335 protein-coding genes, 6 tRNA genes and 17 pseudogenes (1 of these 358 cut by a window edge) are annotated in these 461,373 nt (G+C 38.4%); 188 read left to right on the top strand and 170 right to left on the bottom strand.

Annotated features, from left to right (window positions below):
- The first annotated feature begins 923 nt into the window (after nucleotides 1-923).
- The 4 genes from TY21_RS09145 to TY21_RS09130 all read left to right on the top strand — a co-directional run bounded on the left by TY21_RS09145 (nucleotide 924) and on the right by TY21_RS09130 (nucleotide 5,751).
- Nucleotides 924-3,575, top strand: a complete 2,652-nt coding sequence (locus TY21_RS09145) for an ATP-binding protein (RefSeq protein ID WP_042238495.1) — start codon at nucleotides 924-926, stop codon at nucleotides 3,573-3,575.
- Between the two features lie 371 nt (nucleotides 3,576-3,946).
- Nucleotides 3,947-4,249, top strand: a complete 303-nt coding sequence (locus TY21_RS09140) for a metal-sensitive transcriptional regulator (RefSeq protein WP_042238494.1) — start codon at nucleotides 3,947-3,949, stop codon at nucleotides 4,247-4,249.
- A 187-nt stretch (nucleotides 4,250-4,436) separates the two neighbouring features.
- The gene (locus TY21_RS09135) at nucleotides 4,437-4,649 is read left to right on the top strand and encodes a hypothetical protein (RefSeq protein ID WP_042238491.1); all 213 of its coding nucleotides are present in this window, start codon (nucleotides 4,437-4,439) and stop codon (nucleotides 4,647-4,649) included.
- Between the two features lie 649 nt (nucleotides 4,650-5,298).
- Nucleotides 5,299-5,751: a hypothetical protein gene (locus TY21_RS09130; RefSeq protein ID WP_042238489.1), complete on the top strand. Its 453-nt coding sequence runs from the start codon at nucleotides 5,299-5,301 to the stop codon at nucleotides 5,749-5,751.
- 1,087 nt (nucleotides 5,752-6,838) lie between these two features.
- On the opposite strand, the gene TY21_RS09125 is transcribed toward TY21_RS09130, so the two are convergent.
- The 3 genes from TY21_RS09125 to TY21_RS09115 all read right to left on the bottom strand — a co-directional run bounded on the left by TY21_RS09125 (nucleotide 6,839) and on the right by TY21_RS09115 (nucleotide 8,540).
- Complete coding sequence (locus TY21_RS09125; RefSeq protein WP_042238487.1) at nucleotides 6,839-7,138, bottom strand: acylphosphatase; 300 nt, start codon at nucleotides 7,136-7,138, stop codon at nucleotides 6,839-6,841.
- A gap of 110 nt (nucleotides 7,139-7,248) precedes the next feature.
- Entirely contained in the window at nucleotides 7,249-8,292 is a 1,044-nt protein-coding gene (gene dusB, locus TY21_RS09120; RefSeq protein ID WP_042238485.1) for a tRNA dihydrouridine synthase DusB, read from the bottom strand.
- The gene (locus tag TY21_RS09115) at nucleotides 8,289-8,540 is read right to left on the bottom strand and encodes a YggT family protein (protein WP_039386519.1); all 252 of its coding nucleotides are present in this window, start codon (nucleotides 8,538-8,540) and stop codon (nucleotides 8,289-8,291) included. The genes dusB and TY21_RS09115 overlap by 4 nt, the downstream gene beginning before the upstream one ends.
- Before the next feature lie 122 nt (nucleotides 8,541-8,662).
- On the opposite strand from TY21_RS09115, the gene TY21_RS09110 reads away from it, so the two are divergent.
- From TY21_RS09110 to recA, 4 genes are all read left to right on the top strand, one after another.
- Nucleotides 8,663-10,351, top strand: coding sequence for a pilus assembly protein PilM (locus tag TY21_RS09110; RefSeq protein WP_042238483.1), 1,689 nt, complete (start codon nucleotides 8,663-8,665; stop codon nucleotides 10,349-10,351).
- Nucleotides 10,352-10,476: 125 nt separating this feature from the next.
- Nucleotides 10,477-10,992 (top strand): hypothetical protein, encoded by a 516-nt coding sequence (locus TY21_RS09105; protein ID WP_232044357.1) that lies wholly within the window; start codon nucleotides 10,477-10,479, stop codon nucleotides 10,990-10,992.
- A 5-nt stretch (nucleotides 10,993-10,997) separates the two neighbouring features.
- Nucleotides 10,998-12,281: a toxin-antitoxin system YwqK family antitoxin gene (locus TY21_RS09100; protein ID WP_052354271.1), complete on the top strand. Its 1,284-nt coding sequence runs from the start codon at nucleotides 10,998-11,000 to the stop codon at nucleotides 12,279-12,281.
- 224 nt (nucleotides 12,282-12,505) lie between these two features.
- Nucleotides 12,506-13,576, top strand: coding sequence for a recombinase RecA (gene recA, locus TY21_RS09095; RefSeq protein WP_039386525.1), 1,071 nt, complete (start codon nucleotides 12,506-12,508; stop codon nucleotides 13,574-13,576).
- Nucleotides 13,577-14,242: 666 nt separating this feature from the next.
- On the opposite strand, the gene TY21_RS09090 is transcribed toward recA, so the two are convergent.
- A protein-coding gene (locus TY21_RS09090; protein ID WP_130589511.1) for an IS3 family transposase occupies nucleotides 14,243-15,354 on the bottom strand; the annotation gives its coding sequence in 2 pieces (ribosomal slippage) (nucleotides 14,243-15,081 and nucleotides 15,081-15,354; 1,113 coding nt in all).
- Nucleotides 15,355-17,360: 2,006 nt separating this feature from the next.
- Between TY21_RS09090 and TY21_RS09085 the strand changes: the two genes are divergently transcribed.
- Complete coding sequence (locus TY21_RS09085; RefSeq protein WP_042241144.1) at nucleotides 17,361-18,233, top strand: hypothetical protein; 873 nt, start codon at nucleotides 17,361-17,363, stop codon at nucleotides 18,231-18,233.
- Between the two features lie 47 nt (nucleotides 18,234-18,280).
- Here TY21_RS09085 and TY21_RS09080 read toward each other — a convergent pair whose 3' ends face one another.
- Nucleotides 18,281-19,180 carry a polyprenyl synthetase family protein gene (locus TY21_RS09080; RefSeq protein WP_042241148.1) on the bottom strand — a complete coding sequence of 300 codons (900 nt, stop codon included), beginning with the start codon at nucleotides 19,178-19,180 and terminating at the stop codon, nucleotides 18,281-18,283.
- Nucleotides 19,181-19,229: 49 nt separating this feature from the next.
- Nucleotides 19,230-19,913 (bottom strand): UDP-N-acetylglucosamine diphosphorylase, encoded by a 684-nt coding sequence (locus TY21_RS09075; RefSeq protein WP_042241151.1) that lies wholly within the window; start codon nucleotides 19,911-19,913, stop codon nucleotides 19,230-19,232.
- A gap of 566 nt (nucleotides 19,914-20,479) precedes the next feature.
- On the opposite strand from TY21_RS09075, the gene TY21_RS09070 reads away from it, so the two are divergent.
- Nucleotides 20,480-21,604, top strand: a complete 1,125-nt coding sequence (locus TY21_RS09070) for a methyltransferase (RefSeq protein WP_042241153.1) — start codon at nucleotides 20,480-20,482, stop codon at nucleotides 21,602-21,604.
- Nucleotides 21,605-22,225: 621 nt separating this feature from the next.
- Here the strand turns inward: TY21_RS09070 and TY21_RS09065 are convergent.
- Nucleotides 22,226-22,300 (bottom strand) — tRNA-Pro (locus TY21_RS09065).
- A gap of 11 nt (nucleotides 22,301-22,311) precedes the next feature.
- On the bottom strand, nucleotides 22,312-22,566 hold the full coding sequence (locus TY21_RS09060) for a hypothetical protein (protein ID WP_042241155.1): 255 nt from the start codon (nucleotides 22,564-22,566) through the stop codon (nucleotides 22,312-22,314).
- 206 nt (nucleotides 22,567-22,772) lie between these two features.
- Between TY21_RS09060 and ung the strand changes: the two genes are divergently transcribed.
- From ung to TY21_RS11535, 4 genes are all read left to right on the top strand, one after another.
- Nucleotides 22,773-23,462 (top strand): uracil-DNA glycosylase, encoded by a 690-nt coding sequence (ung, locus tag TY21_RS09055; protein ID WP_042241157.1) that lies wholly within the window; start codon nucleotides 22,773-22,775, stop codon nucleotides 23,460-23,462.
- Nucleotides 23,463-23,803: 341 nt separating this feature from the next.
- Nucleotides 23,804-24,202: a hypothetical protein gene (locus TY21_RS09050; protein ID WP_052354523.1), complete on the top strand. Its 399-nt coding sequence runs from the start codon at nucleotides 23,804-23,806 to the stop codon at nucleotides 24,200-24,202.
- A gap of 64 nt (nucleotides 24,203-24,266) precedes the next feature.
- Complete coding sequence (locus tag TY21_RS09045; protein ID WP_042241160.1) at nucleotides 24,267-25,430, top strand: hypothetical protein; 1,164 nt, start codon at nucleotides 24,267-24,269, stop codon at nucleotides 25,428-25,430.
- Nucleotides 25,431-25,566: 136 nt separating this feature from the next.
- Nucleotides 25,567-25,725: a transposase gene (locus tag TY21_RS11535; protein ID WP_079979916.1), complete on the top strand. Its 159-nt coding sequence runs from the start codon at nucleotides 25,567-25,569 to the stop codon at nucleotides 25,723-25,725.
- A gap of 44 nt (nucleotides 25,726-25,769) precedes the next feature.
- Here the strand turns inward: TY21_RS11535 and TY21_RS11380 are convergent.
- Nucleotides 25,770-26,225: pseudogene (locus tag TY21_RS11380) on the bottom strand (transposase).
- A gap of 396 nt (nucleotides 26,226-26,621) precedes the next feature.
- On the opposite strand from TY21_RS11380, the gene TY21_RS11965 reads away from it, so the two are divergent.
- On the top strand, nucleotides 26,622-26,783 hold the full coding sequence (locus TY21_RS11965; RefSeq protein ID WP_368668656.1) for a transposase: 162 nt from the start codon (nucleotides 26,622-26,624) through the stop codon (nucleotides 26,781-26,783).
- A gap of 141 nt (nucleotides 26,784-26,924) precedes the next feature.
- Here the strand turns inward: TY21_RS11965 and TY21_RS09025 are convergent, their stop codons facing one another.
- Entirely contained in the window at nucleotides 26,925-27,545 is a 621-nt protein-coding gene (locus tag TY21_RS09025; RefSeq protein WP_042241166.1) for an F-box protein, read from the bottom strand.
- Here TY21_RS09025 and TY21_RS11125 point away from each other — a divergent pair.
- From TY21_RS11125 to TY21_RS11685, 4 genes and pseudogenes are all read left to right on the top strand, one after another.
- Nucleotides 27,540-27,683 carry a hypothetical protein gene (locus TY21_RS11125; protein ID WP_158623063.1) on the top strand — a complete coding sequence of 48 codons (144 nt, stop codon included), beginning with the start codon at nucleotides 27,540-27,542 and terminating at the stop codon, nucleotides 27,681-27,683. The two genes, TY21_RS09025 and TY21_RS11125, sit on opposite strands and share 6 nt — an antisense overlap.
- Nucleotides 27,684-28,599: 916 nt before the next feature.
- A complete protein-coding gene (locus TY21_RS11375) occupies nucleotides 28,600-28,941 on the top strand; it encodes a hypothetical protein (protein WP_197725056.1) in 342 nt (113 codons plus the stop codon).
- 31 nt (nucleotides 28,942-28,972) lie between these two features.
- Nucleotides 28,973-29,056, top strand: a pseudogene (locus TY21_RS11960) (group II intron maturase-specific domain-containing protein); the annotation flags it as partial.
- 24 nt (nucleotides 29,057-29,080) lie between these two features.
- Nucleotides 29,081-29,206, top strand: a complete 126-nt coding sequence (locus TY21_RS11685; RefSeq protein WP_255501495.1) for a hypothetical protein — start codon at nucleotides 29,081-29,083, stop codon at nucleotides 29,204-29,206.
- Nucleotides 29,207-29,519: 313 nt separating this feature from the next.
- Here the strand turns inward: TY21_RS11685 and TY21_RS09015 are convergent, their stop codons facing one another.
- Complete coding sequence (locus TY21_RS09015) at nucleotides 29,520-30,863, bottom strand: leucine-rich repeat domain-containing protein (RefSeq protein WP_052354670.1); 1,344 nt, start codon at nucleotides 30,861-30,863, stop codon at nucleotides 29,520-29,522.
- Between TY21_RS09015 and TY21_RS11530 the strand changes: the two genes are divergently transcribed.
- The gene (locus TY21_RS11530) at nucleotides 30,858-31,001 is read left to right on the top strand and encodes a hypothetical protein (RefSeq protein ID WP_232044356.1); all 144 of its coding nucleotides are present in this window, start codon (nucleotides 30,858-30,860) and stop codon (nucleotides 30,999-31,001) included. The genes TY21_RS09015 and TY21_RS11530 overlap by 6 nt on opposite strands.
- A gap of 406 nt (nucleotides 31,002-31,407) precedes the next feature.
- Here the strand turns inward: TY21_RS11530 and TY21_RS09010 are convergent, their stop codons facing one another.
- Complete coding sequence (locus TY21_RS09010) at nucleotides 31,408-32,820, bottom strand: leucine-rich repeat domain-containing protein (RefSeq protein ID WP_052354669.1); 1,413 nt, start codon at nucleotides 32,818-32,820, stop codon at nucleotides 31,408-31,410.
- The gene (locus TY21_RS09005; protein WP_042240342.1) at nucleotides 32,757-33,464 is read right to left on the bottom strand and encodes a hypothetical protein; all 708 of its coding nucleotides are present in this window, start codon (nucleotides 33,462-33,464) and stop codon (nucleotides 32,757-32,759) included. Before TY21_RS09005 ends, TY21_RS09010 begins: the two co-directional genes overlap by 64 nt.
- Before the next feature lie 268 nt (nucleotides 33,465-33,732).
- On the opposite strand from TY21_RS09005, the pseudogene TY21_RS11525 reads away from it, so the two are divergent.
- A pseudogene (locus TY21_RS11525) lies at nucleotides 33,733-33,855 on the top strand (transposase); the annotation flags it as partial.
- Between the two features lie 520 nt (nucleotides 33,856-34,375).
- Here TY21_RS11525 and TY21_RS08995 read toward each other — a convergent pair.
- The 3 genes from TY21_RS08995 to thrS all read right to left on the bottom strand — a co-directional run bounded on the left by TY21_RS08995 (nucleotide 34,376) and on the right by thrS (nucleotide 37,936).
- On the bottom strand, nucleotides 34,376-35,122 hold the full coding sequence (locus TY21_RS08995) for a CT583 family protein (protein ID WP_042240340.1): 747 nt from the start codon (nucleotides 35,120-35,122) through the stop codon (nucleotides 34,376-34,378).
- Between the two features lie 136 nt (nucleotides 35,123-35,258).
- On the bottom strand, nucleotides 35,259-36,011 hold the full coding sequence (locus tag TY21_RS08990; RefSeq protein ID WP_042240335.1) for a ParA family protein: 753 nt from the start codon (nucleotides 36,009-36,011) through the stop codon (nucleotides 35,259-35,261).
- Entirely contained in the window at nucleotides 35,999-37,936 is a 1,938-nt protein-coding gene (gene thrS, locus TY21_RS08985; RefSeq protein WP_042240332.1) for a threonine--tRNA ligase, read from the bottom strand. Before thrS ends, TY21_RS08990 begins: the two co-directional genes overlap by 13 nt.
- Before the next feature lie 502 nt (nucleotides 37,937-38,438).
- Between thrS and TY21_RS08980 the strand changes: the two genes are divergently transcribed.
- From TY21_RS08980 to TY21_RS11680, 7 genes are all read left to right on the top strand, one after another.
- Nucleotides 38,439-39,080 (top strand): hypothetical protein, encoded by a 642-nt coding sequence (locus TY21_RS08980; RefSeq protein WP_130589670.1) that lies wholly within the window; start codon nucleotides 38,439-38,441, stop codon nucleotides 39,078-39,080.
- A gap of 197 nt (nucleotides 39,081-39,277) precedes the next feature.
- Nucleotides 39,278-42,217 carry a hypothetical protein gene (locus TY21_RS08975; RefSeq protein ID WP_042240328.1) on the top strand — a complete coding sequence of 980 codons (2,940 nt, stop codon included), beginning with the start codon at nucleotides 39,278-39,280 and terminating at the stop codon, nucleotides 42,215-42,217.
- A gap of 889 nt (nucleotides 42,218-43,106) precedes the next feature.
- Nucleotides 43,107-44,549: a hypothetical protein gene (locus tag TY21_RS08970; RefSeq protein ID WP_042240327.1), complete on the top strand. Its 1,443-nt coding sequence runs from the start codon at nucleotides 43,107-43,109 to the stop codon at nucleotides 44,547-44,549.
- Between the two features lie 418 nt (nucleotides 44,550-44,967).
- Entirely contained in the window at nucleotides 44,968-45,927 is a 960-nt protein-coding gene (locus TY21_RS08965; RefSeq protein ID WP_052354489.1) for a hypothetical protein, read from the top strand.
- Nucleotides 45,928-46,327: 400 nt separating this feature from the next.
- Nucleotides 46,328-47,059, top strand: a complete 732-nt coding sequence (locus TY21_RS08960) for a hypothetical protein (protein ID WP_130589669.1) — start codon at nucleotides 46,328-46,330, stop codon at nucleotides 47,057-47,059.
- Nucleotides 47,060-47,121: 62 nt separating this feature from the next.
- Nucleotides 47,122-47,850 (top strand): DUF3419 family protein, encoded by a 729-nt coding sequence (locus TY21_RS08955; RefSeq protein WP_130589668.1) that lies wholly within the window; start codon nucleotides 47,122-47,124, stop codon nucleotides 47,848-47,850.
- Nucleotides 47,823-48,224, top strand: a complete 402-nt coding sequence (locus TY21_RS11680) for a DUF3419 family protein (RefSeq protein WP_079979884.1) — start codon at nucleotides 47,823-47,825, stop codon at nucleotides 48,222-48,224. The genes TY21_RS08955 and TY21_RS11680 overlap by 28 nt, the downstream gene beginning before the upstream one ends.
- A 470-nt stretch (nucleotides 48,225-48,694) precedes the next feature.
- On the opposite strand, the gene TY21_RS08945 is transcribed toward TY21_RS11680, so the two are convergent.
- The 5 genes from TY21_RS08945 to TY21_RS08925 form a co-directional block, all read right to left on the bottom strand.
- A tRNA-Ala gene (locus TY21_RS08945) sits at nucleotides 48,695-48,767 on the bottom strand.
- A gap of 144 nt (nucleotides 48,768-48,911) precedes the next feature.
- A complete protein-coding gene (locus TY21_RS08940; protein WP_042240318.1) occupies nucleotides 48,912-49,895 on the bottom strand; it encodes a hypothetical protein in 984 nt (327 codons plus the stop codon).
- Between the two features lie 209 nt (nucleotides 49,896-50,104).
- Nucleotides 50,105-50,800: an NYN domain-containing protein gene (locus tag TY21_RS08935; RefSeq protein WP_042240316.1), complete on the bottom strand. Its 696-nt coding sequence runs from the start codon at nucleotides 50,798-50,800 to the stop codon at nucleotides 50,105-50,107.
- Between the two features lie 8 nt (nucleotides 50,801-50,808).
- A complete protein-coding gene (rdgB, locus tag TY21_RS08930) occupies nucleotides 50,809-51,417 on the bottom strand; it encodes an RdgB/HAM1 family non-canonical purine NTP pyrophosphatase (RefSeq protein WP_039386561.1) in 609 nt (202 codons plus the stop codon).
- Nucleotides 51,418-53,583, bottom strand: a complete 2,166-nt coding sequence (locus TY21_RS08925) for a GreA/GreB family elongation factor (RefSeq protein ID WP_042240313.1) — start codon at nucleotides 53,581-53,583, stop codon at nucleotides 51,418-51,420. It abuts the gene before it with no gap.
- A gap of 311 nt (nucleotides 53,584-53,894) precedes the next feature.
- Between TY21_RS08925 and TY21_RS08920 the strand changes: the two genes are divergently transcribed.
- From TY21_RS08920 to TY21_RS08910, 3 genes are all read left to right on the top strand, one after another.
- Nucleotides 53,895-54,380 carry a hypothetical protein gene (locus TY21_RS08920; RefSeq protein WP_042240311.1) on the top strand — a complete coding sequence of 162 codons (486 nt, stop codon included), beginning with the start codon at nucleotides 53,895-53,897 and terminating at the stop codon, nucleotides 54,378-54,380.
- 861 nt (nucleotides 54,381-55,241) lie between these two features.
- A complete protein-coding gene (locus TY21_RS08915) occupies nucleotides 55,242-56,411 on the top strand; it encodes a glycosyltransferase (RefSeq protein ID WP_042240309.1) in 1,170 nt (389 codons plus the stop codon).
- Nucleotides 56,412-56,488: 77 nt separating this feature from the next.
- Nucleotides 56,489-56,878: a hypothetical protein gene (locus tag TY21_RS08910; protein ID WP_130589667.1), complete on the top strand. Its 390-nt coding sequence runs from the start codon at nucleotides 56,489-56,491 to the stop codon at nucleotides 56,876-56,878.
- Nucleotides 56,879-57,322: 444 nt separating this feature from the next.
- Here TY21_RS08910 and recD read toward each other — a convergent pair whose 3' ends face one another.
- From recD to TY21_RS08890, 4 genes are all read right to left on the bottom strand, one after another.
- Nucleotides 57,323-59,071 carry an exodeoxyribonuclease V subunit alpha gene (gene recD, locus TY21_RS08905; RefSeq protein WP_052354488.1) on the bottom strand — a complete coding sequence of 583 codons (1,749 nt, stop codon included), beginning with the start codon at nucleotides 59,069-59,071 and terminating at the stop codon, nucleotides 57,323-57,325.
- A gap of 56 nt (nucleotides 59,072-59,127) precedes the next feature.
- Nucleotides 59,128-62,634: a UvrD-helicase domain-containing protein gene (locus TY21_RS08900; RefSeq protein WP_042240303.1), complete on the bottom strand. Its 3,507-nt coding sequence runs from the start codon at nucleotides 62,632-62,634 to the stop codon at nucleotides 59,128-59,130.
- A gap of 1,138 nt (nucleotides 62,635-63,772) precedes the next feature.
- Nucleotides 63,773-64,594 carry a hypothetical protein gene (locus tag TY21_RS08895; protein ID WP_042240299.1) on the bottom strand — a complete coding sequence of 274 codons (822 nt, stop codon included), beginning with the start codon at nucleotides 64,592-64,594 and terminating at the stop codon, nucleotides 63,773-63,775.
- Nucleotides 64,595-64,753: 159 nt separating this feature from the next.
- Complete coding sequence (locus TY21_RS08890) at nucleotides 64,754-68,176, bottom strand: exodeoxyribonuclease V subunit gamma (RefSeq protein ID WP_042240297.1); 3,423 nt, start codon at nucleotides 68,174-68,176, stop codon at nucleotides 64,754-64,756.
- 783 nt (nucleotides 68,177-68,959) lie between these two features.
- Here TY21_RS08890 and TY21_RS08885 point away from each other — a divergent pair.
- Complete coding sequence (locus TY21_RS08885) at nucleotides 68,960-70,756, top strand: MFS transporter (protein WP_042240293.1); 1,797 nt, start codon at nucleotides 68,960-68,962, stop codon at nucleotides 70,754-70,756.
- A gap of 880 nt (nucleotides 70,757-71,636) precedes the next feature.
- On the opposite strand, the gene TY21_RS08880 is transcribed toward TY21_RS08885, so the two are convergent.
- Nucleotides 71,637-71,945, bottom strand: coding sequence for a transposase (locus tag TY21_RS08880; RefSeq protein ID WP_042240288.1), 309 nt, complete (start codon nucleotides 71,943-71,945; stop codon nucleotides 71,637-71,639).
- Nucleotides 71,946-72,925: 980 nt separating this feature from the next.
- Between TY21_RS08880 and TY21_RS08870 the strand changes: the two genes are divergently transcribed.
- The 7 genes and pseudogenes from TY21_RS08870 (at nucleotide 72,926) to TY21_RS08840 (ending at nucleotide 82,198) form a co-directional block, all read left to right on the top strand.
- Entirely contained in the window at nucleotides 72,926-74,266 is a 1,341-nt protein-coding gene (locus TY21_RS08870) for a leucine-rich repeat domain-containing protein (protein WP_052354487.1), read from the top strand.
- Nucleotides 74,267-74,762: 496 nt separating this feature from the next.
- Nucleotides 74,763-75,566 (top strand): leucine-rich repeat domain-containing protein, encoded by an 804-nt coding sequence (locus TY21_RS08865; protein WP_130589666.1) that lies wholly within the window; start codon nucleotides 74,763-74,765, stop codon nucleotides 75,564-75,566.
- A gap of 260 nt (nucleotides 75,567-75,826) precedes the next feature.
- Entirely contained in the window at nucleotides 75,827-76,195 is a 369-nt protein-coding gene (locus TY21_RS08860; RefSeq protein ID WP_130589665.1) for an IS630 transposase-related protein, read from the top strand.
- A pseudogene (locus TY21_RS11120) lies at nucleotides 76,186-76,674 on the top strand (IS630 family transposase); the annotation flags it as partial. The gene TY21_RS08860 and the pseudogene TY21_RS11120, both read left to right, overlap by 10 nt.
- Nucleotides 76,675-77,043: 369 nt before the next feature.
- Entirely contained in the window at nucleotides 77,044-78,939 is a 1,896-nt protein-coding gene (locus TY21_RS08850; RefSeq protein ID WP_130589663.1) for a leucine-rich repeat domain-containing protein, read from the top strand.
- A gap of 544 nt (nucleotides 78,940-79,483) precedes the next feature.
- Nucleotides 79,484-80,350 carry a leucine-rich repeat domain-containing protein gene (locus tag TY21_RS08845; RefSeq protein ID WP_130589662.1) on the top strand — a complete coding sequence of 289 codons (867 nt, stop codon included), beginning with the start codon at nucleotides 79,484-79,486 and terminating at the stop codon, nucleotides 80,348-80,350.
- Nucleotides 80,351-80,878: 528 nt separating this feature from the next.
- Nucleotides 80,879-82,198 (top strand): leucine-rich repeat domain-containing protein, encoded by a 1,320-nt coding sequence (locus tag TY21_RS08840; protein WP_197725055.1) that lies wholly within the window; start codon nucleotides 80,879-80,881, stop codon nucleotides 82,196-82,198.
- Nucleotides 82,199-82,957: 759 nt separating this feature from the next.
- Here the strand turns inward: TY21_RS08840 and TY21_RS08835 are convergent.
- Both TY21_RS08835 and TY21_RS08830 read right to left on the bottom strand, forming a co-directional pair.
- Nucleotides 82,958-83,068 (bottom strand): annotated as a pseudogene (locus TY21_RS08835) (transposase); the annotation flags it as partial.
- Between the two features lie 115 nt (nucleotides 83,069-83,183).
- Nucleotides 83,184-83,378 (bottom strand): hypothetical protein, encoded by a 195-nt coding sequence (locus TY21_RS08830; RefSeq protein WP_042239497.1) that lies wholly within the window; start codon nucleotides 83,376-83,378, stop codon nucleotides 83,184-83,186.
- A 694-nt stretch (nucleotides 83,379-84,072) separates the two neighbouring features.
- Here TY21_RS08830 and TY21_RS11115 point away from each other — a divergent pair.
- The 3 genes from TY21_RS11115 (at nucleotide 84,073) to TY21_RS08820 (ending at nucleotide 86,974) form a co-directional block, all read left to right on the top strand.
- Nucleotides 84,073-84,216 carry a hypothetical protein gene (locus tag TY21_RS11115; RefSeq protein WP_158623062.1) on the top strand — a complete coding sequence of 48 codons (144 nt, stop codon included), beginning with the start codon at nucleotides 84,073-84,075 and terminating at the stop codon, nucleotides 84,214-84,216.
- Nucleotides 84,213-85,223, top strand: a complete 1,011-nt coding sequence (locus TY21_RS08825; protein ID WP_052354383.1) for a rod shape-determining protein MreC — start codon at nucleotides 84,213-84,215, stop codon at nucleotides 85,221-85,223. The genes TY21_RS11115 and TY21_RS08825 overlap by 4 nt, the downstream gene beginning before the upstream one ends.
- A gap of 464 nt (nucleotides 85,224-85,687) precedes the next feature.
- Complete coding sequence (locus TY21_RS08820; protein WP_042239502.1) at nucleotides 85,688-86,974, top strand: DUF4116 domain-containing protein; 1,287 nt, start codon at nucleotides 85,688-85,690, stop codon at nucleotides 86,972-86,974.
- On the opposite strand, the pseudogene TY21_RS11955 reads toward TY21_RS08820, so the two are convergent.
- The 5 genes and pseudogenes from TY21_RS11955 to TY21_RS08790 form a co-directional block, all read right to left on the bottom strand.
- Nucleotides 86,940-87,320 (bottom strand): annotated as a pseudogene (locus TY21_RS11955) (transposase). The gene TY21_RS08820 and the pseudogene TY21_RS11955 overlap by 35 nt on opposite strands.
- A gap of 77 nt (nucleotides 87,321-87,397) precedes the next feature.
- A complete protein-coding gene (locus tag TY21_RS11950; protein WP_079979840.1) occupies nucleotides 87,398-87,496 on the bottom strand; it encodes a transposase in 99 nt (32 codons plus the stop codon).
- 75 nt (nucleotides 87,497-87,571) lie between these two features.
- Nucleotides 87,572-88,171, bottom strand: a complete 600-nt coding sequence (locus TY21_RS08800; RefSeq protein WP_130589661.1) for a hypothetical protein — start codon at nucleotides 88,169-88,171, stop codon at nucleotides 87,572-87,574.
- Nucleotides 88,172-88,215: 44 nt separating this feature from the next.
- The gene (locus tag TY21_RS08795) at nucleotides 88,216-88,548 is read right to left on the bottom strand and encodes a hypothetical protein (protein WP_042239506.1); all 333 of its coding nucleotides are present in this window, start codon (nucleotides 88,546-88,548) and stop codon (nucleotides 88,216-88,218) included.
- Between the two features lie 326 nt (nucleotides 88,549-88,874).
- The gene (locus TY21_RS08790; protein ID WP_042239508.1) at nucleotides 88,875-90,074 is read right to left on the bottom strand and encodes an amino acid permease; all 1,200 of its coding nucleotides are present in this window, start codon (nucleotides 90,072-90,074) and stop codon (nucleotides 88,875-88,877) included.
- Nucleotides 90,075-90,366: 292 nt separating this feature from the next.
- On the opposite strand from TY21_RS08790, the gene TY21_RS08785 reads away from it, so the two are divergent.
- The 3 genes from TY21_RS08785 to TY21_RS08775 all read left to right on the top strand — a co-directional run bounded on the left by TY21_RS08785 (nucleotide 90,367) and on the right by TY21_RS08775 (nucleotide 95,559).
- On the top strand, nucleotides 90,367-91,284 hold the full coding sequence (locus tag TY21_RS08785; protein ID WP_042239510.1) for a glycosyltransferase family 2 protein: 918 nt from the start codon (nucleotides 90,367-90,369) through the stop codon (nucleotides 91,282-91,284).
- 319 nt (nucleotides 91,285-91,603) lie between these two features.
- On the top strand, nucleotides 91,604-92,572 hold the full coding sequence (locus TY21_RS08780) for a polysaccharide biosynthesis/export family protein (protein WP_232044355.1): 969 nt from the start codon (nucleotides 91,604-91,606) through the stop codon (nucleotides 92,570-92,572).
- Between the two features lie 23 nt (nucleotides 92,573-92,595).
- On the top strand, nucleotides 92,596-95,559 hold the full coding sequence (locus TY21_RS08775; RefSeq protein WP_130589660.1) for a hypothetical protein: 2,964 nt from the start codon (nucleotides 92,596-92,598) through the stop codon (nucleotides 95,557-95,559).
- 221 nt (nucleotides 95,560-95,780) lie between these two features.
- On the opposite strand, the gene queF is transcribed toward TY21_RS08775, so the two are convergent.
- Nucleotides 95,781-96,608, bottom strand: a complete 828-nt coding sequence (queF, locus tag TY21_RS08770; RefSeq protein ID WP_042239513.1) for an NADPH-dependent 7-cyano-7-deazaguanine reductase QueF — start codon at nucleotides 96,606-96,608, stop codon at nucleotides 95,781-95,783.
- Nucleotides 96,609-97,288: 680 nt separating this feature from the next.
- The gene (locus TY21_RS08765) at nucleotides 97,289-100,681 is read right to left on the bottom strand and encodes a penicillin-binding transpeptidase domain-containing protein (protein WP_042239515.1); all 3,393 of its coding nucleotides are present in this window, start codon (nucleotides 100,679-100,681) and stop codon (nucleotides 97,289-97,291) included.
- 127 nt (nucleotides 100,682-100,808) lie between these two features.
- Here TY21_RS08765 and TY21_RS08760 point away from each other — a divergent pair.
- From TY21_RS08760 to TY21_RS08745, 4 genes are all read left to right on the top strand, one after another.
- Nucleotides 100,809-100,879, top strand: a tRNA-Gly gene (locus TY21_RS08760).
- An 80-nt stretch (nucleotides 100,880-100,959) separates the two neighbouring features.
- The gene (rpsB, locus tag TY21_RS08755; protein WP_039386639.1) at nucleotides 100,960-101,775 is read left to right on the top strand and encodes a 30S ribosomal protein S2; all 816 of its coding nucleotides are present in this window, start codon (nucleotides 100,960-100,962) and stop codon (nucleotides 101,773-101,775) included.
- A gap of 3 nt (nucleotides 101,776-101,778) precedes the next feature.
- Nucleotides 101,779-102,633, top strand: coding sequence for a translation elongation factor Ts (gene tsf, locus TY21_RS08750; protein ID WP_232044354.1), 855 nt, complete (start codon nucleotides 101,779-101,781; stop codon nucleotides 102,631-102,633).
- Nucleotides 102,634-102,750: 117 nt separating this feature from the next.
- Complete coding sequence (locus tag TY21_RS08745; RefSeq protein WP_042239517.1) at nucleotides 102,751-103,671, top strand: DMT family transporter; 921 nt, start codon at nucleotides 102,751-102,753, stop codon at nucleotides 103,669-103,671.
- A 178-nt stretch (nucleotides 103,672-103,849) separates the two neighbouring features.
- On the opposite strand, the gene TY21_RS08740 is transcribed toward TY21_RS08745, so the two are convergent.
- Together TY21_RS08740 and TY21_RS08735 are read right to left on the bottom strand one after the other, a co-directional pair.
- Nucleotides 103,850-104,593: a hypothetical protein gene (locus TY21_RS08740; RefSeq protein WP_042239519.1), complete on the bottom strand. Its 744-nt coding sequence runs from the start codon at nucleotides 104,591-104,593 to the stop codon at nucleotides 103,850-103,852.
- 63 nt (nucleotides 104,594-104,656) lie between these two features.
- Nucleotides 104,657-106,099 carry a trypsin-like peptidase domain-containing protein gene (locus tag TY21_RS08735; RefSeq protein ID WP_052244091.1) on the bottom strand — a complete coding sequence of 481 codons (1,443 nt, stop codon included), beginning with the start codon at nucleotides 106,097-106,099 and terminating at the stop codon, nucleotides 104,657-104,659.
- Between the two features lie 1,104 nt (nucleotides 106,100-107,203).
- Here TY21_RS08735 and TY21_RS11945 point away from each other — a divergent pair.
- The 6 genes and pseudogenes from TY21_RS11945 (at nucleotide 107,204) to secA (ending at nucleotide 115,210) form a co-directional block, all read left to right on the top strand.
- Nucleotides 107,204-107,979, top strand: a pseudogene (locus TY21_RS11945) (IS5 family transposase).
- 237 nt (nucleotides 107,980-108,216) lie between these two features.
- Complete coding sequence (locus TY21_RS08725; RefSeq protein ID WP_052354557.1) at nucleotides 108,217-109,011, top strand: TatD family hydrolase; 795 nt, start codon at nucleotides 108,217-108,219, stop codon at nucleotides 109,009-109,011.
- 67 nt (nucleotides 109,012-109,078) lie between these two features.
- Nucleotides 109,079-109,939 carry a hypothetical protein gene (locus TY21_RS08720; protein ID WP_042241672.1) on the top strand — a complete coding sequence of 287 codons (861 nt, stop codon included), beginning with the start codon at nucleotides 109,079-109,081 and terminating at the stop codon, nucleotides 109,937-109,939.
- A 281-nt stretch (nucleotides 109,940-110,220) separates the two neighbouring features.
- Nucleotides 110,221-110,610, top strand: a complete 390-nt coding sequence (locus tag TY21_RS08715) for a hypothetical protein (RefSeq protein ID WP_042241678.1) — start codon at nucleotides 110,221-110,223, stop codon at nucleotides 110,608-110,610.
- 5 nt (nucleotides 110,611-110,615) lie between these two features.
- Nucleotides 110,616-111,527: an archaetidylserine decarboxylase gene (gene asd / locus TY21_RS08710; RefSeq protein ID WP_042241681.1), complete on the top strand. Its 912-nt coding sequence runs from the start codon at nucleotides 110,616-110,618 to the stop codon at nucleotides 111,525-111,527.
- 587 nt (nucleotides 111,528-112,114) lie between these two features.
- Nucleotides 112,115-115,210: a preprotein translocase subunit SecA gene (gene secA, locus TY21_RS08705; RefSeq protein WP_042241686.1), complete on the top strand. Its 3,096-nt coding sequence runs from the start codon at nucleotides 112,115-112,117 to the stop codon at nucleotides 115,208-115,210.
- 398 nt (nucleotides 115,211-115,608) lie between these two features.
- Here the strand turns inward: secA and TY21_RS08700 are convergent, their stop codons facing one another.
- Nucleotides 115,609-116,061 (bottom strand): hypothetical protein, encoded by a 453-nt coding sequence (locus TY21_RS08700; RefSeq protein ID WP_039386662.1) that lies wholly within the window; start codon nucleotides 116,059-116,061, stop codon nucleotides 115,609-115,611.
- Nucleotides 116,062-116,154: 93 nt separating this feature from the next.
- Here TY21_RS08700 and TY21_RS08695 point away from each other — a divergent pair, with 93 nt between their 5' ends.
- The 13 genes and pseudogenes from TY21_RS08695 to TY21_RS11110 all read left to right on the top strand — a co-directional run bounded on the left by TY21_RS08695 (nucleotide 116,155) and on the right by TY21_RS11110 (nucleotide 130,243).
- Nucleotides 116,155-116,850 carry a hypothetical protein gene (locus TY21_RS08695; RefSeq protein WP_130589659.1) on the top strand — a complete coding sequence of 232 codons (696 nt, stop codon included), beginning with the start codon at nucleotides 116,155-116,157 and terminating at the stop codon, nucleotides 116,848-116,850.
- Between the two features lie 132 nt (nucleotides 116,851-116,982).
- Nucleotides 116,983-117,105 (top strand): hypothetical protein, encoded by a 123-nt coding sequence (locus TY21_RS11675; protein WP_255501493.1) that lies wholly within the window; start codon nucleotides 116,983-116,985, stop codon nucleotides 117,103-117,105.
- A gap of 410 nt (nucleotides 117,106-117,515) precedes the next feature.
- Entirely contained in the window at nucleotides 117,516-117,812 is a 297-nt protein-coding gene (locus tag TY21_RS08690) for an FAD-dependent oxidoreductase (RefSeq protein ID WP_079979940.1), read from the top strand.
- Between the two features lie 88 nt (nucleotides 117,813-117,900).
- Nucleotides 117,901-118,143 (top strand): annotated as a pseudogene (locus TY21_RS11940) (dihydrolipoyl dehydrogenase); the annotation flags it as partial.
- A gap of 73 nt (nucleotides 118,144-118,216) precedes the next feature.
- Nucleotides 118,217-119,197 carry a lipoyl synthase gene (gene lipA / locus TY21_RS08680; protein WP_042241691.1) on the top strand — a complete coding sequence of 327 codons (981 nt, stop codon included), beginning with the start codon at nucleotides 118,217-118,219 and terminating at the stop codon, nucleotides 119,195-119,197.
- Nucleotides 119,194-120,120, top strand: a complete 927-nt coding sequence (locus tag TY21_RS08675; protein ID WP_042241695.1) for a hypothetical protein — start codon at nucleotides 119,194-119,196, stop codon at nucleotides 120,118-120,120. Before lipA ends, TY21_RS08675 begins: the two co-directional genes overlap by 4 nt.
- 123 nt (nucleotides 120,121-120,243) lie before the next feature.
- Nucleotides 120,244-121,290 carry a leucine-rich repeat domain-containing protein gene (locus TY21_RS08670; RefSeq protein WP_052354558.1) on the top strand — a complete coding sequence of 349 codons (1,047 nt, stop codon included), beginning with the start codon at nucleotides 120,244-120,246 and terminating at the stop codon, nucleotides 121,288-121,290.
- A 282-nt stretch (nucleotides 121,291-121,572) separates the two neighbouring features.
- Nucleotides 121,573-122,988: a leucine-rich repeat domain-containing protein gene (locus tag TY21_RS08665; RefSeq protein WP_079979942.1), complete on the top strand. Its 1,416-nt coding sequence runs from the start codon at nucleotides 121,573-121,575 to the stop codon at nucleotides 122,986-122,988.
- A gap of 15 nt (nucleotides 122,989-123,003) precedes the next feature.
- A pseudogene (locus tag TY21_RS08660) lies at nucleotides 123,004-123,747 on the top strand (leucine-rich repeat domain-containing protein); the annotation flags it as partial.
- A gap of 294 nt (nucleotides 123,748-124,041) precedes the next feature.
- On the top strand, nucleotides 124,042-125,802 hold the full coding sequence (locus TY21_RS08655; protein ID WP_052354559.1) for a leucine-rich repeat domain-containing protein: 1,761 nt from the start codon (nucleotides 124,042-124,044) through the stop codon (nucleotides 125,800-125,802).
- A gap of 279 nt (nucleotides 125,803-126,081) precedes the next feature.
- The gene (locus TY21_RS08650; RefSeq protein WP_052354560.1) at nucleotides 126,082-127,980 is read left to right on the top strand and encodes a leucine-rich repeat domain-containing protein; all 1,899 of its coding nucleotides are present in this window, start codon (nucleotides 126,082-126,084) and stop codon (nucleotides 127,978-127,980) included.
- 295 nt (nucleotides 127,981-128,275) lie between these two features.
- A complete protein-coding gene (locus TY21_RS08645; protein ID WP_079979944.1) occupies nucleotides 128,276-130,060 on the top strand; it encodes a leucine-rich repeat domain-containing protein in 1,785 nt (594 codons plus the stop codon).
- A gap of 21 nt (nucleotides 130,061-130,081) precedes the next feature.
- Entirely contained in the window at nucleotides 130,082-130,243 is a 162-nt protein-coding gene (locus tag TY21_RS11110; protein WP_158623059.1) for a hypothetical protein, read from the top strand.
- Nucleotides 130,244-130,344: 101 nt separating this feature from the next.
- Here TY21_RS11110 and TY21_RS08640 read toward each other — a convergent pair whose 3' ends face one another.
- The gene (locus tag TY21_RS08640) at nucleotides 130,345-131,718 is read right to left on the bottom strand and encodes an MATE family efflux transporter (RefSeq protein ID WP_042241700.1); all 1,374 of its coding nucleotides are present in this window, start codon (nucleotides 131,716-131,718) and stop codon (nucleotides 130,345-130,347) included.
- Nucleotides 131,719-132,340: 622 nt separating this feature from the next.
- Between TY21_RS08640 and sctJ the strand changes: the two genes are divergently transcribed.
- The 6 genes from sctJ (at nucleotide 132,341) to TY21_RS08610 (ending at nucleotide 137,015) form a co-directional block, all read left to right on the top strand.
- Nucleotides 132,341-133,333 carry a type III secretion system inner membrane ring lipoprotein SctJ gene (gene sctJ / locus TY21_RS08635; protein WP_052244099.1) on the top strand — a complete coding sequence of 331 codons (993 nt, stop codon included), beginning with the start codon at nucleotides 132,341-132,343 and terminating at the stop codon, nucleotides 133,331-133,333.
- Nucleotides 133,334-133,344: 11 nt separating this feature from the next.
- On the top strand, nucleotides 133,345-134,208 hold the full coding sequence (locus TY21_RS08630) for a hypothetical protein (RefSeq protein ID WP_042241702.1): 864 nt from the start codon (nucleotides 133,345-133,347) through the stop codon (nucleotides 134,206-134,208).
- Nucleotides 134,205-134,861, top strand: coding sequence for an HrpE/YscL family type III secretion apparatus protein (locus tag TY21_RS08625; RefSeq protein ID WP_042241705.1), 657 nt, complete (start codon nucleotides 134,205-134,207; stop codon nucleotides 134,859-134,861). The genes TY21_RS08630 and TY21_RS08625 overlap by 4 nt, the downstream gene beginning before the upstream one ends.
- Complete coding sequence (gene sctR, locus TY21_RS08620) at nucleotides 134,854-135,741, top strand: type III secretion system export apparatus subunit SctR (protein ID WP_232044353.1); 888 nt, start codon at nucleotides 134,854-134,856, stop codon at nucleotides 135,739-135,741. Before TY21_RS08625 ends, sctR begins: the two co-directional genes overlap by 8 nt.
- Before the next feature lie 10 nt (nucleotides 135,742-135,751).
- Nucleotides 135,752-136,033, top strand: coding sequence for a type III secretion system export apparatus subunit SctS (gene sctS, locus TY21_RS08615; RefSeq protein WP_042241710.1), 282 nt, complete (start codon nucleotides 135,752-135,754; stop codon nucleotides 136,031-136,033).
- A gap of 97 nt (nucleotides 136,034-136,130) precedes the next feature.
- Nucleotides 136,131-137,015, top strand: coding sequence for an EscT/YscT/HrcT family type III secretion system export apparatus protein (locus TY21_RS08610; protein WP_042241713.1), 885 nt, complete (start codon nucleotides 136,131-136,133; stop codon nucleotides 137,013-137,015).
- A 602-nt stretch (nucleotides 137,016-137,617) separates the two neighbouring features.
- On the opposite strand, the gene TY21_RS08605 is transcribed toward TY21_RS08610, so the two are convergent.
- The 19 genes from TY21_RS08605 to TY21_RS08515 all read right to left on the bottom strand — a co-directional run bounded on the left by TY21_RS08605 (nucleotide 137,618) and on the right by TY21_RS08515 (nucleotide 159,845).
- On the bottom strand, nucleotides 137,618-137,776 hold the full coding sequence (locus TY21_RS08605) for a hypothetical protein (RefSeq protein WP_130589658.1): 159 nt from the start codon (nucleotides 137,774-137,776) through the stop codon (nucleotides 137,618-137,620).
- An 81-nt stretch (nucleotides 137,777-137,857) separates the two neighbouring features.
- The gene (locus tag TY21_RS08600; RefSeq protein WP_130589657.1) at nucleotides 137,858-138,784 is read right to left on the bottom strand and encodes a leucine-rich repeat domain-containing protein; all 927 of its coding nucleotides are present in this window, start codon (nucleotides 138,782-138,784) and stop codon (nucleotides 137,858-137,860) included.
- Between the two features lie 672 nt (nucleotides 138,785-139,456).
- Entirely contained in the window at nucleotides 139,457-139,765 is a 309-nt protein-coding gene (locus TY21_RS08595; RefSeq protein ID WP_052354543.1) for a leucine-rich repeat domain-containing protein, read from the bottom strand.
- Nucleotides 139,734-140,009, bottom strand: coding sequence for a hypothetical protein (locus TY21_RS08590; protein WP_130589656.1), 276 nt, complete (start codon nucleotides 140,007-140,009; stop codon nucleotides 139,734-139,736). Before TY21_RS08590 ends, TY21_RS08595 begins: the two co-directional genes overlap by 32 nt.
- 301 nt (nucleotides 140,010-140,310) lie before the next feature.
- Nucleotides 140,311-141,375, bottom strand: coding sequence for a leucine-rich repeat domain-containing protein (locus tag TY21_RS08585; protein WP_197725054.1), 1,065 nt, complete (start codon nucleotides 141,373-141,375; stop codon nucleotides 140,311-140,313).
- Between the two features lie 148 nt (nucleotides 141,376-141,523).
- Nucleotides 141,524-142,066 carry an IS630 family transposase gene (locus TY21_RS08580; protein WP_255501537.1) on the bottom strand — a complete coding sequence of 181 codons (543 nt, stop codon included), beginning with the start codon at nucleotides 142,064-142,066 and terminating at the stop codon, nucleotides 141,524-141,526.
- Nucleotides 142,054-142,227: a winged helix-turn-helix domain-containing protein gene (locus TY21_RS11935; protein WP_368668655.1), complete on the bottom strand. Its 174-nt coding sequence runs from the start codon at nucleotides 142,225-142,227 to the stop codon at nucleotides 142,054-142,056. The genes TY21_RS08580 and TY21_RS11935 overlap by 13 nt, the downstream gene beginning before the upstream one ends.
- 199 nt (nucleotides 142,228-142,426) lie before the next feature.
- Entirely contained in the window at nucleotides 142,427-144,061 is a 1,635-nt protein-coding gene (locus tag TY21_RS08570; RefSeq protein ID WP_130589515.1) for an IS1634 family transposase, read from the bottom strand.
- A gap of 50 nt (nucleotides 144,062-144,111) precedes the next feature.
- Nucleotides 144,112-144,393 carry a helix-turn-helix domain-containing protein gene (locus TY21_RS08565; protein ID WP_130589654.1) on the bottom strand — a complete coding sequence of 94 codons (282 nt, stop codon included), beginning with the start codon at nucleotides 144,391-144,393 and terminating at the stop codon, nucleotides 144,112-144,114.
- Nucleotides 144,394-144,925: 532 nt separating this feature from the next.
- On the bottom strand, nucleotides 144,926-146,131 hold the full coding sequence (locus TY21_RS08560; RefSeq protein ID WP_197725053.1) for a leucine-rich repeat domain-containing protein: 1,206 nt from the start codon (nucleotides 146,129-146,131) through the stop codon (nucleotides 144,926-144,928).
- A 536-nt stretch (nucleotides 146,132-146,667) separates the two neighbouring features.
- A complete protein-coding gene (locus TY21_RS08555) occupies nucleotides 146,668-147,528 on the bottom strand; it encodes a leucine-rich repeat domain-containing protein (protein WP_197725052.1) in 861 nt (286 codons plus the stop codon).
- Between the two features lie 530 nt (nucleotides 147,529-148,058).
- On the bottom strand, nucleotides 148,059-149,123 hold the full coding sequence (locus TY21_RS08550) for a leucine-rich repeat domain-containing protein (RefSeq protein ID WP_052354485.1): 1,065 nt from the start codon (nucleotides 149,121-149,123) through the stop codon (nucleotides 148,059-148,061).
- Nucleotides 149,124-149,876: 753 nt separating this feature from the next.
- The gene (locus TY21_RS08545; RefSeq protein ID WP_042240240.1) at nucleotides 149,877-150,812 is read right to left on the bottom strand and encodes an L-threonylcarbamoyladenylate synthase; all 936 of its coding nucleotides are present in this window, start codon (nucleotides 150,810-150,812) and stop codon (nucleotides 149,877-149,879) included.
- Complete coding sequence (locus TY21_RS08540) at nucleotides 150,797-152,035, bottom strand: cysteine desulfurase (protein WP_042240246.1); 1,239 nt, start codon at nucleotides 152,033-152,035, stop codon at nucleotides 150,797-150,799. The genes TY21_RS08545 and TY21_RS08540 overlap by 16 nt, the downstream gene beginning before the upstream one ends.
- A complete protein-coding gene (gene sufD / locus TY21_RS08535) occupies nucleotides 152,016-153,362 on the bottom strand; it encodes a Fe-S cluster assembly protein SufD (protein ID WP_042240249.1) in 1,347 nt (448 codons plus the stop codon). Before sufD ends, TY21_RS08540 begins: the two co-directional genes overlap by 20 nt.
- A complete protein-coding gene (gene sufC, locus TY21_RS08530) occupies nucleotides 153,359-154,144 on the bottom strand; it encodes a Fe-S cluster assembly ATPase SufC (RefSeq protein WP_042240252.1) in 786 nt (261 codons plus the stop codon). Before sufC ends, sufD begins: the two co-directional genes overlap by 4 nt.
- Nucleotides 154,145-154,150: 6 nt before the next feature.
- A complete protein-coding gene (gene sufB / locus TY21_RS08525; RefSeq protein WP_042240255.1) occupies nucleotides 154,151-155,590 on the bottom strand; it encodes a Fe-S cluster assembly protein SufB in 1,440 nt (479 codons plus the stop codon).
- Between the two features lie 492 nt (nucleotides 155,591-156,082).
- The gene (locus TY21_RS08520; RefSeq protein WP_042240258.1) at nucleotides 156,083-158,647 is read right to left on the bottom strand and encodes a toxin-antitoxin system YwqK family antitoxin; all 2,565 of its coding nucleotides are present in this window, start codon (nucleotides 158,645-158,647) and stop codon (nucleotides 156,083-156,085) included.
- A gap of 25 nt (nucleotides 158,648-158,672) precedes the next feature.
- A complete protein-coding gene (locus TY21_RS08515; protein ID WP_079979881.1) occupies nucleotides 158,673-159,845 on the bottom strand; it encodes an MFS transporter in 1,173 nt (390 codons plus the stop codon).
- 402 nt (nucleotides 159,846-160,247) lie between these two features.
- On the opposite strand from TY21_RS08515, the gene TY21_RS11100 reads away from it, so the two are divergent.
- The 4 genes from TY21_RS11100 to TY21_RS08500 all read left to right on the top strand — a co-directional run bounded on the left by TY21_RS11100 (nucleotide 160,248) and on the right by TY21_RS08500 (nucleotide 162,227).
- Entirely contained in the window at nucleotides 160,248-160,406 is a 159-nt protein-coding gene (locus TY21_RS11100) for a hypothetical protein (protein WP_158623057.1), read from the top strand.
- Nucleotides 160,407-160,521: 115 nt separating this feature from the next.
- Complete coding sequence (locus TY21_RS08510; protein ID WP_042239862.1) at nucleotides 160,522-160,782, top strand: hypothetical protein; 261 nt, start codon at nucleotides 160,522-160,524, stop codon at nucleotides 160,780-160,782.
- A gap of 29 nt (nucleotides 160,783-160,811) precedes the next feature.
- Entirely contained in the window at nucleotides 160,812-161,822 is a 1,011-nt protein-coding gene (locus TY21_RS08505) for a hypothetical protein (RefSeq protein WP_130589448.1), read from the top strand.
- 36 nt (nucleotides 161,823-161,858) lie between these two features.
- Nucleotides 161,859-162,227 carry a hypothetical protein gene (locus TY21_RS08500; protein ID WP_197725051.1) on the top strand — a complete coding sequence of 123 codons (369 nt, stop codon included), beginning with the start codon at nucleotides 161,859-161,861 and terminating at the stop codon, nucleotides 162,225-162,227.
- 915 nt (nucleotides 162,228-163,142) lie between these two features.
- Here the strand turns inward: TY21_RS08500 and TY21_RS08495 are convergent.
- From TY21_RS08495 to TY21_RS08470, 6 genes and pseudogenes are all read right to left on the bottom strand, one after another.
- A complete protein-coding gene (locus TY21_RS08495) occupies nucleotides 163,143-164,897 on the bottom strand; it encodes a leucine-rich repeat domain-containing protein (RefSeq protein WP_130589653.1) in 1,755 nt (584 codons plus the stop codon).
- 532 nt (nucleotides 164,898-165,429) lie between these two features.
- Nucleotides 165,430-167,604 carry a leucine-rich repeat domain-containing protein gene (locus TY21_RS08490; RefSeq protein WP_197725050.1) on the bottom strand — a complete coding sequence of 725 codons (2,175 nt, stop codon included), beginning with the start codon at nucleotides 167,602-167,604 and terminating at the stop codon, nucleotides 165,430-165,432.
- Between the two features lie 442 nt (nucleotides 167,605-168,046).
- Nucleotides 168,047-168,199: a leucine-rich repeat domain-containing protein gene (locus tag TY21_RS11520; RefSeq protein WP_232044352.1), complete on the bottom strand. Its 153-nt coding sequence runs from the start codon at nucleotides 168,197-168,199 to the stop codon at nucleotides 168,047-168,049.
- A gap of 46 nt (nucleotides 168,200-168,245) precedes the next feature.
- A complete protein-coding gene (locus TY21_RS08480) occupies nucleotides 168,246-169,667 on the bottom strand; it encodes a leucine-rich repeat domain-containing protein (RefSeq protein WP_197725049.1) in 1,422 nt (473 codons plus the stop codon).
- A gap of 1,282 nt (nucleotides 169,668-170,949) precedes the next feature.
- Nucleotides 170,950-171,438: pseudogene (locus TY21_RS11095) on the bottom strand (IS630 family transposase); the annotation flags it as partial.
- Complete coding sequence (locus TY21_RS08470; RefSeq protein WP_042243465.1) at nucleotides 171,429-171,797, bottom strand: IS630 transposase-related protein; 369 nt, start codon at nucleotides 171,795-171,797, stop codon at nucleotides 171,429-171,431. The pseudogene TY21_RS11095 and the gene TY21_RS08470, both read right to left, overlap by 10 nt.
- 50 nt (nucleotides 171,798-171,847) lie before the next feature.
- Between TY21_RS08470 and TY21_RS08465 the strand changes: the two are divergent.
- A pseudogene (locus TY21_RS08465) lies at nucleotides 171,848-172,462 on the top strand (group II intron reverse transcriptase/maturase); the annotation flags it as partial.
- Between the two features lie 690 nt (nucleotides 172,463-173,152).
- Here the strand turns inward: TY21_RS08465 and TY21_RS08460 are convergent.
- Entirely contained in the window at nucleotides 173,153-174,982 is a 1,830-nt protein-coding gene (locus TY21_RS08460) for a leucine-rich repeat domain-containing protein (protein ID WP_130589651.1), read from the bottom strand.
- 77 nt (nucleotides 174,983-175,059) lie between these two features.
- Nucleotides 175,060-176,448, bottom strand: a complete 1,389-nt coding sequence (locus TY21_RS08455) for a transposase (protein WP_130589456.1) — start codon at nucleotides 176,446-176,448, stop codon at nucleotides 175,060-175,062.
- A 329-nt stretch (nucleotides 176,449-176,777) separates the two neighbouring features.
- Here TY21_RS08455 and TY21_RS11930 point away from each other — a divergent pair, with 329 nt between their 5' ends.
- From TY21_RS11930 to TY21_RS08440, 3 genes are all read left to right on the top strand, one after another.
- Nucleotides 176,778-176,969 (top strand): transposase, encoded by a 192-nt coding sequence (locus TY21_RS11930; protein WP_079979937.1) that lies wholly within the window; start codon nucleotides 176,778-176,780, stop codon nucleotides 176,967-176,969.
- Nucleotides 176,970-176,991: 22 nt separating this feature from the next.
- A complete protein-coding gene (locus tag TY21_RS08445) occupies nucleotides 176,992-177,249 on the top strand; it encodes a transposase (protein WP_368668654.1) in 258 nt (85 codons plus the stop codon).
- A 184-nt stretch (nucleotides 177,250-177,433) separates the two neighbouring features.
- The gene (locus TY21_RS08440; RefSeq protein WP_042241604.1) at nucleotides 177,434-177,652 is read left to right on the top strand and encodes a hypothetical protein; all 219 of its coding nucleotides are present in this window, start codon (nucleotides 177,434-177,436) and stop codon (nucleotides 177,650-177,652) included.
- Nucleotides 177,653-177,948: 296 nt separating this feature from the next.
- On the opposite strand, the gene TY21_RS08435 is transcribed toward TY21_RS08440, so the two are convergent.
- The gene (locus tag TY21_RS08435) at nucleotides 177,949-178,527 is read right to left on the bottom strand and encodes a ferritin-like domain-containing protein (RefSeq protein WP_042241605.1); all 579 of its coding nucleotides are present in this window, start codon (nucleotides 178,525-178,527) and stop codon (nucleotides 177,949-177,951) included.
- Between the two features lie 697 nt (nucleotides 178,528-179,224).
- On the opposite strand from TY21_RS08435, the gene TY21_RS08430 reads away from it, so the two are divergent.
- The 6 genes from TY21_RS08430 (at nucleotide 179,225) to TY21_RS08405 (ending at nucleotide 184,579) form a co-directional block, all read left to right on the top strand.
- Nucleotides 179,225-179,656, top strand: coding sequence for a DUF2267 domain-containing protein (locus TY21_RS08430; protein WP_042241607.1), 432 nt, complete (start codon nucleotides 179,225-179,227; stop codon nucleotides 179,654-179,656).
- A 607-nt stretch (nucleotides 179,657-180,263) separates the two neighbouring features.
- Complete coding sequence (locus TY21_RS08425; protein WP_052354551.1) at nucleotides 180,264-180,800, top strand: hypothetical protein; 537 nt, start codon at nucleotides 180,264-180,266, stop codon at nucleotides 180,798-180,800.
- A 196-nt stretch (nucleotides 180,801-180,996) separates the two neighbouring features.
- Complete coding sequence (locus TY21_RS08420) at nucleotides 180,997-181,500, top strand: hypothetical protein (protein WP_042241610.1); 504 nt, start codon at nucleotides 180,997-180,999, stop codon at nucleotides 181,498-181,500.
- Nucleotides 181,501-181,579: 79 nt separating this feature from the next.
- Nucleotides 181,580-182,458 (top strand): DUF692 domain-containing protein, encoded by an 879-nt coding sequence (locus tag TY21_RS08415; RefSeq protein WP_042241637.1) that lies wholly within the window; start codon nucleotides 181,580-181,582, stop codon nucleotides 182,456-182,458.
- Nucleotides 182,455-183,354: a putative DNA-binding domain-containing protein gene (locus TY21_RS08410; protein ID WP_052354552.1), complete on the top strand. Its 900-nt coding sequence runs from the start codon at nucleotides 182,455-182,457 to the stop codon at nucleotides 183,352-183,354. Before TY21_RS08415 ends, TY21_RS08410 begins: the two co-directional genes overlap by 4 nt.
- Nucleotides 183,338-184,579 (top strand): RsmB/NOP family class I SAM-dependent RNA methyltransferase, encoded by a 1,242-nt coding sequence (locus tag TY21_RS08405; protein ID WP_042241613.1) that lies wholly within the window; start codon nucleotides 183,338-183,340, stop codon nucleotides 184,577-184,579. Before TY21_RS08410 ends, TY21_RS08405 begins: the two co-directional genes overlap by 17 nt.
- A 216-nt stretch (nucleotides 184,580-184,795) precedes the next feature.
- Here the strand turns inward: TY21_RS08405 and TY21_RS08400 are convergent, their stop codons facing one another.
- The 6 genes from TY21_RS08400 to TY21_RS08375 form a co-directional block, all read right to left on the bottom strand.
- Nucleotides 184,796-185,461: a hypothetical protein gene (locus tag TY21_RS08400; RefSeq protein WP_042241618.1), complete on the bottom strand. Its 666-nt coding sequence runs from the start codon at nucleotides 185,459-185,461 to the stop codon at nucleotides 184,796-184,798.
- Between the two features lie 8 nt (nucleotides 185,462-185,469).
- Nucleotides 185,470-185,913, bottom strand: a complete 444-nt coding sequence (locus TY21_RS08395; RefSeq protein WP_042241620.1) for a hypothetical protein — start codon at nucleotides 185,911-185,913, stop codon at nucleotides 185,470-185,472.
- Between the two features lie 259 nt (nucleotides 185,914-186,172).
- Nucleotides 186,173-191,182: an RHS repeat-associated core domain-containing protein gene (locus TY21_RS08390; protein WP_042241624.1), complete on the bottom strand. Its 5,010-nt coding sequence runs from the start codon at nucleotides 191,180-191,182 to the stop codon at nucleotides 186,173-186,175.
- Nucleotides 191,183-191,795: 613 nt separating this feature from the next.
- A complete protein-coding gene (locus TY21_RS08385; RefSeq protein WP_232044351.1) occupies nucleotides 191,796-192,368 on the bottom strand; it encodes an ATP-binding protein in 573 nt (190 codons plus the stop codon).
- A 91-nt stretch (nucleotides 192,369-192,459) separates the two neighbouring features.
- On the bottom strand, nucleotides 192,460-193,275 hold the full coding sequence (locus tag TY21_RS08380) for a helix-turn-helix domain-containing protein (protein ID WP_052354554.1): 816 nt from the start codon (nucleotides 193,273-193,275) through the stop codon (nucleotides 192,460-192,462).
- Nucleotides 193,275-193,478, bottom strand: coding sequence for a helix-turn-helix domain-containing protein (locus TY21_RS08375; protein ID WP_042241628.1), 204 nt, complete (start codon nucleotides 193,476-193,478; stop codon nucleotides 193,275-193,277). Before TY21_RS08375 ends, TY21_RS08380 begins: the two co-directional genes overlap by 1 nt.
- Nucleotides 193,479-193,832: 354 nt before the next feature.
- Here TY21_RS08375 and TY21_RS08370 point away from each other — a divergent pair, with 354 nt between their 5' ends.
- Both TY21_RS08370 and TY21_RS08365 read left to right on the top strand, forming a co-directional pair.
- On the top strand, nucleotides 193,833-194,027 hold the full coding sequence (locus tag TY21_RS08370) for a hypothetical protein (protein ID WP_042241631.1): 195 nt from the start codon (nucleotides 193,833-193,835) through the stop codon (nucleotides 194,025-194,027).
- A gap of 65 nt (nucleotides 194,028-194,092) precedes the next feature.
- Nucleotides 194,093-194,920: an IS701 family transposase gene (locus tag TY21_RS08365; RefSeq protein WP_052354555.1), complete on the top strand. Its 828-nt coding sequence runs from the start codon at nucleotides 194,093-194,095 to the stop codon at nucleotides 194,918-194,920.
- Nucleotides 194,921-195,403: 483 nt separating this feature from the next.
- Here the strand turns inward: TY21_RS08365 and TY21_RS08360 are convergent, their stop codons facing one another.
- From TY21_RS08360 to TY21_RS11925, 9 genes and pseudogenes are all read right to left on the bottom strand, one after another.
- The gene (locus TY21_RS08360) at nucleotides 195,404-196,882 is read right to left on the bottom strand and encodes a leucine-rich repeat domain-containing protein (protein ID WP_130589650.1); all 1,479 of its coding nucleotides are present in this window, start codon (nucleotides 196,880-196,882) and stop codon (nucleotides 195,404-195,406) included.
- A gap of 534 nt (nucleotides 196,883-197,416) precedes the next feature.
- Complete coding sequence (locus TY21_RS08355) at nucleotides 197,417-198,688, bottom strand: leucine-rich repeat domain-containing protein (RefSeq protein ID WP_052354661.1); 1,272 nt, start codon at nucleotides 198,686-198,688, stop codon at nucleotides 197,417-197,419.
- A 528-nt stretch (nucleotides 198,689-199,216) separates the two neighbouring features.
- Complete coding sequence (locus tag TY21_RS08350; protein WP_130589649.1) at nucleotides 199,217-201,454, bottom strand: leucine-rich repeat domain-containing protein; 2,238 nt, start codon at nucleotides 201,452-201,454, stop codon at nucleotides 199,217-199,219.
- Between the two features lie 588 nt (nucleotides 201,455-202,042).
- Nucleotides 202,043-205,792, bottom strand: a complete 3,750-nt coding sequence (locus TY21_RS08345) for a DEAD/DEAH box helicase (RefSeq protein ID WP_042243939.1) — start codon at nucleotides 205,790-205,792, stop codon at nucleotides 202,043-202,045.
- Nucleotide 205,793: 1 nt separating this feature from the next.
- Nucleotides 205,794-205,997 (bottom strand): hypothetical protein, encoded by a 204-nt coding sequence (locus TY21_RS08340; protein WP_042243941.1) that lies wholly within the window; start codon nucleotides 205,995-205,997, stop codon nucleotides 205,794-205,796.
- 96 nt (nucleotides 205,998-206,093) lie between these two features.
- Entirely contained in the window at nucleotides 206,094-206,495 is a 402-nt protein-coding gene (gene yidD / locus TY21_RS08335) for a membrane protein insertion efficiency factor YidD (RefSeq protein ID WP_042243943.1), read from the bottom strand.
- The gene (locus TY21_RS08330; RefSeq protein WP_130589648.1) at nucleotides 206,496-207,452 is read right to left on the bottom strand and encodes a tetratricopeptide repeat protein; all 957 of its coding nucleotides are present in this window, start codon (nucleotides 207,450-207,452) and stop codon (nucleotides 206,496-206,498) included.
- A complete protein-coding gene (locus TY21_RS08325) occupies nucleotides 207,430-210,351 on the bottom strand; it encodes a secretin N-terminal domain-containing protein (protein WP_158623056.1) in 2,922 nt (973 codons plus the stop codon). The genes TY21_RS08330 and TY21_RS08325 overlap by 23 nt, the downstream gene beginning before the upstream one ends.
- Before the next feature lie 753 nt (nucleotides 210,352-211,104).
- A pseudogene (locus TY21_RS11925) lies at nucleotides 211,105-211,414 on the bottom strand (transposase); the annotation flags it as partial.
- A gap of 294 nt (nucleotides 211,415-211,708) precedes the next feature.
- Between TY21_RS11925 and TY21_RS11090 the strand changes: the two are divergent.
- The 9 genes and pseudogenes from TY21_RS11090 to TY21_RS11920 all read left to right on the top strand — a co-directional run bounded on the left by TY21_RS11090 (nucleotide 211,709) and on the right by TY21_RS11920 (nucleotide 219,904).
- Complete coding sequence (locus TY21_RS11090; protein ID WP_158623051.1) at nucleotides 211,709-211,879, top strand: hypothetical protein; 171 nt, start codon at nucleotides 211,709-211,711, stop codon at nucleotides 211,877-211,879.
- A 54-nt stretch (nucleotides 211,880-211,933) separates the two neighbouring features.
- Nucleotides 211,934-212,158 (top strand): hypothetical protein, encoded by a 225-nt coding sequence (locus tag TY21_RS08315; protein ID WP_042240011.1) that lies wholly within the window; start codon nucleotides 211,934-211,936, stop codon nucleotides 212,156-212,158.
- 96 nt (nucleotides 212,159-212,254) lie between these two features.
- Nucleotides 212,255-213,802, top strand: a complete 1,548-nt coding sequence (locus TY21_RS08310) for a leucine-rich repeat domain-containing protein (RefSeq protein WP_130589647.1) — start codon at nucleotides 212,255-212,257, stop codon at nucleotides 213,800-213,802.
- 346 nt (nucleotides 213,803-214,148) lie between these two features.
- Complete coding sequence (locus TY21_RS08305) at nucleotides 214,149-214,325, top strand: leucine-rich repeat domain-containing protein (protein WP_130589646.1); 177 nt, start codon at nucleotides 214,149-214,151, stop codon at nucleotides 214,323-214,325.
- Nucleotides 214,326-214,864: 539 nt separating this feature from the next.
- Nucleotides 214,865-216,343, top strand: a complete 1,479-nt coding sequence (locus tag TY21_RS08300; RefSeq protein ID WP_197725048.1) for a leucine-rich repeat domain-containing protein — start codon at nucleotides 214,865-214,867, stop codon at nucleotides 216,341-216,343.
- 497 nt (nucleotides 216,344-216,840) lie between these two features.
- Nucleotides 216,841-218,352 carry an IS21 family transposase gene (istA, locus tag TY21_RS08295; RefSeq protein ID WP_130589645.1) on the top strand — a complete coding sequence of 504 codons (1,512 nt, stop codon included), beginning with the start codon at nucleotides 216,841-216,843 and terminating at the stop codon, nucleotides 218,350-218,352.
- Nucleotides 218,345-219,115, top strand: coding sequence for an IS21-like element helper ATPase IstB (gene istB, locus TY21_RS08290; protein ID WP_130589644.1), 771 nt, complete (start codon nucleotides 218,345-218,347; stop codon nucleotides 219,113-219,115). Before istA (TY21_RS08295) ends, istB (TY21_RS08290) begins: the two co-directional genes overlap by 8 nt.
- A 168-nt stretch (nucleotides 219,116-219,283) precedes the next feature.
- Nucleotides 219,284-219,409 carry a transposase gene (locus tag TY21_RS08285; protein WP_130589643.1) on the top strand — a complete coding sequence of 42 codons (126 nt, stop codon included), beginning with the start codon at nucleotides 219,284-219,286 and terminating at the stop codon, nucleotides 219,407-219,409.
- A 4-nt stretch (nucleotides 219,410-219,413) separates the two neighbouring features.
- Nucleotides 219,414-219,904: pseudogene (locus TY21_RS11920) on the top strand (IS982 family transposase).
- Between the two features lie 126 nt (nucleotides 219,905-220,030).
- On the opposite strand, the gene TY21_RS08270 reads toward TY21_RS11920, so the two are convergent.
- Both TY21_RS08270 and TY21_RS08265 read right to left on the bottom strand, forming a co-directional pair.
- Nucleotides 220,031-221,074: a hypothetical protein gene (locus TY21_RS08270; protein ID WP_042239331.1), complete on the bottom strand. Its 1,044-nt coding sequence runs from the start codon at nucleotides 221,072-221,074 to the stop codon at nucleotides 220,031-220,033.
- Between the two features lie 142 nt (nucleotides 221,075-221,216).
- On the bottom strand, nucleotides 221,217-222,395 hold the full coding sequence (locus tag TY21_RS08265; protein WP_042239333.1) for a hypothetical protein: 1,179 nt from the start codon (nucleotides 222,393-222,395) through the stop codon (nucleotides 221,217-221,219).
- A 651-nt stretch (nucleotides 222,396-223,046) separates the two neighbouring features.
- On the opposite strand from TY21_RS08265, the gene TY21_RS10870 reads away from it, so the two are divergent.
- The 4 genes from TY21_RS10870 to TY21_RS11085 all read left to right on the top strand — a co-directional run bounded on the left by TY21_RS10870 (nucleotide 223,047) and on the right by TY21_RS11085 (nucleotide 224,235).
- Nucleotides 223,047-223,190 (top strand): transposase, encoded by a 144-nt coding sequence (locus TY21_RS10870; RefSeq protein WP_145987374.1) that lies wholly within the window; start codon nucleotides 223,047-223,049, stop codon nucleotides 223,188-223,190.
- 2 nt (nucleotides 223,191-223,192) lie between these two features.
- On the top strand, nucleotides 223,193-223,372 hold the full coding sequence (locus TY21_RS08260) for a hypothetical protein (protein ID WP_052354350.1): 180 nt from the start codon (nucleotides 223,193-223,195) through the stop codon (nucleotides 223,370-223,372).
- A gap of 382 nt (nucleotides 223,373-223,754) precedes the next feature.
- Nucleotides 223,755-224,042: a hypothetical protein gene (locus tag TY21_RS08255; RefSeq protein WP_130589641.1), complete on the top strand. Its 288-nt coding sequence runs from the start codon at nucleotides 223,755-223,757 to the stop codon at nucleotides 224,040-224,042.
- A 40-nt stretch (nucleotides 224,043-224,082) separates the two neighbouring features.
- On the top strand, nucleotides 224,083-224,235 hold the full coding sequence (locus TY21_RS11085; protein ID WP_158623054.1) for a hypothetical protein: 153 nt from the start codon (nucleotides 224,083-224,085) through the stop codon (nucleotides 224,233-224,235).
- A gap of 717 nt (nucleotides 224,236-224,952) precedes the next feature.
- Here the strand turns inward: TY21_RS11085 and TY21_RS08250 are convergent.
- From TY21_RS08250 to TY21_RS08195, 12 genes are all read right to left on the bottom strand, one after another.
- Entirely contained in the window at nucleotides 224,953-226,518 is a 1,566-nt protein-coding gene (locus TY21_RS08250; RefSeq protein WP_052354354.1) for a serine/threonine-protein kinase, read from the bottom strand.
- Between the two features lie 84 nt (nucleotides 226,519-226,602).
- Nucleotides 226,603-227,925, bottom strand: a complete 1,323-nt coding sequence (sctQ, locus tag TY21_RS08245) for a type III secretion system cytoplasmic ring protein SctQ (RefSeq protein ID WP_052354356.1) — start codon at nucleotides 227,923-227,925, stop codon at nucleotides 226,603-226,605.
- A gap of 355 nt (nucleotides 227,926-228,280) precedes the next feature.
- Nucleotides 228,281-229,255, bottom strand: a complete 975-nt coding sequence (locus TY21_RS08240) for a hypothetical protein (protein WP_052354358.1) — start codon at nucleotides 229,253-229,255, stop codon at nucleotides 228,281-228,283.
- A gap of 55 nt (nucleotides 229,256-229,310) precedes the next feature.
- Entirely contained in the window at nucleotides 229,311-229,820 is a 510-nt protein-coding gene (locus tag TY21_RS08235; protein WP_042239336.1) for a type III secretion T3S chaperone, read from the bottom strand.
- A gap of 18 nt (nucleotides 229,821-229,838) precedes the next feature.
- The gene (fliI, locus tag TY21_RS08230) at nucleotides 229,839-231,155 is read right to left on the bottom strand and encodes a flagellar protein export ATPase FliI (protein WP_039386800.1); all 1,317 of its coding nucleotides are present in this window, start codon (nucleotides 231,153-231,155) and stop codon (nucleotides 229,839-229,841) included.
- 99 nt (nucleotides 231,156-231,254) lie between these two features.
- The gene (locus TY21_RS08225; protein ID WP_042239341.1) at nucleotides 231,255-231,935 is read right to left on the bottom strand and encodes a hypothetical protein; all 681 of its coding nucleotides are present in this window, start codon (nucleotides 231,933-231,935) and stop codon (nucleotides 231,255-231,257) included.
- Between the two features lie 68 nt (nucleotides 231,936-232,003).
- Nucleotides 232,004-232,453: a M48 family metallopeptidase gene (locus TY21_RS08220; protein ID WP_039386806.1), complete on the bottom strand. Its 450-nt coding sequence runs from the start codon at nucleotides 232,451-232,453 to the stop codon at nucleotides 232,004-232,006.
- A gap of 146 nt (nucleotides 232,454-232,599) precedes the next feature.
- The gene (locus TY21_RS08215; protein ID WP_039386809.1) at nucleotides 232,600-232,893 is read right to left on the bottom strand and encodes a DUF5407 family protein; all 294 of its coding nucleotides are present in this window, start codon (nucleotides 232,891-232,893) and stop codon (nucleotides 232,600-232,602) included.
- Nucleotides 232,894-233,103: 210 nt separating this feature from the next.
- On the bottom strand, nucleotides 233,104-233,343 hold the full coding sequence (locus tag TY21_RS08210) for a DUF5398 family protein (RefSeq protein WP_042239343.1): 240 nt from the start codon (nucleotides 233,341-233,343) through the stop codon (nucleotides 233,104-233,106).
- Between the two features lie 121 nt (nucleotides 233,344-233,464).
- A complete protein-coding gene (gene sctD, locus TY21_RS08205) occupies nucleotides 233,465-235,882 on the bottom strand; it encodes a type III secretion system inner membrane ring subunit SctD (RefSeq protein WP_042239345.1) in 2,418 nt (805 codons plus the stop codon).
- A gap of 44 nt (nucleotides 235,883-235,926) precedes the next feature.
- On the bottom strand, nucleotides 235,927-236,319 hold the full coding sequence (locus TY21_RS08200) for a type III secretion system chaperone (RefSeq protein WP_039386817.1): 393 nt from the start codon (nucleotides 236,317-236,319) through the stop codon (nucleotides 235,927-235,929).
- A 469-nt stretch (nucleotides 236,320-236,788) separates the two neighbouring features.
- Nucleotides 236,789-237,615 (bottom strand): IS5 family transposase gene (locus TY21_RS08195; RefSeq protein ID WP_232044343.1). Its coding sequence is split into 2 segments (ribosomal slippage): nucleotides 236,789-237,228 and nucleotides 237,228-237,615, totalling 828 coding nucleotides; the frame shifts between segments, so codons are not numbered across the junction.
- Nucleotides 237,616-238,025: 410 nt separating this feature from the next.
- Between TY21_RS08195 and TY21_RS08190 the strand changes: the two genes are divergently transcribed.
- A complete protein-coding gene (locus TY21_RS08190; RefSeq protein ID WP_042236611.1) occupies nucleotides 238,026-239,435 on the top strand; it encodes an RtcB family protein in 1,410 nt (469 codons plus the stop codon).
- 129 nt (nucleotides 239,436-239,564) lie between these two features.
- On the top strand, nucleotides 239,565-242,762 hold the full coding sequence (locus tag TY21_RS08185; RefSeq protein WP_042236607.1) for an ankyrin repeat domain-containing protein: 3,198 nt from the start codon (nucleotides 239,565-239,567) through the stop codon (nucleotides 242,760-242,762).
- Between the two features lie 528 nt (nucleotides 242,763-243,290).
- Here TY21_RS08185 and TY21_RS08180 read toward each other — a convergent pair.
- The 3 genes from TY21_RS08180 to TY21_RS08170 form a co-directional block, all read right to left on the bottom strand.
- Nucleotides 243,291-244,117, bottom strand: a protein-coding gene (locus TY21_RS08180) for an IS5 family transposase (RefSeq protein ID WP_232044343.1) whose coding sequence is annotated in 2 segments (ribosomal slippage) — nucleotides 243,291-243,730 and nucleotides 243,730-244,117 — 828 coding nt in all. Because the reading frame shifts where the segments join, the coding sequence is not laid out codon by codon here.
- Between the two features lie 464 nt (nucleotides 244,118-244,581).
- Complete coding sequence (locus TY21_RS08175; RefSeq protein WP_042238519.1) at nucleotides 244,582-245,175, bottom strand: hypothetical protein; 594 nt, start codon at nucleotides 245,173-245,175, stop codon at nucleotides 244,582-244,584.
- Nucleotides 245,176-245,822: 647 nt separating this feature from the next.
- A protein-coding gene (locus TY21_RS08170) for an IS3 family transposase (protein ID WP_130589511.1) occupies nucleotides 245,823-246,934 on the bottom strand; the annotation gives its coding sequence in 2 pieces (ribosomal slippage) (nucleotides 245,823-246,661 and nucleotides 246,661-246,934; 1,113 coding nt in all).
- Nucleotides 246,935-247,082: 148 nt separating this feature from the next.
- On the opposite strand from TY21_RS08170, the gene TY21_RS08165 reads away from it, so the two are divergent.
- From TY21_RS08165 to TY21_RS08125, 9 genes and pseudogenes are all read left to right on the top strand, one after another.
- Nucleotides 247,083-248,408 carry a DUF4116 domain-containing protein gene (locus TY21_RS08165; RefSeq protein WP_042241176.1) on the top strand — a complete coding sequence of 442 codons (1,326 nt, stop codon included), beginning with the start codon at nucleotides 247,083-247,085 and terminating at the stop codon, nucleotides 248,406-248,408.
- 165 nt (nucleotides 248,409-248,573) lie between these two features.
- Nucleotides 248,574-249,626: pseudogene (locus TY21_RS08160) on the top strand (IS481 family transposase).
- Between the two features lie 94 nt (nucleotides 249,627-249,720).
- A complete protein-coding gene (locus tag TY21_RS08155; RefSeq protein WP_130589639.1) occupies nucleotides 249,721-253,110 on the top strand; it encodes a tetratricopeptide repeat protein in 3,390 nt (1,129 codons plus the stop codon).
- 137 nt (nucleotides 253,111-253,247) lie between these two features.
- The gene (locus TY21_RS08150; protein WP_052354524.1) at nucleotides 253,248-255,632 is read left to right on the top strand and encodes a DUF4116 domain-containing protein; all 2,385 of its coding nucleotides are present in this window, start codon (nucleotides 253,248-253,250) and stop codon (nucleotides 255,630-255,632) included.
- A gap of 638 nt (nucleotides 255,633-256,270) precedes the next feature.
- Nucleotides 256,271-257,338: a hypothetical protein gene (locus tag TY21_RS08145; protein ID WP_042241184.1), complete on the top strand. Its 1,068-nt coding sequence runs from the start codon at nucleotides 256,271-256,273 to the stop codon at nucleotides 257,336-257,338.
- Complete coding sequence (locus TY21_RS08140) at nucleotides 257,302-257,922, top strand: hypothetical protein (RefSeq protein WP_042241187.1); 621 nt, start codon at nucleotides 257,302-257,304, stop codon at nucleotides 257,920-257,922. Before TY21_RS08145 ends, TY21_RS08140 begins: the two co-directional genes overlap by 37 nt.
- A gap of 137 nt (nucleotides 257,923-258,059) precedes the next feature.
- On the top strand, nucleotides 258,060-259,148 hold the full coding sequence (locus TY21_RS08135; RefSeq protein WP_042241189.1) for a tetratricopeptide repeat protein: 1,089 nt from the start codon (nucleotides 258,060-258,062) through the stop codon (nucleotides 259,146-259,148).
- Between the two features lie 470 nt (nucleotides 259,149-259,618).
- Nucleotides 259,619-260,830 (top strand): hypothetical protein, encoded by a 1,212-nt coding sequence (locus TY21_RS08130; protein ID WP_042241192.1) that lies wholly within the window; start codon nucleotides 259,619-259,621, stop codon nucleotides 260,828-260,830.
- A 142-nt stretch (nucleotides 260,831-260,972) separates the two neighbouring features.
- Nucleotides 260,973-264,011 carry a tetratricopeptide repeat protein gene (locus TY21_RS08125; protein WP_042241195.1) on the top strand — a complete coding sequence of 1,013 codons (3,039 nt, stop codon included), beginning with the start codon at nucleotides 260,973-260,975 and terminating at the stop codon, nucleotides 264,009-264,011.
- A gap of 286 nt (nucleotides 264,012-264,297) precedes the next feature.
- Here the strand turns inward: TY21_RS08125 and TY21_RS11515 are convergent.
- From TY21_RS11515 to TY21_RS08110, 4 genes and pseudogenes are all read right to left on the bottom strand, one after another.
- Nucleotides 264,298-264,502 (bottom strand): annotated as a pseudogene (locus tag TY21_RS11515) (ISKra4 family transposase); the annotation flags it as partial.
- Nucleotides 264,503-264,857: 355 nt separating this feature from the next.
- Nucleotides 264,858-266,732 (bottom strand): SWIM zinc finger domain-containing protein, encoded by a 1,875-nt coding sequence (locus TY21_RS08120; protein WP_042241197.1) that lies wholly within the window; start codon nucleotides 266,730-266,732, stop codon nucleotides 264,858-264,860.
- A gap of 119 nt (nucleotides 266,733-266,851) precedes the next feature.
- Nucleotides 266,852-267,307, bottom strand: a complete 456-nt coding sequence (locus TY21_RS08115) for a hypothetical protein (RefSeq protein ID WP_052354525.1) — start codon at nucleotides 267,305-267,307, stop codon at nucleotides 266,852-266,854.
- A 117-nt stretch (nucleotides 267,308-267,424) separates the two neighbouring features.
- Nucleotides 267,425-267,637 (bottom strand): hypothetical protein, encoded by a 213-nt coding sequence (locus tag TY21_RS08110; protein WP_145987373.1) that lies wholly within the window; start codon nucleotides 267,635-267,637, stop codon nucleotides 267,425-267,427.
- 80 nt (nucleotides 267,638-267,717) lie between these two features.
- Between TY21_RS08110 and TY21_RS08105 the strand changes: the two genes are divergently transcribed.
- Both TY21_RS08105 and TY21_RS08100 read left to right on the top strand, forming a co-directional pair.
- Complete coding sequence (locus tag TY21_RS08105) at nucleotides 267,718-268,458, top strand: tetratricopeptide repeat protein (RefSeq protein WP_042241209.1); 741 nt, start codon at nucleotides 267,718-267,720, stop codon at nucleotides 268,456-268,458.
- Between the two features lie 820 nt (nucleotides 268,459-269,278).
- A protein-coding gene (locus TY21_RS08100; RefSeq protein ID WP_232044350.1) for an IS5 family transposase occupies nucleotides 269,279-270,105 on the top strand; the annotation gives its coding sequence in 2 pieces (ribosomal slippage) (nucleotides 269,279-269,666 and nucleotides 269,666-270,105; 828 coding nt in all).
- Nucleotides 270,106-270,341: 236 nt separating this feature from the next.
- On the opposite strand, the gene TY21_RS08095 is transcribed toward TY21_RS08100, so the two are convergent.
- The 20 genes from TY21_RS08095 to TY21_RS08000 form a co-directional block, all read right to left on the bottom strand.
- On the bottom strand, nucleotides 270,342-270,668 hold the full coding sequence (locus TY21_RS08095) for a hypothetical protein (RefSeq protein ID WP_052354591.1): 327 nt from the start codon (nucleotides 270,666-270,668) through the stop codon (nucleotides 270,342-270,344).
- 51 nt (nucleotides 270,669-270,719) lie between these two features.
- Entirely contained in the window at nucleotides 270,720-270,974 is a 255-nt protein-coding gene (locus tag TY21_RS08090) for a hypothetical protein (RefSeq protein WP_052354590.1), read from the bottom strand.
- The gene (locus tag TY21_RS08085) at nucleotides 270,964-271,608 is read right to left on the bottom strand and encodes a transposase (RefSeq protein ID WP_052354589.1); all 645 of its coding nucleotides are present in this window, start codon (nucleotides 271,606-271,608) and stop codon (nucleotides 270,964-270,966) included. The genes TY21_RS08090 and TY21_RS08085 overlap by 11 nt, the downstream gene beginning before the upstream one ends.
- 301 nt (nucleotides 271,609-271,909) lie before the next feature.
- Nucleotides 271,910-272,326 (bottom strand): hypothetical protein, encoded by a 417-nt coding sequence (locus TY21_RS08080; protein WP_042242503.1) that lies wholly within the window; start codon nucleotides 272,324-272,326, stop codon nucleotides 271,910-271,912.
- A gap of 979 nt (nucleotides 272,327-273,305) precedes the next feature.
- Complete coding sequence (locus TY21_RS08075) at nucleotides 273,306-274,940, bottom strand: IS1634 family transposase (protein WP_158622980.1); 1,635 nt, start codon at nucleotides 274,938-274,940, stop codon at nucleotides 273,306-273,308.
- 412 nt (nucleotides 274,941-275,352) lie between these two features.
- Nucleotides 275,353-277,830: a hypothetical protein gene (locus TY21_RS08070; protein ID WP_042241029.1), complete on the bottom strand. Its 2,478-nt coding sequence runs from the start codon at nucleotides 277,828-277,830 to the stop codon at nucleotides 275,353-275,355.
- Nucleotides 277,831-278,123: 293 nt separating this feature from the next.
- Nucleotides 278,124-279,359, bottom strand: a complete 1,236-nt coding sequence (locus tag TY21_RS08065; RefSeq protein ID WP_042241027.1) for a hypothetical protein — start codon at nucleotides 279,357-279,359, stop codon at nucleotides 278,124-278,126.
- A 45-nt stretch (nucleotides 279,360-279,404) separates the two neighbouring features.
- Nucleotides 279,405-280,367 carry a hypothetical protein gene (locus TY21_RS08060; RefSeq protein WP_042241024.1) on the bottom strand — a complete coding sequence of 321 codons (963 nt, stop codon included), beginning with the start codon at nucleotides 280,365-280,367 and terminating at the stop codon, nucleotides 279,405-279,407.
- On the bottom strand, nucleotides 280,364-281,050 hold the full coding sequence (locus TY21_RS08055; protein WP_042241021.1) for a hypothetical protein: 687 nt from the start codon (nucleotides 281,048-281,050) through the stop codon (nucleotides 280,364-280,366). The genes TY21_RS08060 and TY21_RS08055 overlap by 4 nt, the downstream gene beginning before the upstream one ends.
- A 3-nt stretch (nucleotides 281,051-281,053) precedes the next feature.
- Entirely contained in the window at nucleotides 281,054-281,680 is a 627-nt protein-coding gene (locus TY21_RS08050) for a tetratricopeptide repeat protein (protein WP_042241019.1), read from the bottom strand.
- 158 nt (nucleotides 281,681-281,838) lie between these two features.
- The gene (locus tag TY21_RS08045) at nucleotides 281,839-282,393 is read right to left on the bottom strand and encodes a SycD/LcrH family type III secretion system chaperone (protein ID WP_039386890.1); all 555 of its coding nucleotides are present in this window, start codon (nucleotides 282,391-282,393) and stop codon (nucleotides 281,839-281,841) included.
- 31 nt (nucleotides 282,394-282,424) lie between these two features.
- On the bottom strand, nucleotides 282,425-283,753 hold the full coding sequence (locus TY21_RS08040; protein ID WP_042241016.1) for a hypothetical protein: 1,329 nt from the start codon (nucleotides 283,751-283,753) through the stop codon (nucleotides 282,425-282,427).
- A 143-nt stretch (nucleotides 283,754-283,896) separates the two neighbouring features.
- Nucleotides 283,897-285,231 carry a hypothetical protein gene (locus TY21_RS08035; RefSeq protein WP_042241013.1) on the bottom strand — a complete coding sequence of 445 codons (1,335 nt, stop codon included), beginning with the start codon at nucleotides 285,229-285,231 and terminating at the stop codon, nucleotides 283,897-283,899.
- A 179-nt stretch (nucleotides 285,232-285,410) separates the two neighbouring features.
- Entirely contained in the window at nucleotides 285,411-288,158 is a 2,748-nt protein-coding gene (locus tag TY21_RS08030) for a hypothetical protein (RefSeq protein WP_042241011.1), read from the bottom strand.
- A gap of 671 nt (nucleotides 288,159-288,829) precedes the next feature.
- On the bottom strand, nucleotides 288,830-289,750 hold the full coding sequence (locus tag TY21_RS08025) for a hypothetical protein (RefSeq protein WP_042241007.1): 921 nt from the start codon (nucleotides 289,748-289,750) through the stop codon (nucleotides 288,830-288,832).
- A 124-nt stretch (nucleotides 289,751-289,874) separates the two neighbouring features.
- Nucleotides 289,875-291,131 (bottom strand): ATP-dependent Clp protease ATP-binding subunit ClpX, encoded by a 1,257-nt coding sequence (clpX, locus tag TY21_RS08020; RefSeq protein ID WP_042241005.1) that lies wholly within the window; start codon nucleotides 291,129-291,131, stop codon nucleotides 289,875-289,877.
- A 17-nt stretch (nucleotides 291,132-291,148) separates the two neighbouring features.
- A complete protein-coding gene (locus tag TY21_RS08015) occupies nucleotides 291,149-291,754 on the bottom strand; it encodes an ATP-dependent Clp protease proteolytic subunit (protein WP_039386906.1) in 606 nt (201 codons plus the stop codon).
- A gap of 63 nt (nucleotides 291,755-291,817) precedes the next feature.
- A complete protein-coding gene (gene tig / locus TY21_RS08010) occupies nucleotides 291,818-293,152 on the bottom strand; it encodes a trigger factor (RefSeq protein WP_042241001.1) in 1,335 nt (444 codons plus the stop codon).
- A 112-nt stretch (nucleotides 293,153-293,264) separates the two neighbouring features.
- Nucleotides 293,265-293,336, bottom strand: a tRNA-Gly gene (locus TY21_RS08005).
- A 33-nt stretch (nucleotides 293,337-293,369) separates the two neighbouring features.
- A tRNA-Gly gene (locus TY21_RS08000) sits at nucleotides 293,370-293,441 on the bottom strand.
- Between the two features lie 787 nt (nucleotides 293,442-294,228).
- On the opposite strand from TY21_RS08000, the gene TY21_RS07995 reads away from it, so the two are divergent.
- The 6 genes from TY21_RS07995 (at nucleotide 294,229) to TY21_RS07970 (ending at nucleotide 308,471) form a co-directional block, all read left to right on the top strand.
- On the top strand, nucleotides 294,229-297,714 hold the full coding sequence (locus TY21_RS07995) for a DEAD/DEAH box helicase (protein ID WP_039386911.1): 3,486 nt from the start codon (nucleotides 294,229-294,231) through the stop codon (nucleotides 297,712-297,714).
- Nucleotides 297,715-297,778: 64 nt separating this feature from the next.
- Nucleotides 297,779-298,825, top strand: a complete 1,047-nt coding sequence (locus TY21_RS07990; protein WP_174232801.1) for a rod shape-determining protein — start codon at nucleotides 297,779-297,781, stop codon at nucleotides 298,823-298,825.
- Between the two features lie 297 nt (nucleotides 298,826-299,122).
- Entirely contained in the window at nucleotides 299,123-300,910 is a 1,788-nt protein-coding gene (locus TY21_RS07985) for a phosphoenolpyruvate carboxykinase (GTP) (RefSeq protein ID WP_042240997.1), read from the top strand.
- The gene (locus TY21_RS07980; RefSeq protein WP_042240995.1) at nucleotides 300,907-302,253 is read left to right on the top strand and encodes a LysM peptidoglycan-binding domain-containing protein; all 1,347 of its coding nucleotides are present in this window, start codon (nucleotides 300,907-300,909) and stop codon (nucleotides 302,251-302,253) included. The genes TY21_RS07985 and TY21_RS07980 overlap by 4 nt, the downstream gene beginning before the upstream one ends.
- Before the next feature lie 757 nt (nucleotides 302,254-303,010).
- Nucleotides 303,011-304,261 carry a group II intron reverse transcriptase/maturase gene (gene ltrA / locus TY21_RS07975; RefSeq protein WP_174232785.1) on the top strand — a complete coding sequence of 417 codons (1,251 nt, stop codon included), beginning with the start codon at nucleotides 303,011-303,013 and terminating at the stop codon, nucleotides 304,259-304,261.
- Nucleotides 304,262-304,580: 319 nt separating this feature from the next.
- Nucleotides 304,581-308,471, top strand: a complete 3,891-nt coding sequence (locus TY21_RS07970) for a tetratricopeptide repeat protein (protein ID WP_042242171.1) — start codon at nucleotides 304,581-304,583, stop codon at nucleotides 308,469-308,471.
- Nucleotides 308,472-308,568: 97 nt separating this feature from the next.
- Here the strand turns inward: TY21_RS07970 and TY21_RS07965 are convergent, their stop codons facing one another.
- The 3 genes from TY21_RS07965 to TY21_RS07955 all read right to left on the bottom strand — a co-directional run bounded on the left by TY21_RS07965 (nucleotide 308,569) and on the right by TY21_RS07955 (nucleotide 312,090).
- A complete protein-coding gene (locus TY21_RS07965; protein WP_130589638.1) occupies nucleotides 308,569-309,426 on the bottom strand; it encodes a DUF1670 domain-containing protein in 858 nt (285 codons plus the stop codon).
- Nucleotides 309,423-310,304 carry a DUF1670 domain-containing protein gene (locus TY21_RS07960; RefSeq protein WP_130589637.1) on the bottom strand — a complete coding sequence of 294 codons (882 nt, stop codon included), beginning with the start codon at nucleotides 310,302-310,304 and terminating at the stop codon, nucleotides 309,423-309,425. The genes TY21_RS07965 and TY21_RS07960 overlap by 4 nt, the downstream gene beginning before the upstream one ends.
- A gap of 457 nt (nucleotides 310,305-310,761) precedes the next feature.
- Nucleotides 310,762-312,090, bottom strand: coding sequence for a sodium:alanine symporter family protein (locus TY21_RS07955; RefSeq protein WP_042238453.1), 1,329 nt, complete (start codon nucleotides 312,088-312,090; stop codon nucleotides 310,762-310,764).
- Nucleotides 312,091-312,352: 262 nt separating this feature from the next.
- Here TY21_RS07955 and mnmE point away from each other — a divergent pair, with 262 nt between their 5' ends.
- The 3 genes from mnmE (at nucleotide 312,353) to TY21_RS07940 (ending at nucleotide 316,644) form a co-directional block, all read left to right on the top strand.
- A complete protein-coding gene (mnmE, locus tag TY21_RS07950) occupies nucleotides 312,353-313,732 on the top strand; it encodes a tRNA uridine-5-carboxymethylaminomethyl(34) synthesis GTPase MnmE (protein WP_042238461.1) in 1,380 nt (459 codons plus the stop codon).
- Between the two features lie 4 nt (nucleotides 313,733-313,736).
- A complete protein-coding gene (nth, locus tag TY21_RS07945; protein ID WP_042238455.1) occupies nucleotides 313,737-314,360 on the top strand; it encodes an endonuclease III in 624 nt (207 codons plus the stop codon).
- 166 nt (nucleotides 314,361-314,526) lie between these two features.
- Entirely contained in the window at nucleotides 314,527-316,644 is a 2,118-nt protein-coding gene (locus TY21_RS07940) for a hypothetical protein (protein ID WP_042238457.1), read from the top strand.
- Here TY21_RS07940 and TY21_RS07935 read toward each other — a convergent pair.
- Nucleotides 316,607-316,960: a hypothetical protein gene (locus tag TY21_RS07935; protein WP_042238458.1), complete on the bottom strand. Its 354-nt coding sequence runs from the start codon at nucleotides 316,958-316,960 to the stop codon at nucleotides 316,607-316,609. The genes TY21_RS07940 and TY21_RS07935 overlap by 38 nt on opposite strands.
- Before the next feature lie 139 nt (nucleotides 316,961-317,099).
- Between TY21_RS07935 and TY21_RS07930 the strand changes: the two genes are divergently transcribed.
- From TY21_RS07930 to TY21_RS07920, 3 genes and pseudogenes are all read left to right on the top strand, one after another.
- Nucleotides 317,100-317,468: an IS630 transposase-related protein gene (locus TY21_RS07930; protein WP_042243465.1), complete on the top strand. Its 369-nt coding sequence runs from the start codon at nucleotides 317,100-317,102 to the stop codon at nucleotides 317,466-317,468.
- Nucleotides 317,459-317,947 (top strand): annotated as a pseudogene (locus TY21_RS11080) (IS630 family transposase); the annotation flags it as partial. The gene TY21_RS07930 and the pseudogene TY21_RS11080, both read left to right, overlap by 10 nt.
- Before the next feature lie 100 nt (nucleotides 317,948-318,047).
- A complete protein-coding gene (locus tag TY21_RS07920; protein ID WP_042240794.1) occupies nucleotides 318,048-318,257 on the top strand; it encodes a hypothetical protein in 210 nt (69 codons plus the stop codon).
- Nucleotides 318,258-318,975: 718 nt separating this feature from the next.
- On the opposite strand, the gene rfbB is transcribed toward TY21_RS07920, so the two are convergent.
- Both rfbB and rfbA read right to left on the bottom strand, forming a co-directional pair.
- A complete protein-coding gene (gene rfbB / locus TY21_RS07915) occupies nucleotides 318,976-320,049 on the bottom strand; it encodes a dTDP-glucose 4,6-dehydratase (protein ID WP_042240798.1) in 1,074 nt (357 codons plus the stop codon).
- Nucleotides 320,046-320,939, bottom strand: coding sequence for a glucose-1-phosphate thymidylyltransferase RfbA (gene rfbA / locus TY21_RS07910; protein ID WP_042240801.1), 894 nt, complete (start codon nucleotides 320,937-320,939; stop codon nucleotides 320,046-320,048). The genes rfbB and rfbA overlap by 4 nt, the downstream gene beginning before the upstream one ends.
- A gap of 297 nt (nucleotides 320,940-321,236) precedes the next feature.
- Between rfbA and TY21_RS07905 the strand changes: the two genes are divergently transcribed.
- From TY21_RS07905 to TY21_RS07875, 7 genes are all read left to right on the top strand, one after another.
- Entirely contained in the window at nucleotides 321,237-322,883 is a 1,647-nt protein-coding gene (locus TY21_RS07905; protein WP_039386934.1) for an FAD-dependent thymidylate synthase, read from the top strand.
- A 475-nt stretch (nucleotides 322,884-323,358) separates the two neighbouring features.
- On the top strand, nucleotides 323,359-324,576 hold the full coding sequence (locus TY21_RS07900; RefSeq protein ID WP_042240804.1) for an amino acid permease: 1,218 nt from the start codon (nucleotides 323,359-323,361) through the stop codon (nucleotides 324,574-324,576).
- A gap of 15 nt (nucleotides 324,577-324,591) precedes the next feature.
- Entirely contained in the window at nucleotides 324,592-325,818 is a 1,227-nt protein-coding gene (locus TY21_RS07895; RefSeq protein WP_042240807.1) for an amino acid permease, read from the top strand.
- Nucleotides 325,819-325,830: 12 nt separating this feature from the next.
- On the top strand, nucleotides 325,831-326,913 hold the full coding sequence (gene trpS, locus TY21_RS07890) for a tryptophan--tRNA ligase (RefSeq protein WP_042240810.1): 1,083 nt from the start codon (nucleotides 325,831-325,833) through the stop codon (nucleotides 326,911-326,913).
- Nucleotides 326,914-327,535: 622 nt separating this feature from the next.
- Entirely contained in the window at nucleotides 327,536-329,530 is a 1,995-nt protein-coding gene (uvrB, locus tag TY21_RS07885; RefSeq protein ID WP_042240813.1) for an excinuclease ABC subunit UvrB, read from the top strand.
- 378 nt (nucleotides 329,531-329,908) lie between these two features.
- On the top strand, nucleotides 329,909-330,160 hold the full coding sequence (locus TY21_RS11915) for a type II toxin-antitoxin system RelE/ParE family toxin (RefSeq protein ID WP_042240816.1): 252 nt from the start codon (nucleotides 329,909-329,911) through the stop codon (nucleotides 330,158-330,160).
- Nucleotides 330,141-330,350: a hypothetical protein gene (locus TY21_RS07875; protein ID WP_079979900.1), complete on the top strand. Its 210-nt coding sequence runs from the start codon at nucleotides 330,141-330,143 to the stop codon at nucleotides 330,348-330,350. Before TY21_RS11915 ends, TY21_RS07875 begins: the two co-directional genes overlap by 20 nt.
- Before the next feature lie 322 nt (nucleotides 330,351-330,672).
- On the opposite strand, the gene TY21_RS11075 is transcribed toward TY21_RS07875, so the two are convergent.
- On the bottom strand, nucleotides 330,673-330,843 hold the full coding sequence (locus TY21_RS11075) for a hypothetical protein (RefSeq protein WP_158623053.1): 171 nt from the start codon (nucleotides 330,841-330,843) through the stop codon (nucleotides 330,673-330,675).
- A 98-nt stretch (nucleotides 330,844-330,941) separates the two neighbouring features.
- Here TY21_RS11075 and istA (TY21_RS07870) point away from each other — a divergent pair, with 98 nt between their 5' ends.
- Nucleotides 330,942-332,195: an IS21 family transposase gene (gene istA / locus TY21_RS07870; protein ID WP_197725038.1), complete on the top strand. Its 1,254-nt coding sequence runs from the start codon at nucleotides 330,942-330,944 to the stop codon at nucleotides 332,193-332,195.
- Nucleotides 332,192-332,974 (top strand): IS21-like element helper ATPase IstB, encoded by a 783-nt coding sequence (istB, locus tag TY21_RS07865; protein ID WP_174232795.1) that lies wholly within the window; start codon nucleotides 332,192-332,194, stop codon nucleotides 332,972-332,974. Before istA (TY21_RS07870) ends, istB (TY21_RS07865) begins: the two co-directional genes overlap by 4 nt.
- A 337-nt stretch (nucleotides 332,975-333,311) precedes the next feature.
- Here the strand turns inward: istB (TY21_RS07865) and TY21_RS11910 are convergent, their stop codons facing one another.
- From TY21_RS11910 to TY21_RS11070, 7 genes are all read right to left on the bottom strand, one after another.
- A complete protein-coding gene (locus tag TY21_RS11910) occupies nucleotides 333,312-333,479 on the bottom strand; it encodes a transposase (RefSeq protein WP_368668653.1) in 168 nt (55 codons plus the stop codon).
- A gap of 19 nt (nucleotides 333,480-333,498) precedes the next feature.
- Complete coding sequence (locus TY21_RS07855; protein WP_130589569.1) at nucleotides 333,499-334,887, bottom strand: transposase; 1,389 nt, start codon at nucleotides 334,885-334,887, stop codon at nucleotides 333,499-333,501.
- 413 nt (nucleotides 334,888-335,300) lie between these two features.
- A complete protein-coding gene (locus tag TY21_RS07845; RefSeq protein WP_130589636.1) occupies nucleotides 335,301-337,745 on the bottom strand; it encodes a leucine-rich repeat domain-containing protein in 2,445 nt (814 codons plus the stop codon).
- A gap of 540 nt (nucleotides 337,746-338,285) precedes the next feature.
- The gene (locus tag TY21_RS07840; protein ID WP_158623052.1) at nucleotides 338,286-340,109 is read right to left on the bottom strand and encodes a leucine-rich repeat domain-containing protein; all 1,824 of its coding nucleotides are present in this window, start codon (nucleotides 340,107-340,109) and stop codon (nucleotides 338,286-338,288) included.
- 539 nt (nucleotides 340,110-340,648) lie between these two features.
- Entirely contained in the window at nucleotides 340,649-342,268 is a 1,620-nt protein-coding gene (locus tag TY21_RS07835; protein WP_197725047.1) for a leucine-rich repeat domain-containing protein, read from the bottom strand.
- Between the two features lie 96 nt (nucleotides 342,269-342,364).
- On the bottom strand, nucleotides 342,365-342,589 hold the full coding sequence (locus TY21_RS07830) for a hypothetical protein (protein ID WP_042240011.1): 225 nt from the start codon (nucleotides 342,587-342,589) through the stop codon (nucleotides 342,365-342,367).
- A gap of 54 nt (nucleotides 342,590-342,643) precedes the next feature.
- A complete protein-coding gene (locus TY21_RS11070; protein ID WP_158623051.1) occupies nucleotides 342,644-342,814 on the bottom strand; it encodes a hypothetical protein in 171 nt (56 codons plus the stop codon).
- A 306-nt stretch (nucleotides 342,815-343,120) separates the two neighbouring features.
- Here TY21_RS11070 and TY21_RS11905 point away from each other — a divergent pair, with 306 nt between their 5' ends.
- The 8 genes from TY21_RS11905 to TY21_RS07790 all read left to right on the top strand — a co-directional run bounded on the left by TY21_RS11905 (nucleotide 343,121) and on the right by TY21_RS07790 (nucleotide 352,192).
- Nucleotides 343,121-343,237, top strand: a complete 117-nt coding sequence (locus TY21_RS11905) for a transposase (protein WP_079979870.1) — start codon at nucleotides 343,121-343,123, stop codon at nucleotides 343,235-343,237.
- 1,274 nt (nucleotides 343,238-344,511) lie between these two features.
- A complete protein-coding gene (locus TY21_RS07820) occupies nucleotides 344,512-344,889 on the top strand; it encodes a histone (RefSeq protein WP_039383022.1) in 378 nt (125 codons plus the stop codon).
- A gap of 229 nt (nucleotides 344,890-345,118) precedes the next feature.
- The gene (gene rlmD / locus TY21_RS07815) at nucleotides 345,119-346,576 is read left to right on the top strand and encodes a 23S rRNA (uracil(1939)-C(5))-methyltransferase RlmD (RefSeq protein ID WP_042240023.1); all 1,458 of its coding nucleotides are present in this window, start codon (nucleotides 345,119-345,121) and stop codon (nucleotides 346,574-346,576) included.
- A 7-nt stretch (nucleotides 346,577-346,583) separates the two neighbouring features.
- On the top strand, nucleotides 346,584-347,684 hold the full coding sequence (gene tgt / locus TY21_RS07810; protein WP_042240026.1) for a tRNA guanosine(34) transglycosylase Tgt: 1,101 nt from the start codon (nucleotides 346,584-346,586) through the stop codon (nucleotides 347,682-347,684).
- A gap of 23 nt (nucleotides 347,685-347,707) precedes the next feature.
- Nucleotides 347,708-348,118, top strand: coding sequence for a preprotein translocase subunit YajC (gene yajC / locus TY21_RS07805; protein ID WP_197725095.1), 411 nt, complete (start codon nucleotides 347,708-347,710; stop codon nucleotides 348,116-348,118).
- Between the two features lie 11 nt (nucleotides 348,119-348,129).
- Nucleotides 348,130-348,786 carry a protein-L-isoaspartate(D-aspartate) O-methyltransferase gene (locus TY21_RS07800; RefSeq protein WP_042240030.1) on the top strand — a complete coding sequence of 219 codons (657 nt, stop codon included), beginning with the start codon at nucleotides 348,130-348,132 and terminating at the stop codon, nucleotides 348,784-348,786.
- 30 nt (nucleotides 348,787-348,816) lie between these two features.
- Nucleotides 348,817-349,716 carry a DUF2608 domain-containing protein gene (locus TY21_RS07795; protein ID WP_042240034.1) on the top strand — a complete coding sequence of 300 codons (900 nt, stop codon included), beginning with the start codon at nucleotides 348,817-348,819 and terminating at the stop codon, nucleotides 349,714-349,716.
- 508 nt (nucleotides 349,717-350,224) lie between these two features.
- Nucleotides 350,225-352,192: a leucine-rich repeat domain-containing protein gene (locus TY21_RS07790; protein ID WP_052354465.1), complete on the top strand. Its 1,968-nt coding sequence runs from the start codon at nucleotides 350,225-350,227 to the stop codon at nucleotides 352,190-352,192.
- Nucleotides 352,193-352,652: 460 nt separating this feature from the next.
- On the opposite strand, the gene TY21_RS11900 is transcribed toward TY21_RS07790, so the two are convergent.
- Nucleotides 352,653-352,871, bottom strand: a complete 219-nt coding sequence (locus TY21_RS11900) for an IS5 family transposase (protein ID WP_042240038.1) — start codon at nucleotides 352,869-352,871, stop codon at nucleotides 352,653-352,655.
- Between the two features lie 188 nt (nucleotides 352,872-353,059).
- On the opposite strand from TY21_RS11900, the gene TY21_RS07780 reads away from it, so the two are divergent.
- The 5 genes from TY21_RS07780 to TY21_RS07760 all read left to right on the top strand — a co-directional run bounded on the left by TY21_RS07780 (nucleotide 353,060) and on the right by TY21_RS07760 (nucleotide 356,873).
- Nucleotides 353,060-353,133 (top strand) — tRNA-Arg (locus tag TY21_RS07780).
- Nucleotides 353,134-353,769, top strand: coding sequence for an MBL fold metallo-hydrolase (locus tag TY21_RS07775; RefSeq protein WP_042240043.1), 636 nt, complete (start codon nucleotides 353,134-353,136; stop codon nucleotides 353,767-353,769).
- Nucleotides 353,770-353,796: 27 nt separating this feature from the next.
- Nucleotides 353,797-354,384: a peroxiredoxin gene (locus tag TY21_RS07770; RefSeq protein ID WP_042240046.1), complete on the top strand. Its 588-nt coding sequence runs from the start codon at nucleotides 353,797-353,799 to the stop codon at nucleotides 354,382-354,384.
- 260 nt (nucleotides 354,385-354,644) lie between these two features.
- Entirely contained in the window at nucleotides 354,645-355,739 is a 1,095-nt protein-coding gene (locus TY21_RS07765; protein ID WP_130589634.1) for an IS4 family transposase, read from the top strand.
- A gap of 477 nt (nucleotides 355,740-356,216) precedes the next feature.
- Nucleotides 356,217-356,873, top strand: a complete 657-nt coding sequence (locus TY21_RS07760; protein ID WP_042242551.1) for a carbonic anhydrase — start codon at nucleotides 356,217-356,219, stop codon at nucleotides 356,871-356,873.
- A 387-nt stretch (nucleotides 356,874-357,260) separates the two neighbouring features.
- Here TY21_RS07760 and eno read toward each other — a convergent pair whose 3' ends face one another.
- The 7 genes from eno to TY21_RS07725 all read right to left on the bottom strand — a co-directional run bounded on the left by eno (nucleotide 357,261) and on the right by TY21_RS07725 (nucleotide 366,504).
- On the bottom strand, nucleotides 357,261-358,592 hold the full coding sequence (gene eno, locus TY21_RS07755; protein ID WP_042242554.1) for a phosphopyruvate hydratase: 1,332 nt from the start codon (nucleotides 358,590-358,592) through the stop codon (nucleotides 357,261-357,263).
- Between the two features lie 307 nt (nucleotides 358,593-358,899).
- On the bottom strand, nucleotides 358,900-360,054 hold the full coding sequence (gene rsgA / locus TY21_RS07750; RefSeq protein WP_232044349.1) for a ribosome small subunit-dependent GTPase A: 1,155 nt from the start codon (nucleotides 360,052-360,054) through the stop codon (nucleotides 358,900-358,902).
- Nucleotides 360,051-360,806 (bottom strand): RNA methyltransferase, encoded by a 756-nt coding sequence (locus TY21_RS07745; RefSeq protein ID WP_042242557.1) that lies wholly within the window; start codon nucleotides 360,804-360,806, stop codon nucleotides 360,051-360,053. The genes rsgA and TY21_RS07745 overlap by 4 nt, the downstream gene beginning before the upstream one ends.
- A gap of 299 nt (nucleotides 360,807-361,105) precedes the next feature.
- Nucleotides 361,106-362,173 (bottom strand): DUF4116 domain-containing protein, encoded by a 1,068-nt coding sequence (locus TY21_RS07740; protein WP_052354595.1) that lies wholly within the window; start codon nucleotides 362,171-362,173, stop codon nucleotides 361,106-361,108.
- Nucleotides 362,174-362,379: 206 nt separating this feature from the next.
- Nucleotides 362,380-363,489: a DUF4116 domain-containing protein gene (locus TY21_RS07735; protein ID WP_052354596.1), complete on the bottom strand. Its 1,110-nt coding sequence runs from the start codon at nucleotides 363,487-363,489 to the stop codon at nucleotides 362,380-362,382.
- 1,412 nt (nucleotides 363,490-364,901) lie between these two features.
- Nucleotides 364,902-365,102: a DUF3185 family protein gene (locus TY21_RS07730; protein ID WP_042242560.1), complete on the bottom strand. Its 201-nt coding sequence runs from the start codon at nucleotides 365,100-365,102 to the stop codon at nucleotides 364,902-364,904.
- A gap of 166 nt (nucleotides 365,103-365,268) precedes the next feature.
- Nucleotides 365,269-366,504 carry a CCA tRNA nucleotidyltransferase gene (locus tag TY21_RS07725; protein ID WP_042242563.1) on the bottom strand — a complete coding sequence of 412 codons (1,236 nt, stop codon included), beginning with the start codon at nucleotides 366,502-366,504 and terminating at the stop codon, nucleotides 365,269-365,271.
- 194 nt (nucleotides 366,505-366,698) lie between these two features.
- On the opposite strand from TY21_RS07725, the gene mutL reads away from it, so the two are divergent.
- Together mutL and TY21_RS07715 are read left to right on the top strand one after the other, a co-directional pair.
- Entirely contained in the window at nucleotides 366,699-368,528 is a 1,830-nt protein-coding gene (mutL, locus tag TY21_RS07720) for a DNA mismatch repair endonuclease MutL (protein ID WP_158623050.1), read from the top strand.
- A gap of 3 nt (nucleotides 368,529-368,531) precedes the next feature.
- On the top strand, nucleotides 368,532-369,575 hold the full coding sequence (locus TY21_RS07715; protein ID WP_042242568.1) for a Xaa-Pro peptidase family protein: 1,044 nt from the start codon (nucleotides 368,532-368,534) through the stop codon (nucleotides 369,573-369,575).
- On the opposite strand, the gene TY21_RS07710 is transcribed toward TY21_RS07715, so the two are convergent.
- Complete coding sequence (locus TY21_RS07710; RefSeq protein ID WP_042242571.1) at nucleotides 369,564-371,582, bottom strand: RasGEF domain-containing protein; 2,019 nt, start codon at nucleotides 371,580-371,582, stop codon at nucleotides 369,564-369,566. The genes TY21_RS07715 and TY21_RS07710 overlap by 12 nt on opposite strands.
- A gap of 586 nt (nucleotides 371,583-372,168) precedes the next feature.
- On the opposite strand from TY21_RS07710, the gene TY21_RS07705 reads away from it, so the two are divergent.
- The 5 genes from TY21_RS07705 to rpsD all read left to right on the top strand — a co-directional run bounded on the left by TY21_RS07705 (nucleotide 372,169) and on the right by rpsD (nucleotide 377,769).
- Nucleotides 372,169-373,899, top strand: coding sequence for an ATP-binding protein (locus tag TY21_RS07705; RefSeq protein ID WP_232044348.1), 1,731 nt, complete (start codon nucleotides 372,169-372,171; stop codon nucleotides 373,897-373,899).
- A gap of 183 nt (nucleotides 373,900-374,082) precedes the next feature.
- Nucleotides 374,083-375,015 carry a MoxR family ATPase gene (locus tag TY21_RS07700; protein WP_130589729.1) on the top strand — a complete coding sequence of 311 codons (933 nt, stop codon included), beginning with the start codon at nucleotides 374,083-374,085 and terminating at the stop codon, nucleotides 375,013-375,015.
- A 15-nt stretch (nucleotides 375,016-375,030) separates the two neighbouring features.
- A complete protein-coding gene (locus TY21_RS07695; protein ID WP_042242578.1) occupies nucleotides 375,031-375,918 on the top strand; it encodes a DUF58 domain-containing protein in 888 nt (295 codons plus the stop codon).
- The gene (locus TY21_RS07690) at nucleotides 375,915-376,955 is read left to right on the top strand and encodes a hypothetical protein (RefSeq protein WP_042242581.1); all 1,041 of its coding nucleotides are present in this window, start codon (nucleotides 375,915-375,917) and stop codon (nucleotides 376,953-376,955) included. The genes TY21_RS07695 and TY21_RS07690 overlap by 4 nt, the downstream gene beginning before the upstream one ends.
- A 193-nt stretch (nucleotides 376,956-377,148) precedes the next feature.
- Complete coding sequence (rpsD, locus tag TY21_RS07685) at nucleotides 377,149-377,769, top strand: 30S ribosomal protein S4 (protein ID WP_042242584.1); 621 nt, start codon at nucleotides 377,149-377,151, stop codon at nucleotides 377,767-377,769.
- Between the two features lie 625 nt (nucleotides 377,770-378,394).
- Here rpsD and murJ read toward each other — a convergent pair.
- Nucleotides 378,395-380,005 (bottom strand): murein biosynthesis integral membrane protein MurJ, encoded by a 1,611-nt coding sequence (murJ, locus tag TY21_RS07680; protein WP_079979969.1) that lies wholly within the window; start codon nucleotides 380,003-380,005, stop codon nucleotides 378,395-378,397.
- Between the two features lie 264 nt (nucleotides 380,006-380,269).
- On the opposite strand from murJ, the gene TY21_RS07675 reads away from it, so the two are divergent.
- The 5 genes from TY21_RS07675 (at nucleotide 380,270) to TY21_RS07655 (ending at nucleotide 385,322) form a co-directional block, all read left to right on the top strand.
- Nucleotides 380,270-381,133, top strand: a complete 864-nt coding sequence (locus tag TY21_RS07675) for a deoxyribonuclease IV (protein WP_042242628.1) — start codon at nucleotides 380,270-380,272, stop codon at nucleotides 381,131-381,133.
- 10 nt (nucleotides 381,134-381,143) lie between these two features.
- Entirely contained in the window at nucleotides 381,144-382,547 is a 1,404-nt protein-coding gene (asnS, locus tag TY21_RS07670) for an asparagine--tRNA ligase (protein ID WP_042242586.1), read from the top strand.
- A 1,063-nt stretch (nucleotides 382,548-383,610) separates the two neighbouring features.
- Entirely contained in the window at nucleotides 383,611-384,315 is a 705-nt protein-coding gene (locus tag TY21_RS07665; protein ID WP_042242589.1) for a DUF4116 domain-containing protein, read from the top strand.
- Nucleotides 384,279-384,629 carry a hypothetical protein gene (locus TY21_RS07660; protein ID WP_130589632.1) on the top strand — a complete coding sequence of 117 codons (351 nt, stop codon included), beginning with the start codon at nucleotides 384,279-384,281 and terminating at the stop codon, nucleotides 384,627-384,629. The genes TY21_RS07665 and TY21_RS07660 overlap by 37 nt, the downstream gene beginning before the upstream one ends.
- Before the next feature lie 327 nt (nucleotides 384,630-384,956).
- Nucleotides 384,957-385,322 (top strand): hypothetical protein, encoded by a 366-nt coding sequence (locus TY21_RS07655; protein WP_130589631.1) that lies wholly within the window; start codon nucleotides 384,957-384,959, stop codon nucleotides 385,320-385,322.
- A gap of 44 nt (nucleotides 385,323-385,366) precedes the next feature.
- On the opposite strand, the gene TY21_RS07650 is transcribed toward TY21_RS07655, so the two are convergent.
- Nucleotides 385,367-387,004, bottom strand: a complete 1,638-nt coding sequence (locus tag TY21_RS07650; RefSeq protein ID WP_042242595.1) for an NAD+ synthase — start codon at nucleotides 387,002-387,004, stop codon at nucleotides 385,367-385,369.
- Nucleotides 387,005-387,021: 17 nt separating this feature from the next.
- Nucleotides 387,022-388,353, bottom strand: a complete 1,332-nt coding sequence (gene nqrF / locus TY21_RS07645; RefSeq protein ID WP_042242598.1) for an NADH:ubiquinone reductase (Na(+)-transporting) subunit F — start codon at nucleotides 388,351-388,353, stop codon at nucleotides 387,022-387,024.
- A gap of 165 nt (nucleotides 388,354-388,518) precedes the next feature.
- Between nqrF and htpG the strand changes: the two genes are divergently transcribed.
- The 6 genes from htpG (at nucleotide 388,519) to TY21_RS07620 (ending at nucleotide 399,249) form a co-directional block, all read left to right on the top strand.
- Nucleotides 388,519-390,375, top strand: a complete 1,857-nt coding sequence (gene htpG / locus TY21_RS07640) for a molecular chaperone HtpG (protein ID WP_042242600.1) — start codon at nucleotides 388,519-388,521, stop codon at nucleotides 390,373-390,375.
- 82 nt (nucleotides 390,376-390,457) lie between these two features.
- The gene (locus tag TY21_RS07635) at nucleotides 390,458-391,594 is read left to right on the top strand and encodes a metallophosphoesterase (protein WP_052354598.1); all 1,137 of its coding nucleotides are present in this window, start codon (nucleotides 390,458-390,460) and stop codon (nucleotides 391,592-391,594) included.
- A gap of 105 nt (nucleotides 391,595-391,699) precedes the next feature.
- Nucleotides 391,700-391,849, top strand: a complete 150-nt coding sequence (locus TY21_RS11065) for a hypothetical protein (RefSeq protein ID WP_158623049.1) — start codon at nucleotides 391,700-391,702, stop codon at nucleotides 391,847-391,849.
- Between the two features lie 126 nt (nucleotides 391,850-391,975).
- Complete coding sequence (locus TY21_RS07630) at nucleotides 391,976-392,593, top strand: hypothetical protein (RefSeq protein WP_130589630.1); 618 nt, start codon at nucleotides 391,976-391,978, stop codon at nucleotides 392,591-392,593.
- Nucleotides 392,594-393,095: 502 nt separating this feature from the next.
- Complete coding sequence (locus TY21_RS07625; RefSeq protein ID WP_042242606.1) at nucleotides 393,096-397,613, top strand: tetratricopeptide repeat protein; 4,518 nt, start codon at nucleotides 393,096-393,098, stop codon at nucleotides 397,611-397,613.
- 214 nt (nucleotides 397,614-397,827) lie between these two features.
- A complete protein-coding gene (locus tag TY21_RS07620; RefSeq protein WP_042242611.1) occupies nucleotides 397,828-399,249 on the top strand; it encodes a hypothetical protein in 1,422 nt (473 codons plus the stop codon).
- Nucleotides 399,250-399,507: 258 nt separating this feature from the next.
- Here the strand turns inward: TY21_RS07620 and istB (TY21_RS07615) are convergent, their stop codons facing one another.
- Nucleotides 399,508-400,290, bottom strand: a complete 783-nt coding sequence (istB, locus tag TY21_RS07615; protein ID WP_174232793.1) for an IS21-like element helper ATPase IstB — start codon at nucleotides 400,288-400,290, stop codon at nucleotides 399,508-399,510.
- Nucleotides 400,287-401,540 carry an IS21 family transposase gene (gene istA / locus TY21_RS07610; RefSeq protein WP_197725046.1) on the bottom strand — a complete coding sequence of 418 codons (1,254 nt, stop codon included), beginning with the start codon at nucleotides 401,538-401,540 and terminating at the stop codon, nucleotides 400,287-400,289. The genes istB (TY21_RS07615) and istA (TY21_RS07610) overlap by 4 nt, the downstream gene beginning before the upstream one ends.
- A 330-nt stretch (nucleotides 401,541-401,870) precedes the next feature.
- Between istA (TY21_RS07610) and istA (TY21_RS07605) the strand changes: the two genes are divergently transcribed.
- Nucleotides 401,871-403,193: an IS21 family transposase gene (gene istA, locus TY21_RS07605; protein ID WP_158623048.1), complete on the top strand. Its 1,323-nt coding sequence runs from the start codon at nucleotides 401,871-401,873 to the stop codon at nucleotides 403,191-403,193.
- A 334-nt stretch (nucleotides 403,194-403,527) separates the two neighbouring features.
- Here istA (TY21_RS07605) and TY21_RS07600 read toward each other — a convergent pair whose 3' ends face one another.
- The 5 genes from TY21_RS07600 to TY21_RS07580 all read right to left on the bottom strand — a co-directional run bounded on the left by TY21_RS07600 (nucleotide 403,528) and on the right by TY21_RS07580 (nucleotide 411,560).
- On the bottom strand, nucleotides 403,528-403,722 hold the full coding sequence (locus TY21_RS07600; RefSeq protein WP_079979992.1) for a hypothetical protein: 195 nt from the start codon (nucleotides 403,720-403,722) through the stop codon (nucleotides 403,528-403,530).
- 148 nt (nucleotides 403,723-403,870) lie between these two features.
- Complete coding sequence (locus tag TY21_RS07595) at nucleotides 403,871-406,570, bottom strand: pentapeptide repeat-containing protein (RefSeq protein ID WP_042243291.1); 2,700 nt, start codon at nucleotides 406,568-406,570, stop codon at nucleotides 403,871-403,873.
- Entirely contained in the window at nucleotides 406,563-408,221 is a 1,659-nt protein-coding gene (locus TY21_RS07590; protein WP_042243289.1) for a hypothetical protein, read from the bottom strand. The genes TY21_RS07595 and TY21_RS07590 overlap by 8 nt, the downstream gene beginning before the upstream one ends.
- Nucleotides 408,222-408,289: 68 nt before the next feature.
- Nucleotides 408,290-409,423 carry a hypothetical protein gene (locus tag TY21_RS07585; protein WP_052354624.1) on the bottom strand — a complete coding sequence of 378 codons (1,134 nt, stop codon included), beginning with the start codon at nucleotides 409,421-409,423 and terminating at the stop codon, nucleotides 408,290-408,292.
- 76 nt (nucleotides 409,424-409,499) lie between these two features.
- Entirely contained in the window at nucleotides 409,500-411,560 is a 2,061-nt protein-coding gene (locus tag TY21_RS07580; RefSeq protein ID WP_042243286.1) for a serine protease, read from the bottom strand.
- 76 nt (nucleotides 411,561-411,636) lie between these two features.
- On the opposite strand from TY21_RS07580, the gene TY21_RS07575 reads away from it, so the two are divergent.
- Together TY21_RS07575 and TY21_RS07570 are read left to right on the top strand one after the other, a co-directional pair.
- The gene (locus TY21_RS07575; RefSeq protein ID WP_042243283.1) at nucleotides 411,637-411,930 is read left to right on the top strand and encodes a hypothetical protein; all 294 of its coding nucleotides are present in this window, start codon (nucleotides 411,637-411,639) and stop codon (nucleotides 411,928-411,930) included.
- Nucleotides 411,931-413,035: 1,105 nt separating this feature from the next.
- Nucleotides 413,036-416,011, top strand: coding sequence for a pentapeptide repeat-containing protein (locus tag TY21_RS07570; protein WP_052354623.1), 2,976 nt, complete (start codon nucleotides 413,036-413,038; stop codon nucleotides 416,009-416,011).
- Between the two features lie 57 nt (nucleotides 416,012-416,068).
- On the opposite strand, the gene TY21_RS07565 is transcribed toward TY21_RS07570, so the two are convergent.
- Nucleotides 416,069-419,242 (bottom strand): NACHT domain-containing NTPase, encoded by a 3,174-nt coding sequence (locus tag TY21_RS07565; RefSeq protein ID WP_042243281.1) that lies wholly within the window; start codon nucleotides 419,240-419,242, stop codon nucleotides 416,069-416,071.
- A gap of 314 nt (nucleotides 419,243-419,556) precedes the next feature.
- Between TY21_RS07565 and TY21_RS07560 the strand changes: the two genes are divergently transcribed.
- From TY21_RS07560 to TY21_RS07545, 4 genes are all read left to right on the top strand, one after another.
- Nucleotides 419,557-419,751, top strand: a complete 195-nt coding sequence (locus TY21_RS07560) for a hypothetical protein (protein WP_042243278.1) — start codon at nucleotides 419,557-419,559, stop codon at nucleotides 419,749-419,751.
- 236 nt (nucleotides 419,752-419,987) lie between these two features.
- Entirely contained in the window at nucleotides 419,988-420,458 is a 471-nt protein-coding gene (locus TY21_RS07555; protein ID WP_052354622.1) for a type III secretion system chaperone, read from the top strand.
- Between the two features lie 9 nt (nucleotides 420,459-420,467).
- A complete protein-coding gene (locus tag TY21_RS07550) occupies nucleotides 420,468-422,687 on the top strand; it encodes a hypothetical protein (protein WP_042243275.1) in 2,220 nt (739 codons plus the stop codon).
- Nucleotides 422,684-423,220 (top strand): hypothetical protein, encoded by a 537-nt coding sequence (locus TY21_RS07545; protein WP_042243272.1) that lies wholly within the window; start codon nucleotides 422,684-422,686, stop codon nucleotides 423,218-423,220. The genes TY21_RS07550 and TY21_RS07545 overlap by 4 nt, the downstream gene beginning before the upstream one ends.
- A gap of 593 nt (nucleotides 423,221-423,813) precedes the next feature.
- On the opposite strand, the pseudogene TY21_RS11510 reads toward TY21_RS07545, so the two are convergent.
- Nucleotides 423,814-424,257, bottom strand: a pseudogene (locus TY21_RS11510) (transposase); the annotation flags it as partial.
- A gap of 727 nt (nucleotides 424,258-424,984) precedes the next feature.
- Here TY21_RS11510 and TY21_RS07525 point away from each other — a divergent pair.
- Nucleotides 424,985-426,214 carry a leucine-rich repeat domain-containing protein gene (locus tag TY21_RS07525; RefSeq protein WP_052354621.1) on the top strand — a complete coding sequence of 410 codons (1,230 nt, stop codon included), beginning with the start codon at nucleotides 424,985-424,987 and terminating at the stop codon, nucleotides 426,212-426,214.
- A 392-nt stretch (nucleotides 426,215-426,606) separates the two neighbouring features.
- Here TY21_RS07525 and TY21_RS07520 read toward each other — a convergent pair whose 3' ends face one another.
- The 5 genes from TY21_RS07520 to waaF form a co-directional block, all read right to left on the bottom strand.
- A complete protein-coding gene (locus tag TY21_RS07520) occupies nucleotides 426,607-428,100 on the bottom strand; it encodes a bifunctional ADP-dependent NAD(P)H-hydrate dehydratase/NAD(P)H-hydrate epimerase (RefSeq protein ID WP_042243263.1) in 1,494 nt (497 codons plus the stop codon).
- A gap of 50 nt (nucleotides 428,101-428,150) precedes the next feature.
- Complete coding sequence (locus tag TY21_RS07515) at nucleotides 428,151-429,149, bottom strand: NAD(P)H-dependent glycerol-3-phosphate dehydrogenase (RefSeq protein WP_042243260.1); 999 nt, start codon at nucleotides 429,147-429,149, stop codon at nucleotides 428,151-428,153.
- Between the two features lie 82 nt (nucleotides 429,150-429,231).
- Complete coding sequence (locus TY21_RS11060; RefSeq protein ID WP_158623047.1) at nucleotides 429,232-429,378, bottom strand: hypothetical protein; 147 nt, start codon at nucleotides 429,376-429,378, stop codon at nucleotides 429,232-429,234.
- Nucleotides 429,363-430,718 carry a UTP--glucose-1-phosphate uridylyltransferase gene (locus tag TY21_RS07510; RefSeq protein ID WP_042243257.1) on the bottom strand — a complete coding sequence of 452 codons (1,356 nt, stop codon included), beginning with the start codon at nucleotides 430,716-430,718 and terminating at the stop codon, nucleotides 429,363-429,365. The genes TY21_RS11060 and TY21_RS07510 overlap by 16 nt, the downstream gene beginning before the upstream one ends.
- 660 nt (nucleotides 430,719-431,378) lie before the next feature.
- Nucleotides 431,379-432,443 carry a lipopolysaccharide heptosyltransferase II gene (gene waaF / locus TY21_RS07505; protein ID WP_042243254.1) on the bottom strand — a complete coding sequence of 355 codons (1,065 nt, stop codon included), beginning with the start codon at nucleotides 432,441-432,443 and terminating at the stop codon, nucleotides 431,379-431,381.
- Nucleotides 432,444-432,667: 224 nt separating this feature from the next.
- Between waaF and TY21_RS07500 the strand changes: the two genes are divergently transcribed.
- From TY21_RS07500 to ruvA, 3 genes are read left to right on the top strand one after another with little or no spacing between them, the layout of a single operon-like run.
- The gene (locus TY21_RS07500; RefSeq protein ID WP_130589627.1) at nucleotides 432,668-434,614 is read left to right on the top strand and encodes a hypothetical protein; all 1,947 of its coding nucleotides are present in this window, start codon (nucleotides 432,668-432,670) and stop codon (nucleotides 434,612-434,614) included.
- A 9-nt stretch (nucleotides 434,615-434,623) separates the two neighbouring features.
- The gene (gene ruvC / locus TY21_RS07495; protein ID WP_042243249.1) at nucleotides 434,624-435,121 is read left to right on the top strand and encodes a crossover junction endodeoxyribonuclease RuvC; all 498 of its coding nucleotides are present in this window, start codon (nucleotides 434,624-434,626) and stop codon (nucleotides 435,119-435,121) included.
- Nucleotides 435,122-435,141: 20 nt separating this feature from the next.
- Complete coding sequence (ruvA, locus tag TY21_RS07490; RefSeq protein ID WP_039383126.1) at nucleotides 435,142-435,747, top strand: Holliday junction branch migration protein RuvA; 606 nt, start codon at nucleotides 435,142-435,144, stop codon at nucleotides 435,745-435,747.
- 129 nt (nucleotides 435,748-435,876) lie between these two features.
- Here ruvA and mfd read toward each other — a convergent pair whose 3' ends face one another.
- The 5 genes from mfd to TY21_RS07465 all read right to left on the bottom strand — a co-directional run bounded on the left by mfd (nucleotide 435,877) and on the right by TY21_RS07465 (nucleotide 445,233).
- Nucleotides 435,877-439,173: a transcription-repair coupling factor gene (gene mfd, locus TY21_RS07485; RefSeq protein WP_130589626.1), complete on the bottom strand. Its 3,297-nt coding sequence runs from the start codon at nucleotides 439,171-439,173 to the stop codon at nucleotides 435,877-435,879.
- Nucleotides 439,174-439,707: 534 nt separating this feature from the next.
- Nucleotides 439,708-442,356 (bottom strand): alanine--tRNA ligase, encoded by a 2,649-nt coding sequence (gene alaS, locus TY21_RS07480; RefSeq protein WP_042243235.1) that lies wholly within the window; start codon nucleotides 442,354-442,356, stop codon nucleotides 439,708-439,710.
- Nucleotides 442,357-443,177: 821 nt separating this feature from the next.
- Nucleotides 443,178-443,438, bottom strand: a complete 261-nt coding sequence (locus TY21_RS07475) for a hypothetical protein (protein ID WP_130589625.1) — start codon at nucleotides 443,436-443,438, stop codon at nucleotides 443,178-443,180.
- Nucleotides 443,386-444,705, bottom strand: a complete 1,320-nt coding sequence (locus tag TY21_RS07470) for a hypothetical protein (RefSeq protein WP_042243230.1) — start codon at nucleotides 444,703-444,705, stop codon at nucleotides 443,386-443,388. Before TY21_RS07470 ends, TY21_RS07475 begins: the two co-directional genes overlap by 53 nt.
- Before the next feature lie 66 nt (nucleotides 444,706-444,771).
- Nucleotides 444,772-445,233, bottom strand: coding sequence for a hypothetical protein (locus tag TY21_RS07465; RefSeq protein WP_042243229.1), 462 nt, complete (start codon nucleotides 445,231-445,233; stop codon nucleotides 444,772-444,774).
- 353 nt (nucleotides 445,234-445,586) lie between these two features.
- Between TY21_RS07465 and TY21_RS07460 the strand changes: the two genes are divergently transcribed.
- The gene (locus TY21_RS07460; protein ID WP_130589624.1) at nucleotides 445,587-446,780 is read left to right on the top strand and encodes an ISL3 family transposase; all 1,194 of its coding nucleotides are present in this window, start codon (nucleotides 445,587-445,589) and stop codon (nucleotides 446,778-446,780) included.
- A 184-nt stretch (nucleotides 446,781-446,964) separates the two neighbouring features.
- Here TY21_RS07460 and TY21_RS07455 read toward each other — a convergent pair whose 3' ends face one another.
- The gene (locus TY21_RS07455) at nucleotides 446,965-447,924 is read right to left on the bottom strand and encodes a hypothetical protein (protein ID WP_042243175.1); all 960 of its coding nucleotides are present in this window, start codon (nucleotides 447,922-447,924) and stop codon (nucleotides 446,965-446,967) included.
- Between the two features lie 74 nt (nucleotides 447,925-447,998).
- On the opposite strand from TY21_RS07455, the gene tkt reads away from it, so the two are divergent.
- From tkt to TY21_RS07430, 5 genes are all read left to right on the top strand, one after another.
- Nucleotides 447,999-450,047 (top strand): transketolase, encoded by a 2,049-nt coding sequence (gene tkt / locus TY21_RS07450; RefSeq protein ID WP_042243172.1) that lies wholly within the window; start codon nucleotides 447,999-448,001, stop codon nucleotides 450,045-450,047.
- Nucleotides 450,044-451,084, top strand: a complete 1,041-nt coding sequence (gene hemE / locus TY21_RS07445) for a uroporphyrinogen decarboxylase (protein ID WP_232044347.1) — start codon at nucleotides 450,044-450,046, stop codon at nucleotides 451,082-451,084. The genes tkt and hemE overlap by 4 nt, the downstream gene beginning before the upstream one ends.
- Entirely contained in the window at nucleotides 451,081-452,445 is a 1,365-nt protein-coding gene (gene hemG, locus TY21_RS07440) for a protoporphyrinogen oxidase (RefSeq protein ID WP_052354615.1), read from the top strand. The genes hemE and hemG overlap by 4 nt, the downstream gene beginning before the upstream one ends.
- A gap of 806 nt (nucleotides 452,446-453,251) precedes the next feature.
- Complete coding sequence (locus TY21_RS07435; protein WP_042243166.1) at nucleotides 453,252-453,983, top strand: type IV toxin-antitoxin system AbiEi family antitoxin; 732 nt, start codon at nucleotides 453,252-453,254, stop codon at nucleotides 453,981-453,983.
- Nucleotides 453,984-453,985: 2 nt separating this feature from the next.
- Nucleotides 453,986-454,789 (top strand): GSU2403 family nucleotidyltransferase fold protein, encoded by an 804-nt coding sequence (locus TY21_RS07430; RefSeq protein WP_039383157.1) that lies wholly within the window; start codon nucleotides 453,986-453,988, stop codon nucleotides 454,787-454,789.
- Nucleotides 454,790-454,966: 177 nt separating this feature from the next.
- Here the strand turns inward: TY21_RS07430 and TY21_RS11505 are convergent.
- Nucleotides 454,967-455,742 (bottom strand): IS5 family transposase gene (locus TY21_RS11505; RefSeq protein WP_130589623.1). Its coding sequence is split into 2 segments (ribosomal slippage): nucleotides 454,967-455,403 and nucleotides 455,403-455,742, totalling 777 coding nucleotides; the frame shifts between segments, so codons are not numbered across the junction.
- 904 nt (nucleotides 455,743-456,646) lie between these two features.
- On the opposite strand from TY21_RS11505, the gene TY21_RS07420 reads away from it, so the two are divergent.
- The 3 genes from TY21_RS07420 to TY21_RS07410 form a co-directional block, all read left to right on the top strand.
- A complete protein-coding gene (locus TY21_RS07420) occupies nucleotides 456,647-459,214 on the top strand; it encodes an ATP-dependent Clp protease ATP-binding subunit (RefSeq protein WP_042238341.1) in 2,568 nt (855 codons plus the stop codon).
- Between the two features lie 132 nt (nucleotides 459,215-459,346).
- Nucleotides 459,347-461,095, top strand: a complete 1,749-nt coding sequence (locus TY21_RS07415; RefSeq protein WP_042238344.1) for a protease-like activity factor CPAF — start codon at nucleotides 459,347-459,349, stop codon at nucleotides 461,093-461,095.
- A gap of 8 nt (nucleotides 461,096-461,103) precedes the next feature.
- Nucleotides 461,104-461,373, top strand: the 5' portion of a protein-coding gene (locus TY21_RS07410) for a protease-like activity factor CPAF (RefSeq protein ID WP_042238348.1). Its footprint extends 1,500 nt past the window's final position; 270 of the gene's 1,770 nt are visible here — the first part of the coding sequence; the start codon lies at nucleotides 461,104-461,106; its stop codon lies off the right edge, out of view.

The following is a 461,373-nucleotide window of genomic DNA, read 5'->3' as shown; positions in this document are numbered from 1 at the left end:
CTCATCTGCTCGCTTCTTGCAAAAAAAGCTCAACATAGCTTCTTAAGGAGAAGCATTTCCATTTTTTGTACTATACATATCTACTCCAGTAGTCATAAACGTTTCATGTTAGCCCTATCCAATCATTTTTTATTGTAAAAAAGGAAAAGGTGCAAGAGGGAAAACTTGAGGATTCACCAGAAGCACAATAATTGATTCTAAAATCATTCCTTCCTAAAAAAACCTGAAAAGGATGTAAAGATTATCGGCATGCTGTTTTTAGAAAATTCTGCCCCTAGCATTTTTTGAATGCTTCGCTACAGGCTCACCTATGTAGGATGTTGCCTACACAACAATAATGCGACTCTAGTTCAAGGGTTTATCAAGATTAGTCAGAAGGTAAGAAGATGGCTGGCTAGATAATACAATGCAAGCCTTGCTTTAGCTTGCTGGAATGTTAAATCGACAACATTTACCAATGGTGATTTTTTTAGTAGGGAAAGATAGGGAACTAATGATTGATCATAGGTTAAAGGAAAATGAATAAGCAGAACCTATTGGTAGAGGCAAAGGGCTTGCTATGTTTTTCAAGCATCTAGCTGCCTTGGAGACCTAGCCTCGAATGGTTGAATTTTTAATTAACCAAGCTTACCATTCATCCATAAGTTAAAAATTTATTAAATTTATCCCTAATTTACGAACAATAGGATGGTAAGTTGGCCGAGCCATATTTTGGCTTCAAAGAAAAGTAAGGCAGGCCCTATTTCAAGGGAAAAGAAAAATAATAAAAAGCTTTTTCTTATATTAAGTTAATAAAATTGTGTATTGCCTCCCTTAATGAGACAGCATAGTAAGCCTAGAAATTAAAAAGAGGAAGGAAAGACAATTGGTTTGTGATAAACTCAAATTAAAGTTATAGAAGGTAAAAAAAAGGCAAGCATCTTATGGTTGAAGAAGATCGCCCAGATCCAGAAGCTTTACTTCAGTTGATTAACCGGGAAGAAGAAAAAAGTAAAGGAGGAAAACTTAAAATTTTTTTTGGGATGGCTGCTGGTGTAGGTAAAACTTATGCAATGCTAGAGGACGGTCAACAGCGTCGCTTAGAAGGAGTAGATATTGTCATAGGTGTCATTAACACCCATGGACGAAAAGAGACCGCTGCTCTTACGGATGGTTTGGAAAGTATCCCTGAAAAATCCATTAGCTATAGGGGAAACATTTTCACAGAGCTTGATATAGATACCATTATCAAACGCAAGCCTCATATCGTTCTTATAGATGAACTAGCGCATACCAATGTTCCTGGGTCGCGCCATACGAAACGATGGCAGGATGTAATAGAGATCCTTGAAGCAGGAATCGATGTTTACACCACCTTAAATGTTCAACATATTGAAAGCCGTAAGGATGTAGTGGAAGAAATTACAGGCATTGTAATCCGTGAAACTGTTCCTGATAGCCTTATAGAAAGGGCTTCTCAAATCGAGTTAGTGGATATCACTCCTACAGGGCTTTTAAGGCGCCTTAAAGAAGGGAAAGTTTATATAGGGCCTCAATCTGAAATTGCTGCAAAAAATTTTTTCCAAGTTGATCGATTAACGGCTTTAAGAGAAATAGCGCTGCGGCTAACAGCAGAAAAAGTGGATCATGATCTGCATGGATTACTGCCTAGTGCTGAAAGATCTAGCTTATGGAAACCTTCTGAACGCCTAATGGTAGCGATTAGCCCCAGCCCTCATTCTCAGCGCTTAATTCGCCTTGCACGCCGTTATGCCTTTACCCTAGACGCTCCTTGGATTGCTTTGCATGTCGATAATGGGAAGAAGCTAAGTGAAAAGGATCAGAAACAGCTAGCGAAAAATCTCTCTCTCGCTAGAGAACTCGGAGCAGAAGTTATCACGACTGCAGATACTTCTATAGGAATAGCCTTAAAAAGGATGGCCAAACAAAAAAACGTTACTCAAATTATTATTGGTCGTCCACAAAATACCTTGTTTAAAAAACTGATGGGAATGAGTAATCTTCTTGATATCCTCAATCAAGAGGCTAGCGGTATCGATGTACATGTAATCCATCATGATGCCTCTGTTCCCCTAAATGCATCTCCCTGGGCTAAAGTAGAATTTACAAGCACCTATAAAGATTATGGATGGGCCCTTTTTTTTACCCTACTTATAGCTATGCTAGGGGGAGTAGGCTCCTTATATCTAAGCTACCAAATGGTAGGATTTATTTTCTTTTTTTTCTTTTTAGGCTTTAGCCTATTCCTAGGAAAAGGTCCGCTTGTTTTATCGGCCACAATTTTTTCTTTGATTTGGTCCTTGCTTTTTTTACCTTCTTTTAATTCAGCTTATTTTGGAGAAATGGAAATAGGTTTGTTTTTATCTTTTGCAACAGCTACTTGCGTTTTAAGCATCCTTACTGACCGCATTAAAAAACGCGAGCAACTGCTTAGGCATCGAGAAGAAAAATCACAAGTACTTTATGAAATTGTAAAGGAACTAGCTACCACTTCTTTTAATAAAGAATTATTTTTATCTATCTGTGCTCGCCTAAATAATCTGCTAAACGGAAGAGCCGAAATTTTTCTGAAAAAAGTTGATGATGGTCTTATGATCCATGTCGAGACCGATTTGCTAAAAGATGAAAAAGAGAAAGCGGTGGCTACCTGGGTATTTGAAAACACAAAAATGGCAGGATGGTCTACAGATACATTATCATCCGTTAACAATCTTTACCTACCCTTAAAAGGATTTAAAGAAACAGTAGGCATTCTAGCTTTTCGACCTAACTTCCCTAAAGTGATACAACAAGAAGAAATAACTCTTCTTCAAACAATTTGCCAACAGGTAGCTCATTATGTGGAAAGAACCTTTAAAGAAGAAAAGTTACGAAAAAATGAATATCTTAAACAGATTGAAAAAATTCAACATAACATTCTAAGCTCTCTTTCTTTGGAGTTTAAGACACCCCTACATTCAATCAGGGGAGCAGCACGTGAACTAAAAAGTGCGGAACTTGCCAAGAATGCAGAGCTTCGTTCGCATAAGATTCAACAGATTGAAGAATCTTCTAATTATTTAAATCGCATGGTAGAGAATATAGTGACTATGTCTCAATTAAGCACAGGCTTTCTCAAAGTCTCCAAAAAATTACTAAGCCTCTCTGAAGTGATTGAAGCGAGCCTAGCAAGCTTACAAAAAAACCTTGAAAAACATATCATAAAAGTTGAAGTCGATAAAGATATCCCTCCTATTTATTATGATTTTTCTTTGATAGAACTTCTTCTTTGTAACTTATTAATTAATGCTGCTGCTTACTCTCTGCCAGGTAAAGAAATTTTAATTTCTTCTCATAAAATGGAAAAATTTGTTCTTCTTTCTGTCGCGGATGAAGGGCCAGGCATTCCTCTTAATTTTATTCCTCGGCTTTTTGAAAAATTTTATCGAATTCCTGGCACGCCATCTAATGGAATGGGTTTGGGGCTAGCCGTAGTAAAAACAATCGCGGATCTTCATCAAGCAAAAATTGAGGTTCATAATCGCCCTAAAAGAGGAACAGTGTTCACTCTCTATTTTCCTCTAGAGAACAAGTAAAAATTATGAAGAGATACAAATAAACATTTATACACATTACTTTTATATAAGAAATTTCTGCCAATCATCTTAGGTATCCCCCCACCCTATATGCTGTCCAAAAAACCTTGCCTATAACTCAATCTAGCAGTAGATATTTTCAGACATATTAATTAATAAGATGCACTAAGCTCATTAAGCTTTCGGTAGGCAAGCATAACTTTTTTTAGTTTAAGCTCTTTTAAATGGTAGAAATAGTTGGATTAAAAAACGTCTGGCTAAAAGAAAATTGAAGAGAGAGTTGATGAAAAAATTCATTCTTGTTGACATGGATTTGATTACTTTGATACCTTAGGGGGGTAGGGTATATCTTTATAACACAAAAAGTATTTATGAAAAATTTAAAGGGTGAACATACACAAGCCAAGCCCCCCTCTTATCATGATCAACTCTCGCATTTAAATAGAATAAGCGGGCAGTTAGAAGGGATAAAAAAGATGATTAAAGAGGAAAGGTATTGCCCGGAAATTTTAACTCAGCTTAGAGCTATCCGTTCAGCTATAAAAAGCATTGAAAGGCGGATCTTGGATAACCATCTATCCTCCTGCGTGACCGAAGCCTGCCTTTCTCAAAATCAAGAAGAGCAAAAAAAGAAAATTGAAGAGATTAGAATATTGATTAAACGATTTGATTGAATTTTAAGCATAAAGTAATTCGAGATAGCATAAGAAGGGAGGAAACATCTTCATTATCACGCGAGCCTTTCCGCAATCAAAATGAATGGGGAGCAGGGCAGTGATTGATCTGGGGGAAAATTAGAGTCTTTAGAGTCGTTAAAAATAATAATTAGAATTAATTAATAATTTAAAAAAGGAAAAAAACATGAAAATTTTACTAAGTTTCTTAGGTGCTTCTTTTTTAGCAGCTAGTTTTCTTACTGCTGCTCCAGCTATAAATAACTGCGAGTGCTCACAGTGTACTTGCACTCAAGATAAGCATTGTGGATGTTATGCTAAATCGGGATGCCACGGTTTATCCCCGACCGCTACAGGGGAAGAATCTTCTCAAGAAAAAAATTCTAGTATTGCTAATTAAAATCCTTGAGAATCTCCTTATTCCCTTTCTATATGCATTTTAGAAATGTTTAAAGAAAAAAAGACATTTCTAAAATGCTCTCTTAAAATCGTTAATGGATACAATGCTTATCCACTTAAGCCAAGCTTTCTATAATTAATAAAAGGCATCCCTTTTCTATATATCATAGAAAGTTAAGGAAATAGGAATTAAAAGGATGAGCTTCAAAAAAAGGTTTATTTGAAGAGCGGGGTTTAATGCACGTTGAGGATCCTTACGCTTGTTAGCTTTTCTAGCTCCATACAACACTTTTAGAAGGTTGATAATTTCTTAAGATGCGGTGCAGCTACCAGAAAAAGACCTGAAAAGTTTCAGAATGAGTTGCTTATAAAGAACAAAGCTAAAGAATTTTCCCTTGCAATAAATAAAAAAACAAATAAAACTGGAGTAAGTATCTAAATTTAAAGGGGCCTTAACAATCATTCGATTAAGTGGTAAGATTCTAAGATAGCTTTGCTTGAGGAAACGAGTTATTAGCCCTGTATGCCAAAAAGCGTAAGTGCATGGCTCAAAGGCTTAAATTACCTAGGTAGTTATTTTAAGGAAAATTTAAATCTAATTAATTACAAGACATCTAATTTTAAATAAACAAAATGCGAAGGGCTTATTAATGGACTTAGAGAATGAATTTTTATTAAGCTACCAGGTCTTAAAGCCTTTTAGAGAGGATTTTGGACAAAATGTACCCAGCGTTTACAAGCAGGCTAACTGGAAAGGGAGAGTTTACTGCTTTATTCAATTAATCAGTTCCCCAATCACAGCTTTATTTAAAGTAGGGAGAAAAGTTGGAGCTGTTGCAAGCTTAGTTGCCACTGTGGCTAGCTTAAGTCTCTATCTTATTACAAAATGTTTAGGGAAGATTTGGAAAAGAAAGCCTATAAAGCGACAGGATGTGTTGAATGAAGCTGCAAATATTAAAAAACTTACCTTATATGCGTTAGATCTATCATTAGCGTTAGCCTTGTCTCCTATTGGCATATTGGCCTCTAGAGTACGCTATCTTATAGGAATAATTTACCCACCTTTAGCTTTCTCTCCAAGCTTTTTGGTAATAAAAATTTGATAATTTTTTATATAAATATTAAATTTTTTGCTGGAGAAAAGCCTAAACAAAGCCACCCCTATAGAAAAAACTCTTAATAATTTTGTTTAAAAAACTTCGTTTATTCCCTCCTTTAAAAAAATTAGCCTTTGAAGGCTTCTCTTTCCTTGAAAACAGCTTTTAAGTATATGCCCGCAAGAGAGAGCTGATCAAGACGCCTATAAGAAAGCGCCCGCCCCTTTTTTTGATAAAATAAAAGCAAATTTAACTGCAGAAGAAGCATAATGCTTAGCTATCCTGAAGATTTGAACGACCAAGAATGGGAAGGAATCAAGCATATTTTTTTCTGTTTTCTATGGAAGAAGACTTTATGCCCCTTCCAAACAAGGCATATTAGTTGCTATTCTTTAGGTAAATCATCCAGGATGCTAATAAAGATAGCTTCCTCATGACTTTCCTCCCGGGAAAGGTATGTTTAATGATTTCCCTAGACGGAAGCTTACCGGGAAATTTGAAAAGATGGATACATACCCATGCAAGAAGAAAAGAATGTCAATGGAAAAAAAGAAGGGCCGCCAGCAGACTTAAGGGATAGTCAGAGCATGAAAAATGCAAGCCATGGCAGTCTAAAAGGCTAAGATGGAGGGAGGGAAAAAATTAGAGGAAGAGAAAGACAATTTTCAGTAAATATTTAAAGGTTTTTTAATAGGTTGCCATCTAACAGCAGCCAGCCTCTCTGATAAAGAAGACTTAAGAAGACTTTTTAATAGCAATCAATGCAAATGCTTAGAAAAAGTATGGGTAGATCAAGGCTATCAAGAAGAGATAAAAGCCACGGGCTAAAATTAGGGTAAGGAAGCTGAAGAAAAAAAACGCTAGGTAGGAGACAGGCTTCTCTATGAAAGCTGGAATGCCGTGTGTATTTCTTAACAGAAGGAATCTAATGTTTTTCCTCAAAGCTGGAGAATAGAGAGAACTTTAGCATGAATAAACAAAAACTAGAGGTTATCAACGGATTAAGAATAGTTACCTACACCTTCGCAAGCTGCAATTTATAACTCAATATTTAGGACTAGGTTAAGGAGAGAATAAGCCTCAGGGCAACTTCTCAGGAGATAATTTGAAATTGCGAATAAGAGGTAGAAGGCTGGCTATAATTAACTTCTAAGCATGCTATATAGCTACTTCCAAAGTATGCTTGAAGGAGAGAAAGCAATTTTTCTAATTTTTCCTTAGGACCTTGTGCTATAATTTCTACTCTTCCATCTTTAAGATTACGCACGGTGCCTGTAAGTCCCAGTTGAGAGGCATAATGAAGGGTAGTTGATCGAAAACCGACACCTTGCACGTGTCCCGAGACTAAAACATGTAATTCTAATAGCTCGTGGAAAGGATTCAATATGTTCATTTTTTATAATTTAAGAGGTTATCATAGAGGACGCTGCTGACAACCCGCCCCTTTCTGTGGGCTGAATGTCTTTAAGTTTAAATAATATCTTCATAAGATTGCCAATTTTTTTAACAAGATATCTCACCTTCTGATTGATCATTAATTTCATTTTCATTCATTTCCCCTAGAGGGAAGTTTAAAATCAAATCTTGTACCTGCTCTATTGATTCGGCTCTACTTATTTGTTCCCTAAAAGCTCGTGTTCCAGCAGATTTTTTTAGATACCAACACCCTACTCGACGCATGTCTACCACAGCACGGCGTGTCTGTTGATAATTAATCGTATAATTGAAATGCTCAAGCAAGGCCTGTCGGCAGTCTTCTAAAGTACGACTCCTAGGCTCTTCCCCTTGAAGCTTTCTAATGATATCTTCTACGATCCAAGGTTGGCCTAAAGTTCCACGGGAGACAAGGATGGCGTCGCAGCCGGTATGCTCAAACATTTTCTCTGCAGCCAAGGCATCAAATAGATCTCCATTGCCAATAATTTTGATCGATTTTGCAACCTCTTTGCATGCCTTAATCCAATCCCAATTGGCCGCTCCTCGATAACCCTGTTGGCGTGTACGGCCATGAATACATATAGCTTTTGCACCGGCTTGCTCTGCTATTTGTGTGATCAAAGGAGCATTGATAAGATTTTCATCCCATCCAGCTCGTATCTTGACAGTCACCGGAATCTTAACAGCCGCCACCATTTTTTCTAAAACCTCTCCAATCAAGGCAGGATTTTTCATCATTCCAGATCCACTTCCATCCTTAGTCACCTTATCGACAGGACAGCCACAATTTAAGTCGACAACATCAAAACCTAAATCTTCAATAATTTTTGCAGCCTGGCCGGCAATTTCTGGTTTACTTCCACAGATTTGCCCTCCAATAGGATGCATTCGGCGAGCATAATCCAAAATATGAAAGGTTCCTTGGTCAAAGCGCACCAGGGCATCCATTTTGACCATTTCACAATATATCAATCCCGGATGATAATTAGCTGACATTTGACGAAAAGGATAATCAGAGCATCCCGCCAAAGGTGCATAGAAGATATTATTAGGAAGCTGAATAGCCCCTAGCTGAAAAGGCACCTGGAGAAATGATGTTCTATTTTTCATCGAATTAAAAAAATAATTAAATCTTTAAGAAGATTTAGGCTAAAAAAAGCAAGAATGGGGCTAATATCCACCATTCCGAAAGGAGGAATAATTTTTCGAAAAAGATTAAGATAAGGATCTGTATAGAAAGCTATAAATTGCATAAATCTATATTGCATGAGTTGCGGTGCCCAAGAAGAAATAATTCTGCCAAAAAGCATCAGCATATAGATTTGAAAAAGCAGATCAACGATAGGAATAAGCCACATAAAAAATAAGGGGTAGTAAATTATTAGGACTCTAATATATAAAAAAAAGTCTTTTCTGTCTAAGAACTTTAACCTATAATAGGACCTTTATTTGGGAATATTTTAAGCTTAGGAAAAAGCGCATGTTGGATAAGCCAGAGGCTTCTATCACATTAGGCCTGGAGCTAGAAAAAACCGTTTTGAGGGGCATTCAACTAACCTACAATAAAGGAAAGCCCACTTTTAGCAAGCTTTTTGAAATAACAGGAGAGTTTGATAATGTAAATCCGCTTTACATTTATGAAGAGCACCCTGATTTGCAAAAAAGCCTTCAGAAAGATTTAGTAATCACAGCGTTAGATACCCCCGAAGTGCTTATACGCCACCTCGAAATAAAATTAAAAAAAGAAAAAGATATAGAACAAGTATTAGCTTTTCAAGCCGAACCTCTGCTACCCTATCCTTCAGATCATGCTGTCTTAGATTATCTTAAGATTGGCCATTCAGAAGAGGGGTCTTTATTAACTGTTTTAGCAGCCCGTAAAGACTACATCCAAAAACATCTACAACGCTGTTCCCCGCTTCGAATAGAACCCGAGGTTATTACCGCTTTACCCGCTGCTTTATACAATTTTGCTATAACCTGCGTGCCTTCGCCTAACCCTTATTGTATCATACATCTTGGTACTCAGCAATCTACAGCCGTACTTATACAAGATTCCAAGCTTATAGCTGCTCAGTCCATTTTAGGAGGCGTACAAACATTTAAAGAAGCCTTGATAGAAGAAGAAGATGGTTCGATTAATTTTGCTGACCCTCACGGTAACTTACTGGGCGCCAATCAAGCCGTTCCTGCTTACCAAGCTTGGGAAAGTTTGCGTCTAGAAATTAAACGTGTAGTTTTTTCTCTCTCCAAACAAGCCAGGGGACAGGAAGTTAAAGAATTATTAATTACCGGTTCCACTTCTTTAATTCCCAACTTAAGAGCCTCTTTAGCTTCAGATTTAAGAATGCAACAAATTTTTCCCCAACCCGAGATTTTCCCTCAATTAACTGTGGATAAAATGCAAGAATTTGCAGCGCCCTTAGGCATAGCTTTAGCGGGTCTTCCTCTTCTAAAAGACAAAATTAATTTTCGTAAACAGGAATTTTCCTATCCTCATCCTTGGAAAAGATTGACTAAATCTTTATATGCCTATGCAGGCTTATGTATCGCTTTAGCTTTAGCTTTATATATATTTACTCAATCTTATCTTGCTTATCATCTCGATAAGGTTAGGCAAGATTATATTGAACTCTTACAGGTTATGAATAAGCCCTACGCTAATTTTGAGAGCTCTTACGAAGGAAATAACTCTTTATTTAATGCTTCTGATAGCCAAGCTAAAGACATTCTAGAGCTCTCTGAAAAAGATCTTTTAGAACGAGTCCATTACCTTGAAAAAAACTTACAGAGTAACCCTGATATTTTTCCCCTTTTACCGATCGTTCCTAAAGTAAGCGATGTTTTAGCCTGGTTAAGCACACAAGATGTCCTTATAGGAAAATGTAAAGGGGAAAAACTTCCTTTACCACCGATTCAAATAGAGAGCTTTCATTACGCTTTAGTTAAAAGACCAGAACAACATAAGAAGCAGGAAAAATATCAGGTAAAAGTTGAAATTGAGTTTACAAGTTCGATACCCAAGCAAGCACGCGAATTCCATGATGTATTGATTGAGCCCAATTCCTTCGTAGATCCTAAAGGAGAAGTAAAATGGAATAGCAGCCATGGTCGCTATAGAACATCGTTTTACTTAAAAGATAAAACTCTTTATTCCTCTTCTTCATAAGGATAACAAAAATAATTAAAATGTTAGAAAATATTCCTCGTAAGCGACTTCTCTTTTATGGTTTGTTCATCGGATTGCTGCCCTTAATTTTTGTGGCTCTGCATTTTTATTCACAATTAGAAAAGTTGAATCACCTGAAAGAGACTATTCATTGCACCCATGACACAGCTATCATGCGTGAAAAGAAGCAAGCCACCAATATGGCTGTTATCCAGCACTTTCGTGAAGCTGATCATCATTATATTGATAAATATTTGGAAAGCTTGGTTTTCCTTGAAGCGGAAATTGAAAGTCTCCAAAAACTTGAAAACAACAAAAATTTTGCTTTCGATGATGCCTTAAAAAAAAGATTAGAATATTTAACTAATAATAATAGCTTAGCCTTTACTGAAGGGATCGTACAGTCCTATCCTCTTTTTCAAGAAACTACCGAAACACTTGTCCATCCTGTGGAAGTGGATGTGGAAGATATCCAAAAAATTTTATCTCGCATTGAAGCTATCCCTATTGGACCCTACGCTCCTCCTTCTCATCCCCCTCAACTTCTTATTTTAGATTTCAAAATTAATAGAAAAAATATTTCCGAAAATAATGAAGCTTTCAGCCTAGATTTAAAACTATTAAAAAGAGAATTTCTTTAGACTTTATGAAACAACTTAAATTCCTACCACTTCTTATCTTTCTTGTCTGTATAGCTCATGGATGTATACCTACCAGCCTCAGGGATGAACAGCCAGCTTTAATTAGCATCAACTTAATTGATCGCAATGGGCTTAATGAGACTATTACCAATAAAGAGCGCTTGAATCAATACGAAAATGTAAATTTTCTAGGAGCTCAACCTTATCAAAAAGTTTTAAGAGTCTATCAAAAAGATAGCCAAGGAAGCTCTCCAGCCTATATTACTACCTACTATGAAAATGGACAGCCTCGGCAATATTTAGAAGCTGTCAACAATCGTGCTTATGGGTTTTACCGAGAGTGGTATAAAGATGGCACTTTAAAGCTTGAAGTTACTCTTATTGGAGGGATTGCAGACTTAACATCTAGCGCTGAAAAAAGCTGGCAATTTGAAGGATGCGCACGCGCGTGGGATGAAAATGGTAACATTCAGACAGAAATAACTTATGAAAAGGGCTTGTTAGAAGGAGATTCTATTTACTATCATCCAAATGGAAGGATATGGAAACGTATTCCTTTTCACAAGAATCAAGCGAATGGCATAGCAGAATACTATCTTGATAATGGCCAACTTTTACAAACGATCATTTTTTGCAACGGAGCTCGCCATGGTGAAGCTATACGCTACTGGCCGCCAAAAAAAATTGCAGCTCAGGAACATTTTGACCAAGGACTATTGGTTACTGGCCAATATTTTGATAGAGAAGGTAGTCTTATAGCTGAAATTATCGAGGGCGAAGGATATCGAGCCATCTTTAATAAAAAAAATGTGCAAGAATTACAGCAATTTCAAGGAGGAGTTTTACAAGGTAAAGTAAAAATTTTTGATGAAAGCAATCGCCTTCAGCGCCTTTATCATATAGAAAATGGCTTAAAAAATGGGGAAGAATATGAGTATTTCCTTTTAAAAGGCTTAAAAGAGGCGCGTCCCAAATTGTTAATCAATTGGTATCAAGGTAAAATTAATGGGTATGTAAAAACCTGGTATGAAAATGGTAGCATCGAGAGTCAGCGAGAAATAGTCAATAATAAACGCAATGGGTTAGCTACAGCTTGGTATCAAGATGGAAGTTTGATGCTTATCGAAGAATATGACCGAGACCTAATTATGAAAGGTGAATATTACAAAAAAGGGGATAAAAATCCGATAAGCGAAATTTTAAATGGCCAAGGAGTAGCTACTCTTTATGATGGAGAGGGCCGTTTTATTCGAAAAATTCATTATTATAATGGGAAGCCTCAGGAATAGCTAAATTTTTCCTTGCTTTTTTCTTATTTATAAGGTATAAATTAGCTACCGTTGAAAGACGCTCTCTTCTTAAAAAAATAGCTTTTAATTAATCAGTAAAAAACTTAAAAAAAATGCTTGGGCAAATCAATTTTTTCATACCAAGCATTCATGCTTTTTCTCTTTATCTATTCGTATAAATTTATTATTCTTTCTTTGGATTTTTATTAAAATTGGAGATTATTATGGCTCAAGCTAACGATGCAGAACGTAAAAAAGCACTCGATTTGGCAGTTAGCCAAATTAAAAAGCAATTTGGCGATGGTGCCATTATGTCGCTCGGCAAACACTCTTCCGAGCGAGAAATTAGTGTAATTAAAACTGGCGCCCTTTCTTTAGATGTAGCGTTAGGCATTGGGGGAGTTCCCAGAGGACGCGTAGTGGAAATTTATGGGCCTGAATCTTCAGGTAAATCTACTTTAGCATTACATATAGTTGCTAATGCGCAACGTAATGGTGGTGTAGCGGCTTATATTGATGCAGAGCATGCTTTAGACCCTGGCTATGCGACTAAGATCGGGGTTAATATTGATAATCTATTAATTTCCCAACCTGATAGCGGAGAAGAAGCTTTAAACATTGCGGAAGCATTAGCTCGTTCGAATGCTATCGATGTAATTATCATCGACTCTGTAGCAGCCTTAGTGCCTAAATCAGAGCTTGAGGGGGAAATCGGTGATACTCACGTAGGTTTGCAAGCACGTATGATGTCCCAAGCTTTACGGAAGCTAACATCTGCTCTAGCTAAAAGCAACACTTGCGCTATTTTTATTAACCAAATTCGTGAGAAGATTGGGGTCATGTATGGCAACCCTGAGACCACCACAGGTGGAAGAGCTTTAAAATTTTATTCTTCTGTACGCTTGGATATTCGTCGTACAGCAGGAATTAAAGGAAATGAAAATGTAGAGATTGGTAATCGCGTACGAGTCAAAGTAGCAAAAAATAAAATGGCCCCTCCCTTCTTAACTGCTGAGTTTGATATTCTGTTCAACGAGGGCATTTCTCGCACCGGAACAGTTATTGACATGGCAGCTGAATACAATATTGTAGATAAAAAGGGTGCGTGGTTTAGCTACAAAGGCCAGCGTCTAGGGCAAGGTAGAGAAGCCGTTAGAGAAGAGCTTAAGAATAATACCAAGTTGCTAGAAGAACTGGAAACTTTAGTATTAGAGCATCTTAATAATAAGATTGCCGCCAAAACAAGTAAAGCCTCCGAAGCTGAAGAATCTTTAGCAGAGCTTATGGAAGTTTAATTGTAATCTTTAAGCCGCAAGGCTTATGGCCCTTTTCATTTAGGACTTTTGCCAAAGTAGGCAAAAGTCCTTTTTGCATTCCACCTTTTTTAAATAAAATCTTCCCTTCAATTTTTAATAATACGTTCTTAAGAAGCACCTTCTGCAGTCGCATGTTTTATAAGTGAAAGCTCCTTAGCTGATGGAACAGCTTTCAGAGGGTTGGATATACCGTCTTAATTTTTCAAGCGTCTATAGTTTTTTAAAGCATATAAATGTTAAGTTAAGAGAATGTATAATGCAGCCTCTGACTTTACCTATTTCGCGCTATATCCTATCGATAAATATTTACTTTGGCCTACAGATTTTACCTTGAGAAATAAAACAAAGCTTTTGATTCGTCTCCATCAATACAGGTTTCATGGCTTACCAAGGCATCCATTAACAATTCCTATTGATCCTCTAGCCTGTAGCTTTATTATTTTCTTCATATTCCCCTTGTGGTGGCTTCGGTTGTTTAGACAGTTTTTTGCAAAATTAAGTAAGAAACTCTACCTTTTTAAGGTTTGTTCGATACAACATTAATCATCTTCTTCCAAAATTTAATTCGAATTTTACGTAGCTTGGAGTTTCAATGACCATGTTGGTTTTACGCCTATTATCTTATCTTACTTTTTTCATTTTCACCTAATTAATTATTATTCCATATGCCTCCGCTGGGGTCTTGTATTTTAAAGACTGATGGGGACGGTTTTTATTGTAAAACTCAAAATATCTGGTAAGTCCTTGATAAACCTCAAGTCCGTCTTGATAATCTCTCAGATATACATCTTCATACTTGACTGACCTCCACAAACGCTCTACAAATATATTATCTGTTGCTCTTCCTTTTCCATCCATGCTAAAAGCAATATTTTTTCCTCTAACAAAATCTACAAACCTGTTGCTTGTAAATTGTGATCCTTGATCTGTATTAAAAATCTCTGGAATACCTTTTAAAAATGCTTCTTTTACAGCTTCAATACAAAAATCAACATCTAGCGTATTTGAAAGGCGCCAAGAAAGAACATATCTACTGTACCAATCCATCACCGCTGTTAAATATAAAAATCCCTTCTTCATTGGTATGTACGTTATGTCCGTACTCCATACTTGATTACACTTATTTATCTGCAAGCCTCTCAATAAATAGGGGTATATATGATGCTCAGCATTAGGTTTACTTAAGTTCGGTTTTTGATAGATGGCTTCAATACCCATTAATCTCATAAGCCCACTAATCCGCCTTCTACCTACTTTTAAACCCTGATTATGCAAACAAATAGTCATCTTTCTAGATCCATAAAAAGGATGCCTGGTATATTCTTCATCTATCAAGCGCATTATTTTAAGGTTGAACTCACTTTCTTCTCTTGGATGATAATAATAGGTAGATCGTTCTATCCCAAGAAGTACGCATTGTCTTTCTACTGAAATCTCTTTTGATTGACGGTCAACTAAAGAGCGCTTTTCAAGCCTTGTCAGTATAGTTTTTTTTTAAGCCAATCTAACTCAACCTTTAAACGCCCGATCTGTTGATAAAGGTTGTCAACCAACTTTTGATCTGTCTTATTAACTTTATCCATGCTGCTAAAGAGTACGGGTAAAGCTTCTATGAGATGCTTTTTCCATTGAGAAATTTGAGTTGGATGCACCGAATATTCTGTAGCAAGCTCGTTAATGGTTTTGAACCCTTTAAATGCTTCTAATGCAACTTTTGCTTTGAACTCCGACGAGTGTCTTTTTCTTTTTGTGGACATAACTTTTCCTCTTTAATATTAAGTTTTTATTTTAAACTGAGGGAAAGTTTCTTACTTAAACTTTGTCCAAAAAAGCGGAGCCACTATACCTAGCCATTTTTTCAGCTGCCTTGATACTTTATTTATAGGCTACAGCTGCATTAAAGTTTGCTAGCTTGTCCAAAGTTCTGGCGAAGCGATCGTCCTAAATAAATGTTAATATTGTATAGAAAAACTACGTAAGGTGTAATTATTGAGATTACAAACAGCCTTTTCCTAACTCTAAATAAAAAAGAGATCGATAGAGATAGAAGAGTTGGGAAAAGAAGGAATTATATTTGTAACCTCTTATCTTACAATAAAGGAATTAAGCGCCATGGCAAAAAAGAAACATGGCTAGAAGCTGTTAAAGTAAAGAGAGTATAACAATCATAGATGTAGCTAGGGCTGTTTACCTACGTTAAGGGAGAGCCAAAGAAATGATTCTGCAATTCCTAAATAGCCAAAAAATAGGGTTTCTTCTTGAGCAGAGGGGTCAATCGCTACCATCTTCTCTTCATGGCTTACTAATTTTAGGCCGAGCCAATTATCCTATTAGCAAAGCAATTAAGCTTTCTCTTACCCATCACCTTTTCTTCCAGTCTCCTTATAGCCCTTAAACTTAAACCGATTGAAAACTGTGGCGCAATTTACTTAGCCGTTAATGGTTGAATGGTGCCTATCAGAATTACAAAGGGCTATAAAAGATGGCGATAGCTTTGCGGAAAAGGATAGCCTAAACGAAAAGAGGATGATGTGTTGTATCGTATGCTCAATTGCAGAAAGAGGTAATTGAAAGAGTATTAAAAGCGAACAATTTGCTCGAGTAAATTATCTATTTCCAGCCCTATTTAAAAAATAAACCGGTTTATAAGGGGAAAGATCGCAAATCAGTTTATTGACAGCCTGCCCTTAAAATGTAAATGATGGCATGGATTAACTATTACCTAAAATGCCTAGAGGGCTTGTCAGCTCTTTTCTTGCATCTACAAGCGCATGCGTCCTTCTTAATAGATTGCCTTGCCGACGTTGAGCTATTTGTTACTTGCTGAGCCCATACTTGCATCTGTAGGCGCACTAAAAAGCTTGGACAATAGCTTGGAAGAATTTAGGTCATAAGCGTCCAACAGGATGTAGCCTGTGATTCTTCTAAGGGTAAAGCGAAGAAAGAGTGGAAAATGCATCAGCCTGATAACGGCAAATGGAGAATTTAGACGAGGGGCTACTTATTTACCTAGACCTGCATGAAATTATTTATCAAGTAAATTACCAGCAGCAGATAGCAACAAACGGATGATTGAGTGGCTAACGAGATGATCCTTTAAGCTACCAAAGAATGTTCATGAAGATGCTGCTTACAAGCAAGCTTCGTTCCATTTATCTTACAGGCGAGGTATATAGACTCTTTAGTGCCTTCAGGACGAGGAAGGTTAAAGCCAGAAGACGGGCAAGCCCAACAAAAACAAGAGAAGTGATGCTTTAAAAGTTGTTGAAGGCTTAGGAGTAGGCGATAAAGCTAGGCAGCTTTAGAAAAAGCTCTGCTGCTATCTTAGCAGATTGCTTGCTGGAGCAGGAATGTCTTCGCTTTAAAAAACATGGCAAAAAATTCTCGGCAGAAGCTCCTCGCACAGGGAAACTAGCTCGTCAGAGACAAGCATTATATATTTAGAACAGCGATTATAAATAAGCTGGCAAAAATTAAAATGCCTCCTGGCCAATCGGTACTAACTTAGATGACAAAGCATAATAGAAGACTACACTTTAGACAGAAGGAGGGCTACATCATTTCGCGGCACAGCCATTAATCCCAATTGCCAAATCTTTTTAATTTTTATTATTTTAAAATCCCTATCTTATTTAATTAACTAGCTTATATCAAACAAAACTTAATAAAACATTAAATAATAAATGTATCATATAATTGATAGTTTATTATACAATGTAATTATATATTTTTATTAGTAATCTATTAATTTAAGGAGATAGAGATGAGTAGTCCTATGCACAGAGTAGAAGAAGTAAAAGACCTTGAAATGAATAAAATCCTAGGGAGCTTAAATAGCATGCCTAAGCAAGGCGCCTCATGGAAAGGTCATACATGGAACATAATTAAGGATAGTTTAAATAGCTTGATAAAGAGCATTAGAACAGGACATTGGATTTCTGGCGAGCAATATAGGAATGATAAGTTTTCCGAGACATTAAGACTGCTTAGCACTAGTGTTATAAAACTTAAAGGTGCGATGCAAGAATCTAATTTAGAAATCCAATTAAATTCTTCTGAACAGGAAATAGATAATTACTCGTTTCATCAGGCAAATTATCTTTTAACCTTAGCGGTTAAAACCCATGCAATGAAGATAAATGAGATATTGGAAAAAATTGATACCACCAAGTTTAATTCAGAAAATGCAAACTATCTAAATGAGATTGGAACTAATGTAGATCAGTTAAATAATATTTGTGCAGATGTTTTAATTGCCGAAACAGATTTTATCAATCAAGCTCAAGAAAAAAAGCTTAAAGATTTTAATAGAGAAGAAGAGATGAAAATTCTACCAGGTAAGCTGCATGAAGAATTAACAGTTCTACGAGAAGCTCTAAGCAACTACATCAATCCTTTAAGTAGCGATGAAGAGAATAGGAGTTCGCTCATGGCAAGGAATAACTTGGACCTGTTATTAGAGTCAATCGCTAATGACCTAGAACCCGAAGCATTAAAAAAAGAATCCAAAAAAGCGATTAAGCTTACGGAAGGTTTTTTAAAAGAAGCTTCTATCTCTTCAGAGGAAATAAAAACTATTCTTGTTAAGCTAAAAGCGACTCATGAGCGCTATGCAAACTTGCTGAAGGAAGATTAAAAGCTCTACGTTTCACCTAAACAAACTAGCGCGGGATTTTCCGCGCTTTATTCAACTTTTTCCAAATTGATTTGTGAAGTAAGCAAGTCACATAAAGTGCTTAACTCAGGGACATCCAGATTAAGCTGCTGGCTTATCACTTTAAACGCCTCTATTTCCTCTAAAAACATTTTAAAAGCATCTTCTCTACCACACTTGGCTACCAAGTTGATTAACTTCCCTTGATGAGCATCTTGCTCGACATCTCCAAAATCATCAGCAATTTGAAAAGCCATGCCAAAATGATAAGCAGCTTTTTTTATATCTGTAAGTTTATCTAAAGCTCCTCCTCCATATAACCATCCTAAGACAAAAGAAATCTCAAATAAAGTGCCCGTTTTCATCCGAATAATTTCTTTTAGGGTATTTATATTTAGATCAGGAGGATAGATATCTAAAAATTGCCCTCCTGTAGCCCCCAAAAGACCTGTATTAAATGAGCAATTTTCTAGAGCAAGAAGGCAAATTCTATCACTATGGGCAGAATGAAGTACTCGCGATAAGCTTAGTACTTTTGCATTCTTAGCAAGAAACTCATACCCCGAAGCAATTAAAGCATAACTAGCTAATAATGCTAGAGATTCTCCATAGACTTTATGAGCACTGGGCTTATCCCTTCGCACATCATCGTTATCCATACAGGGCAAATCGTCCGCCAATAAAGAAGCGGTATGGAAAAACTCAACAGCAAGAGCTGCAAAAGATACATCTACTGAGGCATTCAAAGCTTTAGCAATTACTAGTACCAAAAAGGGGCGAAAACGCTTGCCACCATTCATTAAGGCATACTCACAGACGTCACGCAAGTTTGTTTTAGGACCTAGAAGAGGGATAGCTTGACGCAAGCTTGATTCGAAAGAGAGCTGGTAGGGTGCTAAAATGTAAGAAAAAGGATCATTTTTAATCATAGACAGTAAGCTTTAAGTAATTTTAATAATAAATTTTATAGTAAGACTTTTAAAGAGGAGTAATGATCGCTTTTTGAGATGAGCGAATAAGTTGATGGGAAGCTATATATCCTCCTGCATTTACACATGGATAACAGATCACCTGTTTGCCCCATAAAGTTCCGGGATTGGTTACAGAATTACAACCTACTTGCGAATCATCGCCTATAATAGCACCAAATTTTTTTAAGTCTGTTTCAATGAAGTCTCCATCTAAATAGATAGAAACATTTTGACGATTTAATCTCAGATTAGCACATTTTGTTCCAGCACCTAAATTTACACGCGAGCCCAAAATGGTATCACCAAGGTAAGCAAAATGGCCAGCTTGAGCTTTATCAAACATGATAGCATTTTTCACCTCGGTAGCATGGCCAATTACACATTCATTTCCAGCAATAAAGTTGCCTCGAATGTAGGCACCATGACGCACACTACAATTTTGGCCAATGATACAAGGACCTTTAATATAAGCACCAGGTTCAATAATAGTACCTTGACCAATAGAAATTAAATGAGGATTTACCAAATAAGTTCCCTGTGGAACAGGAACTTCAATTTCTCCTAACGCAAGAGTTTGCAGGTAAGAGGGGATAAGAGACAAAGCATTCCATACAAAAGTACAACTCTTAAAAAGTCTAGCATGCGCAAAGGTAGTAAGATCAAAAAAATAGTCAGGCGAAAAATTATTCATAGCTTAAAGGTATAATAAAAAAAAACGAAGAATACAAGATTATTCTTGTAGACAAGAAAAGTAAATAATAATTTTAAGCATAGTTAAACTAAAGAAGAATATAGTTCTTAATAAATTTATTCTTCTTCCTCTTAAGGTGTGGAAATGTAGATAACCCTATCTATTTACTTCTGTTCTAAGTCTGTTGATAAGTTGTTGATAGAGTGTTGAAAAGCGGCCAGTTAATAACAATTTAAGCTTATCGACAGGCCTATACACAAATTCATGAACCTAAATTACCCTACTTATGAACAGAAAATTTTTTTCCTTTATTTCTCAAAAATTAAATTTTTTTGCTCTTTTCAAGCTAAGAATTCTTTTTGACATTCAAGAGTGGCTTATCCATAAGGGGAGAAAAAATAACGACCTAATGGATGGATCTTCTTTCTCTAATCTACTAAAGAGACTTATAATCTTTTTCCTCAAGTAGCTAATTCTCCCTTCAGGTATTTGAATATCAAATTTTGGAGAATAGCTATTAAAAAGCTCTAAGGACCAACTAGTTTACACTTTTTACAAATTTTTTTATGAATACTTATAAAGATATCCATTGTCCTCATTTTGCTATCTGTTCAGGTTGTACAATCAATAAAGATGTCGATAATCCCCCTCTTTTGAAAGAAGTTCAGAACTTTTTTTCTGAACAAAACGTGCCTTTTAATTACTATTCTGAGCAAGTGGTGAAATGGCGTTACCGTGCTAAGCTGGCAGTGAGAGGCTCTGCTGAAAACCCTCTTATCGGCCTCTATGAAAATGGAACCCATCAAGTAGTAGATATACCCTTATGCCGAGTGCATCATCCTTCAATTAACCAAGCCGTTGAAAAATTAAAAACATGGATCAAGGTTTATAAAATCAAGCCTTATAATGAAATCACTCAGGAAGGGCTATTGCGTTATGTCCAGTGTGTTGTTAATAGGTCAAGCGGACGTGTACAGCTTTCTTTAGTTTTAAATGCTTCTGGTGGAAGAGAGGAGCTTTTAGCGGCCAAGCTTTTATGGGAGCTAAATCCCGATGGGTGGCATTCAATATGGATTAATTGGAATCAGCAGAGAACAAATGTAATATTTGGCAAAGAATGGGTGTTAGTAGAAGGCGAAGAAGACCTGTGGGAAACGCTTGCGGGCGCTAAGGCTTGCTTTCACCCAGCCAACTTCGCCCAAGCCAATTTAGCTGTATTTGAAAGGTTGTTAAATGATTTGAAAAGTAGCCTAATAGCTAAGGAAAAAATTGTTGAATACTACGCTGGCGTGGGGGTGATAGGTTTTTCATTAGCAAAGAAAGCTGAGAAGATTGAATGCTGTGAAATTAACCCTTGGGCCCAAATTTCTTTTGAAAAAGCTCGTCAGCACCAAGGTTTTTCTCATATTTCTTTAGTTTCAGGTTCCTCTTCCTCTCATACAGAACTATTAAATCATGCAAATGTAGTCATTGTAGATCCTCCACGTAAGGGCTTAGATCGCTCCTTGCTTAGTGCTTTGCTTGAAAATGAATTTCCTCAGGAACTGCATTATATTAGCTGTGGTTGGAACTCTTTTAAACACGATTGGAAAGAATTAACAAAGGGCTGGCAACTTATCTGTGCTCAAGCTTATTTATTTTTTCCTGGTACCAACCAATTAGAAGTCGTAGCAAAATTTAAGAAAAAATAAATAATACACTTTCCAGCTACTCCTTATGCAGCCTTGTACTTTATAAAATCGCTTTCATTAAGTAGAGAGGCATTTTTCAGGGCCGGGCAGGTGACTAAGCTTTTTATCACTTTGACGTGCAAAGCTCTTTCTTGAGTAGCCATAAGCTAGTTTTAAAGGCTTATAAAGCAAGGCTATATGAAGAGCCCTTACTTATCCACACTGCTTTGCAGTCGTAGCACATGTCTCTTTATTCCCTTCTTAATTTTTAATTTTTATCTTCCCCATATAAGCATTCTTATATGCTTTGAAAAGTCTACCTACTTTACCATGAAGGGGAAAATCAAATCTTTATACGCAGAATCTCTTCACGCAAGGTCGTAATTTTTTTAACTTATAAATCTATGAAGGGTGGTTCAAAAAGCCTCATCTTTCCAACGATAATAGCATTTCTATAGCTTGATAAGCCTCTTGGGCTCATGCATATTGCGGTAAAAGTTAAAGAAGAAATCTTTAAACGAAGCTGTCTATCTATGAAATGTCTTAAACAGCGTACTAAAGGAAGAAATAATTTAAAAACAAAGCTTTAATGCGCTTGCATTATTTTTAAATACAAAAATTTTTAGTAAAGAGGAATAAAAATCTGAGTGAGAGGATTCGAACCTCCGACCCCTTGCACCCCATGCAAGTGCGCTAGCCAAGCTGCGCTACACTCAGATAAGAAATGATTAATTTGCCGTCATGCCTTCAAATTGCATTTCAGTTTTTTTGAAATCTCTGACAGCCAGACGAGCACAATGTTCGATAATTTTTTCCAAAGGATCAGTTGGGTCTACTTCAGCGGCACTTATATCTACAGAAATAGAAGCGCTAAAGGAGGTACCCCCTCTCAATCCTTTTACTTTAAAGTTGGCAAAAATTCCATCTTTTTTCTTTGATATATTGATAAAACGAATTAAATTGTTTTCAGCTATATTCATCATATGTATCCTTTAAAAGGCCATATGATAAAGATCTTCTTCCTTTATCGTCAATGTTTTTAAAAAGATGATAGAGGGCCGTGAAAACTTTTTAGCAAAAAGATTAGTGCTTAGGATAAGCATCAAAAGCATAGAGGAAAGAAACTTTATAAGTTTTACTAGGGACATTTGAAAAGGTTTGTTAATTTCTTTTAAATTAGGAGAAGATTATGACAGGATTTGAACTTGGATTGTCTTGGCAAAAAGCTTTAAAAGACGAATTACAAAAGCCCTATTTACAAGAATTAGAAGCATTTGTAGAACGAGAAAGATTTCAAGGTTTCAACGTCTTTCCCCCACGTGAATTAGTCTTTAACGCTTTTCGCATGACGCCGTATGAGTCTGTCAGAGTAGTTATTATGGGGCAAGATCCCTATCATGGACCCCGCCAAGCGCATGGACTTTCTTTTAGCGTTCCTGAAGGTGTCCGTCCTCCCCCCTCTTTGCAAAATATCATTAAGGAGCTTAATGCAGATGTCCAAATACCTATACCTAAGCATGGATGCTTAATCCATTGGGCTGAACAAGGTGTTTTATTATTGAATGCTACTCTCACTGTTCGGCAAGGGGAGCCCCTGTCGCACCACGGAAAGGGCTGGGAACGTTTTACCGATGCGGTCATTGAACATTTAGTAAATGGCAAGGAAAATTTAATTTTTATCTTATGGGGAAAGTCGGCGCAAGAGAAATGTCGTCATATCATTGCTAGCCATGAGGAAAAAAAGCATCACATTTTAATGGCAGCCCATCCCTCGCCTTATGCAGCTCAACAAGGTTTCTTTGGATGCCGTCATTTTTCTAAAGTCAATGACATATTGCGCACCAAAAAACAAGAACCTATTGATTGGGCTATACCATAAAATAATGGCATGCAAGTTGCTGATTATTTCTTCTATAAAATCAAAAATTTTATAAAAGAATCTAGTAAATCTTTGATAACTCCTAAGGTAGCTAAATGCTTTATTTTTAAAAACGGCAAGAAGATTCCTCTATCTCACGGGAAAACTTAATAAGTTTTGAAAAAAAAGAAGAATGCTTTGTTTTAACAAAAATGCTGAAGAAAAGTTTTTTTAATAAAAAATTAATTTGTGTATAGTTTAATTGAAATAAAGATGTATTATTTATTATAATATATTAAAGAGCTCTATCGCTTAGTAGTAAATTTTTCTGCTTCTTAATCTTTTAAAGTTTGGGTAAATTTATGATAATTGAGCAGGATCTAAAAAAGATTTTTCAAAAGTTAGATCACGATCAGGTCTTACATCTCCAGTTAAATGAAAATGAGCTAGGAATAAAAGTTTTTGATGGGGCTTCGAAAATATTTTTAACTACTAGGGTTTATAATGGAGATAATTTTATTCCAAAAAGTGTAAGGAATGGGATTGCAAGAAAAGCTCCTTGGAGTCGTGCCTCTATTAAAACTTTCCTTTCCGTCAATGAAAACCAATATCATGTCGATTTGAATTATTTAGGCTTATTACAACAAATGAATGCGCAAAGTTTTGCACTTTTAATGGAAGACTTTGCACGTCTTGCCTATGGATGGAGAGTTTATTTAGACGAACAGGACCAGAACGACTTAATACATGTGCGTGTATAACTTTAAGTTTTCTTCCTAATTATAAAGAAAGAAATATTTATATTTACCTCTGTAGGACAAAGCTATGCGTATAAACTTTGATACCACTCATATTGAAAATTTTTTGAACGATTCTTCTCAAAAATATGTGGTGACTTTGAATGAAAATTCACTACGATTTGTTCCTTTAAGGCAAACATCCATTTTCCACAGAATAGCGGCATGGTTTGGATGCGGGCCTCTTAACCTTAATAATATAGCTAATTTCATCAGCCATCATAACGAGGAAATCAATCAAAAGTTAACTCCTGCAAATCAGATACTTTTTTACCAAAAACTCATTGGAAAATGCTTACATTACAATAGTAACTATATCCACGCTTTCTCTCATGTTCCAAATTCTGTTTTAAATGCTTTTGAAAAGCATGTGCCTATGTGTAGCGATTCCTTCTTTTCAAAAGAAACGACTTATCATTCACGGGAGGATGGATTAGATGGAAATGTGGATTTCAGCTACTCGAATAGAAGACTAGGTTTTGGGTATGTGGTAGATGGCGCAGGGCATAATAATCCGTATATGCAACCTGTATTACAAGAGTTATTGCGAAAATTTACCCAGTCTTATGAGCAAGCTCTAGAGTCGCGTAAGTTCAAAACAATTGAATCGGCACAACAATTCTTAACAGATCAACTTGGACAATTGGCGCGGACCTTAACTTCAGATTCGCGGCCTATCCATAAAAATTCCAGTACTTTTGAAGACCTCTCTTATCATCCCGCTATTAGTTTTGCTCAAACTATTAAAATTGGCTCCAGTTACTATTTACTCAGCGTAGAGCTAGCAGACACGATGATTGTCATTAAAAAAGCAAATGGAACCTTTGATACCTCTTTAGCTACCTCTAGGCCTGATTTTGGCTTAGGAAGCGGCACAATTAATGTGCACACTACCCCCATTAGTCCGGGGGATACCATTATTGGCTTTTCCGATGGAATTGGTGAATATTTAACTTTAGAAGAATGCACGGAAATTATCTCAAGCAGCATGCCATCTAACCTATTAGAAAATTTTAAAGATAAAATTATTGATAAGGGCAAAGAATTCACAAAGAGAGTATCTGATACAAGTATGCGTCGTGAAGAGGACATACAATCAGCTAACCAATCTAGATATATTAAATATCATACTTTTGACGTAGCCAGCCCGCGTTATCATGATGATATTAGCCTATTTGCTCTGACAGTTTAAGAGCCTTCTATAGCTGTAGCAGATATTTAGGCTCACCTGTTTTAACCTAAAAAATTCCTTACAGAACCTATCCCGATAATATTAAAAAATTTAAATTTGTGGTGTATACTTTTCTTTTTTAAGAAGGAGAAGACGTATGCCAGGAAGATTTGAAGGACTTACAGATACTCAAGGGAAAATCTTACAACCGCTTTTGCCGCAGAATCCTCCAAAAAATTTAAAGGGAAAGCCGCATATTCCCTGGAGAAAGATTTGTAATAGCTTATTTTGGATTTTGATTACCGGCTCGCGTTGATGTGATCTCCCTAAAGGACCGAATTGGGGATCAAGATCTGCTACTCATCGGTGGCTAGGTAAATGGCAAGAAGATGGAACTTTAGATAGCTTGCTATCAGTATTAAAGGAATGCGCAGATGTGGCGGGAATGATTAATTGGGAAAGACTAGCGATTGATGGTTTTTTTTTCAGGGGGAAAGGGAGGCGGTGAGTTAATAGACTATGGTTACAAATGTTTTTAGACAGATTAGGAGCAGGAATACGATCATTCACATTTCCTGGCGTTAACATATAAGCAAGAATTTCTCCTTTATCATTAATCACTAGATGGAGTTTGAATCCATAAAAGTACCCTGTAGAGGTTTTTCCTCTTTTTGCTATTTATTTAAAAACTCTATGGGAGTGGATGCGACGAGTATGACATACTGTCAATAGAGTAGAATCGACAAGCGAAATGCCAGTACATTCTCCTAAGCAAGCCTGTGAATAAACAAAAATAGGAAACAAGCATGTTTTCATTAAAGTGATGAATTTATGATAGGAAAGGACATTAGGAAAGTATTTCTTTAGAGAGGGAATAACTTGCCGAATATAGTAATCTTTAAAGGTTCTATAGCCACTTCTATGAAACATGATGACAATAGTCATCGCTTCACTTAATGATAATATCGACCCTCTATTTCTTCTATTGCTCTTTTCAATTAGCGCTTAGTGATGGCTTTCAGCCAATATTTTACGCCATTCAACCTCAAATTGTTTACAAGAATCATCTACATCGCAAAAAATGGGGATTAATAAATGGACATCTTTTTCAATCATTTTGACCTTCCAGCTTTAAGTTTTTTTAGTGAAAAACATTTTTAAACCGTGTGAAGGTCTTTTTCAACTATTTCCTTATCCCATAACTCGCGTTAAATAGCCCAGGAGTGGAAATTCTTCTTAAAGCAAATTAGTCAATCGCTGCCTACTTCTTCCCATGCTTTGCTAATCCTAGGCCGAGCTAGCTATCATACTAGTAAAACGCTTAAAGTTCCTTCCAATATTCACCTGCTCTTTCTACCCCCTTATAGTTCTTAAGCTTAATCCCCTTGAAAACCTATGCATTACCTGTGTAGCCATTTTTGGTCTAATCGTGTTTACCGGGGTTATAAAGAACTAGAAAAGATGGCAATAGCTTCTTGGAGAAAGGTATGCCTGGAAGAAAAAAGAATGAAAAGCTTATGTACTGTATCGTATGTCTAATTGCGCAAGGAGTAATTTAAAAGTGTACTGGCATATTTCTGGGGGTAAATAAGTCAAGCTTACTTTAGATAAATCTAAAGCAGTGATGTTTTTACAATTTTCTTCAATCCAATCTCTAAATAGCTCTCCTTTTTTTTCTAGAGGCAAGTTCTTGATTTCTTCTCGGCTCAGGTATTCTTCCCCACCAGGAAGTTTTTTCCAAAGCAAAAGGCGACTAATATTTAAGAGATAAGAAGAGTAATTAGCCAGCGTTAAGCCTCTTTTTTCTTCTGTTTTCCCTTTAAATTCTAAAGGAGAAATAGATTTAGCTAAGGTAAGAACTTGTTTAAAAACTTGATAAACTTTCTCGGTAGAGGTAAGCCCAGGATTGAGTTGATAAACTTTAGCTAACATAAGAGTTCGCTGGGTAGTGGCATTCTCCCTGGGGAAGTGGAGCTGGGCTATTTTCTTATAAAGGGAAGGCATCGCTTCAGAAGCCAGCAGATGATGCCATCTTTTACAGACGCTAAATAAGGAAGGAACTGCGCAAGCCTCTAAGATAGGGAGCAGCAATTCATTGGGCAAGCTTTCAATAGAGGCCGAAGAGATAGGATGCATTTTATTTCCCTGGGTAGTGATGACTTTTCAGCATTTTTATTTTTTAAAGGCAATATAAAAAAATTAAAAAAGCAAGTCAAACGAATTCGTATCCTTATCAAGGAAAAACAACTCACAGATAATCTACCGGCGCTTTAATCCAAGATAGATTTAAGGAAAGGGTGGAGACCTTCCAAGCATTTAGGAGCAGCCACAGGTTTTGGCGACTAAGTGACGCGGCAATTTTGGTTTGGCTAAAAGAATGAGATTGATTCTTTGCCTTATTTGAGAAAAAAGGCTCTTTTTGGTGCCTTGTTTTAATTCTTCTACCAAATGATGAAATACAATACGCCAGTTTCTTGACTGTCAAGAAAAGTTGTTCTCCCAGCATAGCAATCTGCAGAAAAAGAGAGAAACTTCTTGTCGTTATAATACGCTTTCAAGCTACTTCTTATGTAATCCCGTACTTTATAAAATTCCTCTCATTAAGTAGAGAGGTAACTTTCATAAGGTTAGGTATGCAGACTTAGGTGCGCCACGAACTTTGACAAGCCAACGGCGGGTCAAAGATGCTGTATAAGAGATTAGGGAAGGCCCCTAGTAACCGATGACTTAGGCATAGGTTACAAACCACCTTAAGCTGCATGGGTAAAGAGTCCATGTGGTGAGCGTTAAGGAAAAGGTATAGCAAGACTATATCAGGTGAGAGTTAAGGAGACGAATGCAAATGAATCACTGATGACGTGTCGAAAGCATAGGAATGATGTCAAAACTGGGGGGTCTTCGTTAACCCAGGACAAATCTAAGGGAAACCTAATATTAACTGCTTAGATGGCATCCGGCATAAAGGTGACGTGAACTTAACTACAGGCTCTTATACGGAACGTGGGAACCTGTCGCCTTGATGAAAAGGGAGAAGTTCAAATGGAAGCCCCATAAGAACCAGAGTACCGATGCAAGGAACAGGGGCGGAATAGCCCGTAGTAGTGAGGAGACCTCTGTAATGGAGGTGGAGCGAAGGGGACTATATTGTTTAGCTTAAGATTAATCGAACAACTGGAAACAGGAGGAATCGATGAATACAGCAAAGTCGTATTGTATTTCTAAATCCATTGTATGGGAAGCCTACAAGAGAGTAAAAGCAAACAAAGGAGCAGCAGGTGTTGACGAAGAGTCTATAGAAGAATTTGAAAAGAATCTTAAAGACAATCTGTATAAACTTTGGAATCGCCTATCGTCGGGGAGCTATTTTCCGCCCCCCGTAAAGATAGTTGCCATACCAAAAAGTGATGGAAAGCTGAGAAAGCTGGGAATACCCACAGTATCAGACAGAATCGCACAGATGGTCGTTAAGCTGTATCTAGAGCCAGAGATTGACCCACATTTTCATCCTGACTCTATGGAATATAAGAAATAGAACAGATTTAGAACTTGGAGATATAGCCAGAATGTATAATCCAGTTATCAGAGGATGGTTGGCATACTATGGGAAATATTCTCCATCAGCTCTATACCAATTCTGCAGACATTTCAATAAGACACTAGTGGCTTGGGGAATGCGTAAATACAAGGAACTTGCAGGTCATAAAACAAGAACGACTATCTTTATAGGAAAGATAGTAAAGGAAAACCCAGAGTTATTTGTACACTGGAATAAAGGAATGATAGGAGCGTTTGCTTAATTGGGAGCGGTATGAATTGAGAGGTTCCTGTACCGTTCTAAGAGAGGCTTGTGGGGAAGTTTCACAGGCCGACTCACCTCATACCTGCGACTAGACAATAGGAGCCGTATGAGCTGAGAGGCTCACGTACGGAACTGTGAGAGCGTGAGGGTGTGATTCCCTCGCGCTACTCGACTTTTTTTAAAGGGTATAATGTGTAGGTTAGTTTAAGCTTGCTTAGTTGCTGGAAGGAAACTTGTTTAAAGATAAGATGGCTAAAAGTTTGTTATTCATTTTTGTCCACACCCCCATTTAAAAAGCACTTACGATCATTTTACAATTGAAAACACTGCCTTGTTTTTTCGGCGATATCTTTCAAAGGATTTTCCGCTAGTTCAAGCGTTTGCAACTGGAATAGCTGCGCGATTTCTGCAGGCAGACTGGTGAGCTGGTTTTGATTTAAGTAAAGCCATTGCAGCTGAAACAGCTGCCCAATTTCTGCAGGCAGAGCGGTGAGCTGGTTTTGATTTAAGTAAAGCGCTCGTAGTTGAGACAGCTGCCCGATTTCTGCAGGCAGAGCGGTGAGCTTGTTTTGATTTAATTCAAGCGTTTGCAGCTGAGACAGCTGCCCGATTTCTGCAGGCAGAGCGGTGAGCTTGTTTTGGATTAAGTCAAGCCTTTGCAGCTGAGACAGCTGTCCGATTTCTGCAGGCAGAGCGGTGAGCTGGTTTTCTCTTAAGTCAAGCTCTTGCAGCTGAGACAATTGGCCTATCCCTGCAGGCAGAGCGGTGAGCTGGCTTTGATTTAAGTAAAGCACTTGCAGCTGAGACAGCTGCCCGATTTCTGCAGGAAGGCTAGTGAGCTGATTTTGGATTAAGTCAAGCCCTTGCAGCTGAGACAATTGACCTATTCCTGCAGGCAGGCTGGTGAGCTGGTTTTGACTTAAATCAAGCCATTGCAGCTGAGGCAGCTGCCCGATTTCCGCAGGCAGAGCGGTGAACTGGTTTTGATTTAAGTAAAGATGTTGCAGCTGAGGCAATTGACCTATTTCTACAGGCAGAGCGGTGAGCTGGTTTTCTCTTAACTCAAGCGTTTGCAGCTGAGACAATTGGCCTATTTCTGAGGGTAAATAAGTCAAGCCTGCTCTAGATAAATTTAGAGCCGTGATGTTTTTACAATTTTCTTCAATCCAATCTCTAAAAAGCTCCCCTTTTTTTTCTAGAGGCAAGAGCTTAATTTCTTCTCGGCTCAAGTATTCTTCCCCACCAGGAAGTTTTTTCCAAAGTAAAAGCCGATTAATATTTAAGAGATAAGAAGAGTAATTAGCCAGAGTTAAGTCTCTTTTTTCTTCTGTTTTCTCTTTAAATTCCAAAGGAGAAATAGATCTAGCTAAGGTAAAAACTTGTTTAAAAACTTCATAAACTTTTTCAGTAGAGGTAAGTGCAGGATTGAGTTGATAAACTTTAGCTAACATAAGAGTTCGCTGAGTAGTGGCATTCTTCCTGGGGAAATGAAGCCGTGCTATTTTTTTATAAAGAGAAGACATCGCTTCAGAAGCCAGTAGATGATGCCATCTTTTACAGACGCTAAATAAGGAGGGAACTGCGCAAGCCTCTAAGATAGGGAGCAGCAATTCATTGGGCAAGCTTTCAATAGATACCGATGAGATAGGATGCATTTTATTTCCTTGGTGAGTGATAACTTTTCAGCATTATTATTTTTTAAAGGCAAAATAAAAAAATTAAAAAAGCAAGTCAAACGAATTCGTATCCTTATCAATGAAAAACAACTCACAGATAATCTACCGGCGCTTTAATCTAAGATAGATTTAAGGAAAGGGTGGAGACCTTCCAAGCATTTAGGAGCAGCCACAGGTTTTGGCGATTAAGTGACACGGCAATTTTGATTTGGCTAAAAGAATGAGATTGATTCTTTACCTTATTTGAGAAAAACAAAACGGCTCTTTTTGGCGCAATGTTTTAATTCTTCTATCGAATGATGGAATACAATACGCCTAGCTTCTTCCTGTCAAGAAAGGCTGTTCTCTCAGCCTAGCAATCTGCGGAAAAAGAGAGAAACTTCTTGTGATTATAAATGTGTAGGTTAGCTTAAGCTTACTTAGTTGCGGGAAGGAAAGCGGATTACTTGTTTAAAGATAAGATGGCTGAAAGTTTGCTATTTCATTTTAGCCCACCCCAATTTAAAAAGTACTTATGGCCATTCTACAATTGAAAACACTGCCTTATTTTTTCTGCAATATCTTTCAAAGGATTTTCCGCTAATTCAAACCATTTCAGCTTGGACAATTGCCCAATTCCTGCAGGCAGGCTGGTGAGCTGGTTTTGATTTAATTCAAACGTTTGCAGCTGAGACAGCTGCCCGATTTCTGTAGGCAAGCTGGTGAACTGGTTTTGATTTAAGTAAAGCCATAGTAGTTGAGACAGCTGCCCGATTTCTACAGGCAGACTGGTAAGCTGGTTTTGATTTAAGTAAAGCAATTGTAGCTGAGACAGCTGCCCAATTTCTGCAGGCAGAGCGGTGAGCTGGTTTTGATTTAAATAAAGCCATTGTAGTTGAGACAGCTGCCCAATTTCTGCAGGCAAGCTGGTGAGCTGGTTTTGATTTAAGTAAAGCCATTGTAGTTGAGACAATTGACCTATTTCTGCAGGCAGGCTCGTGAGCTGGTTTTGATTTAAGTAAAGCGCTTGCAGCTTAGGTAGCTGCTCGATTTCTGCAGGAAGGCTGGTGAGCTGGTTTTGATTTAATTCAAGCGTTTGCAGCTGAGACAGCTGCCCGATTTCTGTAGGCAGGCTGGTGAATTGGTTTTGATTTAAGTTAAGCCGTGCCAACTGAGACAATTGAACTATTTCTGTAGGCAGAGTGGTGAGCTGGTTTTGATATAAGTCAAGCCATTGCAGCTGAGACAATTGACCTATTTCTCCAGGCAGACTGGTGAGCTGGTTTTGGCTTAAGTGAAGCTGTAGCAGATTAGACAGCTGCCCTATTTCTGCAGGCAGAGCGGTGAGTTGGTTTTGATTTAAGTGAAGCGCTTGCAGCTGAGACAATTGGCCTATTTCTGAAGGTAAATAAGTCAAGCCTGCTCTAGATAAATTTAAAGCCGCGGTATTTTTACAATTTTCTTCAATCCAATCTCTAAGTAACTCTCCTTTTCTTTCTAGTGGCAAGTGCTTAATTTCTTCTTGGTTCAAGTATTCTTCCCCACCAGGAAGTTTTTTCCAAAGTAAAAGGCGATTAATATTTAAAAGATAAGAAGAGTAATTAGCCAGAGTTAAGCCTCTTTTTTCTTCTGTTTTCTCTTTAAATTCCAAAGGAGAAATAGATTTAGCTAAGGTAAAAACTTGTTTAAAAGATAGATAAACTTTTTCAGTAGAGGTAGGTACATGATTGAGTTGATAAACTTTAGCTAACATAAGAGTTTGCTGGGTAGTGGCATCTCCCCTTGGGAAATGAAGCCGTGCTATTTTTCTATAAAGAGAAGGCATCGCTTCAGAAGCCAGCAGATGATGCCATCTTTTACAGACGCTAAATAAGGAAGGAACTGTGCAAGCCTCTAAGATAGGGAGCAGCAATTCATTGGGCAAGCTTTCAATAGATGCCGAAGAGATAGGATACATTTTATTTCCTTGGTTAGGAATAACTTTTTTAGCATTTTTATCTTTAAAAACAATATAAAAAAATTAAAAAAGCAAGTCAAACGAATTCGTATCCTTATCACCAGGGGGGGATCGGCTAACTTGTTAAGTAAAAAGCAAGCTACTATGCTTTGTAGGAGATAGCTAGATATAGAAGGTTTTTGCTCAGCTTTGCGCCGACCAGACGTAGTATGCTTTTGAGTTGCTATAACTTGAGATTCTATAATCTGTATATATTTAAGTTTTTTTACAAACTTATCTAATTGACGTTTAGCATTGCTTGGACATGAAAGCTCTTGCTGTATGAGCTTAATAAAGGCTTTGGCTTCTTTTTCACTGTCCTTAAGGTAATGCTTAGCTAAAGTACGGCATTCTCTTTGATAGGCGGCTTGGCTGAAGATGACTACCCATCTTTGTTCAACGCCTGCATAGCAAGAGGTAGTCTTAAAAGCTCGATAGCCTTCTATTATCTCTACAGTTTTGTCGCAAGGCGCTTCAAATATGAGTTCTTTGGCCTCTTTGATTTGCATGGGCACACGCGTGGCAAATAAGCTTTGTTCTCTTTTAAGGGCTTGTAAGGTAGCTAGCGTATAAAGAGCACTATCTCCTACTCTATAGTTCAACATGATTTAAAGTATTTTCGCCCTGAGGTAAGCTCCTAGGAGCCTTTTATTTAAATGCTATATTTTCTTTACAAGTAAATCTATTACAAAGCTCTTAGTTTCTTGCAAAGTTTACTATGAAACCAAACAAGTTAGATAGCCAACAAGGCCGCCTTTTTAAATTCCGCTTTAGCGACAAATTCAATCAAAATCATTTTCTTATTTAAGCTATCCAAATTGATTGGATGGAAGCAGTTAGAAGAAGAATTTGATAAGCTGTTTGTAGAAAAATAGGCCAACAGCTAAGCCTGTAAGGTTAGCTGTAGGGCTCCTTGCCTTGTAACACATGTATAGAATTTCTGATGAAAATGTGGTGTATCGATGGGTAGATAATGCTTACTGGCAATATTTTTGTAGGCATGGCTTTTGGCACCAGGCGCACCCATCCTACTTCTTTAATTGACACGAGTTATCGGATAAGGAAATAGCTGAAAAAAGATCTTCACTTCACATGTTTCAAAAGTATTTTGTACTAAAAAAACTTAAAGCTAGAATGTCAAAATGGTTGAAAAAGATAGCCACTTGTTAATCTCCATTAACATTGCATGTTCTTAAGGAAATCCTATTGTTGCCTCTCTTCTCACTTATGATATGCTTGCATTTCTTAAAATAAGACCTTCCTGAAATTACTTCGCTATACAATATAGTCGCTCCTTAAAGCCCTTCAAAGAGCCTATCAAGGACTGCAAAATTTACACAGAAATTCTATGTCTGCCTGAGGCGAGTTAGAAAATAAAATGTAATAAAATAGCTTACTGTCAGAAGTAAAGCCATAACACTTCAGACTATGGGTTTAGCAAGAGGTCCTTTCTATAGGGGAGAAATTTTATGAAAGAGGGTGTCTGGCTCTTATAAAGCTTAATAAAGCTTTTATTTCAAGATTTGCGGCCCGATACAACGACTTTCAAGTTATCTAGCAATTCACAAATAAGTGATTGATGGACTTTAGAAATCGAGACGCTTTTTTGATCTAGGATTGCTGTAAGCTTCTTGAGTTGTTGAATAGTATTTTCTCCCCAATTTGGTCCCCTTTTATCTTTGTCTTCTAAAGGAAAAAGTTCTCGAATTTTAATTAAGAGTTCAGCTTTTGTTTCCCCTTGATAAGACTCTACAAAATTTTGCTTTTTTTCTAGAGGGGCTTCTCGGCTTGCCAAAGTATAAACGGCCTGACGAGGCATCGCTTCTATTTGAGGACGCAATTTTTTGGGGAGCTGTTCACAAAATTCATAATACTGTAAGAAATTATAAGGGGTTTGACGGTTGCCATAGGCTGCTAATAGCCAGGCTGTAAAAGCACCATCCTTATAACGAGTAAGAATAGATTGCGCTTTTTTTATGCGTTCTCCGTGCAAAATTGCAGCTTGGTTGTTAATAGCCTTGACTTCAGAAGTAATAGAAGTTAGAGAGGTAAAGTCTTGCTCTAGGTCTTCCTTTCCTACGGCATATTGGCGCAATAGATTAAGAAGAAATTCTTTTTCTTTTTCATTTAACTCACTGAGGCTAAAAATTCCAGAAAAACTGGTAAGATTTCCACTGGCTGATTGCTTAGCTAGGGCAGACATTTTAGAAGTTTGACTATTTTTCTTGAGACGCTCTGATATCAAACTGTTAACATGGCTCATGGCTTTTTCTATCCTTAAGAATTTGAAGGTAAATAGAGGTCAAAATTTTATTAGTTAAGGCGTTAATTTTAGTCTAAAAATGTTTTTTAAATAGCGATCATCTTTTATGGGCGGGTCAATGTAAAGCGGCTTGACATTATAAGCGTTTAAGAAGTTCTTTAGTTAAGGCAATATAGTCTTCAGCTGCCCTGCTATTAGGTACAGTATCAAAGATGGGCTTACCAAATATGGAAGCTTCCGATACACAGATGTCTCTGCGTATTTTAGTTTTTAAAAGTTTCTTAGGAAAAGTTTTATCGATGACTTCTAAAAAAGCCTCATTACTTTTTCCACGAGGATTCCAAAAGGATAAAATCACTCCTAATAAATTTAAAGGGTGACGTTGCCCGATACTTTCCATAAACTGCGAGAGCCTTTCCAATCCCTTAACGCTATAGAATTCTGGGGTTGCACATACTAGCGCGTGCTGAGCGGCAATCAAAGCCGATTCAGTTAACCAACAAAGAGAAGGCGGGGTATCAATAATAGTAAAATCGTAGGGCGCATCTTTGATACAGTCACTTAATCGCTCATGAGAGTAGCGGTCGGAGGCCAGCTGGCCAGTAACTTCCACACGCTCGAGCCATGTATCTGCAGGAATAAGATCAAGGTTGCCAACACTAGTTTTTTTGATTACTTCTTTTAGAGTTTTATTACCTTGCAAAACTGTAGCCATACTATCATTTTCATCAGGATCAAATCCTAAGCCTGTTGTTAAGTTGGCTTGTGCATCAAAATCTATTAAGAGTACCTTCTTTTTATGAAACTTTGCTAAGGCTGCACCTAAATGTAAAGCACTCGATGTTTTAGCTGTTCCTCCCTTAAAGCTGCTAATAGCTATACACTGCATGATGAGGAAGTCTCCTTCTTAAAAGGTGTTTCCAAGCTTCGGCTCTTTTTTTCTTGCTCTATCTGTAGAATTAACTCATCCAGTTTAATTTGGCCATGCACTACATTGTCACGTGTGCGTAGGTTAATGGTCTTATTATCCTGTTCTTGATCGCCTACAGTCAAAATATAATTAATCTGAGCAAGCTGAGCGTTACGGATTTTTTTGCTAACAGATTCGCTTGCGTCATCTACATCTGCATGAAAGCCCTTCTTTTTCAGTTTATCGCATATTTCATCAGCATAAGGAGCATGCCTATCAGCTACTGTCAAAATACGTAATTGAAGAGGGCTAATCCATAAAGGAAACTTCCCTGAAAAATGCTCAATTAAAATACCAAAAAATCGCTCCACAGAACCAAAAATGGCCCGATGCAGCATGACAGGTCGTTGCCTGCTTCCATCAGCTGCGGTATATTCCAATTGGAATCTTTCGGGAAGAGCCATGTCCAATTGTATCGTTCCACATTGCCAAGTACGATTGATTGCATCGCGAATATGAAAGTCAATTTTAGGCCCATAAAAAGCCCCATCACCTGGATTAATTTTATAAGAATATCCTGACTCGTCTAAAGCTTCTTTCAAGCCTTTGGTAGCCATTTCCCATTCTTCATCGCTACCAATCGTATTCTTTTCCGGACGGGTGGAAAGCTCAAGATGATAATGCAATCCAAAAGTAGTATAAAGGCTGTCGGCCATGCGAAGAATAGAAAGGATTTCCTGTTTGATATCACTAGGCTTCATGAAAATATGAGCATCATCCTGGTGGAAACTACGGCAGCGAAATAACCCTGATAAAGCGCCTGAGGGCTCATAGCGATGTACATTACCTATTTCAGCCACACGTAAAGGAAGCTCTCGATAGCTATGCACATGAGATTTATAAAAAAGCATACAGCCAGGACAATTCATGGGTTTAATGGCATAATCATGCTCCTCAATAGAAGAGGAAAACATATTTTGCTTATAGTTAGTCCAATGGCCTGAAAGCTCCCAGAGTTCACGGGCCATCAGTGTAGGAGTTTTAATTTCAATGTAATTTCCCTCTTCTAAATATTCTCGAATGAATTTTAATAAGGTGTTCCAAATGATCATTCCTTTGTGATGAATAAAAGGCATGCCAGGAGCTTCCTCCTTAAGAGAGAATAGATCAAGATGAGGTCCTAAAACTTTATGATCTCGTTTTTTAGCCTCTTCGATTTGCTGCAAATATTCTTTAAGCATTTTACGATCAGGAAAAGAGATGCCGTAAATACGAGTGAGCATCTCTCGTTGAGGGTCCCCTTTCCAGTAAGCTCCCGAAGTTTTCATTAACTTTATGGCTTTAACCTTTCCTAAATTAAAAAGATGGGGTCCGCGGCAAAGATCAAAAAATTCACCTTGATGGTAGCCTGTAAGTTCCGAATCAAAGCTATTAATTAATTCAGTTTTGTATTGATTATTTTCAAAAGCTTGCAACGCTTGTTCTTTGGAAGAAAAAATTTCTCGTTTCGTTACATAGTTTTCACCAATGATAGCTTGCATTTCTTTTTCAATTTTTTCAAAATCGCTTTCCGAAATATTTAGATGGGCAAAATCATAATAGAAACCATTCTCGATAGGTGGCCCGATAGTGGGCTTAGCTTCTGGATAGAGACGAAGAACCGCTTGGGCTAGTATATGAGCAGATGTATGCCAGAAAATCTCTTTACCTTTAGGATCTTCAAAGCTAAAAAATTCGACCTCATCTCCCTTACTTAATTCTTGCGATAGGTCATATTTTTTTCCATTAATACTTACCCCTAGAGCTTGATGAGGGCCCCGAAGATTCATCTTTTCTGCTAAATCTCTAGCTGTGCTTTTTTCAGGAATTTCTATAGATTGCTGGTTATTCAATTTGACGAACATAGTAATTAGCTTATCCTTAAGATGATAATTAATAATAACCTTCCTTAAAACATTTGGCAAGGAAAGAAATTGTCGAAGTTAACAGACAATAGGGAGGTCGTGCAAGTAAAAAAGAGGAAAGGATGGAGGGATAGGCCTGGATGTATGGATAAAGCAAATAAAACTGTTTAATTAATATAATTTATTAGTAGAATTATTGCTAATTCAGTTGATGAAAATAATTAAAGCTTTTTTTTGCTAAAGGCTGTGGTTTATATAGCAACCATGTTAATAGTATGAATTCAATCCGTGTTATTAAATTTGAAAATTTAGTAGGTAGATTATGGTTAAATTTTTTAAGCCTCTAATTGTAGAGTCTGCTTCCCAGGATCCTTATCTTCAAAATTCTAAATATGAAAAAATTCGCGCTAAAAACGTACGCTATCAAGGGACTACGTATGAAAAAATTACTTATAGAGAGCTTAATGTTCATAGCTTGGGATGGCGCATATGTTATGGCGTCTTGGCAGCTTTAGCTACTTTATCTTTAATTTCTTTAGTTTTAGATTATAAAGGAGTAAAAAAATTATGGCTGCGCGCGTCTACAGGGACTAGAGACAATGTAATATTGGTCGCTCAAAAAGCTATCAACCCATTATCAGATAATCTTCCTAATCTAGGAAAGGCAAAAAATCAAGAAACTAATTTTTTAAAGGATGTAAGGAAAAGGGAAGCGGCTTTAATTGAAGGCCGATGGACTGGTAAGCCAACTAAGAAGGGGGCTACAGCAAAGGCTCAAGCTGCGGTAAAGATTAAAGATAGTGGTATTTTAGAGGATGTAAGGAAAAGGGAACTGGCATTTATCGAAGCTAAATTACCTAAGCAGAGTGATAAGCCAATTTCTGCAGGAAATTGGGGCAAGGATTTTATAAGTCGGGTGAGAAGAAATCAAAAGACTCAGCGTGAATTAAAAATGGCTCGAGAAGTGAATACCACCCCTCAAGAGAAAGTAGAAGAAGCAACACTGCCAGCAAAAAGGGGTACAAAAAAATCTCTTAAAAAAAGTTTTTCGGTAAGGTTTAGCCAAGAAAGAAAAAGGGAATATAACAAAGAAGCCCCACCTATAGATGTAGATCATCAAACATCTATAAAAAGAAATCTTTAATATCTAGTAAAAAATAATTTTTCCTTGTTTATTATTAATCTTTTGATTGGGAATGTAATTTGTCTACTCCCTTTTCCGTTGGTTTTGAATAGATTAAAGGAGAATGGGCTTTAAGAGGAATTTGTTTATCGATTGTTCTTTTACAACTTATTGCCACCTTGTATATGATGCAAAAAAAATAGACATAAGGTTGTAAGGTGGAGTTTGAAAAAATTTTATCTCTTTTATCCCGTTCTCCCCATCCTATAAATGATAGAAATTTTTTTACTGATGTTTTTACCTATGTTTCTCAGCGTCGTAAACGCTTCTTAGCTAAAGATGCCGATAATCTGAAACGTGTGGCTAGTGAGGAATATGATGAACTTTCTAAAAGATTAGATCGATCAAAATTTCAGGAAAGCTGTGCTGTACGTAATGTTTTAAAAACTAGGAGGTTGGCTAATCTATTAATCAATGATAAAGGAGAGTTAAATTTTGCTTTACTCACTAAAGTTATCCATCTTATCTCCCAGCATCTTTATTCTCTAGGCCCTGAGCGCCAGCATGACTCAGTACGTCAGGAGCATCTTTTAAAAGCTTTGAAAGTATTAAATGAGAATAAAGATGTGCAAAGACAGCTTCACACCATTCAAAAACCTTACTCCAATAGAATTGCCGAACAGCTAATCATGGCTACCTTACAGCTACCTGAAAAAACTACTCTTACTAATGCTCATGCACGTCGGGCAGCTCTTTCTGCTTTTCTTTGTTATCTTAGGCAAAATATAGGTTCTTGTTTTGCTACTGCTCCCTGCCTTATTATCCATGATGAGCAGCCCCTTAGATTTTTATTAGATATTGATGAGTTGCTAATTACAGGGCGATTAAAAAGGACTTGGGGTGGAGCGGAATATTCTGTGCCTTTAAGCCCTTCCTGGGGCTCAGGAGATCTTAAGAAAATCATTCCCACCTCCCTAGCAGATTTATCTTTATCTCCAGGCTTAATAGCTGCCTGCGAGGTAATAGGGTTGGTCGATGTAGAAGCAAGCCTAGATGCAAAATGTATTCAACTAAAAGCGTTAGCCAAAGAGATCATAAAAGTTCAAGACGAAAATTCTATCTTTTATATTTCTGCAGAACAGCTGCTTAAACTAATTTTGCTAAAATATTATCATATTACCACAAAGGATCTAGAGGATTACCAACAAAGGACTTCAGAGTCGATGCAAAGTAGCTTGATGTTCCAAGTTCCTCAAGCAGGCTCTAGTAAAGGCCAGGCCTGTGCTAATTTTTTACTTCATTATGACAAGGCTAAAGAGGCCTTTAAAGCCCTTGCTGATAATGCTCTTTTAAAAGCTTGGGAGTTTACAGTTGCCAGCTTTGCGGAAAATAAAGCAGGTTTTACTCAATGGAATCTGTATGCTAGCTTAGGCTTAGAACCGCAAGAAAAAGGAGGAATTGGTCAATGTTTATATGCTTTTTTACAAAAAAAGCTTGAAGAGACCCAGGCTAAAATGCAGAATTTGGAGGAGGAACATGCCCAAATTTATGCCCAAGTGAAGTATTTAGAAGGACGTATGCGGCATGCTTCGGAAAAAGAGGCTGCCTGGTTAAAAGCTGAATATCAAAGTAAGCGCAATGAGTTTTATACTTTCGAAGATTTAAAAAACAAAACTCATAGGAAAGCCTCAAGGTATGCAAACTTATTTAACCTAATCATTCAGTATTATACGGAGCTTTTCCCCAAGTATTTTCAGGAAGTATATGATGCGGATATGCATGATTTTACAGCTAACCCCTATGATGATAGCCCTGCAGGTTTTCGATTGCTTTATAAGTTTGGGAGAAACAACCCGGCTTCTTGGATGCGTATTTATGAACCTTCTCAATTCATTGATTCTTTAGCTAGCTTTTTTTCAACCACAGAAAGTGAAATAGCTTCGAGTGCGGAATTGGAAGGCATGAAAGATGAGTATGCCGAAATGGTTACCGCTATTATTTCGCATGTGCGAACCAACGAATTTTTGGAGACCTCCTTTTATCGCATGGCAGCTGCCCATCACTCCCGTATAGTTCCCGCTCCTTTAGAACATTTAGATCAAATTGAAAAGAAGCCCTGGTGTTATACTTCGGGGGGCAGCATGGAAACTTTAGTATCTACCTACTTTCGCCGCGACAGCAAACCAGTAAAAATTAGCCGTTGGATAGAAAGTCCTGTAGAATTTTTGGTTTTTTTGACAGATATTATGAAACAATCTCCCCCTTCTATTAGCGAAAGATTTCTTAAAGACCCTACCAAGCTTATGTTAATGCACTCTCCCACCCATGCCTTTGGTTTTAGGCCAGGCTTGAGTCCTTTTAAAGAAGCTTGGGCAAATGATGCATTTACTTATACATGGATAAGGGACAATCTGATTGCCCCTATGTCTAATTTCATCGAACGCATACGCTTAAACAATGAAATGTTAGATTATCTTGTTGACTCTATTTCTCAAGGTTTACCCGCACGTTATAGACATTCTTTTAGAAAGAAATTTACTGGCTTATCCAGTCCTATGAAAACAGTAGAGTTTCGAAATCATTTATTAGGGCAAATCCAACAGGAGCGGGGACTAGGAGCACAAGAAAGAGCAGCGCTTTCGTCCGATGTAATTGATGGAACTTTATACAACTTATTGCCGCTATTTTCTATAGAAGAGTTAGAAGAACGCGTAAAAAATGTTTTTAAGGAACTAAAGGATATTATCTATATCGATGAAAATAAGTTTCCGCTACAGGCTTGTTTAAGGGCTCTGCTTAAAAGTTCCCCAAAGACTAAAGTTGTTACCTCTCAGGCCTTACAAGATGTTTGTAAAGCAATTGTATGCCTTTATCTAGATCGTACCTGTTGCTCTCTAGATTATCATCTTCGAGTGACTCAAGCTGTGCAAAAGCTAGGTTATGCCATGCCTAGCTCAATTTTTTTTGCGGATACCAATTGGGTAAAAGATTATTTTGCTTTTGTGGTCAATCCTGGAAATGGCTCTTTAGAGTTATGGCGGGTAGATGTTTTAGGGTCAACAGGCTACCCGATGAGCCTATGGGAGCATTGGTTAAACGGCTCCCAGCGCCAATCTCAATGGGGAGTGTATCCGCGTCCTTATGAATATACTTTCTAGCTTTATCAAGCGATCAGGATGAATCGATTCAAACAAGCTTTAGAACAAACTTAAAGTTTAATTAATTTCTTAGATTTTTTATCTACCCCCGTTTATTGGCAAAGCTAGAAGTGCTTTTGTATATAGTTCAAAACTATTTCTTCGCTTTAAATAGGCCGTGCTTATCTAAAACCATTTTCTAAGATTAAGGCACAAGTTTTTATACATAATTGCATAAGAAGTTGTTGAAAAGAGTATTGTTAGGCTAATGTCCAAGTAACCTTATCTTTTTCTCAGCTTTTGCTTTTTTCTTGTTAAGGATGTTTTAGAATGCTGCTTAAATACACTGTAGATATAGAGTTCAAAAAGTAAATTCACCCTTACAAGCTGACCCTTTCTTTAAAAATATAACCTTTATTAAGTATATGTTTGCATAAAGAGCTGCTCAAAAGCATACAACTCTTCCTTTCTAGGTAGAAAATCATCCAAGGTAATAAAAAACTCCACTAGCTATTAAACGATTAAGATTTTCACTGCGGTGATTAACTTCTCTTTTTTTCATTATTATGAAGTTTAGCTTCTAATGTTATTCTCGGCTTTATTTTCATCCTTTAACATTTAACTTAGTGTTCTTCTCGCTGGCTTCTCAAAGGGTTTTTCTGTAAGGACATAATTTTATTAAAAACTATAAACATAATTTAAAATTCCTCATTAATCGGGAATAAGTATTGACTTTTAGCCGATTAATCTTTAAAAGATATGCATCGAAAAGTACGATTGAAAGCAATTTTAGCTTTTTATGATTAATAGCTTTAGTGTCATACTTACAGGTACTAGAAGCTATTTACTCATAATAAAAAAGCTAATGTTGAACACTTAAACTTGCAATGTAAGTAATAACGGAGAAGTCATGAAACATTATAAACTACTTTTCTCGCTCTTAGCGCTCATGGGTATAACATCTATTATCAGCGCACAAGAGATTGAGAATAATAGATTGAGTCAAGAAGGAAGATTGAACGAAAGAGATTTCAATGCCCTTCAAGAATATATTTCAACTAAAAGAAACGTAGATCTTGCCGAGAAAGCCAACAACTTAAAAGTAAGTGGCGATGTTAGATCTGAATGGCGTCATGTGAATGAGAAAGGCGTTCTTCCTAAAACCAAAGGAGGAGGAAGTGTTTTTTCTCAAGCCCATTATGTAAGCGATGGCGATTATAAAAAACTGCGAGGTGGTAAAGCTATAGATCCTTACACGATTAAAAAAGCTACTCCAGGGGGCCTACCTTTATCCCGAAATGATTTTAATGTTGAATTCAACGTTTTCTTTAAATATGAATATGACCGTACCTATGCCGTAGCTCATTTGCAATACGATAATGCATGTGGGGTTTCCGACAATGGATGGTTAAATTTTAGTCAAGATCCTGCCGGATACCATGGTAGCGGTGCAGGAAAAGATTTTAGTTTAAAAAGAGCTTATTGGGGATATAACATCTACGAAGGTGGCGGCACTCGCTTCGATATTGAGGTAGGCCGTCGTAAACTTTACGATGTTTTTGAATCTGAAGTGCAGTTTGGTAGCCGTATGGATGGTATCGCCCTTTACTATAGTGGAAGTACTGAAGCTATAGGAGAATGGTATTGGACAGTAGCTGGTTTTGTGGTGGATGAACGAGTTAATCACTTAGCTTATGCTACAGAAATTGGCTTAATGAATATCAAAGATTATGGACTAGATGTTCAATACTCTTTCATTAACTGGAACAAATATGGCCGAAACCGTTTTCTTGTGAGAAATCCTAATGGCTTTAGATTTAAAACATCTCAGCTTACTCTTACTTATCACTTAAATCCTGATTGGTTCTGGGGCAAGCCTACTCAAATCTTCGGTGCTGTGCTTTATAATGGCGAAGGACGTCATAAATCAGGTGCTTATGAAGGTCGTAGGGACGAACTCAACCCAACCCAATGGTATGTTCACCATCATCAGAACCATCATCATCGCTCGGATAACCGTCAAAAATGGGGATGGTACCTTGGTTTCTTAATCGGTCAGGTTGAAAAAGAAGGCGATTGGTCTTTTGAAGCTCAATACCAATGTGTACAAGCTTATGCAATGCCTGATAACGATACTAATGGTATTGGCCGCGGAAATATCCTCGAAGAGAGTATTACCTATCAAGGACGTGGTAACACTAACTATAAAGGATGGAAATTTGAAGGCTTATATGCTTTAACTGACAACTTGTCTCTTGATGTTAAACTAGAATTAACAAGAGCAGCTAAAAAGAGTATTGGTGGAAAACATCATTATTCCAATTTTGTAGCTGAAGCTATTTACTCTTTCTAAATTAAGAGAGACAATCTAGCCTAAATACAAAAGCTAAAATTTGGTGTCTTCGATGCCAAATTTTAGCTTTTTAATTAAATCTTTTCTTTTCTCTCCTATAATTTTGCTCTTCAAAAAATGTTAAAAGTCCAATAAATAGCCCCCTAGACTCTCTACCTCAGCAAAAAAATTATTCCTAAAACATTTGCTAATCAGTGAAGGTTTTAGTTTAAGTAAGCACTAAATTCTTGTGGTAGGGATAGAAAAAATAGGATAAAGAAATTTAATTCCTCTCTCTTCTCTATGTAGGCCTAAAAATTATTTGTTAGGCTTATTGAAAGCTCTACTTATTTTTTGCCGAAATTCTTAAGAAGGCTATTGACAGATTAAGCAGGCCTTTGACATAACATGCATTTTCATCAAAATTTGGTAATTCACTATGACTATGATTATTAAAAGAACGCTAATAGGAGTAATAGCATTTTTATCATCCCAAGCAGCTGCGCAAGCAGATAATTGTAGCGATAACCGTTGGGCAAACACTGAACTTACATCCCACTGTCTAAACAGCCCTGCAAAGAGCTTGGAGGAAGCAGGTAGTGTCTATTGCTCTGGAAATGGCAAAAGGAATTCTTATGAGATGGAAAGAGAGAATGCCTATGAGCAAACGTCTCCTTTATCGCCTCATCAATTTTATATAAGCCCAACCTTTTATCATATTCATAGGGAACGCTCGTTCAATACAGGGAGCTCTAAGCAACATAACTTTATCTATGGAGTTCATGCAGGCTATGATAGGATTAAGCGCTGTCGCCTCTATGGGGGCTTAAATGCCTTGTATGCTGCGGGAAAGTTACAAGGGCGCAGCGCAAAAGGCCATAAGCTTAAATCCTGTTATAGAGAGGGAAATGTTGAAGGGCGCGTAGGCTACACTTTTCAGATGAAAAGAGGCTGGATGCCCACATTTGTACCTTACTTGGGGTATGGATACTTGTGCGAAACTAACAAATTTCTTAAGCCCTCCCCTGTAATACATAAAATGCGCATTTCTTATGATTATTTTACAGTAGGGTTTCTCTCTCTCTTTTATCCCCATCCTTCATGGGGGATAGGAATCAACTTTAAAACACGCTTCCTTTTTACTAGTAAATGTAGGATCAGCGATGACCCTGATCCCCATCAAAGAGACAGCACGATTAGCCTAGAACATAAAATTCAGTATCGTTTTGAATTACCTCTTATTTACAGATTAAATGGCTGGGCAGATAAGCTAGCCTTATCTGTGGTACCCTTTTATGAGTATAGACATTATGGAGGACATCCAGATTTTCCCTTTGATTTTGCAGAAACTAAGATGAACAATTATGGCTTTGATTTTCGCTGCTTGTATATGTTCTAAGTGTTCATCATCTTTTAGAACGATTAAAAGTTTTTTTGCTGATCGTACGCTTGTTTCTTCATCATTTTCCGCAATATTTTTAGCTTTCTGCCCACTAGCATAAGTGCATGGAGTTAATGGAATAAAAGGCGAGGCTTTAAACAGCAGGGAGAGAATGGGAGCAGGAGTACCAAAAAGTTCCTTATAAGCTTGTCCTCTATCTTATCTAAGAGCCAGTTTGTAAGGTTTAAATTTAATAATACCAACTTAAAAAAAGGTAAAGATGGAAATTATAATTACATGCATTAGACTTTTCCGTTATTTAACAAAAAGAGGCCAGGGCTCTCTTTTAGCCAAAAAAAGGTTAAATAAAGGAAACTTTTTTCCTTGCTTAAGAAAAACTTTAAGGAAAGGCTTTTCAATGAGTTTTCTAGCTTTTTTTGTTCTCTCTTTGTCTTATTTTTCCTATCTATCTGCGCTAGATATGAGAGTAGCAGATCCTTGCGGTAATAGCTTTTTGATCCAGGTAGACGAAAATACTCCTTTCCTTGAAGTCATAGAAGGAATCCAAGCTCAGCTAGTTGAGCTAGATATCGCTCAGAAGACGGCAGGATCATATTTAAATGGCTCAGAAGCCAATCCAGAGCTATCTTTTAATTACACTATAGGAATACCAGAAATATGTGTGAATAAAGGTAAACATAAAGTGACACGTAATTATTCTCGCCCTGTTAAAACAGATGAAAAAAATAACATTCGTTATGTCATTCGTTCATTAGCCAAATATAATTTAGCTCAACTGGCAAGAGAAAAATCCTCTTTAGAAAGAGCAGGAGATAAAATCAACCATCTACATCCTTTTCGGTTTTTACAATGCATATTCACTGATGAAGAGCTCAAAGCAGGCCTACATGCTATTCGTAAAAAAGGTGGGTATGTGTGGAGCAATTACTATGATGGAATGAAAAGCAGTTTAAATGAAGAGTTTGATAAAGATAATCTGATCCAATTTACTTGCGATTTTGCCGACAATGTCGGAGTGAATGTAAATGAAATTTTACCTTATGTGCAAGCGCGCCAATGGAGTAATTTGGTGGATGTACTTATTAATAGCATCCCTCGCCAAGGAAATCCTCAGCGCTACGATATGTGAAACGAAAAGGTTTAGGAAAGAGCTTAAAGATCAATGGACGAAATTTAATAAAGGAAGGATGGATGTCGGAAAAATTTTTCTCGCGGCTTAGTTATAGTTTTGGCAATGAAGATTGGAGATCTGAGCAGGAAGCGTTAAAGATTAAGACAGGAGATCGAGTTCTTAGCATTACGGCAAGTGGGGACCGCCCGTTACATCTTCTTCTAGATGATTGCGAGGAAATTGTTTCCATTGATGCTAATCCTATTCAAAACCATCTTTTAAATTTGAAGTGCGTCGCGATGCAACATCTCTCTTACAAAGAGTACATTGAATTTCTAGGCGCTGTGCCAGCATGTAAGCCACGCCTGCATACTTTTCAAAAGTTGCTTCCGCATTTTGAGGAAAAATCTAGAGACTACTGGATGAATAAAAAAAAGATGATTGAGAAAGGCGTACTTTATCAAGGAGTGGTAGAAAAAAAATGCCAATCAATCGTAGCGCCTCTGCTACGTATGTTAAGAGGTAAAAAAGTAGATAAGTTATTTGAATTCTCTGATCTTAAAGAACAGCAAGAATTTGTGAAAAAAGCATGGGATAAGGTTTACTGGCGTAAGTTGTTTGATTTAAGCTTAAATTCAGCGCTAGCGCGTTTGCTTCTACGCTGTATTGTAAGTGATCCTGGCTTATATAACCATCTTAATGGGGCCACACGTGTTGGTAGCTATCTTTACAGGCGCATGCATAATAGCTTAATGCATAACCTGGCCAAAGAGAGTTTACTATTTTCATTAATTTTAAAGGTAAAGTAGCTCCTGAGGCCTTTCCTCCCTATTTAACACAAGAGGGTGTAAGCATTATCAAAAAAAGAACCCATCGCCTTAAAGTAAAAAATATCGATGTGGTAACGTTTTTAGAGTCCAGTCCCGCTAATAGTTTCGATTGTTTTTCCTTGTCCGATGTGGCTTCTTATTTAAGCCCCAAAAATTTTGCAAAGATGATGCAGGAAGTTCTACGGGTAGCTAAGCCTCAGGCTCGTTTTTCAATTCGTCAATTTTTATCTAACCATCAGCTTCCTGAAAATCTGGTAAGTTCCTTTGCAAGGGATGGGGAGCTAGAAGATAGGTTGGAGAAAAAAGATCGCTGTTTTGTCTATCGTTACATGGCAGGCACTATAAGTAAATAATTAATACCCCTATGCTTTTAAGCCGATTGCTATGCAATCCTGTTACTTGATAAATTCTTGCATCTAGAGAATTTGCCTAGAAAAGGTTTTAAACTCTGCCGATGAAAAGGAAAGAGCCTGTTTTAGCGCTCAATAAAAAGAGGCTAAACCGTTAGCAGGGCGTGAAGGTAGGAAATGTGTATAAAAAGGAGGCGGAGGGGGAAAGCTAAAAGTAGAGGCTTCCTAACGGGGAGGGACAATTTTAATGAAGATCCTCTTTATTTTTAAAGTTGCGGAAAAGAGAAAACTTATATTTGCTAAGGAAAAGCGATTTTAGCTTTTCCTTCAATAGATTTTTCCTTAAAAGAGGGTAAACCTCTAAAATGATAGAAACCATTATATTTTTTTTCATTGCCCATCTGCTCAAAATTTCTTAAGGGCTAGTGATCAAAGTTGCGAAGAATACAACTTAGGAAAGATAAGGGAATAATTGGAGCGTAGCGGGGTCGAACCGCTGGCCTCTACAATGCCATTGTAGCGCTCTACCAACTGAGCTAACGCCCCTCAAGCAAAACAAAAATTGTATGATGAAGCTTGTTTTTGAGCAAGAAGAATCCCTCTTCTTTTAAATATTTTTTCATTATGCGGCAGACTCTTATGCTGAATGGCGCTTAATAGCTTTTATACCGAGAGGTTAGTAGAGTATTTTTAGACTGTACTATTACTTTTCTCTAGGTAAGCTTTCCACCATTTGTTAACATACTCAATCGTAGAAAGGGATGCAATGGTGGTTTCTACCACATCTTTCATTGCTTGGACTTTTTGCTCTATTAGCAAGGAATGATTTTCTTGCCTCTCTAACAATCCGTAAATCACTGCTAACCATGCTAACTCCTTATTTAGCAGGGTGGCGATCTTAGCAATCATTTTCCCTTCCTGGGCATGTGCCTTTTGGTAATCATCAAAGCATAAGATGGAGATAGCTATAGCAGCTACTGCCGTTTGAATATTACGCATTTTCTTTTCATCTTTTTCATTATCATCGCTGAACTCTAGATCGGTTGTATCTATACATACTTTGGGATGAGCATAAATGACATATTCATTATTAATAAAAGGTCCTTCAAGGGTAGCAGCAGAAGATGAAGCTTTTACTTGAGTTAAGGGCGTGGAAGCTGCAGGCTCTTGCTTGGTAGAAGAAGAAGAATTAAGAGACGATCTACAAGTGTTTTTTTTGTTTCCCAAGAGAGTATTCCATGAATTTTTAATCTGTTCATTAAAAAAAAGAGATTGCATAAGTGTATTGATTACATGCATCAAAGCAAGAGCCCGGGGATTAACTTTGCGTGCCTCTAGCAGTGAATAAATGGTTACCAGGGTAGAGATCTCCTTGTTGATAGCTAGCTGGAATTGATAGTAAAGAGCTGTTTGTTTGTTTTCTTCAGCCTGTTGAATGAGAATATGAATGATGCACTCTGCTAAAGAGGCTACAGATTTAATGATTTTACCCATTTTTTTATTGTCATCTTGAGAGTCATGAGTTAGCAATAAACTAAGGGGTTTGATTTCTTTATGAGTGTAGGTGATAGTATGTTTATTAGTAGAAGGATACAAAAGCTTTTCTTTGTAAAAATCTTTAGCAAACATGGGGCTTTGATAAGCATTTTGAGAGGTACTGGCTACTGAGGACATCACGGTTTCTCCTTGTTAATTCCTATAAAGATACAAAATTTATCTTAATTGAATGAGGTGAGAAGAAAAGAGAGGGTAGAGAAGATAAAAAAAGTAATGTTAATCTAAAACTTCTTTTACCCATTTATTTTATAGAAAGCAATATCAATTTGGCGATAAGCCTGCCCAAAAGCTCAAAAAATACTTAAACTTTATTAATTTTTAGAGGTTTAAATTTCATCTAAGCTTGGATCTCGTTCAAATGCTTTTTGCCACCTTTCCATCATTGTTAATCCCTTATCTAATTCTCTATTAGAGTCTTTAGAATCTCTTTTTGCTTGATGGGGCCCTTCTTTTTTTTTGATGGAGTGGGCATTAACCATCGATTGAAAAGAGATTTCAAACTGCTGATGATAAAACTCGAAGCACCCTTCTACTGAAGTAAGAGGCTTAGATAAAAGAGTTTTTTTTTGGGAGAAGCGCAGGATGGATTTTTGCTTAACCTCTAGGGGGGAAGCCTGCTGTTTAGAGTATTTAAGTCTTTTTTGATAGCGAGCATTCAGCCATACTAAGAAATCTTCAACAGTTTCTGTCCTAGCATTTCGCCTTCGGGCAAGCCAAGCTAACTTTTTATCAGAAGTAATAATGGTTTCTTGACGAGGATTTTTACTATGTTTTAATTCCTGCAAAATACGTTCATCTGCTGTTTCTCCGGTGCTTGTAAAAATAATTTCTAGTTGTTGCAGATGTGTACGGGAACTTTCCCCTGCTTGATGATGAGCATCAAAAATGATGGTGGCCTGGAGGCCAAGCAGATGAATTTTTTTATTTAAGTCTTGGATAATAGCTTCTCTTTGGGCTTGCAGCTCATTGTCAGCTTTTAACACGCGAAACATTAAATTATAGCCATCAATGAAATAATGCATACTCCTTATCAGCAATCTCTGAGCATTTCAAGAGAAGGGATTAATTTTTCAATGGCCTTGCGGCGATGAGAAATCCTATTTTTGGTCTGTTCATCAAGCTCAGCAAAAGTTTTGTCATAATCATGTTTAATAAAAAGAGGATCATAACCAAAGCCATGACGTCCACGCTCTTGATTGATAATGAGCCCTTCACAGGTGGCATGCACACTTTTTTTTATCCCCTCGGCAGAAGCTAAGGAAAGCCAGCATTCAAAGTAACCTGTTCGTTCAATATCTTCTAATCCGTGCATTTCGGCTAAAAGTTTTTGGCGATTTTCGCCATCGGTGGCCTCTAAGCCTGAATAGCGGGCCGAATAGATTCCTGGTGCCCCTTTTAAAGCAGGTATCACTAGTCCCGAGTCATCCGCTAATACCCATTTACCTAGTTTTTTAGCAGCATGCAAGGCTTTTCTTTCAACATTTTCTTTAAAAGATAATCCTTCTTCCGGAAGGGCTTCATAGTCTGGAAAATTAAGAAGGGATAAAATATCTAAGTGCGCCACTTCCTTAAAGGATTTTAACATGTCTCGCAATTCACGAATTTTATGGACATTCTGAGTGGCGAGAATAAGCTCCATTTAATCTCCTAAAAAACTACTAATTTTTGCGATAGAATAATTTTCGTCTCTAAATTTAAAAGCCTCACCTTCCTTGCAGCCTAGCATAGCTTGGGCATATTTTGACTGAAAAGAAAGGATATGCTCTTCAGGATTGGCGTCCCATGGGCCTAAAATTTTATAAACTGTTTGATTTCCGGCACTATCGACGACTTCAACTACGCTTCCTATACCCACTTCGCTTTGAAGGATATCGTCTTTAGTAATGATGCGAGCAAGCTTAAGCTGGTCTGATAGAACTTTAAGCTCACCTTGCAAACGTGCTCTTCTTTCAACGGCAAATTTATACTCAGAGTTTTCTCTTAAATCTCCTAAAGCTCTAGCTGCTTCTACTTCACGGGCATTTTCTACCATCTCTACAGTACCAATTTGTCTGATTCTTTCCTGGGTACGCATGTACCCCTCTTCTGTAGTCCAAATGACATTATCATCCCCATGTTTTTTCTTATGTTTAGCTTCTGCTAGGGTAGGATGCACCACTTCAGCTAACGAACGTAAAATTTTGTTATCATGGTCGGTAAAAGTTTGACATTTTGACACCAAAAGAAGGAATTCTTTGATGAACTCAAGGGAAGTGCCCTCCAGAATAAAGCGAACTAAGGCATATCGCTTATTAATTATCATATTATAAATTTTCTTAACTAAATCGCGATATTCTACTTTACTCTCTAGATGGCTTAAAAGAACAAGGAAGGCTTCGAAAAATTGATTCAAACCTTCTTTATCATGGAAGGGAAGCGTGGTATCTTCCTTATTAGCTAGCTTTTGGAAATACCACACAAAGGTTTCAGGCGACTCAAAGGGATGATTAAGCATGTGGGAAATTTTTTCTTTTAGTAACTCTTTGTTTTCACTTTGATTGAGCTCTTTGAGAATATAATCCCTGATAGGGCTTTGCTGATTGGAAAATAATACTTGTAAGAATATTTCTGGCCAATCCGGGCGAAAATCTTTAACAAGGCCTAACACACGTTTTCTTAAGGCTTGAATTTCAATGCTATTGATAACTTGGGGTACATCTTTGAAAATTTTAATTAAGCTTTCTGCTGTTTTTCCCTCTACTTGATGGGCAAACATGCTTTCTAGGAATACATAAATCTGTAATTCTTGTTCGGGAGTTATCGTGGGATCAGATAAAAGATTTAATAGCTTATCCTTTAATGTGTTTTTAGTTTCTTGATTCTTACGCGCATTGGGCAGGTCACGGACAAAATTATAAGAAGACTGGATAAATTCATTAATGCTGCTAATATTTTGCAACGCTTTGGCCATTCTTTCATCAGCAGTAAGCTCGGCTTTTCTTAAACGGAACGGTTCTTTAAGTTGAGAGGGACTTTCTATCAGGGGGTCTTTTTTTATTTTATTACGGGTTGCCTGCCACCATTTGGCCCATTCATTTTCAGGAATCACCAATTCGCAAAGCTCTTCTTTTATTTCTGCCGCATTTTTGGGTCCCAAATCCCGGAGCAGAAGTTTGATTACCTCTACCGCATTTTCTTTGGCCTCTTGTTCAAGTTTATCTGGATTAGAAAAACGGCGGGCAAGAAATTTATTATCCTCTAAAGGAATCAAGGTTTTGAAAGCATTAGCATAGGTAAGATATTTACGACCCGTCACATTTTCAAACTCTATCGTTACCTGTTCTCTAAGAGCCGAAATGTCTACAATTTCTCCTGTCCCCCATCCACCTGTATGAAATACAAACTTACCCTTAGCCATATGAGCAATTAAATCATAATTGGAAAGAGCCGATTGAAAATTTTCCTTAGTACGTAGCCCCACTAATTTTAATCTTTCATTTAGCAAAGGATCGTTTTGATAGCGCTGATTGATTTGCTCTAAAGCAATCTCTGCTAAGCGGGGCGTATGAGTTGTCTGCAAATCGATAAGAAGCTTGATAATCTGATATTTTCCTACAGGTTCCTCAATTTTTTCCCAGAGAGGTAGGGCTGTTTCAACGACTTTTCCGAAAGAAGCGGCAAAATCTGAGGTTTTGATTAATTTTAACAAATAATCTAACTCCTCTACCTCTACAATATCGCAGGTGCAATATTCTTCCCAAAGTTGTAAGAACTTGGCAAAGTTTCGATGATTAATCAGTGCCTGAAATTCCTCCAGATAACCCATGGTAGATAGCCCCTTATTAGTTAAAAGTGTTAAAAAATTTATTTTTTAAAGATTGTATTAAAGCAGTATAGCTTCTAAAAGGTATAGTGTAAAGGGAGATTTCCCAAATAGCTTGGATTGAAATTTTGCAAGCTTTAAAGAAGAGAATAAGCAAACTTTCATCTATCTTAACCCTCTTATTTTCAATAATTTGATTTTATCTTTTTATAATCGAGCCCTCAATTATTTATAGTCTTGTTTACGTCTAAAAAATTTTTTGATATTAAGAAAATATACCTTCTTTTTATCTCTTTTATTAGGAAAGCGTCTCTATGAATGACAAAAAAGCTAAAAATATTTTTGAAGCAGTTAAAAATTCTGCCACAAGCTTGGTATCAAAAAGCCATGGATCTGGGCCTGAAAAAAAAGAGGTAATCCCTGCTGAAGAAGTGAATTTTCTTAAAACAGATGAAATTTTACAGCTGCATGGTGACGCTGAAATTAATGAAATGCTAAATAAAATGTATAGAATGCAGGAAGATATTCAATCTAAAATGCATGAAATGTATGGAAATGCAGGGCTTTCAACCCATCAAGTTAGGAATTATCTAGATAATCCTAGTAATTTCTCCCCAGAAATGTGGCAAAAAATTCAGGTGCAAAGAGATCAACTTGAGAAAAAGGTGAATGACGTTTTAAAAATTTATGCTAAAAAAGCTAAAACTTTTCAAACAGGGCATATGCTAAAAGCGAGCGAAATAGCCAAAGAGAGAAAAGCAAAAACCCTAGCAGCGCGTAAGAATTGGATTCCTATGTAAGGTTTTACTCCTCTTATCTCTCATCTTTTCCTTAAAATTATTGGGAGATCGCTGGAATCACTTAAGCAAGTTTATTGCTGGCATACCTTCCTGCTTGATAGCTAAAGATAGAACTTAGCTAAAAAGAATGAGGAAAGCTAGCGAACATAAAATAATTCTTATTTAAATTAAAAATTACTAACAGCCTTAAGCATTCTTTTGCTGTCGTCAGGCTTTCTTCTTGCAGGAGCTAGAAGGTTTTTGCCGACCTTAAGGGCTTTTAAAATAGCTACAAGCTATCTACAAAGCTATGAATAAAGCTGTTGATATAACCGCAGCTCTTGAGCAGAAAGTTCTTAGCGTACAAGCATTTTATGCAAATCGCGGATCAACCGTAAGTAGCGTACTCCTGGCTGTTAAGTTTATGGAATTATTCTCAAACTATTGATCGGCTAAAAGGGGATAGGAAAGGCAAGATACAGGCGGTTATTGTCCGAACTACTATAAAACCCCCCATTAGAGAGACTAGCTTGATAAGCTTATGGAAAAAGTAGCTAAGGGCTTAGCATCATGTAGCCTCTAAAAAGGCTTCCAATTATAAGATAGAGTAAATTTTTTTAATAGCTAGGCTGGGTGGAAAGAGGAAATTTATAAAAGACTTTTAATCTAGCTTTTTATCGCTTAAGAAAAATCGAACGAGGGGTAATGAGCAAATGAATTATTTGGACGTTCCTCTCTTACGAACAGGGCAGAGGGTAGAAAAGCTAAGCAGCGAAACTGCCAAGTTTAAGTCTACAGGGAACTAGTAGTCTAAGGGTTCATTAAAGTTATCACTTACTTTATTTCAGAAAATTTGAGGGACAATCTAGCAAAGCAGGGCTTATGGTCAAAAAAGTTGATTTAATAACACCTTATGGCAGCCAATATAGGGTGCTTCATCATTTTACAAAAAAGCTGTATGAGGCCTGGATAAGAGCTGGCTATGAAGCTAGGTTTTTTGAGGATGCTACAGAAGCTTTAAAAATCATGCTTTTAGATCCGCCCGACTTAGTCATAGGATTTAATGGAGTACCCCGTCATGATCAAATCTCTTATAGTGATATCCTCAAAAAGCCTTATCTTAGTTTAATTGTAGACCCTTTTTATCATTTTTTAAGCGAAATTTCTTCACCCTATGTGATTATAGGATGTGATGATTATTCTAGTGTGACCGCCTTTAAAAATACCAATTTTCATCAGACGCTCTTTGTGCCTCATGCTGTAGAAGCGGATCTAGCCATCAATCCGGGGGGTGAAAAAATCTTTGAGGTAACAATGCTTGCCACTTTCATCGATTATGAAGCACGACGAGAGCAATGGCGCCTTAAATACCCTTTACAGGTCTGCGAGGCTATGCATGAAGCGGTAGAGCAAACTTTTCTGGATCCTCAGCTAGCTTTTATTGAAGCCACATTGGGAAAGGTTCAGTGGGCGTACTCCAAACATCCTGAGTTACGTACTGCGGAGGTAGATATCATCAGCCTGTTAAAAGATGTGGAACTATATATTAAAGGAAAAGAGCGAATAGATATCCTTAAAGCTATTCAGACAGTGCCTGTGCATGTATTCGGCCATAGTGTTGACAAAGTAAATTGGAAAAGTTACTTTAAAAACCAAAGCAATATCATTACTCATGATTCTGTTACCTATGAAAAAAGTATCGAAATTATGAAACAAAGTAAAATTGTACTCAATAGCAGTATCAAAAATAAATTTGGAGCTCATGAGCGTATTTTTACTGCTCTGGCGGCAGGAGCTCTTGTCGTTACCAATGAAAATAATTACTTAAAAACTTTCTTTTCCCATGATGTAGATATCGCCTTTTATCAATACCATCGTCTGCTCAACCTTAATCAAATGATCGTGGACTATTTAGCTGATGAAAGTCACCGCCAGCAGGTGGTAGAAAACGGTAGAGAAATTGTAATGAATTACCATACCTGGGATGCTCGCATTCGGGAGTTTGAAAAGGACCTTTTCCCAAGGGTCGAAGAATGTATGTTAAAAATCTGATAGGATTTGAAAATTTGCTATTGTCAAGAAAAAGCAATAGGGAATTTCTTTTTAACTTTAACACAAAGGAGGAGTACATGGCTTCTAAATTACAGTCTTTTTCTGAATCGGCTGACTTGCCAGTAGATTATGAAGGAACGCTTACCTCGAGTTTAAATATACCGTTAGATGAAGTTGTCTTAAGACATTTTGGCTCCGACTCTATCATTTGTATGACTCTATTAAGTGGTAGAACGATTGAACTGCCTTTGCATTTAAATCTTAAAGAGAGCGGTCAAGCAATACTTGCTATCCCTGAAAAATACTATAAGCAATCCGAACATTGTAGGGAGCTAGATCATTTGCTATCTCATTTATTTAACAATCAGCGTAGCCTCTTGATGGAAATAGATGCTCAAGCCCAACAACTAATTATTACCCCCTTGCAATCTAAAAAAAACAAATTTAAATTTACCTTTTATTGTTGAAAAATTAGAGAAATCGTTAGGGTTGCAAAGCTATTTTTTAGCTAAGTTAAATGGAAAAAAGGAAGGCTTAAAACTTTGATTTTTTATTTAGCGCTCATAAGTGATTTAACTTTTTAAGTTACCCTATAGGTCGGCTAGGAAGCTTACTTATTGCATACAAGGCCTCTTTTTAATAAAAGGAAGAGGCCTTGTATGTAATAGCAAAAGGAGAGAAGGGTGGCTTTTTAAGCCATTGCTTATTAAAGAGTGAACAGCTTAAGTTGCAAATAAAAGTGCTAGATAGGCTCACTTAAATTAAGGCTTGGCCTATTGATCAAAATAATTTTTTTCGAGAAAAGCTTGGCGGGTCTTGCAGGGGAGCTAAAACGATAGAAGAAAAAATTTACGTGCTATTCTAATTAAATTTTAAGTTTTTGAAATATTTAAGCTTTTAACAACTTCTCTTCATTTTTTAGAGCATCTTGAGAGCCTGGAGGTGGATTTATTTAATGCTTTTTCAAAAGTGTCTGTCTGGCTCCAGATTTCAATTTGTTGGCGTGCACGGGTAATGGCTGTATAGATGAGCTCTCGACCAAAATGCTCACTACCTTCGGGAAGCAATAAAATCAAATGATTGAATTCACTACCCTGGCTCTTATGTACAGATAAGCAATAAGCATATTCATAACTGGGTAATAGAAGGGCAGGTATTTTTTTATCAGCAAATAGGGCATAGTCCCCTGCTTGCACATGGCCTTCGAGTTGGTGAGGTTTTTGTCTGATAAGAAAGCCTACATCTCCATTATATAGATCTCTGGTAGAATCATTAGTGGTAATGATTATAGGAATAATCATGCGTTGATGAACTTTAGTCTTCTTTAAAATTTCTTGGTAGAAAAAAGCATTCAGCTGATCTACTCCTAAGGGTCCTTTTCGAAGAGGGGAAAGAATACGGAAATGGTTCATTGATAATTCGGAAATATTTGATTCTTCCCATGATAAATAAGGCTCTACCTTTAACCATAGCTGCTGCTGAACAGAAAAAGCTGGCAGATCTTTGCTTAATCTTACAAAGTGTAGAGCTTTTTTTGAAGATTGTAAGCGTTGTAAAGCTGCTTGGCTTTCTCCTTTTTTGATCTCCTCGGCTAAGTCAATGATTTCTTCTAACTCTGAGCGTAGGCATTTTTTTAGTTCAATGAATTGATGAGGTTTACAAAGGCAGGTCATGTCTGCAAAAAAAGAACCTGCTTCAATAGGGGGCAATTGATAAGGATCTCCAAGCATGATAAGACGAGCACCGGGCTTAAGTGCTTGAAAAAGTAAAGACATCAAACGAATATCAATCATAGAAGATTCATCAATCACTAATAAATCAGCATTAATGAGAGGGGCGGTAGAAGATAGGCTTTTTGATTTAAGGCCGAGTAAAGAATGAATAGTGGTAGCATTGATAGGAGAGAAACCTTCCAGATCACTAACTGCTTTACTTAAGCTTTTCTGTAGCTGCGCGGCAGCTTTTCCTGTAGGGGCAGCTAAAGCAATACGGCAATTATCTTTTTGAATATTATTCAGGCTATTCCAAAACACCTTAATAAGTAAACCCGCCGTATAAGTTTTACCGGTTCCAGGTCCACCGCAAATAATCGTTAATGATTGGTTTTCTAGTTGAGCAATAGCTTGGGCTTGTTCAGGAAGTAAGTTGTTAGTAGATAAAAGGTGAGCAAGGTTGGCTTGGAAAAGTGCTTTATCAAGCTCAAGAGAAGCTTTTTGCTCTAAAAGGCGATGAAATTCTCGTAAGCAACAATGTTCGTATAACCAATATTTTTGAAAATAGAAAAGATCATTTAAGCGACATAAAGGAGTAGGAGGAACTATATCTTCTGTTTCTGTAATAAGGTGGAGTAAAGAAGGAGGGATATGGTGGGTACTGCGGCTAATTAATCGTTCTAATTCTTGCCATTCTTCTGGGGAGAAATGATTCTGCTCTTGAACTTCCCATACATCTTGAGGTTTAGGTAAAACTTCAGCGTCAGAAACTTTTATACATAAATGACCTGCTCGAGTCGATTGAGAGAGATGAAGAAGGAGCGGTAGGGTGTCTACAGAGGCATTATAGCTTTTAATTAAATAATCTGCTAAAGCAAAATCTACCAAGGGGAGTGCTTGATTATTCTTAAGCTTATCTATTAGATTGATGTTTTGTGAAGATTGCATGATTTTTATTTAAAATAAGGGAAAAGTTTTATTTTCTCATCTAACTGCTCTTAAGATCAAATTTTTAAGACACCTGTATGTTTTCCTGTACTTGCACTAAGTCCGCGTAAAAAGATGTAAAAACATCCTCCAAAAATTTCTTCAAAAGGTCGCTTGTCTACTAGTTTTAAGTAACGCTTTACAGCTTCGCAATAAATATGTGCTTGAAAATAGTAATCATGCTGTTCCATAGCTGCTTTCATCTTTTCAAAGTCATAGGCTTCAATGTTAGGACCTAGCCAGTTACTTTTCCAATCCAGAATGTAATAATGATGATTATGAAAAAATATGAGGTCAATGACTCCTTTAAAAAAACCTTTATGCCATTGAAGCTCTTCTACCAACATTTCTTTTGCACTCGGATAAAGAAATTCTGTTTCACGGTAAAGCAAGGAAGGGTGTATATCTTTAAGACAAAAATTCTCGCTGATTTTTATTTGCAAAGCCTCATAGGTGATTTCGCAAAGTACTTTTTCCCAAGAATGAAACTCAGTCTCTTGAATTAATGGATGAATCCAGCTTTTTAAATCGTTAGCAGAAGCAATTTTATTTACTACCGAAAAAGGTATAATTTCTAAAATCTTATGCAGTAGTTTTCCTGTTATATTTCCAGAGGGAAGGGTGTGTGCATTCTTGCAAGGAGCTTGAAAATTATGAGGCACCGCGTTAGCGGGCTCTAAAGAGTAAGGATCTCTGCTTGCTAGAGCCTTTTTGTAACGTGTAAGGGAGGTAAAAGATTGAATAAAGTTTTTTTCCCCTGGAATCTCTACAGAAGGAGGAGCCACAAGAGGAGGAATGTTTTGATTTTTTAGAGGCGCTACTTCATCAAATGTTTCCTTTAATAGGGAATAGGTAATGTGGGCCTCTGGATAAGCTTGGATAAAGTTTTGTAACCGATAGCTATCACCCTCTTTAATCCGGCTGTAAAGCTCTTGATAACTGCAATTTTCTTGTCCTAAGCGTGCTAAGAAGATATCCATAGGAGAGGCCCCCCCACACTCTATTTCGGTGGGCTTATCGCTCACAGCTACAGGTATATACAAGCGGTATTTGGCCCGCGTCATAGCTACATACAGCTGACGCATCTTTTCTGCATCCATCTCCTCACAATATTTAACATAGGAAGCAGAATGTTTTTCTAAGCAAGGGACTAGGTAATGAGAGGTTCCCTCCTTTTGAGGAATCAGGCGATCTCTTGCTTGTGTGCGACCCACCAGCCCATAAGCAAAGACGATATCATATTCTAAACCTTTGCTACTATGCGTGGTTAAAATAGAGACAGCTTCACGGCTGGGATCAGTAACTTTTTTAAGGCGTTCTTCATCTTCTACCCCCATGTTTTTATATTCATCTAAGAAAGCAATCAGATGCTCGGGGCTTGCGGGATGCTCATTTTGATACTCCATTAGCAGGTAGGCAATTTGAGTAAGCTCATCATAAAATATATCTCCGCCTTCTCTTTTCATAAGTCTTTCAGCTACGCTTAAGCTATCCATAGGCCCTATAGATTGCATGATGCGCTGAAAAAAAATAGGAAAACCTTCTTGAGATAAATGGCGTTTAAATGCATAAAATTCAGCTAAGATACGCTCTAAAAAATTTGGATCTTCTAATTTTTTAATTTCATTATAATTCCATCCTAATATGGGGCCTCCTAAGGCAATTTTAACGCAGTTTTCATTGCGTGGATTTAATATCCCTACTAATAATTCTCTAAGGCTCTCCCAAGCAATGGATTCTGTCAATGAGGTTTGCTTTTGCAAATGATAGGGAATATGATGACGATCAAAATAATAGGCTAAGCGCTGACCTTGAAATCTATCTTTAATTAAAATGGCAAATTGGTTGAATTTAAAGCCGTCTGAATTGTGGAGACGTGTGATTTCTTGCGCTATAAAAGGAAAGAAAAACTTTTCTTCACACTCTTCAGAGGGGAATCTTTGGGTTGACTTAGAACCAACGGGGGCTTGAAAGAAATGAATGCTACCCTGTTCATCTGAAAATTTTCTTTCCTTTATGTGAGGGGAAAATTTGACTTCAGAATAATCCAAGTAGGCGTTTTCCGCTAGGGAAGGTAAAGAAAATAATCCTGGGCATGCTTTAAATAGAGTATTCAAAGCTTGTACTAGCGAGGGTTGAGAACGATAGTTAGTATCTAAAGAGGCTCGATTTGCAAGGCCTAAGGATTTTCCGGCAGAAAGGTAAGTGTAGATGTCTGCTTGCCTAAAAGCATAAATAGATTGTTTAGGGTCACCGACTAAATAAATTTTGCAGGTAGAATTTTCTAAAAATAATGTGTTAAAGATTTGCCATTGCACCGGATCGGTATCTTGAAACTCATCGATAATGGCAGCTTGATAAAGGGAGCGTACTTTACCTGCAAAGGAGGGGGAATGGATGGCCTTAAGCATATGCTTAAGTAAATCATTTTCCTGATGTTTTTCTTCTTCGGAGAGATATTTGTGCATTAACAGGCGGCAGTAGAAAACTAGGCGGGCAAATATAAATTCATAGCTTTTCGCTTGCTGTATCAGGGGATAGAGCGATTGAGTAAGAATTGGAACTAGCTCAGGGTAATTCAATGAAGAATTTTTAGGAAGGTTATTGGATTTCTTTTTATTAAGATTAGTGGGGGCAAGAAATTCGCAAATAAATAATCCCTCCTTAAGTAAGAGATCAAAATCATCAGCATTCCAGCTATCTTTCCTAAATAACTCAATAAAAGCATGGATAGAGCTTGTACTTTTGTTTCTAATGCTTTTATAAAAACTTATTTGGCGTTCAACATCTTCTTGCATCTTCTCAGGTAGCCAGCCTCTTTCTTTTTTTAAAGTTCGCATGATGGTGCAAAACTTTTCCACGTCTGAGGAGAAATCAGGAGTAGCTGCTACCTCGCACTCCTTTGTCAAATATTTTAATAAGGCTTCTTGAACTTTTTCTAGGCGATTGCCATGGGCTTGTAGCACAATCTGTAATTGTACAGGGCTAAAAATATGGGGCCGTATCTCTGTACGGAAGAAATCACGAATAAGTTGAAGAAGTTCTTGTTTTGTTAAAGATCTTTGTTCAAAGGAGCCTTTATGCATGCTAAAGTCACTTTCAAATAAAAAGTTAGTCAACATGCGCAGGCAGAAACCATGGATTGTATAAATTTGAGCTTGATCAAAAGTGGCCAGTGCATGTTCTAAGCGCCGCTTAGCTTTTTCAACTTGGGCATCTCCTTGTTCCATGATAGCCTGTAAATAATCACAAGCTTCATCCTTAGAGGATTTCTGAAGAAGGGATAAGGAATCTTCTATCTTATTTCTAATTCTAGTTTTTAGCTCACGAGTAGCTGCTCGTGTGAATGTAACCACTAGAATTTGTTCAAGAAGAGAAGGCTCTTGTACCCCAGCATCTTCTTCAATTAACAAGCGTATTACAATATTTTCGATGGAAAAGGTTTTACCCGTACCTGCCGAGGCTTCAAGTAAATAATGCTGGCGTAAATTTAAACTTCTATGAAGGACATCAAAACTCTTCATACTCTTAAATGCAAAGATCCTTTTTTGAGATGGAGGCGAAAACTAATAAAGTAGAAAAATGAAGCATAGCAAAATAAGAGGTTTAATTGGATCTAAAAGATTTGCTTTAGAGGAGTTAAGTGAAGGTTTTTTTTGTTTTTTTTGGTGTTTGCTAAATTGTAGAAATATTTTAATTTTCCATAATGCTCATTCTTTTGAGTATCTTCAAGTTTTAATTTTCCCCTCTTTTTTCAAATTCCTCTTAGATGTTAGCTATACATATCCTTTGAAAGCTATCCTTCTACTTAAGAAGAAGCTTTTATATAGGAGGCGATTGTATAAAGATCAGCTTAAAAGCTTATTATACGCTTTTGAACTACTCTTTATGTATCCCCATACTTTATAAAATCCCTTTCGTTAAGCAGTGAGACATCTTTCAGAGGGGTGGGTAGGCAGACTAAGTTTTTTTTAAGCGTATGACTTCGCCTCAAAAAATATAAATGTTGGAGGCAAGGCAACTTATTTAAGAGGATATCTTAAAAGCCGTATTTTACCCTTATCCTTGTGCATGTTATTAAAGAAATTTTAAAGCCTGTAGCTTAATCTCTATAAGGGAGAACTCGATCTATCTATCAATGATTAAGCAGATCTTTAGCCGGATCGATAAGTTAAAAGAAAGATTTTAAGATGTTCTCTTATATGCTTTTGAGCAACACTTTATATAATTTCATCCTTAATGAACATCTATCTTAAAAAGAATGCAGCTCCCCAAAGGGGTCATCTCTTTTTTAGATTACAGAGACCTACTCCCTTTAAACCGTGGTATTTCATTGCTTTTGATGTCTCTTTTCAGAGCAGCAAGATACCTGGATTAATGAAGTTTAAAAAATATAATAATATGCTTTAAAAAAGCTAAGTCTATTATCCAATCCTTTAAAAGCTGTCTCTTTAATCGTAGAGACCTACTTATAGAGCAAGCGATTGCATGAGGAGTGGAGCAAAAGCATATAAATAGTGCTAACAATAGATTTAGTATTTTTTGTCTCTTTTAGGCAAAAAAAAGAGAATAAAAGGAGTTTTTTAAATTGAGAACTAAAACCTAAAATTAAAGAAGAAAATTTTGTAAGCTATAATTTTTAATTAAATACTTTAGCCGTTTCTATTCCAGTAATTCGTCTAATTTTTCTTTAATTAAAATCATATTTTCTTCAGTTAACTTTAAACAGCAATGTCCTCCTTCTTCTGTCATTATCTTCTCACTTTGCTTTTCTAAAGATAAGCTTTTCCACTCTTCTTTCTCCTCATCTTCACAATCATCGGGAAGAAATCCATAAGGCAGGTATAAATGCGCCTCCCCTTCGTCTTCAAAACATATAAAAACTTCCTGGCATCTAGGCTCTTTTGCAGCAAAAATGATATACAAAAAAAGTAGCTTTTTTATTAGATAGCTTTCCTTTTTAAGTTTATGAATTTTTAGAGTATTGATTCCGCACCTGTGAGTTTCAGAATTATGCCAATATTCAATGGCACCCAATAATGTTGTCGTATCCGATCCCGACGTTATTACAATCATTTGATGGGTACGGATGGTAGGTGCATTGAAATAATAATCTTTTGCCTCGGAAGGAGTAGCAGGACGGATTAAAAAATTTTTGGCATTTAAAAGAGGCATGATAAAGCTAGAAAAGCAGGGAATATTGTTCCACGTATTTTTTGAGGATAGGTAATAGCGCTGTTGCAAGAGATTAATTTCTTGAAGCTTAGACAATAAGGCGATCGCTAAAGGGCTGTCGGAAATTTTTATAGATAAAGAAGAAAGAGAAGACTTTGTAAGCTTTAAAGGCTTTAGGCTTTGTTGAACGGTAGCGTTAATTTTTGAGTGATAGGTTGTAGTCTCCTTTAATTGGCTCTCCCTTGAGGGTTCCTTACTTAGGAAATTAGGAAGGTGAGAAAAAGTAGGACTTAATGAATGAGTATTCATACAAAGATCTATGTTTATTAAATTTTAGATAGTAGGGTCTTCTAGGAGATATTTTTTTTGCGCCTTATAGGCTTTTGAGGGATATTAAAGAGCAAGTTATTAAATAATGTAACCCAATCAATAATTTTAAATAAGTTTTTTTAGAGCCCATTCTATTTTTTATTCTTCTTGGGAAATCCATTCTTGATAAGGCTTAGAGAATAGAGAACGTGCTTTTGTCTGCCAGTTTTCAATCATATTAGCTGCATTTAAGGATTGTGGGCGGCAAACCCATTGAAGATATTTATTATAGATAGGGTTAAAGCTATCATTTAAAGATTGATGCATAGAGGCTTGGACTACCTGCTGATCATGAAATACTAAATCGTATAGCCATTCTTGAGTGAGAGGGGATACGTTGTGTAGACTTTCAAAGTAATATTCCAAAATATGTTCTAGCTCTGAAAAAGCCTGTTGAGAATAAGCTTTTTTTATTTTTCCGCTTTTTGAGCATAATAGCTGTTTTTCCCAAGGAAGGGAATAATGATCAATAAGACAGCTAAGGATAACAAATTCCCCCCAGGGTTTGAGGATATCATTCTTATTACCGCTAATGTTGGCAATTAACCCTTGCTCAGAGACTTCACTCAAACTGCCTACAATTTTTATACGTACTCGATCTTTATAGTAAATTTCTAGAGGAGGAAGTTTCCATCCTTTCTCGTCCTGCACAGGAAAATGATAGCGTTCATGCAAGGTTATCTCAAAAATTTTGCTAACATCCACATTAAGCTTAGAAAGAGTTTCGTGGTATTTAGCGATGGTACTGTGAATATAAGAAAGGGCTACCTGCTTGAAAAGGCCTAAGGGAAATTTTCCTTGTCTTTCCGCATGGATGATCGCCTCATTCACACTGTTTTTTAAAGAGGCTTTTTTAAAATCTAACATTTGCAAATGATTGATCACAAAAAATTCTTCTGTTTGCAAACCATGATCTTCCTCTCTTAAAAACATTCCCAAGTTTTTGTTAAGAAAGCTTTTAATAGGGTTTTGGAGAGCGTTTTTGAGATGACGTATTTCTAAAACAATTTCAGGAAAATTAAGCTCTACTTTCACTTGCGGAGTAAAATCGTGAAGAAACTGATGACGATCTTTTTTGTCAGCAAGATAATAACTTGAGGCTAACTGATAATCATAATAAGAGTAGTTGGGAAGGCGTTTTTCTGAAGAGAAGTATTGGTAATCAAAGGAGCGGTAAGGATGAGCATAAGTAAGCGTAGAGGAAACTTTACCTTTTTCATGCACAAAAGCTTGATCTATATAATGGAGAAGTTCGGTCACTACGAGAGAAGGGGCCTGATCTTTTCCCTCGTTTCCTGTGTAATGCGTATAACTTAAAATAAAGTAGTTTCTGGCTGATAAAAGCGCTTCTAAAAATAGATAACGGTCATAATCATTACGGGTAGGGCAGTAGTCGCAAGACTTGTTTTCTTTCATTAAATTTAAAGAAGAGCTATTTTCATTACGTGGAAACACGCTTTCATTCATGCCTATTAAAGCAATAACTTTAGCAGGTAAAGAACGCATAGGTAACATCGAACAAAATTTAACAGTTTGTAGATGATTTTCTTGAAAAGTAAAATGCCGGTGATTTAGGTAAGTTTCTAAATGCTTTTTTAAAGCATCAAAGCAGACTTTATGATTAGGAAGCCAACAGGCTGCTTTAGTGAAGGCATCTAATTGATTAAATAAATCTTGATTTTCTTCCTCTTCTGCGTCTTTGTCCGCAAGATAGGTATAAGTAAGACGTTGTAACTCTAGAATCCACTCCTGGTAACTTTTTTTTGTACCATCGACCAAGCTTTTTAAGTCTTTCTTTAAAGCTCGCATGAGAGCGATCCATTTTCCTAGCAAAATTGCTTGGCTAGTTTCCACATGATTAGGGCGAATTAAAGCTGTAGAATCTTTAGGCAGCTGATCCATAGCTAAGCCTAAGAGCAAGCTAGCAAAACCTCCTTCCCAAGTTCCTTTAAGGGTGTCATCAACCATATTTTGACAATGCCTTTGGTGGAGAAGTTCATTACGATGAAGTGCATCTCCCCCCCAGTGGATACCTACATCTTCCAGCCAGGTGCGTATTTGCAAAACTTCCTCAGCAGAGATTTGGTGTTTTCTTTGAAAGGTCGAGAAATTGAATAAATATAAGATGTCTTCAGCATCCCAGCGGCCTGAAGGAAGGTTAAGCAGATGCCAAAACTGTTTAGTAAGCGAATCTTCAGCAAGTGCATGCATGTCGAGTAGTTGGTAATCTAATTGAGGATTTTGGGTGCCGAAAATTTGTCGAATATAAGGAGCATAAACAGTGATATCAGGGGCCATCACGATAATATCAGAGGCCTCAATATCCCCCTCTTTTTTAATAAGTTCTAAAAGATTATTATAAAGAATTTGTATTTCTCGTTGCCTTGTGGGAGCGCAATGAAGTTGAATAGAAGTATCGTCAGAGATAAGGATTTTTTCTGCATTATCTGGATTACGCATGAACAGCAAATCCGCTTGAATGTAATCTAAAAGACATGGTGCATGTTTAGCTGCTTCCCAGATTAAAGTGTCATCAAGGTGTTCAGAATAAATCTCCTCTTTCTGTAGACAATGAGGTAGAGCATACTGAGCATAAGTTTCCTGATCCTTTTGTTCTAGTAATTCAGACATTTTACGCCCTAGCTTACCCCAATTGGCTAACAAAACATTTTTATCGCGTAAATAGCTTTCTAGCTCTTGCTGCTCAGAGGAAAGAACCTTTTGCTTTTTCCAAAATTGTTGTAATTTTTTTGCTTCTTTTTCAGATAAAATATCGCTCCAGAAGATAGAGCAGGGGGATAGCAAATAGTAATTAACAGAATATTGCTCGGCTATTTTTTCAAAGAGTAAATAATCACTATTAGCCATAAAGCTAATAGAAAAAAGATGAACTTGAAATTCGATGAAGAAATCGTTAGCTAGAATAGGCTCGTTATAAAAACAACTCCAGTTATTGTCCGGGGAGGAAAAGAGGGAACGCCAGAGAGCTTGTTGCCATCCTTGTTCATCAGAGTTCCATTCATCGACCATCGCTTTCCCATATTTTCCATAGTCCCTAAAAAGCTGAGCTACAGTTTCTGCCAGTAGGGCTAACCGTTTTGCACTGCGCTTAGAGAAAAGAAGAGATGGGTCAGAGCTAACATTAACTTTCAAGTAATCGAATAAAGGAGACCAATTTCTTTGCTGAGCGGGAGAAAGAGTATTCCAAGTAAGAGCCATTTTGTGGATATGAGCTTCAATTGCTAAAGTTAATTCCAATTCATTGGGATAATAGAAAGAATTTTTTTGCGGAGAAAAAAAATCGGGAAGCTTTTTTAAGGCCTCTTCTAGATAGATGATTTCTAGGCCAGCAGCAATTTCTAACTCCGGATCTTTAGCTAATTGCAAAATCAGCCAAGATTTAATCGCTAGTGTAGGAACGATAATAAGGCGTCGCGCAAAAGGAGAAGAGCTGCCAAAGAGGCCTTGTTTAAGATGGTCATAAAGAATTTCAATACGATTGCTATAAAAAGTTTTAATCATAAGGGTTTACTCTACCAACAGCTTAAACTATCTAGTCGTTAAGTAAACACTGTAATAGCAAAAAACAAAATTGTGAAGAAAATATATTGCTTAAGCCCTTGCTTCAGAGAAAAAAAGAATGAAGTTAGGTTTTAAAATATAGCTAGAGATTGAGTATGGAAGCTAAAAATTGCTTATTTAATCATTAAGTTAAAAGTTATGCGTTTTTGAGCAACTGTTCAGGTAATTGCAATCTTAGTAAGACTCTATTCTTAAGAAAAAAGGTAGCGTGCGGATAGCCAATTGTCTTTTAAAGCATATAGGCATGTCCTAATGCTGCCTATCCTGGCATTGCCAAATAGCTTTTCCATCAAGTCTTTTAAGAAGATATCGACCCTACAAATATCTAAACTATAAAGAAAGATTCTATTCATTAAGGTTACTTGTGTTTTTAAAGGATAACGGGACAGGCCAAAAATTTGAGGTAGTGAGGTTAATCAAGGGGAGGTAATCAATAGGGTTCATAAGAAAAGCTACTTTATCTTCAAGCTTTGTAGCTGCAGAAAGCTCTTTTGTTTTTCTCTCTTGTGCTCCTAACCTTAAGAAAGCATACGCTAAAAAGAAAGCTTCTTACACCGCATACCCTATAGAGTAGATAGCATGCCTAAAGAATTTTCACCTTGAAAGTCCAAGTCTAGAAACTTTTTCCTTCCATCCCTTATAATCCCAATCCTATTTTTTGCTTGAGTCTTAAGAGTGCACTGCTCATACTGTAAAAATTGTTAAATAATATATAAGTTTAATATGTTAACTTCTCTTATTCGCAAATATTCTTCATTTACCTATTTAAATGTCACTCAATTTTTGGGGGCACTTAATGATAATATCTATAAGTTATTGATTGTTTACTTCTTAATCGATCAAGAAGGGATTGAAAATGGACATAAGATTTTAGCTTTAACAGGAGCTATATTTGTACTGCCCTTCCTGCTATTTTCTGCCTTTTCAGGCGTATTAGCTGATCGTTGTAGTAAGAGAAATATTATCGCCTTCACTAAAATTTTAGAATTAATGGTTATGACGCTAGGTATCTTAGCTTTTTGGTATGAAAGTCGCTGGGGATCTTATCTTATTCTTTTTCTGATGGCTGCTCAAACTGCTTTATTCGGTCCCTCCAAATATGGAATTTTACCGGAATTAGTGCCTCATGATAAGATTTCTAAATCCAATGGGCTGATGGCTTCTTTTACTTTTTTGGCTATTATATCGGGTACGTTTTTTGCCTCTTTTCTGGTAGATATTACGGGAAGAAATTTCATTGTGGCTGCTATATTTTGCACGGTTATTGCTTTAGTGGGGGTCATTTCGAGTTTTTGTATTGAGTATACTCCTCCGGCAGGCTCTTTGAAAAAATATGATGCTCGATTCCTATATGACATTTATAGCAACTTAAAGCTTGCTAGTTTGCATCCTTCATTATTAATGGCAGTATGCGGCTCTGCTTTTTTTCTATTCTTAGGCGCTTTCGTCCAACTTAACATGATCCCCTTTGCCACCCAATCTCTTCATCTGACTGATATTCAAGGCGGCTATTTATTCCTTTTAACAGCTTTAGGAATTGGAACGGGATCAGTAGTGGCTGGAAAAATATCTGGTAAAATGGTGGAATTAGGGCTAGTTCCTATTGCAGCCTTAGGAGTAGCCATTAGTTGTTTTATGATTGACTTGTTCTCTCATAATCTCGTGATGGTGATGGGGCTAGTGATTCTAGTAGGTTTTTTTGGGGGAATCTATGAAATACCTTTAGATTCTTATGTGCAAGTTGCCAGTCCTAAGAAAAATAGAGGACAGATTGTGGCAGCCACCAACTTTTTAAGTTATATCGGCGTGCTGTGTGCTTCAATTATGTTATATTTGACAGAAGAAATGTTAAAATATAGCCCTGATAAAAGCTTTAGCATTATTGGAACCATTACCTTGTTTATTACGGTGCTAATTGGCTATCAGTATTTCGATTACTTAGCTCGCTTTATTGGGATGATTCTTTCTCGTTTACATTTCCAAGTAAATTATTATGGTCTAAAAAACATTCCTGAGACCCCTACTATTTATGTTTGTTCTCATACCGCATGGAATGACACTTTGCTGATGCTAGGAGCACAGCGCAGGAGATTGCGTTTCTTTATTGAGCAAGAACAAGGGCATAGCAGTAAGTTTATGCGTCGGCTTTATCGTTTATTACGTGTCGTTTTTATCCCTGATATTGAGCCCCTAGAGAGAAATACAGCATGCTTAATGGCAATAAAAAGGACGCTGGACAAGGGAATCTCAGTATGCATTTTTGTGGAAAATGAAGCCATTGAAGAAGAGATCGAGAAGTTAAAGCATTCTTATAGCTTTAGAAAAATTTTAGATGAAACTTATTATTCTATCGTTCCCGTCATTATTTCTAAAGGGATGAAAGACAAAAAGGCTCGTTGGTTTGTCTCGCTGATGAAAAAGTTTCGTGTTCCTGCTTCCCTTGCTTTTAATACTAAAATACCAGGGGAACAGCCCATACCCGAAGACTTTGAAGATGAACTTTGTTTAGTTACAGACTAAACATATTTTGGTGGCAACGGTTTTTTAGACAGTTTTTTGCAAGATTAAATAAAAGCTCATCTTTTTAAGTTTTGTGCGCAGCAATATTAATCTTTCTTTTCTACAATTTAATTCAAATTTTAGGCAGTTCGAAATGATTAAAGGATTTTTTGCCCTGAAATAGGGCTCTAAGAGAGCTTTTTCTCAAAAAATGCTATATTTTCTCTACCAATAGATTATTATAGAGCTCTTAATTTCTTGCAAAGTTTACTAGGAAACCAAATAAGCTACATAACCAACAAGGCCATCTTTTTAAATTCCGCTTTAGCGACGAGCTTAATCAAAATCATCCTCTTATTTTAAGCTATCTTAAGTTGATAGAATGAAAGCAGCTAGAAGAAGAATTTGATAAGCTGTTCGCAGAAAGTGTAGGCCAACCAGCAAAATCTGTAAGGTTAGTTATGGGCCTCCTTATCTTGCAACATTTGTAGAGAATTTCTAATGAAAATATATTGGATAAAGGGTTAGATAGTTCTTATAGGCAATACTTTTGTGTTTATGATTTTTGGCATCATGCGGTACCTACCTATCCACCCTACTTCTTTAATTTAGCTAAAATTCTGATACCATGGTTGCCTGGCATGCTATTATTTAAGTGGAGGCATTGATTAGGAGAAGCTGGACTTGTTACGGGAAGCATTTAACAGTTTACATTTAGCAAGTTGCATACATCCTATGGCAGCTTTTGACAAAGCTTGGGCTGATACGAGGCTGCTTCTGGTGCATTTTGGTGTTCACTTAGATTATTCATCATTTCCATCTTAGTAGGAGAACGCTTCCTACCTACCTTTGTTTTTATATCTCGATCCAAAAACTCATCCGGCGTAATTCTGGGCAATAACTAGGCAAGTAAATGGGACAAACGAGCATGCTTTTTATCTAATTTAAGCCATCTTCCTTTTACTTTTTTTGATTTATGAGCTGTATGCTGATCAACAATCAAAAAAACTTTTTTAGTCGCTTGATAAACCAACCTTTTCAAAAATTTGAGAAACATATTTTCGTTAAAATTCTCGTGAAATACCATAAAGCTTAACTGCCCTAAAGTGGTAATCTTTGAGATGATGCTATAAGAAAGTCGATTTCCTATACGCTTTACAACTGGCGTTTTTCCTTTTATTCCGTAGTTTTTTCCTGCATGATATCCCATCTCAGCCCCATCTCAGCCCCATCTCATCGCCCCAGTGAATGGTTGCTTTTTTACGTTTTGCTTACTTACGAATTAAAGGATATTTTACCTGAAGCCACTTATTAATCGTTTGGGGATTTTGCTCAATTGCCTTACGAGCCGGTTTTTTGGGAGAAAATTTTCATTTAGTTAAATATCTCCTTACCGTTCATTTGGAAAGGCGAATGTAAAATTTTTGCTCCATTAATGACCCAACAGATTCTCTTGTCCAAAGTGAATGGGGCATTCCTACTTCATCTGGGCAAGAATTCTTCACCATCTTGACAATTTGCGTACTTTGCCATGGCAATAGCTGGCTACCTTGTTGAGGACTTCTTTAGCGAATCTCTAGTCCTTTAGCACCTGATTCTAGACAGGCTTTTGCCCACTTCCAAATAAATTGCCTACTCACACCTAATGTTTTCGAGATCGTTATTTAAATAGTTTTATTTAAAAATAGCCTAATAGCTTGGTATCGAAGCTTTTCTTAAATCATCGGCAATAAAAATCGTGCATCTTTTGCTTTCATACCTCCCTCATATAAACTTTAAAATGGCATAATGTAGAGCATTTTATGCTCCGATTAATAGCTGCTAACATAATAAGAGCTTTTGATCCGGAGCGAAGTGCGGCAGAAGCTAGGCGAAATGCTACTTATACGCTTGATTACTTCAGAGGATTGCTAAGTAAGGTATTTGTCAAATAATTTTGATCAGGACATCCTAACTCCATTGTACGTGGGTTGCATTTTTTACATCATGTTTGAGGCTGGCGATGTTAAAAAAATGGTTTTTGGAATAAGTGATTATTTTTGTTGCTGGAGTGAGGCGGCTGAATCGGCGGTTAGCTGGTAATCCCCCTGGTGATAAGGATACGAATTCGTTTGACTTGCTTTTTTAATTTTTTTATATTGTTTTAAAAAATGGAAATGCTGAAAGGCTACCACTACCCAAGGAAATAAAATGCATCCTATCTCTTCCGCATCTATCGAAAGCTTGCCCAATGAATTGCTGCTCCCTATCCTAGAGGCTTGTGTAGTTCCTTCCTTATTTAGCGTCTGTAAAAGATGGCATCATCTGCTGGCTACTGAAGTCATGCCCACTCTTTATAAGCAAATAGGTAAAGTGCATGTTCCTCAAGGGAATGTTAAGGAGCAGGCTCTGCTTGTAGATAGGATTTATAAGCTAAAAAAAAAGCTTTCTGAAACAGCAAAGGTAAATGCAATCTTTAGGCAAATCTTTACTTTAGCCAAGTCTTTTTCTCCTTTGGAATTCAAAGAGAAAACAGAAGAAAAAAGAGGCTTAACGCTGGCTAATTACTCTTCTTATCTCTTAAATATTAATCGCCTTTTACTTTGGAAAAAACTTCCTGGTGGGAAAAAATACTTGAGCCGAGAAGAAATTAAGCACTTACCTTTACAAAAAAAAGGAGAGCTTCTTAGAGATTGGATTGAAGAAAATTGTAAAAACATCAAGACTTTAGATTTATGTAGAGCAGGCTTGACTTATTTACCCTCAGAAATATGCCAATTATCTCAGCTGCAAACGCTTGACTTAAGAGGAAACCAGCTCACCAGTCTGCCTGTAGAAATAGGCCAATTGTCTCAGCTGCAAGATCTTGACTTAAGAGAAAACCAGCTCGCCAGTCTGCCTGCAGAAATCGGTCAGCTGTCTAAGCTACGAGAGCTTTACTTAAATCACAACCAGCTCACCAGTCTGCCTGCAGAAATCGGGCAATTGTCTCAGCTGCGAGAGCTTGATTCAAGCCAAAACCAGCTCACCAGCCTTCCTGCAGAAATTGGGCAGCTGTCTAAGCTACGAGAGCTTGGCTTATTCGACAACCAGCTCACCAGCCTTCCTGCAGAAATAGGTCAATTGTCTCAGCTGCTACAGCTTAAATTAAATCAAAACCAGCTCCCCGCTCTGCCTATAGAAATTGGGCGGCTGTCTCAGCTGCAAAAGCTTAAATTAAATGAAAACCAGCTCACCAGCCTTCCTGCAGAAATAGGACAACTGTCTGAGCTGGAATGGCTTTACTTAAATGAAAACCAGCTCACCAGTCTGCCTGCAGAAATAGGTCAATTGTCTCAGCTAGAAGTACTTGAATTAAATGAAAACCAGCTCACCGCTCTGCCTACAGAAATAGGTCAATTGTCTCAGCTGCAAGAGCTTTGCATAAAGCAAAACCAACTCACCAGTCTGCCTGTAGAAATCGGGCAGCTGTCTCAGCTTACCATGCTTGAATTAGCGGAAAATCCTTTGAAAGATATCGCCGAAAAAATAAGGCAGCGTTTTCAATTGTAGAATGGTTGTAAGTACTTTTTAAATTGAGATGGGCTAAAATGAAATAAAAAACTTTTAGCCACCTTATCTTTAAACGAGTAATCCGTTTTCTTCCGGCAACTAAGCAAGCTTAAACTAACCTACACATTTATAACGTCAAGAAGCTTTTCTTTTTTTCTGAAGAAGCTAGGCGTATTGCATTCCATCATGCGGTAGAAGAATTAAAACATTGCACCAAAAAGAGCCATTTTCTCAAATAAGGCAAAGAATCAATCTCATTCTTTTAGCCAAACTAAAATTGCCGCGTCACTTAATCGCAAAAACCTGTGGCTGCTCCTGAATGCTTAGAAGGTCTCCACTCTTTCCTTGGATCTATCTGAAAAAAAAGCGGTTTAGGTTATCTGTGAGTTGCTTTTCTAGATAAGGATACGAATTCGTTTGACTTGCTTTTTTAATTTTTTTATATTGCCTTTAAAAATAAAAATACTGAAAAGTCATCACTACCCAAGGAAATAAAATGCACCCTATCTCTTCGGCATCTATTGAAAGCTTACCCAATGAATTGCTGCTCCCTATCTTAGAGGCTTGCGCAGCTCCTTCCTTATTTTGCGTCTGTAAAAGATGGCATCATCTGCTGGCTACTGAATTCATGCCTTTTCTTTATAAGCAAATAGGTAAAGTGCATGTTCCTGAAGGAAATGTTAAGGAGCAGGCTCTTATTGTAGATAGGATTTATAAGCTAGAAGAAAAGCTTACTGAAGCAGCAAAGGTAAATGCAATCTTTAGGCAAATCTTTACTTTAGCCAAGTCTCTTTCAACTTTAGAATCTAAAGAGAAAACAGAAGAAAAAAGAGGCTTAAGGCTGGCTAATTACGCTTCTTATCTCTTAAATATTAATCGTCTTTTGCTTTGGAAAAAGCTTCCTGGCGGGAAAGAATACTTGAGACGAGAAGAAATTAAGCACTTGTCTCTAGAGAAAAAAGGGGAGCTTCTTAGAGGTTGGATTGAAGAAAATTGCAAAAACACCATGTTTTTAAATTTATCTAAAGCAGGCTTGACTTATTTACCCCCAGAAATATGCCAGTTATCTAGGCTGCAATGGCTTAACTTAAATCAAAAACAGCTCACCAGTCTGCCAGCAGAAATCGGGAAGCTGTCTCAGCTGCAAAAGCTTTACTTAAATCAAAACCAACTCACCAGCCTTCCTGTAGAAATCGGGCAGCTGTCTCAGCTTACCAAGCTTGAATTAGCGGAAAATCGTTTGAAAGATATTGCAGAAAAAATAAGGCAGCGTTTTCGATTGCGGATTGACCGTAAGTAATTTTTAAATTTGGAGGGGCTAAAATGAAATAAAAACTTTTAGCTATCTTATCTTTAAACAAGTCATCCGCTTTCCTTCCAGCAACTTAAGTAAGCTTAAGCTAACCTATACATTTATAATGACAAGAAATTTCTCTCTTTTTCTGCAGATTGCTAGAGTGGGAGAACAGCCTTTCTTGACAGGAAGAAACTAGGCGTCTAGGCGTATTGTATAATTATTTGAATTCTATTTTTCTAAGGGTATATGTATAATCGATTGGCATGGTATATTCACACGATTTAAGAAAAAAAGCTTTGAATTATATAGAGAATGGCGGCTCAATGGCCACAGCTAGTGAGGTGTTTGGCGTAACAGTTCGCACGTTAACAAACTGGATTAAGCGGAAAAAACAAGGTGATCTAGCTCCCAAAAAAAGACGGCCGAGTCCCAGTAAAATTGATAGTGAAAAGCTAAAATTATATATAAAACAAAATCCTGATGCCTACCTTAGGGAAATAGCTGAGGCATTCGGAGTGACAATAACTGCAGTTTTTTATGCCTGTAAAAGACTGAAAATCACTTTAAAAAAAAGACACCCTTCTACAAGGAAAGAGATGAGAATAAACGAGAGGAGTTTAGACAAAAGCTAGAAAACATTCCGGAAGAAAATAGGATTTACATAGATGAGAGCGGGATAAATGCCTACTTACAGCGCCAGCATGCAAGATCACCTATAGGAGAAAAGATTTATGGTGCTATAGCAGGTCGTTCATTTGCTAGAGAAAGCTTTATAGCAGCTAAATGCAAGTCTAAAATTTTAGCTCCTTTTTGTTATACAGGTACTTGTAATTCTCTTTTGTTTAACATTTGGCTAGAAAAAATATTGATACCCGAGCTTAAAGCAGGACAAGTTCTGATAATGGATAATGCTACCTTCCATAAATCGCAAGCCACTCATGAGCTTATCAAAAAGGTAGGGTGTGAGATTTTATTTTTACCGCCTTATTCTCCAGATTTAAATCCTATTGAAACCTTTTGGGCTAATTTTAAGAAGATCGTGGCAGCAAACTTAAGCAAGTTTTCTACTCTTGCTCAAACCATTGATTACTCTTTTTTAAGTATATGTTAATGAACAGAAATTTAAAATTTAAACAACTATATTTCATCATTCGTTAGAAGAACTAAAACATTGCACCAAAAAAAGCCATTTTCTCAAATAAGACAAGAATCAATCTCATTCTTTTAGCCAAATCAAAATTGCCGCGTCACTTAATCCCTAAAACCTGTGGCTGCTCCTGAATGCTTGGAAGCCCCCCTCCTTTTTTCCTTAAATTTATCTGAAATAAAAGCGTGGTAGGTCATCTGTGAGTTGTTTTTCATTGATAAGGATATGAATTCGTTGATAAGGATACGAATATGTTTGACTTGCTTTTTTAATTTTTTTATATTGCCTTTAAAATAAAAACGCTGAAAAGTCATCACTATCCAAGGAAGTAAAATGCATCCTATCTCTTCGGCATCTATTGAAAGCTTGCCCAATGAATTGCTGCTCCCTATCTTAGAGGCTTGCGTAGTTCCTTCCTTATTTAGCGTCTGTAAAAGATGGCATCATCTGCTAGCTTCTGAAGTCATGCCCCCTCTTTATAAGCAAATAGGTAAAGTGCATGTTCCTCAAGGAAATGTTAAGGAGCAGGTGCTTATTGTAGATAGGATTTATAAGCTAGAAAGTAGACTTTCTGAAACAGCAAAGGTAAATGCAATCTTTAGGCAAATCTTTACTTTAGCCAAGTCTTTTTCTCCATTGGAATTTAAATGGAAAACAGAAGAAAAAAGAGGCTTAACGCTGGCTAATTACTCTTCTTATCTCTTAAATGTTAATCGCCTTTTACTTTGGGAAAGACTCCCTGGTGGGGAAGAATACTTGAACCGAGAAGAAATTAAGCACTTGCCTCTAGAAAAAAAAGGAGAGCTTCTTAGAGATTGGATTGGAGAAAATTATAAAAACATCATGGCTTTAGATTTATCTAAAGTAGGCTTGACTTACTTACCCCCAGAAATAGGCCAATTGTCTCAGCTAACACGGCTTTACTTAAATCAAAACCAGCTCACCGCTCTGCCTGCAGAAATTGGGCAGCTGTCTCAGCTGCAAGTGCTTAAATTAAGCCAAAACGAGCTCACCGCTCCTCTGCCTGCAGAAATAGGGCAGTTGTCTAATCTGCTACAGCTTAACTTAAATCAAAACCAGCTCACCGCTCTGCCTGCAAAAACCGGGCAGCTGTCTCAGCTTCGAGCGCTTCACTTAAATCAAAACCAGCTCACCAGCCTGCCTGCAGAAATAGGTCAATTGTCTCAACTGCAAAGGCTTCACTTAAATCAAAACCAGCTCGCCAGTCTTCCTGCAGAAATCGGGCAGCTGTCTCAGCTGCAAACCCTTGATTTAGATCAAAACCAGCTCACCAGTCTGCCTGCAGAAATAGGCCAATTGCCTCAGCTGCATAAGCTTCACTTAAATCAAAACCAACTCACCAGTCTGCCTGCAGAAGTCGGACAGCTGTCTCAGCTGCAAGAGCTTTACTTATATCAAAACCAACTCACCAGTCTGCCTGCAGAAATCGGGCGATTGTCTCAGCTGCAAACGCTTGATTTAAGCCAGAACCAGTTCACCAGTCTGCCTGCAGAAATCGGGCAGCTGTCTAAGCTGCAAACGCTTGATTTAAGCCAGAATCAGTTCACCAGCCTGCCTGGAGAAATCGGGCAGCTGTCTCAGCTGCAAACGCTTGAATTAAATCAAAACCATCTCACCCGCCTTCCTGCGGAAATCGGGCAATTGTCTCAGCTGCAATGGCTTAACTTAAATCAAAACCAGCTCACCAGTCTGCCTGTAGAAATCGAGAAGCTGTCTAAGCTGCAAACGCTTGATTTAAGCCAGAATCAGTTCACCAGCCTGCCTGGAGAAATCGGGCAGCTGTCTCAGCTGCAAACGCTTGAATTAAATCAAAACCATCTCACCCGCCTTCCTGCGGAAATCGGGCAATTGTCTCAGCTGCAATGGCTTAACTTAAATCAAAACCAGCTCACCAGTCTGCCTGTAGAAATCGAGAAGCTGTCTGAGCTGCGAAGGCTTGACTTAAATCAAAACCAGCTCACCAGTCTTCCTGCAGAAATCGGGCAATTATCTCGGCTGCGAGGGCTTTACTTAAACAACAACCAGCTCACCAGCCTTCCCGCAGAAATCGGGCAATTGTCTCAGCTTAACAATCTTGGATTAAAACAAAACCAGCTCATCAGTCTGCCTACAGAAATCGGGCAGCTGTCTCAGCTTACCAAGCTTGAATTAGCGGAAAATCCTTGGAAAGATATTGCAGAAAGAATAAGGCAGCGTTTTCAATTGTAGAATGGCCGTAAGTAATTTTTAAAGGTGGGTGGGCTAAAATGAAATAGAAACTTTTAGCCATCTTATCTTTAAACAAGTCATCCTCTTTCCTTCCCGCAACTAAGCAAGCTTTAACTAACCTACACATTTATAACGGCAAGAAGTTTTTCTCTTTTTGTGTAGAGTGTTATAGTGAGAAGAACAACCTTTCTTGACAGGAAGAATCTAGGCGTATTGTATTTCATCAGGTGGTAGAAGAATTAAAACAAGGCATCAAAAAGAGCCGTTTTTCTCAAATAAGGCACAAAATCAATCTCATTTTTTTTTTAATCAAACCAAAATTGCCGCATCATTTAATCGCCAAAACCTGTGGCTGCTCCTGAATGCTTGGAAGGTCTCCACCCTTTCCTTGGATCTAGCTGGAAAAAAAACTTTGTAGATCATCTTTGAGTTTTTTCCCCTTTGATAAGGATACGAATTCATTTGACTTGCTTTTTTAATTTTTTTTATATTGCCTTTAAAAAATAATAATGCTGAAAAAGTTATCCCTACCCAAGGAAATAAAATGCATCCTATCTCATCGACATCTATTGAAAGCTTGCCCAATGAATTGCTATTCCCTATCTTAGAAGCTTGCGTAGTTCCTTCCTTATTTAGCGTCTGTAAAAGATGGCATCATCTGCTAGATTCTGAAGCGATGCCTTCTCTTTATAATAAAATAGCCCAGCTTCATTTCCCCAAGGGGAAGGCCACTACCCAGCGAACTCTTATGTTAGCTAAAGTTTATCAACTCGATCATGGACTTACCTCTACCGAAAAAGTTTATCAAGTTTTTAAACAAGTTTTTACCTTAGCTAAATCTATTTCTCCTTTGGAATTTAAAGAGAAAACAGAAGAAAAAAGAGGCTTAACGCTGGCTAATTACTCTTTTTATCTCTTAAATATTAATCGCCTTTTACTTTTGGAAAGACTTCCTGGTGGGGAAGAATACTTGAGCCGAGAAGAAATTAAGCACTTGCCTCTAGAGAAAAAAGGGGAGCTTCTTAGAGATTGGATTGCAGAAAATTGTGGAAATATCGTGGATTTAGATTTATCTAGAGTAGGCTTGACTTATTTACCCCCAGAAATATGCCAGTTATCTCAGCTGCGAACGCTTTTCATAAATAAGAACCAGCTCACCAGTCTGCCTGCAGAAATCGGTCAATTGTCTGAGCTGCGAGAGCTTCACTTAAGCCAAAACCAGCTCACCGCTCTGCCTGCAAAAATAGGACGGTTGTCTCGGCTGAAAGAGCTTTGCTTAAATCAAAACCAGCTCACCAGCCTTCCTGCAGAAATCGGGCAGCTGTCTCGGCTTACCAAGCTTGAACTAGCAGAAAATCCTTTGAAAGATATCGCCGAAAAAATAAGGCAGCGTTTTTCAATTGTAGAATGACCGTAAGTACTTTTTAAATTGGGGTGAGCTAAAATGAAATAAAAACTTTTAGCCATCTTATCTTTAAACAAGTAATCCGCTTTTCTTCCGGCAACTAAGCAAGCTTAAACTAACCTACGCATTTATAATGACAAGAAGTTTTTCTCTTTTTCTGCAGGTTGCTATGCTGTGATAACAACCTTTCTTGACAGGAAGAAGCTAGGCGTATTGTATTCCATCATTCGGTAGAAGAATTAAAACATTGCACCAAAAAAGAGCCATTTTCTCAAATAAGGCAAAGAATCATTCTTCTTTTAGCCAAACCAAAATTGCCGTGTCACTTAATCGCCAAAACCTGTAGCTGCTCCTGAATGCTTGGAAGGTCTCCCCCCTTTCAGTGAATCTATCTAAAAAAAAGCGAGGTAGATTATCTGTGAGTTGTTTTTCATTGATAAGGATACGAATTCGTTTGACTTGCTTTTTTAATTTTTTTATATTGCCTTTAAAAAATAAAAATGCTGAAAAGTTATCACTACCCAAGGAAATAAAATGCATCCTATCTCTTCGGCATCTATTGAAAGCTTGCCCAATGAATTGCTGCTCCCTATCTTAGAGGCTTGCGTAGTTCCTTCCTTATTTAGCGTCTGTAAAAGATGGCATCATCTGCTGGCTACTGAATTCATGCCTTTTCTTTATAAGCAAATAGGTCAAGTGCATGTTCCTGAAGGAAATGTTAAGGAGCAGGCTCTTATTGTAGATAGGATTTATAAGCTAGAAGAAAAGCTTACTGAAGCAGCAAAGGTAAATGCAATCTTTAGGCAAATCTTTACTTTAGCCAAGTCTCTTTCTCCTCTAGAATTTAAATGGAAGACTGAAGAAAAAAAATATTTTACTTTAGCTAACTACTCCTCTTATCTGCTGAATATTAATCGCCTTTTACTTTGGAAAAAACTTCCTGGTGGGGAAGAATACTTGAGCCGAGAAGAAATTAAGCACTTGCCTCTAGAAAAAAAAGGAGAGCTTTTTAGAGATTGGATTGAAGAAAATTGTAAAAATACTACGGCTCTAGATTTATCTAGAGTAGGCTTGACTTATTTACCCCCAGAAATATGTCAGTTATCTAAGTTACAAAAACTTATCTTAAGCCAAAACCAGCTCACCAGTCTACCTGCAGAAATCGGGCAATTGCCTCAGCTGCAAGGGCTTAACTTAAATCAAAACCAGCTCACCAGCCTTCCTGCAGAAATCGGGCAATTGTCTCAGCTGCGATGGCTTTTCTTAAATCAAAACCCGCTCACCGCTCTGCCTACAGAAATCGGGCAGCTGTCTCAGCTGAAAACGCTTTATTTAAACCAGAACCCGCTCACCGCTCTGCCTATAGAAATCGGGCAGCTGTCTCAGCTGCAAACGCTTTACTTAGATCAAAACCAGCTCACCGCTCTGCCTGCAGAAATAGGTCAATTGTCTCAGCTACAATGGCTTCGTTTAAGCCAAAACCAGCTCACCAACCTTCCTGTAGAAATCGGGCAGCTGTCTCAGCTGCTAGATCTTTACTTAAATCAAAACCAGCTCACCAACCTTCCTGTAGAAATCGGGCAGCTGTCTCAGCTGCAAACGCTTCACTTAAACAAAAACCAGCTCACCAACCTTCCTGCAGAAATCGGGCAGTTGTCTCGGCTGCAATCGCTTTACTTACATCAAAACCAGCTCACCAGCCTTCCCGTAGAAATCGGGCAGCTGTCTCGGCTGCAAACGCTTAACTTAAATCAAAACCAGCTCACCGCTCTGCCTGCAGAAATCGGGCAACTGTTTCAGCTACAATGGCTTGAATTAGCGGAAAATCCTTTGAAGGATATCGCCAAAAAATAAGGCAGCGTTTTCAATTGTAGAATGGCCATAAGTACTTTTTAAATCGGAGTGGGCTAAAATGAAATAAAAAACTTTTAACCATCTTATCTTTAAATAAGTTTCCTTCCAGCAACTAAGCAATCTTAAACTAACCTACACATTTATAATGGCAAGAAGTTTCTCTCTTTTTCTGCAGAGTGTTATGGCTGGGAAAACAGAACTGGCGAACTAAAATCTTGATGGTTGTGATAGTACTACTTCATTAAACTTAAGGTGTATCAACAAATATCCTTTTAGAGCAGCCATGAATAGCTTGGCAAAAAGGGCAAATAGCAATGCAAAATAAGCTGTTAATCAATCTTCTTACTTGAGGCAGAGCATGAAGTTTTTTTAACCATTCCTTGGCAGAAAGCGGCTTAAAGTTTTTATCCACCACTCCTAAGGTTTTTTCTTAGCCTATCTCTAATGTTTAGGGTAAAATTTAAAGTAATATCTAGAGGCCAAAAGGGATGATTTTCAGAAATTCGAGCCACAAGGGTTAACTGTCTTTTATCGAACTCTCCCAATAAATCTCGTATTTCTTCATAACCGGCATCAAAAGCAAGCTCTTCATAGGAAAAATCTTTTTAAAGAATACCCTTTAAAAGTTGTAAAGCAAGCTGCCATTTCTTTAAAAGCTTATACCTTGCCTTGAGAACTTTGGCTACCTGCATTCTTTTTTTACCTCTTGTCTTAAGATTGAGAAAGGAATAATTCACCTAGGAAAGGAAAATGCTCTTTGCCTTTTTCACAGTAATGCCATGTGACGATCGATTGACAATTAGCAATTTTTCCTAAAGCTCCACAATACTGCCGGGCTACGCCTACTGAGAAGTTTCCCTTCTTAAGGTATAGAAGTGTCATCTAGGGCAAGTACTCCTTTTTTTAAACCCATACTTTTGGCCATATGCTGTGCCAATCGTTGTTGCATCGCTCTATAATCTCAAAAACTTTGATTGACAAATTGTTAAATAGCTTGCTTATTTCCTCCAGGAAGCCTTTTTGCCATAGGTTCGATGAATTTTCTTTCTCTCTCCCATATCAATCCTGAAATGCATAACCTGCACCCGTGGAACCTTTCTGATCTTCCTAAGAGGGCCTTAAAAACGTTGATCCATTCATTGAGTTGTTCGCTAGTGGAATTTAATTGATTTAGATCCATTGTCCCTCCTTATTAACAAATCTTACCTATATTCATACTAGAAATTTACTTAACGAGGTAGTACTAGGTAGCTTGGAGTTTCAATGACCTTGTTGATTTTGTTCCTAACATTGTATCTTGCTTTTTTCATTTCTACCTAATAAGTTATTATACCCTATTCCTTTGCTAGGGTCGTGTATTTTAAAAACTGATGTAGAAGGTTTTTTAATGTAAAACTCAAAATATTTGATAAGTGCTTGATAGACTTCAAGCTCGTCTTGGTAATCTCTTAGATATACATCTTCATACTTAACCGGCCTCCACGAACGCTCTACAAATATATTATCTGTCGCCCTTCCTTTTCCATTCATGCTAAAAGCAATATTTTTTCCTTTAGCAAAATCTACAAACCTAGTGCTTGTAATACGAGTAAATGGGTGATCTTTATTAGGTCACACAATCAAAGAAGTGCCTAAAGCTTCATTAAGCCAACTCTATTCTGCGAGACACTTGTTTTACCCCTCCCTTGTATGTATAGAGGTCGGCTAATAACCGCAATTTTGTAATCTATAGCTCTAAAAAACAGTTTAGATATAGGAACTCAGAGTAGACATGCTTGCTTATAATGAAAAGGCATTGTATGTTAAAAGGAAGGTTTAGAAGCTCAAAAGATAAGAAGTTTAACCTTATAAATAATTAGTGAGGAACATTTGCTATGAGTGAATTGATATCAAAGCAAGAAGGGATTCTTCAAAAAGACTATGCCATTCATAGGGGGCCTAATAGCCATACAAGGATTCGTGGCGTAGCAATTAATACTCTTCTGCACATTATTCATCTTCTAGCCATCGTCCAATGAGAAAAACTTCTAAACCTTTATTGATTCTTTTTGTCCTGCTTCTACTTACGATGAGTCTCCCCTTAACGACTTCTGAGTGGATGCGCGGAAGCGTTTTGGCTATTCTCTCTCCTATTTGGGAAAGCTTAAGCCATTTAAAGGGGCAAAAAAAGCAAGAATTAAAAAATCTTGGGCCCATAGATTTATATAAAAATAGCATGCCTGAGATTCAAGAACCCTCTTATGATGCTGTAGCAGCTCGTATTATCTTTCGTTCTCTAGGAACCTGGAATAGTTCCTTGTGGATTAACGTGGGAGAAGAAACGAATGAAGTTTATGAAAGTCCTTTGGTGGCTAAGAACAGTCCTGTATTGGTCGGTGATTCAGTGGTAGGCGTGATAGATTATATGGGAAAAAGGCAATCACGCGTGAGGCTGATTACAGATTCGGGACTTGTACCTTCGGTGCGCGTGGCCAGAGGGTATGAGCAGGGTAAAGCTATCGCAGAATATATTCCTGATCTACTTGCGTATATACATGCTCATGGAGAGGTGTTTGATAATGGGCGGGAAAAAATGCTAGCGGAAAATGTATTGCGCCATTTACGTCTAAAGTTATTGGAAAAAAAGCATACCTGGTACTTAGCTAAAGGGGAAATTCGAGGACAAAGCCGTCCTATCTGGCGAACAGATGGCCATCTCCTTCGCGGGTCAGGTTTTAATTATGATTTCGAAGATGAGCAGGGGCCTGCACGCGATTTACGTTCTGGGGAGCCTATAGGTTCTTCACAAGAAAAAGCTATGCCTTTAATAAAGGTAAACGATATTTTAGTGACTACAGGCATGGATGGAGTCTTTCCAGCTGGCCTTAAGGTAGCAATAGTGACAAAAGTAGATCTTTTAAGGGAAGGAGATTTCGCCTTCGAATTAGAGGCTAAACCCACGATAGGAAATTTAGATGACCTAACATGGGTGTATGTTATAGCCCCATCAGAATTTAATGAAAAAGATCAGCCTAATTTACGTTAATTTTTAATTTCCTTTTATCTTATCTTTTAAAATTACAATTTATACGCTAAAAAAAAAACTTAGTCTGCATATCAACCCTATGAAACATGCCTTTCTACTTAACAAGAGAAATCGTATAGAGTACGGGGCTACATAAGGATTCGCTCAAAAGTGTATCACATGTGATTAGAAGAAAAGAGATGAGGATAAGCTTCTCTTATTCTAGATTGTTTTTAGATGGCTGGTCACTTTTTTGCCGGTATTAGTATTTAAGACTTGTCCCTCTCAGCCAGCGTGGCTACATGGCTTGCTTGAATAAGTTTTCTTTATTTTTTTTCATATTTTTTTTCAGTTCAATGACTTATGGTTTTTCTTATATCCTTCAATCAAAAAAATCATTTAGGTCCCTTATTTTTTCTACATTATTTAATAAAATTTTTCTATACCATCTTGCTTTAGTAAATTATTAAAACACTAGGTGTATTATGCAAATAAATCTATCATCTAAAGCATGCCGATTTATTGATCATAAGGCCGATTACGTGCCTATCATAAGTACTGTGACTAATTTAGTTTGTATCTTTCAAAAAGTTTTTATCATACCCTTTAAGCAAGAAAAGAATATTTCTAAATGTCCTTACTATTCCTACCTTAACCGAAAAAGTTTTGGACGGTGTATAATTTTATTAATTCCTGTATTAGGAAATATCCTTGTAGGAATTGGGGACTTTGCTTGTAAAAGAGAGAGTGATAAAGACGCTTTGCCAAAGCCGGCCAAGTACTATGGAGGCATATCTAAGCATGAGGGCCAACCTTCTAGAGACGATAAAAAAATATTTCCTCTTACTCTCAAAAAAGAGGCGGTAGAGCTGAAAAATTTTAAAGAAAAGCTTCAAATTAGTGCCCAGCAAAAAGTGAATACACTTAGGGATGCTAGTAAAGATCATCAAAACGATAGGGAAGGTGTCCTTGCAGCTATTCAGCATGATGACCTAGCAATGCAGCAGACTTGCCAAGATTTCCAGGATGCTAAAAAAGTTGTATTTGCCGCCGTTCAGCATGATGGCTTAGCCCTCCAGCATGCTAGCCAAGCGCTGCAGAATAATAAAGAAATCGTTCTTGCCGCTGTTCAACATGCTGGCTTAGCCCTGCAGTATGCCAGCCAAGAGCTTCAAAATGATAAAGAAGTCGTTCTTGCAGCTGTCCAGCATGGTGGCTTAGCCCTACAGTATGCCAGCCCAGAGCTTCGAAATGATAAAGAAGTCGTTCTTGCAGCTGTTCGACATGCTGGTTTAGCTCTGCAGTATGCCAGCCAAGAGCTTCAAAATGATGAAGAAGTTGTTCTTGTAGCTGTCCAGCAAGACTGCTTGGCTCTTAGATACGCTAGCCAAGAGCTTCAAAATAATCGAGTAATCATTCTTGCCGCTGTCCAGCAAGCACCATGGGGGCTTAAGTATGTTAGCAAGGAACTTCAGAATGAGAGAGAAATCGTTCTAGCTGCCGTGCAGAAATTTGGTCTGTCGTTTAGGTATGCTAGTCAAGAGCTTCAAAATGATAGAGAAATCCTTCTTGCCGCCGTCCGGAGAAGAGGTTCTGTACTTATGTATGCTAGCAAAACTTTGAAGAACGATAGAGAAATTGTTCTTGCAGCTATCCAGCAAGATGGTTTGGCGCTTAGGTACGCTAGCGAAGAGCTTCAGAATAATCCTGAACTTGTTGACCTGAGTTTCGAGCTTTTTAGGCAGCAATCAAAAGGCTCGTTTCTTGGCTAGAAAACCTTAATGAGGGCTTTTTTGGCTGGCGGCAATAAGCTGCTACTCCTGCCAGCATATTGGCTAGAAAATTTGCTACGCTTCTTAATCTGAGTGTATAGGCAATGTAAGAAATGTTTTTTAGTTGCTCGTTTACAGTTTCGATTATAAATCTTTTTCTTAGTAAAATTTTGTCTTAAAAGGACATCAATTTTCGCTTTATATTCGATCGTATACATGTCAATAGCTCTAAAAAACCGTGATTAATAAACTTTTGCCTTAGCTTAAAGGAAAGATAACCTTTATCGCTAGACAGCCTTCCCATCAGGTTTTTTGACAAAATGCCGACCATAAAAACATTGGAAATGTTCCTAAAGTTGGGCTGAAAAAGTTAAAATCTGTCCATTCCCATTGATAATCAGGTGATGTTTAAGGCTCTGAAAGTCATCCTGAAGGGGTTTTTCCTCTTTTAGCTCCCCCTTTAAAAACCTTATTTCTTGTAATTCTTTGTTTATGACCAACGGCAATAGAGGTAGAGTCAATAAGGCAATCCTGGTGAGCTTTCTCTTTCTAGAAAAGCAATTTTTTGGAAGTTGTTATCCTTTTCTTTCTTTCCATTTAATTAAAAGCTTTCTGGGTAGGCATAATGCGATTTTGGATTAAGTTTAGTTGAGCTTCAGCTCTTCTAAAATCTTCTTGTATCATTAAATTCTTCAATTCTTCAAAACTGGCATGAATATCACATTTTAACTGATCAGATAAGTTAGGCAATAAGTCTAAATAAGTAGGAAGAGATTCATCAATAAAAGGCGTTAATTCTTTTTTCATCCAATGGTTAGAATGAAGGTTAAGGTGTTCTATAATCTCATGACAAGCAAATAGAAGATCGTGGACGTGCATGCTTGCTGTGAGCAAAATTGTTTGGTTAGAGGAAGATTCTGCAAATTTTGCTCTCCAAATATCAGGTACAAGGGCAGAATTTTTCTTCGGCTCCTTTAATATACAAGCTTGAAATGTAGCAATTCTTTTATCTAAGTAAGTAGTAAAGTCGCGTCGAACAATAGGAAATTTAGAATCTGTGCTATGGGTAATAGCTTGGCGTCGGGCATTTTCTAGCCACTTATAAACTACTGAAGATTTTAAACTCGTTTTCTTAAAATAACAATTAATTATGTCTAAATGATCGAGGTTGAACTCATCGTTTAGAGTGTTTTTCATTTTAGTTAATAAATTCAACTAGGATTGTAATGTGTTCATGTTTTTTATAAGCCTTTAATTTTATTAATTAAATTAGTCGAAAAATATTTGTTTTTTTTAGTTTGTATCAATTTTTTTACTACTTCTACTAAAATTAATATAGAGCCGAACGAAAATTGAGTTAATTCTGGAGGAAGGCCTAACGTTTCTTTAGCCAAGACGCTTTCTTCCTCATTTGAAAATTTGTCTACCAATTGCTTGGCAGCATGGTAAACTCCTTGGCCTAGCCAGTTTACCATAAATTTTCTTTTTTCTTTAGTAAGAGCAGCTATATCTTCTCTAGATAAAACTTTGCGCATTTGGAAGTCATGTAATAAAACTTTAAGAGTTTTATCCATCGCCTCATTTTTGGAATTAAATAAAAAATCGAGATTGTCTTTAATCTTTCTTAAAAATACTTCCGATATAATTTGGTAATCATGATCAATTAGCGTAATACATTCTTCTTCTAGCGGAAAAGTAAGCGTTGAAATGTTGTCTACTTTTCCATCATCTATTTTAAGAGACAGAAGAAGTTCAATTAAAACACATAAGATTAAAAATGAGAATGCTGTTTTCTTATCCCTTAAAGCTTTTTATCTACAACTTTGCCTCTAGCAGCTTAAAATAAATTAAGCAGGTAACGAGAGGGGAGCGTCAAGATTAGCAAGTAAAAGCTTTATGGTTAGCCTCTCACCAGATGGTAAGTTTCTAGAGCAATGATCAATAATGTGAATGCTAATAAGGCTAATAATAGAGGTTTGCCACCTCTTACCTGTTCTTGGGAGGGGAGATAAAATTTATAACGACCGAGCCAGACCATGCCGATAGGAAGCAGTCCATTAAGGATTGCTTCCCCAAAGCCACCAGCAATTCCTAAAGCCTCTAAAAATATACCTGGATAGCTGCCGGCAAAGATAGCGGGAGGGATAAAAACTATTAAGCAAAGAAGTATACGTGTCCATCCTTGGCTTTTTGCCGATATTCCATCGGCTAAAAAATCTACCATAGAAAGAGAGACCCCTAAAAAAGAGGTAATCAGAGCAAAATATCCAAAGTAGGTAGCTAAAAAGCCAATCCAAGGGTGTCCTGTAATTGTATGGAGAAGTTGAGTAACGGGGATTCCTTCAGCGACCGCCTTAGCTATTTGCGATTCAGGAATTGTTCCAATAATCATCCATTGCCATAAGGTGTAGATAATAAAGGGGAGGCTAGTGCCTATCACAATAGCCGTCCGTAGTTGTTGCACATTACGATGCATAAGGGTGGTTAAAGAAGGTATAATATTATGATAGCCATAAGCGCTAAAAAGGGTAGGCATTGCTAATAAAAATACATTCCAATTTCTTCGGGTAAGAAAGCTCATTTGTACTTCGGTACTTCCTAATCCTATGAGCAAAAAGTAAGAGAAAACAAGCGCTATCATAAGGATTAAATTTACCCGGTCTATTACTTGCGAGCCTAAGAAAACAATGAAACCAAAAAGACTAGCAAAGGCTATGTAGCCTTTATAACCTGTGAGATGAAAGCCCAAGCTTTTGACTTGGGAGATGAAAAGAGGAGTACCGCCAGCAATGTAAGAGACCTCTAAGCAATAATAAAGAAAGAGAAAAGCTGCTCCTGCTATCCACTTACCACAAGGTCCAAAAAAGCGTGCGGCCATGGATAACACGTTCGCCTCCTCTTTCATCCAGAGCGTGGCTTCCAAAAAAAGCAGGCCGGTGATAAGCATAAATATCCAACAGATAAGGTTGACTGCCATAGCTGGTAAGAATCCTGAGAAGCCAGTTACAACAGGTAGGGCAAGCATGCCTGCACCGATACAAGTGCCTGAAACAAGTAATATTCCACTAAGAGTGCTGAATTTATTATTTATAGTAGGCATAGAAATTTAATTACCCTAGGTTTTATACGCAGGAAAAGAGATGTTAAAAATTGCTTTAAGGCAGAAAATTATCAAAAAAACAGATAAAAACAAAATGTTTTTGCAAATTAGAGGGTTTTAAGCTTAAATTAGCATTTTTTAGGAAATAGAATGAAATTTGCTGAATTGAGGGTTAGTATGTCTGAAGCTGTTTCTTTTTTTAGGTAATGATCGCCATGAAAAAAGAGATAGAAGGCCAAAAATTTTAACTCCTCGCACATTAAATGAATCTAAGTAAGGTAGTTCAAAGGTTATGAAATCAGTGGGCGTAGTCGTTCTAACATTAAATGCTGAGAAGCATCTGGTACGCTGTCTTAATCCTATCATGCAATCATCGTTAAGCCCAAAAATCCTTGTAGTAGATTCATCCTCGAGGGATCAAACCAGATCCCTTGCTTATTCATTAGGTGTAGAAGTTTTATCAATCCCACAAGCAACTTTCAACCATGGTAAGACCCGCGAGTTAGCAAGGAAACATCTAGGCACTGATTTGGTAGTTATGCTAACCCCTGATGCCTATGCGGTAAATCCGCAAGTTTTAGAAAAATTGGTTGAACCCATTATACAGGGCAAAGCATCGATCGCCTATGCAAGGCAAATTCCCCATGAAGGAGCCGACTTTTTTGAATCTTTTCCTCGGTATTACAATTATCCTGTTCGAAGTGAAATTCGAAGTATTGCGGATAGGCGCCGTTATGGCTCCTATACATTCTTTTGTTCAGATTCATGCGCTGCATACTTAAACAGCGCTTTAGATGAAATTAAAGGCTTTCGTTCTGTTCTTTTAGGAGAAGATACACTAGCGACTGCTCAACTTTTGAAAATAGGGCATAAAATTGCTTACGTAGCAGAGGCGGAAGTAAGACACTCTCATCGCTATAGTTTACGCCAAGAATTCTGTCGATATTTTGATACAGGATTGATGCGAAAAAAATATGAAAATATTTTAAATTGTGCGGAAGACGACCAATTGAGAGGGAATCACTATGCTACATGTATGCTTAAGCAGCTGTATCAAGAAAAACCTTTATTGCTCCCTTATGCTTTAATGCATATAGGTGCTAAATGGGCAGGATATCGCTTAGGGCAGGCTAGCATTAATGCTCCCTTGTGGTGGAAAAAAGCTTTAAGTAGCCAAAAGTATTACTGGAAAAAAATTACTACCTCTTAAAATGCAATAGGTTTAACATCATTACACTGCCTTGTTATTCCCTCCTAAACAGCGGATGTAGGTTCTACTATCTGCATTTAAAGCTGTAATACAATTTTAAGAGATATAAATAAGGTAGATTGAATTAAGAGAAGAAAGATCACTTTAATTCTATCAAGTTTAAAAATTCATTTTATTCAAAGAGGCTTATGACATGCCTTTAAGCGAGAAAAGAAAGAAAGTAAAAATTAATTTTTTGTTTTCGCCTTTTGTTTTACTAAATGTATCTCTCCTTATAATTTTCGCTTCTTGCTCAACTGCTAATTTTGATTATCCCATTATGGGACCTGACGAATTTGTGATAGACTCTTATCGCATACGTCAAGGAAAGTTAGCAATCTTGGAGCTAGAGGGAGTAGAGCTTGGAGAGCTAGCAGAAGAGGATATGTTAGAGTACCGGGATGTGATCGCTGAAGATGATATTTTAAACATTGCTGTTTATCACCCCACCCGTAAAGATTTAATGCAGTCTATTCAATTTATCAATGAGTCAACGGGTGGATTTAAAGTCTATCAAGGAAAAATAGATGTACCCGATTTACCTCCCCTGGCAGTCAAAGGGCTTACTTTAGAAGAAGCTCGTGAGGAATTGCAAAGAGCTTTTAGGGACCAAATTCAGGATATAGAAGTTTATGTCAATTACCGTGATCGCCTACAACGTCGTGTGGAGTTAATAGGTTTAGTTTCTATTCCTACCGTACCGGTAGACGGAAAAATGCGTCTTTATGAAGTGCTTGCCAGATCTCATATTCCGCCAGGCGCTAACTTATTTAAAAGCTATGTAATGCGCGAGGGACGTCAATTGCCTATTGATTTGCATAGGTTAATCAATGAAGGGGATATGAAACAAAATATTGTAATGCGTGGAGGGGATAAAATCTTTATTGCTGCTCCCTCGGATGCTACAGTTATGGTGATGGGAGAGGTGCGGGCTCCTCGCCCCATCAATGTTCCTTACGGCTTTATTTCTCTACGTGAAGCTTTAGTGACGGCGGGGGGTATTCCTTTTACGGGTAATGGCAACTGCATCCATGTAATTCGTGGGAATATGCTTTGTCCTAAAGTCTACCTAGTCTCTTTAGATCACATCGTGCATTTGCCCAACGATAGCTTACTATTGATGCCTGGGGATACTGTATATGTAGCCGAAAAGCCTTTGACGCAATGGAATAGATTTATTGAGCAGTTGATTCCTAGCTTTACTGGCCTTCAAGCAGGATATGGAACATACCAGTTAATTAACGATTGATTGTAGTAGAGGTTTACCTTAAAATGCCGCCGATAGATAAATATCCCTCAGAAAGTGTGATTACTATCACTGATCTTTTGCATATCTTAAAGATACATAAGGTCGCTATTATATCTGTTGCCTTATTTTGCTGCATCTTTGCTGCCTGCTTTGCTCTATCTCGGCCTGTTATTTACAATATCTCTGGCACTTTCAAAGACAAAGGTAAATCCAAGTCGGGTCTTTCTACATTAAGTCAGCTTCTTATTTCCGGTGCTAATGAGACCGAAGGTGAAGCTTTAGCTACCATCAAATCTCGCAAGCTTATGGAGAAGTTAATTTACCGGCGCGGCTTGCAGGGCTTATTGATAAAAATGGAACCCCGCTTTGATTTACTGGGATCCATACCGGAAAATATTTTAGTGGAATATGCTCATTTTATTTCCCTTAAAAAACCCATCTTACCCGATCATCCCCCAAGCTTATGGCTGCAAGATGTAGCTTACAATGATGAGATTTCTAAAGTTTTTACTCTTCATTTCATTAATGAAGAATTTTTTGAAGTTTATGATGAAAATAATAGAAAGATAGGTAAGCATGAATGGGGGCGAAAAGTAACAGGTAAGGATTATGCTTTTACTGTTATGAAGAAATCCTCTGAGCCTTTAGCCGGTACTCAATGGTATTTAGAGTTGATGCCCCTGCACAGAGTATCGGAAGATCTATTGGCCGCTTTATCCATCCAAGCGGATCAAAATGACCGCAATCTCCTTCATATTAAATTGCAACATAGTAATCGTCATGTAGGCACAGAAATTTTAAATTCTATGATGCTGATTTATCAGGAGCATATTCGCCAGGAGCAAAAGCGTATTTCTCAGGAGCAGATTGCTTACTTAGAAAAACGCCAGCAGGAAATGGGAGCTAAATTGCGTCAAATGATGGTAGCGCATGCAAAAAATATGTCATCGGACATATCTACCAGTGGCTTTTTTAATTCGCTTAAAGCCATAGAGTTTTATTCTGCCAATCAAACGCATTACCAGCAGAAATTATATGATATAGAGTTAGCAATTAGGAGATTAAGTCACGCCCAGCAAGAAAACTGTGCTTTTTATGATCTACAAGGTGATCCCGGGGTTATCAATCAATCATTGGCAGAAATTAGAGCTTTAAAGCAGCAAAGCGATGCTTTAGATATTGCTTTAAAAAATGCTTATCCTTCTGGTAATCATCATTTTCATGATAGCTTTACTGAACAGTTATTAGATTTAGAACAAGCCAAGCGTCTATCTATAGAAGCTACTTGCTTGCTAAGAAGTTTAGAAAGTGGGCAAGGTCAGCCTACCATAGATCTTTTAGTTAATGATTCAAAATTTGCTGTACAAGCTTGGCAAGATAAATTGCTAGTCGCCCAAAATGATATGGATAGCTGTTTTTCTGAAGAAGAAAGGACTGACAAGGCTTTAGCATTAAAAACAGCGAAAGAAAACTTTGTGTCTTACTTAAAAAATTTAATACATCTTTTTGATGTCCAAGAAAAAGTCATTCAAGAGCGTTTAGCCTTTCAACAAAGCCCTCAAAATGAATTCCAAGGGATTGATATTGTAACTTCTAAAGAATTATATATCTCTTACACTCGCATGCTTAATGAAGTGCAAGGTTTGATCCGCCAACTGGATTTTATGATTGAGCAGCTGAAAAATCCTAATTTTGAAGTGACTTCAATGAGTGGAATTCAAAATGATTTTGTCACCAACGAGATGATCTCTAAAGCTTCACAAATTGTTCAGGCCCTCAAAGATCAAAATAATCGCAGTGCTAAAGAAATGGAACGTTTGAAAGAACAATTAGATGTTCAAAAAGATTTCTTGCGCCAACACCTAAATCAAGCTGCTATGCTTCATAAGCTTAAAGAACAGCTGATTAAGGAAAAAATCGTTTCCCTGCAAAGTGTAACATTAGGCCTGTTACGTCAGCAAATTTCTATTTTAGATAAGCATATGCAGGAATATATGGCTGTACGCTTAAATGACCTAAAGCAGGAGACTAACCTCATCGTTCAGCATCAAGAACAGCTGCGTAAAGAAATGAAGGATTTACCTAACAAATGGGTTGAAGAGCGTTTAATTGATCAGCAGCTGCTCATTAATCAAAAGATGGTGGAAGAAATTACAAGTTTAGTAGAATCAAAGAATTTGACGAGTAATTTAGAGATCTTGCAATCTTATCCTCAAGATTTTGCGGTGCCTCCTCTGCATCCAAAGTCTCCGCGTAGTTTGTTGTATGCTGCCTTTGGTGCGTTTACGGGGGCCTTTATAACTTTTACCTTCTTTATTATTAAATCCACCGTATCTGGCATTCGAGTCAGCCCCTCTAATCTTAAAGCTAACGATTTACACCTCTCTGGCCATCTAACTCCTAAAGCTTCTAATGATTCTAATGAAAATTTGATGGACCAAGATTTAGATGTTCTGCGTCGTATGATTGCTTATATGACCAATAGCTCACAGTCGCAGCTAGGACAGTCCTTACTTCTCCTGAATGGAGCAGGAATTGATTATTCTTATCACTTAGCCAAACTCTTAACCAAGCTTGGTCAAAAGGTTGTCTTAATACCTATCTGCTTTAAAGCGACTTCCCAAGGGTATGGGACAGGATTAATTCAATATCTGCAAGGAGAGATTGAAGAACCCATGATTACTTCCCAGGGCTCGTACGATTGCATTTACGAAGGAGGCGTCTCACGATTTGCAGTAGAATTAATCGGCTCCCACCGTTTCAAAAATTTATTAGAGCAGCTTGTGCAAAGATACGATTGGGTCTTAGTCGTTAGCGATGCCATGCCAGCTAGTGGACAAGCGGATCTCTTAATAAAAATATTTGATCATGTGGCTGTTAACTTGACTAATGAGTCTCTTTCAGATTTGAAAACTTATATGCCTTACAAAGAACATTTAGCAGATAAGAAAAGAGTCACTTTTATCTTCAGCCCTGCAGAAAGTTAGAAGAGCAGTAAATGTTTTTGCTATCAGCTTCGCTGCCTCATTTTGAAAGCTAAGCTAAAGAAGTTTTTAGCCTCTCTAGGATAGCAATAAGAGCAATTAAAAAGGTAGCCAGATATTAGTGGCGCTGCATCTGTCCACACGAGGAAAATAATCAGGAAATGTTTTTCATCCTCTCCTCTTAAAATTTTTTTCTGCTTTACGCATTTTCATCCTTGGCCTAATTATTGGCGATAGTCTCGAATATTTCTCATGAAGCTTTCAAAATTTGAACGAAAGGGATTTAAATCTATGCCCCCTCGTCTGGTGTACCGGCCATAAATTGTCAGCTTATGACAGCGACAATATTTTTGCAAATCCATGAAAATACGTTCAATACAATGCTCTCCAAATTCATAGTGGCTGCGAAAGGAGATAATGTATTTAAGAAGGGACTCTTTATTAATTTTAGGCCCTATATAATGAATGTAAAGACTTGCCCAATCAGGTTGTTTGGTAACAGGGCAGTTAGATTTTAAAAGATTAGAATAAAATTCTTCCTCCACAAGTTCTGCTGCATGTCCAAGAATGGAAGGATCGACGGCGTAAAGATTGGTTTCAATATCTAGATTGTCTAAGCAAAACCCCGGGAGATTTCTTAAGCAAAGGCTTGCATAATCTTTAGATTGAATAAGGTTAACTTTTACTGGCTGGCCCACACATTTTGCTAAATCTTTTTCTAAGATGGCCTGGACATCTTCTAAATTGGCAAAGGTTGTTTGATGGAAGGAGTTTAAATAAAGCTTAAAAGATTTAGATTCTACAATATAAGGGGATTGGCAAGGAAAGAAAAATTCTCCTATCGCTAGGAGAGGTTTGCCTTTTACGTTAAGCCATGACAGCTCGTAAGCATTCCAAACATCATAGCCTTGAAAAGGTAAATTTACATCAGCGATCCCAATTGCTTGGCGTTGTTTATCTCTAGGTAAAGGGCATAGTAAGCTAGGATCATATACAGTATCATAAAAGGTCTGTTTTCCTAGTGGTGAATTGATAAGAGTTTCATCCTTCATAAAAGCCACTTTTTCGATAAAATAAAGTTTAATTTAAGCATCTACCATACTCTGCAAAATGATATTTTTTCAATGGTTAACTCTTAAGGGAGCTATCTTAAGCACCTCTCAAAAATAGAGCTATGCAAGGAAACAGAGCTTTTTTTGCAAAATAAAGAGAAGGCTAGCTTGTAAATCTGAAAGCAATGATGATAACATCTAGGGTAAACTGTGTCTGGAAACCTTTATTTCACCCTTTGCTTCAATAGGGGAAAATTATCAATTCCTTGATCAAATACAATTTTTTTTCGTAGTTTGGCTTATTGCCCTCAATTCTATCCCTCAACTCCCAATTAAAAAAACAGATAGCCATGCTTTCTTTTTTATGGCCCTTGTAGGACTTAAGAAGCTTTAAAAAAAAGCAATTATGTAAGCTAAATAGACACTTAAATCTTCTTGAGCTTCCCCTTTTAATTAAGAATAGTTTTTTTTTAAGCATATCGCTCTATAAAGAACCGCTTAAAAGCTTATAAATAAGGGGCTGTCTTCTAAGATGATTTTTTTAAAAGCAGGTTGTCATAGTAAGTGGGCTTATTTGTTTAACCTACTAAGAGGGGAAGAGTATAAGCTTTTAAAGCAAACCTCTTTAAAGCTGAATAAAGTAAAATTTGGTTTAAAACTTCTAGTAATACATTTTGCCATTAGCGATGAGCTTCATGGCGAGCTTTGATTTCTCGCCATTTTCGCACCATTTGAGCTCCTAAAGGAGCCGATTCTTTTCCCCATGCCCCATATTTTAGGTAGACTACTACCACCAATTCAGGATTGCCCCAGCGATCTAGATACAGGAGAGCATGCGAATCGTTAGGTATTTTTTGACTAAAAGCAATGCCTCCGAACCAGACATGAGTATAAAGGTTTGTCCCATCGTAAAAGTCTAAGTCAATATTCTCCATGGATTCCGCTGTGCTGGTTTTTCCAACCATTTCGTCTTTGAGCTCAAGATAGTCGGCAATAGCTTCAGGATATTCACGATAAAAGCGGGAAAGGCTAGTCAATCCCTCAGATAATTGTTTTAAAACTACCTTATGCATACCAATAAGCAAAATATTGCGAATAATATCAGGCATAAATAGGTTTCTTTGGACGAGGGTAGGAGCTTTTTTCACGATTTGGGAGTGATCAAGACAGGCAGCTTCAAGGGGCTGTTTACTCTGTGCTTGTGAACGGTACCCGGCTGTTAAAGAAACTATCTTGGGCTTTAAAACATGCCCTTTATTAGCTATAGCAGACAGCATAATGCTAGTCTGCAGGGGGGTAACAACTAAAGTATGTTGGCCATTAGCCATAGCATAAAGGCCGGTACGATTGGTTATAAGATCATTAGGAACTTTTCCTGCAATTTCACCAGGCAAGTCTATACCTGTGCGTGTGCCAAAAGAGAAATCTAAAGCCGCTTGAGAAAGATCAGCCGGAGAGCTTAAATACTCTGCTGCTAGAATAGAAAAATAAGGATTACTAGAGGTTTCAATGGCACGAATTAGATCAATTTTACCAATGTTTTTGGCATGGCTTTTAAGCATACGGCCTCCCTTGTAATATTGAGGAATAGGAGTGCCATCTTGGTGATAACCTACAAAAGTATCCTTACCTTTTTTAAAGATCTGGTCGACCATAATTAAAGGATTGATGCTGCTAGGAGAGAGTTTATCATTGTTCAGATGCTGATAGCGTTGCTTTAATGCTTCATAAGAGGTAATCAACTTAAAAATAGAGCCCTGCGTTGCAGCTTGCCTATAGGCTTGGGAACGCCCATATCCGTATCCCCGTAGAGGATAAAAAGCGCGGGCAAGATCCTTTTCTATTTGCTTTCCATTAGTTTTGTTGAGGTAACGATAATATCCAAGTAAGGGTCTATCCAGATGATGAAAGCTGCGAAAAGTACGTAAGTAATCTTTAGTCATCTCTTCATCTAAGCCTTTCAAAACAAAAGATAAATTAAAAAAGGCATTTTTCCAAGGAAGTGCCGCATGAGCACCTGCTTGCAGTTCGTTATGCCAGGTTAAAAAGTGATTAAGATAAGGCCTAATTTCTGCTGATCCATGGTAGGGAAGGCGACCTGTCAAAAAGACTAAAAGTAAGTCCCATTGATGTTCATTCCAAAATAAATTAAACATCTCTTTTTCTTGCTTATCAAAATAGTCTATATAAGGCTTGGGGTATTGATGATGGGCTTTTTCTTCTGCCCGTTTTTCTTTTAGAAAAAGCTTTTCATTTTCTTGGCGCCAAGGTATGAAATGTTGTTCATGGAATAATTCTTTAGCCATTTTTTGCGCTGTTTCTTGTAAAGAAATGTAGGCAGCGGAAGAATTTTTATAATCCTCAAGCGATTGCTGTCCTTTTACAGCAAGGAGCTGGGGAGAAAAGCGATCGTTACAGACGGCAAGGCGGCATAGATCAACAAGTAAGATCTTATCATAATGTAAAAATAAAGCAGAAAAATAGGGAGCTAATATTTTCTTTTGTTGTTCAACGCTGTCGGCGTGTGCTTTTAAATTATTCTCAATTGTCAGCTGTGTTGGAAGGGGAATTTTTTCTTTTCGCATTTGAGTTCCATCTTCACCATACAGTAGCTTTAACAGCGCATAGATGTTACAGGTGCCACTTAATTCAATTAACCTATCAATCGCTTGTTGTATAATCACTGCCTTTTGCACGCTATCTACCTCTTGGATAGCCTGCATGATTGGAGTATCGGCTTTCAGTATAAGTTTTAAATAATTATTCCAATCAACCATTAAGGTATCTTCATAAAATTCTTTAGTTTCCTCCTGATAAAGCTCTCTTTCTAGGGGGCGTTTTTGATCCCACATTTCAGCTATATAATTCTCACTTTCAAACCAGCGAATGATGTTGGCTATTTTCTTTTTTGCTGCCTCTGGATTAGCAGCGGGAATAAAATCGTTAGGGTCTGTGCGTGGGTAAGAGGCTAAAGCAAGAACTTCCCCTGATTGGGGATCTAATGCTACTATAGCCCCTCCTTTAATCCATGGTTGCTTGGTAAGCTTGGAAGGATATTTTGATAAACGCGTTTCGCGAATACGTTCATTTTGAATAAGAAGTTGCTCTGCATATTCTTGCAGCTCAGCCGAAATCGTAAGAAGGATGCGCTGTCCTGCTACAGGCTCATGCGAGCCTGATAATTCTCTTAAGAAATTGCCGCGCGAATCAGAATAATAACTTTTCTTGCCATGATAGCCCCTTAGATTATTTTCAAAACTGCCCTCTACTCCGGCCTTCCCTACATAGTCATTAATCGTATAAGCGTGATCGAGAAGATCTTGAAGGCGCTGCCGGGCTTGAGTTAAATTATCAACACCTGAGGGAAGAGGTATTTCGTCCCCTGCATCACTACCTTGAATATATGCTTCCAACATTTTGATCTCCCGCATGATTTTATCATACTCCTGACGGTTAATCGCCCCCATATATCCAATGATATCCGCAGCTACACGTCCTTTAGGATAGTGGCGCTTAGGTACTTTCTGCACATGAAGGCCTAACCAATCCTTTTCAAGCATTTTTAAGCGATAATATTCTTTTTCGGTAAGATCTTCTTTAATTACGAAAGGTATCTGTCCATAAAATGAGCTTTTAGCATGAATAAGATCCTCCAGCCTTAGAGGATCTAAGTGAAGCTCTTCTCCTAGTAGCTGCGACAGCTGCGTAATATACTCTTTACGTTTAAATTTCTTTTTTTTATTTCCTTGAGCATCCTTTTCCCATCTAATCGAAGGAATGTGGCGCAGCTGAGAGTAGATGATAGCAGCCCGATAAGAAATTTTATTCAGAGCTAAGGGATAGTTGAAGCGGTCACGAATAGTAGCTCTTTTAGAGGGTTCAATGACAGTCTTTCGTTGAGGTTTAAGCGCCTCCTCTAATTTGACCTCATATTGGATAACAGCCAGATACCAAATGCGCAGGATAATTACAACCAGGGCGATAAAAATCAGATTAAGGATTTTATTAGCCTTTTCTGGTATATTAAGATTGCTTTTTGCTCTGCGAGAAGAAGAATGTATATGTCGTGCCATGATTTTTATTGTCCGGCTTTGAGAATATACGATTTTGAATTCTAAAGCAAAATAGGATTGCAAAAATTGAATTGATGTTGCAAAAGAATTACCACATCAGGCATAATTTAACTCGCAATCATTAAATGCGCCTGTAGTTCAATGGTAGAACAGTAGCCTTCCAAGCTACGAGTGTCAGTTCGATTCTGATCAGGCGCTCAATTTACAAATTCTAATATCAACCAAGACCGAAATTCTATCTTAAGTAGAATGCCGTCGTCAAAATAAAGGGACAAGGCTTGGCAACACAACAACAAGTTAATGTTACTATTAAAGATCTACTAGAGGCTGGTGCTCATTTTGGTCACCAAACCCGTCGATGGAATCCCAAAATGAAACGTTTCATTTTTGAAGCGCGCAATGGATTATACATCATAGATTTAGCTAAAACACTTCAACAGATAAGATTGGCTACAGAAGTAGTTAAAGAGGTGGTCGCAAAACATCGTTCTATCCTATTTGTAGGGACAAAAAAACAAGCGAAAGTAGTCGTGCGTGAGCTAGCTGAGCAAGCGGGAGAATTTTATGTTTGCGAAAGGTGGCTAGGTGGTATGCTAACTAATATGTCAACAATCCGCCAATCCATTAAAAAGCTTGAACGTATTGAAAAACGTATTACTTCAGGTGGAGAAGGATTAACAAAGAAAGAGCTTTCTTTATTAAATAAAGATTACACGAAACTCAATAGCAATCTTTCAGGAATAAGAGGGATGCGTAAGCTACCAGGCCTGGTGATCGTAGTAGATCCAAGTAAAGAACATATCGCCGTAGCTGAAGCTAACAAATTAGGTATTCCTGTGATGGGCTTAGTGGATACAAACTGTAATCCTGACCCTATCGAATATGTCATTGCCTGTAACGACGATGCTCTTAAGAGCGTTAAACTTATCATCCAAGCATTAGCTCATGCTATTATAGAAAAGAAAAACGAAATGCAAATTGCATTTGGCAAAGGCGATGTAAAAGAAGATGAGGAAAACGAAGAAGGTGTAAGCGGCAAATATGATGAAAAAGATGAGGCCGATGAAAAAGCTTCTGCAATTTCGGAGGTTTAATTTATGTCAAAGATGCCTATTACTGCTACAATGATTAAAGAGCTACGCGAGAGAACCGGCGTAGGGATGGGAAAATGTAAGGAAGCTTTGGAAGAGGCTAATGGAGATATGGAGCTTGCTATTTCAAATCTCCGTAAGGCAGGCATTGCTTCTGCTGTTAAAAAAGAAGGCCGTACTACTAACGAAGGGATGATTGGCTTTTTTGAGAATGACAAGACTGCTGCTATTGTTGAAGTTAACTCAGAGACGGACTTTGTAGCTAAAAATGAACGTTTTAAAGAGTTTTTGGAAAACATTGCTGCAGAGATTGCTAAAACCCATCCTACCTCTTTAGAAGCATTTCTTGCGCAGCCTTATTCTAAAGATGCTTCCATATCTATTGACCAATATCGTGCAACAGTCGTTCAAACGATTGGCGAAAATATCCAGATTAAACGCTTGTTTACCGCTGCAAAGTCTCCATCTAAATCGATTGGTATTTATTCTCACCTTGGTGGTAAAGTAGTTACAATGGTTGAGATAGAAGGCTCTGATGCAGAACAATCTTTAGCTAAAGATATCGCTATGCATGTAGCGGCTGCTCATCCAGAATTTCTTTCTCCTGAAAAAGTTCCCGCAGAGCTTATAAATAATGAGAAAGAGATTGCCAAAAGCCAGATCAAAAACAAGCCAGAGAATTTTATTGATAAGATTGTTGAAGGTAAGCTCAATGCCTATTATGAAAGTGTATGCTTAACCAAGCAAAAATTCATTAGGGACGATAGCAAATCGATTGCCCAGATCGTTGAGGAGCGCGCCAAGCAAAGCGGCAAGCCCCTTCAATTAACTAACTTCTTGCGTTGGACTGTGGGTCAATAGTTAAAGCTCTACTTTCTATAGATTTAAAACGGGAGAAAAAACACTCCCGTTTTTTCATTTGCGGTTATTTCCTTGTTATAGGTATGATGAATATCAATAATTATTCTTTAGTTTAATATGACACCTATTAAGCGATCTCTTTTAATACTAGCTCTCACATTGATGTGGAGCCCTTGTTTTCTCTTGATAAAACTTGCTTTGGTTGATTTTAATCCTGCCACGATTGTTTTTCTGCGAGTCAGCTTAGCTAGTCTAATATTTTGGATAGCTTTACGCTTACAGGGAGGATCTTTACCAAAAAGCTTTACTTTTTGGAAACATTCAGCTTTTATGGCTATATTTTCTTCGGGGCTTCCTTCCTTCTTATTTTGTTATGCTGAAACCTCTATAGAAAGCGCTCTTGCAGCCATACTAAATGGCTGCTCACCCATGTTTACAGCCATTTTAGCTCATTTGTTTTTGCCAAATGATAGAATGTCTATTCATAAGCTCATAGGCATTTTAATAAGCTTTTTTGGAATTTTATTACTATTTTCCCCCAACATTGCTCAAGGCATGGATGGAGATTTTATAGGTATGTCTGCGGCGTTAGTAGGTGCTTTTTGTTATGCTATTAGCCATGTATATGCTAAAAAGTTTATTGCTGGGCAAGCCCGTTTTGTAGCTCCAACGGCCCAATTATTCATGACAGCATTGATGATGTTACCTTTTGTCTTAGGTTCCCTAGAGACAAAATCTAGTTTTACCTTTCCCTCATTAACCAGTATGCTAGCTATTTTAGGGTTGACATTGCTAGGTACATATTTAGCTTTTTTGATTTATTACTATCTTTTAGAGCATTGCGGTCCTACAGCTCTATCAATGGTTTCTTGTTTTTTTCCTGCGGTAGGTATGTTATTAGGCTATTTATTTCTCGATGAAGCTTTAACTGCAGGCGGCATTTTCTCAGCGGGTTTAATCCTTTTAGGGATGTTGATTGTAAATGAAGTCATTAGCTTTAAATGGCGGCGTCTAAGATTCTTTCAGCAAGAAGCTTAATAAGCTAAGCCCTGAGCTCATCTATTGGATAAGCAGAAAGATTTTTTCTTAAGGTGTGTGTGTCTATTAAGAAGTTCTAGAGATTTTTTTTGTTGCATGCTTTGTTTATTTATAAGGGTTTAAGCTAACGCTCTTGCCCAAGGCCTTTAGACTAAAATTTCTTTCTAGCTCCGCAAAGCTACAAATAGACCACCTTGCAAACATGCGGGTCATCTTGAGATTTCTTAAAATTTACAAGGGCTAATTCAGCATATTTATTGTTAAGTTTATCAAGCATGAGCTCGAGAGCTTCCTGGATGCGAGAGGGATAGTGTGTCTTGTAATATTCTAAATCATCAGCTTCTAGATAATAAGGATTATGATTATGGACTTTAGAAGCTGAAATTTGAATAGATAAAAGCACATAAAAAGAATCATTTTTGAGATTAAATCCTCTTCCTTCATAACCTTCATCCCATAAGGAATGACCATAATACACATTCTTCAACTTTCCTTCAGAATTAAACTCTAATTCAGCTAGGCTACATTCTTGAGTTTTAGCATATTTAAGGGAGTGATCAAAATCAATTGATAAGATAGCTGAGGAAAGAGATTTTTTTAAAATTTTCAAGTTATTGTCGGTCAATTTATTTAATGGGTGATTTTCATAATATTTTTTCCATTGAAGTTTGTTTTTAAAAGAACATAATATTTCCTTAGAAACAAATATAATCGTATTAACGAGAGGCACACAATAGATTAGAGCTGTGAATAAGCAAACGATTTTCTTGCTAGTCGATAGAGGCTTTAGCTGGTCTGGGTAGAAAGCCTTATTACAAAAAGTTATGCTAAAATTTTTATAAGCTTGCTTAAAAGGTTCTTGGAATATTGTTTTAGTCGATAGATGAAAATCTCGTTGATTCCTCAAAAGAGCTATTTGCATGCCTAGATCGTCTCCTTGGTATAAGTGTCCTCAAAAATTTATTATATACCTTTTTTCGTACAATTACATCAATAGGCAATTTGGTCCCTCAATTTTTATTACATCTTTATGGCCGAAGGCATGGGCTAGGTCAAAATAATATTGAGCCAATTTTGAGTCTTTCTCCGTCCCTATTCCACTTTCATAACACTGGAATAAATGGTAAGCTGCATTTTTATAGCCATTCTCGAAAGACTTTTTAAAACATTCAAAAGCTTTCCTTAAATCTCTTCTCGTACCTAGTGCTCTTTCATAGCATATGCCTAAATTGCATAAGGCTTCTTGATGATCCTCTATAGCAGCTTGGCTTAAATACTTAAAAGCTTTTGCTTTAACCGAGCAGATCCATGCTTCATCCTCCTGGTCGGAAATACAAATGCTAAGATAGAAATTTAGGTAATGTGCTCCTATTTCACTTAACTCAGCAGTCTCTAGATTTTTATTCTGCTTTTTTAACTTCAATTTTTTTAAATGAATTCTTACAAAAGACATGCCATGGGTAGTTTGGCATAAATGGGTGCGGTTCGTGGGGTTAGGTCTTAACTGCTTAGCGGGAAGATTCATTTTTGTGCTGGCTTCATAGCCAGATGGTGTAGTCCAGGGTTTATTACTTACATTTCCTGCAAAAAGGATGCTTACCACTTCAAGATTTTCGTCGATTACAGGAGAGCCTGAATTTCCATGAAAAGAGTCTAAGTTTGTTTCGATATGTTGTTCACTACATTCTTTTTTTACGGACGCCCCTAGATGAATTTTCAAGGGTAAACCGCGAGGATGCCCTAACATAAAGATTTTTTTATTTAATAAAGACTTTTTTATAAAATTAACTGCTAAAGGTCGACGCCCGATCACTTTTCTATCTAACTTTATTAGAGCCCAATCAATTAGGTGATCCGGCGCACATGTATAATTAAAAAAAACCACTCTTTTAAAACTGTAAATATCTGATTCGCAAAATTCATAATCCTCAGTTCTCATTTTTTGACTTTTCATCTGAAAGCCAAATACGAATTTAATACGTTCTAATTCGCTTTGCGCTTTTAGACTTGTTCGGACAATAACGCCTCTTGCTTTTTTGGGTTTTAATTTCGTATAGGGATTTGAACGTGTAATACAGTGAGCGACAGTAAGAACATGTTGAGGCGATACTAAGAAGGCTGTACTTAATCCAGGAGTAGGCTCGTGGAGAAAAGAATCGGTATGGCCTAAAGGGATTCCTTTAGCTTTTTTAGAAATACGTTCGCCTAATGTTCTCACCCTCTCCGTATCAAATTTATAAGTAATAAAGCCGTAATTATTGATTCTAATTAACTTATGGTCTGGCATCATGCATGCCACACTGTCGGCTTGCTCCTGAATAGTTTTTTCTAAAGACTCACCTAAATTGAGTTCATTGAGTTTATAAAGATTTTCAATGCAAAAATCTTGAGAGTAAAGTTGTGAATTAACGCTTTGCCCAATAGCCATGTTATTTCCTTTCTACAAAAACTATTAATAAGCTTTATTTTTGACCCCTAATTCTTAGATCCGCGGGTTTTATTTCTCTTCCCTATAGAGCAGGCCCTACATAGAAAGAATAGTCGCGATGATAGCGATTCTAGTATTGAACAATCAAACGACTAAAAAAATAAATAATGAACACTTCCTACCATGCCAAAAAAGTAATTTTGCTAAAAGTTAAAAATCTAATTCTTATTTCTTTAAGGGTATAAATTTTACTTTTAAAAATTTATCTATATAGCTGTTATTTAGGTTAATTTCTTTTTCAAAAAGGCTTTTCTTTTTTTGAAGAAGGTTTGCCTGGCTATCCTGTGTGGGAGAAATTCTGAAAGGTTAGAGCTCCCCTCCTTCTCTTTAATTATCGATAGCCAGACATCATCCAGCCACTGGTAAAATTTTTTATCTTTTAACTTATTAGCGTTTTTATCTGTTTTATTATTTGCTGGTTTTAGTGCCCTTTAACCAAAATTTAACTTTATATAAAAGAGTTTCGTTCTTAATGAATTTTTTTTAAGCCTCGTATCAGGGGGGCCTTTATATTACTTCTATTCCTTGAGAAAAAAGTGTGTTAGCTTAAAAGTTGAGGGTAAAAATACTAGGCTTATCCCTACGGGCTATAGCAGAAAAAGAAACGGTTAAAGATGATTGCCTACATGTTTGCTAAATAATGAACCAATAACTTTTTTAGCGTTTTAGTTTATGCTTAAACAGGTTTTTTTATGAAAAGGAAATATAAGAAGGATGAGAAAATAAGAGCGGATTTTAGGTAAACTCCTTCTTTAGAATTTCCTATACTGGAATAAGATTAATTGACCCAACCGCCTCCAAAGGAAGAAGGTAGATAAATTTTTTATATTAATTACCTGTCTAGACTTGTCTTGGGTAGATTTGCTACCGGATAGAAAGGCATGTTATTTTTATTCTTCTTTATTAAATTTTTTAGAGTAGAAAAAATTAATATTCAAAGGTTATAGAGAATATTCTAAGGGAAAATATTTGCCTTTTGCTTAGAGACATTCTCTGAATTATTAAAATCGTTTAAAATAGAGGCTGTTTAACCAGGAGCCTAATATGATAAGAAAACCTTATCCTAGCGATTTAAATAATCAAGAATGGCAAGTGCTTGAACCTATAATATGCAAGAAAAAAGCTGGCAAGCCACCTATGCACTCTAGACGAGAGATGCTTAATGCTATCTTTTATGTCTTAAGGACAGGTTGTCAATGGATAGATCTTCCTCATGATCTTCCTCCTTGGAAATCGGTCTATTCTCAGTTTTTAAGATGGAAACAGAGTAATTTATTCGAACAAATTAATACTTATTTAAGGCGATCGCTTCGCCAAAGCTTAGGCAAATTAGCGGAACCTAGTGCAGCTATAGTCGATAGCCAAAGTATCAAAACAACTGAAAAAAAGGGCTCTGCGGATACGACGGCGGCAAGAAAATTAAAGGTAGGAAAAGGCACATAGTGGTGGATCACTTGGGACTGTTAATAGCAGTTGTAGTAAGTAGCGCAGCTTGTAGCGACAGAGATGGGCTAAAAGCGTTATTTTATTATTTTCAAGGAAAAGTTTTATGGCCAAAAAAAATGTTTGCCGATACAGGATATAGCGGGGAAGAGATGAGATCAGAAGCAGCTTTGCATGGTATTGATTTAACAATCATTAAAAGATCTAAGCAAAAAGGATTTCATCTACAAGCAAAAAGATGGATAGTAGAAAGAACATTTGCCTGGTTTGGCAAATGCCGCAGATTAAGCAAGGATTATGAGACCTTAACCAACACCAGCCAAGCGTTCCTCTACTTAGCGATGATACGTCTGATGGTAAGAAGAATAGCGCAATAAATTAATTCAGAGAATGTCTCTTAATGAAGCCAAATGATAGAAAAGATTTATTAAAATTAAAGGAATTAAGGAGGATAAATAACGATTTCTTTCATTTAAATGATGAGATGCAGGTAAAAAAGCCTTGATTGGCTTTCTTAACGCCTAATGGAAAGGTGATTGTAAATTATTAGAGCTATATTCTATGATGCTTGAGCTAAGAAAGATCCAAGGTGCTCTAAAGAGGATGAAGCAATAATGGCAAATGCAATGCAATGGATTGATTCGCATGCTCATTTAACAGATTCTACTTTTACGGCTGTTGATTCACTTTTACAACGTGCACAGCATGCAGGTGTGCGCTCGGTTATAAATATTTGCACAAGTATTAGCACTTTAAAAGCAGGTTTAGAATTATCTAAAAATTATCCATGGATTTATAATGCTGCCGCTACACCTCCTCATGATGTAGAAAAAGAAGGCGAAAACGTTTTTGCTGTGATTGCTAGGCATGCACGCAAAGGCCATTTAGTCGCCATAGGTGAGACGGGATTAGACTACCATTATTATGCTTCTTCGTCTGCTATTCAAAAAGATTTCTTGCGGCGTTATTTTCACTTAGCCTTAGAATGTAAGTTGCCTGTGGTGATTCACTGTAGAAATGCTTTTAAAGATTTCTTTGAAATTTTAGATAAAGAATATATGAGTAGCAATGGTAAACATCATCCCGGAGTTTTGCATTGTTTTACGGGCACTATAGAGGAGGCTGAACAGGTCATAGAGCGAGGATGGTACTTATCAATAAGTGGGATATTGACCTTTAAAAATAGCGAAGAGTTGCGGCAGATTGTAAAGAGGATACCTCTAGAAAAGTTGTTGATAGAAACAGATGCGCCTTATTTAGCACCGCAGACTCGACGGGGAAAAATAAACGAGCCTGCTTATATAGTAGAAACAGCTCAAACTATTGCTCAGCTAAAAGATATCTCTTTGAAAGAATTAGCCGACCAAACAGTAAGAAATGCTTGTGAATTATTTAAAATAAAAATTTGATAAAACTTTTAAAAATTGTAAGATTAAGTTAATATCATGCACAATCACACGTTTATATGGTTAATGTATGGCAAATAATATTATGCGCATTTGCAGCTTAGGGGATCACTTTTGGTATCCTGAAATAAATAAACAGATTAATTTGCTTATAAAGCATCCTAGGCACCATGTAGAAGTGGATTGTAGAACTCTTTATAAAAAGCATTCAAAAACGCTTACCGCTCGGATTACTGTAATTGCTTCTAAAATTTTTCATAGTCTGAAATTGTTTTTTCTTTCTCAATATCGACTAGCTTTTGACCGCGCCGTTAAAACTCTTATTTACTCAGAAGAAATAAAAACCAAAGTAGTCAGCAAGCCCTCCATTGCTTCGGAGCCTGAGTCTCTTAAGCCTTTATCAGAAGATGATTCTTTTAAACCTTTAACGGATGTACTGACGGCTGAAAAGATTGCAAAAAGAGAGCAGCTAGCTTTATTCAATAAAAAAAATCAGGCAGCCATAGCTATTCAGAGATTTTATCGCAAAATGAAGTTTATTGATAAAAAAATAGAAGAAGAAAAAGCTTCAAGAATCCATGTTCTAAATGCTTTTTACGCTTTAATTCAATATAGTGTCCATAAAGAGAACCTTAAAAGATTGGATGAAAATCTTAATTCTCAATGGCGTATAGTAAGTTTTTTTAAGAGCGAGAGCGATCTTGATCAGCATATACGCCTGACAGCTTTAGAGCAAATGAAGACTTTACGAGAAAAGTTAGTAGAAAACACTAGAATTTCTTCTACTTTAAAAATAAAAATCGACGATGAGAATCTGGCTCCGGAGATCGTTTTAAAAGAAATTAACCGCGAGATCAGTATTCAAGAAACAAATTTGGCAAAAATTGATAAACGTATTATAGAGTTGAGAAGTCAAAAAATAGCTAAGTAGCAATAAAATAAAAATCATTTAAGCATTTGTTTATAAAAAGCCTAGTGGCTGCCTTTTTTCTCTTATGAAAAGACTTTAAGCTTTTTACTAAAGAGGCTGTTGTTTTAAATGGCTTATAAGCCTTACCAGGAAATACAAAGTGGCTGAAAGCACATAGACAGATTAAGCAGGTAAGACAAATAGGTAGGAAGCTTAGATTTTTTTTAAACTCTCTACTTGATAGACTAGCTCGGCTCCTAACAAAAATCTCTTCCCCCCTCATTAGAAAAATTTAGGAAATCATGAACTATATACTTTTTTTAATAGCTATATTGAGTTGTTTAAGTCGTTTAGTTGCTGCTGAACCTCTTTATAATTTGAAGGAAACAGAACCTACCGTAGTAGTAAAAAATGAACTTAAACGTTTAGATCAACTCATCTTTGTCACTGAAATGAATTTAGAGCAGCAAAAAGCTTTGCGGGAACTTTTTCTTTATTACCAGGATCGACAATCTTCCTATTTACAAAATCCTCAGGATAAAGAATCTACTTTACATATGGTAAAAGCTGCTTATCAATTGTTAGAAGCTATAAAAGCCAACCATCTGCTACAGACTTTTGATACAGAGTTTATTAGTCAATTGACTTTCTTTTCACAATTTGCGACTAAACAGGGAATCCCCAGCCCTTAAGAGCCATGGATATTATTTACTATCTTGATCGAAAAAATGGCAAGCGTGAAATAGAAAAAGTGTATGGGGCCAGAGCCCTTAAGCTTTTATATGGTCACGATTGGATCAGCAAACTAGTAGGGCCTGTGCTTTTACATAGTTTAGTAAAATATTCTTTTTTCTCAGCCTGGTATGGTAAATGGCAAGCTTCGGTTAAGTCTAAGAATAAAATAGAGCCTTTCATTCGTGAATTTGGCTTAGACCCACTAGAATTTTTAGAAGAAGTTTCTTATTTTAAGTCTTTTAATGATTTCTTTATTCGCAAGCTTAAACCTACAGCTCGCCCTCTTGCTTCCGGAGAGGATGTAGCTATTATTCCTGCTGATGGACGTTACTTATTCTACTCCGATCTATCCCAAGTGGATGGCTTTATCGTCAAGGGAGAGAAATTTGATTTAACAAGTTTATTAGACGATGCTGATTTAGCCGCGCACTATGCTAAGGGAGCTATGGCCATCGCTCGGCTTTGTCCTACCGATTATCATCGTTACCATTTTCCCTGTGATTGCGTGGCTGGCAAAACAAAAATCATTAATGGTTGGCTTTACTCTGTCAATCCTGCGGCCTTAAAAAAAGATATTCATATTTTTACTAAGAACAAGAGAACTCTTTGTAAATTAGCTACATCCTCCTTTGGTTGTATCTTGTTTTTAGAAATCGGAGCGACTAATGTAGGTAGTATTCACGAAACCTATCAGCCTGATGTGCTGCAAAAAAAAGGAGATGAAAAAGGCTATTTTTCATTTGGCGGTTCTTCCTTAATCTTATTATTTGAGCCTGGTAAGATTCAATTTGATCAAGATTTGCTAGCTGCTAGCCGGCAAGGTTTAGAAATTAAATGTTTAATGGGCCAGAGTATGGGAAAAGCACTTAGCTAACAGGGGCAAATCTCCGATGGCTCTCAGCCCTCAATTTTTAATGAATTTTCTAAAAGCTTATAGAGCTTATACGCTTTTGAAGTACTTCTTATGCAGCTCCGTACTTTATAAAAGTCCTTTCCTTAAGGAGAGAGATAGCTTGCAGAGGGTTAAATATATAGACTAAGTTTTTTTTAAGCGTATTATCCTTTCCTTCGCTTTAGATAATCCTTCTTCCTTACCTAATTGTATGTCTAATTCTTAATCCAAAGTCTCCCAAAGCAACAAACTTCCCCTAGATTCTGTTGCATGCATGAAAGGGGGGCTGAATGTTTATCTAAATAATCTATTTTTTCTTTTAAAGAATACCCTTAAAAAGGGAATACTTAAGCCTGCATTTTAAAAAGAAAGAGTTTCCCTTTAACGATTTTCTAACTTCTTAAAGGCTTGGTTTTTTCAATGGATGATCGCGTAAGAAGCTTCCCAAAAGCGCATAAGCAAAGAAAAAGCTTTTGAGGCTTATTTCTAGAGTTTATGCACGTTGCTTGTATTAAAAGCAATTTTTAAGTATTCTTATCTTCTTAAATGCCTAAAAAAGTTGAGATATCATGTTTGGATTTTTAAAAAAAATTTTTGGTTCGGCTCAGGATCGTCTAAGACGAAAATATTTTAAAATAGCACAAGAAGTTAATGAGTATGATGCTAAGTTTCAAAATTTAAGTGATGAGGCACTGCGGGCAAAAACGCAAGAGTTTCAGGAACGATACAAAAAAGGTGAAACATTAGAGCTTTTACTTCCGGAAGCCTATGCCGTGGTAAAAAACGCTTGTAGGCGCTTAGCAGGCACAGAAATTCACGTTTCAGGTTATCATCAGAAATGGGATATGGTCCCTTATGATGTACAGATAGTAGGGGCTATTGCTTTACATCATGGCTCAATTGCCGAAATGCAAACTGGCGAAGGTAAAACTCTAACGGCAGTAATGCCTCTTTATCTAAATGCTCTTACTAAAAAACCTGTTCATTTGGTTACTGTTAACGATTATCTAGCTCAGCGTGACTGTGAATGGGTAGGAACTGTTTTTCGTTGGTTGGGATTGACTACAGGTGCTTTAACAAATGATACGCCAATGGAGGAACGTAAAAAAGTTTATCTTAGCGATATTGTTTATGGAACTGCCTCTGAATTTGGCTTCGACTATTTACGCGATAATTCCATGGCTTCTAGTAAAGAAGAGCAAGTTCAACGTGGCTATTACTATGCTATTATTGATGAAGTGGACTCCATCTTAATCGATGAAGCTAGAACTCCCTTGATTATCTCAGGGCCTGTACCTGTTAGCCGACAAATGTATGATGAGCTTAAACAAAGCGTAGCAGATATGGTACGCTTCCAACGCGATTTATGTAATCGTCTTGCTTCTGAAGCTAAAAAAACTTTAGATGTTTTAAAGCCTAATGAAGGTTTTTCTGCAAAAGCAAAGCGCGATAAAAAGGAAGAAGAGCAAGAAAAAGAGGCTTATCGCAAGCTGTGGTTAGTAGGTAAGGGCACGCCTAACAATAAAATCTTAAAACGTTTGAAAGAGGATCCAGATGTTCGAGCGGCTATTGATAAATGGGATTTATACTATTATTCAGATCCTAATAAAGAAGAAAAGCATACAGCTTTAGCAGAACTTTATATTCTTATTGATGAAAAAAGCAATGAGTATGAATTAACGGACAAAGGGATTAATCTCTGGAAAGAGGTCGTAGGCAGTGATCATGGCGATGACTTTATCATGCTAGATATTAGCCATGAATACTTACAAATCGATGAAGATGCCTCTTTAGATGAAACGGCTCGAGTGCAAAAAAAGTTAGAAGTGCAAGAAGAGGATGCTAAGCGGAAAGAACGAGCGCATAATCTTCGCCAGTTATTGCGTGCGCATCTACTGATGGAAAAAGATGTCGATTACATTGTCCAGGATGATAAAATTATTATCATTGATGAAAATACCGGACGCCCTCAGCCTGGTAGGCGTTTTTCTGATGGCCTGCATCAGGCTATAGAAGCAAAAGAAGCCGTTTCCATCCAAAAGGAGACGCAAACGTATGCGACTATTACTTTACAAAACTTTTTCCGTATGTATGAAAAGATAGCAGGGATGAGCGGGACTGCCGTAACAGAAGCTAATGAATTTAAGCAAATTTATAAATTAGACGTCCTGGAAATACCTACTCATAAACCTTGCTTGCGCAAAGATTTCAATGATGAAATTTATATGACTGAACGTGAGAAATACAGCGCAATTTTAAAAGACGTACGTGAGGTGCATGAAGCAGGCCGTCCTCTTTTAATTGGAACAGAATCGGTAGAGGTTTCAGAAAAACTTTCCCGTATTTTTAAACAAAACAAATTAGAGCACACGGTTTTAAACGCTAAGAATCACGCCAGAGAAGCGGAAATTATAGCGAGTGCGGGTAGCCGTGGAGCTATTACTATTGCCACTAATATGGCAGGCCGAGGAACAGATATTAAACTTGAAGCTGGTGTCGCTGGGATAGGGGGCCTTTATGTCATGGGGACCACTCGTCATCAATCACGTCGTATTGATCGCCAATTGCGGGGCCGATGTGCTCGTTTAGGAGATCCTGGTTCATCTAAATTCTATGTTTCTTTTGAAGACTCTTTACTGCGCTTATTTGCTTCTCCTCGCTTGACAGCTGTGTTACAGAAATTTCGTCCTCCTGAAGGGGAGCCGATTTCTGCTTCCATGCTTAATAAATCTATCGAAACTGCTCAAAAACGTATCGAGCAACGTAACTATACAATTCGTAAGCATACACTAGAGTATGATGATGTGATGAATAAGCAACGAAAAGAAATTTACTCTTTCCGCAATGATATTTTACATGCGCTAGATATTAAACCCCTTGCTATTGAAGTTTTAGAGTCTGTTTGCCAAGCAGCCGCGGAGAAGTATTTTAAAAATCGCGGAGAGGAGAACGGCTGGAATCCAGAGGACTATCGTCATTGGCTAATTAGCCACTTTCCTGTAAGCTTTCCTGAAGGGCACTTCGATGATGAACACGCAGATATGATAGATCTTGAGAAAAAAGCGATTGATCAAATCGTAAAAGCCTTTAATGAAAAATATGAACGTGAAGATCTAAAAGCTCCTGCCCAATCTGGCCAAGGGGAAAAGCTAGTGCCTGCTTCCAGACCTGTTAACGAAGCTATTCGTAATCTAATGATTCGTAAGCTAGATCAACGCTGGCAAGAACATCTATTAGCTATGGATCATTTGCGCTCGGATGTTAACTTGCGTACGTTTGGTCAGCGCGATCCTTTGATGGAGTTTAAGCAAGAAGCTTTTATTCTTTTTGATGAATTAGGTAATTTATTAAGAGGCGAGATTGCCCAAGGACTCTTTCGTTTTGAAATCTTAACGCAGGATCATCCTGCTATCCAACAATTATTAAGCCAGATGCGCCTTGAGACCCAACGCTCGTTGGTCGCCGACTTAGATGGGGACTCTCTACCTGCTCTTTCCACGAATAATAATGAAGAAGCAAGGGAAAGCAATGCTCCTGCTGTTCGTTTACAACCCTTGGTTGTCGAGCCTAAGGCAGGACGCAATGAAAGTTGTCCTTGTGGCAGTGGTAAAAAATATAAAAAATGCTGTGGCCTTCAACAAGAAGTGGGAGAGCAAGTTTCTTAAAAGCATGGATTAGGAGCTCTTCTCATCAAAAGGGCTCCTTTTTTTCCTTGTATCTTTTAAGGTTTCTGATTAAGCAAAAAAATCTTAGGCAAATCTTTTAGAGTTTATGAGACCAAACAGCAGACAGTCACTCTCATTCTCACCTGGATTATCTTTAGTTGATTTTATCATTTTAAGAAAGAAGGGGAATTGATTAATCTTTTAAAGATCTTATTTCTCATCCTAGGTGCTTTGTTGAGGAAAAGCAGTTTAAAGGCGCTCATTTTCTGGACAGAAGAAGGCTTAAAGTTAAGGAAAAGAAAGGTGAATGAAGAAAACCTTATAAGGTAACTCAAAGGTTTCTTGTGTAACTAATCAACACTCCTACCCCTTAAATCTCTTAAAAGTAGCTCTACCTGCTAATCCAAAGAGCGCATCGCTCGCCAGCTTAAAAAGATTAAAAGCCCAGCAGTACCTAGATATAAAAACCAATAATTAGCATTCCATTGCAGAGTTAGGATGCCTTCTTGAGAAAAACTGAATAAAATGATCCCAAAAATAAGAAAAACAGAGCCCGTGAGCAATAAAACAAAAGGTAGCAAAAAGCTTGTTGGATAATTAGCAGAAGAAGTGGCTGCCTCTGAGTCTTCTTCTTCCTCAGAAGATTCTTCGTCTACTTTATTGATATCATAAGTTGCAGAGGAATCTTGACGATAAGAAGGAAAAGGAGCAATATGGGTCAAGCTTTTATCATGTTGGGTAAGAAGAGAAGAAGAGCTTAGATACACACCACAATAAGGGCAGTTCTCATCAGAAAATGCGACACGACCTTCGCAATTCCAGCATAACTTCTTTTTGGGTAGGGCGCTCATAACTGGCTCTGTGTTAAAAGGGTTAAAAACAATTTCATGGCCTTATTTATAATTTCTTGCAAGAAATAAATCAACTGATGTTAAGGAGTTTACTTGTCTAACTACTTTGCCAGAAGCTACTTTTTCTATCTACCATTGTGTGTAATGATTGGATTATTTTACGGCTGTGCTGCTTACAAGTATCCTACAGAGTGTTATTATGTTGAGCCTCCACTCCTTTTAGAACAGGAAGAGAGGCTTTTATATGATACTTATCATTTTCAAGCTTCTTCTCATTGGCTTTATTACCTAATTCCTCGACACCGAAGCCAAATCTATTGGTATGATGTAGGCCATTGGTGCACATGGGCTCTTTTTGGAAATGATGATCATGGACTTTTTGCTGAAGCCCAACTGCCCTTGTTTAAACCTTGCAGGCCTACTAGCTTTCTTAAGGCTTTTACATGGATGGTGCGCAATCCTTTACATAACTTCTGTCATTACGTGATAGGGAATGCTGGATGTGTAAATGACGAATTTACCCTTCTAAAAATCAATAAAAAACATTTTTCTTGCTTGCATTATGAGTCAGTAGCGCGCACAGTTTTTGCTGGTCGTTATACATCTTTTTACTTAGGGTTACATGGAGGAAAGCCATTCATCTCTTTACGTTTATCCTACGGGCCTAAATGGAAAAGTGATTTTTATATTGGATGGCGTGAGAGGGGAAATTTTGGAATAAAATTTTTGCCCTTAACTAAAAACTCTTTAGTCGTCTGGGAGAATCTTCCTTATGAAGATGCAGAATAAGGGTCTCACCCTTAATAAAGCTCTTCTATTCTAGCCTTTCTATACCTATAGCTTAAGCTTAACGTTCATTCTTTACCCCTCACCTGTAGGGGTGTAGTAATCGGAACAGTTGATAAAGCAAGAGAAAAGAAGATGGAAAATAGTCCAAATCATCCTGACGGGGTAGCTATAGGGGAAGGATCAGCATGTGATCCGGCTGCTATTCACACGACGCAAGGGGGCAAATCTATAGTGCTGATGGATGCAAAGAAATAAGAAGGTGCCTACTTAAAGATGGATTCTTTCTAAAGCTTTAATAGCTTGCTCGGAAATTTACATTTACACTCAAGAGGTTGAAGAATTCGGCATCAAGATTGAGAAGTTAAGTTTTGATCATGCGCGCATGGTAAAAAGAGGGGATCTTGGCAAGATGATGAAAAATCTAGAAGGATTAATAGCTTCCCAACTTATTAAACATGTAGGGAGATTTGGTAAATTCATTTCTCTAAAAAACCCAAGCAATGCGAGAAGACAAATGAGTGCTTAGCTTGAGAAAAAATTATTGCCACTTAAGAAATGTTACACTGTCTTTTGCCGCTAGAAAGTAAGGAGGTTTTTGCGGCACTTAATAAAGCTTTTCGGAAAGCTAACATTATAATAGACACAAAGCACTAAAGGTAGAAGGGATTGACAAAACTTCAGAAGGTATTAAAGTGCAGCGGGCGGAAGGAAAGAGTGATACAGCGAAGATGTTATGGGTAGTTGTAGGCCACTTTATGAATACCTGTAAGGTTTGTTTAGAAAAAGGTGAAGTAATTTTTAATGAAAAGGATTTGATTTCTGTAAATGTTAGTATGGAAACAAATGTTCCCGGCATTTATGCTGTGGGTGAAATCGCTTCTAACTGGTGTTTACCTCATGGGGCTACACAGCAAGGTTGCGTAGCTGGCCGCCATGCGGCTGGAAAAGAAGCCTATACGTAGTAGGAGGCGATCCCTCATGTGGTTTTTGCATGCCCGGAAATTGCCTCAGCTGGAGTGTTCTTATAGGGGGCTTTAGAAAGGGCATCAAGCAGTGGTAGAAGCTTTTCCCTTGCATGCTTTAGGCAAGTTTCAGGCTACGTATCAAAGGGAAGGATTTACACAAATAATAAAAGATAAATTTATAGGGAAAAATCTAGGTGCTCCAAGCTGTGGGCACAACGCTTCTATTATAATAGTGCAAATGAGCTGGACGATGGCGAATAACTTGACTATCGAGCCAATTAAAAAGATCATTCATGCCTATTTAACGGGGGGACAGAGGCTTGGCTAGAAGCTACCTTTATAGCGGCTGATGCACCTTTACATTTTCCTTTTAAAATATAAAAAAAGCAGGCTTAATTCTTATGAATCCTTTAGAATTGTTTGATAATACGCCTAGGATAAAAAAGAAAAAGTTAAACATTCTTCCTATTAATCCTGACGTGGCCCACCAGGATAAAGCTGTTGGCCTTGGACGTTTCCCTTCTTGGTTACATCGTAAGCTCCCCGCCGGAAGCAACGTATGGAAAACAGGAAATATCTTTAACCAAAATCGCTTGCACACAGTTTGCGAGGAAGCCAAATGCCCTAATCTAATGGAATGCTGGTCTAAAAAGACAGCGACCTTCTTGGTGATGGGTAAAGAGTGCACCAGAGCTTGCGGTTTTTGCGATATTGATTTCTCAAAAGCTCCTAAAGCATTAGAAGCTGATGAGCCCCAGCGTGTAGCTGAATCGGTATTAGCGCTGGGCTTAAAGCATGTGGTGATTACTATGGTGGCTAGGGATGATTTGCTTGATGGAGGTGCCGAGCATTTATCTAAGGTGATTGAGGAAATTAGGCGACAAGCTGGTGAAGTTACCATTGAGGTCTTAACCTCTGATTTTGCCGGTAAACATGCCTCCTTAGATGTTATCCTAAAAGCCTGCCCTGAAATTTTTAATCACAACTTAGAAACGGTGCGTGCCTTAACACCTCGCGTACGTCATCGAGCAACTTATGATAACACGTTGAAGGTGTTAAGCTATGTAAGGAAACAAGGAGCGCAAGGCCTACTTCTTAAGTCAGGAATAATGGTAGGCTTAGGGGAAAGTGAAGCGGAAGTTTTTGAAACGCTTAAAGATTTAAAAACCGTAGGCTGTGATATTATTACCCTGGGGCAATATCTACAACCCCAAAAAAACAAGTTGTTAGTTAAAGAATTTATTACTCCTCAACAATTTAAAAAATATGAAGAATATGGATATTCCTTGGGAATCAAAAATATGTATTGCGGACCTTTTATTCGCTCTAGCTATAATGCTGAAGCGGTTTGGAAGCAGACGTGTAAAGGAGAAAAACAATGAGAGATGAAGAGGCAGCTATTGAAGGTTTACCTTTGGCTAATGCATTAGATCATGCAATTCTTATGCACCGTGAGGTGCATTTCGGAGGAAAGTTTGATGTCATGCTGGATTATTATCTTAATGAAGGAAAAGGGGTAAACCCTGAGTTTGAATTAGAAAGCATTCATACGTTAGCCAAAATAGAGAAAAAAATGAAAACAGATTTGGCTCCTTTAATGCTTGCAGGGGCCGAGGCAGAAAAAATTGCAGAAGCCAAGACAGCTTACAAAAAACTTAGAAGCTTATATGAAAAGCCTAAGCCAGCCATGAAAAACATGCTTTTAGTGGCTGATTTAATTTTATCTGAAGATTTAGAGGCTGCTCAAGAAATTGAAGCGATTGTTCAGGAGAAAGGAGCTATTGTACCTGCTTTAATAGAATTGCTCAAAGCAGAGGAATTTTACGATCCACTTTTTCCAGGATATGGTTTAGCGCCTTCATTAGCTGCCAAATGCTTAGGAATGATAGGCGATAAACGTGCTATTATTGCCTTATTCGAATCCTTAAGCCAAGGAGATTTTTTTGAAGAAGATATTGTGTTGGCAGCTTTACGTGCCATAGGAAAACCAGCTAAAGAGTTCTTGTTAAAAGTTGTGCATGGTCGTCCTATTAACGAGGACAATGAAAGAGCAGCTATTGCTTTGATTGCTTTTAAAGAAGAGGAAGATGTGGCCAAAGCATGTTTAGAAATCCTAAGAGATTCTCAAGTTCGTAAGGATATTCCTTTGGCAACCTATTTGATTTTAGCTTGTGAAGGCTTAAAAAGCTTAGAGGACCGTACAGCTTTCCAGCTTCTTGCACAAGAAAGTGGAATGCCAAAGATGCTTATACAAGATATTCATGCTGTTGCTAGCCTATGGGAAACAGGCCTTAGGGGAGATTAAAGAAAGAAGAGTACATCTATCCTTTGTTTCACAAGCTAGGGTTTATACACTAATACTTAGGATGGTATAATGAAGAAAATAAGCTTTAAAATATTTTTTTGCAAGCTATAAAGGATAGGTAAAATGCACTTTCCTCAAGAAGGTATTAGCAAGCAGGCTTTTATTTTAGATAAAATTTATAAGCTAGAGGATAGGCTTTCTGAAGGAGAAAAAGCCAAGGCAATCTTCAAGCAAACCTTTGCTCTAGCTAGAGCGCTTGCCCCTTTGGAGTTAGAATTTAAATGGAGAACCGAGGAGAAGAGATGTTTTACTCTGGTTAATTATTCCTCTTATCTTATAAATATTAATCGCCTATTAATGTGGAAAAAACTTCCTGGTGGGGAAGAATACTTAAGTCAAGAAAAAATTAAGTATTTACCTTTAGAAAAACAAGGAGAGCTTTTCAGAAAGTGGATTGAAAGCCATGGTAAAAATATTAGGAATTTATCGTTAGCGGAAGTTGGCTTAACGCTTTTGCCTGCAGAAATAGGTTGTCTTTCTCAACTGCAAGAGCTTAGCTTAACTAACAACCGGCTTACCACGCTTCCTGCAGAGATAAGGCAACTTGCCCAGTTGCAAATTCTTTACTTAAGCGGCAATCAGCTCACCGCCCTTCCTGCAGAAGCAGGGCAGCTCTCTAAGTTAGAAAGGCTTTTTTTAAGCGCAAATCAGCTCACGGCTCTTCCTACTAAGATAGGCCAGGCCTCCCAGCTGAAATGGCTTTACTTAGATGACAATCGGTTTACTACTTTTCCTATAGAGATTAGACATCTCTCTCAAATGCAAAAGCTTGATTTATCCTATAATCAGCTTACTACCCTTCCTGCAGAGATAGGGCAGCTGGCTAAGCTTGAAATGCTTAATTTAGATGACAACCAACTTACCAATCTCCCGATAGAAATAGGGCAGTTATCGCAGCTGCAGACGCTTAGCTTAAGTTACAATCAGCTTACTGCTCTTCCTATAGAGATGGGACAGCTTTTGCAGTTACGTTGGCTTGACTTAGAGAACAACAAGCTCACCACCCTTCCTGCAGAGATGGGTCAGCTAACTGAACGGTTAAATCTTAAGCTAGACGGGAATCCGCTGAAAAGTATTCCTAGTGAACTAAAAAAGCGCTTTAGACTGTAGCTGGAAAGGTGCCTTTTTTCATCATTTATAATATTAATTGGTAAGTTTAGAAAGGTTTAAAGATATAGAGAATCGTCGGTTTATTACAAACGCCTAGGATCTAAAGTTCTGTTTTCCTGCTAAAGTTAAAGCAAAATTTTTTAACCAGTTTTTACATTTTTCTAGCGATAAGTTTAAAAATTAAGCATTTTTTACATTTTCTTGCCCATTTTGTTTCTTCCATGTATAAGCATCTCACTAAAAAACAATTAAACACAGTATATATCTTAAAGAGGCCATACCATGAATCCTAGCTCTTTTGTTACCATCGACCATTTACCTAATGAGATATTAACTCCTATCTTAAAGGTTTGCTCTAGCCCCTCCTTATTTAGCGTTTGTACAAGATGGCGTCATTTGCTAGCTACCGAAGTCATGCCCTCTCTTTATAAGCAAATAGTTAAAGTTCATTTTCCTCAAGGAGATATTAGCAAGCAGGCTCTTATTGTAGATAAAATTTATAAGCTAGAAGATGGGCTTTCTGAAGGAGAAAAAATCAGGTCAATCTTTAAGCAGACTTTTGCTCTAGCTACAACCCTTGCCCCTATGGAGTTGGAATTTAAATGGAGAACCGAGGAAAAGAAATGTTTTACGCTGGCTAACTATACCTCTTATCTTATAAATATTAATCGCCTGTTAATGTGGAAAAAACTTCCTGGGGGAGAAGAGTACTTAGCTCAAGAAAACATTAAGTATTTGCCTTTAGAAAAACAAGGAGAGCTTCTTAGAGATTGGATAGAAAACCACGGTAAAAATATTGAGGTGTTATATTTAACGAGAATCGACTTGACCTTTTTACCTCCAGAGATAGGGCAGCTTTCTCAGCTGCTAGCTCTTTATTTAAACAACAACCAGCTTACCACTCTTCCTGCAGAAATAGGGCAGCTCCCTCAGTTGCGAACTCTTAACTTAAGCAATAACCAGCTTGCCTCCCTTCCGATAGAGATAGGACAGCTCTTGCAATTGCGATGGCTTTATTTAAACAACAGCCGGCTTACCAACCTCCCGACAGAAATAGGGCAGTTATCTCAGCTGCTAAGCCTTGAATTGGATGCCAACCAGCTCACCTCCCTTCCTGCAGAGCTAGGTCAGCTGTCTCAGCTCGGTAGACTTTCCTTAAGCAACAACCAGCTTGCCTCTCTTCCTACAGAAATAGGACAGCTTGCCCAGCTGAAAAAACTTACCTTAAACGATAACCTACTCACCTCTCTTCCTGCCGAGATTGGGCAGCTGTCTCAGCTGCAAGGGCTTAACTTAATTCAAAACCAGCTCGCTAGTCTTCCTGCAGGAATCGAGCAATTGTCTCAGCTGCGAGGGCTTGATTTAAGACAAAACCAGCTCACCAGTCTGCCTGCAGAGATAGGGCGGCTGTCTAAGCTGCAAACGCTTGACTTAAAAGAAAATCAGCTCACCAGCCTCCCTGCAGAAATCGGGCAATTGTCTCAGCTGCAAAGGCTTGACTTAAATCAAAACCAGCTCACCAGCCTACCTACAGAAATCGGGCAATTGTCTCAGCTGCGAGTGCTTATCTTAAGCCAAAACCAGCTCACCAACCTTCCTGGAGAAATCGGGCGGTTGTCTCGGCTGCAAAGGCTTGAATTAAATCAAAACCAGCTCATCAGTCTGCCTGCAGAGATAGGGCAGCTTGCCCAGCTATGAAGTTTTAGCTTAAATAATAATAAACTTTTCTCCATTCCTACCCACATAATGCAGCTATCCCAGCTGCGAAGCCTTCGCTTAAACGACAACAAACTCACCACCGTTCCGATAGAGATAGAGCAGTTATCACAGCTGCAAACCCTTTGCTTAGACCACAACCATCTCACCTCCCTTCCTGCAGAGCTAGGTCAGCTGTCTCAGTTGCGAGATCTTAACTTAGGCAATAACCAGCTTACCTCTGTTCCTGCAGAAATAAGGCAGTTCTTGCAATTGCGACGGCTTTATTTAAAAAACAACCAGCTCACCTCCCTTCCTGCAGAGATAGGGCAGCTCTCGCAACTGCACTACCTTGATCTAAAAAACAATCAGCTTACCACTGTTCCTGCTGAGATATGGCTGCTCTCTCGATTGAAATGGCTCGGCTTAGAGAATAACCAGCTTACGTTTATTCCTGCCGAGATCGAGCAGCTATCGCAGCTGCAAATCCTTCGCTTAGGTGACAACCACCTTGCCACCCTTCCTGTAGAGATAGTGCAGCTATCTCAGCTGGAAAAACTTCATTTAAACAATAACTATCTTACCGTCCTTCCAGCAGAGATGGGGCAGCTCTCGCGACTGCAAGAGCTTGATTTATGCGATAACCAGCTTGCTTCCCTTCCTGCAGCGATAGAGCAGCTACCTAAACGTTTAGATTTGAGGTTAGACGGAAATCCGCTGAAAAATATTCCTAATGAACTAAAAAAGCGCTTTAGACTGTAGCTGAAAAGGTACCTATCTTCATCATTTATAACATTAAAATGGCAAATTGGCAGGCTCAGAAGCTTTAAAGATATAAAGCTTTTGGTTTATTATAGAAGCGTAGGATCTAAAGCTCTGTTTTTTTGCTAAAGTTCAGAAGAATTTCTTCCAGCTTTTTATACTCTTTTGCATTCAATACTTAAATATTGAATATTAATTTCTACCATTTTTTTTGCTTATTTTGTTTTTTTCATGTATAGGCGATACTTCTACAAAGCGAATAAAAACATGTATACATCTTAAAGAGGCTATACTATGAATCCCAGCTCTCCTGTTACCATCGACCATTTACCTAATGAGATATTAACCCCTATCTTAAAGGTTTGTGCTAGCCCTTCGTTATTTAGCGTTTGCACAAGATGGAGCCACCTGTTAGCTACTGAAGTCATGCCTTCCCTTTATAAGCAAATAGGTAAAATGCACTTTCCTCAAGGAGATATTAGCAAGCAGGCTTTTATTTTAGATAAAATTTATAAGCTAGAAGATAGGCTTTCAGAAGGAGAAAAAGCTAAGGCAATCTTCAAGCAAACCTTTTCTCTAGCTAGATCGCTTGTCCCTTTGGAGTTAGAATTTAAATGGAAAACCGAGGACAAGAGATGTTTTACGCTGGCCAATTATTCCTCTTATCTTATAAATATTAATCGTCAGTTAATGTGGAAAGCATTGCCTGGTGGAGGGGAATACTTAAGTCAAGAAAAAATCAAGTATTTACCTTTAGAAAAACAAGGAGAGCTTCTTAGAGATTGGATTGAAAATCACGGTAAAAATATTGAAAGGTTATATTTAACGGGACTTGGTTTAACCCTTTTACCTCCAGAGATAGGGCAGCTTTCGCAGCTACGAGCTCTTAACTTAAGCAATAACCAGCTTACTTCTCTTCCTGCAGAAATAGTGAAACTGTCTCAGCTGAAAGAGCTGTACTTAAACGGCAACCATCTCACCGGCCTTCCCATAGAGATTGGGCGATTCTCTCAGCTAAAAGCTCTTAACTTAAGCAATAACCAGCTTACCTCTGTTGCTGCAGAAATAGGGCAGTTATCACAGCTGCAAAGCCTTTGCTTAGATCACAACCAGCTCACCGCCCTTCCTGCAAAGCTAGGTCAGCTGTCTCAGCTGCGAGATCTTAACTTAAGCAATAACCAGCTTGCTTCTCTTCCCACAGAGATTGGGCAATTCTCTCAGCTAGAAGCTCTTTATTTAAACAACAACCAGCTCACCACTCTTCCTGCAGAAATAGGACAGCTCTCACAGCTTCAAACACTTAATTTGAGCACTAACCAGCTTGCTTCTGTTCCTGCAAAAATAGGGCAATTGTCTCAGCTGAGAGAACTGTACTTAGACGACAACCATCTCAGCGCCCTTCCCCCAGAAATTGGGCAATTCTCTCAGCTAAAAGCTCTTTATTTAAACAACAACCAGCTCATCAGCCTTCCTGTAGAAATCGGGCAGCTGTCTCAACTACAAAGGCTTTACTTAAGCCAAAACCAGCTCACCAACCTTCCTGCAGAGCTAGGTCAGCTGTCTCAGCTGCGAGATCTTAACTTAAGCAATAACCAGCTTGCTTCTCTTCCCACAGAGATTGGGCAATTCTCTCAGCTAGAAGCTCTTTATTTAAACAACAACCAGCTCACCACTCTTCCTGCAGAAATAGAACAGCTCGCACAGCTTCAAGCACTTAATTTAAGCACCAACCAGCTTGCCTCCCTTCCGACAGAGATAGGAAAGCTTTTGCAATTACGATGGCTTTATTTAAACAACAACCAGCTTACTTCTGTTCCTGCAAAAATAGGGCAGTTATCTCAGCTGCAAAGCCTTTGCTTGGACCGCAACCAGCTTACCTCCCTTCCTGCAGAAATAGGGCAGCTTTCGCAGCTGCGAGCTCTTAACTTAAGCAGTAACCAGCTTACTACCCTTCCTGCAGAGATGGGGCAGCTAACTGAACGGTTAAATCTTAAGCTAGACGGAAATCCGCTGAAAAGTATTCCTAGTGAACTAAAAAAGCGCTTTAGACTGTAGCTGAAAAGGTGCCTTTTTTCATCATTTATAATATTAATTGGTAAGTTTAGAAAGGTTTAAAGATATAGAGAATTGTCGGTTTATTACAAACGCCTAGGATCTAAAGTTCTGTTTTCCTGCTAAAGTTAAAGCAAAATTTTTTAACCAGTTTTTACATTCTTCTAGCGATAAGTTTAAAAATTAAGCATTTTTTACATTTTCTTGCCCATTTTGCTTCTTCTACGTATAGTTGTTTCCCTGAAAACAATCAATATGTATATCTCTTAGAAAGGCTATACCATGGCTCTCAGCTCTTCTATCACTCTCGAACATTTACCTAATGAAATACTAGCGTCTATCTTAAAGGCCTGTGCTAGCCCCTCCTTATTTAGTATTTGTACAAGATGGAGCCACCTGTTAGCTACTGAAGTCATGCCTCCCCTTTATAAGCAAATAGTTAAAGTTCATTTTCCTCAAGGAGATATTAACAAGCAGGCTATTATTTTAGATAAGATTTATAAGCTAGAAGATGAGCTTTGTGAAGGAGAAAAAGCCAAGGCAATCTTTAAGCAAGCCTTCGTTCTAGCTAGAACCCTTGCTCCTATGGAGTTAGAATTTAAATGGAAAACCCAGGAAAAGAGATATTATACGCTAGCTAATTATTCCTCTTATCTTATAAATATTAATCGCCTGTTAATGTGGAAAGCACTGCCTGGTGGAGGGGAGTTCTTAGATCAGGAGAAGATCAAGTATTTGCCTTTAGAAAAACAAGGAGAGCTGTTTGGGGAGTGGATTGAAAACCATGGCAAGGAGATTACGATAGTAAACTTAAGAGGAATCGGCTTGACTCTTTTACCCCCAGAGATAGGGCAATTTTCTCAGCTGCAAAAGCTTGACTTAATCGACAACCAGCTCACCACCCTTCCGGCCGAGATAGGTCGGTTATCTAAGCTGAAAGGTCTTTACTTAGATTGTAATCAGCTCACCACCCTTCCGACAGAGATAGGGCAACTCTCACACCTGCATTGGCTTTACTTAAGCGACAATCAACTTAACTGCCTTCCTGCAGAGATAGGGCAGCTTGCCCAGCTACGAAGCCTTAGCTTAAACAATAATAAGCTTTCCTCCATTCCTACACACATAATGCAGCTAGCCCAGCTGCGAAGCCTTTACTTAGAAAACAATAAGCTTACCACCGTTCCTGCCGAGATAGGGCAGCTATTACAGCTGCAAGAACTCTATTTAAATAACAACCAGCTTACTTCCCTTCCGGCAGAGATATGGCAGTTACCACAGCTCAAATTGCTTGCCTTAAGCAACCATCAGCTGACCTCCCTTTCTGCAGAGATTGGCCAGCTATCGCAACTGCAAGACCTTCATTTAAATAACAACCAGTTATCTATGCTTCCTGCCGAGATAGGGCAGCTCTCTAAGCTACAAGGCCTTTACTTAGAAGGCAACTCACTTACTAATCTCCCGATAGAAATAGGGCTGCTTTCGCGGCTGCAAAGGCTTAACTTAAATAACAACCAGCTTACCTCCCTTCCTGCAGAAATCGGGCAGCTTTCGCAGCTACGAAGGCTTTACTTAGAGAATAACCAGCTTACCTCTCTTCCTGCAGAAATCGAGCAGCTTTCGCAGCTACGAAGGCTTTACTTAGAGAACAACAACCTAACCGCTCTTCCTGCCGAGATAGGGCAGCTCTCTAGGCTGCAAGGGCTTTACTTAGAGAACAACAACCTAACCGCTCTTCCTGCCGAGATAGGGCAGCTCTCTAGGTTGCAAGGCCTTTACTTAGAGAACAATCAGATATCCATGCTTCCTGCCGAGATAGGGCAGCTTTCGCAGCTGCTAGATCTTCGCATAAATAGCAACCAGCTCTCCACTCTTCCAGCAGAGATAGGGCAGCTCTCTAACCTGCAGAAGCTTTACTTAAGGAGCAATCAGCTTACCAACCTTCCTGCAGAGATAGGAAAGCTCTTTAATTTGCAAGACCTTTACTTAGAGAGCAACCAGCTTACCGCTCTTTCTGCAGAGATAGGGCACCTTTCTCGGCTACGAAGGCTTTACTTAGACGGCAACCAGCTTACCTCCCTTCCTGCAGCGATAGAGCAGCTAACAGAACGGTTAGATTTGAGGTTAGACGGAAATCCGCTGAAAAGTATTCCTAGTGAACTAAAAAAATGCTTTGGGTCGTAGCTGAAAAGGTGCTTGTCTATATCATTCATAACATTAAAAGGGCAACCTGATAGGTTTAAAAGCTTTAAATATATAAAAAGCCTTTGATTTATTATAAAAGCGTAGCATCTAAACATATGTTTATTTGATAATGCAGGGAGAAAAATCCTTACCCACTTTTTTATTCCGCTATTTATAAGCTTAAAAATTAAAATTTCTTTTCTCACGTTTTCTTGCCTATTTTGCTTTTTTCATGTATAGGTAACGACTCCAAAACGAGCTAAAAATAGGCATAAAACTTAACAGAGACCATACCATGAATCCCAGCTCTTTTATTACCATCAACCATTTACCTAATGAAATATTAGCCCCTATCTTAAAGGTTTGTGCTAGCCCCTCGTTATTTAGCGTTTGTACAAGATGGAGACACCTATTAGCTACTGAAGTCATGCCCTCTCTTTATAAACAAATAGGTAAAATGCACTTTCCTCAAGGAGATATTAACGAACAGGCTTTTATTATAGATAAAATTTATAATCTAGAAGATAGGCTTCCTGAAGGAGAAAAAGCCAAGGCAATCTTCAAGCAAACCTTTGCTCTAGCTAAATCTCTTGCCCCTATGGAGTTGGAATTTAAATGGAAAACTGAGGAAAAAAGGTGTTTTACGCTGGCTAACTACTCCTCTTATCTTATTAATGTTAATCGCTTGTTAATGTGGAAAAAACTTTCTGGGGGGGAGGAGTACTTAGCTCAAGAAAACATTAAGTATTTGCCTTTAGAAAAACAAGGAGAGCTTCTTAGAGATTGGATAGAAAATCAGGGTAAAAATATTGAGAGGCTATGTTTAACGGGAATCGGCTTAACCTTTTTACCTCCAGAAATAGGTTGTCTTTCTCAACTGCAAGAGCTTAACTTAACCAGCAACCAGCTCACCACACTTCCTCCAGAGATAGGACAGCTTTCTCAATTGCAATCTCTTTACCTAAACGATAACCCTCTCACCGCCCTTCCCATAGGGATTGGACAATTTTCTCAGCTAGAAGCTGTTTATTTAAACAACAACCAGCTCACCACTCTTCCTGCAGAGATGGGACAGCTCTCGCAGTTACGTTGGCTTAACTTAGAGCACAACAAGCTTACCTCTCTTCCTGCAGAAATAGGACAGTTATCTCAGCTGCAAATCCTTTGCTTGGGCCACAACCAGCTTGTCTCCCTTCCAGCAGAAATAGGGCAGCTTTTTCAGCTGCGAGCTCTTAACTTAAGCAATAACCAGCTTACTTCTCTTCCTGCAAAAATAGGGCAGTTGTCTCAGCTGAAAGAGTTGTACTTAAATGATAACCCCCTCACCGCCCTTCCCATAGAGATTGGGCAATTCTCTCAGCTAAAAATTCTTTATTTGAACAACACCCAACTCACCACTCTTCCAGCAGAAATAGGACAGCTCGCACAGCTTAAAACACTTAACTTAAGCACCAACCAGCTTGCCTGCCTTCCGACAGAGATAGGACAGCTCTTGCAATTACGATGGCTTTATTTAAGCAACACCCAGCTTAACTCTGTCCCTGCAGAAATAGGGCAGTTATCTCAGCTGCTAGGCCTTGAATTGGATGCCAACCATCTCACCTCCCTTCCTGCAGAGCTAGGGCAGCTGTCTCAGCTCTGTAGACTTTCCTTAAGCAACAACCAGCTAACCTCCCTTCCTGCAGAAATAAGGCAGCTCTCGCAATTGGGCTGCCTTGATTTAAAAAACAATCACCTTACCACTGTTCCTGCTGAGATATGGCTGCTCTCTCCATTGAAGTGGCTCGGCTTAGAGAATAACCAGCTTACGTTCGTTCCTGCCGAGATCGAGCAGCTATCACAGTTGCAAAGCCTTCGCTTAGGTGATAATCACCTTGCCACCCTTCCGGCAGAAACATGGCAGTTATCTCAGCTGGAACAACTTCATTTAAACAATAACCACCTCACCGCCCTTCCAGCAGGAATAGGGCAGCTATCTAACCTGAAATCTCTTTGGTTACAAAGCAACTATCTTACCATCCTTCCAGCAGAGATGGGACAGCTATCGAAACTTCAAGAGCTCCACTTAAACGACAACTAGCTTACCGCTCTTCCTGCAGAGATGGGGTGCCTTTCTGAACTGCAAGAGCTTGATTTATGCGATAACCAACTTACCTCTCTTCCTGTAGAGATAGAGCAGCTACCTAAACGTTTAAATCTTAAGTTAGATGGAAATCCGCTGAAAAGTATTCCTAGTGAACTAAAACAGCGCTTTAGATTGTAAAGCTTTGCTTGTCTTGTAAATTAATTAAGGATAAAGAAATAGAAAAAGTTATGCTTGAAGAATTAAGGAAGAATTTGTTAGCTTTTTGTTGGCTGTTCTGCCTATAAGACAGGCTTTTCAAGGATAATAGACTTGCTTTTCCATAGGCCAGAGGCATAGCGCCAATAATAGATGATCACTGATCCTATACTAAAGAGAAGCCAAAAATAGAGGGCCACTTCTACGGAAGCTTGAATTTTTACTACAAAGAAGTAGACAGGAGCAACCATCAGTATCCATACGCTTAAGGATCCTGCAATTAATAAAAATGTAGTATCGCCAGCTGCTGTTAAAATTCCTGATAGCAGCCAGCGAATGCCTTCAAAAAATATATAAATGAGAGTAGCATATAGGCAATTCATGAGTTTTATTTCAATAAAAGCCCTATATTCAGGTGTAGCATAAGGGAGAAATTGGTCGATAAGCAGAGGGTGAAAATAGACAAACAGGGTAGAAATAACCAATAAAAAAAGCAGATGAATACGTATACCGGCTTTTAATACGTGAGAAATAAACCAGGTGCGTTTAGCACCAATAAGATTTCCGCAGATAGTAGTAGCAGCTTTACTCACTCCTTCTGCAAAAAAAAGCAGCAGCATAAATAGACTTTGGCAAATTCCTGCTATAGTAATATGTACTTCGCTCAATCTTGTCATCATTTGATAAAAAGCTGCCCAACCCATGATTTCTATTAATGCAAACATTGCTCCTGGAGAACCAATTTTAAAACATTGCCAAAAAGCTAAAGGGCGAAAGTAAAAATTTCCTGTTCCCTTTTTTTCTCTGTTTTCTTTCTTAAGGAAAAAGTAAAAGAGGACAAGCATCTGAAATAAAGATCCTAGACTTGTGGCAATAGCTGCCCCCAGGATGCCCATTGAAGGCACCACTCCCTCGATGCCAAAAATAAGAGAGATATCTAAGAAGACATTAATAACATTAGCGCCAATGGCTAAAAGAGTAATTAATTTAGTTTGGCCTTGCCCTACAAAGAAGCCACTGAGGGCGGCATAAGCAGCAAAAGTGGGGCCAAATAACAGCATCCAGCGCATATAAGTTCTTTCCATGGCTGTTTCTGGGGAAGAACCGTAAAACCATTCGCTTCCCCATATAGCCATAGGAATAAAGAAAAGGAAAGAAAAGAGGGAAAGCCAGATCATTTGCCAAACAGGCTCACCCATACGGTTAAGCTGTTGAGCACCGTGATATTGAGCAACAAAAACTTCAGTAATATTGGTTAGCACCACCCATCCAAAGAGTAATCCCCACCCTAAAGTAGAAGCATTGACAGCAGAATTGAGGGCGGCTGTAGAATAATGGGCTAACAGTAACCTATCGACAAAAAGCATGAGCATCATGGAAAAAGAGGAAAGCATGAGCGGCAAAGAGATAGAAAAAAGCTCTCGAAAGCTGCCTTCTTGATATTTAGTAAGTGCCATAGGACCTTATGAAAGCAAAGGTATTTTAAATTTTATGTAAAATTAAAAATGGTCATAAAGAAAGAGATTACATCAGTAAAAAGGCTTCTTGGCAGATACCATAACAAATGAGCAGGGGATTGTAAACAATTTTTATTGAGAAAAGTCTCCTTGTTTTTTAAAAGGTAGGAAGAAAGCTTTTAATGAAAAAGATAGAGGAAAGTAGCTAGGTTAAACAAATTATTTAAATTCCTTGGTAAGCTTTAAAGAGGAAATAGTTGTTTCTTCCCTTAGCCTTCAATTGAGCAGCAAGTAAGAGGGGATTTTTAGGATAAAAATAAGAAAAATAGAAAAAGCTTCTTGCTTTCTTTAAATCTATCACTTTTAGTGATAAACTTGTTGACTTAAGAATATTTAAATAACCTTGTCTTATCGAAAATTGGAAAAATGCTAGAAGGACACTCCAAATTTTATATGAAGAGAATAAGGTTGTAATGGCCTAGGGGTTTTAATCAAAGTAAGCCTAGCTTGATAAAGCTCCATCTTAAGGAGAGACTTGAGTTTCATTTTTGCAAGAAAGAAAGTATAGCAAAAATATATCAATATGCTAGGATGCATTTAATAACAAAATTGAGATATAAACATGTATAACCTCATTACTTTAGCTTCCCATCAAATGTTACGCTTTTTTGCCTATTCACTTCTCATCGCTTCTTCCTTTCTATTCACTAGTTGCGAGTCGCAAAAGACAATTGTCAATAGTCTAGATGAAAGAGAAGCTAATGAAATTCTTGTTTTTCTAGAAAGCAAAGGAATCAATGCCAATAAGATGCAATCTGCAGGGGGAGGAACGGGTGCTTCTAAAATAGTTTTATGGGATGTAAGCGTAAATGAAAAAGATGCTATTCAAGCCATGGCCCTGCTAAACCAAGCTGGCCTACCAAGAAAGCGTAGTCAAAATTTACTTTCCATTTTTTCTAATGTAGGGTTAGTGCCTTCTGAAAGACAGGATAAAATCCGTTATGAGGCTGGACTAGCCGAGCAGATTGCTAGCGTCATACGTAAGATAGATGGTGTTTTAGATGCAGAGGTTCAGCTTTCTTTTCCTGAGGAAGACCCTTTAAGCCCAGGGAAAACTAAGGGCAAAATCACAGCTTCTGTATATGTAAAACATAATGGGGTGTTAGATGATCCTAATAGTCATTTAATTACCAAAATCAAACGTTTAGTGGCCGCAAGTATCACAGGTCTAAATTTCAATGATGTAACGGTCATTTCTGATAGAGCACGTGGAAGCGATCTATCTACCTCATTCTTATCGGGCGAGCATGAAGAGAAATCTTATGTGAGCATTTGGACAATTGTTTTAGCCAAGGAGTCGGTGACACGTTTTCGAGTAGTGTTCTTTACTTTTTCTTTTCTTCTTTTACTTATGGCTGTGTGTTTAATTTGGTTAACTTGGAAGATTTATCCTTTATTAAAAAGACATGGGGGTTTTAAAGAACTGTTTCATCTTCAACCATTAAAAATTGGGGCTCCTGAAGAAGAGAAAACCCAGGACACTGAAGAACCTGCGGAAGATAAAAATTCTTCGGAAGATAAAGGTTTGGTTGATAAAGATGTTGATGAGACATAAGGCTCTTTACTATGCATACCAAAACACAAATTCTTATACGTATTTTGCTAAATCGCTTTCATCCTAAGACATCTCAAGAATTTCTTAAGGGGTTGCCGGAAAATGAAGCAAAGCAAATTATTGGACATCAGATAATTACGACAGATGTAGATCCTATCTTTGTTAAGCCGCATGAATTTCTTAAAGAAATCCATTATTCTTGGGTAGCTCCTCATGTTCAACAGTTTCCTACTCATCTTCAAAACCTTATGGTCTCAGCATTGCCTAATCCTTTGGCCGCTAGCTTAAAAAAATATTTAAATATTAGTGACCCTTCTGTGTTCATGCCTAAGCCTGCGAGGGCATTTTTTATTAGGAAGCTATACGATCAGGTTAAGCAAACTGAAATTCTTTCACCCGCTTTTTTGCCCAAGCAAGATTTATCCATATTGCTAGCTTTATCGCGTAGGGAAATTATTTACTTAATTGATTTTTTAGGTTTATATGATTTAGCGGAAGAATTGCGTCATGTGGTAGACAAGAAAAGTTTACAAAAAGTCTATGCATGTTTAGACAGTAAAAAAATACAGTTTGTTCGTCTCTGCTTACATCAAAAAAGTAGGTTCATTGCTGCTAAAATGGATCTGCAGAAATGGAAAGGAGAGAGCACTGAGCTACAACGAAAGATTCACCAGCGAGGCCTTTACCGCTTAGGAAAAGCTTTAAGCGGCACTCACTCTCATTTTATGTGGTACTTGCTAAGGAAATTGGATATAGGGCGTAGCGCTATTATAGAAAAACACTATAAACTACCGAGTAGCCCTGCTGTAACTTCGGTGCTTATCCAACAAGTGATAAATGTTATGAACTTTTTAAAACCGAAGAGTGAAATGTGAAAAAGAAATTTTTTTCCCTGATCCATGGCAATGGCGTTCATGTAGCTCCAGAAACACGTGTTATTCCTGCTGAAGAGTTTTCGCAAGCATTGGAAGCTTACCAACTCATGGAAGAAGTAAAAAAAGATGCCCTCAAGTATAAGCAAGGAGTAGCTGAAGAAATCGAAAAACTTAAGGAGCAGGCGCAAAAAGAAGGATTTGAGGAAGGTTTTAAGAAATGGGTAGAACAAATAGCTAAAGTGGAAGAAGAGATTATAAATGTACGTCATGAAACAGAAAAAGTAGCTTTACCCATTGCATTAAAAGCTGCTAAGAAGATTGTAGGTCGAGAGCTGGAGCTATCCGAGACTGCGGTTGTAGATATTGTTAGCAATAGCTTAAAAGCGGTAGTAACACACAAAAAAATCACCATTTACGTAAACAAAAAAGATCTTGAAGCATTAGAGAAAAATCGCCAGCAAGTTAAAGATCTCTTCGAAAGTCTTGAAACGTTGATAATTCGAGAGCGTGCAGATATTGAATCGGGCGGATGTATTATTGAGACGGAAGGGGGTATTATCAATGCCCAGCTTGAAAATCAATGGCGTATTATTGAAAATGCTTTTGATAGAATGATGAAACAACATGAGAAGGCGGCACAGGGGCATGGCTAAAACTAAAGCAATTATTAAACGTTTATTTTCTTTAAACTGTCTGTCATGGATGTTAGTACTAGCTCTATTATGTATGATCTCTCCTGAATGTTGGGCCCAAAGTTCTCCTCCTCGGAGTACCACTTCGATAGAAGCTGGAAAAGCTGTAGTAAGGCCCGGAGAGAAAACCCCTGCAGAAAAAGAGCTGGATATACGGTTTGATAATTTTAGAAAACCTTCCTTGATTACTCAGGCGGCGGTATTATCTCTTTTGGCTATGCTGCCCTTTATAGTGATGATTTTATCTTCATTTATGAAAATCGTCGTCGTCTTGTCGCTTTTGCGTAGTGCGCTTGGTGTCCAACAATCGCCTCCCAATCAAGTGATCAACGGGGTTGCTTTCATGCTGAGTATCTATGTGATGTATCCTACGGCTTTAAAGATGTATGATGCCTCGATGCAGGTGGTTAACCAGCAAGCTGCTCCAGAATCCCTTATTTCTGCAGGATCTTCTGCATATATAATGGCTTTAGTGGAAGCTGGGAGAGAGCCTTTGCGTGATTTTTTGAAAAGAAACTCTTCTGTTAAGCATCATGCTTTGTTTTACCGTATGGCTTATCGCGTTTTACCGGATAATTATCGACCCACGCTAAAGCCTGATGATTTTATGATTGTAGTGCCAGCTTATATTACTAGCCAGCTTAAAGATGCATTTGAGATAGGAGTGCTCATTTACATTCCCTTCTTTGTCATAGATCTAGTCGTATCAAACGTTTTATTAGCGATGGGTATGATGATGCTATCCCCCGTAACCATATCTATGCCTTTAAAATTATTTTTACTTGTAATGCTAGATGGATGGACAATGTTAATTGAAGGCTTGGTAAACACTTTCCGCTAAGGATCAGATTATGTTTCAGACACAGGTTATACAGCTTGCTTATCATGCTCTTTTGCTGATTCTTATCCTTTCAGCACCACCCATTTTGGTGAGTATGTTTTTTGGGGTGATCGTAGCGATCTTTCAGGCAGCCACACAAATTCAAGAACAGACTTTATCATTTACTATAAAATTGGTGGCGGTAACGCTTACCTTGATGATTTTAGGGGGATGGTTGGGAGCTCAGATCATGGAGTTTGCAGGGGATATATTTTCCCACTTTGCACAGTGGAGTTTAGCTTCTCAAGGGTGATAAACAACTTGTAAACACAATTGCACTTTCCCGTGGTTTTATTTAGCCTCTAAAGACTACTCGTTAAGATAGAGACAAAAAATATAAGAATTTCATAATGGCTGAAACTACTGACAGTTTTATAGCGTTATTTTTAAATAGTGCCTTCAATACCGAAGGGGGATTGCTCTCTTTTGTTGCGCTTTTCTTTTTATTTCTCTCACGCTTTTTCCCTATTCTTTTGCAATCACCTTTTTTTGGAGCAAGGGTGATGCCTCAGCCTGCAAAGGTGGCTCTAGGGATTGGTCTCTTTATCATCTTTTTACCGCAATTGCTATTAGTTACCCATAAAATTGATTTCAACCTAAAGCTAGTTTTTTTAATATTTAAAGAGTTGTTTGTGGGGACAATCATAGGCTTCCTCATTAGCTTGCCTTTTGTTATTGTGCAAAGCGCTGGCATTATCATTGATCACCAGCGAGGGGGAGCCAGCTTAATGGTTAATGATCCGACCATTCAAAATCAATCTTCACCTCTAGGAACGTTGTTCAACTACGTGATGATTTGGATATTTTTTATGATCGATGGTCCTTTTTTATTCATGGAGGCTATCCTTACCTCTTATGAAGTAATTCCTGCTGATCAAATTATCAATCTCAAATTTTTTGAACGATCCTCAGTATTCTGGGCGAACGAGATTGCCCTGCTAAATAAAATAATGGTCATCAGTATTCGTTTGGCATCACCTGCTTTAATTATGATTATGATGACAGACTTCTTTTTAGGAATTGCTAACCGCCTAGCCCCGCAAGTTCAAATTACTTTTTTAGGCATGCCTTTAAAATCATTATTAGCCCTATTAATTGTATGTGTAGGCTGGAAAATGCTGAATGAAGAAATGGCTAAGCAAGGCTATGTATGGATAAATGAAGTGATCAACATGCTAAGAACGATTAAAGGGAGCGTGAGTGGATTTAATGAGGTGGGAGCTGTAGTTTCATGATTTTTCACCTGAAAATCCCGGTTTCAAAAACAGGTGAGCGGTTAATACATAGCCTGGCAGAAAACTCTTAAGTATAAAAGGCTTTTAAAGCGTTTATTTTCATTGGGTAAGGTTATGCTAAGAAAGCCATCTACTTAATAAAGAACACATTTATCAGAGAATACCAATTGCTCTTTTAACTTTATAGGTTATGAAGACGGCAGCCTTTTCAATTACAGCTTAAAAAGTTGCTTTACTTTCACTGAAATATTTTCTAGGAAGTTGCCCTCTAAGTTAATAGTTAGCCATTCTGGTAGCTGCCAGATTTCTGCAGGAAGGTTGGTGAGCTGTTTGTCGTTTAATTAAAGGTATTTCAGCTGAGATAGCTGCTCTACCTCTTTAGGGATAATGGTTAGCTGGTTGATGCTTAAGTCAAAGCATTGAAGCTGCGATAATTGACTCCTCTCTATAGGAATGATGTCAGGCAGGTTGTCGCTTAAGTGGAGTCTTTGCAGCTTTGATAGCTGCCCAATCTCTGTAGGAAGGAAGGTAAGTTGGTTGTTCTACAAGAAGAGCAATTGCAGTTGGGATAGCTGGCTTATCTCTATAGGAAGAATGATAATCTAGTTGCTGTTTAAATGAAGGTGTTTAACCTGAGATAGCCGACCTATCTCTATAGGAAGGGTGGTAACCAGGTTGTCACTTAAGTGAAGCTTTTGCAACTTGGATGGCCGCCCGATTTTTGCAGGCAGACTGATGAGCTGGTTTTGATCTAAGTGCAGATTATTTCTTTAAAGATAAGATGGCTAAAAGTTTGCTATTCATTTTAGTCTACTCCAATTTAAAAAGTACTTACAATCATTCTACAATTGAAAACGCTGCCTTATTTTTTCGGCGATATCCTTTAAAGGATTTTCTGCTAATTCAAGCGTTTGCAGCTGAGACAGTTGCCCGATTTCTGCAGGCAGAGCGGTGAGCTGGTTTTGATTTAAGTAAAGATGTTGCAGCTGAGACAACTGCCCTGTTTCAGCAGGAAGGCTAGTGAGCTGGTTTTGATTTAATTGAAGCCATCGTAGCTTAGACAGCTGTCCGATTTCTGTAGGCAGAGCGGTGAGCTGGTTTTGATTTAAGTAAAGCCCTTTCAGCTGAGACAATCGCCCTATTTCTGTAGGCAGAGCGGTGAGCTGGTTTTGATTTAAGATAAGCTGTAGCAACTGAGACAGTTGGCCTATCTCCGAGGGTAAATAAGTCAAGCCTGCTTTAGATAAATCTAAAACCATGATGTTTTTACAATTTTCTTCAATCCAATCTCTAAGAAGCTCTCCTTTTTTCTCTAGAGGCAAGTGCTTAATTTCTTCTCGGCTCAAGTATTCTTCCCCACCAGGAAGTTTTTTCCAAAGTAAAAGGCGATTAATATTTAAGAGATAAGAAGAGTAATTAGCCAGCGTTAAGCCTCTTTTTTCTTCCGTTTTCTCTTTAAATTCCAAAGGAGAAAAAGACTTGGCTAAAGTAAAGATTTGCTTAAAGATTGCATTTACCTTTGCTGCTTCAGAAAGCTTTTCTTCTAGCTTATAAATCCTATCTACAATAAGAGCCTGCTCCTTAACATTTCCTTGAGGAACATGCACTTTACCTATTTGTCTATAAAGAGGGGGCATGACTTCAGTAGCCAGCAGATGATGCCATCTTTTACAGACGCTAAATAAGGAAGGAACTGCGCAAGCCTCTAAGATAGGGAGCAGCAATTCATTGGGCAAGCTTTCAATAGAGGCCGAAGAGATAGGATGCATTTTATTTCCTTGGGTAGTGATGACCTTTTATTATTTGTGTTTTTTAAAGACAATATAAAAAATTAAAAAAGCAAGTCAAACGAATTCGTGCTCTTATCAATGAAAAGCAACTCACAAATGATCTACCACGCTTTACTTTTAGACAGATTCAAGGAAAGGGGGGAGACCTTCCAAGCATTTAGGAGCAGCCACAGGTTTTGGGGATTAAGTGATGCGGCAATTTTGGTGTGGCTAAAGGAATGAGATTGATTCTTTGCCTTATTTGAGAAAAACGGCTCTTTTTGGTGTCTTGTTTTAATTCTTATACCGCGCAGGACCTCTTTAAGGTTTATACAAATTTTTAGTCGTTAAGAAAATGTGAACGAGAATGAGACATGAAAAAAAATGTTAAGCATCGTTTTTAAAATTTTACCTACTTTTTGCCTCTAAACATACAATGAAAATATACCCAAATCTGCTCAAAATTCTCTTGCCCTACTGTAAGTGAAAACCTATCTTTAGCTGCTAGGCCCCTATAAGGGGCCACATGTTCTTTATATCTTTAAAATCTTCTAATCTTATCCCTATCTTCCTTTTAACAAGCTAAGTGATCCAGATACAAACTTTTCAAGTTATAGGCCAAGCCATTACCTTATATCCTCAGGAATACTTTTTAATGGATTTCCCTTTAGATCAAGATCTAATTCCTTTGATATCTGCCCCTATCTCTATCGGAACAAAGATAAGCTGATTATTTTTTAAGTCAAGCACTTGCAGCTGCAATAGCTGTCCTATCTCTGCAGGAAGAGTAGTAAGCTGTTTGTCGTGTAAGTCAAGTTCTTGCAGCTGAGAAAGCTGCCTTATCTCTGTAGGAAAGGTGGTAAGTTGGTTCTTGCTTAAGTCCAGGTATTGTAGCTTGGATAGCTGCCCTACCTCTTTAGGGATAATGGTTAGCTGGTTGATGCTTAAGTCAAAGCTTTGCAGCTGCGATAATTGACTCATCTCTATGGGAATGATGGAAGGCAGGTTGTTGCTTAAGTGGAGTTGTTGCAGCTTTGATAGTTGCCCAATCCTTTATAGGAAGGGAGCCAAGCTGATTATTATCTAAGTTAAGGTGTTTAACCTGGAATAGCTGACCTATCTCTATAGGGAGGGTGTTAACCAGGTTGTCACTTAAGTGAAGCTTTTGCAACTTGGATGGCTGCCCGATTTTTGTAGGCAGACTGGTGAGCTGGTTGTGATTTATGTGCTGATTACTTGTTTAAAGATAAGATGGCTAAGAGTTTTTTATTTCATTTTAGCCCACCCCGATTTAAAAGTACTTATGGCCATTCTACAATTGAAAATGCTGCCTTATTTTTTCGGCGATATCCTTCAAAGGGTTTTCCGCTAATTCAAGCTTTTGCAGCTGAGACAATTGACCCACTTCTGCAGGCAGGCTGGTGAGCTGGTTTTGATTTAAGTGCGGATTACTTCTTTAAAGATAAGGTGGTTAAAAGTTTCTTATTTCATTTTAGCCCACCCCAATTTAAAAAGTACTTGCTATTCTACAATTGAAAGCGCTGCCTTATTTTTTCGGCGATATCTTTCAGAGGATTTTCTGCTAATTTAAGCGTTTGCAGATCAGACAGCTGCCCGATTTCTGCAGGAAGACTGGTAAGCTGGTTTTGATTTAAGTAAAGCGTTTGCAGCTGAGACAGCTGCCCAATTTCTGTAGGCAGGCTGGTGAGTTGGTTTTGATTTAAGTCAAGCACTCGTAGCTTAGACAGCTGCCCGATTTCTGCAGGCAGAGCGGTGAGCTGGTTTTGATTTAAGTAAAGCGTTTGCAGCTGAGACAGTTGCCCGATTTCTTCAGGCAGGCTGGTGAGCTGGTTGTGGTCTAAGCCAAGCACTTGCAGCTGAGACAGTTGCCCGATTTCTTCAGGTAGGCGGGTGAGCTGGTTTTGACTTAAATCAAGCCATTGTAGCTGAGGCAGCTGCCAGATTTCTGTAGGCAGAGCGGTGAGCTGGTTTTTGCTTAAGTAAAGCCGTATCAGCTGTGATAATTGGCCTATTTCTGAAGGTAAAGAAGTCAAGCCTGCTCTAAATAAATCCAAAGTCGTGATGTTTTTACAATTTTCTTCAATCCACTCTCTAAATAGCTCTCCTTTTTTTTCTAGAGGCAAGTGCTTAATTTCTTCTCGGCTCAAGTATTCTTCCCCACCAGGAAGTTTTTTCCAAAGCAAAAGACGATTTATATTTAAGAGATAAGAAGCGTAATTAGCCAGCGTTAAGCCTCTTTTTTCTTCTGTTTTCTCTTTAGATTCTAAAGGAGAAAGAGACTTGGCTAAAGTAAAGATTTGCCTAAAGATTGCATTTACCTTTGCTACTTCAGTAAGCTTTTCTTCTAGCTTATAAATCCTATCTACAATAAGAGCCTGCTCCTTAACATTTCCTTGAGGAACATGTACTTTACCTATTTGTTTATAAAGAGAAGGCATCACTTCAGAAGCCAACAGATGATGCCATCTTTTACAGACGCTAAATAAGGAAGGAGCTGCGCAAGCCTCTAAGATAGGGAGCAGCAATTCATTGGGCAAGCTTTCAATAGATGTCGATGAGATAGGATGCATTTTATTTCCTTGGGTAGGGATGACATTTTATTATTTGTGTTTTTTAAAGACAATATAAAAAATTAAAAAAGCAAGTCAAACGAATTCGTATCCTTATCCATGAAAAACAACTCACAGATAATACGCTTTTAAATTACTCCTTACACAATTAGACATACGATACAGCACATAAGCTTTTCATTCTTTTTTCTTCCAGACATACCTTTCTCCAAGAAGCTATTGCCATCTTTTCTAGTTCTTTATAACCTCGATAAATACGATTAGACCAAAAATGGCTACGCAAGTAATGCCATAAGTTTTCAACAGGATTAAGTTCAGGACTATAAGGAGGTAGAAAGAGCAGGTGAATATTGGAAGGAACTTTCAGCGTTTTACTAGTATGATAGCTAGCTCGGTCTAAAATTAGCAAAGCATGGGAAGAAGCAGACAGTGATTGACTAACTTGCTCAAGAAGAATTTCCACTCCTTGGCTATTTAAGAAAGGTAAAATCATCCCTTCTGCTTGCCCTGAACATGGGCAAACAGCTGTAGCTACATACAGATTTTTATATTCTGTCTGCCTAGGAGCTTTTGGCCGCGTTCCTTTTTTTGCCCATACCTTAGTAGAGGTGCTTTGTTGTCCAAGCCGTGCTTCATCTTCAAACCAAATTTCGATGTTTTTCTTAGGAAATTGTTTGTTTAAGCTGGTGATGACTTCTGGAATTTTTTTTTAAAGGCTTCTTGGTCCCTTAGGTTAGCTTTATAATGCTGAGGACGAGGAACCAAAGGCGTATAGCGGCTGCGACGTAAGATTGTCCAAATTCCTTGCAAGGTTAAGTTTTTGCCAAACTCTTTTTTTAGAATAGCTTGCAGATCAACTAGGTGGAAAACATTGATGCTTTCGTCAGGTTCAGGCCCTTTTTCTACCCTCTCTAAGAAAGCTTTTTCTTCCTGTTATTACAGGCCTCCTATCTTTCAGGCCCTCTAAATTTTGAGCATTATACCGGAAGTTCCACTTTTTTAGAAACAATCGGTAGCAATCAAGCTGTTGATTATTAATAATTTAAGTGAATTATCGGCGCTTCTTCCTAGTGACTACATGCGCATGATTCTTTGGTAAAACTTTTGGTAACTCTACTTTTAAGGCTTCAAGCATTTGTCTGTTTTGGTGACGTGGTTCGGGGATTTGCTGAAAACTTAAGCCATCATTTACTGTCCATTCTATTAGCGTTAAAGTAGATAAACTGCGCAAGCCCTCTTCTACTGTTAAATAAAGGTCCTTCCAGGCTTTATCAAGTTCTCTGATAATCATGTAGGCTAACATTACAATTAAAACATGGCCCCTTGTACTTTCTTCTGAACGTACATAGACTGGCCGTATCTCAAGATCGTTTTTTACTGTTCTAAAAGCTGATTCTACTCTAGCTAAATCTTTATAACGATCATGTACTTCTTGCATGCTCACTTCTTCGCAAGCAAGATCGGTTTTAATCACATAGCAACCATCTAGCTTAGCATCCTCAGCTAGTATTTCTTGATTGAGGCATACAGATAAACTTCTATCTTGTGCGCTAACTGTCACGCAAGTTTTAAGCGTTAAACGCTCGATTTTAGTTTTAATTTTTTTCAGCGCTACTTCTACCTGTGCTTTGGGATGCGCATGTAGATAGGCATTTTGCATAGCGACCAATTTTTCAATGCTAGCTAGCTTGCTGAGACGAGAATGGGCGATTTCCTGGGCGCGCACAGGATTGCGCTTAAGAATATATCTTATCCCATCTTCTTTGACTTCAGCCAAGTTATTATCAAATAGCGTATATTCGATCACACCTTTTTTCATTAAGGTCTCTATTTGAGCTTTTGTCATAGCGGTAATATAATGAAAACCCTGCTCTTGTAAATTTTCGATCTGCCCGCTTTTAATCATCCCTCTATCGCCTACAAAAGTGACTTTCTCGCATTTAAAGCGTTCTTTAGCTTTTTTGATCTGAGCATGGAAGGTAGAAGTATCTTGGGTATTGCCTTTAAACACTTCGGTTGATACGGGTGTGCCATCGGCTGAACTTAGCAAGCCTATCACAATTTGCTTCTTACCTTTCTTTTTGTCTCGGTTGTAACCCCAATCGGCAAGCTCGTTTTTCTCGCCTTCTAAATACGAGCTAGTGACATCATACAAAAATAAGTGAGGAGGTTTCTTGCAAAAACTTTTAGTAAATAATCGATCTTCGATAGAGGCTTGGCTTTGGCATAACCACAAAAGATTCTTATAAAGATCTTCTTCGTTAAAGCCCTTTTGCAAGTCAATTACAGGTGCAATGGCATACGTTTCTGCCAACCTGACGGCAGAAAGCCTTGAGCCTTGCTCCAATACGCGTGCTACCACTTGCCACAACGCGAGCTGACCTTCTCGGCTATTGCCAAGTGCATCCACAATTCCTAAACGTTTAGCCATTTGGTAGATCACCCATACGCCACCGACAGATAATCCCTCTTGCATTGTGGCTCCACTACACGAGGTTAAAGCTTGGAGATTACCTTTATGTTTTAAAGCTAACTCGATAGCAGCAATTTCTTCAGGTGTGCAATTGGATAGATTACCCACCGTGCGTTTTTTGACGGTTTTGCCTTCTCTATAGGATTCTCGTAGCAAAATTGTTTCATAAACTTTGCCGGCAGCTGATTTAAATTTTGACTTCACTATATGCATACCTACAAAATACACTAATAAAAAGATTTATGTAAATATTAAAAACAATTTTAATTAAAATTTTGGTGACTACAAAATTTTATAAAAAAGCCATAAAGCTTTAATAATAAAATAATTAAACACTTTAACCTTATAAAAAAAATGGAACTTCCGTTATACCTTCGGATCCATTTTTGAATAGCGCTTGTACAATAACCTAGCGCTTTTCCTATCTGATATGCGCTTTCTCCTTCCATCACCACTGCTCTTAGTTTACAACTGTAACTGCCATAGGCTTTCTTTTTTGCCATGGCATTTAATTCCTCTATTGTATGATAAAAAGCTACAAACATGGTTTCCTCCTTTCCAAACCTTTTCTCTCCCTAAATTATCCTCCTTATTTGAATTTAGAAAAAGGCTGTTTGCAATTCTCAATAGCTGCTACTTACGGAGTTCGTTTAAATGGTATAACCTACCTCGCTTTTTTTTCAGATAGATTCACGGAAGGGGGAGACCTTCTAAGCATTCAGGAGCAGCCACAGGTTTTGGGGATTCAGTGACGCGGCAACTTTGGTTTGGCTAAAAGAATGAGATTGATTCTTTGCCTTGTTTGAGAAAAACGGCTCTTTTTGGTGCCTTGTTTTAATTCTTCTGCCGAATGATAGAATCCAATACGCCAGTTTCTTCCTGTCAAGAAAAGTTATCCTCCCAGCTATAACAATCTGCAGAAAAAGAGAAAAACTTCTTGTTTTTATAAGTGTGTAGGTTAGTTTAAGCTTGCTTAGTTGCGGGAAGGAAAGCGGATTACTTGTTTAAAGATAAGGTGGCTAACAGTTTTTTATTTCACTTTAGCTTACTCCAATTTAAAAAGCACTTACAACCATTCTACAATTGAAAACGCTGCCTTATTTTTTCTGGAATATCTTTCAAAGGATTTTCCGCTAATTCAAGCTTGGTAAGCTGAGACAGCTGCCCGATTTCTGCAGGCAGACTGGTGAGCTGGTTTTGATTTAAGCTAAGCTGTAGCAGCTTAGACAACTGCCCGATTTCTGCAGGAAGGCTGGTGAGCTGGTTTTGATCTAATTGAAGCCATTGCAGCTGAGACAATTGACCTATTTCTGTAGGCAGAGCGGTGAGCTGGTTTTGGCTTAAAACAAGCCATTTTAGTTGAGACAGCCGCCCGATTTCTGCAGGCAGGCTGGTGAGCTGGTTTTGATTTAATTGAAGCACTTGCAGCTGAGACAATTGACCTATTTCTGCAGGAAGACTGGTAAGCTGGTTTTGATTTAAGTAAAGATATTGCAGCTGAGGCAGCTGCCCAATTTCTGCAGGTAGACTGGTGAGCTGGTTTTGATCTAATTGAAGCCATTGCAGCTGAGACAGCCGCCCTATTTCTGCAGGAAGAGCGGTGAACTGGTTTTGGATTAAGTTAAGCGTTTGCAGCTGAGACAATTGGCTTATTCCTGCAGGAAGGCTGGCGAGCTGGTTTTGGCTTAAGTTAAGCGTTTGCAGCTGAGACAATTGGCCTATTTCTGAGGGTAAATAAGTCAAGTCTGCTCTAAATAAATCCAAAGCCGTGATGTTTTTACAATTTTCTTCAATCCAATCTCTAAGAAGCTCTCCTTTTTTCTCTAGAGGCAAGTGCTTAATTTTTTCTCGGCTCAAGTATTCTTCCCCACCAGGAAGTTTTTTCCAAAGTAAAAGGCGATTAATATTTACAAGATAGGAAGAGTAATTAGCCAGCGTTAAGCCTCTTTTTTCTTCTGTTTTCCATTTAAATTCCAAAGGAGAAATCGATTTAGCTAAGGTAAAAACTTGCTTAAAAACTTGATAAACTTTTTGGGTAGAGGTAAGTCCAGGATTAAGTTGATAAACTTTAGCTAACATAAGAGTTCGCTGGGTAGTGGCATTCTTCGTGGGGAAATGAAGCTGTGCTATTTTTTTATAAAGAGGGGGCATGACTTCATTAGCCAGCAGATGATGCCATCTTTTACAGACGCTAAATAAGGAAGGAACTACGCAAGCCTCTAAGATAGGGAGCAGCAATTCATTGGGCAAGCTTTCAATAGATGCCGATGAGATAGGATGCATTTTATTTCCTTGGGTATTGATAACTTTTTCAGCATTTATATTTTTAAAAACAATATAAAAAAATTAAAGAAGCAAGTCAAAACAATTCGTATCCTTATCAATGAAAATAACTCACAGATAATCTACCTCGCTTTTTTTTCAGATAGATTCACGGAAAGGGGGGAGACCTTCCAAGCATTTAGGAGCAGCCACAGGTTTTGGGGATTAAGTGACTCGGCAATTTTGGTGCGGCTAAAGGAATGAGATTGATTCTTTGCCTTATTTGAGAAAAACGGCTCTTTTTGGTGCCTTGTTTTAATTCTTCTGCCGAATGATAGAATCCAATACACCAGTTTCTTCCTGTCAAGAAAAGTTATCCTCCCAGCTATAACAATCTGCAGAAAAAGAGAAAACTTCTTGTTTTTATAAGTGTGTAGGTTAGTTTAAGCTTGCTTAGTTGCGGAAAGGAAAGCGGATTACTTGTTTAAAGATAAGGTGGCTAACAGTTTTTTATTTCACTTTAGCTTACTCCAATTTAAAAAGCACTTACAACCATCCTACAATTGAAAACACTGCCTTATTTTTTCTGGAATATCTTTCAAAGGATTTTCCGCTAATTCAAGCTTGGTAAGCTGAGACAGCTGCCCGATTTCTGCAGGCAGACTGGTGAGCTGGTTTTGATTTAAGTAAAGCCATTGCAGCTCAGACAACTGCCCGATTTCTACAGGCAGGCTGGTGAGCTGGTTTTGATTTAAGTAAAGCGTTTGCAGCTGCTGAGATAGCTGCCCGATTTCTTCAGGCAGAGCGGTGAGCTGGTTGTCGTTTAAGTCAAGCGTTTGCAACTGAGATAACTGGCATATTTCTGGGGGTAAATAAGTCAAGCCTGCTTTAGATAAATTTAAAAACATGGTGTTTGTGCAATTTTCTTCAATCCAACCTCTAAGAAGCTCCCCTTTTTTCTCTAGAGACAAGTGCTTAATTTCTTCTCGTCTCAAGTATTCTTTCCCGCCAGGAAGTTTTTTCCAAAGCAAAAGGCGATTAATATTTAAGAGATAAGAAGAGTAATTAGCGAGAGTAAAATGCCTCTTTTCTCCTATTTGCACTTTAAATTCTAAAGTTGAAAGAGACTTGGCTAAAGTAAAGATTTGCCTAAAGATTGCATTTACCTTTCCTGCTTCAGAAAGCTTTTCTTCTAGCTTATAAATTTTATCTACAATAAGAGCCTGCTCCTTAACATTTCCTTGAGGAACATGCACTTTACCTATTTGCTTATAAAGAGGGAGCATGACTTCAGAAGCCAGCAGATGATGCCATCCTTTACAGACGCTAAATAAGGAAGGAACTGCGCAAGCCTCTAAGATAGGGAGCAGCAATTCATTGGGCAAGCTTTCAATAGAGGCCGATGAGATAGGATGCATTTTATTTCCTTGGGTAGTGACAACTTTTTCAGCATTTTTATTTTTTAAAAACAATATAAAAAATTAAAAAAGCAAGTCAAACCAATTCGTATCCTTATCAATGAAAACAACTCACAGATAATCTACCTCGCTTTTTTTTCAGATAGATTCACGGAAAGGGGGGAGACCTTTCAAGCATTTAGGAGCAACCACAGGTCCTGGCGATTAAGTGACGCGGCAATTTTGGTTTGGCTAAAAGAATGAGATTGATTCTTTGCCTTATTTGAGAAAAACGGCTCTTTTTGGTGCCTTGTCTTAATTCTTCTACCGCATGATGTAATACAATACGCCTAGCTTCTTCCTGTCAAGAAAAGTTACCCTCCCAGCCATAACACTCTACAGAAAAAGAGAAAAACTTCTTGTCGTTATAAATGTGTAGGTTAGTTTAAGCTTGCCTAGTTGCTGGAAGGCAACTTGTTTAAAGATAAGATGGCTAAGAGTTTTTTATTTCATTTTAGCCCACCCCGATTTAAAAGGTACTTACAACCATTCTACAATTGAAAACGCTGCCTTATTTTTTCGGCGATATCCTTCAAAGGATTTTCCGCTAATTCAAGTGTTTGCAGATCAGACAGCTGCCCAATTTCTGCAGGCAGAGCGGTGAGTTGGTTTTGATTTAATTCAAGCCATAGCAGCCGGGACAGCTGCCCAATTTCTGCAGGCAGAGCGGTGAGCTGGTTTTGATTTAAGTAAAGCCCTTGCAGCTGAGACAATTGGCCTATTTCTGTAGGCAGAGCGGTGAGCTGGTTTTGGCTTAAGTAAAGCCATTGTAGCTGATCCAGCCGTCCTACTTCTGCAGGAAGACTGGTGAGCTGGTTTCGATTTAAGTAAAGCTCTTGCAGCTGAGACAGCTGCCCGATTTCTACAGGAAGGCTGGTGAGCTGATTTTGATTTAAGTCAAGCCCTTTCAACTGAGACAATTGCCCAACTTCTGCAGGCAGGCTGGAGAGCTGGTTTTGATTTAAGGAAAGGGTTTGCAGCTCAGACAATTGGCCTATTTCTGGGGGTAAATAAGTCAAGCCTGCTCTAGATAAATCCAAAGCCGTGATGTTTTTACAATTTTCTTCAATCCAATCTCTAAGAAGCTCTCCTTTTTTCTCTAGAGGCAAGTGCTTAATTTCTTCTCGGCTCAAGTATTCTTCCCCACCAGGAAGCTTTTTCCAAAGTAAAAGGCGATTAATATTTAAGAGATAAGAAGAGTAATTAGCCAGAGTTAAGCCTCTTTTTTCTTCTGTCTTCCATTTAAATTCTAAAGTTGAAAGAGACCTGGCTAAAGTAAAGATTTGCCTAAAGATTGCATTTACCTTTGCTGCTTCAGAAAGCTTTTCTTCTAGCTTATAAATCCTATCTACAATAAGAGCCTGCTCCTTAGTATTTCCTTGAGGAACATGCACTTTACCTATTTGCTTATAAAGAGGGGGCATGGCTTCAGAAGCCAGCAGATGATGCCATCTTTTACAGACGCTAAATAAGGAAGGAACTACGCAAGCCTCTAAGATAGGGAGTAGCAATTCATTGGGCAAGCTTTCAATAGATGCCGAAGAGATAGGATGCATTTTATTTCCTTGGGTAGTGATAATTTTTCAGCATTTTCATTTTTAAAGAAATATAAAATAATTAAAAAAGCAAGTCAAATCAATCTTGATTATTTTGAGGGGCTTTTGACTTATTTTAAGCACTGAGTGACAAATGTCAAGCCTGAAGGAATTAACAATAAAATCAAGACCCTGAAACGGTAAGCCTATGGATATCGAGAGATGGAGTACTTCAAGCTGCACCCTTATCATCTTCATAAACAAGAAACATCGTAAGTAAGATGATAAATCCTACAAAACCGGATGAACCTCTATTTCCATAACTTTTAGCTGTTTAGTTTAAAACTTTAAAGAAAACATCTTACTCGATTAGTCTTCAGAATTCCTAATTATTTTTTTGCTAAGGAATGTAAGTTTTAAAATTATAGCGGAGCGCTACCGAAATAGACGTAAAAGCTTTGCGCTTGGCTTCAACCTGATTGCAGGAATTTATAACTTGGAATTGAATAGATTGAGTTTCAAAAGAGGCCTAGCATTACTATAGGCGATGGTCATTATAAGGACATAAGCATCAAGCGAGCGCCTATTTTATCATTGTCAAAGTTAAATAATAGGAGGTGTTTCGGCTTCAGAAGGTAGCCATGGATAGAAGTTCAAGCTTTACTTAGGTTTTGGATAATTCGTTGAGTTTTAAAAAAATTGTCCCAGCTTAAAGTTATTAAATGGCTTGTACCTCCTGCTTTTCGGATGAGGCCCTATCTTTAATACTTCTCACTAGGCTCCTTCGCTTGCTCGATGTAAGCGTTCGGACAAGGTAGATAAAATTCCCCTTTTTAAAAAATTTACATCTACATAAGCCTCTTGGTGTTTTTCTTGATCAAGTTGTCGGAGAACGGCATATAGATTAGAGGCGGCTAGATCAGGTTCTGCAAGAGGCCCTAAAGCAAAAACTTTGCAGCCTGCAGGATAATGTCGATCGCTGAAGCCAATAATAACGCCTTCTACAATATTTTTAAAAGACTGTACAAGTTTTAACTTAGCTTGAGGAGCATAGTGACGATACATGCCTCCTGGGCAAAGAGGTTTTTCACTGTTTTGTTGCTGAAATAAAGGAAGGTATCCTAGAGAAGAGCAAAAATCTTCAGCAGTTAAAGCACCTTGACGTATAATTTGCCAGTAGCCATTTCTATAAGTTAAGATCGTAGATTCTAAGCCCTTTTGGCAGGTTCCTCCGTCTAACACTGGAAAGGCCTTGCCAAAATCATGTTCAACATGTTCAATACGAGTAGAGGATGGGCTGCCTGAAAGGTTTGCTGAGGGCATAACCAGAGGTCCTGTTTGCTTCAACAATTCTAAAGCTAAAGGATGCCGAGGAATGCGAAAAGCTGCAGTGGGCAAGTTGGCACGTGCTTTGGCTGGAATTAATCTACATTTGACTGGTAGCACGATTGTCATAGGGCCAGGCCAAAAAACTTGTGCTAAGATCTCTAAATCGCTGATGTTTCCTTGCTGGTAAGATAATACCTCGTTAAGTTCAGCCACATGGATGATTAAAGGATTATTAGAAGGGCGTCCTTTAAGGGTGTAGATATGCTCGATAGCCTGAAGGTGATTTAAAGAAGCTGCTAGCCCATACACAGTTTCTGTGGGCACACCTACTACTTCTCCAGTATTCAGCCTGTGGGCAGCCTCTTTTAAGGAGATGCGCATAATAGCTCAATAATCTCTTGTAGATAGATAATGAAGTGATCAATTTCTTCTTTAGTATTGTATAAGCCAAAAGATATTCTAGCTGTGGCTGGCACACCAAAATGGCGCATGGTGGGCTGTGCACAATGATGTCCTGTGCGTATAGCTACGCCTTTTAAGTCCAGCATAGTGCCAATATCGAGCGGATGAGCTCCTTCCACGATAAAGCTGATGATAGCCGCTTTTTCTTTAGGCTTTCCAATGATGCGCACTTGTGGAATGCTTTCCATTTTTTCAATGGCATACTCTAAGAGCTCCTGCTCATGAGCGTGGATAGCAGAAAAGCCGATCGTGTTGATATAATCAATAGCAGTGCCTAAACCAATCACTTCCGCGATAAGGGGTGTGCCTGCTTCAAACTTTAAAGGTAGCACATTATAGGTAGTTTCTTCCCAATCGACCTTATCAATCATATCGCCTCCTCCTTGATAAGGTGGCATTTGATTGAGAAGCTCTGCCTTGCCGTATAAAATTCCTATTCCTGTAGGCCCGTAAAGTTTATGACCTGAGAAAGCGTAAAAATCTGCGTCTAAGGTTTGGACATCGACTTTCATATGCGGAACAGCTTGCGCGCCATCCACCAGTACTTTGCTTCCATAGGCATGAGCCATTTGAATCATCTCGTGGACGGGATTGATAGTGCCAATGGCATTAGAAACGTGCGTTAAAGCGACTAGCCTAGTTTTAGAATTTAAAAGCTTAGCAAACTCTTCGAGTTTTAAATTTCCTTGGCTGTCGAGGGGAATAAATCTTAGGACAGCTTTTCTATCTTCACACATCATTTGCCAGGGAACAATATTGGCATGATGTTCAATCTGCGTTAAAATAATTTCATCACCAGGCTTAATAAACGCTTTTCCAAAAGAATAAGCCACTAAGTTGATAGAGTCTGTGGTGCCGCGCGTAAAGATAATCTCTTCGATTTTTGAGGCATTCAGAAGCTTTTGAACTTTCTCGCGGGCTTCCTGATATTTTTTAGTAGCCAAAAGAGAAGATTCGTAAATCGTTCGGTGAACAGTACTGTAATGATTTTGATAAAAATCTTGGATGGAATCAATCATGCACTGCGGCTTTTGAGCTGTAGCGGAAGAATCAAAATAGATGAGCGGTTTTCCATGCATCGTTTTTGCAAGCATGGGAAAATCTTTCCTAATTTTTCCCACATCAAAAGAAGCTGGTTTCATCGCCTGGCTCCTGCATAAGGTATCGAGAGGCTTGCTTGTTAATGGCTTTCATAAGAGAAGGGTAGGGGATCATCTCAATAATTTCTTTACAAAAGCCGTAGACTAAAAGATTTTTAGCTGCTTTTTCAGAATACCCCCGCGTCCTTAAGTAAAAAAGCTGTTCCTGATCAAGCTGTCCCATGGTAGCTCCATGAGAAGCTTTAACATCATCTGCAAATATTTCAAGGTTAGGCTTACTATCGGCTTTAGCTTTATCACTAAGCAGTAAGTTACTATTCAGCTGAAAAGCTTGGGTCTTTTGGGCAGCTTGGTGTACTAAAATTTTGCCTTCAAAGCTAGAATGGCTAGCATCGTTTAAAACACTTTTAAAAAGCTGCATGGAGCGGCAGTAAGGGGCTTGATGTTCTACTAAAATATTTGCGTGGGCTTCTGCTTGATCAGAAAGCATCCAAAGGCCATTTAAGCTAGCCTCTGCATTTTCACCGGCGAGGACTATTCGGTAGTCATTCCTTAAAGAAGTAGAGCCTTTACTAGCCAAAATAGATTTGAAGGTACTACCTTTTTTGAGGCTAGCGCGAAAAGCTTCGAAATACCAATGCTTATTTAATATTTCAAAAGGAACTTGGAAGTAGCGTAGATGAGATTCTTCATCCATTGCCAATTCAATAGAAATATTGGATAAAAATTGTTTTCCTGGCCCATCCACGTGGGTGGCAATTAAATCCAGCTGGGAGTGCGCCCCCATGAAGCCTTGGATTCTCGGGTTCGTCCATAGAGAAAGGTTGGGCTCATGACTATTAAAATGTAATAGCTGCAAAGGGACATCTGCCAGAGTTTTAGGGGGAGCATAGATAAAGATTCCTTGACGATGCAGCGCCGCATTAAGAATCGCAAAAGGATCCTTTTCTTCTATAAGCAGTTTATTCCATTGATTGTTTAGAAAGCTTCCATAAGTCCGCCAAGCTTCCTTTAAAGGTAGAATGACCATTCTTTTAGGAAGAGCAGACAAATTAGATAGCTGTGGATAATAATTTCCATTAATCATCACTAAAACAGAGCCTGAGCATTCGGGCAAGATGTGCGGGGCAATAGAATCAGCAGATAAGGGGATAATGTGGGCGGGCTCAAAGGCTTGTATATAAAGATTTCTTAAACGAAGATATTGAAAAACTTCAGATTGGCGAGTGGGTAAACCTATTTCTAAAAAACGCAGCCAGGCTTTTTCTTTAAGCTTTCGCGTAGGGTCTTTTTCTTCAAGAGCGCCCACATACATCTTTTGAAGCATCTGCTGAAAAGCTTGTTGATCGGTATAGTTCTCCGTGATCATCGTAGAGCCTCGCTTTGAGGAGCTGGCACTAACCAATCGTACCCTTTATCTTCTAGCTGGTGGGCTAATTCAGGACCACCTGATTGCACTATTTTTCCTTCCACCATGACATGGACGACGTTAGGTTTAATATAGTCGAGAAGCCTTTGATAGTGAGTGATAAGAATTAAGCCCATCTGAGGATTCATCAGTTGATTGACGCCTCGAGCCACAATACGCATGGCATCAATATCAAGCCCTGAGTCAGTTTCGTCTAAGATCGCAAGCGCAGGCTGTAAAACAGCCATTTGTAAGATTTCATTGCGTTTTTTTTCTCCGCCAGAAAAGCCTTCATTCAGGCTACGTTCTTTAAATTCCGTTTTAATTTCCATACGTTTCATAATCTCATCAAGAGATTTCTCAAACTCTACTAAAGGCATTTCAGGAGCGCCTTTGGCTTTCAATACAGAATTATAAGAAGCATGTAAGAACTGCAAATTGCTAACCCCAGGAATTTCCAAAGGATATTGAAAGCTCATAAAAATTCCTGCATGAGCTCTATCTTCTGGTGCCAATTCCACTATATTTTGGCCTTTGAATAAAATCTCTCCTGAAGTAATTTCATAAGCCGGATGGCCTGCTAAAATTTTTGCGAGGGTAGATTTTCCTGCACCATTAGGACCCATGATGGCATGAATTTCACCGGCTTGCACAGTTAAGTTTAATCCTTTTAAAATAGGCTTGTTTTCTACATTGGCATGAAGATTTTTAATTTCTATAAGCGCTTGGGGAAGGTGAGTCATGAATAATTATCCAACCGAATTTTCAAGTTTTAATGTTAGCAATTTTTGAGCCTCTGCAGCAAACTCAAGAGGTAACTCTTTAATCACGTCTTTACAAAAGCCGTTAACGATCATATTGACAGCATCTTCTTGAGAAAGGCCGCGGCTTCTCATATAGAAAAGTTGCTCTTCATTCATTTTAGAGGTAGAGGCTTCATGTTCCACTTGGCTAGAAGAGTTGCCTACCTCAATATAAGGAAAAGTGTTAGCGGAGCATTGATCTCCTACTAACATGGAGTCGCATTGCGTATAGTTACGAGCTCCATGGGCTCTGGGCACAATTTTAACTAGGCCACGGTAACTGTTGTGAGAGGTATCGGCTGAGATTCCTTTAGAAACTATGGTTGAACGGGTGTTTTTTCCTAGATGAATCATTTTTGTTCCTGTATCAGCCTGCATATGATGATTAGTCAGGGCTACCGAGTAAAATTCCCCTACGGAATGATCACCTTGCAGAATGCAGCTAGGATATTTCCAGGTAATAGCAGCTCCCACTTCTACTTGGGTCCATGAAATTTTAGACGAAATACCTGCGCAGCGACCTCGCTTAGTTACAAAATTATAAATTCCACCTGCTCCAGTTTTTGGATTACCTGCATACCAGTTTTGAACGGTAGAGTATTTAATTTCCGCATGATCCAAAGCAACAAGCTCTACTACCGCAGCATGGAGCTGATTATTGTCATAAGCAGGCGCTGTGCACCCTTCTAAATAGCTCACAGATGAGCCTTCTTCGGCAATGATAAGGGTGCGTTCAAATTGGCCGCTTTCTTTATCGTTAATGCGAAAATAGGTAGAAAGTTCCATGGGGCACTTAACGCCTTTAGGAATGTAAACAAAAGAGCCATCAGTAAACACCGCAGAGTTTAAGGTAGCATAAAAATTATCACCAATAGGAACGACACTGCCTAAATATTTTTTTATAAGATCAGGATAAAGGTTAATGGCTTCAGAGATCGAGCAAAGAACCACTCCTGCCTCCTCTAAATTTTTCTTAAAAGTGGTCCCAATCGAAACGGAATCAAAAACCATATCGACCGCGACATTCGTTAATCTCTTTTGTTCATCCAAAGGAATCCCTAATCTTTCAAAAGTACGTAAAATCTCTGGGTCTACTTCATCTAAGCTATTATACTTAGCCTTAGTCTTAGGAGCAGAGTAATAGCAAATATTTTGAAAATCAATAGGAGGATAGTGGAGATTAGGCCAAACGGGTGGGGTAGATTCAAGCCATAAGCGGTAGGCTTTAAGACGAAAATCTAGCAAAAATTGAGGTTCATCTTTTTTTGCCGAGATGGCACGTATAGTCATCTCATTGAGCCCTTTAGGTAAGCTATCCATTTCAACCGCAGTTGAAAATCCGTATTTATAATCGGATTGACCCCTAAATGCTTCTTGTGTAGCCATTAAATTCTCCTTATAACTTGCTAAGAGGATATCACAGTAGAGACAAATGTAAAAAGTAAAAAGTTGACGACAGATAGCCTTTAATCAAAGCTTCGATCTTACAAAGATTAAAAAAGCATTATAACATTTAAATGATTAATTTTCAAATAACTAAGCATTAAAAACTATTTTTTCTTAAGCTATTTTTCAAAGGGGTAGGAAGTTCTCTTTTAGCTTTTTTTCTCAAGAGATTTAATAAAGTACCAATACCCCTATCATGTAGCTTTAAAGGTGTAATCTTTGGGGACGCACTATCAATCTAAAGGTCCAGGGCAGCTATTCAGATCTCGAACACTCTCAAAAATCCACGGTTTATGAAATCCAAACTTTTTGGCTATTCGATTGGTGGTTCGTAAGACCTTTTTCTAGAAGAGAGCGTTAGAAAAATATAATTTTCATAAACTTCTAACGGTTAATAAACCTTACCTACATAGTGACGGCAAAAAGATTTATCTAATGATTGATCTCTTCATCGAGCTTTTTTTTATCCATCAGTTTATCATCTTGGTAAGTTTGCAAAACTCTTGGATGGCCTCTCTGATCATATTTATTAAACTTGCCATGACGTAAATCATTTTTATATTCTGCTTCAAAGTAGAGAACTCCTCTATTATTCCAATATTGAAAAAGGCCTTCTTTTTTTCCGCTTTGGTAGGTGCCGCGTGAAGCAAGCTGCTCATTTTCATGATAAGATAGAACTTCTCCATTTTTTTGCCCCTGAATGTAATCTTCTTTACGACAAATTTTCCCATTGGGAAAGTATTCAAGAAGGGGGCCTTGCAAAACATCGTTTTTGTAAGACAAGGTAAGGTGAGTCTTGCCATCCTCGTAGTAGGTGGTACTCATTCCGTCACGAACGCCGTGATGATAAGAGGTGCTGCTGATTTTATTGCCAGCTTCATTATATTCGGCCAGCTCACCTTCAAGAAGTCCATTTACATAGTGAGCCTCTAGAGCTTTAACTTGAGGGTCAGTATCACGAGAAGGATAAAAAATTTGATGCAGGCCTTCCAAACGATTATTTTGGTAATGAGACTTTACTATCAGGCCATTTGGCTTACGAGCTTGATAAGGGCCTTCTAGATTACCATGTTGGTAATAGCCTTGCTCGATAAGAGTACCCTCTTGATTCCATAAGGCTTTAAGGCCATGAAGGATGCCATGATCATAGGTTAATACGGCTTGAGGCTGACCATTTTTATAAAAGCTTTTTTGTTCCCCATGCATCTTTCCTTCGAGATAATTTAACAGGTGGGAAGGGCTTTGTTGACTCGTTATGGCATCCATAGGATAAAGCTCACGCGCAGGTCCTGTTCGCAAACCTTGTTGATAAGTGTATTCTTGATGAAGCGAGCCATCTTCGTACCAAGTAAAGGAAGTGCCCTCAATTTTTCCATGCTGGTAGTTTAGCTGGCTAGCTTTTTGCCCATTAGGCCAAAATGTTTCTTCTTTGCCGTGTAATCTGCCGTTTTGATAGAAGCTGATGCGTTTGAGTTGACCTTTATTATGCCACTCTTGAACTTTATGGATAGGGAGGTTTTGATCAAAGGACGCTTCATATAAAAGTGTGCCTTCTTCATTCCAGTGACGAGATTCGCCTTGTTGCTGGCCATGAGAATAGCCAGTGCGGTTTTTAAGTTGGCCATTGGGAAACCATTCTTCATAGGTCCCATGCAGGGCCCCTTTAAGATAACAGGCTTGAATATTGAGCTTTCCATTAGAATGCCATGCTTGACTAGGGCCATCCTTCATATTTTCTTTATAGCTTTCCTTTAGAGAAGGGTGGCCATTCTCAAACCATTCTTCAAGCAAGCCAGTTTTTTGATGGTTTGCATAGGTTATACGAAGCTTAGGCTGGCTATTTTTATGAAACTCTTCTTGTTTTCCATCTAATTGCCCGTTTCTATAGAAATAGCTACTTTTAAGTACTCCTGTGGGGTACCATTCCTTATAGGAACCTTCGTAATTTCCATGGATAAGCCTATATTCAGCAAGCTTATTGCCACTATCGTCCAACTCTAAGATGGGCTCAAGTAAATACCCGTGGGGATCATAATGTGCGGATTTAGCTACTTTACCATTAGGATGGTTGAGAAAGTGCAGCCCTGTCGGAGTACCTTGAATAAATCTTCCTTGGCCTATTAGCTGGCCGTTCTCATTAAAAAATTGCTCTAAGCCTTCTTTTTTTCCTAAAGTATAGCTAGCTCTGTAGCTCTCTTTGCCATTAGGATGATATTTTACATGCTGGCCGTTAGGCTGCCCATATAAAAAATCTTGAAACTCTTTTGTCATACGATTGGGATAATATAGATGGAGGGCAGGGACAGTTTTTCCATTATCAAGCAGCCCTAAATGATAATAGACTTCTGCTTTTAAAGAGCCATCCTCATACCATTCTTGGGTAAGTCCGTGTCTTAGTCCTTGTTGATAATGAATAAGAGAAGCTTTTACTTTATTAGGATAAAAAGTTTCATATGGGCCACTAAGTTGATCAATTTTATAAAAGCCTTTTCCTGCTATTTCTCCATTAGAGTAACGAATCTCTAACGGGCCATGCTTAACATCTTGTTTCATATAATGAACGCTTTCTATTAAGCCATTAGGAAAATAGGTTCTGACGGGTCCGTGAAGCTTACCCTTATCATAAAAAACAATCTTTTGAATGGAACTATCTTCATTAAAAAATAGCTGAGGGCCATGATAAACAGGACGTTTATCTAAATAGAGTAAATCAGCCTCTCTTTCAGGATTAGCATTTTTTCTAAAGCGTATTTCTTTGACCGGAACCCCTTCTTTACTTTCGCCAGAGGGCTCGTAATATAAGATAATTTTAGGGGTGCCATCCGGATGATGATCGATAATTTCCAGGCGCCAATTGGGTTGACGTTCTTTTAAAGTCGTGATTACAGCTTCTGTAATGGGAATCTCACCAGCTTGGTGTTGGGGTTTATCCTCGCTAAAGCCATTAGTGAAGATACTGAGGATAACAAGAAATATATTAAGGCGCCAAAAATACATGAAATACCTTAAATGAAAACATTTTTTAATTTAACTGCCCTTTAATCTCATTTTTTTCTAAATCTGGCAACCATAAAGTAGCCATTATTCCTATAATAAAAAAAATACCTAGGATGCTTAAAGCATAGACGGGGGCATGCTCATTAAAAAATCTAGTCATTAAGCCCCCTCCGCCTTGTCCTAAGCCTTCCGACACACACCACGCCATGCCCATCAAGAAAGCACTTACCATGCCTGGACTTTCAGGGACCAACCAATGGCCAAAAGCGATCAATACTGAATTAACAGTGGCGAAAAAAGCCCCCAATAAAAAAATTAGAGCAACAAACGTTATATTGTCAAAAGTAGGATAAAGCAAAAATATATAAAAAGCTATCATAGCAGCCACTGTAGCCCATAGGATAACTCTCTTAGGCGAATATCGATCAGATAGATAGCCTGCCGGAATCAACATCACAGCGCCTCCTAAGATAAGAAAAAGATGACCGCCGCCATGGCAAATCCAAGGGTTGTAACCTTTACATATCAAAGTGTCAGGCAGAAGAAAAATGGTAGCCCAAAAAAGCGTTTGATTGCAGACTTGCGCGATATACAAGAGACGTAGATTGCGATTTTTGAACATCCTAAAAAGGGCTTTGAGATTAACCTCATGGGCGGAGTGAATAGGGGTAAAATTGTGGATACCTTGAAGACCGTAGAATGAAGTAAATACCAAAAGGATTGCCGGCAGGGTCAAAATGGCCGTGGCACCATGTAAAGCAGAATGAAAGTAAGTATAGATGATTTGGCTGCTTGCAAGCCCTAAGGCTCCTCCAGAAGCAAAGATAGCAATTACCATTGCTTTACGATGAGGCGTTAAAGCTCCAGATAAGCTAGTCGCTGCAGGATGAAAAGCTCCCGACCCTACACAAGTAATAGAATAAATCAATAAAAGTATCCAGTAATTTGTGGAGTAAGCTAAAAAGGTGTTGGCAGCAGTAAACAAGATGCCCAAGCAGATAAGCTGCTTACGCCATCCTCGGTCGCTCAACGGCCCGAAAAATATTTGCATCCCTTCCCCAAAGAAAGCTCCTGCAGCCGAGATAGTACCAGCAAGAAATAAGTCTAAATGAGCCAATGTTTTATACATAGCCCATATCCCTATCATAAAATCTACGAGAAAGTGCGCTAACCAGATAAAGATTAACGGGCGGATCATATAAAAGTCATAAAATAATAATTTAAAGAAAGTAGATGCTATTATAAAGTTTTGGAATTAAGTAATAAAGGGAATAGTATGCTAGCTAGGCCTTTTAGGATCTTCTTTAATTTTAGCCTTCTAAAAGTAGCTGCCTACTTTTCTGTTATATCTTTTATGACGAAAAATTAGTTTAAACATAACGCAGAGAAAAAATTTTCATAGAAGTTAGCATGTCTAACCGAAAAACGAGCGAACATAGGCCTATTTGACTAGCCTCATTAACTCCCTCTGGCTTTATGAAGAGGCGCGCCGCATTTACTCATTTCCCTCTTTTTCGCTTAACATTCTTGCTTTCTCCTTTGGAAGAATCTTTTTAAGTAAAAGTAGCAGGATTGCTCTCAAGCGAAATATGAAATGAGTATGCATGCCTTATGGAAGAAAATGGTGTACCTCGAGCAACAAATTGAGCAGATAAAGATTGTGACAGAAGAGTTAAATACAGCTTTAGAGGAAAAAGCTCCTATACGCGAGGTGATAAAGAATGTTCAAACGCGCTATGAAGAAGAATATTTAAATTAATAACTTTTAAATCAAGGTAAAAAAATGATTAAATGTCTTATGGGGTGTAATTAAAAGTGTTGGCAAGATAAGGAAGGATTAATACATACTGAAAATGTAGCAAAAGGAGGTTCATATGTTTAACGAAGAAGAAGTTAATAAAGTATTTAATCGCTTAAAGAATCATCCCAACTTATTAGAATCCATTAGAGAATTATTAGATATTACCGAAGGAGTTAAAGGGATTGAAGTGGCGGATGATGCGGAATTTGCTCTTATTCCCGAAGTTAGAGGCTTAGGAAAAAAATGCCTTGAGGATTGGGCAAAGCATCAAGTAAATGAACAAGAAGCTAAGGCTCGGGAAATGAAATTAAGACGGCACTCAAAAAAAAACTAAATTGGCATACAACATTTGGGATAGTAGGCATGGAAGAGAGATGCTTCCTACAAGCAGGAAAATTGATTAGACCCTTTTCCTTGTCTTCCAAGGTTAGATGTAGAGGGTATTCTTTACCGTTAGAGCGAGCAATAACCGACTTTGGAGCAGATATTGCGTTTGGAAAAGTAGGGGAAAAGATGAAGGAGCATTATGGAATTGAAGCTCCCTCTTCCATGGTTAGATTGATTACCCAAAAGCATGCAAGCAAAATAGCTAAGCTAAAAAAAGAAACGTCGAGCCAAGAAGCAATTATTATCAGTGAAACAGATGGGAGTATGGTACCCATTGTGGAGATAGATGAGGCCGACAAACAAGCAAAAAAAGATGCAAGAAAAGCACGGAAAGTATGTTGGAAAGAAGCCAAACTAAGTTTGGCAAGAGGCAAGGATAGAGCCAACCGCTTTTATGCTGGTAGTATTGGAACGGCAGAACAAGCGGGTCAACAGATGCTAGAATGTGCTTCTTTAGCGGGTCTGAAAGAAGGCAGCTATGTGCATGTCGTAAGTGATGGTGCTCCGTGGATAGCTGAACAAGTAAAGCTAAAATTTTGCAATCGAAGCGGTCACTTAATTGATTTTTATCATCTGTGTGAATATTTATCCGAGGCTGCGATTTGGTGCAATATTTTTGAGCCAAAAAAGTGGTTAGAAGAAAGTAAAGAGAAGTTAAAAGCTGGAAAAAGCCGAGAAGTTTTCAAAGAGATTGAAATTAAGTTCAAGGGGCTAGATCATCCTGAGCAGGAGAATGGCTTAGTGAGATGTTATAGATATATGGAAAAAAGACTGGATATGATGAATTATAAAAGCGCTTTAGATAAAGGCTTACCGATTGGTTCAGGCGAAATAGAGAGTAGCCATAGGCATGTGGTGCAAAAGAGGCTGAAAATAGCGGGAGCTTGGTGGAAGGCAGAAAATGCTAATGCGATACTGAACTTAAGAATAGGTAGATTAAATGGCCACTGGGAAGCTTACTGGAGTTCCTACAAAACTGCTGCTTAAAAAGAATTGCCAACACTTTTGTTTACACCCTGTCTTATGCATCCTCTTACACATTCAGTTGTAGCTGAATTGATTCCCCGAAAGGAGGTCAATATCCTTGATCAGAAAATGCTAGAAAAATTAACTATCACAGGTATTACCGTCTCTTCAGCGTTTAAAAATTTACATCGCGTGGGCTGGAGAGTTTACCCCAGTGGAAATAAAGAAGTATTTACTAAAGCCTTTAAACAATTTTATTTCGTGCATGGCTTGCAGCAACAGGGATATTTTTGGGAAGATAAAAGCGAAATGGATGTTCCAACGGAAAAATTAGCGCAAAGTATACTCTTGCACTATTATGCCAGCTTGAAATCACCCTCAGATTCGGCTAGCTTATCTAATATCCAACAGCAAAAAGACAGCTAGCAAATCTTATATACATTAAGTGAATCTTATATACATTATTAGAGTAGAGTAACTCCTATAACTTTACGTTAAGTATTTATTTTCGTGATATTTTAGAGGTCCTATCTCTGCTCTTTAGAAAAATGGCTAGCTTAATTGGTTCTCAGATTTTAGTTTTTGATCATTTACTTTGGCAAAAAATTTGGTTAAAGGTCTCATTATAAGAATTGTGTGGGATAAGAGTTTTATAAGCTATAATGAAAATTGCATTATAAGTGCTACCTAGATTGCTCTAATTAAAAAAATTTGTTTTTTAAGCTTCTTTGCTGAGGAAGACTTACATTCCACATTTAAACGACCAGCTTTTTAAATCTGTATGCGTCCTCTCTATCAGTTATACCCAAATATTTCTAGGTTAGGCAAAACGATGATTAACTAAGGGGGGGGGGCTGGCAGCTTAATATCACGCCGGGCTATTTCCAAAAGTTTTTCTCCCATACGTTTTTCCTCTTCCAAAGAAAGCTCCATTAAATTGACTATCTCTTTTTGTTTATAATGTTCACACAAAAAACAGATAAGATTATAGATAGGCTATCTCATTATGCTCGACTTTATGAGCAGCACTTATCAAGGCACTATCATTAGAATTTGTTGGTTTGCAGAATGTATACAAAGCTCAAGCTGGCTATTCTTATGAAATTCTTCTTGTTTTCCATCTAATTGCTCATTTTTATAGAAATAGTTACTTTTAAGTACTCTTGTAGGATACCATTCTTTATAAGAACCTTGTTTAGAATTGTGTTAAGGAGAGAATAGGTTTCAGGACAACTTCTTAGTCGTGGGAAGAAAAGCTGATTGCTTCTTTAAAGATAAGATGGCTAAAAGTTTTTTATTTTATTTTAGCCCACCTCAATCTAAAAAGTGCTTACGACCATTCTACAATTGAAAACGCTGCCTTATTTTTTCTGCAATATCCTTCAAAGGATTTTCTGCTAATTCAAGGGTTTGCAGCTTAGACAGCTGCCCGATTTCTGCAGGCAGAGCGGTGAGCTGGTTTTGATTTAAGTAAAGCAATTGTAGCTGAGACAATTGACCTATTTCTGCAGGAAGGCTGGTGAGTTGGTTTTGATTTAAGTAAAGCCATTGCAACTGAGGCAATTGACCTGTTTCTGCAGGAAGGCTGGTGAGCTGGTTTTGATTTAATTCAAGCCATTGCAGCTTAGACAGCTGCCCGATTTCTACAGGCAGAGCGGCGATCTGGTTTTGATTTAATTCAAGTCTTGTCAGCTTAGACAGCTGCCCGATTTCTGCAGGCAGAGCGGCGAGTTGGTTTTGATTTAAGTAAAGCCATTGTAGCTGAGACAACTGCCCGATTTGAGCAGGAAGGCTGGTGAGCTGGTTTTGATTTAAGTCAAGCCATTGTAGCTTAGACAGCTGCCCGATTTCCGTAGGCAGAGCGGTGAGCTGGTTTTGATTTAAGTGAAGTACTTGCAGCTTAGACAGCTGCCCGATTTCTGCAGGCAGAGCGGTGAGCTGGTTTTGATTTAAGTAAAGGTGTGTCAGCTCAGACAACTGTCCGATTTCTGCAGGCAGAGCGGTGAGCTGGTTTTGGTTTAATTGAAGCCCTTTCAGCTGAGGCAGCCGCCCTATTTCTGCAGGCAGAGCGGTGAGCTGGTTTTGATTTAAGTAAAGGCGTGTCAGCTCTGACAGCTGTCCGATTAATGCAGGCAGAGCGGTGAGCTGGTTTTGATTTAAATCAAGCGTTTGCAGCTGAGACAACTGCCCGATTTGAGCAGGAAGGCTGGTGAGCTGGTTTTGATTTAAGTAAAGCCATTGCAGCTTAGACAGCTGCCCGATTTTTGCAGGCAGAGCGGTGAGCTGGTTTTGATTTAAGTAAAGGTGTGTCAGCTCAGACAGCTGCCCGATTTCTGTAGGCAGAGCGGTGATCTGGCTTTCTTTTAAGTCAAGCGATTGCAACTGAGACAATTGGCCTATTTCTATAGGTAGAGCGGTGAGCTGATTTTGATTTAAGTTAAGCCGTGCTAACTGTGACAATTGACCTATTTCTGTAGGCAGAGTGGTGAGCTGGTTTTGATTTAAGTAAAGCTCTTGCAATTGAGACAATTGGCATATTTCTGGGGGTAAATAAGTCAAGCCTGCTTTAGATAAAACTGAAGCCGAGAGGTTTTTACAATTTTCTGCAATCCAATCTCTAAGAAGCTCTCCTTTTTTCTCTAGAGGCAAGTGCTTAATTTTTTCTCGGCTCAAGTATTCTTCCCCACCAGGAAGCATTTTCCAAAGTAAAAGGCGATTAATATTTAAGAGATAAGAAGAGTAATTAGTCAGAGTTAAGCCTCTTTTTTCTTCTGTTTTCTCTTTAAATTCTAAAGCTGAAAGAGACTTGGCTAAAGTAAAGATTCGCCTAAAGATTGCATTTACCTTTGCTGTTTCAGAAAGCTTTTCTTCTAGCTTATAAATCCTATCTACAATAAGAGCCTGCTCCTTAACATTTCCTTGAGGAACATGCACTTTACCTATTTGCTTATAAAGAGGGGGCATGACTTCAGAAGCCAGCAGATGATGCCATCTTTTACAGACGCCAAATAAGGAAGGAACTACGCAAGCCTCTAAGATAGGGAGTAGCAATTCATTGGGCAAACTTTCAATAGATGCCGAAGAGATAGGGTGCATTTTATTTCCTGTGGTAGTGATAACTTTTTAGCATTTTATTTTTTAAAGACAATATAAAAAAATTAAAAAAACAAGTCAAACGAATTCGTGCTCTTATTAATGAAAAACAACTCACAGATAATCTACCTCGCTTTTTTTTTCAGATAGATTTAAGGAAAGGAGGGGCTTCCAAGTATTTAGGAGTAGCCACAGGTTTTGGGGATTAAGTGACACGGCAATTTTGGTGTGGCTAAAAGAATGAGATTGATTCTTTGCCTTATTTGAGAAAAACGGCTCTTTTTGGTGCCTTGTTTTAATATTTCTACCGAATGATGGAGTACAATACACTAGTTTCTCCCTGTCAAAAAAAGTTATTCTTCCATACATAACACTCTGCAGAAAAAGAGAAAAACTTCTTGTCGTTATAAATGTGTAGGATAGTTTAAACTTGCTTAGTTGCGGAAAGAAAAGCGGATTACTTGTTTAAAGATAAGATGTTTAAAAGTTTCTTATTTCATTTTAGCTCACGCCAAATTAAAAAGTACTTGTTATTCTACAATTGAAAACGCTCCCTTATTTTTTCGGCGATATGCTTCAGAGGATTTTCTGCTAATTCAAGCGTGTGCAGCTCAGACAGCTGCCCGATTTCTTTAGGAAGGCTGGTGAGCTGGTTTTGATTTAATTTAAGCCTTCGCAGCTGAGACAATAGACCTATTTCTGCAGGAAGGCTGGTGAGCTGGTTTTGATTTAAGTGAAGCACTTGCAGCTGAGACAATAGACCTATTTCTGCAGGAAGGCTGGTGAGCTGGTTTTGATTTAATTCAAGCCGATACAGCGCTTTAGGCAGCTGCCCGATTTCTGCTGGCAGAATGGTGAGCTGGTTTTGATTTAAGTAAAGCGTTTGCAGCTCAGACAGCTGCCCAATTTCTGTAGGCAGAGTGGTGAGTTGGTTTTGATTTAGGTAAAGCGTTTGCAGCTCAGACAGCTGCCCAATTTCTGTAGGCAGAGTGGTGAGTTGGTTTTGATTTAAGTAAAGCCTTTGCAGCTGAGACAATTTGCCTATTTCTATAGGCAGGGCGGTGAGCTGGTTTTGATTTAAGTCGAGCCGTGTCAGCTTAGACAGTTGCCCGATTTCCGCAGGTAGACTGGTAAGCTGGCTTTGATTTAACTCAAGCGCTTGCAGCTGAGAGAGCTGCTCAATTTCTGTAGGCAGATCGGTGAGCTGGTTTTGATTTAAGTCAAGATATTGCAGCTCAGACAGCTGCCCGATTTCTGCAGGCAGAGCCGTAAGGTGGTTTTGATTTAAGTAAAGCCGTGCCAGCTTAGACAATTGGCCTATTTCTATAGGCAGAGCGGTGATCTGGTTTTGATTTAAGTAAAACCATTGCAGCTGAGACAATTGCCCGATTTCTGCAGGAAGACTGGTGAGCTGGTTTTGATTTAAGTAAAGCGTTTGCAGCTCAGACAGCTGCCCGATTTCTGCAGGAAGACTGGTGAGCTGGTTTTGATTTAAGTAAAGCCGTGCCAGCTGAGACAATTGGCCTATTTCTATAGGCAGAGCGGTGAGCTGGTTTTGATTTAAGTCAAGCACTCGTAGTTGAGACAGTTGCCCAACTTCTACAGGAAGGCTGGTGAGCTGGTTTTGATTTAAGTCAAGCTCATACAGATTAGACAGCTGCTCGATTTCTTTAGGAAGGCTGGTGAGTTGGTTTTGATTTAAGTAAAGATATTGCAGCTGAGACAATTGACCTATTTCTGCAGGCAGAGCGGTGAGCTGGTTTTGATTTAAGTCAAGCGTTTGCAGCTTAGACAGCTGCTCAATTTCTGCAGGAAGACTAGTGAGCTGGTTTTGATTTAAGTGAAGCCATTGCAGCTTAGACAGCTGCCCAATTTCTGCAGGCAGAGCGGCGAGCTTGTTTTGGCTTGAATCAAGCCATCGCAGCTGAGACATCTGTCCGATTTCTGCAGGAAGGCTGGTGAGCTGGTTTTGATTTAAGTAAAGCCATTGTAGCTGAGACAGCTGCCCGATTTCTACAGGAACGCTCGTGAGCTGGTTTTGATTTAAGTCAAGCGTTTGCAGCTGGGACAGCTGTCCAATTTCTGGAGGCAGGCTGGTGAGCTGGTTTTGGTTTAAGTCAAGCGTTTGCAGCCGAGATAACTGGCATATTTCTGGGGGTAAATAAGTCAAGCCTACTCTAGCTAAATCTAGAACCGTGATGTTTTTACAATTTTCTTCAACCCAATCTCTAAGAAGCTCTCCTTTCTTTCCTAGAGGCAAGTGCTTGATTTCTTCTCGGCTTAAGTATTCTTCCCCACCAGGAAGTTTTTTCCAAAATAAAAGGCGATTAATATTTAAGAGATAAGAAGAGTAATTAGCCAGCGTTAAGCCTCTTTTTTCTTCTGTTTTCCATTTAAATTCTAAAGGAGAAATAGATTTAGCTAAGGTAAAAACTTGTTTAAAAACTTGATAAACTTTTTCGGTAGAGGTAAGTGCAGGATTGAGTTGATAAACTTTAGCTAACATAAGAGTTCGCTGGGTGGTGGTATTCTTCCTGGGGAAATGAAGCTGGGCTATTTTTTTATAAAGAGAAGGCATTACTTCAGAAGCCAGCAGATGATGCCATCTTTTACAGACGCTAAATAAGGAAGGAACTACGCAAGCCTCTAAGATAGGGAGCAGCAATTCATTGGGCAAGCTTTCAATAGATGTCGAGGAGATAGGATGCATTTTATTTCCTTGGATAGTGATAACTTTTCAGTATTTTTATTTTTTAAAGACAATGTATAAAAATTAAAAAAGCAAGTCAAAACAATTCGTATCCTTATCAAGGAAAAACAACTCACAGATGAGTTACAACTACTTCTTTTTTCAGATAGATTCAAGGAAAGGAAGGAAACCTTCCAAGCATTCAGGAGCAGCCACGGGTTTTGGGGATTAAGTGACGCGGCAATCTTGGTTTGGCTAAAAGAATAAGATTGATTCTTTTCTTTGCCTTATTTGAGAAAAACGGCTCTTTTTGATGTGGTGTTTTAATTCTTCTACCGCTTCTACAGGCAGACTGGTGAGATGGTTTTGTTTTAAGTGCGGATTACTTGTTTAAAGATAAGATGGCTAAAAGTTTTTTATTTCATTTTAGCCCACCCCAATTTAAAAAGTACTTACAAGCATTCTACAATTGAAAACGCTGCCTTATTTTTTCGGCGATATCCTTCAAAGGATTTTCCGTTAATTCAAGCGTTTGCAGATCAGACAGCTGCCCGATTTCTGCAGGCAGACTGGCGAGCTGGTTTTGGCTTAAGTAAAGGTTTTGCAGCTCAGACAATTGCCCGATTTCTACAGGCAGAGCGGTGAGCTGGTTGTGGCTTAAATCAAGATTTAGCAGCTGAGATAACTGGCATATTTCTGCAGGCAGGCTGGTGAGCTGGTTTTGATTTAAGAAAAAGCCATTGCAGCTGAGACAATTGCCCGATTTCTGTAGGCAGACTGGTGAGCTGGTTTTGATTTAAGTAAAGCTCTTGCAACTGAGACAGCTGCCCGATTTCTACAGGAAGAGCGGTGAGCTGATTTTGATTTAAGTAAAGATGTGTCAGCCCAGACAGCTGCCCAATTTCTGTAGGAAGGCTGGTGAGCTGGTTTTGATCTAATTCAAGCCCTCGCAGCTGAGACAATTGCCCTATTTCTGCAGGCAGGCTGGTGAGCTGGTTTTGATTTAAGTAAAGCCCTCGCAGCTTAGGCAGCTGCCCGATTTCTGCAGGCAGAGCGGTGAGCTGGTTTTGATTTAAGTAAAGGTGTGTCAGCTCAGACAGCTGCCCGATTTCTGCAGGAAGACTGGTGAGCTGGTTTTGGCTTAAATGAAGCGATTGCAACTGAGACAATTGGCCTATTTCTATAGGCAGAGCGGTGAGCTGATTTTGATTTAAGTTAAGCCGTGCCAACTGTGACAATTTACCTGTTTCTGTAGGAAGGCTGGTGAGCTGGTTTTGATATAAGTAAAGCGTTTGCACCTGAGACATCTCCCCGATTTCTCTAGGCAGAGCGGTGAGCTGGTTTTGATTTAAGTCAAGCCATTGCAGCTGAGACAATTGCCCGATTTCTGCAGGCAGAGCGGTGAGCTGATTTTCGCTTAAGTGAAGCTCTTGCAGCTGAGACAGCTGCCCGATTTCTACAGGAAGAGCGGTGAGCTCGTTTCCTCTTAAGTCAAGCGTTTGCAGCTGAGACAATTGGCCTATTTCTGAGGGTAAATAAGTCAAGCCTGCTTTATATAAATCTAAATTTGTGATGTTTTTACAATTTTCTTCAATCCAATCTCTAAGAAGCTCTCCTTTCTTTCCTAGAGGCAAGTGCTTGATTTCTTCTCGGCTTAAGTAGTCTTCCCCACCAGGAAGTTTTTTCCAAAGTAAAAGGCGATTAATATTTAAGAGATAAGAAGAGTAGTTAGCCAGCGTTAAGCCTCTTTTTTCTTCTGTTTTCCATTTGAATTCCAAAGGAGAAATAGATTTAGCTAAGGTAAAAACTTGTTTAAAAACTTGATAAACTTTTTCAGTAGAGGTAAGTCCAGGATTGAGTTGATAAACTTTAGCTAACATAAGAGTTCTCGGGGTAGTGGTATTCTTCCTGGGGAAATGAAGCTGGGCTATTTTTTTATAAAGAGAAGGCATCGATTCAGAAGCCAGCAAATGATGCCATCTTTTACAGACGCTAAATAAGGAAGGAACTGCGCAGGCCTCTAAGATAGGGAGCAGCAATTCATTGGGCAAGCTTTCAATAGATGTCGATGAGATAGGATGCATTTTATTTCCTTGAGTAGTGATAACTTTCCAGCATTTTTATTTTTTAGAACAATATAAAAATTAAAAAAGCAAGTCAACTGAATTCGTATCCTTATCAATGAAAAACAACTCACAGCTGGTCTATGAGAGCTTTTATTTCAGATAGATTCAAGGAAGGGGGGAGACCTTCTAAGCATTCAGGAGCAGCCACAGGTTTTGGCGATTAAGTGAAGCGGCAATCTTGGCTTGGCTAAAAGAATGAGATTAATTCTTTGCCTTATTTGAGTAAAAGGGCTCTTTTTGGTGCAATGTTTTACTTCTTCTATCGCATGATGGAACACAATACGCCTAGCTTCTTCCTGTCAAGAAAGGTTGTTCTCCTAGCATAGCAATCTGCAGAAAAAGAGAGAAACTTCTTGTCTTTATAAAAATGTAGGTTAGTTTAGACTTGCTTAGTTGGGGGAAGGAAAGCGGATTACTTGTTTAAAGATAAGATGGCTAAAAGTTTTTTATTTCATTTTAGCTCATCCCAATTTAAAAGGTACTTATACGCTTTTGAGCAACTCTTTATGTAATCATATACTTAATAAAAAGCTTGTTTTTACGGATAGAGCCCCCCTGGAAAAAGGTTAATTTCTTTGTCGGTTATGCAGACGTAGGTGCGCCACAAACTTTGACAAGCCAACGGCGGGTCAAAGATGCTGTATAAGAGATTAGGGAAGGCCCCTAGTAACCGATGACTTAGGCATAGGTTACAAACCACCTTAAGCTGCATAGGTAAAGAGTCCATGTGGTGAGCGTTAAGGAAAAGGTATAGCAAGACTATATCAGGTGAGAGTTAAGGAGACGAATGCAAATGAATCACTGATGACGTGTCGAAAGCATAGGGATGATGTCAAAACTGGGGGGTCTTCGTTAACCCAGGACAAATCTAAGGGAAACCTAATATTAACTGCTTAGATGGCATCCGGCATAAAGGTGACGTGAACTTAACTACAGGCTCTTATACGGAACGTGGGAACCTGTCGCCTTGATGAAAAGGGAGAAGTTCAAATGGAAGCCCCATAAGAACCAGAGTACCGATGCAAGGAACAGGGGCGGAATAGCCCGTAGTAGTGAGGAGACCTCTGTAATGGAGGTGGAGCGAAGGGGACTATATTGTTTAGCTTAAGATTAATCGAACAACTGGAAACAGGAGGAATCGATGAATACAGCAAAGTCGTATTGTATTTCTAAATCCATTGTATGGGAAGCATACAAGAGAGTAAAAGCTATAGTGGTTTGAATTTTAAATTTCTTTTCCTTAACATATACTTAAAAAAGAGTAATCAATGGTTTGAGCAAGAGTAGAAAACTTACTTAAGTTTGCTGCCACAATCTTCTTAAAATTAGCCCAAAAGGTTTCAATAGGGTTTAGATCTGGAGAATAAGGCGGTAAAAATAAAATCTCACACCCTGCCTTTTTAATAAGTTCATCAGTGGCTTGCGATTTATGGAAGGTAGCATTATCCATTATCAGAACTTGTCCTGCTTTAAGTTCAGGTATCAATATTTTTTCTAGCCAAATGTTAAACAGAAGAGAATTACAAGTACCTGTATAACAAAAAGGAGCTAAAATTTTAGACTTGCATTTAGCTGCTATAAAGCTTTCTCTAGCAAATGAACGACCTGCTATAGCACCATAAATCTTTTCTCCTATAGGTGATCTTGCATGCTGGCGCTGTAAGTAGGCATTTATCCCGCTCTCATCTATGTAAATCCTATTTTCTTCCGGAATGTTTTCTAGCTTTTGTCTAAACTCCTCTCGTTTATTCTCATCTCTTTCCTTGTAGAAGGGTGTCTTTTTTTTAAAGTGATTTTCAGTCTTTTACAGGCATAAAAGACTGCAGTTATTGTCACTCCGAATGCCTCAGCTATTTCCCTAAGGTAGGCATCAGGATTTTGTTTTATATATAATTTTAGCTTTTCACTATCTATTTTACTGGGGCTCTGTCGTCTTTTTTTAGGAGCTAGGCAACCTTGTTTTTTCCGCTTAATCCAGTTGGTTAACGTGCGAACTGTTACACCAAACACCTCACTAGCTGTGGCCATTGAGCCGCCATTCTCTATATAATTCAAAGCTTTTTTTCTTAAATCGTGTGAATATACCATGCCAATTGATTATACATATATCCTTAGAAAAATAGAATTCAAATAACTATAACAAAGGAGCAGCAGGTGTTGACGAAGAGTCTATAGAAGAATTTGAAAAGAATCTTAAAGACAATCTGTATAAACTTTGGAATCGCCTATCGTCGGGGAGCTATTTTCCGCCCCCCGTAAAGATAGTTGCCATACCAAAAAGTGATGGAAAGCTGAGAAAGCTGGGAATACCCACAGTATCAGACAGAATCGCACAGATGGTCGTTAAGCTGTATCTAGAGCCAGAGATTGACCCACATTTTCATCCTGACTCTTATGGGTACAGACCTGGAAAATCAGCGTTAGAAGCTGTAGGAGTCGCTAGACAGAGATGTTGGCGCAACGACTATGTTATAGACCTTGATATCAAAGGATTTTTCGATAATCTAGACCACGAGCTCGTCATGAGAGCCGTCAAGAAACACACCGAAAGCAAATGGATTCTTCTGTATATAGAGCGCTGGCTAAAAGCGCCAGCGCAAGATGCAGACGGGAAACTTATGAAAAGAGATAGAGGAAGCCCACAAGGAGGTGTAATTAGCCCTCTACTAGCCAATCTATTTCTCCATTATTCCTTAGACGAATGGATGAGGAAATGCTATCCACGTAATCCATTCGAGCGTTATGCCGATGATAGTGCGCCACGAACTTTGACAAGCCCAAGGCGGGTCAAAGATGCTGTATAAGAGATTAGGGAAGGCCCCTAGTAACCGATGACTTAGGCATAGGTTACAAACCACCTTAAGCTGCATGGGTAAAGAGTCCATGTGGTGAGCGTTAAGGAAAAGGTATAGCAAGACTATATCAGGTGAGAGTTAAGGAGACGAATGCAAATGAATCACTGATGACGTGTCGAAAGCATAGGGATGATGTCAAAACTGGGGGGGGGGTGTCGTTAACCCAGGACAAATCTAAGGGAAACCTAATATTAACTGCTTAGATGGCATCCGGCATAAAGGTGGCGTGAACTTAACTACAGGCTCTTATACGGAACTTGGGAACCTGTCGCCTTGATGAAAAGGGAGAAGTTCAAATGGAAGCCCCATAAGAACCAGAGTACCGATGCAAGGAACAGGGGCGGAATAGCCCGTAGTAGTGAGGAGACCTCTGTAATGGAGGTGGAGCGAAGGGGACTATATTGTTTAGCTTAAGATTAATCGAACAACTGGAAACAGGAGGAATCGATGAATACAGCAAAGTCGTATTACCTGCGACTAGACAATAGGAGCCGTATGAGCTGAGAGGCTCACGTACGGAACTGTGAGAGCGTGAGAGTGTGATTCCCTCGCGCTACTCGACTTTCTTTAAAAGGTATTACAACCATTCTACAATTGAAAACGCTGCCTTATTTTTTCGGCGATATCATTCAAAGGATTTTCCGCTAGTTCAATCGTTTGTAGATCAGACAGCCGCCCGATTTCTTCAGGAAGGCTGGTGAGCTGGTTTTGATTTAATTCAAGCCATTGCAGCTCAGACAATTGACCTATTTCTGCAGGAAGAGCGGTGAGCTGGTTTTGATTTAATTCAAGCCTTTGCAGCTGAGACAGCTGCCCGATTTCTGCAGGAAGGCTAGTGAACTGGTTTTGGATTAAGTTAAACCATTGCAGCTTAGACAATTGCCCGATTTCTGCAGGCAGACTGGTGAGTTGGTTTTGATGTAAGTGAAGCGTTTGCAGCTCAGACAGCTGCCCGATTTTTACAGGAAGACTGGCGAGCTGGTTTTGATTTAAGTAAATCATTCGTAGTTGAGACAGCTGCCCGATTTCTGTAGGCAGAGCGGTGAGCTGGTTTTGATTTAATTCAAGCACTCGCAGCTGAAGCAGCTGCCCGATTTCGGCAGGCAGAGCGGTGAGCTGGTTTTGATTTAAGTAAAGCCCTTGCAGCTGAGACAGCTGCCCGATTTCTGTAGGCAGAGCGGTGAGCTGGTTTTGATTTAATTCAAGCCTTTGCAGCTGAGACAGCTGCCCGATTTCTGCAGGCAGAGCGGTGAGCTGGTTTTGATTTAAGTAAAACCATTGCAGCTGAGACAATTGACCTATTTCTGCAGGCAGGCTGGTAAGCCGGTTTTGATTTAAGTAAAGCCCTTGCAGCTGAGACAATTGCCCGATTTCTACAGGCAGACTGGTGAGCTGGTTTTGATTTAATTCAAGCCTTTGCAGCTGAGACAGCTGCCCGATTTCTGCAGGCAGAGCGGTGAGCTGGTTTTGATTTAAGTAAAACCATTGCAGCTGAGACAATTGACCTATTTCTGCAGGCAGGCTGGTAAGCCGGTTTTGATTTAAGTCAAGCCTTTGCAGCTGAGACAGCTGCCCGATTTCTGCAGGCAGAGCGGTGAGCTGGTTTTGCCTTAAATCAAGCTGTAGCAGATTAGACAACTGCCCTATTTCTGCAGGCAGAGCGGTGAGCTGGTTTTGCCTTAAATCAAGCTGTAGCAGATTAGACAACTGCCCTATTTCTGCAGGCAGGCTGGTAAGCCGGTTTTGATTTAAGTCAAGCCTTTGCAGCTGAGACAGCTGCCCGATTTCTGCAGGCAGAGCGGTGAGCTGGTTTTGCCTTAAATCAAGCTGTAGCAGATTAGACAACTGCCCTATTTCTGCAGGCAGGCTGGTAAGCCGGTTTTGATTTAAGTAAAGCCCTTGCAGCTGAGACAATTGCCCGATTTCTACAGGCAGACTGGTGAGCTGGTTCTGGCTTAACTTAAGCTTTGTCAGCTGAGACAATTGGCCTATTTCTGGGGGTAAGTAAGTCAAGCCTGCTTTAGGTAAATCTAAAGCCATGATGCTTTTACAATTTTCTCCAATCCAATCTCTAAGAAGCTCTCCTTTTTTTTCTAGAGGCAAGTGCTTAATTTCTTCTCGGCTCAAGTATTCTTCTCCGCCAGGAAGTTTTTTCCAAAGTAAAAGACGATTAATATTTAAGAGATAAGAAGAGTAATTAGCCAGCGTTAAGCCTCTTTTTTCTTCTGTTTTCCATTTAAATTCTAAAGTTGAAAGAGACTTGGCTAGAGTAAAGATTTGCCTAAAGATTGCATTTACCTTTGCTGCTTCAGAAAGCTTTTCTTCTAGCTTATAAATCCTATCTACAATAAGAGCCTGCTCCTTAACATTTCCTTGAGGAACATGCACTTTACCTATTTGCTTATAAAGAGGGGGCATGACTTCAGTAGCCAGCAGATGATGCCATCTTTTACAGACGCTAAATACTCGATGATATACATTTTTATTCTTGACAGTTAGGCAACTTTTCTTGATGACTCAAAAGTTACATTTTCCTGTACTGCATTTAAATGTTTACGAGAAGGCCTTAAAACAAAGATTTCATCTAGCGTCTTTTCAAAATTACTGAAGAGTTCTCTTGAATTTTCATGCTCAACAATTTCTCTTACAACTTGACACAAAGCATCCACTCTAGACTTTTCTACTAGGCTCCCCAAGGTTGCTAAAGGGAGTTTGTTCTTAATGAAATTTGTTTGAGACAAATGAAAAAGAAAGCAGTGGTCAAACAGCAGGCTTAGAATCAAAGGTCGCTCTGATCCCTCAACGCCGCACTGTTTGGCCAAACTGCAAAACCCACAATGACTACTCCAATCCTCAATAAAAACCTCTACTAACCATCTTAAAGTATATCCTTGCATCACATCTTTCATATTCCATGAAAGATTTGCAGCCATAAGATAGCGATACTCATTTTCGCCCTCATATTTAAGGGCTATTACAAATCGTTTTTTGTGGTGAGAAGGAACATACAATCTTGCTCCCCCGGCTTGCACCACATTTTTTTTATCACCGCGAATGAAAATTTCCTGATTCCAGCCTTTGTAGGCTTCAAAGAATTCTTGGCATGAGAGAGACTTTTTACCCCGCATGACTTTTTGATTCTTTCTAAGTTGAGTAATGATTTGCACTCCAGGCCAAATACCTTCTACTCCATCTACAAACAAGCTGTTGCCGTAAAGAGCATCAGCCAGTACACAAGTGACCTTAAAAGCAGGAAATTCACAAGCAAAATTTTTAAGTAATTGTAAAGCTAGTGTATACTTTTTTGGATATTCTATTGACCTTTTAGGCTCTTTTGGGCGGTCTTTTTTAGAAATTCCCAACTTTTTTAGTTTCCTCACTTCCTGTTGCCATCTTGTGAGTACGGGATCGGGAGAATAAAAGGCAAAGGAGACGGGAATGCAAAATTTTTTAGTCACTAGCTGAAGAAATACTATATTTTGACCACAAAAATAACCACTAGTTTTTTTATCACGGATTTTATGTAAATGATGCAACTTCTCAGCATTTTTTGATCGACTGTGATCTTTATCATCGATAACAAGAACCCCTTCTGTGATGCCATGTTTACGCAAGACCGCGCGAACACTACAAATTAGCAGCCTATTCCAAGCAATCTTAGCACGTCTAAACATGGCCGATAAAGCCATCTTTTTATAACTTTTAAGCCCAGCCCTTTCAAATTTTGCCCAACAGATTGAATTAGTAACTAATATTCCCATCAAACAAAAGGCTAGCCAACACCATTGAATTTTGGATAAATTATTATGAGGATTTTCTTGCTTGAGAGCAACTTCAAGTTGATTTAAATATTCTTTAATAAAGGGAAGCGGTTGGGAAAACATAGACAAAAAATTATTCTTAATTAATTGATAAGGTATAACAATATTTCATTAAAAATTAGTCAACAAGAAAAAAGTATATCATCGAGTAAATAAGGAAGGAACTGCGCAAGCCTCTAAGATAGGGAGCAGCAATTCATTGGGCAAGCTTTCAATAGATGTCGAGGAGATAGGATGCATTTTATTTCCTTGGATAGTGATAACTTTTCAGTATTTTTCTTCTTTAAAGGCAATATAAAAAAATTAAAAAAGCAAGTCAAACCAATTAATACATATTTAAGGCGATCGCTTCGCTAAAGCTTAAGGCAAGTTAGCGACACTTAAGTGCACCTATAGTCGATAGCCAAAGTGTCAAAACAGCTGAAAAAAAAGAGCTTTGCGGATACGACGGCGGCAAGAAAGTTAAAGGTAGGAAAAGACACATATGGGTGGATCACTGGGGACTGTTAATAGCAGTTGTAGTAAGCAGCGCGACTTGTAATGGCAGAGATGGGCTAAAAGCGCTGCTCTATTTTTTTCCATGAAAAAGCTCTATAGCCAAAAAAGATATTTGCCGATACAGGATATAGTGGAGAAGAGATGGAAGTAGAAGCAGCTTTACAGGGTATTGATTTAACAGTCATTAAAAGATCTAAGCTAAAAGGATTTCATCTACAAGCAAAAAGATGGATAGTAGAAAGAACATTTGCCTGGTTTGGCAAGTGCTGCAGATTAAGTAAGGATTATGAGGCCTTGCCAAACACCAGCCAAGCGTTCCTCTACTTAGCTATGATACACCTGAGGGTAAGAAGAATAGCGCAATAAATTAATTTAGAAAATGTCTTTAAAAATAAGGCCTCGATTATCAAAGCATTATTAGAGCATTGTTTTTCCCCTTAATGAGTATATGAAAAGGGTTTGGCTTCTATAAAATTAAAACACCTCTTTATTTTTAGATATATGTTGATAAAATGGAGTTGTACTTAATTGCTGAAGGGGAGGGTATGCAATGTCTAAAAATAAAAATCATGATAAAGATCAAGTGGCCCCTTTTCCCTTTGATAAAATGCCTTATCAGGAAAAAGGAGAGTCGATGGATGAGCTTAACGATTATGATATGGGCGAGCAAGAACTGGATTTAGGAAAAAGTGAATGCCGTACCCGTCACTGCAGTTTAGGAGATGAAAGAGGAGCGGGGCACACGAGCCATAAGGAGCGTGCTGGCTAGGCCCTCTGGCATTTAAAGGAGCTCTTAGAAGTAGCCCAGAGATTAAGGGATGCTATTCCTAAAAGCTCCTGAATAGAAGATAAATTATCTGCCACTTCTAAATTTTTTCTAATAAGCTATAATGAAAATTGCCTTATAAGTATCGCCTGTATTGCTCCCGCTAAAGGAATTGAGCTTTTAAGCTTCTTTGCATAGGGAGGACTTGCATCTCACATTTAAACGACCAGCTTTTTAAATGTGTATGCGTCCTCTCCGCCAGTTATACTCCGATATTCCTAGGTTAGAAAAAACGATGATTAACTAGGGGGAAAGGCTGGCAGCTTAATATCACGCCGGGCTATTTCCAAAAGTTTTTCTCCCATACGTTTTTCCTCTTCCAAAGAAAGCTTCATTAAATTGACTATTTCTTTTTGTTTATAATGTTCACACAAGAAGCAGATAAGATTATAGCAAGCTATCTCATAATGTTCGACCTTATGAGCAGCACTTATCAAGGCAATATCGTTAGAATCTGTATCTGCAAAATGCCTGATTAACTCTTTCCCTTCGTTGAGAATGCCATCCATACCTTTACTACGATCGGTAAAATTAAGGTCTAATAATGTTTTCATAAGTTCTCTTCCTTTATCAGCAAAATTAGAAATTCCTTGAATTTTGCTAGAGGTGGGATCAATATTTAGCATCCCAAAACTCTGTTGCAATCGTCTTATCTGGTTTTCTGTTTCTAAAATATGAGAGGAAAAAGCATCTTTTAATGCTTGGTTAGAAGATTGGCTAGCTAATGTCTTTAAATTATCATGGGTTTCTCTTTCAGCATTATAAAGATGTCTAAGGCCTGTTTCTAAGAACAGATCTAAAGCTGAATTTTTTTCCATATAAGCCTCCTTAAAGCTTATTAATTTTTAAAGAAAAATATAATAATACTTAAAATTGTGCTAAAGAATTTCTTAAATGTAGCTGCAGGCTAAATCACTTTACTCATTCCAGGTAGTGTGTTCTTTTTTTTAAAGGGTGCACTATTTTTTCTCACTTTTATTAGGAGCGCATAGGCTCACCATAACCATTATTACAGTAGTAAATTTAGAAGTCTTTAAAAAAATATAGATAGAGCATTTTCTTTAAGGCCTGTGTAGAAGGTCTTTGGTTACCCTACGTGTTAAATGTTTTCCAAATGATAAAATCGACCTTAAAAAGAAAATTGTTCTCTAGAGGAAGTGCATGCTGAGAATAATTTTTTTCCCTTTTTCCATCTATCCAGAGCAAAAAGTTTCCGAAAAGCTTTTGTTTTGGATAGAGAGAAAGCCGATTAAATTTTATTGTTATTACTTACAAGCCATCAGCCGATAGGATCAAAATTTTTCTATCTTTTCAAGAAAGAGCCTGGAAAGATAAACCTGGAAAAGCCAAGCCTAAAGTTTTTTTAAGCTAATTTATCCTAGCTAAGCTAGCTGATGAAAAGATTAGATTTTTAAAAAATTTATAATTGTAGATCTTTTTAATCTTATTAACTTGAAAATATAGTTTTCTAGTCTTACGCTATTCTTAAGGTACCTTTAACATAAGGAGGCGGATATGTCGGTAGATGTATTTGAGACAACTTTACAAAAAACACATGAGTGGCTTAAAGATCTTATGAAGTTATTAGGATGGGCTGAGGAAAAAAAAGCTTATTTGGCTTTAAAAGGAACATTGCAAGCTTTACGTGATCGTTTATCCGTAGAAGTGTCTGCGAAATTAAGTGCTCAATTGCCTATGTTAGTGAGAGGGTTTTATTACGAAGGATGGAAGCCTTCTGTAATGCCCGTTAAGGTTAAAACTACGGAAGAATTTTTAGATTTTGTGGCTTTTCACTTTAATAGCCTAGCATTGGTACAATATTCGGATGTAGAAAAAATAGTGCGTGCTGTATTCCAAGTAGTTACCCAGCATGTTTCTAAAGGAGAAATTGAACATATCAGGCAAGTTTTGCCTCTTCCTATCGCTGAACTTTGGCCTTCTTCTTAAAGTTAAGACTTTTTTATCTTTCTGCTGAAGATGCTGCAAAGAAGAATTTATTGCGCTTTTGCCTTAAGCCCCTTAAAAGGGCTTAAGGCAAAAGCTTTGCTATAAATGCTTAAATATAGCTTTTAAAAGTCTTTATTAGCTATTGCATGGATTACAATCTCTCTCAATTTCTCATTATTTAAATTTTTCTTTTCTATTCTTAAAAAGCTTATCTTATCAACTGATTAAAATGTAGGACGGAGCCAAGCATTCAACTTGTTTTTTTCTCTTAAGGCTATAAGTTTTAACTAGCAGGTGGCTTATAAAGAGTTTGTCTTTACAAGTTTCTTGAGGAAATTATGTACAATGATTCCCTTGTTCTAAAAAACCTAAAGCTTTTCTATTAAAAAGTGTGCTTTTGCCTTTTGCTTGCTAGCAGTCTCATCTAAAGCTCTCTTAAGAGCAAATGGCCACCTTTGCCTAGTGTAAAATGCGAGCCTAGGGAAGATTTTTCTCTGAAGAACAAAAAAGATAATAAAAAAACTTGCATTTGAGAGAAATGAATGTTAAATGAATATTTTATCTATAAAAGTTGAAGAAAACCCATAAATTTTTTAGGAGTGTTAAAATGAATAAGAAAGATCTCAAAAAACTTGCTTTGCTAGGTATTACAGGTGGCGTAATGATGGCTTCTCAAGGTTCTGTTTATGCTGATACTAGCGATCATTTAGCGACCCCTGGAGTACTCATGGCCAGCGGTTGTGGAGCTGGCACATGCGGAAATCAAGGCAAACCCTCTTCTGGTTTAAATCGTGAATCTCGTATCATCGCTGAGGCTGATGAAAGCCTTAAAAGTAGCTCTTCTACTCAATTGATGACGGAAGATCAATTGAAAAGCCAATTGAATGAACAAGGTAAAGAAAATTATAATAGTTTAAATGCAGAAGGAAAAGCATTAGCACAGAAGTTAGCTAGCAGGACATGCAAAGGAAATAATGATTGCAAAGGCTTAAACTCTTGCAAAACAGAGGAACATAGTTGCGCAGGCAAAGGTTCTTGTGCTGGATCAAGCGCTTGCAACTTCAAAGATAAAAATCTTGCTATCAAAGTTGCTGCACAAAAACAAGCCGAAAAGCGTGCACAAACCAATCAAGGCTCTAATTAAAATTTGACTCCTAGTGTGTGCATATCTTTAAGTTTTAAATGCTTGGATGTGTGCACACTTTTGGCAGCTTCTATTGCTAATTAAATAGAGTTTAAATTGATAGGCTATTTTATAGGCACTTAACCTTTAAGCTTAGGTTAACTTTTTTTATTCATGATTAAGCTTAAAAAACTTATGATTCTAACGAGGGAGAGAAATGAAGAAAAGAGATCTTAAAAAATTAGCTTTACTTGGTTTGGCAGGCGGTATGATGCTTTCACAATCTGTTCATGCGCAGCAGTCTTCTTCCCACGCTTATCTTACCTTGTTAGCTGCTGCCTCTACTCCTGAAAAAAGCAATCCTACTTCGGCCCCTTCTATGGCTACTACGCAAGCTGAAGCCGACCCTAATGCTGGTAATTTAGGCTATCATTTGATGGATGAGGAGGAGTTGCTGCTTGAGCTTAATGAGGAGGGTCAGCAAAATTACAAAGCTTTAGATGTAGCTAATCAAAAATTAGCACGGGAAGTGGCTAGCGCACGTTGTGGAAATACCAATCAATGTAAAGGGCTAAATGCTTGTAAAACTGACAAGCATGAGTGTGCTGGACAAGGCTCTTGCAAGGGGCAAGGTAAATGTGCGATTGCAGACAAAAACCTTGCTGTTAAGCTGGTTTATGATAAAATGACGAAAAAAAGGGCACTTGCTAACGGAAATTAAACTTTAAATGCCAGGCCTATATTTCTCTTTCTTAAACTTATGGTAGGAACAAAAAAATTTAAGTATTGCCAGGATGGCTATGAAAAATGCAAACATTCCTAACTTAGGAATTGGAATAGGTTTAAGGCATGTCCACTACGAAGATATTTTTCGCTTACAACCTGAGATTGACTGGTTTGAGATTATTAGTGAAAATTTCATGGTGGAAGGTGGCAAGCCTCTTGAAAATCTTGAGAAAATTTTAGCTAAATATCAGGTCGTGCAACATGGAGTAGCTCTAGGAATTGGAAGTGCTGATCCTTTAGACTACAATTATCTAAAAAAGCTTAAAGCCTTAACACGTTTAACGAAGACACCCTGGTTATCAGATCACTTATGCTGGGGGCATCTGCCCGGTGCTCACTATCATGATTTACTTCCTTTGCCTTATACCCAAGAAGTCATCAACTATGTAGCCGAAAGAGCACGTATTGTACAGGATTATCTAGAAATTCCTTTTGCCCTTGAAAACCTTTCTTCCTATGTAGCTTTTCAAGAGGATGAGATGCCCGAATGGGAATTTTATACGGCTGTTGTAGAGAAAGCTAACATTTTTATGATGTTGGATGTCAACAACATTTATGTTTCTAGCCGCAATCATGGCTTTGATGCCCAAAAATATATCCAAAATCTTCCTTATGATCGTGTATTACAGATACATTTAGCGGGTCATAGCGATCATGGCGATTATGTACTAGATACCCATGATAATTATGTAAGGGATGAAGTGTGGGATTTATATGCCGATATTTATCCCCGCACAGGGGGAGTTTCCACTTTACTTGAATGGGATGATAATTTTCTTAGTTTTCAAGAAACTTGGGATGAGGCTCTAAAAGCAAAAAAGTTTCAGAAATCTTTACATGACAAGGCTAGCCTTGAAAGACCGATGCGTCAATTGCAAGGGGTAGAAGTATGAAGGCTATGGAATTAGCGTTTGATAAGCAAGTACCCGCTAACCTTAGAAAGCTGCAAGAGTGGTTTGCAAGTATACTGGTAAGACCTGTCGATCAAGATAGCCATATGAATCCTATCTCTCCTTCACAAGAAAGCATGGAAGAAGAAGCATTTGACTACATCGTTCCTAGCCCTACTTTAAGGCCCGCTCAACGTATAGAGCTTTACAATCAGCAATATTGGTGGAGGCTTTTAAGCATTTTGCATGATGCCACACCCCTCGTTGTGCGCCTGTTTGGGCATCATGACTTCAATGAAAAAATTGGTAAGCCTTACCTTACTCATTATCCTCCTGATACCTGGTCGTTAAACTTTCTTAGTGACCGGCTTCCTCAATGGATAGAGGAGAGCTATCAGGAAAAGGATAAACAATTAATATTAGATGCGGCAAGAATTGACGCCGCCTTAAATTATTCTTTTTTTGCTGCCCATTATTCACCTGTGAATGCCCATATAATAGCGGCAGGGATGGATAAAACTCTTAAACGTCGCATGTGTTTACAGCCTCACGTTTTCTTATTTAATTTACGTTATGATATGTTTACTTTCCGTCAGGAAATGATAAAGCAAGAGGCAGAATATTGGGAAAATCACGATTTTCCTAACTTAGCTCAAGATCGTCCCTATTATTTTGTAGTATACCGTAATGGTGAAAATAATTTACAGTGGGATGAAATTGACTTTTCTGCTTTTCGTTTCCTAAATCTTTTTTCAACAGGAACAAGTCTTGAAGAAGCCTGCGAATGGCTTGAGCAACAAGATGAGCAGCTTTATGCTGAGGCAGCAAGTAAGCTACATCTTTGGCTTCAAGAATGGGTATTCCGGCAATGGCTATATTTTGATGATAAACAGTCGTGAAGCAGCATTTTTCGCCCTTCTGCATTCATTAAAAGGGGAGAGCTTTATTTCCGAATATTTAGGAGAGTGGTTTAAAAAAGAGCAGCCTTCTTCTCAAGATTATCAATTAGCCCATCAAATAGCTTACGGTTCTGCTCAGATGGCTCTAACCTTAGATTATTTGGCTTTGCAGCTCTCTGAAAAGAAAAAGATGCGTTTAAAGTTAAAAGAAAAAGCTTTACTACGTACAGCTTTATATCAATTTTACTTCTTAGATAAGCTTCCTCATTACGCGATTGTGGATGAGTCAATCAAGATTGCAAAGAAACATTTCCATTCTTACTTTGTTGCTTACTTAAATGCCATATTAAGGAAGTTTTCTCTTCTTTCTTTAACTCTACCCCAAGGAATGGATCTACCTTCTCTTAGTATCCGCTATTCCTTTCCTCTTTATTTTATTAAAAATCTTAGCAAGCACTACGGCTTACAGGCGACGATAAAGATTTTAGAAGCTAGCAATAAGCCTGCCCTAACCATGGCTCGGCTAAGAAATATAGTAGAAATTCCGGCAGAGTGGAACACAGTTATAGAAGAACCAGTCAAGGTCATTACTGTCCCTGCTTCTGAGGTTAAAAGGGTGGCTTCCTCTGCAGATTATTATATCCAAAATGTTACCCCAGCAAGCTTAATAGGAAATCTTTCTCAAGGGATAAGTAAAGCCCCTACCAGCATATTGGATATATGCGCTTCTCCGGGTGGTAAAACGTTGGCTCTTCATGACTTTTTCCCTCAAGCAGCCTTATATGCCAATGATGTCTCCTTGCAAAAAATACAAAAACTAAAAGACAACTTTGCAAAATATGGTGTGCAAGCTCAAGTAAGCTGCAGTGAAGGCGAGAAGTTAGAACTTGATAAAAAATTTGATCTTATCGTTTTAGATGTGCCTTGCAGTAACAGTGGAGTTTTGAGTAAACGTCCTGAAGCTCGCTGGAGATTAAACGAAGATCAAGCAAAGCAGCTTAAAATCATTCAGCTTAATTTGTTAAAACATGCTGTTCATCTGTTAGAAAATGAAGGCGAAATTTGGTACATGACCTGCAGCATTCTCCCGGAAGAAAATGAAGAGATAGTAGCGCTAGCGTGCCAAGAATTGGATTTAATAAAAAAGAACCTCATTTCCATCTTGCCTAACGCAGAAGGGTGGGATGGAGGCTTTGCCTGCTGTTTAGTTAAGAAATTAAGATAAAAAACAGAAAAATTACAGGCTTTTTGAGTTCCTCCTTACGCAGTCGCCTGGTTTGCAAATCAATCTCCTCAAGTAGAGAGGCAGCTTTTAGAGGATTGGGTATGCAGGCTCACTTTTTTTTAAGCATATAATAATCCACATACCCTTCCATCTATTCACCTCTAAACGTTCATCCTATTTCCCTGATTTATTGGATGGAGTTAGCGTTCCCAAAAATTAGTCTGTGATATTTATAATGGTACGAATATGTTGACATAGCAAAGGAATTTCTGAAAAATTTTGGTTTTCTATCTTATCTTTTAAAGTAGAGATTTTATCAGCTAATTCGGTAAGCCTTTTATTTTCGGCAGATCGAAGGGCAGGAGAGAAATTTATCTCTAATAAGGGTTGATACACCTCTTTTAATTTTTTCATATATCCATTTAAATCCTCTAAGTCTAAGGGGATAAACTCTTCTAATTCATATTGTGCTAGTTCTTCCCAAGAAAATAAAAGGTCTTGTAAATGTTCACTAGCTTCTTGTAAAGATATATTTTTGGTCTGATTATAAGCTAATAGCCAAGGATCTTGTACATCCATCAATAAATTGTTCCTTAAGAAAGTTAAAAATTGTTGCTTGCTTTTTAGATAATTTTCTATATCTTTAATAATTAATTTATATTTTTTATTGTTAGTAGGATGTTTTTTTTTGATTAATTGATAATGTAGTTTTTCTAAGTTAGAAATTATACTAGATTTAAAAGCACGAGGTACATAATATTTTATACGATTATAAGTATCTGTATTTAATTTTAAAGGGCTGCTAAAAGTTAAAGTAAACGTTTTTAAAAAAGCTGCTCGAGCTGCCAAGTCCTGGTGTGGTCTTTCAATAGGTCCACTCATTTTTTCTCCTAGCTATAATGTTTTTTTACTATTTTTAATAGTTCTGTAAATATTTGTACTCTATCAGACAACTCTTCTTTTGGGAAAGATAGATTACTAGAGGAGGAGACTTCTAATAAGGAGGATAATACTCTTGGTTCACGACAAGCTTGCAGCAAGTTTTGTGCTCCTCTATGAAAGCCTTGTTCTAAGCATTTCTTAATGTTCTTTCCTTGTTGGTTTAGCTGTTCTTGATAAGTTTCTGCTGCTGCAGGATCATTATTAAGCCTTATATTAATAGAAGTTTTCAAGTTCTTAATAATTTGTTCAGTTAATTCCCCTTTTGCTAACTTCATAAGGCTCGTAGCAATAGTTTTCCAATTTCTACGATTAACCTTAAAATCATGATCAATTAAAGCTATACTTCTCTCTTCATTCGAAGCGTTAGGATTTAAAAGGGAAAATAAAAGCACGGGGAAGAAGGGAGCTCCAAGAATTCACTCCGGTACAAGAGAGTATTGCTTTGGCAAGGCGTCTTTACAAACATTCTTAGATGCGAAACAGCTTGCACAAGAAAAAATGTTAGATAAGTTACCACTGGTAGAAGTAATTTTTGCCAGGTAACTTATGCTTATCAGGTCAAGTACTGTTTTAAGACATCCTGCCTTAAGATCTATTTCATTCAAGCACTCCTGAATAAAAAGAGGGTATCTGAACTGCTACAATATTTTTTTACCTAGCTCTGTAGATTTCTAAAAATTCCTTTCCTAAAGCTTCTAAAAGCTTACGATAAGTGGGAAATCCTAGCTGATGGTCTATCAGGGGAAGACCCCAAGAGCTAGGTAAAAATGTAATATGCTTCTGAGGATCTAAGAAAGATTTAATATAGGTAATGGGATCTAAATAGCAGACCGCATCTCCCAGACTTACATAGTTAATCACATTTTGAAATCCCCCTGCTGCCAATAGGCAAGGAGATCCAAAAGTATATACGTCTATCATATTTAGCTCCTCAGCTGATAAAAGGCCTTTAGCTCTTAAGGTATCAGAGGCCCCAATACTATGCGCATAATGGATAATTCTTCCTCCGCCTTCCACACCGCCTATTTGTGTTATCAATTCCCGCCATTTTGAAGCAAGCTGTTTAGCTTGAGGAGAAACCCATCCACATCTAACTGCTAGAGATTTTAGAAAATCATAAGTCCATCCTTCTGTGGGGCGGAAAATGTAGTGGATGTTATTGCCACCATGAAATTTTGAAATTATTTCTAAGCTATACATGACATCATGGCGAGCATTTAAAATTCCATTAATCAAAGTAATTCTTACTTTGTCATTTATTTCTCCTTGCCCTATCACCCCCGCTTCATTCTTTCCTATATAAAAGCCACAGATGCCTAACGTCAGCTTTCCAAAAATAGCGCTGGCTGTTCCTTCAATCTTCTCATTAAAATTATGTTCTAATGAAAGATGTGTAGACATGAAGGCGTGCATATTGCGAAGTAAGCTGAAAATTTGCTGACCGATATCGGTAACTTGGGAGTAAATAGCGCTCCATAAGTTACTAAAAGAGAATAGACCATAGGGATCCATGCGATTGATAGGATTATTAGAGGCAAAAGCATATAGGTTAGGGCTCTCCATAGAACCTAAGGGGTCTTGTGTCGTCCATTGGCCTAGGGAAGGATCGTAATAACGTTTTCCAAAATAAATAAGTCCAGATTCCGGGTCCATTCTTTTACTTGAAAAACGCCATGGATTATTGCAGGAGGGGTTCTCTCTTTCTTCTTCCCCAAAAGCAGAATAATGCGCTTGTTCTATCACGGTTTGATCGGCAAGTGAGATAAGTCCACAGACTGAGCCGCGATGATCATGGAGAGGAACGTATACTTGATCTTCTATTTCTAATAGGACGGCGCTTCCGATTTCTGCTCCTAGCCCCTCACCTAACACACGCAATTCAGTTATTTGATTTTTATCATTGACTGCTCCAATTTCATTTAGACCATCATAAAGATATTTTTGTTCCCATTTTTTTTCACCATTAGGGGCAAAACATGTCTTTGACAAGCGCCGATGAAAAAGGTCATAAGTATATCGATAAACTTCCCCGTTATCCTGGCGTAGAGCTATCATGCGATTCAAAGCATCATATTCAAAACGAAGTTTGCTGCCTTTCGTTATCTTTTCTTTCAAATTGCCGTTAGCATCATAACCATTTTGGGTGTTATGGTAACCTATTAACTGCCCCAAAGGATTAATTATGCATTCTTCATAATTTTTAGATGTTTGATTTCCTAACCAGTTGTAGGTGTAGGTGTTGCTAAAAAGTCCTGCTTCATTTGTTAGGTAGTTTTGATCATCGTAAATAAAATTGTGCTTATGTTCACCCGTAAGATCTTTAAAAGTGATATTTTCGATAATCTGCGGCTTTTCAGGCAAATAATGAATAGCTTCAGACCAAAAAGGCGTAGAAATATGAGTAAGATAACCTTTGCTATTATAACTACGTAGCTCTTGACCTATGCCGCCTGCCAAGTCACTAATCAGCGGATGGCCATTTAAATTTCGCTCTTGATAATTATGAATCAAGGAATCATTTAAAAGACGCTGCCTCTCAATTTTTCTAAGATAAAGGCTGTCGTAGCTATACTTAATGGAAGATGTATCCGGAAGATCTAATTGAATGCAACGGTTGAGCTCATCATAATGCCTGGTGGTTTTTAATCCGTTGCCTTGTACTTCTTCTAATAAGCATCCGTCGAGAGAAAAGGTGCGCCGTGTAGATAAGGAATGAACTTTATCTTCAATATGGGTGAGATGCTGGAGAGAATCATAGGAAAGAATATAGTGGATCGTAAGATCAGAAGAATGAAGGGCGGTAAGGTTGCCTAGAGAATCATATTCATAAAAGATTGTCACCCCATCCGGCTTGAAAAGGGCGCTTAGCTGACCTGCCTCATTGTAAGTATAATGGGTAGTCATAGGCCTTACTGTACCAAATCCTTCAATGCATCTAATAAGGCGATTATAAGAATCATAATGCCATACTGTACTGATGGTTTTCCCGTGGCTTAAAAAGTAAGTTTCCTTGGCTTTATGATTATTCGCATCCCACTGTAATTCTTGTAAGAAAAGTATGTCGCCTAGACTGTTCTTTTTGGTTATTTTCACAGGTCTTTTAATCGCATCATAAAGAGTGAGAGTCACATTTCCTGATGGATCAGTCACAGCTTCTTGGAGCACTTGCTGTCCTAGAGAATTGAAAACAAGCTCTTCAAGGGGAGAAGGTTGTACAGGGGTGGGCTCTACCCAAGTCATCTTTTGTATCTTGCCCTTGGCATCTTCAAGACGAGTAGATTTTAAATCATTTTTAAAATCATATTCTTTAATAGTAGCAATAAAATTTTCAAGATGGGGGCCATACCATTCTTTAGAAACGGTTTGCTGACCTAAATGATTATATTCATATGTTAATCGCTTACTAATAGTTTTACCTGTCATTTGCTCGAGAGCTTGTAAACGGCCCATATAATCATATTTATAGCAAATTCTTCGATCTGAGGCCTCTCTTGCTTCTAATAAATGGAAGGCATTATGAATAAAAGTAGTGGCTTTGTATAAAGCGCCTGTTTTATCAAAAGCTTCATTTTTAAAGAGTCGCCCTAAAGGGTCACGATGATAAACTGTATAATTTCCTTGAATATCAAAAGCAACTTTTAAGGATCCATCCAAATTATAAATAAATTTTTCAACCCTTTGATCAGGGTAGAGGATAAGGATAGGCTTACCATAAGCATTGTATTGGGTGTAAGTAGTACAACCTTTAGCATCCGTTTGGGCTATCACGCGATTAAGTACGTCGTAGCGTGTCTGCTTAGAGGGATTGATAACGTTAAAGTTTTCGTCCATGACGGCCGGATAAATCACTTGAGTCTCACGACCTAAGCTATCATATTCATAGGTAGTTTGATTACCACACTCATCAATAAATGCTCTCTTATTGCCTTTTAAATCATAATGAAAATAAGTTTTTTTTGTCTGATTATTGTTATCCGAAACTTCACTACTAATTAAACGATTGGCAAAATCATAGGTATGGATAATTTGTTGAAAAATACCTGTAGGGCTGATACATGTTTGTTTTAATAGGTTGCCATTTAAATCATAGCTTTTCTCGGTAAGCCCTTTAACTTCATCTGAGGAAGTAATCAGCTTGTGATGCTCATCGTACGTGTTATTGATGGAATAATAATGTTGATTATTTGCATCGTAATAATCTTCTTGGATAACCTTCGCTTGGTGGTTGTAGTGATAGATGATTTTCATCATAAGGTGAGCTTGGCCGGTCGAAAAATTCAAAGCACTCTCTTCTATCCTTTCTGTTAAGCCTAAGGCAGGATGGCTTGTACGATAACTAATTGTTTTTATATGCCTTTCGCTGACGTTGGTAAGATCATTTATATTCTTTGAAGATCCATCGTCTTTGCCAATGCTGGTGACCTGCCAAGCTTGATTGTAAGAGTAAAATTCTCTTAGAATAATTTTGTTGTTAATACATGTTAACTTGGACTGAAGGTAGGGAGTATTAGGGAAATATGCATAGATTATTTTTTTTCCATTATCTTCTTCTGTGCTCTTTAGAAGATCATTTGCATATTCATAGGTTATGCTATAATGCTCTATCCCATTTTTTAAAGGATAACCGTCATGGCCTATTTGAATAGCTAGCGTGCATGTGCCAGTAAGGTTGCCATATAGGGTTTCTTTAATTAAACGATGATGGGCGTCATAAGAAAAGGAGTGGGCAATAAGAATAGTACCCTGAGCATCGGCTATATAACGCGTACGAAGCTGCTTGCTGTTTTCCTTTTTCTCTGAAGCTTGAGTCCATATTAATTTTTCTAGGCGAGAAAATTGGCCAGCTGAATCGTAATTTTCAATATCTGTTATATATCCGTCGCAGAAGCGATAAATGGTTTTGCAATTAAGAGCATCATAGACCTCCGTATACCCTTCATGATAAACAAAGCTACGAGTAACAATAGCTGTGGCATCATTTCCTACAGGGCTTTTTTGAACTTTAACTTTCCCGGCATGAGGATGGTCTTTTCCATAATATTCATATTCTATGTAACGGCCCTCCGGTAATTCGCGCCGGCTGATGAGATAACCTTCTTGGGAAGGATGCTTTTGATAGTGATAAGCAATAGAAGGAGAGCTAGAGGAAATGACTTCGGCAATTAAACGAGGATCACGGAAGCGATAGGTGACTTGTTGGTTATCATGGGTTTGAATTATACATTGCTTATAAGGATCATCACTATGTTGAATGTTCAGCCAGCTATAGAGATGCTCATCAGTAAAGTCAGAGGCTTTTACAGCTTTTAAGCGATATTGCTGATCATATTCATACGAGATTTTGTGCGTAGAGGTGAAATGGCCTGCCTCTCCTGGCGTAGATGCGTTAAATAGGTTAGGGAAGTTACACTGCCATCCCGATAAAAAACAGTCTTCTCCTGTGTGATATCTGCGCAGGCTGAGAGGAGCCGGCCCGCTAAGATGTAAATCGTTTTGAGCTTCCGTGTACTGGCCGGTCATGATATTTACTGAATCAAATACATAAGTAGGATTTTGCCACTCATGCAAGGAAGGTAATAATGAAGAAGAGGGGAGCTCTTGCGTATAGGCACCGTAGGAATTGATGAATAAAATAATAAATAAGCAAATAAGCTTTTTCATGAACTAACCAAAATTAAATAACAGAAATAGCTTAACCAAGAATAAACTTAAAGGGCAAGAGACAATCTATTTATAATGAAATTTTATGATTTAAAAATAAAATTTACATATGATTTTTTTAGCTTCTCTTCCTTATATTTTTTTCTGAAATATTTTTCGGCCGATTTCACTTTAGCTTCGCAGGGAGAAAAGAGTTAGCTCAAGTAAAAACGTGCTTGAAGATTGCTTTTAGCTTTCTTATTCAGAAAGCTCAGTTTTTAGCTGATAAAGAAAAGACTTTGTTTCACTAGCTAAACAGATGCCCTAATGGAAAATTGTTGATAAAAAATATCAATTAGAAAAAAGATTAGGTTAAATGCCAGTTAATGACAAATGTCCTTATTTTGAATCAACGTATCGGAATCTGATTCGGTAGATACAAGTTGTAACTGACTAGCAGAAAGAGCAGGCGTATATAGAGACAAAGTAAAAAGTATTAAGAGATAGTATCGTAAAAAAATCATATCTATTTTCTCAACCCTTTTTAGCTGTTTAAAGGTATTGAGTCTAAGGAAAGTTTGATTTTCAAGCAGTAAAAAAAGAGGTTTAAATCGAAAATATTTTAATCTTGGGTTTAATCCTTAGTTTTATCAGTCAATTTATATTTTTGGAGCCTACTATTAGGCTTTTCAGGTAATGTATAGGTGATTTTTCCCTGATTAAGCAACGAAGAGAGAACTTTTTTTAATCCCCCTGAAATGTGTTTATGTCCCAGGATTTGAGATATTTCACTCTTCGATAAAGATTCTTTTCGAAGCAATCTTATCACTTCTTTTTCCAAGGACTCGGGCCTTGACTCGGGCTTCGACTCGGGCCTTGACTTAGGCCTGACTTTTTCGGCTTCTTCTGCCTGTTCTTCGGGCCTTTTCCCTGTGGCAAAGAAAGACGAGGGCAAGAAAGTGGTCACGACTGATTCCGCTCGCACTTCCCAAGTGGGCTTGGGGTTTCCATTTTCTTTACACCAGTCGATAATATTGAGGGTACCCATTCCCCATTTTTCAATAATACCAGCACGATAAAAGACACTGGCAATAATGGGAGTCCACGGCTTGGATTCATGAGGTCTTGTCAACTTTTCTGGTGTGATATCAAAGTGCAAGACTCCTGGATTGATGATTTCCAAGCGCATCATACATAGCAATTGCAACAGCGCCTCCTGCTGTCGTGTAATCTCTATGGCAGATAGCATTTGCTAAAGCTTCTCTTGTAGCAAGAGGAGGATAAAGTGGATAGTCCTCTCATATCATTTTACCAGGAACAACACGTCCCGAAATAGGAACATGATCAAGCAAGAATAATTCGCCTCTTCTTAAAAGATCGAATGCATTCCCCCAATAATCACGATTATCCATAAACCCAGTCAATCGGTCAGAGCCTCTGAAACGAGCGAGCCTTATTGATAGCTGTGGATAGTTTGAGAATAACCTTTCGCTTTTTCCGTATAGGACTACAGCAGCGTTGATAAGACGTCGAGCATCGAAAAGTCCTAATCCTCTTAAAATTGATTCAGGGTCAGTGTACGAGGGATTTTTCATGCGACCCAGTTTAACCGCGTTTTGTAGGGTGGATTGAATTTCTTCCTCATCTAAATCTTGTATAGTTATCCACTCTGGTGTCAACTCATTTTCCCACCGCCGATACGCATGAAATTTATCTAAAACACGCTTTTCATATTCCCCACGAGGCATAATTTGAGTTGTAGGGCCATGCCGAAGATAGGGCCTGCCATCATAGCAATAAGTACCTAATTTTCCAGATACCCTAACGAGAATGACTGCTTTGTCGCTTCCAATAGCTACAGTTTCGATTTCAGGAAAAGCGGGTGGTTCGATCTTGCGTAACTCTTGAGCAATATCTTCGAGTGTCTTTGCTGTTACTTGTTGGCCTGCTATTTCCCCTTTATCGGAAACTCCAAAGAGCAAAAACCCGCCTAGACCATTAAGCATTGCGCATACTGTTTTAGCAGCTTCTGAACGCTGTCCCGTTGTCTTTTTAAACTCCAGGTTCTCAGATTCGCCTTTTGCAACTAATTTCTGTAGTTCTTCTAGACGCATTATGACTCCCTGCCCTTGGGAAATATAGCCTCCTCTTTGGTCACTTCACCTTTGGTTAACTCTTCAATTTTTTTGGCTAGCTTTACACTAGGCGAGCGCCTACCGCGCAGAATTTCTCCTAAATGAGTCCGCGAGATGCCTAAATCTTTGGCAAAATCTGTCTGAGAAATCCTTTTACGAAATAGGTATTCGTCTAAATCCATAAAGCTAGCCCCATCCTTTTTAGGGTCAAGTGTACTATTTTTTTTATAAAATGCAATGTTTTTTGATTTATTAGGTACTTTTTGTTGTGCAAAGTGAACTAAGTGGTATATTTTTCGTGTCAATTAAATCATAACGGAGGATTTATGACACAATTAGCATATAACCCGCCTATAAAAATGCTGATCGATGACATCCAAGAAGTTCGTGTTCTTGTCGACTCTCCTGAGAACTAAGCATTACCAACGTTTAGGTCCTGAAGGGATCTTTACCATCATACAAAAGCAAAAGCCACCAATATCAATCCCTTGGATGCCTTAAACGGTGGAATGTACTACGTCCAAGGCAAAGTCGAGATGTCCGCGTTCATGATGAATCAGCTTATTCGGCAAGCAGGTCATTCTATAAGCAAGGATCCAAAGTCCGATGATACCCAGTGTATTCTTCAGGGGAAAAGAACTGACACGGGAGACACTTGGACAGAAATATTCTCAATTGCCGATGCAAAAAGAGCTGGCATTTATCGTGAGGGTACCGGATGGACTAAGTAGTACTACCTCGTTAAGTGCCTTTCTGATAATAATGTAAGTAAGTTTTATTAATTAAGGAGGGGGCAATGGACCTAGAGCAATTAAATTCCATCCGCGAACAACTTAATGAATGGATTAATGTTTTTAAAGCCAACTTAGGAAGATCAGAAAGAGTTCACTGGTGCAGATTGTACATAGCAGGATTAATATTGGAGGGGGAAAGGAAATCTATCGAGCCTATGGCAAAAAGACTTCCTGGAGGAAATGAACAAGCTATTCAACAATTTGTCAATCAAAGTCCTTGGGATTATGCAGCGCTACAGCAACAATTAGCTAAGCATATGGCTCAAAGCATGGGGGTTAAAAAAGGAGTACTTGTTCTAGACGACACTTCTTTACCCAAAAAGGGAAAGTTCTCGGTAGGGGTAGCTAGGCAGTACTGCGGAGCTTTAGGAAAAATTGCCAATTGTCAATCAATCGTCACATGGCATTACTGTGAAAAAGGTAAAGAGCATTTTCCTATCCTAGGTGAATTATTCCTCCCCCAATCTTGGACAAAAAGCAAAAAAAGAATGCAGGTAGCCAAAGTTCCTAAGGCAAGATACAAGTTTTTAAAGAAATGGCAGCTTGCTTTACAACTTTTAGATGATATTCTTAAGAAAGATTTTCCCTATGAAGCGCTTGCTTATGATGCCGGTTATGGAGAAAAACGAGAGTTATTGGGAGAATTAGATAAAAGGCAGCTAACCTTTGTGGCTCAAATTCCTGAAAATCATAGCTTTTGGCCTATCGATATTCCTTTAAATTCTACCAAGAACATTAGAGGTAGGCCAAGAAAATATCCAGAAGTAGCCGATAGAAACTTTAAGCCCTTTTCTGCCAAGAAGCAGTTTTATTTATTAAAGACATTATAAAAAATTAAAAAAGCAAGTCAAACGAATTCGTATCTTTACCAAGGGAAAACCAATTCTAGATGATCTAACAGGGCTTTCTTTTCAGATAGATTCAAGAAAAGAGGGGACACCTTCTAAGCATTTAGGAGTAGCCACAGGTTCTGGCGATTAAGTGAAGCGGCAATTTTGGTTTGGCTAAAAGAATGAGATTGATTCTTTGTCTTATTTGAGAAAAAAGGCTCTTTTTGGCGCAAATGTTTTTAATTCTTCTATCGAATGATGGAATACAATACACCAGTTTCTTCCTGTTAAGAAAAGTTGTCCTCCCAGCCGTAACACTCTGCAGAAAAAGAGAGAGACTTCTTGTCGTTATAAATGTGTAGGTTAGTTTAAGCTTGCTTAGTTGCTGGAAGGAAAGCGGATTACTTGTTTAAAGATAAGATGGCTAAAATTTTTTTATTTCATTTTAGCTCACCACCAATTTAACAAATACTTATGGCCATTCTACAATTGAAAACGCTGCCTTATTTTTTCTGCAATATCCTTCAAAGGATTTTCTGCTAATTCAAGGGTTTGCAGCTTAGACAGCTGCCCAATTTCTACAGGCAGAGCGGTGAGCTGGTTTTGATTTAAGTAAAGCAATTGTAGCTGAGACAATGGACCTATTTCTGCGGGAAGGCTGGTGAGTTGGTTTTGATTTAAGAAAAGATATTGCAGCTTAGACAGCTGCCCGATTTCTGTAGGCAGGCTGGTGAGCTGGTTTTGATTTAATTCAAGCCGTTCCAGCTGGGACAGCCGCCCAATTTCTGCAGGCAAAGTGGTGAGCTGGTTTTGATTTAAGTTAAACCATTCCAGCTGAGACAGCCGCTCAATTTCTGCAGGCAAAGTGGTGAGCTGGTTTTCTCTTAAGTCAAGCGTGTGCAGCTTAGACAATTGCCCGATTTCTGTAAGTAGAGCGGTGAGCTGGTTTTCTCTTAATTCAAGCCGTTCCAGCTGGGACAGCCGCCCAATTTCTGCAGGCAAAGTGGTGAGCTGGTTTTGATTTAATTCAAGCGTGTGCAGCTTAGACAAGTGCCCGATTTCTGCAGGCAGAGCGGTGAGCTGGTTTTGATTTAAGAAAAGATGTCGCAGCTGAGGTAGCCGACCGATTTCTGTAAGCAGGTTGGTGAGCTCGTTTTCTCCTAAGCCAAGAACTTGTAGCTCAGATAACTGCCCGATTTCTGCAGGCAGAGTGGTGAGTTGGTTTTGATCTAAGTAAAGATATTGCAGCTGAGACAATTGGCCTATTTCTGAGGGTAGAGCGGTGAGCTGGTTTTGATTTAAGTGAAGCACTTGCAGCTGAGACAATTGACCGATTTCTGCAGGAAGGCTGGTGAGCTGGTTTTGGCTTAAATCAAGCTCTTGCAGCTGAGATAACTGGCCTATTTCTGGAGGTAAATAAGTCAAGCCTGCGTTAGATAAAGCTAAAACTGTGATGTTTTTACAATTTTCTTCAATCCAATCTCTAAGTAGCTCTTCTTTTTTCTCTAGAGGCAAGTGCTTAATTTCTTCTCGGCTCAAGTATTCTTCCCCACCAGGAAGTTTTTTCCAAAGCAAAAGACGATTAATATTTAAGAGATAAGAAAAGTACTTAGCCAGAGTAAAATACCTCTTTTCTTCTATTTGCACTTTAAATTCTAAAGTTGAAAGAGACTTGGCTAAAGTAAAGATGTGCCTAAAGATTGCATTTACCTTTGCTGTTTCAGAAAGCTTTTCTTCTAGCTTATAAATCCTATCTACAATGAGAGCCTGCTCCTTAACATTTCCTTGGGGAACATGCACTTTACCTATTTGTCTATAAAGAGGGGGCATGACTTCAGTAGCCAGCAGATGATGCCATCTTTTACAGACACTAAATAAGAAAGGAGCTGCGCAAGCCTCTAAGATAGGGAGCAGCAATTCATTGGGTAAGCTTTCAATAGATGCCGAAGAGATAGGATGCATTTTATTTCCTTGGGTAGTGATGACTTTTCAGCATTTTATTTATTAAAGACAATGTAAATAAATTAAAAAAGCAAGTCAAACGAATTCGTATCCTTATCACTGAAAAACCCCTCACAGATAATCTACCTCGCTTTTTTTCAGCTAGATTCAAGGAAAGGGCGGAGACCTTCCAAGCATTCAGGAGCAGCCACAGGTTTTGGCGATTAAGTGATGCGGCAATTTTGGTGCGGCTAAAAGAATGAGATTGATTCTTTGCTTTATTTGAGAAAAACGGCTCTTTTTGGCGCCTTGTTTTAATTCTTCTGCCGCATGATGGAATACAATACGCCTAGCTTCTTCCTGTCAAGAAAGGCTGTTCTCCCAGCCTAGCAATCTGCGGAAAAAGAGAAAAACTTCTTGCTGTTATAAATGTGTAGGTTAGTTTAAGCTTACTTAGTTGCCGGAAGGAAAGCGGATTACTTGTTTAAAGATAAGATAGCTAAAAGTTTGTTATTCATTTTAGTTTACTTCAATTTAAAAGTACTTAAGACCATTCTACAATTGAAAACGCTGCCTTATTTTTTTGGCGATATCTTTCAAAGGATTTTCTGCTAATTCAAGCGTTTGCAGCTGAGGCAGCTGCCCGATTTCTGTAGGAAGTGTGTTTAGCTGGTTTTGGCCTAATTTAAGCACTCGTAGTTGAGACAGCTGACCAATTTCTGTAGGCAGAGCGGTGAGCTGGTTTTGATTTAAGTCAAGCACTTGCAGCTGAGACAGCTGCCCTATCTCTGCAGGAAGAGTGGTAAGCTGGTTGTTATCTAAGTAAAGCAATTTAAGCTGAGACATCTGCCTTATCTCGGTTGGAAGAGTGGTGAGCTGGTTGCTGTCTAATTCAAGCGTTCCCAGCTGCGATAGCTGCCCTATCTCTGCCGGAAGAGTGATAAGCTGGTTATTTTTTAAGTAAAGCACTCGGAGCTCTGGTAGCTGCCCTATCTCTGCCGGAAGGGAGGTGAGCTGATTTCTATGTAAGTCAAGCTCTTGTAGCTGTAATAGCTGCCCTATCTCTACCGGAAGGGAGGTGAGCTGGTTTTGGCTTAAGTCAAGCCATTGCAGCTGAGACAACTGCCCTATCTCTGCCGGAAGGGCGGTGAGCTGATTTTTATGTAAGTTAAACTCCTGCAGCTGAGATAACTGGCTTATTCCTGCAGGCAGAGCGGTGAGCTGGTTTTGGCTTAAATTAAGCTCTTGCAGCTGAGATAACTGGCATATTTCTGGGGGTAAATAAGTCAAGCCTACTCTAGATAAATCTAAAATTGTGATGTTTTTACAATTTTCTTCAATCCAATCTCTAAGAAGCTCTCCTTTTTTCTCTAGAGGCAAGTGCTTAATTTCTTCTCGGCTCAAGTATTCTTCCCCACCAGGAAGTTTTTTCCAAAGTAAAAGGCGATTAATATTTAAGAGATAAGAAGAGTAGTTAGCCAGAGTAAGATACCTCTTTTCTTCTATTTGCACTTTAAATTCTAAAGCTGAAAGAGACTTGGCTAAAGTAAAGATTTGCCTAAAGATTGCATTTACCTTTGCTGCTTCAGAAAGCTTTTCTTCTAGCTTATAAATCCTATCTACAATGAAAGCCTGCTCCTTAACATTTCCTTGAGGAACATGCACTTTACCTATTTGCTTATAAAGAGGGGGCATGACTTCAGTAGCCAGCAGATGATGCCATCTTTTACAGACGCTAAATAAGGAAGGAACTACGCAAGCTTCTAAGATAGGGAGTAGCAATTCATTGGGTAAGCTTTCAATAGGTGCCGGAGAGATAGGATGCATTTTATTTCCTTGGCTAGTGATAACTTTTTCAGCATTTTCATTTTTTAAAGACAATATAAAAAATTAAAAAAGCAAGTCAAAACAATTCGTATCCTTAACAATAAAAAACAACTCACAAATAATCTACTAGCGCTTTTATTTTAGATAGATTTAAGGAAAGGGGGCCCCCCAAGCATTTAGGAGCAGCCACAGGTCTTGGCGATTAAGCGACACGGCAATTTTGATCTGGCTAAAAGAAAGAGATTGATTCTTTGCTTTATTTGAGAAAAACAGCTCTTTTTAGCTCAATGTTTTACTTCTTCTACCGCATGATGAAATATACGCCTAGCTTCTTCCTGTCAAGAAAGGTTGTTCTCCCAGCTATAACACTCTGTAGAAAAAGAGAAAAACTTCTTGTCCTTATAAATGTGAAGGTTAGTCTAAGTTTGCTTAGTTGCGGGAAGGAAAGCGGATGACTTGTTTAAAGTAAGAGGGCTAAAAGTTTTTTATTTCATTTAGCCTACCCAAATCTTAAAAGTACTTACCGTTCTACAATTGAAAACGTTGCCTTATTCTTTCTGGAATATCTTTCAAAGGATTTTCCGCTAATCCAAGCTTTTTCAGCCGAGACAACCGTCCGATTTCTGCAGGCAGAACGGTGAGCTGGTTTAGATTTAAGTAAAGCTTTTTCAGGTTGGATAGCTGCCCGATTTCTGCAGGCAGAACGGTGAGTTGGTTTTGATTTAATTTAAGCCTTTGCAGCTGAGACAATAGACCTATTTCTGCAGGCAGAGCAGTGAGCTGGTTTTCTCTTAAATCAAGAATTTGCAGCTCAGACAACTGCCCGATTTCTGCAAGCAGAGCGGTGAGGTGGTTTTGACTTAAGTCAAGCTCTTGCAGCTGAGACAATTGATCTATTTCTGCAGGCAGAGTGGTGAGCTGGTTTTGATTTAAGTGAAGATATTGCAGCTCAGACAATTGCCCAATTTCTGGAGGCAGAGCGGTGAGCTGGTTTTGATCTAAGTCAAGCTCTTGCAGCTCAGACATTTGCCCAATTTCTGGAGGCAGAGCGGTGAGCTGGTTTTGCTTTAAGTTAAGCTGTAGCAGATTAGACAGCTGCCCGATTTCTGCAGGCAGAGCGATGAGTTGGTTTTGATTTAAGTAAAGCCCTTTTAGCTGAGACAGCTGCCCAATTTCGGCAGGCAGACTGGTGAGCTGGTTTTGCTTTAAGTAAAGCGTTTGCAGCTTAGACAGCTGCCCAATTTCGGCAGGCAGAGCGGTGAGCTGGTTTTGCTTTAAGTAAAGCGTTTGCAGCTTAGACAGCTGCCCAATTTCGGCAGGCAGAGCGGTGAGCTGGTTTTGCTTTAAGCAAAGCGTTTGCAGCTTAGACATCTGCCCGATTTCTGCAGGCAAAACGGTGAGCTGGTTGTGATTTAAGTAAAGCTTTAGCAGCTGTGACATCTGCCCGATTTCTGCAGGCAAAGCGGTGAGCTGGTTGTGATTTAAGTAAAGCTCGAGCAGCTCAGACAGCTGCCCTATTTCTGCAGGCAGAGCGGTGAGCTGGTTTCGATTTAAGTAAAGCCCTTGTAGCTGAGACATCTGTCCTATTTCTGCAGGCAGAGCGGTGAGCTGGTTGTGATTTAAGTAAAGCTCGAGCAGCTCAGACAGCTGCCCGATTTCTGTAGGCAGAGCGGTGAGCTGGTTTTGATTTAAGTAAAGCTCGAGCAGCTCAGACAGCTGCCCGATTTCTGTAGGCAGAGCGGTGAGCTGGTTTTGATTTAAGTAAAGCGTTCGTAGTTGAGGCAGCTGCCCAATTTCTGCAGGCAGAGCGGTGAGCTGGTTTTCTCTTAAGTCAAGCGCGTGCAGCTTAGACAATTGCCCGATTTCTGTAAGTAGAGCGGTGAGCTGGTTTTCTCTTAATTCAAGCCGTTCCAGCTGGGACAGCCGCCCAATTTCTGCAGGCAAAGTGGTGAGCTGGTTTTGATTTAATTCAAGCGTGTGCAGCTTAGACAATTGCCCGATTTCTGCAGGCAGAGCGGTGAGCTGGTTTTGATTTAATTGAAGCCATTGCAGCTGAGACAGTTGCCCGATTTCTGCAGGCAGACTGGTGAGCTGGTTTTGATCTAATTGAAGCCGTCTCAGCTGAGACAGTTGCCCGATTTCTGCAGGCAGACTGGTGAGCTGGTTTTGATCTAAGTAAAGATATTGCAGCTGGGACAATTGGCCTATTTCTGAGGGTAAATAAGTCAAGCCTGCTCTAGATAAATCCAAAGCCGTAATATTTTTACAATTTTCTTCAATCCAATCTTTAAGAAGCTCTCCTTTTTTTTCTAGAAGCAAGTGCTTAATTTCTTCTCGGCTCAAGTATTCTTCCCCCCCAGGAAGTTTTTTCCAAAGCAAAAGGCGATTAATGTTTAAGAGATAAGAAGCGTAATTAGCCAGCGTTAAGCCTCTTTTTTCTTCTGTTTTCCATTTAAATTCTAAAGTTGAAAGAGATTTGGCTAAAGTAAAGATTTGCCTAAAGACTGCATTTACCTTTGCTGCTTCAGAAAGCTTTTCTTCTAGCTTATAAATCCTATCTACAATAAGAGCCTGCTCCTTAACATTTTCTTGAGGAACATGCACTTTACCTATTTGCTTATAAAGAGGGGGCATGATTTCAGTAGCCAGCAGATGATGCCATCTTTTACAGACGCTAAATAAGGAAGGAACTGCGCAAGCCTCTAAGATAGGGAGTAGCAATTCATTGGGCAAGCTTTCAATAGATGTCGAAGAGAGAGGATGCATTTTATTTTCTTGGGTAATGATGACTTTTTCAGCATTTTTATTATTTAAAGACAATGTATAAAAATTAAAAAAGCAAGTCAAACGAATTCGTATCCTTATCAAAGGGAGGGTATAGGCTTACTTGTTAAGCAAAGAGCAAGTTACTGTGCTTTGTAGGTGATAGCTAGGAAGGTTTTTGCTCACCTTTGGGCCGACCAGACGTAACATGCTTTTGAGTTGCTATAACTTCAAATTCTATAATCTGTATATATTTAAGTTTTTTTTACAAACTTATCTCATAGATGCTTAGCATCGTTTGGACATGAAAATTCTTGCTGCATGAGCTTAATAAAGGCATTGGCTTCTTTTTCACCGCCCTTAAGGTAATGCTTAGCTAAAGTATGGCAAGCCCTTAAAATAGGAACTAGGATTTCACTAGGCACTTATGCAAGAGAGATAGAAGAGCAAGGGTTCATTTGCTGGCTTTTTTAGGCTTTTTTAAAGTAAAAGATGTTGAAGAAAGCTAAAAGAAGCAAGAAAAATTTTAAGTTAAGTGGACTACCTGTACATTTAAAAAAGCCCATTCTTCTATTTTTCTTTAGAAGAAATTTAATTTTCTTGCAAAGAGGTAGGAGTAACATTTTGAAGAAGCTCTATAATTTCATCACGGTTAAATTGCTTTAAAAGCCGATGATCATCCACTCCTACAATATCTTCCAGGAGTTTTCCTTTTCTAGTAATCATCTTGTCGATCTTTTCTTCAAAAGTGCCCTTAGTCACCAATTTGAAAACTTGAACTCCTCTAGTTTGGCCACTACGATGAACGCGGTCTGTCGCCTGATTTTCCCGGGCGGCATTCCACCATCGATCATAATGGATAACAACAGAGGCAGCGGTTAGCTCTACTCCTAATCCCGCAGCTTGCAAAGAACCTAGAAAAACTTCACACTGTGGGTCTTCATTAAAGCGTTTAAGTTGCTCTCCCCGATTAATCGTTGAACCCCGAATAGCAGCAAAGCCAATGTGGCGCTCTTCTAGATATTTTTGAATGATATCCAGCATGTTCAAATATTGAGAGAATACCACAACTTTCTGGTGGCTTTCACGGGCTTCTTTCAATAGCTCGATGAAAAGATCCCATTTGCCAGCTTGGTAAAGCTTATATTCAGAGGGGGTTTTTAGATAGCAGGCCGGATGATCGCAGATTTGTTTTAAATACGAAAGAATAGCAAATATATGTAGGTAAGGGATAGGCTGACTCCCATGGGTAAGTTTATCCAGCACCACCTGTCGCGATTGTTCCACAACATTATTGTAGAGAATAGCTTGAGATTCTGTTAGTCCGCAATGGGAGATCTCTTCAGTTTTTTCTGGTAGATCGTTAAGAACATTTTCTTTCTTCCGTCGTAGCACGAAGGGATTTATCAATCGTGATAAGAGAGCTTTACGCTTTAAATCCTGCTTTTTATCGATAGGTTTAACAAAATACTCGCGATAATCTTTTTCACCAGGCATATAAGTAGGTAAAACCAAATCAAATAAAGATTTTAACTCACGTAGATGGTTTTCTATAGGAGTACCTGTGAGCCCAAGGCGCATGTGGGCATTAACGTGGGCTAACGTGGCGTAAAGACGACTCCTATAATTTTTTGCAATTTGAATTTCATCAAAAATTGCTAATTCAAAGGATATTTTAGAAAGCAATTGGTGTTCAATTCGCCACACACCATAAGAAGTTAAGAGAATATCATAATGCTCCTGAAATTCATCCAGGCTGCGATGAGTACCATAAAAGGTAGAAACACGTAATTTAGGCAAGTACTGCGCAAGCTTATCCTGCCAATGGTAAATGACGGAGGTGGGGCAGATGATTAAAAAATAGCTGTTACCCTTTTGTTTTTGCTTTTCGCCATGATTGATAATAGCTGCGATTAGGGCCATCGCTTGGTGGGTTTTACCTAGTCCCATATCGTCGCAAAGTAGTCCTGACAGCCCCTGCTGATAAAGAAACCATAGCCAATGGAGACCCTTTTGTTGATAGGACCTTAGGTCACAACTTAGACCTAATATATTAGGTTCGGCAGGAATTTTAAATTCTATAAGCTCTTTTAAAAGATTGAAAGAAGAGGAGTGATTGTAATTTTTTTCTTTTTTTCCTTCTTTTATAGGATCTAAGGCATTCAAACGAATCAGTTCAATCGTAGAAAGGGTTAGGAGATTATGACGTTTATCCAAGCGTTTTTTTGCAAGAAGCTTCAACCAATCATAGCGTTTGTCTTCAAAATCAATTAACCCAGCTTCTGTAAATTTAAAGCGCTGATTTTTTTTTGAAGCTGTCCATAGCTCTGCAATAGGAACAGCACCCTCTTTGGAGGTGTACTCTAAGTTAACCGTGTACCACCCGCGTGTATTAAAATCTGATTTAGAAATAGTGCTTACGGTAAGCTCAAGCTCTTTAGGAGGTGTAAGGCGTGGGTCAAGGCTTTTTATAAATGGCTTTAAGTTTTTGAGCTCCTGCTCTAAAAAAAATAGATGATGCTCAGGTTTTATTTCCACTACCTTCTGATAAGCTAGGGGTAAGCGACAAGTTAAAGGGAGTTCAGCAAAACCTTCTCCCTCTACATAAGTAAATTCGTCAAAAAAATAAACTTCTTTAAGGGTGTATTCTGATAATAGATCAAAGGTGGGAATAACAAGGATGTGCTCGTCTTTAGTTAATTTTATCACTAATCCTGCATGGACAATAGGTTGCTTTTCACTAAAAAAGCCCGGAATAACTTTTAGCTCCTCACGATTATTTCTGATAAACATAGGAATTTGATCAGGATTTAAGAAAGACCCAGGGCGCAAGGGAAGGCTTACAGGCGTAGTATTTTTAGCATAAAACCCTTGGCTCTCGATGTAAATCCAAGCGCCAAAATCCTTAGTTTTCAAAGTTTGCTCTTGGGTAGCTACTGTACGTTGAAAAGAAAGCAACCCTTTTTCTATATCCATTTTATAGTTTAGTAATGCCTCTAAGCTCGCTACGTGTGTTTCAAATCCTTTGTGAGTATTTAGCCACGTACGATGCTGCTGGACAAATTCTCCCACTTTTTCGGCAGGAACTAGGGTTTTCGCTTCTTTAAATCGCAGGCCTTCTAGCTTGTAAAAGCCCTCCTCTTCTAGATAAGCCCATGAATCAAAAAGCTGGGACATAGGCTTGCTAAGATCTCCAGGGCAGTGAACGTAACACTGAATATGAAGGTTCCATTGTTCATCAAAAGCAATCACATAGGAAGCTTTAAAGCTCCCTTCATGAATAATACAGCCTTGTAAATGTTCTTTGATGAAAGCTAAATTTTCATCAAGTACTTGTGCTAGATGAGCCTGGCTAATCACTTTAGAGCTTAATAAGCCTAAAGGATCTAAAGGATAAAATCCTTTAAAAGGTACCAGTAGCCAACTTCCTAATTGAAAGCTTTGAGAAAGAGAGGGGGAGCTGGCAATAGGGGGAGGGGTTTTACTCGAGTCAATTAGAAAGCAAGCATGTGCTTTATCATAAGTTATTTTAATATTAGGGTCAGCTTTCAGTGGATACAAACGCAAAGGCGAATGAACGGTAGCTAAAGCAGGGATAATCAAAGGCAAATGCGTGTGGGGAATATAAAATTTGCAGTAGAGAGTAGGAAATTTTACACTCATGTAATTAGGGATACCTTGGGGCGTATAACTAAAATCTATTTGATAGGTTTCCCCAGCTTCTTGCAGAGACATCAGCCACTTTGCCAAGTCATTCCAAAAAGAGAGTGCATAGCTTAGCATAGGACTGGGACGACCTTCTTTCCAACGACGAATCTCTTCGGGCGATAGATTGGAAAATTTTAAAGAAGTTTCTTCCGTTTCTTTATAGCGATTAAAAAGCAGATGTTTTAATTGAGCGGCAGTAGCTTTTGTAGTGCTTTGGACTAAAAAAATTTGTTGTCGATTGGCATAGATGGTGTAAATCCCCTTGGAAGAAGGTCTAAACTTTACTTCCTCAAATTTCATCTGTTCAGCACAAAGATAACACAGCTTATTCCAAAGAGACTTTTCAAAGCGCTTATGAAGAGGTTGGCGGCTCTTGTTAAAAATATATAGATAGGCGGCAGCTAAATGGGGGCAGGCGGCCACATCTCCGCTTTCCTCACAGGAGCAAAAAGCATCCTTTAAACGGTTGACCTTATCAAATTGAAGAAAGGACCACACGCCTTGAGGATTTTTTTCATCCACTACTTTAACTTGATAGGTTTCTCCTGAAAACTCTACTTCTTTAACCTTTCCTGTTTGTAAGAGCTTCTCTCCTTTCTCCTGGAAGGGTTTAAGAACACTAGGTAGTGGCATATCAAATACCTAACAAAGAAGAAGTAGCAGCTAGGGAAAGTAGATAGCTAGTCCTATTACGAAGGTTTAATAAAAAAATTAGCTGAGCATTAATTCTTCTATACTCCTCTAAAAAAGGCAGGCTGGCCACTACAGGAAGTCCATAATTAAGGCGATTAAGCATACTAATGGGAAATTGATAAGTTGAAAGCATTGAGTATAGCATTTTTAATGTTTTAGTGCGAATAACCGCTTATAGATGTAGCTCTCTGCCAAAAAGGGTATTGAACAAGGGCTTGTGAAAGATGAGGCTTTAAAAAAATTATGGGACAGGATTGTATTTTAAAAGATAGCCTTGCCGGTCAGTAACTTTAGAGTAAACCCATGGATCATCATTCTCACGCATTAACCGATCACAGCCCATGCTAAAACCGACAAAAAAGCCATACTTGCGCATAGCATCCAGCGTATATTGTGAGCTGCTAGGTAAATAGTTACTGCGAGGGCCATCAATAGGTGTAATTATTGTTTGATGAAAGCCAATGAGGCTTTCGGCGACAGGGCCCATCAGGGGGGTGGTACAGCAATAAGGCTGGTCTTGCAAAGAAGCGGGCTTAAGGTGGGCTAAATCGGCATCTTTCCCCCAAGGCTCTGCCCTAAGGCAAAAAGAGATTAGAACAAGAGGAAAGAGAGTGAAGAGGTTGAGGGCTATACGTATAGGCATTTAGAAGGAAGTCTGAAAAGTTAATACAGGAAAAAGATGATTTTTGATCATATAATCTTTAGCTAATGTTTTGTATAAATGTTCATTAAATTCTTTTGCTCCTAGGCCTGCACCATTAATTCCTCCTATGTACCATCCCATTTCAAGACTTGTAGTAATAGCTCCTGCGGCCCAATTCCCATGATCAAAGAAGTAGTAAGCGGTAGCGATAAAAAGCGAATTGACTAAGAAGGCGGTAATAGCTGTATTTTTTTGTCCCAAATAGTAATAACCCACTCCAGGAAGCAGAGCATTAAGTGTCTTAGCATGTCTGACTGACTTCGCATGTTGGTTATAAGTAGTGAGAAAATAGGATAAATTCTCATTAGAGCCTAAGCATGGACTGTGAAGTGCCGAAAAACTGGCATGAAGGACATCTTCAGCATGTTGGAGATTCTCTGCGACTTTAGGGCGAACTTTTTCAAGGAGAGCAAAAACTTTTTCAGCTTTAGCTGGTTGGCCTGCTCTTGAATAAGCATCATAAAGAATTTGAAGAAGATTCTCAAAAGCTAGAAATTGAGCTGAGATATTAGTCAAGCTACTAGCCTCAAAAGCCTCTACAGCTTCTTGATATTTTTCACCTAAATAATAGCTTAAAATAATATCATATTCTATCTGCTGTTTTCGATAGAGCTGGTTGGAAGGAATAAGAATCAAAGCACGTTTATAGCTAGTAATAGCGCGATAAAGGTCATTTTCCCGAGCAAACTTGTTAGCTATAAGAAGTTCTTTAGCCCAATCTTCTTGCAGCTCTTCAGAAGTTAAATCAGGAAAAGCGGAGGGAAGATTTTCTATAACATGCACAGGCGCAGCAAATTGAATATTTGGTTCAAGTTGACCAGCTTCTTTAAAAGAGCAAGCTACTAAGCATAGGCATAGTGAACCTATAAATAGATTAGTAACGATCTTCACTGCCATCCGAATTTTCTGTATTAATAATATTAAAGAAATCCATCGCTTCATCAGTTTCGCAAACCCATTCCTTAGGGCGCCGGCTCTTGACACGATAGATATTTTGCTGATGTCTAGTGATGTTGTCAATTTCTTCTTCAGTATCTAAGATGATAGGATGAATAAAAATCATTAAATTTTGCTTTGTATTTTTAACTTGCTTATCACTAAAAGCTGCTCCTAAAACAGGAATGGATCCTAAGCAGGGAACTTGAGTACGGTTTCTTTCGTCCGTATCGCTTACCATTCCACTTAAGATTAAGAAAAACTTATTGGGAACATGTACTTTTGTTGTGGTCCTGTTAATTTTAGTAGTAGGGCCCACTATCTGGCTAGTTGCAGTTGAGCTGCTCGAAATTCCTCCAGAAACAATGGAGCTAACTTCTTCTTGAATTTCCAAAGTAACAATATCATTACTGCCAATGATGGGGGTAACCTTTAAATTAGTGCCGACATCTCGAAACTCGAAATTCTGTGTTAAAATAGTACCTAAGTTGTTAGCAATAGATTGCGTAGGAAACTGCGTGTTGAGGCCTACAAAAACTTCTGCTGGTGAGTTATCTTCGGTAAGAATTTTAGGATTCATGATAATGCGTGACATAGACCTTTGTGTTAAAGCTTTTACAAGGCCTCCTAAGGTCGCATATTCTTTTCCATTATGAGTGATGGTCTGCCCAATAACTCCTAGTACAAAACCGCTTACGCTTGTAGCTTGGGCAGCAGCATTAGGAATTAAACCAAGACCTGATGAAGCCATCCCCGCCGGTAGAGTAGAGGCTCCCGATAAGAAAGCTTCCGCACCAGAAGTATTGCCTCCACCAAAGTTGGAAGCTACATTAGTAGAGAAGTTTAAGGAATCGGTGATGTCTGTTTCTAAAATAAGCATTTCAAGGAGAACCTGGCGGAGAGGGACATCAATGTCGCCTAAGAGCTCTCTCATCTTATCAATAGCATCGCTTGTTCCCGTAAATATAAGCGAGTTTGAGGATTCAATCCATTGAACGCTATTAATAGAAGCTAAGAGGTCCGTATTGGTTCCGGCTCCAGAGACTGTGAGGCTTTCAGCAATCCTAGCTAGAGCCTTAGCAATTTGCTCTCCTTTACGGTATTGCAACTTATAAATAGAAAATTGAGTTCTTTCAATGTGGCCTACAGGTAGTTCAGCATCAATTCTTTCTTTACGCTGAACTTTTTGGGGTGAAATAGGCTTGCCAGGATTGAGCTGAAAAACCCAGTTACCATCTTTATCTAAAACCCACTTACCATCAGGTCCTTTTCCATTGGGAATAGGCTCACCGGGCTCAAAGTACCAGTTGCCTTGTTCATCAATTTTCCAATTACCTTTAGGAGGTCCACTACCATTCACAGCTGCTTCAGGAATAAATTGCCAGTTACCATTTTTGTCCAAAATCCATTGACCTGTCTGCTGTTTTGTACCAAAATTAAGATCTTTGGGGTTAATTATTTGTGTTGTGGCTCCTGTCTGATCAAGATATTTCAAGATAGATAGAGTGCGTTCCACGAGATAAGGGCTTCCTACGATGAAAATACTATTGGCTGCTTTATGAGAGATAAAGTTAATTTTTTGATCTTGGGCAATTGGTTGGATAATCCGTCCTGCCAGTGCAATAAGTGCGTCTGCCGATTGGGAACGCACAACATATTGGCCGATAACCAATCCACTTTGTGGGCTGTCCAAGCTATTAAGTAAAGCGCTGATTTCTCTAATATTCGAGGATAGATCTGTAATTATTAGATGATTAGTTTCTTTAAGTACTTCCACTAAAGCATTAGCAGAAATCATAGGTTTTAAAATCAAGGCAGCACGTTCTGCTTCTAACGTATTAAGTCTAAAAACCTTAGTTATAATGTCGAAACTCTGCCTTTGATGGACACTTCCATCCTCGGTCACCACCTTGGAGATACCGGCAACTTTACTATTGCGATGAATAATGATAGTGTTTTCTTGCTCGATCAATTCTAGGTCGTGGATACGTAGCTCTTGCAGTAGAGCTGTCATAATATTATCAATAGTGGTGGGTTCTTCTGAGACTATTGTAACAGTAAATTGTAAATCGTTTTCATCGAATACAAAATTCTTATTAGAAATGCGGCTAATGAAACGAATATATTCTGTAATAGCGACATTATTGAAATTAATGAGGATAGTTTTAGGAGGTTCATTGGTATTTGTATGGCTAGCCGTAAGAGGCTTAAAGTTAGAAGGAGAAGAAGAGTGTGTGCCAGTATCTTGGTTGGTCGCGGAAGGCGCTGAGGATTGAAATAAGGGGGCAGAAGAAGAAGGAAATAAGGATGGCGTTTGGGATGATGAAGAATCTGAGGTAAAAGCAGGTTGAATAGGAGTATTAAAATCTGCTGAATGATTAGAGGTAGAGTTATCTATGCTTGGCGAGGAAACCGTACGCTTATGTTCTGGTGAGGAAGTAGGATTGAGCATAGAAGGAAGGTCGGTAGAACTCGAAGAAGTTGTAAAAGAAGGGTGGACCTGCGGGGGAAAGGAAGATTCAGAAGTAGTGGAGAGCTGGGGTGGAGAAATAGTTGGGGGCTGTAAAGAGGCAGGCTGAGCTTCTGGAGGCTGTGTAAGAGTAGGCAATAGTTCCGAGGCTGGTTGGTTGGCTGTGTTAAGAGAATCGGTAGGCTGTGCCAATTCAGGTAGAGTATCAGCTGTATGAGATTGGGGATAAGTAAAAAGTTTAGGATAAAAAAAGCGGCCAATTTCTGGCGATTCATTCTTCTCTTGAGTAGATGAAGAATCTGGGGGAGAAATAGCCAGAGGCGGCAAAGTGGGTGGTATTTCCTTATTATCTAATGCTTCATCACCACCATAGGGAAGTGTTGACGGCACAGAGTGTTCAGCTTTTATATAGGTGTAACAAAAGCATGAGGTTAAGATGAAGATAGCTAATGATAAAGCTTTAGGATAGGTATAATATTTTTTCATGTAGAGTAGGGGGTTATGTCATACTAAAAAGTCAGGATCATAAAGTCTCGATTGATTTAATGCAATTTTATAATTAATTTTTTGATTAAGCTATTTGATCATCCACCAACCTGTTTACTAGCTATAAGGTCATGAAAATCAGAGGAAAGGTGTTTTTTCCACTCTTATTCAAAAGATAGTAGATGAGCAAAGATTTCTATGAAAGGAACTATTAGGAAGGACGCTAAGGTATACAAATGGGATTCTAAAGAGCATTACAGGAGATGCGAGAAGGGCTTTTTTAAAAGTAGAGGCTTTCACGGCAGAGGCAAAAGAAGCAGGCTTAATAGGCGAATAGCCTTAGACACAGACTGAGGTAATGTTAGCTTTAAGCGTCTTCATAAGCTTTGCAAGCTAGAATCGGACAAAAAAAGTAGGTGGGTGTTTTTAATCCTTTCCGTAGGGAGAAGTATTTGGCTAAATTACCTTTATACTTTAAGATTTGAGCTTATTGGAGAAACAAAAACAGCTTCTTCTTATCCTTCGCATTTTTTTTAAGCAGGAAAAGATTCTTTAAAGCTTTTCCTAAGAAAGAAAGCTTAAGAAGTATAGTAGGATGGCGAGTAAGTAACGCTGATTAACGGATAAGAAAACCCTCTAAGGCTGCTTCAATTACACCTAAGCTGTAAGCCAACTCATTAACTTTTGCTTTTCCGTGCGAGTAAATTGCATGCGAGGCTTACAGGGCTCGTAAGCATAGGCCACTATTCCGCTGATTAGATTGGCAAAAAAATTTTAAGCGCTGCGATGTCGAGGATGTTCGATTTGACAAGAGTTTTTCAATTTATTTTTAACGCTTTCAATCCCCTCGCTTTCTTAATAAAATCTTATCTACCAGTGAAATTAGCTTGTTTTTCATATTCTTTCTAAGCCTAGTAATAATTTCTAAGCCCTTGTCGTAAAGCTTGATAAACAATTGGTGAGTGAGTAGAGTAAGAGAATTTCACTTCTATCCCCTCTTAGAGCCGGACGGGAGCCTCTCGACTCATCCCGCTCTCATTATCTAAACCGTTGGTATATAAACAAGCTTCCAATGAACGAATAAATGGGGAGAAGACTTTGCAATCTGCGCTATATAGTGACATGCCTTGACCTTGTGTCTATTGTATTTGCGATATTTTCGTTTTGTCCATTTACACAAATAGTCATTTACGTTCCTCCATAGCCAGCTCCCTTACAAGTCTTTAAAAGAGAACAAAGCTTATTTGCCACACGCGTTCCCATGCAAATCAAAGAGGTAAAAGAACTCATATTCGAAGTGCCTTACGACAAAACTGTAGTAATAGTAGAAGGCTATCAAGCTTTTGAGAGTACCTCTTGCTATGCAGGCTTTGAACAAAGATGGGTAGTCATCTTCAGTCAGGTGACCTATCAAAGAGAATACCGTACTTGATCTAAGCATTAACTTAAGGACAGTGAAAAAGAAGCTAAAGCCTTTACTAAGCTCATGCAGCAAGAGTTTTCATGTCCTAGCGATGCTAAGCGCCAATTAGATAAGTTTGTAAAAAAACTTAAATATATACAGATTATAGAATCTGAAGTTATAGCAACTCAAAAGCATGCTACGCCTGGCCGGCCCAAAGCTGAGCAAAAATCTTCTACATCTAGCTATCACCTACAAGGCACGGTAGCTTGCTCTTTGCTTAACAAGTTAGCCGATACCCCGCGGTGATAAGGATACGAATTCGTTTGACTTGTTTTTTTAATTTTTATATTGTTTTTAAAAAATAAAAATGCTGAAAAAGTTATTACTACCCAAGAAAATAAAATGCATCCTATCTCTTCGACATCTATGGAATGCTTGCCCAATGAATTGTTGCTCCCTATCTTAGAGGCTTGCGTAGTTCCTTCCTTATTTAGCGTCTGTAAAAGATGGCATCATCTGCTGGCTACTGAAGTCATGCCCCCTCTTTATAAGCAAATAGGTAAAGTGCATGTTCCTCAAGGAAATGTTAACGAGCAGGCTCTTACTGTAGATAGGATTTATAAGCTAGAAGAAAAGCTTTCTGAAGCAGCAAAGGTCAATGCAATCTTTAGGCAAATCTTTACTTTAGCCAAGTCTCTTTCAACTTTAGAATTTAAATGGAAAACAGAAGAAAAAAAAGGCTTAACGCTGGCTAATTACTTTTCTTATCTCTTAAATATTAATCGTCTTTTACTTTGGAAAAAACTTCCTGGTGGGGAAGAATACTTGAACCAAGAAGAAATTAAGCACTTGCCTCTAGAAAAAAAAGGAGAGCTTCTTAGAGATTGGATTGAAGAAAATTGTAAAAACATCACGGCTCTAGATTTATCTAAAGCAGGCTTGGCTTATTTACCCCCAGAAATAGGCCAATTGTCTCAGCTGCAAGAGCTTAAGTTAAGCCAAAACCAGCTTACCAGCCTTCCTGCAGAAATCCGACAGCTATCTCAGCTGCAATGGCTTTACTTAGAAGAAAACCAGCTCACCACTCTGCCTACAGAGATAGGTCAATTGTCTGAGCTACAAGGGCTTTTCTTAAATCAAAACCAGCTCGCCAGTCTTCCTGCAGAAATAGGGCGGCTGTCTAAGCTGCAAGGGCTTCACTTAAATCAAAACCAGCTCACCAGCCTTCTTACAGAAATCGGGCAGCTGTCTCAGCTGGCATGGCTTTACTTAGAAGAAAACCAGCTTACCGCTCTGCCTACAGAAATCGGGCAGCTGTCTAAGCTGATAGGTCTTGACTTAAATCAAAACCAGCTCACCAGTCTTCCTGCAGAAATAGGGCGGCTGTCTAAGCTGAAAGAGCTTTACTTAAATCAAAACCAGCTCACCAGCCTGCCTGCAGAAATCGGGCAATTGTCTCGGCTGCAAAGGCTTGAATTAAATCAAAACCAGCTCTCCAGCCTGCCTGAAGAAATCGGGCAATTGTTTAAGCTGCGAACGCTTTACTTAAATCAAAACCAGCTCTCCAGCCTGCCTGCAGAAATCGGGAAACTGTCTGAGCTGCAAAGGCTTGAATTAAATCGAAACCAGCTCACCAGCCTTCCTGCAGAAATCGGACAGCTGTCTCAGCTGCAATACTTCTGCTTAAATCAAAACCAGCTCGCCAGTCTTCCTGCAGAAATAGGTCAATTGTCTCGACTAGAAGCGCTTGACTTAAATCAAAACCAACTCACCAGCCTTCCTGCAGAAATTGGGCAACTGTCTCAGTTGGCATGGCTTTACTTAAGCCAAAACCAGCTCGCCAGCCTTCCTGCAGAAATAGAACAACTGTCTCAGTTGCAAACGCTTGAATTAGCGGAAAATCCTTTGAAGAATATTGCAGAAAAAATAAGGCAGCGTTTTCAATTGTAGAATGGCCGTAAGTACTTTTTAAATGGGGGGTGGGCTAAATGAAATAAAAAAAATTTAGCCATCTTATCTTTAAACAAGTAATACGCTTTCCTTCCCGCAACTAAGCAAGCTTAAACTAACCTACGCATTTGTAACGACAAGAAGTTTTTCTCTTTTTCTGTAGAGTGTTATAGCTGGGAGAACAACTTTTTTTGATAGGAAGAAGCTGGGCGTACTGTATTCCATCATTTGGTAGAAGAATTAAAACAAAGCACCAAAAAAAGCCGTTTTTCTCAAATAAAGCAAAGAATCAATCTCATTCTTTTAGCCAAACCAAAATTGCCGTATCACTTAATCCCCAAAACCTGTGATTGCTCCTAAATGCTTGAAAGGTCTCCCCCTGCAAACGCTTGAATTAAATCGAAACCAGCTCACCAGCCTTCCTGCAGAAATCGGGCGGCTGTCTTATCTACAAACGCTTGAACTAGCGGAAAATCCTTTGAAAGATATCGCCGAAAAAATAAGGCAGCGTTTTCAATTGTAGAATGGCCATAAGTACTTTTTAAATTGGGGTGGGCTAAAATGAAATAAAAAACTTTTAGCCATCTTATCTTTAAACAAGTCATTCACTTTTCTTCCAGCAACTAAGCAAGCTTAAACTAACCTGCACATTTGTAACGACAAGAAGCTTTTCTCTTTTTCTGCAGATTGCTATGCTGGAAAAACAACCTTTCTTGACTGGAAGAAGCTAGGCGTATAGTATTTCATCATTCGGTAAAAGAATTAAAACATTGCGCCAAAAAAAGCCGTTTTTCTCAAATAAGGCAAAGAATCAATCTCATTCTTTTAGCCACACCAAAGTTGCCGCGTCACTTAATCGCAAAAACCTGTGGCTGCTCCTAAATACTTGGAAGGTCTCCCCCCTTTCCGTGAATCTATCTGAAAAAAAGCGAGGTAGATTATCTGTGAGTTGTTTTTCATTGATAAGGATACGAATTCGTTTGACTTGCTTTTTAATTTTTTTTTATATTGTCTTTAAAAAATGAAAATGCTGAAAAAGTTATTATTACCCAAGGAAATAAAATGCATCCTATCTCATCGGCCTCTATGGAAAGCTTGCCCAATGAATTGTTGCTCCCTATCTTAGAGGCTTGCGTAGTTCCTTCCTTATTTAGCGTCTGTAAAAGATGGCATCATCTGCTGGCTTCTGAAGTCATGCCCCCTCTTTATAAGCAAATAGGTAAAGTGCATGTTCCTCAAGGAAATGTTAAGGAGCAGGCTCTTATTGTAGATAGGATTTATAAGCTAGAAGAAAAGCTTTCTGAAGCAGCAAAGGTAAATGCAATCTTTAGGCAAATATTTACTTTAGCCAAGTCTCTTTCAACTTTAGAATTTAAAGAGAAAACAGAAGAAAAAAGAGGCTTAACTCTGGCTAACTACTCTTCTTATCTCTTAAATATTAATCGCCTTTTACTTTGGAAAAAGCTTCCTGGTGGGGAAGAATACTTGAGCCGAGAAGAAATTAAGCACTTGCCTCTAGAAAAAAAAGGGGAGCTTCTTAGAGATTGGATTGAAGAAAATTGTAAAAATATTACGGCTTTAGATTTATCTAGAGCAGGCTTGACTTACTTACCCCCAGAAATAGGCCAGTTATCTCAGCTGCTACAGCTTGAATTAAATCAAAACCAGCTCACCAGCCTGCCTACAGAAATTGGGCAGCTGTCTCAGCTCCTACAGCTTGAATTAAGTCAAAACCAGCTCACCAGTCTGCCTGCAGAAATTGGGCAGCTGTCTAAGCTGCAAACGCTTGGCTTAAATCAAAACCAGCTCACCGCTCTGCCTGTAGAAACTGGGCAGCTTTCTCGGCTGCAAGGGCTTGATTTAAGTCAAAACCAGCTCTCCGGCCTTCCTGCAGAAATAGGTCAATTGTCTCAGCTGCAATGGCTTGAATTAAATCAAAACCAGCTCACCAGCCTTCCTGCAGAAGTCGGGCGGCTGTCTAAGCTGCAACTGCTTGGCTTAAATCAAAGCCAGCTCACCAGCCTTCCTGCAGAAATAGGGCAGCTGTCTAAGCTGCAAACGCTTAAATTAAATCAAAACCAGCTCACCAGCCTGCCTATAGAAATCGGTCAGCTGTCTCAGCTGCTACAGCTTTACTTAAATCAAAACCAGCTCACCAGCCTGCCTACAGAAATTTGGCAGCTGTCTGAGCTGCAAACGCTTTACTTAAATCAAAACCAGCTCACTAGTCTTCCTGCAGAAATTGAGCAGCTGTCTAAGCTGCAACTGCTTGGCTTAAATCAAAACCATCTCACCAGCCTGCCTGCAGAAATAGGGCGGTTGTCTCAGCTGCAAGAGCTTTACTTAAATCAAAACCAGCTCACCAACCTTCCTGCAGAAATAGGTCAATTGTCTCAGCTGCAATGGCTTGAATTAAATCAAAACCAGCTCACCAGCCTTCCTGCAGAAATCGGGCGGCTGTCTTATCTACAAGCGCTTGAACTAGCGGAAAATCCTTTGAAAGATATCGCCGAAAAAATAAGGCAGCGTTTTCAATTGTAGAATGATCGTAAGTACTTTTTAAATTGGGGTGGGCTAAAATGAAATAAAAAAACTTTTAGCCATCTTATCTTTAAACAAGTAAGCCGCACTTAAATCAAAACCAGCTCACCAGTCTTCCTGCAGAAATCGGCCAGTTGTCTCAGCTAGAATGCCTTACTTAAACAACAACCAACTTGCCAACCTTCCTGCAGAGATAGGTTAGCTTTCTCAGCTGGTAGACCTTCGTATAAATAACGCGAGTTATTGGATAAGGAAATAGTTGAAAAAAGACCTTTGTCATCCGTCATGGTTAGTGACCCAGGGTCGGCAGTTTTAGTGACCCACCCCCTCGTCACCTTTAGTGACCCACCCTAGCTACCAAATTTTTTTTCTTTATTTCTCTTAAACTGCATAAATCTTCATGGGACAATCTTTTTTAATCTTGTCTCGAAAAGGAGATTTTATGCCAAGGAAGAGAAATATGGTAGAATTACAACAAGTCATTTTTCGATTAAAACTTGAAGCAAAGCATTCGCTCTATTAATCGCGATACCGGTATTCATCGTACGATTATCCGTAATCTCAATAAAGTTGCGAACAACACCGGATGGCTATCTAACGATAGGTCTATCCCCTCTGAGAATGAAATTCACCAGGCTCTCGTAGCTTTTGATTTAAAAAAATCTTTAAAATCGCATGGCTTAGATCCTCTTAAACCTTTAATTAAAGACTGGTTAGCAAAGAACCATAGTTTTGTGGTCATTCATAAGCTTATTCAAGAGCACATCACGTGCAGTGAATCAACTGTACGAAGATTCATCCATCAACATTTTCCTAAACAAATTCAACCTATAATGATCAGACAGCATATTCCCGGTGAATGTGCGGAAGTAGATTTTGGTTATCTAGGTTTATGTTTTGACCCTGAAAGTGGTAAAAATCGTCGCGCTTGGGTCTTTTCTTTAAGGCTCCGCTACTCACGCAAAGCCTATCGTGAAGTTGTTTTTGATCAGAGCACCAAGACGTTTTTAGCCTGTCACATTCATGCTTTTGAATGGCTAGGTGGAGTACCTACAAAAATTGTTATCGATAATCTAAAAGCTGGGGTAACAAAAGCTTCTTTGCATGAACCTTTACTCAACAGAACTTATCAGCAATTAGCAGAACACTATGCATTCATCATCAGCCCTTGCATTCCTTACAAGCCTCAGCATAAAGGTGGGGTAGAAAACGACATAAAATACATCAAGAGAAATTTCCTTTCCTTTTTCTTAGAAAGTCAAGCACAAAAAGGCATCGAAGTGCCTTCTAAAGGTGATTTTCAGAAAGCTCTTGACCAATGGAATTTCGAGGTTTCTGAAAAACGCAAAATTGGGGGTGTTGATCGTACGCCTCAAGCTCTTTTTGAAGAAGAAAAGGAGCATTTAAAATCCCTTCCAAGTTGCCGTTGGGATGCTTTGGAATGGTATTGTACAATGGTAGGAAAAGACTGGAGAGTGCGCTTTGATAAAGTTTGGTATTCGGTTCCCTATGCTTTTATAGGCCAAGAAGTACAAGTTTGTGCTAGCCAAAGCTCTGTTAAAATTTTCCATGCAGGCCAAGAAATTGCTATGCATTTACGTTCATATAAGCCTAATGATTACGTCAGGGCAAATTTACATGCCCCTTTGCAGCAAGAAGAAGTGCTTAATGCCACCCGAGGTGGATTACTAGCTCAAGCAGAAACCATAGGCCCTTTTACCTTAAAGTTGAGTGAAGAGCTTCTTAATGATCCTTCTCACGATAAATTGAGGCCGGTTAGATTAATTTTAAAGCTTGCCTTACGCTATAGCCCTACTAGATTAGAGAAAGCCTGCAGACGAGCCCTTACCTACGGCACTATTTCTTATACCAGCATAAAAGCGATCTTAGAAAAAGCTTTAGATCAAAAGCCCTTTGAAGAGCAATCTACAAAATTAGATAAACCGCAAAAGTATTTTAAATTCGCTAGAGACCCACAATATTTTACCCAAGGAGCTATGTATGGATGAAATGATTTTGCTTAAAGCAAAACTTAACAAGCTTAAATTGCCTAAATTGTTGGAAACGCTTCAGGAACGTTTAAAACAGGCTATAAAAGAAAAATGGTCTTATTCTCAGTTTTTGGACATATTGCTTACGGATGAAATGGATCGTCGTAATCAAAGTCAGTTTGCAAAAAAGCTCGTAAAAAGCCATCTGCAAGTCAATAAGACATTAGAAACTTTTGATTTTTCATTTAACACAAAGATTTATGAGCCTACCTTTAAGGAATTAGCGACATGTCATTTTGTAGAAAATAAAGAATGCGTGCTAATCATCGGCCCCAGTGGAGTAGGAAAGAGTCATCTTGCCCAATCAATAGGCCATGAAGCTATTAGAAAAGGCTATGAGGTGCTTTTCTATAGAACATACCAGCTTTTTTATTGGATATCTATGGGCCATGGAGATGGCAGCTATAGGAAAAGACTACAACAGGTCATTAAAGTACCTTTATTAATTTTAGATGATTTTGGGTTACAATCTCTTAGTGAAGCCAGTCAAATGGATCTTTATGAAGTAATTTGTGAAAGATATGAGAAGGCTGCAACGATTATTACCAGCAATAGAGAATTTGGAGAGTGGCAGGAAATATTTGCCAATCCATTAATAGGTAGTGCAGCACTAGATCGTTTGATTCACAGAGCCACAAAGCTTGTGATTGAAGGAAAAAGTTATCGTATGGAACAATTCAATAAAAGATCAAAAAAACAAAATAAAGAAACCGGGAAGTAAAGAAAAAATCCAAGCTAGGGTGGGTCACTAAAGGTGACGAGGGGGTGGGTCACTAAAACTGCCGACCCTGGGTCACCAACCATGACGGATGACACAAGTCATCCCTTCAATGAGAAAATATTTTCCTAGCATCCTTTTCTGTAATAAGTTCATTACTTTAATGAAAACATGCTTGTTTCCTCTTTTGTTTATTCACAAGCTTGTTTAGAAGAGTGTACAGGCATTTCTTTCATTGATTCCACTCTATTAGCAGTATGCCACACCCGTCGCATCCACTCCCCTCCTAGTTTTTAAAAAAATAGCCAAAAGGGGAAAAACTTCTACAGGATACTTCTATGGATTCAAATTACATTTAATTATTAATGATAAAGGAGAAATCCTTGCTTATATGTTAACCCCAGGAAATGTAGATGACCGGCTCGCTGTCTCCGGTCTTTTTAAGAACATTTTTGGCAAAATGTTTGCCGACAAGGGATATATATCACACCAGTTATTATCAAGCTCTATGACAAGGGCTTAGAAATTATTACTAGGCTTAAAAAAAATATGAAAAACAAGCTAATGTCACTGGTAGATAGGATTTTATTAAGAAAGCGAGGCATCATTGAAAGCGTTAACAATAAATTGAAAAACTCTTGTCAAATCGAACACCATCGACATCGCAGCCCTTGGAATTTTTTTGCCAATCTAATCAGCGGAATAGTGGCCTATGCTTATGAACCCTGTAAGCCCTGCATTCAATTTACTTCTGCGGAAAAACAAAAGTTAATGAGTTGGGTTACAGTTTAAGGCATGATTTGAAGTAGCTTTAAGTTGTTTTCTTATCCGATAACTCTAGTTAAATAAGTTTAACAATTTAAGCACCCATCAAAAGTTTGAAAAAAGGCAAAGAAAGCTTTGCCTCTTTTCATGCCGTTATACCAAGGTAGCCTTTATAGCAAAAAAACTAGTTAAACCGACTGAAACTATAGTAGCCAAGCAGGCTGAGCGTGTAAAAAATTCTGTAACCTTTAAAGCAGTATGTTTCCATGTTCCCATCTTATGTTTTAATGCACCCAACCATCCGGGACTTTTTAAGGCTTCACTTCCTTGCGTTTGCTGGGCTGTGGAGAGAAAAGATGTTTCTCCCCTTGCAGCTATTTCTTCTGCATTCAAGCTAGAATCTTCCAGCTGTTCAGCAAATTCTTGAGTGCTTTGTGAATTTAATGCCTTATTTTCATCATATTCGCGTTGTATTTCATCCTCCCAATCTTGCATATATTGCTTAGTAATCTCGTTTCTTTTAACAGCAGCTTTTTCTTCAATCTCTTTCTCACTTAGATCTGCATCGTGTTGATGAAGGAGGCGCTCTTCTAGCATAGCATCAAGCTGTTTACTCATTTCTTTAAAGCTTATCTTTAAGCTAGCAAAACTTTTGCTAAGACTTACGTGACCTTCTTCTACGCGCTCTAAATTTCCTCTTATTTGTTGTTGCTCTTTTCTTATTTCTGCTTGATCTACAGCTATTTGTAACTGATCTTTTGCTATTTGGGCGTGATCTTCTGCTATTTGGGCGTGGTCTTGTTCGATGAGTTTGAAAGCTTTTTTTAGCTCGGCTTGCTGGTTCCTTATTAATTTAAAGTCTTTTCTAAGCTGTACTTGTGCTTGTATAAGCTTAAAAGAATTTTCATTTGAGGCCTCCAGCTTCTCTAGGGTTATATCTAATATAGCTGTTACTTCTTCTACCTCTATGCGCCTTTGCTTGAATTCTTTACTTAATTCTGCATGTTGCAAATGCACAATGTTGCTTAGCCTAATTCGTTCATCTTCCATCTGTCGAATGTCCATTGCAAACAGCTGGTCAATTACATTCTGGATGACTGCATCCTGCTCCAATTGAGCTATTTTTGCATTAATTTGTATCGTTTGTTCAGAAAAAAGGAGGGCTTGATTATCTGAAGGAACTTCTTTAACTACCATATTGTTAAACCTTATTTTATGTTTTTAATAAGCTTGTTATCCGTTCTACAATTTTAGAAGCTTAAGTTTTCTCTTTAGATTCTACTCCCATGAAAATGGAGCAAGTAAGCTTAACTTCTTAATCAATATTAAAAATAGTTGTTTATACCACTTTTGCAAATCCTAAAGAAAGTAGGCACAGTGTGGATCTCCCTAGCCTGCTAAAGTAAGCACTAACGCCACTTTCATCTTTTTTTTCCTGCATTTTCTTTAAAATTGTTTCAATATTAGAAGTTGCTTTTATACCTAGTTCTTTGCATATCATGGGTTGGTGCCTTCTAAAATCTAGATAATCATTTAAAACCCCGTTTAATATTTCTAATACATCCTCAGGTTGATAATCTTTCTTTAATAGATTTGCAATAACCAGCTTGTTCCCTAGAACTTTAAGCTTATTAGGAATAACAATTGCTTTGTTGATTGCCCTTAAAATTGAATCGCAGCTTACCCCTTTTTGTAATCCCAAAGTAGTTTCAATACGTATTAAAGTAGCCTGCAATTCTTTATTTTTTTTCTTTAAATTTTCGTTAATCTCAAAGATCAGCCTAATAGCTTCGGTTAGGGGAGTGTCAGGATTTACTTTTAGGCCTTCCTCTATCATTAATTTTAATATTTTTGGCGGAAGAGTAGGGGCTTCTTGTGCCTGTTGAGTTAGCAAGGCTATTTGTTGGTTTAATCTCCCTCCAAGGTCCCTAAGATGTTCATTTTCTTTTGTAAGAGTTTGGAATCCATTCTCAGCGGCTTGCACTTTAGTGGTCAAACGCTGCTTCTCACTTTTAAGGCCCTTGTTCTTATCTTTAAGAACTTGGTTTTCAGCTCTAAGATTAGCGTTGTCTTGTTTAAATGCATGGCTAGCTTGTGTCAGCCTAGCTTTATCTTCTTTCAAAGAGCCGTTTTCTTGCGATAATTTTTCCTTGTCTGTCGTTAAAGCTTGGACAGCTTCTCCGAATTGTTCGTTTGCCTGTAAGGCTAGCTGCATGACAGCTTGAGTTTTGCTGGCTTTATTTTTCCATTTTTGCGCTTCTTGCTTTAAAACTTTATTTTCAGTCGTAAGAATTATATTATCACTCTTTAATTTCACAATAGTTTCCATGAATAATTGATTTTGTTCGCACAGCGTTTTCAAGTGCTGCTCATGGCGTTCATTTTTAAACAAAATAACTTTAGCAAGGTTATCAACTTTTTCATTAAAATTGTTGGTTTGATTTTCTAGAGTTAGTATTTTTCTAGCTAAAGCATTAAAGTCAGTTTCTAATAGCTCCTTTGAATCTAAATTAATCATACAAGCTCCTTAAGTTAAATCAAAAATAGTTAAAAGGCTTCATAAAGAAAGACTTACCCTTAATGAATATTTTATTTACTCATTTAGATCAAGGAGAATTTTCATAGAAAAGTGGAGCTTTTCCTCCCTAATTAATCTGTAATTTATTGAACTTGTTTTTAATAATAAAAAGAATTGTTTTAGAATTGGCGAATTTTTAGACGCTTAATAATAAACTTAAAAATAAGTTTAACTATCCATGTAACTATTCATGTAGCTATTTAGGACCTTTCATTTGCCTAGAAAATTTTGAAAATCTGCAAAAAAACTTTTCTTTTAATAAAAAATCTAATGTTTTTAGAGATATGCCTATAAAGCCAGTAAAACCAATTGCAATTACGGCGGATGTTTTTACATCCCTTCCTTAAGAAGTCCAAGCTTACATTAGCTCAATATGGTTTAAAGCATTTTCGCCCTCAGGTAAGGATTTAGGAACGTTTTTTTTATCAAAATTGCTATACTTTCTTTACAAGTAAATCCTTATAAAGTTCTTAATTTCTTGCAAAGTTCACTATGAAACCCAATAAGCTAAACAATCAACAAGGTCTTATTTTTAAATTCCGCTTTAGCAATGAGCTTAACTAGAAACATCTTCTTGTCCAGCTATCCAAGTTGATTGAATGGAAGCGGCTGGAAGAAGAGTTTGATAAGCTGTTTGTAAAAAATGTAGGCCAACCAGCTAAGCCTGTAAGGCTAGTTGTAGGGCTCTTTATCTTGCAGCATATGGATGGAATTTCTGATGAAAAGGTGGTGTAGCGATGGGTAGAAAATCCTTACCGGCAATTTGTGGATATGATCGTTTCCAGAGTGAGCTGCCTACCCACCCTACTTCTTTAATTAAATGGAGTTCTAGGTTAGGAGAAGCTAGATTTAGCAAGATTTTACAAGGAACGATCGCAGCAGCTGTTTTGAGCGGCGCAGTGAAAAAAAAGCCTTAAAAAAAGTCATTGCCGATACAACAACGATGCCTAAAGCTATCGCTTTTCCTACCGATGCCAAGCTTTATTTTAAGTCTATTCAAGCATTTGTAAAAATGGCTGATAATTACCCAATCACTTTGCGATAAACCTATAAGAAGCTAGCTAAAACAGCTTTGTGCATGCGTGCTCGCTTAAAGCCTATGCCCGCCAAATGAAAAGAGCTAAAAGAGAAGAAAAAAAGGCTGCCTACTCACTTGGGAAGAGTAATACGGGGGTTTGAGGGAAAGACAGAAAAGCAAGCCTTTGAGCCAGAAAGCTCTTTTTTTTTAAAACTATTAAGCGTATTTATGCTTAACAAAGAAACGATTCACCTAAGGTGTATAGCCTGCATGAGCCCCATGTGGAATGTATTGCTAAAGGTGAAATTGAGAAAAGTTATGAATTTGGCTGCAAGGCTGCGCTAGTGATTACCCCTCAAGAAGGGTTAGCTTTAGATGTCAGAGCCATCCATGGCAACCCTTACGATGGGCACACGCTTGAAGAAGCTATTAGGAAAGCTGAAAGCAATAGTGACAAAAACATCGAAGTAGATTTTGTAGATAAAGATTATCGAGGTCAGACGGTAGAAGGCAAAGCTATATTTATCTCTGGGCAAAGAAAAGGCCTAACTCATTGGATCCAAACTTAAGCTAAAAAGACGGCAAGCGATAGAAGCTCATATCGGCCACATGAAGAATGATGGCAAACGGGGATGTAATTATCTTAAAAGCCGTTTAATAGGTTGTCTTAAAGCCATTTTATGTGGAATTGGCCATTACATGCGTTTAATTTACGACTGGCTAGTTGCTCAAAATTCTCCCAAACGTCTTTATTCAGGCTAAAAAAGCTCGTTCTCTTTTTTTATTGATTGCTTCATTATCCTATCTGGAAGGCTACCTGCTGCTCTAAAACTCTTAATTTTTAGCCAATTTTCATAATCATCAACAAGGATTCTTGGGTTTTCAGTTTTTTAGCTTAGTACGAAAAGAAACTTCACAATTATTCTTTCTAAAATGGATGCAATGAAGAAATTTTTTAGGTTAATTCAGTTCGAACTAATACTACTACGTTAAATTTAAGAGGAATCAAAAAATAGCGTTTTAGATGAGTCGTGAATAGCTTGGCAAAAAGGGCAAATGGTAATCCCGACTTTGAAGTTATTTTATAAGTAGTTAATTATTAAAGGATTACATTCAAAAATTCAGACACAACATAGGGGGTTGACACGTAGTAGTACTAAGTAGAGAAATAGCTTTCAGAAGAGGGGGTAGGCTTAGTTTTTTAAGCGCATAATATTATGCCCAGAGCTGTATTAGGCCATGCTGGAACTATTGGCTAGAAGGGTTTTACTGGCGATGAAAAGCATCAAGCGAGTGACTATAATTTTCATGATCAAAGACCCAGCATGATATATTCATGATTACCCCTCTAGTACTAATAGGGCTAATGCAGGAGAGAATTTAAAAATAAGCGAGCAAGCGTAAAAAGATGAGGGCATAGCTCAGTGCTTTTTCTTAAACTTAAAAGCTTCTTAAATTAAATCTTAAACTTTAGCCTAGTTAGGCTAGAGACTGTATAGCAATGAAGGTAATTGCTTTTTCTGATAAAATTTTATGCATGGCTCTTTTTCTTCGTAGAAAAATTTCCATCCATAAAGGAGGGTTTAGCTTTTCTGCTGATTGCCAAATCTCCAACAACTCCTTTTCCGACATTTCCAGATTGGTATTACTTAATATATAAGAATCATTAGATTTCCAATCGACTTGCTGAATTTGGAATTGCGAATGGGGATCACTCCCTAAGGGCGGATTTTCGCAAATGACTTTAAAAGGCGTTTTATGATGGGGTCGAGCCCATAAATAGCTATGGCCACAAATTAAATATTGCACCTTATTTTGCTGCGTATCAATCGTTAAGTAATTAAATTTAAGGCTTTTATCCAAGCCGTCTTCGATGATGAGCTGGTTAAGGAGATAAGCTAATTCTTTAAGGTCAGTTACTCTTTTGTAAAGAGCCTTTAGCATACCACGAAAAATAGAGCAAACCACCATGCCATCGGAGTAGTTTAAGGAAGATTCGGCAAAAGCAATGCCGTACGAACCTGGATTTATTTCGAGAAAATCGTAATACACTCCTGCAATAGCATGGGTGTTAGAGGCTGTAACTTTGACGTGCACGCCGTTCCATTGGGGGGCTTTATCATGACTTAGAACTGCTTGGGTGCGACGTAAGCTTTCTGATAATTCGCTCAAGTAATCTTTAACAATCTTATCTTTCTCAAAGCTCTCGGAATTTAGATAACCAGATACAGCAGCAATAAAATCTACAATATCTTGGTATCTGTCCCTAACTTCTGGTTGCAAAGCTTTCACAAGAATTTTTTGCATGCCTTTGGGCATTAAAGAAAGATGAATATGCCCCTGGCTAAGTTTGCCTAGCATAAGTTCATAAGCAATAATACCCAATGAATATATATCTGAAGGAAAAGAGACGGAGTCGGGATGCTGCTGCTGCTCAGGGCTCATATAGATAGGTGTGCCTATCATTCTTGGCTGTTTAGAAATATCGGAAGAAGATTCTTTAAGAAGTTGGGCGATGCCAAAGTCTATCACTTTGATGACATCAGATTCAGTCACTAGGATATTTTCGGGCTTTAAATCCCGATGAATAACCCCATGGGTATGAAGATGACAAAGTGCATAGGAAATATCTATGATAATTTCTAACGCTCTTCTAAGAGATATAGGGGTTTGCAAGATGTATTGGCGCAAAGAAATACCTTGGATGAATTCCATGGCAATGTAAAGCCCTCCAGCCCATTTACCTTGCCCATACAGCTTGACAATGTTAGGATGGTCTGCCAAGGCTATAATCTCGGCTTCTTTTAGAAAACGTTCAACAATTTCAGGATTAGAAACAAATTTAGGAGAAAGAACTTTGATGGTTGTAGGTTCATTGGTTTCAGGATGCGTGCCTAAATAAAGGATGCTCATTCCTCCTTTTTCTAAAAGTGCTTCAATCTTGTAAGGACCGATTTTTTTAGGAAGAGGGAGGGATAGAAAACTTTCTTTATCCGACGGCGCGGCAGGTAGGGTAGGGCGTTGATGGGATTCAGAAGCTGTCATAAGATAGAATCAAGCCTACATTTTTATTTTCTCAAAAATTATGAGAGCTATACAGGCAAAATAAATTTTCTCCTTTGCAGCGGTTTAGCTAATATCTAGAATTCTTACGCCTAAGGCTTCACCTAGCCTAATCAATTCACCTTTGGCAATACGTCTTCCATTGACGACCAGGTCGACACCGTTTTCAGGATGAACATCTAGCTCCAACAAATTGCCTGGCTGCAGTTCAAGCATTTTTTTCACCGACATTTGCAGACGGCCTACTTCGATGATAATAGATAAAGGAATCTCATCAATTTTAACCGACGTTTCTGTGGGTATTACGGCGGAAGATTCTTCTTCTGAAGAGGTAAGCTCTTCTTCTATTTCTCTATCTTTAAGTTTCTCGTCGGGGGCCAGATTAGATGCTTCTTCCGACTCATCTTCTGCTTCCATTTCTGAGTCAAAATCGGATTCCATGTCAGATTCCATTTCAGAATCAAATTCTAATTCTGACTCAAAATCTAAAGATGAATCATCCTGTTCTTCGGGGGGAATTTTACTCATAAAGGTCTCTTCCTCTTGATAATACAATGGGTGGTCCAAGATTTTAATATTTCCGTCTTTAATTTTTCCAATAAAAAAAGGGATTCCATTGACAGTAAGGGTAATACGCCCACCTTTATCATCATAAGGTTTTACTGTGCAAGAATCCAGAAGAATAAAATCTCCTTTTCTAACGGTTTTCCATTCTGATGGATGGATAGAGGTTCTGCCTGCTTCTATATGCACAGGAATTGTCAGTTGTTCGGCCAGCGATGCATGCAGAGGAAGTTCTAGAGAACGCTCGGCATATTTTTCTTTCCAAGAACGACGGAAGGTAGGTGAGACAATCATACGTCCTATTAAAGTCTTTCCCCGCAGTTGAATTTTGATGTCCATGCAAAGGGAATCTTCTATCGGCATACTGCTTTCTTGTAGAATCTGTGGGGAAAGAGATTGATCGAAAGGAAGCTTATTGATTAAGTGTATCACTTCGTAGGCGGCAAAGTAGTAAAAACCTTGCAGGAATTCATCTTCGAGTACATCATGCTCATGGTCATCCTCATTAAGGAGGAGAGATATCAAACGATAGATATCTTCTGCTGCCATTATCCAGGTCAATTGACCCTCTAGAGAGGGAATCGAGCAAGAGAGGGGGATAACTGGACCCATCCCGACGCATAACTCGTCTTTTGTACGCCATTGAAAAGGGGTGGGTTCTATCTTAAAATCTGGGATCTGAAAGATTTCTTCTAATCCTTTAGATAAATCTTCCCAAGGAAAAGGAGGGGATGATCCAATAAGTGGGATTTCATCGAGTTGCAAAAGAGCGGTAGGAATTTGTTTAAGCCAATCGTATGGCATAGAAGCTTTGGGGGAAGTCACGCGCACGCCTTCATAAAATGTTATAGACCTCTTTATAATGACATAAAAGGAGCCGAGATTGTCAATGCAAAAGTACAATTTAAAAAATTTTAATCTTTCTTAGCAAAGTACCTAATAAATATTAGACTTTTTAAAAACTGTAAGTCGATAAAATAAGTTTTTTTTTAAGATTTGCATTTTGATATTTATATCTATTTTTAATTTAATCCTACCCCTCTTTATCAAGGATAGGGGCGTCTATTTTAACCAATTTTTCGACAAGTAAGCTTTTAGAAGAAAAAGGTTTTATCCTAGTCAGTAGGAGCTGGCCCAAGCAATTTATCATCTTTTTAGCTTTCTTAAGAATTCGCAATCATTAACTTTCTTCATCTTCTTTTTGTTTTCTATTGTCTTGCCGTTTTTGCTGCTCCTCTTGCTGGCCATCGCGTGGGGGTTGCTGAGGTGCCGCAGGATTAAATGGAGGAGTTTCAATTTGGGTAGTAGCCACTACCATATGGACAGTATATCCTTTTTCATTTAAGGATGAAAGCAAGGATTGTTGATTTTGTTGCATATCCATGAATGATTTTGCACCCTGGGTGAGATTTTCAAAGCGAATATTGAATTCTCCTTTAGCACTTTCATAGGAAGTGAGCACCAGATTGGCACCTGCAAACATAGGAGGATGCTTTAAAGTAACTATGGTATCCGTCTTGCCTTGGCTATCTATTGTAGTGATAGCTTTTACAATAGCATCTATTAGCTGTTGCGTGGTCAGCTTTTGAGAAGGCATATTTGTTTCTAAGTTTTGATTATGAGACTGAGAACTAGAGCTTACATTCAAGGCTAGAGGGTTAACATGAGATAAATCCCCTGCCTCTTGGGAAAAGCGTATGGTTTTTTTGTCTTCATGAGCTTCTACCTTATCTTTCTGAGATTCTTCCCACATTCCTTCCCTTGTTTTAGACCGGGAAGCTTTTTCTTTTAATGCTAAGTTTTTATAGAGTCCATTAGGGGATTCCATAGGGAGTTCGTCTGAAGAGACCATTTTAGCTACTTCGGAAGTTTCGCTCTCATTTTTCTTTTTCACTACTTCTTTAGAAAGATCAAACAGGGAGGGCTGTTTTGGACTAGGTATTTCTTCGGCGAGCAAAAGAGCTTCTGTTTCAAAAGAAGGATCTACAGTTTTTGCTTTTTTAGAATCTTCTTCTTCCTCTTTTTGGCGACGTTCTTTTTCGCCAAGAACCTTTTGGAAATCGCGAGAGGAAGCGCCTGAAGGCTTAGAGTTTGAGGCGCGACTAATAGTGACATTATCTTTATTCTGATCGCCTGTAATTTTAAAGTTATACATATTAGCTAACTCCTTTTCTGTCTTTTTCACTGCCCATCAGACAGAAATTAATTTTTTATTGTTTTGAAGCTTTTGTGGATTGCATTCTACCCAAGAACATGGTGCTTCCTAATTCATCTTGCTCACGTGCTTCTATAATTTCTAATTCTTTAGCTCTTTCTTTTGTCCAGTCTTCTTGATGAGTTTTGAGCTTATCCACTTCTAAACGCTTTCGATCCAATTCTTGTTTAGCTTCCTCTACTTTTTTTTGAGCCATTTTAACTTGATCTTTTTGATCCTTAACTTTTTTTTCTTCTATCTGTAATTTTTCTGCTACTACTTTCAGATAAATTTTCATTTGCTGAACTTTAGGGCTAGTTGTAAGGTGGCTGCTTTCAACACGTAATTGCTGCAATTTGTCTTGTTGATGCGCCAAAACCTTGTCTCTTACAGCTTCTACATTTTTTAACTTTTCCTCTTCCTTTGTTAATAACTCTTTTTTCTCTTTTAAAATTTTTTCAGCATCTTCTACACGTCTTCGCTTGATATCTAAGACCTGCTTCAAAGGATATATTATACTATTCATGAAAACTCATAGCTCTTGTCATTTGAAAAGATTTTTTAGCAATTGATAGGTCTCTTCAAAAGAGCATTTTTCTTCCACGCCTTGTTTCAAAAACCTATTAACTTTATCAATATAATCGATGGCAAAGTCGCCTGCTTTATCAGCTCCTCGTTTATATTCGCCAATTTTAATTAAGAGCTCATTTTTTTTGTAGTTAGCTAATACTTCTTTTAATTTACCCACCAATTGTAAATGATCTTTAGGAACAATCGACATAATCACCCGGCTGGCAGAAGAAAGTACATCGATGGCAGGATAGTGATATTGACGCGCCAGATCGGCAGATAAAATTAAGTGACCATCTAAAATAGAGCGCACCTCATCAGCTACGGGCTCATTCATATCATCACCTGCTACCAAAATAGTATAGAAGGCGGTAATAGAGCCTTTATCTGAGTTGCCAGCACGTTCTAATAGCTTAGGCAGCGTGGAGAAAACAGAGGGGGTGTAACCGGCACGGGCAGGTGGTTCTCCAGCAGCTAAACCCACTTCACGCAAGGCACGCGCAAAGCGAGTCACAGAGTCCATCATTAAAATTACCGACTTACCTTGATCTCTAAAGTATTCGGCGATAGCTGTTCCTACATAGGCAGCATTGAGTCGTAGCTGAGAGGCTTGATCAGAAGTGGATACGACCAACACAGAGCGCGCTAAACCTTCGGGTCCTAAATCTTTTTCGATAAAATCGCGTAGTTCACGTCCCCTCTCCCCAATGAGGCTGATTACGTTAACATCCGCACGTGCATTACGAGCAATCATACCTAGTAAGGTAGATTTACCTCCACCGGCAGCTGCAAAAATTCCTACCCTTTGTCCTAAGCCGGTAGTTAAAACTCCGTCTATTGCCCGCACTCCAACAGATAAAGGAGATTCAATTCTTTTTCTTTTAACGGGATCTGGCGGAGCTTGAAGAACTGGATAAATCTCATCTACTTCTAAAGGGCCTTTAGTTTCTACATCTAGGGGTTCTCCTAGCCCGTTCAGGACACGCCCTAAGAGATTAGGGCCTACCTTAATATGGAGAGGCATATGAGTGGGGATAACTTCTGAAGAAGGTCCTATTCCTTTCATTTCTCCTAGCGGAGAAAGAAGAACCTCCTCACGGGTAAAACCTACTACTTCTGTGCGTAACGGCTCCCCCTCACGTTTGACAAGACAAACTTCTCCAATTTTTACGTTAGGAACAATAGCTTTGATAAGCATTCCTACTATTTCTGTGATGCGTCCATTGACGGTAGTCAATTCTAGCTCATCAATACTTCCTAAGAGTTTATCAAATTTATCATCCAAGCTCATTATTAGTAGTGCTCCTTAATCTTCTCAATATGCTTAAAGTGATGGCAATAGTAGTCTTTTATTAATGATTCAAATCAACTTGCAAGCATCTTCTTGAAACTAGACTTGGACGTTCATAATTGTTTTGGTAGATTCTAGGGCTTTATTCAATACGCTACTAAAAAATTCTAGTTCTTGTTGAATAAAGCCTACTTTAATTTGTACGGCTAGCATGGCTGCAGCATTTATATTATTTTTATTTAAATGCATGTATTGAACTTCTTTAGTAATCGATTTTAATTGTGCTTGTCCATCGGTAAGGAAGCCTAAAAAGCGGTCGATGGGATTGGGAGAGATGGCTTGGGGAGCAGGGGGAACATTTTCTACCCCGGCAGCAGAAAGAGCTATCCGCAAGTTATCATTAATATGGGTAAGCTTGTTTTTTAAAAGATTACGGTAAGCTGGTTTAATAGCCTGGCCAGGGAGAGCAAGCTGGTCTTGAATTTGAGACATGCGTGACATGACATCTTGAGCTTGGGCTACAATATCTACAGGCTGTACTTTTTTAACTTGATCAACTTTTTTATTAAGCTCGGCCACTTGCTCCATTAAGGTAGGCTTACTAGGGGTCGACTCAATTTTTTCAACAGTCATGGCTTCTTTTTGCTGCTTTTGCTGTTGCTCTTGCTGTAGCATCAAAGATTCAAAGTGATCTTTATCAACAAGCCCTTCTGCTTCTGCGTTTGCATTAAGCTTCGAACTGCCTATCTTTTTTATTTCGTCTATTTTATCTAGTGTCATAATATTTAACTTCCTATCTTAATTTCATTAGATTAACTAATTATTAAGACTGTTAAGCTACTCTACTTTTATTTTTTTACTTCACCTTTTTCATGATTAAAAAAGTGTGATTTTAAATCATTTAAATCTTTTTGTGCCCATTGCAACGAAAGGAATCCCAAGTTTTTAACTGTTGGGTCATTGCTTTTATCCATAGCTTCTTGAATAAGCTTTTCCCCTTTTTTACGTTTAGGCTTCGTTAATAGGAAGCTTATACCCAAAAAAGTCTGTGCTAAATAATTTTCGGGCTCTTTTTGAACCACTTCCTCAAAAATTTTTGTAGCTTGCTTAACTTCCAATTTATTAAGAGCTATATAGCCTAGGCCAATTTGAGGGGCGGTGCTTTCAGGATTGAGGGTTTGTGCAGCTTGGAAGATACGTGAAGCACTTATCTCATCAAGCTGTTTCACTGCTATAAAGCCTGCTTCAATGAAGAGAGAAAAATCTTCTTTGAAATCCTCAACCATTTCTTTTGTCATGCTATTGCTATCCTTTTTTTCCATCGTTCCATGCTACCCGCAGATACTTAACTTTTAGGCTTAGCCTGGATCAAAGGTTATCTTGCCTTTTGCTCTTTATAAGCCTTCCTGTTTCCCACAGACTTTGATCCAGTCTTTTTTTAAGCTTATGATTTAATATTACGTGCCATTGATGAAATCGCCGTATTAGAGGCACTTACAATATCAGTAGTCATTTCTGATAACTGAGAAAGGTGATTCATCAGCATTTGCATTTCAAACATATCTCCAATACTAATAGAACTTCTATTATTTTGAATTTGCAGTAGTTTAGCTTTAGCGCTAGATACCGCATTGTTAATGATACCAATAAGCGATTGTACCTCAAATCCCGACTGGCGATTAGCTCCGCTATAGCTAGTAGGAGCTGAAGGAAATGATTGATTACTATTTGAAGACATATTTTATCCTCCTGTTAATTTAGGAGTATAAGCGTGCCAGAGATTCATACTGGAAATTTCATTTCCTGAAGATGAGCATTCATCTTCTTTCTGAATCACTTCTCACTTCATACATGTTGTTAAGCGTTCGGCTGGACCTCAATCTTCTAGAGAATCGCTCCTCTATCTTCCATTTTAAAAATTGCCGCCCAGCAGAGCGCTTAATTTAGCTCACTTAGGCGAGAGTCTGGACATAACCTTTAATAAAGAGGTGTACCCGTGCAAAAGTACTCCCAATTTATCAAATTCGTCTTTATTTTCACCTTTTCTTAATAAACTTCTAATATCTTGTATTCTCTCTTCAACTTTCTTTTTATAATCTTGATGGCTATTAAAAGTTTTTAATTCTTTTTCTAGCTCAAAAGTAAACTCTTCGCCTTTTTTCTTTTTCTGCTTCTCAAGACCAAACATTTATTACCTCATTTACGCACTACTAGCATTAGTAGGGGGATTTCACCACCCTTAAGTTTATTATAATATGGAATAGGAAATAATTGCAAGAAAGAGAAGTATTACTTTTTTTTTGCTCTCTTTAGCGATTATACTCAATACGATACTTGACCCCTTCTTTTTCTAAGAAAACAGCGGTAGGCTTAATACTTATTATTGTCATTCCATCCAAAACATCTCCTCGCGTAAGTATGCGGCCATTAATTACCACATTGGTGTTCACATCACCTTGGTGCGAGACGCCTGTAATTTCATATCTATCGGTGATATTGATCATCGATTGCTCAGGTGCTAGCTCGGCAACAAAATTTTTAATCGTGCGTACACCTGGAATTTCTTTAATATTAATGAGGGTTTGGCTGTAATCATTCATTTTTCCGGCGGGAATATGGCCTGAAAGAATAACCTCTCCTTCATTCATTTGAGAGGATACATCTTTAAAACCTTGGTTTTGTAAAAGCGCACTTATCGCAGAAACGGCATCTTCTTCAACGATCACGCGCTTTTCCAACAGATCAAGGTAGGGGAAATTAGAGGCAATATAATCCCACAGCTGCTCGGCTTGCTTTCTAGATTTTAGGTAGCCGGAGATGACAAAATGACCAGGGGTAGGTGAATGAATGGAAATGCCTTTCCAATTAGAGTTTTGTGAAAGTATTTGGTTAATTTCTCTCCAAACCCCTTCATCAATAATCACACCACTGTCATCAATGCTACGTAGATAGGGAAGGCCTTGGAGGTTATATAAAAGTTGTGTTTTATCTGATCCAGATAAAACGTGGCCCACAAGAAGTAGACGTCCTGTATTACGATTAAAAGAGTATTTGACATGCGGGAAAGCCGATAAGGCTTCTGTAAGGTCACGTTCAGGATTAATAACTTGTTGGGAGACCACAGGTTTACTCTTAAATAAAGTTGCTGTGCCAATTCCAATGACAACAAATAAGCCTGTAATGATAGCGATTAAAATAAAAGCTCCTAAAGCTTCATGGGGGTATACCTTGTTAGGGGGGGGAGCGATTACAGGAGGTGCTGCCGCTGGAACTTCTTCGACAGCTGCTTCAGTTTCACTCGCAGGGGGGGGAGGCAATTCTTGAGGATCTTCTTTTAGAGTTTTAACTATTGAAGGGAGTAAAGGAGCAATAATTGTTTGCATTTCACCTTCCCGGTCGTAAACCACAAAAGAGGAGGTACCCATAAGAATTAAAGTATTGGTAGGAACAGATTCTCTACCTGTTAAAGGCTTTCCATCTACAAACGTTCCATTGCGACTTCCTAAGTCTTCTAAACTTATCGTATCTTCTTCCGTTACTGTAATTTTAGCATGTTGGCGTGAAACACTCGTATCATGGAAAACTATGTCGCAACTATTAGGATCAGTTCCAATGATGTAAGTACAAGAAGGTTGTAGGGTAAACTCGGCTCCATGATTAGGACCTCCTACCACTTTAATCAGCCAACGGCCTGTTTCAGCTAAATCAAAGTGAATTTCAGGATAATTAGCCGTTTCTAGAGGCTCTTCAAAAATAGAAATATCCTCCTCATTCTGCTGGTCTTCAGAGTGGCTGGCTTCTTGGAATAGCTGTGAGGCCGGGGAATCATTCATTATCTGTTTTTCATCTTCCTTAGAAGTGTTAGGTGTATCCAAAGCACCTTGCCTTTCTGCCAAAGAGTCACTCATTCCTTCTTGCTCTCCTTCTTGTTCCGGCGGGACTCCTAAGAACTCATCATCACTTTCCAATTCTTGTGGAGAAGCATCCTTATCATCAGCAAGCGGTAACGCGGTTTTATCTTTGTCTTCAGCTGATTGATCTTTAGAAGGCTCCTCTTCCTCTGAGAATTTTTTTTCCTGCTCAGAAGCTTTTTCTTTATTTTCCTCTAAAGGAGCGAAAAAGTCTTCTTCTTCATTAAAGGGAGTAGAAGCAAAAGCTGCAGGATCCTTCGCGGACTGCTCATCTTCTTTACCTAGTGGCTGTTCGTGCTCCCGTGCGGAGGATGGAAGATTTTCTTCTGCTTCTGCCTCTTTGGCTTCACTGAGTGGAGACTGAGATGCAAAAAGCTGAGAAGAGTGTTCGTCCTCTAATGTAGGCAAAGCTTTTTCACTCTCTGCATTTTCAGAAAGGTTTTCTAGGGCGGAATCATTTATTTCTTCATGCCCGTTAAGAAGAGTCTTTTTTTCTTCATCGATCCATTGAGTGTCGCCTTCTGCATAAAAACGATAAAGCCCCTCTCCTATTTGAACCCTATCTCCATGGTGTAGTAGCCAGGACTCTTGGATAGGTTGCTCGTTAACATACACGGGATGGGTAAGGCTTAAAGCTTGAATTACAATCCCTTCGGGAGTTTGGCGACAGAGTAGATGTTTACGTGAAGCAGAAGGATCTTCAATAAGCAGCTGGCAAGCGTCTGGATCACGACCTATTACCCATTCGTTTCCTTCATCTAAGGAGAGTACAAGACCTTTTTGCACACCCTCTTCTGCAACTAATTTAGCGACCATATGTTAACCGTTGTTATATCTTATCTTCGTATTGAGAATTATTTTTAATGGTGAAGCGCTTGTTCGCGCCAGAATAGAGCTACATTGTAAAAATCTTGAAGAAATTCATTAAAGCTCTTATAATCAAGATTATAATCAATTATACGCGATAGCGTCAATCGATTTCCATCCTCTGTTAGGCCTAATACACAATTTCTAGTTGTTTGTCCGAACAAGTTTGCATCCATTATTTCAGCCAAAAAGGCTTCAGGATTTTCTTTAGGGCACTCACATAAAATGCATTGCAAAGAGAAGCCTTCGGCTAGTGTCCCTAGCTTAATAGAAACTTCTTCCTCGATAGGCAGACTAAAAATCCCTGGTGCTTCTTCTTGAAGTAAATCTTCATTAAGACCTAGATCTTTTGAAAGCTGACTACAGAATTGTTTGAGATCGACCATATGGATCCCTACCTTTTTAAATCATCTCTGATATTTTATGTACCAAAAATAATGCCAAAAATAAAGATTAAAAATAAATGATGTCCTTTAATTTTGTGATGAGTTCCTTACAAGCAATAGGCTACGTAAAACCTTAGATTACGTAAAACCTTTAAAACGAGGGAGACCATTTGCTTTCATCAAAGGTGAAACCAAAAATTTTAACTTTTCAGCGTCTCTTTTGTGTAAGCAAAATAAAGAGATAATAAAAATTAAGCTAGGGTTTTTTTATGCTTTAGATAAGGATCTATTAGATGAGGGGTAGAGAATAGAGCCTTACTTGCCTTCTACAAAATGAGCAATTATCCTCCCAAATTCCTTAAGAGACATAAGTTGCCCTCAATAACTTTTGGTCAAATGGCAAGCTGCTCTTCTCTCATCCGCTTGATTATTCGTAACTTAGTTTTTGATATTAGACCTCTTTCGAAACTCACGTATTTAATTCCCAGTTATAGATTGCTGCAATCAAGTTGAAGCGAAGTGCAAATCTTTTACGTCTATTTCTATAGCGATCGGCTATAATTTTAAATCGCTTAAGGAGGCCAATCACGTTTTCATTGGCAACTCTTTCTCTGGATAAACTTTGGTTTGTTCTTTTATCCTCTTGAGTTAAAGGCTTCTTCTTACTTTTTTTCTTGGGCATCTGGGTTTGGGCATGCAGCTTTGTTAATCCTTGATATCCTGAATCGGTTAACACTCTTATTTGTGGATTGATTTTAACCTGTGATTCTTTGAATAGCCTAAAATCATGCTTTTTGCCGTTGCCAAATGAGGTACAAATTACTTTTTTACTCTTCTTATCGACTACAACTTGGGTCTTTAGGGTATGTTTTTTCTTTTTCCCTGAATAATAGCGCTTTTGTTTTTTTTAGGGCGCTCAATAGGCGTTTCTGTAGCATCAATTAAAATAACCTCATATTCCGTATCGCTTTTCAAAAGCTCTTTACGTCCCGGTAAAGCAAAATCTGGATGCTTGATTAACGTATCTTCAATCCATTTCACCGCTTTATAAGCTGAGCTTTCACTGATTCCATAGCTTTGACTAATATGGAAATAGGTCCTATATTCTCGCATATATTCCAAGGTCATTAGCAGCATGTCTTCTAAACGTAGTTTATATTTACGCCCGCCTTTAATCTTCTTGGCCGCATCGGCTTGCTGTAAAATTTGCACCATCTTATCAAAGGTACCACGCTTTACCCCTGTCAATCTGCGAAATCGTTCATCATCTAATTTCTCTATCTTATCAAATTTCATAGTGCCTCCTTTAAATGTTGAGTCACCATTTTACTAAAATTTACATTTTATTCCAGTTTCGAAAGAGGTCTATTGATAGACTTCTTTGACAAGCTAGACAGGGAAAGGTTTATAATGCTTTTAAATGCATTTTTACTTTTTACCCCTCTCAAAAAATAAGAAGTTAAACATCGTGTGATAAGAAAATGTGGATGTTTTTTAATGAACTTCTTATTACCTTAGACGATGCTTTTACTCAATTTTAAAAGCTCTAGCTTGTAAATTTTTTATGGCTTAGTGGATTATTAATTTTTTTCTTAATCCTCTGAGGAAACAATTTACTCGTTTGTTTAAGTAGGATAAGGCGTAAAACTACTAGTTAATCTAGGATATATTCATCTCTTCAAACCCTTTAATTATAAAAGGCTGGCATGAACCCGAAAGAATTTCAAGCATTACTTGATCAAAAGATATTCACTTCGTCCGAAAAAGATAAAGCATGGACTTTGTACAAGAAAGAAAGCCCACAAAAAGCTCTTGCCTTCTTAAAAACGATTGAAGATAAATTTGGCTCTATAAGAAGAAGTTTGCTGTTACACCCTTTACCGGTTCCTTATAAAGTTTGGGGAGAGAATTATATTGAAGCAGAGACGATAGCCCAGATGGATAGAGCTGCTCGTCTACCTGTAGCGCTAGCAGGGGCCTTGATGCCTGATGCGCATCTAGGGTATGGCCTTCCAATCGGGGGAGTTTTGGCTACAGAAAATTCTGTTATTCCCTATGCCGTAGGGGTCGATATTGCTTGTAGGATGAAGCTGACCATTTACCCTCTCCCGGCACATGTTTTAGAAAATCCTACGAGCGTTGAGTATAAAAACCTTTATTCAGCTCTGCTAAATAATACTGTATTTGGTGCAGGCGCTGCCGGCATCCACAAAGGTAAAATCGACCATCCAATATTAGAAAAATCCCATTGGGAACTTTCCCCATTGATACGTTCTTTAAGGCAAACGGCTATTTACCAAATTGGTACGAGTGGGGGAGGAAATCATTTCGTGGAATGGGGTGAGCTAAAAATTTTTGAGACAGAAAATCCTTTTAAGCTTGCGGCGGGAACTTACCTGGCGTTGCTCTCACACAGTGGTTCAAGAGGAGTGGGTTTTAAAATAGCTGATTATTATACTAAGATGGCCATGGCCCAGCTAAGAGAATTGGACCATTCTGTTAAGCATTTAGCTTGGCTACCTCTTGATCATGATCTAGGTAGAGAGTATTGGGAGGCGATGCAGCTGGCAGGGCAATTTGCTTCTGCCAATCACCATGTTATTCACCAAAGAATAGCAGAGGCAGTAGGAATAGCTCCCATTGCTACGGTGGAGAATCACCATAATTTCGCTTGGCGGGAAAAGATTCATGTGCAGGGAAAGGAAAAAGAGGCTATCGTCCATCGTAAAGGTTCAACACCTAGTGGAAAAGGTGTTTTAGGGATTATTCCAGGAACGATGGCTGATGCCGGCTATGTGGTTGTAGGTAAGGGCAATCTAGATTCATTAAGCTCTGCTTCGCATGGCAGCGGCCGCCAAATGGCGCGCACTAAAGCAAAAAAAACGATTTCCTTAGAACAGCATCTCAATTCTTTATTAAAGCAGGGTATAGATTTAATAGGCGGGGGATTAGACGAATCACCTCAGGCTTATAAACCTATCGAGGCAGTCATGAAAGAGCAGAAAGATTTAGTTGATGTAATAGGAAAATTCCAGCCAAAAATTGTACGCATGGCCGCTGAAGGTAGCTTAAGCTCACTATCTTCATTGCCTCAAGGAATTGTAGAAGGTGAGTAATGGTAAAGATCTATAAAATCTTTAAGTAAAGCCAAAAAGTTTACCTCAAAAAATAAATAATTTTCTTAAAAAATGAGTTTTTGTATAAGGGGAATTTTAGAGAAAAATTTACCATTTAAGGATCTATACATGGAAGCTCCTCTTCAATCAAAACCTTTTTATGTGACACCTGAGGGAAAAGAATTTAGCCAGCCTCACGTAAAGCTTAATACTAAAAAAGACAAAAAATGGGTTTACAAGCCTCATGCTGATTATCGTTTTGGCGATTCGCATTTATTTTATGCCTGTCGATCCAATCAAAAAGAAGCCACTTTATTCTTCCTAAAAAAGATGACGAATTGGGTTTTGTCTAGTCCTCCCGTCAATATAGACAATGAGTCCATTATTCACCTAGCTTGTCACAATGGAGATGTAGACATCTTGCGTAGCATGCTTGAGCATTGCCGCGGATCACCAGGAATAAATAAAAAAAATGCTATGGGAAGAACTCCTTTAGCCATTTTAGTAGAAAAAGCTAATCGTTTAGGAGTTATGACTTTGCTTGTGCATGCCATTCGTACCTGGAAGTTTGATCCTACAGAAACGTATGATCCTTTAACAATAGCGATTAATATAGGTAGAGATGATATTGCGGGGCTATTTATCGCCTATGAAAAAAAGTGGCAACATAAATCTTTTAAACGGCATTTAATAGAGCAGCCAAACTTACAAAAATTATGGGATCATCCAGACACAGATCGCTGGGCATGTCTATTTAATAGCCTTACTTCGATGATGACACGTATTCAAACTGTAATAGGAATGCATGACATTAAAGGCATAAAAGCTGTTATATCGCTTGATTATGATTTTAAATACGCCGGGTCCGTTCCTTATCTTTTAAAAATAGCTCTCGATTATAAAGATTCATCTATGCTCCGCGTTCTAATTGAGCTGGGATTAGAAAAAGCTAAATTTAAGAAAGAAACTTTTATGCTTCATGCTGCTGCTAACTGGTGTGATTATGAGCTAATTCAGCACATTAGCCAAAAATATGCAGAGAAGGGAGATCTACAGAAAGTTTTACAGACATATGATAGTAGGGGAGAGACACCTTTATATAAACTATGCAACGAACTGGCTAAAGAAGTTAGTTTATCCGCAGCTGCAGAAGAGACTCTTAAATTTTTTTTAGATAGTGGAAGCTTTATATGCTCAGCCTCTACAACAGATTCGCTGCCCAAAGTTGTTTTAGAAGGTAAAAACTATGATTTAAGAAGATTCTTTAGAAAAAATGCTGGCAAAGATAAAGATGAGTTTTCAAAAATTTCTTCGGATGATCTTTATAAGATTAAAAGAGAAGAAATTTTAAAGATGGATTCTGTTGCCCACATAGAGAAAGAAGGGATTACTCAACTGCTTAAGGAAGCTTTAAAATTAAAAGACCAGGACTTTGTAAGCCATCTAGTTTTAATAGGAGCAAAACCTGACCAAGAATGTTTCCTCATCGCTATTGATCATCAGCTTTTTTCAGTGGCTGATGCACTTTTAAATAATCGATACGAGGTTGTTCCTTTACCTGGTAGCCTCCCTAAGTTAGGCAAGGAGGGAAACTTTTTCATTAAACATTGGCTAGAAAAGATAGTGGATGCTAGCCTGCGATTAAAAGAAGCTGAGTTTCAAGAGCTTGGGATTGAAGAAGCTATTAAAGAAGCTTCTTCCATGCTCACTATTCCTCAAAAAATTATGTATGCCGTGCGCTATCAATCTTCTTCAGTGCTAGCCAATTTATTAAAAACCTCTCCTCGTGCACTTACCACCCTTTCATCTTTACAATTACAAGAGGTATGGAGCGTTGCCTGTAGCCGCTCAGTAGAGGCGGTCCAAGTTTTAATAAAAGAAGGATTTGATCATACATTAAAGGATGAAGAAGATAATAGTGGCTTGCATCTGGCTGCCAAAGCTCTTAATGTTGAGGTTTTAAAGTATTTTATCCAACAACAAATGGATGTCAATGCTCTTAATAAAAGCGGCCTGGCCCCCTTACAGCTGGTACAGGAAAAAGCTTGTGATCCAGATGAAATTATTTCTTGTATTCAAGTGCTTCTGCAAGCAGAAGCACAAGGCCTTTCATCAGATCAGCTTGAACTAATCTGGAATAGAGCTAAAAGTTTAAAAGATGAAGCCTATCTCCTTGAATTATTCCAAAAAATGCCTAATATGGTGATTTGGCATTGTTTTGGATCGGGGGGTTGTGACACCCTTCATTGGCTTTTATCAAAGAGTAAGGCCCCTATCACCTTTACAGCTGAGGAAGCTGATCAATTATTAAAATTTGCTTATTACAATGACGATTGCTTGCGAATTATCCATGAGCAAAAATGGGTGGACTTGAATAGGATGGATGCTTCAAAAAATACAATCTTTCATAAGGCTGCTGAGCGTCAAGCTTTAGAGGTAATGAAGTATTTGTCCTCTCGGAGAATAAGTAATATTAATGTAATAAATGCTAACCAACTAGCAGCAATAGACATCTTAGTTAAAGGAGAAGCTACTTCTAAGCTATGTGACACTATTCTTCATTTGATTGAACAGGGAGCAATCGTACAAAAGCCGGCGACTATACAAGCAATATGGAAAAGTTTTATCTTAAAACACCCTTCCCAGCTTTACAAATTATGTGAGAGAAAAATCTTGGCACCTCTTACCGAAGAGGGGCATACTCCTATTCACTTTGCTACGCAATATGCAGGACCTGAAATTCTTCGCGAGCTTATCGGTTATCAATGTTGGCCTGTTGATCATCCAGATGAGTATGGCAACACGGCTCTAGATTTAATATTTCTTCAAAATTGGTTCCGAATAGAACAGGATACTTTTGAAAAGATTTTTCTTTTACTCAAAGCTGGTGCCGCCGTAAAGCAGGCAAAATCTCATGGCGGATGGCCTCTTCTTGCTATTTTTGATAAATTATGGACCGATAGTTTTAATGAGGCTAGCGCAAGGTGCTCATGGCAAAATAATTGGGCCGCAAATGTAAATAGTTCTTCTAGCTTGCAAGATCGTTTAAAAAGCTTTTGGGAAGATAGAAAAGGAATGATTGACACATTTATTAGGTTTTATGCAAGTAATAAGGGAAATATTCAAGCTCTTTTGCATTATATGGATAACCAACATTGGGAAGAAAATGTGTGGTATTGCATTTCTGGAGGATATACAAAGCAAAATGTACCTTATGTAGGCACAGTGGAAAAATTTCTTCCTTCTATGGGAGGCATGACCCATCGTAAACATTCTATTAAACATACCTTACCTAAAATTTACAAGGACTTAAAGAAGATGGTCTAAAGCTTAGAAAAGGATATAGAGGGCTCCGTATCCTTTTCTCTAATGATCTCTTTATCAGCCCTTTATAGGAAAACATTAACGGCTAGAGAAGCAAAAAGTTGACGGCTTCTTAAGTCCTTTACCTTTCCTAAGGTAAAAAAATTATAAAAGCTTGAATAGCTATAGAAGAGAATTAATAATAAGAAAGGACGCTATCAATAAACAGTCCTTAGGTGGGCCACAGGGGGGAATTTCATCGCTTGGTGTCTTTTTAGTTTAAGTTTTTGGTTCAGTGGATTATACGCTTTTGAGCTACTTCTTATATAACCCTGTACTTCATAAAATCCCTCTCATTAATTAGAGAGACATCTTTCAGAGGGAGGGTTATGTAGATAAGTTTTTTTTAAACGTATTAGGCCTTTTCTTTGCTCATAAATAAATATGCTTTTGCCTTCAGCCGTAGGGCTTGGAAAGCCTTTATCTACAGAGGCTACTACAATGTTTTGCCGCTATTGTTTTTGAGCTTTCTTAATAGACCTCTTTCGAAACTCACGTATTTAATTCCCAGTTATAGATTGCTGCAATCAAGTTGAAGCGAAGTGCAAATCTTTTACGTCTATTTCTGTAGCGATCGGCTATAATTTTAAATCGCTTAAGGAGGCCAATGACGTTTTCATTGGCAACTCTTTCTCTGGATAAACTTTGGTTTGTTCTTTTATCCTCTTGAGTTAAAGGCTTCTTCTTACTTTTTTTCTTGGGCATCTGGGTTTGGGCATGCAGCTTTGTTAATCCTTGATATCCTGAATCGGTTAACACTCTTATTTGTGGATTGATTTTAACCTGTGATTCTTTGAATAGCCTAAAATCATGCTTTTTGCCGTTGCCAAATGAGGTACAAATTACTTTTTTACTCTTCTTATCGACTACAACTTGGGTCTTTAGGGTATGTTTTTTCTTTTTCCCTGAATAATAGCGCTTTTGTTTTTTTTAGGGCGCTCAATAGGCGTTTCTGTAGCATCAATTAAAATAACCTCATATTCCGTATCGCTTTTCAAAAGCTCTTTACGCCCCGGTAAAGCAAAATCTGGATGCTTGATTAACGTATCTTCAATCCATTTCACCGCTTTATAAGCTGAACTTTCACTGATTCCATAGCTTTGGCTAATATGGAAATAGGTCCTATATTCTCGCATATATTCCAAGGTCATTAGCAGCATGTCTTCTAAACGTAGTTTATATTTACGCCCGCCTTTAATCTTCTTGGCCGCATCGGCTTGCTGTAAAATTTGCACCATCTTATCAAAGGTACCACGCTTTACCCCTGTCAATCTGCGAAATCGTTCATCATCTAATTTCTCTATCTTATCAAATTTCATGATGCCTCCTTTAAATGTTGAGTCACCATTTTACTAAAGTTTACATTTTATTCCAGTTTCGAAAGAGGTCTAATGATTTCTCCTTACAGCTTCCATTCAATCAACTTGGATAGCTTTCATAAAAGGATGCTTTTGGTTAAGCTTGCCGTCCAAGGGGAATTTAAAAAGGCAGCGTTGTTTGAGAAAAAAGCCTTTAAAAATTTGCCTCAGAGCAAAAAATGCTTTAAATCATCTTGCACGACAGCGAGCTTGGAAGATCGGGAATATACATAGAACAGTTAAGCCTAGAACACAGGCTGCTGGAGAGGAGGCTTGAACCATAAGGTTTTTTCCAAGAGGATTTGTGGGAAAGCTATAAAAATTTTTAATTAAATAGCTTTCCTTGGAATTTACCTAGAAGAAAAAGAAAATAATATTTAAAATTTTGAGCTTATCTTAAAAAGTTTAGCTTTATTTTAAATATACTAAAAAGAATCATTTATTTTCTCTAATCCTATCCCTAAACTTTCGGGCCAAGAATATTTATACCCTTTTCCCGACCAATAATTGTCATCCAATCCATTTAAGCGTTTATGACCACCGCTCCATCCAAGCGGCTCTCGATAGGCTATTTCATATTGCTTTCGAGTATAGTAATAAAACACTTTATAATATCCATCCGTATAATCAAAGGTATACCAGGGGCTATCACACTCGCGCCAACGCCATGGTATATCATTACGTCGAGGTTTTATCTTGATAGGAAGTAATCTTAAGAAAAGAAGTAATCTTGTAAAGCAATTACGGATCTTTGCCATTCTATCACTATTTCTATAAAGCATATCAATAGGATAAACAATAGCTTTACCACATTCCCTCTCGGTCTCGTCGAAATGAGGATTTTTTTTCACTAACTCCAAAACTTTACCTGCTAATGCATCTATAGGCAAGGTACCCGCGTAACCTAAAACAGTGATATAGCGAGTTCCCCAAAAAGAAACATGGACTTTCGCCTTACAAGCTAAGGGTTTTAACTCGGTAAATGAAGATACACTCTCTAAAATTTTTTTAATACCCATGCAATATGCTCATCTTTATTCCAAAGGTCTAAACATTATTCTTATAATTTCATTAACAATATCAAAATCTTGTTTGTTAAGAAAAGCTCTTTTTTTAACTATTAGGTGATGAAATAAATTTTGCTGGTTTCTTAGCTCTTTATATCTACTCTTGGAATTTAATTTTATATAATCGCAAGGGGTTTCCAGCAACAAGGAACTTACTAAGGGTTCATAAAGGCTTTTTATCGCAGCTTTTAGCGCTTTATGAGAAATTATTCTCAATAAGAAGAACAATTTCTGTTAAGGGGCTAAATGAGGGCTTTTCTATTGGTTTTAAATGAATTAACAAATAAAGTAGAAATTTAAGCTAAATAAAAATAAAGGCATATTATTATGAAAATAAGCCAATTACCTCGTGCATACGTTTCAATAGATAAGATAGCTGATTATCTACCTATTCTTAGCACGGCCACAAATTGTGGTGGCTTCGGTTGTTTAGACAGTTTTTTGCAAAATTAAGTAAGAAACTCTACCTTTTTAAGGTTTGTTCGATACAACATTAATCATCTTCTTCCAAAATTTAATTCGAATTTTACGTAGCTTGGAGTTTCAATGACCATGTTGGTTTTACGCCTATTATCTTATCTTACTTTTTTCATTTTCACCTAATTAATTATTATTCCATATGCCTCCGCTGGGGTCTTGTATTTTAAAGACTGATGGGGACGGTTTTTATTGTAAAACTCAAAATATCTGGTAAGTCCTTGATAAACCTCAAGTCCGTCTTGATAATCTCTCAGATATACATCTTCATACTTGACTGACCTCCACAAACGCTCTACAAATATATTATCTGTTGCTCTTCCTTTTCCATCCATGCTAAAAGCAATATTTTTTCCTCTAACAAAATCTACAAACCTGTTGCTTGTAAATTGTGATCCTTGATCTGTATTAAAAATCTCTGGAATACCTTTTAAAAATGCTTCTTTTACAGCTTCAATACAAAAATCAACATCTAGCGTATTTGAAAGGCGCCAAGAAAGAACATATCTACTGTACCAATCCATCACCGCTGTTAAATATAAAAATCCCTTCTTCATTGGTATGTACGTTATGTCCGTACTCCATACTTGATTACACTTATTTATCTGCAAGCCTCTCAATAAATAGGGGTATATATGATGCTCAGCATTAGGTTTACTTAAGTTCGGTTTTTGATAGATGGCTTCAATACCCATTAATCTCATAAGCCCACTAATCCGCCTTCTACCTACTTTTAAACCCTGATTATGCAAACAAATAGTCATCTTTCTAGATCCATAAAAAGGATGCCTGGTATATTCTTCATCTATCAAGCGCATTATTTTAAGGTTGAACTCACTTTCTTCTCTTGGATGATAATAATAGGTAGATCGTTCTATCCCAAGAAGTACGCATTGTCTTTCTACTGAAATCTCTTTTGATTGACGGTCAACTAAAGAGCGCTTTTCAAGCCTTGTCAGTATAGTTTTTTTTTAAGCCAATCTAACTCAACCTTTAAACGCCCGATCTGTTGATAAAGGTTGTCAACCAACTTTTGATCTGTCTTATTAACTTTATCCATGCTGCTAAAGAGTACGGGTAAAGCTTCTATGAGATGCTTTTTCCATTGAGAAATTTGAGTTGGATGCACCGAATATTCTGTAGCAAGCTCGTTAATGGTTTTGAACCCTTTAAATGCTTCTAATGCAACTTTTGCTTTGAACTCCGACGAGTGTCTTTTTCTTTTTGTGGACATAACTTTTCCTCTTTAATATTAAGTTTTTATTTTAAACTGAGGGAAAGTTTCTTACTTAAACTTTGTCCAAAAAAGCGGAGCCACTATAAATCTCCTGATTATCTTTCAAAAATGTGTCATCTTACCTTTTATCAACGAAGAGAAAATATTGAAAAGCGATTATTACTCTTATCTAGATCAAAAAAGTTTTAAGCGCGCTCTGCTCTTGTTGATTCCAGGATTAGGAAATGTAATCATAGGAATTTGCGACCTGGCTCAGTGGATATTAAAAAGTAAAGACTTCTTGCTAAAAGCTCTTCAAAAAAACAGCTTGGTCCTTAAGTTTGCCAGTGAAAGGTTAAAGAACGATAAAGACTTTATATTAACTGCAGTTAATAAAAATCCTTACGTACTTCAATTTGTCAGCAAAACACTTAAAAACGATCCAGAAGTCGTGTTGGCAGCTACCCTGCAAGATCCTAGGTCACTTAGATTTGCTAGCAAAAAACTTAAGGATGATAAAGATTTTATACTTGCCGCCGTCCAGCAAAATGGCTTGGTGCTCGAGCATGCTAGTGAAAAACTTAAGAGTGATACCGAGGTAGTACTGGCTGCCCTCAAGCAGGATCTTTGGGCACTTAAGGATGCCAGCCAAGAGTTTAAAAATAATAAGCAAGCCATGCTTGCTGCTGTTCAGTGCAATCCTTGGGCGCTCAAATTCGCTAGCCCTCAGCTGCAGAATGATAAAGATGTAGTGCTTACAGCGGTGGAAAAAAGCGGGGAGGTCTTCCAGTATGCTAGCGAAGAGCTTAAAAATGATAAAGACTTCATATTTAACGCTTCTCAGAAAAGCTACTCTATGCTAAAGCATAGCAGTGAAGCGCTTAGAAAAGATAAAGAGTTTGTGCTTGCGCTCGTTCGGCAAAACAGCTGGGCCATTCATGATATTACCAAGGAGCTCAAAGAAGATAAAGATGTCATGCTTGCTGCCGTTAGACAAAATGGATATCTGCTTCTCTATACAGGAACAAAGCTTGAAGATGATAAAGAATTAGGAATTGCCGCTGTTAGCCAAAATGGCTTAGCTCTCCAGTGCGCCAGCATAAAGCTCCGGAACGATAAGGAGGTGGTACTTGCCGCTGTTAGTCAGAATGGCTTGGCCCTACAATATGCCAGCATAGAGCTGCAGAACGACAAGGAGGTAGTACTTGCTGCTATTAGTCAAAATGGCTTGGCCCTACAATATGCCAGCATAGAGCTCAAGAATGACAAGGAGGTCGTACTTGCCGCTGTTAGTCAGAATGGCTTGGCCCTTAAGTTTGCAAGTGAAGAGCTCCAGGAGGATAAGGAGGTAGTAGTTGCAGCCGTTAAGCAAAATGGCTTGGTGTTTAATCATGTTAGCCCGTACCTTAGAAATGATATGGAGGTGGGGATAACAGCTATGCTTCAAAATAAAGAAGCCCTAAAGGGTGAAGAAGGCAGGAAAATTGCATGAAGATTTTATTTACCATTGCTGTAATAGATAGGACTTAACCTGACATTTGTGATAAAAATAAAGGAAACGCGATTTATAAGTCGCGAAGCTTGAAGCCCTGTCTTTCATTAAAAGTGATAGCAGGGAAGTTGAAATGAGCGACTTGAACCAATAAGGAGTGTCAAAATGTCAAATTTAGCAACTCATCAAAAAGTTATAAAAAATAAAATTGGTGTTTTAAAGCTAGCTGAAATATTAGGAAATGTCTCTCATGCATGTAAGATGATGGGATATTCTAGGGATAGCTTTTATAGATTCAAAGAACTTTATGAGACAGACGGAGAGGCAGCTCTTTAGGATATGACACGTAAAAAAACCTGCATAAAAACCAGAGTGGACGAGCCTATCGAAAAAGCTGGGGTTGATTTTGCTCTTTAAAAGCCTATTTATGGACAAGTAAGTTTATGTAACGAGCTTAAAGAAACAAGAAATTTTCATTTCGCCAGGAGATGTGCGCTCTGTTTGGCTTAAGATATAATTTTTAAGACTTTCTAAAAACGCCTCGAAGCATGGAAAGCTAAACTGACTTTAAGAAGAAATGATATTAACAGAGGACCAACTAAAAGCTCTTGAAAAAGCCAAGGAAGAAAAAGAAGCGCCTGGCGAAATTGAAACTGAACATCCAGGCTATTTATTAGCTCAAGATACCTATTACGCAGGCACTATTAAAAGCGTTTAGACCCATTTATCAACAGGCAGTGATCGATACTTATTCTAAAGTAGTTTTTGTCAAACTATACGATAGGAAAAATGCGTTGGTAACAGCGGATATGCTTAAATGATCAAGTCATTCCCTGGTTTGAAGAGCAAGGTAGTCGTGCCTTAAGAATATTAACCGATCGTGGTACAGAGTACTGCGGAGCAAGAGAGCATCATGAGTATGAACTTTATCTGGCCATTGAAGACATTGACCATTCTCGCACTAAAGCCAGGCACCCTCAAATCAATGAAATCTGCGAAAGGTTTCATCAGAGCATCCAGAATGAATTTTATGCCACAGCTTTTAGGAAGAAAGTGTTTAAAAATGTTGAAGAATTACAAGAGGATGGGGATAAATGGATGAATGAGTATAATAACGAGAGAACACATACAGGAAAGTATTGTTTCGGCAAAACGCCTTTACAAACATTCTTAGATGCCAAACATCTTGTGCCAGAAAAGATGTTAGATAAGTTATAACTGACAGAAATAGCACCTGCCAGGTAACTCATGTTTGTCAGGCCAAGTACTGTCTAGGACATTTTTAATCTCTCTTTTATAAGGAGAATGTGCTATGCAACCTAGTAATTCTGTAGATAAAAAAACCTCTTTTTCTACTAACCCTTCCAGTTCATCTCCTTCTTCAGGAAGCTCACCTGTTAATTCAGTCTCTTTCCCGATCATTAGCTTAGAATCACAAAGTCTACATCCTTTATCTGAGCAATTGATAACCCCTTTTATCACAGACAGCTTGAACTTGAATCGTGCAGGCATGGATATAATTGAAGAAGTAAATGAAGTAGCGACTAGCGTAATAGGAAGCCATCCCAGGCTTCCTAGCTTACAACAAGTGGCAGTAGATAACTTAGGGTGGTATACACATTTATCTCAACAAATAGGCAATCGCCATTACGAAACAGCTATGCAAGGCAGAGAGCTGATTGACGCTCATGCCGAGCTTGCTCAAAAAATTAGAAAAGGCGAAAACGACTTAAGGCATCACATTGAAACTCAAAAATTGCAAGAAAAAAGAACAGCCGCAGAAGTTGAGCAAGCAAAGATTGAATTAGAAATAAAAAAAATTGAATTAGCGCAGTTACAAAGAAATATTTTAAAATCCAGGTGCTTAGTCTATTTAAAAACTGCCTTGGAAGGATTTGCTGGACGCCTAGATTTGATAGATAAGCTTAAAGACGCTTTGCTGCCTGTAGTTGAAAGAGAAGTGCATGCACCTACCATATGGCGAGCACTATATGGGCTTGCTGGCATGGGTAAGAGTGAGCTAGCCTGCTACTTTGCTAATGAGCATAAAAACCTTTATTCTCTTGTTTGGTGGATAAATAGCGAAACGGCAGACAGCCGTGCTCATGCTTATCGGTCGCTAGCTATTGTACTAAAGATAGATATAGATGCAAAAGCTACCATACTGGAGATGGAAGAAAGTCTTTTCTTTTGGTTAGAAAATCATTTTTTTGAAAAGCCTTGGCTGCTAATTTTTGATAACGTGGAAGAGAAATTTTCCCTTCCGCAGCGGGGAGGCTTTGTTTTAATGACAGCTAGAAGAAAAGATATAGCTCCTTCTCATAAAGGATGTCTAGAGGTTTTGCCCTTTACCCAATATGAAGCTATAGAGTTTCTAAAAGGACAAATAGAAGAAGACGAAGAGCAGTTGCAACTCTTAATTGATCGGCTACTTGGCTATCCTTTAGCTCTAAGTAAAGCCGCCGCTTACATTGTAGAAGAGCAAATGCGCCTACAAGACTATTTGCGAGAATTAAATCAAGAAAACCAAGAAGGCTATGTACGCTATCCTTTTTTTATAGAAAAAGTATGGCGTTTGACTTTTCAAAAGCTAAATACTCAGCATCCTTTCGCTTTGAAATGGCTCCAGGTGTGTAGCTACTTAAACCCTGAAGGCATTCCTCTTAATTGGATGCAGACATGGCTTCAAAAGGAAGCCGAGCTAAGTGAACGGCAAGAGAACAGAGCTGCTCGAGCATTGCTTAAAGTCTTAGAAAATTATGCTTTAATTCGTTTTGATGCTACTTCTAAGCAGTTTAATCTGCACCGTCTAGTGCAAGAGGTCATACGTTCGGCGGCCCTCTTTCAGAATGAAGAGGCAGAAGTAAAAGGAGAAGAGACGAATTTTGTCCGCCAAGCTTACCAGCTTCTTTTAGAAAAAGGTAATGAGATAGAAATAGGCACGCCGGAAATATGGGAATTGGCTCTTAACTGGTTAGGCCACGCTGAGCATATGCTTCAACATTTTGCCGAAGTACTCACTCAAGGAGCGCAAGGTCAGCTATGGAGCCAAATAGGGCATGCTAAAAGGATAATCGTAGATTATCAAGGAGCTTTAGCCGCCCACCAAAAAGCCCTGCATTGCTTTCAAGCTGAATATGAGGGTAAGTTTCATCCGGATATAGCTTGTTCCCTACATAGTGTAGGGCAAGTATTACGCTGGCTAGGACGGCTTAAGGAGGCTAAGGAACATTATAAACAAACTCTACACATGCTCCGCGACTTGCATGGTACTCAATCTCATCCGCATGTGGCTATTTCCCTAAACAATTTAGGGATTACGTTCCAAGCTCTAGGATCCCTTAAGAAAGCTAAGAAGTATTATGAGCAATCTCAACAGATGCATCTTGTCCTTGGGGGCGATCATTCTAATTTTGAGGTAGGTGCTTCCTTACATAACTTAGGAGTAGTATCGCAAGAGATGGGACAGCTAGAGCAAGCTAAGCAACATTATAATCAAGCCTTACAAATTTACGATGAACTTTATGGTACACAGCCTCATCCCAATGTGGCTATCTCTTTAAACAATTTAGGAACCGTTTTATCTACACTTCAGCAATATGAAGAAGCGAAGCAGGCATTTCGAAAAGGAATGGAGATACAAGAAGATTTATATGGCAAGCGTCCTCATCCTTCTCAAGCAGATTCTTTAAACAATTTAGGTCTCTTGCTGGCAGAAATAGGAGAAGTAAACGAAGCAGAGGAGAATTTTAGAAAAGCTTTAGAGATGCAACGCAGTTTCTATAAAGATGAAAATCATCCTTCTATTGCACTTCTCTTATTTAACCTAGGAGATGTTTTAAGAGGACAAGGAAAATTTACTCTTGCTCTTCCTTGTCTGGAAGAAAATCTAAAGATAAGACGTCATTTGCATGGGAACAAAGCGTGTCCAAAGTTAGCTTCTGCATTAGCTTCTTTAGGAACAGTCTTAATTAGCCTACAACAAGGAAATCAAGCTAAAGCCTGTATTAAAGAAGCGCTAGAGATGCAATATGCTATCGACGGCGATCAGCCTAGCAATGCTTTAGCTGCTGTCTTAACTAATATGGGTGCTGTTATGCGTTTATTGAAAGAACGCGAAGCAGCAAAACCCTATTTTGAAAAAGCTTTGCAAATTTATCGTTTAAACAACGCTGTTTTGCCATCATTTGAGCTTGCTAATGCTTGGTACAATTTAGGAATAATATTAGAGGATTTGAAAGAGGTTGAAGCTGCTGAGCAACATTATAGAGAATCTTTAAAGATAAGACGGAGTCTCTATAACTTGAAGCCCCATCCTGACGTAGCCGCTTCTTTAAGAGCAGTGGGAGGAGCTTTAAAAGATTTAAGGCAATTTGAACAAGCTAAACAGCATTTTCAAGAAGAATTAGAAATACAACGTGCCCTGCATCCTACCCAACCTCACGAAGGTGTAGCTAACTCTTTATTCAATTTAAGCCTTTTACTTGTCGATTTGAATAAATACGATTTAGCCAAGAAACATATGAAAGAAGCTTTAATTATTTACCAGCAATTGCATGCGATTGAGGAAAAAGAAGCTGCTCAAAAAATGTTGAAACATATAAATTTGAGGATAATCACGATAAGAGCAAGTAAGGAAAGAGAATTAAATAAGCTAAAGAAACAAAGCAAAAATAAAAAAGAGATTTGCCTACTTATGTAAAAACGATCGTTTTAAGGAAATAAGTAGTTATTTTATTTAATAGGTCGTATTTAATTACTTTATTGCTTTTCTTTAAGTTTAATAATATAAATGTGTTCAATTAATTTTAATTTAAGCTCGTTACTGAGGAATATTCAGTGGAAACAAATAAGTTATCTCAAGCTTGCAGTTATATAGATAAGGTGGCTGATTACATACCCATCGTCAGTACAATAACTAACCTATTTGATATTTTCCAAAAACAGGTCATTTTACGCTCTCAACCAAAAGAAAATATAAATAAAAACTCTTATTATCGACATCTTAGTCAGAAAAGCTTTAAACGGTGTATCATCTTGCTAATTCCTATTATAGGAAATATAGTTGTAGGCATTTGGGACTTTACCCATCAAAAATGCTACCCTAACTTTCCGCCGTCGGCGCATCCTACATCTCCGCAGCGTAGCTTCCCTTCCAGTAATACAGCGGCTATGCTTACCGCTGTCCAGCAAAACAGCTGGATCCTTGAGCCTGCGGAGCTTAAGCTAAAAAGCAAGGAAAATAAGGAAGCTGTTGCCGTTCAGAAGGAACCACAGCATTCGGAGGAGTGGCTATCAGAACTAGAATTAAATAAGGAGAAGAGATGTCTGCTTGCTGTCGTTAGACGAGATGGCTTGAAACTTCAGTACGCAAGTGAAGGTCTAAAAAAAGATAAAAAAGTGGTGCTTGCTGCCGTTCAGCAAAATGGTAAGGCACTTGCATACGCCAACCAGGCATTAAAAGAAGATGAAGATGTCGTGCTTGCTGCTGTTCAGCAAAATGGCACGTCCTTTGAGTATGCGCATGAGAAACTTAAAAATGAGAGAAGTTTTGTGCTTGCTGCCGTTAAGCAAGATGGCCGGGCACTTCAGTACGCCAGCCAAGAATTAAAAGAAGATAGAGAAGTAGTATTTGCTGCCGTTAAGCAGAATGGCTCGGCACTTCAGTACGCCAGCCAGGAATTAAAAAAAGATAAAGAAGTGGTGCTTGCTGCTGTTGAGCAAAATGGCTGGCTACTTCGGGAGGCAAGCCAGGAGTTAAAAAAAGATAAAGAAGTGGTGCTTGCTGCCGTTAAGCGAGATGGCTGGGCACTTCAGTACGCCAGCCAGGAATTAAAAAAAGATAAAGAAGTGGTGCTTGCTGCCGTTAAGCAACATGGCTTGGCACTTCAATACGCCAGCCAAGAATTAAAAGAAGATAGAGAAGTGGTACTTGCTGCCGTCCAGCAAAATGGCTTTGCATCTTATTATGCCAGCCAAAAATTAAAAGAAAATAGAGAAGTGGTGCTTGCTGCCGTCCAGCAAAATGGCTCGACCTTTGAGTATGCGCCTGAAGAGCTTAAAAATGAGAGAAGTTTTGTACTTATTGCCGTTCAACAAAAAGGTTGGGCACTTAAGTTTGCAAGCCAGAAGTTAAAAGAAGATAAAGAAGTGGTGCTTGCTGCTATTAAGCAAGATGGCTCGGTACTTGAGTACGCAAGCCAGGATTTAAAAAAAGATAATGAAGTAGTCCTTGCTGCCGTTAAGCAAGATGGCTTGGCACTTAAGTTTGCAAGCCAGAAGTTAAAAGAAGATAAAGAAGTGGTGCTTGCTGCTATTAAGCAAAATGGCTGCGCACTTCAGTACGCCAGCCAGGGTCTACAGAAGGATAAAGAGGTAGTACTTGCTGCTGTTAAGCAAAATGGCTGTGCACTTCAGTACGCCAGCCAGGGTCTACAGAAGGATAAAGAGGTAGTACTTGCTGCTGTTAAGCAAAATGGCCTGGCACTTCGGCATGCAGGCAAGAAATTAAAAAAAGATAGAGAAATTGTGCTTGCTGCTGTGCAGCAAGAGGGCCGATCACTTGGGTATGTAAGCAAAGAAGATAAAGAAGTGGTGCTTGCTGCCCTCAAGCAAGATGGCTGGGTACTTAAGTACGCAAGCCAGGTATTAAAAAGAGATAAAGAATTTGTACTTGCTGCTGTTAAGCAAAATGGCTGGGCACTTGAGTACGTCAGCCAGGCATTAAAAGAAAATAAAGAAGTAGTGCTTGCTGCCGTTGAGCAAAATGGCTGGGCACTTGAGTACGCCAGCCAGGAGCTAAAGGAAGATAAAGAAATGGTGCTTGCTGCCATTAAGCAAGATGGCAGGGTATTGCAGTGGATGCTGGAAGCACTTAAGAATGATAAAGAGATTGTGCTTGCTGCAGTTAAGCAAAATGGCTATGCACTTCAGCACGCCAGCCAGGAGTTAAAAGAAGATAAAGAAGTGGTGCTTGCTGCCGTTAAGCAAAATGGCTGTGCACTTCAGTACACCAGCCTGGCATTAAAGAATGATAAAGAAGTGGTGCTTGCTGCCGTTAAGCAAAATGGCTTAGCCTTTTATTACGCAAGCCAGATGCTAAACAAAGATAAAGAAGTGGTGCTTGCTGCCGTTAAGCAAAATGATAGGGCACTTCAGTTCGCCAGCCAGGAGTTAAAAGAAGATGAAGAAGTAGTGCTTGCTGCTGCCCAGCGAGATGTCTGAGTACTTGTGTACGCAAGCCAAGCACTAAAAGAAGATAAAGAATTTGTACTCACCGCCGCTTAGCAAGATGGCAGGCTATTGTAGTGGATGGGTAAGCACTTGGATAAGGAGATTATACTTGCTGCTGTTAAGGGCCTTGTTGCGTAAATGATCTAATAGTTGGTTTGTTTAAGGCTTATCAAGCTAGTACCCATTGCCCTTGGGGCATTCTCAGTTCTGTCAACTTATTCATCGCCAGAGATTTAGCATATAATTCTGCTCGCTGGTAGTCTAGCTTCCTAGGGCGAAAATCTCGGGATGCTTTCGCTCATTTGAAGGAGGGGCCTTTTTTTTGTCGCATACGCAGCTATATCTCAACAGCAAGAAAACAAGGCTGGAGCATTTTAGAAGCATTAGTCCATGCAATTTGAGGATCACCCTGCTTGCAGCCTCTTCCCTCTCCATAAACCACTTCTAGCAAATTTATAGTTCTCAAGGCTTCGCTTACCTATCAAATGATGACCTGAATAGTTACAAATTATGTCAAGCTGTATTAAACAGTAAAATTATTCTTTTCTTTAATTCCTTTTTTGCTGTACAACTAAAACTTAAACATAAAAAGTATTTTTTAAAGCAAGTTTTTCTTGAGGAAAATATAGATGCAACCTGCTGATCTTATGCGCAAAGAGGATTTTCCTTCTATTAAACCCTCTATCCCCTCTCCTTCTTCAGGAAGCCCACCCATTACTTCAATCTCTTTTCCCACCCCTAGCGTAGAATTACAGAGTCTACATCCCTTATCCGAACAATTGATAACGCCTTTTATTACAAACAGCTTGCACTTGAATCGTACAGGCATGGGTATAATTGGAGAAGTGAATGAAGTGGCTACTAGCGTATTAGGAGAAGTAAGAACAAACCCCCACCAACTTCTTAGCTTACAACAAATGGCAGTAGATAGCATAGGATGTAATCTACATCTATCTCAACTAATGGGCAATCGTCATTATGAAACAGCTATGCAGGGCAGAGATTTGCTTGCCGCCCATAGCGGGCTTGCGCATGAAATGAGAAAAAATGAAAATGATTTAAAGCATCAGATTGAAACCCATAAATTACAAGTAAAAGAAAAAGAGATAGAAGTTCAAGAAAAGGAGATAGCTTTAAGAAGAAAAAAAATTGAACTTATGCAGTTGCAGATGCAGGATTTAAAAAATAGTCGCTTTATCTCCTTAAAAGCTCCTCTTGAAGGATTTACTGGGCGGCTAGATTTAATGGAAAAACTTGAAAATGCTCTATTGCCTCTAGCGGAGAGAGAAATGCATGCTCCTAGCGTATGGCGAGCAATCTGTAGTTTTACAGGGATGGGAAAGAGTGAGCTAGCCTGCTACTTTGCTAATAAGCATCAGCAGCACTATTCTCTTATTTGGTGGATAGATAGTGAAAGGGGTGAGGGGCGTGCCCTTGCCTATCGAAAGCTAGCTACTACTCTAAAGATTGATATAGATGAGAAAGCTACCACGCAGGAGATCGAAGAAAACCTTTTCTTTTGGTTAGAAAACCATCCTTTTGAAAAGCCTTGGCTGCTAATTTTTGATAACGTGGAAGAAAAAATAAAGCTTCCGCAGCGCGGCGGCTTTATTTTAATAACGTCTCAAAAAAAAGACATAGGCCTTCTCTTAAAGGATGTTTGGAAGTTACGCCCTTCACTCAACAAGAAGCTATAGAATTTTTAAAAGGGCAGCTACCTGAACAAGAAGAAAGACAGCTGCAACTTTTAATTGATCAGCTGCATAGCTATCCTTTAGCTTTAGGCATAGCTGCAGCGTATATGGTAGAAGATGAAATGAGCTTACAAGACTTTCTGCAAGAATTAAATCAAGAAGACTTCATCCAACAAGAAGGTTCTGAACGCTATCCTTTCTCTATGAAGAAAGTATGGCGTTTGGCTTTTCGAAAGCTAAATACTCACCATCCTTTTGCTTTGAAATGGCTGCAGGTTTGCAGCTACTTAAGCCCTGAAGGCATTCCCCTAGATTGGATGCGGGCATGGCTCCAGGAGAAATCCGAGCTAAGTGTAGGGCAAGTGCTTGAAGCTACTCGCACTTTGCTTAAAGTTTTAAAAAGCTATACCTTGGTGCGCTACGATTCTCGCTCTAAGCATCTTAGCGTGCACCGTCTATTACAAGAGGCCCTGCGTTTCTTACCTAAATTGCAAAAGAAAGTGACACAACAAAAGGAAGAAGGGATTCAAGAAAGCTTTGCTCAACAAACCTATAAATTTCTGTTGGAAAGAAAGCAATATCATTAGACGATCCAGCAGCAAGGGGGTCAATCATTGCTTGGCTTCCCCACGCGGAATCTCTGCTAAAAGAGCATGATCAAGAGTTATTAAATAAAGAAGAACAGGGGCAGCTTTGGCAAGCGGTAGCAGAAGCTAAAGATATAATGTTAGATTATCAAGGAGCTTTAGTAGCTTACGAAAATGCTGTAAACTGCTTTCAAGCAAAATATGGAGATCAGCCTCATTCAAGATTAGCTCAATCTTTAAATAATTTAGGAGTGGCACTGCGAAACTTAGGAAATTGGGAGCTAGCCAAGCAAAATTATGAGAAAGCTTTAAAAATGCTTGTGGATCTTTATGGTGATCAGCCTGATCCGCAGATAGCAGCTTGTTTAAACAACTTAGGAGACATATTACTATATTTAGGAGATCTGAAGCATGCCAAGGAGAACTTAAGGCGTGCATTAGAAATGAATTATAGGCTTTATGAGAGCGATCCTCATCCTTATATAGCTGCTTCTTTAAACAATTTAGGAAAAATATCACGAGAATTGGGAGATTTAGAAGAAGCTATGCAATATTATGAAGACGCTCTAAAAATGAAAGATAGGCTTTATAGGAGTCAATCCCACCCCTCTACAGCAAGCACCTTAAGCAATTTAGGGGTAGTACTATGCAAACTAGGGCAGCTACAGGCTGCTAAGGAACGCTTGGAGAGCGCTTTAAAAATGTACGATGCCTTTTATGGAATTCAACTTCCCCCGGCTGTAGCTGATTGCTTATACAATCTAGGAATGATACTAAAATTACAAGGACAGAGGAAAGAAAACGAGCAAAATTATCCAGAAGCTAAGCAATGCTATCAAGAAGCTAAGAAGTGTTATAAAAAAGCTTTAAACTTATATGATACTTTTTATGAAGGTCAACCTCATCCCATGATAGCTACTTTTTTAAACAGTCTAGGCGCTTTATCTCGCGTCAGGAATAAGTTTAATAAAGCCAAGCAATATTATGTAAAGACTTTAGAAATGCAGAAAGCTTTACATTTTAATCGACCTCATCTAGAGGTAGCAGCTTCTTTAAATAACCTAGGAGGAGTACTCTACAAACTGGGGCAGCTGAAGGAGGCTAAACAATACTATAAAGATGCTGTAGAAATGCTTTGTACTCTTTATGGAAATCAGCCCCACCCTAATCTAGTAGAGGTCTTTAACAATTTATTAATTGTATCAAAAGACCCTGGGCAAGTCTAGTGTTGGCAGCCAGAGAACACTTTGAAGAACTTTTAAAGATTTAAAAAGGTGCTTGATAAAAATAGACCTGAGCGAGTGATAATAAATTCTTTACCTAGCTTAGAAGTAATGTGGCATGTATAGCTCAAAAGACGGAAGTAGTCATTGGGGATAGGATTATTTAAATTCTTGATGCTAAGCTGTTAATGTAAATCATAAAGTCCATAAATAGAGAAAATAGCTATTGGCAAGAATTTTTTATTTTGCAGATACCCTCCGACCTACCTATAAAGCTGAGCCTACCCCCGTGACCGCTTACCAAAAGGCGAAAACCAAGGGATGCTAAGAGGAAAGTATATACAGCAATAAAAATAATTGTTGTATTTAAAAATATTAATTAATACTACTCATTAAAGAAAATCATTTTGTCTTATGTAGCTAATTTACGCTTTTTAACATTAAATAATACTTGCTTTTAAAGGAGAAATATTATGCAACCTACCAATAATGAACAATCGGGCACAACTAATAGTTCGACATCATCTAGCTCAGGACCTCAACAATCAGTCAGCAGCTGGAATGCTCGTACCTGGAGCTCCTCGTCTTCTTTTCAGCCTCGTTCTTTCCAACCCACCAGCTTTCGTCCTACCTCTTATGCGCCTCCCTCTAACTCCCTTAGCCCCGTGGTTTATGGGCAACCGAATTCTCAAATTACATCGCCTGCTTTAGACTCTTCGCGCCTTACTCCTGTATTTCAAGAAGCAGCCATTCAGGCTCCTTCTAGAGGTAGTCAAAAATTAGTTACACAATCCTTAAAAAAAGGAGCACTAAGTATTAAAGAAGATAGAGAAATGCTAGAAAAGATAAAAATTGTTTTATCTGAACAAACAACCCAAACAATAGCCTTACGCAGACAAATAGATGAAAGTGTAAATTCATTTTACGATGAATCGATGAAGATGAATAAGCTTTGTAGTTCTTTAGCTTTTGAAATCGCAAAAGCGTTGAAGGATGCCACAATAGCAAGCATAAGAACAGGTGAAGCACTACAAATGGATTATGATGAACGTAATCGATCTGTAGAATTTACAATACATTTGGCTACTCAAGTAGGACAGCGCTACTACGAGACCGCTAAGCAATTTATGGATCTACAAAGAATCAATACGGATGGTCGATTCAAAGATTACCAAGAGTGCATCAATTTAGTTTTCTATGCTAGAAAGCAAGAACTTGACTTACTTAAGTCACGCTTAGAAGTTTTAGCTCACCATGAAAACCATGAATTGCAAATTATGACAGCTTTGCATAATCAAAAGCTTAAAGAAGAATCTCAACTTTTTGATCAGCTAATGCAAGGGGCTAATTTCGTTTCCGAGCAAAATGAAAAAGAAATAAAATTTTCCCTAGAAGAAAGAAAATTAGCTCAATCCCATGAGGTCGATTTAGTAAAATTAAGCTTAGAGAAAGAGCGGGTAGAGCTAGAAGGTAAAAAAGCAGAAAATGAAAAAGAAATAGAAGAACTTAAAGAAAAAAACAAGATGGAAGTAGAGAAGTATCTTGCTGAAAAACATGTAGAAATAGAGGGCAAACGTATTGATGCCGATACAAGATGCCGATTAACCGAGACAGCAGCTACAGCGACCACTAATACACTCAACGCCATAGCTAGTATAGCTAAGCCAAAGTGTCTTTTAATGTAAAATTTTCTATAAAAAGAAAGATGCTATTTAAAGCTTCTTTCTGTGTAAAAAAATCTTATACCTTAAAAACTTGTTAAAATCAAATAATGAGAGAGATTAAATGCAATTATTTAATCTCTCTTCTTCCTAAGGAGAATGTGCTATGCAACCTAGTAATTCTGTAGATAAAAAAACCTCTTTTTCTACTAACCCTTTTAGTCCATCTTCTTCTTCAGGAAGCTCACCTGTTAATTCAGTCGCTTTCCCGATCATTAGCTTAGAATCACAAAGTCTACATCCCTTATCTGAGCAATTGATAGCCCCTTTTATCCGAGACAGCCTGAACTTGAATCGTGCAGGTATGGATATAATTGAAGAAGTAAATGAAGTAGCGACTAGCGTAATAGGAAGCCATCCCAGGCTTCCTAGCTTACAACAAGTAACAGTAGATAGCGTAGGGTGGAATGTGCATCTATCTCAACAAATAGGTAATCGCAATTATGAAACAGCTATGCAAGGCAGAGATTTGATTGACGCTCATGCCAAGCTTGCTCAAAAAATTAGAAAAGGCGAAAACGACTTAAGGCATCACATTGAAACTCAAAAATTGCAAGAAAAAAGGACAGCCGCAGAGGTTGAGCAGGCAGAGATTGAATTAGAAATAAAAAAAATTGAATTAGCGCAGTTGCAAAGAAATATTTTAAAAACTAGGTGCTTAGTCTCTTTAAAAACTCCCTTGGAAGGATTTGCTGGGCGGCTAGATTTAATGCAAAAGCTTGAAAATGCTTTGTTGCCTGTAGCAGGAAGAGAAATGCATGCACCTAGCGTATGGCGAGTACTATATGGGCTTGCAGGGATGGGAAAGAGTGAGCTAGCCTGCTACTTTGCTAACAAGCATCAGCAATACTATTCTCTTATTTGGTGGGTAGATAGCGAAACAGCTGAAAGCCGTGCGCATGCCTATCGACAGCTAGCTACTGCGCTAAAGATAGATATAGATGAAAAAGCTACCACTGAAGAGATTGAAAAAAATCTTTTCCTCTGTTTAGAAAGCCATCCTTTTGAAAAGCCTTGGCTCCTAATTTTTGATAATGTGGAAGAAAAGATTACCTTCCCTCAGCGGGGAGGCTTTATTTTAATGACCGCTAAAAGAAAAGATGTAGCTCCTTCCATTAAAGGATGTCTAGAAGTTTTGCCTTTCACTCAGAAAGAGGCCCTACAATTTTTGCAAAACCAGATAGCCGAACAGAAAGAAGAGCAACTGCAACCTCTAATAGATCAGCTGAGAGGCTACCCTTTAGCTTTAGGTAAAGCCGCGGCTTACCTGGTAGAAGAGGAAATGAGCTTACAAGACTACCTGCAAGAATTAAATCAAGAAGATCTTATTCAGCAAGACGGAACTGAACGTTATCCTTTCTCTATAGAGAAAGTATGGTTTTTGACTTTTCAAAAGCTAAACAATCAGCATCCTTTCGCTTTGAAATGGTTGCAGCTGTTCAGTTATCTAAGCCCTGAAGGTATTCCGCTAGATTGGCTGCAAGCATGGCTTCAAAAGGAAGCCAAGCTAAGTGAAGGGCAAGAACGCCAAGCTGCCCAAGCTTTGCTTAAAGTTTTAAGAAATTACGCTTTAGTACGTTATGATGCTACTTCTAAGCAACTTAGTCTGCACCGTTTATTGCAAGAAGTCCTTCATTCTATGATTATCCTTAGGGAAAAAACAAACCAAGATGTTCTCCAACAGGCTATACAAAAAGAAATCAGCTCTAATGATCAAGACCTTAAAGAAGTTTTTGATTTTATTTTAGAAAGAAGTGAGCTTATAGATAAGGAAAAACCTGAAACATGGAAACTAGGAATTAGATGGCTTCCACATGCGGAGCATTTATTAAACAATTTTATAGAACATGGATTTACCCAAGAGGAATTAGGCAAGTTAAAGCATGCTATTGGAAGAGCGAAGCAAGTGGCCCTCGACTTTTCAGGAGCTTTGGATGCCTATCAAAGTGCTTTGGTATATTTCAGAAATGTCTACGGGTATTCTCATCATCCAAACTTAGCAAATTTATTAAATGACTTAGGAGTTATGCGAAAAGATTTGGGAGAATTTAAATTAGCAGAACAGCATCATGAAGAAGCTTTAAAAATTCAACGTAGTCTATACGGAAATTCATCGGAAAGAGTAGCCATTACCTTAAATCACTTAGGGAGGGCTTTAAGATTTCTTCATAAGCCAGAAAAAGCTAAGCAACATTATGAGGAAGCTTTAGATATTTATCGTAGCATATATGATGGGCAATCTTGCCCCCCGTTAGCTAGATTGCTCAATAGCATAGGAGTCGTGTTATGGGATATAGATAAAATAAAGGAGTCTAAAAATTATTATAAGCAGTCCTTAGCCATGAATCGTATCTTACATGGAGCTCAGCCTCATCCTGATACAGCAGATTCCTTAAATAATTTGGGAATTAGCTTCTCTCGCCTGCAACAACATGAAAAAGCTAGAAAGGCTTATCAAGAAGCTTTAGAGATAAAATATGCTTTATATGGGACGGAGCCCCATCCTTCTGTGTCTGATTCTTTGCATAACTTAGGATATGCATTGAAAAGGCTTGATCAGTTGAAAGAAGCCAAGCAAAATTATAAAAAAGCTTTAAAAATACTGCGTATAATTTATCAGGATCGGCCTCATCCTTCTGTCGCTACTTTATTAACTAAGTTAGGTATCCTATATTCTGACTTAAAAAAATTTAGCAAAGCAGAGCAAAATTTAAATGTAGCTTTAAGAATGCAGCGTAGCATTGATGGAAACCTGCCTAGCCCTTCTCAAGCCTTTACTTTACACATGTTAGGCACTATATTGGGAGAACAAAAAAAATTTACACAAGCTCTTCCTTATTTTGAGAAAGCAGTAGAAATGCGGCGTGCTATATATAACGCTCCTCATCCTATGCTCGCTCACTCTTTAAATATGTTGGGTTTGGTACTCATTGAGCTTAAAGAATATAGCTCCGCGAAAAATTCTTTGGAAGAAGCTTTAGCTTTGTGTAAATGCCTACCTGCAAGCATAGAGCAAAGTTATGCTCAAAAAACTTCAGATGATTTAGTATCTCGTCTTCATATTAGAGTTACAAATGAAGAGATTATTAGGAATAGTGAAAAAAAACACGGTTTCACTCAAGAGAAAAAATGTTTAGTCATGTAAATTTTCTGGTTGGTAGTAAGCGGTCACGAGGGTTATCAATTACTTTGTGATAAATAAAATAATTTCTAGATTTTATATTTACTTAATCATATATTGAGTAGTACGCAACCTTCGTACGAACAACTATTTAAAGAGAATACAGAGCTAAGGGCTGAGATTATACAGCTAAGGACTGAAAATGCCCAACTTCGAGCTGAAAATTGGCAGTTAAAAGGCGTGATACATAGGTTAGAAAAGATAATAGACTTCTTTCGAAAGGGTGTAAACAAAAGTGTTGGCAATCTTTTTAAGCAGCAGCTTTGTAGGAATTCCAGCAAGCTTCCCAATGACCATTTAATCTACCTATTCTTAAGCTTAGCATCGCATTAGCATTTTCTGTCCTCCACCAAGCTCCCGCTATTTTCAGCCTCTTTTGTACCACATGCCTTAAGGCTACTTTCTATCTCACCTGATTCGACCGGTAAGCCTTCATCTAAAGCGCTTTTATAATTCATCATATCCAGTTTTTTTCATATACCTATAGCATCTTATTAAGCCATTCTCCTGTTCAAGGTGCTCTAGCGCGTTAAACTTAGTACTATAGTGGTAAATATAGACATAGTTTTCTTTGCTTTTGATAATGGTAGTACCATGCACTCGCTTAAGGCTTACGACGCCAATTAGGCCATTCTAGCCAATAGCTCCAACATTGCTTAATAGAGGAGTGTGCATATATCACTAGACGCCTAGCTTCTTGCAAGGTATATTTAATTAGTACTACCTCGTTAAGCGTGCCTTAAGAATAGAGCTTAAGTCTTTTGCGTCTATACTTATTTAAGAGATTCTCTCTCTCCTAACGTGTAGAAGCTATAGGTCAATGTTATGTTTGGTAAGGAGTTCTTTTAACTTGGGAACCAAATTGCGTTTACGATGGTGTTCCTCAAGAAGCTGCCGGATATTTTTAGTCCATTGAGCGATAGATTGTGCTTGTATAGCAGCAAGATAAGCTTTATCCAACCACTCTGCTGCTCGGTCATAATAAGATGCCCCTTGCTGAATGGCCTCTGTGGCAAGTTTTTGACAGTTTTTTAAAGCCCATTCAGGCCGCTGAGTTAAAGCTTCCTCAATAAGAAACTCCGGCATAGTTCTAAATTTTTCTGCGATCTTAATAGCTTCATCAATCATTTTCTCATATAAAAGAATTTTAATTGACTCCTCATAATGGTAGGGCCTGTCAATTTGAACAAATTTTAAAATGCCTGGTTTGATGATATCCCATTGGCTTTGCGCCCCCTTTTGTAAAGCTTTATAGTCTTCCAAAGAAGAGGCCATAGTAAGCAAATCTACTCCAGCTTTTATACCTATCTGGATTTGACCTACTTCAAAAGCTAGATCTCTTGTCCACCTTAATAAATCTCTTGCTAGCCAACCTTCTTCATGGGATCTTTTATAGCAAAGAGCTGTTTTTAAAGCCAATTGGAGCTCTTTACATCCATAAAATTGTTGAGAGAGCTTTAAAAGTGTATCAGGGGCTCGAATATGGCTACTAATGAAGTTTTCTGCTTCAACATATCTTTTAAGCTCAATGAGTAATTTCGCATATTCTTCGTCCATGCGCGCTAGATGAGCTAAAAGTAGACAGGTATCAAGCTTTTTTCGTCGTTTTAAAACACGAAAAGCAACCTCCGCAATTTTTTTGCTGACCTCTTCATCTAGCTCATTAGCAAAATCTGCTTGATTAGTAAGAGCTGCTTTCAGTAGGGGATAGTCCCATCCAGCCTTCATCAATTCAGGAGCAGCATCAAAAGCGCCATCCGATTCTTCGTTCCAATCATAAAAAATTTCAATCCAAACTGCTTTTTCTTGCGAAGAAAAATGACTGATAAGAATGACTTCTATCCAAAGCGACGCTAAAGCATCTAAAAGTTCCTCGTAAAGGTCATCTCCGCCAAAGTCGGTAAAGGTTTCTTTTCTTTCTATTAACGGCTTAGTGATCGCCTTTAGAATAGCAAAAGCATTAACTCCATCTTCAGCTTCTAAGAAAGGAATAACTTGTCTCATTAGTTCTTCAATTCTTAAAGCTATCTCACTTAAACCCTCTCCTTCATCGTCCCAAAAATCATAATCCTGATAAAGGATATCTTCCATTTCACTAACAATGACTTGAGTATCCAGAAGAAATGTTGGTTCTCCGGTTGCTACAGGGCGGATAAGGAAAATTTGAATGTCTTTCACCAGATAAGGATGCTGCTCGATCAACCTTAACAATAAAGATCTAAGCATGCTCAGATCTAAGGTTCTTAGTTTCTCTTCTAAAGGCGGGCCGAAAGATTCAATACCTTGACGAACAATTTTAAGTAAGACAGCTACAAGATGTTTGCAAGGATAAAAATCAGAAGGGCAGGAGCAGTAGCCTTTTTGCCACTCTTGATTTTTTAGAGAAACTTTTACTTGGTAAGGCTCGGGTAAGCTACCTTGAACTGTAGCATATAAAGTATCCGCGACTATTGTTAAAAAAGTAACTTTTTCAATGTAATTTTCACCCTTAAGGAAGGTGTTTGGAAAACACCATTCTTTAATCATAGCTTCATTAAAATAAAAAGGATTTTTTATCATAATTTTTGACTGTGTTATCAAAATCTCAATCAAATTAAGTGCATATTTTACTGTTTTAAAGCCTTTTATTCCAAGTGCTATCAGTCCAAGCAAAAATAATGGATGAGTATCTTCTTTAACCCACATTCCTCACCTGAAATTTAAGCTACTGATTGCTAAGTGATTATAAAAATTGATTCTTAAATTTAAATTTTACAACCTTTTCATATTCAGAAGCTTATAAAAAGTAGTGAGGAATATGGGCTTTAAGTTTTCGCTGTGTTAAGTCCAATCTTAAAAAAATTTGAACAATCCTCTAGGCGTTCATCAATAATCTTTCGGTTTTTCTTGTCGCTCATCATATTTTGAGGCAGAAAAGGAATATCTTCTGGCCACTGGTTAGGAAGCTCATTGGGGTGCTGAGCCTTCCAGTGATACAATTCCTTACGTTCATACATTGTCTTTCCCAAGCCATGCACAAGTAGCTGAAGGTTGCGCATGATAAAAATAGTAACCAGCTGAGGTTGGAGGCAGGCTCTGAGGAAAAGGCATAGGAAAGGGTAGAGGAGATGGTGCACGGTAAGGATGGTGACTACTTGGAACAGGGGGTAGGCTTGGAGCTGCTGGCAAGGTAGGGGGACTAGGGCGATTTGACGATGGTGGTGCTGAGGGGGGGGGGTGCGCTGTCGTTTAGCAGATTGATCCTGTTGTAGTGGAAGCACGCGAGAAGCAGAAGAAGCAGATTGCCCTTCTTCTCTCTGAGATTGCTGTTCCTCTATTTGAGATGTTTCACTTTTACGGTTTTTAGCTAGGCTTAATAAGCGGCTTTGTTGGACAGATTAATTCAAATTCGCCTGTTGGATGCGATCTAATTGAGAAGCAGAAGGAGGCAAAGAGGTGGATTGTCCTTCCTCTCTCTGAGGTTGCTGTTCTTCTGTTTGAGAGGTTTCAGTTGTACGTGTTTTAAAGGAAGAAACAACTGGCATATTTTCAAGAGGTGGAGATGGGGGAGTTGATCCTGCGCCTCGCATAAATTTTTTCCTTGGTGACATTATTGGTGACATTAATAGAGTGGATGATAAATTGAACATATCACTAAATAAAAAAATATAAATTAAAAAGGAAGGTTTAAATGATTAGTAATATTTTTGATAATTATTTAAGCAAAGTAGATAAATTTACCCAAAAATCGTTTAATCAGCTAATTGAAAACAATTTTAGCAAAAATCTAAATTATATTATCGCAGTAGTAGAAGATGCAAAAAATCAGGTATCTTTATATGATGGCTGCACATTTGCAAAAATACAACTAGAATTAGGAGCCAAAGCGAAATACAATCCTGAAACCGCCGAAAAAATGGCTAAGATCTATTATTGTTGCATTAACCAATATTGTGGCACTAATCAAATACAGCTATATTATCCTAATTATGTAGGCCGCCAAGAAGATCTAAAAGAAATAGCTTGTAAGGCTTATATTTTTGCTAATGATTCTTCTCTAAATCCCTCGAAAAGAGCTGAATATCAATTTGACTTAGGTCATTGCTTTTATCAGGGAAAGGGAACGGAACAAAATTTTGCTCAAGCTTTTAATTGCTATCAAAAAGCGGGGTTAGAAGGAAACTATCCTCCAGCGTTATTTATGGTGGGGCATTGTCTCGAAAGAGGCGAAGGTGTTTCCAAAGATGAAGAAACCGCGCTTCAATGGTATTTAAAAGCTGCAAACTATTCAGACGATGTAGACATCGTACGCCATGTTGCTCAAAAGTTTGAAGAAAAAGGACGGATAGAAATAGCCCATCTTTTATATCAAAAAGCTGCTCAAAATCACGATCCTGTAGCAATTGATTATTTGATAAAATTTTATGAGTAAAAAGGAGTGGAACAGTATCAGGAAGCGATTAATAAATGGAAATCTTAGCTGGCTAAGGTCGTTCAACAACTTAACCCTGATTCTCTTCTTAAAAAGTCCTATTCTTTGCCTTCTATTTCTTATTCTGGGGAAGGAACCATCCGCGGTTGATAAATTTTGACATCAACTTGGCGATTCGCCAAGTTGATGGAATTTTAACCAGTTTTTAGCTCATCTAAAAGCATCGTTTATTCGGTAAAAATATCTGTTTTTTGAGAGTTGCAGAAAGTCAATTAATCTTTAGCATGCTTTATCTTCGAGTGCTGGGATGGCGTGCATCTAGAAAGAAGAGCAGCTTTCCGACCTATATTTTGCACTCCCGTTTTATCGTTTGGAGAAGGGGTTAATATTTCCTTAATTCACCTTTTGACAAAAAATGCTATGGAAAGCCGTTATAGCTGGATTGAGAGATCGCTGCTGTGGCTGGGAAATCATTTGTTTTGTTTATCTTTTTTTACGCGGGGCAAAGAAGCTGTCAAATATATACGCAATCGTTGTTTTGGATGGTTTAAATGTATCGCTTGCCATTCGAAAATGATGTTTCGCATTTCATCTCAATTCTAAAAAAGCAGTATCTCCAAAATTTTCATTTTGAAGGAAGTTTAAAGAACCAAATGAATTGTAGAATCCTTTTTGGATTCTATAATTCATAGTAAAATTGGACACTCCAAGAGAAGATACTTGCTTCTTGGTCTGGCATTTTCATTAATAGACCTCTTTCGAAACTGGAATAAAATGTAAATTTTAGTAAAATGGTGACTCAACATTTAAAGGAGGCACCATGAAATTTGATAGGATAGAGAAATTAGATGATGAACGGTTTCGCAGATTGACAGGGGTAAAGCGTAGTACTTTTGATAAGATGGTGCAAATTTTACAGGAAGCCGATGCCGCCAAGAAGATTAAAGGCGGGCGTAAATATAAACTACGTTTAGAAGACATGCTGCTAATGACCTTGGAATATATGCGAGAATATAGAACCTATTTCCATATTAGCCAAAGCTATGGAATCAGTGAAAGCTCAGCTTATAAAGCGGTGAAATGGATTGAAGATACGTTAATCAAGCATCCAGATTTTGCTTTACCGGGACGTAAAGAGCTTTTGAAAAGCGATACGGAATATGAGGTTATTTTGGTTGATGCTACAGAAACGCCTATTGAGCGCCCTAAAAAAAACAAAAGCGCTATTATTCAGGGAAAAAGAAAAAACATACCCTAAAGACCCAAGTTGTAGTCGATAAGAAGAGTAAAAAAGTAATTTGTACCTCATTTGGCAACGGCAAAAAGCATGATTTTAGGCTATTCAAAGAATCCCAAGTTAAAATCAATCCACAAATAAGAGTGTTAACCGATTCAGGGTATCAAGGATTAAAAAAGCTGCATGCCCAAACCCAAATGCCTAAGAAAAAAAGTAAGAAGAAGCCTTTAACTCAAGAGGATAAAAGAACAAACCAAAGTTTATCCAGAGAAAGAGTTGCCAATGAAAACGTGATTGGCCTCCTTAAGCGATTTAAAATTATAGCCGATCGCTACAGAAATAGACGTAAAAGATTTGCACTTCGCTTCAACTTAATTGCAGCAATCTATAACTGGGAATTAAATACGTGAGTTTCGAAAGAGTTCTAATGTCTGAGCAAGCTGATCGGATTGTTGTACAGCCTCTTGCTGCATTTGAATGGCAGAATCTAACGCTTTTCCTTAATCGCTAATTTGGCAGCTGTGCCATCCGTCATGGTTAGTGACTCAGGGTCGGCAGTTTTAGTGACCTATCCTAGCTACCAAAATTTTTTTCTTTATTTCTCTTAAACTGCATACTCGATGATATACTTTTTTATTCTTGACAGCTAGGCAACTTTTCTCAATGACTCAAAAGTTACATTTTCTTGTACTGCATTTAAATGTTTACGAGAAGGCCTTAAAACAAAGATTTCATCTAGCGTCTTTTCGAAATTTCGGAAGAGTTCTTTTGAATTTTCATTTTCAACAATTTCTCTTACAACTTGGCACAAAGCATCCACTCTAGACTTTTCTACTAGACTCCCCAAAGTTGCTAAAGGGAGTTTGTTCTTAATGAAATTTGTTTGAGACAAATGAAAAAGAAAGCAGTGGTCAAACAGCAGGCTTAGAATCAAAGGTCGCTCTGATCCCTCAACGCCGCACTGTTTGGCCAAACTGCAAAACCCACAATGACTACTCCAATCTTCAATAAAAACCTCTAATAATCATCTCAAAGTATATCCTTGCACCACATCTTTCATCTTCCATGAAAGATTTGCAGCCATAAGATAGCGATACTCATTTTCTCCCTTATATTTGAGTGCTATTACCCATCGTTTTTTATGATGAGAAAGAACATATAACCTTGCTCCCCCGGCTTGCACTCCATTTTTTTTATCACCGCGAATGAAAATTTCCTGCTTCCAGCCTTGGTAGGCTTCAAAGAATTCTTGGCATGAGAGAGACTTTTTACCCCGCATGACTTTTTGATTCTTTCTTAAGTTGGATAATGATTTGCACTCCAGGCCACATAACTTCTACTCCATCTACAAACAAGCTATTGCCGTAAAAAGCATTAGTGAGTACGCAAGTGACTTTAAAAGCAGGAAATTCACAGGCAAAATTTCTAAGTAATTGCAAAGCTAGTGTATACTTTTTTGGATATTCTAATGGCCTTTTAGGCTCTTTGGGACGGTCTTTTTTAGAAATTCCCAACCTTTTTAGCTTCCTCACTTCCTGTTGCCATTTTGTGGGTACAGGATCAGGAGAATAAAAGGCAAAGGAGACGGGAATGCAAAATTTTTTAGTCACTAGCTGAAGAAATACTATATTTTGGCCACAAAAATAACCCCTCGTTTTCTTATCACGGATTTTATGTAAATGAGGCAACTTCTCAGCATTTTTTGATCGACTGTGATCTTTATCATCGATAATAAGAACCCCTTCTGTGATGCCATGTTTACGTACGACCTCGAGAACACTACAAATTAGCAGCCTCTCCCAAGCAATCTTAGCACGTCTAAACATGGCCGATAAAGCCATCTTTTTATAGCTTTTAAGCCCAGCCCTTTCAAATTTTGCCCAACAGATTGAATTTGTAATTAGTATGCCCATCAAGCAAAAAGCCAGCCAACACCATTGAATTTTGAATAAGCTATTGTGGAATTTTCTTGTTTGAGAGCCACTTCACGTTGATTTAGATATTCTTTAATAAAAGGAAAGGGGGGGGGGGAGAATATAGACGAAAAATTATTTTTAATGAGTTGATAAGCTACAACATTATTTTATTAAAAATTCGTCAACAAGAAATAAGTACATCATTGAGTATAGAGGCTTATGAAGTTTAAATTTAAAGGTGTAGGATAAGCAATTTAGAAGTAAGAGTATAAATTATTGGGAGGCTTATAATGTTAAATTAATCATTTGAATCCATTTCAGTCGCATAAGTCTTTTTAAACTCTTCTTTAATAAGCTTTAATTCTCGATCTAGCTTTTCATGGATAGCTTCTAAGATCCACTGTTTTTTTGAATAGCTGGAGTATACTTTTTTGAAAATTTGAATACGTTTTTCAATCTCATTGGAGATAGTGTCATCTAAAAAAACTTGAATTCTTCTTTGTTTGGATAAATCACCCACATTTTCCAATTTAAGCTTTTCAGCAATAGCTTCATAAACCCATTTTCCCTTGGAGCATTTTTTATTGATCGCTTTCAGCGAAAAAAGATGCTTTTCAAGTTTATCATGCAAATTGGAACCTATCGTAAAAGTGTAACTTTTCTCTTTAATAGATAGCAATTTATTTAGTTGTTCGTCGATATCAGCATTACTCATAGTATCCTTTTTTACGAATTTAACAACATCGCTTCATTAGTATTAGGAAAAGTTTTGTTAAATGGGGTCTTTACTACTTAAAAAGCAACAAGGCTTAAAGGCAGCTTTGTACTTCCTTCGCTTTAAGTGAGCAGCCAAAAAACTACTTCTATTCCTTCTTAATAGGCTTTTCATTCTCAGCTTTAAGATAATCTCTTAGGATTTATCATATTACGTTTAAGGATAAGGATATAGCAAATTTAAAGGAAGAAGATTTTTAAAAATTTCTTATACATTTTCGGTGCGAAGAGAGTTATTTAGTTTATATAAATTAAAAAATCTTATTGAGTAAGAAATGTGCATTATAATATAAAACTTGCTCAAGGATTTAGGTTTTGTAGCTAAGACTTTATATAATGGAAGAGGGGTCCTCTTTTTTGTCCTTCTTTAAAAGCAATAATGTAGCTATATGAGTGAGGAATCTAAATAGCTGACAAAAGGTCCGCAGAAAAGAGGTTGTATGCCTTTAAGTTTAAATCAGCTTTTTCCTTTTCTTTGCATAAGTAAGAATCTAGCTAAAAAGCTTCGGCCTTCGTTGCTCATTTAAGCATGCATCTTCTCAGATAAAAAAGGCTTTGTAATTCTTGGGAGGAACTCTCTCCGAGTCATTAAGAGAAAGATAGAAGGGGAACCACTTAAGCGGGAAGAGTTACTATCTTTTAAGAAGCATATAAAATATTTTTAATTAGTTGGCTGTTTTAAAGGATAGAGTATGCACCGGTTGTCTATAGAATATATGACTGACAGCAAGGCTAAGAAAAGGAGAAAAATTTAACTGCCCGGCTTTATTAGCGCTCATTTATCATCAAGCGGTCTACTTAAGGGATTAGAGTTAGGCTCGATAATCTTTGTAGGATAAACATACCTTTAAACGGAAGTTCCACTTTTTTAGAAACAATCGGTAGCAATCAAGTTATTGATTATTAATCATTTAAGTGAATTATCGGCGCTTCTTCCTAGTGACTACATGCGCATGATTCTTTGGTAAAACTTTTGGTAACTCTACTTTTAAGGCTTCAAGCATTTGTCTGTTTTGATGGCGTGGTTCGGGGATTTGCTGAAAACTTAAGCCATCATTTACTGTCCATTCTATTAGCGTTAAAGTAGATAAACTGCGTAAGCCCTCTTCTACTGTTAAATAAAGGTCCTTCCAGGCTTTATCAAGCTCTCTGATAATCATGTAGGCTAACATTACCACCAAAACATGGCCCCTTGTACTTTCTTCTGAACGTACATAGACTGGCCGTATCTCAAGATCGCTTTTTACTGTTCTAAAAGCTGATTCTACCCTAGCTAAATCTTTATAACGATCATGTACTTCTTGCATGCTCACTTCGTCGCAAGCAAGATCGGTTTTAATCACATAGCAACCATCTAGCTTAGCATCCTCAGCTAGCATTTCTTGATTGAGGCATACAGATAAGCTTCTATCTTGTGCGCTAACTGTCACGTAAGTCTTAAGCGCTAAACGCTCGATTTTAGCTTTAATTTTTTTCAGCGCTACTTCTACCTGCGCTTTGGGATGTGCATGTAGATAGGCATTTTGCATAGCGACCAATTTTTCTATGCTAGCTAGCTTGCTGAGACGAGAATGGGCGATTTCCTGGGCGCGCACAGGATTGCGTTTAAGAATATATCTTATCCCATCTTCTTTGACTTCAGCCAAGTTTTTATCAAATAGCGTATATTCGATCACACCTTTTTTCATTAAGGTCTCTATTTGAGCTTTTGTCATAGCGGTAATATAATGAAAACCATGCTCTTGTAAATTTTCGATCTGCCCGCTTTTAATCATCCCTCTATCGCCTACAAAAGTGACTTTCTCGCATTTAAAGCGCTCTTTAGCTTTTTTGATCTGAGCATGAAAGGTAGAAGTATCTTGCGTATTGCCTTTAAACACTTCCGTTGATACGGGTGTGCCATCGGCTGAACTTAGCAAGCCTATCACAATTTGCTTCTTACCTTTCTTTTTGTCTCGGTTGTAACCCCAATCGGCAAGCTCGTTTTTCTCGCCTTCTAAATACGAGCTAGTGACATCATACAAAAATAAGTGAGGAGGTTTCTTGCAAAAACTTTTAGTAAACAATCGATCTTCGATAGAGGCTTGGCTTTGGCATAACCACAAAAGATTCTTATAAAGATCTTCTTCGTTAAAGCCTTTTTGCAAGTCAATTACAGGAGCAATGGCATATGTTTCTGCCAGCCTGACGGCAGAAAGTCTTGAGCCTTGCTCCAATACGCGTGCTACCACTTGCCACAACGCGAGCTGACCTTCTCGGCTATTGCCAAGTGCATCCACAATTCCTAAACGTTTAGCCATTTGGTATATCACCCATACACCACCGACAGATAATCCCTCTTGCATTGTGGCTCCATTACACGAGGTTAAAGCTTGGAGATTACCTTTATGTTTTAAAGCTAACTCGATAGCAGCAATTTCTTCAGGTGTGCAATTGGATAGATTACCCACCGTGCGTTTTTTGACGGTTTTGCCTTCTCTATAGGATTCTCGCAGCAAAATTGTTTCATAAACTTTGCCGGCAGCTGATTTAAATTTTGACTTCACTATATGCATACCTACAAAATACACTAATAACGGCATTTATGTAAATTCTAAAAACCAGTTTAATTAATATTTTGGTGACTACAAATTTTTATAAAAAATCCATAAAGCTTTAATAATAAAATAATTAACCGCTTTAACCCTATAAAAAAAATGGAACTTCCGTTTAAAGGAAGTTTTTAAGAGGGGTTTCAAAGCAATATAGAGAAGAATATTAAACTCATTTTCATAGATGAAAGTGGTAACAGAAGGTAAAAGTATATTTATTGTAGGGTAGACAAAGAGGTCACTACAAGGTTATTAAGAAAAAATGTTTAAGGCTTAAAGCTTTTTTAAGTACCTTAAGCCCTTTACGAGGGCTTAAGGTACTTTAAAAATACTTTCTTGTAAGAGACGAGCTATATTATTTACCTAATTTTTATTCTTAGTTTATCTGGATAGAAGTTGTTTTTTGTAAGGTATCTTGCAGGCCTTTAAGGAGGTTATCATGCATACCTTTGACGCTAAGTAAATCTTCCCCTAAACCACTAAGGCTATCTAAAAGGTCATCTAAAACTTTTTGCAGCTGCTTAATCATGGCTTGTAACTCTTCAATGATAGCATCATATTTACCTCTAACCGAAGCAATAATAGCTTGAGAAACATTCATTCCTCCTTGAATTCCACTTTTAACTGCCGTTAGTGTAGATTGAGTGATACTTACTCCTGCCATAATACGATTAAAAGTATTGGGATTTTTTAAAGCTTTGGTCAGGAGCTTTTCAATTAGCTCCATAGCTTTAGAACCTTTGACGGACTTAAGAATTTTGCTTAATACATTTCCTAACACGCGGTAAGTTGTATCGGCAATTCGTTTGGCAGCGCTTCCTATTACATTTACAACCTCAGATAATTCTTGTAACGCTTTTTTCATTATCTTTCCAGTAACACTAATAGCCTTAGATAAAATCTTTACGCTGTTCACTAAATCCACAACCTTTTGTATGACGGTCATTACCTGCTTTAGGATTTTCGCAGTCGAAGCAGCGACTCTTACTGTGGCTTGAGTAACTGCAGGGACAGCAGCAGCGGGATTAATACAGCTTAAGATTCCAATTGTTATGGTAATAGCCATTCCTACTGCCATTGCAATGTATTGAGCATGTTCTCTACTAATTCCGCACATCTGGCAAAAATCAGGAATGATATCAGATTCTGTTAGCATGGTGGTAAACATAGTAGTCACTAGCTGTGGACCTAGCATACCCACCGCCATTATAGCCATAGTGGCCATCACAAATAATTGAGTAATAGCTCTTAACCCCGCCTTTAACCCATCTAAAAATCCATTGCCACTGGGGATAATTTTATCTATTAATTTAGAGACTATGTCTACGATAGCTTCAATGAGTTTACCCGTTAAGTTGAGTGTGGTATCTAATAAAGCAAAGACAAGGCCTAATAGACCTCCTGTCGCTACAGCCATCAATACGGTTATAACCTTTATTACCGGTTCGATGATTTTCATAAGAACGCCTAGAAAGCCTGATTTTCCTTGCTGCTTTTGCATCTCTTTTTCTTTTTCTTGCTGCTCGCGAACTTGCTGCAATTGCATGCCTAATTTAGCAGTGGCTTGTTGTTTAGCCTGTTGGGAACGAGAGGTTTGTATTTCATAAATTGTATTTTGAGCTTCAACAATCGCTTTACTAATCGTCATAAGTAAATCGATGGTTTTTTGCTTACCCGGACCATTTGGCATCAGTAATTGTAACTGCGCCATCGAAGTATTTAGCATCTCGCGTGCTTGCACAAGAGAGGTCGTTGCTAGGTTGGAGGAGATATCTTTAAAAGCATTCTTCATTTGCTCTGCAGATGGCTGCCAATTTACCGGTAATTGATTTTGAACTTTAGTCTCACTGATTGTTTTATTTATGATCTGCTGAGCAATAGCTTTAAGAGCGTTAGGAATACTAGGATCTTTGATGTTTTCTATAGCTTTTTTAAGAGCCGCAAGCTCAGTAGCGTTCAAGTTGTTCTGACCTGCATATTCATCGAGATTAAGTTTAAGGTTAACTTGAAAGCTCCCCTTTAGAGCTCCATTATACATTGCATTATTCAAAGGAGGTTTCCACCCTGCTGGAGTACTAAATTTTTGGCTAGTTTGTTTAAGAGCTGCATTTTGTAATTGTTTAAGTTTATTCTGGTCCACTCCTTTGAGTGCAGGGGAAGGGTTATAATGCTGATAGATAAGAGCCGCTTTATCTTCGGGAGAAAGCGAAGTATCACTATTTACCGCTTTTTCAAAAGCAGCATTATAAGTGTCTGAGAGGGAAAGGTTGTAAGAGGAGTTGTCTACAGCAGGATTTAACTTAGATACATCAACTCCTGCTTTCAACGTTTCTTGTTGGGCTTGCCCTGTGAGCGTTTGTAGAATTTGATTAAGGTCGGCGCCCGAACTTAGCCTGGTACCCTCGGTGGTAGCTGTAGAATTATAAAAAGCAAAGGTAAGCTTTGCTACATCGCTGGAGGATAGATTGTTAGCTTTTGCATAAGATGTTAATGCTGCATTAAAGTTATTGGCATATAAGGTGCGTTGCCCTTCGTCAGTTAAGGGTTGCGTATTGCTATTTTGATTATTAGCATTCGTTTGGGCTTGGGTTTGTAGATGGGAGAGGAGGGCTTGAGGTTGAAAGAGTCCGTTAGTTAGTAGAGTGGGATCTTTTTGGGCGGCTTCAGAGGGAGCAGGAAGTTGAGGACTTCCAGGAGCAGTAAAAGAGCTAGGCTTGGCAGTTTGCGTGGATTTGTTAGCCGTATCAGTTGAGCGTGGATCTTCCCCTAAAGTAGGAGGAATAGTATTAACTTCGCCAGGTTCCCCCACTTGAAAATTATTGTAATTAGTATTGAAATTGGTATTAAGTGACATGTAGTCCTCCTCAAAAACTTGGTAGAATAAAAATAGGAAAATGGAAGTTTCTTATATTATTGCAAATTTTTTTTAATTATTGATGATAGATTTAATGTAAAAATTTTTTAAAAGCTTTATAATCGCTTTTTTTTGTTTCTTTGGTTGCCTCTTATGGGCTAGTGTGCCTGCAATAAGTTTGGTTGATTTTGACCCCGAGCATTTTTTTTGCTTCCCTGCTTTTAAGCGATCAGCGTCACTGACTAGCAAAAAGACCCGTAAAAGGCCTTTTTGCTCGTTTATGCTTATCTGACTTAGCCTGTAGACTGAACCCCAACAGAGCTTCCCAGCTTCCTTTCATCTTCAGAAAATTTACGTAGTTGCTGCATAAGATCGGCAATTAATTTTGAATTTTCGCTTTTAGCGTTATTCATTAAGTCCACAGTTTTAAAAGAGTTTTGGATGTAAGCATCCATCATGGCTTTTAAAGCCTCTGCTTGAGCTTTCTCTACCACCAATTCTGATTTCCATAAGTTCATCAGTCCCTCGGTAGACTTATTTAGCATGGTGGAAGTCATGTTGAAGATCATCATTTTGTTAGACACGCTATTGGCATGGGTCATGAAATAGCTAGTATTAAATTTTTCTAGTTCATAATTTGCTGTCTCAGATTCATAGTTGGCCTTATTTAAATCTCTTTTAGCAGACAAAGATTCCTCAGAGCTTCTTAAGCTCTCAGCTTCCGCTTCCTTCAACTTTGCTGCTCTTTGATCTTCAGCATCTTTCAAATTTTTCTCAGCCGTTGTAATTTCTTCTCTAGAGCCACCTTGCTTAGCATCTTCTAGATTTTTTTTAGCCTCGGTTACATTTTTATCCGCATTTCTCATTTGTTTGACTTTCATTTCGTTGGCTGTGTGTTGGCCTGACACTTCATCGTAGTGCTGTTTAGCATTTGCTTTATGGCCTTTAAGGCGTTCAGCGTTATCTTCGTACGTTTTTTTTTGTGATTTCATTTCTTTATCAGTGTTGCGATTGACCCTAAATTGCATGGCGGCTTGTCCTAATGAAACTCCTGCTTCCATAAAGCAGGCGATTGCACTGGCCATATACATCTTAGACTCTTTTTCAGCTGCTTGTAGAATTTGCTGGGCTTGGCCTTTGGCCAGCTCATTAATCATACTCATTTGAGATAAAGTAATTTCTTCTTGAGCCATGGTCATTTGACGTAAGACATTAGAAATTTCTGTAAAATTCATAAAAAAGGCCACCAGGGGATTGGGTCGTAAAAAGGGATTGCCTGTGCCTGAAGATTCTGATACCCCGGCAGCCTGGGCATTAGGAGGAGGAATATGTGCGAGTAGATTGCGTGTATGTTTAGCAGATACAGCCTCTTTTCCAGTGGAGGTGCTATCTGTATAATAGGCCTGGTTGGGCTGAGCTACTGCTTTGGCAGCTGAATTCGCTCCTGCAGCGGGAACGGCTCCAGAATCAGAAGGGGGTAGATAAACTCCGCCTCCCTGGCTTTGTCCTGTGATATTTCCAGATGTCATAATTTCCTCCTTCTCTATTTTTGAAGAGAATTGTTGTTAAATTTTTTATATTAACTGCGAGACGGTCGTATGGTTAAATTCTATAGAACCGCTCCTAAATGCCGTGTAAATAGTTTCAGCAAAATAAATAATTTCTTCGATCTCTTCATTGAGCTGGCTAGGGGTGGCATCAATGCTTTCAAGAACCCCTGTATAAGCCTGATATAAATGATCAAAATCCTCTTCTTTCAAGCTAGCCGTAGCCTGCTGAATATATAGAGCTATGTTGGATACAGGCTCGCCAGCCAAAGAGGGTAAAAAAGTTTGGAGATTTTCTAATCCCTCCACTAATTCAGCCTTTAAATGTAGAAAAAGCTCTTCTAAAAGTTTCTTTTTTCCCCTAGCCACTGTTAATAAAGACAAAATTAATAGAAGAGGAAGTATTAATGCTGTCAGGGCTTGCTGTTGCTTGGTAGTGGCTCCACATGCACTTACAAAGCTTTCCACAATTTTTTGCCAAATGCCTGTTTTCAAGGTAAGGATTAGAGCTAACTCAATTCCAAAAGATTGCTTTCTTTGTTGTTCCTTTTCATCTTTTTCTTTAAGAGGTGAGGAGTAGGTAAAGCTAAAATGGCTTAAGGCCCAGCTTAAAGCAATGGTGGTGAGGACAAGGCCACGAGAAATCATTAGCAATAATTGCTTATTTCCTTGATCTTCTTGGAGTAGATGGATTCTTGCGATAAAATCTACTAACCTTTGAGTGGATGAGGTTAAAGCTTTTCCCATAATTCCCGCCGAGCTTTCCTCTTTTTCGATCCCTTGCAAAGCAATTTTAAAGCTTAATAAAAGTGCGGGGGCAGCTTCCTTAATCGTTTGGGCCATAGTCACCGTACTTAAAGAGCTAATCAGCGGACCCAAAATAGTTAGAAATTCTCCATGGTTTTTTCTATTATAACTCTCTTTAACGGCCTCCAAAGCATGGGCTAGATTTTTTCTAGCTTTTTGTATTTCACTATTGTTTTCTTTCATAGGTGGCCTTCAGCAGCCTTTTTATTATGAATGTGGGCAAGGGTGGAGTAGGCCATGCCTAATTGGTTGGCTGCTCCCATCAACTCATCAAAAAATGGATCATTAGGCCCTAAGCTTGCTAAGCTATTTTTTATCGCTTCAAAAGTGGGAAAGCTGTCTTTAAGGATGCCTTGTAAGGCTTTTTCGGCTAACTCTGAATTCATCTGCCTGCGAAAATCTAACGGCGAGCCAGCCGCTGCGATAGGATTTTGAGAATCTAGAGCATTTGCAGAATTTTTAATTCCATTGAGTACTTTTGCTGCTCCTTCTAATAGCTTTCCTAGCGCAATTAAGGAGGGGTTGCGTTCTTCTATAGGGGCCTGTAAGCTTTGCTCGTAAGCTGCTCGTACATTGCTGGGCAGCCTCTCCGTAATTTCTGCTAGCACTTGTTTCCACGTGTCATCAGCTCGCGGGGGCGTTACTTCTACGCGCATATGTTCTAAAGGATGTAAAGTGGGCTTGCTTGGGGAGGTGTCATATTTCCATAAGGCTTGCTTGTCAATCTCAGTAAATGAAATAGAATCTAAATTATTTGCAATGCCCATCGATAGGCGTAAAGCATAGCTAGCGGCATTTTGATCATTGAGAAGAGAAAATTCTGGAATGCCGCCTGGGGCACCTGTTCCACTTCCTGAGATGCTCATCGTCTACCTCTCGGAGTTTTTTACATGAGTAATAGATTCATTTTCTGCTTTAACTTTTTCTATAATGGCAGGATCAATCTCTAATTGGGAAAGAAGATAGTCGTAAGTCATCAACCATTTTTCTTTATCTAGCATGTATTCTTGCTTATCTGCTGCTCTTTTTATGGCCTGCTCTATAGCCATAAGAGCACTGGCATAATCTTTAGCCTCAATCAAGCAATCACACATCTTTTCAAAAGGTAATGGATCTTCAGGATTTAGCACGCCTAATTCCATAAGCATGGCAACGGCGGCAAGCCAATTTTTTTGCTGAATATAGCAATGGGTCAAGGCGATGGTATATTTTTGATCAATAGGTACCATAACTTTTAGCCAACGATAAAGCTGGCTGGCTTCTTCAATTTCATTTTTTTGGTAAAGGGTATAAGCAAATTTATAAACGTAATCCATAAAATTTGCGTCAAAACCTAAAGCTTGGGCAGGTAACATGCCATTTTCAAAAATATCGATCAGCGCTTGTTCTTGTAGCTTTACCTCCTCTTCACTTAATTTTCCTCGATGGGCATCCACTGTCTTTTTAATGGCTTTTCTAAATTCTTCTGGGTTAAAGTCTTGTGTTTCTTCTGCCATGGATAAGTTCTCCTTCATTAGGTTTTATGGCGTGAGATGTTTGTTTGAAGTCTTTCTTGCAGTTCTAGGGGTTCAAATGATCATGGGGCTCCTTTAAGATAAGGTAAATTGTCCTGTTGATTCATCTTGTGTAAATGCTGGATGAGTAAAAGAGACCCTTACTTTTCTGCTTTAATAGTATCTTTAATTTCCTCTTGTAAATGCTTTATAGTCAGCAAAGCACGATCTTTTAGCATTTGAAATTCAGGTTTACTACCAGCTCTTTTAATCGCCATCTCCAAGGCAATAATCGTGGAATAAGAATCTTTCATGGCTACAAAGCAGTCTGACATGTGATAGTAGGGGATAGGGTTTTCAGGATCTAGCACACAGCAAATGGTGTAGGTATCTACGGCGTTTTTGTATTCTTTCATCATGTGAAAACAGGAAGCAAGCCCAAGGATATATTTGGCTTCATTAGCATTTAACATGATAAGTAGACGAAAAACTTGCACGGCATCTTTATAGCGGCCTGTTTGATAAAAATTGTAACCTTGCGCATAAAGTCCTTCCACTTGCTGATCACTAAGGTTTAATAGGTCTTTTGGCATATGTCCATTTTTAAAAAACTCGTCAGCTAATTGAGTCACATTCTTTTCTTGGCTTGCATCATTCTTCAGCTGTTCCCCTAAGCTTTCTACAGCTTTTTTTATTTGTTCTTCGTCACTTTTCATGAAGTTTCCTTTTTATATTGAAAATTCTGGATTATTTGAAAATTGCAGATAATATTGTGCTTAATTGTTGCAAGATGCTGTCGGCCACACTGCCCTGCTGACTTGCTGCATCATTACTTTGATTAACATTAGCCTGCAAGGATTTGGCTTGATCAGAAAGGGTTTGTTGGCTGGCCTGTAATTTACTAATGTAGTTTTGGTTGACGTTATTAAGCGCATTACGGGTGGCTTGGGCGGCATCTTTGTCCCAGCCATTGGTGCCTCCTAGAACTGTACCATCTCCTTGACTAAAGGTGCGCATTTGCCTAAGCTTATCACTATAAGCAGCTTGCCACTGCGATAAGAAGCTTAAAGTTTGAGACTGGGAGGCAGCTACATTTTGTATAGTCCCCAGCATGCTGATAAGAGCTAGTAAAACTTCATTTAAGATATAGGTGCTATTGGAATCCCTGGTTAAGGCAGTGGGGCTAAATTGAGGATTGTAGTAAAGGTTTTGCGTATAAGAGTACCAGTCCCCTAAGTCTTGGCTTGCCTCAAAAGAGCCTGAAGGTTGGCTGCTAGTAGCGGTTTTGGCTAGCTCGCTGGTATAGAAAGCAGAAAGACGTTGCACAAAAACTCTTTGCGCGACAGTCCAATTAGCAGAGTTTTGAGATAAAGTTCCTACCGGACCATTAAAAGATTCATAGATAGCTTGATAAGATTGCACGTAAGTAACGCCGGTGCTATTTTGGCTATTCAATAAACTTAACACACTAGATTTGTTAGATGTTTGGATAACTGTCGTGGTGCTTAAGTAGTTGAGGAAAGCTTTAGTAAAATTTCCATAGTTGTTGCTAAGGGTAGCTGTATAGGTAGTGCCGTTAAGAGTGAGAGTTTCTGAGGTACTACTACTAGATAAGATCGAGAAATTAAAATTTTTAATGAAATCAGAGAAGGCTGCTTTGAATTGTCCAGGTAGATTGGAAACATTGATAATGCTACTAAGATCTGTATTTCCTATATTCGGATTGGCACCCACTGAGGCTGTATAAATATTATATAATCCTTTTAAAGGGCTAGCTGAATTGGAAGGATCATAAGCTGCAGAAGGGATGGAGCTTGTGCTAGGATAGCCTAAGACTTTAGTATAAAATTGGTTGATAAAACTTGTAATGTCGGTCGTATCTATGGAATTAAAATTGGCGGGAGTTAAATTGCTATTAAGGGTCGCTGCACTCGTGGTAGAAGTGTTATATAATTTTTGAGTCGGTATCACAGCTAGTTGGCCACTCACATAAGAAAGACTTGTATCTAGCACATATGAGCCAGCAATACTGTTAAGATCTTCTAAAAAATTTTGTGAATTAGTACTTGAGGTCATAGGGCTCCTCCTAAAAATGCCGAAGTTATTTAATAAGACCTTAAAATCATGTGTAGAAAGAAAAGAGGCTGTCTTTAAGATCTACTAAAGGCTTCATGCTTATATTGTAAATTTTTTTTATTTATCTTTTACTGTTAATAAGTTTACCTAGCGATATTCTGGGCCATTTTTTGGATAATTTGTGAAATCGCTTGTAGAGCTGCGGACGCAGATTTATAATATTCCTCAAAGATATAAAGATAATTCCTCACCGTCTCTTTTTGAGTATCATTTAAGTTTTCACTAGCTGTAATAGCAAAGGTAATATTTTGCTGAAACTTTCCTGCTGCATTAGCATCGCTACTGTTAAAAGCACTATAATTATCTAACATCCATTTTCTAAAGCCTGCTGAAGCTAGCCCTGGTGGCGTGGTCGAGAGAACGGGTTGGCCATTTACACTGAATGTAGTATTTAAATCTGTTAAAACTTGTTTAAGCCTTGAATATAAGCTAGTAACATTGCTTCTATCGCTTGCGGAAGTAATCGCTGAAAGTGTTTTTAGCTGTTCAGTTAATTGGGTACGGATGTTCACCAATTTCTTATAGGCCGAGACAAATCCTGAAGATCCAGGAGCAATAGAAGGAAGAATAACAGGGGTAATAGGCTTGTTATAGAAGGCACTTGCCGCTTGTTGATAACCAGGGCTCCAAGCGGACGGCCCGTCTTTACCCCTGCCATCCCCATAGTTAAAATTAAAAGCACTAGATTTTGTAGTAATTTGGTTATGTAAATTTTGAAGTTCGGCTAAATTATCTAAAATTTGTTGGGTCGTATTCAAAGCACTTTTTAGCTGAGCCATATTTTTGGAAATGATCTGGTTACCTGTTTGAACGTAGTCAATTTCAATAATGCTTTGTAAGCCGCGTGCTCCTCCATAGCCCTCTAACTGTGCTGCCTGGACAGCATTAGCAACTGCGGAGACTTGAATAGCTAGGTCTAACCATTGTTTTAATTGGTTAGCACTTAGCTGGGGAATATTGCTGCCAGCCGCATTGGTATTCACGCCAATTGCTGCAAGAGAGCGTAAAATGGCATCATAATCTTGTGCCATACTCATCGTCATGAGATGTTGATTATAAGAAGACTTACCTGCTGAGGGAGGGACTTTAGCGGATAAGCCATGGGCAGCCAAAAAGCCCGCGCTTACGATTGAGCTAGGGTAGATGATCTGCCCTGAGCTTGTTACAATGACTCCGTACTTAGCCAGATTAGTCAATTGATTAAGCGCAGCATTGACTTCGGAAACGTTTAAGGCAGAAATAAGTGATGCCGGGTAGGCATTGGATGAGGTCGTAGAGCCTTGCAGCTGCAACACTCTTACAAACGCCATAATAGCATTATAGTAAGCAGAGGCCACTTTAGCATTAGTATATTCTAGCCGTGTAGGAATAGCACTGGGCATTCCACTTATATTTACATATGGTGTTGTAAAGGTCATAACCTACCCCTTCTTATAGTCAATGAAGGACTTCATGTTTAATATCAGGCATTCTTACTTAGATTTTTTTTAAGTTTTTTAGTAAGCAGATGAGCGTAAGTAAGTTAAATTTTTTCTTCTCAACTGCTCTTTTCTTTATAAAGTATAAATCTTTATTTTAATAATTATTTTTAATATTTTTATACGGCCACTTCCAAAGCTGGATTGGTTCCTCCCATTTTGATGGCACCCGTATTAACAGCAGGGGCAAGCATTAAATCGTTGGCATAGACTAACTTATTGGCAGGGTCCATCAATCGCTGGGTGAAGGTATATAGATCTAAAGAAGGCTTAATGTAGTCTTTAAAACTTTCTACGGTTGCTTCAAAAAAAGCCTCATTTTCTGTCTTTTTTATGTTGTCTAAATGGTCAGCAATGCTTCTGACTAATGAATAAGGTTGTGCGGCATCATGGATATCTTTAGCATTTGCATTGGCAGGCCCCACCAGCAGATCAGCAAGCTGCTGAGCTTGCTCTTGAGCTTTCTTTAAGCCTATTATGGGTAGATAAACAGCAGTCATACTGCTTAGAAGCTCTTGATGGAGATTAGCTTGGGAAAGAGGATTGTTCTCAAGGGCGGGAGATAAAGAAATGCCTGTAGCTATTCGGCGAGCTTCGTCTTTAGCCAACCCTTGTAGTCCCAGCTGATATTGCAAGTTGTCTCTTAAAGTAGCTTGAGAGATTTGTTCGGTGTTTGCTAACAAAGCAGCAGCAACTTTGTTGGCAATTTCAGAGGGTGTAGAGATTCCAGCAAGCGTTAAATTGCTGGCTAAATTACTAATGAACAGATTGGTGTCTAGATCATTGGGAGTAAAAAAAGGATCGCTTGTAGCAGTAGGAGCAACACCTGCTATTGAGCTGGCTATTTGTAAGGCGTCACCGGAAGAAAAACCTTGCGATTCCAAAGATTTTTTTAAGCCGTCTCTAAAATCAATTTGAGAGGTAAAAAGCGGATCATAAAAGGCGGTAGAAGCGGCAGAAAGTGCATCAGCGGCCTGCTCGCCTGTAATTCCATTTTTGGTTAAATTTTGGGCTAGATTATTAAAAAATTGATCGGAAGCTGCTACAGAAGAAGTTTGTTGAAAAGAGGTTAAAACAGCATTTTGAAGCATTTGTTGAAGAGCACCTAGGCCACTTGAGGATAAACCTGCTTGCAATCCTAATGCATTAGCAATTTGAGTAGATAACTGTTGAGCGGCATAGGCCTGGACAAAAGGATTGGAAGCGAAATCATTGATGCCTAATCCTTGCCCAGTTAAGCTAGCAATAGTGGATGAGCTGAGACCAGCCAAGCCTAATAATTGGGCGCCTAAGCCAGATTGTCCTAAGGAAGAAGACAGTAAACTTAAAGCTACTCCTGCCGATGAGAGGTTAATGATCGCGCTTAAAGTGTTTAAAGCCTGGCTAGCGGCAGGGTTATCATTAAGGTCTTGTAAAGCAGAGGATAAGCTATTTTGAGAGATAAGATGGGTGACATTGCTAATAAAGCCCAAGGCTAAAGCTTTGCTTATATTGACGCCATCAATAGTACGGCCAGCTGCATCATTTTTTAGTAGATCAATCATCTGCTGGCCACTCACCAGGGAAGCACTGGCCAATATATTGGCAGTGGCTACTAAGGATACATCAATCGTTCCTGGTTTTAACACAGCATTAAACCTTTGATAATAGGCATTTTGATTTCCTTGATTATGCAGCCTTGCGACGATGGAAGGCTCTAGAGAGGCTGCAATAGAAGCTAAGCCTGCAGTGTTGCTGTTGCCTGCTGCTGAATTGTTATTTGTAACCATTTGAGAAGCAAAGGAAGCAGGAAGAGCCATTAAAGATGTTTTAACGGGTAAGTAATAATCAAGAAATTCTCGCATATCTAGATTTAACTTTAAGCCCTTGTTAATTTGCCCTACGACAGCAAAGGTGAGCTGAAAAAGAGGTAGATAGATAGATTCAATTAAATCGGTAGGAGTGGCAGTGGGATAAGGAGTAAGCAAAGGGATGGGCGAAGCATTAATGAGGGCAGGGACATTTACGGGAGCAGGAGGTGCAGAAGAGGCTATAGGTAAAAGAGGAGCATAGGTAGGAAGTAGTTCTTGAGCGGGAAGAGGCTCTAAGCCATATCTTTTTCTTTTTTCGTTAATCTCCGCTAGCTTTTGATTGTTTTTGGCTGCTTGATTGTTATAAGCATTGGCAGCGTCATTGTAATTATTAATTGTCTGATTACGGGAAGTGACATAGTTATTGTAAGTATTAACAGCCTGATTATATGTCGCTTGTGCAGCATTGTAGGTAGCGGTGTTTTGGGCATATTCTTCAGCAGAAATGTTACCGGCTAGAAAAGCTTGCGTTTGAGCTTGATAAAGGGTGTAGGCATTATTAAAATTAATGGCTGCGTTATGGATACTTGTGGTGCTGCTATTATCCTGGGAAACACCGCTATTGTAGTCAGCAATGGGTATGTTTACTAAATTAATCCCATCATTAGCGTCTTGGTTGATTTTTTGAGTTTCAGCTTGTAGGCTCAGAAGTTCTTGGAGGATTTGCAAGAGATTATTGGCATTATCGATAGAATTTTTGTAAAAATTGGATCGAAGCAGATTAATGAGGGCACTCTCGCTGTATGAGCTTTGCTTATTCATGCGCGTGGCAAGAGAAACTATTTGCAAATAAGAGAGAAGGGAAGGTTTAGGAATTTGAGGATTATCAGGATTGAAAATAACCAGTCCTGGGTTAGCTAAAGCTTTACTAGCTAAGGTATCCCCAGAAACTTGTGTGGAAGAGGGGGAGGAAGCCGAGGAGGAAGCATTGGAATTGGCTTTCACCCCAGAATTAACGGCTGAGATGTTTTCGGTCGAAGGATCTTGCTGACTATTATTTTGTAGAGGGCTAACCATATTAACATCTCCTGTCTTAAGGCTTTTGCATTAGGCACGAAAAATTCTTCTTAGTATTCTTTTCTCTTTTAGGGATATGAATGTAATTTGTGTGCCTAAGAAATTTTTTAGAAAACAATTTTAAACCTTATAATTTAATTATATTAAAAAATAAATTTACCATCAATTATTTTATTAAAAAAATATTTATAGTTTTTCCTTTTTTAGCATGAGTAATTAAGGTTTAAGAGGCTTAACTTCGCAGGTCTTAAAGCTGGGCATTAATAAGAAAAGAATATTGCTTTATAACAATCATTAATCTTATCTAGCCGATCCACTGGCTTGTTATTCAGCGTATCTTTTTCTCACTTTTTCGAGTTCCTTTAGGTCAACCAAGGCAGCACAAATCATTCTTCAAAAAGAAGGGTGTAAAAGGTAAAGTCTTCTCAGAAATTAGGTCAATAAACCTACATTTAAGCTACAAAAGTTTTTAAGAAAAGGGGTTTTTTTATTCAAAATTCTATTTAAGCTGCCACCGATGATGCAGATGCTTAATAAAAAACATTTTAGAAGTTTGCCCGTCATTAAATTTTTTTGTGCTCTATCTTTTAAGCCTAGGAGAATGGTCAAGCTGCTGCGTTAGCAAAGGTTGTTTTTCTGGCAGAAGCCTATAGGGGAAAGGGAGAGGCGAGCTAATGATTATTAAAATCTTTCCAAAAAGAGTGGTGATGGGAAATTTGGCTAGTTTGAGGAAATAGCCTTCTTTCAATAAATTTACGCCAAGATCTAGAAATCTGGTCTAAGTTGATTTCTAAAAGCCCATAATGGGCGTTAGCCATGGTACTATGGATATTTAAAGCATCTATCAGCAACTTAAGCCAATACCCAGTGTGCGAAAAGTCATCTTCAAGATACAAGGCCGAATAGCGTATCACTTCAGGAGCCGTACGGTGGGTAATCATCCATCCTACGATTCTCTGCTTATAACGTAACGCTAGACTGTTTTCATATTCTATTAAGTTTTTTTCTCTTCCTAAAGGGAAAATGTAGTCGGGAATGCTCATTTGTTCCTGACGATGCATAAGATCTTGTCTTTCTTTGTGAGTGATCTTTTTAAAAAGAAGCTCTTCGAAACCCTCTTCTAAGGTAACATTTTTGCTCTGCCACCATTGGAGATTAAAATCAGAGCGTTTAAAAAGACATTCGATGATTAAAGGCCTAGGGCCTTGCCACTTTTGCTCTAAGAACACCTTTTCCAACAGGGAAGCCATAGGGCTTTCTTGAATGTAAGAAAAGGTTGCTAAGGTGGTAGAGAGCGAAGCTAGAAGTCTGGACATTTCTTCTAGAAGAAGCCGTGCCAGACGAGGATTAGCATGGTGCTTGTCCAAATTTAACGAATGGATGTGAGCAGTATGTATCTGCAGGTGGGCTGTCGCTAAGATAATCCCTACAGGCTGCTCTTGCTCAACCAATCCAATCCCATAGACAGGCGATTGGATTTCAAAAGGATCTAGGCCATTTAAGCAACTATGCAGGGAGGAAGGTAGAAGTTGAGCATAGCTTTCGCACAGGCTTGCCTCTTGCAAGGGAAAGGTAAGAGGAGCAACTTTCATGATAAATCCTCTGGGACAAGGCAACAAACGTGGAAGCTTTTAAGGAGTTGAAAAGATTTATCTTCTAAATTTTTAGTTGCCTAAGGAGTTTTTTTAGCATTTATTATGCATTTCCCAATGCCCTTCAAGCAATCTTTTCAGTGTTTCTCTTAATAAGAGGTGCTTTTAAATCGGTGATGGTTTCTTTATCGATAATGATTTCTTCGATGGTACTATCAGAGGGCACTTCATACATTAGCTCTTTCATGCTGCTTTCCAAAATCATCCGTAAGGCCCTTGCGCCTGTGCCAGCTTCCATTGCTTTACGGGCAATGGCATGGAGAGCTTCGTCGGTAAAGGTAAGCTTTACTCCTTCAAGTTCAAACATAGCCGCAAATTGCTTGGCTACAGCATTTTTAGGCTTAATTAAAATATCTTTTAGATCTTCTAGCTTAAGTTCATTACAGTTGGCGATACTGTTGAAGCGACCGATAAACTCAGGAATCATCCCAAATTGAACAAAATCTTCAGGTTCTGCTTTCGATAGGAGCATACTCTTTTGGTTAGGATCAATACTTTCTTTAGATTCATTAGTAAATCCAATCGTACTTCTTCCCAACCGCTTAGCTACCATTTTTTCCAGGTTAACGAAAGCTCCTCCTACAATAAATAGAATATTTTCGGTGTTAACTTTTATATATTCTTGGTTAGGGTGCTTACGTCCTCCTTTGGGAGGCACATTAGCTATAGTGCCTTCAACTATTTTTAGAAGAGCTTGTTGAACGCCTTCACCAGAAACATCTCGAGTGATAGAGACATTAGCGGTGGTACGGTTAATCTTATCAATTTCATCCACATAGATAATTCCCTGCTCAGCTTTGGCTACATCATAGTCAGCCGCTTGCAGTAGACGCAGGATGATATTTTCAACATCTTCTCCCACATAGCCAGCTTCGGTAAGAGTCGTAGCATCAGCGATAGTAAAAGGCACATCGAGGATGGTTGCTAATGTTTTAGCTATTAATGTTTTTCCTGAGCCGGTAGGACCAAAAAGAAGGACGTTAGATTTGCTAAAATCAATTTTATTTTCCCCATCCTCTTTATTTTTATTTAGCGCTTGCAAACGCTTGTAATGATTGTAGACGGCAACAGAAATTGTTCGCTTGGCACTTTCCTGGCCAATAATGTACTCATCCAGACGCTCTTTAATTTCTTTAGGTTTTAATAGCTTTAGCTCATGATTAGGTGTCTTTTTTTTATCTACAATTCCTGCACAGAGGCGAACACATTTATCACAAATATATACGTTAGGTCCTGAAATAAGCTTTTCCACAGCTTCTTCTGAACGACCACAGAAAGAACAGGCAACTACTTCTTTAAGAGGCGTAGGTTTTTTTGACATCTTGACCTTTAAATAAATTATTTTTTAGGTGTAACAACTTCATCAATTAAGCCATACTCTTTTGCTTCAAGAGGACTCATATAAAAATCTCTTTCCGAATCTTGAGCAATTCTTTCTACATTTTGTCCTGTAGCTTCAGCCATAATTTCATGAATGCGCTTTTTTAAATAAAGAATCTCTTTCGCTTGCAAGGCAATATCAGCAGAAGACCCGCCGACGCCTCCAATAGGTTGGTGAATCATAATCCGGCTATTAGGTAAGGCATAGCGATGGCCTTTTGTGCCTGCAGCTAGTAAAAGAGCTCCCATGGAAGATGCTTGGCCTATACAGTAAGTATTGATGCGGCAGCCCATCCATTGTAGGACATCGTAGATAGCTAAACCAGCAGTAATGTAGCCACCCATAGAGTTGATGTAAAGATTGACATCTTTTTTAGGATCTTCCATCCTTAAAAATAGAAGTTGAGCGACAACTACATTGGCTACATGATCAGTGATATCGGTTCCAATAAAAACGATGCGGTCTTTAAGTAAGCGGGAAAAAATATCCATCGATCGCTCGCCCCGCCCAGTATCTTCAATCACATAAGGGGTCAGCGAGTTTTTTGATCTTTCTTCATTCATAACAATCCTTATTTATTGTAGCTGCTTCAAACTTATAAGATGAAATATTCCGCAAGTCAAGTATTAATCTATATGCTGGGCTTGCTCGACAAGAAAGTCCTTAGTTTTTTGAGTGATTAAAAAACTATACAGTCTTTCTCGCATATCTTCTGCTTTCATCGATTCGTCAATAACAGCGGTCTCTTGGCTGAGCATTTGTTTCATAAACTCTTGTATGATTTCTTCTTGAGAAACCTCTATTTGATGATCGTCTGCTATCTCGCGTAGAAGATAGAATAGGCGATAAGCATTTTCAATGCTTTGAGTGATCTGCTGTCTGGCTTCTTCAGATTTTTTTTCAAGCTCCTCGGGGCTTAGGTTTGCTTTCCGAATATTTTTAAGCGCTTGCATGATTTGCAATTCTTTATCTTCTTTTGTCAATGAATAGGGAATATCAAACGGATATTTTTCTGCTAGCTGTTTTTCAATTTGGCGTCGTTGCTCCATCTGGGCATACTCATCTGCACGCTTTTCCAAGTTTTTTTCAATACGGGCCTTTAATTCTTCTACGGTAGGAGCACCGGCTTTGGCAGCTAGTTCGTCATTGATCTCAGGAAGAAGCGCTTGTTGATGAGCGGTGATGGTAATTTTGCAGCGGGTAGGCTTGAAATTTGCATGCTCAGAATGATCATGTGTAGGATCTTCACAAGTCTCTGCATGGGTAGAGTCTTGTTCACTCATGCCCTCTACAACATCGTTAACATTTTTGCCAATAAGAAGATTGTATAACCATGCTCCTATCTTGCCCTTTTCTACCTGAAAGCGGGAGTCTTTACAAATTTCAAAGCCTTCATCCATATTTTCGATAGTTAAGTCAACGTAATCCCCTTCAATAATAGGATGATCCACCTTATCTTCCCAAGTCGCATGAGAAAGTTGAATTTGCTGCAGAATCTCTTGGACCTTGGCAGGGCTAATAGGTTCCTTTTGAGCTTTTTTAACGGTCAGTTCATCTGGCTTGACTTTTGGTACTCGCGGCTCCGCTTCATATTCGATGACTAAGTGGGCCCCTTTTTCGAGAGAAATTTCTTTAATTTGTGGGCGTTGGATGGTATCCCTACTAAAAGGGTAAGCTTGGGTAAGTTCAAGAGCTTCTTGGAAAGCAGTGTTGACAAGAAGATCATTCCATTCTTGGTGGACAGGAGCTTTATAATTTTGCACGACGAAATTTTCAGGAGCCTTTCCTTTACGGAAGCCAGGCAAGGTCACTTCTTTATTAACATTTTTAATCGCTTTTTTGTAGGCCGCCTGAGTTGCCAGAGGAGAGACAGTAATCTCGAGTTTTATTTTACATCCTGGTGCACGTGAAAAGATAACATGAAGGTTATCATTTTTATATTCGTTTTGTTGAGCTGACACAAAAATACCTCATAATAAAAGATGGAGAGGAAGATAGAAAAAAACTACTTATCCTAAAGAATCAAAATTTTAAATTATCATAAACGGAAATATAAGAAGATATTGCTAAAGTAGCGGGTGATGAGATTTGAACTCACGACACTCACGTTGGCAACGTGATGCTCTACCCCTGAGCTACACCCGCAGTCTATTTCCTATGCCTAAAAAGTTTATCAATAGCGGGTGATGAGATTTGAACTCACGACACTCACGTTGGCAACGTGATGCTCTACCCCTGAGCTACACCCGCACGATTTTTAAGCGCAGAAGTAGAAGTATAAAAATATAAAGCTTTTCTAACAAGGAAAAAAGAGAGGTCGCTAAAGGTTGTATGCCGAGGGTCTTTTTAAAGTTTAAAGTCTCTTGAAGAAAAAGATTTTGACCGAGACGCAAAAAGTGTTATTTAATCTCTCCAGAGGCTGTGTAGTTTTAAAAAGGATTAACAGTAGACCCTTCCTATTGCATTCATACAGAATCCTTTGCTTGGCAGCCAGAAAGCAAGGAGCTTTTTTATTTTCGTAAAAATAAAAAGAAAAAAATAGGGATTATTTCATAAAGTTAAGGCAAGAGGCCAAGGAATAGAGCAATTTTTGGTAAGCTTAGCGTAGTTTATTGGGATGAGGGATGTTAAATGGGATGGATCCTTAGAAAAAATAAAGCTAAAAAATTTTTAAAGAGAGAGAGGCGGCAAAAGAAAAAAATGCTAGCCACGTTTATAAAAATCGGCAACTAAAGCTTTAAGGGCGAGAGAGAAAAAGACTTTAAATAGCTAAAAAACAATACGAATGAGGATTCAAGTTAAAAGAGATAAATATAGATTATAAGAAAGATAAGTCAAAGAATAGGGAATGCTACGCCTCTTTCGTCCATAATTTTTCTTAAAAGTTCAGAGGTTAAAGAAAGAAAAAATATAATAATACTTGAATTTATTTACGAATTTTAGTTTGTTTTGACAACATGATCTTAACTTTATATACTGCGCCGATGTGGACAGTAGCTCTTACCCTTCATAAAAAATAAATTTTTAAGAATATAACATGCTAAACTTTCGAAAGCTTAAGCAAGATTACTCGTCAGCTTTATTAAAAGATGGAAAAGCTCTCTATGAAAAAGGGACAGTTTCGTCGGCAAAGATTGTCACTTTAGACGCTCAACGTGTCCGTTTGAGTTGTAAAGTACAGGGGGCCTTTGAAAAAACTTACAATTGTGAAATAGAAATTGATAGGCGTGAATCCACGACCATGGATTCTGATTGCGATTGCCCTCATCAGTATGATTGTCAGCATTTATCTGCTGTTCTGTTTTATTTAGAAGCGCATTTAGATGAAACCATTGTGAAATACTCTAAAGAGACTGATCTAGGCAAAAATCCAGCTATTGATGAATCTGAAAAGGAGACCCTACGAGAAACCTTTAAGGAAGCGGAAACTAAGGAAACCGTGCGTCGCAACAAAAAACAGCAAAAAGAGCTGCTTATAGAATATGTAGGGGCATCGGATGTTTTAGGGAAATCTCCTTTTTTCCTTCCCGAAGAAGAGCTAATACAAGATAAAGCAGAATTGGCTATCATCTTCTCAAATATAGCCCCTACTTCCCCGCAATCTTATGTGGAAGTGCAGCTAGCTTTAAGATTGCCTTTTCGTTCTAAGCCTTTAAATATCGCTAATGCTCGAGAGTTCTTGGATTCTTTATGTTATCAAGAGCCTTTTTACATTGGAAATAAACGTTATTATTTCACTTTGCAATCCTTTGATGAGGATAGTGCCCAAACTCTTAAAATGCTGATGAATTTTGCACGTTTCCCTGAAGTAAAAGAAGATCGCAATTTACGCCTTATCCACATTGATTTAGAAGCCTTCGGAAATCTTCTTGCTCAGGCTTATGAGGGAGCTATTGCTCGCCCTAAAGCTTTAAACACCTCTTATGAAACGGAGGCTGAACATCCCTTGTTGCCTTGTTTTTATTGTGGGACTATGGAGGAGCCCTTACGCTATTCAGGCCAGCTCGGGAAGCTGCGTTTTGAGTTAGAATATATAAAAGCAGATAGCCCTAAAATCCTGGTTAATCCAACTTTGATGATTGACGAGGATCAGAGGGTAACTTTACCAGAAGTGCGCCTCTTTGAATGTGCCAAGCCTGGCTTATTGTATCAGAACAATTATTATAGATTCCAGCCACGCATTCGACGCAAACATCTCCGTAATCTACCAGCTATCCGGGATGTAACCATCCCTGAAGCTCTTTTTGGAACTTTCGTAGAGAATTCTTTACCTGAGCTTATGCGCTATGCAGATATTTATAATCGTGAGATTATCGATCGCTTTGTGACCTTACCCTTTGTGGGTAAGCTACGGGCTATTTGCGATATAAATTATTTAAATGGTGAGCTAGAAGCCGCGCTACAGTTTATTTATGATGATATTGTTGTACCTGCGGCTCCTTCGCAAATTAATCCTAATCACATCTTACCCTTTGTAACAACAGAAGGAATTTTAGCACGTAATTTGACAGAAGAGCAAAAAATCTTACGTGAACTCTTCCAAGATTTTATTTACGATCCTTCGACCGGTTTTTTTATTGCCAAAACAGATAAAAAAATTATTGAATTTATGACCGATATTATCCCTCATAATCAAGATCGTATTAAATTTAATTGCCCTGAAAACCTTTTAGATCAATTTATTTATGAAGAGACTAAATTTAAAATTCACCTTAAAGAAACCGATCGTATTGACCAATATGAAGTGCACATTAAGGTGAATGGGTATTTAAACGGCTTTACCTTAGATATGTTGTGGGAATGTTTATCAACAAAGCGCGCTTTTGTAGAGTTAGCACGAAAAAAGAGCACGAAAAAGAAAGATTCTGCTTCTAAATCGCATAAAATTCTCGTTTTAGAGCTGGATAAATTGGCGCCAATTATCCAATTACTAGATGATATAGGGGTTAAACAGCTAGCAGACCATGTGCAGGTTTGTCCTTTGTGGAGCTTATCAAGCATCGATGTCAAGGCTTACCAAGGTTTACCTCTAGATATTACCATGAGCCCTAAGCTAAAACTTATTCAAGAGCAGATGTTAGGAATGGCTGTTCCTTGCACAAGTGTTATTCCTAAAAATATTCAAGCCTCTCTTAGATCCTATCAAAATGAAGGTGTGAGCTGGCTTAACCGTTTACGTGACATGCATTTGAACGGTATCTTAGCTGATGACATGGGTCTGGGAAAAACTTTGCAATCAATTATTGCAATTACGCAGCATAAACTTGAGCATCCTAAAGCTATTTCTCTTGTTGTTTGCCCTACTTCTTTGGTTTATAACTGGAAAGAAGAGATTGGTAAGTTTAACCCTCAGCTTAAAGTATTAGCTGTAGACGGCACTCCTACTCAACGTAAAAAGTTATTAACCTCTATTCGCGACTTCGATGTCATTATTACCTCTTATAGTCTTTTACAAAAAGATGTAGATTTCTATATTACTATTAAGTTCGGTTATTGCATTCTAGATGAGGCCCAGCATATTAAGAATCGTGGAACCCGCAATGCCAAATCGGTAAAAATGATACAAGCCGCTCATCGTCTAATCTTAACAGGTACGCCTATAGAAAATTCATTAGATGAGCTATGGAGCTTGTTTGACTTTTTAATGCCTGGCTTGCTCAGCAGTTATGAAAGGTTTGTGGAAAAATATATTCGGCATCCTTCCCAGCCTGCTGGCTCCCAACTGGAAATTTTACGCCAGAAAGTTTCTCCTTTCATTTTACGGCGCATGAAACAAGACGTTCTTTCCGAACTACCGCCTGTCTCTGAAATTGTCTACCATTGCCATCTTTCTGAAACCCAGCGCGAGCTTTATCATTCTTATGCCGCCTCGGCAAGGGAAGAACTCTCTAAGCTAGTCAAGCGGGAAGGCTTTGAAAAAATTCAGATTCATGTGCTAGCCACACTGACTCGTTTGAAGCAGATTTGCTGCCATCCAGCAATCTTTGCTAAAGACAAAGCAGAAGTGGGGGATTCTTCTAAATACGATATGTTGATGGAGTTGCTGCAAACCCTTATAGAGGGAAAGCATAAAACTGTTATTTTCAGCCAATATACGCGCATGCTTAATATCATGCGGGAAGATTTACAAAGGCAAGGTATTCCTTTTGAATATCTGGATGGAGCTAGTAAAAATCGTTTAAATATTGTAAAAAAATTTAATGAGGATCAAAATATCCCTGTTTTTCTAGTGTCTTTAAAGGCCGGGGGTACAGGGCTAAATCTTGTCGGAGCTGATACCGTCATTCATTATGATATGTGGTGGAACCCGGCCGTAGAAAATCAGGCAACAGATCGCGTGCATAGAATTGGGCAAAAAAATGCCGTTTCAGCATATAAATTGGTGACACTCAATACAATCGAAGAAAAAATCATGGAGCTGCAGAATCGTAAAAAAGGTCTTGTGAAAAAAGTCGTAAGCTCAGATGACGAAGCTATCTCGAAATTGACTTGGGAAGAGGTGTTGGAGTTGTTGCAAACATAAAAGGTACAATAGAGGCCACATGAGTAAGAAAAATCAATTAGGAATTAAAGATAACTTTAGTAAAATGGCCCGTTCTGCTTTTGGGCAGCTTACTAAGTTTCGTGGCGTCTTCTCAAATGATATTGGCATTGATCTTGGAACTGCTAACACGTTAGTTTTTGTTAGAGGAAAAGGAATCGTTTTAGCAGAGCCTTCCGTTGTGGCTGTTGATTCTACTACTAATGAAGTTTTGGCTGTCGGCCAAAAAGCAAAAGCGATGTTAGGCAAGACTCCTCGTAAGATACATGCCGTCAGGCCGATGAAAGACGGGGTGATCGCGGATTTTGAAATCGCCGAAGGTATGCTTAAAGCTTTAATTAAACGTGTGACACCTTCACGTAGCTTATTTCGACCTAAAATTCTTATCGCTGTTCCTTCTGGCATCACAGGAGTAGAAAAGCGTGCAGTAGAGGACTCTGCTCTGCATGCTGGTGCTCAAGAGGTCATCCTTATAGAGGAGCCTATGGCTGCAGCAATTGGAGTCGATTTGCCTGTCCATGAAGCCTCTGCCAATATGATTATTGACATTGGAGGAGGGACAACAGAAATTGCTATTATCTCTTTAGGGGGAATTGTAGAATCCCGTTCTTTAAGGATTGCAGGCGATGAGTTTGACGAGTGCATTGTCAATTATATGCGCCGTACTTACAATTTGATGATCGGTCCTAGGACTGCAGAAGAAATTAAGATGACCATTGGGTCAGCTTATCCCTTGGGAGGTAACGAACTAGAAATGGAGGTTCGTGGACGAGATCAGGTGGCAGGGCTACCTGTAACCAAAAGAATTAATTCTGTAGAAATTAGAGAATGCTTAGCTGAACCTATTCAACAAATTATTGAGAGCGTTAAGCTAACGTTAGAAAAATGTCCTCCTGAATTAGCGGCCGATTTGGTGGAAAGGGGAATGGTTTTAGCGGGAGGAGGGGCTTTGATTAAAGGCATTGACAAAGCTTTGATTAAAGAGACAGGCTTACCGGTTATCATCGCTCAAAATCCTTTACTTGCCGTATGTTTGGGGACAGGAAAAGCGCTAGAATATCTGGATAAATTCAAAAGACGTAAACAATTGTAAATGATAGGTAAATAGGTAAGCATTAGCAGACAGAGTTTAAAGCTAACCCAGCTAATTTCAAGATCTCCAGTGACCCAATATTTATAAAAATTCTTAGCTGCTTTTAAAAGAATTCTAAAGATGAAATCAATGGTTATCAAGCAATAGTGCTGTGTGAGTATTCATATTTTTCATTTTCTCCTACCTTACTTATTAAGCTTGTTTAGATAAAAAATAGATCAGTACTCTACTTGGTGATACCTATTGAATTTTTTAGGCTTGGCTAGAGGAGAATAAGGGTGCTTAAAGGTTGGCAATATGAAAATTAAAAATCCGCGTCTTAACGAATGGATTGAAGAGATGCGGCAATTAACGCAACCTGATCGCCTCATTTTATGCGATGGTTCTTTAGCTGAATATGACCAGCTGTGTGAGCAAATGCTAAAAGCTGGCTCTTTTCTTCAACTTAATCCTAGCAAGCGTCCCCATAGTTTTCTTTGCCGTTCCGATCCACGCGATGTCGCGCGTGTAGAAGAAAGTACTTTTATTTGTTCAAAAAATAAGGAAGATGCTGGGCCTACCAATAATTGGCGCGATCCTCAGGATATGAAAAAAACTTTGAAAGCTCTTTTTAAAGGATGTATGCGAGGACGTTCCATGTATGTTATTCCTTATAGCATGGGTCCTTTAGAATCTGATATTTCTCATATAGGAGTAGAGCTTACAGACTCGCCCTATGTCGTCGTCAGTATGCATCATATGACTCGTATGGGCCAAAAAGTGTTGGAGGTGTTAGGGGAGACTGGCTCTTTTGTTCCCTGTATACATTCTGTAGGAAAGCCTTTGGCTGATGGGGAGAAAGATACCGATTGGCCTTGTAATCCTGATCATCGGTATATTGTACATTTTCCTGAAGAGCGTACCATTTGGTCTTTTGGAAGTGGTTATGGAGGGAATGCTCTTTTAGGTAAAAAATGTTTTGCTTTGCGTATTGCTTCGGTCATGGCAAGGGATGAAGGGTGGCTGGCAGAACACATGCTTATCTTGGGGCTTACTAACCCTTACGGAGAGAAAAAATATATAGCCGCGGCTTTTCCTAGTGCTTGTGGTAAAACAAATTTAGCCATGTTGACCTCTACCCTTCCCGGCTGGAAAGTGGAAGCCATTGGTGACGATATTGCCTGGATGAAATTTGGCGCCGATGGACGTTTATATGCTATCAATCCGGAAGCAGGTTTTTTTGGCGTGGCACCAGGTACCTCAATGAAATCTAATTGCCAGGCTATGCGGAGCATTGAACGCAATAGCATTTTTACAAACGTGGCCTTGACAGATGAAGGCGATGTGTGGTGGGAAGGGATGACAGAGCAGATACCTAAGCATTTGCAGGATTGGTTAGGTCAGGAGTGGACTCCTACCTCTAAAGCTCCAGCTGCACATCCAAACTCTCGTTTTACAGTTTCAGCTTCTCAATGTCCAGCTATAGACCCAGCTTGGCAGGATCCAAAAGGAGTGCCGATTTCCGCCATTGTATTTGGGGGCAGGCGTTCCTCTCTACAGCCTCTATGTTTGGAATCTTTTAGCTGGCAGCATGGTGTTTTTTTTGGTGCTAGTGTCTCTTCTGAGATGACTGCCGCTGCTAAAGGAACGGTAGGTAAGCTACGGCGCGATCCCTTTGCTATGCTGCCATTTTGTGGTTATAACATGGGAGACTATTTTGCTCATTGGCTATCTATGGAAAAGCAGACTCCTCCTGAAAAATTACCAAAAATTTTTTACGTCAATTGGTTTAGAAAGGGAGAGAAGGGTGAGTGGCTTTGGCCAGGATATGGCGAAAATATTCGTGTGTTGAAATGGATTTTTGAACGTTGCGCTGGGATAAACAATGCAATTGAATCGCCTTTAGGCTATGTTCCTGGACCTAAAGCTCTTGACTTAAGTAATTTGCCTATTACAGAAGATGCCCTAGCTAACCTTTTTTATATAGATAAAGAACAATGGAAAAAAGAGGTGCACGAAACTAAAGCTTACTTCAGAATGTTTGGTGACCGATTGCCCAAAAGCCTGCTGCAAGAAATTCTTTCCCTTGAGTCACGATTGCAATGAATCTAGATAATCTTCATTTAAAATATATACGCAGGCTTATCCTAGTTTTAACCGCTAGTGGAGCTTTAAATATTATTCTCCTTTCTCTCTTCTTTTATTGGTTTATTAAAGATGCTCCGCCACCCCTTTATTTTGAGCAAAAGCCTGCATTAAAACAAGAGCAACAAGTTCCTTTAGCTAGTACAAAGGGAAATATTGAATTAATCCATTATTTTCGTTCATTATCTTTTGATGAATTGGTAGCTAGGCTTTCAAATCATCAGCTGATAGAAAATGGTTATACGCAACGAGATATTGCTCTAGCCTGCTTGGTTGCATTTCATCATTTCGACTTATCGCGTGCCTTATTAGGCCATCCACCTTTGGCGCAGCAACGTTCTATTATATATGGTCAGCTTAAAAGTGGGCAACCCGCTATGATTACTGTTTATCCAGGATTATCGGACGAAAATTTTCAAGCGGTTATCCAATTTGCTAACACTGAAAGATGGCCTTTAACTAGCAAAGGACTGTTTTTGCAGCTTAAAAAATTTAAAGACCGGGAGGATACGAGTTTATCTGATGCTTTTTTTATGACCTCAGAATTTCTTGCTGTAGAATGGCTTTTTAATCGAGCTGAAATACCAGTAAGTAAAATAGAGCTGCAAAATATGCTTTTGGATGGTACATGGGGCATGCTGTCAGGCTTTGCTGAGCAACAAAAAATTGTCCAAGATCTTTCAGCTGCTAGAAGGCAACGTTTTTTATTAGAATATGTGGATGGTCAGTCCAAACATGCGGCTTATCTACTCTTGAAAGTAGATGGGGAGTTTGCTTTGAATAAACTCGATGATTATCATGTACTAGCTTTACTAGCACTATTAGAAGATAAAACTTCTGAAAGTGAAAAGTATGCTTTAGACCTACTGGACAGGCCGCGCAGTGATAATGTATGGAAAGCTGCAGGAGCTAAATTATACCAGTATGCAGGAGAGCTGATTCCTGAAAACAATTTACCTCATGGTGCTATGAAACGCTTTATATTAGGGGCTTCTTCCGCCGAAGTACCTCTTAAAAAGCCCATCATCAGAGAAAATCCCTCTAAGCCTCTTGTCCCTCTATCACCTCCTCCTCCAACCCCATTTAATTCTTCCCCTAAAAAACCTGCTAGTCAAACGTTAGCACCTAAAGCTCCTAAGTCACCTACTTCTTTTCCTTCCGATCGTTTATATATTGTTCAAGAAGGCGATTCTCTATGGAAAATTTCTCGGCGCTTTAAGGTCGATATTGAGGTTTTGCGTGACTACAATAAACTTAAAACAGATGCTCTGAAACCCGGCACACCTTTAAGAATTCCTTCTTAAATTGTAACTTTAGAAAATCTTTTCACACCAGTAGAAAAAAATCCTAGATTGTTTTGCCATCACTAAAACAGTTTTTCCTGACTTGGACACTCGTTAGACTTAAAACATTGATTATAAGATTTTAATCTACTTCTTATGCAGTTGCGTGCTTTGTAAAATCCCTTTTGTTAAGCAGAGACACATCTTTCAGAGGGTTGGGTATGCAGACTAAGGTGCGCCACGAACTTTGACAAGCCAACGGCGGGTCAAAGATGCTGTACAAGAGATTAGGGAAGGCCCCTAGTAACCGATGACTTAGGCATAGGTTACAAACCACCTTAAGCTGCATGGGTAAAGAGCCCATGTGGTGAGCGTTAAGGAAAAGGTATAGCAAGACTATATCAGGTGAGAGTTAAGGAGACGAATGCAAATGAATCACTGATGACGTGTCGAAAGCATAGGGATGATGTCAAAACTGGGGGGTCTTAGTTAACCCAGGACAAATCTAAGGGAAACCTAATATTAACTGCTTAGATGGCATCCGGCATAAAGGTGACGTGAACTTAACTACAGGCTCTTATACGGAACGTGGGAACCTGTCGCCTTGATGAAAAGGGAGAAGTTCAAATGGAAGCCCCATAAGAACCAGAGTACCGATGCAAGGAACAGGGGCGGAATAGCCCGTAGTAGTGAGGAGACCTCTGTAATGGAGGTGGAGCGAAGGGGACTATATTGTTTAGCTTAAGATTAATCGAACAACTGGAAACAGGAGGAATCGATGAATACAGCAAAGTCGTATTGTATTTCTAAATCCATTGTATGGGAAGCATACAAGAGAGTAAAAGCTAACAAAGGAGCAGCAGGTGTTGACGAAGAGTCTATAGAAGAATTTGAAAAGAATCTTAAAGACAATCTGTATAAACTTTGGAATCGCCTATCGTCGGGGAGCTACTTTCCGCCTCCCGTAAAGATAGTTGCCATACCAAAAAGTGATGGAAAGCTGAGAAAGCTGGGAATACCCACAGTATCAGACAGAATCGCACAGATGGTCGTTAAGCTGTATCTAGAGCCAGAGATTGACCCACATTTTCATCCTGATTCTTATGGGTACAGACCTGGAAAATCAGCGTTAGAAGCCGTAGGAGTCGCTAGACAGAGATGTTGGCGCAACGACTATGTTATTGACCTTGATATCAAAGGATTTTTCGATAATTTAGACCACGAGCTCGTGATGAGAGCCGTAAGGAAACACACCGAAAGCCAATGGATTCTTCTGTATATAGAACGCTGGCTAAAAGCGCCAGAGCAAGATGCAGACGGGAAACTTATAAAAAGAGATAGAGGGACTCCACAAGGGGGTGTAATCAGCCCTTTACTAGCCAATCTATTTCTTCATTATGCCTTAGACGAATGGATGAGGAAATGCTATCCAGGTAATCCATTCGAGCGTTATGCTGATGATATAGTGGTTCACTGTCAAACGGAAGCGCAAGCCAACGAAATAAAGAAAGCTATTGCAGAACGCTTAGCTCAATGCAAACTGGAGTTGCATCCTGCAAAGACAAAAATCGTCTATTGCAAAGATGATGAACGAAGAAAAAGATACCTAAACGAGAAATTTGATTTTTTGGGATATACTTTTAGAGCCAGAAGATCAAAGAATCGGTATGGAAAGCTCTTCATCAACTTTAGTCCCGCAGTAAGCAATAAAGCAAAGAAAGCAATAACGAGTACGATGAGAAGTTGGAAAATGCATCTGCGCAGTGACAAGAAGATTGTAGATTTATCAAGAATGTTTAACCCCATGATAAGAGGTTGGATCAACTACTATGGTAAATATTACAAATCAGAACTCTATCAAATTTTCAATGTTGCAAACCGTACATTAGCAAGGTGGGCGGAAAGGAAATACAAGAAGTTAAGAGGCCACAGCAGAAGGGCAATGCATTGGTTGGGAGGGATCGCAAAACGAGAACCTCAGCTATTTGCTCACTGGAAAATGGGCGCCATACCTGCGACTAGACAATAGGAGCCGTATGAGCTGAGAGGCTCACGTACGGAACTGTGAGAGCGTGAGGGTGTGATCCCCTCGCGCTACTCGACTTTTTTTAAAGCGTATTATCAATGTTTGTTGTTTTGGCTATGAATAAGATGACAAAGCTTGGAATGCCCAAAGGGCATCGGGTGCTAACTTAGGTGGTAGTACTTAACAGACGAGCTATAAGATCATTTACGCAAGAAGGCCACTTATAAACTAGAAGTGTCAAACTCAGAAAAAAAATTGCAAATCATTTTAAAATAATATAAAAACTAGTTGAACACTCAACTGGTTAAAACTAAATAAACCTATGAACTTAGAAAGCCTATCTACTCCTCAATATATATTTCCTGTATTTAAAGAAATGGAAGAAACTTCTACTACCTCGGAGGAAAAAACCGTAGTATATACTGAAATCGCTTTAAGAATATTTACAAGGCTAGCATTGCAAGATTTATGTCGTACAGAGCTGGTATGCAAAAAGTGGAAACAAATTATTCACGAAAATAAATCTCAATTGATAGAAAGAAATAATTTATACGAAAATTTTTATCTTCAATATTTTAAAGCTGCCTTGCGCAAGGAAAAAGAGCAGAATGATGCAGGTAGAAACATTAAGCTTTCTAAGGGCTCTGATTTTTTAACCTCTACATACCCCACACTTCATCATAGTATTATAAGAAACTGTATTCAATGGTTTAACCAAACCATGCCAAGTAGTGACATGTTTTGGAGTCCATATTACTCTCAAAAATTACAACCCTACCTAGGGTGGCTATCAGATTGCGTAAATAGAATTGCTTACTTTATCTTTCGAAGCGACAAATTTTTCTCACCAAGTAAACGGGAAGTGTCCTATGTGTTAGAATTAAAACTTGCCGTCCAAAAAAAGGATTTTTTGCAAGAAAGCCTATGTATCGAAAAACTAGGCGATATTTATGTGGAAAAAAGAACTTCTAAAACGCTTCTTCAAGCTGCAGGACTTTATAATTATGCTTTAAAAAGACATTCTTTATTATCTTCTTCAGAAGATAAAGGAGAAATTCTTAAAGAGAAGCTTTTCAAAGCTCAAAATCTTCTTATTAAACTATGCGAAGGAGAACCTATAAGCCTTGAACAAATGCAGAAACAATTTGAAAGCAATCGCAGCGCATTAAAAAAATTTAGAGAAGAAGTAGAGAAGAAAATTCAAGTTCTCGGACCAAATCCTTCTTCTCAACAAGTAAAAGAGCTTTACCAAGGTATTGCTCTACATATAAAAAGTTTTTTCGGTTTTCTTGTAAAGCAAGCGATAGACATTTTAGGCCCGGCACCTTGTGAATATGCAATGATAGGTTTTGGTTCCTTAGCGAGGGAGGAAATGACACCCTACTCTGATTTAGAGTTTGGTATTCTTATAGAAAAAGATTCTTCTTCTAGCAGAAATTATTTTAGACATCTCACTGCTTTACTGCATTTAAAAGTCATTAATTTAGGAGAAACTATTCTTCCTGCTTTGAATATTCCGCGTATAAAAGAGATAGATTTTTTTGATAGTATTACCCCTAGAGGTTTTGCTTTTGATGGGGAAGGGGTAGAAGGAAAAGGCTGTAAAACGCCTCTGGGTAATGGGATAACATTTGAGCTTATTCAAACTACTGAAAAGATGTCGCAATATGTTGCTAAAGATGAAAAAGGCCAATGGTGGCATGAGAAAGAACCTCATCTTCCTATGGAACTTTTGACATTCACTCATCTGTTAGGCAATCCAGAGCTAACCAAGCAATATGAGGAAAAAGTTCAAGAAAAACTTAAGGTTTTTTATCAAGAAGGCTCTGCTCTTCGTCAATATTTAGCTAAGCAGCATTTGTTTTATCAAGATATGGTAACTTTTTACCCAGGACTAGGAGACTTAAAAACACAAGGCATGCTTTTTAAAGCTAAGAATGACTTTTATCGCTTTCCTCATCTAGCCTTGGACCGGTTAGCCCTTCTCAAAGAAATCTCAGCAATGGATACTTTTACCAGGATTGATCGGTTAAAAGAAAAAAAGGTTTTAAATAAGGATAGCGCTAAAAAGCTAAAAGAATGGATGAGTGTAGCATTGTTAATGCGCCTAAGGACCTATTGTAAGTATAAAGCCCAAAATGAAATGATGAATCCTTTAATTCAACCTTTCGGATTGGAGGATCCTACACTTATCCAAAAGCAGCTTGCACTAGATAATGCAGCTTTAGCGCAGATAAAGAAGATTTACCGCGTTTTTATCCCTTTCGGCCAGGCTATCATCCATATGTTTTCATCAGGGGAAGAAGATTCCCTTAAGCTTTCCACTCTAGATGATTCACCCGAGATGGAAGGAGCCATAGCTTTAAGGCTTTTTCAACACCAAGAGGCAGAAAAGCGGTATAAGCAAGCTAGTGAAAAGGATTCCAAGAATAGTCATGTATTAAATGCTCTAGGAATGATTTACCTTGAGCAAAAAAGGTTAGATGAAGCGGCTCGATGTATCAATCAAGCACTTGAGATAAATAAAGAGAGCTATAATAAAAATTTTATAGCCCTGGCAAGAGATTACAATAATATGGGAATGGTTTATCAAGCTCAAGGGGATGCAGGGCAGGCGGCTAGGTATACCAAGATAGCGCTTGCCATTAAATTTTCACTTCAAGAAAAAGATTATGAGACTCTAGCAACGTATTACAATAATCTAAGCTCGATCTACCTAGACCAAGGAAAGTTAAAAAAAGCAGTTATGTATGTTAAGAAGGCACTCGAAATCAACCTTAAGCTTTTTAGGGAAAATGCTCTAAGCACGGCTGTATATTACAACAACCTTGGAATGATTTACAAAGATCAAATGAAGCTGGATAAAGCAGCTAGATATGTGAATCAAGCGCTCGAAATTAACAGTAAAATGTTTGACGAAAATCATCCGAGGGTAGCACATAACCACCATAATCTGGGAGTGATTTACTACGAGCAAGGAAATTTAGAAAAAGCGTCTGCATCTACTCACGAAGCGCTCAGAATCCGCCGCAAATTTTTTGGTGAAAATCATCCGATTTTAATAGGATCTTATAGTGCTTTAGGAATGATTTACTACGATCAGGGGCGTTTAAATGAAGCGGCTAAGTATTTAAATCATGCTCTTATAATTAACCGCAATCTTGCTAGGAAGAATGATCCAGAAACGGTACAAAGTTTCAGCAACCTGGCAAATATTTACCAAGAACAAGGAAATTTAAAGCAGGCGATTGAGTGTATCGAGGCTGCATGGCAAATCGCTTATAAACTATATAAAGAAAATCATCCAATTATGGCCATAATTTATGCCAATAGAGGGAAAATTTACCAAACGCAAGGGAATTTGATACAAGCGGCTAAAGATATCGAACAAGCTCTCAAAATTGATCGCAGAATTTTTGGTGAAAAACACCCGAAAGTGGCATTTCATTATATTAATCTAGGAGTAATTTATCTCGATCAAAGTAAGTTAGGGGAAGCGGCTCTTGTTCAAAATAATTTAAATAAAAAAACTCCTGTTCGCAGAAAGCTAGATGAAGTAGTTCTCGATCAAAAAAAGGTAGAGGAAGCGGCTAGGTGCATCAATCAAGCGTTATCTATTGATTCTAAGCTGTTTGGCAAAAATTATCGCCTGATGGCGAGCTTTTACAATGGTTTGGCTCAACTCATTTACAAAGCCCAAGGCAATTTAAAAGAAGCAAAAAAGCTTATTAGGCAAGCGCTTGCAATTGACAAGAAAATTTTTGGTAAAAATCACCCTAAGGTAGCAAGAGATTACAACAATCTAGGAATGAATTATGAAGCCCTAGGAAAATTTGAAAAAGCAATTAAATATGTTAATAAAGCGCTTAAAATTGATCGTGAAATTTTTGGTAAAGATCATCCGCGAATGGCATCGGGTTATAGCAATCTAGGGCTGGTCTACAAGGCTAAAGGAGAGTTTAAAAAAGCAGCAAAATATGCTGAGCGAGCTTTCGAGATCAATCGCAAGGTTTTTGGAGAAAATCATCCCAAAATGGCTGATTGTTACCGTAATCTTACATCCATTTACCAAGCTCAAGGAGATGGAGCCAAAGCAGTTTTCTGCTTTCAGAATGCTTTACGTATTGAACTTCAACCTCTTCTTGAGAATAACCCCAATATGGTCATTCGCTATTCCCCATGCAAAATTGACTCAAAATCATTCAAAAACTAGGCTTAGAGAGAGCAGTTAAATTGCCTCACTAAGATAACATGTAATCAAAATAAGGACACTTGTCATTAACTGGCATTTAACCTAATCTTTTTTCTGATTAATATTTTTTATCAACACCTTCATTTATTGTTATCTGGGTTCTTGTTTCAATTCCAATTTCACTTTTCAATAACGCGGCTATAACATAATTTTTCTCCTTATATTGTTCAATAATCTTTTCATATTCATTGACTAAGCGCGATGTCCTACCCACCGAAAAAGCTGCTTCTTCTGTAGACATACCTTTTTGTTTGCATAGCAATATTTGCTTGAAAGTGGATATATACCTTTGTATCGCTGGTAAAGAGTGTTTTGTTTCTCTGCTCACTTGCTGAACAGTTTTTTGCTCAATAAAGAGCTTTTCAATGATCATTGTTTTGTGAGTTAAAGTAGGGCCTATATCATGGATAGATCCTCTTCTGGGAAGAACCTCACGGTTTTCTAATTCCCACTCCTTGATATATTTGCCTACACTTTGTGGCGATATCTTTAACAAAATAGCTAATTCCGCGTGGGTTAAGCAACCTTCTTGATCAAAAGCTTGCTTACACATCCGCGCCACAGCTTCTTTTTTTATAACCCTTAATTTTTTCCCCTTGGCTCTTTCCATAGCATCTTGCGAGCTTACCAAATCTAAAATTACCGTTGTTAAACGTGTATTTTGAATAGATTTTCCATAAGATGAAAATTCATTGCGGTGGACTGTCGGCCATGTAACTTGTCCCGGCTGCATATGAGAGGTCTGCGGATAAAATTGATGCACCATATCCGCTATTGATTTAACCAGTACTTGCCTTGTCCTTGTTCCTCCTAGCTGTGGGCACTCATGCGAAAAAAACGCTTCCAAAGCACCTTCAAAGCATTTAAATGCTTGAGGGCAAAATGTAGCATGGTTTGCATCGATGTTCTTCTTCATGGCAGCCTCCGCTCGTTCCTGATAGAGTCGTTCGACGACATCATTCTTTTTTTTTCGTCTTGCGCATGATAATATTGGGCACCAACTATATAAACTTCCTCCAATCTTTGTTTAAAAAAGGCTTTATCTTTAAACTCTTCATATAGCAGGGAAAAGGTTTTAGTAGCATAGATGGAAATTCCTACCGTTAAGGCTATTTCAAACTCATTGAAATGTTTGCTTTTAAGAAAGGCTACTCTTTTAAACTTCTGTAGATAGTTTTCCACAGCTTCTATGCTATGCTTAATATGTTGGGCAATAGCCACAGGCTCTTTGCCCTCTAGCCAAAGCCGTATGGCAATAGCTCTATGGCTGACACCAGGGCCTATATCTTTTTGTTGACCTCGGGTGGGTAATAGAATGCCTATTGTTCTAAGCTCTTTAATATCTCTTCGAATGGTTCTTATATCGCACATTAATAATTCTGCTAGGTCCTCTTGAGTTAAGTATCCTCCTTGCTCTTTAGCTTCTTCAGCTATACGCACAAGTCTTCTCCTTCTTAGCTCAACACTTCTATCTCTATTATTATCCTGGGAAAAATTTCCTTTGTCTCGTTGGTCAAACAGCGTCAAAACCATAGGTAACATCTTGCACTCTTTTAAAGATTTGCCAGCTCCTTCTTCAGCTGCTACACAATGATATTTAATTTGCCCTGGTTTTAAGTGACTTTGGTGAAGTTCGGAAAAGTACACTTCCTCAATCAGACCTACTAAAATTTGAGCTTCCCAAGGACTTATTCCTGTTCCTTGAACAGCCAAATTTTTCATCTGCTGATGGATGTTTTTGATTTGAAGTCGTCTTTCTTGATCTTCTTTAGAATTTATAGTAACATTTTTCATGGCGTTCCTTTTATGGATGTTTTTGTTTTTTTCTTTAATTAAACATTATAAAGGTGAACGCCAGTTTTTTTAATAGATTTTCCGTTTTAAAAAAAAATTTATAAAATAGACAGATGACCTAATCGAAAATACCAATTGTTGAAATTGCTCTTGCAAGAGGGGCAAAAAATAATAAGAGAATTAAAAATGATTGATAAATATGGAACAGCCTTTGCGAAGATAGCTGGAAGCGTGGAGGAGAAGAAGCTATTTAAAAAATTTTAGCTTAGACGGAAAAGTTTTTTAGATCGGCGCAAACTAGGTGAGTAGACGGGGGATTGTTTATACCCGCGTGACTTATTTTAGCCGTCATGCAGAATTAAGAAATTTAGCCTCTTTCAATTCACCTGAACCCTTTCTTCAATTTTTTTAATATATTTTTAAACTTGATTAAGCTCTTTCTTTGCCTATAGCGTTTTTAAGTCTTTAATTTATCACCCTTAAAATAGGCCCGACTATCGATAATCACTTCATGAGCAAGGCCTGTGATGCCTATCAGATTAACAATTAGCATACAAGTTATACAGAGGTCAGCAAGGCCCCATACTAAATTTATCTGAATCAAAGTTCCTAAGGGAATCAGTAAAATATAAAGATAGGTAAAGGGGCGTGCAAAACGATGCCCTCCTAGATAAGTGATCGCTTGCGTGGCACAATAAGCCCAGGCAAGAATAGTAGTAAACCCAAACATAATGAGGGCAATGATGACCACATATTCACCGATTTGATGTCCCAGGCCTATACGAAAAGCATAAGTGACCATATTGGTGCTTTGTAAATCACCGTGCTGCCAAGCACCCGTAACCAATAAAACAAGGCCTGTCATCGTACATACAATCAAAACCATACAAGGAGCAACAAGAGACACAAGCCCATCGATTACAGGATGTTCGGTACGTGCGCTTGCTTGTAAAATGGGTACAATTCCGGTGCCTGCATCTGTAGCAAAAATAGCTCGGTTAAAGCCAGTCGTGATGGCTTTTAAGATGCTACTTCCTATGATGCCCCCCGCTGCTGCTTGAAAGTTGAAAGCGGAGGTGAACATTAATTGCAAAGCAGGCAAGATCTTCTCACGATTTAAATAGAGGATAATCAAAGTAAAAGTAAGATAGAGAAAAGCTTTCAAGGGCACGATGATGGAGGCAAAACGTGCAATTCTTTGAATGCCGCCTAATAAGACGAGTCCAATAAAGAAAGCAAATATAAAGCCACACAATAAAGGGGGAAAGCCCATCTTTTGGATTGGAAGTGTCATGGAATTGATCTGAGCAAAATTACCTACTGCTAAGGCAGCAAATATAGTGAAAATACAAAATATTTTAGCTAGGCTGTTTAAGCCAAGCCCTTTACTTAGATAGTACATAGGGCCGCTTACATACTCTCCACCTTCATCTTTCTGACGATATTTGGCTCCTAAAATGCAGCTTGAATATTGGATTGCTGAGCCAAAAAAAGCAATGATCCACATCCATATTAAAGCACCCGGCCCACCTGTTGAGAGGGCTATAGCCATACCGGAGATATTGCCGGTGCCAAAATTTCCTGCCAATACAGTAGAAATGGCTTCAAAATAACTAATATTTCCCTGTGCGTTTTGTTGTTGTTTAAGTAGATAACTAAAGCTGTTTTTGAGCCTAGCAATTTGAAAGCCACGAAGTTTTATGGTGAAATAAAGGCCTAAGAGTATGATAAAGGGGAATACAACACACAAGGTGAAAATTTGATTGGTCCTTTCTAAACTTGGCATTATATAAAGGTCCATTAAATTCTCGATTTTATTAGTTAATAGTTTTTTAGAAAAAAATAGTAAAAAATGAAGGAATCCCTCTAAAGATTAGGGGAAAAAGGTAAAAAAGTTAGCAAAAAAATCAATTCTTGCATGCATGCGGACAAAATATCACAAAATAAGCTAGCTTTCAAGAAAATTATTTGAAAGGTAGGGGTTGCTTTCTTGATTTAAAGCTTTGCATATTGTATTATTTTTCAGTAATTTACAATTTTTTTTATCTATGGATTTTATACATCAACCTTATGTACCTGGCGAGACAATTGCTGCTATAGCCACCCCCCCGGGAGAAGGAGGAGTGGCGATTGTCCGGATATCGGGCAATCAAGCTTTTGACGTAGCAAAAAAAGTTTTTTCCGGTCCTGTGTATAGCTATAAGTCCCATACTGCTCATTATGGCCAAATACGCGACTTGAATAATCAACCTATCGATGATGTGTTGCTCTTGGTCATGCGTGGACGCCGCTCTTACACCGGGGAAGATACTGTGGAAGTGCAATGTCATGGGGGTAGCTTGATTACCCGCCATGTATTAGAAGTTATATTGAAAGCAGGTGCAAGAGCCGCCCGCCCAGGCGAATTTACTTTTAAAGCATTTATGAATGGTAAGCTAGATCTGGCGCAAGCTGAGGCAGTACAATCTTTGATTGGTGCTAGGAATGAATATGCCCTCCAAGCTGCAGAAAACCAGCTAAAAGGCTCCTTATCCGCGAAAGTATTAGGCTTTCAAGAACGTCTCACCTTGATCGCTGCTATTTTAGAGGCCTGGGTAGATTTTCCCGATGAAGGGCTTGAATTTACTACGCTAGAAGAGATTTGCCAGGATCTGGAGGCTATTCTTATAGATATGCAATCTCTTTTTAACACGTTTCGCGATGGAAAAATATTAAAGGAAGGAATTTCCCTTTGTTTGGTCGGTTGTCCCAATGTAGGCAAATCTTCTTTAATGAATGCACTCCTCGATAAAGAGCGTGCGATTGTCTCTCATTTTCCTGGAACAACACGCGATATTGTCGAAGATGAAATACGTTTAAATGGGCTTAATTTGCGCTTGCTAGATACAGCAGGGATTCGGGTGACAGATGAGCTAGTTGAGCAAGAGGGTATTCGCCGCTCCAAAGAAGCTATGGGGCAAGCTGATCTTATTCTTCTTGTGTTAGATGCTACCAAAGGGATCGAGGAGCAGGATCACTTTTTGCTTAAAGAAGTCCCTGCTGCTAAGACGATTGTGATATGGAATAAGATCGATTTGCCACATGTATCTTTACCTGCTATCGCTCATCTACCCTATGTAGTGCCCTTATCGGCAAAACAAAAAATAGGACTCGATCGATTACGGCAGGTGATCGACTCTGTCATTTGGAAAGAAGGACCTCCTTCTAAAGAGGAGGTATTGATCACTAATGTCCGCCATCGAGAAGCCCTACAGCTCTCTATTCAAGCAGGCCAAAATGTCCTATCAGGTTTAAAGGGAAATATCTCTCCAGAGTTTTTATCGATGGACATGCGGCAATGTTTGGCTGAACTTGGGAAAATTATTGGAACAAACATTTCAGAAGATATATTATCCGCCATATTTTCGACATTTTGCATTGGTAAATGATTAGATGAATAGAAAAGAAAAAGCAGCCAAAATTTTTACAATATTAAACAAGCTTTATCCTAATCCTCCTATTCCTCTTTTACATAAAGATCCTTATACTCTCCTCGTAGCTGTGCTATTGTCTGCTCAATGTACCGATAAATGCGTTAATCAAGTGACCCCTAAGCTTTTTGCTAAAGCTGATACGCCCGAGAAGATGGCCCAGTTAGACATAGAAGATATTCAAAAGATTGTCCGTCCTTGTGGACTTTCTGCACGTAAAGCTGCTGCTATCCATCGCCTCTCAGAAATTCTTGCAGAAAAATATCAAGGCAAGGTGCCTGATACCTTTGAAGAATTAGAAGCCTTGCCAGGCATTGGCCATAAATCTGCGTCTGTGGTCTTAAGTCAATCTTTTGGCAAGCCTGCTTTTCCAGTAGATACTCATATCTATCGATGCGCCCTACGCTGGGGGCTAAGTAAAGGGAAAACAATTGCAGCAGTAGAAAAAGATCTTAAGCTCCTCTTCCCTCAAGAGACTTGGAATAAATTGCATCTACAAATCATCTATTTTGCGCGTGAATACTGTTCGGCTCGTCACCCTCATGTGGATAGATGTCCTATTTGCAGGATAATAACCCCATCGTAAGCGAGCTTATAGATATGCTTGCGAGGTAGGCAAGCTAGCAAAAAGCATTCTTTAAAATGTTATAAAGTAATAGTTTGCAAAAAAGCTTTTAAGAGTATAAATAAAGAATAACAACGCTAAAAAAGCTATAATAGGTTTTGAACGCATCCTATAAGAAGGTAAGGCTATGACTTATTCTCCCCCTAAAGTTTCACAGGAGAGTAAAATTTTTGGACAACAAAAAATGGGAGTAGATCCGCAAAGAGATAAGCAATCTTTAGAAGCTTCTCTTGATAGTAAGGTATCGCATGTTGTTGCTTATCATATTTTTCCTTCAAATATTCCTTTGCTTGGCCAGGTGCAACCGATAAAGAGCCTTAAAGAAAGATCTATTTTGCCTACAGAGCCTGCATCATCGGTTACCCAGCAAGTCCTTCAAGAGTGGAGGAAAGACCTAGACATAGATCCTGACGATCTTTATGAAATCATCGAGCAGCGGGGATTAAGAGATGCCGATAGCCAATTTAAAGTGCTGCGTCTTTATCTTGAGAAGTTTTCTGTACCTATACTCCTTAAAATAGAAAGTTTTGCTGAGCTCTCCCTAGATCAAAAGCTTGAACTTTTCAAAATAGCGCTTGTGTATGATTCTTCTACTGTAAATGAATGGCGAGCGGCATTTTCCAAATCAAATCGCCAGTTTTTCAGCCATAGCAGTAGTTTAAGTGCAGTGTTGGAAAAGTTCATCGATATAAAAGAAGAGAATCGATTAATCGATGAGATCTTTCTTTATCTAACCAAGAAAGGGGAATCTATAGGTATAACGGCAACTGATCATTTTTTAGAAAAGATCTTGCAAGCTTTCGAGCCCTTTTTGCAAAAAAAAGAAATGCTTATTTGGATTGCCTTTGCTTTCGATCGCCTAGCCCTCCTTTCAATTTCTACACAAGAAGAGAGTCTCAAAAGTCTACAGCTTATAGAGTGCTTAAGTAAGCTAGAGGACTCTCTTAAATATCCTTTAGTAGCTTTATTTTTCGATTCGTATTATTTTCCTTTATTTCTGCAAGTTAACTGTAAAATAGATAACGCTTCTTTGCCATTACTCCTCTTTACGCTTCTTAATTTTAGAAAAGAATGCTGGGAGGGGGTTTGTCAGCTATCTCCTAAAAAGCTAAATCATGTTCTGTCTACTATTCTTCATATCAGTCTATCCCTTCTCTTAAGCGATGATCAAAAAAGCGCTCTCTTTCGCCTTGTATTTCTTTCAAGCCATAAACAGGAGATCTTTTTACAAGCAGTAGCTTTAAAAGGATTATTAGCTTTTCGCAACCCTAAGGTATTTGAAGGGTTAACACTTAAAGCGTCAAAAGATTTGCTGCCCAACCAATTTTTAAAGGCTCTCCAGCATTTATCCTTGCTCTCTACTTCTGAGCTTTCTTTTGATTTTTCTAAATATTTTAACACTTTTGCTTCATTCCGCCGCCCTCACGCTTTGATTGATTATGCTATTAAATTACAAAGATTAGAAGAGGAAGCAGGAAGGAGAGTTGTTTTACAAAAGTTAAAGGAGTTTTTCCACGATGTTATGCAAGACCGATTTCACGATAAAAGATATGACTCTTCCTTAAGTCCTCATTTAAGCCATGTTTTTAATTCTTTTCCTGCCTTGGAAAAGCGCTGGAGAAGAAATGAGGTTCGATATTTTATTGACGAAAGCTTTTTAGGAGAGTCGCTAGCCTCTGCAGTTGTAGGGTGCATAGTGGAGGAGAGCGATGCTGTAGAAGATTTGCTTTTATGTACCACAGAAGTTTTAGGAAGCTGCCTTTCTATTGAGGGAAATTGTGAAGATAATAAAGCATTATTAGCCTATATCCTTGATGGGAAAAACAAGCTGTTGTGCATTAAAAGCCAGGGCAAAATGATTGGGAGAGCCATTGTACGCTTGCTTTGGAATGAAAATCTTGCAACGCCCGTTCTTTTTTTGGAAACTTTTTACAGTTCCTTACCTTATACGGAAACAAAACAAGGTATAGTTTCGCCTTATGACCAACTTGAAAAAGCTATTGTTAAAGCTGCCCTTGCTAAAGCATCTTCTCTTAGCTTGCCTCTTTTAAAAGCTTATTCATCTAATAATCCTGAGCATCTGCTTTATGAGCATGCCATTGTTTCCTTAGGGGGGAGAGCCCCTTATGAATGCTGTGATGCGATAGGGGCTACAGGAAGTGATGAACAATGTTTGAATAGCGTCTTTAGCATTCCAAAATCCCAGCTTATTCCCCGGGACGCCATAAAACCCTGGATTTCATGAGGCTGTAATGCCCAGACTCTGTTTCTTCTTTAGTTCTCTTTGCATATCTTATATCAGCTTTATCATAAGACTCGCTTGCATGGAATTGCTGATCCAACGGATCACATTTTTCAGAAGGTGCACGATTAGCAGCCAAGGATTCAATAGGATGAGGATAATCTTGAGGAATGCCTTCAAAAGGAACCTCGGCAATACGTCCACAGACAAGAGGGATATTTAGCTTCTTTGCCACTTGAAGGGAGGCTTGGCATAAAGCCAATTCTAGAAATTTCTGAGCATTTTTATCAGGAATATCTAAATGAATTCCTTCTTGCAAAAGGACAGGGGCATGACCTTCATGATCCCATAGTATTTTAAGGCAAAGACGGCCTACTAAAGGCTCATTAGAATCCTCTGCTGTTTTATATAGTTATTTGAATTCTATTTTTCTAAGGATATATGTATAATCAATTGGCATGGTATATTCACACGATTTAAGAAAAAAAGCTTTGAATTATATAGAGAATGGCGGCTCAATGGCCACAGCTAGTGAGGTGTTTGGTGTAACAGTTCGCACGTTAACCAACTGGATTAAGCGGAAAAAACAAGGTTGCCTAGCTCCTAAAAAAAGACGACAGAGCCCCAGTAAAATAGATAGTGAAAAGCTAAAATTATATATAAAACAAAATCCTGATGCTTACCTTAGGGAAATAGCTGAGGCATTCGGAGTGACAATAACTGCAGTTTTTTATGCCTGTAAAAGACTGAAAATCACTTTAAAAAAAAGACACCCTTCTACAAGGAAAGAGATGAGAATAAACGAGAGGAGTTTAGACAAAAGCTAGAAAACATTCCGGAAGAAAATAGGATTTACATAGATGAGAGCGGGATAAATGCCTACTTACAGCGCCAGCATGCAAGATCACCTATAGGAGAAAAGATTTATGGTGCTATAGCAGGTCGTTCATTTGCTAGAGAAAGCTTTATAGCAGCTAAATGCAAGTCTAAAATTTTAGCTCCTTTTTGTTATACAGGTACTTGTAATTCTCTTCTGTTTAACATTTGGCTAGAAAAAATATTGATACCTGAACTTAAAGCAGGACAAGTTCTGATAATGGATAATGCTACCTTCCATAAATCGCAAGCCACTGATGAACTTATTAAAAAGGCAGGGTGTGAGATTTTATTTTTACCGCCTTATTCTCCAGATCTAAACCCTATTGAAACCTTTTGGGCTAATTTTAAGAAGATTGTGGCAGCAAACTTAAGTAAGTTTTCTACTCTTGCTCAAACCATTGATTACTCTTTTTTAAGTATATGTTAATGAACAGAAATTTAAAATTCAAACCACTATACATAGCATTTTAGTCTTCCCATCAAAAACATTTCCTAATAAATCCTTCACATCTTGAGGATTTCCTGTCATGAGAGAAAGGCAGCTTTGGAAAAAGCTTAGTGGCTATCATAGAAGATCGCTTGTCGAAACGGCGATGTACCGCTTTAAAAGAAGCTTTGGAGAAGATTTTCGCTCTAGGAAGCTAGACTATCAGCGAGCAGGATTATATGCTAAGCATTTGGAGATGAATAAAATGGCAAAATTTGGAATGCCCCAAGGGCAATGGGTACTAACTTGATAAGCCTTTAAGCAGACCAACTATTAGGTCATTTACGCAACAAGGCCTTTATTTTTATCATTTTTATAATTTTTATTAATTATGAAATTAATAATATTTTTTATGTTTTGAATTAATTTATGGAATTGTTATTTAATTGAACTTGGCTGACTTTAGAGGGGATAATGAGTTAATTAAAGGTTTAAATGTCGTAATCTTGTAAGGATAAAGCTTAGCCAGGCAAGGCCAACAAAGCTAGAGAGAAAAAAAGGTTTTAAGACAATAAGGTCAAACACCAGGCTTTAAAATAATTAATAAGGAAAAGTGAAGGATAGAGAAAGAGGCAGGCCGGCGAAAGCATACCAGTAAAACCTTCACATGCAAGCTTATTACTTTACGAGAGATTTCCTTATTGAGGCAAGGTAGAAAAAGAATCTAAAGTTAGACTGAAATAGATAAATAAAAACAAGCCTTTAAAATAGCTATAAATTTATGCTTTTAAAGCGTCTTGATTTTACAATCTTTTCTAAAAGTATCTAGATAAATAGATAAAAAAAGATTAAAACAGTTTCTAATTTCTCTCTTCTCTCAGAAAAAAAATTAGGATTTGATTACCTTGCTTTGGTTTCTTGACAAAGCAAGTAAAGCTAATTTTTATAAAAAATAAAGGGTTAGAGCTACCAAGGCATGCCTTGACCTAAGAAGAAAAAGATGCTTAAAGAAATTTAATTTTAGCCTCTTATTTGCATGCGGAACGGTTTGCGTAGTTAGTGTCTATCCATTTTAGATAAGCGCCCGATTGAACATTTTCAATCCATAGAGGATGATTGATGTACCATAGGATAGTTTCCTTAATGCCTTGAGAGAAGTTGTGATCAGGATGCCAGCCGATTTCTTTCTTAATTTTGGAGCAATCAATGGCATAACGGAAGTCATGCCCGGGGCGATCTTGCACGTATTCAATGAGCTTAATATAAGGCTCTTGATTAACCTGCTTGATCTCGGCAAAAATTTTGATGATTTCATGGATGAGATCAATGTTGCGCCACTCTTCTTCACCTCCGATATTGTAAGTTTCTCCTGAATTTCCTTTTTCCAGTAACATCCACAGCGCTTTGGCATGATCTTCCACATACAACCAGTCACGTACGTTAGTACCTTGCCCATAAACAGGTATAAGTTTTTTTCTTAGACAATTAATGATGGTCAGAGGAATAAGTTTTTCAGGAAAATGATAAGGGCCGTAATTATTGCTGCAATTAGAGATGCAAGTAGATAGGTGGTAAGTTTTTCCATAAGCACGTACGAGATGATCGGAAGAAGCTTTTGAAGCAGAATAAGGAGAATTAGGTGCATAGGGGGTTGATTCTGTAAAAAAGCCTTCATTTCCCAAGCATCCATAGACCTCGTCGGTAGAAACATGATGGAAATGGATGTGAGGGAGCCTACGGATAACTTCTAAAAGGTGAAAGGTACCTAATACATTGGTCTCAATAAACTCTTTAGGCCCATGAATACTACGATCGACATGACTTTCGGCTGCAAAATGAATGATAGTATCAATAGCATATTCTCGGCACAGATGTTCAATAAAGACTTCATTCTTTATATCACCTTGATGAAAAAGATAGCGCGGATCGTTTTCTACTTCTTTTAAATTTTGAGGATTACCAGCATAGGTTAATAAATCAAAATTAAGACATAATCCTTTAAAGTGAGGGACATTTTTAAGAAGATAACGAATAAAGGCAGAGCCAATAAAACCTGAACCTCCTGTCACAAGAATATTACTAACCTTTCTTTTTATTTTCATACAAGACCTTTTAAAATATTATTTTCCTTTTCAGCAATGTCTAGCAGGTATTGGCCATATCCGCTTTTACCTAGTTTTTCTCCCAAAGCATAAAGTTGCTCAAGGGAAATAAATTTTTGATGGTAGGCAATTTCCTCAAGCGCAGCAATACAGTAGCCCTGTCGCTCTTCAATCACTTGTACAAATTGACTTGCTTGCATCAAGCTTTCATAGGTTCCTGCATCTAGCCAAGCGAAGCCTCTGCCCATGACATTTAAGGAAACTTGACCTTTTTCCATATAGACACGATTAATATCCGTAATTTCTAATTCGCCTCTTGCAGAGGGTTTTAAAGTTTGAGCAATTTTTACCACTTGATTGTCATAGAAATAGAGGCCGGTGACAGCAATATTAGATTTTGGCTGGGTAGGCTTTTCTTCTAAAGAGATGACTAGGCCTTTTTCATTTATTTCCGCCACTCCATACCGTTCGGGAGATTTGACTTCATATCCAAAGAGAGTAGCGCCAAGTGTTTTTGACAAAGCTTTTTCTAGCAAAGGCCCTAGATGGTTGCCGTAGAAGATATTATCCCCCAAGATTAAGCAGACAGCATCGCTGCCAATGAAGTCTTGGCCAATAATAAATGCTTCAGCAAGACCGTTCGGCTTAGCTTGTACAGCATAACTTAGAGATAAGCCGTATTGTGAGCCATCACCCAAGAGCCTTTTAAATAAAAATTGTTCTTCAGCCGTCGTGATGATAAGAATATCTTGGATATGAGCTAACATGAGAATAGAGAGGGGATAATAGATCATGGGTTTGTTATAGACAGGAAGTAACTGTTTAGAAACCCCTAGGGTTAGAGGATGCAAACGTGTGCCGCTGCCACCTGCTAAAATAATACCTTTCATTGTTTTATGCCTTGCAAGGTAAGGATTTGTGAAAATATCTTAAGATTTTAAAGGATGTTATGAATGTTGCAGGAATTTGTCAATTTTTTTGAACACCAGCTTTTTTTAAGAGCTAAACATCTAGAGGGACAGCAAAAAAAGCTTCAGCTTATCAGTTGATAAAGGATTTTGCACCTAAGCTGTTTAAGGTTAAACGATTGCTAATTAATTATAGCGGTTTCTCCAGGTTAATCTTGCAAGAGAATTCGGTTTGCACAATAATTTTGCCATCCAGCAAAATCTACTCATGGGTAAAGTATGTTATTAGATGACTATGAAGAATTCACAGAAAGCCAACGTAAAATTTTGGAACGTTACGTGACCAACACGAGTGGTCATATTTTTGTCCTTCGTAATCTTCCGGAAGTCATCAAGGGAGCCTTGTTTTCACGCTACTCTCGTTCTACTTTAGGCCTTCGTTCGCTGTTACTCAAAGAATTTATCTCCAATGAAGAAGAATCGGGGTTTTTGACGATTGCCGGAGCAGATAAGGAACATTCAGAGCAGGATAACGACCAGTCTTTAGCTATCAAAAAAGCACAAAATTTTTATGATCGCATTTTGGATGGATATGGAGATGACTCGATAGGAGAGTTAGGAGGAGCTCACATAGCCATTGAAAATGTTTCTATGCTATCGGCTAAGTTTATTGAAGACTGTCGCATAGGGGGTTCTCCTCTGGAGAAATCTACACGCTACATTTATTTTGATCAAAAAGTTAAGGGAGAGTATCTTTTTTATCGTGAGCCCATCTTGATGACTTCTGCTTATCGAGATATCTATGTAAGCACTTGCAATATGCTTTTTGAAACTTACTCTAAGCTTATCCCGCCTCTAACTCAATTGTTTGAGGAAAAGTTTCCTTATCAACCCACTGCTTCAAAGACGGCCTATACAGCGGCTTTAAGAGCTAAGGTACTAGATTGCTTGAGAGGTTTGTTACCTGCAGGAACCTTGACTAATATGGGGATCTTTGGCAATGGACGTTTTTATGAGCAGATGATCCATAAGCTCCATTGTAATAATCTAGCTGAAATGCAAGGTATTGGGAAAAGAATGGGTGATGAATTATCTAAGGTAATTCCTTCTTTTGTTCGTAGAGCTGAACCTACCCACAAGACCCATGAAAACTTTTGTAGATTTTTTGAAGCTATGCAAACAGATCTTCAGGTGGTTGCAAATCTTAATGTAGGATATCCTGAGAAAAGTAGTGAGCCAGGCGTTCGTCTCATAGGGGATGATCAGGATGCCGTAATTAAAGTAGCGGCTGCCTTGTTATTTTCGCATAGCAATAAGAGTTTAGTGGATCTGTGGAATCATTGCCTGGGATTACCAGAAGAAGAGTTAATTCGCATTCTAGACGCTGGCTGCAACGCACGCGAAAATCGACGCCATAAATCTCCTCGTGCTCTTGAACATGCTAATTTTACTTTCGAATTTATTACCGATTTTGGTGCTTATCGTGACCTCCACCGTCATCGTCTACTTACGCAAGAACGCCAGTTGCTAGGCTGTGATTATGGCTACTATATCCCTCCTGAAATTTCAGGGACTTCTTTCGAAGAAGATTACACGATGGCAATGCATAAAGCTAAAGACGCTTACCAGGCAATCGCCACGGAATTTCCTGAAGAAGCCCAGTATGTAGTTCCTATGGCTTATAATGTAAGATGGTATTTTCAGATTAACTTGCGCGCCCTACAATGGATGTGTGAGCTACGTTCTGCTGCTGCAGGTCATCCTACCTATCGTTTTATTGCTCAAAGTATGGCTCGTCAAGTTTGTGAGAAATTTCCTGCTTTTGAGCGTTTCTTTAAGTTCGTCGATTATGAAGGATATGACATGGGACGGATGGGCCAGGAACAGCGAAGGGTGGAAAAGCATCATTTCAAACAAAGGGCTTAGAAAAGGGTTTTAAAGAATTGAAAACCAGATAATTAAGTGAGAGCAATTTCCAATTTAGAGCTTGTTTTTTAAGTTAAGGCGTCTCTCTTACCTACTTTTGTTATAAGCATTTGCATAAAATATAGGTCCTGACAAGGGGACTATCTTTACGTTAAAGTGTATAATTTTTGAAGAGTTTATTAAAATCTCCTAGAGCCTCCTAGCTGTTAAAAATTCCTTTGTATAAACTCTAAGCTTTTTAATTTTAAAGGAGTTCTATATCTCTCTAGGCTTGATCTTCATTTTTATCTTCTCAATAATAAAACTAGAGTGGTAGCATGCTAAAAATTTACTACGCTAAACCTTATGACTATTCTATTTTATTTTTCTAGATTTTTACCCTTCTTTTGGTGACAATAAACCACCTGCATAATTTTTTCTAACTATTTGCCTTTTTATTAATCACCAAGCTTTTAATTCGTTTTTTGGAAAATACATGGATAATCAAACGTTTGCTTCTCAAGGGAGTATTTTAGGTGCTATTTTATTAGTGGCCGGTTGTTGTATTGGCGCTGGGATGTTAGGCCTGCCTGTCTTATCTGCTCAAGCAGGTTTTAAGCCTTCAGTGATCATGTTTATTATCTGTTGGATCTTTATGTTGTCTACAGGGTTATTGTTGTTAGAGGCTAACCTTTGGTTTAAAGAAGATATTAATGTGGTATCTTTAGCCGATCGAACACTAGGAAAGATGGGTAAAGCGGTGGGCTGGATAGTTTTTCTCTTTCTTTTTTACTCTCTGATGGTAGCTTATGTGTCAGGCAGTGGCGCGCTATTTGCTGATTTTTTTGATCTGTTTTTCGCTATTCATCTTCCCAGGTGGGTAGGGGGACTCATCATGAGCGCGCTATTCGGTTTTATGATTTATAATGGAACAGGCACAGTCGACAAATTTAATCGTTTGCTTATGTGCGGACTCATTCTTACCTATCTTTTAATCGTCTGTATAGGCAGTTCTCATATAGATCAAAAGCTTTTGAAACACCACGATTGGTCAGCAGCTTTTTTTGTTATTCCTGCTATGATTGTCTCTTTTGGATTTCATAATCTGGTCCCCAGTTTAACCCAGTATTTAGGAAGGGATAGCCGACGCTTGTGCATAGCATTGGCAATGGGTAGCTTTATTCCTTTGATTATTTATTTAGCATGGCAGAGGCTTATTCTAGGTATTGTGCCTTTAGAAGGCGAAGATAGCTTAAGAGTAGCGTGCAGCGAAGGGCAGATGGCTACCCAAGCTTTAAAAATAGTAGTAGGTGCTTCATGGGTTGTGGATATTGCTCAATTTTTTGCTTTTTTTGCTATTGTCACTTCGTTTCTAGGAGTTTCCTTAAGTTTTGTCGATTTTTTAGCAGATGGTTTTAAAATCCCGAAAAGAAGTGGAGGGAAAATCACTTTATGTAGTCTAGCTCTGTTGCCACCTTATCTTTTCTCGCTTATTCATCCTGGCGTATTTTTAACAGCTCTCAACTATGCAGGCGGATTTGGAGCTGTCATTATCTTTGGCATCTTACCAGCGTTGATGGTGTGGTCAGGGCGTTATCATAAAAACTTTAAAGGACCTCAATTTATAGCTGGAGGAAAACCTATACTTTTGCTGATCATTTTGTGTTCGGTAAGCATTATTATTTTACAATTATATCAGACGATAACCTCTTAACGATGGAAAAGTGAGATGCTTAAAAGTCAGTATAAGCTTATAGGAGGAATACTTCTCGTAGCTGGAACAACTATAGGAGCAGGGATGCTAGCTCTTCCTGTAATTACAGGCTTTGCAGGCTTTTTTCCTTCAATTTTTCTCCTCGCGCTTTTTTGGATGTACATGACCTATACAGCGCTTTTGCTAGTCGAGGTTAACCTGGCGATGGGGAGTCAGGTAAATATCATTTCTATGGCCAAGCAAACTCTAGGTCGTCCAGGAGAATGGATTGGATGGGTGACTTACCTGTTTTTGCTCTATTCTCTAACTACAGCTTATCTTGCAGGAAGCGGCCCTATCATTATAGATTGCATAAAACTTTTAACAGGTTACTCTTTACCTATGTGGTTAGGAACGGTCTGTTTATTAATCATTTTCAGCTGCTTTTTACATCGAGGCACCCGTTCGGTAGATTATCTTAATCGTTTATTGATGGCAGGGCTAGCCATTGCGTATGTGATGATGGTTCTATTTCTCGCTCCCTATGTAGATATCAGTTTATTAAAACATGTGGATCCTAAGTACTTATTAATTTCGGTAGCGATCGTGGCTACCTCTTTCGGCTTTCACATTATTATTCCTAGCCTTATCCACTATTTGGAAAGAAATACTACCCATGTAAAAGTAGCTATTTGGGTAGGAGGATTGATTCCTTTTATTGTTTATCTCCTCTGGGAACTATTAACATTGGGTATTATCCCTTTAAAAGGAGCCTATGGGTTAAAAGATGGCTATGAAAATGGTTTTAATGGTGCCTATCTGCTATCGATAGTTTTAGGAAATCCCCATCTTGCCTTATTGGCACGTTGCTTTTCTTTCTTTGCCATAGTCACTAGCTTCTTAGGAGTCTCTTTAAGCCTCTTTGATTGCCTTAAAGATTCCTTAAGGATAGAAAAAACAAAAAAAGGGCAAGCAGTTTTATTTGCTTGTACATTTATTCCCCCGTTAGTTTTTGCTTTATCCGGCCCGCGTATCTTTTTGGTCGCTTTAGAATATGCCGGTGCTTTTGGGGTGGTGATTTTATTAGGATTATTTCCGCCTCTGATGGCATGGTCTAAGCGCTATAGGCTGTTATGGCCCTCTTCTTATCAAGTGGGTGGGGGAAAAGAAGGGTTAATAGGGGCCATAATTTTTTCTTTGCTAGTCATTTTAGTAGAGCTGGCTAATCAAATAGGATTAATAAAAATCGAAATGAATTTTTAAAGGATAATAGGTATGTCTCAAAGCGCTAAGAAAAGAATCCTTACTGGCGATCGTCCGACAGGTCTTTTACATTTAGGCCATTATGTAGGTTCACTAAAAAATCGAGTAGCTTATCAAGAGCACTATGAATGTTATCTGATTATCGCAGATCTCCATATGTTAACGACTAAGCCAACCAAAGAAGATATTCTAAAGATGCGCGAGCATCTTAAAGAGATGGTCTTAGATTACTTAGCTTGTGGTATCGATCCTGCTAAAACTACTATTTATCTGCAATCAGCTACCCCAGCTGTTTATGAGATGAATCTTATTTTTGAAATGATGGTCTCTTTAAATCGTCTGATAGGCTTACCTAGCTTAAAGGAAATGGCCCGGAATGCCCATATGGATCCCGAGAGTGTGCCCTTTGGGTTGGTAGGATATCCTGTTCTACAAACTGCCGATATTCTCATGCCTCGTGCCCATGTAGTGCCCGTGGGGAAAGATAATGAAGCTCATGTTGAGCTGGCAAGAGACATAGCTCGTAGATTCAATCAATTGTATGGTGAAGTTTTTCCTATGCCTGAAGCTTCTATTAGTGATGTACCCACCTTAGTAGGCATTGATAATAAAGGAAAGATGAGCAAATCTGCAGGCAATTGCATCTTTTTGTCAGATGATAAAAAGGCCGTAGAGAAAAAGGTAAAAAGCATGTATACCGATCCCCATAGAATTCATGCTCATCAACCCGGGACCGTGGAAGGAAATCCTGTCTTTACTTTTCATGAAGTTTTCAATCCAGATAAAAGCGAAGTTGAAGATTTAAAAAAACGTTATCGTGAAGGCAAGGTAGGCGACGTAGAAGTAAAAGAAAAATTAGCTGTAGCTTTAAACCTTTTCTTAGAGCCTCTACGGGAGCGACGCCAACATTTTGCTGAGGAGAAGGGTTTGATCGAAGAGATTATTTATGAAGGGACTCAGAAAATGATCGAGGTTTCTAATGCTACTGTAAAAGAAATGCGTAGTGCGATGGGATTAATGGGCAATTGGAATAAAATTTCTCGCATAGCTCGTGAGCGTCGTGAGAAAGTTGCCTCTCAATCATTGTATTCTTAAAATCTTCTGTTTTTGTAAGCTTTAAAACTTAAGATTGGTAATTTAAAGAAGAAATTTATGTCTTTCTCAGCTGCCTCTCTTACTGAAGGGCCTAGTTTTATAAGAGTATGATTGCCTAAAAGGGCGCCTTAAAAGCCCATGATCAGTTCTTTACTTTGTCGAATTAGGTAATGAAGACGCAAACCTTTTCAGTTAAAGCCAAAAATGCTTTTCTATTTCAGTGGGCATGCTTTTCAGCCTATTTTCTTTTAACTTAAGATTTAACCTGATTAGATAGCTAGCCTATATCTTAAGGAAGGATATTGAGCTGCTGATTGTCAAGGTTCGCAGCTTGATAAGCTATGCTCTAGCTCTGTAGATAGACGAGGCTGATTTCTACTAAATAATTTCTTAATATAATATCTTTACCGTTTAGTATCTTTAATGGCCTATGAAGTGACTTTTTTTAAGCTAAAGTGCTTTCTTCGAATAGGAATGTAAGAGGGCTATTATCTCTTACTTCCATGCGAAACTTAAAATAAGGTTTTAGAGCAAATTTAGCAAGAAATGAAAATATGCTTTCTGGCATTCAGAAAAAATGTTATACTTAAATTTTCCTTAAACTTACTATCTACAATTATTTATGTTTAAACTAGTGACTGATTATGAGCCTTGTGGAGATCAACCTCAAGCTATAGAAAAGCTGAGTGAAGGCGTTCTGCAGGAACGCAAAACGCAAGTTTTGTTAGGCATCACAGGGTCGGGTAAAACATTTACGATTGCTAATGTGATTGCTAGGACCCAGCGACCTGCTTTAATTATTGCTCATAATAAAACTTTAGCAGCGCAGCTTTATCAAGAGTTTAAGACCTTTTTTCCCCATAATGCTGTAGAATATTTTGTCTCCTACTATGATTACTATCAGCCGGAAGCTTATATAGCTCGTACAGATACTTATATTGAAAAAGATATGGCTATCAATGATCGCATAGATAAATTGCGATTAAGTGCTACACGCTCTCTTTTAGAAAGGCGCGATGTTATCATTGTGGCCTCCGTTTCTTGCATTTATGGCTTAGGTTCGCCCGAGTATTATCGCGAAATGAATCTTACCTTAGAAACAGGTCAAACGCGTCGTCGTGATGAGATTCTTCTACATCTGGTAGAAATGCAATACAAACGCAATGATATGGACTTTTCGCGGGCTACTTTTCGTGTTAGAGGAGATGTGTTGGATATTTTTCCTGCCTATGAAGAGGAGCGGGCAGTACGTATAGAGTTTTTTGGGGATGAGATCGAACAGATTAGCGAGATAGATCCTTTATTAGGTAAAGTGCGACATCGTCTTGAGAAAATTACTATTTATCCTAGTTCTCACCACGTCACTCCCGAAGAAGTTCGTTTGCATGCTCTTGAAACGATTAAGGCCGAATTAGAAGAACGTGCCAGCTATTATGAAAAAGAAAAAAAATATATTGAGCATCAAAGGATTGTAGAGCGTACACGCTATGATCTAGAAATGATTAAAGAGATTGGCTTTTGTAAGGGTATTGAAAATTATTCACGCCATTTTAGTAAGCGTAATCCTGGCGATCCGCCTCCATGTCTCATCGATTATTTTCCCCATGATTATCTAATGATCATTGATGAATCTCATCAAACTGTGCCGCAGCTACGTGCCATGTGTAATGGAGATCGTGCGCGCAAAGAAACGTTGGTCAACTTTGGCTTTCGTCTTCCTTCTGCTTTTGACAACAGACCTTTGCAATTTGAAGAAACTTATAAGCGTATTCATCAGGTGATCTATGTTTCCGCGACCCCTAGTCCCTGGGAAGTTGCTGAGGCTAGCGGCGAAGTGATTGAGCAAGTGATTCGCCCCACCGGCTTACTTGACCCGGAGATTGAAGTGCGGCCGGCAGAGGGGCAAGTAGATGATTGCTTAGCAGAGATACATCAGCATACGAGCAAGGGCGGCCGTGTGCTTGTTACCACTTTGACTAAACGTCTATCTGAGGAACTAAGTAAATATCTTAACGAGCTGGGCGTACATACTAAATACTTGCACTCTGATATTGATACGATTGAGCGAATGCAGATCATCCGCGATTTACGGGCTGGAGTATTTGATGTGTTAGTCGGGATTAACTTATTGCGGGAAGGTTTAGATATTCCAGAGGTTTCCTTAGTGTGCATATTGGACGCCGATAAAGAAGGCTTCCTACGTAGCGAAACGGCGTTAATTCAAACTTGTGGCAGAGCCGCTCGCAATAGTGAAGGACGCGTCATTATGTATGCTGACAAAAAGACCAAAGCGATTCAAGAGGCGTTAAGAATTACCCAAGAACGTCGCGCTATCCAACAAAAATATAATGCAGAACATGGGATTACTCCACGGACTGTCCATCGGGAAATTTCGCCTTTGGTAGAAGAGGTAGAGGAAGAGTCTAAAAAAAGAAAAAAAACTTTAAAAGTTGCCGAATCCCAGCATGAATATCTCACCTTGGAAGAGGTGCGGGCTAAAATAAAAATGTTAGAAGTAGCTATGAAACGAGCAGCTAAAACGATGCAGTTTGAAGAAGCTGCAGAGCTACGTGACCAAATGCGTAGATATCAGCAGATGGAAATAGATCTTGCCTAAACTTCTTTTTGATTCTATTGCTTGAAGGAATGATATTATTTATCAAGTCTAACCCTAGGTTCTATCGTTTCCAAAGCTGAAAATACAAGAATCTGGCCTTCTTCCGCAGTAAATTACTCCCCTAAAAATATTAAAAAATAAAGCTACTCTATAAGATGATAGGCTTGCTGGCAGCTATAGCTCACGCTATGCAGCCTCCTTACAAAATCAAATTTATAAGCTTGCTTAATACGTACCAAATAGGCTTCACTCAGGATTAAAAGATAAAATCCATGCTAAAGGCAAAGCCCACCTTCCAGGTTGCCTTTTATGCTGAATCTAATGGTAATGAACCTGTTAGGAAATGTTTAAAAATCCCTAGACGAAGAAACACGTCTCATGAGTGGGAGTGACGTTAAAAAAGTTCAATTTAGATGGCTTTTAGGCCTTCCACTAGTTCGAAATCTCGGTGATAAGCTGTGGGAAGTTAGAAGCTCGATACCCCATGGAATTGCCAGAATAATTTTTATAATATCAACAAACAAAATGGTACTTTTGCACGGATTTATTAAAAAAACTCAAAAAATTCCTTCACTGGATTTCAAACTTGCTAAAGAAAGGATTAAAAATTATGAGAAAAAAGACAGTTAGAAAAAACAAACATTTAGGGTCTGATTTTAATGATTTTCTTCGAGAAGAAGGAGTTCTAGAAGAATGCGAAGAAGTTGCCGCCAAATATGCATTTGTCATGCAGTTAGAAGACGAAATAAAAAAACAGAATTTGACAAAGGAAGAATTTGCCAAACGAATGAAAACAAGCCGCTCTGCTCTTAATAGATGACTAGACCCGACTCGGCCTTCAAATCTAAATTCTTTTGTTAATGCTGCTTTAGCAATTGGAAGGCATGTTAGGGTTAACCTCGTATAGAGCAAGGACGCATAAGGGGAGTCAGGAAACTGTTGGAAACAGTGAACAAGTCCCGTTTTTTTCAGTAAGGTCTTCTGCGAATGCGCATTTAGTAAGCTCAGCTTGAAGACTAACAGAGTCTGTCGATGTCTGGAGAGCCTGTCAATTTTTCTGTGTAAATTAGCCAGGGAAAGTGCATGAAGATTTTATTTACCATTTAGCTGTCCTAGATAGCACTTGAACTGACAGACATGAGTTACCTGGCAGATACTATTTCTGTCAGTTGTAACTTATCTAACATCTTTTCTTGCGCAAGATGTTTTGCATCTAAGAATGTTTGTAAAGGCGTCTTGCCAAAACAATACTTTCCTGTATATGTTCTTTCGTTATTATTGTCAAGCGACACCAACAATTGCCCCCCAGCCATAGCAAAATTTGACCCTTCCTCCACTAAAATTGGAGAGTGTAAAAACTATGCAAGAATACAATTGTTCCCTGGATAATTTAAATCCTCAAGGGGAACTTATGAAACAACAAGAAGATGTGGAGTGTATGCTAACCTTGCATACACTTGGATGGGGCCACAAACGTATTGCTAAGGAACTTGGTATCAGTAAAAACACTGTGAAAAAATACCTGAAACAAAAAGGCTGGGTTCCTTATAAAAGTCCAAAACGAAAAAAAGTTACCTCTGGACTTGAAGATCGAATAAAGGAATACTTTTTTATTCATAGAGGAAATGCAGACGTAGTTCGGCAAGAACTTCTAAAAAACCATTCTCGCTATATTTCTCTTCGCACTATTGAACGAGCGGTAAAACCTTTTAGAGATGAGCTACAGGTAAAAGCTCAAGCCACCCTGAGATTTGAAACACCACCAGGAAAACAACTACAAATTGATTTTGGTTCCACTCGCCTATACATTCAAGATAAACTCACTCAAGTCTTCTTGTTTGTTGCCACCCTTGGTTTTTCAAGAAGAATTTACGTTAAGCCTTTTTTACATGAACAACAATCGTCTTGGTTTAAAGGAATAGAGGAAGCCTTTTTCTATTTTGGCGGTACTACCGAAGAGGTGCTTGTAGATAATGCTAAAAGTTTAATAACTAAACATTATGCGCTTACTAGAGAAGTCCAATTTAATGAGCGTTTTACTGCTTTTGCAAATTACTGGAGATTTTGTCCTAAAGCCTGCGCTCCTTATCGTGCCAGAACAAAGGGTAAGGATGAGAGAGCTATAGGGTATGTTAAACGCAATGCTATCGCAGGGCACAAGTTCGCTAGCTGGGAATCTCTCGAAAGTCATTTAGAGCATTGGATGCACAATATTTCTGATCAAAGGCTCCACGGTACTACGCGTAAAATACCATTGGAAGTATTTGAAGAGATGGAAAAAGATGCTCTTCGCCCTTTAAAGGGAAAACCACCCTTCCTGCAGATTCGAGAACTTGACCGAATCGTTCATAAGGATGCTTGTGTGGAGATCGATACGAATAGATATAGTGTTCCTTGGAAGATAATTAAGGAACGGGTCTTTGTTCAGCTAATAGAAAATGAGGTTCGCATCTTCTATAAGCAAACTGAAATTGCTCGTCATGTAGAATGCAAAGGAAAATATCAAAATATTCTTAATCCCGAACATCTTAAAGGAATTGTAGGAACCTTTCGGCCAAAAGAGCATGAAGAGATTAAGTGTGTAGAAAATTTAAATTTTATGGATGCGGAGTTATCTAGACCTCTTGCGGACTACGAAAGGTTAGTAGGAGGTAGCTGGTCATGATAATAGAACAAAACAGGCTTGATTCCATGCTGACTCGGCTAAAGCTTTTAGCGATCAGAGATAGCTTAGATTATTTGCTCGATCAAGCTATTGAGCAAAAATTGACACTCAGAGAAAGTTTACAATTGCTTGTTGAACATGAATTATCCTGTAAAGAGGAACAACGGATTAAAATGGCGATAAAGATTGCAAAATTTCCATGTGTTAGGACATTAGAGAATTTTGAGTTTGAGAGCCAGCCAACCCTGGATAGTAGGCAAATCAAAGAACTTTCTGCTTGTCGTTGGATTGCCCATGGGGAAGCCGTGTTATTTTTGGGGCCTCCAGGTGTGGGGAAAACCCATCTTGCTATTGCATTAGGTAGAGAGGCCATTCTTAAGGGTTATTCAACATTATTCATTTCAGCAACGGCTCTTCTTACTCGGCTTTCGAATGCTCATAAAAAAGGGCAATTAGAAGAAGAGTTATGCCAGGTAAGTAAGCCTAAGCTCTTAATTGTTGATGAACTTGGCTATTTGCCTTTTGAAGCCGATGCAGCTCATTTGTTTTTTCAGCTCGTTTCCAGACGTTATGAAAAAGGCAGCATGCTCATCACAAGCAACCGATCAGTAGGAGAATGGGGCACAGTTTTTGGAGATAGTGTAGTAGCAACAGCAATATTAGATCGTCTTCTTCATCACAGTCAGGTGGTTACCATTCGTGGAGAAAGTTATAGACTGCGCGAAAAAATGCGTTCGGGACTTGTAAAACGTGGCGAGTCAACGAACGAGAAAAAATAAAACTAGGAGGAGGGTCAGATTTTGCTATGGCTGGGGGTCAATTGTTGGTGTCGCCGGCCAGAGGTGGGGGTCAAAAGTTCATGTCGCCAGGGGGTCAATTTGTCATGTCGCTTGACAATTATACTCCTTCATCCATTTATCCACAGATTGTGCAACAATTTTTCTGTAAAATCTGAGATCTTTTTCTTTTAACCTATTTTTTTAAGGTGTTTTGCCCCTTTTTAGATTGTTTGCGTCAATTTTAATGAGCCCCCCTTCATTGGGGTGAGGGGGCACGATTAAAATTGACACTCACAATCTTAAGAGGCAAAAATATTGTTTATCTTTTTTGTTCTCACTATCTTATCTTCAAGTATACTTTATCACTCATCCAATCCTCATGGATTTCCTGAAGTACTACTGTAACAAATCTTTCGCATGATTCTTCATTTGGAAATACTCTTACTACTCTTGTGCGTCTCTTAATCTCCTGATTTAATCTCTCCATTATATTACTCGATGATATACTTTTTTATTCTTGACAGTTAGGCAACTTTTCTTGATGACTCAAAAGTTACATTTTCTTGTACTGCATTTAAATGTTTACGAGAAGGCCTTAAAACAAAGATTTCATCTAGCGTCTTTTCGAAATCACGGAAGAGTTCTTTTGAATTTTCATGCTCAACAATTTCTCTTATAACTTGACATAAAGCATCCACTCTAGACTTTTCTACTAGGCTCCCCAAGGTTGCTAAAGGGAGTTTGTTCTTAATGAAATTTGTTTGAGACAAATGAAAAAGAAAGCAGTGGTCAAACAGCAGGCTTAGAATCAAAGGTCGCTCTGATCCCTCAACGCCGCACTGTTTGGCCAAACTGCAAAACCCACAATGACTACTCCAATCCTCAATAAAAACCTCTACTAACCATCTTAAAGTATATCCTTGCATCACATCTTTCATATTCCATGAAAGATTTGCAGCCATAAGATAGCGATACTCATTTTCGCCCTCATATTTAAGGGCTATTACAAATCGTTTTTTGTGGTGAGAAGGAACATACAATCTTGCTCCCCCGGCTTGCACCACATTTTTTTTATCACCGCGAATGAAAATTTCCTGATTCCAGCCTTTGTAGGCTTCAAAGAATTCTTGGCACGAGAGAGATTTTTTACCCCGCATGACTTTTTGATTCTTTCTAAGCTGAGTAATGATTTGCACTCCAGGCCAAATACCTTCTACTCCATCTACAAACAAGCCGTTGCCGTAAAGAGCATCAGCCAGTACACAAGTGACCTTAAAAGCAGGAAATTCACAAGCAAAATTTTTAAGTAATTGTAAAGCTAATGTATACTTTTTTGGATATTCTAATGACCTTTTAGGCTCTTTGGGACGGTCTTTTTTTAAAATTCCCAACTTTTTTAGCTTCCTCACTTCCTGTTGCCATCTTGTGAGTACGGGATCGGGAGAATAAAAGGCAAAGGAGACGGGAATGCAAAATTTTTTAGTCACTAGCTGAAGAAATATTATATTTTGACCACAAAAATAACCACTTGTTTTTTTATCCCGGATTTTATGTAAATGATGCAATTTCTCAGCATTTTTTGATCGACTGTGATCTTTATCATCGATAATAAGAACCCCTTCTGTGATGCCATGTTTATGCAGGACCGCGCGAACACTACAAATTAGCAGCCTATTCCAAGCAATCTTAGCACGTCTAAACATGGCCGATAAAGCCATCTTTTTATAACTTTTAAGCCCAGCCCTTTCAAATTTTGCCCAACAGATTGAATTAGTAACTAATATTCCCATCAAACAAAAGGCTAGCCAACACCATTGAATTTTGGATAAATTATTATGAGGATTTTCTTGCTTGAGAGCCACTTCAAGTTGATTTAAATATTCTTTAATAAAGGGAAGCGGTTGGGAAAACATAGACGAAAAATTATTTTTAATGAGTTGATAAGGTATAACAATATTTTATTAAAAATTAGTCAACAAGAAAAAAGTACATCATCGAGTATTAGAAGTTCGAATTTTTACGTGATGATGGAAAGAAAATTGAAAAAATGTCAGCCCCTCCTCTACATTGTTTTCAAGCCACTCTACAAACTTAGGATAAGTGACGCGGCAATTTTGGTTTGGCTAAAAGAATGAGATTGATTCTTTGCCTTATTTGAGAAAAACGGCTCTTTTTGGCGCAATGTTTTAATTCTTCTACCGCTTCTACAGGCAGACTGGTGAGCTGGTTTTGATTTAAGTGCGGATTACTTGCTTAAAGATAAGACGGCTAAAAGTTTTTTATTTCATTTTAGCCCACCCACATTTAAAAAGTACTTACGGCTATTCTACAATCGAAAACGCTGCCTTATTTTTTCGGCGATATCTTTCAAAGGATTTTCCGCTAATTCAAGCTTGGTAAGCTGAGACAGCTGCCCAATTTCTGCAGGCAGGCTGGTGAGCTGGTTGTGATTTAAGTAAAGCTGTTGCAGCTGAGACAATTGCCCGATTTCTGCAGGAAGACTGGTGAGCTGGTTTTGATTTAAGTAAAGCACTTGCAGCTGAGACAGCCGCCCTATTTCTGCAGGAAGGCTGGTGAGCTTGTTTTGATTTAAGTTAAGCCTTTGCAGCTGAGACAGTTGTCCGATTCCTGCAGGAAGGCTGGTGAGCTGGTTTTGATTTAAGCCAAGCCATTGCAGCTGAGACAGTTGTCCGATTCCTGCAGGAAGGCTGGTGAGCTGGTTTTGATTTAAGCTAAGCCATTGCAGCTGAGACAGTTGTCCGATTCCTGCAGGAAGGCTGGTGAGCTGGCTTTGACTTAAGTAAAGCGCTTGGAGCTCAGACAACTGCCCGATTTCTTCAGGCAGGCTGGTGAGTTGGTTTTGATTTAATTCAAGCCTTTGCAGCTTAGGCAGCTGCCCAATTTCTGTAGGCAGAGCGGTGAGCTGGTTTTGATTTAAGTTAAGCGTTTGCAGCTGAGACAATTGACCTATTTCTGCAGGCAGAGCGGTGAGCTGGTTTTGATTTAAGTGAAGCACTCGTAGTTGAGACAGCTGCCCAATTTCTGTAGGAAGACTGGTGAGCTGGTTGCGGCTTAAATCAAGCGTTTGCAGCTGAGATAACTGGCATATTTCTGTAGGCAGAGTGGTGAGCTGGTTTTGATTTAACTCAAGCGCTTGCAGCTGAGACAATTGACCTATTTCTGCAGGCAGAGCGGTGAGCTGGTTTTGATTTAACTCAAGCGCTTGCAGCTGAGAGAGCTGCCCAATTTCTGTAGGCAGAGCGGTGAGTTGGTTTTGATTTAAGTAAAGTGTTTGCAGCTGAGACAGCCGCCCGATTTCTGCAGGAAGGCTGGTGAGCTGGCTTTGATTTAACTCAAGCCTTTGCAGCTGAGACAATTGACCTATTTCTGCAGGAAGACTGGCGAGCTGGCTTTGATTTAAGTAAAGCCATTTCATCTGAGACAGCTGGCCGATTTCTGCAGGCAGAGCGGTGAGCTGGTTTTGATTTAATTTAAGCGTTTGCAGCTCAGACAGCTGCCCGATTTCTGCAGGAAGGCTGGTGAGCTGGTTTTGATTTAAGCTAAGCCATTGCAGCTGAGACAGTTGTCCGATTCCTGCAGGAAGGCTGGTGAGCTGGCTTTGACTTAAGTAAAGCGCTTGGAGCTCAGACAACTGCCCGATTTCTGCAGGAAGGCTGGTGAGCTGGTTTTGATCTAAGTAAAGCCATTGCAGTTGAGACAATTGCCCGATTTCTGCAGGCAGGCTGGTGAGTTGGTTTTGATTTAATTCAAGCCTTTGCAGCTTAGGCAGCTGCCCAATTTCTGTAGGCAGAGCGGTGAGCTGGTTTTGATTTAAGCCAAGCCATTGCAGCTGAGACAGTTGTCCGATTCCTGCAGGAAGGCTGGTGAGCTGGCTTTGACTTAAGTAAAGCGCTTGGAGCTCAGACAACTGCCCGATTTCTTCAGGCAGGCTGGTGAGCTGGTTTTGATCTAAGTAAAGCCATTGCAGTTGAGACAATTGCCCGATTTCTGCAGGCAGGCTGGTGAGCTGGTTTTGATCTAAAAAAAGCCTTTCTAGCTGAGACAGCTGCCCGATTTCTGCAGGAAGACTGGTAAGCTGGTTTTCACTTAAGTCAAGCTCTTGCAGCTGAGATAGATGCCCGATTTCTGCAGGCAGAACGATGAGCTGGTTTTGATTTAAGAAAAGCTTTTGCAGCTGAGATAACTGGCCTATTTCTGGAGGTAAATAAGCCAAGCCTGTTCCAGATAAATTTAGCGAAGTTAAGTTTTTACAATTTTCTGCAATCCAATCTCTAAGAAGCTCTCCTTTTTTTTCTAAAGGCAAGTGCTTAATTTCTTCTCGGCTCAAGTATTCTTCCCCGCCAGGAAGTTTTTTCCAAAGTAGAAGGCGATTAATATTTACAAGATAGGAAGAGTAATTAGCCAGCGTTAAGCCTCTTTTTTCTTCTGTTTTCCATTTAAATTCCAAAGGAGAAAAAGACTTGGCTAAAGTAAAGATTTGCCTAAAGATTGCATTTACCTTTGCTGCTTCAGAAAGCTTTTCTTCTAGCTTATAAATCCTATCTACAATAAGAGCCTGCTCCTTAACATTTCCTTGAGGAACATGCACTTTACCTATTTGCTTATAAAGAGGGGGCATGACTTCAGAAGCCAGCAGATGATGCCATCTTTTACAGACGCTAAATAAGGAAGGAACTACGCAAGCCTCTAAGATAGGGAGCAGCAATTCATTGGGCAAGCATTCCATAGATGTCGAAGAGATAGGATGCATTTTATTTCCTTGGGTAATAATAACTTTCTCGGCATTTTCATTTTTAAAAACAATATAAAAAAAATTAAAAAAGCAAGTCAAACGAATTCGTATCCTTTCAATGAAAACAAATCACAGATAATCTATCCCGCTTTTTTTTCAGATAGATTCACGGAAAGGGGGGAGACCTTCTAAGCATTCAGGAGCAACCACAGGTCTTGGCGATTAAGTGACGCGGCAATTTTGGTTTGGCTAAAAGAATGAGATTGATTCTTTTCCTTATTTGAGAAAAACGGCTCTTTTTGGCGCAGTGTTTTAATTCTTCTACCGTATGATGGAATACAATACGCCTAGCTTCTTCCTGTCAAGAAAGGTTGTCCTCCCAGCCATAAACACTCTGCAGAAAAAGAGAGAAGCTCCTTGTCGTTATAAATGTGTAGGTTATTTTAAGCTTGCTTAGTTACCGGAATGAAAAACTGATTGCTTCTTTAAAGATAAGATGGCTAAAAGTTTTTTATTTCATTTTAGCTCATCCCCATTTAAAAAGTATTTAAGACTATTTTACAATTGGAAACGCTGCCTCATTTTTTCTGCAATATCCTTCAAAGGATTTTCCTCTAATTTAAGCTCTTGCAGCTGAGACAATTGACCTATTTCTACAGGAAGGCTGGTGAGCTGGTTTTGATTTAATTTAAGCGTTTGCAGCTCAGACAGCTGCCCGATTTCTGTAGGCAGGCTAGTGAGCTGGTTTTGATTTAAGTAAAGCCCTTGTAGTTGAAACAGTTGCCCAATTTCTGCAGGTAGGCGGTCGAGCTTGTTTTGCTTTAAGTAAAGCACCCCTAGTTGAGACAGCTGCCCGATTTCTGTAGGCAGATTGGTGAGCTGGTTTTGGCTTAAGTAAAGCCCTTGTAGTTGAAACAGTTGCCCAATTTCTGTAGGTAGAGCGGTGAGTTGGTTATGATTTAATTCAAGCCATTGCAGCTTAGACAGCCGCCCAATCTCTATAGGTAGAGCGGTGAGCTGGTTTTGGCTTAAGTAAAGCCCTTGTAGTTGAAACAGTTGCCCAATTTCTGTAGGCAGGCGGTCGAGCTGGTTTTGGCTTAAGTCAAGCGTTTGCAGCTGAGACAATTGACCTATTTCTGCAGGAAGGCGGTCGAGCTTGTTTTGCTTTAAGTAAAGCACCCCTAGTTGAGACAGCTGCCCGATTTCTGTAGGCAGATTGGTGAGCTGGTTTTGGCTTAAGTAAAGCCCTTGTAGTTGAAACAGTTGCCCAATTTCTGTAGGCAGGCGGTCGAGCTGGTTTTGGCTTAAGTTAAGCGTTTGCAGCTGAGACAATTGACCTATTTCTGCAGGAAGGCGGTCGAGCTTGTTTTGCTTTAAGTAAAGCACCCCTAGTTGAGACAGCTGCCCGATTTCTGTAGGCAGATTGGTGAGCTGGTTTTGATTTAATTCAAGCCTTTGCAGCTGAGACAGTTGTCCGACTTTTATAGGCAGAGCGGTGAGCTGGTTTCGATTTAAGTCAAGCCTTTCCAGCTGGGACAGCCGCCCAATTTCTGCAGGCAAAGCGGTGAGCTGGTTTTGATTTAAGGAGACGTATTGCAGCTGAGATAACTGGCATATTTCTGCAGGCAGAGCGGTGAGCTGGTTTTCATTTAAGTCAAGCCTTCGCAGCTGAGAGAGCTGCCCAATTTCTGTAGGCAGAGCGGTGAGCTGGTTTTCATTTAAGTAAAGCCGTTCCAACTGAGATAATTGGCCTATTTCTACAGGAAGGCTGGTGAGCTGGTTTTGACTTAAGTCAAGATATTGCAACTGAGACAATTGGCCTATTTCTGAGGGTAAATAAAACAAGCCTGCTCTAGATAAATCCAAAGCGGGGATGTTTTTACAATTTTCTTTAATCCAATCTCTAAGAAGCTCTCCTTTTTTCTCTAGAGGCAAGTGCTTAATTTCTTCTCGGCTCAAGAATTCTTCCCCACCAGGAAGTCTTTCCCAAAGTAAAAGGCGATTAATATTTACAAGATAGGAAGAGTAATTAGCCAGCGTTAAGCCTCTTTTTTCTTCTGTTTTTTCTTTGAATTCTAAAGGAGAAAAAGACTTGGCTAAAGTAAAGATTTGCCTAAAGATTGCATTTACCTTTGCTGTTTCAGAAAGCTTTTCTTCTAGCTTATAAATCCTATCTACAATAAGAGCCTGCTCCTTAACATTTCCTTGAGGAACATGCACTTTACCTATTTGCTTATAAAGAGGGGGCATGACTTCAGAAGCCAGCAGATGATGCCATCTTTTACAGACGCTAAATAAGGAAGGAACTACGCAAGCCTCTAAGATAGGGAGTAGCAATTCATTGGGCAAGCTTTCAATAGATGCCGAAGAGATAGGATGCATTTTATTTTCCTTGGGTAGTAATAACTTTTTCAGCATTATCATTTTTTAAAGACAATATAAAAAATTAAAAAAGCAAGTCAAACGAATTCGTATCCTTCTCGATGAAAAACTACTCACAAATGATCTAACAGCGCTTCTTTTTCAGATAGTTCCAAGGAAAGGGGGTAGATCTTCCAAGCATTTAGGAGCAGCCACAGGTTTTGAGGATTAAGTGATGCGGCAATTTTGGTTTGGCTAAAAAAATGAAATTGATTCGTTGTATTTGAGATAAAACGGTTCTTTTTGGTGCCTTGTTTTAATTCTTCTACCGAATGATGGAATACAATATGCCTAGCTTCTTCCTGTCAAGGAAAGTTGTTCTTCCAGCCATAACACTCTGCAGAAAAAAAGAGAAACTTCTTGTTATTATAAATGTGTAGGTTATTTTAAGCTTGCTTAGTTGCCGGAAGGAAAGCGGATTACTTGTTTAAAGATAGGATGGCTAAAAGTTTTTTATTTCATTTTAGCTCACCCTAATTTAAAAAGTACTTACGACCATTCTACAATTGAAAACGCTGCCTTATTTTTTCGGCGATATCTTTCAAAGGGTTTTCCGCTAATTCAAGCTTGGTAAGCTGAGGCAGCTGCCCTATTTCTGCAGGAAGGGTGGTGAGTTGGTTTTGGATTAAGTAAAGCCTTTGCAGCTTAGCCAACTGCCCGATTTCTGTAGGCAGAGTGGTGAGCTGGTTTTCTCTTAAGTCAAGCGTTTGCAGCTGAGGCAGCTGCCCTATTTCTGCAGGAAGGGTGGTGAGCTGGTTTTGATTTAAGTAAAGCCATTGCAGCTTAGACAGCTGCCCTATTTCTGCAGGAAGGGTGGTGAGTTGGTTTTGGATTAAGTAAAGCCTTTGCAGCTTAGCCAACTGCCCGATTTCTGTAGGCAGAGTGGTGAGCTGGTTTTCTCTTAAGTCAAGCGTTTGCAGCTGAGGCAGCTGCCCTATTTCTGCAGGAAGGGTGGTGAGCTGGTTTTGATTTAAGTAAAGCCATTGCAGCTTAGACAGCTGCCCTATTTCTGCAGGAAGGCTGGTGAGCTGGTTTTTTCTTAAGTCAAGCCTTTGCAGCTTAGCCAACTGCCCTATTTCTGTAGGCAGAGCGGTGAGCGGGTTTTCTCTTAAGTCAAGCGTTTGCAGCTGAGACAGCTGCCCGATTTCTGCAGGAAGGCTGGTGAGCTGGTTTTGATTTAATTCAAGCAATTGTAGCTGAGACAATTGACCTATTCCTGCAGGCAGATTGGTGAGCTGGTTTTGATTTAATTCAAGCAATTGTAGCTGAGACAATTGATCTATTCCTGCAGGCAGACTGGTGATCTGGTTTTGATTTAATTGAAGCCTTCGTAGTTGAGACAACTGCCCGATTTCTGCAGGAAGGCTGGTGAGCTGGTTTTGGCTTAAGTTAAGCGTTTGCAACTGAGACAATTGACTTATTCCTGTAGGCAGAGCGGTGAGCTGGTTTTGATTTAAGTAAAGCCCTCGTAGTTGAGAAAGCTGCCCTATTTCTGCAGGAAGGGTGGTGAGCTGGTTTTGGCTTAAATTAAGCGTTTGCAACTGAGACAATTGGCATATTTCTGGGGGTAAATAAGTCAAGCCTGCGTTAGATAAATCTAAAGCCGTGATGCTTTTACAATTTTCTTCAATCCAATCTCTAAAAAGCTCTCCTTTTTTTTGTAGAGGCAAGTGCTTAATTTCTTCTCGGCTCAAGTATTCTTCTCCACCAGGAAGTTTTTTCCAAAGTAAAAGGCGATTAATATTTAAGAGATAAGAAGAGTAATTAGCCAGCGTTAAGCCTCTTTTTTCTTCTGTTTTCCATTTAAATTCCAAAGGAGAAATAGATTTAGCTAAGGTAATAACTTGTTTAAAAACTTGATAAACTTTTTCAGTAGAGGTAAGTCCAGGATTGAGTTGATAAACTTTAGCTAACATAAGAGTTCGCTGGGTAAGGGTATTCTTCGTGGGAAAATGAAGCTGGGCTATTTTTTTATAAAGAGAAGGCATGACTTCAGTAGCCAGCAGATGATGCCATCTTTTACAGACGCTAAATAAGGAAGGAACTACGCAAGCCTCTAAGATAGGGAGCAACAATTCATTGGGCAAGCATTCCATAGATGTCGAAGAGATAGGATGCATTTTATTTTCTTGGGTAGTAATAACTTTTTCAGCATTTTTATTTTTTAAAAACAATATAAAAATAAAAAAAACAAGTCAAACGAATTCGTATCCTTATCACCGCGGGGTATCGGCTAACTTGTTAAGCAAAGAGCAAGCTACCGTGCCTTGTAGGTGATAGCTAGATGTAGAAGATTTTTGCTCAGCTTTGGGCCGGCCAGGCGTAGCATGCTTTTGAGTTGCTATAACTTCAGATTCTATAATCTGTATATATTTAAGTTTTTTTACAAACTTATCTAATTGGCGCTTAGCATCGCTAGGACATGAAAACTCTTGCTGCATGAGCTTAGTAAAGGCTTTAGCTTCTTTTTCACTGTCCTTAAGTTAATGCTTAGATCAAGTACGGTATTCTCTTTGATAGGTCACCTGACTGAAGATGACTACCCATCTTTGTTCAAAGCCTGCATAGCAAGAGGTACTCTCAAAAGCTTGATAGCCTTCTACTATTACTACAGTTTTGTCGTAAGGCACTTCGAATATGAGTTCTTTTACCTCTTTGATTTGCATGGGAACGCGTGTGGCAAATAAGCTTTGTTCTCTTTTAAAGACTTGTAAGGGAGCTGACTATGGAGGAACGTAAATGACTATTTGTGTAAATGGACAAAACGAAAATATCGCAAATACAATAGACACAAGATCAAAGCATGTCACTCTATAGCACAGATTGCAAAGTCTTCTCCCCATTTATTCGTTCATTGGAAGCTTGGTTATATACCAATGGTTTAGATAATGAGAACCGGATGAGTCCAGAGGCTCCCGTCCGGCTCTAAGAGAGGATAGGAGTGAAATTCTCCTGCTCTACTCACTCACCAATTGTTTATCAAGCTTTACGACAAGGGCTTAGAAATTATTACTAGGCTTAGAAAGTATATGAAAAACAAGCTAATTTCACTGGTAGATAAGATTTTATTAAGAAAGCGAGGGGATTGAAAGCGTTAAAAATAAATTGAAAAACTCTTGTCAAATCGAACATCCTCGGACATTGCAGCGCTTGAAATTTTTTTGCCAATCTAATCAGCGGAATAGTGGCCTATGCTTACGAGCCCTGTAAGCCCTGCATGCAATTTACTCGCACGGAAAAGCAAAAGTTAATGAGTTGGCTTACAGCTTAGGTATAATTGAAGCAGCCTTAGAGGGTTTTCGTATCCGATAACTCGCGGTATTTTAGGAGAGGTTAAGCATGCTTGGATTAAAGCTTGAGCTATTCGATGCTTGGTCTGCATTTATCCGTTGCATTCTTAAAAGTTACAGGCAAGCCTTTTTCCTTCTAAACCTATCATTAATCTTTTGTTTTCCTCCTTTTTCTACTAAAAAAAGCATCCTCTGCTAAATGTTATCAATCTAACATTTTAGCAAGCTTGGGCTGTACCAATTAAGGCTTGTATCTCTTTTTCTAAGGTGCCATCTATTTAATCATCCTACCGCTTAGAAGAGCCTGCAATATAATTTTTAGAATAAGAAAGAAGTTGAATGCTTGGATAGCTTTTAAGAAAGTCTCCTTTAGTTGTAAACCTAATTTTATATAATTTTAATAGAGAGAAAGAGAGGGGCTTATCATTAATGCATAAATAATGGTTTTTAGGATAGGAACTTGCTACTAGACCCATAAAAAGAAAAGATGGCAAGCATTTTTCATGGAACGAATTTATTAGAAATTATCAAAGTATACACAAAAATTTAGCAGAAAATGAAAAATAATCAATGTTTGAGCCGGTTGATAAAAAGGAATAGCTATGATTTTTTCTCAAGCCCTTCTTAGAAAGATACTTAGCATAGTTGCATTTTATTTTATTCTTAGAAAGTCTACCAAGCAAGAAGAGGTAAGCCGGTTATTTAAGACTGTTGCACAACTTTAATTTCACGCTTGTAGCCCCTTATTCTTAGATATTTGAAGCTAAAAATTTGAGGAAGTGTACCTGAATAGAGTTTTCAAACACCTATGTGACAATCTTTTTCCTAAATTTTCGTAAGATTGTTTTTAGCCTGAGTTTTTCTTAAATTATGTTAAGATTTAAATAAAAATAAAGCTTAAGATAGCCCTACAGCTGTCTTTTTTGCTTGAGTGCTTGTTTTATAATTAGTTAAACATAAGACGCAAAAGTAAGATTATTTTTCGCTAAGTGAAGAAAAATGTTGCACAATATATCCAAAGTTAATATTTATTACTTCGTCATGAAACTCAAAAAATCAGGAGGCAAATCACCATGGCATTAAAAGATACGGTCAAAAATTTAAGAGACCTGCTTCAGAACATTACTAATGATTTAGAAAAAGCTGAGAAAGGCAATAAAGCAGCTTCTCAGCGTGTTCGTACAGGAACCGTTAAGCTTGAGAAAGTTTCTAAGCTTTATCGTAAAGAATCTATCAAATCTGAAAAAACGACGAAAGGTACAAAGAAAACGGCTAAAAAAGTAACTGCTCCTAAAAAAGCTTCTAAGCCAGCTGCAAAACCAATCGCTACAAAGCCAGCTGCAAAACCTGCAGCCAAGCCAAAAGCTAAAGCACATAAAGCTAAGGCACGTCCTCTTTCTTTAAAAAGACCTACCGCAAAACTTCCTACGAAGCAAGTGGGCTGGAGATAATTGATAGTTTTTTAGGGGGGTTATTACCTCCCCTTTACCTCACTTTCCTCATCGAATTCGAAAAACTTATCTGACCTGGTGAATAAAAAATCCAACTAGCAGGCGCACTTATATTTTTTAAGTTGCTTACGTTGTTGTACAAAGCTTCTAACTGTTCCTAAATCACCTTGCTTTTATATAGCTGCTTATTTAACCTTATTATTTGACCAAAATTTAATAATCTAGCGATATGCCTTATTCTAAACAAACTCGTTTTGCGAATGTTAAAATCAATGAATTTTCTAAGAGAGGACATGGCTTAGGTCGCATCGAACGTTCAGAAGAGGAAATTAAGGAAGCTGAGATAGCGTTTACCATCCCTGGAGATGCAGTCTATTCTGTGCTACATGGCAAAAATAAAACGCACTGGGTAGGAGGAATACAAAGAATTATTGAGCCTTCCAAAGACCGAATTATTCCTAAATGTATACATTTTGGCTCCTGTGGTGGATGCCAATGGCAACAAATGTCTTATGATACTCAACTGCGTTATAAAGAATCTTTAGCTAAAGATATTTTCCGCAGTGTAATCACGCCAGAGACCCATCTATTTCCTATTATGCCCTCTGAATCTGAGTGGAATTACAGAAACAAAATGGATTTTACCTTTTCAAGAGATCTAAATAAAACTAAGTACTTAGGCTTGATTCTTGACTCTACCAAAGGAAAGGTTTTTAATCTTGTAGAATGTCATCTTCCCAACCCCTGGTTCACTCAAGCTGTCCATGCGGTAAAATCTTGGTGGGAAGAGTCAAATTTAGAGGCCTATTACCCCATCAAGAATACCGGTTCATTAAGGTCCTTGACGCTACGTGAAGGAATGAAGACAGGAGACCGCATGGTAATGTTGACGGTCTCTGGTAACCCTGATTATGCTTTGCAAAATCGCCACCTTGAGAGCTTTGTCCATGCGTTACATAGTGCTATTGAGCCACAACAGTCAAATGCTAAGCTAAGCATATTTGTTAGGATACAACAGATAAGTCCAGGAATGGCCACTAACTTTTATGAAATGTTACTTTATGGACCTCAGTATATTGAGGAAGAACTAGACATTCAGGCAGATATTGAAAAGCCTGCAGAAACTTATAAGTTTAGAATTAGCCCTTCTTCTTTCTTTCAGCCTAATATAAGGCAAATAGAAAAGGTTTATTCTTTAGCCCTGCAATTAGCGAAGGTAAACAAAGAAGATACCATCTATGATCTTTTTTGCGGCTCAGGGGTGTTAGGTATTTGCGCTTCAAAGAACGTTAAGCAGGTAATAGGCATAGAAATATCTCCGGAGACAGCTTTTGATGCGCGTCAAAATGCTGCTTTAAATAATAGGCAGAATGTCACTATTATTTCAGGAGCGGTGCGCTATGCTTTGGGCCAAATTCAAGATGAAAATTTATTTCCTCTACCTGATTTAGTCTTATTAAATCCTCCACGTGCGGGTCTCGATCCTCTCACCATGAAACATTTACTTCGTCTCAATGCTCCCAAAATCCTCTATATTTCTGGCAATCCTCAGGCCCATGTAGCTAATATTGCTGAGTTATCGCAGAATGGTTATACGGTAAAATATATTCAACCTTATGATCAATTTCCTCAAACTATCCATGTCGACAGTTTGATTCTCCTAGAAAAAACTCCATCAAACATATAGGCTCTTTTTGAAATTTACGATTTGTAAGGCTGATGCTTGCTCCCGTGCAAGAGTAGGAATCATAGAAACTGCCCATGGGGCGATAGAAACGCCTGTTTTCATGCCTGTAGGTACACGGGCAGCTGTTAAAACCTTGACTAATCAGCACCTGTTAGATATGAAGGCTCAAATTATTTTGGGCAATACTTATCATCTGATGCTTCGTCCAGGGGTAGAAATTTTGGGTAAAGCTGGTGGTTTGCATGCTTTTATGAACTGGCAAAGCCCTCTTCTTACTGACTCAGGAGGATTTCAAGTTTTTTCTTTGTCTGCCCTTAACAAGGTCACGGATAAAGGAGTCCATTTTCAATCGCATATCGATGGTTCGCGTCACTTTTTGGGACCCGATGAGAGCATGTTCATTCAAAAAACTATAGGCTCTGACATTGTGATGGCATTTGATGAATGTACGCCTTATCCGTGTGAAAAAAAAATTGTGGAAAAAAGCTTAGAAAGAACCCATCGCTGGGCGGAGCGCTGTAGAAATTATGATTTGCAGCCTCATCAAAATCTTTTTGGAATCGTACAAGGTGGAGTGCATGCTGATTTACGTCAGCAGTCTGCCCAGTTTTTAGCTAATCTAGATTTCCAAGGATATGCTATCGGTGGCCTTTCCGTTGGCGAGCCTGCTTCGGTGATGTATGAGGTGCTTGATCATACAGTGCCATTTATGCCGGTAGAAAAACCACGCTATTTGATGGGAGTAGGAACGCCTCGTAATCTAGTGGAGAGTGTAATGCGGGGAGTCGATATGTTCGATTGTGTGATGCCTACACGAAATGCACGAAATGGCACGGCTTTTACCTGGGCCGGAAAAGTGCAGATAAAGGCTGCTCGTTATGCTGAAGATTTTTCTCCTCTCGATCCATCTACGCCCTCCTATACTTCTCAGTTCTCTAAGGCTTACTTACGCCATCTCCTCAATGTGGATGAAATGACTGGCTTAACATTAGTCACGTTACAAAATCTAGCCTTTTATCTAGATTTTATGCAAAAATTAAGGGAAGCAATAAAAAATGATACTTTAGCCGATTTTTATCAAAAAGTTTGTGCCTTGTATCCGCATTAAAAGGATGAAATATGATTAAGAAAATGACTTGCTTTTCTACACTTGGCTTTACTCTATTGAATAATACGATAGCTTTTGCGCAAGAGGGCACTAACCTTGAAATCGTTCCCCGTGATCAAGGAATGACTCAAACTTTTGTAATGATTGCGATCGCTCTGATTTTTTTCTATTTGATCTTATGGAGACCGGAGCAAAAACGTCGTAAAGCCATAGAAGAGCAGCGTAGCGCCTTGAAAAAAGGCGATCGAGTAACTGCTATGGGGATTGTCGGAACGATCGTGCGTATAGAAGAGAATACTGTTATACTTAAAATGTATGATGGCTCAAAAATCGAGATGCTTAAAGCAGCTATTACTGATGTAATAGCAGCCACAGAGGAAGAAGCTAAAAAAGCTGATAAAGAAGAGCGAAAAGTTGAGGAAAAAAACTTTTAAGGAAGATAGCTATGCCACTTGATGATGATTATTCTCACAAAAGGCAAGAGATGGTAAGAACACAGCTTCTTGCCCGAGGGATTACTGATCCAGCTACCCTGGAAGCTATGCGGCATGTCCCTCGCCACTTATTTGTTCCTGCTTCTATGCAAGAAGATGCCTATGAAGATAGGCCTTTACCTATAGGGGAGGGGCAGACTATTAGCCAGCCTTTTATAGTTGCTTTGATGAATCAATTAGCTGAAATTACTCCTAGTTCAATTGTATTGGATATTGGCACCGGCTCTGGCTATGCAGCAGCTGTAGCTGCCTATACAGCGCAAGAAGTCTATACTGTTGAATTTTTGCCTAGCCTAGCGTATGCGGCTCAACAATGCTTTAAACAGCAAGCCTATCATTCTATCCATTGTAAGGTGGCAGATGGCTCCTTAGGCTGGCCTGAACATGCCCCTTATGATGCTATCATTGTTGCTGCAGGTGCTCCTGCAATTCCTCAAACTCTTATCAAACAACTAAAAATTGGCGGTCGCCTGATTATTCCTGTGGGCGATAGCTTTAGCCAACTTCTACTGCGTCTGCGTAAAACCTCTGAGGAAACATACACTCAAGAGACCTTTGAACCTGTTCGCTTCGTTCCTCTAATAGGTAAAGAAGGATGGGAAAGTTAGGAGAAAAATGGCCAGCAAACTAGGAGAATAATGAAAAATTATTTTATCTTACGCCATCCAGTTCGCGTCCGGTTAGCTTCGAGGGGAATTTTTTTCTTGTTAGCTGTTGCCCTCCTATTCTCTAGGCCACTTTCAGCAAAAGTTGTAGAAACGCATCGTTTTGCTGATATTCTTCAAGAGGTAGATTCACATTCTATACTGTTTTTTGACATTGACGATACCCTGATTAATACGACGAGTATGCTAGGCAACACGCCGTGGTGGAGCTATTTTGTATCTAAAATGGCTACTGCTAATTTGTCTAAAGATGAGGCACGTTTAGAGATTAATAAAATCATTCAAAAAATTATGCTTCAAGTTCCGATGCGGCTGATAGATCCTTCTGCTGCTGAAATTATTAGACAACTTCAGCAAAAGGGAATTCTTACTTTTGCTTTAACAGCTCGTTGTTTAAATCCTGACTACATGCAAAAGGCTGACCTTTGTGCCTATAAACATTTAAAAAGTGTCGGCATTGATTTTTCTCTTAATCGACTGCCAAAATTGATTGATTCTAACTCCTACAAATGCTTTTCTCAAGGCATCATTTTTACCGATTATCAAGATAAAGGCCCTTTCTTAAAAGATTTTTTAAATTATCATTTTCTTCGCCCTAGTAAAGTTATATTTATCGATGATAGTCCGCGCCATATGAGGTCGGTGGAAAGCATGATGGAGACTATGGGTATACCATTTTATGGTTTTAGATACAGCCAGCTAGATCATTTTCATAAACAATTTGATCCTTTACTAGCAAATATTCAACTAGAAGCATTTCTTCAAAATGATCGCCTACTATCAGATGAGGAAGCATTAGAAATAGCTCAAGCGCAACCTGATAAAAATCCAGACTATTTTATTAATGAGCTTATAAGGAAGTGGCAAAATTGAAGCTTTTAATATGCTTGCCTAATTTTTTATACGTGTTTTACATCTATTTCCAGCTTTCATGAGATAGACGTTTCCTGCCCGGCAGTCTTTTCACCACTCCGGCTTCCTTACCCTATTTTAGCACATCGCTTTTGCCCTCCTCTCTTGAATAGTCTTGATCTAGGCATGCTTTTTTTACTGATTCCCATGGATTATTCTCGAGGAGTTCCCTTAAGCCTTCCTTATCAGATATAAGGCCTCCTAAGCTTTTTACAACTATGATAATCGGCTCGGCCTAAAAATCCACAGGGCATGGGAGGATAAGATAAAACTGAGAAAGAAATAAGACAAACTGCTCAAGCTTTTATAAAACATAGACGACTCTCCCTTTTTTATTAAAATAAAAATTGCTTAATAAAGAAGAAAAAGAGTAATTTTCTGGCAAAAAGGTAAGGGCTAGTTCTTTAAAAAGCAAGCTACCTCTGCCTCATAAGGTAATAGCTTACATAAAATCTTAAGGAGCTTTTATATGATGCCGTCAGATTCTATTTCTAACGCCCAGGCAACTTTCCGTACTACAGTTTCAGAGAATATAGAAGATCCCGTCTCAGGAGAGCTGATGACTCGGGCGGTTACTTTGTTTCCTTGTGGTCATACCTTTAATGAAGATACCGTCATTCAATGCTTAGCACGCAATAAACTTTGTCCCCTAGATAGAACTCTTATTGAAAGGCATGCACCTAACTACACGGTCAGGCACCTGGCCGAAACGGCTGAATCTCATCCATTAGAGGAAATTAAGCATGAGCCTAGTGAGGAAGCTGCAGGACATTTCTTGCGTGGTAAAGAACTTGCTGAAAAAGGAGAGCATGCCACTGCTATAGAAGCTTTATTGCAAGCTTTGCAATTAACTCCTACGTATGAAAAAGCCCAAGCCTATCTTGAATTTTGCCTTAAACGCTCTTCCGAAGCTTCTTCATCTTTACAGCCCCTTCCTCTCGTTTTTTCTGATAAAGATAAAGAAAAAAAACTTCCTTCTTTAGGCTCTTATAAAGAGCGCTACACTGAGCTCTTATTCAATCTTTTAGAAGAACCTTCCATTCAAGAGCATTCAACCTTAAAGAAAATACTAGAGAATCAATTGGAAGAGTTGATGAGCCAGGACAGTGAAGAACTGAACCAGGAAGGAAAAATAAGTTATAAATGGACGGAAAAATTACTCGGAGAAAATAAAAAGATTAGGCAATTTGCCCTTGAAAAACTGCGCCAAATCCACCAAAGTTCTTCCTCTCTTGCCTCAACCGCTCCCCAATCTTCTATTTCTACCTCTTCTTCAACCTCCTCTAAAGAAATTCAACCTCTTTCTCCTCTATCTGTAACACCTCTTTCCATGGCCTCTCTTTACAACGCAATCATCCAAGTTCATTTTTCTGAAGGGAATGGGGATTTTATAAAACAAGCGCGTATTTTAGATAAGATTTATGAAATTGACTCTACTCTTCCTATTGAAGAAAAAGTGCCCTACATCTTTCAAAAGCTCTTTACTTTGGCCGCTTCTCTTTCTCCTACAGAATTTGAAGGAAATGCTAAGGAAAGCAAGGCTTTTACCCTTTCAAATTATTCCTCCTATCTATTAAATATTAACCGCCTCTTACTTTGGCAAAAGCTACCGGGAGGAACAGAGTTCTTAAACCAACCACAGATTCAAGCTTTACCTTTAAAGAAAAAAGGAGAGCTGCTAACGCAGTGGATAGAAGAGCATGGTAAAGATATCATCTCTCTGAACTTAGATAAGTCAGGCTTGACGTCTTTACCACCAGAAATAGGGCAGCTTTCTCAGCTGCAAAGACTTGACTTAGCTAGCAACCGATTAACCGCTATTCCTGCAGAAATTGGGCAGCTTTCTCAGCTGCAAAGGCTTAACTTAGCCGGCAACCTGCTAACCAGTATTCCTGCGGAAATCTGGCAGCTTACTAAGCTGCAGTGGCTTTGTTTAGGCTACAACCTACTCACCGCTATTCCTGCGGAAATAGGGCAGCTTTCTCAGCTGCAAGCCCTTTACTTATACTGCAACCAGCTAACTAGTATTCCTGCGGAAATCTGGCAGCTTTCTCAGCTGCAAAGCCTTAACCTAGCCAGAAACCGATTAACCGCTATATCTGCAGAAATTGGGCAGCTGTCTCAGCTGCAAAGCCTTGACTTAGGCGGCAACCCACTCACCGCTATTCCTGCGGAAATCTGGCAGCTTTCTCAGCTGCACACCCTTTGGTTAAGCAACAATCAACTAACTACTATTCCTGCGGAAATCGGGCAGCTTTCTCAGCTGCGAATGCTTTACTTAAGCGACAACCAGCTAACTACTATTCCTGCTGAGATCGGGCAGCTTTCTCAGCTGCACATTCTTTGGTTAAGCAACAATCAACTAACTACTATTCCTGCGGAAATCCGGCAGCTTCCTCAACTTAGACAGCTTAAAATTGAGGGAAATCTCTTTTAGGGGAGTGTCTCTTAAAGTGAATAGAAGTGTTTTCTTACAAAAGAGGCGTGGCAAGCATAAGATATTTTTAGGCTAGAAAATAGGCTGCTTATTAAAGATTATTTTCATGCTTACCCCTCTTTCTAGACAAACTTTTTTCTAAGAACTAAATGCACCCTTTTGTAGTTCATCATAAAATGATAGATGCGATTAGACCGAAAAGGGCTGCGGATATGAGACTCTAGGTTTTCAATTAAGTTAGGACTGTAAGGTGGATAGGAAGAGAAAGTGAACTTTATTAGGAATCTTAACCTTTTCGACACCATTATAACTTTTGAGCTTACCCTCTTTCTACTGTTATGCTTGTCTGTCTGTCTGTCTGTCTGTCTGTCTGTCGATGAGGATAGTGGTAGAGTCGGGGTTTAATCTTTAAGCTTTTCCTTAAATGATGATTGATTTTCTTAAACAAATGGGTATCTTCCTACTTCTTAAAATAAGTGCAAACCGTGTTCCAAGGAGGAAAATCTTTGGGTAAATAATGGCAGTGAAAATCGGTTCGTAAGACATAAGAAATAGATTCCATTATTTCCCTTTTTACATGTTTAAAGGGTCTACCTCCTTTGCTGTAAGCTACTTCAAAGTAAACTTTAATAGTTTCACATTCATAATCTGATAAATTACTAGGATAGATAGTCCTCATGCTTACTTCCCTTTTTCTCTTAAAATTATCTTAAATAAGTTATTTTGCATCAACTGCTTGGATCATTAAAGGCTGAGATCAATAAGTAAAGAAAAAGAAACAGAGATTACCGAATAAGTTTTAAGCTTTCTTGATCTTTTTAAGCTTGCTTAAAATACAGAGAGTAAGGCAATATAGCGCTACATTCTGCACCGGTAGCTCAATCGGATAGAGTACCCGGCTACGAACCGGGCGGTTAGAGGTTCAAATCCTCTCCGGTGCAATGATTATCCATACAATTGTATCAGGTCCTTTTCAAACGAATGCTTATGTCATTAGCTGCCCTGCCACTTTGCAAGCAGCAATCATTGATCCTGCTCCAGGAAGTGCGCCGGTAATTATAGATTATCTCACTAGAAATCACTTATTTGCTTCCAAAATTCTTTTAACTCATTCGCACTGGGATCATATTGCTGATGTAGCGCCCCTTAAAAATAAATATAAGATTTCTGTGTATGTCCATTTGTTGGATGCAAATAATGTAGAAAACCCTGGAAGTGATGGCTTGCCTTGTTGGATTGATATAGAGGGAGCTAAACCTGATCATTATGTGAAAGCTGGTGAGAAGGTTTTTGTAGGGAATGTTACTTTTGAAGTCATCGAGACTCCTGGTCATACCCCTGGTGGTATTTGTTTTTATAGTCAAGAAGAGCAGCTGTTATTCTCAGGGGATACTTTATTTAAAGGTACGATTGGCAATTTATCTTTTCCTACGGCACGACCTTCCCTTATGTGGGATTCCTTATCAAAGCTTGCCAAGCTACCGCCTGATACGCGTGTATTTCCAGGACATGGAGAGGCCACTACGATAGGTGCCGAAGAATGGCTAGAGAGGGCCGAAGAGTTTTTTGGAAATTAAAGATAAAGATTAAAAAAGGAGTTTACGATGGGTGTGTTAGTGGGTAAGCAAGCCCCAGAATTTAGGGCAAAAGCGGTTATAGAGGGGCGAATTATCAACAATTTCTCATTGGTTGATTTTTTAGGCAAAAATGTTGTTTTTTTCTTCTATCCTTTAGACTTTACTTTTGTGTGTCCTACAGAGTTACATGCCTTTCAAGAAAAAATTGAAGAATTTGAAAAGAGAGATACTCAATTGGTTGCTTGTTCGGTAGATAGTCCCTATTGTCATGCGGCTTGGCTAAATACTCCTAAATCAAAAGGAGGCATTCAGGGCCTAACTTATCCCATCGTGTCTGATATGAACCGTTGTATTGCCTGCGATTATGATGTGCTTATTCAGCATGAAGGCATTGCCTATCGAGGGCTTTTTATTATAGATAAAAAAGGTGTTGTACGCCATCAGGTTGTCAATGATTTGCCATTAGGCCGTAATGTCGAAGAAGTTCTGCGGATGTTAGATGCCTTGGTCTTTATCGAAGAGAATGGCGAAGTTTGCCCTGCTAATTGGCAAAAAGGTAGTAGAACGATGAAGCCTACTAGCGAAGGGCTTGAGCACTACTTTACTTCTGTTTAAATGTTATAGGGCTTTTTTGCCTATTTAATTAGTAAGTGTAGCGCTGTGATTGGTTTTATAGTGTTTTAATTAAGGGCAATGATTTTGATCATTCCCTTACTTGGTTATGAAGCTTAATGATTTGTTTGAGCTCCTAGTCACCTGATTTTTAGGTCTTCATCTAATATCTTTAAGGTTCATATCCAATGCTCTGTACAGGACAAAAATTGAAAAAGCCCGTCTAAAAATTTATACTGTTATCTTTTACGAGGAGAAAACAGATGAAAGAAATAGACGAGCTAAGAGAAGTTTTAAGTCAAACTTTAGATTGGAACCGAGCAAGACTTACATGCTTTTGCCAAATTGTTCTAGCTCTTTTTAGGGTTAGAAGCGTTAATCTTACTCAACTAGCCACAGCTTTTCAAGGAAAAGCAAAACTAGACTCCCACTATAAAAGGCTACAGCGCTTTTTCCGAGAACTAAAATTTGACATGTTGGATGCTTTTAAAATCATTTTACAAATATTTCCTATTAAAAGGAAAGTATGGCTGATTATAGATAGAACAAATTGGCAGGTAGGTAGCAAAAACATTAATATTTTAACCTTAGCGATGGCCTATGAAGGAACAGCTATTCCGTTGGCCTGGTTTGTGATGAATAAAGCTGGTAATTCCTCTACTAATGAACGCATAGAAGTTTTAGAAAAAGTTATTAGGCAATTAGGCCCATCAAAAATTGCAGGTCTTATTGGAGACAGAGAATTTATAGGGAGTCAATGGTTTGATTATCTGATAAAAAGTGAGATTCCTTTTTATATGCGTATTAGGGAAGACACTCTAGTGGAAGGAGCAAGAAATGGCTATGCAGTTTCTCTTAGAGACGTATTTCGTCATCTAAAAGAGGGTAAAAAAAAAGTGTTAGCTCAACCTTTACAGATGCTCGGCCATTCCTTTTATGTAGCTGCAAGCCGTCTAAAAGATGAGCTTTTACTCGTGGTCACTAATAAAAATCCAAAAAAAGCTATAAGCATCTACAAAACTAGATGGGAAATAGAGACCTTATTTGCTTGTCTAAAAACGCGAGGCTTTTGCTTGGAAGATACGCATTTAACATATACTGACAGAATTGAGAAACTTATCTTTGCCTTAAGTATTGCTTTTTGTTGGGCGTATAAACTAGGTAATATAGCTGCAAATGTAGTCCCTATTAGCATTAAGAAGCATGGTAGAAAAGCTAAAAGTTTGTTTCGCTATGGGTTGGATAAAATAAGGAAAATCTTATTGGGAACACCTAGGTATTTTAACCTTTTTCTTTGGTTGCTAAAGCTTTTTGACCCCTTGTTATCCTCAAGTATACCTAAGAGGGTTTTTTTATGAAAAAATTATTTTTTGTCCTGTACAGAGTATCCAATGAACATAATCTTTTTAAGTTCTTGAGTATTCATCTTTTGCGCTTTTTTTTAATAACGATTGCCTTTACTCTCTTCTTTAATCAATCACCAAGCGCTTTTTTGAAAAATTTTGCTGAGGATAGATAAAGTTTTTTTTATGCCCTTTTCCGCAAAATATTTGTAAACATTTGTAAATAAATATTGAGAGATTAAAATTTATTTTATTAACATTTTCTCTAAGAAATCAATCAACGAAAGCATGCAAAAATCCTTTCACCATATGCTCTTTTATGCAATATATAAGAAACAAGAAGGGAAAATACTAAAGACCTAGCAAAAATTAGGTATCGGCTACGCTTAAGAGTTTGATTGCCAGCTAGTATGGTCGGACATCGTGCGAGGATAGATCGAATGGCAGCATATACAATATACATTTAACTTAATAAACAAGTGTTTACAAAATATGAAAAAACTCATTCAAGAAATTGCGCATTTTAAAAAGAACCTTAGCGAGGAGGGGCGCGCGCTTTTTGCTCGGTTGGCACTCGGGCAAAAGCCAGAAGCACTTTTTATTGCATGCTCTGATAGTCGCCTAATGCCTAGCCTTTTTGCTTCTACTCATCCCGGAAATATATTTGTGCTAAGAAACATTGGAAATTTAATACCTCCAGCTTCTTCCTCACCTTACGATAGCAGTGCTTCGGCAGTATTAGAATTTTCTACATTTTCTCTTAACGTTTCTGATATTATTGTTTGCGGTCATTCTGAATGTGGAGCTATGCAAGCTCTAGCTCGAGGGGTCGATGGCCATACTTGCCCCCATCTTGGTTCCTGGCTAAAGCATGGAGAAGAAGCTTTAAACAAGGTGAGAAAAGGACTTAGTATTAACCCTTCTTTATCCGAGCATAATCAAATCTCTCAAATTAATGTGCTTCAACAAATGCAACATGTTATCAGCTATCCTTTCATTCAAGAACGCGTGGAAAAAAAGCAGCTTCGAGTGCATGGATGGTGGTTTGATATAGCACAAGCGGATGTCTATTGTTATAAGCAAGATCTTCATCAATTTGTTTTGATTGATGAAGAAGAAGCAAATCTAATCGCAAATAATTTAAGCTAGTTTGTAATTAATTGATTTTTTTAACAGATTTTTAACTCGTGCTCTCAAAGCATAGTGATAAAGATTATAAAAATAAAATAGTTAACGTGTGGACTAAAGACGAGCGAAGGAGGAAAATATGGATAGTTGGCAAGGAAAATCTTGCTAAATTCTTTAATCCCTAGCCCACACTATTGATAAACCTACTGATCCTAATACTTCAAGGTTGGCTCTTTAATTATCGAACGCTTGGTGGCAAAAGTAGCTCTAGGTATTTATATTACAGCACACGTGTATGTATGTTAGAAGAGCAAGGTGTTTTTGCATGTTTTAAGAAAAGATGCTTAGCTAGCTTGTTTATGAAATAATTTATCAAAGAAGCTTAACCTTGAATTCAAGGCCCCTCCCTTAAAAAGACGAGGGCGAGGAAAAACCCGTCCTACATTTATACAGGTTACTATCCCAATAACGGCACACACTTTGAAGACTGTCTTCAATATTAAGTAAACGATTATATTTGGCGACTCGGTCTGTACGAGAAAGAGAACCTGTTTTAATTTGCCCCGCATTTGTAGCCACCGCTATATCGGCAATTATGCTGTCTTCAGTTTCCCCCGAACGATGAGAAATAATAGCAGCATAGCTATTGTTTTGAGCTAAGCGAATAGTTTCTAACGTCTCAGTTAAGGTACCAATCTGGTTGGGTTTAATTAAAATGGAATTAGCGACATTTAGGTCAAAACCCCGCGACAGGAATTTAGGATTAGTCACGAAAATGTCATCTCCTACTAGCTGAATTTGATGTCCTAATTTTTTAGTAAGATGCTGCCAACCCAGCCAATCATTTTCGGCCAGTCCATCTTCAATTGAATCGATAGGAAACTTCTTTACCAAATTTTCTAAATAATCTACGACTTCTTCGGCTGTTCGTTCGATAAAGGGTCTCTTTCTTTTTTGTTTCTTTTTCTCTTTATAAAGATGAGTAGATTCATCATAGAACTCAGAAGCCGCGCAATCTAATGCTAGCGATACATCGATGCCAGGACGGTATCCTGCTTTTTCGATGGCTGAGACTATCATTTCTAAAGCGATCTCATTGGACTCAAGATTAGGAGCAAAGCCTCCTTCGTCACCTACTGCCGTAACATGGCCTTCTTCTCTCAGTATTCCTTTTAAAGTATGAAAAATCTCTGCTCCCCAGCGTACAGCTTCATGAAAGGAAGGAGCTCCTGTAGGTCGAATCATAAATTCTTGGAAATCAAGCAGATTATCAGCATGAGCTCCGCCATTAAGAATGTTAATCATCGGGCAAGGAAGAATATGGGTATGAGCTCCACCTATGTAGCGGTATAAGGGAAGTTTAGCGTTAAGGGCTCCTGCTCGTGCTAAGGCTAAAGAAGCTCCTAAAATTGCATTGGCTCCAAAACGACTTTTATTTTCACAGCCATCACTGGCGATCATCAGACGATCTAGACGAGCCTGATCAAAGACATGCTCTCCTACTAGAATTTGAGCGAGGGGTCCATTCACATGTGTGATAGCTTTTTGCACCCCTTTACCTGCAAAACGTCTCTTATCTCCATCTCTAAGCTCTAAGGCTTCATGCTGGCCTGTCGATGCACCTGAAGGCACTGAAGCTTCGGCACTAATATCACGATCGGTAGTAATCATGACTTTAAGGGTAGGGTTACCGCGCGAATCCAAAATTTCTATAGCTTTTACTGAGCGAATATAAGACATGCTTTTACCTTCGAGTTAATTTTTTTAAGATATATTCTAGGCGGTTTCTTATCAAGTAACTCTTCTAGAGGGATAAAATTTTGAAATTGCTCGCTCTCAAATGTCTACTCATAAGCTGTTAAGCACATTCTTCCTAAACCCTATCCCTCAAAAAAATGGATCCTTAAGCCAAGAGCAGAGGAGGGTCAGTTACAAAGGTAAGGGCATAATTTCTTTAACCTCCGCAAGAAGACAGAGTGATGACCGTAAGAAATGAAAGGGCGGCAATTACTGGTAAACTTTTTAAAATTTTAATATAAAGGAAAAGCTAACGGCGTAAGTGTTCTTGCGATAGAGCTTCTAGCAAATACTGATAAGAAGCAAAGCGTAAGGGAGAAAGCTTTTCGTTTTCTACGGCGGCATGTACAGCACATTCTTTTTCATGTGTATGAGAACAATTAGGAAACTTGCACTGTTGTCCGATTTCCTCAATTTCAGGAAAGTATTGCTCGACTTCTTCTTTATTAAGATCCCATAAGCCAAAACTTTTAATTCCTGGAGTGTCTATACACCAGCCGCCAAATTCTAACGGAATAAGCTTTGCCGTGGTAGTAGTATGAGAACCTTTTTTAGTCTTCTCCACGACTTTTCCTACTTTAAAATTAAGGCCTGTAATGGCATTAATAAGAGAGGATTTACCTACGCCTGATTGCCCTGAAAAAACGGACGCTTTATTTTTCATTATGCTTTTTAGCTGATCTAACCCTTGTTCGTTAACAATACTAACAGGTATTACATGAATCTGCGCGGCTTTATAAGCATGCAGAAAATCCTTATAAAGTTCTTTCTCAGTCGCGGGTGTGGTAGGATGATCGAGTAAATCAATCTTGTTGACCACTATTACAGGTTCCATACCGCCTTTGCGCGCGGCTATAATGTAGCGATCCACAAGAAAAGGCTTAAGGGGTGGATTGACGACGGAAACAGTAATTAATACCTGATCTATATTAGCAGCGATTAATTGCTCTTGACGCCTTGAAAGATTGTCAGCGCGCGATAAAACAGAATAACGTTCTTCAACATGCGCGATAAGGCCTTCCTGAGCATCTGTTCTTTGAAATAACACCAAATCTCCTACGGTAACAAGATTTTTAAATTGTGTTTTTTCCTTTTTTAACAGACCACGCATAGAACAGGCATAGATTGCATCCTCATGCTCTACCATAATTCCTTGAGGGGTAATGGATAGAACTCTTCCCCGTAGTAAATCTTCTTTGGCAAGTTTAATATTTTGATGGAGTTCTTTATTTTTTTGCCGTTTATCTCTATCTGTTTTTTTGTATTTGGAACGATCTTTTGCAGAGGCTAGTTTACGCTCTTTCCGCGAATTTTTACGGTCATCTTTAAAATAATCGGCTTCAAGGTCACAACCTACCCATTTTTTTGGCATACGTGGCAGATCATCTTGTTTAGAATTTTTCATAAAAGTTCTCTCTTTTGGCGCAAACTATAAAGTAAGAGTCCTGCTGCTACGGAAACATTGAGAGATTCCATTTCCCCAGACATAGGAATGGTGATCGGTGAACCGATAGAAAAAGCTTCTTGAGAAGGCCCTTGAGCTTCATTGCTTAAAACTAAAAGAACTCCTGCCGAAGGCTTTATCTGTTCAAAAGGGACTCCCTTAATGTCAGCAACTAAGCCTTGTAAGTTGTTTACTTTAATAATCTCTTGTAAGTCTTTCCAAGCACCTTGACGCATAGGAATTTTAAACACAGCCCCACGAGAGGCACGCAGGGCTTTCTCATTAAAAGGATCGCAAGTTTCCTCGAGTAAAAAAATGCCTTCCCATCCTAAAGCTATGGCTGAGCGAATAATGGTACCTAGATTGCCGGGATCGTTGATACGATCTAACGCCAAGAGGTATTTTTTTCCATAAAGATTAGAGAATTTAGGCATAGGTGCTTCAGCTAGGATGCCTTCAGAAGATTGGAGGCCTGATACTTTTTGAATGAGCGTAGGAGCAGCTAAAATAATTTTTTCGGCTTTCACATTTTTAGGTAAAAGATGGGGAGAGGAAGCTAAGATAGTTTTAAAAGTAAGCAAAGAACTGGCCTCAGCGATTAATTTGATCCCTTCAAGCACGAGGGCCTGATGATGCCAGCGATAATCATGATTTTGACGTAGCTTTACTAAATGTTTAATTAAAGGATGCTGAGGGCTAGAAAGTTCTTTCATAAAAATAAAGATTTATTACCTTGGGATAGCTAACTATAACTTTTTTTACTCCATCTTGCAATAGATGAATCGAGGCCTTTCTCTCTTCTCTTATGTTCTTTAGGAATTACAATGCAGAGTTTTGTTTGTTGCCTTAAGCAATTTTTTTAGTTTACTATTAAGTATAAGAGCTAAAGATATAGCTTAAAGATTTTAAACCGTTCATTTTAAGAGTCTATTAAGCATTTTCAAAGCGATGAATATCTTGCCTAAAATATCTCCTATTTTCATTGGAGGTTCTAAAAAAATTTAAAAGAAAGCTAAGATATTAGAGGAGAGCTTTGGTTTTTAACTAGATTGATAAGTTTCTTGTTTTTTTGAAGTCCATAGCTGGCATGCCGAAGCGCTTTACCATTTTGTTGAACGGCTGTAAGCACCATGTTCTCATCATTTTTAAAATTTTGGCTAGCATACTCAAGGGCTAAACCATTTTGCTTGAGAGCAACAAGCACGACATTTTTATTATCCTTTAAAGCGGGGCCAATATACTCAAGGGCTAACCCATTTTGCTCAAGAGCAGCAAGCACGACATCCTCATTATTTTTAAGTTGTTCGCTAGCGTACTGTATGGCCCAGCCATTCTGTCGCACAGCTTCAAGTACAATTTCTTTATTATCTTTAAGTTTTTCGTTAGCATACTGCAGGGCCCAGCCGTTCTGTTGAACGGCGGCAAGTACGATTTCCTTATTATTTCTAAGTTCTTGGCTAATTTCTTGAAGCATCGAGCCGTCTTGCCGGACCGCAGCCAGGACCACTCGCTTATCATTTTGAAGCTCTTTGCTAGCATGCTCAAGAGCCCAACCATCTTGCTGAACGGCGGCAAGCACCACACTTTTGTTGTTTTTGAGGTTTTCACTCGCATACTGAAGAGCCATGCCCTTTTGCTTAACAGCTGCAAGTACAATATCTTTATCATCCTTAAACTGTTCGTTAACATATTCGAGCGCCCAACCATTTTGCTTGACAATAGCAAGGATCAACCTTTTATTGTTCTTAATCTCTTTATTGCTGTTTTGGAGGGCTAGGCTCTTTAGTTCGACATTTGGTGTTACAGTTTTTTTTCCCTTGCTTTTACGGCAAGTAAAATCATAAATTCCTATGCTTATATTTCCTAGAATAGGAATCAATAAGATTATACATCGTTTAAAGCTTTTAAGTCTGAGGTGAGCATAATAAGGGCTTTCAGAAGAACTCTGCTCGTGATTAAAATGTAAAAGGACACATTTTTGGAAAATATCAACTAAATTAGTCACTGTGCTAACTAGGGGAATATAGTCTGCAATATTATCAATCGAACAGCAAGCTTGAGATAAATCATGGATTTTCATTGAGGCTTCCATATCAATTGGTTGAACTAATAAGGAAATTAATTTTAATTAAAGAATTATTTAAAATCTATAAGCTTTATTTTTCTTCCATTTAAGGGGAAAGTGTAGAGCAAGGGAAAGTAGGCCTATTTGTCCCCATAGTTTTAAGGGATTTTAGGCGCCCGAATTTTGATCAATATGCCTTTTTAAATAAGTACTAAAGTTATCTATTTCCTAGTCAGCCTAGCTAGTTTGATGAGCTCCTCATTTTTTTGTAACTCCCGGCTAGCATATTGAAGGGCCCAGCCATTCTGTTGGACAGCCGCCTGCACAATATCTAGATTGTCTTTAAGGGCAGAGCTAGCATATTGAAGGGCCCAGCCATTTTGTTGGACGGCAGCAAGCACTACATCCTTATCATTTTGCAGTTGTGGGCTAGCAAATTCAAGAGCGTAACCATCTTGCTTAACGGCGGCAAGCACCACATCCTTATCGTTTTTAAGCTTTTCGCTAGCATAGCGAAGCCTTGAAGGTCTTTTTTTAACGGCAGCCAGCACAATGTCTTTATCGTTCCTAAGCTCCTCGCTAGCCTCTTCAAGGGCCCAGCCCTCGTTCTGAATGGCAGCAATGATCATCTTTTTATTTTTTTTAAGCCTTTCGCTGGCCTCTGTAAGAGCCCAGCCGTTTTCTTGAATAGCAGCAAGCACAATCTTAGGATCATCTTTAAGCCTGGGGCTGGCGTATCGAAGGGCCCAGCCATTTTGCCGAAGAGCCGTAAGTACAACATCCTTATCATTCTGCAGCCTAGGGCTAGCAAACTCAAGGGCCCAGCCATTTTGCTCGACTGCCGCAAGTACAATGTTTTTATTGTCTCTAAGCTCTCGGCTAGCATATTGAAGAGCTTCGCCATTTTGCTTAACGGCTGTCAGCACGATATCTTTATCTTTTTGAAGTTCTAAGCGAGCGCCCTTAAGAGCAAGGCCTTCTTTCTTAACAATAGCAACTAAAGCCTCTTTATCTTTTTGAAGAGTTGTATGTTTAGAAGAAAGATTCTTATCTTGTTGCTTTTTATTATCATTTTTTCGATGCAAGAAGTCTAGGATGGCAATGGTGAGATTACCCAAAACAGGAATCAGTAAGGTTATACATCTTCTAAAGCTTTTGCCACTCAGGTGTTTATAGTAATGGCTCTTTACTAAGCTTTCCTTTGATATGAAGGTCGAGATAATGCATTTCTGGAAGAGATCAACTAAATTAGTGACCGTGCTGATAACAGGGATATAGTCAGCGATATTATCTATCCTACTGCATGCCTGAGATAAATTGCTTATTCCCATTCTGTATCTCCTTAATAGCTTATTTAGACTTGGAAACAAATTTAATTTTAGATTCATTTAAATCCAACAAAAAAATGATTTTTTTTCTCCGGTTATTCAAGGGCCTGCTTTTTATTGTTAAAATTGGAGGTAAATAATATTTTTAAATTCCTGATTTTATTTCTTAAATGAAATGATCCTTATAGAGTGTTAGATAAGCTAATGAGAAAAATCGTTAAAAAGAGTGCTGTCGGCAAGGACTTGGTAGCTTAAAGAGCGATAGCTAAAAAGTTAAGGTTTAGCTTTTCTTTAAACGTTGATCTTGCTTCCTTCCAAGACGTTTAACCTTATATTGCTTTGACAGGATTTAATTATGGACAGCTTTTTATTAGTATGCTCTATGCTTGAAGAACTTATAATTTAATGTTTTTTATACTGCTGAGGGCTTTAATATTTTAAATTATTTCATGCATCTGGCATAAGCTGCATAGAGGAAAGAGTTTAAGCGGTATATAGATAGGTCCTGAAAATTGAAAACCTGGGGAACAAGTTTGAATAGATTTTAAAAGGAGATATTCGAAAGTTTGCTTCCGTTTATCATAAAGCCCACATTCCGCAAGTTAATTTCCCTCGTCATCTAATTTCTGCCAAAGGGAACTAAAACCAGTAAAACATGTCTCATGTTAGGGTTTAAATTAAGGATTAATTCTTGTATGCTTTCATGTAAAAGGCTTAAGGTAAAATCCAATCCATTAATTATCATTAACTTGACGCTTTTCCTCTGATCATAATCGCTCTGGGATATGAAGAGACCACCGGGACTATCATAATCCCTTGTGTAATTTTGTTACCCATTGCAAAAACAATTTTAAGGTGACCAAGACCCGTGCTACTTATACTTTTCCATCGTTTATGTTCTCACTTTCTTTGCTTTGAAAAGAACAGGATTAGCCTTTTCTAAAAAAACTTAAAGCAATTTCCAGTATCAATAAAAATAATATCCGGGAATCGCTACAACCTGCGGAATGTGGGATAAAGGAAAGAAAATTTTTTATTTAAAGGAAGGGGAGCTGAAAGGGCTTAAAGATGTTTGGCTAGACAAAGAAAAAAGCTGTTTAATTTGGCCATTCAGGATATTCCTAAAAGTATTGCCTAAAAGCTTAGTTATCCTGAAAGGCCAGAATTAATAGAGGGATATTTGCTTTTATTTGAAATTAACCATGGAGGGTTCAAAAATAAAGCAAAAGAAGAAGCTCTTTTCTGTATTGAAAAGCAGTGGCTTGGAGCTTTTATACCCCAGCTGCTAATCATCAAACAAAATTTCTCCCTGCTGCCGGCTCTGCAGCCAATATAAAAATATTTCATTAAGCTTAGAAAGTTGCTTATATTGGCATGTAACCCGAGGGATTAATTCCTCTACCCTTTAGTTTTCTTTATTTAGCTCTGCCAAAAAGAGTGAGGGCTCCTCCTCCTATGATCATGGCTATTCCACCAATAATGTACCACATCGTATTGTCTGTATAACGGCCCGTAACATCTTCCACAACCTTCTCTGTGAATGCTTGAGAAGAATTGATACCAAATAACAGAAGAGCAATTCCAACTGCTAAGCTAACCAAACCTAATATACGCATAAATTTCTCCTGAGATAAATAATTTAAAAATTAGCTAATTTTATACGAGTGATAGAAAAGCTTTTCACGTTCTCCATTCTACTATTTCAAGCTGTAAAATTATTATAACTGGCTTCTATATTTTGTATAGTTTTTTCCTAGCCTTAAAAGATTTTTGCAAAAGCCTTTAGTTTAAATTCGGCCAATGTTTGGACTGCTGAAGCATTTTTATGCTTTCCTCAGCTGCTTGCAGATTATGCAAAATAGCGTTCTTTTCCGCTTCTTGCAATAAAAGGCCCATGCTTTTACCAGGCAAAACTCCTAGAGATTTAAGCATACTGGCAGTCACTAAAGGCTGTTTTTTTATCGCTCGTTTAATATGAGGTTTCAAGCGTTCCTGATTTTGTTCATGCTCTTGATAAAAAGCTTCTTCGCTATCTTCAGATAGACGGGCTGCGAAGATCTCTAAACATACTTGAGAGTATGAATGAGCGTAAAAGTGGACCCATTCAGGATCAGAAAGCCCTGGGGCTAAAGATAAAAGCTGTTTTCCAGTCTGCACAAAAGTAGCAAGTTTGGTCTCCTCCGTGCTGAGGCGCAAGTAACTGCAAAGGTTTTGCAGCTGTTGCTTATCAAAAGAGGGGAATAGCTCAAGGATATATAAAATAGTAGGAGTATAGGTAGGGAATTTGGAAAAAGGGCTAAGGTATTGACTTAAATCTTTTAGATGCAAGTGAGCAAGTGAAGGAAAAATAACTGGCAATAGACCTAAACGGTGCATTTCCATCAAAGCATTTGCGAAATGAGGGTAGCCAGCCATTTTTACAAATTCTTTCCACACCCTTTCTATAGCAACGGCTGGAAAAAGAGTGTTAGCCTTTTCTTGAATAGCTTGTTGGGTGGCTTCATCTAACCGAAAATTAAAGCGGGCAGAAAAGCGTATAGCTCTTATCATGCGTAAACGATCTTCAGAAAAACGTTCAAAAGGGTCTCCCACTGTGCGGATAAGGCCTAATTCTAAATCTCTTCTTCCTTCCACGTAATCATAAATCTTTTCTTCCAAAGGGTCATAGAACATGCTATTGATAGTAAAGTCCCGGCGTTTTACATCTTCTTCTTCATTTGATAGCTCGATGCTTGTTGGCTTTCTACCATTGACATATTCTAAATCTTTTCTGAAAGTAGACACTTCAAATTGATATCCCTCCAATATGACGATGACCACTCCAAAAGCAAGGCCTACTAAGAGGGTATGAGGAAAAAGTTTTAAAATCACCTCAGGGGGTGCATCGGTAGCAATATCTATATCAGCTGAAGGTTGGTTCATCAAATAGTCACGTACCCAGCCACCGGCAAAATAAGCTTTGTATCCCGCTTGGTTTAACTTTTTTACAATATCTGTGGCTAATTTTTTAATATACATAGAATCATGTTACTAAAAAAAGCTATAAGGAGGCAAGAGATAGCAGGGCATTCTTGCTATCTATAAAACTAACGATCATCTATTTTTCTTTTCCAAAGATGCTTGAGGAATGCTTTTATCTTTTGATATCCTTCTCCTTGCTTGCTTATGGATCATCCTTTATAATTGAGAAGTTTAAGCGAGTAATAAATATTATGCCTTCAAAAATTCGTGTTCTTGACGAACATACTATTAATAAGATTGCAGCAGGCGAAGTCATTGAAAGTCCAGCTTCTGTGGTAAAAGAATTAATGGAAAACTCTTTAGATGCAGGGGCTACAGAAATTTGTGTAGAGATTAAAGGAGGGGGTCGTCAGCTTATCCGCGTGACTGACAATGGTGCGGGGATGCAGCAAGATGATGCCGTACTCTGTTTAGAACGCCATGCTACCTCTAAAATTAAAGAAGTAGAAGATATCCAGTTAATTTTTTCCATGGGATTTCGAGGGGAAGCTATTCCTTCTATTGCATCTATTTCCAAATTCACTCTCTTGACTGCTCCACAAGAGGGAGGGGAAGGCACCCTTGTGATTGTGGAGGGAGGGAAACTCATGCACTGTGGCCCTGCTGCCCGTGCTCCTGGAACGACGATTGAAGTAAAATCTCTTTTTTTTAATGTCCCGGTAAGAAGAAAATTTCAAAAATCTCCTGCCTATGAAGCTCAGGAAATTCATAAAATCATTACCCTACTTGCTCTTGGCTATCCTCATGTTAAATTTCAACTGATCAACAATCAGAGCAATGAAATTCAAACCGGAGGCTCTTCGGGCAAAACTTTTTCCCATCAATTGAAGGAGAGAATTGCTGCATTAATGGGAGCCGAATTTGTGACGAGCTGCTGTGAAGTAGAGATTACAAATGGTGATTATAGCTTGCATGGATATGTAGGGGCCCCTCATTATTCTCGTCAAAATCGTACCGGTCAATATCTTTTTATTAACAAGCGCGCTGTTTTTTCTCCCTTGATATCTGCAGTTGTGCGAGATGCCTATGGCACAAGTTTGCCCACTAATCGACATCCTATTTTTGTTTTACATTTGAATGTACCCGGCGAGACCGTGGATGTAAATGTTCACCCACAAAAAAAAGAGGTTAGGCTTCGTCAAGAAAATATATTAAGAGAATTAGTTCTTAAAGGAATCCAACAAGCTATTCATAAAGGTAATGTAAGTTCTCATCAGGATCATCAGCCTATTCATGAAGATTTTAGTTCCCCTGCTTCTACTTCCACCTTTATAATGCCTGCCGTTAAGCCGGCATTTTCCTTGCATCCTATACAAGAGAGAAATTTAGCCAAAGAGTATCAACCGCTGCCCCCTATGGCTAAGGCTCCTTCTAGAGAGGAGCCTCAGCCTTCTTTGCTTGCTCCTCTTGCCCAAGAAAAACGTTCTTTTCCACGTGTTTTGGCAACGATACCAGGTTATATTATTTTGGATGCTTACTCATTAGAAGCGTGGAAACAGGTATCCGCTGATACACTTTGCTTAGTGGATCAGAAGGCAGCGCATGCCCGCGTGATTTTTGAAAATTTGTTGCAGGCACGCACTGGAAATGCAGCTGTTCAATCTTTATTGATTCCTCATCATATCAATTTGCCCCCCTCTGAAGCAGCCGCGCTATCTACGAACCTAGACAATTTTGCGCAGATAGGAGTGCATATCCATGAAAGTGGGCCTCATAGCTTTATGATAGATGCTGTCCCCGCTACATTTGGAAACATAGATCTTTCTCAATGGGTAGTAGACCTGTTAGATATGATGCACAGCTTTCCCGAAGGTAAAATGATGGATAAAGAAATGGAAAAACGCTTATCCGTAGCAGCAAGCCATGCTGCCGTCCATTACCGCAAGCGCTTGCAAACAGAAGAAGCTCAATCGATAGTCAATCAATTGTTTGTAACCTCTATGCCTTTTTTTTGTCCTCAAGGAAAGTCTACTCTTGCTTTTATAAGCGCCGAAGAGATATTTAGAAACTTTAAAGGGTAGTCTATGAATTTTCAAAACCGTCTAGCAAAAGTTGAAAAAGTTCTTCATGATTCTAACGTTGAGGCTTTCCTTGTCGAGGATCCTACCAACCTTTACTATTTGACTGGATTAATTTTATCTGCGGGAAAGCTGCTTATTAAAACTCAAGGCAATTCTATTCTTTTAGTGGATAATCGTTACTATGAATATTGTAAAAATCAAGCACCTGTGCCTGTTTTTTTAAGTGATAAAATTTCTTTAGAAAGCTTGCTAGAAGGAATTAGCACGCTAGCCTTTGACGGCGAGACGATCTCTTATCAAACCTATGTAAGCATGCAAGAGAAGCTTAAAGATCTTAAATTGGTTTCTTTAAGTCACTCCCTTCAAAAAATTCGCACTCTAAAAGATGCGCATGAAATAGCTATTCTTCAAGAAGCCGCTCAACTGGGAATGGAAGGATATGCATATATTAAAAGCCTTTTAAAAGAGGGAGTAAGAGAAGACCAATTGGCTGCCGAGTTAGAAATTTTTTGGAAAAAAAAGGGAGCTCAGGGAGTAGCTTTTGAGCCTATTATCGCTTTCGGAGCTAATAGTGCTTTACCTCATTATCGTCCAGTAGAGACAGAGTTAAGGGAAGGCATGACTGTGCTTTTTGATGTAGGCGTAAAATGGAAAGGTTATCACTCGGATTTATCTCGTACACTTTTTTGGGGTGAGCCGCCTGCCATCATGCGGAAAGTTTATGCAATTGTAGAAAAAGCTCAGCAACGTGCCATGGCGCTTTGTAAGCCAGGAATAACTATAGGAGAATTGGATCGGGTAGCTAGGGATTACATCTCAGCGTGCGGTTATGGAGAGCATTTTTTACATAGCTTAGGCCATGGAGTAGGCTTAGAAATCCATGAGTGGCCTTCGCTCCGTAACAAAGAACCTTATCAGCAGCTGCCGCTGCAAGAAGGGATGGTCATCACCATTGAACCTGGCATCTATCTTCCTGGTATAGGAGGCGTGCGTATTGAAGACACCCTCCTAATTACTTCTACCGGCTATCAAGTCCTAGGCTCGTGAGGATGGACGGGGTTCGATTCTTAAAGATTGGGCATATAGATCTTTCTCGAATTGGTTTTTATCTGTTGGAGGTTGGGAGTACCAATCGCTTTCCTTTACCCCTGCTGATTGATCTTTCCTTGAGGGATGAGAAGTTTGTAATTTCGTAAGGTCATTGATTAAAGAATCTAACTTTTTTTCGTCCGTTTTTACATTCTCTTCAGCAATTTCGATGTTTCTATCATTTTTTAGCTTGAATTTCTCAATCATTCCCTCTAAATCCATGGAGGAATTTTTCGAATAAATTTCTTTGGCCACATGATAAAGCCACTCTGCAATCTCAATTTCTTTTTCTAAATTTTCTTTACTAAATTGTTCTTCAGGAGCAATAGTTTCGCCTGATTTTTCGGCTTGCTGGATTCTTTCTTTTATATCTTGTAGTTGCTGGTTTAAATAAGCTTTATGAGTTTCATAAGAAATGCCTGCTTTTTGCAACTGAATGTAATCGCCAAATTTTTCTACTTTTAAAGCATAGGAAAGCTCTAAGCTTGCATCACTCTTTTTATAAGAGAGCCTTAAAGAAGAAACGTTATTCAATTTAGCCTCATTAATTTCTTTAGTGATGCTTTCTATCTGTTTGTTTAAATTATTAATTTCAGCGGTTAATCCTTCTGGCGCTTCTTTAAATGAAGAAATGTATTTTGCAATTTGGCGTGTTTCATTTAAATCTGCTTTAGACTTCATATATTTCTCTCCATCTAAAACAATTCTTGATAATACTGTATGTATCATGGGAACGACGGATAAACTAGGATTATTCTCAGCAAATTCCATAATTTTATTTAAAGAAAAGTTATTAGGATTTGAGAAGCTTTTTTCCAAATTTGCATATATATTCTTTGTTTGTCGGGGAAGGGCGGCAAAAGTTTTATGCAGCCGTTGCACACTTCCTTGATTTAATCCTAAAAAAATTGCCTGGGCAGTGGCAAAATCGCCATTTTTAAAAGCTTGATCGGCAATGCGAACATACAAATCAACCACTTTAACACGCTCACCTAAATTGTCTGTGTTAACAATTTTTGAGGTTGTAGAATTGCTGATCATATTTGATAGCTTAACCCACTGATCTATATGAGGGCAAATCTCTGCATATTCTGATTTTTCTCTTGCACTCTCATTTTTTAAAAGCTCTTCTTTCGTTATCTTTTTAAAGATATCTGCAAATAATTCTTTAGTTTGTGCAGCCCTTTCTTCCACCATCGTGCGGTTGGCTCCCGTGCTTTTAAAGGGTGCAGAGATTGTATGGCGGATGTTTTTTAAGGTGGTACTATTATCAATTTTTGATTGTAGGCTGCTTTTTACTTCGCTTGCCTTGCTTTGCGCTTTTTTAAAATATTGCACATTTTTATCTTTTAAGCGCTCAGAAGCTATCTTAAGGTTATTAGAAAGTTTTTCCCTTCTTTCCGAGGAGGTCATCTCTCTAAATGAGGAGATAGTAGATTGCTTGACCTTAAGGGCTGTAGTCTTAGCGGCTCGGGCAGAAGTTTCTTTAAACTTCGTCACTTTATGGCTTAGCAGCGATTTAATTTCGCCTAATTTTTCTGCTGATTTATCTTGATAGTCTCCAGCTTTTTCTTTAGCTTTTTGAATACCTTCTCGCGCGTTAAAAAAAACTTCTTGTCTTTGTTCTTTGTTTGTTAATCTCTTACTTTCTTCAAAGGTTTTCTTAGCTATAGAACTTACCTTGGAGGTTGCACTTTGAACAAGGGAGCTAGCTTTATCCCAAGTAAAAGAAGTCATTCGATGGGATTTAAGCTCGGGAGGAGTTTGTTCGGTTGATTGAGAAAGAGTTTTTCCTAACGGAATAGACTCTAAGGAATTCTTTTGGCTATATATATGCCCAGTAGGAGAGACTTTTGGTTGGCCAGGAAGAGCTGGCAAAGGTTTATTAGGGGGTAAGGGTTTAGTCGCTGAGGGAGCTGTTGTGAAATCGGAAGGAAAGAAAGGCTTGTTGGCTATAGAAGACATTTGCATACCTCATAATTAAAATCCTACTAATAGTTATTATAATATAATTATTAATTATTATTTAATTATAAATGTAATTAAACTTTGTAAAGGGTGTTGTTAATTAACGATTGCAAGTTGCAAGTTCTTAACTTTAAGCTTATTTTTTTATTTTTTTAAAAAATTAAAAATTTACATTTTATCTAAATCTTTAAAAGGGTAAATATGTTTTTGAGCAGCTTAAGCTTGTTAAAAGGGAAAAAAAGGGGCGAATTTTAAACCTGAGTAGGCCTAAAAGGAACAATTTAGCACCTAAAGGTTCCTTCAAAAATTTTACGATAAACCCACATTCCTCACCTGAAATTTAAATTACTGATTGCTAAAGCTTTATAAAAGTTAACTCTTAAATTTAAATTTTATAATTTACTCATACTTAGAGCGTTATAAAAAATAGTGAGGAATATGGGGATAAAATATATTATAAATAAAAAGCTGTTCTTATCTTACTGTGATTCCATTACAAATGAGTTTTAGATCTTAAATTTTCATGCTAAGCTTTAGACAAAAAATATTTCTTTCCTATCTTGTTGTATTTCTAGCCTTTCTTGTGGGTTTATATCCTTTTGCTACCCGTACAGTTCAGAAGATTGCTACCCAGGCTATGTATGATAGCTCTCAAGCTTTAATTGAAAAAATTCAGACAGCCCCTAATGATGAAGCTTTAATACGTCGTTTAAAAGAGCAAAAAGCTCTATTTTTTTTTCGTATTAGTGTTGTCAATAATGAGCGTAAGGTTTTGTATGATTCTCATACCAAAAGAATTTTAGGCCTGCGCTTTAATCAAGAATATATTGTGGAACATCCTGAAGTCTTAGAGGCCTTTAGAACAGGGCGCGGATATAATGAGGATTATTCGGAGCTATTAGGGCAAAAATTTGCCTATTTAGCGATTGCTTTTGATTTCCATGGTAAACCGTATGTCTTACGTACAGCTTTTCCTTATAAATATGTGACGGAGCTAACGCATGATTTTGAAAGAGGAGTGATTGCTTTAGCTGCAGCCATTCTCATGCTTTTTAGCTTGATGACCTGGTTTATCATTAATCACTTAACCAGTCCTATTCACCAAATTATTAAAGCAATCAATCCTTATCAGCAGGGAGAAACCCATGTGGTGCCTTTAATTGAATTAAATAGCCTTAGCAAAACAGATGAGTTTATCAAGCTGGCCGGCACTTTAAATTCCCTTTCCATAAGGATTCAAAGTCATATCGCTAATCTTATCCAGGAGCGCAATGAAAAAGAGGCTATTCTTGAATCGTTAGGGGAGGGCGTGATAGCAGTCGATGTTCATCGGGTGATCACTTATGCAAATAATATGGCTTGTAAACTGCTAGAAAATACTCACCTAGTAGGTAGGTCTTTTAGCGATCTTTCTGATGAAATTCAGCATTCTCAGACATTCCAAGCTCTTTTGCTCAATTGCCAGGCTCAAAATAAGGTGCTAACAGATGCTGTGCAAATTAAGCATGATTCCCAACGATTATATTTAGATCTAGTCGCTGCTCCTAAAAAAGAAAATAGCGGTGCTATTGTTGTACTTCAGGATATGACAGCCCACTATAAGCTTTTAGACATGCGTAAAGACTTTATTGCTAACGCCTCTCATGAATTAAAGACTCCTATTACCATTATTCGAGGTTTTGCTGAAACTTTACATGACAATCCCGATTTGCCCCCCGAGACTTTTAAAGAGGTTACCTCCAAAATTGTACGCAACTGCTTAAGAATGAATAATCTCATTAAAGATCTTTTAACACTGACAGATGTGGAAAATTTACCTGAATCGCGTTTAATCCATTGTGATGTGCATGAAATTATTAAAAATTGCTGCGAATCGGTTAAAGAGGTGCATCGAAATGCTCAAATTATGATTGAGAAACCTGGCGATCAAGAGATGAATCTTGAAGCAGATCCTCATCTATTAGAACATGCCTTTATTAATCTTATCGATAATGCTGCTAAATATTCTGTTGCCCCTCCTCAAATCACCATTTATCTTCAAGCCGAGGAAGACAAAATTATAGTAAAAGTTGCCGATAAGGGCATAGGGATTCCTGCTACCGATCTGGAAAATATTTTTCAACGTTTTTATACAGTAGATAAGGCTCATTCTAGAAAACTGGGCGGCTCTGGCTTAGGGTTATCTATCGTAGAGACTATTGTAGAAAAGCATTTTGGCCATATTACCGTTCAGTCAGAAATCGGCGTAGGAACCGTTTTTACTGTTAGGTTGCCTATTAATCGGCAAGTACGATCCTCTTTCAAGCATGAGTAGTTAAAACAAACCTGTTTTGGTATTTTATTAAAGCACATTTATATCCGTTATCTACCTTCTCTCTTTACCCTTTTTTTACAATCCCTTATATGTATTAACAACACTTCTAACAAAAGACAAATAATGCTGTTGACAGATATTTCAGCTCTGGCCGCTAATATAGGTAAAGCTAATGAAAAGTTTATGCTTGCCCGCCAAGAGATGGGCAAAGCCATCGTGGGGCAACAAGAAATGGTTAACTACTTGCTAATAGCTCTTTTAGCTAATGGCCACGTGCTCTTAGAAGGCTTGCCTGGTTTAGCAAAGACTTTAGCTGTAACCACTTTAGCGAAAGTAGTGAATTGTGAATATAAACGCATACAATTTACCCCAGACCTTTTACCCGCTGATTTAGTGGGCACTTCAATCTACAACTTTAAGGAAGGCTCTTTCTCTGTTAGTAAAGGCCCAGCTTTTACGCATATCTTGTTGGCAGATGAGATTAACCGTGCGCCAGCAAAAGTGCAATCGGCTCTTTTAGAGGTAATGCAAGAGCGCCAAATCACTCTCAATGGCCAAACTTTTCATTTACAAGAGCCTTACCTAGTGCTGGCTACAGAAAATCCTATAGAGCAAGAGGGGACTTATCCTTTACCTGAAGCCCAAACCGATAGATTTATGTTAAAAGTCACACTGGATTATCCCTCCAAAGAAGAGGAAAAAGAAATTCTAAAACGCATGGCAAATTTAGGCTCTTCCATAAAAGTAAAGCCTATCTTAACGACAGAAGAAATTCTTAACGCGCGTAGAATGATCAATGAAATTTATATGGATGATAAGATTACTAACTATATCTTAGATCTAATTTTTGCTACCCGCTACCCTAGCCAATATGGCCTTGATCTTCAATCTTTATTGCTCAACGGAGCTTCGCCACGTGCAAGTATTGCTCTTTGCATTGCTTGCAAGGCTAATGCTTTTCTTGAAGGTCGCGCTTATGTGGTGCCTCAGGATATTAAAAAAATTGCACCCGCAGTCTTAAGGCACCGTCTACGCCGTTCTTATGAGGCGGAAGCTGAAGACGTGTCCACCGATGAAATGATTGAGCGCATTCTAAAAACTGTTCCTGTACCTTAAGCTTGTTAGTAGCCCATGGTTGAGTTTAACGTAGCCCTTTATAAGAAAATTCATCGTCTTCAAATCCAAACGACTCAGCTAGCCAATGATCTGTTGGCAGGAGCCTATCGCTCGGCTTTCAAAGGGCAAGGTATGGAATTTGAAGAAGTGCGAGACTATCAGGCAGAGGATGATGTTCGTTCTATTGATTGGAATGTGACCGCACGCATGAATCGTCCTTTTGTTAAAAGCTTTCGCGAAGAGCGTGAGCTGACCGTAATGCTCTTGGTTGATGTATCGGCTTCTACGCGCTATGGTAGCAGCTCTTCTTTTAAAAGCGATTTAATTGCAGAAATTAGTGCTTTGCTAGCATTTTCAGCTATCAAAAATAATGATAAAATAGGGCTTATTCTTTTTTCCAAGGGAGTAGAGAAATATCTTCCGCCTGCTAAGGGAACTCGGCATGTTTTACGCCTAATACGTGAAATTTTAGCTTTCAAACCTAAAGAACATGAAACTGATTTGGCTGCTGCCTTGGCCTATTTGGGGAAGATTCAGAGGCGGCCAGCTGTCTGCTTTTTGCTCACCGACTTTATATGTTCTAAGCCTTATGCACATGAGTTGGCCCTAGCAGCTAAGCGGCACGACTTAATTGCTCTAGCTTTAATAGATGCTTATGAAATTTCTTTCCCTCATTTTGGATTAATCCATTTAGCTGATTTAGAAACAGGCGCTAGCTTTACGGTAGATAGCTCTAGTGAGCTTTTCCAGAGGGAATTTGCTTATCAGGCTAAGGCTCGGGTAGAATCTTATCGTGCTTTATTAATAAAAAACGGCGTAGGTTTAGTAGAAGTATATACCGATCAACCTTATGCACCTCTTTTACGTAAATTTTTTAGAATGCGCGCGAGGAAAAGGAGATGAACGCCTGGTTTTTTTTGTGGATGCTGCTGGGTCTTTTCTTCCCCTTTGTTCAGGGTATAGCAGACGAAAAAGAATTTGAGGTAGTGATCACGCCTGCTGCTTCAACCGTTTCGATTAATGATTTTCTCACCGTCCATCTAGGATTAACTTTCCCAGCTGGATATCAGATCGATTCAAAAAAGCTGCAACAGAATCTTCTTAGAAGCAGCAGCTTTTATGAGCATCCTTTTGCTCTAGTGGAGATGAAAATAGAAAATCCTCAAGAACATGCTAAAGGAAGGTTTTCTCAAGAAATTGTGCTCATATTACAGCCGCGACGCTTGGGAGAGCTGTTCCTCACTTTCTACGATATCGATTTTATAGCAGAAAATAAGAGCGCTCCTTTAAAGAAGATTGTAAGCGAGCTTTATCCTATTAAAGTCACCGCCCCAGAAATAACTTCCCAAATCCCCGAGGATTTTGCATCTTTGCTGACTTTTGAGAAAAAACTTCCTATGCAGCTAAGTGAGGAAAATCAAAAGCTTTTATTGAACGATCTTTCTTTGCAAAAGCAAGAGGCCGAGAGGAATGTAAAGCAAATGCATGACAAGCAGCTACCTTGGATACAAATAGGATGCTTTGTCCTAATCGCCCTCTATCTTTGTTTTTTTCTAAAATCTTTTTCTATTAAAAAACCTTTAACATCTAAGCAATTAGCAAAGATTGCAAAGAAATCAGCTTTAGCAGAACTTAGGCAATTGCGAAGTAAACAATTGCCGGCTAAAGGGCTTTTTGACAATTTTTATGTGCATTTAACTGATACTCTAAGAACTTATATTCAAAAAAAATATCATATTCCCGCAGCCACTAGCACAACTCCCGAATTTTTAGCCGAGGTGGCCCAAAGCTCGGTTTTTTCCAGCTCCTTCCGTCAGCAGTTGGCCCACTTTCTTCAACAGGCTGATAGAGTCAAATTCGAGCGTTATTATCCTAACATCGAAGAATGTGAGATTGCCTATAAATTAGCTATCCAATTTATTCAAGATGATCCTATTTAATCTTTTTTATTTAAAATCTTCTTCTCAAAAAGGGCCATCTTTATAGATTATTTTATAAATAGCAAAAGAAAAAAGCATTCAGAAAAGCTTAAAATCAGAGAATGTTTGCAGAAAAGTCAAGGAATGTGTAATAATTTCGACTTGCGATTTATCACAAGGATAATCGTACCTGCAAATCGTTTTAGGAGAACCAATGGCTCGTTACACAGGTAATAAAAACCGCGTTGCCCGACGTTTCGGTGCAAATATTTTCGGCCGCACACGCAACCCTTTGTTGCATAAACCCAATCCCCCTGGTATGCACGGAGCACGCCGCCGTAAAAAATCAGATTATGGCTTACAACTTGAAGAGAAGCAAAAACTTAAAGCTATCTACGGTATGCTTAGTGAAAAGCAGCTCGTTGCTTATTACAAGCATGCTTTTAACATGGCTGGTAACACTGCCCAGCACTTTGCAGAACTGCTAGAGTGTCGTTTGGATACGATTGTTTATCGCCTTAAACTTGCTTCCACTATTTTCGCTGCCCATCAGCTTGTTTCCCATGGTCATATTCTCGTGGATGGCAAAAAAGTTGACCGTCGCTCTTTCCAAGTGCGACCTGGCATGGTGATTACTGTAAAAGAAAAGTCTCGGTCAATGAAAGCTATTCAACAGTCTTTAGATAATCCCTCTCGCTCTGTCCCTGATTATCTTTCCTTTGATAAAGAAAACTTTGGTGGACAGCTTCTAGCGATGCCTACACCTGAGCAGATGCCTTGGCCCATTGAAATCAAATTACATGAAATCTGTGACTTTTTAGCGCACTCCACTTAAAAAAAGTTGAGCGTATAGAATTGATAAGCCCTGGTTTAAGTCATCTTAGGCTAGGGCTTTTTTTATTATTTCTTTTTGTTCTAGCAAAACTTTTTGCTTCCCAGCTTGGGGATCCGTTCTTTACTCTTAGCTAAACTTTTTAATGCTTTTTTCAACAAAAACAATCAAGAGGCCCTCCCATTTTTTAGATAGTCTAAGCTAATAGGAAGGCAATAATTGCTTTCTTATAAACATGGTAGGTGCATTATCAAATTGATAAAAAAGCAAAGCAACATTTTTTATTTATTGTTTATCTTTTAATCAGTTGCGATCCATGCTTTTTCTACCAAGATTTTGCCAAGTAATTTTTATATGCAAAAAATGAAAATGTCCAGGATAATAAAAGGGGATCCGTGGTTAAAATGATTATAACTTGTCAAAATTTTCATAAGGCATGTGCTTAATCCGCCTATTGTCTACAAGAGAGGAGAAGAACAGAAATTTAAGAGGCAGTCTCGGAAACTCTATCAAAACATCTATCTTGGAGCATTTAAAGCTATCTTAGTAGGAAAGGTTGTTAGCTGATTATCCTTTAAGGACATTCTTTTTATCTTATAGCCGTAGTCTTATTTTGCATAAAATGTAATCAAAGATTAAGAGGACTTTCGCTTCTATGGATCTTTAAAATATCGTCAACTTGCAAAAGGTAACTTGCTCCTATCAAGCTAAACAAAAAAATGAAGGCTTGCAGGGCTAGTATGCCAAGTTGCTGAAATAAGCCTCTAGGCCCTAGAGGTTCTATGCCTTCCTTCCATAGCACCCATGAACTTTCAGCTATCCAATAATGAGAAAAGGCTACACATACAACGAGAGCGCACAAGCTTGCACAGCTGATTTTCCAAATGCTTACTTTTAGCCTGGGGGATAAAACATAGCCACTTTTTCCTTCTAACTTGGATATGAGTAGAAACATATTCATCCATGCACTGATGCTTGTCGCTAAAGCTACGCTAGCAGCACCCCTTTCAAAAATAAAAACTAGCAAAAAATTGAGTATCAAATTCAACAAAATAGAAGCAATGGAGATTTGCGTAGGAATTTTATAGTTGCCTTGCGCATAGAAAGCAGGGACTAAAATAAGCACGATCGACATAGGAAATAATCCTAATCCATAGGCCCATAAGCATAAAGTTGTATGAGCAACGGCTAGCTGATCAAAGCCTCCATGTCCATAGATTAGGGTGATACTGCTAGCCCCTAAAGCAAAAATAGCTGCACTAATGGGTAGCATTAAAGCCACACTTTTACGGAGGGAAAAGTCTAAAAACTTGCTAAACTGCTTTTTATCGCCATTTTTAATGGCCCGAGCAAGAGGAGGAAGTGTAGCTGCCGCGATAGCTAGACTAAATAGAGCTAAAGGAAGCTGTTGAAGGCGCATAGCATACCATAGGTAAGCCGGCCCTGCGGCATCTGCAAAGCGCGCAAAGACGGCATCTAAAGCATTGTTGATCTGCGAAGCCCCTACACCAATGATTCCCAGGCTTAAAGGAGCTAATAAGGAGCCTATATCGTTGGAAAAAATATTTTTAGCGGCACTCCCCAAATTTTTTCCTAAAGCTCTTAAGCATTTCTTAGTCTGATGAAGTGTAACAGCCCATTGAGCTAAACAGGCTAGATTCACAAAAAGTGTTAACCAACGCATAGCTTCTTTAGAAGGTAGATGTTTTAAAGATAAAATTCCTACAATCCATAAAAGATTAAAAGCTACAGGCGCTACACTTGCCGTAAAAAAGCTTTTCTCACACTGTAATAAGGAAGCATTTATACCGTACAGGCAAATGAAAATGAGACTTGGCATCATTAATAAGGTAAGCTGAGCAATCTCAGCGTTTCCTTCGTCTAGGTTGGCCCACATAAGAACACCCCAAAGCACGGCCATGGTTAGGATTACAAGGACAGAGAGAAGGATACTTAAAGCCAACGTTAAACTGCGAAAAAATGCAGCCGCTCTTTGAGGATCTTGATGGCGTAGTTTCTCAAATTGAGGAATAAAAGCACTTTGCAAGGCCCCTTCGCCTAAAAGCCTACGTAGTAGATGAGAAAAGCGAAAAGCGACTAGAAAAGCTGCCACGGATGCTTGCGTGCCAAAAGCAAAAGCCATGGTTATATCTCGTACCATGCCCGTCATACGACTTAACATTGTTCCACTAAAAAAGCGGCTTGCTGAACGGATAATGCTAGGGGTGGAATCTGTCATGGCAATTTTTAAGTTTGGTTAAAGAAAATATTATCAATAAAGAAACAAAAGAAAGCAAGGGTAGATTGAAGGCCACGAATGCATGAAGAAGTGCGGTTCTTAATTAGAGCTTCTTCTATGTTTTAGAAAGTTTAAATTATTTTAAACAACAAGCTAGCTCTTTTTTTTATTTTGCACCTTACAGGTGATGCTACTTTTCTTGTCAACAACCGGCTAGGCTGTTATGATGGCGTGCTTATAAAATTGGAAAGAAGAGGGGATCAGATGACAACAAAAGCCGAAAATCTTCTCATAGGAGCTCATACCTCGGCAGCTGGGGGAGTACAGAATGCTTTATATGAGGGACAAGAGATAGGAGCGACTACTATTCAGCTCTTTACCAGTAATCAAAGGCAGTGGAATGCAAAACCTTTAATGCCAGAGGTTATCGATGCTTGGTATGCGGCACTTAAAGAAACTCATTTGCAAAAAATTATGAGCCATGCTAGCTATATGATTAACCTGGGGGCACCGGATCCAGAAAATTTGAGAAAAAGTCGCGAAGCTTTTGGCCTTGAGATCGAGCGTTGTTTAAAGCTGAGTATTTCTTTTTTAAATTTTCATCCAGGTGCAGCGATTGATAGAGACCCTCAAGAATGCTTAGATAGAATCGTGGAGAGCTTGTTAACTTATGAGCCTCTTCTTCAAGAGGGGGATACTCGCTTACTTTTAGAAAATACTGCAGGGCAAGGGTCGGCAGTTGGCTGGCGTTTTGAGGAGTTAGCCTATATTATAGACAAAGTAGAGAATCGCCTGCCGATAGGGGTGTGCCTAGATACTTGCCACCTTTTTGCTGCCGGTTATGATTTAAGTTCGACTTTAGCTTGTGAGGAAACATTTAAAAAATTTGATCAACTGGTGGGTTTTAAACATCTATATGCCTTTCATCTTAACGATTCACTTAAAGGTTTAGGCTCCCGTGTAGATCGGCATCAATATCTGGGTAAAGGACTTATTGGCATGGATTGCTTTAAATTTTTAATGAATCATCCTCAAACTCAAGCGATGCCTAAATACCTTGAGACTCCCAAAGACCCCCTTATATGGAAAGTTGAAATTCAAATGCTACGAGACTTTGTAAAATCATGAGGCTATTATTATGCGCGTAAAAATTAAACAACTCAAATACCCGGCTCCTGGAGTTCCTTCATTATTAGGACAAGAGGTGACGATTAAAGGCTGGGTGCGAACTGTTCGCAATCAAAAAACTTTTTCCTTTGCCGAAGTTAACGATGGATCTACCCTCTCAAACTTTCAAGTTATTCTGAATCCAGATTTACCTGATTATGAGAAAATTCTTAGCCATCTATCTACCGGCGTATCGGTTGCCGTAGTGGGCAAGATTGTAGAAAATCCTGGTAAAGATCAAGTTTGGGAAATGCAAGCTAAATCTTTAACTATCATTGGCACATGCGATCCAGAAGCCTACCCTTTACAGAAAAAACGCCATTCGTTTGAATTTTTGCGATCGATTGCTCATCTTCGCCCCCGCACGAATACTTTAGGGGCTATTACTCGTTTAAGAAATAGCTTAGCCTTTGCTACCCATCTTTTTTATCAGCAAAAAGGCTTTTTATATTTACATACACCTGTCATTACGGCCTCTGATTGCGAGGGGGCGGGAAAAATGTTTCGGGTTACAACGCTGGAGCCTAGTGCTAATCCGCGCCTTCCTAATGGGCAGATCGACTACTCCCAAGACTTTTTTGGTAAGCCTGCTTATCTCACTGTTTCTGGCCAGCTCAATGGCGAAATTTACGCCTGTGCTTTATCGGATGTTTATACCTTTGGCCCCACTTTTCGCGCTGAAAATTCTAATACCTCCCGCCATTTAGCAGAGTTTTGGATGATTGAGCCAGAAATGGCTTTTGCCGATATTAATGACAACATGGATAATGCAGAAGAGTATCTTAAATTTGTTCTTAAGTATGCTTTAGATAATTGCGCGGAAGATATGGAGTTTTTTGACAAGCATGTTTCCACGGGATTAATTGAGCGTTTGCAGCATGTCATTAATACACCTTTTGAACGGGCCACCTATTCTTATGCAGTACGCATCCTTGAGAAATCAGGAAAAAATTTTGAATACCCGGTGAAATGGGGGCTAGATTTGCAATCCGAGCATGAGCGTTATTTGGCAGAAGAATTTTTTGCCAAGCCTGTCATCCTAACGGATTATCCTAAGCAGATTAAAGCTTTCTATATGCGGGATAATAGCGACAACAAGACAGTGGCAGCTATGGATGTTCTTGTGCCTAAAATAGGGGAGATCATAGGTGGTAGCCAAAGAGAAGAACGTTTAGATGTGCTAGAGCACAAGCTCAAAGCAGGTGGTCTATCGCCAGATGATTATTGGTGGTATCTTGAGCTACGTAAATATGGGACTGTCCCCCATGCTGGGTATGGCGTAGGATTTGAACGTCTCATTCAGTTTGTTTCTGGGATGGAAAATATACGCGATGTTATTCCTTTTCCTCGTTATCCTGGTAAAGCTGAATTTTAAAGTTTTCTAAAACTGTTTACAAGGCTTTGAAATAATAAAAAAGTTTTGTAAACAGCTATAACTTTAGAATAGTGGTGTATGAAGCTTTTAGCTTTTTCTTTTTTCAAAAAGATTCTTGTATTTATCATTAACAATTATGCCATGAAACATAAGATGCTCTGCTTAGTCTGATCAGCGTTGTTGTGTAAATGATAGGAAGCGAGGCGATAAGATGGCTCTTTCACACTTAAAAACTATAAAATTAGCTTGCAAAAACAAAAATATAGGCACGCAATGGAAAAAAGAACTTACTTACCACTTATGTAATTAGTCCGAGTATAATACGCTTTTAAGATAATCCTTATGCAGCCCCGTAATTTATAAAACCCCCTGGCCCTCGAACTAAGTAGAGAGACATGTTTCAGCGGGTTGATTATGCAGACTAAGTTTTTTCAAAGCGTATAACAACGCTTTAATGCAAAGAGAAAGCATAACTTTATGGTTCTAAAGATGAAGCCATTAAAGGATGGAGGGAAAATAAAAACATGGGTAAGAAGGGGTGCCCAAGAATTCCTCCGCTGAATCTATCCTAGGGGTACTGATGATTAAAGCCGTTTATGATTTGCCTCTAAAAGCTCTGCTAAGAATTACTTTTACAGCTAATTGTCCTGCCAGCTTCCGAGGCCGCCTGTTCCTTGTTATACCCTATCTGCAGGGGATGCTAAAGAGCTTTGACAAGAACTTAATGGAAAGAAGTTCCTACCAGCACGGAATTTAATTTAATTGCATAGCCCTTATAAGAAGATAGGTGTTCTTTAATCTATGCACGAACGTCTAATAAGTTTTGCTAGAACTAGTGCCCAAAGTGATCTTATGGCTGCCAAAGCATCAAATCAGTGTCTTTTACTATTATTCCTAAAGGCAGTGAAGGGTATGTATGCTATTGCCTCCTGGGCAATTATTAAATCATATTAATTTATAGAACTACTTGATGATCTCTCCATATAAAAGTTGTTATTGTTTTCTTTTTAAGAGAAATTTTGTATGATAGAAATATTATAAATTTACCACCAATAGAGGATTCATGCTAATAAATTCTTTATCTAAAGCTTGCTTATCTATTGATCGAGGGGCTGACTACATACCTATCGTCAGCACGGTGACTAATTTAGTCGATATCTTTCAAAAAGTTGTTATTTTACCTTTTAAGCAAAAAGAGAATATATCCAAAAACGTCTATTACACTCACCTTGACCAAAAAAGCTTTAGGCGGTGCTTAATTTTGTTAGTTCCTGTTCTAGGAAACATACTTGTAGGAATTTATGATGTAGTATGCAATAAGGAAAAGAAAGCTTTGCTAGCTAGTGTTCAAAAGAATGGCTTAGCTCTTAAGGATGGTAGTAATACGCTTAAAAGCGATAGAGATGTCGTTCTTGCCGCTGTTCAGGAAAACGGTTTGGCCCTTAAGTATGCTAGCAAACAGCTTCAAAACGATAAGAAAGTCGTGTTTGACGCTATTCAGGAAAACGGTTCGGCGCTTAAGTATGCTAGCAAACAGCTTCGAAACGACAAGGAAGTCGTGCTTGCCGCTGTCCAGCGTAATCACCTGGCGCTTAAGTATGCTAGCAAACAGCTCCGCAACGATAGGGAAGTCGTGCTTGCTGCCGTCCAGCGTAATCACTTGGCGCTTAAGTATGCTAGCGAAGATTTGCAAAAACATTGGGAAGTTATGGTGGCCGCTGATGATCGAAAATGGCTGGGTACTTATGGGCTTTACCGACAGGCTTAAAAACGCTAGGAAATTGGCTCGTGTCACTTTTCAGCAAAAAAGTGGGATGTTTGGTGATATTAGCGCAGTGCTTGACACCGTTTTACGTTTTTCAGCATTTGATAGGCTTAAAGCTTTTTAGGCAAGCAGATGCAGTAAGAAACAGCTTACAAATGGAAGTGTTGAAAGATAAAGAAGATGGTATACTAACTATCGATAAGGCGGAATTTCTAAAGAGAGGATTTAATTTAATGAGATATGCTTGGCAAGAATCTAGCCCTCTAGTAATAGATCCACAAATATTTCTATTAAGCCATCTTAGAAATTTCGGCTAAAATGGACTTTACTGGCAGCAGAGGCATCAAGCGAATGGACGTGACTATTATTATCAAAGGCAAAAGCCCCTTAAGAATATGCATGCAATTACCCTATAGCGTTAAGCTGAATTTAATGCATTTATAGGCAGTATGATAGGTGTTTATGTAAGACTGGGAAGATTTACACTAGGGTGTATGTTGCTTATTAATTTTTTGCTCTTGCGATAAAATATTTTGCTAATTAAATGTTATTTATAAAACGCTTCATTTTTATGCAGGGAATTGATGTTGCAGGAAAAAAAAGCTTACACTTAACCTAAGATATAAATTTTTTATGAAAGACTCATGAATTGCACATACCACCATGCACCCCTAATCAAGCATATTCTTGAACCTCAAGATAGTATGTTTTTCTTATCCAAGGGATTATCTCGTTTAAAGAAAAATCCTCCTCTCTTAGAAAAAAAAGCTTGTAGCAAAAAAGTTAGCTCTCAATCTACAAGAAATGCTGAATTAATCGAGCGTCTAAAAGCTCGCATCGCAATTCGTAAGAAAAATCTAGACCAAGCAGACAGCTTATCACCTCCAGAGGTTTGCATGATTTGCAAAAAAGCTGCTGATATACTACAACAGTATCAGGAAGAGCGTTTGTGCCCTTTATGCTTAAATAGAACCATTAAGAAAATGAGAATAGAAGATATTCTTGATTAAGAAGCAAAAGGGTGTATAGAGCTTTTTTTTAAGGCCGCTAAATCTTAGTTTATCCAACGCTCCACAATAGGAAAGCAGCGGCCTGTTAAGAAGGCCTTCTCAGAGATACGTAAGGCGGGAGGTGACTGACGACGCTTGTATTCATTTTGGTGAATCTTTCGGATAAGCTCTTCTATTAATTTCACAGGATAGTCAAAATTTTTAGCAATCCTTTCAGAGGATTGGCCCTCTTCTACGTAAGCTTGTAAAATATGGTCGATTGTTTCATAAGGAGGGAGGGAATCTTGATCGGTCTGGTTAGGTCTTAGCTCTGCAGAAGGGGGTTTATCAAGCGTGCTTAGCGGAATGATAACTTGGTGACGATTAATCCAGCGGGCTAGAGCATAAACCTCCCTTTTTAAGACATCGCCAAGGACTGCTAAAGCTCCACACATATCCCCATAAAGGGTGGAATAGCCCATTGCCAGCTCACTTTTATTTCCTGTGTTCAAAACCATATGCCCAAATTTATTTGAAAGAGCCATGAGAATCATCCCTCGTACCCGTGCTTGTAAATTTTCTTCCGTATGATCGATCGGTAGTGTTCTAAATTGAGGCTCTAATAATTCCAGGTAGCTTTGAAAAGCTTTTTCAATACAAATTTGTCGATAATCGATGCCCAAGTTGTGGGCTAATATTTGGGCATCCTCTTTGCTGCCAGGGGAGGAATAACGGGAGGGCATGCTGACTCCCATCACATTTTTAGCACCCAAGGCCTTTACAGCAATACAAGCCACTACGGCTGAGTCAATACCACCTGATAATCCTAGGCATGCTTTCTGAAAGCCTGATTTGTGAAAGTAATCTTTTACTCCTAGAATAAGAGCTTTATAAAGCTCTTCAGTAGCTATCTTTTGCGGGTAAATAAGGGGAGATGAAGCGTTTAGATCTATTAACAGCCAATCTTCTTCAAACCCTTTGGCGAGATGCACTAGTTCTCCCTTAGCATTTAAGTGTTGACTGTAACCATCAAAAATTAAGCTATCATTGGCTCCTACTTGATTACAGAAGATAAGGGGGCAACGTAATGTTCTAGCCGCTTCAGAGCAGACTTTCATGCGAGTGGCAAATTTAGAGAGGCTAAAAGGGGAGGCAGAGAGATTGAGCAAAAGTTCAGGCTTTAAAGGAAGGAGCTCTTCCACAGGATTTTTATGATAGGAGGTTTCTGCAACAAGAGCGCTATGCTGCCAAATATCTTCACACACAGTAATGCCAACCCTTTTACCCTTTAGATTCCATGTCTTTGTGCTTGTCGCAGGTTCAAAATAGCGTCTTTCATCAAAAACATCATAGGTGGGTAAAAGAAATTTATCTTGAAATCCGACAATTTTCTGATTTTGAATAATTGCTGCGCTATTAAACAAGCCCTTTTCTCTACGATCAGGATTAGGTCGGGGAAGACCTACGATGGCGATAATGTCTATACAAGCTTCGCGGATTTTGTCCAGCTGCAACAAAACTTGTTCCATGAAATGTGGGAGTAAAAGCAAATCTTGAGGTGGATAACCAGTTAGCGTCAATTCAGGGAATAAGATAAGATCGGCCGCTATCCTTTTACCATGAGCTATAACCTGCAAAATTTTGTCAGTATTCTCTTTTAAAGCACCGATGGTAGGATTGATTTGCGCAGCAAGTATTTTCATTTTAATAGAATAGGGTGTTAGCTTCCAAAATCATCGAGAACAATGCTTTCCCGAGGAACGCCATAATCCTCTAAAAGCTTAAGAACACTTTTATTATGCAAAGGAGGGCCACAGACATAGAACAAGCATTCTTCGGGTGCTTCCATAAGCTTTAGCTGGCCTATTTCAAAAGCTTTAAAAAGATAATTTGTTTTTACAGGATCATTAGCGGGCCAGCCAGTTTCAAGATCACTAGGAAGGGGCTCAGAAAGAACTAAATGATAGTGAAAGTTGGAAAATTCTTTTTCTAGCTCTTCATAGGCAGCTTGATAAATATTTTCTTTTAAAGAGCGCGCTCCATACCATAGGGTTACCTTACGGTGCGTCTGTTCTGTCTTGAACAAATGCATGATGTGGCTACGTCCAAACGATGAGCCAGCACCACCGATAAGAAATATAAGTTCACGGCTATCTTGGATCATAAAGGATTCGCCATAAGGTCCTGAAAGCTTGATTTTATCACCTGCTTTTAAATTAAACGTATAGCTAGAGCAGATTCCCCAAGGAATTTTTTCTGCTAGCTTCCCAGCGATAAAAGGTGGAGTGGCAATGCGAATATTAAATCGTAAAGTTCGGCCTTCTGCCGGGTAGGAGGCCATAGAATAGGCGCGAATAACCTCTTCAGAACCTGTAGGTAGATTGCTAAAGTCAAGAGAATGTCCTACTAATCCAAATTTTTCCCAGTCTTCATGGTATTGAGGATGCATGGTGTTTTTCCAGCTCTCCGTATTCGCTTGGAAAGGAGGAACATGAAATTGCAAATATCCTCCTGAGCGATAAGGCACCTCTTCTCCTTCAGGAAGTTCTACGATTAATTCTTTAATAAAGGTGGCCACATTTTGATTGCTTATCACCGTGGCAGACCATTCTTTGACGCCAAGTGCATCAGCCTCAACATGCAGATGCAGATCGTTTTTGACCTTAGCTTGGCATGATAAGCGCCAGCCCTCTTTCAATTGCTTCTTAGTAAAAGTGCCTTTATCAGTCTCTAAAGGTTCATTAGCGCCCTCTAGAATTTGCACCCGGCATTGCTTGCAGGTTGCTTTGCCTCCACAAGGAGAGGGAATCGGAATACCATTGGAGCTCAAAGCTAATAAAAGTGTACTTCCTCCGGCTACTGTTTTGGTGAGAGAAGGATCTTCGTTAACTTTAATGGTGCAAGCTTCACTGCTAACAAATTTAGCACGGGTAAATAAAATGATCCCGGCAAGGCCGGTGCCGATCATGACAAAAGCTACAATGGCATAGGCCACAAGAAAAATGTCGATGCCTCCTAGGGAAGCTATCGTAAAGTTAAATAATGAATCCATAAGGCTTACTCGCTTGGCTATTTTTAGGTATAGCTTGCATACTCATTTAACAGCAACTGATAAAACATCACTCTTCAAGAAGAATAAAGAACTACTCTTCCCCTAAAAAAGGAAATTCTTTATGCTTTTCTTTTTTAAATCATACAATTTCATAGGGATTTAGACATGATCAAAAAGAATCTTGAAATTCATAGCGAAAATATTTTACCTATCATTAAAAAATGGCTCTACTCTGATAAAGATATTTTTGTTCGCGAGCTTGTTTCCAACGCTTGCGATGCTATTCGAAAAGTTAAAGTTTTACGTGACCAAGAACAGATACAAGCTAACGATGAAGACTTTAAGGTAGAAATTCAAATTGATAAGGATAATAAAACTATAAAATTTACGGATAATGGCATTGGAATGGATGCCGAAGAGGTGCAAAAGTATATCGCGCAGATTGCTTTTTCGGGAGCAGAAGAATTTGTCCATAAATATAAAACCAATGAAGAAAAAGATCAATTTATCGGTCATTTTGGATTAGGATTTTACTCAGCTTATATGGTAGCAAGTAAAGTAGAGATTAATACTCTCTCCTATAAAGAAGGCGCAGAGCCCGTTTTTTGGTCCTGTGATGGCTCTTCTGAGTATACGATAGAAAAAGGCAGCCGCCCCACCCGAGGCACAGAGATTACGCTTTTCGTAGATAAAGATAATGAAGAGTATTTGGACGAATATCGCCTTAAGCAGGTAATGCTTCATTACTGTTCATTTTTACCTTATCCTGTCTATCTAGGCACCACCCATATTAATACCCAAGAACCTTTATGGATCAAAAATCCTGCTGATTGCACGCAGAAAGATTACCTAGATTTTTATCATCATCTCTATCCTATGGAAGAGGATCCTCTTTTTTGGGTGCATCTTAATGCCGATTATCCCTTTCACCTTAAAGGAATTCTTTACTTTCCTAAGGTGCGCAGAGATTACGATAATGAAAAAAATACGGTCAAATTATACTGCAGCCGGGTTTTTGTATCAGACAATTGCAAAGATGTAATTCCTAACTATCTGATGGCCTTGCGAGGAATCATTGATAGTCCTGACATTCCTTTAAACGTTTCCCGTAGCTATTTGCAGGTTGATCGTACAGTTCGCCAGCTCTCAGGACATATTGCTAAAAAAGTATTTGATAGCCTTGCTACGCTTTATCGCAATGAAAGAGAGCGTTTTGTAGCAAGCTGGGAAGATATCTCTATTGTAGTCAAGCTAGGTATATTGGAAGACGATAAGCTATATGAGCGGGTGAAAGATTTTCTTATCTGGAAAACTGTTGAAGGGGAGTGGATTACCGCCCAAGAATACTTAGATCTCTACCGCGAAAAAACAGCGGAAAAGATCTATTATACAAAAGATGAACAGCATATGAGCTCCCTACAGGCCTTGTATAAAAATCAGGGAATAGGAATTCTATGCGCCAATCATCCTGTGGATGTATATGTAATGCAACATTTAGAAAGGCAGCTAACTCCAGTTGTTTTTCAGCGGGTAGATGCCGCTTTGGCTGAGCATATTGTTGATAAAGAGCGTGAAAAAACCATTCTAGATGCTAGTGGAAAAACTGAGGCCGCCAAGCTTGCCGATTTTATTCGTGCCAAATTGAAGGATGATAAAATCGAAGTAGAAGCTAAAAGCTTAGCTAGCAATGCATTACCAGGTTTTATTCTGCAGGATGAAAATCAACGCCGTATGCGTGATTATATGGTAGCTATGAATCCTAAAGAAGGAGCCTCTCAGTTTGCGCATTTAGGTAAGAAAACTTTCGTAGTAAACACTAACAATGTTTTAATAAATGCCATCTACAAACTAGAACCTAAAAATTCTGAGCTTGCTTCTGCATTAGTTAAAGAAGCTTATGAGCTGGCGCTTTTGTCTCAGCGTGAGATGGATCCTTCTTTACTAGAAGACTTTATTGCTAGGACAGTACATATTCTAGAAAAATTAGCGCAGGAAGTGACTCAGGAAGTGAGCCAGGAATAGTTATATGCAAACGTCCCTATTTGTCTTGAGCTGCTGCTTTATTTTTCTGTTTCCGTGTTCAACGTGGGCAGATGAGGAGATTTTGAGTATTTATTTAACTTGGCAACATCATCCTCAATCGACCATGCATGTTTGCTGGATAACTCCTCAAGCGCAGCCCCAGGATCTCATTGAATACCAGAGGGAAGGAGAAGAGGTGTGGCATAGGAAGGAGAGCCAGCATAGACCTATGCCCTCCCAGTTGCCTTATGTGATCCATCGTGTAGAGCTAGTAGGCCTAATGCCATCTAGTGGGTACCGTTTTCGCCTAGGTGCAGATAAACACATTTACAAGTTTCGTACGATGCCTGCAGATTCCAATCTTCCCATTCGTTTTGTAGTAGGGGGGGATATGTATAATGGCTCTATGGAGATGATGGAGAAAACCAATCGAGCAGCAGCCGCTACTAATCCACTGTTTGTAGTTATTGGAGGAGATATAGCCTATAGTGCTGTTGGTGATCGATCGATTCCTGAAGATCCGCAAAAATGGATAGATTGGTTACGCATTTGGAAACAAACCATGGTAACTTCTGAAGGCTATCTCATTCCTATTGTTCCCTGCATTGGTAACCATGAAGTACGAGGAGGCAACGGCAAGACACCCCAGGAGGCAGAATTCTTTTTTGCTCTTTTTCCTACTCTCGATCTTAAGAGCTACAAAGTTTTGGATTTCAGCCCTTACATGAGCTTGATCATCCTTGATTCTGGCCATGCTTATCCTGTGCGTGGAGCTCAAACTCTATGGCTTAAGCAAGTTCTAAGGCAGCGCCGTCAGGTTCCCCATAAATTTGCAGTTTACCATATTCCTGCCTACCCCTCTTATCGCTCCTACTATAATAAAACTAGCCGAGCAGTTCGCCGGCAGTGGGTCCCTCTATTCGAGCAGTATGGGCTTCATGTAGCTTTTGAAAATAATGATCATGCCTATAAGCGTACCTATCCTATCTGCAAAGGACGACGTCAAAAGCAAGGCGTTCTATATGTAGGAGATGGTGCTTGGTCGGTAGCCAATATAAGAACCCCCAAAACACCACGGCAAGCCTGGTATATTGCTAAATCATCTGCTACCCAGTTTTTTATTCTGGTGACAATAGACGGCAGCCATCGTCGCATGCAAGCTTTCACACCAGCTGGCATGATAGTGGATGATGTTGTGCAAGAAGGCGTTAATAAATAGTTTACTGTATTTTCTTTTTTTTAATTCGCCTTTTACGAAAATAAGAGCCATTGAAAAAAGAAAGGAACCCAAGGTTTTCAATTGCAAGGGGTTTTTAGAGATTTAATGGCGTCTATATCTTTAAATTCACCTTATAGGTCACATGAGTACTGCATCGATGTAAATTTTCTTATTAAAAAAGCTTTTAAAAATATTCATGAAAGTTTAGGAAAAGAAGAAAATTTAATAGAATTGTTCCATCAAAATCAAGAATAAAACCTGCTTTAACTGACGAATATCCTCATAAAAGCACAATTAATATATAAGGGTAGAGGCGTGAGAAATTCTTTCTTTTTAGGGTGGCGTAAAGCTTTAAAAAACTTTCATCAAAGCAATAAGAGCATGAATTTTAAAATAGATAAATTCTTTATTATAAAAAAAATTTACCGAAAGAAGTTAAGTAGAGCAAGATTATCCATCTTATGCTTTTATCTGGGGTGGGCAAGCTTATTTAATTTGCATGGGACAGAGCCGATAGCAGTTAAAAAAGGAACATTAATTGTTGATTATAAAACAGATCTGGAAGGGGATAGACTGGATCGCATTCGATTTTGGTTAAAAGATGGCAACCATTCTCAAAAAATGTATCCTAAAGGCAATGCTTTTGTAGAAGATCGTAAGAATAGATCGAGGATAGTGGTCTTAGAAGACGTTACTCCCGGAGAATATACATTAGAGTTTCTGATTCCCAATAAGGATGCTTTTTTTGAAGAGTCTTCTTTAAGGCATATCCATCTACAAGCTGGTGAGGTGGTAAAAGTGGATAAAACCTTTAAAAAACGGCAAGTCAATTACTACAGCGCTAAACAGCTGCATGAGTGGAAGATCTGGTGGTCATTTCTCTCCCATTTAAGCCTTAAACCTATAATCCATATGTATCTTGCTTACAATTCAAGTCAGGAAGTAAAAATGATAGGAATATTATTGAAGGCCAGCCCTGCTTCAAAAGAGGAAAAGTAGGTTTGATATAAGGAAATAAAAGCAGCTGTTGGAGTAGCAGTTTAACCTTTAGTCTTATGGTTTCAAAAGAATAAATTTGTTCTATTTCTTATCTAGCTGCTGAGGGGTCATACCGCTAAAGTTTATCTTTTACCTCTATAAACGTTCAATTTTATGATTGGATATCTTCATTTTTAATTATTCTTGCCTCTAACCAATAATCTAAGGAAGAATTTAAAGAGGTTATCTAAGCCTCCTTCATTCAATTCTTCAAAAAAGCATTTAGTTTCTTAAGTTATCTGAAAATTTGCCAAGCACTAAACTTTAGCTCTTTCCGTCGCTCTTATAAAAAATTTATTTTTTTGCGATAGATTTATTTGAGGAAAAAAAATATTATGTTTTTTCCATGGCCCTATATCCAAGTATGGGTGGAGAGGACAAAGCCGTAAAAATTTTTCAAGCAATATTTTATGTTCGTTGAAATTTAAGCGTAGTTAAAACTAGATAGAGGAAGAATAAGATTATGATTTTAGAACCCCTTCGTATTCACCCTACTATATCCTCTGTGTTTGAAAATTTAGAGAGTAATTCTATTCATTCCATAAGAGGTACATCAGCATTCGCAGAAATTGCCTTAAAAATATTCGAGAGATTGGAATTACCAGATTTGTCTCGCACTAAACAGGTATGTAAAGAATGGAAGCAGCTTATTGAAAACAGTACTTTAACAGAAGAAGCATATAAACTAGCTTTAAAACTTGCTGTTCACAAAAAAGATTTTATCCAAGAAAGCTTTTATATAGAAAAATTAGCTGACGTTTATTTAGGAAAAGCAACGTCAGAAACGCTGCTTCAAGCTGCAGGGCTCTACAATTATGCTTTACGCCTATCCTCCCAGACTCAACTAGAAAGCCTTAAAGAAAAGCTTTTTAACACTCAGCGCTTACTTACTAAACTTGGTGAAGGAAAGCCTTTAAGCAATGAAGTAATAAAAAAGCAATTTGAAGGTAATCGCAAAGTACTGAAAAAATTTAGAGAAGAAGTAGAGGTGAAGATTCAAGCATTGCCTGAAACTCCTTCTCCTGAACAAGTAAGAGAGCTTTATCAAGAAGTCGCGCAGCGTATAAAAAGCTTTTTTAGCTTTCTAGTAAATCAGGCGATAGATGTACTAGGGCCTGCTCCATGTGAATATTCTATGATAGGCTTTGGTTCCTTAGCTAGAGAAGAGATGACTCCTTATTCAGACCTAGAATTTGGTATTCTTATAGAAGAAGACAATCTTATAAATAAGAAGTATTTTAAGAATCTGACAAGTCTACTTCACTTGCAGGTTATCAACTTAGGCGAAACTATCCTTCCTGCTCTAAATATCCCTTGCTTAAAAGCTATCAATTTTTTCGACGGCATGACACCACGTGGCTTTGCCTTTGATGGGACAGGAGTAGAAGGAAAAGGCTGTAAAACACCTTTTGGAAATGGCAAGACGTTTGAACTTATTCAAACTCCTGAAAAAATGGCCCAATATATTGCTAAAGATGAAAAAGATCATTGGTGGCACGAAAAAGAGCCTCATCTTCCGATGGAACTATTGACGTTCACTCATCTACTAGGCAACATTGAGTTAACCAGGCAATATGGCCAAGAAGTCCAAGAAAAGCTTAATACATCTTATCAAGAGGGTCTCGATCTTCGCCAGCATTTAGCCAAGCATCATTTAATTCAAACTGATATGGTGAATTCTGATCCAGAAGTAGGTGAATATGAAAAGCAAGGCATGCTTTTTAAAGTCACCCATGATTTCTACCATTTTCCTCACTTAGCTTTAGACCGACTAGCTCTAATCAAAACAATAAAACCTTCGGATACTTTTGCTAGAATAGATCAGTTAAACCAGCAAGGAATTATAACGGATAGCGGTGCTGAAAAGCTAAAGGAATGGATAAGTATCACGCTATTTATGCGTCTTAAAACTTATTCTTATTATCAAGCACAGATGGAGATGAGGAATCCTCTTATCCAGCCTTTTATTTTGGGTCATCCAGAACTCATAAAAAGGCAGTTTGCTTTAGATCAAGAAACCTTAGAAAAGATAAAAAAAATTTATAATATCTTTATTCCCTTTCATCAAGCCATTCAAGAGTTTTTAGAAGGCAATGAAGACAAGCTTAAATCATCAAACTTAGAAGATAAATCTTTACAAACTCAAGGTAATATAGCCCTAAGGCTTTTTCAACAAGGCGAGGCAAAAAAGTATTACAGCTTAGCGAAAAAAGCAAATCCAAAAAATCCTCAAGTCTTAGAGGTTCTTGGTCTCTTGTATAATGCTCAAGGAAATCTCAACAAGGCGGTTAAGTATACCAGCCAAGCGTTCTCAATTAATCGTAGCCTTTTTGGTGAAGATCATCCAGCCATGGCAAGGCATTACAATAATTTAGGCATGATTTATCAAAGCCAAGGAAATTTAGGAAAAGCCCTGGAATATATTAATAAAGCGCTTGAAATAGAACTTGATTTCTATGGTAGAAATTTTCCTTTAGTGGCAATAAGTTATAATAAATTAGGCATGCTTTACAAAGAACAAGGAAATTTAGAAAAAGCTGTCAAGTGTGTTAAGAAAGCGATAGAAATTAATGTTAACATCTTTAGTGAAAATCATCCAGCTGTAGCAAGAGATTACAACGACCTAGGACAGATCTACCACTCCCATGAAAATTTAAATAAGGCTCTTAAGTATTTCAAGAAAGCCCTAAAGATTGATACTAGTCTCTTCATTAAAAAAAACTTGGCTGTTAGGAAATATCATCCTGCGGTGGCAAGAGACTATAATAATTTAGGAGCGATCTATAAGGAGCAAGGAGATTTAGAAAAGGCGACTAAGTGTGTTAAGAAAGCTCTTAAGATTGATGTTAAGCTTTTTGGCGAAAATAACCCCGTAGTGGCAACCCTTTACAATAATTTAGCGCAAATTTGCCAAGAACAAGGAAACTTAAAAATGGCAGCTAAATATATAAATCAAGCGCTCGAGACTAACATTAAGCTATATGGTGATAATCATTCTAACGTGGCAAGAGATTACAATACTTTGGGAGAAATTTGCCAATATCAAGGAAATTTAGAAGAAGCTCTTAAGCATGTTAAGAAGTCTCTTGAGATTAGTCTTAGACTGTACAGTGAAAGCCATCCTACGGTGGCAACAATTTATAACAATTTAGGACAAATTTATCGTAACCAGCGAAACCTAGACCAAGCCTCTGAATATATCAAGAAAGCTCTCAACATTAACTTTAATCTTTTTGGTGAAAATCATTCTAATGTAGCAATGGATTACAACAACTTAGGAGAAATCTACCTAGCACAGGGGAGTTTAGAAAAAGCGCTTGAGTATGTCGAGAAAGCACTAACCATCGACCTTAAGATATTTGGCGAGAATCATTCAAGTGTCGCAGCAATTTACAATAACTTGGGGCAAATCTACCGAGCTCAAGGGAATTTAGTTAGAGCGCTTGAGTATGCCCAGAAAGCTCTCTCTATCAATCTTAAAATTTATGGTGAGAATCATTTCAATGTGGCAACAATTTACAATAGCCTAGGACAAATCTACCAGGAACAAGGTAATTTAAAGCAGGCTGCTGAATATACTGAGAAAGCACTTAACATTAACTTTAAATTTTTTGGTGAAAACCACTCCACTGTAGCAAGTTGCTACAATAATTTGGGACAAATTTGCCATACTCAGGGTTATTTAGAGCTGGCTTCTACGTATGCCGAGAAAGCGCTCGCTATCGACCTTAAGCTTTATGGTGAAAACCATTCTCATGTGGCAATAATTTACAACAACTTAGGAGAAATCTACGGGGAACAAGCTAAATTAGACCAAGCCTTTGAGTATATCAATAAAGCGCTTGCTATTAACCTTAAGCTTTATGGCGAAAACCATCCTATTGTGGCAATAATAAATAATAATCTAGGGAAGATTTGTCGAGAACAAGGTAATTTAGAGCAGGCTTTTGAGTATACTAAGAAAGCGCTCGAAATTGGCCTTAAGCTTTATGGCGAGAATCATTCCACTATAGCAACAAGTTATAGCAGCTTAGGAGCAATCTACTGGGATCAAAATAATTTGGAACAAGCCGCTGATTATACCAAGAAAGCGCTCGAAATTAGCCTTAAGCTTTATGGAGAAAACAATCATACCGTGGCACTTCGTTATAATAATCTGGGGCAAATATATCATACTCAGAGCAAACCAGAACAGGCGATTGAGTATACTGAGAGAGCGATAGCCATTAGCCACAAGCTTTTTGGTGAAAATCATCCCTCTTTGGCACTTTTTTACAGCAATTTGGGGATGATCTACAAAGATCAAAAACAATTAGGACTGGCGGCTAAGCTTCTCAAGAAAGCTCTTATTATTGGACTTAAGATTTTTGGTAAAGATCATCCTAATGTGGCAAAACTAAATAATTACCTAGGAGAGATCTGCCTAGAACAGGGTAACTTAGAACAGGCGGCCGAGCATATTGAGAAAGCTCTTAACATTCATATTAAGCTTTTTGGTGAAAATCATTCCACTTTGGCAGGTTTTTATAGTGATTTAGGGATGATCTACAAAATTGAAAAACAATTAGGAAAGGCGATTGAGCACATTAAGAAAGCTCTTAATATTAACCTTAAGCTTTTTGGGGAACATCATCGTGATGTGGCAGCAGACTACAACCAACTGGGGCAAATTTATAAAGAACAAGGCAATTTAGGGCAGGCGGCTAAGTATACCATGAAAGCGATTAATATTATCCGTAAACTTCCTAATGAAAATCCTCTTCAGTTAGCAATTTATTATAATAATTTAGGAACAATAATCTACCAACAAGGTAGCTTAGCACAGGCGGCCGAGTATATCAAAAAAGCGCTTGCTATTGGCCTTAAGCATTATGGCGAAAACCATCCTATCGTGGCACAGATAAATGATCATCTAGGGCAGATTTGCCAAGAACAAGACAACCTAGAACATGCAACTGAGCATACTAAGATGGGTAATTAAAACTTGGTGCTAGCTGATTTTCGGCCCTCAAAAACACTTTAATTTGAGGTAGCTATTTTTCTAATAAGGGATTTTTAAATTAAAGATGCATTATTTTTTAAGCCTATAAAATAACTAAGAATATAAAAGTTTACCCTTATTTTTTGAAATTATAAGGAAGAACTCAGACGGAAACAATAACTTTATTACGAATTTCACAGGGAGATCCTATTTAATGCTAAAGATTGACAGTGGCAGAGATGATTCCAGTTATCCATTTACAATCTCCCAGGAAAGGTATATACCCAAACGTTGCCGACGAGAAGATTATGTTACTTCCATGCTTGAGAATATGCAAGGCGTGTTTAACGATTATTTAAAAAAGCTTTATAAAAGTAATGAAAGAAGGGGTAAATTTCAGGAAATTTCTCGAAGTTATCGTAAGTATGTGGATTATATTAAAAATTCTCCTTTACCTCCATATGAAATCTCTAGTAAAAGTCCTACTATTGCAGAGGAATTGAAAGGTGAAGGTAAAGGTAAAGGACTAACAGATGTTATATCTTTAAGCTATATTATTGCGACCTGTCAACTACTTGCCAGAGATATTTTAGCTGCACAAGAGAAAAATGAAGTAGATCTTTTGCGTCATACATATACTGAAGGAGGAGCTATAACGAAACTACAAAAGGCAGAGCATGAGTGTAAAACTTCGGAGATTATAAATAGAAAGCAGAAATTAAAAGATTATGAAAAGGCTCTAGAGATAATTATTGACAATTTGACAAAAGCCCGTGAATTTGCCAGGTTTTTATCGTCTAGTAAGCGTACAAAATTGGTATATTCTATGCATGCGGAAATGGCAAAAAAATACAGTTCAAAGTCTACTCCAGACCAGCTTACTTCGCAAACCAAAGCTGAAATTAAACGTTATATTGAGGTAATAGGGGAGGAATTGAAGAATAATAAATCCTTTATCTTTCCTGTAGGCTATCTTCGGAAAAATCCTGGAAGTAGCCGTGCTTCTGAGGGCCATCTTTTAATGATAGAAATTGAATATCTAAGCACCAAACATTTTAAAGTAACGTTAATTAATACGGGAGAAAAAGCAAAGGAATACGAAGGACACCCGTGTGCTCTAAATTTAGATGTAATAATCACTCACGAATCTCTTCTAGACATTCTTAACAGCATAGCAAATTACAGATGTTTAATCCAAGAAAGTACTAATATCAATGAGCTATATGAGTGCTTTAAGCCTTTGATAAGTAGTGCTATAGAGCAGAAAAATAACATGAGGCAGCCTCCCCAGCAAACCGGTGGGACGTGTGCTCATAGCTCTATTATAGCATATCTTTATATTCGTTTAGAGCCGAAACTTTTTAAGTTTTACATGGAAAAATATGGGTCTTATGTATTAGAAATTTGGAATGAATGGAGGTTGCCAGAAGAGTTATCTCAAAAGTCTAGGAGTGAAAACATAATAAATGAATTAGAAAATATTTCCACTAATGACACACCTAGACCTACTTTTTCGGTGAGAAAAATTGTTAATGATAGTGTAGAGAATGTGAGGGAAACAATTACTGATGGGTTGAATACCGCTACTGAGGGGTGGAATACCGCGAGAAAAAATGCATGGAACTTTTTATCTTAATTTCTCCAATTAAAAATTACTTCATAGTGGATTGAGCTTTATTTTTACCAAGAATAAATATAATCAAATGATATAATCCTCCTTCTGCAAGTTAATTTTGATTAACATCTAGGTCGTAAAAAGAAGGTAAGCGATCATGGTGTCAAGCGACATGACAAATTGACCCCCTGGCGACATGAACTTTTGACCCCCACCTCTCGCCGGCGACACCAACAATTGACCCCCAGCCATAGCAATATTTGACCCCTCCTCCTAGTTTTATTTTTTCTCGTTCGTTGGCTCGCCACGTTTTACAAGTCCCGAACGCATTTTTTCGCGCAGTTTATAACTTTCTCCACGAATGGTAATCACCTGACTGTGATGAAGAAGACGATCTAATATTGCTGTTGCTACTACACTATCTCCAAAAACTGTACCCCATTCTCCTACTGATCGATTGCTTGTGATGAGCATGCTACCTTTTTCATAACGTCTAGAAACAAGCTGAAAAAACAAATGAGCTGCATCGGCTTCAAAAGGCAAATAGCCAAGTTCATCAACAATTAAGAGCTTAGGCTTACTTACCTGACATAATTCTTCTTCTAATTGCCCTTTTTTGTGAGCATTCGAAAGCCGAGTAAGAAGAGCCGTTGCTGAAATGAATAATGTGGAATAACCCTTAAGAATGGCCTCTCTACCTAATGCAATAGCAAGATGGGTTTTCCCCACACCTGGAGGCCCCAAAAACAACACGGCTTCCCCATGGGCAATCCAACGACAAGCAGAAAGTTCTTTGATTTGTCTACTATCCAGTGTTGGCTGGCTCTCAAATTCAAAATTCTCTAATGTCCTAACACATGGAAATTTGGCAATCTTTATCGCCATTTTAATCCGTTGTTCCTCTTTACAGGATAATTCATGTTCCACAAGCAATTGTAAACTTTCTCTGAGTGTCAATTTTTGCTCAATAGCTTGATCGAGCAAATAATCTAAGCTATCTCTGATCGCTAAAAGCTTTAGCCGAGTTAGCATGGAATCAAGCCTATCTTGTTCTATTATCATGACCAGCTACCTCCTACTAACCTTTCGTAGTCCGCAAGAGGTCTAGATAGCTCTGCATCCATAAAATTTAAATTTTCTACACACTTAATCTCTTCATGCTCTTTTGGCCGAAAGGTTCCTACAATTCCCTTAAGATGTTCGGGATTAAGTATATTTTGATATTTTCCTTTGCATTCTACATGACGAGCAATTTCAGTTTGCTTATAGAAGATGCGAACCTCATTTTCTATTAGCTGAACAAAGACCCGTTCCTTGATTATCTTCCAAGGAACACTATATCTATTCGTATCGATCTCCACACAAGCATCCTTATGAACGATTCGGTCAAGTTCTCGAATCTGCAGGAAGGGTGGTTTTCCCTTTAAAGGGCGAAGAGCATCTTTTTCCATCTCTTCAAATACTTTCAAGGGTATTTTACGCGTAGTACCATGGAGCCTTTGATCAGAAATATTGTGCATCCAATGCTCTAAATGACTTTCGAGAGATTCCCAGCTAGCAAACTTGTGCCCTGCGATAGCATTGCGTTTAACATACCCTATAGCTCTCTCATCCTTACCCTTTGTTCTGGCACGATAAGGAGCGCAGGCTTTAGGACAAAATTTCCAGTAATTTGCAAAAGCAGTAAAACGCTCATTAAATTGGACTTTTCTTGTAAGCGCATGATGTTTAGTTATTAAACTTTTAGCATTATCTACAAGCACCTCTTCGGTAGTACCGCCAAAATAGTAAAAGGCTTCCTCTATTCCTTTAAACCAAGACGATTGTTGTTGGTGTAAAAAAGGCTTAACGTAAATTCTTCTTGAAAAACCAAGGGTGGCAACGAACAAAAAAACCTGAGTAAGTTTATCTTGAATGTATAGACGAGTGGAACCAAAATCAATCTGAAGTTGTTTTCCTGGTGGTGTTTCAAATCTTAGGGTGGCTTGAGCTTTTACCTGTAGCTCATCTCTAAAAGGTTTTACCGCTCGTTCAATAGTGCGAAGAGAAATATGGCGAGAATGGTTTTTTAAAAGTTCTTGCCGAACCACGTCTGCATTTCCTCTATGAATAAAAAAGTATTCCTTTATTCGATCTTCAAGTCCAGAGGTAAATTTTTTTCGTTTTGGACTTTTATAAGGAACCCAGCCTTTTTGTTTCAGGTATTTTTTCACAGTGTTCTTACTGATACCAAGTTCCTTAGCAATACGTTTGTGGCCCCATCCAAGTGTATGCAAGGTTAGCATACGCTCCACATCTTCTTGTTGTTTCATAAGTTCCCCTTGAGGATTTAAATTATCCAGGGAACAATTGTATTCTTGCATAGTTTTTACATTCTCCAATTTTAGTGGAGGAGGGGGCAAATTTTGCTATGGCTGGGGGTCAATTGTTGGTGTCGCCGGCCAGAGGTGGGGGTCAAAAGTTCATGTCGCCAGGGGGCCAATTTATCATGTCGCTTGACAACCCAGGGTCGGCAGTTTTAGTGACCCACCCTAGCTACCAAAATTTTTTTTCTTTATTTCTCTTAAACTGCATAAATCTTCATGGGACAATCTTTTTTTATCTTGTCTCGAAAAGGAGATTTTATGCCAAGGAAGAGAAATATGATAGAATTACAACAAGTCATTTTTCGACTAAAATTAAAGCAAAGCATTCGCTCTATTAATCGCGATACCGGTATTCATCGTACGATTATCCGTAATCTCAATAAAGTTGCAAACAACAGCGGGTGGCTATCTAACGATAGATCTATCCCTTCTGAGAATGAAATTCACCAGGCTCTCGTCGCTTTTAATTTAAAAAAATCTTCAAAATCGCATGACTTAGATCCTTTTAAACCTTTAATTAAAGACTGGTTAGCAAAAGACCATAGTTTTGTGGTCATTCATAAGCTTATTCAAGAGCACATCATGTGCAGTGAATCAACTGTACGAAGATTCATCCATCAACACTTTCCTAAACAAATTCAACCTATAATGATCAGACAGCATATTCCCGGTGAATGTGCGGAAGTAGATTTTGGTTATCTAGGTTTATGTTTTGACCCTGAAAGTGGTAAAAATCGTCGCGCTTGGGTCTTTTCTTTAAGGCTCCGCCACTCACGCAAAGCCTATCGTGAAGTTGTTTTTGATCAAAGCACCAAGACATTTTTAGCTTGCCACATCCATGCTTTTGAATGGCTAGGTGGAGTACCTACAAAAATTGTCATCGATAATCTAAAAGCTGGGGTGACAAAAGCTTCTTTGCATGAACCTTTACTCAACAGATCTTATCAGCAATTAGCAGAACACTATGCATTCATCATCAGCCCTTGCATTCCTTACAAGCCTCAACATAAAGGTGGGGTAGAAAACGACATCAAATACATCAAGAGAAATTTCCTTTCCTTTTTCTTAGAAAGTCAAGCACAAAAAGGCATCGAAGTGCCTTCTAAAGATGATTTTCAGAAAGCTCTTGACCAATGGAATTGCGAGGTTTCTGAAAAACGTAAAATTGGGGGTGTTGATCGTACCCCTCAAGATCTTTTTGAAGAAGAAAAGGAGCATTTAAAATCCCTTCCAAGTTGCCGTTGGGATGTTTTGGAATGGTATTGTGCAATTGTAGGCAAAGACTGGAGAGTGCGCTTTGATAAAGTTTGGTATTCGGTTCCTTATGCTTTTATAGGCAAAGAAGTACAAGTTTGTGCTAGCCAAAGCTCTCTTAAAATTTTCCATGCAGGCCAAGAAATTGCTATGCATTTACGTTCATATATTACCAGCAATAGAGAATTTGGAGAGTGGCAGGAAATATTTGCCAATGCATTAATAGGTAGTGCAGCACTAGATCGCTTGATTCACAGAGCCACAAAGCTTGTGATTGAAGGAAAAAGTTATCGTATGGAACAATTCCATAAAAGATCAAAACAAAATAAAGAAACCGAGAAGTAAAGAAAAAATCCAAGCTAGGGTGGGTCACTAAAGGTGACGAGGGGGTGGGTCACTAAAACTGCCGACCCTGGGTCACCAACCATGACGGATGACAAGGGATGACTGCCTTTTTTCTTTTTTTGTTTTCACATCGCAAAAATGCATATCTTTTTTGATCACTTCAAAGCCGATGTGAAAAGTGTAATCACCCTAGCTAATAAGGCTTAGAAAGTAGATTAATTCCCTTTATACATCTTCCTTGAGTATGAGAAAAGTGCCAGCAGACGATTTCGTTTTCATCTATATAGGGCTTTTCTTCTATCGTATCATCAATAATCGATACACCGCCTTTATCTTATTCTAGATGGCGCACTTGCTTTTTAACATACTGCCATAGTTCTTTGGATCCGCCTGGATTGTTATTGAGGAAACGGGTGATTTTGTGATGGCTAATCTGGCCATCTAAAAGATTTGATAGCCCTGTGGCTGTTGCTTGTGGGTTCTGGCTGATAAGATAATCTGTATAAATATCAAGAAGATCAAGATTCATTTTTTTTTCTCTTTTCAAAGAAAAAATATGCTTTTAGAGTAATTTTTCAACTCCTCTGTGCGTAAGGTGAGTAATTTAGATTAAAGGGGGTAAATTTCGAAAGAGGTCTAATATTTTCTAGCTATGGAAGGGATAGCTTTGAATAAGATTATTTATCTTTGGCTCCTTTTTGGATCAAGAGCTTACGATTGCCTTCACCCAAGTCGTCTATAAAACTATTTGTTTTATGTCCTTTAGGATGGAGAATAGCGTTTCTAGCCTCCAGAAGATGGGGAAACCTCCACAACAGGCGAGGATTAGGATGACTAGTCTTTTCTATAATATCCAGCTCCCAAAGCGAGAAGCTGCCGGTGCCCCATATAGCTAAGTGCGTGCCTTCAGGGGCAAGCTCTATTTGCTGTATATCATGGTTTATTTTTAAAGAATAAAGAAGACTTCCATTGGCTAAATCCCAAAAACGTATTGTTTTATCCCTGCTCGTAGTGATAAGCCAACGATGCTCTCGGCAAATCTCAAAGCTTATGATTGAGTCTATATGATAAAATTCTAAAACAGGCTTTTTTTTTGAAATATCCCACTTGCGGATGGCATTGTCTTGAACTGTACATACAAGCAGATAGGAAGAAGTATGAGAGAAGAGAATGGCTTTTATACTAACTCCCATATTATGTTCTATCTTCCAACTTTTAGTCGTTAGGGGTTTAGCTTTTCCCTCTAATTCCATTTCCCAAACATAAATACAAGGCATAACTTTAGAATTGAAAGGATTAAAAGCTAGAGCTAAAGTTAAACTTTTTTCTGTTCCGCTTAAAGTCATCAGAAAGTCAGTATCTTCATCGCTTGTATCTAGTTCAAAATCAACTGAAAGCTCTTCTATCATCTCTGTATGTTTAAAATCCCAAATAACTATTTTTTTATTACAGATAAGATAGGCTATATAGGATCTATCGGCTGACATAGCTATGGCTTTAATGATATTTTTTTCTTTGTGTAAATAGATGAATTCAAGATCCCTAAAGTAGGTAGGAGAAAGAAGTGGAAAGTATGCAGAGAGTAGAGAAGTAAGTCTCTCCGTATTGTCTGTCTGTAACAAGGCTTTTACTTCGCTAAAAATTTGCTGTTTTTCTTCTTCTGTCGATTGATCTTTCATCTTTCCTGTAGCTTTCTCATATCTAAGAATTACGCCACTATTTATCCATAGAGAAACATACATTCCATTAAAGCTGACATGAGTGATATAACCTGTCAGGCTTTTTTCCATTAAATATCCTTCTTCTAATGGCTGAAGACTTATCCTGCGAGAGATATCAGCGAATATAAAAGAATCTTCAGCATAAGCTAAAGAAATGAGAGGTTCTAATGAGACCTCGGATCTAAACAAAGGACGCTTTCTTCTTAAGTTATAAAGGCAGACAGCCGTACTATTGACGACATAGAGAAGAAATTTACCATCATTAGAGAAGCTAATATGAGTGATATTAAAATTTTCTTCCTCAATCTGTAGTGGTTTAGCCTCTTTATAGAAATCTATCAAATAAATTTTATGCTCTTTTAGGCAAACAAGTTGCCTTTTATTGGGAGAGAATAAATACCGATGACCCAATTCTTCTAAGGGAATTCTTTTAATTGTTTGCCAAGTCGTTATATCTTTTATTTGTATTTCATTAGGATAAACCGCTATGAGCTGGCTGCCATCTTCCGAAAGAGTAACATCTAGAATAGGTACCTTCTCATGGTCAGTTTTAGGAAGCGGCTCTATTATCATGTTCTCTTCTTGCTCAACTAAGCAATAGAGGCATAGTGTATAACTTTCATCGAATTTTTTACCCCAGACGGCTAGATGCTTTTCTGATATTTTTATTCCTATAATTTGATAGTTCTCAACCTTCATCTCTTCTTCACAAGCTAGATAGGGATTGAGCCCCCATATCCCTAAAGACCATTCACTGGCACTAATTAGCCACTTATGGGAGGAAGTCAAAGCTAAAAAAGCGATGCAGTCATCGCTGTACCTTTTAAAAATTTGCTTTGTTGTCAAAGTTAAAGGATCCCATATATAGATATGACGGTCTGCAGAGATAAAATAATCATTGTCATAGAGAAATACCATAGGTTCTTTAGGGCCTATTAAAGGCAATTCAGTATGGTAAAGGGAAGATTGCTGTTTAAAATTTACTCCTTTGAGATAAGATTCATAGAGAACAGCCTGTTCCAGATAAGCACCCTTTAAAGTAGTAGTTCTTAAATCTGCTCCCCGAAGCCTTGTTCTTCTGAAAACCACATTTGTTAAGTCTGCGCCGCTGATTTTTATATCCTCTAAATTTTTATTATCAAACGAGACACCTGCCTGATTTAAAACTGTTATAGCGTTAGCAGCGGCAATACTCCATTCAGGATGTGTGCGTGTGCCTTTGATAATGCCTTGAAAAATTTTTATTCTTTCTAAATTTAATGTATCCGCATGAGCTACAATAAGAGTTTTATCTTCAACGAATGAGTGTTGATTAATTTTGGTAACAAATTCGTGGATGATTTCATCTTTTAATTGTCGAGAATAAAAATGTACTCTCCAAAAAGCATTTTTTTTCTCTACCTTAATGGTAAGAGGAAGGGGCTCCATTTGAAAAAGCTTTCGAAGTTTAGTTAAAGAAACGAGAGGGACATGCCATTTGATCTCAGCTGAGATCCCACTACTACCACCTTGTAAAAATAATTCAGCCTTGCTCTGGCAAAGCTTAGCTAAATCTAGGCTAAGAGTACAAGTCCCTCTATCCCATTCTCCTGTTAAAGTATAGGACGACTTTACATGCCCAAAACTAGTGATGCGTACATTAAGCACATTAGTCATTTCCACCACTGAGGGTGAGCTGTTGCTCAACATGCATGGATGAATTCGCTAGATTTATTTCAAGGTGGAAACAGGCATCGATAGTGACGACCTGGCCCTCTTCATTCATTTTAAGAGGAGAAACCTGATTGGAAATATTCGTAAATGGCAGAGTTAAATCAAATTCATAGATAGGCTGGTGTCTAAACAATGCCTTACGATATTCTAAAAGCCGTATTAATCCGTTAAAGCCCTCTTTTGTTTCCATCTGTTCTTTTAGCTTTATAAAATATTGCTTTATTCTTTGTGTAAACAGCTGCTTCCACCCTTCTTCTTTAGACTGTTCCCAATATTGAGTAAACTCTGCCTCAGGAGTGTGTGGCTTTTTTGCATCTTCAGAGTTAACAATATTGTTTGCTAGCTGTTCTAAATCATCAGTAACATAGTCCAAAAGCTTTTTCCGGGAATTTGAATAAATCGAATTGGGAAAGTCAACCATAAGAAGGCAAGCTGCTAGTCTAGAATCGATAATTTTTTGAGCAATTAATTTTCCTAATAAGTCATAATCTTCATAAGCAGGCTCTGGGGCTACAAGTGCAAAATGGGTATCTCCTTTTTTAGTAAAATCTTCCGCTTGTAATTTAAACTCTAACTCTTCTAAACACTCTTTATATAGCCCTCCTTTTACTTCAGGAGCTTTTATTGGAAAATTTAATCCTAACGCAGAAAAAGCTTGAGTATTGAGAAAAAATGTAAAAGGTAATCTTACCGTATCCTCGTCCTCTATCCCTTCGCTTTCATTTTTAGTACTTCTCAAATTAATTGTTGTATTATCAAGAATCTGGCGGAAAAGGAAAAGCGGTTTTAAATGTTCAGGTTTAGTAAGCCGAGCTGCATTCCAACGGCTAATCCCTGCTTTTACAATCTTTTCAAAATTATCGGCTTTTTTACGGTCATTGAAAAAAGAACTCTTGGGAAAAGAATCTTCTGCTGAAAAAATATTGGCTGAAATTTCTGCTTCTGAACTATGCCAGTGTACCCAGGGAGCTTCTAATTCTTTCATCACAGGGCTACCATTTACATGGCCCGAAAAAGGACCTTTACCACGCGTATTGGGGAAGATAGCATGATGAGAATTGCCCGACCAAATCCAGGCGACATTGCGTTGATAAAAATTAAATGCTTGATTTTTGCTATCCCAAGCCATCAGTTGCAGAAATTCATCCTCTGTATCGTCTATATTTGTTCCCGTGCTTATCCATACATCTTGCTCTTCTTGATGCATTTGTAAGTAGACAGCCAAACGAAAAGTTCGATCTAAGCGCGCTGTCTCCGAAGACCACTCCACTTGGCCCCCTTCAGCAATATGAAAAATGTGCTTTTCTTTTAGCGCATTTGTAGACTCAAATTCTTCTACAAGCTTACTAAGACTTAAAGGAAATTTTTTATTTTGGAGAAGAAGTGTCATAAAAGCATCTTGAAGATCATTCTTTTCTTCTTCTTCAAGAGGAGTTATTTGGCAATCTTCACCCATAATGAATCTATAAATTTGATCCGTTTTTAAATCCTGATTACTTCGCCTAAGATGGCGTTTAGGGGCAAGAGAAGTAGAAACCGTTTGGGGATAAACATCAGGTGATAAAGCGGTACGGGTTGTATCTATATTAACCATAGTAACCTCCATGGAATAAATATAGCTTGCCACTTGTAAGTGGCAAGCTAAAATTTTTTTATAAAATTTTAGTTTACACGTTTTTGGGTACTAAATATTTCATTTATCTGTTCAATAGGCTCTCTAAAAGGTTCTTCGAATCCCTGAAGCAAGCTAATAGGCCCTCTACATCCTTCCACGGGTTCGACTTTTACTTGACCTACCTCTTGCATGATGGCAGTAAGTTTAATATGGACAAAATCAGCAATTTGCGAACCGTATTTAATTTTTTCACCGTTGATGGTGATATCTCCAACTACATAGTTCTTTTCTTTAGGAACTTCGAATATTGCTCTTAAGCCACTATTTGAGGTTCCTCTAACGATTTTCCAGAAATTAGTAGCCGGTTCCTCATCTGGAGTATGCCATCCATGAGGCTCAAACTTATCAAAGTAGAGTCCTACAGGATTTGCTAGGCTTAAATAAGCTCCCTTTTGAGCCAAGGTGTTAACAGAAGCACCGATATGAGGATCGCTATTACGTTCTGGAACACCATATTGGCTACATTTAATCAGTTGTCCTTGATTTGTAATAATTTTTCCCTTTTTTCTTCTTACAATAGTCGCTGCTGCGGCAAGTTCGATTTCGGCACTTAAGGTGTTATTGGGCTGAATAAGATGCATGGCACCTCTTGAAGTAGAATTGTTCCATTTATTAGCAGGATTATAAACACCATTAATAAATAGATCTTCTTCTTTTACGGCGGGATCGACATGTTCTTGATAAAGGCGGATCACTTGATCAGGATTGACCTGAGCAAGAAATCGCCAATATTCCGGGCCTTCGCACGTAAAAGTCACTTTAGTGATTTTATCCTCCGCATTTCTGCTAACACTCCATTCACAATATTCATCTTGATACGCACGCCTACTATCAGCTTCTTCCCAGCGAGCTTGATCAGTAGGAAGCTCTAACTTTACTGCTTTAGGGAAACCAATCCAGGAAATGGTCGCTTCTTGAAGGTCTTCAGCCCGGTCTCTTTGGGTGGGATTAAAAAATTGGCGACGGGGCCCATCGTTAGAGTTTGGGTATCCTTGTATAACTCTATCAAATAACTGCGAGATCCTTAGATGCCATAACGTTTTTTGTTCTTCATCTAAGTCCTCTAGAGCATCTCCTCCTGGAGGATCGAACATTCTTATTACAGGATTTGTTAATTGCATAAAATACTCCTTCGTTAAGTTTTATAGGGCCACATAGTACGCTTTTTAACGAGATTTTTTTTATTAAATTTGCACTCTAAAAACTTTCTTTTTTGACACCTAAGAGTTCAAGGATTTCTTCTTCTCGTCCTAGTTCAAATTGTTGCCACATAGCTTCAAAATGAGCGCGAAATTTATCATGTATAAATTTCCATTCCTTTCCTTCGCTGCATGTCAAAGGAATGGCTTTTCTTTTAAAGATAGCTTCTTCAGAATTGCAAAAAAACCGTTGAAACTTCTTCATCAGGCTAGGATCTGTTCGGGAAATCACATATTTACCCTCTTTACTCATTTGCGCGATTAAGTCTAAGGCAAATGTTAAATAGTCTTCTTTACTATACTGGGGTCGTAGGCTATTTTCGGTCTGCCGGTTATACTCTCGAAGGATGCGTTGAACAATAAATTCGTCTAAAATTCTTGTTTCTGTGAGGTGCAATTTCTCTTCAGAATTGCTTCGCTCTTTTTTAAATTTTTCGACAATGCTAGGAAGGACTTCAGCCGTTACAAACAAAAGCAAAGGATTTTTTACTATTTCTTTTAGTCCACTGATATTGTTAAAATACTTCCAATACTTTTCTACTGTCCACGAGGGAGAAAGGCCTTTTTCTTTTTGTATTGCTAAGTATTTTGTTAAATAACTTATTTGTTTGCCTGGATCAAAATCGGCAAGAATCAACTTATTAAAACCTTGGGGAGTTTTTCCATCGGGATAAAAATATCGTAGATCTTCGGCCTGTATATCGGTTATCCTACAGGTGAAAATAATTTTGGTATCATTATGCAATCTTAGTTTAAGGTTATTCTCGAGATAAATATTAAAAAGTTTTCTTTGCTTTTCTATAAATTTTTCTTTTTTCTCTTTGCGCAAACATGGCATTTCATCATACGCGTCTAAAAACAATAACAGTTTCTTCTCCTTAAGAAAATCCGGAAGATTCTCTGGCGAGACGATATATTGGAGCCCTTCTTCTAAAACGCGATCGGCTTGTTTCACAGATGAAAGTGAGATGTAAATAGGAAGGAAATCTTTTTCAGATGCATAGGCTTTCCCTTTTTTTAGAGCTAGATAGCGTACAAAAAGAGATTTTCCTGAAGCTGCTTCTCCAAGGATTAGCAAGATTCTATTCGAGCTGCTTATAAAGCTTTCAACTTGTTCTTCTAAGTCTTTTGGCTCATCCTTTAAAGAGCGGCTGGCATCTAGAGGAATATAGTAGTTCAATTCTTTTTGCAAATCTTCGTCTTGTGAGAGAGAAAGAAAATTTAAACGAACTTCTGACTGAAAAATAGAACAACATTCTTTAATTTTTTGCCCGTATCCTCTCTCAAGCACAGCTGCAGCAATTGCTGAAGCTAGAATAGCAGTATTACAATTTTGATGTTGTTGATTAGGACACCTAGCACGATGAAGGCCTAATAAATCGCCTTGATCATCCATTACAGGAGCACCTGAGGAGCCACGTAAAGTAGTAGTCTCGTAATGGACAATAAATTTATCGGCTTCTATTTGCTTGATTTTATTTTTCCAAAAAGCATAGCGTTTGAAAGAATGCATTACTCCATTTTCTTTCAAGCTGGGATGTTGAATGATATTTGCATGCCCTCCCTCTATTGGCTGAACATTAGAAAATATTGACATTCCCATTTTATGAACAAAATCTAACTTATGTGGTAAGGGTAAACGGAAGGCTACAATGGTGAAATCTAACTTATCTTTTGTTAAAGGTAAAAATCCCTCGTCTGGGGTTTCGCTAGTTAAAAATAATCCTCCCTCGCTTTCGTCTGGATTTAATCTTACTTCTACAATTTCTTGTGTCTTTCTAGATCTTTCATAAAAGAATTGTACGCAAGCCTTCTGAGCTTGTTCAAGATTGGGAATGATGTGATGATTAGTCAAGAGAAGCCCATTGTCAATGACAAATCCTGTCCCTTGATTGCCCGGACAAATGATGCGGCATACAATATTGATGCGGCTGGCTAGTTGTCGAAGATTTTCCGCTAGTGGCAAATCGCCCACTTGTAGCACACTTTCCGAAATATGGAGATCTTCCGTGTAGCCTTCAAATGATGATATAGATCCTTGTGTAGATTCCATCATCATGGCACATTTTCCTTTAAAGTCTTTCTTCCATTCATTTTAATAACCTCAAAACCTAGGATAAGGTTTCATTTTTGAAGTGGAATCACTATCTCTAAAGTGCTTTTCCCTTCATTTTGTTACAAATGAAAATTATGGTAAAGTTTTATTTTTTTTGAATGTGGATTTCTATCTCCCTTTTTATCAATCACTTTGTACATGGATAAGTGGAAAAGAGTATGATAAAAGCTTGTTTTTCTTAGAAAAAAGAAAAGCCCTGGCACAAGATCTTCTTATCAGTCAGCATTACCAGGCGACAGCCAAAGGACTATCTTCCCTTATAGATGGACAGATCAGCGATGATAAAATTTCACCATTTCTTAGCCGCGGCTAGCTTGGCTTAAAAGAGCTGTGAGACGAGGTTTTAAAGCCTACCTGCAATCGATAGAACAAGATAGGGGAGGAGAATTAATTATAGCTAATCCTTATAGGAAAAAAAGCTATACCGATGAAAATCCAAATGTTTGCTAATCCTCAAGCCAAAGGATAGTATAAAAGATGTGTATTCTGGCGATTTACAAAACAAGGAAAGAAAAAAGGTAATCGTTCAGGTGCTTTATTCAAAAGCGAGGCTTATCCATACAATAGCCATCGATAAAATGTTAATCCCTTTTACATAATAAATTTACTAGCTTACAGGCAGGCAAGCTCGGCAAATTTTCCACTATTATTTTCGGGAAAAGTTTGGATGCTCTTCTCGTTTCCATTCGTACTTATATTTACGAGCTTGAAAAGATCCCTGCAAACTTTAGTACAAAGAAGAATTCTTGCATAAAAAGAGGCCAGATTTTTGAAATTCGTTCCTCCTATGGGTGCTTTAGGTGCTTACTGCTATCGTTTAAACATGTCATTCTTGAGCATTTTTAAATCCTATCTTAAGACAGCTTTTAAAATGTAAGCCTCGCTAATCGAACTTGCGTTAAATATTAGGATTACAGCTATAATTACGATTAGCTGCAAACTTAACTACCTTAGTAGGAAGGGGAAGAAAAGAATAGCCAGTGAAAGAAAAAGAGCAGATTATTGAAGAAACTTAAAGCAAAAAGTGATCTGTATTCTAGATAGCAAGAGAGTATAGCATACCGTCAAGTCAACTTTTTGCCTGAGCAAGGCCTCTGAAACAAGGGATCATTCTTCGATTGTTGAGCAACTCCAGAGATAGAAAATACATTTAAATCCTTTTGTAGGAGGTGCTTATATTAAGTATTATGTTCTCAGGCTTACAAACGATAACCCCTTCTTGATGACTTAAGCGTGGTCACTGGGTCAACAAGTATTAAAGATAAAAAAAATGCAAGTTTATCAATAAAATTTTTAATGAAGTAAAATTTAAAGAAAAAGTTAAATATTAAGAGTAATACTTAAATCAAAATATTGAGAGAGGCTGATGCATACTATTTGATAATATTTCAGAAATATTTTAAGGGAGGTAAAAGTTAATGAATTTAAATACAACAAGTTTTTATTTTGATCACAGAGCAGCCCAACCTATTCATGCTGTTCCTAAGAGGATCTCTTGTATAAAGGGCAAATGGATAGAGGGAACCTATTCCCTTAAAATAGATATAGAGCATATACGGACTTTACAAGCTAAACTAAAAACCGCAAAGGGTACAATCAGATGTCCTGTAGAGTGGGAATTTCCTATCCTTTATAAGGAAAAGTTACAAAGATTGTTTAACCATTATCCTCCTTCTGTAGGGGTGACTATCAAGAAAGAAGCAGGCAGCTTTAAAGTATTGCTTCAATCTAAGGAACTTAGGCAAGAAGCTGAGGAGCTTTTTTATAAACTAAACCAAGAATGCTTTACTTATGATGATTGGCGCTTGCGGCTACATGTTAATTGGTGTAATGAGGAGCAAGATCGAGAAGAAAGGCAACGGTTCTTACTAGATATCGTCTTAAGGTCTAAAGATAATGCAAGCAATCGTATAGCTGCTGCTAATGCTCTCACCATTTTGAGAGCAGCTGATTTTTCTTTCAGTGGGCTTAATTTGCAAGGCATCTATGCCCCTTACGCCGATCTTAGGGGTAGTATTTTAGAAAATGTGAACATGAGAAACGCTCACTTAGAATATGGCAACTTCACTAATGCAAGTTTAAAGGGAGGGAATCTTGAGGGATGTCACCTTGAAAATATTCGTTTAGGGCAAAAACCTAGCTTAAAACATGCTGGTGTTGAATTATTCGTTGTCTCAAATAATGAGCTATTTGCCGTTTCTGTTTCGCAAGACTTTATCCATATATGGGATCTCCCTACAAGTCAGTGCATTAAAACAATCTCTACGGATTTACTATCCAATTGCCTAAATGCCACCTTTTGCGATCAACAGCAAATATTACTAACTGGGCATCATAATGGACGAATAAATGTTTGGCCTTATCCTCATTTTGTCAACCCTATTGATATTCAAATCCATGACAAAAACTTATCTCTTTTTGAAATATCTCCTTATTATCCTAAGGTTTTATTAAGTGTGGCAGACAAAGATGAAAATTCCAAGTATGAATTTAAATTATGGCAAATCACTTCTTCCGATGATGAAAGATATCTTGTACCTATTGCAGAGGGAGTTTTATCACATTTACCAGGAAAAATTTGTTGGTCTCCCTGCAAAGCTTATTTTGCTTTATTAGCAAGTTTGGATGATAAAACGAATGAAATCAGCGTCTTTTCTTATGACCTTAAAAAAGTTGGAAACAGCTTAACAATTGAACTCCCTGTTCATGATATGCAATTTTCCTCTGATGGAGAATTGCTTGTTTCGATATTAAGTGGAGACTTTGGCTTTAACGTCGAGCATCAAAATTTTTCATTCAAGAGTACCGTTGTTGCCTATAGCGTCGAAGGCAACAAAGTGAGAGAGTTATTTACGGAAGAATCTCGCGTACTTAGAAATATCGAATTTATTGAAAGCTCTGTGATTGCCTATATATGTGGGCCAGGTTTTCCCCTTTTAGGAGTAATAGGAAATGCTAAATTTTGCCTCCGCGATCTAAACAAGAATCAGTTACTCTATAAAGGCACAATTTTTGAAGGGAACATGAAAAACTTTCATTTTTCATATAGTCAAGGGTTATTATTTGCTCAATTGCCTGATGAAGTTGCAATCTTTAACTTACAAGATTTCTTAGCAAAACAAATGGATCAATTCAAGTTTTCTATATCGGATGCCTGCTTTTCAAAAGATAATCGTCTTCTAACTATTTCTAAAGAATCTATTTTGCGTGAGTACAACCCTCACAATGGCCGTTGCATGACAACAAGAAAGGTAGAGGGATTGTGGTGGGAAAATGCCCTAACTTTAACTGGTAATCAATGGAATATTAATTTTCACTCCCACTCATTTTCCTTTGCTCCTTCAGTCAATTATCTTGTTACAGATCGTAAAGTATTCTTACAACAAGACGATAAAAAAACAGATTTTCATGACTTTAAAGATCGTATCCGCTTAGTAAGCATAAAAAAAGATACAAACAATATAGTTTTAGATCTGGTTTGTGACCCTCTTTGCGCAGCTTATACAATCTCCCCAGAGGGTGATTATCTAGCTTGCTTTTTTCTAGAGGGAGACAGAGAGATTGAAATTTGGAACGTTTTAGAATCTAGGAGCATAGGATATTTACCCAGAAGTTTACCTACGCAAACAAGCAATCGGTTTGCACTTGCTCTTCCTCGAGCTTTTGTTGATGCAGCTCCTCTAGCTTTTGCTAATGATCGTGAGCTGTTCCTTTGGAGACTTCAAATTAAAATTGAAAAAGACATTCCACTGATTCATGCATTTAGTTCTCCAATTAAGCTTAACATTAGACAAAAAGAAAAAGAAGTTCCACAATTGTTTTTTGGTAAAGATGACCGCTTTCTTATTGCTCTTTACTCTAGTCAGATTCTTGTGTGGAATCTACCCGGGCTGAGTCTTACAAAGTTATATAAAAATCCCAAAAGAAAGATCTATTTAGAAAGTTATGATGTCTCTGGAGATCGTTCTCTCATTGCAGCATGCTATACGAATCAACAAGCTTGTAAGATTCATCTGTGGAATATCGAGACAAAGCAGAGAATCATCCAATTGAAAATGGCTCCTTTAAACCGCTTTTTTTCGGGAGCAAAGCTACTTCTTTCGTCTGATAAAAAATATTTAGCTCTTTGGAATGTTTCGCATGTTTATATGTGGGAAGTTAAAGGTCTTTCCCTTCAAATGTTATGGCAAGTTCCTCAAACTTTGCAGGCAGAAAACCTCGACATACAAGGAGCTTTTTTGGAGGCAGAAGCTAAAGTACTTTTAACACAATTAGGCGCAGAGGAAGAATATATCGAAGAATCTTCAACCAAGCAAAATATTCTTCAACAGGCTTATCAAAAGTCTGTAGCGTTTCTTTCTGGAATATGGCCTAAAAAGAAGGATTCATCCTAAAGAAAATCTAAATTTTCTTCATTTAGAAAAATCCCTCTTTCTACTAGAGTGCTGTTGTTACAGCACTCTGGCTAGCTGTAAAGTTGAGCCGAAATCAAATTTATCTTCAGAAAGTTGGCTGGCAACTTGTTCTCTATCTCCTTGAGTAGTGTCCAAATAAATAAAAAATTTGTAAAAGCTTTCATGTCTAAAACCCCATTTTTTATTAATTTCGATTAAAAGGCCACAGCGACGAAATTGTTCTGCTTTCTTTTCTTGTCTGCCAGCTGAAAATAAGTAAGCAAGTGATTCATTGAGCTGGCCATCCGTTACATCGCTTAAGGATTGATTAACCATAGGATCCTCCAGAGAAAAGAAGGTTTGGTCCCTATTCTTATCAGTATATCTGAGTTCTGGATGAGCTTTCCATGCATAGGCCTGCATGCCACGAGCGACATTGATATAATAAGATAGATACTCTACTCTACTGGGTAACCATTCAAGTGACTCATGAGCAGGGCGACGAGTCCTTCTAAGCTTCTCTTCTTCACGCAAAATAATTCTACAAAAGCTAGCAGCTAAAAACATATTTTCTGTAAAATCGATTTCCGGATCTTTTTTTGTTTTCTTATGAAGGTTGACAATATGAGGTAGGGTGTCTGCCATAATTCTGAGAAAGAGGGGTTGTTCTATAATTTCAACTAGCTGGGGATGGTCATCTAAATATTTTACGTAGTCATCTTGGTCCCATAGGCTAGGATGTCCTTCTTCGCGACACACTTTTAAGTACTGCTCCAAATAAGCATCTCTTTTATCTTTCGTAAATGGAACAATTTGGAGTTCTTTTAATCCTCTATCATCTCCAGGGAAAGGCCAAAAATTTGCTTTATCTGTTTTATCTAGATAACCACTTCGGCAGGTAAATATAACTTTTGATTGGCTCCATTGATTAAACCTATTAATTTGATAAAGATTGCTTTTAGCACCAATTTTTAATTCATCGTAAGCATCGCATATCCATAGGATGTTCATCTTTCTGAGTTCTAATTCATGATCTTGCAAATGGTGCTCTTTCAAGGTTTCTCTCACCATTTGGTGAGGGTCTTTTAAAGAGGGTAGAGAGACAACAATAGGAACATAATACTGCGAAGGATCCTCTTTCCAACAATCCCACGCAAACTTACGAATCGAAAGAGATTTGCCCGATCCCATCGCTCCTTCGATAAGCAAAACTTTATCCGTGGGTTTATGGAGAAATTTATCAATCTTTTTAGCTAACTCTTTTGGCTTACGAAATAAGGATTTTTTAGCTTCTACAGGAAGATAATAGCTTTCGTCTTGCTTCAACTGGATATCATTTTGGGTATTAGCTTTAATATCTTGAAAACCTTTGAACCAAGGAGCCACTTTTCTGACTGCTTCATTAAATAAATCATGAGGAAACTGATTTAACTTATTGGGCACAGAAGAGGGCATTGTATTTGGATTAAAGCTAGGTTCAAGCTCGCATATAAGGCTTGCTTGTGCTATTTGTCGCATTGCATAGACAGGGTGGGTGACGGCACACTTCTTTAGGAAATCAATAATCTCTTCACGAAGTTGTTTTCTATAAAGCTCTTGTAGCTTAATAGATGATTCTATGTCAATTAAGGTATCCATTCTTAATTTGAGGGGGGCTTGTTTATCAGGTTTATCAGGAAAATTATCCCCACAGATTTGCTGTAAAAAGAGAATGGCAGTCTTCCCTGCTTCTGGCTCTATAGAAGCATAATGAATAAGGATTTGACGAAGGATCTCAACCAATCCTTTTAGAAAGAAGGGATGGTGGGTAGGTAAAGCTAGCTGTATGACATCATCGGTTCTTTCTTTTAGAGCCGTATCTAGATAGGCTTTAAATGCAGTTAGAAATGAAACATCCTCTTGCATGAAGAGATATCTTAAGATAAATAGTTGAATGTACCAGGAGTTTTCTTCTTGGACCTCAAAAATTTTTAAAAACTTATCTATCATACCCGTTTCACTGGGATTTTGGTTAGCAAGAGCTTTGAAATTATTTAAAATTTTATTTACCCTTTGAAGAAAGGGGGATATGCTAGTTTGCTGGGAAATGCATCTAAATATTTGTGTGCTATATTCTGCAAAGAAAGCCACACTTAAGTTACTATGCCTTCTATAACGATCTACAGTGTGAGGAAATTTTTCCCTATCTTTTTCCTCTAAATTCCGTATTGCTGTCATTTCCATAATTTCTAAAAGAGAGCTAAAAGCTTCTAATTGAGTGACTAATATATCTGCGTTATTAGCTATAGAGGTAGCTAAAGAAGTTTCCTCAAGCCTGTGTAGTAACATATTCATAATCTTAATAAAATGATCAGCTTCTAGAGTAGAAAAAGGATGAGAATTTAATTTTTTCTCTAACGCCTCACTATCTCTGCTTTCAGCAATTGCTTTCCTGTAAGCGCTTCTCTGAAAATTTTGGAAAAAACTTGTTAGAGCTTCAAGGAATAGAGGTGTCTTAATAATCTCTTCATCAACATTTTGTACGAGCCTCTCAAGGATGCTATTCCTTTGATTGGGTTCAAGTAATTCAATAATAACCATGATTTCTTCGACAAAATCGCCGCGAGGATTTGTTAATTCTTGGAAGCTATCGACCATATGCTGGATAATTCGAGGAATTAAAGGATGCTCATATCCCTTTAGATAAGCTAACGCTAAATCTCTTGCATTATTGAATGAATAAAAATCAAAGGGCTGAAGAGGAGGGGTATTGACATATTGCGGGGGCACCACAATAATCGAGGGTGATAAGGGCTCAAACGATGAAGAGAGGCCTCTAGTAATTATTTCAGGTGCGGGTAACAAGGGAGGGGGATTAGAGATTGTGGGAGCTCGAGTGCTAAAGAAAACTTTATCTTTAAGTAAAAATTTGACGTTAAAGCGACCATCTGTTCCACTGTTTATGGCCAATAATTTAAAGCTTTCAGGGGATTCGATTAATAAAGGTGCTGCTGTCTTTGCTTTAATGGTAAATTCTGATGTCGCTTCATATTTTTTTTTGCCTTCAGGATGGTTCCCAAAGATAACTTTAGTGCCTATAATATCTGTATGTTCTGCATCTACTTTTAATGACACTTTATTTTCTTTATTTTCCCCCCATTGCCATTTTTGCAGGATATGGCTACCCACATAGTCGGTGGTAGAAAGATCTTGGGATGTAAGAGCTGCAGAGTTGTTGGAATCTACTTGCATAAGAAAAACCTCCTTAGTTTAATGCTAAAGTTAGTTTATGATCGACTGCCTCAACCTATATCATACAATTTCAAGGTCTTATGTGGGAAGAAACTTTTAGCAGACAATCTAACCTTTTGCACCAAATTGCATAAGCAGGAGTTTATTTTGTTCACTTAAATCTATCGCTGCATGAATATGAGTGTCTATGGATTCTAGTTTCTGGGGAATTCTCCATTGAAGATAAAGTTCATTATTTTTAATCTTCCATAAATATAGCATCGTCCCTGCTTTATCCGCATTCGCTCATAACTAAGCCAGACAAGATCTAAAGAGTGCAAAAAAGCCAAACAGGAAAATCCCTAGATGCTCTTAAGTTCACTTGGAATAAGAGTTTATTACTTGTCGAATACTTGAGCTACTCTCCAGCAAGAAAACAAGGCGGGCAAATTCTGCAAGTGTTGTTAAAGACTCTTCCAAGGCTTGCCACTTGTATTATCTCTTTCCTCTACATCTATCATCATCTTTAGCAAATCTATAATTTGCTCAAAGTTTTATTTGCCTACCAAACGAATATCTGAGTAATTACAAATATTTTACTTCTCAAGAATGATCAAAAAAACCTCATTGCTTATATATATGTAAATATTAATAAGTGGATAACATTTGTTATTATTGTTTAATTAATATTGTAATTAATTGAATTTAATAATTATTATTTGTTATAATAAAAATTGAATTAATAATATTTTTATTAAGGAAGGGTATGGAGTTAGAAGATCTGCTGCTTGAATATGGGAGATCTAAACAATTAGGTAGACTTCAGCTTGATAGCTCAGGACTTTGCACGCTTTTAATGAATGGTCATTATCTTATCACATTTGAGAAATCTCTCGATCAGGAGGGGTTTTATCTCTATTCTAGCGTAGGTAGTCTTCCCTTAGAAAAAGAAGGGGAGGTAAGCTTAATGGCTTTAAAAGGCAATCTTTTCGGCAGAGAAACAGGACGAGCAAGCTTAGGGTATGTAGAACAAACGCGCTCTCTAGTTCTATTTGAATATTTTGATAAAAATGAGTTGAATTATCCTCAATTCATTCAAAGGTTTAATCAATTTGTGAAATATTTATTCTATTGGATAACTAAATTAAAAGCTTTTGCTTCACAAGATAGTGATAAAAAAGCAGTGGTAGAGCTTCGACCTACTTTCCATCATAGTAAAAAAATCTTTTATGCATAAGGATTAATCATGCAGCCTCCTCTTATACGTTCCCAGCAAGCTCTAAAGTCTTCTTCCCTGCCAACTACCGTCCCTTTGGCAGATGAGCCTCAAGTTTCTAGAACAGATAAGCATAATTCTGCCATTCCTTCTAGCTCTATTGAGAGAATAGAACCTTCTGACTTTACCCTAGTGATCAATCGAGTAGAGGTTTTAAATGAAGAGGAGCCTTTTAGGGCAGAACCCGAAGTAATAATAGCCCAAGTCGAACAGGAATTAGAGAATGTAGAAACCCTTTTATTGCTTGAATCAGAACCTATAACAACGTTTGCCGAGCAGGAAAACGTGTATGCTTTAGATAGTTTTATTAAGAAAACTGAGAAGCGAAAAAAGATTGAAGGGCATTTAGGAAATGCTTATAAAGCAACTCAATGGGCACCTGATAAGCTGCATAAATTAGCTCTTGAACCCTATGGCCATATAGCACCCGTTATAGGCATTCCTCCAAAATTAGGAGAAATAGTAGGAAACGTTATCTTGCCCGTGTCAATTATACGAACGGTTTTGCGGGGCGTGGAAATTATCGGGAAAGGCGCTGTTTTGATTGTGCAAGGCCTTCAGTATCAGCAGGCAAAAAAACTCTTAAAGCAGAAAGTGGAAGAATTTAAACATCATCCGCAAGATGAAAAACTTAAAGACTCCATTAGTATTCTCCGCAAGTTTATTAGTGCCCAAAAACGGGAATTAAAAAATAAAGTTATTAACTTTACTCTCTCAGCGAGTTTTATAGCCGCCAAAAGTACTAGCTTGGTTTTAAGTGCATTAAAGCTGGCGATTCCTGCTGGAAAAACAGCCTTAGGTTGGACCTTATCTTTCTTAGATATAACGATGAAAACGATTGGTGTATGGCAAGCTCAAAAAGCTAGAGCCACTCATGAGATTTGGATGCTTGAGCTTACCAAAGATCCTAGGACTTTTCAGCAAGCGCAAGATCTTTTAGCTAAACGTGAAGAGCGTCTAATTTTGCGTAAATTTCAGACTTTTTCTTTTGAAGAAATTAAAGATAATTTAGAAGAGAAGGGCATGGAGTGCGAAACGCAAGGGATTATAGATAAAGAAACTTTTGAAAAAAAAATTACCGAGCCTTCATTTAGAGCTTTCTTGCTCCAAAACTTTATAGAAGATATTGATCAAACCGAAGATACCATCAATGTCATGACGAGAAATAGTTTGCAAACGCTAGCAGAATTAAAAGTCAGAAGTGAAAAGAAGTTTTTTACTTTTAAGCTTATATCCTCAAATCTAGAACTTATACTTGCTTGTCTTTCCACCACTCTAGCGATTACCTTACAAGTTCTAGCCCTTACTGGCGTGATTGCTTTAGCTTCCTCAAGTATGGCTCTGCCTGGCTTAGGCTTTTTTGTTTTAGGAATAGCAATAATGGGTATAGGGCTTTATTTCTTTTATAGATATAAACCTCATCTTTTCAAATGTGTGATACAGGGAGTGGGGGTGCGTCTTGAAGTATTTCAGCTTCCTGCTAAAATCCGTTCTTGGCAATTAAATAAGCAAGAAGAACGCATACACACGCTAAAAATTACAAGTGCCAGATATGAGCAATTGGCAGGCTTATTGGAGCAGCAAAAGACATTGGAGGCTGCTGCTTATCCGATTGAGTTAAGGAAAACTCTTGAAAAATTACACAAAGAAACGAAAAAGAAAATCGATGAGCTAGAAAGCTATGGGGAGCAAACGCAACTGGAAAAAATGATGGAGGAATTGGATAGAAAGCATGAAAGGCAGCTTAAAATGCTAGAAAAAGAAAGCCAAAAACAAGAGCGATTAAAGCGGAAGGTGGAATCCTGGATAGGAAAAGAAGGAAAAATTACGCGATTGCAGAATCGTTTGAAGGAGGCTGGCAGTGCAGATTTTGCTACAGCCAATGGCTTAATTACCCAAGCTGAAAAGAAAGCGATGAATGTGCCTTTGATTATTATGGAGAAAATTTTAGAGCCTAATTCTTCTTTCGAGTTTGACGAAGAAACTCAAAAGATATTAAAAGAAAAAATGGGAATAGATTATCAAGCCCTTAAAAAGAGGTCAGATCAAGTGGATAAGAATGCTTTGATGGATAAGCTAAAAGACTTTTTTAAAATGGATGATACAGAACTGCTAGCGTTAATGAAGCAACAGCTTAATAATTTTAAGGCTAAAAAATACATTAACTATTTAAAAGAGCAAACACAATGACAGAAGAAAAATTTCTAAAACAATTCCAACAAGCTTTGATGGACGAAAAATTTGACTGCTCTTACATAGAAGCTACCGATCAAACTTTCTATCCACGTCTTCTCCTTTTTCTAGGAGTAGATGATAAAGAACGGGAAAAAATTTTAGAGGTAACTGCTATAAAACAAGAGTTGATGCAAGGGCTTGACTCTTCAGACAATCCCTTTTACCGCATTCAATTTCACGCTGTTTTTCCTTTCAACATTCACCCCCAAGCTTCTACTCAAGTGAGTAGCCTAATTTGTTATTTAAATCGTTTGATTGAACTTCCGGGATTTGAAATGGATGAGATAAATCTAACACTTAATTATCGTTATATCCTGCTCTACGGAGAAAGAGATTTCAATAAAAACCTTTACTTTTCTATCGTTGGTTTAATCATGCTCACGCTAGAGCTTTTTAACTCTACTTTAGAAAGAGTTGCTAGAGGAGAAACTACTTTTAATCAAATATTAGAAGAAATCATTAAGATTGCCCAGCAAGTTAAACCTTAAATCTTTTGTAGTAAGTCGTCGTAAAAAATAAGTTGGGGCTATCTCAGCTTTTTTATCCCCTAAAAAATGCAAGCGCGTACTCTATACCACCTCGTTAAGTAAATTTCTGATATTAATGTAGGTAAGGTTTATTAATTAAGGAGGGGATAATGGATCTAGATTAATTAAATTCCATTCGTGAACAACTTAATGAATGGCTCAACGTTTTTAAAGTCTACACCCAAGAACTTTTTCCGTAAGTGGTCACAGGGTAAGCCTAGCTTTAGATGGAATTTTGCGGGCCTCTGCAAAGTCAAAAATGCTTGTATATAGCTGTTTTTCCTATTTACTGCACTTTCAAATTTACATTATCTTCTGATTATCAAGAACTTAAGCGTTTCTGCTCCCCGTGACCGCTTACCTTTTTCCATCCTTAATTGTCCTCCTTACCCTATTTAGAAAAAGCTTATTTGTATTCTTAAAAATCAATACTTACAAAGTTGCTTTAAAGGGTATATCTTCAATCTTTTACTATAAATCTGAGTTTCAAGTTTTTAGTTGGTAATCAAGACACTTGTTTTTTGGCCAAAAAACTTCAAAGAAGGCTTTTTTTGCTAGTGACTATAAGCTGCTATTCCTACCAGCATATTGACTAGAAAATTTCCTACGCATCTTAAGACAAGTATGTTCAAGTTGAGAAATATTTTTTAATTGATCGTTTACTGTTTCGATTATAGATCTTTTTTTAGCAAAATTTTGTCTTAAAAAAGAGATCAATTTTTGTTTTTATATTCGATCGTATGCTTGTTAATGGCTCTAATCCACGATTAATAAGATTTTATCTTAATTGAGAGGAAAGGTAACTTTTGTCGCCAAATAGCTTTACCATCCGGCTTTTTGACAAGATATCGACCATAGAAACATCGGAAACATTACCGGAGTTAAGCTGAAAAGCTAAAACCTCTCTCTTATCATTGATAATCAAGTGAAGTTTAAAGCATTGAAAACCCTCCTGAGGTGTTTTTTCCTCTTTTAATCAATCTTTTGAAAACCTTATTATCGTTGAATGCAAATGCCATTTCTCCTGTTGAGGAAACCATTCCAATACATTGACTACGCACATAGCGACTTTCTATGTGACCATGATTTTTCTCGTGAGTTTCCTCCCGAGTCATTCCTTTTACCCCCTGGTAATTAACTGCTTTTGCTTGCCCAAAAAAGTTATATGCTTCGGCTTTAAAATAAATTTGATTGCCTTTATTTTCTACTATATAGCCAGCCTTTTTATTTAAAAACTCATCACTTATATCCATATGGGGTATAAAGAGTATCCATCAATACAATCGTTCCATTTACATTAATAGCCTCCCAGCAAGGCGGGTAATGCCTGGGTTTCATTAGCTTTTTTATGGTATCATACGAGGAGAGGATACAGCTACCTTTAATCCTATTAGATCAGTAAACCTGTCTGCTTTTATTTCTGCAAAATAAGCAACGTCAGCCACGGTATTGCATTCTGCTAGATATCCACAAAGCGTAATCATAAACAAATACACTATACGATTAATGCATCGCTTACTCATTCGAGAATCAGGAAAAATCTGCAAAGTTATTATCAGTAGTCTTTCTTTTTGACAACGTTAGCGCTTTCTTAAAAAAGGAGGTAATTCTAAATTTACAGGGATTTATCAAATATTTTTTACTCGTACCCTGGATATTTTGTTGTATTTTTTGTGATTTTTCCCCTATATTGCCTGAAAAACGGCTAATTTTAAAAAGCATACAATGAATACTTCCTCCTCTACCAGCATTGAACATCTACCTAACGAAATACTAGTCTCTATTTTAAAAGCTTGTGCTAGCCCTTCTTTATTTAGCGTTTGTGGAAGATGGCGATATTTGCTGGCTACAGAAGTCATGCCTTCTCTTTATAAACAAATAGGTAAAGTGCATATTCCTCAAGGAGATGTTAATAAGCAGGCTCTTATTTTAGATAGGGTTTATAAGCTAGAAGATAGGCTTTCTGAAACAGCAAAAGTCAATGCCATCTTTAAGCAAATCTTTACTCTAGCTAGCACTCTTTCTCCTTTAGGGTTAGAATTTAAATGGATAACTGAGGAAAAAAGATATTTTACTCTGGCTAATTACTCCTCTTATCTCTTAAATATTAATCGCCTCTTACTCTGGCAGAAACTGCCTGGAGGGAAGGAGAACTTAAACAAAGAAAATGTTAAGTCATTACCTTTAAAGCAAAAAGGAGAGCTTCTAAAGGCTTATATAGAAGAACTAAGCAAATGGATGAAAGAGCAAGATAAAAGTTTCACTCACCTAAAATTAAGTGAATCAGGCTTAACTTTTTTATCGCCAGAGATAGGGCAGCTGTCGCAGCTGCAAAAACTTTACTTAGAAAGAAACCAGCTGACGTGCCTTTCTGCAGAGATAGGGCAACTATCGCAGTTGAGAGAGCTTAACTTAAACTACAACCAACTAACTACCCTTCCTGCAGAGATAGGGCAGCTTTCTCAGCTGCAAAAACTTTACTTGCAACACGGCCAGCTTACCTCTCTTCCTGCAGAGATAGGACAGCTAAGTCAGCTGGGAACGCTTTACTTAGACAGCAATCAGCTTACCTCTCTTCCTGCAGAGATAGGGCAGTTATCTCAGCTACAATATCTTCTCTTAAGCAGCAACCAGCTTACCTCTCTTCCGGCCGGGATATGGCAGCTTTTTTTGTTGGATAATCTTTACTTAGGCAACAACCAACTTACCTCCCTTCCTGCAGAGATAGGGCAGCTATCCCAGCTGCGCTTCCTTCACTTAGAAAGAAACCAGCTAACCTTCCTTCCTGCAGAGATAGGGCAACTATCCCGACTAGTTGAACTTCACTTAAACAATAATCACTTAAACTCCCTTCCTCCAGAGATAGGACAGCTATTAAAACGGCTAACTCCTAAGTTAAATGGAAATCCGCTACAAAACATTCCAGATAAAATAAAGCAGCGCTTTCGTATTTAGCTAAAAAAGTTTGTTTCTTCATCTCCAATAGATTAAAGAAACGAATAGGTATGCTTAGAAGGCTTTAAGGATATCGAGAACCTTGGTCCATTATAGAGATATTAAAATCCGAAGGGGTGTCTTCTTGGCTAAAGGGGTAGGAGATTCTAACTGCTTTTTACATTTCTCTATTTTTCAAGTTCAAAGACTAAGGATCTAATTGCTGATATGTTCTTGTATGTTTTGTGTTTTTCCCCTTATATTGCCTAAAAAACGGCTAAATAAAAAGGACATACGATGAATCCTACCTCCTCTACCACCATTTTAAAAAGATGTATTTGTAAAATAGGCGATGGCATAAAGAGTAGTTCAAAAGCGTATTAGCAGGAAGGGCTACGTTAAGGCAATTCGCCTTATTTTAAGAGCTCTTTATAAGCATGGGGAAGGTAAGTAATGATATCAGAGGCTGTCATACAATAAGAGGTTTTCTCTTTAGCTGCTTGTTCACCTGCTACAGCATGCAACCAAGCTCCTAAGATTGCGGCTTGAGGAGGCGGTAAACCTTGCGCTAGCAAAGCTGCAATTATCCCTGTTAATACATCCCCACTCCCTGCAGTAGCCATTCCTGCATCACCTCTTGGACTAACATGTATAGGCAAGTTTGGCTGCAAAATAAAGGTAGGAGCTCCTTTAAGTACCAAGGTAACATTTTTATCATTAGTAAATGATTGAGCTAATTCTAGCAGTTTTCCTGAGGCGAGAGGCCCTTGCTCCGCTCTTAAGAGCCTTAACATCTCTCCATGATGAGGGGTTAATACTAGCCCTTTAGGTAAAGGTACTTGACTCTCAGATAGCAGAGTTAGCGCGTCTGCATCTAAGACACAAGGTTTTTTAATATGCTTGAGGATAGATTTAAGAAGGTAAGAGGCTTCTTCTGTTTTCCCCATACCAGGCCCTATATAAGAAGCGGACGCTTTATTTATAGGCTCAAGGATAGCCTCTAGATTTTGCAAACAATAGCTTTGCCGCACTAATTCCACAGGGGCAGCTGCAAGTGCCATTTCCATTTCTTTAGGATGAATTAAACGTACAATGCCTGCTCCTGCCGTTAAGGCTGCCCTTGCAGAGAGAAGGGCAGCCCCCGGCATGTGAGGAGAGCCTGCTAGGGCTGTCACATAACCACGTTCATATTTATGCCAACATCTTTTAATAGGAGGAAGTAGCGGCTGCACAATGTTTTTAGTCAGCATAATCATATCAGTAGGAGCCTGATCGAAAAATTCTTTAGGCATCCCAAAGTCAATAGGATGTAAGTTACCTACATAGTTCCAGCCATCGTTTATAAAGAAGCCTTTTTTAGGGGCGCCTAAAAAAAGAGTTTGAGTGGCTTGAATGGCTTCACCTTCCGCAATCCCAGTATCACCATTTAATCCTGAGGGAATATCGATGGCTAAGATAGGTAATTTAGAGGTATTGGCACGCCCTACTATACTAGCAAAAGGCTCTTGTAGGCTGCCTTTAAATCCTGTGCCAAAGAAGCCATCTAGGATAACTCCTTCTTCAGGAAAAGAAAAAGAGGGATCTTTTGTCTCTCCACCTGCTTGCTTAAAACGATGATAATTCTTGATACATAAAGGGGAACCTGCTTCTAAAGAAACAGCTTGCAAAGCACATACTTTACATCCTTTCTTTAAAAGATAACGCCCTGCTACGTAAGCATCTCCAGAATTATTACCTTTAGCACACAATAAGATAATATACTTAGCAAGCTGATGGATGTTAAGATACTCTTCTACCATTTGAGCAATGCTAGCGCCTGCCTGTTCCATAAAAAATTCCTCAGAAGCGTTATCTTGGTAGGCTTGCGCTTCTAAATTCCTCATCTGCTGTGCTGTAAAGACTTTCATGCTTGATCTCACTTAAGTTTTTGGTCACACATTATCATTAGAGAAAATTTTTAAAGATGTTCTTCCTTAATGGTTCTTTGCATTAGAGCTTTAACAGCTTCCTGAGGGGCAAGATTTTCGTAAATGATCTTATAAACAATCTCGGTGATAGGCATACTTACATTCAGCTGATGGCTAAGCTGTAAGGTGGAAACGCAGGTATAGGCTCCTTCTACAACCATTTCGATTTTAACAGCTGCTTCTTGGGGAGATAACCCTTGCGCTAAAAGGTATCCGAAACGAAAATTCCGACTCATCAAGGAGCCGCAGGTCAAGCATAAGTCACCCATTCCTGATAAGCCATTTAATGTTTCAGCTTTACAGCCTCTAGCAACAGCGAGCTTGCGAATTTCATGTAAGCCACGTGTCATTAATGCTGCTTTAGCACTATGACCTAATTCTAATCCTTCAGCCATACCGCAGGCAATAGCGATGATATTTTTTAAGGCTCCGCCATAGGCTACTCCGTGGATATCAGGATTAGGATAAACACGAAAAGTATGAGTGGTAAAAGTATCGGTAACAATGCGCATCACTTCAGGAGCATAAGCAGAGCCAACGACAGAGGTGGGCAGTTTTCGTATAACATCTTGAGCAAAACTAGGTCCACTTAAAAAAGCTACTTGCTGGCGAGTATTTCCTCCTAACACTTCTACGACAACATCAGGAAGAATAAGCCCTGTATTTTGCTCAATTCCTTTAGAGGTAATAACGATAGGGCATTTAGGAAGTCCTAGCGTTTTAACTTGTTCAAAGACAGGGCGAATGCCTGCTGAAGTGACAGCCTCAACAAGCATATCAACTCCTTGCAAAGCTTCTTTTATATCTGTTGTGAATTTCATGCTACCATTGAATGTATGGCCTGGCAAGTAAGGATGTTCACGCTTTTCTGTTAAATGTTTAACGAGCTCGGGTCGTGCGGTCCAAGAGATTAACTGATATCCTTTGGAAGCTAATAGTGATGCCAGGCTATATCCCCAGCTTCCGGCTCCTAGGAATCCTACTTTCATAATTTTTTACCTAAATTATATCTTTCATAAAAATTATCAATTTTTTCTTTTACTCTAGACTTATCGATTTGCAGATAAAAACCTACTTATCATCATCGCTAATCCCTACGCTAGCGAAAAATTTAAAAAAGCCTGTCTCTTCTAACTGAGACTGATTGTAAAAGCCGGCTGAAACCAGGCGTTTGAAGGGATGGGTAAAGTGGAATGAGGGCATCAAATATCCAAGCATCCGATATCTCCAAAGTAGCCTTCAGGGGGCAAAGCATGGTTTTTCCATTGGTCCACGTAAGAAGGAACGGGGTAGTAAAAATCTTGCGCTAGCTCAAAGGGAACCAAAGGAGCTTTTTTGCTAAAAAGCTCCTCATATAATTGTCGATCTCTAGCTTGCAAGGCATCCTGGACACTCGTAGGGCTGTCTTGACCACTCAAGTTTTTTAGAGGAGCAAAGCATCTTTCTCGTGGGCAAAGTAGCGCTTGAACTTTATCGGCAAGAGGAAAAATGTCAAAAATAAAATGCTCAAATTTCCATCCTTTTTGGGAAGAATCGATTAAGCTAGGTGTCTTTTTGTAAAGAGCATGGAGAGGCATCTTTATTTTTTTATCACAAATTTTTTCAATAAATGATAGGCTGATGCAAAATAAGCTGATATTAGCACAAGGGTGCTTAAGAGAGCCGCCGGATAGCCTTGCATAGCGTTCACTTTCAGGGAATTCAGTATATTCAATGACCTGAACTTTTTGATGCTGCTTGACGATAACCCCTACCTTTTCCTCCGGATCTGCTCGTAGCGTACACTTGATAGTAATATCATTCTGATTACGAATATGCATGCCAAATAGCTCAGCATCAAAAGGATCGGCTAAGGGATTATCAATCATAACAAAATTTAAATGCTCAATGCCCATTTTTTTCCATTTGGCTAAGAGACCTTCCTCCCAAAATTGATGCAGGCAGGCTCCATTGCCGTTGGGCCCTTCAGCTAACAATCCTTTTTTTTCTAAGAAAAGGTTGCCAGCCTCATCTAGAAAGGGGAGCATGGGCTGAGCAAAGAAATCCAGCTGTTCTTTTCTTAATTGAAAATAAGCATGGGTTTTAAAATAGGCTAAGGTCCTCTCATGATTAAGAGGAGATGTCATGATAGCTGCCTGGAGAGGATGAAGGGCTAGCTTACTTGCTGCTACAATCTTCTCAGAAAATAACTGAAAAAGGCTTTTATGGCGTATAAGGCTAATAGGATATAAACCTTTAGGTCCCTCTAGATGTAAGCGTGTCCCTTGCCCTCCAGCTACAATTAAGCAACCCAAGCGTCCTTGCTCGATCGCTTCTTTGCCAAGTAATGCATCTTCTAAAGAGCCCACTTTTTGATAATCTAGAAAAGGATCTACAGAAATGTCGCAAAGAAAGCGTGCGTTAATTACAGCTTGCTGCTCATGAAAAGCAGCGATATCTAAATTTTCAATCTGTTGTAATAAAAGGTTTTTTTCTGCTTCATTAAGTTCATGCCAATAGTTAAGGAGGTGAGGCTGTTGAATGCTATTGAGCTTGGCTATTGCCCTATCATAATTCATGCATATATTCCTTAAAAATAAAATTATTACTCATGATCGCTCTCTTTTATCATGTAGTCTCAAAAATTTGAAGGCATACAGGGAGCAAGCAGCTTGACGGATTATTATCTTTACACGGTTTAACCTTATGCGCGGATAAGAAAAATAGTTTATTCTTTGGCAACAGATTTTTCAAGAGCCATTTTTTTAGAAGGCAAATTAATTAAATTTTTTAAATTATTGCCAGAATCTTGAAAGTTTTTTTGCGTTTATGCCTAGCTTAAAGCCCAGTTTTAGAAATATTTCAAAAAAAGTAAGGGGGAAAAATTTTAAAAAATCATTATAGAGCCTTTAGGAAATAAGTTTATCTGATTATCTTCTAGCGATCTTTACCGCTTATCTTGCGCCTTTTTCTTCTTAAAAATCGTTTAAAGCCTTCTGTTTTCTTTCTTAAGAAAGCGCAAAACATCAAGAAAGCCTTGCTGAAGATTTAACAAATCCTCTTAAAAAATTTAAAAGTTAAGGGAGAAGGAGCTTTTTGGCAGCTTATTATTTTACGCCAAGCTAATTTCTCAAGCAAACTGCATGCTTGAAAATTAATCGATAAATTGTTAACAATCTTTTCTAGACTTATGCCCTAAGGAAAGGCTCAGGAATAGGTTAATAAAGGCTATTTTTTTATCAACAGCTATTTTCTTTTACCAATCTTTCAAGTTGTTCATAGACTTCTTCCACCTTGATCTTGGTCATGCAGCGAAAATCAATAGGGCATACACGCTTGTAGCAAGGAGAGCATTCGACATGTTTATGAATCACCAACCCTTGAGGATAAGGACCTGTTTTTATCTCATTAGTAGAGCCAAAGAGTGCTAGCAAACGTACACCCAAAGCAGCAGCTATGTGCATAGGTCCGCTATCATTGGTAAGAAAGATAGAGCAACATTTTAGCAGGGCTATCAACTCGCGAATAGATGTGCGTCCTGCTAGATTAATTGCACGGTTAGGCAAGTCTTGGCATATTTGGTTGACCACCGAAACTCCGTTACTATCGCCAAAATAAATAACAAAAACATTCGGGTTTTCTAATAACTTTTTCGTTAATTTATTAAAGCGCTCAGGCGGCCAGCATTTAGCCGAGCCATAAGCTGCTCCAGGATTGATGCCTACCAAAATATTTTTTTGAAGGTCAATCCCGCAACGATGGAGAAAATGATGAGCCTCTTGGAGTTCTTGAGTACTTACGTAAAGTTGGGGAGGCGTAGAGGAAACGGGAATGGCTAAAGGGCCGAGTAACGTTTTATACGTAATAACTTGATGCTGGAATTCCTTGTTTTTCGGAAAAGGTATAGCTTTGTTTAGCAAAAGACTTCTAAACCCATCAGCAAAGCCGAGGCGATTTTGAACTTTTCCTTTTAAAAACCACCAAGCTGAGGAGAAAGAATTTGTTAAAAGAAGACCTAAATCATATTGGCCTTTTTGCAAAAAATCGATAACCTCATAATGATGAAACTTGTTTAACCAGCTCTTAGGACGTTTAAATGCGTAAATGGAGTTAATATCAGGGTGATTTTGAAGTACACTATCGATAGGTGTTTGGCATATAACTGTAATTTTAGCCTCTTTCCATTGCCTTCTTAAATCGGTTAATAGGGGAGTGGCCATGACAGCGTCACCTATCCAATTGGGCATTCTTACGATAATATTCTTTGGAGGCTTAGAGGGCCAGGGGAAATAAGGGGTTTTCATGCTTTTTAACCTTAGTTGGTTAGGCATCTCTTGAGTTATAAAGCGAAACTTAAGTATAAAAGGAATATACTATAGAGCAAAAATAGGTGTCTGTCCAAATATTTCTTAATAGGTAAGTTTTGAGCAACCGTCACATTTACTCAGATGAAGAGCCCCAGCGGCTCTTTCAAAATCTTGCTTTTGAAAAGGATAAAGGTAATGAACTGGAAAAGGAGCTTCAAAACGTGAAGTTAGAACAAGCTATGCTTTTATCAACAAATGATCCCATCAAGTCTTCGCGTAATCCTTCCTATAAAAGAAAGGAAAGCATGGAAAATTTGAAGAATATGTTAGCTAGGTACAAAAAGAAAAATGTGTTAAGCAGCTCAGTTGTAGACGAAAGCGCTCATCAGAAAAATAAGCAGGAAAATAGCTCAGCTTATCAATTACATTTACATAATAAAAAGCTTACCCAAGAAAACATAACTCTTCTAGAGCAACAAAAAAGCCTTAAAGCTCTTTATGATCAATTGGCAGACGATTTAAAAGAAGCTCAGCATAAAGGGGAGAATGATCAAGCTGTTTTGCATAGATCTTCTGAGCTAGCAGACTCCTATCAAGAAGCCTTATTGCAAAATCAACAGCAGAAAGAACAGCTAGAAAGATTGACATTAGTGGTACAAGAACAAGAAAAAAAGATTTATGAGCTAATTCATGAAGAACATACTCAAGATAGAGGGCAAGAACATCTACCAGGCACGGAAGCAAAGCTAGAGCAAGAGCCAAAAAATATCCATGCTTTAAAGATGGAAAATCATGTTTTAGCTAAAAAGCTTGCTGAGATCCAAAAGCATTCCACTCAACTCGAGCGCGTGCTTAAACATCTGCACGAGAGATCCAAAGAAGCCTATTTAGAGCTCAATCAGCTAAGAGAAGATTTTCAACGTTCCGAAGAAGCTGTTTTCAACCTTACTGGACAATTGGAGGTAGCACAGAAGCGCATCCATCAGCAGATAGAGGCTTTAAACACTGAAAAGGCTGAGAAACAGGAATTAATGGAAGAAATTCATGCCTTGCAAATACAATTTAGCTCTCTTAAAGCAAAATTAGCTGAAGAAAAAGAAGCTTTTAATAAAATCAAAGAGGAGAAAATACAGTTAGAAACCTCTATGACTGAGAAAGACCAGTTCTTTAATCAGTTAGAAAAAGAGATCACTATAATTAAGGAAGATTTATCTAAAGGGATGCGTGAAGCTAAAGAAATCGAAAGCTGCTACATGAATTCCGTAAGTGAAAAAATAGCTCTTTATAATAAAGTGTTGCAGTGTGAAGAGACCATTGTATCCCAGCAAAATGAGAATAAAGCCCTTCAATGCACACTTGAGCAAATCTCAAAAAAAGAAAACGATCTCAAAGAGCAGCTGTTACGATTAGAGAATTTGTTGCATGAGCAGCAGTTGGAGGCAGTGGAGCAAAAACAAAAGCATTCTCAAGAGCTTGAAAGCAGTTTACAGCAGCAGCAAGATTTATTTAAGCTGAAAGAACAGCAAGTAGAAGCCGATCAAAAGGAAATTACCTATCTTTCTCAAGAAAAATTTAGACTTGAAGACACTTTATCTATAATGACTCGTTATCAAGAGGAGCAAGATGCGCGCATTAAAGTAGCGCAACAACATTTGGGTAAAAAAGTTAAAGAGGTTGCCCTTCTTAATGAAAAAATTGAAGAGCAAAAATCCCTGATTGCTGATCTGGAGGAAAATTTAAATCAGCTTAAAATTAAAATGAATGAAAGGCAAAACTCTTTTGAACAGCAGTTAATGCAAGAAAGTAAAACTCAACAGCTGTTGCAGGAGACTATTCGTTTGACAGAGAGCCAGGTAGCCCATTGGGAAGCCAAATATCAACAGGCGGAGGAAAACCTTAAAACTTTAGAAGAAAAGCAGCAGCAGATGCATAGCTTATTGGCTAGCTTAAGTCATGTGATAGGGGCCCAGGATATTACATCGCAAGGTGAGGTTCCAATGTCTGCTGAGGTTGTTACGCCCAAAAAACCTCCTGAATGGGAAGAGATGCCTGCACAGGTTTCTTTAGATAATGAGCTTTCTTCTCTTCCCGATGAGCCACAGGGGCAACCTTCTTTGTTTGATGCAAGGCCTGCCTCTTCTCCCTTACGCCAGAATTTATTTGATTAAAGGATATGTGTGATAATTATTGGAATTGATCCTGGCACGCGCATTACAGGATATGGAATTATTAGAGTTGTAGGAAATGTTTATCAAGTTCTAGATTATGGTTGCATACGCCCGCCCGCTAATTACAAATTAACGGAACGCTATCTGGTTATTTTTAATGCACTAGAGGCTCTTATTCATCAATATTCCCCTGAGGCCCTTGCCGTGGAAACGCAGTATGTCAGTAAAAATGTGCAAAGTGCGATCAAGCTTGGAATGGCACGAGGAATTGCAATTTTAGCAGCCAAGAAAAAGGGGATTGCTATTTTTGAATATTCACCTTCTAAAGCTAAGCTAGCTGTGGTAGGCAACGGAAGCGCTAGCAAAGGACAAGTGCAAAAGATGGTGCAACTTCTTTTAAAGCTCGCCCAGCCTCCTAAGCCGGAGGATGCTGCTGATGCTTTAGCGTTGGCGATCTGCCATGCTCATGCAGCCCAATGTAAGAGTTTCTATGAAGCGGAAATTTAATATTAAATAACAGGTGAGAAGTGATAGCTTACATAAAAGGAGCTTTAACGCAATTGACCTCCTTATTTGCTGTAATTGAAAGTGGGGGTATAGGCTACAAAATCTTAATTCCTGCAAATCTTTTTGCAAAACTCCCCTCCCTACAGGAAGAGGTTTTGCTCTATACAGCTTTTGTCATTAGAGAAAATTCCCAAACGTTATATGGATTTTTGAATAGCGAGGACCGCGAGCTTTTTGAAGCTCTAATGAATGTAACAGGCGTAGGGCCAAAGATGGCTCTAAGCATTATAGGCCATCTATCAGGGCGTGAGCTGCAGCGGGCTATTCATAATCATGAGATAGCTACCATCAGCAAGGTTCCAGGCATTGGCAAGAAAACTGCAGAACGTTTGATGATAGAAATGCGCGATAAAATTCCAGCTATACTGCTTCTTGATCCTGAAGAACATGCTGTCTACCCCTCTACTGACCCACATGCTCAGAAAATTAAAGATGCGATGAGCGCTTTGATCAATCTAGGCTATAATCAAATGATTGCTCAACAAGCCATTAAAAAATGCTTGAAAGAATTTCCTGAAACTATTGAGCTGAGTGAATTGATTACTGCTGCCCTTAAAAACATATAAGAAAACAGCCTTTTAAGCTCATAATTTCTTCACCCTTAATGTTCGTAAGTGGGCAGAGCTTATAAAAAAGTAGGAGAATAAGGTCCCTTATTAAGATCCAGCTTTTAATGGATTTCTTTAGATTGTTTTCTACATCTCTTGCATAGCTTGAATAACCTTGCTCTCCAGCTGCTTACCATTTTTAAAGGAACCTATTAGCGTTCGCTTATTTTTTGTTTGCTTACCTTTTTGCTGCTCTAAGCTTAAACAAAACTTATCTAGCTTTAAAAGGGTAAAGCCATTCGTAGAAGCATATACACGTATTTTTGTAAGATGATATAGCCAACTAGCAGCTTCAGGAGGTGTTCCGAAACGGTCTTTAATTTCTTCCCAGATAGCCTCTACCTCTTCATGGGTGATGGCTTCTCCTAATCTTTGATAAATTTCCATGCGTAAGCTAACTTCATTAATAAATTCTTCTGGCAATCGTGCGTCCAGCAGGGGAAAATCCATTTTAGTATCCACAAGTAAACTGGATATTTTACCTTGCAAAGTCTGTATAGTTCTTTTTAGTAGCTTGCAATATAAATGAAAGCCAATAGCAGCTACTTGCCCGGATTGTTCATGGCCCAAAATATTTCCTGCTCCTCGGATTTCGAGATCGCGCATAGCAATTTTCATACCGCCACCATATCCTTGCGCTTCCATTAAAGCATTCAGCCTTTTGCGCGAAAGTTCTGGTAACGAACGTAGACGGGGAACCATAAAATAGGCATAAGCTTTTCTATTCCATCGGCCTACTCGGCCACGCAATTGGTATAGATCCGCGAGTCCAAAAGTATCGGCACGATCGATTAAAATGGTGTTGGCATTAGGAATATCAATGCCGTTTTCTACAATTGTCGTAGCTACCAAGATATCTGCTTGGCCGCTTTTAAAAGCATGGAAAACAGTATCTATTTCTTGGCTGCTCATTTGTCCATGTCCTACGACAATGCGAGCTTGGGGTAAAAGTTTTTTGAGGCGGGCGGCATAATCATAGATGGATTCTACGCGATTATGGATGAGATAGGCTTGACCATTACGAGATAGTTCACGTAGTAAAGCATTCTTAAGTGTTTCGTCATTAGATTCCGTGATGAGAGTGGTAATGGGCAGGCGATCTTGAGGGGGAGTATTAATGACAGACATGTCGCGTGCTCCGATGAGTGACATGTAGAGGGTACGCGGGATTGGCGTAGCAGAAAGCGTTAAACATTCAATAGAATTTTTAATCTTTTTCAGCTGTTCTTTAGCTTTAACGCCAAAACGTTGCTCTTCGTCAATGATAACCAGCCCCAAATCTTTAAAAATTACATCTTTGCCTATCAAACGATGGGTACCAATAATAATATCGACAGAGCCCTTAGCAATGCCCTCCAAGGTCTCTTTCATTTGCTTGGCCGAACGAAAGCGAGACATGACGGCGATATTGATAGGAAAGTTGCTCATTCTTTCAACAAAATTTTCATAATGCTGCATGGCTAGCACGGTGGTGGGAACTAAGACTGCAACCTGTTTCCTACCGTCAACCACTGCTTTAAAAGCAGCCCGCATAGCGACTTCCGTTTTCCCATACCCCACATCGCCACAAATTAGGCGATCCATGCATTTTTTTTCCTGCATGTCAGCTTTAATGGCAGCGATAGCAGCTAGTTGATCTTCAGTTTCCACAAAAGGAAAGTCTTCTTCAAAAGCTTGCATATCTGAGCTGTCTTCCGAATAGGCATAGCCTTCTTTCACGGAGCGCTTAGCGTATAACTCTAAAAGGTCGGCCGCATAGCTCATAATAGCCCGCTCAGTATTTTCTTTAGTCTTCTTCCAGCGGCTGCTGCCTAGATGATGCAGTTTAGGAATTTCTTCATTAGCTCCTACATATTTGCTAATTAAATAGGCTTGATTAAGAGGGACAAATAATTTAGCGTTGTCGGCATATTCAATGGCAAAAAATTCACTAAGGCTCCCTTGAAGATTAGGGCGTTTTTCTAATCCAATAAATTTACCGATACCATTATTAAGGTGCACTACAAGCTCTCCCGCAGATAAATCATAGCTTTCTAGCGGGGTGGTATGATAAGTGCTACGCTGCTTCTGTCGGCGGATTTTATATCGATGCGTAATCTCAGTGGCAGGTAAGATGATCAGCTTTTGATCTTCTAAGACAAAACCGCTGGATAAATAGTGCAGGTGGAAAAAAGTATTTTCCGGCAGGGTAATATGAGCCTCTTGAAGGCGTTTTTTTAGATTACTCTCTTCTAAGGGCGTGTCGCAAAGAAAGTGAAGATGATGATCTGATTGTCCCAGCTTAGAGAGGGATAAGAGAATTTCTTGGCCGTTAATTTCTGCGTTCTCTGCCTGTTCAGGCAACAGGAAATGACTGAGAGGAATGAAAGGATGAGACCAACGTCGAGCATGAAATTCGCTTGCGAATAGAGAGAAAGAGAGCTTGTAGAGGGGAGCTTGTTTAGAATAATAATTTGTTGAAGTTTTATCAAGGATGCGAACTTCGCTCAATTCTTCTATAGGATTCTGACTAAGAAAGATTTTCTGTAGGGGGGCCATAGCTTCCATGAACTGTCCGATGCTGCAAAATGTAGGCGTTGAGCTACCACAAATATTGACAAGGGAAGCATAACGGTCTTCTAAAGCGAGTATGTCATCAAAAACCACGATCGTCTCAGGACCTAAATAATCCAATAGTGTGCATAGATGAGGCTCAGGTTTTAATAATTCCAGCTCTTTAGCAGGCGGAATCTCTACTTTTTCTACACTTCGGATAGACTTTTGCCCAATAGGATCATAGATGCGGATGGATTCAATTTCATCTCCCCAAAAGTCAAGCCGGAAAGGATCAGGAGAAGAAACAGGAAAAATATCAATGATTCCGCCGCGAATCGCAAATTCTCCTTTATCGGCAGCCACAGCTCTTCTTTGATATCCCATGCTCACAAGGCGCTCTGTAAAAATTCCAAAAGGAATGGATGTTTGAGGGGTCAGGTGCATGTAGAGCTGTTTGAATTTCTGAGGAGGGATCAGACGTTGCAGGCAAGCTTGCAGGCCAGAAAGAATAATGTGAGGGCCTTCTTGTTGCACTAGCTGTTCTAAAACTTTATACCGCTCGCCCACTACATCAGGACTAGGTGCAATGTTTTCAGAGGGCAACGTCTCCCAAGCGGGAAATTCAATAGCGGATTGCCCAGCAAAAAATGGAAAATCGTGAAATAAGCGGGTCTCTTCTAAGCTAGCCCCTGTTAAAATAAGAATGTTTTTGCCAGTGGCTTGCTTGGCTAAAGAAGTTATAAAAGCTTTGGCTGCATTCCATGTTTCTTCAATAAGAATGGAATCATGATTTTTTAAAGCTTCTTCAAGCTTTTGAATTTTTTCACTTTTGATTATTTCTTTAAACACTGTTTTGCCTCAAGAAGAAGGTAAAGAAAGTAAATAAGATACACTTTAAATAGGCTTTTTTGCACCACTATTAATTCCTCATTAGCCTTAAGTTTAATGAATAGCCGAAAGCACTCAAACTGGCTGGGAAAATTTTGTAAAAGAAGAGTTTTCAAGAAATAAAAAGCCGCAGGGTAGAAAAGAAACATCTCGATGATAAAGGCCATAAATTTAAAACCTTAAAGTCCTTGTTAAGAAGAAATTATTATAATCAACTGATTATTAAAAAGTTAATTCTTAATTGAATGCCGAAAATATATTTTTGAGAGGGAGTCTATTGAAAATAGATGGGAGCAGGTAAGGGGTAACTAAACACAAGTTAAATAGGGCAGGATGAAGTAAAGGGGCTAAAAAAACTACAAAGGTAATCAAAGAGTGTGCGTAAGGCATCTACACAAAAAGGACAGCGAAGAGAAAAAAAAGGGGATGACCTTCGAAGCTAAACCTATGAGCAGCTTGCGGAAAGTAAAAGGAGTGAGAGAAAATATTTTCCTCTCAATCCATTTTTTTATCGGAAAGTTTATCTCCAAGCATTTCACGTACTTGTGCTAAGGCCTGTCCAACCTTATGAGGAGCTTTCCCTCCTGCTTGAGCATTGCCAGGCTTACCTCCTCCGCTACCTTCAATAGTGGGGGCAATCTTCTTGACTATATCAGAAGCTTGAATGCCTTGGGCCACTAAATCTTCAGTTACACGAATGATCAATTGGCAGCGCTCTTCATAAGAAGCTGCAAGGATTAATACGCCTGATTTAAAGCGTGCCATAATGTCTTCAACACATAAGCGCAATTCTTCAGGGGAGAGATCGACTTGAGATGCAATGAGACTAGCTTTAGGGAGCTTTTCCACTTTTCCTAAAAGAGAATCCACAAGATTTTCTCTCTGGGTTTTTTGAAGGTTTTTTAGATGCTGAGATAATTGCTTATTTTCTTCTAATAGCTTTTCTATTTTTTCTTTTAGCTTAGCAGGTGATGCTTTTAGTAAAGCTGCACTTTCTAGGATGATTTTTTCTGCTTCACGATTGAGAGCTTCAGCTTCTGCCCCTGTGACTGCTTCAATGCGTCGCACGCCTGCAGCGATGCTGCTTTCTTTGGCGATACGAAAATGACCAATAGTGCCTAAGAAATTAGTATGCGTGCCTCCACATAACTCTTTAGAATAGTCTATATCAACAACTCGGACGAGAGAACTATATTTTTCCCCAAAAAATTGCTTAATATCTTCTCTTTTTTGTGCTTCTTCATAGGGAATCTCATACCCTTTGACCGCTTGATTGGTGCGAATTTTAGTATTAATCAGATCCTCAAGAGCTAGAATTTCTTCGTAGGTCAAGGCTTTATGATGATTGAAGTCAAAGCGGAGGCGTTCAGCATCTACTACTGAGCCAGCCTGCTTGATGTGCTCTCCTAATACTTGGGAAAGAGCCCAATGCAGAAGATGGGTAGCTGTGTGGTTGTTAGCAATCTTTTGACGCCGTCTTAAGTCGATCATAGCTGTCAAGGTATCCGCTGTGGTCAAGCAACCTTTTTCTACTCTGCCTATGTGGGCGATAATACCTTTATAGGGGGATTTGCAATCAGTCACTTGAAAGAGCTTGTGATCTCCTTTAATAACTCCTAAATCTCCTATTTGTCCACCCATTTCTGCGTAAAAGGGTGTTTGGTCAAGAAGAATAATGCCTTCCTGGCCTTCCTCTAAGGAGGTGACAAATTGCCCGTTATAGAGAATACCTTGAATTTTACTCACTGCCTGTTGCTGCTGATAGCCTACAAATTTTGTAGGTCCATGCTTTTCAGTAAAACTTGCGTATAGATTTTCTGAAGCTACTTGTTGGATAGTTTTTTGTGAGCTACGGGAGCGTTCTTTAGCCTCTTGTTCTAAAATTTGATAGCGTTCTACATCAACAGTAAGAGCTGAATCTTTAGCAATCAATAGGATTTCTTCTATAGGCAGGCCATAAGTATCTTTAAGTTTAAAAGCTTCATCACCTGTAATTTGTTTGCTGCTGGCTTGAGCCTTATCAATGATTTGATTAAGAATATTGCCACCTCGGCGTAAAGTACGGAAAAAAGCTTCTTCTTCTATCGTTAAAATTTCCGCAATAAGACTTTGCCCTCTTTGCAATTCTTTATAGTCGCTGCCCATCGTTTCAACTAACCGAGGAAGTACTTTAGCTAGGAAAGGATCTTCTATTCCTAACATGCGGCCATAGCGTACAGCACGTCTTAAAACTTTCCTTAAAACATATCCTCGGTCGATATTACTGGGTTGGACTCCATCGGCTATAGCAAAAGCTAAGCAGCGCAAATGGTCGACAATCACACGAAAAGCAGGGGCTAGATGAGGATTAGCAGGGTCATAAGGAATGCCTGAAACCTGCTCAACCTGAGCGATTAAGCTACGTAACACATCTGTTTCAAAGACAGAATCTATATCCATCTTTAGGCTAATTACGCGTTCCAAGCCTGCTCCCGTGTCTATCGATGGCTTAGGTAGAGGAGTAAGCTGCGTAGGCGATGAGCGATTATATTGCATAAAGACTAAATTCCAAAATTCGAGAAAGCGACTTCCTTCGCTATCTTCACTAAGCTTAGAGGCTTTGCCATATTTAGGTCCTCGATCATAGTATAGCTCAGAACATGGCCCACAAGGCCCTACCTCTCCCATCGCCCAAAAGTTGTCCTTTTCATCTAGACGAGTAATTTTATGGGTAGGAACATACTGGGTCCAAAGCTCGAAAGCTTCCTCATCTTCTCGGAAAACACTAGGCCAGATACGTTCTGCTTCAAATCCAAAAACTTGGGTAGAAACTTCCCAGGCAAATTGAATAGCTTCTGCTTTAAAATAGTCGCCAAAGGAAAAATTGCCGAGCATCTCAAAGAATGTTAAATGCCGTGCGGTATGCCCCACATTTTCAAGATCGTTGTGTTTTCCTCCCACCCGGATGCATTTCTGGGCTGTAGTCGCTCGATTATAATCTCGTATAGTATCGCCTAAAAACACGTCTTTAAATTGGTTCATGCCTGCATTGGTAAAAAGAAGAGTAGGATCATCGTGAGGCACTACAGGGGAGGAGGTAATTATAGAGTGCTGCTTATTTTTAAAATAATGGAGAAATTGGCGACGAATTTCTTGAGTAAGCATTGAAAATTCCTGATGGATGAAAAAGTAAAAGATTATATCTTAAGAAAGCTTTTTCCTCCTAGCGGATTAGTTTTCGAAAAAATTGTAAGGTTAAAAGATAAAGGCTTCGCATTTCTTCCGTTCGTTGCTCTTAAGAATGTGTTTGGCTTGTAGCCTTTAAGCTGCGTAGGAAATGGAATAGGCTTGCGTAATGGACAAGGCTTGCTTGGATTGATTATTACCTCATAGCAAATCTAGCTTTCTTTAGCAAAAGTTTGCCATGATGGGAGAGATGCTTAGTTTCTCAATAGTTTAAAGCTGAAATTTTGCGATCCGAAATTCGTTCACAAGATGCCTTTATATATTGAGACTAGCCTAAGGTATTGCCATCAATATGCATGCCACTTGCCCTATACAATTTCCCAGTAAATTCTTTGGTAGGGCCAAATAAGAGTCCCTCCATGGTGGCAAAAATTACTTGAGGAAGGAAAGCAACAGGATTGCAGCAGAAAATACCATTAAAAAATGAGCCAGTCCAAAAACAATCGATGCAAAAAATACGGATTTTCAAAGAAAAATATATCCTTAGAATAGTTTTTCAACTCCTTTGTACGCAAGGTGAGTTGGTCATGCGTATAATAGAAATGTACTATGGTAAACTTAAGAAAGCGCTTATATCTGGCATGGAGCCCAATCATTTAATGGCTTCTCTCTTACTGAAAAAAATGCATTGCAACAATTTTGCATAAATGGATTATCCTTTAAAAAAAAAGCTGCGAGGATTAACCCAGCAGCTTTCCTAACAAGAAATTAAATATTCCTTTATTTGGATTTTTATTTAATTATGCCATCATAGCACCTATAGCAAAGAAACTAGCTATGCCTGCTGAAGCTATAGTAGCCAAGCATGCTAGCTTTATAAAAAAGCTCTGAGCATATTCTTTAGCTGCCCATACTTTTTTTAGAAAACTAGCTTTAACGGTTTGCACTGAACGGCTTTTGTTTGAGTCTAGTTCGGTTTCTTGTTCCTCCGCTTGGGGTAAAATTCCCTCACTTTCTTTCATTTCCAGTTCGATAAAAGAATTTTCTTTTTCGTGGTCCATCACCTCTTCTTGAATAGTTAGTGAATTTAATGTTTTTTTCCTTCCTATTCTCATGATTTATTCTCTCCTGCCAATCATGCATATAATGTTGGGTAAGTAATTTCGCCTCTTTTTCTTCTTTTTCTGCTAGTTCTTCAGCAGTTAGAGTTTCTTGAGTATCGGAAGGAATAAACTTTTTTATCAGCTCTTCAACTATTAACCTCATTTCTTTAAAATTGTTTTTCAAGCTTCCAAATTCTATGGCCAGTTGCTCCTGATCTTGTCCTATTTTCCGGAAGCCTCGTTTTATCTCAGTCTGCTCACTGCGTAGAAAATGGAATTGCTGCTCTATTTCTCGGAACGATTCTCGAAAGCCTGCAAGATCCCTATGTACGCGTTCTTGGGCCTGCCTTATTTCCTGAAACGATTTTCGTAAGTCTGCAAAATCTCTACGTATAACGTCTCGTTCTTGTTCTGCCTCCTGAAAGACTTGTTTTATCTTTGCCTGTTCATTCCGCCTTAACTGATGTTGTTGCTCTAATTCCTGGAAGGATTCTCGTAAGCTTGCAAAACCTTTATGCAAGCGTTCTTGGTCTTGCCGTATCTCCTGAAAAGCTTGTTTTATCTCTGCCTGTTCATTCCGCCTTAACTGCTGTTGTTGCTTTAATTCCTGAAAAGCTTGTTTTATCTCTGCCTGTTCATCCTGCCTTAACTGCTGTTGTTGCCCTATTTCCATGAAAGACCCTTCCAAATCTCCAAAGTCTCTGCTAATGACTTCTAGTTCTTGTCCTATTTCTTGAAAGGACTCTCTTATATCTTGAAAATCTCTACGGATAAGATATTGTTCTTGCCCTATTCTTTGAAAAGATTGTTTTAGCTCTGCCTGATCGTTAACTATTAATTCTTGGCCTTCTTGGATTTTAATTTGTCCTTGCTCAATTCTTGACAGTCCTTCGTTTATAAGGCAAAAGTCTTCTAAAAGTTTATCAGCCCGGCTACTAAGCTCTTGTTCCTCTTCTTGTCTTTGTTCAACCTCTATTTCTAATTCCTCGGTCGGTAAATGTACAACACTAGTTCGAGATAAACGTTCTCTTTCACTTTGCTCACGTTCCATGCTATTTAGCTGATGCATTACCGTTGCAATCATCAAATCCTGCTCAGATTGTAATAATTTTGCATTACTACGCATGAGTCGAGCGTCACCATATCTTTGACAAGCGTCAAATTGCTCTAGAAAATCATCAGAATCAGAATCGGAATCAGATGAAAGAATTTTTCTTACTCCCATAACCTACCTCAATTTTTAGAACTTTATATAATTTGCCAAAAGAAGCAAGCTCATTTGATAACTTTTTTATTGGGTAAGAAAGTTTTCTTTATTAAGGCTTTCTTCTCTTGCCGCTAAAGAGGTAATACTTTCTTCTAATTCTCTATTTCTATTTAACGTTTTATCTTTCTCTGCTTCAATTCTTTTAATCGTTGCTTGCGTTTCCCTATCTTTATCTTTCCATTGATCATTTTCAGCCGCCAAATCATTATTTCCAGCCCTCAAAATTTTAACATTGTTTTTAACTATCTCATTTTTTTCATCCATTTCCATCAGTCGTTGATTTACCTTCATGAGTTGTTCATTTCTTACTATAAGGGCATCACGAAGGTCATCAACCTCTTTGTCACATTCTCTTAGTCTTGTTTTATATTTACAAAGCTTTTTTTCTTGTTTATCTACTCTATTAACTAGCGCTTGGAAATCAGCTTTTGAAACTATCCTATTGAAATCAGCCTTTACATGATCTTTAGGTTCTAAATTATTCATAATAAATCCTTTTATTAAATTATTTAGTAAACAAGAGAACTGCCTTACTTTATAATTGAAAGTAGGGTTAGCTTTTTTTTATATTTCATTCTGTGATTTTAAACAAATAAAAAAAAAGTAAAATTTAATGTAAGATTATAAACTTTAACTAGGGATAGATAGATTGCTTTTTTTTCTTAAGCATTTAATTGTCAATTGCTAGTAAGTTTTAATTTTTATCGTTTAGTAGAGATAAGAATTTTGGCTCTTCGAAGGTTTGCGTGGTAAAAAATTTATTTAATGTTGAAAGTAGTTAAATAAAAATAGCATTTGCCACATCCTAATGTTTGCAAACATAGAAGGAGGGTGAACAAATGCTAAATAACAATTATCTAACGAAGCTTATTAATTTGGAAGGGGTAAAGTTTAAGGATATTTATATTCAAGAGGATACGGTTAGAGTTTTAATTGCTGGCATAAATCATACACAGCTATGCCCCTACTGTAGTCAGCCAACCTTTAAGTTAGTTGATATCAAGCCAAAAGTTTATCGTGATGCGGATTTAGCTGGACGAGCTTGTTACCTTGAAATTGATTTAAGAAGGTTTGAATGTCAAGAATGTTGTTGTACCTTTAATGAATCTTTAGATTTTGCTAGCCCTTATAGGCATTATACCAAGCGATATGAGCAACAAGTCTATAAATGCTGCCAAGAAACAACGGCTACTTATACAGGCTTAAAGTTTGGTATGAGCGATAAAACTGCTGCAGAGATTTACTACAAAGAAGCTAAGAGCAAACAACGAGACTTGCAATCACTTCTATCTACGCAAGTCATCGGTATTGATGAAATTGCTATACATAAAGGGCATAAGGATTTTGCTGTCGTAATTACCGACTTAACGAATAAAAGAGTGATTGATATCCTTAAAGATAGAAAAAAAGCTGCTTTAAAAGCCTATATGGCGGCATGCAATGAGGAATTTAAGAATGAGATTAAGTTTGTAGCCATAGATTTATGGGCTCCTTACCGTGCAGTAGTAGAAGAGATGCTACCTAAGGCCAAAGCTGTAGCTGATCGTTTTCATGTCATGCAAAACCTAAATCAAGCGTTAGACTGCTGCAGGAAAAGGGCAAAAAAGGAAAGCATCGATCAAGAAATATGGAAAGATACAAAGTATATCCTATTAAAGAATCGTGAGAAGTTAACAGAACAGCAAGAAGATTTGCTAGACAAAATCTTAGAGTTAAAGCCAGATTTGAAAGTGTATTATAAGCTTAAGGAGTCGTTTAGAAGCTTATTTAATGATTTAAACGATAGGCAAACAGGGAGAGAGAAATTGTCTGCTTGGGTGTTAAATACAGTTAGGCATAAAGCTACAGGATATTACGAATTTGTAAAGACATTACTAAACTGGGAAGAAAATATATTGAATTATTTCGATAAGAAAGTAAGCAGCGGTTTTGTGGAAGGGGTCAATAACAAAATTAAGCTTATTAAAAGAAAAGCCTATAATTTTGTAAATTTCGAAAACTTTAGAATAAAAATAATAGATTCTTTTCCTTAAAATAAATTTTTACCACGTAAATCTCCGGAGAACCAAAATTTTTATAAAAAGTTAATGAAATAGATTTTTATATCTATAGGAAGTATAAAATCAAAGATAAATATGAGTGTTTTCGCTGATTGCTTAATAATTGAGAGGCTTTTATTAATAGTTGCTTGGACAGATAGCCAAAAATTACACTTTTCTATATCTTTCGGTTTAAAAGCATTTTATCTGGCCAAAAGAGCCGCGGACGTTTATTAAGGATAAAAGGCGTATGGATAGAAGGTTTTACTAAGCCTTGGCATAGTAGTTTACTTTTAATTTCAATCACTGTGTTTGCTGTTTTCTTTGAAGCTGTAACAATAGCTTCTCCTGCCAAAGTGGCCGTTTGTTCTAGTTTATCCACTGTATCTATGACTTTAACTCCTATGTTTTTGGTAGATTTTATAAGATCTTCCGCGGTGATATCAGCCTTTACTAAATCAAAAATCTTTTGTATGACAGGTTGATACTGCTCTAATTTCGCACATAGATAGGTCTTGTTTTTTCTTAGCTTTTTAAACCAGGCTATCCCATTTACATACATTTCAGGAACATCATCATGGGAATAAATAAAAGCATGGTAAGTGTCCCATAATTGCATGCTTAAATTAAAAGTTTTAGCCAATACATTGAGAGTACAATAATAAAGGCGGCACCAATAGGCTTCTAAGTTTTTTATCCTGGATTTAGCTTGATTTCTTGTCTTAATGGAGAAAAACATAGAGTCGGGATTTTTAGCCCATTGAGGCTCTATCAAAGGAGAATAATTGCCTTTAATAGCTTCTTTTAACTCGGTAAAAGCATTCGATAAAGCGCGAATTCTTTGAAAGCATTCATCAATGCGGGTGGCAAGAAGGATAAGTTTGGCTATCCCGCGGATCGTATTTTCAATAAATGTAGGTGTAAACTTAAGAGCAAAATCAGTTAAAGTTCCTAAAGCGGCAGGAACAATTGTTTGCTGAGTGCACAGTTTTTTCTTGCGGTGTAGCCACCAAACCCAATGCACTGTTGTACAGATTTTTAAGGTAGCTCTTACCGGCAACGAAAGATTAAATTGCCCCAAAACTTTATCATGCATTAAATCATCTTGTAAACTTCGATAGGCAGCGATAGGATTCATATTTTTTCTTGCCTGTTTACTAAATTGTGGCTAGAGTCTAGAACATTACCCAACAATCTTTAATAGGCATCTCTATGGTTGAAGTCAATAGTTCTTTAAAAAATAATAAACAAAATATTTCAAAAATTTTAAATCCCGAGCTTAAAGCTATTTTAGCTAAAACCGCTCATACCATTAGAGGGCTCTCCATAGATGCTGTGCAAAAAGCAGACTCAGGGCACCCCGGTCTACCGATGGGATGTGCAGAAATTGGGGCTTACTTATGGGGATATTTACTTCGCTATAATCCTAAAAATCCTAAATGGCCCAATCGCGATCGTTTTATTCTTTCGGCAGGGCATGGCTCTATGCTTCTTTATTCTGCCCTACATTTAGCGGGCTATCCTCTTTCTTTAGAAGATCTTAAAAACTTTAGGCAGCTTCACTCTAAAACACCAGGGCATCCTGAATCCTTAGATACCGAGGGGGTAGAGACGACTACAGGTCCTTTAGGGCAGGGGATAGGCAATGCCGTAGGTCAAGCTTTAGGCTTAAAATTGCTAGGAGCTAAATTTAATACAGAGACCCACCAGATTCTTAATAGCAAGGTTTACTGCTTATGTGGCGATGGGGATTTAATGGAAGGTGTTTCTGCAGAAGCATCTTGCTTAGCAGCTCATTTGCAACTCGATAACCTTATTTTAATCTACGATTCTAATCACATATGCTTAGATGGCCCCACAAGTGAGTGCTTTACTGAGAACACCCGAATGCGCTACGAGGCGTATGGTTGGGAAGTCTTCGAGATGGATGGTAACAATTTAGATGATATCCATCAGGTGTTTTTAAAGGCTGGAGAGAGGCAAACGCGCCCTCGGCTAATCATCGCCCACACGATTATTGGAAAAGGCTCACCTAATAAAGAAGGAACAAATAAGGCTCATGGTGCCCCGCTGGGGGTAGAGGAGGTTAAAGCCGCTAAAGATCTACTAGGCATTCCCCAAGAGCCTTTGTTTTATATTCCCTCAGAAGTTAAAGAGTTCTTTAGCAAAAAAATAGCAGAGCATATGGCTATAGAAAAAGAATGGCAGGCAACCTTTAATGCGTGGGCTCAAGCAAATCCTAAGTTGTCAGAGGCTTATGAAGCCATGTCTCACAATTCTTTACCGGCGGATTTAGAAGAGCGCTTGAAGGCTATAGAGATTAAATCTCCCATTGCAGGGCGAAAAGCATCTCAAGAAGTATTAAACGCCTTAGCGCCGTTTTTACCGCAACTTTATGGAGGCTCTGCAGATTTGTCGGGTTCAGATTTAACCATGTTAAAAAACTATCCTTTAGTTAAGCCAGGTGACTTTTCAGGCCGTAATATTAAGTATGGGGTACGCGAATTTGGTATGGCTACGATTGCTAATGGTCTTTACCAAACCCATATGATCCTACCTTTTATTGGTACTTTTTTGACTTTTTCCGATTATATGCGCAATGCTATTCGCTTGGCAGCCTTGCAAAAAGCTCATGTGATCTATCAGTTTACGCATGATTCAATTTTTTTAGGAGAAGATGGCCCTACTCATCAACCGGTTGAGCACTATGCCTCTTTGAGAGCCATTCCTTATTTACGCGTTATTCGGCCAGCAGATGCCCATGAAGTGAAAATGGCCTGGGCAGCAGCTTTACGTTATCACGGACCTACAGCTATTATTTTAACTCGCCAGAATCTTCCGGAAATAACCGCAACGGAAAGCTTTTCTTATGCAGATGGCATGGGACGAGGCGCTTACCTCCTTAAAAAAGAAAACTCTAAACCAGATTATACCTTGCTAGCCACCGGCTCAGAAGTGCATTTAGCTCTTGATGTTGCGGCAGCCTTAGAAAAAAGCGGGAAGAGCGTACGCGTGATCTCAATGCCTTGCTGGGAATTGTATGAAGAGCAGGATTCAGCTTACAAAGAGAGCCTTTTAGGTGGCGACCTTGGCATTCGTGTTAGCATTGAAGCTGGTGTGGAGCAGGGATGGCATAAATATATTGGCTTAAGCGGCATAGCAATTAGTATGCAAAGCTTTGGAGCCTCCGCTCCGGCTGCTGCTTTGGCGCAAGAGTTTGGGTTCACAGTGGACTCTATTTTGAAAAAGCTTCTTCCATGATGAGAACCGTTGACCCCGCTATCATTAACAGCAAATTTTTGCTCGCCTTACAAGGACATAACCAGGGGCGTCCTCCCATTTGGTTGATGCGCCAAGCTGGACGCTATATGCCTGAATATCGAGCTCTTCGCCAGAAATATTCTTTTTTGGAGATGTGTCATCATCCTGAATTGATTGTAAAGGTGACTAACTTGCCACTGCAAGCTTTTGGTATGGATGCAGCGATTCTCTTTTCGGATATCTTAGTCGTAGCTGAGGCTTTTGAAGTAGGACTGTCGTTTGAGGAAGGTAAGGGACCTGTGATAGCAAGACCTTTGCAAACAGAAAAGGATGTCGCAGATTTATCAGCGGGCGCCGTGGCAGAAAAGCTTGCGTACGTAGCGGAAGGAATTAAGCTGCTGTTAAAAGAATTAAAAGTTCCCCTGATCGGATTTTGTGGCGCGCCTTTTACTCTAGCAAGTTACATGATTGAAGGTGGCAGTAGCCGTGATCTGCTCAAAACAAAAAAATGGATGCTTAACCATCCAACTAGTTTTCATCTACTCCTGGATAAAATTTTGCAAGCTACCATCCAATATATTGAAATGCAGGTACAGGCAGGCGTGCATGCATTTCAAATTTTTGACTCCTGGGCCAACCATTTAAGCTGGGGACAATTTCAAGAATTTTCCTATGAATATATGAAGAAATTGGTAAAAATTTTACAGAAATATTCTGTCCCTGCAATTCTTTATTGCCGCGGTTCATCCGTCTTTGCTCCTAAGCTAGCAGAAGCCTCTCCTCAGGGTATCGGCTTAGATTGGAATTGTAATTTAGCTTATATGCGTAGATATGTGCCTTTTCATATCGCTCTGCAAGGGAATTTAGATCCGGATATTCTGTATGCTTCTCCAGCAAAAATAGAGCAGGAGGCTCGGCAATTAGTCGATACTATGCATGGGGATCGAGCCTTTATTTTTAACTTAGGCCATGGTGTTAAGCCTGATACTCCCTATGATTCTGTTAGACTTCTTGTAGAGACTGTCCAATCTTTATGAAAAAAATTATTGTAATAGGGGGAGGTATCTCAGGACTTAGCCTTCTTTGGTATCTAAGGAAACGTCACGGCTCTGCTGCTTCTTTGACTCTGCTAGAAAAAAGTGATCGCTTAGGAGGATGGATTAACTCCTATAAAAAGGAAGGTTTTCTCTTTGAAAGAGGGCCTCGTAGCTGTCGCACGCGTGGCAGCGGAAAAGCAACCCTTCGTCTTATTGAAGAGCTTGGCTTGCAAAAGCAGGTAATCGTGGCCGATCGAGCCGCTCAACAGCGTTTTTTGTACCTAGACAAGCATTTGCAAAAAATTCCCTGTCATCTATTTTCTTTGCTATTTTCTCCTTTAACAAGGCAAGTAGTCTTTAATTTATTTAAAGAATGGCAAATTTCTCCTGGAGAAAACGAGGATGAAACTATTCATGCATTTTTTACAAGGCGCCTAGGCCATGAGGTGGCAGAGCATTTTTTAGATCCTTTCGCCTCTGGCATCTATGGAGGAAATATTCATGAACTGTCGATGAAGTCTTGCTTTCCTGACTTATTTCACTGGGAACGACAACATGGCTCTCTTACAAAAGGAGCTTTTCTACATTTTTTTAAAAATCGAGTGCCTCTCCCTTCTCCTTATATTAAAAAAATGTGCCAAGAAAGTTTATTTTCCTTTAGAGAAGGCATGCAAACTCTCTCGAATGCACTAGCACAAAGCTTGCATGAATCTATTGTGTGTGAGCAAGAAGTAACTGACTTAAATTTTCAAGAAAAGGGAATAGAGTTGGGACTTGCGCAAGGTAAAACTTTGTGGGCAGACCAGGTTTACTCGACTTTGCCACCTGCTTCCTTAGCTGCTCTTATATGCCCACATCATCTTCCTTTGGCTAATCTATTGAGCTCAATTGCTAATGCTTCGATTGCAGTGGTAGGCTTGGGTTATAAACAAAAATTATTAACACCTAAAGGATTTGGATATTTAATACCCTCTAAAGAAAAAGAAGAAATTCTGGGAATGGTTTGGGACTCCTGTGCATTTCCCCAGCAAAGCTTACACTCATTAGAAACTCGTTTGACTGTAATGATAGGTGGCACCCGAATGAGTGATTTTTCGCAAAAAAAAGAATCAGATTTTTTAAGCAGTGCTTTAAAAGCTATCTCTAATCATTTACAGATTCATGCAGCGCCCGATGTTGTAGATATTCATCTTGCCCAGAATGCTATCCCTCAATATCTTGTAGGGCATGAACAAAAAAAAGTGCTGATAGGAAAATATTTGCAAGAATTGTCCCCTCATCTGCAACTATTAGGTAGTGCGTTTAATGGCGTCTCAGTGAATGATTGTATAGCTCAAGCTTATTCGATGGCCTATTCTTGATTGGCTCCTGACAGCATGTAATGCGCCTTCTATTAAAGTTTTATGCAGTCAAGCATCTGATGCATTCAATCTAATTTAGGGTCACATCAGATTTCTTATTTACTAATGAAAGCTTCCTTCTTTCAAAGGCAACCAGTTGCAAGCAAAATTTTAATTTTTAATAACTTATGACTCCTATCGGCACTTTTTCCTAGTGACTAAAGACCTGTGGTAAAAACTTTTGGTAAATTCACTTTTAAGGCCTTAAATATTTGTCCGTTTTGATCAAGTGCTTCTTAGTTTTGCTAAGAACTTATTATTTGCGGTCATCCTGTAAAAATACAAACCTCTCCTATAAGGCAGAGAGAGAATCAGGAGGTTAAGAGACGCATAAGAGTAGTAAGAGAATTTTCACATGAAGAATCATCCAAAAGTTTGGTAATAGCAGTCCTTCAGAAAATCCATGAAGTCGAGAGGGATAATAAAGCATACTTGAAGAGGGGGGGTAACAAAAATTAGAAAGATAAATGATGTTTCTTGGCCTAAGGGGCTATCAATTTTAACCGTTTCCCCTGAATCATAAAAGGGAACTCATTAAAATTAAGGCGAAAAATTTAAAAGGAGCAAAACACTATAAAAATAGGTTAGAAGAAAAAAATTCCGATTTTACAGAGAATTATTGTGCCCTCGCAATTTCTTTTCTGCAGAAATAAACTTTAATGGTTGCATAGGGGTAACTTTACGAGGATTGCAAACTTCCAAGCTTTCTGTATTGTTCAATAAATATTGAACAAATTATAATAATGAACAGTAAAGAGGGCGAGGATATGAAGGGCCAATTTTTAATTAATACTCACTATTCTTGTGAAGAAGGAAATATTTATGCCAATAAATCGGCCGTGGTCTTAGATTGGCTCTTGCGTATTGGTATATATAAAGAACAGTTTACGATTAGAGAGGTGAGTAGAAGTAGAGATATTAGCATTGGGCTGGTTCAAAGAGTGTTTGAAGTTTTAGTCATGAAAGGGTTTCTTGAGACAATGGGCGTTAGGACAGCAAAAAGGTTTTCCATTAAAAAGCCAGAGCTCTTATTGAAAAGCTGGCTCGATCACTACAACATCACGAAGAAATGCAAAATGTGGACTTACAGAACAGGATGTGAAGATAAAACAGAGGTTCTCAAGGCCTTAGAAAGTTCTGATCTAAAGCATACTGTGGCCCTAGCTCTTCATGCAGCCGCTGAAGCTTATGGAACTAAGAATACAAATCTACAAACTTTAGAACTTTATTTGATAAACCCCAGCGCGCGACCTCAACTTGAGTCCTCTCTCCAGCTAGAACCTCAAGAAAGAGGCTATGAAATCTTATTAATTACCCCTTATTATAAAAGCCTTCTTAGCCATGGTTTAAAAGATCAAATTACTACAAAAGTTCGTGTGGCCCCCTGTTTGCTGACTTTTTTGGACCTGTATCATTTTCCTTTAAGGGGCCACGAGCAAGCAGAATTTATGTCAGCACGCTTAAATGAACTAAAGCCGTTCTATAAAAAGAACCGATAAAAATGTCTAGAGAGCTTAAGCGAGAAGATTGCATTGTTTCTGACTTTCTAAGATCGATTGGTCCCTGGGATAATTATATCGTGCTTGGAGGAGGTTATGCCCTAATTATTTACAAACTTTACCTGGCGAATCAAGAAGTAGGAATAGCACCTGTAGGCACCCATGATCTTGATTCTCTAATCCCACGAAAAGTTCCTAGCTTTATGAACAAAAATATTGCCTACTGTTTAAAAGAATCCGGATTTATCCCCATTTTTAAAGATTATGGTAACCCAGCTACAGAAGCCTATGTTAAAGAAATTAACGGCTTTGAAGTGGAAATCGAGTTTCTTACGGATTCAGTAACTCGCGGAGATAAAAACAAAAACGTCCTAATAGCTGGAGTCGTTGCACAGCCATTGAGCTATTTGTCGTTAAGTTTACAAATGACTTTAAGCTTTGTAACCTATTCGGGGGAGAGAGGTTTAGTTGTTTCTCCGGGAGCATGGATGTTTCATAAAGGCCTTACATTTCCAAAACGTAATGCCCCCTCAAAAGCTTACAAAGATCTTTATGGTATCTGGTATGCCGCTACGCAATTAGGAGAATTTTCAGATAAGGCTGTTGCTGAGCTTGCCCTGCTGTCTCAGCAGCATTCTAAATGGTTTAAAACCTTTCAAAAAAATTTGCACCAATGGATGGAAAATGCAGCTCCTATCGATTGGTCACGATTGGAGGCACAAGATCCATCGGGCAGACTTAAAAAATTAAATTTTGAGAAAATTATTAAGAGCATAATTTCAAGAAAAGAAAATCAAAAAAGCTAGAAACCAAAAAAGAAAAAAAATCTGCAACCTAATGATGGGTTTTATAACCCCTTACTTTCAAATAAATTTAATTAACTATTTTTATACTAAAAAACCTTAAAAAGAAAAAAGAAAAGAAAAGTTTTTTTTAAGAAGTTTATAATTTTTATAATTCTTAGAGACATTCTCTGAATTAATTTATTGCGCTATTCTTCTTACCATCAGACGTATCATCGCTAAGTAGAGGAACGCTTGGCTGGTGTTGGTTAAGGTCTCATAATCCTTGCTTAATCTGCGGCATTTGCCAAACCAGGCAAATGTTCTTTCTACTATCCATCTTTTTGCTTGTAGATGAAATCCTTTTTGCTTAGATCTTTTAATGATTGTTAAATCAATACCATGCAAAGCTGCTTCTGATCTCATCTCTTCCCCGCTATATCCTGTATCGGCAAACATTTTTTTTGGCCATAAAACTTTTCCTTGAAAATAATAAAATAACGCTTTTAGCCCATCTCTGTCGCTACAAGCTGCGCTACTTACTACAACTGCTATTAACAGTCCCAAGTGATCCACCACTATGTGCCTTTTCCTACCTTTAATTTTCTTGCCGCCGTCGTATCCGCAGAGCCCTTTTTTTCAGTTGTTTTGATACTTTGGCTATCGACTATAGCTGCACTAGGTTCCGCTAATTTGCCTAAGCTTTGGCGAAGCGATCGCCTTAAATAAGTATTAATTTGTTCGAATAAATTACTCTGTTTCCATCTTAAAAACTGAGAATAGACCGATTTCCAAGGAGGAAGATCATGAGGAAGATCTATCCATTGACAACCTGTCCTTAAGACATAAAAGATAGCATTAAGCATCTCTCGTCTAGAGTGCATAGGTGGCTTGCCAGCTTTTTTCTTGCATATTATAGGTTCAAGCACTTGCCATTCTTGATTATTTAAATCGCTAGGATAAGGTTTTCTTATCATATTAGGCTCCTGGTTAAACAGCCTCTATTTTAAACGATTTTAATAATTCAGAGAATGTCTCTTAGCTATTTTCTCTCGTAATACTGTGGTTAAATTCTTTCTTAGGAAAAAAAAATTTTCTTAAATTTTCCCAATTAATCAATTATTTATAAGCATTCACGGGTGCAGAACTGCTTAATTTTTTGAGGATAAGGAGCCCATGTAAATCAGAAAGTGCAGTCAATAGAAAAAAAACTATTTGCAAGCATTTTTGGCTTTGTAGATACCTGCACAATCGTATTTAAAGTGCGATATACTCTTTGGCCGATTACTAACTATTTCCTAAGGAGAGTTTTACCATTCGCTTTTTTGACGCCTATTTAAAAAAATGCTGAAAATCTCATTAATAGTGCTTTAAAAGCTCTTATCGCCTTATAATAGAATTTTAAGTCTTTCATTTTTAGAATTTCCTGCTTAAGTAAAAGGTAGCTTTAAGTTTTTTATATCAAATGTTATTCTTATGGGTAAGATCCCTAAAAATAGATTTAGCCTATCTACTTAGCCTATATACTTAGGAGCTTTTAGAGAAAAACATGGTTTACTCTATAGGCTGTTTGTAGAAATAGGGGAAAAAGCTTTAAAGTCATTAAAAAGCCTTTTAAAGCCTTACTTTTAGGTGAACATTTGAGATAGCTTGATTAAGTTATAGAGGGATCCAAGTAATTTAAGGAAAAATTAAAAGATTAAAAATAGTTTATATTTTCTTAAAATAAAGTTAAATTTACTTATGCTTAAGCAATATAAAATTAGGATAGGCAGTTAACTCTTTAGCCTTTTCTCTTTTTTCAGAACACGTAACCTAGGTTGCAAAAAATAGAGCCTGAGGCTACAGTTAAAATATACGCCATTTAACTACGAGATTGTTATGTTTGACAAATTTACAAATCGTGCAAAGCAAGTCATTAAGCTCGCTAAGAAAGAAGCACAACGCTTAAATCATAATTATTTGGGCACTGAACACGTTTTACTAGGGCTGCTCAAATTAGGTCAAGGAGTGGCAGTCAATGTATTGCGTAACCTTAATATTGATTTTGAGACAGTGCGGAATGAAGTGGAAAAACTCGTGGGGTACGGACCTGAAATTCAAGTGTATGGGGACCCTGCTTTAACGGGAAAAGTTAAAAAAGTATTTGAACATGCTAATGAAGAAGCTGCAAATCTTAACCATAATTATGTAGGAACTGAGCATTTACTATTGGGGTTATTGCGTCAAACGGATGGCGTGGCGGCGCAAGTATTAGAAAATTTAAATGTAAATCTTAAGGAAGTTCGTAAAGAAGTATTAAAAGAATTAGAAACTTTCAATCTACAGTTGCCTCCTATTGGAGCAGGATCTCCTTCTTCCCGTTCTGGGGAGATGAGTGGCCAGGTGGGATCTTCGGGTAAGCCTTATGACAAAGGCAATTCAAGCATGGGTGGAGGTCTAGAAAAGATGCCCGCTCTTAAAGCTTATGGTCATGACCTCACGGAAATGTGTCGGGAAAATAAGATGGATCCTGTGATTGGTCGTAAGCACGAAGTTGAAAGACTTATTTTGATCCTTTGTCGTCGTCGCAAGAATAACCCTGTGCTGGTGGGAGAAGCTGGTGTAGGGAAGACTGCTATCGTAGAAGGACTTGCCCAAGCCATTGTTAAAGGCGAAGTTCCTGATAATCTGAGAAAAAAACGTTTAATTTCTCTTGATCTAGCCTTGATGATTGCAGGTACAAAATATCGAGGACAATTTGAAGAGCGTATCAAAGCGGTCATGGATGAAATTAAAAAGAATGGGAATGTGCTTTTATTTATTGATGAACTCCATACGATTGTAGGCGCAGGAGCAGCTGAAGGAGCGATTGATGCTTCTAATATCTTAAAGCCTGCTCTTTCTCGCGGAGAAATTCAGTGCATAGGGGCGACTACTATCGATGAATATCGTAAGCATATTGAAAAAGATGCCGCCTTAGAGCGTCGTTTTCAAAAAATTGTAGTGGCGCCTCCTTCAGTAGAAGATACAATTGAAATCTTAAGTGGCTTAAAAAGTAAATATGAAGATCACCATAAATGTATTTATACCCCGCAAGCGTTGACTGCCGCTGCTGTTCTTTCAGATCGTTACCTGCATGGAAGATTTTTGCCAGATAAGGCGATTGATTTATTAGATGAAGCGGGAGCTAAAATGCGTATCTCAATGATGAATCAGCCCCAAGATATAAGTAAATTTGAAGCAGAAATTGAAGAAACACGGCTAGCTAAAGAAGAAGCGATCGCTAAGCAAGAATATGAAAAAGCTGCAAAATTACGCGACAAGGAGAAAACCTTGAGGGAACAGCTTCAGCAGCTGCGTAATCAATGGGAAGTGAATAAAGAAGAGCATGAGGTAATTGTTGAAGACGAAGATGTCGCTCAAGTGGTGGCAAAGCAAACTGGAATTCCTATCAGTCGTCTAACTGAAGGAGAAACTCAAAAAGTTCTTAAAATGGAAGAGCTTCTTAGAGGTAGCATCATTGGCCAAGATGAAGCTCTTAAAACTGTTTGCAGAGCGGTACGTCGTAGTCGCGCAGATATTAAAGATCCTAATCGCCCCATAGGAGCTTTTCTCTTTTTAGGGCCTACAGGAGTAGGAAAAACTCTTCTAGCCCGCTTACTTGCTATCAACATGTTTGGGGGCGAAGATGCACTTATTCAAGTTGACATGTCAGAGTATATGGAGAAATTTGCTGTCAGCCGTATGACCGGTTCTCCGCCAGGTTATGTAGGACATGAAGAAGGCGGGCAGTTGACAGAACAAGTTCGCCAGCGTCCTTACTCGGTTGTGCTCTTTGATGAGATTGAAAAGGCTCATCCAGATGTAATGGATTTGTTATTACAAATTTTAGAAGAAGGGCGTTTAACTGACTCATTTGGCCGTAAAGTAGATTTTCGTAATACCATTATTATCCTGACCTCTAACTTGGGTGCTGATCTGATTAGAAAAACTACAGAAGTAGGCTTTGGTGCAGAGGAAGGATCTTTAGATTACGAGCGCATTAAGGATAAAATTGAAGGGGCTGTTAAAAAACAATTTAAGCCAGAATTTCTTAATCGGTTAAATGACATGATTATTTTCCGTCCGCTTAATCGTGAAGCTTTAATGCAGGTTATTGAGATTGAAATCAAAAAAATGCAAAATCGCTTACAAAAACGTGAAGTTTACATTACTCTGGATGATAAAGCTAAAAATTTCTTGGTTGAGAAAGGTTTTCAGCCGGAAATGGGGGCTCGGCCTTTAAGACGCACCATCGAGCAGTATTTAGAAGATCCTTTAGCCGAAAAACTGCTGATGCATCCTGAAAAAGGTTGCCGTTGTACGGTTACAGCGGATGAAGATCATTTAATTATTCATGAAGAAGAACTTATTAATTTAAACAGAAAAATAATAGATAAAAAGGTTTTAACTACTCCTACTGTTTAAAAGTTTATCTAAACCTTAAGAACGCTCTTTGCTTTTAAAATATGTAGTGGATTCCCTTGCATAAATTTTTTATTGTTTACCAGCAAATAGAGGGAAGCCTATAGTATTTTATGCATAGTAGAGAGGGTTTAGATGGTTAAGATTATCTATGTTTTAGCTTTTTTAATCGCATCTATTTGTTCAATAGAGGCGCAAGATTATTCTCTTCGTCAGTCACAAATGATTGCTGATTTGAAAATCATTAAGCATGAATTTGAAATCAATTATGCTCCTTTTGAATGGAAAAGGAAATATCTACACTGGAATTTAGATCATGAAGTAACAAAAGCCAAAGAAAAAATCCTCTCTTCCCTCTCCTTATCTACCAAGCAATATCATCAAATTATTCGTGACTTGTTTAATTCCGTACAAGATTTACATACATATGTTCGCTTTTATGCTACAGAATATGCCTTTCTGCCATTTTGTGTGCAAGGTGTACAGGGCCATTATTTTGTTGTATGGGTAGATAATTTGTGGGCTAAAGAGCAGAAAGTAAGCCTACAGGTGGGAGATGAGATCTTATCTTTTGACGGCAGTCCAGTCGAGGAAGTAGTGGAAAAGATTAGGTTATCAGCCTTTGGAGCTAATCGCAATGAAACTTATCAACATCTTAGCGAATGGCAGCTTACCTTACGTGAAGCTTTTAGATTGCAAGATGTTCCTCAAGGCCCTATAGAAATAGTTTTTAGAAAGCCTAATAGCCAACAAGCTCACTCTTTTGTAAACTGGGAGTATGCTCCTGAAGAGATCATAAATAATTATTCTTTGAGCATGCCTCTCAATTTAGAAAGAGGGGAGGGGGCTAAACATCGTTTTTTTTATCAAGAGCGCATTCTGCCTTTTTATGCTAGTTTGGTCAATCATTCTTCTTGTCTAGCTAATAAAGCCAAGTTATTAGGTGCTAAGGCAAATCTTTTTCCTGCTTTGGGGCCTGTATTATGGAGGGCAGATTTGCCCGATTTTGAGGCGTATATTTACTCTTTAAAGGGGAGTAAAAACATTGGATATATACGCATCCCTGATTTTCAAGGAAGTGAATACAGAGTAGAGCAGTTTCAGCAAATTATTGCTAAGATGGAAAGCTGCGCAGACGCCCTAATCGTAGATGTCATGAACAATCCTGGTGGCTTTTCTTTTTATACCTATGCTTTAGCCTCTATGTTAACCTGTAAGCCGCTGACCAATTTAAAACAATTCTTATCGATTACTCAAGAAGATGTATATCTTGCTGTGCAGACCGCTTCTTCTTTAAAAAATATCGTTACCGACCATGAGGCTGCCCAGGCTTTAGGGCCAGATATTAATGGCTATGCTGTCGATAAGCGCTTAGCTTGCTACCTTTTTAAATATGCCAAATATATTCAAGATCAGTTCAAACAGGGTAAATATTTTACCGATTTATATCCTATGGATGGAGTAGAAACTATCTATCCTCATCCAACTACGCAATACACCAAGCCTTTGTTCGTTTTAACTAACCCTTTGAGTATTTCTTGCGCAGAGCTTCTAGTCGCTTTATTAAAAGACAATGAGCGTGCAATAATTTTAGGTGGGCAAACGGCTGGAGCAGGAGGTACTATCGTACGTAGAAAGTATTCCAACCGTTTTGGAATAGCTGATTTGGTTTTTACAGGATCGCTTGTTTGTCGCTACAATGAACAGCCTTTAGAAAATAGAGGGGTTAAGCCCGATGTGGCTTACCGCTGGACTACTGAGGATTATACAAAAGACCATGCCAACTTTATCGATTTTGTTAATGGAATTGTATCTTGCAGTATGGATGGACTTTTACCCAATCCTACTGATATTTTAGAGGAGATAATTTTTGAATCTAGATAGTGGGACTAATGATTAACAGAATCTTCCTTGCGGTTTTATATAGCTTTTTACTTTCTTATCTAGGGTCTACTCTCTTAGCGTCCGAAACTTACCATGCTAAAATGCTAGGAAATATAGACCTTATAAAAAGTATATTAGCATCAAAATATGCACCTGCTGAATGGAAAAAAAATTATATAGGCTGGGATTTAGAGGTAGAAGCACAAGCAGCTAAGAATGAAGTACTGAGAAGAAGTAACTTATCCATCCGTGATTATCAAAAGATCTTGCTGGATTTT

Origin of the sequence: Neochlamydia sp. S13, assembly GCF_000648235.2 — a bacterium.
Classification (GTDB): Bacteria; Chlamydiota; Chlamydiia; order Chlamydiales; family Parachlamydiaceae; genus Neochlamydia.
Note: the sequence above shows the minus strand (reverse complement) of the source record. Positions and strands in the feature narration are given on the sequence as shown.

Coding starts and splice junctions, on each gene's coding strand:
- TY21_RS09145 (WP_042238495.1), top strand. CDS start 924: ATGGTTGAAGAAGATCGCCCAGATCCAGAAGCTTTACTTCAGTTGATT.
- TY21_RS09140 (WP_042238494.1), top strand. CDS start 3,947: ATGAAAAATTTAAAGGGTGAACATACACAAGCCAAGCCCCCCTCTTAT.
- TY21_RS09135 (WP_042238491.1), top strand. CDS start 4,437: ATGAAAATTTTACTAAGTTTCTTAGGTGCTTCTTTTTTAGCAGCTAGT.
- TY21_RS09130 (WP_042238489.1), top strand. CDS start 5,299: ATGGACTTAGAGAATGAATTTTTATTAAGCTACCAGGTCTTAAAGCCT.
- TY21_RS09125 (WP_042238487.1), bottom strand. CDS start 7,138: ATGAACATATTGAATCCTTTCCACGAGCTATTAGAATTACATGTTTTA.
- dusB (WP_042238485.1), bottom strand. CDS start 8,292: ATGAAAAATAGAACATCATTTCTCCAGGTGCCTTTTCAGCTAGGGGCT.
- TY21_RS09115 (WP_039386519.1), bottom strand. CDS start 8,540: ATGTGGCTTATTCCTATCGTTGATCTGCTTTTTCAAATCTATATGCTG.
- TY21_RS09110 (WP_042238483.1), top strand. CDS start 8,663: ATGTTGGATAAGCCAGAGGCTTCTATCACATTAGGCCTGGAGCTAGAA.
- TY21_RS09100 (WP_052354271.1), top strand. CDS start 10,998: ATGAAACAACTTAAATTCCTACCACTTCTTATCTTTCTTGTCTGTATA.
- recA (WP_039386525.1), top strand. CDS start 12,506: ATGGCTCAAGCTAACGATGCAGAACGTAAAAAAGCACTCGATTTGGCA.
- TY21_RS09085 (WP_042241144.1), top strand. CDS start 17,361: ATGAGTAGTCCTATGCACAGAGTAGAAGAAGTAAAAGACCTTGAAATG.
- TY21_RS09080 (WP_042241148.1), bottom strand. CDS start 19,180: ATGATTAAAAATGATCCTTTTTCTTACATTTTAGCACCCTACCAGCTC.
- TY21_RS09075 (WP_042241151.1), bottom strand. CDS start 19,913: ATGAATAATTTTTCGCCTGACTATTTTTTTGATCTTACTACCTTTGCG.
- TY21_RS09070 (WP_042241153.1), top strand. CDS start 20,480: ATGAATACTTATAAAGATATCCATTGTCCTCATTTTGCTATCTGTTCA.
- TY21_RS09060 (WP_042241155.1), bottom strand. CDS start 22,566: ATGATGAATATAGCTGAAAACAATTTAATTCGTTTTATCAATATATCA.
- ung (WP_042241157.1), top strand. CDS start 22,773: ATGACAGGATTTGAACTTGGATTGTCTTGGCAAAAAGCTTTAAAAGAC.
- TY21_RS09050 (WP_052354523.1), top strand. CDS start 23,804: ATGATAATTGAGCAGGATCTAAAAAAGATTTTTCAAAAGTTAGATCAC.
- TY21_RS09045 (WP_042241160.1), top strand. CDS start 24,267: ATGCGTATAAACTTTGATACCACTCATATTGAAAATTTTTTGAACGAT.
- TY21_RS11535 (WP_079979916.1), top strand. CDS start 25,567: ATGCCAGGAAGATTTGAAGGACTTACAGATACTCAAGGGAAAATCTTA.
- TY21_RS11125 (WP_158623063.1), top strand. CDS start 27,540: ATGCATTTTATTTCCCTGGGTAGTGATGACTTTTCAGCATTTTTATTT.
- TY21_RS09025 (WP_042241166.1), bottom strand. CDS start 27,545: ATGCATCCTATCTCTTCGGCCTCTATTGAAAGCTTGCCCAATGAATTG.
- TY21_RS11375 (WP_197725056.1), top strand. CDS start 28,600: ATGAATACAGCAAAGTCGTATTGTATTTCTAAATCCATTGTATGGGAA.
- TY21_RS11685 (WP_255501495.1), top strand. CDS start 29,081: ATGCGTAAATACAAGGAACTTGCAGGTCATAAAACAAGAACGACTATC.
- TY21_RS11530 (WP_232044356.1), top strand. CDS start 30,858: ATGCATTTTATTTCCTTGGTGAGTGATAACTTTTCAGCATTATTATTT.
- TY21_RS09015 (WP_052354670.1), bottom strand. CDS start 30,863: ATGCATCCTATCTCATCGGTATCTATTGAAAGCTTGCCCAATGAATTG.
- TY21_RS09010 (WP_052354669.1), bottom strand. CDS start 32,820: ATGTATCCTATCTCTTCGGCATCTATTGAAAGCTTGCCCAATGAATTG.
- TY21_RS09005 (WP_042240342.1), bottom strand. CDS start 33,464: ATGTTGAACTATAGAGTAGGAGATAGTGCTCTTTATACGCTAGCTACC.
- TY21_RS08995 (WP_042240340.1), bottom strand. CDS start 35,122: ATGAGCCATGTTAACAGTTTGATATCAGAGCGTCTCAAGAAAAATAGT.
- TY21_RS08990 (WP_042240335.1), bottom strand. CDS start 36,011: ATGCAGTGTATAGCTATTAGCAGCTTTAAGGGAGGAACAGCTAAAACA.
- thrS (WP_042240332.1), bottom strand. CDS start 37,936: ATGTTCGTCAAATTGAATAACCAGCAATCTATAGAAATTCCTGAAAAA.
- TY21_RS08970 (WP_042240327.1), top strand. CDS start 43,107: ATGAAACATTATAAACTACTTTTCTCGCTCTTAGCGCTCATGGGTATA.
- TY21_RS08965 (WP_052354489.1), top strand. CDS start 44,968: ATGACTATGATTATTAAAAGAACGCTAATAGGAGTAATAGCATTTTTA.
- TY21_RS08960 (WP_130589669.1), top strand. CDS start 46,328: ATGAGTTTTCTAGCTTTTTTTGTTCTCTCTTTGTCTTATTTTTCCTAT.
- TY21_RS08955 (WP_130589668.1), top strand. CDS start 47,122: ATGTCGGAAAAATTTTTCTCGCGGCTTAGTTATAGTTTTGGCAATGAA.
- TY21_RS08940 (WP_042240318.1), bottom strand. CDS start 49,895: ATGTCCTCAGTAGCCAGTACCTCTCAAAATGCTTATCAAAGCCCCATG.
- TY21_RS08935 (WP_042240316.1), bottom strand. CDS start 50,800: ATGCATTATTTCATTGATGGCTATAATTTAATGTTTCGCGTGTTAAAA.
- rdgB (WP_039386561.1), bottom strand. CDS start 51,417: ATGGAGCTTATTCTCGCCACTCAGAATGTCCATAAAATTCGTGAATTG.
- TY21_RS08925 (WP_042240313.1), bottom strand. CDS start 53,583: ATGGGTTATCTGGAGGAATTTCAGGCACTGATTAATCATCGAAACTTT.
- TY21_RS08920 (WP_042240311.1), top strand. CDS start 53,895: ATGAATGACAAAAAAGCTAAAAATATTTTTGAAGCAGTTAAAAATTCT.
- TY21_RS08915 (WP_042240309.1), top strand. CDS start 55,242: ATGGTCAAAAAAGTTGATTTAATAACACCTTATGGCAGCCAATATAGG.
- TY21_RS08910 (WP_130589667.1), top strand. CDS start 56,489: ATGGCTTCTAAATTACAGTCTTTTTCTGAATCGGCTGACTTGCCAGTA.
- recD (WP_052354488.1), bottom strand. CDS start 59,071: ATGCAATCTTCACAAAACATCAATCTAATAGATAAGCTTAAGAATAAT.
- TY21_RS08900 (WP_042240303.1), bottom strand. CDS start 62,634: ATGAAGAGTTTTGATGTCCTTCATAGAAGTTTAAATTTACGCCAGCAT.
- TY21_RS08895 (WP_042240299.1), bottom strand. CDS start 64,594: ATGAATACTCATTCATTAAGTCCTACTTTTTCTCACCTTCCTAATTTC.
- TY21_RS08890 (WP_042240297.1), bottom strand. CDS start 68,176: ATGATTAAAACTTTTTATAGCAATCGTATTGAAATTCTTTATGACCAT.
- TY21_RS08885 (WP_042240293.1), top strand. CDS start 68,960: ATGTTAACTTCTCTTATTCGCAAATATTCTTCATTTACCTATTTAAAT.
- TY21_RS08880 (WP_042240288.1), bottom strand. CDS start 71,945: ATGGGATATCATGCAGGAAAAAACTACGGAATAAAAGGAAAAACGCCA.
- TY21_RS08870 (WP_052354487.1), top strand. CDS start 72,926: ATGCATCCTATCTCTTCCGCATCTATCGAAAGCTTGCCCAATGAATTG.
- TY21_RS08865 (WP_130589666.1), top strand. CDS start 74,763: ATGCACCCTATCTCTTCGGCATCTATTGAAAGCTTACCCAATGAATTG.
- TY21_RS08860 (WP_130589665.1), top strand. CDS start 75,827: ATGGTATATTCACACGATTTAAGAAAAAAAGCTTTGAATTATATAGAG.
- TY21_RS08850 (WP_130589663.1), top strand. CDS start 77,044: ATGCATCCTATCTCTTCGGCATCTATTGAAAGCTTGCCCAATGAATTG.
- TY21_RS08845 (WP_130589662.1), top strand. CDS start 79,484: ATGCATCCTATCTCATCGACATCTATTGAAAGCTTGCCCAATGAATTG.
- TY21_RS08840 (WP_197725055.1), top strand. CDS start 80,879: ATGCATCCTATCTCTTCGGCATCTATTGAAAGCTTGCCCAATGAATTG.
- TY21_RS08830 (WP_042239497.1), bottom strand. CDS start 83,378: ATGGATCTAAATCAATTAAATTCCACTAGCGAACAACTCAATGAATGG.
- TY21_RS11115 (WP_158623062.1), top strand. CDS start 84,073: ATGAGTGAATTGATATCAAAGCAAGAAGGGATTCTTCAAAAAGACTAT.
- TY21_RS08825 (WP_052354383.1), top strand. CDS start 84,213: ATGAGAAAAACTTCTAAACCTTTATTGATTCTTTTTGTCCTGCTTCTA.
- TY21_RS08820 (WP_042239502.1), top strand. CDS start 85,688: ATGCAAATAAATCTATCATCTAAAGCATGCCGATTTATTGATCATAAG.
- TY21_RS08800 (WP_130589661.1), bottom strand. CDS start 88,171: ATGAAAAACACTCTAAACGATGAGTTCAACCTCGATCATTTAGACATA.
- TY21_RS08795 (WP_042239506.1), bottom strand. CDS start 88,548: ATGGATAAAACTCTTAAAGTTTTATTACATGACTTCCAAATGCGCAAA.
- TY21_RS08790 (WP_042239508.1), bottom strand. CDS start 90,074: ATGCCTACTATAAATAATAAATTCAGCACTCTTAGTGGAATATTACTT.
- TY21_RS08785 (WP_042239510.1), top strand. CDS start 90,367: ATGAAATCAGTGGGCGTAGTCGTTCTAACATTAAATGCTGAGAAGCAT.
- TY21_RS08780 (WP_232044355.1), top strand. CDS start 91,604: ATGGGACCTGACGAATTTGTGATAGACTCTTATCGCATACGTCAAGGA.
- TY21_RS08775 (WP_130589660.1), top strand. CDS start 92,596: ATGCCGCCGATAGATAAATATCCCTCAGAAAGTGTGATTACTATCACT.
- queF (WP_042239513.1), bottom strand. CDS start 96,608: ATGAAGGATGAAACTCTTATCAATTCACCACTAGGAAAACAGACCTTT.
- TY21_RS08765 (WP_042239515.1), bottom strand. CDS start 100,681: ATGGCACGACATATACATTCTTCTTCTCGCAGAGCAAAAAGCAATCTT.
- tsf (WP_232044354.1), top strand. CDS start 101,779: ATGTCAAAGATGCCTATTACTGCTACAATGATTAAAGAGCTACGCGAG.
- TY21_RS08745 (WP_042239517.1), top strand. CDS start 102,751: ATGACACCTATTAAGCGATCTCTTTTAATACTAGCTCTCACATTGATG.
- TY21_RS08740 (WP_042239519.1), bottom strand. CDS start 104,593: ATGCAAATAGCTCTTTTGAGGAATCAACGAGATTTTCATCTATCGACT.
- TY21_RS08735 (WP_052244091.1), bottom strand. CDS start 106,099: ATGGCTATTGGGCAAAGCGTTAATTCACAACTTTACTCTCAAGATTTT.
- TY21_RS08725 (WP_052354557.1), top strand. CDS start 108,217: ATGGCAAATGCAATGCAATGGATTGATTCGCATGCTCATTTAACAGAT.
- TY21_RS08720 (WP_042241672.1), top strand. CDS start 109,079: ATGGCAAATAATATTATGCGCATTTGCAGCTTAGGGGATCACTTTTGG.
- TY21_RS08715 (WP_042241678.1), top strand. CDS start 110,221: ATGAACTATATACTTTTTTTAATAGCTATATTGAGTTGTTTAAGTCGT.
- asd (WP_042241681.1), top strand. CDS start 110,616: ATGGATATTATTTACTATCTTGATCGAAAAAATGGCAAGCGTGAAATA.
- secA (WP_042241686.1), top strand. CDS start 112,115: ATGTTTGGATTTTTAAAAAAAATTTTTGGTTCGGCTCAGGATCGTCTA.
- TY21_RS08700 (WP_039386662.1), bottom strand. CDS start 116,061: ATGAGCGCCCTACCCAAAAAGAAGTTATGCTGGAATTGCGAAGGTCGT.
- TY21_RS11675 (WP_255501493.1), top strand. CDS start 116,983: ATGGAAAATAGTCCAAATCATCCTGACGGGGTAGCTATAGGGGAAGGA.
- lipA (WP_042241691.1), top strand. CDS start 118,217: ATGAATCCTTTAGAATTGTTTGATAATACGCCTAGGATAAAAAAGAAA.
- TY21_RS08675 (WP_042241695.1), top strand. CDS start 119,194: ATGAGAGATGAAGAGGCAGCTATTGAAGGTTTACCTTTGGCTAATGCA.
- TY21_RS08670 (WP_052354558.1), top strand. CDS start 120,244: ATGCACTTTCCTCAAGAAGGTATTAGCAAGCAGGCTTTTATTTTAGAT.
- TY21_RS08665 (WP_079979942.1), top strand. CDS start 121,573: ATGAATCCTAGCTCTTTTGTTACCATCGACCATTTACCTAATGAGATA.
- TY21_RS08655 (WP_052354559.1), top strand. CDS start 124,042: ATGAATCCCAGCTCTCCTGTTACCATCGACCATTTACCTAATGAGATA.
- TY21_RS08650 (WP_052354560.1), top strand. CDS start 126,082: ATGGCTCTCAGCTCTTCTATCACTCTCGAACATTTACCTAATGAAATA.
- TY21_RS08645 (WP_079979944.1), top strand. CDS start 128,276: ATGAATCCCAGCTCTTTTATTACCATCAACCATTTACCTAATGAAATA.
- TY21_RS11110 (WP_158623059.1), top strand. CDS start 130,082: ATGGGGTGCCTTTCTGAACTGCAAGAGCTTGATTTATGCGATAACCAA.
- TY21_RS08640 (WP_042241700.1), bottom strand. CDS start 131,718: ATGGCACTTACTAAATATCAAGAAGGCAGCTTTCGAGAGCTTTTTTCT.
- sctJ (WP_052244099.1), top strand. CDS start 132,341: ATGTATAACCTCATTACTTTAGCTTCCCATCAAATGTTACGCTTTTTT.
- TY21_RS08630 (WP_042241702.1), top strand. CDS start 133,345: ATGCATACCAAAACACAAATTCTTATACGTATTTTGCTAAATCGCTTT.
- sctR (WP_232044353.1), top strand. CDS start 134,854: ATGGCTAAAACTAAAGCAATTATTAAACGTTTATTTTCTTTAAACTGT.
- sctS (WP_042241710.1), top strand. CDS start 135,752: ATGTTTCAGACACAGGTTATACAGCTTGCTTATCATGCTCTTTTGCTG.
- TY21_RS08610 (WP_042241713.1), top strand. CDS start 136,131: ATGGCTGAAACTACTGACAGTTTTATAGCGTTATTTTTAAATAGTGCC.
- TY21_RS08600 (WP_130589657.1), bottom strand. CDS start 138,784: ATGCATCCTATCTCTTCGGCCTCTATTGAAAGCTTGCCCAATGAATTG.
- TY21_RS08595 (WP_052354543.1), bottom strand. CDS start 139,765: ATGAGTCAATTATCGCAGCTGCAAAGCTTTGACTTAAGCATCAACCAG.
- TY21_RS08585 (WP_197725054.1), bottom strand. CDS start 141,375: ATGCATCCTATCTCATCGACATCTATTGAAAGCTTGCCCAATGAATTG.
- TY21_RS08570 (WP_130589515.1), bottom strand. CDS start 144,061: ATGCATATAGTGAAGTCAAAATTTAAATCAGCTGCCGGCAAAGTTTAT.
- TY21_RS08565 (WP_130589654.1), bottom strand. CDS start 144,393: ATGTTTGTAGCTTTTTATCATACAATAGAGGAATTAAATGCCATGGCA.
- TY21_RS08560 (WP_197725053.1), bottom strand. CDS start 146,131: ATGCATCCTATCTCATCGGCATCTATTGAAAGCTTGCCCAATGAATTG.
- TY21_RS08555 (WP_197725052.1), bottom strand. CDS start 147,528: ATGCATCCTATCTCATCGGCCTCTATTGAAAGCTTGCCCAATGAATTG.
- TY21_RS08550 (WP_052354485.1), bottom strand. CDS start 149,123: ATGCATCCTATCTCTTCGGCATCTATTGAAAGCTTGCCCAATGAATTG.
- TY21_RS08545 (WP_042240240.1), bottom strand. CDS start 150,812: ATGCGCATCTCCTTAAAAGAGGCTGCCCACAGGCTGAATACTGGAGAA.
- TY21_RS08540 (WP_042240246.1), bottom strand. CDS start 152,035: ATGAAACCAGCTTCTTTTGATGTGGGAAAAATTAGGAAAGATTTTCCC.
- sufD (WP_042240249.1), bottom strand. CDS start 153,362: ATGATCACGGAGAACTATACCGATCAACAAGCTTTTCAGCAGATGCTT.
- sufC (WP_042240252.1), bottom strand. CDS start 154,144: ATGACTCACCTTCCCCAAGCGCTTATAGAAATTAAAAATCTTCATGCC.
- sufB (WP_042240255.1), bottom strand. CDS start 155,590: ATGGCTACACAAGAAGCATTTAGGGGTCAATCCGATTATAAATACGGA.
- TY21_RS08520 (WP_042240258.1), bottom strand. CDS start 158,647: ATGTATTTTTGGCGCCTTAATATATTTCTTGTTATCCTCAGTATCTTC.
- TY21_RS08515 (WP_079979881.1), bottom strand. CDS start 159,845: ATGATCCGCCCGTTAATCTTTATCTGGTTAGCGCACTTTCTCGTAGAT.
- TY21_RS11100 (WP_158623057.1), top strand. CDS start 160,248: ATGCATGCCTTATGGAAGAAAATGGTGTACCTCGAGCAACAAATTGAG.
- TY21_RS08510 (WP_042239862.1), top strand. CDS start 160,522: ATGTTTAACGAAGAAGAAGTTAATAAAGTATTTAATCGCTTAAAGAAT.
- TY21_RS08505 (WP_130589448.1), top strand. CDS start 160,812: ATGGAAGAGAGATGCTTCCTACAAGCAGGAAAATTGATTAGACCCTTT.
- TY21_RS08500 (WP_197725051.1), top strand. CDS start 161,859: ATGCATCCTCTTACACATTCAGTTGTAGCTGAATTGATTCCCCGAAAG.
- TY21_RS08495 (WP_130589653.1), bottom strand. CDS start 164,897: ATGCACCCTATCTCTTCGGCATCTATTGAAAGTTTGCCCAATGAATTG.
- TY21_RS08490 (WP_197725050.1), bottom strand. CDS start 167,604: ATGCATCCTATCTCCTCGACATCTATTGAAAGCTTGCCCAATGAATTG.
- TY21_RS08480 (WP_197725049.1), bottom strand. CDS start 169,667: ATGCATCCTATCTCATCGACATCTATTGAAAGCTTGCCCAATGAATTG.
- TY21_RS08470 (WP_042243465.1), bottom strand. CDS start 171,797: ATGGTATATTCACACGATTTAAGAAAAAAAGCTTTGAATTATATAGAG.
- TY21_RS08460 (WP_130589651.1), bottom strand. CDS start 174,982: ATGCCCCCTCTTTATAAGCAAATAGGTAAAGTGCATGTTCCTCAAGGA.
- TY21_RS08455 (WP_130589456.1), bottom strand. CDS start 176,448: ATGTTTTCCCAACCGCTTCCCTTTATTAAAGAATATTTAAATCAACTT.
- TY21_RS08440 (WP_042241604.1), top strand. CDS start 177,434: ATGTCTAAAAATAAAAATCATGATAAAGATCAAGTGGCCCCTTTTCCC.
- TY21_RS08435 (WP_042241605.1), bottom strand. CDS start 178,527: ATGGAAAAAAATTCAGCTTTAGATCTGTTCTTAGAAACAGGCCTTAGA.
- TY21_RS08430 (WP_042241607.1), top strand. CDS start 179,225: ATGTCGGTAGATGTATTTGAGACAACTTTACAAAAAACACATGAGTGG.
- TY21_RS08425 (WP_052354551.1), top strand. CDS start 180,264: ATGAATAAGAAAGATCTCAAAAAACTTGCTTTGCTAGGTATTACAGGT.
- TY21_RS08420 (WP_042241610.1), top strand. CDS start 180,997: ATGAAGAAAAGAGATCTTAAAAAATTAGCTTTACTTGGTTTGGCAGGC.
- TY21_RS08415 (WP_042241637.1), top strand. CDS start 181,580: ATGAAAAATGCAAACATTCCTAACTTAGGAATTGGAATAGGTTTAAGG.
- TY21_RS08410 (WP_052354552.1), top strand. CDS start 182,455: ATGAAGGCTATGGAATTAGCGTTTGATAAGCAAGTACCCGCTAACCTT.
- TY21_RS08405 (WP_042241613.1), top strand. CDS start 183,338: ATGATAAACAGTCGTGAAGCAGCATTTTTCGCCCTTCTGCATTCATTA.
- TY21_RS08400 (WP_042241618.1), bottom strand. CDS start 185,461: ATGAGTGGACCTATTGAAAGACCACACCAGGACTTGGCAGCTCGAGCA.
- TY21_RS08390 (WP_042241624.1), bottom strand. CDS start 191,182: ATGAAAAAGCTTATTTGCTTATTTATTATTTTATTCATCAATTCCTAC.
- TY21_RS08380 (WP_052354554.1), bottom strand. CDS start 193,275: ATGCGTCTAGAAGAACTACAGAAATTAGTTGCAAAAGGCGAATCTGAG.
- TY21_RS08375 (WP_042241628.1), bottom strand. CDS start 193,478: ATGGATTTAGACGAATACCTATTTCGTAAAAGGATTTCTCAGACAGAT.
- TY21_RS08370 (WP_042241631.1), top strand. CDS start 193,833: ATGTCCGCGTTCATGATGAATCAGCTTATTCGGCAAGCAGGTCATTCT.
- TY21_RS08365 (WP_052354555.1), top strand. CDS start 194,093: ATGGACCTAGAGCAATTAAATTCCATCCGCGAACAACTTAATGAATGG.
- TY21_RS08360 (WP_130589650.1), bottom strand. CDS start 196,882: ATGCATCCTATCTCTTCGGCATCTATTGAAAGCTTACCCAATGAATTG.
- TY21_RS08355 (WP_052354661.1), bottom strand. CDS start 198,688: ATGCATCCTATCTCTCCGGCACCTATTGAAAGCTTACCCAATGAATTG.
- TY21_RS08350 (WP_130589649.1), bottom strand. CDS start 201,454: ATGCATCCTCTCTCTTCGACATCTATTGAAAGCTTGCCCAATGAATTG.
- TY21_RS08345 (WP_042243939.1), bottom strand. CDS start 205,792: ATGCCACTACCTAGTGTTCTTAAACCCTTCCAGGAGAAAGGAGAGAAG.
- TY21_RS08340 (WP_042243941.1), bottom strand. CDS start 205,997: ATGCTATACTCAATGCTTTCAACTTATCAATTTCCCATTAGTATGCTT.
- yidD (WP_042243943.1), bottom strand. CDS start 206,495: ATGCCTATACGTATAGCCCTCAACCTCTTCACTCTCTTTCCTCTTGTT.
- TY21_RS08330 (WP_130589648.1), bottom strand. CDS start 207,452: ATGGCAGTGAAGATCGTTACTAATCTATTTATAGGTTCACTATGCCTA.
- TY21_RS11090 (WP_158623051.1), top strand. CDS start 211,709: ATGCAAATCAAAGAGGTAAAAGAACTCATATTCGAAGTGCCTTACGAC.
- TY21_RS08315 (WP_042240011.1), top strand. CDS start 211,934: ATGCAGCAAGAGTTTTCATGTCCTAGCGATGCTAAGCGCCAATTAGAT.
- TY21_RS08310 (WP_130589647.1), top strand. CDS start 212,255: ATGCATCCTATCTCTTCGACATCTATGGAATGCTTGCCCAATGAATTG.
- TY21_RS08300 (WP_197725048.1), top strand. CDS start 214,865: ATGCATCCTATCTCATCGGCCTCTATGGAAAGCTTGCCCAATGAATTG.
- istB (WP_130589644.1), top strand. CDS start 218,345: ATGGATGAAATGATTTTGCTTAAAGCAAAACTTAACAAGCTTAAATTG.
- TY21_RS08285 (WP_130589643.1), top strand. CDS start 219,284: ATGCTTGTTTCCTCTTTTGTTTATTCACAAGCTTGTTTAGAAGAGTGT.
- TY21_RS08270 (WP_042239331.1), bottom strand. CDS start 221,074: ATGGTAGTTAAAGAAGTTCCTTCAGATAATCAAGCCCTCCTTTTTTCT.
- TY21_RS08265 (WP_042239333.1), bottom strand. CDS start 222,395: ATGATTAATTTAGATTCAAAGGAGCTATTAGAAACTGACTTTAATGCT.
- TY21_RS08260 (WP_052354350.1), top strand. CDS start 223,193: ATGGGTAGAAAATCCTTACCGGCAATTTGTGGATATGATCGTTTCCAG.
- TY21_RS11085 (WP_158623054.1), top strand. CDS start 224,083: ATGAAGAATGATGGCAAACGGGGATGTAATTATCTTAAAAGCCGTTTA.
- TY21_RS08250 (WP_052354354.1), bottom strand. CDS start 226,518: ATGACAGCTTCTGAATCCCATCAACGCCCTACCCTACCTGCCGCGCCG.
- TY21_RS08240 (WP_052354358.1), bottom strand. CDS start 229,255: ATGTATAACTTTAAAATTACAGGCGATCAGAATAAAGATAATGTCACT.
- TY21_RS08235 (WP_042239336.1), bottom strand. CDS start 229,820: ATGAATAGTATAATATATCCTTTGAAGCAGGTCTTAGATATCAAGCGA.
- fliI (WP_039386800.1), bottom strand. CDS start 231,155: ATGAGCTTGGATGATAAATTTGATAAACTCTTAGGAAGTATTGATGAG.
- TY21_RS08225 (WP_042239341.1), bottom strand. CDS start 231,935: ATGACACTAGATAAAATAGACGAAATAAAAAAGATAGGCAGTTCGAAG.
- TY21_RS08220 (WP_039386806.1), bottom strand. CDS start 232,453: ATGACAAAAGAAATGGTTGAGGATTTCAAAGAAGATTTTTCTCTCTTC.
- TY21_RS08215 (WP_039386809.1), bottom strand. CDS start 232,893: ATGTCTTCAAATAGTAATCAATCATTTCCTTCAGCTCCTACTAGCTAT.
- TY21_RS08210 (WP_042239343.1), bottom strand. CDS start 233,343: ATGTTTGGTCTTGAGAAGCAGAAAAAGAAAAAAGGCGAAGAGTTTACT.
- sctD (WP_042239345.1), bottom strand. CDS start 235,882: ATGGTCGCTAAATTAGTTGCAGAAGAGGGTGTGCAAAAAGGTCTTGTA.
- TY21_RS08200 (WP_039386817.1), bottom strand. CDS start 236,319: ATGGTCGATCTCAAACAATTCTGTAGTCAGCTTTCAAAAGATCTAGGT.
- TY21_RS08190 (WP_042236611.1), top strand. CDS start 238,026: ATGAACCCGAAAGAATTTCAAGCATTACTTGATCAAAAGATATTCACT.
- TY21_RS08185 (WP_042236607.1), top strand. CDS start 239,565: ATGGAAGCTCCTCTTCAATCAAAACCTTTTTATGTGACACCTGAGGGA.
- TY21_RS08175 (WP_042238519.1), bottom strand. CDS start 245,175: ATGGGTATTAAAAAAATTTTAGAGAGTGTATCTTCATTTACCGAGTTA.
- TY21_RS08155 (WP_130589639.1), top strand. CDS start 249,721: ATGCAACCTAGTAATTCTGTAGATAAAAAAACCTCTTTTTCTACTAAC.
- TY21_RS08145 (WP_042241184.1), top strand. CDS start 256,271: ATGCAACCTGCTGATCTTATGCGCAAAGAGGATTTTCCTTCTATTAAA.
- TY21_RS08135 (WP_042241189.1), top strand. CDS start 258,060: ATGTTAGATTATCAAGGAGCTTTAGTAGCTTACGAAAATGCTGTAAAC.
- TY21_RS08130 (WP_042241192.1), top strand. CDS start 259,619: ATGCAACCTACCAATAATGAACAATCGGGCACAACTAATAGTTCGACA.
- TY21_RS08125 (WP_042241195.1), top strand. CDS start 260,973: ATGCAACCTAGTAATTCTGTAGATAAAAAAACCTCTTTTTCTACTAAC.
- TY21_RS08120 (WP_042241197.1), bottom strand. CDS start 266,732: ATGTGGGTTAAAGAAGATACTCATCCATTATTTTTGCTTGGACTGATA.
- TY21_RS08110 (WP_145987373.1), bottom strand. CDS start 267,637: ATGTCACCAAGGAAAAAATTTATGCGAGGCGCAGGATCAACTCCCCCA.
- TY21_RS08105 (WP_042241209.1), top strand. CDS start 267,718: ATGATTAGTAATATTTTTGATAATTATTTAAGCAAAGTAGATAAATTT.
- TY21_RS08090 (WP_052354590.1), bottom strand. CDS start 270,974: ATGCGGGGTAAAAAGTCTCTCTCATGCCAAGAATTCTTTGAAGCCTAC.
- TY21_RS08085 (WP_052354589.1), bottom strand. CDS start 271,608: ATGGGCATACTAATTACAAATTCAATCTGTTGGGCAAAATTTGAAAGG.
- TY21_RS08080 (WP_042242503.1), bottom strand. CDS start 272,326: ATGAGTAATGCTGATATCGACGAACAACTAAATAAATTGCTATCTATT.
- TY21_RS08075 (WP_158622980.1), bottom strand. CDS start 274,940: ATGCATATAGTGAAGTCAAAATTTAAATCAGCTGCCGGCAAAGTTTAT.
- TY21_RS08070 (WP_042241029.1), bottom strand. CDS start 277,830: ATGTCACTTAATACCAATTTCAATACTAATTACAATAATTTTCAAGTG.
- TY21_RS08065 (WP_042241027.1), bottom strand. CDS start 279,359: ATGACATCTGGAAATATCACAGGACAAAGCCAGGGAGGCGGAGTTTAT.
- TY21_RS08060 (WP_042241024.1), bottom strand. CDS start 280,367: ATGAAAGAAAACAATAGTGAAATACAAAAAGCTAGAAAAAATCTAGCC.
- TY21_RS08055 (WP_042241021.1), bottom strand. CDS start 281,050: ATGAGCATCTCAGGAAGTGGAACAGGTGCCCCAGGCGGCATTCCAGAA.
- TY21_RS08050 (WP_042241019.1), bottom strand. CDS start 281,680: ATGGCAGAAGAAACACAAGACTTTAACCCAGAAGAATTTAGAAAAGCC.
- TY21_RS08045 (WP_039386890.1), bottom strand. CDS start 282,393: ATGAAAAGTGACGAAGAACAAATAAAAAAAGCTGTAGAAAGCTTAGGG.
- TY21_RS08040 (WP_042241016.1), bottom strand. CDS start 283,753: ATGACCTCAAGTACTAATTCACAAAATTTTTTAGAAGATCTTAACAGT.
- TY21_RS08035 (WP_042241013.1), bottom strand. CDS start 285,231: ATGACCTTTACAACACCATATGTAAATATAAGTGGAATGCCCAGTGCT.
- TY21_RS08030 (WP_042241011.1), bottom strand. CDS start 288,158: ATGGTTAGCCCTCTACAAAATAATAGTCAGCAAGATCCTTCGACCGAA.
- TY21_RS08025 (WP_042241007.1), bottom strand. CDS start 289,750: ATGAAAGTTGCTCCTCTTACCTTTCCCTTGCAAGAGGCAAGCCTGTGC.
- clpX (WP_042241005.1), bottom strand. CDS start 291,131: ATGTCAAAAAAACCTACGCCTCTTAAAGAAGTAGTTGCCTGTTCTTTC.
- TY21_RS08015 (WP_039386906.1), bottom strand. CDS start 291,754: ATGAATGAAGAAAGATCAAAAAACTCGCTGACCCCTTATGTGATTGAA.
- TY21_RS07995 (WP_039386911.1), top strand. CDS start 294,229: ATGCTAAACTTTCGAAAGCTTAAGCAAGATTACTCGTCAGCTTTATTA.
- TY21_RS07990 (WP_174232801.1), top strand. CDS start 297,779: ATGGCCCGTTCTGCTTTTGGGCAGCTTACTAAGTTTCGTGGCGTCTTC.
- TY21_RS07985 (WP_042240997.1), top strand. CDS start 299,123: ATGAAAATTAAAAATCCGCGTCTTAACGAATGGATTGAAGAGATGCGG.
- TY21_RS07980 (WP_042240995.1), top strand. CDS start 300,907: ATGAATCTAGATAATCTTCATTTAAAATATATACGCAGGCTTATCCTA.
- ltrA (WP_174232785.1), top strand. CDS start 303,011: ATGAATACAGCAAAGTCGTATTGTATTTCTAAATCCATTGTATGGGAA.
- TY21_RS07970 (WP_042242171.1), top strand. CDS start 304,581: ATGAACTTAGAAAGCCTATCTACTCCTCAATATATATTTCCTGTATTT.
- TY21_RS07965 (WP_130589638.1), bottom strand. CDS start 309,426: ATGAAGAAGAACATCGATGCAAACCATGCTACATTTTGCCCTCAAGCA.
- TY21_RS07960 (WP_130589637.1), bottom strand. CDS start 310,304: ATGAAAAATGTTACTATAAATTCTAAAGAAGATCAAGAAAGACGACTT.
- TY21_RS07955 (WP_042238453.1), bottom strand. CDS start 312,090: ATGCCAAGTTTAGAAAGGACCAATCAAATTTTCACCTTGTGTGTTGTA.
- mnmE (WP_042238461.1), top strand. CDS start 312,353: ATGGATTTTATACATCAACCTTATGTACCTGGCGAGACAATTGCTGCT.
- nth (WP_042238455.1), top strand. CDS start 313,737: ATGAATAGAAAAGAAAAAGCAGCCAAAATTTTTACAATATTAAACAAG.
- TY21_RS07940 (WP_042238457.1), top strand. CDS start 314,527: ATGACTTATTCTCCCCCTAAAGTTTCACAGGAGAGTAAAATTTTTGGA.
- TY21_RS07930 (WP_042243465.1), top strand. CDS start 317,100: ATGGTATATTCACACGATTTAAGAAAAAAAGCTTTGAATTATATAGAG.
- TY21_RS07920 (WP_042240794.1), top strand. CDS start 318,048: ATGAGAGAAAGGCAGCTTTGGAAAAAGCTTAGTGGCTATCATAGAAGA.
- rfbB (WP_042240798.1), bottom strand. CDS start 320,049: ATGAAAATAAAAAGAAAGGTTAGTAATATTCTTGTGACAGGAGGTTCA.
- rfbA (WP_042240801.1), bottom strand. CDS start 320,939: ATGAAAGGTATTATTTTAGCAGGTGGCAGCGGCACACGTTTGCATCCT.
- TY21_RS07905 (WP_039386934.1), top strand. CDS start 321,237: ATGTTATTAGATGACTATGAAGAATTCACAGAAAGCCAACGTAAAATT.
- TY21_RS07900 (WP_042240804.1), top strand. CDS start 323,359: ATGGATAATCAAACGTTTGCTTCTCAAGGGAGTATTTTAGGTGCTATT.
- TY21_RS07895 (WP_042240807.1), top strand. CDS start 324,592: ATGCTTAAAAGTCAGTATAAGCTTATAGGAGGAATACTTCTCGTAGCT.
- trpS (WP_042240810.1), top strand. CDS start 325,831: ATGTCTCAAAGCGCTAAGAAAAGAATCCTTACTGGCGATCGTCCGACA.
- uvrB (WP_042240813.1), top strand. CDS start 327,536: ATGTTTAAACTAGTGACTGATTATGAGCCTTGTGGAGATCAACCTCAA.
- TY21_RS11915 (WP_042240816.1), top strand. CDS start 329,909: ATGAGTGGGAGTGACGTTAAAAAAGTTCAATTTAGATGGCTTTTAGGC.
- TY21_RS07875 (WP_079979900.1), top strand. CDS start 330,141: ATGAGAAAAAAGACAGTTAGAAAAAACAAACATTTAGGGTCTGATTTT.
- TY21_RS11075 (WP_158623053.1), bottom strand. CDS start 330,843: ATGGCTGGGGGGCAATTGTTGGTGTCGCTTGACAATAATAACGAAAGA.
- istA (WP_197725038.1), top strand. CDS start 330,942: ATGAAACAACAAGAAGATGTGGAGTGTATGCTAACCTTGCATACACTT.
- istB (WP_174232795.1), top strand. CDS start 332,192: ATGATAATAGAACAAAACAGGCTTGATTCCATGCTGACTCGGCTAAAG.
- TY21_RS07855 (WP_130589569.1), bottom strand. CDS start 334,887: ATGTTTTCCCAACCGCTTCCCTTTATTAAAGAATATTTAAATCAACTT.
- TY21_RS07845 (WP_130589636.1), bottom strand. CDS start 337,745: ATGCATCCTATCTCTTCGACATCTATGGAATGCTTGCCCAATGAATTG.
- TY21_RS07840 (WP_158623052.1), bottom strand. CDS start 340,109: ATGCATCCTATCTCTTCGGCATCTATTGAAAGCTTGCCCAATGAATTG.
- TY21_RS07835 (WP_197725047.1), bottom strand. CDS start 342,268: ATGCATCCTATCTCTTCGACATCTATGGAATGCTTGCCCAATGAATTG.
- TY21_RS07830 (WP_042240011.1), bottom strand. CDS start 342,589: ATGCAGCAAGAGTTTTCATGTCCTAGCGATGCTAAGCGCCAATTAGAT.
- TY21_RS11070 (WP_158623051.1), bottom strand. CDS start 342,814: ATGCAAATCAAAGAGGTAAAAGAACTCATATTCGAAGTGCCTTACGAC.
- TY21_RS07820 (WP_039383022.1), top strand. CDS start 344,512: ATGGCATTAAAAGATACGGTCAAAAATTTAAGAGACCTGCTTCAGAAC.
- rlmD (WP_042240023.1), top strand. CDS start 345,119: ATGCCTTATTCTAAACAAACTCGTTTTGCGAATGTTAAAATCAATGAA.
- yajC (WP_197725095.1), top strand. CDS start 347,708: ATGACTTGCTTTTCTACACTTGGCTTTACTCTATTGAATAATACGATA.
- TY21_RS07800 (WP_042240030.1), top strand. CDS start 348,130: ATGCCACTTGATGATGATTATTCTCACAAAAGGCAAGAGATGGTAAGA.
- TY21_RS07795 (WP_042240034.1), top strand. CDS start 348,817: ATGAAAAATTATTTTATCTTACGCCATCCAGTTCGCGTCCGGTTAGCT.
- TY21_RS07790 (WP_052354465.1), top strand. CDS start 350,225: ATGATGCCGTCAGATTCTATTTCTAACGCCCAGGCAACTTTCCGTACT.
- TY21_RS11900 (WP_042240038.1), bottom strand. CDS start 352,871: ATGAGGACTATCTATCCTAGTAATTTATCAGATTATGAATGTGAAACT.
- TY21_RS07775 (WP_042240043.1), top strand. CDS start 353,134: ATGATTATCCATACAATTGTATCAGGTCCTTTTCAAACGAATGCTTAT.
- TY21_RS07770 (WP_042240046.1), top strand. CDS start 353,797: ATGGGTGTGTTAGTGGGTAAGCAAGCCCCAGAATTTAGGGCAAAAGCG.
- TY21_RS07765 (WP_130589634.1), top strand. CDS start 354,645: ATGAAAGAAATAGACGAGCTAAGAGAAGTTTTAAGTCAAACTTTAGAT.
- TY21_RS07760 (WP_042242551.1), top strand. CDS start 356,217: ATGAAAAAACTCATTCAAGAAATTGCGCATTTTAAAAAGAACCTTAGC.
- eno (WP_042242554.1), bottom strand. CDS start 358,592: ATGTCTTATATTCGCTCAGTAAAAGCTATAGAAATTTTGGATTCGCGC.
- rsgA (WP_232044349.1), bottom strand. CDS start 360,054: ATGAAAAATTCTAAACAAGATGATCTGCCACGTATGCCAAAAAAATGG.
- TY21_RS07745 (WP_042242557.1), bottom strand. CDS start 360,806: ATGAAAGAACTTTCTAGCCCTCAGCATCCTTTAATTAAACATTTAGTA.
- TY21_RS07740 (WP_052354595.1), bottom strand. CDS start 362,173: ATGAAAATCCATGATTTATCTCAAGCTTGCTGTTCGATTGATAATATT.
- TY21_RS07735 (WP_052354596.1), bottom strand. CDS start 363,489: ATGGGAATAAGCAATTTATCTCAGGCATGCAGTAGGATAGATAATATC.
- TY21_RS07730 (WP_042242560.1), bottom strand. CDS start 365,102: ATGCGTATATTAGGTTTGGTTAGCTTAGCAGTTGGAATTGCTCTTCTG.
- TY21_RS07725 (WP_042242563.1), bottom strand. CDS start 366,504: ATGTATATTAAAAAATTAGCCACAGATATTGTAAAAAAGTTAAACCAA.
- mutL (WP_158623050.1), top strand. CDS start 366,699: ATGCCTTCAAAAATTCGTGTTCTTGACGAACATACTATTAATAAGATT.
- TY21_RS07715 (WP_042242568.1), top strand. CDS start 368,532: ATGAATTTTCAAAACCGTCTAGCAAAAGTTGAAAAAGTTCTTCATGAT.
- TY21_RS07710 (WP_042242571.1), bottom strand. CDS start 371,582: ATGTCTTCTATAGCCAACAAGCCTTTCTTTCCTTCCGATTTCACAACA.
- TY21_RS07700 (WP_130589729.1), top strand. CDS start 374,083: ATGCTTGCCCGCCAAGAGATGGGCAAAGCCATCGTGGGGCAACAAGAA.
- TY21_RS07695 (WP_042242578.1), top strand. CDS start 375,031: ATGGTTGAGTTTAACGTAGCCCTTTATAAGAAAATTCATCGTCTTCAA.
- TY21_RS07690 (WP_042242581.1), top strand. CDS start 375,915: ATGAACGCCTGGTTTTTTTTGTGGATGCTGCTGGGTCTTTTCTTCCCC.
- rpsD (WP_042242584.1), top strand. CDS start 377,149: ATGGCTCGTTACACAGGTAATAAAAACCGCGTTGCCCGACGTTTCGGT.
- murJ (WP_079979969.1), bottom strand. CDS start 380,005: ATGACAGATTCCACCCCTAGCATTATCCGTTCAGCAAGCCGCTTTTTT.
- TY21_RS07675 (WP_042242628.1), top strand. CDS start 380,270: ATGACAACAAAAGCCGAAAATCTTCTCATAGGAGCTCATACCTCGGCA.
- asnS (WP_042242586.1), top strand. CDS start 381,144: ATGCGCGTAAAAATTAAACAACTCAAATACCCGGCTCCTGGAGTTCCT.
- TY21_RS07665 (WP_042242589.1), top strand. CDS start 383,611: ATGCTAATAAATTCTTTATCTAAAGCTTGCTTATCTATTGATCGAGGG.
- TY21_RS07660 (WP_130589632.1), top strand. CDS start 384,279: ATGGCTGGGTACTTATGGGCTTTACCGACAGGCTTAAAAACGCTAGGA.
- TY21_RS07655 (WP_130589631.1), top strand. CDS start 384,957: ATGAATTGCACATACCACCATGCACCCCTAATCAAGCATATTCTTGAA.
- TY21_RS07650 (WP_042242595.1), bottom strand. CDS start 387,004: ATGAAAATACTTGCTGCGCAAATCAATCCTACCATCGGTGCTTTAAAA.
- nqrF (WP_042242598.1), bottom strand. CDS start 388,353: ATGGATTCATTATTTAACTTTACGATAGCTTCCCTAGGAGGCATCGAC.
- htpG (WP_042242600.1), top strand. CDS start 388,519: ATGATCAAAAAGAATCTTGAAATTCATAGCGAAAATATTTTACCTATC.
- TY21_RS11065 (WP_158623049.1), top strand. CDS start 391,700: ATGGCGTCTATATCTTTAAATTCACCTTATAGGTCACATGAGTACTGC.
- TY21_RS07630 (WP_130589630.1), top strand. CDS start 391,976: ATGAATTTTAAAATAGATAAATTCTTTATTATAAAAAAAATTTACCGA.
- TY21_RS07625 (WP_042242606.1), top strand. CDS start 393,096: ATGATTTTAGAACCCCTTCGTATTCACCCTACTATATCCTCTGTGTTT.
- TY21_RS07620 (WP_042242611.1), top strand. CDS start 397,828: ATGCTAAAGATTGACAGTGGCAGAGATGATTCCAGTTATCCATTTACA.
- istB (WP_174232793.1), bottom strand. CDS start 400,290: ATGATAATAGAACAAGATAGGCTTGATTCCATGCTAACTCGGCTAAAG.
- istA (WP_197725046.1), bottom strand. CDS start 401,540: ATGAAACAACAAGAAGATGTGGAGCGTATGCTAACCTTGCATACACTT.
- istA (WP_158623048.1), top strand. CDS start 401,871: ATGATAGAATTACAACAAGTCATTTTTCGACTAAAATTAAAGCAAAGC.
- TY21_RS07600 (WP_079979992.1), bottom strand. CDS start 403,722: ATGAATCTTGATCTTCTTGATATTTATACAGATTATCTTATCAGCCAG.
- TY21_RS07595 (WP_042243291.1), bottom strand. CDS start 406,570: ATGACTAATGTGCTTAATGTACGCATCACTAGTTTTGGGCATGTAAAG.
- TY21_RS07590 (WP_042243289.1), bottom strand. CDS start 408,221: ATGGTTAATATAGATACAACCCGTACCGCTTTATCACCTGATGTTTAT.
- TY21_RS07585 (WP_052354624.1), bottom strand. CDS start 409,423: ATGCAATTAACAAATCCTGTAATAAGAATGTTCGATCCTCCAGGAGGA.
- TY21_RS07580 (WP_042243286.1), bottom strand. CDS start 411,560: ATGATGATGGAATCTACACAAGGATCTATATCATCATTTGAAGGCTAC.
- TY21_RS07570 (WP_052354623.1), top strand. CDS start 413,036: ATGAATTTAAATACAACAAGTTTTTATTTTGATCACAGAGCAGCCCAA.
- TY21_RS07565 (WP_042243281.1), bottom strand. CDS start 419,242: ATGCAAGTAGATTCCAACAACTCTGCAGCTCTTACATCCCAAGATCTT.
- TY21_RS07555 (WP_052354622.1), top strand. CDS start 419,988: ATGGAGTTAGAAGATCTGCTGCTTGAATATGGGAGATCTAAACAATTA.
- TY21_RS07550 (WP_042243275.1), top strand. CDS start 420,468: ATGCAGCCTCCTCTTATACGTTCCCAGCAAGCTCTAAAGTCTTCTTCC.
- TY21_RS07545 (WP_042243272.1), top strand. CDS start 422,684: ATGACAGAAGAAAAATTTCTAAAACAATTCCAACAAGCTTTGATGGAC.
- TY21_RS07525 (WP_052354621.1), top strand. CDS start 424,985: ATGAATACTTCCTCCTCTACCAGCATTGAACATCTACCTAACGAAATA.
- TY21_RS07520 (WP_042243263.1), bottom strand. CDS start 428,100: ATGAAAGTCTTTACAGCACAGCAGATGAGGAATTTAGAAGCGCAAGCC.
- TY21_RS07515 (WP_042243260.1), bottom strand. CDS start 429,149: ATGAAAGTAGGATTCCTAGGAGCCGGAAGCTGGGGATATAGCCTGGCA.
- TY21_RS11060 (WP_158623047.1), bottom strand. CDS start 429,378: ATGCTTGGATATTTGATGCCCTCATTCCACTTTACCCATCCCTTCAAA.
- TY21_RS07510 (WP_042243257.1), bottom strand. CDS start 430,718: ATGAATTATGATAGGGCAATAGCCAAGCTCAATAGCATTCAACAGCCT.
- waaF (WP_042243254.1), bottom strand. CDS start 432,443: ATGAAAACCCCTTATTTCCCCTGGCCCTCTAAGCCTCCAAAGAATATT.
- alaS (WP_042243235.1), bottom strand. CDS start 442,356: ATGCTTACTCAAGAAATTCGTCGCCAATTTCTCCATTATTTTAAAAAT.
- TY21_RS07475 (WP_130589625.1), bottom strand. CDS start 443,438: ATGGACCACGAAAAAGAAAATTCTTTTATCGAACTGGAAATGAAAGAA.
- TY21_RS07470 (WP_042243230.1), bottom strand. CDS start 444,705: ATGGGAGTAAGAAAAATTCTTTCATCTGATTCCGATTCTGATTCTGAT.
- TY21_RS07465 (WP_042243229.1), bottom strand. CDS start 445,233: ATGAATAATTTAGAACCTAAAGATCATGTAAAGGCTGATTTCAATAGG.
- TY21_RS07460 (WP_130589624.1), top strand. CDS start 445,587: ATGCTAAATAACAATTATCTAACGAAGCTTATTAATTTGGAAGGGGTA.
- TY21_RS07455 (WP_042243175.1), bottom strand. CDS start 447,924: ATGAATCCTATCGCTGCCTATCGAAGTTTACAAGATGATTTAATGCAT.
- tkt (WP_042243172.1), top strand. CDS start 447,999: ATGGTTGAAGTCAATAGTTCTTTAAAAAATAATAAACAAAATATTTCA.
- hemE (WP_232044347.1), top strand. CDS start 450,044: ATGATGAGAACCGTTGACCCCGCTATCATTAACAGCAAATTTTTGCTC.
- hemG (WP_052354615.1), top strand. CDS start 451,081: ATGAAAAAAATTATTGTAATAGGGGGAGGTATCTCAGGACTTAGCCTT.
- TY21_RS07435 (WP_042243166.1), top strand. CDS start 453,252: ATGAAGGGCCAATTTTTAATTAATACTCACTATTCTTGTGAAGAAGGA.
- TY21_RS07430 (WP_039383157.1), top strand. CDS start 453,986: ATGTCTAGAGAGCTTAAGCGAGAAGATTGCATTGTTTCTGACTTTCTA.
- TY21_RS07420 (WP_042238341.1), top strand. CDS start 456,647: ATGTTTGACAAATTTACAAATCGTGCAAAGCAAGTCATTAAGCTCGCT.
- TY21_RS07415 (WP_042238344.1), top strand. CDS start 459,347: ATGGTTAAGATTATCTATGTTTTAGCTTTTTTAATCGCATCTATTTGT.